The 461373-nt window shown below is 31.1% G+C and carries 400 protein-coding genes and 6 tRNA genes (2 of these 406 only partly in view); 178 read left to right on the plus strand and 228 right to left on the minus strand.

Going from position 1 to position 461373, the window contains the following annotated elements; genetic code table 11:
* Nucleotides 1–476: the 3' portion of an HU domain-containing protein gene (locus BT151_RS03445; RefSeq protein ID WP_072400351.1), read on the plus strand. 460 nt of this gene lie to the left of the window's left edge; the window shows 476 of its 936 coding nt (coding positions 461–936); its start codon lies off the left edge, out of view; the stop codon is at nt 474–476.
* 69 nt (nt 477–545) lie between these two features.
* Entirely contained in the window at nt 546–1055 is a 510-nt protein-coding gene (locus BT151_RS03450; RefSeq protein ID WP_072400352.1) for an acyl-CoA thioesterase, read from the plus strand.
* A 94-nt stretch (nt 1056–1149) separates the two neighbouring features.
* Here BT151_RS03450 and BT151_RS03455 read toward each other — a convergent pair whose 3' ends face one another.
* From BT151_RS03455 to BT151_RS03565, 23 genes are all read right to left on the minus strand, one after another.
* The gene (locus BT151_RS03455; RefSeq protein WP_072400353.1) at nt 1150–2385 is read right to left on the minus strand and encodes a murein hydrolase activator EnvC family protein; all 1236 of its coding nucleotides are present in this window, start codon (nt 2383–2385) and stop codon (nt 1150–1152) included.
* Nucleotides 2385–3152, minus strand: a complete 768-nt coding sequence (locus BT151_RS03460) for a lipoprotein insertase outer membrane protein LolB1 (RefSeq protein WP_072400354.1) — start codon at nt 3150–3152, stop codon at nt 2385–2387. Before BT151_RS03460 ends, BT151_RS03455 begins: the two co-directional genes overlap by 1 nt.
* On the minus strand, nt 3152–4492 hold the full coding sequence (locus BT151_RS03465; protein ID WP_072400355.1) for a tetratricopeptide repeat protein: 1341 nt from the start codon (nt 4490–4492) through the stop codon (nt 3152–3154). Before BT151_RS03465 ends, BT151_RS03460 begins: the two co-directional genes overlap by 1 nt.
* Nucleotides 4493–4589: 97 nt before the next feature.
* Nucleotides 4590–5609: a sugar phosphate nucleotidyltransferase gene (locus BT151_RS03470; protein WP_072400356.1), complete on the minus strand. Its 1020-nt coding sequence runs from the start codon at nt 5607–5609 to the stop codon at nt 4590–4592.
* A gap of 99 nt (nt 5610–5708) precedes the next feature.
* Nucleotides 5709–5972: a GIY-YIG nuclease family protein gene (locus tag BT151_RS03475; RefSeq protein WP_072400357.1), complete on the minus strand. Its 264-nt coding sequence runs from the start codon at nt 5970–5972 to the stop codon at nt 5709–5711.
* Between the two features lie 36 nt (nt 5973–6008).
* Nucleotides 6009–6443, minus strand: a complete 435-nt coding sequence (dut, locus tag BT151_RS03480; protein ID WP_072400358.1) for a dUTP diphosphatase — start codon at nt 6441–6443, stop codon at nt 6009–6011.
* A gap of 1 nt (nt 6444) precedes the next feature.
* Entirely contained in the window at nt 6445–7905 is a 1461-nt protein-coding gene (locus tag BT151_RS03485; RefSeq protein ID WP_072400359.1) for an oligosaccharide flippase family protein, read from the minus strand.
* Nucleotides 7906–8150: 245 nt separating this feature from the next.
* Entirely contained in the window at nt 8151–8702 is a 552-nt protein-coding gene (locus tag BT151_RS03490; RefSeq protein ID WP_072400360.1) for a hypothetical protein, read from the minus strand.
* Nucleotides 8689–9183, minus strand: a complete 495-nt coding sequence (locus BT151_RS03495) for an RNA polymerase sigma factor (protein ID WP_084647849.1) — start codon at nt 9181–9183, stop codon at nt 8689–8691. The genes BT151_RS03490 and BT151_RS03495 overlap by 14 nt, the downstream gene beginning before the upstream one ends.
* Nucleotides 9180–10025 carry an alpha/beta fold hydrolase gene (locus BT151_RS03500; RefSeq protein WP_072400361.1) on the minus strand — a complete coding sequence of 282 codons (846 nt, stop codon included), beginning with the start codon at nt 10023–10025 and terminating at the stop codon, nt 9180–9182. The genes BT151_RS03495 and BT151_RS03500 overlap by 4 nt, the downstream gene beginning before the upstream one ends.
* Nucleotides 10026–10165: 140 nt before the next feature.
* A complete protein-coding gene (gene atpG, locus BT151_RS03505; protein WP_072400362.1) occupies nt 10166–11026 on the minus strand; it encodes an ATP synthase F1 subunit gamma in 861 nt (286 codons plus the stop codon).
* Nucleotides 11027–11074: 48 nt separating this feature from the next.
* Nucleotides 11075–12655, minus strand: a complete 1581-nt coding sequence (atpA, locus tag BT151_RS03510) for a F0F1 ATP synthase subunit alpha (protein WP_072400363.1) — start codon at nt 12653–12655, stop codon at nt 11075–11077.
* Nucleotides 12656–12682: 27 nt separating this feature from the next.
* Complete coding sequence (gene atpH / locus BT151_RS03515) at nt 12683–13213, minus strand: ATP synthase F1 subunit delta (protein ID WP_072400364.1); 531 nt, start codon at nt 13211–13213, stop codon at nt 12683–12685.
* Between the two features lie 5 nt (nt 13214–13218).
* Complete coding sequence (locus tag BT151_RS03520; protein ID WP_072400365.1) at nt 13219–13710, minus strand: F0F1 ATP synthase subunit B; 492 nt, start codon at nt 13708–13710, stop codon at nt 13219–13221.
* An 84-nt stretch (nt 13711–13794) separates the two neighbouring features.
* A complete protein-coding gene (gene atpE / locus BT151_RS03525; RefSeq protein ID WP_044401428.1) occupies nt 13795–13995 on the minus strand; it encodes an ATP synthase F0 subunit C in 201 nt (66 codons plus the stop codon).
* A 41-nt stretch (nt 13996–14036) separates the two neighbouring features.
* Nucleotides 14037–15179, minus strand: a complete 1143-nt coding sequence (atpB, locus tag BT151_RS03530) for a F0F1 ATP synthase subunit A (protein WP_084647888.1) — start codon at nt 15177–15179, stop codon at nt 14037–14039.
* Between the two features lie 125 nt (nt 15180–15304).
* A complete protein-coding gene (locus BT151_RS18780) occupies nt 15305–15691 on the minus strand; it encodes a DUF6168 family protein (RefSeq protein WP_072400367.1) in 387 nt (128 codons plus the stop codon).
* Entirely contained in the window at nt 15684–15917 is a 234-nt protein-coding gene (locus BT151_RS03540; protein ID WP_072400368.1) for an AtpZ/AtpI family protein, read from the minus strand. The genes BT151_RS18780 and BT151_RS03540 overlap by 8 nt, the downstream gene beginning before the upstream one ends.
* Nucleotides 15877–16293, minus strand: coding sequence for a bactofilin family protein (locus tag BT151_RS03545; protein WP_072400369.1), 417 nt, complete (start codon nt 16291–16293; stop codon nt 15877–15879). Before BT151_RS03545 ends, BT151_RS03540 begins: the two co-directional genes overlap by 41 nt.
* A 13-nt stretch (nt 16294–16306) precedes the next feature.
* Nucleotides 16307–18871, minus strand: coding sequence for a type IX secretion system periplasmic lipoprotein PorW/SprE (porW, locus tag BT151_RS03550; RefSeq protein WP_072400370.1), 2565 nt, complete (start codon nt 18869–18871; stop codon nt 16307–16309).
* 119 nt (nt 18872–18990) lie between these two features.
* Nucleotides 18991–19686 (minus strand): ABC transporter ATP-binding protein, encoded by a 696-nt coding sequence (locus BT151_RS03555; RefSeq protein WP_072400371.1) that lies wholly within the window; start codon nt 19684–19686, stop codon nt 18991–18993.
* A gap of 12 nt (nt 19687–19698) precedes the next feature.
* Nucleotides 19699–21180 (minus strand): DUF5687 family protein, encoded by a 1482-nt coding sequence (locus tag BT151_RS03560; RefSeq protein ID WP_072400372.1) that lies wholly within the window; start codon nt 21178–21180, stop codon nt 19699–19701.
* Nucleotides 21181–21191: 11 nt separating this feature from the next.
* On the minus strand, nt 21192–21599 hold the full coding sequence (locus BT151_RS03565; protein ID WP_072400373.1) for a DUF2059 domain-containing protein: 408 nt from the start codon (nt 21597–21599) through the stop codon (nt 21192–21194).
* Between the two features lie 137 nt (nt 21600–21736).
* On the opposite strand from BT151_RS03565, the gene BT151_RS03570 reads away from it, so the two are divergent.
* Entirely contained in the window at nt 21737–22795 is a 1059-nt protein-coding gene (locus BT151_RS03570) for a ferredoxin--NADP reductase (protein WP_072400374.1), read from the plus strand.
* Here the strand turns inward: BT151_RS03570 and BT151_RS03575 are convergent.
* Both BT151_RS03575 and BT151_RS03580 read right to left on the minus strand, forming a co-directional pair.
* A complete protein-coding gene (locus BT151_RS03575) occupies nt 22792–23814 on the minus strand; it encodes a glycosyltransferase family 9 protein (RefSeq protein ID WP_072400375.1) in 1023 nt (340 codons plus the stop codon). The two genes, BT151_RS03570 and BT151_RS03575, sit on opposite strands and share 4 nt — an antisense overlap.
* A gap of 39 nt (nt 23815–23853) precedes the next feature.
* Nucleotides 23854–24459, minus strand: a complete 606-nt coding sequence (locus BT151_RS03580) for a DUF4254 domain-containing protein (RefSeq protein WP_072400376.1) — start codon at nt 24457–24459, stop codon at nt 23854–23856.
* Between the two features lie 73 nt (nt 24460–24532).
* Here BT151_RS03580 and upp point away from each other — a divergent pair, with 73 nt between their 5' ends.
* Nucleotides 24533–25192 (plus strand): uracil phosphoribosyltransferase, encoded by a 660-nt coding sequence (gene upp, locus BT151_RS03585; RefSeq protein ID WP_072400377.1) that lies wholly within the window; start codon nt 24533–24535, stop codon nt 25190–25192.
* On the opposite strand, the gene BT151_RS03590 is transcribed toward upp, so the two are convergent.
* Nucleotides 25181–26104, minus strand: a complete 924-nt coding sequence (locus tag BT151_RS03590; protein ID WP_072400378.1) for a DUF6427 family protein — start codon at nt 26102–26104, stop codon at nt 25181–25183. The two genes, upp and BT151_RS03590, sit on opposite strands and share 12 nt — an antisense overlap.
* 70 nt (nt 26105–26174) lie before the next feature.
* Here BT151_RS03590 and BT151_RS03595 point away from each other — a divergent pair, with 70 nt between their 5' ends.
* Complete coding sequence (locus tag BT151_RS03595; RefSeq protein ID WP_072400379.1) at nt 26175–26402, plus strand: DUF6341 family protein; 228 nt, start codon at nt 26175–26177, stop codon at nt 26400–26402.
* Here BT151_RS03595 and purD read toward each other — a convergent pair.
* Entirely contained in the window at nt 26397–27668 is a 1272-nt protein-coding gene (purD, locus tag BT151_RS03600) for a phosphoribosylamine--glycine ligase (protein ID WP_072400380.1), read from the minus strand. The genes BT151_RS03595 and purD overlap by 6 nt on opposite strands.
* 91 nt (nt 27669–27759) lie before the next feature.
* On the opposite strand from purD, the gene BT151_RS03605 reads away from it, so the two are divergent.
* On the plus strand, nt 27760–29067 hold the full coding sequence (locus BT151_RS03605) for a phenylacetate--CoA ligase family protein (RefSeq protein ID WP_084647851.1): 1308 nt from the start codon (nt 27760–27762) through the stop codon (nt 29065–29067).
* Here the strand turns inward: BT151_RS03605 and BT151_RS03610 are convergent.
* The 25 genes from BT151_RS03610 to BT151_RS03730 all read right to left on the minus strand — a co-directional run bounded on the left by BT151_RS03610 (nt 29051) and on the right by BT151_RS03730 (nt 56187).
* The gene (locus tag BT151_RS03610; protein ID WP_072400381.1) at nt 29051–29833 is read right to left on the minus strand and encodes a glycosyltransferase family 2 protein; all 783 of its coding nucleotides are present in this window, start codon (nt 29831–29833) and stop codon (nt 29051–29053) included. The two genes, BT151_RS03605 and BT151_RS03610, sit on opposite strands and share 17 nt — an antisense overlap.
* A 6-nt stretch (nt 29834–29839) precedes the next feature.
* On the minus strand, nt 29840–31249 hold the full coding sequence (locus tag BT151_RS03615; protein WP_072400382.1) for an exopolysaccharide biosynthesis polyprenyl glycosylphosphotransferase: 1410 nt from the start codon (nt 31247–31249) through the stop codon (nt 29840–29842).
* A gap of 7 nt (nt 31250–31256) precedes the next feature.
* Nucleotides 31257–32243 (minus strand): UDP-glucuronic acid decarboxylase family protein, encoded by a 987-nt coding sequence (locus tag BT151_RS03620; RefSeq protein ID WP_072400383.1) that lies wholly within the window; start codon nt 32241–32243, stop codon nt 31257–31259.
* A gap of 59 nt (nt 32244–32302) precedes the next feature.
* Complete coding sequence (locus BT151_RS03625) at nt 32303–33403, minus strand: UDP-N-acetylglucosamine 4,6-dehydratase family protein (protein ID WP_072400384.1); 1101 nt, start codon at nt 33401–33403, stop codon at nt 32303–32305.
* A 22-nt stretch (nt 33404–33425) separates the two neighbouring features.
* Nucleotides 33426–34568, minus strand: a complete 1143-nt coding sequence (locus BT151_RS03630) for a DegT/DnrJ/EryC1/StrS family aminotransferase (RefSeq protein ID WP_072400385.1) — start codon at nt 34566–34568, stop codon at nt 33426–33428.
* A gap of 3 nt (nt 34569–34571) precedes the next feature.
* Nucleotides 34572–35552 carry an MraY family glycosyltransferase gene (locus tag BT151_RS03635; protein WP_072400386.1) on the minus strand — a complete coding sequence of 327 codons (981 nt, stop codon included), beginning with the start codon at nt 35550–35552 and terminating at the stop codon, nt 34572–34574.
* Between the two features lie 113 nt (nt 35553–35665).
* Nucleotides 35666–37009 carry an exopolysaccharide biosynthesis polyprenyl glycosylphosphotransferase gene (locus BT151_RS03640; RefSeq protein WP_072400387.1) on the minus strand — a complete coding sequence of 448 codons (1344 nt, stop codon included), beginning with the start codon at nt 37007–37009 and terminating at the stop codon, nt 35666–35668.
* Nucleotides 37010–37081: 72 nt separating this feature from the next.
* On the minus strand, nt 37082–38221 hold the full coding sequence (locus BT151_RS03645) for a glycosyltransferase (protein WP_072400388.1): 1140 nt from the start codon (nt 38219–38221) through the stop codon (nt 37082–37084).
* Complete coding sequence (locus BT151_RS03650; protein WP_245794711.1) at nt 38208–39110, minus strand: O-antigen ligase family protein; 903 nt, start codon at nt 39108–39110, stop codon at nt 38208–38210. Before BT151_RS03650 ends, BT151_RS03645 begins: the two co-directional genes overlap by 14 nt.
* A 331-nt stretch (nt 39111–39441) precedes the next feature.
* The gene (locus BT151_RS03655; protein ID WP_072400390.1) at nt 39442–40506 is read right to left on the minus strand and encodes a hypothetical protein; all 1065 of its coding nucleotides are present in this window, start codon (nt 40504–40506) and stop codon (nt 39442–39444) included.
* 314 nt (nt 40507–40820) lie between these two features.
* Entirely contained in the window at nt 40821–41000 is a 180-nt protein-coding gene (locus BT151_RS03660) for a hypothetical protein (protein ID WP_072400391.1), read from the minus strand.
* Nucleotides 40990–42051: a glycosyltransferase family 4 protein gene (locus BT151_RS03665; protein WP_072400392.1), complete on the minus strand. Its 1062-nt coding sequence runs from the start codon at nt 42049–42051 to the stop codon at nt 40990–40992. Before BT151_RS03665 ends, BT151_RS03660 begins: the two co-directional genes overlap by 11 nt.
* Before the next feature lie 13 nt (nt 42052–42064).
* Nucleotides 42065–43096, minus strand: a complete 1032-nt coding sequence (locus BT151_RS03670) for a polysialyltransferase family glycosyltransferase (protein ID WP_143144246.1) — start codon at nt 43094–43096, stop codon at nt 42065–42067.
* A 7-nt stretch (nt 43097–43103) separates the two neighbouring features.
* Nucleotides 43104–44381 (minus strand): flippase, encoded by a 1278-nt coding sequence (locus tag BT151_RS03675; RefSeq protein ID WP_262494237.1) that lies wholly within the window; start codon nt 44379–44381, stop codon nt 43104–43106.
* Between the two features lie 10 nt (nt 44382–44391).
* Nucleotides 44392–44994 (minus strand): HAD family hydrolase, encoded by a 603-nt coding sequence (locus tag BT151_RS03680; RefSeq protein WP_072400395.1) that lies wholly within the window; start codon nt 44992–44994, stop codon nt 44392–44394.
* Between the two features lie 7 nt (nt 44995–45001).
* Complete coding sequence (locus BT151_RS03685; RefSeq protein WP_072400396.1) at nt 45002–45730, minus strand: 3-deoxy-manno-octulosonate cytidylyltransferase; 729 nt, start codon at nt 45728–45730, stop codon at nt 45002–45004.
* Entirely contained in the window at nt 45727–47274 is a 1548-nt protein-coding gene (locus BT151_RS03690; protein ID WP_072400397.1) for an aldolase catalytic domain-containing protein, read from the minus strand. The genes BT151_RS03685 and BT151_RS03690 overlap by 4 nt, the downstream gene beginning before the upstream one ends.
* A gap of 408 nt (nt 47275–47682) precedes the next feature.
* Entirely contained in the window at nt 47683–48549 is an 867-nt protein-coding gene (gene rfbD / locus BT151_RS03695; RefSeq protein WP_143144247.1) for a dTDP-4-dehydrorhamnose reductase, read from the minus strand.
* The gene (gene rfbC / locus BT151_RS03700) at nt 48546–49091 is read right to left on the minus strand and encodes a dTDP-4-dehydrorhamnose 3,5-epimerase (protein ID WP_072400399.1); all 546 of its coding nucleotides are present in this window, start codon (nt 49089–49091) and stop codon (nt 48546–48548) included. The genes rfbD and rfbC overlap by 4 nt, the downstream gene beginning before the upstream one ends.
* Complete coding sequence (gene rfbA, locus BT151_RS03705) at nt 49091–49957, minus strand: glucose-1-phosphate thymidylyltransferase RfbA (RefSeq protein WP_072400400.1); 867 nt, start codon at nt 49955–49957, stop codon at nt 49091–49093. Before rfbA ends, rfbC begins: the two co-directional genes overlap by 1 nt.
* Before the next feature lie 3 nt (nt 49958–49960).
* Nucleotides 49961–51004 (minus strand): dTDP-glucose 4,6-dehydratase, encoded by a 1044-nt coding sequence (gene rfbB, locus BT151_RS03710; RefSeq protein ID WP_072400401.1) that lies wholly within the window; start codon nt 51002–51004, stop codon nt 49961–49963.
* Nucleotides 51005–51020: 16 nt separating this feature from the next.
* The gene (locus BT151_RS03715) at nt 51021–52082 is read right to left on the minus strand and encodes a hypothetical protein (protein ID WP_072400402.1); all 1062 of its coding nucleotides are present in this window, start codon (nt 52080–52082) and stop codon (nt 51021–51023) included.
* 12 nt (nt 52083–52094) lie between these two features.
* Nucleotides 52095–53783: a DUF6909 family protein gene (locus BT151_RS03720; RefSeq protein WP_072400403.1), complete on the minus strand. Its 1689-nt coding sequence runs from the start codon at nt 53781–53783 to the stop codon at nt 52095–52097.
* A 34-nt stretch (nt 53784–53817) separates the two neighbouring features.
* On the minus strand, nt 53818–55317 hold the full coding sequence (locus BT151_RS03725) for a GH3 auxin-responsive promoter family protein (RefSeq protein ID WP_072400404.1): 1500 nt from the start codon (nt 55315–55317) through the stop codon (nt 53818–53820).
* Nucleotides 55318–56187, minus strand: a complete 870-nt coding sequence (locus BT151_RS03730) for a M23 family metallopeptidase (protein WP_072400405.1) — start codon at nt 56185–56187, stop codon at nt 55318–55320. It abuts the gene before it with no gap.
* Nucleotides 56188–56337: 150 nt separating this feature from the next.
* Between BT151_RS03730 and tatA the strand changes: the two genes are divergently transcribed.
* A complete protein-coding gene (tatA, locus tag BT151_RS03735) occupies nt 56338–56514 on the plus strand; it encodes a twin-arginine translocase TatA/TatE family subunit (protein ID WP_072400406.1) in 177 nt (58 codons plus the stop codon).
* Between the two features lie 72 nt (nt 56515–56586).
* Here tatA and BT151_RS03740 read toward each other — a convergent pair whose 3' ends face one another.
* The 3 genes from BT151_RS03740 to BT151_RS03750 all read right to left on the minus strand — a co-directional run bounded on the left by BT151_RS03740 (nt 56587) and on the right by BT151_RS03750 (nt 60376).
* Complete coding sequence (locus BT151_RS03740; protein ID WP_072400407.1) at nt 56587–57564, minus strand: DUF4837 family protein; 978 nt, start codon at nt 57562–57564, stop codon at nt 56587–56589.
* Between the two features lie 24 nt (nt 57565–57588).
* Nucleotides 57589–59109, minus strand: a complete 1521-nt coding sequence (locus BT151_RS03745; protein ID WP_072400408.1) for a lytic transglycosylase domain-containing protein — start codon at nt 59107–59109, stop codon at nt 57589–57591.
* A 79-nt stretch (nt 59110–59188) separates the two neighbouring features.
* On the minus strand, nt 59189–60376 hold the full coding sequence (locus BT151_RS03750; protein WP_072400409.1) for a phosphoglycerate kinase: 1188 nt from the start codon (nt 60374–60376) through the stop codon (nt 59189–59191).
* A gap of 199 nt (nt 60377–60575) precedes the next feature.
* Between BT151_RS03750 and BT151_RS03755 the strand changes: the two genes are divergently transcribed.
* Nucleotides 60576–61730, plus strand: coding sequence for a DNA polymerase III subunit (locus tag BT151_RS03755; protein ID WP_072400410.1), 1155 nt, complete (start codon nt 60576–60578; stop codon nt 61728–61730).
* 27 nt (nt 61731–61757) lie between these two features.
* On the opposite strand, the gene BT151_RS03760 is transcribed toward BT151_RS03755, so the two are convergent.
* The 6 genes from BT151_RS03760 to BT151_RS03785 form a co-directional block, all read right to left on the minus strand.
* Nucleotides 61758–62900 carry an MFS transporter gene (locus BT151_RS03760; protein WP_072400411.1) on the minus strand — a complete coding sequence of 381 codons (1143 nt, stop codon included), beginning with the start codon at nt 62898–62900 and terminating at the stop codon, nt 61758–61760.
* A 97-nt stretch (nt 62901–62997) separates the two neighbouring features.
* On the minus strand, nt 62998–63516 hold the full coding sequence (locus BT151_RS03765; protein WP_072400412.1) for an OmpH/Skp family outer membrane protein: 519 nt from the start codon (nt 63514–63516) through the stop codon (nt 62998–63000).
* A gap of 244 nt (nt 63517–63760) precedes the next feature.
* Nucleotides 63761–64621: a class I SAM-dependent methyltransferase gene (locus tag BT151_RS03770; RefSeq protein WP_072400413.1), complete on the minus strand. Its 861-nt coding sequence runs from the start codon at nt 64619–64621 to the stop codon at nt 63761–63763.
* Between the two features lie 53 nt (nt 64622–64674).
* A complete protein-coding gene (gene mnmG, locus BT151_RS03775) occupies nt 64675–66546 on the minus strand; it encodes a tRNA uridine-5-carboxymethylaminomethyl(34) synthesis enzyme MnmG (RefSeq protein WP_072400414.1) in 1872 nt (623 codons plus the stop codon).
* 82 nt (nt 66547–66628) lie between these two features.
* Complete coding sequence (gene ybeY, locus BT151_RS03780; RefSeq protein ID WP_072400415.1) at nt 66629–67039, minus strand: rRNA maturation RNase YbeY; 411 nt, start codon at nt 67037–67039, stop codon at nt 66629–66631.
* The gene (locus tag BT151_RS03785; protein WP_072400416.1) at nt 67032–70448 is read right to left on the minus strand and encodes a DUF4175 family protein; all 3417 of its coding nucleotides are present in this window, start codon (nt 70446–70448) and stop codon (nt 67032–67034) included. The genes ybeY and BT151_RS03785 overlap by 8 nt, the downstream gene beginning before the upstream one ends.
* 113 nt (nt 70449–70561) lie before the next feature.
* On the opposite strand from BT151_RS03785, the gene gltX reads away from it, so the two are divergent.
* A complete protein-coding gene (gene gltX / locus BT151_RS03790; RefSeq protein WP_072400417.1) occupies nt 70562–72070 on the plus strand; it encodes a glutamate--tRNA ligase in 1509 nt (502 codons plus the stop codon).
* Nucleotides 72071–72239: 169 nt separating this feature from the next.
* Entirely contained in the window at nt 72240–72875 is a 636-nt protein-coding gene (locus BT151_RS03795) for a SanA/YdcF family protein (protein ID WP_072400418.1), read from the plus strand.
* On the opposite strand, the gene BT151_RS03800 is transcribed toward BT151_RS03795, so the two are convergent.
* Complete coding sequence (locus tag BT151_RS03800) at nt 72872–73555, minus strand: hypothetical protein (protein WP_072400419.1); 684 nt, start codon at nt 73553–73555, stop codon at nt 72872–72874. The two genes, BT151_RS03795 and BT151_RS03800, sit on opposite strands and share 4 nt — an antisense overlap.
* 75 nt (nt 73556–73630) lie before the next feature.
* On the opposite strand from BT151_RS03800, the gene BT151_RS03805 reads away from it, so the two are divergent.
* Nucleotides 73631–74557, plus strand: coding sequence for an SPFH domain-containing protein (locus BT151_RS03805; RefSeq protein WP_072400420.1), 927 nt, complete (start codon nt 73631–73633; stop codon nt 74555–74557).
* A gap of 37 nt (nt 74558–74594) precedes the next feature.
* On the opposite strand, the gene BT151_RS03810 is transcribed toward BT151_RS03805, so the two are convergent.
* The 3 genes from BT151_RS03810 to BT151_RS03820 form a co-directional block, all read right to left on the minus strand.
* Nucleotides 74595–75761, minus strand: a complete 1167-nt coding sequence (locus BT151_RS03810; RefSeq protein ID WP_072400421.1) for a GNAT family N-acetyltransferase — start codon at nt 75759–75761, stop codon at nt 74595–74597.
* A gap of 66 nt (nt 75762–75827) precedes the next feature.
* Nucleotides 75828–76307 carry a DUF1761 domain-containing protein gene (locus BT151_RS03815; protein ID WP_072400422.1) on the minus strand — a complete coding sequence of 160 codons (480 nt, stop codon included), beginning with the start codon at nt 76305–76307 and terminating at the stop codon, nt 75828–75830.
* Between the two features lie 76 nt (nt 76308–76383).
* Nucleotides 76384–78387 (minus strand): glutamine--tRNA ligase/YqeY domain fusion protein, encoded by a 2004-nt coding sequence (locus BT151_RS03820; protein WP_072400423.1) that lies wholly within the window; start codon nt 78385–78387, stop codon nt 76384–76386.
* Nucleotides 78388–78465: 78 nt separating this feature from the next.
* Between BT151_RS03820 and folB the strand changes: the two genes are divergently transcribed.
* Together folB and BT151_RS03830 are read left to right on the plus strand one after the other, a co-directional pair.
* Nucleotides 78466–78828: a dihydroneopterin aldolase gene (folB, locus tag BT151_RS03825; protein ID WP_072400424.1), complete on the plus strand. Its 363-nt coding sequence runs from the start codon at nt 78466–78468 to the stop codon at nt 78826–78828.
* Between the two features lie 50 nt (nt 78829–78878).
* Nucleotides 78879–78952, plus strand: a tRNA-Cys gene (locus tag BT151_RS03830).
* Nucleotides 78953–78983: 31 nt separating this feature from the next.
* Here the strand turns inward: BT151_RS03830 and BT151_RS03835 are convergent.
* From BT151_RS03835 to rnr, 4 genes are all read right to left on the minus strand, one after another.
* Nucleotides 78984–79664: a LysE family translocator gene (locus BT151_RS03835; RefSeq protein WP_072400425.1), complete on the minus strand. Its 681-nt coding sequence runs from the start codon at nt 79662–79664 to the stop codon at nt 78984–78986.
* Between the two features lie 115 nt (nt 79665–79779).
* On the minus strand, nt 79780–80454 hold the full coding sequence (locus BT151_RS03840) for a head GIN domain-containing protein (protein WP_072400426.1): 675 nt from the start codon (nt 80452–80454) through the stop codon (nt 79780–79782).
* A gap of 83 nt (nt 80455–80537) precedes the next feature.
* On the minus strand, nt 80538–80831 hold the full coding sequence (locus BT151_RS03845) for a YbjQ family protein (protein ID WP_072400427.1): 294 nt from the start codon (nt 80829–80831) through the stop codon (nt 80538–80540).
* A 122-nt stretch (nt 80832–80953) separates the two neighbouring features.
* The gene (gene rnr / locus BT151_RS03850; RefSeq protein ID WP_072400428.1) at nt 80954–83149 is read right to left on the minus strand and encodes a ribonuclease R; all 2196 of its coding nucleotides are present in this window, start codon (nt 83147–83149) and stop codon (nt 80954–80956) included.
* Between the two features lie 615 nt (nt 83150–83764).
* Between rnr and rpiB the strand changes: the two genes are divergently transcribed.
* The 3 genes from rpiB to BT151_RS03865 are packed head-to-tail and all read left to right on the plus strand — an operon-like array spanning nt 83765 to nt 85564.
* Entirely contained in the window at nt 83765–84199 is a 435-nt protein-coding gene (gene rpiB, locus BT151_RS03855) for a ribose 5-phosphate isomerase B (protein ID WP_072400429.1), read from the plus strand.
* Nucleotides 84200–85117 carry a cation diffusion facilitator family transporter gene (locus BT151_RS03860; RefSeq protein ID WP_072400430.1) on the plus strand — a complete coding sequence of 306 codons (918 nt, stop codon included), beginning with the start codon at nt 84200–84202 and terminating at the stop codon, nt 85115–85117. It begins immediately after the preceding gene.
* Between the two features lie 3 nt (nt 85118–85120).
* Nucleotides 85121–85564, plus strand: coding sequence for a GNAT family N-acetyltransferase (locus BT151_RS03865; protein WP_072400431.1), 444 nt, complete (start codon nt 85121–85123; stop codon nt 85562–85564).
* Nucleotides 85565–85569: 5 nt separating this feature from the next.
* Here BT151_RS03865 and BT151_RS03870 read toward each other — a convergent pair whose 3' ends face one another.
* The 14 genes from BT151_RS03870 to BT151_RS03940 form a co-directional block, all read right to left on the minus strand.
* Nucleotides 85570–86979, minus strand: a complete 1410-nt coding sequence (locus BT151_RS03870) for a T9SS type B sorting domain-containing protein (RefSeq protein ID WP_072400432.1) — start codon at nt 86977–86979, stop codon at nt 85570–85572.
* Nucleotides 86980–86985: 6 nt separating this feature from the next.
* A complete protein-coding gene (locus BT151_RS03875; protein ID WP_072400433.1) occupies nt 86986–87843 on the minus strand; it encodes an OmpA family protein in 858 nt (285 codons plus the stop codon).
* Between the two features lie 103 nt (nt 87844–87946).
* On the minus strand, nt 87947–89581 hold the full coding sequence (locus tag BT151_RS03880; protein ID WP_072400434.1) for a S41 family peptidase: 1635 nt from the start codon (nt 89579–89581) through the stop codon (nt 87947–87949).
* Nucleotides 89578–90390, minus strand: a complete 813-nt coding sequence (locus BT151_RS03885) for a DUF4349 domain-containing protein (RefSeq protein ID WP_072400435.1) — start codon at nt 90388–90390, stop codon at nt 89578–89580. The genes BT151_RS03880 and BT151_RS03885 overlap by 4 nt, the downstream gene beginning before the upstream one ends.
* 10 nt (nt 90391–90400) lie before the next feature.
* Complete coding sequence (rnpA, locus tag BT151_RS03890; protein ID WP_084647853.1) at nt 90401–90778, minus strand: ribonuclease P protein component; 378 nt, start codon at nt 90776–90778, stop codon at nt 90401–90403.
* 427 nt (nt 90779–91205) lie between these two features.
* Entirely contained in the window at nt 91206–91553 is a 348-nt protein-coding gene (locus BT151_RS03900) for a hypothetical protein (RefSeq protein ID WP_143144248.1), read from the minus strand.
* A gap of 68 nt (nt 91554–91621) precedes the next feature.
* Nucleotides 91622–92320 (minus strand): DUF1579 family protein, encoded by a 699-nt coding sequence (locus BT151_RS03905; protein WP_072400439.1) that lies wholly within the window; start codon nt 92318–92320, stop codon nt 91622–91624.
* 417 nt (nt 92321–92737) lie between these two features.
* Nucleotides 92738–93853 (minus strand): PepSY-associated TM helix domain-containing protein, encoded by a 1116-nt coding sequence (locus BT151_RS03910; RefSeq protein WP_072400440.1) that lies wholly within the window; start codon nt 93851–93853, stop codon nt 92738–92740.
* A gap of 56 nt (nt 93854–93909) precedes the next feature.
* On the minus strand, nt 93910–96333 hold the full coding sequence (locus BT151_RS03915) for a TonB-dependent receptor (RefSeq protein WP_072400441.1): 2424 nt from the start codon (nt 96331–96333) through the stop codon (nt 93910–93912).
* A 317-nt stretch (nt 96334–96650) separates the two neighbouring features.
* Nucleotides 96651–98468, minus strand: coding sequence for a M1 family metallopeptidase (locus BT151_RS03920; RefSeq protein ID WP_072400442.1), 1818 nt, complete (start codon nt 98466–98468; stop codon nt 96651–96653).
* Nucleotides 98469–98483: 15 nt separating this feature from the next.
* Nucleotides 98484–100094, minus strand: a complete 1611-nt coding sequence (locus tag BT151_RS03925) for a S8 family peptidase (RefSeq protein ID WP_072400443.1) — start codon at nt 100092–100094, stop codon at nt 98484–98486.
* A 27-nt stretch (nt 100095–100121) separates the two neighbouring features.
* Nucleotides 100122–100982 carry an MBL fold metallo-hydrolase gene (locus BT151_RS03930; protein WP_072400444.1) on the minus strand — a complete coding sequence of 287 codons (861 nt, stop codon included), beginning with the start codon at nt 100980–100982 and terminating at the stop codon, nt 100122–100124.
* Between the two features lie 54 nt (nt 100983–101036).
* Entirely contained in the window at nt 101037–103232 is a 2196-nt protein-coding gene (locus BT151_RS03935; protein ID WP_072400445.1) for a SulP family inorganic anion transporter, read from the minus strand.
* Nucleotides 103229–104077, minus strand: a complete 849-nt coding sequence (locus tag BT151_RS03940) for a universal stress protein (protein ID WP_072400446.1) — start codon at nt 104075–104077, stop codon at nt 103229–103231. The genes BT151_RS03935 and BT151_RS03940 overlap by 4 nt, the downstream gene beginning before the upstream one ends.
* Before the next feature lie 205 nt (nt 104078–104282).
* Between BT151_RS03940 and BT151_RS03945 the strand changes: the two genes are divergently transcribed.
* A complete protein-coding gene (locus BT151_RS03945) occupies nt 104283–106118 on the plus strand; it encodes a cation:proton antiporter (protein WP_072400447.1) in 1836 nt (611 codons plus the stop codon).
* Between the two features lie 81 nt (nt 106119–106199).
* Here BT151_RS03945 and BT151_RS03950 read toward each other — a convergent pair whose 3' ends face one another.
* From BT151_RS03950 to glgA, 6 genes are all read right to left on the minus strand, one after another.
* Complete coding sequence (locus tag BT151_RS03950; RefSeq protein ID WP_072400448.1) at nt 106200–108602, minus strand: glycoside hydrolase family 31 protein; 2403 nt, start codon at nt 108600–108602, stop codon at nt 106200–106202.
* A gap of 196 nt (nt 108603–108798) precedes the next feature.
* Nucleotides 108799–110706, minus strand: a complete 1908-nt coding sequence (glgB, locus tag BT151_RS03955; RefSeq protein ID WP_072400449.1) for a 1,4-alpha-glucan branching protein GlgB — start codon at nt 110704–110706, stop codon at nt 108799–108801.
* A gap of 5 nt (nt 110707–110711) precedes the next feature.
* Complete coding sequence (locus BT151_RS03960; RefSeq protein WP_072400450.1) at nt 110712–112340, minus strand: trehalose synthase; 1629 nt, start codon at nt 112338–112340, stop codon at nt 110712–110714.
* Nucleotide 112341: 1 nt separating this feature from the next.
* Nucleotides 112342–114279 (minus strand): alpha-1,4-glucan--maltose-1-phosphate maltosyltransferase, encoded by a 1938-nt coding sequence (locus BT151_RS03965; protein ID WP_072400451.1) that lies wholly within the window; start codon nt 114277–114279, stop codon nt 112342–112344.
* Nucleotides 114280–114391: 112 nt separating this feature from the next.
* Entirely contained in the window at nt 114392–115657 is a 1266-nt protein-coding gene (locus tag BT151_RS03970) for a glucose-1-phosphate adenylyltransferase (protein ID WP_072400452.1), read from the minus strand.
* 28 nt (nt 115658–115685) lie between these two features.
* On the minus strand, nt 115686–116888 hold the full coding sequence (gene glgA / locus BT151_RS03975; RefSeq protein ID WP_072400453.1) for a glycogen synthase: 1203 nt from the start codon (nt 116886–116888) through the stop codon (nt 115686–115688).
* A gap of 625 nt (nt 116889–117513) precedes the next feature.
* Between glgA and BT151_RS03980 the strand changes: the two genes are divergently transcribed.
* Genes BT151_RS03980 through BT151_RS03990 form a run of 3 tightly spaced genes read left to right on the plus strand, consistent with a single transcriptional unit; the run spans nt 117514 to nt 121663 of the window.
* A complete protein-coding gene (locus BT151_RS03980; protein ID WP_072400454.1) occupies nt 117514–119868 on the plus strand; it encodes a TonB-dependent receptor in 2355 nt (784 codons plus the stop codon).
* Nucleotides 119869–119883: 15 nt separating this feature from the next.
* Nucleotides 119884–120894: a sensor histidine kinase gene (locus tag BT151_RS03985; protein ID WP_072400455.1), complete on the plus strand. Its 1011-nt coding sequence runs from the start codon at nt 119884–119886 to the stop codon at nt 120892–120894.
* Between the two features lie 4 nt (nt 120895–120898).
* Complete coding sequence (locus tag BT151_RS03990) at nt 120899–121663, plus strand: LytR/AlgR family response regulator transcription factor (RefSeq protein WP_143144249.1); 765 nt, start codon at nt 120899–120901, stop codon at nt 121661–121663.
* 75 nt (nt 121664–121738) lie between these two features.
* Here BT151_RS03990 and lepA read toward each other — a convergent pair whose 3' ends face one another.
* Entirely contained in the window at nt 121739–123535 is a 1797-nt protein-coding gene (lepA, locus tag BT151_RS03995) for a translation elongation factor 4 (RefSeq protein ID WP_072400456.1), read from the minus strand.
* Nucleotides 123536–123661: 126 nt separating this feature from the next.
* Between lepA and dusB the strand changes: the two genes are divergently transcribed.
* On the plus strand, nt 123662–124657 hold the full coding sequence (gene dusB / locus BT151_RS04000) for a tRNA dihydrouridine synthase DusB (RefSeq protein WP_072400457.1): 996 nt from the start codon (nt 123662–123664) through the stop codon (nt 124655–124657).
* A 17-nt stretch (nt 124658–124674) separates the two neighbouring features.
* On the opposite strand, the gene BT151_RS04005 is transcribed toward dusB, so the two are convergent.
* Together BT151_RS04005 and rbfA are read right to left on the minus strand one after the other, a co-directional pair.
* Nucleotides 124675–125880: an FtsX-like permease family protein gene (locus BT151_RS04005; protein ID WP_072400458.1), complete on the minus strand. Its 1206-nt coding sequence runs from the start codon at nt 125878–125880 to the stop codon at nt 124675–124677.
* 69 nt (nt 125881–125949) lie between these two features.
* Complete coding sequence (rbfA, locus tag BT151_RS04010) at nt 125950–126345, minus strand: 30S ribosome-binding factor RbfA (RefSeq protein ID WP_072400459.1); 396 nt, start codon at nt 126343–126345, stop codon at nt 125950–125952.
* Between the two features lie 142 nt (nt 126346–126487).
* On the opposite strand from rbfA, the gene mce reads away from it, so the two are divergent.
* The 7 genes from mce (at nt 126488) to BT151_RS04045 (ending at nt 129855) form a co-directional block, all read left to right on the plus strand.
* Nucleotides 126488–126892, plus strand: a complete 405-nt coding sequence (gene mce, locus BT151_RS04015) for a methylmalonyl-CoA epimerase (protein WP_072400460.1) — start codon at nt 126488–126490, stop codon at nt 126890–126892.
* A 49-nt stretch (nt 126893–126941) separates the two neighbouring features.
* Nucleotides 126942–127015: transfer RNA gene (locus BT151_RS04020), tRNA-Ile, on the plus strand.
* 185 nt (nt 127016–127200) lie between these two features.
* Entirely contained in the window at nt 127201–128022 is an 822-nt protein-coding gene (locus BT151_RS04025) for a hypothetical protein (RefSeq protein ID WP_143144250.1), read from the plus strand.
* Between the two features lies 1 nt (nt 128023).
* Entirely contained in the window at nt 128024–128359 is a 336-nt protein-coding gene (locus tag BT151_RS04030; protein ID WP_072400462.1) for a hypothetical protein, read from the plus strand.
* Entirely contained in the window at nt 128356–128586 is a 231-nt protein-coding gene (locus tag BT151_RS04035; RefSeq protein ID WP_072400463.1) for a hypothetical protein, read from the plus strand. Before BT151_RS04030 ends, BT151_RS04035 begins: the two co-directional genes overlap by 4 nt.
* A 253-nt stretch (nt 128587–128839) precedes the next feature.
* Nucleotides 128840–129262, plus strand: coding sequence for a hypothetical protein (locus BT151_RS04040; protein WP_072400464.1), 423 nt, complete (start codon nt 128840–128842; stop codon nt 129260–129262).
* An 8-nt stretch (nt 129263–129270) separates the two neighbouring features.
* The gene (locus tag BT151_RS04045; RefSeq protein ID WP_072400465.1) at nt 129271–129855 is read left to right on the plus strand and encodes a nuclease-related domain-containing protein; all 585 of its coding nucleotides are present in this window, start codon (nt 129271–129273) and stop codon (nt 129853–129855) included.
* Here BT151_RS04045 and BT151_RS04050 read toward each other — a convergent pair.
* From BT151_RS04050 to BT151_RS18570, 6 genes are all read right to left on the minus strand, one after another.
* Nucleotides 129845–130684 (minus strand): rolling circle replication-associated protein, encoded by an 840-nt coding sequence (locus tag BT151_RS04050; RefSeq protein ID WP_072400466.1) that lies wholly within the window; start codon nt 130682–130684, stop codon nt 129845–129847. The two genes, BT151_RS04045 and BT151_RS04050, sit on opposite strands and share 11 nt — an antisense overlap.
* 309 nt (nt 130685–130993) lie before the next feature.
* The gene (locus BT151_RS04060; RefSeq protein ID WP_072400468.1) at nt 130994–131308 is read right to left on the minus strand and encodes a helix-turn-helix domain-containing protein; all 315 of its coding nucleotides are present in this window, start codon (nt 131306–131308) and stop codon (nt 130994–130996) included.
* An 80-nt stretch (nt 131309–131388) separates the two neighbouring features.
* Entirely contained in the window at nt 131389–132099 is a 711-nt protein-coding gene (locus tag BT151_RS04065; RefSeq protein WP_072400469.1) for a hypothetical protein, read from the minus strand.
* Nucleotides 132099–133331 (minus strand): site-specific integrase, encoded by a 1233-nt coding sequence (locus BT151_RS04070; RefSeq protein ID WP_072400470.1) that lies wholly within the window; start codon nt 133329–133331, stop codon nt 132099–132101. The genes BT151_RS04065 and BT151_RS04070 overlap by 1 nt, the downstream gene beginning before the upstream one ends.
* Nucleotides 133332–133348: 17 nt before the next feature.
* Nucleotides 133349–134047, minus strand: a complete 699-nt coding sequence (locus tag BT151_RS04075; RefSeq protein ID WP_072400471.1) for a uracil-DNA glycosylase family protein — start codon at nt 134045–134047, stop codon at nt 133349–133351.
* 314 nt (nt 134048–134361) lie between these two features.
* The gene (locus tag BT151_RS18570; RefSeq protein ID WP_171946606.1) at nt 134362–134529 is read right to left on the minus strand and encodes a hypothetical protein; all 168 of its coding nucleotides are present in this window, start codon (nt 134527–134529) and stop codon (nt 134362–134364) included.
* Nucleotides 134530–134994: 465 nt separating this feature from the next.
* Between BT151_RS18570 and BT151_RS18980 the strand changes: the two genes are divergently transcribed.
* Nucleotides 134995–135135, plus strand: a complete 141-nt coding sequence (locus BT151_RS18980; protein WP_394333391.1) for a PID-CTERM protein-sorting domain-containing protein — start codon at nt 134995–134997, stop codon at nt 135133–135135.
* Here the strand turns inward: BT151_RS18980 and BT151_RS04085 are convergent.
* Entirely contained in the window at nt 135132–135728 is a 597-nt protein-coding gene (locus BT151_RS04085) for a riboflavin synthase (protein WP_072400473.1), read from the minus strand. The two genes, BT151_RS18980 and BT151_RS04085, sit on opposite strands and share 4 nt — an antisense overlap.
* A gap of 65 nt (nt 135729–135793) precedes the next feature.
* Between BT151_RS04085 and pdxA the strand changes: the two genes are divergently transcribed.
* From pdxA to BT151_RS04130, 9 genes are all read left to right on the plus strand, one after another.
* On the plus strand, nt 135794–136846 hold the full coding sequence (gene pdxA / locus BT151_RS04090) for a 4-hydroxythreonine-4-phosphate dehydrogenase PdxA (RefSeq protein ID WP_072400474.1): 1053 nt from the start codon (nt 135794–135796) through the stop codon (nt 136844–136846).
* A gap of 125 nt (nt 136847–136971) precedes the next feature.
* Nucleotides 136972–137511: a YceD family protein gene (locus BT151_RS04095; RefSeq protein ID WP_072400475.1), complete on the plus strand. Its 540-nt coding sequence runs from the start codon at nt 136972–136974 to the stop codon at nt 137509–137511.
* 9 nt (nt 137512–137520) lie between these two features.
* Entirely contained in the window at nt 137521–137721 is a 201-nt protein-coding gene (rpmF, locus tag BT151_RS04100; RefSeq protein ID WP_072400476.1) for a 50S ribosomal protein L32, read from the plus strand.
* 181 nt (nt 137722–137902) lie between these two features.
* Entirely contained in the window at nt 137903–138904 is a 1002-nt protein-coding gene (locus BT151_RS04105) for a beta-ketoacyl-ACP synthase III (RefSeq protein WP_072400477.1), read from the plus strand.
* A gap of 23 nt (nt 138905–138927) precedes the next feature.
* The gene (accB, locus tag BT151_RS04110) at nt 138928–139410 is read left to right on the plus strand and encodes an acetyl-CoA carboxylase biotin carboxyl carrier protein (RefSeq protein WP_072400478.1); all 483 of its coding nucleotides are present in this window, start codon (nt 138928–138930) and stop codon (nt 139408–139410) included.
* Nucleotides 139411–139498: 88 nt separating this feature from the next.
* A complete protein-coding gene (gene accC / locus BT151_RS04115; protein ID WP_072400479.1) occupies nt 139499–140851 on the plus strand; it encodes an acetyl-CoA carboxylase biotin carboxylase subunit in 1353 nt (450 codons plus the stop codon).
* Nucleotides 140852–141018: 167 nt separating this feature from the next.
* Nucleotides 141019–142131 carry an NAD(P)/FAD-dependent oxidoreductase gene (locus BT151_RS04120; RefSeq protein ID WP_072400480.1) on the plus strand — a complete coding sequence of 371 codons (1113 nt, stop codon included), beginning with the start codon at nt 141019–141021 and terminating at the stop codon, nt 142129–142131.
* A gap of 4 nt (nt 142132–142135) precedes the next feature.
* Nucleotides 142136–142816, plus strand: coding sequence for a monofunctional biosynthetic peptidoglycan transglycosylase (gene mtgA, locus BT151_RS04125; RefSeq protein ID WP_072400481.1), 681 nt, complete (start codon nt 142136–142138; stop codon nt 142814–142816).
* Nucleotides 142813–143274, plus strand: a complete 462-nt coding sequence (locus BT151_RS04130; RefSeq protein WP_072400482.1) for a GreA/GreB family elongation factor — start codon at nt 142813–142815, stop codon at nt 143272–143274. Before mtgA ends, BT151_RS04130 begins: the two co-directional genes overlap by 4 nt.
* Here the strand turns inward: BT151_RS04130 and BT151_RS04135 are convergent.
* The 10 genes from BT151_RS04135 to BT151_RS04180 form a co-directional block, all read right to left on the minus strand.
* Nucleotides 143269–144189: an ABC transporter ATP-binding protein gene (locus tag BT151_RS04135; RefSeq protein WP_072400483.1), complete on the minus strand. Its 921-nt coding sequence runs from the start codon at nt 144187–144189 to the stop codon at nt 143269–143271. The genes BT151_RS04130 and BT151_RS04135 overlap by 6 nt on opposite strands.
* A gap of 83 nt (nt 144190–144272) precedes the next feature.
* Nucleotides 144273–145712, minus strand: coding sequence for a TolC family protein (locus BT151_RS04140; protein WP_072400484.1), 1440 nt, complete (start codon nt 145710–145712; stop codon nt 144273–144275).
* Entirely contained in the window at nt 145705–148953 is a 3249-nt protein-coding gene (locus BT151_RS04145; protein ID WP_072400485.1) for an efflux RND transporter permease subunit, read from the minus strand. Before BT151_RS04145 ends, BT151_RS04140 begins: the two co-directional genes overlap by 8 nt.
* 25 nt (nt 148954–148978) lie before the next feature.
* A complete protein-coding gene (locus tag BT151_RS04150; protein ID WP_072400486.1) occupies nt 148979–150061 on the minus strand; it encodes an efflux RND transporter periplasmic adaptor subunit in 1083 nt (360 codons plus the stop codon).
* A gap of 149 nt (nt 150062–150210) precedes the next feature.
* Nucleotides 150211–150618: a hypothetical protein gene (locus tag BT151_RS04155; RefSeq protein ID WP_072400487.1), complete on the minus strand. Its 408-nt coding sequence runs from the start codon at nt 150616–150618 to the stop codon at nt 150211–150213.
* A gap of 141 nt (nt 150619–150759) precedes the next feature.
* Complete coding sequence (locus BT151_RS04160) at nt 150760–152910, minus strand: prolyl oligopeptidase family serine peptidase (RefSeq protein ID WP_072400488.1); 2151 nt, start codon at nt 152908–152910, stop codon at nt 150760–150762.
* Between the two features lie 94 nt (nt 152911–153004).
* Nucleotides 153005–153994, minus strand: coding sequence for an aspartate-semialdehyde dehydrogenase (locus tag BT151_RS04165; RefSeq protein ID WP_072400489.1), 990 nt, complete (start codon nt 153992–153994; stop codon nt 153005–153007).
* Nucleotides 153995–154118: 124 nt separating this feature from the next.
* On the minus strand, nt 154119–154520 hold the full coding sequence (gene mscL / locus BT151_RS04170) for a large conductance mechanosensitive channel protein MscL (protein ID WP_072400490.1): 402 nt from the start codon (nt 154518–154520) through the stop codon (nt 154119–154121).
* Nucleotides 154521–154586: 66 nt separating this feature from the next.
* Nucleotides 154587–155693 carry an alanine racemase gene (gene alr, locus BT151_RS04175; protein ID WP_072400491.1) on the minus strand — a complete coding sequence of 369 codons (1107 nt, stop codon included), beginning with the start codon at nt 155691–155693 and terminating at the stop codon, nt 154587–154589.
* A complete protein-coding gene (locus tag BT151_RS04180) occupies nt 155686–156336 on the minus strand; it encodes a thymidine kinase (protein WP_072400492.1) in 651 nt (216 codons plus the stop codon). The genes alr and BT151_RS04180 overlap by 8 nt, the downstream gene beginning before the upstream one ends.
* Nucleotides 156337–156443: 107 nt before the next feature.
* On the opposite strand from BT151_RS04180, the gene BT151_RS04185 reads away from it, so the two are divergent.
* A complete protein-coding gene (locus tag BT151_RS04185) occupies nt 156444–157187 on the plus strand; it encodes a hypothetical protein (protein ID WP_072400493.1) in 744 nt (247 codons plus the stop codon).
* Nucleotides 157187–157858 (plus strand): 16S rRNA (cytidine(1402)-2'-O)-methyltransferase, encoded by a 672-nt coding sequence (gene rsmI / locus BT151_RS04190; RefSeq protein WP_072400494.1) that lies wholly within the window; start codon nt 157187–157189, stop codon nt 157856–157858. Before BT151_RS04185 ends, rsmI begins: the two co-directional genes overlap by 1 nt.
* A gap of 649 nt (nt 157859–158507) precedes the next feature.
* Here the strand turns inward: rsmI and BT151_RS04195 are convergent.
* Entirely contained in the window at nt 158508–159173 is a 666-nt protein-coding gene (locus BT151_RS04195) for a toxin-antitoxin system YwqK family antitoxin (RefSeq protein WP_072400495.1), read from the minus strand.
* Between the two features lie 161 nt (nt 159174–159334).
* The gene (locus BT151_RS04200; protein ID WP_072400496.1) at nt 159335–159925 is read right to left on the minus strand and encodes a carboxymuconolactone decarboxylase family protein; all 591 of its coding nucleotides are present in this window, start codon (nt 159923–159925) and stop codon (nt 159335–159337) included.
* Between the two features lie 68 nt (nt 159926–159993).
* Between BT151_RS04200 and BT151_RS04205 the strand changes: the two genes are divergently transcribed.
* Complete coding sequence (locus BT151_RS04205) at nt 159994–161004, plus strand: dipeptide epimerase (RefSeq protein WP_072400497.1); 1011 nt, start codon at nt 159994–159996, stop codon at nt 161002–161004.
* 7 nt (nt 161005–161011) lie between these two features.
* The gene (locus BT151_RS04210) at nt 161012–162049 is read left to right on the plus strand and encodes an aminotransferase class I/II-fold pyridoxal phosphate-dependent enzyme (RefSeq protein WP_072400498.1); all 1038 of its coding nucleotides are present in this window, start codon (nt 161012–161014) and stop codon (nt 162047–162049) included.
* 34 nt (nt 162050–162083) lie between these two features.
* Here BT151_RS04210 and BT151_RS04215 read toward each other — a convergent pair whose 3' ends face one another.
* Nucleotides 162084–163583 carry a SusD/RagB family nutrient-binding outer membrane lipoprotein gene (locus BT151_RS04215; protein WP_072400499.1) on the minus strand — a complete coding sequence of 500 codons (1500 nt, stop codon included), beginning with the start codon at nt 163581–163583 and terminating at the stop codon, nt 162084–162086.
* An 11-nt stretch (nt 163584–163594) separates the two neighbouring features.
* A complete protein-coding gene (locus BT151_RS04220) occupies nt 163595–166786 on the minus strand; it encodes a SusC/RagA family TonB-linked outer membrane protein (RefSeq protein ID WP_072400500.1) in 3192 nt (1063 codons plus the stop codon).
* Between the two features lie 250 nt (nt 166787–167036).
* Between BT151_RS04220 and BT151_RS04225 the strand changes: the two genes are divergently transcribed.
* The 6 genes from BT151_RS04225 to BT151_RS04250 all read left to right on the plus strand — a co-directional run bounded on the left by BT151_RS04225 (nt 167037) and on the right by BT151_RS04250 (nt 173209).
* Nucleotides 167037–168311, plus strand: coding sequence for a D-alanyl-D-alanine carboxypeptidase (locus BT151_RS04225; protein WP_072400501.1), 1275 nt, complete (start codon nt 167037–167039; stop codon nt 168309–168311).
* Between the two features lie 167 nt (nt 168312–168478).
* Nucleotides 168479–168925, plus strand: a complete 447-nt coding sequence (locus BT151_RS04230; RefSeq protein ID WP_072400502.1) for an OsmC family protein — start codon at nt 168479–168481, stop codon at nt 168923–168925.
* Between the two features lie 15 nt (nt 168926–168940).
* Complete coding sequence (gene recJ, locus BT151_RS04235; RefSeq protein ID WP_072400503.1) at nt 168941–170629, plus strand: single-stranded-DNA-specific exonuclease RecJ; 1689 nt, start codon at nt 168941–168943, stop codon at nt 170627–170629.
* Nucleotides 170630–170691: 62 nt separating this feature from the next.
* Nucleotides 170692–171051, plus strand: a complete 360-nt coding sequence (locus tag BT151_RS04240) for a DUF6686 family protein (protein ID WP_072400504.1) — start codon at nt 170692–170694, stop codon at nt 171049–171051.
* Between the two features lie 41 nt (nt 171052–171092).
* A complete protein-coding gene (locus BT151_RS04245; protein ID WP_072400505.1) occupies nt 171093–172361 on the plus strand; it encodes an MFS transporter in 1269 nt (422 codons plus the stop codon).
* A gap of 92 nt (nt 172362–172453) precedes the next feature.
* Entirely contained in the window at nt 172454–173209 is a 756-nt protein-coding gene (locus BT151_RS04250) for a hypothetical protein (protein ID WP_072400506.1), read from the plus strand.
* On the opposite strand, the gene BT151_RS04255 is transcribed toward BT151_RS04250, so the two are convergent.
* The 4 genes from BT151_RS04255 to BT151_RS04270 form a co-directional block, all read right to left on the minus strand.
* Nucleotides 173206–173958, minus strand: coding sequence for a UDP-2,3-diacylglucosamine diphosphatase (locus tag BT151_RS04255; protein ID WP_072400507.1), 753 nt, complete (start codon nt 173956–173958; stop codon nt 173206–173208). The genes BT151_RS04250 and BT151_RS04255 overlap by 4 nt on opposite strands.
* Nucleotides 173959–174152: 194 nt before the next feature.
* Nucleotides 174153–174608: a 6-pyruvoyl trahydropterin synthase family protein gene (locus tag BT151_RS04260; protein WP_072400508.1), complete on the minus strand. Its 456-nt coding sequence runs from the start codon at nt 174606–174608 to the stop codon at nt 174153–174155.
* Between the two features lie 265 nt (nt 174609–174873).
* On the minus strand, nt 174874–176208 hold the full coding sequence (locus BT151_RS04265) for an MATE family efflux transporter (RefSeq protein WP_072400509.1): 1335 nt from the start codon (nt 176206–176208) through the stop codon (nt 174874–174876).
* On the minus strand, nt 176205–176705 hold the full coding sequence (locus BT151_RS04270; RefSeq protein WP_072400510.1) for a GNAT family N-acetyltransferase: 501 nt from the start codon (nt 176703–176705) through the stop codon (nt 176205–176207). Before BT151_RS04270 ends, BT151_RS04265 begins: the two co-directional genes overlap by 4 nt.
* Before the next feature lie 59 nt (nt 176706–176764).
* Here BT151_RS04270 and BT151_RS04275 point away from each other — a divergent pair, with 59 nt between their 5' ends.
* Both BT151_RS04275 and BT151_RS04280 read left to right on the plus strand, forming a co-directional pair.
* A complete protein-coding gene (locus BT151_RS04275; protein ID WP_072400511.1) occupies nt 176765–177559 on the plus strand; it encodes a universal stress protein in 795 nt (264 codons plus the stop codon).
* Nucleotides 177560–177564: 5 nt separating this feature from the next.
* Nucleotides 177565–177638: transfer RNA gene (locus tag BT151_RS04280), tRNA-Ala, on the plus strand.
* A 104-nt stretch (nt 177639–177742) separates the two neighbouring features.
* Here BT151_RS04280 and BT151_RS04285 read toward each other — a convergent pair.
* From BT151_RS04285 to BT151_RS04350, 14 genes are all read right to left on the minus strand, one after another.
* Nucleotides 177743–178192 (minus strand): hypothetical protein, encoded by a 450-nt coding sequence (locus tag BT151_RS04285; RefSeq protein WP_072400512.1) that lies wholly within the window; start codon nt 178190–178192, stop codon nt 177743–177745.
* Nucleotides 178185–178676, minus strand: a complete 492-nt coding sequence (locus BT151_RS04290) for a Panacea domain-containing protein (protein ID WP_072400513.1) — start codon at nt 178674–178676, stop codon at nt 178185–178187. Before BT151_RS04290 ends, BT151_RS04285 begins: the two co-directional genes overlap by 8 nt.
* 341 nt (nt 178677–179017) lie before the next feature.
* The gene (locus BT151_RS04295) at nt 179018–179248 is read right to left on the minus strand and encodes a hypothetical protein (RefSeq protein ID WP_072400514.1); all 231 of its coding nucleotides are present in this window, start codon (nt 179246–179248) and stop codon (nt 179018–179020) included.
* Nucleotides 179248–180249: an exodeoxyribonuclease VII large subunit gene (locus BT151_RS04300; RefSeq protein ID WP_084647855.1), complete on the minus strand. Its 1002-nt coding sequence runs from the start codon at nt 180247–180249 to the stop codon at nt 179248–179250. Before BT151_RS04300 ends, BT151_RS04295 begins: the two co-directional genes overlap by 1 nt.
* A gap of 69 nt (nt 180250–180318) precedes the next feature.
* On the minus strand, nt 180319–180645 hold the full coding sequence (locus tag BT151_RS04305) for a hypothetical protein (protein WP_072400516.1): 327 nt from the start codon (nt 180643–180645) through the stop codon (nt 180319–180321).
* A gap of 209 nt (nt 180646–180854) precedes the next feature.
* Entirely contained in the window at nt 180855–182006 is a 1152-nt protein-coding gene (locus BT151_RS04310) for an AAA family ATPase (protein ID WP_072400517.1), read from the minus strand.
* A gap of 4 nt (nt 182007–182010) precedes the next feature.
* Nucleotides 182011–182301, minus strand: a complete 291-nt coding sequence (locus BT151_RS04315) for a hypothetical protein (RefSeq protein ID WP_072400518.1) — start codon at nt 182299–182301, stop codon at nt 182011–182013.
* Nucleotides 182302–182314: 13 nt separating this feature from the next.
* On the minus strand, nt 182315–182647 hold the full coding sequence (locus BT151_RS04320; RefSeq protein ID WP_072400519.1) for a helix-turn-helix domain-containing protein: 333 nt from the start codon (nt 182645–182647) through the stop codon (nt 182315–182317).
* Nucleotides 182648–182766: 119 nt separating this feature from the next.
* Complete coding sequence (locus BT151_RS04325) at nt 182767–183522, minus strand: DUF6043 family protein (protein ID WP_143144251.1); 756 nt, start codon at nt 183520–183522, stop codon at nt 182767–182769.
* A 16-nt stretch (nt 183523–183538) separates the two neighbouring features.
* Nucleotides 183539–184798, minus strand: coding sequence for a tyrosine-type recombinase/integrase (locus BT151_RS04330; protein WP_072400521.1), 1260 nt, complete (start codon nt 184796–184798; stop codon nt 183539–183541).
* A 290-nt stretch (nt 184799–185088) separates the two neighbouring features.
* Nucleotides 185089–186180, minus strand: a complete 1092-nt coding sequence (locus BT151_RS04335; RefSeq protein WP_072400522.1) for an acyltransferase family protein — start codon at nt 186178–186180, stop codon at nt 185089–185091.
* Between the two features lie 10 nt (nt 186181–186190).
* Nucleotides 186191–187522, minus strand: coding sequence for a sugar MFS transporter (locus BT151_RS04340; RefSeq protein WP_072400523.1), 1332 nt, complete (start codon nt 187520–187522; stop codon nt 186191–186193).
* A gap of 24 nt (nt 187523–187546) precedes the next feature.
* A complete protein-coding gene (locus BT151_RS04345) occupies nt 187547–188269 on the minus strand; it encodes a LytR/AlgR family response regulator transcription factor (protein WP_072400524.1) in 723 nt (240 codons plus the stop codon).
* On the minus strand, nt 188266–189306 hold the full coding sequence (locus BT151_RS04350) for a sensor histidine kinase (RefSeq protein WP_072400525.1): 1041 nt from the start codon (nt 189304–189306) through the stop codon (nt 188266–188268). The genes BT151_RS04345 and BT151_RS04350 overlap by 4 nt, the downstream gene beginning before the upstream one ends.
* 235 nt (nt 189307–189541) lie before the next feature.
* Here BT151_RS04350 and BT151_RS04355 point away from each other — a divergent pair, with 235 nt between their 5' ends.
* The 4 genes from BT151_RS04355 (at nt 189542) to BT151_RS04370 (ending at nt 198491) form a co-directional block, all read left to right on the plus strand.
* Nucleotides 189542–192652 carry a SusC/RagA family TonB-linked outer membrane protein gene (locus BT151_RS04355; protein ID WP_072400993.1) on the plus strand — a complete coding sequence of 1037 codons (3111 nt, stop codon included), beginning with the start codon at nt 189542–189544 and terminating at the stop codon, nt 192650–192652.
* Nucleotides 192653–192656: 4 nt separating this feature from the next.
* Nucleotides 192657–194234 (plus strand): RagB/SusD family nutrient uptake outer membrane protein, encoded by a 1578-nt coding sequence (locus tag BT151_RS04360; RefSeq protein WP_072400526.1) that lies wholly within the window; start codon nt 192657–192659, stop codon nt 194232–194234.
* 92 nt (nt 194235–194326) lie between these two features.
* On the plus strand, nt 194327–196255 hold the full coding sequence (nagB, locus tag BT151_RS04365) for a glucosamine-6-phosphate deaminase (RefSeq protein ID WP_072400527.1): 1929 nt from the start codon (nt 194327–194329) through the stop codon (nt 196253–196255).
* Nucleotides 196256–196448: 193 nt separating this feature from the next.
* The gene (locus BT151_RS04370; protein WP_072400528.1) at nt 196449–198491 is read left to right on the plus strand and encodes a beta-N-acetylhexosaminidase; all 2043 of its coding nucleotides are present in this window, start codon (nt 196449–196451) and stop codon (nt 198489–198491) included.
* A 42-nt stretch (nt 198492–198533) separates the two neighbouring features.
* Here the strand turns inward: BT151_RS04370 and BT151_RS04375 are convergent, their stop codons facing one another.
* The 5 genes from BT151_RS04375 to BT151_RS04395 form a co-directional block, all read right to left on the minus strand.
* Nucleotides 198534–199376 (minus strand): alpha/beta hydrolase family protein, encoded by an 843-nt coding sequence (locus BT151_RS04375; RefSeq protein WP_072400529.1) that lies wholly within the window; start codon nt 199374–199376, stop codon nt 198534–198536.
* Between the two features lie 2 nt (nt 199377–199378).
* A complete protein-coding gene (locus tag BT151_RS04380) occupies nt 199379–202144 on the minus strand; it encodes a PD-(D/E)XK nuclease family protein (protein ID WP_072400530.1) in 2766 nt (921 codons plus the stop codon).
* An 81-nt stretch (nt 202145–202225) separates the two neighbouring features.
* A complete protein-coding gene (locus BT151_RS04385) occupies nt 202226–203593 on the minus strand; it encodes an OmpA family protein (protein WP_072400531.1) in 1368 nt (455 codons plus the stop codon).
* 146 nt (nt 203594–203739) lie between these two features.
* On the minus strand, nt 203740–204933 hold the full coding sequence (gene kbl, locus BT151_RS04390; protein WP_072400532.1) for a glycine C-acetyltransferase: 1194 nt from the start codon (nt 204931–204933) through the stop codon (nt 203740–203742).
* 21 nt (nt 204934–204954) lie between these two features.
* The gene (locus BT151_RS04395; RefSeq protein ID WP_072400533.1) at nt 204955–208092 is read right to left on the minus strand and encodes a UvrD-helicase domain-containing protein; all 3138 of its coding nucleotides are present in this window, start codon (nt 208090–208092) and stop codon (nt 204955–204957) included.
* A 125-nt stretch (nt 208093–208217) separates the two neighbouring features.
* Here BT151_RS04395 and BT151_RS04400 point away from each other — a divergent pair, with 125 nt between their 5' ends.
* Nucleotides 208218–208826 carry a superoxide dismutase gene (locus BT151_RS04400; protein ID WP_072400534.1) on the plus strand — a complete coding sequence of 203 codons (609 nt, stop codon included), beginning with the start codon at nt 208218–208220 and terminating at the stop codon, nt 208824–208826.
* Nucleotides 208827–209271: 445 nt separating this feature from the next.
* On the opposite strand, the gene BT151_RS04405 is transcribed toward BT151_RS04400, so the two are convergent.
* The 7 genes from BT151_RS04405 to purN all read right to left on the minus strand — a co-directional run bounded on the left by BT151_RS04405 (nt 209272) and on the right by purN (nt 217769).
* The gene (locus BT151_RS04405) at nt 209272–211170 is read right to left on the minus strand and encodes an amidophosphoribosyltransferase (protein ID WP_072400535.1); all 1899 of its coding nucleotides are present in this window, start codon (nt 211168–211170) and stop codon (nt 209272–209274) included.
* 85 nt (nt 211171–211255) lie between these two features.
* Nucleotides 211256–212182 (minus strand): PfkB family carbohydrate kinase, encoded by a 927-nt coding sequence (locus BT151_RS04410; protein ID WP_072400536.1) that lies wholly within the window; start codon nt 212180–212182, stop codon nt 211256–211258.
* A 220-nt stretch (nt 212183–212402) separates the two neighbouring features.
* Nucleotides 212403–215078 carry a TonB-dependent receptor gene (locus BT151_RS04415; protein WP_072400537.1) on the minus strand — a complete coding sequence of 892 codons (2676 nt, stop codon included), beginning with the start codon at nt 215076–215078 and terminating at the stop codon, nt 212403–212405.
* Between the two features lies 1 nt (nt 215079).
* On the minus strand, nt 215080–215907 hold the full coding sequence (locus BT151_RS04420) for a GLPGLI family protein (protein WP_072400538.1): 828 nt from the start codon (nt 215905–215907) through the stop codon (nt 215080–215082).
* Between the two features lie 71 nt (nt 215908–215978).
* Entirely contained in the window at nt 215979–216266 is a 288-nt protein-coding gene (locus BT151_RS04425) for a hypothetical protein (protein WP_072400539.1), read from the minus strand.
* 302 nt (nt 216267–216568) lie between these two features.
* Nucleotides 216569–217210, minus strand: a complete 642-nt coding sequence (locus tag BT151_RS04430) for a ribonuclease H1 domain-containing protein (protein WP_072400540.1) — start codon at nt 217208–217210, stop codon at nt 216569–216571.
* Nucleotides 217203–217769 (minus strand): phosphoribosylglycinamide formyltransferase, encoded by a 567-nt coding sequence (gene purN / locus BT151_RS04435; RefSeq protein WP_072400541.1) that lies wholly within the window; start codon nt 217767–217769, stop codon nt 217203–217205. Before purN ends, BT151_RS04430 begins: the two co-directional genes overlap by 8 nt.
* Before the next feature lie 185 nt (nt 217770–217954).
* Here purN and BT151_RS04440 point away from each other — a divergent pair, with 185 nt between their 5' ends.
* The 5 genes from BT151_RS04440 to pyk all read left to right on the plus strand — a co-directional run bounded on the left by BT151_RS04440 (nt 217955) and on the right by pyk (nt 222245).
* The gene (locus BT151_RS04440) at nt 217955–218188 is read left to right on the plus strand and encodes an acyl carrier protein (protein ID WP_007647141.1); all 234 of its coding nucleotides are present in this window, start codon (nt 217955–217957) and stop codon (nt 218186–218188) included.
* Nucleotides 218189–218200: 12 nt separating this feature from the next.
* The gene (gene fabF, locus BT151_RS04445) at nt 218201–219451 is read left to right on the plus strand and encodes a beta-ketoacyl-ACP synthase II (protein WP_072400542.1); all 1251 of its coding nucleotides are present in this window, start codon (nt 218201–218203) and stop codon (nt 219449–219451) included.
* Between the two features lie 7 nt (nt 219452–219458).
* A complete protein-coding gene (gene rnc / locus BT151_RS04450) occupies nt 219459–220199 on the plus strand; it encodes a ribonuclease III (RefSeq protein WP_072400543.1) in 741 nt (246 codons plus the stop codon).
* 118 nt (nt 220200–220317) lie between these two features.
* The gene (locus BT151_RS04455; RefSeq protein ID WP_072400544.1) at nt 220318–220803 is read left to right on the plus strand and encodes an IPExxxVDY family protein; all 486 of its coding nucleotides are present in this window, start codon (nt 220318–220320) and stop codon (nt 220801–220803) included.
* Complete coding sequence (pyk, locus tag BT151_RS04460; protein WP_072400545.1) at nt 220803–222245, plus strand: pyruvate kinase; 1443 nt, start codon at nt 220803–220805, stop codon at nt 222243–222245. Before BT151_RS04455 ends, pyk begins: the two co-directional genes overlap by 1 nt.
* A gap of 83 nt (nt 222246–222328) precedes the next feature.
* Here pyk and BT151_RS04465 read toward each other — a convergent pair whose 3' ends face one another.
* From BT151_RS04465 to dinB, 3 genes are all read right to left on the minus strand, one after another.
* Complete coding sequence (locus BT151_RS04465) at nt 222329–223633, minus strand: hypothetical protein (protein WP_072400546.1); 1305 nt, start codon at nt 223631–223633, stop codon at nt 222329–222331.
* A 34-nt stretch (nt 223634–223667) separates the two neighbouring features.
* Entirely contained in the window at nt 223668–226079 is a 2412-nt protein-coding gene (locus tag BT151_RS04470; protein ID WP_072400547.1) for a TonB-dependent receptor, read from the minus strand.
* A 109-nt stretch (nt 226080–226188) separates the two neighbouring features.
* Entirely contained in the window at nt 226189–227286 is a 1098-nt protein-coding gene (gene dinB, locus BT151_RS04475; protein WP_072400548.1) for a DNA polymerase IV, read from the minus strand.
* Nucleotides 227287–227376: 90 nt separating this feature from the next.
* Between dinB and BT151_RS04480 the strand changes: the two genes are divergently transcribed.
* Nucleotides 227377–227850, plus strand: coding sequence for a CYTH domain-containing protein (locus BT151_RS04480; protein ID WP_072400549.1), 474 nt, complete (start codon nt 227377–227379; stop codon nt 227848–227850).
* A complete protein-coding gene (locus BT151_RS04485; RefSeq protein WP_143144252.1) occupies nt 227847–228404 on the plus strand; it encodes a YciI family protein in 558 nt (185 codons plus the stop codon). The genes BT151_RS04480 and BT151_RS04485 overlap by 4 nt, the downstream gene beginning before the upstream one ends.
* Before the next feature lie 28 nt (nt 228405–228432).
* Here the strand turns inward: BT151_RS04485 and BT151_RS04490 are convergent, their stop codons facing one another.
* The 6 genes from BT151_RS04490 to BT151_RS04515 form a co-directional block, all read right to left on the minus strand.
* Complete coding sequence (locus BT151_RS04490; RefSeq protein WP_072400551.1) at nt 228433–228888, minus strand: hypothetical protein; 456 nt, start codon at nt 228886–228888, stop codon at nt 228433–228435.
* 77 nt (nt 228889–228965) lie between these two features.
* Nucleotides 228966–229871, minus strand: coding sequence for a T9SS type A sorting domain-containing protein (locus tag BT151_RS04495; RefSeq protein ID WP_143144253.1), 906 nt, complete (start codon nt 229869–229871; stop codon nt 228966–228968).
* Between the two features lie 385 nt (nt 229872–230256).
* Nucleotides 230257–232608, minus strand: coding sequence for a penicillin-binding protein 1C (pbpC, locus tag BT151_RS04500; RefSeq protein WP_072400553.1), 2352 nt, complete (start codon nt 232606–232608; stop codon nt 230257–230259).
* Entirely contained in the window at nt 232605–232913 is a 309-nt protein-coding gene (locus BT151_RS04505; protein ID WP_072400554.1) for an antibiotic biosynthesis monooxygenase family protein, read from the minus strand. Before BT151_RS04505 ends, pbpC begins: the two co-directional genes overlap by 4 nt.
* Nucleotides 232910–233632 (minus strand): YqjF family protein, encoded by a 723-nt coding sequence (locus BT151_RS04510; protein WP_084647857.1) that lies wholly within the window; start codon nt 233630–233632, stop codon nt 232910–232912. Before BT151_RS04510 ends, BT151_RS04505 begins: the two co-directional genes overlap by 4 nt.
* The gene (locus BT151_RS04515) at nt 233632–239208 is read right to left on the minus strand and encodes an Ig-like domain-containing alpha-2-macroglobulin family protein (RefSeq protein ID WP_072400556.1); all 5577 of its coding nucleotides are present in this window, start codon (nt 239206–239208) and stop codon (nt 233632–233634) included. The genes BT151_RS04510 and BT151_RS04515 overlap by 1 nt, the downstream gene beginning before the upstream one ends.
* 270 nt (nt 239209–239478) lie before the next feature.
* Here BT151_RS04515 and BT151_RS04520 point away from each other — a divergent pair, with 270 nt between their 5' ends.
* Nucleotides 239479–239964, plus strand: a complete 486-nt coding sequence (locus BT151_RS04520; protein WP_072400557.1) for a CAP domain-containing protein — start codon at nt 239479–239481, stop codon at nt 239962–239964.
* Nucleotides 239965–240083: 119 nt separating this feature from the next.
* Here BT151_RS04520 and BT151_RS04525 read toward each other — a convergent pair whose 3' ends face one another.
* The gene (locus BT151_RS04525) at nt 240084–241205 is read right to left on the minus strand and encodes an isoaspartyl peptidase/L-asparaginase family protein (RefSeq protein ID WP_072400558.1); all 1122 of its coding nucleotides are present in this window, start codon (nt 241203–241205) and stop codon (nt 240084–240086) included.
* Between the two features lie 121 nt (nt 241206–241326).
* Here BT151_RS04525 and amaB point away from each other — a divergent pair, with 121 nt between their 5' ends.
* The gene (amaB, locus tag BT151_RS04530) at nt 241327–242880 is read left to right on the plus strand and encodes an L-piperidine-6-carboxylate dehydrogenase (protein ID WP_072400559.1); all 1554 of its coding nucleotides are present in this window, start codon (nt 241327–241329) and stop codon (nt 242878–242880) included.
* 158 nt (nt 242881–243038) lie between these two features.
* Here the strand turns inward: amaB and BT151_RS04535 are convergent, their stop codons facing one another.
* Both BT151_RS04535 and BT151_RS04540 read right to left on the minus strand, forming a co-directional pair.
* On the minus strand, nt 243039–244172 hold the full coding sequence (locus tag BT151_RS04535) for an ATP-binding protein (RefSeq protein WP_072400560.1): 1134 nt from the start codon (nt 244170–244172) through the stop codon (nt 243039–243041).
* Nucleotides 244173–244214: 42 nt separating this feature from the next.
* Nucleotides 244215–244967, minus strand: coding sequence for an SDR family NAD(P)-dependent oxidoreductase (locus BT151_RS04540; RefSeq protein WP_072400561.1), 753 nt, complete (start codon nt 244965–244967; stop codon nt 244215–244217).
* Between the two features lie 250 nt (nt 244968–245217).
* Here BT151_RS04540 and BT151_RS04545 point away from each other — a divergent pair, with 250 nt between their 5' ends.
* The 15 genes from BT151_RS04545 (at nt 245218) to BT151_RS04615 (ending at nt 261289) form a co-directional block, all read left to right on the plus strand.
* Nucleotides 245218–246219 (plus strand): AAA family ATPase, encoded by a 1002-nt coding sequence (locus BT151_RS04545; RefSeq protein ID WP_072400562.1) that lies wholly within the window; start codon nt 245218–245220, stop codon nt 246217–246219.
* A gap of 100 nt (nt 246220–246319) precedes the next feature.
* Nucleotides 246320–247186 (plus strand): DUF58 domain-containing protein, encoded by an 867-nt coding sequence (locus BT151_RS04550; protein WP_072400563.1) that lies wholly within the window; start codon nt 246320–246322, stop codon nt 247184–247186.
* Nucleotides 247187–247261: 75 nt separating this feature from the next.
* Nucleotides 247262–248851, plus strand: coding sequence for a hypothetical protein (locus tag BT151_RS04555; RefSeq protein ID WP_072400994.1), 1590 nt, complete (start codon nt 247262–247264; stop codon nt 248849–248851).
* Complete coding sequence (locus BT151_RS04560; RefSeq protein ID WP_072400564.1) at nt 248851–249855, plus strand: vWA domain-containing protein; 1005 nt, start codon at nt 248851–248853, stop codon at nt 249853–249855. Before BT151_RS04555 ends, BT151_RS04560 begins: the two co-directional genes overlap by 1 nt.
* A gap of 63 nt (nt 249856–249918) precedes the next feature.
* Nucleotides 249919–250959 (plus strand): VWA domain-containing protein, encoded by a 1041-nt coding sequence (locus BT151_RS04565; RefSeq protein ID WP_072400565.1) that lies wholly within the window; start codon nt 249919–249921, stop codon nt 250957–250959.
* A gap of 100 nt (nt 250960–251059) precedes the next feature.
* Nucleotides 251060–251911, plus strand: coding sequence for a tetratricopeptide repeat protein (locus BT151_RS04570; protein WP_072400566.1), 852 nt, complete (start codon nt 251060–251062; stop codon nt 251909–251911).
* Between the two features lie 30 nt (nt 251912–251941).
* Nucleotides 251942–253714, plus strand: coding sequence for a BatD family protein (locus tag BT151_RS04575; protein ID WP_072400567.1), 1773 nt, complete (start codon nt 251942–251944; stop codon nt 253712–253714).
* 1 nt (nt 253715) lies between these two features.
* Nucleotides 253716–254474, plus strand: a complete 759-nt coding sequence (locus tag BT151_RS04580) for a tetratricopeptide repeat protein (RefSeq protein ID WP_072400568.1) — start codon at nt 253716–253718, stop codon at nt 254472–254474.
* Nucleotides 254475–254533: 59 nt separating this feature from the next.
* Nucleotides 254534–254821, plus strand: a complete 288-nt coding sequence (locus tag BT151_RS04585; protein ID WP_245794716.1) for a hypothetical protein — start codon at nt 254534–254536, stop codon at nt 254819–254821.
* An 86-nt stretch (nt 254822–254907) separates the two neighbouring features.
* A complete protein-coding gene (locus BT151_RS04590; RefSeq protein WP_072400569.1) occupies nt 254908–256500 on the plus strand; it encodes a SulP family inorganic anion transporter in 1593 nt (530 codons plus the stop codon).
* 6 nt (nt 256501–256506) lie between these two features.
* Nucleotides 256507–257331 carry a universal stress protein gene (locus tag BT151_RS04595; RefSeq protein WP_072400570.1) on the plus strand — a complete coding sequence of 275 codons (825 nt, stop codon included), beginning with the start codon at nt 256507–256509 and terminating at the stop codon, nt 257329–257331.
* A gap of 34 nt (nt 257332–257365) precedes the next feature.
* Nucleotides 257366–257992 carry a carbonic anhydrase family protein gene (locus tag BT151_RS04600; protein ID WP_072400571.1) on the plus strand — a complete coding sequence of 209 codons (627 nt, stop codon included), beginning with the start codon at nt 257366–257368 and terminating at the stop codon, nt 257990–257992.
* Between the two features lie 14 nt (nt 257993–258006).
* Nucleotides 258007–258690, plus strand: coding sequence for a DUF2490 domain-containing protein (locus BT151_RS04605; RefSeq protein ID WP_072400572.1), 684 nt, complete (start codon nt 258007–258009; stop codon nt 258688–258690).
* A gap of 101 nt (nt 258691–258791) precedes the next feature.
* Nucleotides 258792–260654, plus strand: coding sequence for a SulP family inorganic anion transporter (locus BT151_RS04610; protein ID WP_072400573.1), 1863 nt, complete (start codon nt 258792–258794; stop codon nt 260652–260654).
* Nucleotides 260655–260662: 8 nt separating this feature from the next.
* Nucleotides 260663–261289 (plus strand): carbonic anhydrase, encoded by a 627-nt coding sequence (locus BT151_RS04615; protein ID WP_072400574.1) that lies wholly within the window; start codon nt 260663–260665, stop codon nt 261287–261289.
* A gap of 56 nt (nt 261290–261345) precedes the next feature.
* On the opposite strand, the gene BT151_RS04620 is transcribed toward BT151_RS04615, so the two are convergent.
* Both BT151_RS04620 and BT151_RS04625 read right to left on the minus strand, forming a co-directional pair.
* On the minus strand, nt 261346–261963 hold the full coding sequence (locus BT151_RS04620; protein ID WP_072400575.1) for an HmuY family protein: 618 nt from the start codon (nt 261961–261963) through the stop codon (nt 261346–261348).
* A gap of 18 nt (nt 261964–261981) precedes the next feature.
* Nucleotides 261982–264057: a TonB-dependent receptor plug domain-containing protein gene (locus BT151_RS04625; protein WP_072400576.1), complete on the minus strand. Its 2076-nt coding sequence runs from the start codon at nt 264055–264057 to the stop codon at nt 261982–261984.
* 104 nt (nt 264058–264161) lie between these two features.
* Between BT151_RS04625 and BT151_RS04630 the strand changes: the two genes are divergently transcribed.
* Genes BT151_RS04630 through BT151_RS04645 form a run of 4 tightly spaced genes read left to right on the plus strand, consistent with a single transcriptional unit; the run spans nt 264162 to nt 269248 of the window.
* On the plus strand, nt 264162–265070 hold the full coding sequence (locus BT151_RS04630) for a DUF6607 family protein (RefSeq protein WP_072400577.1): 909 nt from the start codon (nt 264162–264164) through the stop codon (nt 265068–265070).
* 1 nt (nt 265071) lies between these two features.
* Nucleotides 265072–266550 (plus strand): ankyrin repeat domain-containing protein, encoded by a 1479-nt coding sequence (locus BT151_RS04635; RefSeq protein WP_072400578.1) that lies wholly within the window; start codon nt 265072–265074, stop codon nt 266548–266550.
* A 12-nt stretch (nt 266551–266562) separates the two neighbouring features.
* On the plus strand, nt 266563–267048 hold the full coding sequence (locus tag BT151_RS04640; RefSeq protein ID WP_072400579.1) for a DUF2271 domain-containing protein: 486 nt from the start codon (nt 266563–266565) through the stop codon (nt 267046–267048).
* Between the two features lie 10 nt (nt 267049–267058).
* The gene (locus tag BT151_RS04645) at nt 267059–269248 is read left to right on the plus strand and encodes a PepSY domain-containing protein (protein ID WP_072400580.1); all 2190 of its coding nucleotides are present in this window, start codon (nt 267059–267061) and stop codon (nt 269246–269248) included.
* Here BT151_RS04645 and BT151_RS04650 read toward each other — a convergent pair.
* Nucleotides 269245–269760 carry a CvpA family protein gene (locus tag BT151_RS04650; RefSeq protein ID WP_072400581.1) on the minus strand — a complete coding sequence of 172 codons (516 nt, stop codon included), beginning with the start codon at nt 269758–269760 and terminating at the stop codon, nt 269245–269247. The genes BT151_RS04645 and BT151_RS04650 overlap by 4 nt on opposite strands.
* Before the next feature lie 73 nt (nt 269761–269833).
* Between BT151_RS04650 and BT151_RS04655 the strand changes: the two genes are divergently transcribed.
* The 3 genes from BT151_RS04655 (at nt 269834) to pheS (ending at nt 271870) form a co-directional block, all read left to right on the plus strand.
* Entirely contained in the window at nt 269834–270190 is a 357-nt protein-coding gene (locus BT151_RS04655) for a hypothetical protein (protein ID WP_072400582.1), read from the plus strand.
* A gap of 160 nt (nt 270191–270350) precedes the next feature.
* Nucleotides 270351–270755, plus strand: a complete 405-nt coding sequence (locus tag BT151_RS04660) for a lipocalin-like domain-containing protein (RefSeq protein ID WP_072400583.1) — start codon at nt 270351–270353, stop codon at nt 270753–270755.
* A gap of 95 nt (nt 270756–270850) precedes the next feature.
* Complete coding sequence (pheS, locus tag BT151_RS04665) at nt 270851–271870, plus strand: phenylalanine--tRNA ligase subunit alpha (RefSeq protein WP_072400584.1); 1020 nt, start codon at nt 270851–270853, stop codon at nt 271868–271870.
* Between the two features lie 50 nt (nt 271871–271920).
* Here pheS and BT151_RS04670 read toward each other — a convergent pair whose 3' ends face one another.
* On the minus strand, nt 271921–274278 hold the full coding sequence (locus tag BT151_RS04670; RefSeq protein WP_072400585.1) for a S9 family peptidase: 2358 nt from the start codon (nt 274276–274278) through the stop codon (nt 271921–271923).
* Between the two features lie 157 nt (nt 274279–274435).
* Between BT151_RS04670 and BT151_RS04675 the strand changes: the two genes are divergently transcribed.
* Genes BT151_RS04675 through BT151_RS04700 form a run of 6 tightly spaced genes read left to right on the plus strand, consistent with a single transcriptional unit; the run spans nt 274436 to nt 281675 of the window.
* Nucleotides 274436–274936: a GbsR/MarR family transcriptional regulator gene (locus tag BT151_RS04675; RefSeq protein WP_072400586.1), complete on the plus strand. Its 501-nt coding sequence runs from the start codon at nt 274436–274438 to the stop codon at nt 274934–274936.
* A gap of 9 nt (nt 274937–274945) precedes the next feature.
* Entirely contained in the window at nt 274946–276079 is a 1134-nt protein-coding gene (locus tag BT151_RS04680) for an efflux RND transporter periplasmic adaptor subunit (protein WP_072400587.1), read from the plus strand.
* Nucleotides 276080–276092: 13 nt separating this feature from the next.
* Nucleotides 276093–279245, plus strand: a complete 3153-nt coding sequence (locus BT151_RS04685; RefSeq protein ID WP_072400588.1) for an efflux RND transporter permease subunit — start codon at nt 276093–276095, stop codon at nt 279243–279245.
* A gap of 4 nt (nt 279246–279249) precedes the next feature.
* Nucleotides 279250–280647 (plus strand): efflux transporter outer membrane subunit, encoded by a 1398-nt coding sequence (locus BT151_RS04690; RefSeq protein ID WP_072400589.1) that lies wholly within the window; start codon nt 279250–279252, stop codon nt 280645–280647.
* A 24-nt stretch (nt 280648–280671) separates the two neighbouring features.
* Entirely contained in the window at nt 280672–281262 is a 591-nt protein-coding gene (locus tag BT151_RS04695; protein ID WP_072400590.1) for a TetR/AcrR family transcriptional regulator, read from the plus strand.
* 17 nt (nt 281263–281279) lie between these two features.
* Nucleotides 281280–281675 carry a hypothetical protein gene (locus BT151_RS04700; protein WP_072400591.1) on the plus strand — a complete coding sequence of 132 codons (396 nt, stop codon included), beginning with the start codon at nt 281280–281282 and terminating at the stop codon, nt 281673–281675.
* Here BT151_RS04700 and BT151_RS04705 read toward each other — a convergent pair.
* Together BT151_RS04705 and BT151_RS04710 are read right to left on the minus strand one after the other, a co-directional pair.
* A complete protein-coding gene (locus BT151_RS04705) occupies nt 281664–283061 on the minus strand; it encodes a Kelch repeat-containing protein (protein ID WP_084647858.1) in 1398 nt (465 codons plus the stop codon). The two genes, BT151_RS04700 and BT151_RS04705, sit on opposite strands and share 12 nt — an antisense overlap.
* Before the next feature lie 60 nt (nt 283062–283121).
* A complete protein-coding gene (locus tag BT151_RS04710) occupies nt 283122–284123 on the minus strand; it encodes an NAD(P)H-dependent glycerol-3-phosphate dehydrogenase (RefSeq protein WP_072400592.1) in 1002 nt (333 codons plus the stop codon).
* 130 nt (nt 284124–284253) lie between these two features.
* Here BT151_RS04710 and BT151_RS04715 point away from each other — a divergent pair, with 130 nt between their 5' ends.
* Both BT151_RS04715 and lysM read left to right on the plus strand, forming a co-directional pair.
* Nucleotides 284254–285201, plus strand: coding sequence for a nicotinic acid mononucleotide adenyltransferase (locus tag BT151_RS04715; RefSeq protein ID WP_072400593.1), 948 nt, complete (start codon nt 284254–284256; stop codon nt 285199–285201).
* A 194-nt stretch (nt 285202–285395) separates the two neighbouring features.
* Nucleotides 285396–285881 (plus strand): peptidoglycan-binding protein LysM, encoded by a 486-nt coding sequence (lysM, locus tag BT151_RS04720; RefSeq protein ID WP_072400594.1) that lies wholly within the window; start codon nt 285396–285398, stop codon nt 285879–285881.
* A gap of 174 nt (nt 285882–286055) precedes the next feature.
* Here the strand turns inward: lysM and BT151_RS04725 are convergent, their stop codons facing one another.
* From BT151_RS04725 to BT151_RS04755, 7 genes are all read right to left on the minus strand, one after another.
* Nucleotides 286056–286463, minus strand: coding sequence for a hypothetical protein (locus BT151_RS04725; RefSeq protein WP_072400595.1), 408 nt, complete (start codon nt 286461–286463; stop codon nt 286056–286058).
* On the minus strand, nt 286438–287040 hold the full coding sequence (locus BT151_RS04730; RefSeq protein WP_072400596.1) for an archaeosortase/exosortase family protein: 603 nt from the start codon (nt 287038–287040) through the stop codon (nt 286438–286440). Before BT151_RS04730 ends, BT151_RS04725 begins: the two co-directional genes overlap by 26 nt.
* The gene (locus tag BT151_RS04735; protein ID WP_072400597.1) at nt 287040–287336 is read right to left on the minus strand and encodes a PID-CTERM protein-sorting domain-containing protein; all 297 of its coding nucleotides are present in this window, start codon (nt 287334–287336) and stop codon (nt 287040–287042) included. The genes BT151_RS04730 and BT151_RS04735 overlap by 1 nt, the downstream gene beginning before the upstream one ends.
* Nucleotides 287337–287635: 299 nt before the next feature.
* Complete coding sequence (gene nadD / locus BT151_RS04740; RefSeq protein ID WP_072400598.1) at nt 287636–288214, minus strand: nicotinate (nicotinamide) nucleotide adenylyltransferase; 579 nt, start codon at nt 288212–288214, stop codon at nt 287636–287638.
* Nucleotides 288215–288217: 3 nt separating this feature from the next.
* A complete protein-coding gene (gene gmk / locus BT151_RS04745; protein ID WP_394333392.1) occupies nt 288218–288805 on the minus strand; it encodes a guanylate kinase in 588 nt (195 codons plus the stop codon).
* Nucleotides 288806–288825: 20 nt separating this feature from the next.
* Complete coding sequence (locus BT151_RS04750; RefSeq protein ID WP_072400599.1) at nt 288826–289683, minus strand: YicC/YloC family endoribonuclease; 858 nt, start codon at nt 289681–289683, stop codon at nt 288826–288828.
* Between the two features lie 107 nt (nt 289684–289790).
* Nucleotides 289791–289872: transfer RNA gene (locus BT151_RS04755), tRNA-Leu, on the minus strand.
* A gap of 147 nt (nt 289873–290019) precedes the next feature.
* Between BT151_RS04755 and BT151_RS04760 the strand changes: the two genes are divergently transcribed.
* The 3 genes from BT151_RS04760 (at nt 290020) to pth (ending at nt 292319) form a co-directional block, all read left to right on the plus strand.
* Nucleotides 290020–290961 (plus strand): ribose-phosphate pyrophosphokinase, encoded by a 942-nt coding sequence (locus BT151_RS04760; RefSeq protein ID WP_072400600.1) that lies wholly within the window; start codon nt 290020–290022, stop codon nt 290959–290961.
* Between the two features lie 24 nt (nt 290962–290985).
* On the plus strand, nt 290986–291615 hold the full coding sequence (locus tag BT151_RS04765) for a 50S ribosomal protein L25/general stress protein Ctc (RefSeq protein ID WP_072400601.1): 630 nt from the start codon (nt 290986–290988) through the stop codon (nt 291613–291615).
* 77 nt (nt 291616–291692) lie between these two features.
* Nucleotides 291693–292319: an aminoacyl-tRNA hydrolase gene (pth, locus tag BT151_RS04770; RefSeq protein ID WP_072400602.1), complete on the plus strand. Its 627-nt coding sequence runs from the start codon at nt 291693–291695 to the stop codon at nt 292317–292319.
* 38 nt (nt 292320–292357) lie between these two features.
* Here pth and BT151_RS04775 read toward each other — a convergent pair whose 3' ends face one another.
* Nucleotides 292358–295099, minus strand: a complete 2742-nt coding sequence (locus tag BT151_RS04775) for a reprolysin-like metallopeptidase (protein WP_072400603.1) — start codon at nt 295097–295099, stop codon at nt 292358–292360.
* 98 nt (nt 295100–295197) lie between these two features.
* On the opposite strand from BT151_RS04775, the gene BT151_RS04780 reads away from it, so the two are divergent.
* The 20 genes from BT151_RS04780 to BT151_RS04875 all read left to right on the plus strand — a co-directional run bounded on the left by BT151_RS04780 (nt 295198) and on the right by BT151_RS04875 (nt 310797).
* Nucleotides 295198–295707 (plus strand): hypothetical protein, encoded by a 510-nt coding sequence (locus tag BT151_RS04780; RefSeq protein WP_072400604.1) that lies wholly within the window; start codon nt 295198–295200, stop codon nt 295705–295707.
* 24 nt (nt 295708–295731) lie between these two features.
* Nucleotides 295732–296670: a bifunctional riboflavin kinase/FAD synthetase gene (locus BT151_RS04785; RefSeq protein WP_245794718.1), complete on the plus strand. Its 939-nt coding sequence runs from the start codon at nt 295732–295734 to the stop codon at nt 296668–296670.
* Complete coding sequence (locus BT151_RS04790; protein WP_072400605.1) at nt 296660–297970, plus strand: HTTM domain-containing protein; 1311 nt, start codon at nt 296660–296662, stop codon at nt 297968–297970. The genes BT151_RS04785 and BT151_RS04790 overlap by 11 nt, the downstream gene beginning before the upstream one ends.
* 50 nt (nt 297971–298020) lie before the next feature.
* Nucleotides 298021–299292, plus strand: coding sequence for a serine--tRNA ligase (gene serS, locus BT151_RS04795; RefSeq protein WP_072400606.1), 1272 nt, complete (start codon nt 298021–298023; stop codon nt 299290–299292).
* A gap of 505 nt (nt 299293–299797) precedes the next feature.
* Nucleotides 299798–301573 (plus strand): tetratricopeptide repeat protein, encoded by a 1776-nt coding sequence (locus tag BT151_RS04800; RefSeq protein WP_072400607.1) that lies wholly within the window; start codon nt 299798–299800, stop codon nt 301571–301573.
* Between the two features lie 34 nt (nt 301574–301607).
* Nucleotides 301608–301931: a DUF4286 family protein gene (locus tag BT151_RS04805; RefSeq protein ID WP_072400608.1), complete on the plus strand. Its 324-nt coding sequence runs from the start codon at nt 301608–301610 to the stop codon at nt 301929–301931.
* 65 nt (nt 301932–301996) lie between these two features.
* Nucleotides 301997–302791: a 16S rRNA (adenine(1518)-N(6)/adenine(1519)-N(6))-dimethyltransferase RsmA gene (gene rsmA / locus BT151_RS04810; protein WP_084647860.1), complete on the plus strand. Its 795-nt coding sequence runs from the start codon at nt 301997–301999 to the stop codon at nt 302789–302791.
* A gap of 20 nt (nt 302792–302811) precedes the next feature.
* Nucleotides 302812–304185: a magnesium transporter gene (gene mgtE / locus BT151_RS04815; RefSeq protein ID WP_084647861.1), complete on the plus strand. Its 1374-nt coding sequence runs from the start codon at nt 302812–302814 to the stop codon at nt 304183–304185.
* A 122-nt stretch (nt 304186–304307) separates the two neighbouring features.
* Nucleotides 304308–305243, plus strand: coding sequence for a 2-hydroxyacid dehydrogenase (locus BT151_RS04820; RefSeq protein WP_072400610.1), 936 nt, complete (start codon nt 304308–304310; stop codon nt 305241–305243).
* 9 nt (nt 305244–305252) lie between these two features.
* Nucleotides 305253–305663: a response regulator transcription factor gene (locus tag BT151_RS18920; protein ID WP_072400611.1), complete on the plus strand. Its 411-nt coding sequence runs from the start codon at nt 305253–305255 to the stop codon at nt 305661–305663.
* A 107-nt stretch (nt 305664–305770) separates the two neighbouring features.
* Nucleotides 305771–306277 (plus strand): DUF4199 domain-containing protein, encoded by a 507-nt coding sequence (locus BT151_RS04830; RefSeq protein WP_072400612.1) that lies wholly within the window; start codon nt 305771–305773, stop codon nt 306275–306277.
* Between the two features lie 7 nt (nt 306278–306284).
* Nucleotides 306285–306740 carry a DUF1801 domain-containing protein gene (locus BT151_RS04835; RefSeq protein WP_072400613.1) on the plus strand — a complete coding sequence of 152 codons (456 nt, stop codon included), beginning with the start codon at nt 306285–306287 and terminating at the stop codon, nt 306738–306740.
* Nucleotides 306741–306759: 19 nt separating this feature from the next.
* Complete coding sequence (locus tag BT151_RS04840; protein WP_072400614.1) at nt 306760–307131, plus strand: VOC family protein; 372 nt, start codon at nt 306760–306762, stop codon at nt 307129–307131.
* 15 nt (nt 307132–307146) lie between these two features.
* Nucleotides 307147–307533, plus strand: coding sequence for a VOC family protein (locus BT151_RS04845; protein ID WP_072400615.1), 387 nt, complete (start codon nt 307147–307149; stop codon nt 307531–307533).
* Between the two features lie 31 nt (nt 307534–307564).
* Nucleotides 307565–308329 carry a sulfite exporter TauE/SafE family protein gene (locus BT151_RS04850; RefSeq protein ID WP_084647862.1) on the plus strand — a complete coding sequence of 255 codons (765 nt, stop codon included), beginning with the start codon at nt 307565–307567 and terminating at the stop codon, nt 308327–308329.
* A gap of 96 nt (nt 308330–308425) precedes the next feature.
* Nucleotides 308426–308878, plus strand: a complete 453-nt coding sequence (locus tag BT151_RS04855) for a TM2 domain-containing protein (protein ID WP_072400616.1) — start codon at nt 308426–308428, stop codon at nt 308876–308878.
* Nucleotides 308879–308970: 92 nt separating this feature from the next.
* Nucleotides 308971–309294, plus strand: a complete 324-nt coding sequence (locus BT151_RS04860) for an ArsR/SmtB family transcription factor (protein ID WP_072400617.1) — start codon at nt 308971–308973, stop codon at nt 309292–309294.
* A gap of 55 nt (nt 309295–309349) precedes the next feature.
* Complete coding sequence (locus BT151_RS04865; RefSeq protein ID WP_072400618.1) at nt 309350–309847, plus strand: DUF6428 family protein; 498 nt, start codon at nt 309350–309352, stop codon at nt 309845–309847.
* Nucleotides 309807–310322 (plus strand): GNAT family N-acetyltransferase, encoded by a 516-nt coding sequence (locus BT151_RS04870; RefSeq protein ID WP_262494239.1) that lies wholly within the window; start codon nt 309807–309809, stop codon nt 310320–310322. The genes BT151_RS04865 and BT151_RS04870 overlap by 41 nt, the downstream gene beginning before the upstream one ends.
* A 55-nt stretch (nt 310323–310377) precedes the next feature.
* Nucleotides 310378–310797, plus strand: a complete 420-nt coding sequence (locus BT151_RS04875; protein WP_072400620.1) for an arsenate reductase ArsC — start codon at nt 310378–310380, stop codon at nt 310795–310797.
* A gap of 5 nt (nt 310798–310802) precedes the next feature.
* Here the strand turns inward: BT151_RS04875 and BT151_RS04880 are convergent, their stop codons facing one another.
* The 8 genes from BT151_RS04880 to BT151_RS04915 form a co-directional block, all read right to left on the minus strand.
* Nucleotides 310803–313472, minus strand: a complete 2670-nt coding sequence (locus tag BT151_RS04880; RefSeq protein WP_072400621.1) for a carboxypeptidase-like regulatory domain-containing protein — start codon at nt 313470–313472, stop codon at nt 310803–310805.
* A complete protein-coding gene (locus BT151_RS04885; RefSeq protein WP_072400622.1) occupies nt 313448–314209 on the minus strand; it encodes a GLPGLI family protein in 762 nt (253 codons plus the stop codon). The genes BT151_RS04880 and BT151_RS04885 overlap by 25 nt, the downstream gene beginning before the upstream one ends.
* 57 nt (nt 314210–314266) lie before the next feature.
* Nucleotides 314267–314467: a hypothetical protein gene (locus tag BT151_RS04890; RefSeq protein WP_171946609.1), complete on the minus strand. Its 201-nt coding sequence runs from the start codon at nt 314465–314467 to the stop codon at nt 314267–314269.
* Between the two features lie 28 nt (nt 314468–314495).
* Nucleotides 314496–315308, minus strand: coding sequence for a GLPGLI family protein (locus BT151_RS04895; RefSeq protein WP_072400624.1), 813 nt, complete (start codon nt 315306–315308; stop codon nt 314496–314498).
* A gap of 111 nt (nt 315309–315419) precedes the next feature.
* Nucleotides 315420–315635 carry a hypothetical protein gene (locus tag BT151_RS04900; protein ID WP_072400625.1) on the minus strand — a complete coding sequence of 72 codons (216 nt, stop codon included), beginning with the start codon at nt 315633–315635 and terminating at the stop codon, nt 315420–315422.
* A gap of 458 nt (nt 315636–316093) precedes the next feature.
* Nucleotides 316094–317923, minus strand: coding sequence for a GNAT family N-acyltransferase (locus tag BT151_RS04905; RefSeq protein WP_072400626.1), 1830 nt, complete (start codon nt 317921–317923; stop codon nt 316094–316096).
* Nucleotides 317924–317945: 22 nt separating this feature from the next.
* Nucleotides 317946–319196: an aspartate kinase gene (locus BT151_RS04910; RefSeq protein ID WP_072400627.1), complete on the minus strand. Its 1251-nt coding sequence runs from the start codon at nt 319194–319196 to the stop codon at nt 317946–317948.
* A gap of 1 nt (nt 319197) precedes the next feature.
* The gene (locus BT151_RS04915) at nt 319198–319677 is read right to left on the minus strand and encodes a GNAT family N-acetyltransferase (RefSeq protein ID WP_072400628.1); all 480 of its coding nucleotides are present in this window, start codon (nt 319675–319677) and stop codon (nt 319198–319200) included.
* Nucleotides 319678–319799: 122 nt separating this feature from the next.
* Between BT151_RS04915 and fbp the strand changes: the two genes are divergently transcribed.
* Entirely contained in the window at nt 319800–320804 is a 1005-nt protein-coding gene (gene fbp / locus BT151_RS04920; protein WP_072400629.1) for a class 1 fructose-bisphosphatase, read from the plus strand.
* Nucleotides 320805–320867: 63 nt separating this feature from the next.
* Here fbp and BT151_RS04925 read toward each other — a convergent pair whose 3' ends face one another.
* Both BT151_RS04925 and gltB read right to left on the minus strand, forming a co-directional pair.
* A complete protein-coding gene (locus tag BT151_RS04925) occupies nt 320868–322331 on the minus strand; it encodes a glutamate synthase subunit beta (RefSeq protein ID WP_072400630.1) in 1464 nt (487 codons plus the stop codon).
* Between the two features lie 4 nt (nt 322332–322335).
* Nucleotides 322336–326850, minus strand: coding sequence for a glutamate synthase large subunit (gltB, locus tag BT151_RS04930; RefSeq protein ID WP_245794720.1), 4515 nt, complete (start codon nt 326848–326850; stop codon nt 322336–322338).
* A 467-nt stretch (nt 326851–327317) separates the two neighbouring features.
* On the opposite strand from gltB, the gene BT151_RS04935 reads away from it, so the two are divergent.
* The 4 genes from BT151_RS04935 (at nt 327318) to BT151_RS04950 (ending at nt 331485) form a co-directional block, all read left to right on the plus strand.
* Nucleotides 327318–328340 (plus strand): outer membrane beta-barrel protein, encoded by a 1023-nt coding sequence (locus BT151_RS04935; protein WP_171946610.1) that lies wholly within the window; start codon nt 327318–327320, stop codon nt 328338–328340.
* Nucleotides 328341–328428: 88 nt separating this feature from the next.
* Nucleotides 328429–329742 (plus strand): ammonium transporter, encoded by a 1314-nt coding sequence (locus tag BT151_RS04940; RefSeq protein ID WP_072400632.1) that lies wholly within the window; start codon nt 328429–328431, stop codon nt 329740–329742.
* A 150-nt stretch (nt 329743–329892) separates the two neighbouring features.
* Nucleotides 329893–330231: a P-II family nitrogen regulator gene (locus BT151_RS04945; RefSeq protein ID WP_072400633.1), complete on the plus strand. Its 339-nt coding sequence runs from the start codon at nt 329893–329895 to the stop codon at nt 330229–330231.
* A 21-nt stretch (nt 330232–330252) separates the two neighbouring features.
* Nucleotides 330253–331485 (plus strand): ammonium transporter, encoded by a 1233-nt coding sequence (locus BT151_RS04950; protein WP_072400634.1) that lies wholly within the window; start codon nt 330253–330255, stop codon nt 331483–331485.
* Between the two features lie 147 nt (nt 331486–331632).
* Here BT151_RS04950 and BT151_RS04955 read toward each other — a convergent pair whose 3' ends face one another.
* From BT151_RS04955 to BT151_RS04965, 3 genes are all read right to left on the minus strand, one after another.
* On the minus strand, nt 331633–334224 hold the full coding sequence (locus tag BT151_RS04955; RefSeq protein WP_072400635.1) for a phosphoenolpyruvate carboxylase: 2592 nt from the start codon (nt 334222–334224) through the stop codon (nt 331633–331635).
* Nucleotides 334225–334429: 205 nt separating this feature from the next.
* Nucleotides 334430–336811, minus strand: coding sequence for a 7TM diverse intracellular signaling domain-containing protein (locus tag BT151_RS04960; RefSeq protein ID WP_084647863.1), 2382 nt, complete (start codon nt 336809–336811; stop codon nt 334430–334432).
* Nucleotides 336812–336967: 156 nt separating this feature from the next.
* Nucleotides 336968–337300 carry a single-stranded DNA-binding protein gene (locus tag BT151_RS04965; protein WP_072400636.1) on the minus strand — a complete coding sequence of 111 codons (333 nt, stop codon included), beginning with the start codon at nt 337298–337300 and terminating at the stop codon, nt 336968–336970.
* Nucleotides 337301–337509: 209 nt separating this feature from the next.
* On the opposite strand from BT151_RS04965, the gene BT151_RS04970 reads away from it, so the two are divergent.
* Together BT151_RS04970 and BT151_RS04975 are read left to right on the plus strand one after the other, a co-directional pair.
* Nucleotides 337510–337857 carry a hypothetical protein gene (locus BT151_RS04970; RefSeq protein ID WP_072400637.1) on the plus strand — a complete coding sequence of 116 codons (348 nt, stop codon included), beginning with the start codon at nt 337510–337512 and terminating at the stop codon, nt 337855–337857.
* A 61-nt stretch (nt 337858–337918) separates the two neighbouring features.
* On the plus strand, nt 337919–338620 hold the full coding sequence (locus tag BT151_RS04975; RefSeq protein WP_072400638.1) for a hypothetical protein: 702 nt from the start codon (nt 337919–337921) through the stop codon (nt 338618–338620).
* A 22-nt stretch (nt 338621–338642) separates the two neighbouring features.
* On the opposite strand, the gene BT151_RS04980 is transcribed toward BT151_RS04975, so the two are convergent.
* Nucleotides 338643–339110, minus strand: a complete 468-nt coding sequence (locus BT151_RS04980) for a CBS domain-containing protein (protein ID WP_072400639.1) — start codon at nt 339108–339110, stop codon at nt 338643–338645.
* Between the two features lie 275 nt (nt 339111–339385).
* On the opposite strand from BT151_RS04980, the gene BT151_RS04985 reads away from it, so the two are divergent.
* On the plus strand, nt 339386–340093 hold the full coding sequence (locus BT151_RS04985) for a tetratricopeptide repeat protein (protein ID WP_072400640.1): 708 nt from the start codon (nt 339386–339388) through the stop codon (nt 340091–340093).
* Nucleotides 340094–340113: 20 nt separating this feature from the next.
* Nucleotides 340114–340659 carry a hypothetical protein gene (locus BT151_RS04990; protein WP_072400641.1) on the plus strand — a complete coding sequence of 182 codons (546 nt, stop codon included), beginning with the start codon at nt 340114–340116 and terminating at the stop codon, nt 340657–340659.
* 77 nt (nt 340660–340736) lie between these two features.
* Here BT151_RS04990 and BT151_RS04995 read toward each other — a convergent pair whose 3' ends face one another.
* Both BT151_RS04995 and BT151_RS05000 read right to left on the minus strand, forming a co-directional pair.
* Nucleotides 340737–342833, minus strand: coding sequence for a M13 family metallopeptidase (locus BT151_RS04995; RefSeq protein ID WP_072400642.1), 2097 nt, complete (start codon nt 342831–342833; stop codon nt 340737–340739).
* A 107-nt stretch (nt 342834–342940) separates the two neighbouring features.
* Entirely contained in the window at nt 342941–343459 is a 519-nt protein-coding gene (locus BT151_RS05000; RefSeq protein WP_072400643.1) for a hypothetical protein, read from the minus strand.
* A gap of 160 nt (nt 343460–343619) precedes the next feature.
* On the opposite strand from BT151_RS05000, the gene BT151_RS05005 reads away from it, so the two are divergent.
* The 5 genes from BT151_RS05005 to BT151_RS05025 all read left to right on the plus strand — a co-directional run bounded on the left by BT151_RS05005 (nt 343620) and on the right by BT151_RS05025 (nt 350805).
* The gene (locus tag BT151_RS05005; protein ID WP_072400644.1) at nt 343620–344591 is read left to right on the plus strand and encodes an NAD-dependent epimerase/dehydratase family protein; all 972 of its coding nucleotides are present in this window, start codon (nt 343620–343622) and stop codon (nt 344589–344591) included.
* Nucleotides 344592–344737: 146 nt separating this feature from the next.
* Nucleotides 344738–345328 carry a HupE/UreJ family protein gene (locus BT151_RS05010; RefSeq protein WP_072400645.1) on the plus strand — a complete coding sequence of 197 codons (591 nt, stop codon included), beginning with the start codon at nt 344738–344740 and terminating at the stop codon, nt 345326–345328.
* Between the two features lie 141 nt (nt 345329–345469).
* Nucleotides 345470–345901 (plus strand): deoxycytidylate deaminase, encoded by a 432-nt coding sequence (locus BT151_RS05015; protein WP_072400646.1) that lies wholly within the window; start codon nt 345470–345472, stop codon nt 345899–345901.
* A complete protein-coding gene (locus BT151_RS05020; protein WP_072400647.1) occupies nt 345901–347490 on the plus strand; it encodes a S41 family peptidase in 1590 nt (529 codons plus the stop codon). Before BT151_RS05015 ends, BT151_RS05020 begins: the two co-directional genes overlap by 1 nt.
* Before the next feature lie 99 nt (nt 347491–347589).
* Nucleotides 347590–350805: a T9SS type B sorting domain-containing protein gene (locus BT151_RS05025; RefSeq protein WP_072400648.1), complete on the plus strand. Its 3216-nt coding sequence runs from the start codon at nt 347590–347592 to the stop codon at nt 350803–350805.
* A 7-nt stretch (nt 350806–350812) separates the two neighbouring features.
* Here the strand turns inward: BT151_RS05025 and BT151_RS05030 are convergent, their stop codons facing one another.
* From BT151_RS05030 to BT151_RS05040, 3 genes are read right to left on the minus strand one after another with little or no spacing between them, the layout of a single operon-like run.
* Nucleotides 350813–351418, minus strand: a complete 606-nt coding sequence (locus tag BT151_RS05030) for an FAD-dependent oxidoreductase (RefSeq protein ID WP_072400649.1) — start codon at nt 351416–351418, stop codon at nt 350813–350815.
* 1 nt (nt 351419) lies between these two features.
* Nucleotides 351420–351623: a hypothetical protein gene (locus tag BT151_RS05035; RefSeq protein WP_072400650.1), complete on the minus strand. Its 204-nt coding sequence runs from the start codon at nt 351621–351623 to the stop codon at nt 351420–351422.
* Between the two features lie 13 nt (nt 351624–351636).
* Nucleotides 351637–352224, minus strand: a complete 588-nt coding sequence (locus tag BT151_RS05040; protein WP_072400651.1) for a MarC family protein — start codon at nt 352222–352224, stop codon at nt 351637–351639.
* 97 nt (nt 352225–352321) lie between these two features.
* Between BT151_RS05040 and BT151_RS05045 the strand changes: the two genes are divergently transcribed.
* From BT151_RS05045 to BT151_RS05060, 4 genes are all read left to right on the plus strand, one after another.
* Nucleotides 352322–352891, plus strand: coding sequence for a DUF3109 family protein (locus BT151_RS05045; RefSeq protein ID WP_072400652.1), 570 nt, complete (start codon nt 352322–352324; stop codon nt 352889–352891).
* Between the two features lie 275 nt (nt 352892–353166).
* Nucleotides 353167–354150 carry a ribonucleotide-diphosphate reductase subunit beta gene (locus BT151_RS05050; RefSeq protein ID WP_072400653.1) on the plus strand — a complete coding sequence of 328 codons (984 nt, stop codon included), beginning with the start codon at nt 353167–353169 and terminating at the stop codon, nt 354148–354150.
* 167 nt (nt 354151–354317) lie between these two features.
* Entirely contained in the window at nt 354318–356810 is a 2493-nt protein-coding gene (locus BT151_RS05055) for a ribonucleoside-diphosphate reductase subunit alpha (protein WP_072400654.1), read from the plus strand.
* Between the two features lie 176 nt (nt 356811–356986).
* A complete protein-coding gene (locus BT151_RS05060; protein ID WP_072400655.1) occupies nt 356987–357454 on the plus strand; it encodes an RDD family protein in 468 nt (155 codons plus the stop codon).
* Between the two features lie 63 nt (nt 357455–357517).
* Here BT151_RS05060 and BT151_RS05065 read toward each other — a convergent pair whose 3' ends face one another.
* Nucleotides 357518–359800 (minus strand): inorganic phosphate transporter, encoded by a 2283-nt coding sequence (locus BT151_RS05065; RefSeq protein WP_072400656.1) that lies wholly within the window; start codon nt 359798–359800, stop codon nt 357518–357520.
* Nucleotides 359801–360091: 291 nt separating this feature from the next.
* Here BT151_RS05065 and BT151_RS05070 point away from each other — a divergent pair, with 291 nt between their 5' ends.
* Nucleotides 360092–360406 (plus strand): toxin-antitoxin system YwqK family antitoxin, encoded by a 315-nt coding sequence (locus BT151_RS05070; RefSeq protein WP_072400657.1) that lies wholly within the window; start codon nt 360092–360094, stop codon nt 360404–360406.
* A gap of 74 nt (nt 360407–360480) precedes the next feature.
* On the opposite strand, the gene BT151_RS05075 is transcribed toward BT151_RS05070, so the two are convergent.
* The 3 genes from BT151_RS05075 to BT151_RS05085 all read right to left on the minus strand — a co-directional run bounded on the left by BT151_RS05075 (nt 360481) and on the right by BT151_RS05085 (nt 365384).
* On the minus strand, nt 360481–363306 hold the full coding sequence (locus BT151_RS05075; protein ID WP_072400658.1) for a TonB-dependent receptor: 2826 nt from the start codon (nt 363304–363306) through the stop codon (nt 360481–360483).
* 74 nt (nt 363307–363380) lie between these two features.
* Nucleotides 363381–364709: a hypothetical protein gene (locus BT151_RS05080; protein ID WP_072400659.1), complete on the minus strand. Its 1329-nt coding sequence runs from the start codon at nt 364707–364709 to the stop codon at nt 363381–363383.
* Between the two features lie 294 nt (nt 364710–365003).
* Nucleotides 365004–365384 (minus strand): carboxypeptidase-like regulatory domain-containing protein, encoded by a 381-nt coding sequence (locus tag BT151_RS05085; RefSeq protein ID WP_072400660.1) that lies wholly within the window; start codon nt 365382–365384, stop codon nt 365004–365006.
* Nucleotides 365385–365579: 195 nt separating this feature from the next.
* Here BT151_RS05085 and BT151_RS05090 point away from each other — a divergent pair, with 195 nt between their 5' ends.
* Nucleotides 365580–366920, plus strand: a complete 1341-nt coding sequence (locus BT151_RS05090) for a deoxyguanosinetriphosphate triphosphohydrolase (protein ID WP_072400661.1) — start codon at nt 365580–365582, stop codon at nt 366918–366920.
* Between the two features lie 104 nt (nt 366921–367024).
* On the opposite strand, the gene dxs is transcribed toward BT151_RS05090, so the two are convergent.
* Complete coding sequence (gene dxs, locus BT151_RS05095) at nt 367025–368779, minus strand: 1-deoxy-D-xylulose-5-phosphate synthase (protein WP_072400662.1); 1755 nt, start codon at nt 368777–368779, stop codon at nt 367025–367027.
* A gap of 22 nt (nt 368780–368801) precedes the next feature.
* On the minus strand, nt 368802–369794 hold the full coding sequence (locus BT151_RS05100; RefSeq protein WP_072400663.1) for an energy transducer TonB: 993 nt from the start codon (nt 369792–369794) through the stop codon (nt 368802–368804).
* Nucleotides 369795–369875: 81 nt separating this feature from the next.
* Between BT151_RS05100 and BT151_RS05105 the strand changes: the two genes are divergently transcribed.
* Nucleotides 369876–370325, plus strand: coding sequence for a nucleoside deaminase (locus BT151_RS05105; RefSeq protein ID WP_072400664.1), 450 nt, complete (start codon nt 369876–369878; stop codon nt 370323–370325).
* Here the strand turns inward: BT151_RS05105 and BT151_RS05110 are convergent.
* The 12 genes from BT151_RS05110 to BT151_RS05170 form a co-directional block, all read right to left on the minus strand.
* Nucleotides 370322–370558 (minus strand): hypothetical protein, encoded by a 237-nt coding sequence (locus BT151_RS05110; RefSeq protein WP_072400665.1) that lies wholly within the window; start codon nt 370556–370558, stop codon nt 370322–370324. The genes BT151_RS05105 and BT151_RS05110 overlap by 4 nt on opposite strands.
* A gap of 24 nt (nt 370559–370582) precedes the next feature.
* Nucleotides 370583–372370, minus strand: coding sequence for a chloride channel protein (locus BT151_RS05115; RefSeq protein WP_072400666.1), 1788 nt, complete (start codon nt 372368–372370; stop codon nt 370583–370585).
* Nucleotides 372371–372413: 43 nt separating this feature from the next.
* Entirely contained in the window at nt 372414–374207 is a 1794-nt protein-coding gene (locus BT151_RS05120) for a chloride channel protein (protein WP_084647865.1), read from the minus strand.
* A 2-nt stretch (nt 374208–374209) separates the two neighbouring features.
* Nucleotides 374210–375013, minus strand: a complete 804-nt coding sequence (locus BT151_RS05125) for a tetratricopeptide repeat protein (protein WP_072400668.1) — start codon at nt 375011–375013, stop codon at nt 374210–374212.
* Entirely contained in the window at nt 374985–375536 is a 552-nt protein-coding gene (locus BT151_RS05130; RefSeq protein WP_072400669.1) for a hypothetical protein, read from the minus strand. The genes BT151_RS05125 and BT151_RS05130 overlap by 29 nt, the downstream gene beginning before the upstream one ends.
* Before the next feature lie 47 nt (nt 375537–375583).
* A complete protein-coding gene (aspS, locus tag BT151_RS05135; protein ID WP_072401003.1) occupies nt 375584–377338 on the minus strand; it encodes an aspartate--tRNA ligase in 1755 nt (584 codons plus the stop codon).
* An 837-nt stretch (nt 377339–378175) separates the two neighbouring features.
* Nucleotides 378176–381697: an efflux RND transporter permease subunit gene (locus tag BT151_RS05145; RefSeq protein WP_072400670.1), complete on the minus strand. Its 3522-nt coding sequence runs from the start codon at nt 381695–381697 to the stop codon at nt 378176–378178.
* Nucleotides 381698–381705: 8 nt separating this feature from the next.
* Nucleotides 381706–382875 carry an efflux RND transporter periplasmic adaptor subunit gene (locus BT151_RS05150; protein ID WP_072401004.1) on the minus strand — a complete coding sequence of 390 codons (1170 nt, stop codon included), beginning with the start codon at nt 382873–382875 and terminating at the stop codon, nt 381706–381708.
* Between the two features lie 7 nt (nt 382876–382882).
* A complete protein-coding gene (locus tag BT151_RS05155; RefSeq protein WP_072400671.1) occupies nt 382883–384208 on the minus strand; it encodes a TolC family protein in 1326 nt (441 codons plus the stop codon).
* Between the two features lie 2 nt (nt 384209–384210).
* Nucleotides 384211–384816, minus strand: coding sequence for a TetR/AcrR family transcriptional regulator (locus BT151_RS05160; protein WP_072400672.1), 606 nt, complete (start codon nt 384814–384816; stop codon nt 384211–384213).
* A 119-nt stretch (nt 384817–384935) separates the two neighbouring features.
* Complete coding sequence (locus BT151_RS05165; RefSeq protein ID WP_072400673.1) at nt 384936–385268, minus strand: hypothetical protein; 333 nt, start codon at nt 385266–385268, stop codon at nt 384936–384938.
* A 10-nt stretch (nt 385269–385278) separates the two neighbouring features.
* Nucleotides 385279–385836, minus strand: a complete 558-nt coding sequence (locus BT151_RS05170) for an RNA polymerase sigma factor (protein ID WP_245794725.1) — start codon at nt 385834–385836, stop codon at nt 385279–385281.
* 165 nt (nt 385837–386001) lie between these two features.
* Here BT151_RS05170 and BT151_RS05175 point away from each other — a divergent pair, with 165 nt between their 5' ends.
* Genes BT151_RS05175 through BT151_RS05185 form a run of 3 tightly spaced genes read left to right on the plus strand, consistent with a single transcriptional unit; the run spans nt 386002 to nt 387908 of the window.
* Nucleotides 386002–386976, plus strand: a complete 975-nt coding sequence (locus BT151_RS05175; protein WP_072400675.1) for a polyprenyl synthetase family protein — start codon at nt 386002–386004, stop codon at nt 386974–386976.
* Nucleotides 386976–387323, plus strand: a complete 348-nt coding sequence (locus BT151_RS05180; RefSeq protein ID WP_072400676.1) for a hypothetical protein — start codon at nt 386976–386978, stop codon at nt 387321–387323. The genes BT151_RS05175 and BT151_RS05180 overlap by 1 nt, the downstream gene beginning before the upstream one ends.
* A gap of 12 nt (nt 387324–387335) precedes the next feature.
* Nucleotides 387336–387908, plus strand: a complete 573-nt coding sequence (locus BT151_RS05185; RefSeq protein ID WP_072400677.1) for a pentapeptide repeat-containing protein — start codon at nt 387336–387338, stop codon at nt 387906–387908.
* Here the strand turns inward: BT151_RS05185 and BT151_RS05190 are convergent.
* Nucleotides 387905–388435, minus strand: coding sequence for an alpha-ketoglutarate decarboxylase (locus tag BT151_RS05190; RefSeq protein ID WP_072400678.1), 531 nt, complete (start codon nt 388433–388435; stop codon nt 387905–387907). The genes BT151_RS05185 and BT151_RS05190 overlap by 4 nt on opposite strands.
* Nucleotides 388436–388592: 157 nt before the next feature.
* Here BT151_RS05190 and BT151_RS05195 point away from each other — a divergent pair, with 157 nt between their 5' ends.
* Nucleotides 388593–391334 carry a 2-oxoglutarate dehydrogenase E1 component gene (locus BT151_RS05195; protein WP_072400679.1) on the plus strand — a complete coding sequence of 914 codons (2742 nt, stop codon included), beginning with the start codon at nt 388593–388595 and terminating at the stop codon, nt 391332–391334.
* A gap of 37 nt (nt 391335–391371) precedes the next feature.
* The gene (gene odhB, locus BT151_RS05200) at nt 391372–392583 is read left to right on the plus strand and encodes a 2-oxoglutarate dehydrogenase complex dihydrolipoyllysine-residue succinyltransferase (RefSeq protein ID WP_072400680.1); all 1212 of its coding nucleotides are present in this window, start codon (nt 391372–391374) and stop codon (nt 392581–392583) included.
* A 464-nt stretch (nt 392584–393047) separates the two neighbouring features.
* On the opposite strand, the gene BT151_RS05205 is transcribed toward odhB, so the two are convergent.
* Together BT151_RS05205 and BT151_RS05210 are read right to left on the minus strand one after the other, a co-directional pair.
* Complete coding sequence (locus BT151_RS05205; protein ID WP_072400681.1) at nt 393048–393680, minus strand: response regulator; 633 nt, start codon at nt 393678–393680, stop codon at nt 393048–393050.
* Nucleotides 393681–393730: 50 nt separating this feature from the next.
* Nucleotides 393731–394171 (minus strand): retropepsin-like aspartic protease family protein, encoded by a 441-nt coding sequence (locus tag BT151_RS05210; RefSeq protein ID WP_072400682.1) that lies wholly within the window; start codon nt 394169–394171, stop codon nt 393731–393733.
* Nucleotides 394172–394252: 81 nt separating this feature from the next.
* Here BT151_RS05210 and BT151_RS05215 point away from each other — a divergent pair, with 81 nt between their 5' ends.
* From BT151_RS05215 to BT151_RS05250, 8 genes are all read left to right on the plus strand, one after another.
* The gene (locus tag BT151_RS05215; protein ID WP_072400683.1) at nt 394253–395020 is read left to right on the plus strand and encodes a TatD family hydrolase; all 768 of its coding nucleotides are present in this window, start codon (nt 394253–394255) and stop codon (nt 395018–395020) included.
* A 2-nt stretch (nt 395021–395022) separates the two neighbouring features.
* A complete protein-coding gene (locus tag BT151_RS05220; protein ID WP_072400684.1) occupies nt 395023–396054 on the plus strand; it encodes an asparaginase in 1032 nt (343 codons plus the stop codon).
* A 75-nt stretch (nt 396055–396129) separates the two neighbouring features.
* Nucleotides 396130–396217: transfer RNA gene (locus BT151_RS05225), tRNA-Ser, on the plus strand.
* Between the two features lie 74 nt (nt 396218–396291).
* On the plus strand, nt 396292–397062 hold the full coding sequence (locus BT151_RS05230) for a MotA/TolQ/ExbB proton channel family protein (RefSeq protein ID WP_072400685.1): 771 nt from the start codon (nt 396292–396294) through the stop codon (nt 397060–397062).
* Nucleotides 397063–397082: 20 nt separating this feature from the next.
* Nucleotides 397083–397514 (plus strand): hypothetical protein, encoded by a 432-nt coding sequence (locus BT151_RS05235; protein ID WP_072400686.1) that lies wholly within the window; start codon nt 397083–397085, stop codon nt 397512–397514.
* Nucleotides 397515–397517: 3 nt separating this feature from the next.
* Nucleotides 397518–398105, plus strand: coding sequence for an ExbD/TolR family protein (locus BT151_RS05240; RefSeq protein ID WP_072400687.1), 588 nt, complete (start codon nt 397518–397520; stop codon nt 398103–398105).
* A gap of 25 nt (nt 398106–398130) precedes the next feature.
* Nucleotides 398131–398607, plus strand: a complete 477-nt coding sequence (locus BT151_RS05245) for an ExbD/TolR family protein (protein WP_072400688.1) — start codon at nt 398131–398133, stop codon at nt 398605–398607.
* A gap of 129 nt (nt 398608–398736) precedes the next feature.
* The gene (locus tag BT151_RS05250) at nt 398737–399432 is read left to right on the plus strand and encodes a porin family protein (protein WP_072400689.1); all 696 of its coding nucleotides are present in this window, start codon (nt 398737–398739) and stop codon (nt 399430–399432) included.
* Here BT151_RS05250 and BT151_RS05255 read toward each other — a convergent pair.
* The 12 genes from BT151_RS05255 to BT151_RS05310 all read right to left on the minus strand — a co-directional run bounded on the left by BT151_RS05255 (nt 399427) and on the right by BT151_RS05310 (nt 412725).
* Entirely contained in the window at nt 399427–400032 is a 606-nt protein-coding gene (locus BT151_RS05255) for a hypothetical protein (protein WP_072400690.1), read from the minus strand. The two genes, BT151_RS05250 and BT151_RS05255, sit on opposite strands and share 6 nt — an antisense overlap.
* Complete coding sequence (gene rpoN, locus BT151_RS05260; RefSeq protein WP_072400691.1) at nt 400032–401492, minus strand: RNA polymerase factor sigma-54; 1461 nt, start codon at nt 401490–401492, stop codon at nt 400032–400034. Before rpoN ends, BT151_RS05255 begins: the two co-directional genes overlap by 1 nt.
* A gap of 76 nt (nt 401493–401568) precedes the next feature.
* Nucleotides 401569–403002, minus strand: coding sequence for an asparagine--tRNA ligase (gene asnS, locus BT151_RS05265; protein ID WP_072400692.1), 1434 nt, complete (start codon nt 403000–403002; stop codon nt 401569–401571).
* A 78-nt stretch (nt 403003–403080) separates the two neighbouring features.
* Entirely contained in the window at nt 403081–405468 is a 2388-nt protein-coding gene (locus BT151_RS05270) for an efflux RND transporter permease subunit (RefSeq protein WP_072400693.1), read from the minus strand.
* Nucleotides 405469–405515: 47 nt separating this feature from the next.
* Entirely contained in the window at nt 405516–406787 is a 1272-nt protein-coding gene (locus BT151_RS05275) for a hypothetical protein (RefSeq protein WP_072400694.1), read from the minus strand.
* 55 nt (nt 406788–406842) lie between these two features.
* Nucleotides 406843–407400, minus strand: coding sequence for a ribosome recycling factor (gene frr / locus BT151_RS05280; RefSeq protein WP_072400695.1), 558 nt, complete (start codon nt 407398–407400; stop codon nt 406843–406845).
* 57 nt (nt 407401–407457) lie between these two features.
* A complete protein-coding gene (pyrH, locus tag BT151_RS05285) occupies nt 407458–408165 on the minus strand; it encodes a UMP kinase (protein ID WP_072400696.1) in 708 nt (235 codons plus the stop codon).
* 146 nt (nt 408166–408311) lie between these two features.
* Entirely contained in the window at nt 408312–409283 is a 972-nt protein-coding gene (gene tsf / locus BT151_RS05290; RefSeq protein WP_072400697.1) for a translation elongation factor Ts, read from the minus strand.
* Between the two features lie 83 nt (nt 409284–409366).
* Entirely contained in the window at nt 409367–410155 is a 789-nt protein-coding gene (gene rpsB, locus BT151_RS05295) for a 30S ribosomal protein S2 (protein ID WP_072400698.1), read from the minus strand.
* A 205-nt stretch (nt 410156–410360) separates the two neighbouring features.
* Nucleotides 410361–410747: a 30S ribosomal protein S9 gene (gene rpsI / locus BT151_RS05300; protein ID WP_072400699.1), complete on the minus strand. Its 387-nt coding sequence runs from the start codon at nt 410745–410747 to the stop codon at nt 410361–410363.
* Complete coding sequence (rplM, locus tag BT151_RS05305) at nt 410747–411202, minus strand: 50S ribosomal protein L13 (RefSeq protein WP_072400700.1); 456 nt, start codon at nt 411200–411202, stop codon at nt 410747–410749. Before rplM ends, rpsI begins: the two co-directional genes overlap by 1 nt.
* A gap of 179 nt (nt 411203–411381) precedes the next feature.
* On the minus strand, nt 411382–412725 hold the full coding sequence (locus tag BT151_RS05310) for a glucuronyl esterase domain-containing protein (protein ID WP_072400701.1): 1344 nt from the start codon (nt 412723–412725) through the stop codon (nt 411382–411384).
* A 144-nt stretch (nt 412726–412869) separates the two neighbouring features.
* Between BT151_RS05310 and BT151_RS05315 the strand changes: the two genes are divergently transcribed.
* Both BT151_RS05315 and BT151_RS05320 read left to right on the plus strand, forming a co-directional pair.
* Nucleotides 412870–414822 carry a YgiQ family radical SAM protein gene (locus BT151_RS05315; RefSeq protein ID WP_072400702.1) on the plus strand — a complete coding sequence of 651 codons (1953 nt, stop codon included), beginning with the start codon at nt 412870–412872 and terminating at the stop codon, nt 414820–414822.
* Nucleotides 414823–415006: 184 nt separating this feature from the next.
* Nucleotides 415007–416071: a methyltransferase gene (locus tag BT151_RS05320; RefSeq protein WP_072400703.1), complete on the plus strand. Its 1065-nt coding sequence runs from the start codon at nt 415007–415009 to the stop codon at nt 416069–416071.
* 15 nt (nt 416072–416086) lie between these two features.
* On the opposite strand, the gene BT151_RS05325 is transcribed toward BT151_RS05320, so the two are convergent.
* Nucleotides 416087–416407: a hypothetical protein gene (locus tag BT151_RS05325; protein ID WP_072400704.1), complete on the minus strand. Its 321-nt coding sequence runs from the start codon at nt 416405–416407 to the stop codon at nt 416087–416089.
* Nucleotides 416408–416496: 89 nt separating this feature from the next.
* On the opposite strand from BT151_RS05325, the gene BT151_RS05330 reads away from it, so the two are divergent.
* Both BT151_RS05330 and BT151_RS05335 read left to right on the plus strand, forming a co-directional pair.
* Nucleotides 416497–416766: a helix-turn-helix domain-containing protein gene (locus BT151_RS05330; RefSeq protein ID WP_072400705.1), complete on the plus strand. Its 270-nt coding sequence runs from the start codon at nt 416497–416499 to the stop codon at nt 416764–416766.
* Nucleotides 416766–417236 carry a hypothetical protein gene (locus BT151_RS05335; protein WP_072400706.1) on the plus strand — a complete coding sequence of 157 codons (471 nt, stop codon included), beginning with the start codon at nt 416766–416768 and terminating at the stop codon, nt 417234–417236. The genes BT151_RS05330 and BT151_RS05335 overlap by 1 nt, the downstream gene beginning before the upstream one ends.
* Here BT151_RS05335 and polA read toward each other — a convergent pair.
* On the minus strand, nt 417233–420079 hold the full coding sequence (polA, locus tag BT151_RS05340; RefSeq protein ID WP_072400707.1) for a DNA polymerase I: 2847 nt from the start codon (nt 420077–420079) through the stop codon (nt 417233–417235). The genes BT151_RS05335 and polA overlap by 4 nt on opposite strands.
* Nucleotides 420080–420170: 91 nt before the next feature.
* Between polA and BT151_RS05345 the strand changes: the two genes are divergently transcribed.
* Nucleotides 420171–421100, plus strand: coding sequence for an isoaspartyl peptidase/L-asparaginase family protein (locus BT151_RS05345; protein ID WP_072400708.1), 930 nt, complete (start codon nt 420171–420173; stop codon nt 421098–421100).
* A gap of 188 nt (nt 421101–421288) precedes the next feature.
* On the opposite strand, the gene BT151_RS05350 is transcribed toward BT151_RS05345, so the two are convergent.
* Nucleotides 421289–422146, minus strand: coding sequence for a cyanophycinase (locus BT151_RS05350; RefSeq protein ID WP_072400709.1), 858 nt, complete (start codon nt 422144–422146; stop codon nt 421289–421291).
* 111 nt (nt 422147–422257) lie between these two features.
* Here BT151_RS05350 and cphA point away from each other — a divergent pair, with 111 nt between their 5' ends.
* From cphA to BT151_RS05365, 3 genes are all read left to right on the plus strand, one after another.
* Complete coding sequence (gene cphA / locus BT151_RS05355) at nt 422258–424897, plus strand: cyanophycin synthetase (RefSeq protein ID WP_072400710.1); 2640 nt, start codon at nt 422258–422260, stop codon at nt 424895–424897.
* A gap of 80 nt (nt 424898–424977) precedes the next feature.
* On the plus strand, nt 424978–426207 hold the full coding sequence (locus BT151_RS05360; protein WP_072400711.1) for a metallophosphoesterase: 1230 nt from the start codon (nt 424978–424980) through the stop codon (nt 426205–426207).
* A 142-nt stretch (nt 426208–426349) separates the two neighbouring features.
* Nucleotides 426350–426646: a thioredoxin family protein gene (locus tag BT151_RS05365; RefSeq protein ID WP_072400712.1), complete on the plus strand. Its 297-nt coding sequence runs from the start codon at nt 426350–426352 to the stop codon at nt 426644–426646.
* On the opposite strand, the gene BT151_RS05370 is transcribed toward BT151_RS05365, so the two are convergent.
* Together BT151_RS05370 and BT151_RS05375 are read right to left on the minus strand one after the other, a co-directional pair.
* Nucleotides 426643–427290 carry a polysaccharide deacetylase family protein gene (locus BT151_RS05370; RefSeq protein ID WP_072400713.1) on the minus strand — a complete coding sequence of 216 codons (648 nt, stop codon included), beginning with the start codon at nt 427288–427290 and terminating at the stop codon, nt 426643–426645. The genes BT151_RS05365 and BT151_RS05370 overlap by 4 nt on opposite strands.
* Before the next feature lie 13 nt (nt 427291–427303).
* Nucleotides 427304–430618, minus strand: coding sequence for a glycosyltransferase family 117 protein (locus tag BT151_RS05375; RefSeq protein ID WP_072400714.1), 3315 nt, complete (start codon nt 430616–430618; stop codon nt 427304–427306).
* Between the two features lie 150 nt (nt 430619–430768).
* Here BT151_RS05375 and BT151_RS05380 point away from each other — a divergent pair.
* From BT151_RS05380 to BT151_RS05395, 4 genes are all read left to right on the plus strand, one after another.
* Nucleotides 430769–430841, plus strand: a tRNA-Gln gene (locus tag BT151_RS05380).
* 229 nt (nt 430842–431070) lie between these two features.
* Nucleotides 431071–432984, plus strand: coding sequence for an ATP-binding protein (locus BT151_RS05385; protein WP_072400715.1), 1914 nt, complete (start codon nt 431071–431073; stop codon nt 432982–432984).
* A complete protein-coding gene (locus tag BT151_RS05390; RefSeq protein WP_072400716.1) occupies nt 432981–433613 on the plus strand; it encodes a response regulator transcription factor in 633 nt (210 codons plus the stop codon). The genes BT151_RS05385 and BT151_RS05390 overlap by 4 nt, the downstream gene beginning before the upstream one ends.
* Nucleotides 433614–433776: 163 nt before the next feature.
* Nucleotides 433777–435174: a hypothetical protein gene (locus BT151_RS05395; protein WP_072400717.1), complete on the plus strand. Its 1398-nt coding sequence runs from the start codon at nt 433777–433779 to the stop codon at nt 435172–435174.
* 6 nt (nt 435175–435180) lie between these two features.
* Here BT151_RS05395 and BT151_RS05400 read toward each other — a convergent pair whose 3' ends face one another.
* Complete coding sequence (locus BT151_RS05400) at nt 435181–436005, minus strand: universal stress protein (protein WP_072400718.1); 825 nt, start codon at nt 436003–436005, stop codon at nt 435181–435183.
* 135 nt (nt 436006–436140) lie between these two features.
* On the opposite strand from BT151_RS05400, the gene rimP reads away from it, so the two are divergent.
* Genes rimP through infB form a run of 3 tightly spaced genes read left to right on the plus strand, consistent with a single transcriptional unit; the run spans nt 436141 to nt 440726 of the window.
* On the plus strand, nt 436141–436602 hold the full coding sequence (gene rimP / locus BT151_RS05405) for a ribosome assembly cofactor RimP (RefSeq protein ID WP_072400719.1): 462 nt from the start codon (nt 436141–436143) through the stop codon (nt 436600–436602).
* A 9-nt stretch (nt 436603–436611) separates the two neighbouring features.
* On the plus strand, nt 436612–437844 hold the full coding sequence (gene nusA / locus BT151_RS05410; protein WP_072400720.1) for a transcription termination factor NusA: 1233 nt from the start codon (nt 436612–436614) through the stop codon (nt 437842–437844).
* 29 nt (nt 437845–437873) lie between these two features.
* Nucleotides 437874–440726 (plus strand): translation initiation factor IF-2, encoded by a 2853-nt coding sequence (infB, locus tag BT151_RS05415; RefSeq protein ID WP_072400721.1) that lies wholly within the window; start codon nt 437874–437876, stop codon nt 440724–440726.
* 106 nt (nt 440727–440832) lie between these two features.
* Here infB and BT151_RS05420 read toward each other — a convergent pair whose 3' ends face one another.
* Nucleotides 440833–441210 (minus strand): SPOR domain-containing protein, encoded by a 378-nt coding sequence (locus tag BT151_RS05420; protein ID WP_245794727.1) that lies wholly within the window; start codon nt 441208–441210, stop codon nt 440833–440835.
* Between the two features lie 224 nt (nt 441211–441434).
* On the opposite strand from BT151_RS05420, the gene BT151_RS05425 reads away from it, so the two are divergent.
* The 12 genes from BT151_RS05425 to ruvB all read left to right on the plus strand — a co-directional run.
* Nucleotides 441435–442730, plus strand: coding sequence for a c-type cytochrome (locus BT151_RS05425; RefSeq protein ID WP_072401005.1), 1296 nt, complete (start codon nt 441435–441437; stop codon nt 442728–442730).
* Between the two features lie 33 nt (nt 442731–442763).
* Entirely contained in the window at nt 442764–445856 is a 3093-nt protein-coding gene (locus BT151_RS05430) for a TAT-variant-translocated molybdopterin oxidoreductase (RefSeq protein ID WP_072400723.1), read from the plus strand.
* Nucleotides 445857–445884: 28 nt separating this feature from the next.
* On the plus strand, nt 445885–447615 hold the full coding sequence (gene nrfD, locus BT151_RS05435) for an NrfD/PsrC family molybdoenzyme membrane anchor subunit (RefSeq protein ID WP_072400724.1): 1731 nt from the start codon (nt 445885–445887) through the stop codon (nt 447613–447615).
* A gap of 9 nt (nt 447616–447624) precedes the next feature.
* Entirely contained in the window at nt 447625–448155 is a 531-nt protein-coding gene (locus tag BT151_RS05440; protein WP_072400725.1) for a DUF3341 domain-containing protein, read from the plus strand.
* Nucleotides 448156–448162: 7 nt separating this feature from the next.
* Nucleotides 448163–448714, plus strand: a complete 552-nt coding sequence (locus BT151_RS05445) for a c-type cytochrome (RefSeq protein ID WP_072400726.1) — start codon at nt 448163–448165, stop codon at nt 448712–448714.
* Nucleotides 448715–448727: 13 nt separating this feature from the next.
* Nucleotides 448728–450095 (plus strand): quinol:cytochrome C oxidoreductase, encoded by a 1368-nt coding sequence (locus tag BT151_RS05450; protein WP_072400727.1) that lies wholly within the window; start codon nt 448728–448730, stop codon nt 450093–450095.
* A gap of 30 nt (nt 450096–450125) precedes the next feature.
* Nucleotides 450126–451193: a cytochrome c oxidase subunit II gene (locus BT151_RS05455; RefSeq protein WP_072400728.1), complete on the plus strand. Its 1068-nt coding sequence runs from the start codon at nt 450126–450128 to the stop codon at nt 451191–451193.
* Nucleotides 451194–451220: 27 nt separating this feature from the next.
* A complete protein-coding gene (locus BT151_RS05460; protein WP_072400729.1) occupies nt 451221–453014 on the plus strand; it encodes a cytochrome c oxidase subunit I in 1794 nt (597 codons plus the stop codon).
* 231 nt (nt 453015–453245) lie between these two features.
* Nucleotides 453246–458009: a T9SS type B sorting domain-containing protein gene (locus BT151_RS05465; RefSeq protein WP_171946611.1), complete on the plus strand. Its 4764-nt coding sequence runs from the start codon at nt 453246–453248 to the stop codon at nt 458007–458009.
* 28 nt (nt 458010–458037) lie between these two features.
* Nucleotides 458038–458994, plus strand: a complete 957-nt coding sequence (locus BT151_RS05470; RefSeq protein ID WP_072400731.1) for a PorP/SprF family type IX secretion system membrane protein — start codon at nt 458038–458040, stop codon at nt 458992–458994.
* 21 nt (nt 458995–459015) lie between these two features.
* Complete coding sequence (locus BT151_RS05475) at nt 459016–460905, plus strand: OmpA family protein (protein WP_072400732.1); 1890 nt, start codon at nt 459016–459018, stop codon at nt 460903–460905.
* Nucleotides 460906–461352: 447 nt separating this feature from the next.
* Nucleotides 461353–461373 carry the 5' portion of a Holliday junction branch migration DNA helicase RuvB gene (gene ruvB / locus BT151_RS05480; protein WP_072400733.1) on the plus strand. 1002 nt of this gene lie beyond the right edge of the window, so the window shows 21 of its 1023 coding nt (coding positions 1–21); it begins with the start codon at nt 461353–461355; the stop codon falls past the right edge of the window.

The raw sequence follows: 461373 nt of genomic DNA on the forward strand, positions 1-461373 counted from the left end.
TTCCAATTGCAATTACGCCAGAAAAACGTAAAGCAAGACCTTATTTAAAATATGCAGCTGTTGCAGTAATCGCTTTAACACTTGGTGGTTTAGTGGCTTCTAATTTTTATGTAAATCAAATTGAAGAACATAATCAATTAGCACAAGAAGAAGCGACAAAACAATTAGATACTAAAATACAGCAAGCTACTTTTAACTTAAACCCACTTCCTGCCATAACACTAAATGTTACCAAACAAACTGGTAATTATCATATTGTAGCAGGTGCTTTTAGAGTTGAAGAAAACTGCGATAAAAAAATATCTCAACTAAAAGCCGATGGCTTTAACGCTAGAAAAATTGGTGTTAACAAATATGGTTTACATCAAGTTGTTTATGGTAGTTACGAAACTGGAAAAGAAGCCTTAAATGCTATTCGCAAAATTCGAAAAAACCACAATAAAGACGCTTGGTTACTGGTTAAAAAGCTAGATTAATTATATCTAAAAATACATCTCTAAAACCTAAAATCGTTTTACCTTTGCTACATCATTAAAAAAAGCATGATGAAAGCAAAAACACCCGAACAATCTAGAACGATTATGACCGATATGGTCTTACCTGGTGAAACAAATCCTTTAAATAATTTATTTGGTGGCGAATTACTAGCGCGTATGGATCGTGCTGCAAGTATTTCGGCAAGACGCCATAGCAGACGCATAGTTGTAACAGCTTCTGTAAATCATGTAGCATTTAATCGTGCTGTACCTCTTGGTAGCGTTGTAACTGTTGAGGCGAAGGTGTCTCGTGCTTTTAAAACGTCTATGGAAGTGTTTATTGATGTTTGGGTTGAAGATCGCGAATCTGGCAATAAAACTAAAGCAAATGAAGCCATTTATACCTTTGTGGCTGTTGATGAAACTGGACGACCAATTGCTGTACCAGAAGTAACACCTGAAACCGATTTAGAAAAAGAACGCTTTGCTGCTGCTTTACGCCGAAAACAACTAAGTTTACTTTTAGCTGGAAAAATTAAACCAAATGAAGCTACAGAATTAAAAGCTTTGTTTGATTAAATGATTTACTTAAACTAGTAAATTCACGACAAAGAATAACTTTTAAAACTTAAATATGTGAGTTTCTGAAACAAATTCAGGATAAAGAGTTGTATCACATCTTATAAATCCAACTTGCAGGATTTTCGGTACTTACTCCTTTAGATATTGCAAAACTTAATATCGTTTCTCCATTTGATGGGTTTGTAAAAACTTCGCCAATTACTTGTTTTGTTTTTACTTTATCTCCTTTTTTAACGTAAACATGAGATAAATTTCTGTATAGCGTCAAATAATTACCATGACGAATCATTACAATTGGGTTTACGTTTTTCATTTTAATAATTTCGCTTACTTCACCATCAAAAATAGCCATAACTTTTGCGCCTTTTTCAGTAGCAATACGAACGCCATTACTTTTAATAGTTAGCGATTTATCAATAGGATGAGGTTGTGTACCGTAACCCAATCTCACAACCCCTTTTTCTACTGGCCAAGGTAACTTTCCTTTATTCGACACAAAATTAGAGGCTAAAACCTTTTCTTCTGGAGTTAATGCAAAACTTGTTGAGTTTGTGGTTTTAGTAGCGCCTGCTTTTTTATTAGATGCTGCAATTGCTGCTTTAATAATGCGATCTATTTCTGCATCAATTCTATCGGCCTCTCTTTGCTTTTGCTTTATTTGAGAAGCATATAACGACAAATTCTTTTTTATAGATTTCATTAAAGCCTCATGCTCTTTTCGTTCTGTTTCTAATGATTTTTGAACAGCTTTATTTTCAGCTATTAACTTATTCTTATTGTCTTGCTGTTTTAATAAATTACTGTTAGTTTCTTGTAGTTCTATTGTTTTTGCCTTTATAGTTTCACCTTGCTGCTTTTGGTGGTCTGAATATTGTTTAATATACTGTAACCTTTTATAGGCTTGTTTAAAATCGTTTGAAGACAACAAAAACATAATTCTGCTTTGTTGATTTTTACTTTTATAAGACTTCACAATCATTGCAGCGTAATCTTCTTTTAACTGGCTTAGCTCGTCTCTTAAATTGGTTATTTTATTTTGATTTGTATTTATCTCTCGTGTTAACAAATTGGCCTGCTGGTTGGTGACTTTAATTAAGTTAGACAGCACTCTTATTTTATAGTTAAAATCTTCAATTAATGAGATTTGCGACTTTTCTTTTGATTTGTTTTCAGCACGTAATTCATTAATTTTTTGAATCTCTCTGCGTAATTCTTGTAGGCGTGTTTCTAGTTCTTTTTGCTTATTATTTTGAGAAAAAACTACTGTACCACAAAGTAAAAAACTTAGTAGTAACAATATTTTATATATGTGTTTTTTATTTCTCATTAAAGCTCGATTTCTTTAAAACCAGAAGGGATTTTAAAAGGGAATTTTAAATCTTCATTTAATGAAACGTTTTTAAATTCTAAATTTAAAATAACCTCTTCGTTTGCCTCTACTGCTATTATTTTTATTTGCTCTGGCAAAATTTGTTTTTCAACTTCTTGATGTGATAAATAGTCTATTTGCAAATGTCTCAACTCTTTAGGCTGTGTGATTTGCTGAGATTTCACTTTAAAATAGGAAGGGTCTAACAAAAAGAATATTTCAAATAATTCGCGCTGCTTTTTAGGCTGAAGTACATAAGAACCATCATCTACATAGGCTTTATAATCGCCATCTTTTAAGTTGTAAACTGCTTCACCAATTAATAAATTTTGAACTTTTTTAAAGTCTAATTCAGTACCCAATAAATCACTTAAATATTTATAATCACCATCAAAATACGTGTTGTCTAATTTGTTATAAAAACTCACTTTTTCTGGAGTTACTAACGCTCTAATAATAGAAAATGAAGCGTTTATCCATAACATTTCATCTTTTTTGACTCTAAAATTTACCGTATGTGTTTGCGACTTTCCATTTTGAAGAAGGGTGATTTTAAGCTTAGACTGAAGCGTTTTAAAACTTGGTGTTTGTTTTGCGTTCTCTTTTAATAATTGTCTTGTAGATAGATTGTAGTTTGCTTCGCCACTAGAAATTGTTTTTGCAGATTTGCAATTAAACATAAATACCATTAACAAGATTAAAGTGAATTGGGAACGTATATTCATTAATTTGAATTTTCTATTTGTTTTGCTTTATCTGTAAACGCTTTTGCTTTATCTGTATTGTTTAACAAAGTGTATGCTTTACCTAATTGGTTATAGAAGTCAGCTTCCATTTTATTGTCATCAATAATATAATCTAATCCTGTTTCTAAAGATTCTAAAGCTTTTTTTGGTTGGTTTAATTCGTTTAACGCCACACCATTTATTAAATAAAACAAGGGTTGTGATGGATATTCTTCAAGTACTTCAGTACTCTTTTCTTCGGCTAAATTATACTTTTTTAAATCAATATATAATAGTAATACATTACGTAAAACCATAAAATTCCCTGGTTCTAATTGTAAAGCCGTTTCAAAATATTCTAAAGCTTTTGCCTTGTTGTTTTTCGCTAAATGGTACTGACCTAATTCTATAAGCGTTTTACTATTATTGGAATCACTTACCATGCTTGTAGCATCTATTAAATCGGCTTCGTATTGCGGATTATCGCCAACAAATTGAACAAAATCGGTTAATACTTTAAGTTTTGCTTCGGGTTTTATTTCTGAGCTTTTAACCACAATTTTCATCGACTCTATAGCTTTATCAGCATTATTATCGTCTAAATAAAACTTGTATAACGCTAAATGAACTATTTGCGAATTCGGATTTGTTTTTAGCAGTTCTTTTGCGGTTTCAAAAGCCTTTTCTTTTTCGTTGTTTTCACTGTAGCGGAAAATAAGCGCCAAATAATTTGATTCTTTATCTGGATTATTTTCAACACGTTCTTCAAGATTTTTAATTTGATCTTTTTTGCGCCCAGTAACTTCATAAATTCTGTTTCTCATAATATCACGAGAAACAGATATTCCAAATTCATTATCTAACTCATCTAAAATCTCCAAAGCATCATCATATTTTTCGGTTCTAACATAAAGTGATGCTAAATCTTCTTTATAATCAGGATGATATTTAACAAGTTGCTTAACAGTTTTTATGGCTTTATCATGTTCGTTTTGGGATACATAAAAAGCATACAATTCATCTAAAAACCATTCATTATCTGGATCCTTATTCACTGCTTTTTTAAGTGCATCTTCTGCTGCTCCAAAATTTTTAAGCATATTGTAATTTTTGCCTAATTCAAAATATAAAACAGGAACAGAATTATCTATGTCTATACATTGTAAAAGAGCTTCAACAGAACGGTCATAATTTTCAATACCTTTTTGTTTCAATGCTTCATAGAAAAGGACTTCAAATTTATCGTCATTATCACCTAAATCGTCATTTTGAGCATAGTTTGCCTGTGGAATAATTAATATTCCAAATAAAAGAAGATATATGTAGATTTGTTTTTTCATTGATTATGTGATGTCTCGCTTAGCTTAGACATGATAACTAGCTTTCAAATAGCATTCCAAACTCTATGTTAATGAATTCCTGCCTTCACAGGTGTTTTTATTCCAAAATAGAATAATCTCCTATACTGATACTTTTAAAATCACCATTATACTTTACATGATTACCAATCATAGCATTATCTAAATTAGCATTTTTAATACTTGTATGCGTTTGTATTAAGCTGTTTTTAACGATTGAGTTTTCAATAATAGTATTATTTCCAACGGAAACAAAAGGTCCAATAGTTGTATTTTTAAGTACCACATTTTCGCCAACAAAACAGGGTTCAATAATTTTAGAATTCTCTAATTTAGATGAAGCTGCAATTAGTTCTTCTTCGCCATCTTCTTTTAAAAAACCTAGCATACGCTGATTTGTTTCAATGGTTATGGATTTATTTCCGCAGTCCATCCACTCATCTACTGTTCCTGTTTTGAAAACTTTACCATCTGCCATCATACGCTTGATGCCATCATTAATTTGGTATTCACCACCATTCATAACGTTTTCATCAAGAATTTCTTGTAGTTTTCCTTTTAAAACTGCTACATCTTTAAAATAATAAATACCTATTACAGCTTGATTGCTAACAAAAGTATCTGGTTTCTCAACCAATTCCACAATCTCTTGGTTGTCATTTAGCTTAACAACACCATAAGCTTCTGGGTTTTCAACTTCTTTAGTCCAAATAACACTATCGGCAGTCGGGTCTAAATCAAATTCCGCTCTAATTAGTGTATCTGCATAAGCGATTACTGCTGGACCTGAAAGCGAGGGTTTTGCACACATAATAGCATGACCTGTCCCTAGTGGTAAATCTTGACGGTAAATAGATGCTTTAGCGCCTAACCCTTTTGCTAAATCTTCTAAACTAGTAACGACATCGTCTCCAAACCAAGCTGGATCACCTAAAACAAATGCTATTTCTTCAATAGGTTGTTTTAAAACTTTGGCAATATCTTTTACTAACCTATGAACAATAGGCTGTCCTGCAACAGGAATTAATGGTTTTGGTACGGTTAAACTATGTGGGCGTAAACGAGAACCTCGTCCTGCCATTGGTACTATTATTTTCATGTTAAATGCCTGCGTAGGCAGGTATCTTTTAAGATTAAACTTATAATTTTATTCTCTTAATTTATTAAAATTTAAATTCCAATTTAAACTCAAATCAGTCTAACTTGAATTCATTTCTTGTATGAGTTTAATTTTCCAATCTCTTTTCCACTTCTTAAATTGCCTTTCTCTTTTTTCGGCTCCATTTCCGTTTTCAAACTCTTCAAAATATACGAGAACACTACAATTATATTTTGCTGTAAATGCTTTTGGATTTGCTTTTAATTTATGCTCTTTTACTCTTTCATCAATATTATCCGTGACTCCAATATAAATAACTCCTTGAGGTTTATTTGTAATGATATAAACATACCAAAGATTCATTTTTTTTTAGAGATTCCTGCATTCGCAGGAATTGGTTTATTTCACGCCTGTACTACCAAATCCACCTTCTCCTCGTGAGGTTTCAGAAAGTATTTCAACCGCTTCCCATTCTGCTCGTTCGTGTTTAGCAATTACTAATTGTGCAATACGCTCACCATTATTAATAATAAAATCTTCATTTGAAAGATTTACTAAAATAACGCCTATTTCTCCCCTGTAATCTGCATCAACAGTTCCTGGTGCATTTAATACAGTGATTCCTTTTTTTGCTGCCAACCCACTTCTTGGGCGTACTTGAGCCTCGTAACCTATAGGTAATTCGATAAATAAACCTGTACCTACAATACTTCTTTCTAAAGGTTTTAAAACTCTTGACTCCGAAATATTTGCGCGTAAATCCATTCCTGCGGAAGCAATGGTTTCATAATGTGGTAAATCGTGATTCGATTTGTTTACTATTTTTATTTGCATGTTATTTTTTTAACAATTGTTTTATTTCGTTTTTTTCTGAAAAATAAATAATTCCCAAAAATACAATTAACATCGATATTCCAATAGAATAAACGCCTCTAAATTGATAAAACGATACTATAGATAATACCGTTGAGAGCAATAAATACAAACCTATTTTCTTTAAATTATAGGGTATTGGGTAGTACTTTTTTCCAAAATAATATGATAAAATCATCATACTAGCATAAGCTGTTAATGTTGCTAATGCAGAACCCTTATAGCTCATAATTGGAATTAACAAAAAATTTAATGCTAACGTTAACAATGCCCCAAAAACGGATATATAAGCTCCAAATTTTGTTCTATCAGTAATCTTATACCATACAGAAAGATTATGATAAATACCTAAACAAAAATTAGCTAATAGAATTATTGGAATAATCCACATGGCTTTCCAATATGCCTCGTTTCCAATAAAAACAACTTTTAAAATATCTGCAAAAACAACAACTGTTAGCAAAATAACAGAACCAAAAATGACAAAATATTCCAAAATTCTAGCATAGTTTTTTTGGGGGTTTTGTGTTTTGGCATGACTAAAAAAGAATGGCTCTATGCCTAAGCGATATGCGGTTGCAAACAAGGTCATAAACAATGCTAATTTATAACAAGCAGAATACATGCCAATCTCTGTTTTGGCTATGTTTTCAGGAAGTAATTTATCTAATAAAATCCTATCAAAAGTTTCATTAATAGAAAAAGCAACGCCAGCAATTAAGACAGGAAATGCATAACGCATCATTTGTTTCCAAAGCAAAGTATTGAATGTGTATTTTATCTTAAAATAAAATGGAAGCATTAGCAATAAAGTAACCGCACTGGCTACTAAATTGGCGATGAATATATAGTTAATTTCAAAATTTGGTCTGTAAAAGGGCTCAAATATTGATGATTGAGAAGCTAAATCTTTTAACCACAAAAGCAAAAACAGATTTAATCCAAGATTAATAACTACATTCAATATTTTAATAAGGGCATATTTCATTGGTTTTGCATTTGCCCTTAACCAAGCAAATGGAATAATAACTAATGCATCTAAGAGTAAAATCCAAATAACCAGATTAATGTATTCTACTTTTATATCAATAGATTTCGCAATGGTGTCCTGAAAAACTAATGCTAAAGCAAAAAAGATTAACGAAGTAATAATTAAAGAAATTGTTGATGTTCCAATCACTTTAATTCCATCCTCTTCCTTATTAAAAAATCTAAAGAATGCTGTTTCCATTCCGTAGGCTAGAATGACATTAAATAAAACAAAATAAGAAAAGATTAAAGATACATCTCCATAATCGGCCACCGATTTTAAAACACTCTCATCAGTGTGTAATCGTACTAATAGAAAGCTAAGCATTCTTGGTAGCACAGTAGCTAATCCGTAAATGAATGTTTGCTTAAATAATGTTTTGAATGTGCTCAATGATAGGTTATTTGTATCGCTAAAAATACGTTTTTAGCTAAAGCAAACCAAAGATAAATTGTTGTGTATTGGGTTGTGTTATGGATAGTGTTACGTTTTCTTTTAAAGAATATTAGATTTTTTAAAATTATTGAAACTCACTATACATTCAGCATATTTTAGTTTAAAAACATTCACTGAAATTTTGACATAAACATCAAAATACAATACAAATAACTCATTATCAATTATTTATATTTTTGTGTTTATTTAAGTTCATTTAAAAACAAAAGCTCTTTCTTTATTTCTTTTATGATAAAAAATGCCAAAAGAAGAATTATCACTACTGAAGAAACAAGAATGTAATTATAAAACCCTGAAGAAAGAGCTTGTTTAAAATTTGGTAAAAGCATTATAAATCCAATAACATATACTGCAAAAACTACTGGCGTTAGCACAAAATGAACTTGCTTTCTGGATTTATAATAACTTTCTAACTTAATTTTAAATGATTTAAAATCAATTCCTTTATTAAGCTTGTCTAGTTTTTTAATGCTAAGAAGTTCTATAATTACTCTGACTAAAAGTGGTAAAATCATTAATATTAAACCCCATGTTGCTGTACTTTGAGTATAAGCTGCTACGTAAAAAAAGAAAAAAACAAGTATTGCAACTGTTGCTAACAACACAATATTAGTAATACGTTGTTTGCTTTTTAGAGCTTTAATTTTGTTTGATATTATTTTAATCCCATCATCTGTGGGAATTTGAGTAGATTGGTTTTGCCAATCGTTTTTTAAGTTTTCAAAGAGTTCCATTTAAAATACATGTTTTAAGTTCGTTTTTTATTCTGTGAATTCTAGTTCTTACTACTTCATGGGAAAGCCCTAGAATAACCGAAATTTCCTTTTGAGGAATATCTTCCATCTCTAACACTATAAGCGCTTTTTTATCGACAGAAAGGTGCTGAATACATCTGTGTAATTGATTTAATTGACTTTCTTTTTGAGCATGAGAATCAACTTCATATATTTCAGCTTGATCTTCAATGTTTTTATTAGAAGTATATTTCTTTTTTCTGAGTTCTAAAAGGCATGTATTTACTGTAATTCTATAAATCCATGTTGAGATTTTACTTTCTCCTTTAAATCTTTCTAAACCTTCCCAAACTTTCACAAACACCTCTTGAGCCAAATCTTGAGCTAAAGGCTCATTACCCTTTACATAACCCATGCATATACGCACTACTTTATTGTAGTTATTGTAGTAAATTTGTTCAAATTTGATATTTTCTTTCATTGTTTCAACTCTTCATTTAGTTGATTTAAAAACCACTCAGGCTTATCATACATGATAAAGTGGGCGGAATCTTCTGCAAAAATTAAATTGTACGACTCTAAGTTTTTATATTGCTCTTCATAATTTTTCTGTGCAGCTTCTTTACCATAAGGATTTGTAGCACCTAATATCGTTACAGGAATTTTTATGTTGGCAATATTTTCACGTAAATCTAATTTAAGTAAATCTGTATAACCATACACATAGGTTTCTCTATCTGCTTTAACCATCCAATCCTTAATAAGTAATTGTTTATCAACATTTTTTGTCATGCCTTGCGCCATTTGATTCGCCATATTTTCAAAATCTTCTTTATTCATAGCTAAAGTTTGATTATTATATGGACTATCATATTGCATATATTCACTCTTAAAATTAGGCATAATAAGCGCTCCTGTAGAAGGTAAAGCATCTACGACAATAAGTTTTTTTAGTTCAACATTTTGTTCAGAAGCAATCCAAAGTCCTAATGCTCCACCAAGGCTATGACCAATAATTACAGTGTTTTTTAAATTCTTATCTTTAATATAAGCTTCTACTTCGTTTTTAATTTTTGGAAGCCATGGTTTTTCAATTGGTAAAACATCACCAAAGCCTGCGAAAGTAAATATATGACATTCGTGTGCTTTAGAAAGTTCTGCTACAACATCGTTCCACACTTCTCCTGTACATGTAAATCCAGGAAAGAAAAGAATAGGCTCACCTTTACCAATAACATTTACTTTGAAGGCTTTGTTTTGTCCAGATACAGAAAAGGAAATAATAGTAAGTAATACGATTAATTTTGTTTTAATTGTTTTCATAAGAAAAATGATTTTTAGTTTATTTTCCCTTTTGATACAATTTTTTAAAAATGTTACATATTATTTTAACTAAAATAAAAAAACCTCACATTTCTGTGAGGTTTTGCATTATAAACACCTGTTGTTTCAGGCATTATATTTTAATTATTCAAAGCTTCTGCTCCTCCAACAATCTCTAAAATTTCGTTAGTAATTGAAGCCTGTCTAGCTTTGTTGTATGTTAATTTAAGTTGATCTCTTAACTCGGTAGCATTATCTGTTGCTTTATGCATTGCAGTCATACGAGCACCATGTTCAGATGCAAAAGAATCTCTAATACCTTTATATAATTGAGTTTTTAAAGACTTAGGAATTAATTGCTCAACGATTTCAATTTTTGAAGGTTCGAAAATATAGTCTGCATTATTATTTACTGCGCCTTCAACTGGTACTATTGGTAAAAATTGTTCTGTAGTAACTAATTGAGTTGCAGCGTTTTTAAATTTGTTATAAATAATTTCAATTTTATCAAAATCACCTGCAACAAATTTATCCATTAATAGTTCTGCTATTTCAGAAACATTATCAAAAGTTAAATCATCAAAAACTTCACTTTTATTAGCTATAACTTTATTGGTTTTTTTAAAGGCATCATTCCCTTTTTTTCCAATAGCGAAATAAGACACTTCTTGATTAGCATATCTTTTAGAAGTTAGATTATTAACTTCTTTAATAATATTTGAATTAAAAGCGCCTGCTAAACCTCTGTTTGAAGTAATAACAACTATTAAAACCTTTTTTACCTCGCGTTGAGTAGAAAATTTACTTCCAGAATCTTCATCTAAAGTTGCGCTTAAACTTTGTAAAAGTTCAGTTAACTTATCTGCGTAAGGACGCATTGCGGTAATAGCATCTTGAGCTTTCTTTAGCTTTGCAGCAGATACCATTTTCATGGCACTAGTAATCTGCATCGTTGAAGATACCGATGATATTCTGTTACGTATTTCTTTTAAATTTGCCATATTTTCTTTTTGAGATCCAGAAGCAAGTTCAGGATGACATTAAGGTTATTAAGCTCTATATTTTCCTGATAAATCTTTTGCTACAGCCGTTAATGTATCTGTAACTTCATCAGTTAATTTTCCTGCTTTTAAAGTTGCTAAAACATCACTATGTTTCGCTTTTAAAAACTCTAAATAATCTCTTTCAAATTCCTTTACTTTTTCAACAGGAACATCTCTTAATAAGTTTTTAGAACCTGCATAAATAATAGCAACTTGATCTTCAACTGTAAAAGGATCATTTTGTGCTTGTTTTAAAATCTCAACGTTACGTTTTCCTTTGTTAATTACATTCAACGTTACAGCATCTAAATCTGAACCAAACTTAGCAAACGCTTCTAACTCGCGATATTGTGCTTGATCTAATTTTAATGTTCCAGACACTTTTTTCATAGACTTAATCTGAGCGTTACCACCAACACGAGATACAGAAATACCTACGTTAATTGCTGGACGTACACCTGAGTTAAATAAATCTCCATCTAAGAAAATTTGTCCATCTGTAATCGAAATTACGTTTGTTGGAATATATGCAGAAACATCACCCGCTTGAGTTTCAATAATTGGTAAAGCAGTTAAAGAACCACCACCTTTTACTATTGATTTTAATGAATCTGGTAAGTCGTTCATGTTTTTAGCAATTTCATCATTATTGATGATTTTTGCTGAGCGCTCTAATAATCTAGAGTGAAGATAGAAAACATCACCTGGATATGCCTCACGTCCTGGTGGACGACGTAATAATAAAGATACCTCACGGTAAGCAACCGCTTGTTTTGATAAATCATCAAATACAATTAAAGCTGGACGACCAGTATCTCTAAAATATTCTCCAATAGAAGCACCTGTAAACGGAGCATAAACTTGCATAGCAGCAGGATCTGATGCGTTTGCAGCTACTATAGTAGTATAAGCTAATGCACCTTTTTCTTCTAAAGTTTTAGCAATTAAAGCTACAGTTGATGCTTTTTGTCCAACGGCAACATATATACAATATACAGGCTCACCTGCATCGTAAAATTCTTTTTGATTTAAGATGGTATCAATACAAACTGCTGTTTTACCAGTTTGACGGTCACCAATAACCAACTCACGTTGACCACGACCTACTGGAATCATCGCATCGATAGATTTAATTCCTGTTTGTAATGGCTCAGTTACTGGCTCACGAAAAATAACTCCAGGAGCTTTACGCTCTAGAGGCATTTCGTAAGTTTTACCTGTGATTGGTCCTTTACCGTCAATAGGATTCCCTAAAGTATCAACAACACGTCCAACAATACCTTCACCTACATTAACAGAAGCAATACGAGATGTACGTTTTACGATAGAGCCTTCTCTTACACCAACAGATGCTCCTAATAATACAATACCTACGTTATCTTCTTCTAGGTTAAGTACAATACCTTCTAAACCGCCTTCGAATTCTACTAATTCTCCGTATTGAGCATTAGCCAATCCGTAAGCACGTACAATACCATCTCCTACAGTTAATACAGTTCCTACTTCATCTAATGAAGCACTTGCTTCAAAACCCGAAAGTTGTTGTTTTAAGATTGCTGATATTTCAGCTGGTTTTACTTCTGCCATCTTATTATTTATTTAGATATAAATATCTTAGTTTAATGTAAATTCTCTTTTTAATTTGTTTAATTGATTTGCAACACTTGCGTTGTATTGTAAATCTCCTATACGTAAAATGAAACCACCTAAAATGCTTTCATCTATAGTGTTTTCTACTTCAACATCTTTCCCTGTAAGTTCTTTAGCTTTTGCTAAAACTTTCTTCTTTAAATCATCTGTTAAGGCCACTACTGTTGTAACAGTTGCTAACTCAATACCTTTAGATGCATCAAATAACTGATTGTATTTTAAAGCAACTTCGCTCAAAATATTTATTCTGTTATTACTCATTAAAGTATCAATTAAGCTAATTGTGCCTTTATTGGAGTTTTTAAAAACATCTAATAGAATAGATTTTTTTACTGAAGAAGGAATTACAGGACTTTGAAGCGCATCACTTAACTCTTTACTTTCGGCAATAGTATTAGAAATTAGTTTCATATCATTATTTACAGCGTCTGCTGTTTTTTGATCTGATGCTAAACTTAACATTGCTTTTGCGTAACGTATTGCTGCTCCTGCCATTATTACTAGTTTAAAGATTTTTCACCTAACATAGTTTCAACCAATTGTAATTGACTGTCTTTATTAGATAATTCTGTACGCACTACTTTTTCAGCAATCTCCAAAGATAAACTTGCTACATGGTTTTTTAATTCTGCCATAGCAGCTTTCTTTTCTCCTTCAATAGCAGCTTGTGCTTGTTCAATCATTTTATTTGCTTGCTCTTGAGCTTCACCTTTAGCATCTTCAATCATTTTATTCTTGATATCACGAGCTTCTTTTAACATGATTTCACGTTCTGCTTTAGCTTCTTTTAATAACTTTTGGTTATCTGCTTGAAGATTTTGCATTTCTAATTTTGCCTTTTCAGCAGAATCTAATGCATTATTAATAGATTCTTCTCTGCTTTTAACAGCTCCTAAAATAGGTTTCCAAGCAAACTTTTTTAACAAGAAAAAGAACACGACAAATATTATCGTAGTCCAAAAAATTAAACTTTCTGGTGCAGTAAAGTTCATATCTGTATTTTTATTTAATTATTGTTTTGTTTAAAATCTTCCCAAAACCAACCGTTTTGGGAAGATTTAATCTGTTTTCAAAAATTACTTTGCAATTAAAGCAACTACCACTGCGAAAAGTGCAACACCTTCAATAAGTGCAGCAGCAATAATCATTGCAGTTTGAATTTTTGAAGTAGCTTCTGGTTGACGTGCAATAGCATCCATTGCAGATCCACCAATTTTTCCAATACCAATTCCTGCTCCAATTGCAGCTAATCCAGCACCGATTCCAGCTAATACCATAATAATAAAATTTATTTAGTTAATAATTAAAAAACTCTTTTTTAAATGAAATCTCCTCTCACGTCTTCTGCGTCAGAAATTTCGTGATCATGTTCATCATGAGCATGATCGTGGTCTGCTACAGCCTGACCAATAAATAATGCTGATAACAATGTAAAAACATAAGCTTGTAAAGCAGCAACTAACATCTCTAACACACTCATAAACAAAACGAACGCTCCAGAAACTGGTGCAATAAACACGCTTTTAAATATAAAAATAAGAGATATTAAACTTAATATAATAATGTGACCCGCAGTTATGTTTGCGAATAAACGTATCATTAATGCAAATGGTTTTGTGAAAATACCAATGATTTCTATTGGTACCATAATAGGATACAATGCTTTTGGTACTGGCGGCGTTAAAATGTGCTTCCAATAATCTTTGTTTCCACTAAATGATGTAATTAAAAATGTAATAAAAGATAATACAAACGTGAAAAATATGTTTCCTGTTAAGTTAGAACTAAATGGAAAAAATGGTATTAAACCTATTAAATTATTAATCCATATAAAAAAGAATATGGTTAATAAGTATGGCATATACTTAGCATACTTTTTCTCCCCAATATTAGGAATAGCAATATCGTCCCTTACAAAAGTTATTAATGGCTCCATAAAACCAGCTAAACCTTTAGGGGCTTTATTATTCTTTTTATATGAACGCGCTACAGCTGAAAACAATAAGAAAATTATTATCGCCGACATTAACATTGAAAAGACTAATTTAGTAATTGAAAAATCTAAAGGGCGTGCTTCAAAATTGAATGCTCCTTTTTCTTCTTCATTAAGTGTTTCGTATTTATCTGCATAGTATATAACCTCATGATGTCTAACAAATTCCTGCCCATTAACCTCTACAACATGCTCACCAGAGTTATCATGATGAAATTTAGATGATGAAAAAACAGATAATCCATTATTTGTCCATAAAATTACAGGAAGATAAAAAGAGATTGGATGACCATTCCAATCTGCAATATGAAATTCGTGAGAATCACCAATGTGATCGTTAATTAATTCACTTGCGTTGAATTCTTTATTTTCATCGTTTTCACCACCATTTGATGCTATTGCAATAAACGGAAGCAAAGCAAAAACTAATATTGTGATTAATTTGATAGATTTTTTTGCTATCACCATACCTTTTAAATAAAAAATTATCATCCTAAAATTTCGGTGCAAATGTACGGTTTTAATTAATATTTTAAAGTTTTTAGTTAAAAAAAAACGAGATTTGAAACTGTTGCTTTTTTAGTTAAAAAAAGCTATTTATTATTTAGCATTTTTACAATGAAAATTAACTCGAATAATAAGTACAAAAAATAAGGAATAAAAAATGCAATAACGTCGTTTAAAGCCGATTGTTCCTTATTAAGGATAAGAGGTAAGAGAAAAACAATAGATGCCATCATCTTTAATAAACTACAAGCTATAAACGCAAAACCGGTTTTATCTGAGAACGTTTTTTGTACAAAAAAAACAAAAAGATAAATGAGTAAAGTTGCAAAAAAATGAAAGCAATAAATACTCCAAGTATTATAAAAAAAAGTTTTTATATGTTTTAAATGCTCTATAACAAAATACTGAATGCTAAATAAAAGAAGTGTAAAGGCTATTAAAACAAATAAGAATGTTTTTAGTTTTTTATTCATTATTCATATTTGTTACTTGCTTAATCACAAAATACATAGAAATTGCAAGACCTAAAAGTGAGAAAATTAAAGTATAAGCGCTAAAATTATTGGGGAATTTTCCATCAAGCCATACCCCAAAGAATGCAAAAAGACATATAATTGCAATCATTTGAAAGGCAATACCAGAAAATTTAATATAATTATTAAGCTGTTTTTTCGGTTTCTGGTTTTCTTTGTCCACCATTGTTCATTTCTTTTACAGCGCCTTTCATAATACAGGTTACATTAAACGTTGCCCCTGGTTCTACAGCTAGTTTACCCGCAACGACTTCACCTTCAACATGTGCAGAAGATTTTAAAGTTAATGTGCCTGATAATGCTAATTTACCAGAAAACTTGCCTTCAAAATAGGCGTCTGTTCCGTTTAAAGTGCCTTTTATTAATCCTGATCTACCAAGAACCACTTTGCCTGATGTTTTAATATTGCCTTCTATAGTTCCGTCTATTCTAAAATCGCCTTCGCTATTAAAATCGCCAACTAATTTAGTGCCTTGAGCAATAATGTTTTGGTTTGATGTACTTTCTGCCATTTGTTTTTCTTTTTTGTTTTCAGAGAACATAATGTGTTAGGTTTTAATTGTTATCTAGATTCAAATATGCATCCAAATTTTTATGAATTTGAATGATTTGATAGTTTGTAGATGTTACTACAAAATATGGGGTTTTTATTTTTTTATTATCTTCTTTCGTTAATAATTGATCAAAAGTTCTTGCAACAGTTCCTGTTTTTAAGCCATGAACAATTACAAAAGTTGTTTCTGGATTATAAACATCTATTGATGATGTTAATTTATAATATCTAATGTTTTCTAAAACCTCATCTAAAGTTTTTTGAAAATTCGCAACTTCCTCTAAGTTAATATTTTTAAATTGAAAAACAACTTTATAATTATTGGTTACACTGTCGTTTTCTGCAATAAACTCTTTACTGGCTAATTTAGGTAAAATATTAGACTCAATATTTTGTGCCTGTTTACCCTCTAGAGTATTTGCATAAGTAACCGCAAGATTATTTATGGCTTTACCATAAGCTTCGTAACCGTATAAACGACCTATTGCTATCGCTTTTAGCAATTCAAATTTTGGCACAATAGGTTCGCCATCAAAAGTATTTATGTAGTTTTTACTTTTGGAAATGACATCTTCATATTCTTGGTTTTGATACTGAATATATAAAGCTTCATATAAACTCTCAGGACTATTTTCATCTTTATCTGAAACCAATTCTGGGTTTTTTAGAATGGTTGCATATCTAGATTCTGGATATGTTGAAATAATATCATTTTTAGCAATTGTAGCTTCATCATTTTCACCTAACAATTCGTAAATCTTATATAAGTTATATTTTGAAGGTAAAATTAATCGCTCTTCTGGATTGCTATTTAATAAGTTTTCAAATTTGCTTTTTGAAAGCTCGTATTCTTTAAACTTCTCTTTATAAATTAACCCCAATTGATAATAAGCATAGTTTCTGTCTTTAGAAATGCTATCAATTTCTTTTTCGGTTGAAGGAATTTTAGAAATATAAAACTGAGGATCAAATTTTTCTTCATCAGATGCTGATGCTATCAAATTATCTGCAGTAACTGAGGCATTATCCGTTCCACCCACAACACCTTTACTTGACCATCTCCAATCGTCTTCTAAAGCTCTATCTCCCCAAGTTTTTACAAATTCATTTTTTCCATATGCTACGGTTGTTGGGTTATAAAAATAAAATAATGCAGCTTGATTTGGAGCACCAGCCCTTTGTGTTGGACCTCCAATAGTATTGTTAACTGTTACTAAACCGCTATTGCGTTCGGCAGCTTGGGCTTTTTCCTTTTCTTCTTCAGCTTTGATTTTTAATTTTTCAATAAATGAATCAAAATAAGCAACACGTTCTGTTTCTGATAAGTTTACTAAATTTAAAATACTATCGTTTGTTGAAGCAATTGCTTCATAGTAAATAACATCTTCTAAATTATCGCGTTTACGCTTAATTACACGATATGGTTTAGAATTAAGCTCAAGATTAATCATTGTGCTATCATAATATTTACCTGCCTCAGCATAAACAGACGTATCAAAATTCATATCACCAAGAATTTCATAATTCTTAGCTTTCAAAAATTTATCTCTAGAATTTGTTCGTAACGACTTGTTGTAATAAGCAACAGCTAAAGAATCGGAATTATTATTTAAATGAAATGTGCCTATTTGGTGATAAATTTTATCTAAAAACGGTCTGTTTTCTCTATTTTCTTCAAGTTCTGTAAGCAATTCTGATGCTTCTAATTTATTACCGTTTTCATAATCGAAATTTTTAATTTTTTCGAGGTATGCAGTAATCATATATATTCTAGGTGTTTTACGATTCAGCTCAATAACTTTATCAAAAGCAATATTTGCACTGTCTTTGTAACCTAATTCATTATACAATTGCCCTTGTATAAACCTATAACGACCACGTTCGTCATTGCTTTTTGTAGCATTCGAAGCGATTTCAAGTTGTGTAATGGCACTATCTATAGATTTTGTATTTAAATACGCTTGTGCAAGAATAGAAGTAGCATCAGCCAAATCTTGTTTTTCGAGTTCTTCTTGTTCTAATAATCGCTTAAGGTTTTTAATTGCTAGCTCATCATTATCTAAACGAATATTAGCTTTTTCTCGCCAAACTTTTGCTTGATTTATTTTATCGCTTGCTGGATATTTGTAAAGTATATAATTAAAGGCTTCTAACGCCGGAATAAAACGTTGATCGAAATATCTGGCTTTTCCTAAAAGCAAATAAGCTTCATCTATTTGTGGGTTTTTCTCTTTCCCACCAATATTCATACTATGCTTTTGAATTGTTTTTGTAGCTTTTTCTTCAGCTCGAGAGAAACTTTCGTTTTTTGATTGCCCAGGAAGCACCATGTCTTCAAATACTTGCATGCGCTCTATAGGTAATACTTCCCAGTAATTGTCAAAATACGCCTCATTTAAACTGCTTCTACCTTCTTCTAAAGCATTATAACCATTATACAGCGTGTTAAATTCTGCTGTAACTGCATGAAAATTTCGATTAATAAACTTGTCTTTTTTTCTGGAACAACTTACAACCAAAAAAATAGACAATAAAATAGGTAATATGCCCTTAAATGATGTTTTCAAATGCTGGTATTTTTAGTCTAAAATAATAACTACAAACTCTTGCTATTATTATACATAGTGGTAAAAATAAGCATCTTTTTGAATTAACCTATAATATGAATTGACTTTTGACTGAAATACTAATTCGAAAAATGCACTTCGAGTTCTTTTAAAGTCGCTTCACTTGTTTTTAAGTCTTTTACAACTTCTCCTTTTTCAAGCACTACAATACGCTCGCAAACATCGGTAACATGCATTAAATCGTGACTTGAAATTAAAACAGTAACGCCTTGTTTTTCGGCTAAATCTTTAATAATACCCTTTAAACGAATTTGAGTTGTAGGGTCTAAATTTGCAAATGGTTCATCTAAAACAATAACTTCTGGGTTGCCAATTAATGCAGCAACAATTCCAGCCTTTTTTTGATTTCCTTTACTTAAATCGCGTAAATACTTTTTCTGTCCCAATATTTCACCATGAAAAAAGTCTTCAAATTGAGAAACGAGGTTATCTACATCGGCTTTATTTTGTCCACGTAATTCCCCAATGAAATAAAAATATTCTTCGGCTGTTAAATAGCCTATTAAAAAACTTTCATCAATAAAAGCTGATGTAAAAGGTTTCCAATCTTCACTTTGGTTTACTTGTATATCGTTACTTTTTATATGACCAGTTGTTGGTTGAATTAAATCTAAAAGCAAACTGAAATAGGTCGTTTTACCGGCACCATTATTTCCGACTAAACCAAAACTCTGACCTTTAGGGATTTCTAAAGATTCGATATTTAAAACTTGTTTACCTGCGTATTTTTTTGATAAGTTTGATGTTGTTATCATGATTGTATATTGTTAGTTATTTTGATCGAAAGCATCAATCATTTTATATTTTGATTCTAAATATTTTGCAGTGATTGTTTTCATTAGTTTTTGATGAAACACAATACCTACTACTCCAAGAATGGCTATTATTAAACAAGCTAATTCAAACCCAATTAAAAAGTAAAATATAGCAAATATTCCCATTGGAACAAGTAATAAAGGAATCCCAATAAGCCATTGTACTGCACCTGTGCCTTGGTAGTTAAACGCCGCTTTTTGACTTAAATCTATCTTTTTTCTATTAAAAGAGCCACCATATAAAATAACATGTGTATTAACACCAATGTTATAAATAGCAGCAGCAAAATGTGCTAATAAAATTTTCCATCCAAAAAACACATAAGGAATCCCTAAAATGAATAAAATAGCAACACTAACTGCCATTAAAGTGAATTTTGATTTTAAATATTGTTCATATTTAATATTTTGACTCATAAGCAGTTTGTAATAACCACTGTCCCAAGCTGGAATAAATTGTCCAAAATTAATTAGAAATATCCCTGTCGAAAAAATCCCAATAAATACAAAGAACCACGGCATGTCCTGATATGTTGGTTGTGGATAAAAGAATAAACCATACAATAACCCTAATAGAACCATAAAAACTGAAGACTTGGTTCGTTTATTACGCCAAATAAGTTTTAAATCTAATTTTAAAAACGGGGCTATGTCACCAAAGTTTTTTGTCCATTCCAAGTTAGATGCGTTTACCTCTTTTACTTTAGTTTTTAAACCACTGTCTAAAAATAGCTTTTGTTTTAAAATCTTGAAGTTGTATACGTAAAGCCCTATAAGTATTAATATTGGTATTAAAATATATATTGGGTTTTCATAAATTGCTGTAATTCCTTTTGAAAGCGCACCAGAAATATTTATAATTCCAAAATGATTTAAGCCATAAAGCGCACCCACCAAAACAATAATAGGTAAAAATGATAATTCGGTTTCTGCTGATAAACTTTCAATTATAAAATTAAGAAAGTTACTAATTAGCGTTAAAAGAATAATTGTTGCCAACCAAACTAAAACTGTTGAAGTATCATATCCTCCGAAGTAAATAAGCTTTATACTAAAGGGAACAACTGCAAATAATGGCAAGAAATTAATAAATGAAAAGACCGATTTTCCTAATACATAATTAACAATCGATTTACGTTTTATAGGAAGTGTTAGTAAAGGCTTAACACTCATTACCGGTAATTTTTGGAAGAAAAACCGAACTACCAAGTCGCCTAAAACCCAAAAGAATATTAAACCACTAAAAGCAACAAGCGGATCTAAATCTGGATATGATTCTTTCAGAATTTTATCCATTAAAAAGCCCACAAATAAAAACATGCCCATAAAATATAGCGCTAAAAAGCCCATAAATATTTTAATTCCTATGCTTTTTCCAAAACTTGCAGATCTAAAAAAGGATTTCCACTCTAAGCTTAAAAAATGCTTTATCATAATAAGTATTTTTAATTATATTTTTGAGCAATAGCCTGAACTTCCATTCCCCAAGATTGTCCAAACATCATAGCTTTTTGAGTTAACCCTAGTTGTTTTTCAGCTAGTTTCTTTCCTAAATCGGTATTATAAAAAACCACTAACTCTTGTATCTCACTTTCTGTAAATTCTGTCATATATAATTCTGCCATTTTATCGTATAAACCAACTAAGGTGCCATTGGCCTCTTTAGTATAAGCTTCTTTATTTTCGGTCGATACCATAGCTCCTATTTGATCAATAGCGCTTTCAAATGCAGTTCCTGCACCAGTGAGTTTTAAAAACTCAACAGTTTCTTTTTTAAATTCTGAATTTTCTTGAGCTATAACTTGAGTAGAAATTGCTAAAACGAATAGGCATGCTAATAAAACTTTTTTCATGTTGATTATTTTTGTGGTTAATGTTTATGATTTTATTCACTTATTTCTACCTGTTGGTAAACTTTTTACGGTAATTGTTACAAACAAAGTTAAAATTTGAAAAACAACTTCACTATTTTTGTTAAAAATAATTTTACATGTCATCATTTCACAAACTCGCAATTAAGTCTATAGATAGACTAACTGATAAATCCATTAGTATTTCTTTTAATATTCCAGAAAACTTAAAAGACACTTTTAAATTTAAGGCTGGTCAATACATAACTTTAAAAACTATTATTGATGGTAGCGAGGTAAGACGTGATTACTCGCTATGTGCTTCTCCAAAAAGCGGTGAACTAAAAATTGCTATAAAAGAAGTTGTTGATGGAACTTTTTCTGCATATGCTAATAAAACTTTAAAAGTTGGAGATATGTTAGAAGTAGCCTCTCCAAAAGGGCGTTTTATTTTTGAACCCAACGATTCTAAAACAAAAAACATTGCTGCTTTTGTAGCGGGTAGTGGTATTACACCTGTTTTAAGTATTGTGAAATGTGCTTTAGAAGAAGAAGTTCATAGTAAAGTTATTTTAGTTTATGGGAACAAAACAACTGCAGACACCATGTTTTTTAATGAGCTTTTAGAGCTTCATCACCAATATAAAGATCGTTTTTCAATTCAATTTGTTTTTAGCCAACAAGATGAAAATGATGCTATTTTTGGTAGAATTGAAAAAAGTACGGTTAACTATGTGATGAAAAACAAATACAAGCATGTTGAAGTTGATGCCTTTTACCTTTGTGGTCCTGAAGCAATGATTCATACTGTTAAGGATGTTTTAACCGAGCATGATATTGATGAAAGTCGAATTCATTTTGAACTTTTTAAAGCTTCAAAAATTGATGAAGTTGAGGAAATAGGAAATGTAGCCAGTGGAAAAACGAAAATCACTATTACTGTTGATGATGAAACCACAACTTTTGAAATGTCTCAAAAGCAAACCATTCTTGAAGCGGCTTTAGACGAAGATTTAGATGCACCATATTCTTGTCAAGGTGGTATTTGCAGTAGCTGTTTAGCTCGTGTAAAAGAAGGTGAAGCAACTATGAGACAAAACAATATTTTAACAGAAAATGAGGTTGCAGAAGGCTTAATCTTAACCTGTCAAGCACACCCAACAACACCTAATATTGTTGTTGATTATGATGATGTTTAAATAACAGACTTTATTTTTTCAATAATAATTTCAGGAGAAATACTTCTTGATACTTCTTTATAATTTTCTGGATATTTATTACCATAAACAGAAGTTGGTATTAAAGGGAATTTTTTTCTATCAGGAAGCAACGCGTAATCTTCTGGTTGATTAAATGGTGCAAACCCAGCAAAAGGATGTGTTACACCCCAAATGGTAATTACTTTTATTCCTAGCATTGCAGCAATATGTGCATTTCCAGAATCCATAGAAAGCATAACATCTAAGTTTGAGATAACATCTAGTTCTTCATCCAATGACAATTTTCCAGAAATATTTATAACGTTATCTATATTGTTTGCAAAACTATTTAATGTTTCTGTTTCTGTTTTTCCTCCGCCAAACAAAATCACTTTATGTTCTTTTGAGAGCTTTTCAACAACAGCCTTCATAGCATCTAAAGGATACATTTTGCCTTCATGAGCAGCAAAAGGAGCAATTCCAATACATTTTCGTGAATCGTTACCTATAATCTTTTGAGTTTTCTCATTCAAAATGGCCTTGTCTGGAAAACTAGGGTTTAATAAAGTTAAAGGATAACCTAGTGCCTCAAAAACATCAGCATACCGTTGGTGTGTTGTTTTTAATGGCTCAAATATTTCGCCTGAAGTTAAAAGGTGTTTTTCTTTTCTACCTTTATCTATAGAAATAAAGTGTTTATATTTTAAAAACTGCTTTAAAATCTTACTTCTTAAAACATTATGTAAATCGGCAACAGCATAAAAATTATTGCTTTTATTAAGTTCTTTCGCTAATTTATAAATCCCATAAACGCCTTTGTGTTTTCCTTTTACTTCTGCAGAAAAGACCTCAACATTATCCAGATTTCTAAAAAAAGGTGTAAAAAAAGCACGTGTTAAAACCGTGATTTTTATTTCAGGATACAGTTGAGTGAACACCCGTAAAACTGGGACTGTCATAGCCACGTCTCCCATTGCTGAAAGACGAATGACTAATATATGTTTGGGCTGTTTTGGCATCTCGACTTTTAAAGTGAGATTCCTGTTTTCACAGGAATTTTATTTTTGAGAACGTAGTACTGGGTTTAACTCATCATCATTATACATTTTCATTTGTTTGTAAACTTTCATGTATTTATCCCCTTTTTCAATATCACTTAAAAGAGTGTCAATTGCAGTAGATAAATCTACACGTTGTTCTAATAAAATATCTAGTTTTTTTTGACAAGCTTCTCTATGTGAATCTGAAGCATCTTTACGAGTTGCCTCTTCATTCATATGGTAAATTTTCAAAGCTAAAATAGATAATCTATCCACACCCCAAGCTGGACTTTCGGTATTAATAGTTGCATCTTTTTTTGGTGAAACTTCATTATATTTTTCAAGAAAATAACTATCAATATATTCAACCATATCCGTTCTGTCTTGGTTTGAAGCATCAATTTGACGCTTCAAAGTTAAGGCTGCAACAGGATCTATTTGTGGATCTCTAATAATATCTTCATAATGCCATTGTACGGTATCAATCCAACATTTTCTGTATAATAAATGTTCTAATAAATCACTTTCAGTATACTCATTTTCAAAAGGCTGATCTACAGTGTTTATAATGTGATATTTTTCAATAACGTCTTGAAATATTTTGTTGGCTTTACTTGTAAACATGTTGTATTAAATTTGATGTGCAAATATACTTCATATTTAATTAACTTTACCATTGAAAAACCCACTACAAACTATGCATATTCATAACATTTCTCAGCAAAACTCTATTTTAAATACATTTATTTCAGAAATAAGAAGCGAAAACATACAAAAAGACAGCATGCGTTTTAGAAGAAATGTTGAGCGTATAGGTGAAATATTGGGGTATGAAATGAGTAAAACTCTAAATTATAAATCTAAAAACATAAAAACGCCTTTAGGTCTCTGCGATATAAATTTGTCAAATAATGATATTGTTTTATGTTCCATCTTAAGAGCAGGAGTACCATTACATAACGGCTTATTAAATTATTTTGATACTGCTGAAAATGCTTTTATTTCAGCATATCGCCATCACAAACATGATCCTGAAAGTTTTGAAATTATTGTTGAATATTTAGCATGCCCAAATTTAGAAAACAAAACGCTTATTTTAGCTGATCCTATGCTAGCAACAGGGCAATCTATGGTAGCGACTTTTGAGGCTTTAAAACCATTTGGAAAGCCTAAAGAAGTTCATTTAATTAGTATTATTGGAGCTCAAGAAGGTGTTGATTTTGTTAATACCCATTTTGATGACAATGTCCATTTATGGATTGCCACTGTTGACGAAAAACTAAATGACAAAGGATATATTATCCCTGGACTTGGAGATGCTGGCGACTTAGCTTTTGGTGAAAAACTACAGCAATAACAGTATAAAAGGTGTTATAATTAATATTGAAAAAAACACTTCTTTAAACCACTTTTCTTGAATAACCTCAATATAATTGGTAATAATTATTGCTAATGGCGCAAATAAAAATAAAAACTCACTGCCGTTTTTTGTAGGCACATGTATCACAATTAAAAAAGCTATGATAGCAGCAATAATGATAATTTTGAATGAGGCCCTTGATACTTTTTTTTTCTTTTTTATGTTTTTTAAATAAAAAATTGAAGACCAAACACCAAAGGACAAAAGCAGTGTTATGGCTACAAGATATTTTGTTGAATTGTAATTAGTAAAATCATAACTTATTTGAAAAGATGTGTCAATCAATTCAAAATAATTATCGTACAAAAGAATAGATGCACTTACTGAAATAGCAAAAACGGTGAGAACTCCTAGAAAAGGTATAATCCAATGTCTAATATTATTGTCGGCATATAAAATAAGTGCAATTAATATTAACGCAAAAAAAAGAAAAGACCAAAAATAAAATAGAGCGGCAATAGCAATCCATGATGAGGCATCAAAAAGCTTCTTTTTTACATTTTTTTGAGACTGTAAGCTAATTATTCTCCTAAGCCCTAATAGCACAAAAAAGTTTGAAACAATTACATTTGTATAGCTTGTGGTTTGCGTAATGAAAAGCAAAAACAGGCTAAATAATAACATTTCATAATTGTTTTTTTTAGTTAAACTGTTTTTACTTAAAATAAAATTTAAAAGCAAAATAGAGGCATAAATTATAAAAAGCACTCCTATTTGTTTTACAATAAAACCAAAACTAACCGCTTCATTTGCTACACTTTTTTTAGCAATAATAAAAGCTAAAAATGCGATAAAAAAAACGATGATAAAATTTATTGATTTAGATTTATTAAAAATACTTGTAATCATTAACTGTTTTTGTATTTTTGCTTTGTAAATATAGTAACTATAATACGGTTATAAAATAATAAAATATCTCATGAAAGATTTCTTATACGCTATACAAGATTTGTTTGTTAATGTCCTTTTTGCTCCATATGATGCTTTAAGAGCTTTGGAATTGGAAAACTGGTTTGCTGCCAACACTATTTCTTGGATATTTATCATCATTGGTTTTGTTGCCATGGTATATTGGATGTTGCAACTAAAAATATTTAACGACAATAACGAAGAGAATAAAAGCGTTTCTGCCCACTCTTATTTATAAATCGAATCCAATATCTTTACGATAATTCATCTTATCAAAGTGTAGTTTTTCTATATTTTGATAAGATTTTTTTATGGCCTCTTGGTACGTATTTCCGTATGATGTTATAGCCATAACACGACCGCCAGAGGTTACAATTTTCCCGTCTTTAATTTGAGCTCCTGCGTGAAAAGGAATTGAGTCTTCAATGTTTTTAATGCCTGTTATTTCCTTACCTTTTTCATAAGCTTCTGGATAACCTCCTGAAACAAGCATAATTGTTGTTGCAGCACGTTCGTCAATTTCAATATCAATTTTATCTAAAGTTCCATTAGCCATTGCTTGTAGAATTTCTACAAAATCATTCTTTAGTCTCGGTAAAACTACTTCTGTTTCTGGATCGCCCATACGTACATTGTACTCAATTACTTTTGGATCGTCACCAACTTTAATAAGTCCGATAAAAACAAAACCAACATAAGGTAAATTATCCTTTTTAAAGCCAGCAATAGTTGGTTTTACAATACGTTCTTCTATTTTGTTAAGAAATTCATCGGTTGCAAAAGGCACTGGAGAAACCGCTCCCATTCCTCCTGTATTTAAACCCGTATCTCCTTCTCCAATTCGCTTATAATCTTTTGCTGTTGGTAAAATTTTATAGTTTTCACCATCAGTTAATACAAAACAACTTAATTCAATACCGTCTAAGAACTCTTCAATAACAACTTTCGTGCTTGCCTCTCCAAATTTAGCATCAACCAACATGCTTTTTAATTCGGCTTTTGCTTCATCTAAATCATTTAATATAACAACACCTTTACCAGCCGCTAATCCATCTGCTTTTAAAACATATGGCGCATTTAAAGTTTCTAAAAAAACATAGCCTTTTTCTACTGTTTCTTTTGTAAAACTCTCATAAGCTGCTGTTGGAATATTATGACGATATAAAAACTCTTTGGCGAATTCCTTACTTCCTTCTAATTCTGCTGCGGCTTTTTGTGGCCCAATAACAGATACGTGTTTAATAGCATCATCATTTAAAAAATAATCGTGTACGCCTTGAACTAATGGGTCTTCAGGTCCGACAACAACCATATCTATAGCTTTATCTAAAACTAACTCTTTAATAGCTGTAAAATTGGTAACACCAATATTTACATTAGTTGCTATTTCTGCTGTCCCCGAGTTTCCTGGCGCTACAAATAATTGGTTGCATTTTGAGCTTTGAGCTATTTTCCAAGCAAATGTATGTTCTCTTCCGCCAGAGCCAAGAATTAAGATATTCATGTATTTGTTCATTTTATTGAAGTGCAAAAATAAAATTAATGCCACCATTTCACGAATATTTTTTATTTACTTTACAAAAATTATCTTCATTTTGAATCTATTCGACCTTTCTTTAAAATTAAATGGCTTTTCTATTAATAAAGCTAAGCGGGTTTTGAAAAGTATTCAGAATAAAAATGATAAAGAGTTTAACACTTATGTCGAAACTAAAAAACAAGAAATTGTTGCTTTTCATTTAAAGCATAATTCGTTTTATAAAAACTTTGCTAAAAATGCAAATCTCTTAGATTGGAATAGTATTCCTGTTATGACTAAACAGGATTTACAGCAGCCTTTAGAGCAACGCCTTACTATTGGCTTTAGCCAAAGAAAAATTTATGTAAATAAAACATCTGGTTCTTCTGGAAATCCTTTTTATTTCGCTAAAGATAAATTTTGTCATGCTCTTACATGGGCCGTTTTTATTAACAGATATAGTCTATTTAATTTAGATTTTAACTCATCTAAACAAGCTAGGTTTTATGGAATTCCACTAAATACATCAAGCTACTACAAGGAACGTTTTAAAGACATATTAGGTAAACGCTATAGATTTTCTGTTTTTGATTTAAGTTATAATAAATGTGAAAAAAATCTAGAAAAATTTAAAGACTCAAAGTTTAATTATATATATGGATATACCAGTGCTATTGTACAGTTTGCTAAATTTTTACAACAAAAAAAAGTTGTTTTAAAAACCATTTGCCCTTCTATTAAAGCCTGTATTGTAACTTCTGAAATGCTTTTTGAAGCAGATAAAACTCTATTAAAGACATATCTTGGTGTTCCAATTATTAATGAATATGGTGCAGCAGAATTAGGTTTAATTGCTTTTCAAAATAAAGAAGATGAATGGCTAATAAATAATGAAGATTTATTTGTTGAAATTTTAGATGAAAATGACACAGTTTTGCCATACGGTAAAGAGGGTAGAATTGTTGTTACATCACTATATAACAAAGCGCACCCTTTTATTAGATATGACTTAGGCGATATAGGAACCTTCTCTAAATTAAGCACGCCAGAAAAGCTAATCCTAGAAAAATTAATAGGTAGAACAAACGATATTGTAATATTACCAAGTGGAAAAAAAGCAGCAGGTTTAACATTTTACTATGTTACCAAAACCGTTATTGAAAATGATGGAAATGTAAAAGAATTTATTATTGAACAACTTAAACTAGATGCTTTTAAAATTAGTTATGTAAGTAATAATATACTTGGTGATACTCAGGTAAAAGCTATAAAAAAAGCTATTACCAAATATTTAGAGCCTAATTTGAATATTATTTTTAAGAGAGAAACTATTTTAAATCGTGCCAAAAGTGGAAAACTAAAACAGTTTAAATCTTATTTGTAGAAATTATTTGATGTGGTTTTATAAAAAAATGTTCTTTTAAAAATATAAGCATAAAATATAAGGATTTAATTGAAGAGAATTTTAAACCTTTTTTATAAACCCAATAATTATACTTAATAAGCTTAAATTTATTTGAAGATATTGAATTTTTATGGACACGATAATATGCTAGCGACTCCTGAATACCTTTGGCGGGTTTTCCCGACATTTTTAGTGCCTTTAACCACAGAGCCCAATCTTGTCGTTTACGTAAATTAGGAGACTTTATTTTGCCTAAAACGCCAACATTATAGATGCCTGTTAAATTACCAATATAATTACTTTTTAATAATTTGCTAAATGATAACTCGTTTAACGCTAAAACCGTTTTATTGATGCTATCCCCTTTTTGATTTATTAACTCATAACTACAATAACATACATCGCAATTTTGTTTACTCATAAAAACAAGTTGTTTTTCTAATTTTTGAGGTTTCCACAAATCATCTGGATCTAAAAAAGCAATATAGTCTCCAATAGAGGCGTCAATACCTTTATTTCTTGTAAGAGCTGCTCCTAAATTGACTTTATTTGTAAGTAATTTTATATTCTCATTCTTGAGAATAAAATCTTTAATTGTATTAATTGTATTATCTGTAGAAGCGTCATCAATTAATATTAACTCCCAGTTTTCATATGTTTGGTTAATGACACTATTTATGGATTCTAAAACATAGGCTTCAGAATTAAACAATGGCATTATAATAGAAATTAAAGGTCTTAACATATTAAATCAATAAGCTTTTTCTTCTCCTTTTAAAATATTAATAACTGTTTGTATAATAATTTTTATATCTAGTAATAGGGACCAGTTTTCAATATAAAAAACATCATACTTTACACGGTTTATAATATCTTTATCTTTTTCAATTTCTCCTCGATATCCTTTTATTTGAGCTAAACCAGTAATTCCTGGTTTAGTATTATGCCTGAAAATGAAATTGTATTTATCAATTTTCTTTGAATAATCATCGGTATAAGACAACATATGGGGTCTAGGCCCAACAACGCTCATTTCTCCTTTTAAAACATTTATAAATTGTGGTAACTCATCAATACTTGTTTTACGCAAAAATTTCCCAACTCTTGTTACACGAACATCCTTTTGCTTTACATAAGTACCTTCAATTTCTTTAGTAATACTTAATGATCTATACTTATAGCAATAAAACTCTTTATAATTAATTCCATTTCTTTTGTGTCTATAAAATAATGGCCCTTTAGATTCTATTTTAATGAAAATAAATAAAATTAAAGAAAGCCATGATAGAACAAAAATTATTATGAATAAAGAGAAGAAAATATCAAAAGCTCGTTTTAAAGGCTTATTGAAATCATTATTTAACGCTACTTCTTGAATAGATAATACAGGAAGATACATGTAATAATCTGTTTGAAGGCGTTTAGTAAAAAGTTTCTTTGTGTTTGGAACAAATTTGATGTTGCAATGATTCATATTAGCATACTTAACATACTCATTAACTTGTTTTTCTGTTAACTCATCAATGGCACAATAAATCTCATCTATTTGTTTATTTTCTTTTAAAAACTCAAAACTATCTTTAATTGTTCCTGTTTTATTTTTATCTTCAGAATTACTAAAAACAGCTTTTAAATTATAACCTAACTCTTTCTTTTTTGTAAAAATATTTTTGAGTTCTTCAATACTTTGTCCGCTACCAACAATTATAACATTTCTTAAATTCCCTTGAAGGTAAGAACGAAAAGTTTTTAGAATAAAAAAACTAAGTATTTTAATACTGGCTATAGCCATAAATGAATAAACTAAATACTTTAGAATAAAAATAGCCTGAACATTAATACTTCTAAAAAAACCTACAAACGCAAATACGGCTATAGCATAAACAAAAAATTGTTTAAATAAAAGCGATAAGATATTTATTAAAAAAGTGTATCTATAAACACGATAAAATTTTAATAAAAGAGTAGAAATTAGCCAAAATATTAACGAATAAAATACGTAAAGTAAGTGTTTGTTATTGAATAAATCTGTTGAGAAAAAATATAAGTTTTCCTCATTAAAATTTAATAAATAAAACGCGAAAAAATTTATTACAAAAAGATCATATATAATTAGTAGAGGTCTTAATAGCCATGAATATCTACCTCGCGTATATTCCACGAGCTAGTTATTTATTAATAAATCCTGTGAAATCTTTATGCTCACTTTTATGAAGTTCTTCTTCTGTTAGATTTTTAAAATATTCAAACGTTATTTTCATTCCTTCTTCTCTTCCTACTTTTGGTTCCCATCCAAGTAATTTCTTAGCAAGACTGATATCAGGTTGTCTTTGCATTGGATCGTTAACAGGCAAATCTTTATAAATTATTTTTTGAGTAGTACCTGTTAGTTTTATGATTTCTTCAGCAAAATCTTTAATAGTTATCTCATGTGGGTTTCCAATATTTACTGGTTCAGCATAATCACTTAATAGTAATCTGTAAATACCCTCAACTTCATCGTCTACATAACAAAACGAACGTGTTTGAGAACCATCTCCAAAAACAGTTAAATCTTCTCCGCGAAGTGCCTGCCCCATAAAAGCAGGAATTACCCTACCATCATTAAGTCTCATTCTTGGTCCATAGGTGTTAAAAATACGTACAATTCTTGTTTCAACACCATGAAATCTGTGATATGCCATAGTAATGGATTCTTGGAATCTTTTTGCTTCATCATAAACTCCACGTGGTCCAATGGTGTTTACATTACCATAATAATCTTCGGTTTGAGGATGCACTAATGGATCCCCGTATATTTCTGATGTTGATGCTATAAGCATTCTCGAATTTTTGGCTTTTGCTAAACCTAATAAATTATGCGTTCCTAAAGATCCTACTTTTAGTGTTTGAATTGGGATTTTCAAATAATCTATAGGACTTGCAGGTGATGCAAAGTGTAATATATAATCAAGACTTCCTTCAAATTTTATATATTCGGTAACATCATGATCAATAAATTCAAAATTTGAATTATTTAACAAATGTTCAATGTTTTTTTTATCTCCAGTAATAAAATTATCCATTCCAATAACTTTATAGCCTTCTTTTATAAAACGATCACATAAATGAGATCCTAAAAAGCCTGCTGCGCCTGTGATTAATATTTTTTTCATTATTATTTGGTTTATGTTATTTACATTAAAATTTTATAAAGAAAATTATATATCCCTTTTTAGTAATAAGAATTTAAACTTTTATATTCTGGAACCAGCTTCTTAATTTTCTTGACAATTTTATTAGATTTATATTCTTTTGCAGCCTCAATTATTTCATCTATTTCTTTTTCTGCATAATCAAATTTATCATTATTTTCTTTAACAAGCATTATTTTTTTATGAGAAGTCGAACTTGTAGTCGATTTACTATTTAAAAGTTCTTCGAATAATTTTTCTCCTAGACGTAAACCTATTAGTTTAATTTCAATATCCTTTTCAGGAATGAACCCTGATAAGTGAATCATTTTTTTGGCAAAATCAATTATCTTTATCGCCTTACCCATATTGAAAATGTAGGTTTCATTGTTTGTTCCCATTGAGCTAGCCTCAATTACCAACTGGCTAGCCTCTGGAATAGTTATAAAATATCTTGTAATATCTGGATGTGTAATGGTTATTGGACCACCTTCTTCAATTTGTTTCTTAAATAAAAAGAACACCGATCCATTTGACCCTAAAACATTTCCAAATCTTGTTGTAATAAATTTTGTCCTATCTTTTTTGTTTGAAGAATTATATAAAAATTGTAAATACATCTCTGCAATGCGCTTTGTAGCCCCCATAACACTACTTGGGTTAACGGCTTTATCTGTTGAAATCAATACAAAGCGCTCTGTTTTATATTTAACCGACAAGTCGGCTAAAATTTTAGTCCCCATAATATTAACTAATACAGCCTCAGATGGGTTATTCTCCATAATAGGAACGTGTTTATATGCCGCACAATGATAAACAATATCTGGTTTGAACTTTTTGAATAGATGTTTAAGTGTTTTTTTACTCCTAATATCTCCAACTACAGGATAAAAGTTAAGCGAATTATATTCCTTCTCTATTATAAGTGAAAGGTTGTGAATAGCTGTTTCCGATTGATCAATCACTACAACCTTTTTAGGATTATATTTTCCTATTTGAAGAACTATTTCAGAACCTATTGACCCTGCTCCTCCAGTAACAAATATAGTTTTACCTTCAATTAGTTGTGAAGTATTACTACAGTCTGTACAAATCGAGCTTTGCCCTATTAAATCCTCTATTTCAATGTTATGCTTTACCAAAAACTTAATGCTTTATAAAAATCTATTTATTCTTATCGAAAATAAATTGGGTTATAACTTCTTCAATTCTTTTTTTTTCATCTTGAGTTAAATTGGACCCTGATGGTAAACATAACCCTGTTTTAAACAAATTATTACAAATGTTTGAACCATAATATGGGTAATCTTTAAATACAGGTTGCATGTGCATTGGTTTCCATAATAATTTTGTCTCAATATTATATTTTAACAGTTCCAATCTTAGGTCTTCATTATTAAATCCAACTTTAGTTTTATCTATTAAAACACAACTTAACCAATGATTTGAAATAAAACTAGAATTAGGGCTTTTAAAAACTTTTATACCACTAATTTTTTTAAAAAATTCTTGATAAAACCTATTTGCATCTCGCCTTAAGGCAATGTAATTATCTAAAACTTCCATTTGAGCCCTACCAATCCCAGCAGCTATATTACTCATGCTATAATTATAGCCTATTTCACTATGTTGGTAGTAAGGCGCAGAGTCTCTTGCTTGAGTTGATAAAAAAAGCGTTCTTTCTCTTAGCTTACTTGTTTTACAAATTAAAGCTCCTCCTCCAGAAGTAGTTATAATTTTATTTCCATTAAATGATATTATTCCATAATCACCAAATGTTCCACATTTTTGCTCATTATATGTTGAACCTAATGCTTCTGCGGCATCTTCTATAATTGGGATATTATATTTTAACGATATTGAAATTAGCTCATCCATTTTTGCAGGCATCCCATAGGAATGGACTAAAATAATAGCCTTAGGTCGTTTTCCTTTAGATACTCTATCTTTTAGGGCTTTTTCTAAATGAAGTGGGCACATATTCCAAGTTTCATTTTCACTATCAACAAAAACAGGTATTGCTCCTTGATAAACTATTGGATTTGCCGAGGCGGAAAATGTGAAACTTTGACAAATAACCTCATCACCTGATTTAACTCCTAAATGAATTAAAGCTATGTGAATTGCTGACGTGCCAGAGTTTAAAAGTGCTATTTTTGATTTTTTTAAAAAAAACACTTCTAACTGCTTTTCAAATCTATCAAGATTTTCACCATAATTTGAAACTTCTCCTTTGTTTATTGCCCTCTCAATATATTTTATTTCGTTGCCACCAACATGAACAGAAGATAGTTTAATTTGCTTCATTTCTTATTTTATCTTTTTGTATGTTTTCGTTTTAATGAAGTAATATACTAAAGATAGGAACACAGAAAGTATAATAAAACTGATTATGTTGTTAAAATTGATTTTAATTGAATAATAAACAATGGCGTTTAAGCCTAATTGTAAAATAAAGTATGCTGCAGCAATTGCTAAATGTGGAATTTTTATTTGATTAGCATAAAGCTCGTATAAATGCCTAAGGTGTGATTTAAAAATGTTTTCTTTTCTATATAACCTTTCTATAATTGTCCAACCGCCATCTAACGCATAAATTCCTAAAATTAAAAAGACTAAAGGGTTTTTAGTAGCTACAAATAATTTTAAAGTAAAAAACAGAATTGTAAACCCTATGGTTATGCTACCCACGTCTCCTGCAAAACATTTTGGTCTTTTCCTAAAATTAAAATAACCAAAAACTACTGTAGAAATAATAAAAATTAACAGTAGGTTACTATTCGTAAAATGAATTAAAAATGTGTTTATTAGATACAAAGTAATATAACTGCAGAGGGAATTTAAAAAAGTCATTCCATTTATACCGTCCATAAAATTATAAATATTCGAATAGCCTAATATCAATATATAAGTAAAAAAAACACTTGAAATCACCTTTACAAAACCATTATCAAATATGTCAAAAGTAAAAAGCACTATAGTAGCTGAAATAAATTGAAAAATTATTCTAATTATTGGTTTTGTAGTTTTACAATCATCAATAAAGCTAACAACAGCAATTATTATCGTCGCTATAATAAAGTAGCCTAAAACCTTATCGACTTGTTCATAGAAAAAAAAGAAAAAAAGAAAAAGAGCGGGGAGAAAAATAATACCACCCCCTCTTACAGTAGAAATAAGATGACTATTTCTGTTATTTGAATGATCTTCAATACCCTTTAATGATGCATACTTTATATAAAAAATTTCAACTAAGAATAGAACTATAAAGATTATTATAAAAATGATCATTCCTTTTTATATAAATAGATTTACGGCTTAGATTAAAACCTTAAAAACAAGTGGTAATGCCTTTTCATGTTTAAAATAATATCTTTCCTTTTGTGACAGCTTTAGGGAAGTTATTAGTATGCTTTTTCCTCGCCTTTAAATACGTTTAAAACTGTTTGAAAAATTATTCCTAAATCTAATATTAGAGACCAGTTTTCAATATAAAAAATATCATACTTAGTTCTATTTACAATATCTTCTTTAGTTTCTATTTCACCCCTATAACCACGTACTTGAGCAAGACCTGTTACCCCTGGTTTCACAAAATGCCTTACCATATATTTAGGCACTTTAGGGCCGTAAATCTCATTTTGACGCCATAAATGAGGGCGAGGTCCCACTACTGACATAGATCCAAAAAAAACATTAAAAAATTGAGGTAACTCGTCAATGCTAGTTCTTCTTATGAATCTCCCCACTTTTGTAATCCTTGAATCATTCCTTGTAGCCGAAATTTCAGAACTAGAATTTATAGTCATAGAGCGAAATTTATAACATCCAAACCCTTTTTCTTTAATTCCTGGTCGGTTTTGTTGGAAAAAGATAGGCCCTTTACTCTCCAAAATTATAATCAACCCTAAAATTGGAATTAACCAAGACAATACAAAAATTATAATAATTCCTGAAAACAAAACATCAAATACTCTTTTAATAACACTGTTTAACGGATCGTCTAACGGAATTTCTCTTAGAGAAAGGATTGGTGTTATATCGTAATAATTTAAGTAAAAATTCTTACTGTACAACTCTTTATTATCTGGTATAAATTTTAGAGTTTTAACATTTACATCACAAAACTCTATATATCTTTTAATTTGCTTATTACTTAACTCTTTAACAGAGCAATAAATTTCATCTATATTATTTTCAAGTATATAATTGAAACTATCTAATATGTTTCCTGATTTATTAGTGCTTTCATCATTTGTAAAAAGTCCCATAAATTTATATCCAAACCCTGGTTCATTTTTAAAAAATTTTTCAAGTTTTTGTGTTGATTCATTTGCGCCAATTATTATAACTTGTTTATAATTGCTTCCTGTAATTATTCTGTACTTTTTAAAAATAATGTGAAGTATAATTCTCCAAAGTATAAAAACAAAATATAGATTAATTGAAAACTTAAATACAAGATTATGACTAATATCTATATGCTTTATGTATAAGTAAGAAAAAATCAATAAAAGAAATACAAAACACTGGCTTGTAAGCAAAGAGACTATTTTAATGATTTTTGTAAATCTATAAACTTTGTAAAAAGAGAAAAAAATTGAAAGAAATATCCAAAAAATTATAAAAAAGACTAAATCTATTATTTTACTTGTTAAAAAAAAATAGGCTGAAAAAGATATTATGAATAAGTCTAATATGTAAAGTAATGGCCTTATTAATTTAGCATGTCCTCCTTTTGATACCATATAATAATTTAATGTTTTTTTAGCTAAAGATAGATCTTCTAGTTTATCATTGCCTTTTAAGTTAATTATAATTTACTTATTTAGGTTACTATACTTTATATAAATTTTCTCTAAACACTTTATATTAATATTTAAATTAAAGTTTTCTTCAAAAAAAATAAAAGAATTATTTTCAAATTTCTCTCTAAGCTCTGTGTTATTATATAACTCAATTACTTTTTCAACAAACAGGTCAATTTCATTTATATTAATAAGGTACCCATTATAATTATTTTTAACAAGGTCCTTGTTCCCATCACAATCTGATGCTATTAATGATTTCTTTAAAGCTAAACTTTCAATTATAGCGTAAGGAAGCCCTTCATAGCGTGCTGTTGATATATAAAATTTTGAATTTTTAACTATATCAAATATTTTTTCTCGTTCGATCCATTCTATTAAAGTAGTGTTTTCTTCTAATTTATATTCAACTATTAACCTCTTAACATTTTCTGTGTTGGGACTAACCACCCCTAATCCCATAACAACTAAATGTATATCTGGAATTGTTTTCTTTACTTCTTTAATTATTTTAACCATCATCTCAATGTTTTTTTGATAAGATGGTCTTCCAACAGTACAAATATAATTTTCAGGCAAAGATGATATAATACTTGTGTTTTTTTCTTTTGCTAAAATAGGTTTAATAGAATTATTAAATAACAACGCTCGAGATACTGAATAACCAACCTCCTTAATACCTCTATTTAATTCAGATTCTGATGTTGCTAATAAAATAGAATTAAAATTTTTAAAAATTTTTTCAATTTTTAAAAATATAAATCTTTTAATTTGAGAATTTGAACTTAAATATGAGTAGGCGTGAGGCGTATGTAATACATTTACTTTATAAAACAAAGATGCAATCCTTGCAATTATACCTCCTTTAGCGCTATGTGCGTGAATTATATTTGGTTTTTCTTTTTTAAGAATTTTTATTGTTTGATATATACATCTTATATCATTAATAACATTAATTTCTCTTTTAATTGGAATAAAAAACTGTTTTACAGGTTGTTTAGAAATGTTGAAATATTCTTTAACTTTTTCCTTTTCACCATGAATTATAATGTTTTCAATTGTATTTGAATCAATATTTTTTATTACTAAATCTAAATATACTTCAACACCACCTATTGAATGAAGAACATGTGCTATTTTAATTTTTTTCAATTAATTTAAATTTAAGTTGGTTTGCGAAAATTGATGCCCAAAGGCCGCTAAAAATAATCCCATCGTATCGTATTAAAAAATCATCTGTTAAATTGGAAACAAAGAAAATTATAAAAAAACATATAATTATTGAGCTTTCTAATTTTAGACCTAGATAACCTATAAATAACACAAAAACAATTACTACAATACTTCCAAAAATACCAAATTTTAATAAAAAATCAATATACTGATTATGGACTGGAAATTTCCATTTTGCTAAATGCTTTTGATTTGTTTTTTCAAAATAATTAACAAGTTCTCGTTTAGAATCTGATGCGCCATAGCCAATCCATAAATTCTCCTTTGCTAATTCTAATGATGCTTTCCATATACTTAGTCTCATAACTAAGCTACCGTGCTTTGTCTCTGGTTTTTCTAGCTCATCTATTCTACCAATTTTATCCATATTTGAAAAACTATCCGTTGTGAATTTTTCTATTACCCTAGGAAATGCCAACGTAAATAAACTTAAACAAATAAAAAGAGCTACTCCAAGAACTAAAATGCCTTTGAAAATTTCCTTTAATTGTTTTTTCTTTTTAAAGAACTCTAGAACTAAAATAAGTAAAGAACAGACTATGCAGTTAACAATAGCTATTCTTGTGTTTATATATAAAACAAAAAAGAATAGAATTAAATAAAGTAGAAAGTAATAATGCTTACTATCTTTAAATAACATATATAAGGCCGCAAGAGCCGCAAAACTAACATGCATATTTAAAGCAGGAGCATGAGTGCCAAAACTATTTGCAAAGTGATAACCTATTTCCCAAAGATCAATTCCATTAGCATATTTTAAAAAATCATTAGTGTTTAAAATAATATACCTACAAAATAATATTGTCAATAAAATTGTTGTTATTAATACATAGCACTTTAATAACATTTTTAAGTTAATCTTTTTATAATGACCAACTAAAATTATTGGAAATAAAATTAGAGAAAATCTTTTTTCTGCAGATTTTAAACCTAAAAAAAAACTGTCATTATTCCAAAAGAATAGAATGTCTAGGAGAAAAGGGCTGGCTATTATTAAAATGAAAACTATATCCCTTTTTTTAAAATGAGTTTTTTTAAAAAAAAAAACATTAAATAACGCAAATAATATAATCAGACCAGTACTGAACTCTCTAAAAATAATTGTTGAGGCAATCAAACAAATTAATATTATAAATATGTTATTTTGCTTTTTTTCTGAAAGATTCATAATTTAATAAATAATAAATTATTGGAAACACACTCGCTTTATGTCTTAGTGCGGAACCAAGATCTGGTTCAAAAACACCTTGAACTATAAAATAAGAAAACAAAATATAAAATAGCCATAATTCATAATTATTTCTTTTACCTTCCCTTATGGATTTTTCATATTTTCTAATTAAAATGTAAAATAATATAAGCTGCCATAATATAAAAATAACTATTTGTGGTGACAAAAAGTGTCTTAAACCATTTACAGGTAAATTAACTGAGAAAAAACCATGAATTACACTAATTGATTCTCCATACCAAGTATCATTCTCTAAGGGAGGTTTGATAATGGTTTTTGCATAATCTTCTCCCATTCTCGAATTATTTACAACATCTCTTGTTTGCTCAGAAATAAATTCCCCTTTTATAACACCATAACTTAATGAAATAAAAATTAAAAGCAATAAACCATAAAGAATTGTAGCGGTTTTATAATTCTTAATTTTAATATAGCTCATTATATACATAAAAAAAGCTATGATGGCAATTATAAAATAATAAGGTCTAAAAAACCATGAGAAAAAAATCATGAGAAAAATAGAAATAAATATTGTTTTGCCAATATTTGTTTTTCGCTTAATTACAAAAAAAACAATAAATGATATATATATATAATTTATAAATTCTTTTGAGGGAACAGCAACATAAATAGCCAACATTAAAAACATTAAATAAATAATAATATTTTTTAAAAGAAACTTATGCAAGTCTTTTGAAATGCCTATTTTATATAATAAATATACTAATATTGAATATTGAATAATCGCAATAATTTCTCTGGACAGATATTTCAAACCAGTAACTTTATAAAACCAAATACTGAATGGAAAACTACCCATTAAACCAGTAAAACCATGATCATTATTTATTATAGTATTTGAATCCCAAAAATATTTTTCGGGTAGTATATAATATGAAAACACAGAGAAAAGTAATCCTGAGATTGCTAAAAGAAAAAACGCAAAATTTGATTTAGAAATTAACAACTTCATTTGGTGATATAGATAGAATGTTTAGAATAACTTACTTTTTTTAGATCTAAATTAACATTTTCGAAAAAAGCTAACTAATCTTCCTATTAAGTTTCTTGATTTTTTCATTTAAAGCAATTATAGAATTTAAAAAATTTTGTCATTATCTCTAGGAATTAAACCTAACTTATTCTTTTTAATAATTTTTCTGTCCATTAATTTTAGCCTATTCTAACTTTTAAAACTCATATAGTTCACCTTTTTTTAAGGTAAATTATATTTTAGTGCTTTATCAAGCTCAAAAACACTACCATTATAAAATACTAAATAGGTAATTAAAAAACCTGATAATACAAAAAGAAGTCGACAGCGGTTTTACCTTGGTCTAAAATTTTAAATCCATCTCCAAATGGAATCCCCATATTGTTTAAATGATGCTTCCCGTGATAAATAATTACTAAAAAAGTAGCGAAAAATCTAAGTGTATTTAAACCCTTTAAATGTTTATGAGCCATAATTTTTTATTTGGATGATATTATTTTCCAGCTTTAAAGAAATTATTTTCCATGATAAAAGACTCTTTTTTTTCTTTAATTTTGCTGCTATATTTTTTCTTTTATCAATATCGCTCAAACTTTTTGATATTGCCTCTGCTATTGACTCTTTATTTGGTTCACACCAAAAACACTCATCTTCTAATAATTGCTCCTTTAAGCCCCCAACCTTTGTACACACCATTGGTAGCTCTGCATAAATACCTAGGGATATTACACCAGACTGTGTAGCTTCTGTATACGGTATTACTAAAACATCTGCCCAAGTTAGTAATTCACCTATTTCTTTTTCAGAAAGATATTTATCTTGAACTTCTATTTTTTCATGTGCTTTATACTTAATATCATATTGGCTTTTACCCGCAATTATTAATTTTTCAAAATCATCTTCAATTTCTAATACTGATTCTAATAAAAGTTCTACTCCTTTATACTTATCAATTCTACCTAAAAAAAGTAAATTTTTTGTTTGTGAATTGCCTTTAATTTTTACATAATTATTGTTAATAATTGGATGGGGTATAATTTCATAAGCAGGATTAATTCCTAACTCTTTAACAACATTATTTCGCGCATAATTAGTAAGAAAAATAACTTCATCTGCATGCTTTAATCTATAATTATTCATTAATTGAGTAAACCAATTTCTCTCACCTTTGTGTAAAATACCATCATGTGCCGTAAATATTACCTTTTTATGGAATGTTTTAAATAAAAAAATAAAAGGTAAATCCCAAAAGTGTTTGTAAGGCAAATACAGAACATCATAAGTTCTAACTATCTTTGGAAGCAATTTTATTATTAATACTGGCAAAACAAAAATAGTATTAATAACAAATGATAATTTACCTCTATAAGTTATTGTTTCTTTAATTGAAAAGTTATGCTTATGCTTATTTACTCTGAATTTAGAAGCATAAAATTCGTGATTTAAAATTTTAAAATTTTTTACAATATTTTCAGCATAAATAGGCAAACTACCTGTTCTTCCTAAAGATAAAATCAAAATCATATATTATTTACTTTTAGTTTTTTAACAGATTTTGTAAGTCAAAATTATTTTCTGCTCGATATTTAATAAAAAGAGGGTCTTTAAGTAATAAATATTCATAAGATATCACCTTGCATCCTAATTCCCTAGCATAAAACAATAAAGAAGTAGAAAACCCTAAAACTAATAAATTTTTATTTTTTAACGCCAATTGCTCGAAAGATACATGATTAGGTATGTTTTGAGGTTTTATGCCAAGTTTCTTGCATGAATTTATGATTTTTTCTTTATTCGTATCTGATTGAGCTGGATGAAATTTTATAGAAATTTTTTTATCATTTTGTGTATTTACTCTAAGCATTTCTTCAATTGAAGAAATAAATGTTTCTAATCCAAGGTTTCCTTGTTCAACAGCTCCTTCTAAAACCATAACAATGTTTCCTTTCAATTCAAAAGAAAAATTTTTATCAGATATGAGTTCAATTTTTTTTATTTTAAAAGGAAGTCCCTTAAAGCCTTGGTTTGAAACTGTATAAAATATGGGCTGATTTTTCTTAATAAACTTTCTTATATCAAAAGGCTTTATAAAGTAAAACCTACCTCTTCCAATATTTAAAAAATTATTTACAATATATTTACCAATAGCTAATAATACATTTTTCTCCTTAAAATGCATAAAATATTTAGAATACGCTATTACTCCTTCTTCTATTATATTGATTTGCTTACAGTTTTTATTTGATGCTATAATTTGCATCGCTTTATGCCTAACCATTGGTAAGTAAACTGAAAAATCAATATTTGGGATTTTGCTATCAATTAAATTATCTAGTTTTTTAATATACTTGTATGTCTTAAAAAAATCTAGTTTTCCTATTTTATCAATGCTATCATGGATATCAGTTATGTCAATACATTTTGAATTATCTAACGAATTATTTTCATAAGCTCTTGACTTAATGAATAAAACTTCACTTTCTGATATTTTAATTTCATTAATTATTGCCATAGAAATATAATAGGTTATATGACTATGGACATAAAAAACATGTTTCTTTTTATACATTAACTTTTTAACTTAAAAAAATTGCTTTTGTTTTCATTCTTCTTAATAATTCCAAATCCTTGTCCAAAAAATCAATTGCATAGTTTCCTATAATTAAGGATATTAATGTTGCTGATGCTGCGCCTTCAATTCCAAATTTTGGAATAAAGAAAATGTTCATTATAACATTAAAACATAGGGCTATAAATGTTCTAAAAAATATTTTCTTTTCCATTTTTTCTACAATAAGATATCGGCTAGTTAAAGAGCCAATAGCCGCAAAACTTGTTGTCCAAAAAACTATAGATAAAACCTTTTCTGCACCTACAAACTCTTTTCCATATAGTAATTCAATAATAGATGTACTAAATATCATTACAATTAATGCTACTAAATTACTACCCCAAAAAAGATATCTAAAAAATTTGATGAACAAATTTTGGTATTCTTCATTTGAAGAATTCTTAAATTTTAAAACTAATGGTAAAATAGAAATTGTTAACGTAAATATTATGGCTGTATATCCATCATAAAGCCTTACCGCCGAAGAATACAAGCCCAAAGCTTTATCTCCTAAAAAATATTGAATCATTAACTGATCCGTTTTCATATATAAAATTACTGATAATGTAGATAACACAATTGGCCAAGAAGATTTAAGAAGTTTTTTTGCCATACTCAGTTTAAATCCAAACAAGAAATTAGACTGCTTTTTTTGCCAATGATATATTATAAGAAAAAGAGCTAAAAAAACAAGATCTAAAAAAAAAGTGTAAATTAAATACTTAAATGGAGCGTCTAAATAAATTATAATCAATTTTAAAAACGATGATAATAAAACAGAAATAGACTTAGCTTGAGAGGAACTTTTTGCTTTTAATTGTGATTGAAAATTATAATCAATAATATCAAAACATTTAAATATTAAACCAAAAGAATACAATGTAATAAAGTATTTTATTTCACCTCCTTTATTAAACAAAAAGTTAAGGGTGTTGAGAATTATAATAATTAAAATTGAAAAGACAAAAATTAAATAAAAAGCTGTAGATAAAATTTCCTTTCTTTGTTTAGGACTTTCAACAAGTTCTCTGACCAAAATCAAAGACATTCCAAGTTGAGTGAAAGGAATGAACACAGCAACAAATGCAATAATATAATTTAATACTCCAAAATAAGTTGGTCCAAAATGGCGAGCAATAAAAATAGCAACAAATACACCAGAGAACATTTTAATTCCCTGTTCAAATAACATCCAGAAAGAGTTATTTATATATTTGTTCTTTAATTTATTGAAAATATTCAATCTATGTTATCTAATAAAACGGTTTTATTGAATTGTATTTATCTAAATCAGGGTTATTAAAAGCTAAAAAATTAATTTTATTAATTTTTGCGGCTTCATAATCATTAAAAGAATCCCCTATTAAACAGGTTTCTTCTAAAGAATATTTTTCTTGATTTAATAATTCCTTTACCAATATGTTTTTTGCGGTTGGAGAACCATGAATTGAAATAAAAAAGTCTGATAAATTTAATTCATTACATAAAAACCGAAGTTCCTCTTGATCGGAACCAGAAACAATATGAAAATTATAGTTTTTATAATTTTTATCTATAAAAGAAACACTCTCTTTTATCAAGTTCTTTTTATCAGTTAGAGTATCTCTCATTATTTTAGAGAACCGGTTTGCATAGCTGGAAATTTCTATTTGTGTAATAGGCTTTTCTAAAATCGTCTCATAAAAATATTGAATCTTAACATATCTTGACAAACCTCCGTTAAGTCTATGGAAAGCTATTAAATTATCTACTTGATTAGATGAAAAATCTTTGAAAATTTCTCTAAAGCCAAAATCTCTAACTTTCATAGAATCTAAAATGACTCCATCAAAATCCCATAATATATTTTTTATCATTATAGTTTTATTTCAAAATCGCCATTTCTACTTTTTTTACATCTTCAAAAACATCTACTGCTAAAGAGCTGCTAGATGTTTCAACCATTTTTATAGGAATTAAAAAGTCGAAAAAACGTAAAATTTCTATATCTTCATAGTTTTCATATGCAGCCTTTTCACTCGATTCGCCAAAACTCTTTAGTTCTTCATAGTTGAATGCGTATATACAAACTTGTTTCTTATAAATGGGTCTCCCTTTAGATAAATCCTTTATTCCTGGAATAGGCAATCTTGACATATATATTAATTCATTTTTATTATTCACTAAAACTTTAGGTAAATTAATATTATTTGGATCCTCATCTGGCCCTATATCAATCATTCCATTAATAACATAGTTTGGGAAATTCTCTTTCTCTTTGGCGATTTTCAAAATATCTAATGGATTAAGTAAAGGCTCATCTCCTTGAATATTTAAATAAACATCAGCATCAATTTTTTGTGCCACCTCCCACACTCTGTCTGTTCCGGTTAAGCAGCTTTCTGATGTCATTATGACATTAAAACCATGCTTTTCTACAACCTCTTTTATTCTGTCATCTTCAGTGGCAACATAGGTATTCTCTTTACCTAAAGCTTCAGAAACAATTTCTGCAACCCTTATAATCATAGGAATACCCGCTATTTTTACTAAAGGTTTTCCTGGAAATCGAGATGATTTGTACCTAGCTGGAATAATTCCAATTTTTCTCATAACAAGCTGTATAAAGAAATAATGTCCAAATTTTTATATTTTGTTGGAGTAAATGTTTTTACAGAAACTCCATCTATAGATACAGCTGCATCAATAACTTGCTGATTTTCATGTGCAATTACAAACTGGTTGTGATTAATATTTATATCATACCCATCGAAGCCAACTAAGTAAATTTGTTTAGCTCCTAAATCAAGTGCCGTTTGAATAGCTAATGCCATTGGGGAATCTGAAGTAGCATCTGTAAAAGCAATTGCACTAACTTCTTTTGAAACCGCCTTAATGTCTTCTGGTATAATAGTCCCCATACGTCTAGGAAACGGTGGGTACACACATACTTGGGTTACCTTGGAAAAATCTCCAATTTGTCTTAACAATTTATCACTTTCAAAACCTACTAAACTGTAATATTGATCACAGTTTACATCTAAATACTCTGACACATTACGGGCTCCCGCATGAACTAAACAAGTTTTTTTTCCTACCTTCTCAATAAACTTTTGGACCGCCACTTTATGCTCTCTTGATGTATTTCCGGCCCCAAGAACTACTGCTATTTTGTGTTTTTCACTTTTCTCAAGTAAAGGCAATCTAAAGTTATCTTTCAATTCTTGTTTTTGATTGTTTAAAGCATTAATAATACTTCCTAATGGGTAACGATTCATTCCAACCCATTCCATTACTTGTTTTTGAGGTAATGATTTTGCTCCTGAAAACATATAAGGTAAACTTGTACCCCATTGATAATGTTTACGAAGCTCTTCAAACTCACTCACTACCTTACTTAATTCTCTATAAGCAACTGGGAGTTTCTTTGCGCTTTCTAAATAAGTAAGTAATAATTCTGTCTTTAAATTACCTGCTCCTCTTCCCATTCCAGTAATAGTGGCATCAACGATATCACATCCAGCGTCTATAGCTGTAATGGTATTGATTAAGGCCATTTCTAAATTATCATGTCCATGAAAACCTAAGGGTATACTAGTTTTTGCTCTAACTAAATCTATTGTTTCTTTAACATCTTCAGGCATTACCCCTCCATAAGAGTCCACCATATAAAAATAATCGATAATCTCGTCTAAGCCCTCCAAATAATCTAAAAAGGAAGTGTCTTCTTTCCAATTAGACATATACATTACATTAAAAGCCACACTAAATCCTGCCTTTTTCACCTCTTTTGCTAACACAACGGCGCGTTGCATGTTTTTAGGATCTATAGCAATGCGAACAGTAGACACATATTGTTTGCATGGGTTCAACAGTCCTTCTTCTATATGTGAAACCGTAATGTCTTTTTCATTTAAAATTATAGTAAGCTCTTTGGATGGCATTAAAGATTTTAGCTTCTTTAATATATACTCCGGACAATAAAAATATTTACCTAAATAGCCTTTCATTGAAGGGCTGCGATATCCTACTTCTACATAATCAATTGGTAACGCCTCCATAGCTAAAGCATATTCTTCAACAAGTGCGTCATTAAAATCCCAATTAGTATAATACCCTCCGTCTCGTAAAGTGCAATCTAATATTTTAAAATTCATTTAAACATAATTTAAAAAGATAAAAAATCTATATGGAACAATTTTTCTACTATGGCTTATTAAAGAGGTCTTATCTTATAGCGCTTGCAAAAGAATGTTTTCTTTATTAAAAAAATTATTTGGTCATGATGCAAATGTAAGATATTTGTTAGTTTTTTTTAAGATTGATTTTTGTTTATTAAATTATTTTCTGTCAAAACTTATTCTGCTAAATCTAGCTAGCTTTTAAGTTTTCAAATTCAAGATACTTACTTCATGATTCATAAATTCTTTATTATCTTCAGCAAAAGTCCTAGTGTTTATTAAAAATCTTTTTGCTTTGAATAGTATATGTCCATTTTTGGTTTTGCTGTTTATATATATAAAGAGGGCTTAAATAAATTCTACTTATTTAAAATGTTTTCATCATCAATTACTTAGATGATTCATTTTTAAAAGAATTTTTCTTAAACTATCTCTCCAATAAGGTATTTCAATATTAAATGTTTTTTTTGTTTTTGATTTATCTAACACACTGAACATAGGTCTTTTGGCCTCTTGTTTGTATTCTTCCGTTTTAATTGGATTTACCTTTATACTAAGATTTCTGAGATTAAAAATTGCTTTTGTAAAGTCATACCAACTTGTTAACCCTTCATTACTATAATGATAAATCCCATAAAGATTACTCTTTTCTGTGATTAATTTCAAAATAAATCCTGCTAAATCTCCTGCATAAGTTGGTGTGCCAACTTGGTCATAGATTATGTTTAACTCTTCTTTTTCCTTTCCTAGTTTAAGTATAGTTTTCATGAAATTATTTCCATATTCAGAATATAACCATGATGTTCTAATTAGAAAAAAATTGTCTAAAATTGAAGTAACTGCTAATTCTCCCTCAAGTTTTGTTAAACCATAAAAATTTATTGGTTTTGTTACGTCATTTTCTATATATGGAGTGTTTTTCTCCCCGTCAAACACAAAATCTGTAGATATTTGAATAAGAACAACCTCATTTTCTTTACATGCTTTTGCTATATATTTTGCTCCAAGTTTGTTTACGGATTTTGCAATATGTTTTTCAGATTCAGCTTTATCTACCGCTGTATAAGCGGCACAATTAATACAATAGTCTATTTTGTTTTCTGAAAAAAAAACGTTTATTTCTTCTCTTTTTGTAATGTCTAGCTTATTATGATCAACATAAATAAATAAATAATCTTTTAAAGCTTTAGACAAGTCTTTAATACATAAAGCTAATTGCCCTCTTCCCCCAGTCACTAATACGGTTTTCAAATTTTGCAGGTTTTTAGTTCTGGCAAAACCATGTCTTTTTTTGAAATTATTAATTCATCCTCTGGGAGCTGCCAATTAATATTTAGTTCTGAATCATTAAAAATAATCCCTCCTTCTGATTCTTTGTTGTAATAATTATCAGATTTATATGAAAAAACAGCCGATTTACTTAACACAACAAATCCGTGTGCAAAACCTTTTGGTATAAACAATTGTTTTTTATTTTCTTCATTCAATTCTATGGATAAGTGCTCTCCAAAAGTTCTTGAGCTTTTTCTTAAGTCCACAACAACATCTAAAACACGTCCTTGACTAACCCTTACCAACTTAGCTTGTGCATGATTACCTTTTTGAAAATGCAACCCTCTTAAAACTCCTTTAAATGAGAAAGATTCATTGTCTTGTACAAAATTAACATCAGCTCCAATGATTTTGTTGAATTTAATTTGGTTAAAAACTTCATAAAAACAACCTCTTTCATCATTAAATAGTTTTGACTCGATAACGTAACAATCTTTTAATTTAGTTTCTAATAATATCATTAATTTTTATTTAAAAGACCTAATAATTTTTTTCCGTAGCCACTTTTTAATAATGGTTTTGCTAAAGCTTTAAATTGCTTTTCGTTTATATAACCCATCTCAAACGCCGCCGCTTCAATTGCACCAATTTTTAAACCCTGTCTTTCTTCTATAACTTCAACAAATTGTGATGCTTGCATTAAAGAAGCAAAGGTTCCTGTGTCTAACCAAGCTATTCCTCTATCTAACACACTTACATTAAGTTTACCTTGCTCTAAATAAACCTTATTTATATCTGTAATTTCAAGTTCTCCTCTATGACTTGGAGTTATGTTTTTAGCAATTTTCACAACAGAATTATCATAAAAGTAAATACCAGGAACTGCAAAATTAGATTTTGGCTTTTTAGGTTTCTCTTCTATTGAAATAGCTTGACCATTTTTGTTAAATTCAACAACGCCATAACGCTGAGGGTCATTTACTCTATAAGCATAAATAATACCTCCTTCTGGATTATTATTTGCTTGTAAAAGCTTACTCAAGCCCGTTCCATAAAAAATATTATCTCCTAAAATTAAAGCTACTTTATCATTCCCTATAAAATCTGACCCTATGATAAATGCTTCGGCTAATCCTTTAGGGGTTTCTTGAATAGCATATTTAAAAATACATCCATAATTTTTTCCGTCTCCTAATAAATCTTTAAATAATGCCAAATCTTTTGGTGTAGAAATAATTAATATTTCTCTTATTCCAGAATACATTAATGTTGACAATGGATAATATATCATTGGTTTATCATAAATAGGCATAAGTTGCTTACTTACTGATAATGTTAAAGGATGGAGTCTTGTTCCAGACCCACCGGCTAGTACAATTCCTTTCATGTATTATTTATATTGTTTTTTATAATAAGTTTGATATTGACCACTTGTCACATTATTTAACCACACTTCATTACTTAAGTACCAACTTATTGTTTTTTCCAATCCTTGTTCAAACGTAACCGAAGGAATCCATCCTAATTCATTTTTTATTTTTGATGCGTCTATTGCATATCTTAAATCATGTCCTGGTCTATCTTTTATGTAAGTTATTAATAACTCCGATGAGCCTTTTGGTCTTCCTAATTTATCATCCATTTTCTTGCACAATAATTTAACTAAATCGATGTTTTTCCACTCATTAAAACCTCCAATATTGTATGTTTCACCATTTATTCCTTTATGAAATACTAAATCTATTGCAATAGCATGATCTTTAACATAAAGCCAATCTCTTGTATAGTTACCATCTCCATAAACAGGTAAAGGTATGTTTTGAATAATATTATTAATAAATAAAGGTATTAATTTTTCAGGAAACTGATTTTGACCATAATTATTTGAACAATTGGTAATTACATATGGCAAATTATAAGTTTCGCCATAAGCTCTCACAAAATGATCTGAGCCTGCCTTTGAGGCCGAATAAGGAGAATTTGGGGAATAAGGTGTTTGCTCAGTAAATAATCCTGATTCACCTAGAGCTCCATAAACTTCATCTGTGCTTATATGATAAAACCTTTTGTTTATAAAATCACCTCTCCAACATTTTTTGAAAGCATTTAAAAGATTAATTGTTCCTAAAACATTTGTTTTAACAAATGCCAATGGATCTATAATTGATCTGTCTACATGAGATTCGGCTGCTAAATGAATGACACCTTCAAACTTATACTTATTAAAAAGTGAATCTACAATTTCTTCATCTGCTATATCTGCTTTAATAAATGTATAGTTGGATTCATTTTCAATATCTTTTAAATTCTCTAAATTCCCAGCATATGTTAATGCATCTAAATTAAAGATGTGATAGTTTGGGTATGTTTTTACAAATAGCCTGATCACATGTGAACCAATAAAGCCTGCTCCACCTGTAATTAATATGTTCATTGCTTTTTGTTTAAATTTAAGATTGGTTTTTTAGAAAATTACCTAGACCCATTATTGAAAAAGTAAGCAGCAGAAACACAACTAAAACTAATGGTATTAAAAACTTCATTTTCTGATACCACTTGGTTATATCATAACCAGATTGTGGAAAATCCGAAAAAACATTAACAATACGTTGTTGCTCAACCATATCCAAAGCAACTTGTCTCCTTTGCTCCTCTAAATCTAATCGCTTTTCAATTATTTTAGATTCATCAACAATTAAATTTGTAGATTCTGCATTACCCATATATAAATTTGTTCCAGCTCCAGGAATGGGTGTTTTTTTAGACTCATTTATTCTAATCTTTAAATATTCATTAACTAAAGAGTCAGTTTTTTGAACCTGTTTAAAAAGAGCTTCCTCTTTCTTTTCTAAATTCAATTTATTAACTTCAACTAATTCCTTTAAATAATTATTACCTGAAATCTGCTCAACAAATTGTTTTTCAATTTTTTTATAAATATTTTTATCTGTGGAAGCCACACCAATTTTATGAATACTAAAGTTATATGGTGTTAAGGATTTTTTATATCTATCATAAGTCATTTCTGACCTAGAAATAGAATCCAATTTTGTGTAAAACTCTGAATACATTTCAGCAATCTTATTCTCATCTATATCTGGCTCAATATAGAAACCTTTCAATTGAGAGGCTTCTTTAGCTGATATACTTAATCTTTTAGCGAGCTCTAATTCATCATTTTCTTTGTTTGCAAGCTGATTAAACTGGCTTACATTTTCATAGACCTGTCTCGAAGAATTAAAATTAGTTTCAATAAACATATTGGCTCCATATGATTTGTCGGATAGCATATCAATAATAAACCCTAATAACAGGCCAAGGATAATGGCCCCAACATACCAAACTTTTCTTTTATAAAAGTGAATTAATATTAATAAAATAAATTTATAAATTGCTAAAAAAAGGCTACCTATAAACTTGAAAAAGCGATCAAAAGCATTTCCAATTAGTTTAAATAACTGCCCTAAATCTACTTCTTCAGATTGCTGTGGTTGTGGCAAATCTTTACTCATAATTATAATTTGTTAGTTTAATATTTGTTCTAATATTGTTCTAGTTATTAAATATGTTGGCCTAACACCCGAGGTTCCCAAACCTCCTGATGCCAATGTTGCTCCTGTTTCTAGTGGATTATCACTGGCATAATAAGCATATCTTACTTTTACATCTGGACTAATACTTCCTCTAACTTTTGAGGCTGCTTGTATAGCTTTTTGATAATGAGCTCCCTCCATTTCCAAACCTATTACTTGCCATGTTGAGTTATAAAAAAACTTTAAAATGTCTTTGTTTTGTAGAGAAGTACCTAAAACCGTAATCATAGACCCCTCGTAAACATCTACTCCCTGACCCTCTAAGTCTTCTTTTTTAAGCTCGTTTTCAAATGGATAATTATCGGCTGTTCCTTCAAAAATATGAGCAGATGGTATCATAATGTCTCCTTTTCCTCCTTCTAAAATACCTGCTTTTCCCATAATAGAAACAGACTCTATATTTAAGTGTGTTTTCTTCCCTTTTTCCTTATATGGCTTTAAAAGCTCATCTATAGTCTCATAAGCCTGTTCACCAAAAGCATAATCCATCACTACTATAACTGGTTTTTTTTCAGCCAAAACTGTTTCGGATATTTTAATATCAACTTTTGAAGCATCTATTTTAGAGGTGTCAAAAATTTGGACATCTATATTAGCTCCAGATGTATCGTCTATGTAAAGCATGCCTTTTTGCAATGCTTCTTTAGTTATTTTATTTCGAAGTGCTTTGTTTTCATTTTGACTTAAAGACTCATATATTTCAAAAACATCTTTTTTGGGTGAATTGGCTTTTAAAATACTTGATGAAAAAAGTGTATTCATTACACTATGCATATTAGCACTAATAATATGAATTGGTCTATCTAATAATCCGTTTTTAGAAAGTGTTTCCTTTACGGTATCGGCCCAAATCTCTCCGTGTATATGATGGCCTATTCGTTCTCTTAAAACCGGACTAAATGTAACTGTTCTTTTGTTATTATGTATTTGCTCTTCTATAGCTAGTTTACCTAACCAATATACTATATGCAGTAATCTTTCTGGTTGAGAAGGTCTTGCAAACTCTTTATAAACAGAACTTAATTCATTAAACGTTCTTCCTAAAATATTAGCGGTATGTGTTATTGCTACTTCGCGTTCTTCTTGTGTTAACTTGTTTTTAGATAAAACAGCTTTTTCAAGCTTTATCCAATCTCGTGTAGTATGCCCTTCTTCATTTATTATTACACGATTACTTATTTTATGCGACTCAACAAAAAGAAATGTTAAGTGTGTTAAAATATCATAGATTTCTGATCGACCACGAGTAATTTCAATATTCATTTGCTCGTCATCAATTCTATAGCAATTACGTCTTCTTTTTTCTGGAATAATTGGTTTAAAATGAGAATTAGAATACCCTTCATCACTTGTTAAGTTAATAAAAGTACATTCTTCAATACCCGCTGGAAGTCTATCAATAACATAAAGTAACCCTTCTAATTCTGCCTTTTCCTCTCCTACAGAACCATATATTTCTGGTCGTAAAAGTAATAGGGATTGGCGTAACGTTTCTCCTGAAATACCCATGGGTTTATAGAACCCTCTATTAAACAAGTGACGCATTGTAATATACATACGCTCAATAGCATTTGAACTCTCCTGAGCTCTTGTTCTTCCTTGATGTTTTTTACTAATCATATTTTCTTTTAGTCGGGTACAAAGATAGTACTATTTAACTTATTTTTTCTTGAGGAAAACTCTCAACAATCTTTCTATCATTTGATAGTCTTGGTATCTTATTTTGTCCACCTAATTTGCCAATAGACTTCATATAATTTTCAAACCCTTTCTTTTTTACTTGAGTAATTTTAAGCGGCTGTAATACGTGTCCTTTTATTAGATCAAAATAATAGCTGTTTTGTTTTTGAAGGGATTCGTCTATTTTTTTTGCTAATACGGAAAGATTTTCTGGTTCGTTTTCAAATTCTACAAACCACTCATGATAAGGCAAACCCTCTTTAGGATTAATTTGAGGCGCAACTGTAAACTCTGAAACTCTTACATTAGTATTTAAGGTCGCTTCTTTCATAGCTTCTTCTACTTCTTTGCCAATAACATGTTCTCCAAAAGCCGAAATAAAATGCTTGATTCTACCCGAAACTATAACTCGGTATGGTTTTGTAGATGTAAACTCAACGGTATCACCAATATTATAGGCCCAAAGTCCTGCATTTGTTGAAATTATCATCACATAATTAACTCCAATCTCAACATCTTTTATCGTGATACGTTTAGGGTTTTTATTAAAAAATTCATCTGCCTTTATAAACTCATAAAATATTCCAGAGTTTAGCTGAAGCAACATCCCTTTTTCGTTTTGCTTATCTTGAAATGCAAAAAAACCTTCACTTGCGGGATATAATTCTATACTATCAACTTTTCTACCAATAAGGTTTTCAAACTTCGCGCGATAAGGTTCGTAATTCACACCTCCAAAAATAAAAAGATTAAAATTTTTAAAAACATCACCTACTTTTTTTCCTGTTTTTTGCTGAAGTTTTTCAAAATACATTTGTACCCAAGATGGTATTCCAGAAATAATAGTCATGTTTTCTGGCAAAGTTTCTTCTACAATAGCATCAACTTTAGTTTCCCAATCTTCTATACAATTTGTTTCCCAAGAAGGTAGTCTGTTTTTTTGAAGATACTTAGGCACATAGTGCGCTACAATACCGGAAAGGCGCCCAAGTTGAACACCGTTTTGCTCTTTAAGGATTGGGCTTCCTTGTAAAAAAATCATTTTTCCATCAACAAATTTGCTGTTTCCTGTTTCATTAATGTACATTAAAATAGCATTTCTAGCCGCTTCGACATGACTTGGCATGCTTTCTTTGGTTATTGGAATGTATTTAGAACCTGATGTTGTGCCCGATGTTTTTGCAAAATAAACAGGCTTACCTTTCCATAGAATATTTTTTTCTCCAGCTACTACTTTTTCAACATAAGGTTTTAGCGCTTCGTAATCTCTTATTGGTACACGCTTAATAAAATCCTTGTGATTATTTATGCTTATAAAATCATGATCTTTACCAAACTCTGTGCTTGTAGCTTCTGATATCAATTCTTGAAAAACCTTTTCTTGTGTTTCAAGAGGCTTGTTTGCCCATTTTTGGATATTCTTATAAACACGTTTTGCAAATGGTTTTGCTAAAGCAGATTTTAGTGATATCATTTATTTAAAATCTATAAAGTTTGTTGGATTAATTGGGTAGCCATCATTCCAAAGCTCAAAGTGTAAATGTGGTCCTGTAGTTAATTCTCCGGTATTCCCAGCCGTTGCAATTACCTCACCGGCTTTAACCAAATCTCCTTGCTCTTTAGTTAAAGATGCATTGTGTTTGTAAATTGAAATTAACCCGTAACTGTGTTCAATAATAATAACATAACCCGTGCTTGCTGTCCATTCTGAAAAAATGACAATCCCATCAGCAGTAGATTTTACTGGTGTGTCTTTTGCTACAACTACATCAACAGCAAAATGCTTTTCTTTTGCATTATAAGCCTCACTAATGGTTCCATTTACTGGTGGAAATAATACAAAATTTGATGCTGATGTTGCCGATTCAAACAAATTATATTTATCTTCTTTGTCTACTTTTTCTCGCAGAAGTGAATCTTCTGCATTAGGATTTAAATCTACTTCGCTTGCTTCTAATTTAACAGCTTCAACTATAGAATCTTTATTAAAATCATCCGCACTCATATCTCCTTTTAATACTTTTTTTATTGAAGTATAATACAATTCATTCATAGCAATAACCTGCTGTAAAGAGTCGGTTTTATAATTTAATTCTGTAGCTTGTTTTTTTAAGGCTGTTGATGAATATCCCGGAATATACTCTCTTAAAGGCGTAAATGCGATTAATAAATAAGTAAGTGATATTAAAAAAACGGCTAGTAAAGAACATAAAACAAAAACATTTAAACGTGTTAATTTAAATGATAGACGCTCTTCAAAAGTAAGCTCGTTAAGTATTAATAATCTATACTTATCAAGCAGTTTTCTTTTTATTTTTTTAGGTTTCTTTTTTTTTTCCTTCATGGTCAAACAAAAATAAATAGAATTTATTAAACATTATGTTCTTTAATATGAAAGTATATTTACTTTTATAAATACTCTTAATGCTAAAGTTATGCTTAAAACGATTTTATTTAACTTTAATTATTAACTTTGTTTTTTAAAATAGATATTATGAGCTTATATATGTTACCGTTAGCAATTGGACCTTGGCAAATAGCATTAATTGTGGTGGTTGTTTTATTGTTATTTGGAGGTAAAAAAATACCTGAATTAATGCGTGGACTTGGTAGTGGAATTAAAGAATTTAAAGACGCTAGCAAAGAAGAAGAAGACGATAAAAAAGAATAAAACCTATTCTTTATACAAAAAAGACCAACATAAATAATATGTTGGTCTTTTTTGTTTTTATCACTTTTATATCTAGTCTATTTTAACCGATTTTATAATCGCTTCAAGCTCTAGCATATAATTTCTTTTTTCAACTGATGGAGCAAACGCAAAGCCCTCAAGAACGACCCATCGGTTGTTTGTTTTGTCTTCAATAGCATAGTTTATAAAAGGTCCGCCCATAAATGCATTTTTAACATCCCAAATACCTTTAGTCACTAAGGCTGGTTTATTATCTAAAATGGTTTCTTCATGAAATGGTGTATATGCATTTTCTGTTGTTAAATATGAACCTTCAACAGGGCCTTCAATATATTGTTTTCCAATAGAATCTCTAATTTTTATAATTTGATTAACCACACTATCATTTCTTTTAATTGCATCCATAGGGAGTTCGTAAATCAATAAATTAGTAGTTCCTGTAGTGATATCTTTTCTAATCCAAAAAAAGTTATCAGCTTCTTTTGCTATTCTATAAATGGCATCAAATTGAATGGTTAAACCTAATTTTTCTTTTATTCCCTTAAAATTATGAGGCGATTTTGCCATTTGGCGCAATCTTTCTGATAACTCTTGATTTCTAAAAGTTTCAACTATTTTAGTTTCGTTTTCAGTAACAAGATCTATTATTTGTTTTTTTGTTTTACCAGAAATCACTATTACTTTTTGAGGTTTTGCATATACATTATCTAAGAATTCAATACCAGCTTCTTTGTTGGTTTCTATCTTTAAAACCGTTCTGTTTTTTGTAACAAACCCAGAAAAAACAGATGGAGGAATTTGACTAATTGTAAATGTAGGCTCGTCCTGTGGCAAGCCATAAATTGGTTTAGCAAGCACGCTTCTTATAGCTTCTCCTACACTTCCATCCCATAAATCGTTTTCTGTAACAACGGACACGTTGTTTATAGCTCCAGAAGAGTCTGCAATATAACGCTCATTTGAGTTTTTCTTGTCTCCGCAAGACATTAAAAGAATTAATGATAATGCTGAAAAAATAATGTGTCGCATAATAATGTTAGGTTTTTTATGAAATTAGCTTTTAGATATTTTAAGCTTCATTCCTGGTTTTAGTTTATTACCACTAATACCGTTCCAATCTTTAATATTTTGAACAGAAACTCCAGGAAATTTTTGTGAGATACTCCATAACGAGTCTCCAGATATGACAACATAAGTAACAACATCACCCGAAATAGGTTTAGTTTTAACTACTGTGGTAACAGAATTAGATGCTGAAACATTGGGTTTTCTTGGGTAAATAGTTAATCGCTGACCTATTTTTAAATCATTCCCTCTTAATCCGTTCCACTTTTTAATATCACTAACTCTAACACCATAAATTCTAGAAATTTTTCCTAAATAATCTCCAGATTTTACGCGATAGCTTACTTTATCATTTGCATTGAAAAATTGTGGTAAGGGTTTTTCTCTTTTATCAAATTCCGCTTTAGCGAAATCATAAATTTTATCTTCGTTATTAACAAACTCACCTATAACATCAATAGGTAGTCGCAACGTATAGTTTTCATCTTTAACAAAGGGAATAATATCTAATTTATATGATGGATTTAAAAATTGAAGTTCTTCAATAGGTGTTCCCGTAACTTCTGAAACTTGATCCAGCGTAATCATTTGTTTTACTCTTACTGTATCTGTTTCAAAATATGCGACTTCTGGCTTTATTTTTTTGAAACCGTGTTCTTCTGCGTATTCAAAAATATACATATTAGCTAAAAAAGCTGGTAAGTAACCCGCAGTTTCTCTAGGTAGGTTATGGCGAATATTCCAATAATTTTCATAGCCCCCAGAACGACGAATCGCTTTTGTTACATTTCCAGGTCCTGAGTTATAAGCTGCTAAAGCCAAATCCCAATCTCCAAAAATACCATATAACCTTGCTAGGTATTTTGCGGCTGCTTCAGTAGATTTTATGGGGTCGCTACGCTCATCTACATAACTACTTACATCTAAACCGTACATTTTTCCTGTAGCAAACATAAATTGCCAAATACCAGTAGCACCAACTCTTGATTTTGCTCTAGGCTTTAATGCCGATTCTACAATGGCTAAATATTTAACTTCTAAAGGAATATCATACAAATCTAACTCCCTTTCAAACATAGGAAAATAGAATGCGCTTAAGGTTATTAATTTTTGAATGGACTTCCGTCTATGTTTTAAATACGATTTTATAACACTTTCTAAAGACGGATTATATTCTACATTAAAAGGTGTTCTTGAGTCTAATGCTTTTAGCCTTGCTTTAAGTGTATCTGTTGGTAGTTCTGGGTAATCAATTTCATCAAAATCTAACTCAGTAACAGATTTGTAAATAGTATCGAATAACGCATTGCTATATAATTCTTCAAACCATTTTTCATCTAGTTTGGCAGCAAGTTCGTTATCTACTAGTTTTTTTATTGAAGTACTATCGTTTTCAACCTCAATAACCTTAATGGTTTTAGGTGTTCCATCTATGATAGAGTCTTGACTTTGGGAAAAACCAATGCCAACATTTAAAAGTAATAAGATTATAAAAAACCGAAAAGCCATAAAATCAATTCATTTGGTTATTGAACGATGTTATGGCTAAAATCGTATTTTTTCAGCTAATTTGAAAGATTATTTCGAATTATTCTAAAATAGCAGCAATTCCAGGAAGTGTTTTACCTTCTAAGCTTTCTAACATAGCGCCTCCACCGGTACTTACGTAACTTACTTTGTCTTCGAAACCAAACTGTTTTACGGCTGCAACAGAATCGCCTCCACCAACTAGAGAAAACGCACCATTTTTAGTTGCTTCAGCAATTGAGTTTCCTAATTCAATTGTTCCACCTGCAAAACTTTCCATTTCAAAAACCCCAAGAGGTCCGTTCCAAAGTATGGTTTTACACTGCATCACTACATCATGAAATTGTTTTCTAGATTTTGGACCAGCATCAACGCCTTCCCAACCATCTGGAATTTCATTTATATCAACTGTTTGTGTGTTTGCATCGTTACTAAAAGCATCAGCAGCAATAGTATCTACAGGAATATGTACTTGTACGTTTTTTTCTTTAGCTTGTTTTAAAATTTCTAATGCTAATGGCATTTTATCATCTTCACAAATAGAGTTTCCTATTTTTCCTCCTTGTGCTTTAACAAATGTAAAAGCCATTCCGCCACCAATAATTAAATGATCAACGGCGTCTAAAATGTTTTCAATAATAGTAATTTTTGAAGATACTTTTGCACCACCAAGAATGGCTAAAACTGGTTTCTCGCCAGTTTCCATTACTTTTTTAATACTATCTATTTCTTGTGCTAATAAGTTTCCAAAGCATTTTTTGCCTTCAAAAAATTGTGCTACAATAGTTGTTGAAGCATGCGCTCTATGCGCTGTACCAAAGGCATCATTAACATAAATATCTCCTAGTTTTGAAAGTTTTTCTGCAAAACCAACATCTCCAGCAGTTTCTTCATCATGAAAACGAAGATTTTCTAATAATAAAATTTGTCCTGACTGTAAATTTGCAGCAGCTTTTTCTGCTTTTTCTCCTACGCATTCATCAACAAAAATAACTTCAACTCCTAAAATATCTTCAACAGTTTCAGCAATATGACGTAACGAAAATTCATCTTGAACACCTTTTGGACGTCCTAAATGAGACATTAAAATACAGCTTCCGCCATCTTCTAAAATTTTAATAATGGTTGGTTTTGCAGATACAATTCTAGTTGCATCGGTTACTTCAAACTTGTCATTTAAAGGCACATTAAAATCTACACGAATTAATGCTTTTTTGTTTTCAAAATTAAAATCGTTAAGCGTCTTCATCTATTATGTTATTTTATTATTTTTTATCTGTTTGATTTACAAATGTAACTAATTAAAAAGCTATTTAAAACGTGTTTTTTAACGAAAACGATATAGCTTAATTAATAATTTTTTTAATCATTAAAAATATGAGTTTGTTCCTTTAAGTTTTTCAAATTCAACCCCAAAATAATAACAAAAATTTATGTAGGTTTGTTTCATGCTTTTTGAAGATATTTTAGGACAAGAACATATAAAAAAACACCTTACTCAAAGTGTTGATAATGGTAGAATACCACACGCCCAATTATTTGTGGGTAACGAGGGTTCTGGCACATTGCCTATGGCATTAGCTTATGCACAATATGTTTTGTGTTCTAATTCTGGAGGAGAAAATAATACAGGTAATGCCTCTTGTAATTTGAAGTTTAAAAACTTTTCTCACCCAGATTTGCATTTTGCTTTCCCGGTAACCACAAGTGACAAAGCTAAAAGTCATCCAGTTTCTAGTCATTATTTAGAAGAATGGCGCCAATTGTTAAATGAGCAGCCTTATGGTAATTTGTTTGATTGGTATAAACTACTTGGTGTAGATAACAAACAGGGCCAAATTGGAGTTGATGAGGCTCAAGATATAGTAAAAGCATTGACTTTGAAAGCTTATGAAGGTGGTTATAAAGTCATGTTAATTTGGATGGCAGAAAAAATGAACACTCCTTCTGCTAATAAGCTTTTAAAGCTTATTGAAGAGCCACCAAACAAAACCATTTTTATTTTAATTGCTGAAGACGAAGAACAAATAATAAATACAATAAGGTCTCGTTGCCAAATATTACATTTTCCACCTTTGGCAGAAGATGTTATAAAAGAGGCTTTAGTTAAACAATATAATTTAGAGCTATCTGTAGCCACAAAAATAGCACATCAATCTAACGGAAATTACAATAAGGCCTGTGATTTGGTTTATCAAGATTCTGAAGATATTCAGTTTGAAACTTGGTTTATTTTCTGGATAAGAAGTGCTTTTAAAGCTAAAGGAAATAAGGCTGCTATTCACGATTTAATATCTTGGAGTGAAGATATTTCTAAAACAGGACGAGAAACTCAAAAACAATTTCTAAACTTTTGTTTAGACTTTTTTCGTCAGGCTTTATTAATGAATTACAATGCTAAAGATTTAGTGTTTTTAGAACCTAAAACAGAAAAGTTTAAGTTGGAAAACTTTGCCCCTTTTGTGCATGGAAATAATATTTTAGAAATTAGTGATGAGTTACAAGATGCTATTTATCACATAGAACGCAATGGTAATTCTAAAATTATTTTAACCGATTTATCTATTAAACTAACACGTTTACTCCATAAAAAACCAGCTTAGTAAGCATTTTTTCTGTGGTGTTTTAGTTTAAAGTTGTTCTTTTTGCCTTCTAAAGAATAATTGAGATACAGGAATAAACATTAAACCGCAGAATAAAAAGATAATAAAGGCCTTTTGTAAACCAAAAGCATGCGATAAATAACCTATTAATGGAGGCCCTATAAACATCCCCACTATAGAGTAAGTTCCTATAATTGAAATTGCCATTCCTGGTGAATATTTTTTAGACTTTCCGGCTAACATATATGTCATAGGGAAAATAGGCGAAACTCCTATTCCTACTAAGCAAAAGCCTATTAAAGCTATCCAAAACTGAGGAAATAAAATGGCTGCTAGCACTCCTATTGAAATTAATCCTCCACTAATAATATACATGACAGTCATGCCTACTTTATCTAATATTCTATCCAAGAAAAGCCTTGACGTTGCCATGCAAATCATGAATAACAAATAGCCATAAGTGAATATTTCTTCTTTTACTACTTCTTTAAAGTAAATACCACTCCAATCATACATACCGCCTTCGCAAATTGCCGCAAAAAATATGAGCAGTCCTAAATATAAAATGAAAGGATCTGGTTTGCCTAAAATTAATTTATTACCCGTTGGAGACTTATCGCTTGTTAAAGAATGCCTGTAAGCCAATATAGATATTACTAAAGTTAAAGAGGCTATAATAGTAAGATGTGTTTCAATAGAAATACCTGTTTTAACCATTATAGTAGAAAACAGCACCCCAATAACGCCACCTATACTCCAAAGTGCATGAAATGAGCCAACTATTTTCTTTTGAAATTTACCCTGTAATGTTATAGACTGAGCATTCATAGCAATATTAAGCACACGCATACAAAGTGAGAAAACACTCAATAAAACAACCAGTAAAAAAGTGGTTTTTGCATATGAAATACCAATTAATGCCATTGCGAAAATTAAAAAAGACACTAATAAAGGATCTCTACTATTAAACTTTGAAACTAGCCATCCAGAAGCAATGGTTCCAAATAAAGCGCTTAAAGGCATTACTAATAAAATAGATCCTAATTGCGCATCGTTTAAATTAAAAAACTCTTTAATTGTAGGTATTCTTGATGCCCATGAGGAAAAACACAGTCCTGACAGAAAAAAGTACGCACTTAATGCAATTCGTTGAAGATTCTTAGTTTCCATATTATATTTAAGTTGCTAAAATACTACTTATTTGAATTGAATTTGCATAAAAAAAGCCAGCAAAAGCCAGCTTATTAAAATTATATTATATACTATTTTACTCTTCTTTGCTCTTTGCGTTTAATGCATCTAAAATAGTTTGCGTTAAATCGTTTTCATCAGTACCATATAATACATTTGATGCTGCATCACTAGTTCCTAAAATGTAAGTATAGCCATTACTTTTACCATATTCTTTAACAAAAGCTTTAACCTTAACAATAACTGAATCTATTTCTGTTTGAAAAGATTGCTGAAACTGTTGTGCTTCCATTTGTTTTTGTTGATCTTGATATTGCTTTTTCTGTCCAAGTTCTTGGTACTTTTCTTGAGCCTTTGTTTGCGACATTTTATTCGCGGCCGTTTGAAAAGCTTCTACCTCTGTTTGAAAAGCTTGATCTATACTATCAAATTTCTTTTGAAAAGCTTGTTTTTTAATTTCATACTTTGCTTCTATATCTTTTTTGTCTTGAAAATCATTTATAACAATTCCATTATCTACAAAACCTATTTTATTTGGTTTTGCACAAGAAGACAATACTAACATGGCTAAGGCAACATAAACTATATTTTTCATCAGTTTTTATTTATTGATTTGAAGTGGTTTCTAATTTGGACAAATGTAATAAAGTATGCTATAATTCAAAACGAAATTATTTTGATTTTAACATATAGATATAATTTATACTAAAAATAATTACAATAATTTATTTTTATAAAAAATGGTCTCGTTTAGGGCGTTTTAAAAGATTTAAAATAATTTGGCTAGTATTTGTTTGTTTTATTAGTCAAAAAGCCAATAGCAGTTTTAAAAACAATTTTTAGCTGTTTTTAACGACATAAATTAATGAAGAAGCCTCTTTTGTTTTGATTGACTTCAAATTTGAAAAGAAACCAACACAAAGTCCATTTACAAAATTCATTTTACCTTTTTTATATTTCTCCGAAAGTAAGCTTACATAAAATGCATCAAACCACATTGGTTTAATTTTTACCACTTCCATAAAATATTTAGAGACTAATTTTGAAATTGAATTTTTATTAAAATGCCAAAGATGTCTCGGTACATCATAAGCTGCCCAAAATTCTTTATAATATTTTGCGTCATAACTTTTATAATTAGGTACAGCTATTATTAAAGTGCCTTTGGATTTTAATAGTTTTTGAAATATTTTAATATGGTTTTCTAAATCTGGTAAATGTTCTAAAACATGCCAAAGAGTAATAACATCAAAACTATGTTCTTTATATTTTAAAAGTTGTTCTGTTTCAAAAACAGAATTATTTGTTTTTTTATTCGCAATGCTTCTGGCTTGATCATTTGGTTCAATTCCTGAAACTTTCCAATTGTTTTGTTGGGCTGTTTGCAAAAAGTCTCCTGTACCACATCCAATATCTAATAACTTTTTGCTTTCAACAGAAAGGGAATTAATTAAATTTAATTTCTTTTTTAAAGAAAGCTTCCTAACTAAATGATATACTTTTTCAAAAAGATTACGCTTAGAATCTGTATGAGAAATGTAGTCTTCGCTTTTATAATAATTGGGTAATTTATCTGAAGATGGTTGTGGAGTAGTTTCCATAAAACCATATTCTGAATTCTGAATTAATTCAAACGCTTCTCCAGAAACTGAATAATCTTTAACTTTTAAATGCGTTTTTTTAAGGCTTTCTTTTAACACGAATCTGGTAATGTTTTATAAAAAATATTGTGTTCCACGTGGAACGTTTAAAATTATCTACCCATGTAAACCAGTAAAACAGAAATATCATTTGGTGAAACACCACTAATTCTTGATGCTTGCGAAACGGTTGTTGGTTGAATTTTTTTAAGCTTTTCTCTTGCTTCAAAACTCATAGATTTAATTTGAGAATAGTCAAAATCTTGTGGGATTTTCACATACTCTAACCTAGTTAATTTATCAGCATTGTTTTTCTCTTTAGCTATATAACCAGAATACTTAACTTGTATTTCTGCTTGTTCGATAACTTCATTATCCAAATAGTTATCTTGAATATATTGCTCAACAGATTCTACTTTTCGAACATCATCCATAGAAATATTAGGTCTAGAAAATATTTTAAAAAGCTTACCAGATTGATTAACTAAAGCAGAGTTATTAACTTCTAAGATCGGATTTATTTCCTCAGGCTTAACACTTGTGTCAGAAAAAAATTGAACAAATTTCTCGGCATCATTGTGCTTTTGCTCCATTCTCTTTAAACGCTTTTCACTTGCTAAACCTAATTCAAAACCTTTAGGTGTTAAACGTAAATCTGCATTATCTTGGCGCAATAAAGTTCTGTATTCTGCTCTTGACGTAAACATTCTATAAGGCTCTTCTGTGCCCTTAGTAATTAAATCATCAATCAAAACACCTATATAAGCTTCATCTCTTTTCAGGGTAAAAGCATCCTTTTCTTGTGCTTTTAAACTTGCATTTATTCCTGCCATCAGCCCTTGAGAAGCAGCTTCCTCATAACCCGTAGTTCCATTAATTTGACCCGCAAAATATAAACCAGAAATTAACTTCGTTTCTAAAGTATGCTTTAATTGTGTTGGCGGAAAATAATCATACTCTATAGCATAACCGGGTCTAAAAAATTTCACGCTTTCAAAACCTACTACAGAACGCAATGCTTTAAATTGAACATCTTCTGGAAGTGATGTTGAAAAACCATTTACGTAAACCTCACAGGTATTCCATCCTTCTGGTTCTATAAATAATTGATGCCTATCTTTATCTGCAAATCTATTTATTTTATCTTCTATAGAAGGACAGTATCTAGGACCTAAACTTTTAATTCTACCATTAAACATTGGAGATCTATCAAACCCTTCACGGAGTAAATCATGAACCTCAAGACTTGTGTAAGTCATGTGACAAGAACGTTGTTCTTTTAAAGGCTTGGTAATATCTAAATAAGAAAACTTTTCTGGGTTCACATCACCAGGTTGCTCAACCATTTTAGAATAATCTAAACTACGCCCATCTACTCTTGGAGGTGTTCCTGTTTTCATTCTACCAGAATCAAAACCTAAATTAACTAACTGTTCTGTAATTCCAGTTGCAGCTCTTTCACCAGCTCTACCTCCACCAAAATTCTTATCACCAATATGTATTAATCCATTTAAAAAAGTACCATTAGTTAGCACTACAGATTTTGCTTTTATTTCAATTCCTAAAGATGTTTTTACTCCAACAACTTTATCTTTTTCTATCAATAAACCAGAAACCATTTCTTGATAAAAATCAAGATTAGGCGTTCCCTCTAAAAGCAATCTCCAGTCTTCTGCAAAACGCATTCTATCACTTTGCACTCTCGGACTCCACATTGCAGGTCCTTTAGATTTATTCAACATTTTAAATTGAATCGCAGATGTGTCTGAAACAATTCCGCTGTAACCACCAAGCGCATCAATCTCTCTTACAATTTGTCCTTTCGCAATACCTCCCATAGCTGGATTACAAGACATTTGTGCAATGTTTTGTAGATTCATGGTAACAAGCAAGGTTTTGCTTCCCATATTGGCAGCAGCAGCAGCAGCTTCACTACCAGCATGACCTGCACCAACAACTATAACATCATAAACTTCGTTAAACATAACTTGTTATTTAAAACCAACAAGTGTTCCACGTGGAACACCAATTTATTTAAGTTTGCAAATATAAGTGAATTCTTTGATTTTAAGCTAACTGCTTTAGATAGAGGTTTTCTTTTTCTCGCATAACCTTCGCATCATTCTCGGTCTTATCCTTATAACCACAGTAGTGCAAAACGCCATGAATAATAACCCTATTTAATTCCTCGTCAAAAGACACACCAAAATCAACAGCGTTATCCTTAACTCGTTCCACTGAAATAAAAATATCGCCCTGTATGGTTTTACCCATGGAATAATCAAAGCTAATAATATCAGTCAATGTATCATGGTTTAAGAATTCTACATTTAATTTGTGTAAATATTCATCATCACAGAACACATAATTAATCTCTTCAATTTTATGATTTTCTGATGAGATTGTATTTAATATCCAAGATGAAATTCTATCTTCAGAATCCAACAAAAACTCTGTTTCGTAATTAAAATTAATCATTCGTTTTTTTAAAATACTCTTGCACTTTCCTTTTGTAAACTTGCTGCAAAGGTAATGCTTGTCTGTTTAATATTTCAGTTGTATTAAAATATTGTTTTGCTGTTGGGATTTGATTTATAGATTTATTATCGAATCTATTTTTATTCGTTTGAGATTGTCTTTTATCATCTTCACCTTGTTGAAAAGTGGCATTCTCCAATTTTAACAATTGATGTTTTAATGCCATCATTTTTTGAAGTGTTTGATTAGTAAATCCTTTATTTAATAAATCTAATTCAATCTCCTCCATTCTTCTTACTAAGGCATCACCGTTTCCGCTTTTACCATCTTTAGCTAATTTTTCTTGTAGCGCATTACGTAATTGTTGTTGTTGTTGATATATTTCAAAAAGCAATCCGTTTACCTCTTCATTTGTACCTTCGCCTTCTCCTCCACTTTTTTGTCCTTCACTTCCTTTCTGCTCACCATTCTTTCCTTGCTTACCATCTTCACCTTTTCCTCCATCCTTTTCTCCCTCACCTTCTTGCTCCCCTTCACCATTTTGCGGCTTACCATCTTCTCCTTTCTTCATACCTTCTTCCATCATTTTATTAAGCTCTTCTTGACTCATAATAATATCTGGCAACTGCATATCGCCTTCGCCTCCTTTACCTGGAGACATACTCATACTTTCTTGCATATTATCTAAAACATCACTTAAAAAATCTGCTAAATTGTTTGCGGCTGTAATGGTGAATTGTTGGTTGGAAACACCTTGGTATAATTTGTTTTCTGCAAGTAAATCTAAAGCCTTATCAATGTTGTAATACACCTCTGTAATTTCCTTGTTAACTTGTTCAGATAGTTTTGGGTTTCTTAAAGATAATGCAAAAAGGCTATCATCAACATGCTCAAAATGTTCTCTTAAATTATTTTGTTTCTTAAGATAAGCAGCAAATTTATTGTGGTTTTCTTCTATGGCTTTAAACTGATTCATTAGTGCTTCTTGATCAAAAGAAAACAAAACTAAATTATCCAAAATTTGACGAAGCATTTCTACATCTTCTTCCATTTTTTCTCCACCAGAAGACTGCATTGCACTTTGCATTTTCTGACTCATTTGCATCATTTTTTGTGCTGCTTTTTTCTGGCTTTTCTTTGCGTTTTGTTTGCTCTGTTTTTCTGATGGACTATTTTTTTCTTCATCAGCAGCTTTCTCTAGTTCTTCATTTCCTAATTCTTCTGATGCCTTTTTCTGTTCATTATCTACTTCCTTTTCATCAAGTTTATCTCTAGGAATATCTATAGGTTTCTTTAACGTCTTACTTTCTTTTTCAAGTTGTTCTATATCCTTTTTAAAATCTTCAAATTGATTATTTAAACTATCTTGTTTTTCCTGAGTGTTTTCTTTATCAGTTTCGTTGGAAAGCTTTTCTTGATCTATTGATAGCTTCATTAAATCCTCTTTCATTTTCTCTAGTTTCTTATCTACATAAAACCTCTTTGTTAATTCAAGCAACTGTTCTAAACTTCGTTTTTTGTTTTTATTTTGCTTAGCAAGTTCTTCAAGCTTTTCTGTTAGCTGTTCCTTATTTATTTTTTCTTGAAGTTTTTCAATCTCTTCTAATAGCTTTTCATCCTTCTCAAGTTTTTCTTCATTCTCATCTAAACGCTTTTTCAAGTCCTCTTTAAAAGTATCTTCCTTTTCGTTTTCTTTTTGAAATTCTTCTAAGTTATCCTTTAACTTTTTATTGAAGTTTTTCATCATTTCATCTTGTTGTTTTTGGCGTTTAAAAAATGATTCCAACTTCTTTTTATCATTAAAATTTAAGGTAGATTTCTCCTTTTGAGTTTTAGTAATTTCATCTAAACTTTTCTCTTGCTCATTAAATTTTTCAAGAGACTTATTTAAATCCTTTATAGTTTTGCTTTGTTCTATAAGTTTCTTTTGGTCCTCTTCTTCTTTAGTGCGTTTTCTATAAGTAAATACATTACTTTTTGCGCTTTTATATTTGTTAATTAAATCATTATCAAATACTTGAAAATACATTTCATAAGGAATTCCTTCTTTAATATTCAAATTATTTGGAAATGCAGTAATAAATTCTGCTATATTAGAACTTGGTATAGCAATAAGTGAATGTTGTTTGTTTTCTTCATTATCAGATGGATAATAAACCAGTTGAAGTTTAGTTAAACCATAATCATCATTAACTTGTCCGTAAAAATAAAGCGTTTGTAAATCCAAACTATCTTGCTCAACTTTTAAATTAATTTCTGGATATTGATCCTTAACAACATCTATAGCAAACTCTAAATTTTCGTAATCATTAAGGTTTTTATTACTTGTACTTAAGGTGTAGTTGTAATTACTAAAAACTTGTTTTGAAGCTTCAAAAACATTTAATTTATCCGAGCTACAATGTAAAGTATCTTTAGAATATAAATAAACATTATCGGTAGACTTTGTTTTAAGCGCCCATTTAACACGTGTCCCTTCTGGCACTAAAGCGTTACCCGTACTTTTAAAAATTTCATCTTTTTTCTTAGTGTAATTGGGGTAATCTAAAACCATTTGAAAACCTAAAATAGAAGGTGTTTCAACAACATTAATAGTATATGGTTTTGAAGTGACATCGTTTGCATTTAACTGAAACGTTATAGATTCGTTTGGTTTAGAAAACACATACTCAAACTCACCTATTCCTTTTTGTTGTAAAAAATAAGTTTCATTGTTATATGTTATTTCAGCACTTTCTGGTGTAACCTCTCCTGCTGTTTTAACAATAAGTTTAAAATCTTTGTTTTCAATAGCATTTAAATTATCATTTACCACAAAAAACTCAAATGGTGCTGGTGGTTCATAGGCTGTTTTGTAATGAATAACACGTTCGTAACTGTCGCTAAACCAATTAAAATTTCCCGTAAAAAAAGTTAAAAGCAAAATAACAATAGGAATGGCTGCGTATTTTAAATAGCCAGTATTCTTCTTAAAGTTAATAGCTAGTTTAAAAGGAATAGGATTTAACTCTAAAGATTTTTGCTCAATACTAGCAAGTAATAATTCGGACTTAGACTGATTTTGATTAAGCTGAAGTACATTAAGCAATTTATCATTAACCTCGGGGAAATATTTACCAATAATTTTAGAAGCCGTTTCGTAATCAATTCCTTTTTGAAGTTTGAATAATTTGGCTAAAGGAATAAAAACGAACTTAACAAGCAATGCTAATTCTACAGCGACAAATAACCAAAACAAAATGCTTCTTGCTGTTGTGCTTAACCATAAAATATGTTCAAGAAATAGCGTGAATAGAAAATATAATAAGCCAATTGCAAAAAACAAAATAGCGCCTTTAAGCAGCTCATTAGTGTAATATCTTCTAATAAATGCTTCAAGTTTATTTTGTATGCTTTTAAAATTGCTCATGATGTGGGTAAAAGGTCTTGACAATTAACTAATAACTTACTAAACTACAATTTTATTTTTTACAAGGTTTATAATAATGTGTTAATTGTATCTTTGCAACAAATTTACAAAATATGTCCAAAAATGTTCGTGTGCGTTTTGCACCAAGCCCAACAGGTCCTTTACATATAGGCGGTGTTCGTACTGCGTTATTCAATTATTTATTTGCCAAAAAACACAACGGTACTTTTGTATTGCGTATTGAAGATACTGACCAGAACCGGTATGTTGAAGGTGCAGAACAATATATAATAGATGCCTTAAATTGGTGTGGAATTCCTTTTGATGAAGGTATTAATAAAAACGAAAAATTTGGTCCTTACAGACAAAGTGAGCGTAAACATTTATACAAAAAATATGCAGATGATTTAATTGCGTCTGGCAATGCGTATTATGCTTTTGATACTTCTGAAAATTTAGATTTTCATAGAAAAGACCATGAAGAAAAAGGGAAAACTTTTATTTACAATTGGCACAATCGTTTAAAATTGAGTAACTCTTTATCGCTTACAGCGGAAGAGGTAAAAGCAAAATTAGATGCTGGTGAAGATTACGTAATTCGATTTAAAAGTCCGCAAGACGAAACTTTGCATTTAGCAGATATTATTCGTGGTGATATTAAAATAGATACCAATGTTTTAGATGATAAAGTTTTATTTAAAAGTGATGGCATGCCAACCTATCATTTAGCTAATATAGTTGATGACCATTTAATGGAAATCTCACATGTTATTCGTGGTGAAGAATGGTTACCATCATTAGCATTACATTATCAATTATATAAAGCCTTTGGTTGGGAAGCGCCAGAATTTGCGCATTTACCGCTAATTCTAAAACCAACAGGAAAAGGAAAATTAAGCAAACGTGATGGTGACAAATTAGGCTTTCCTGTATTTCCTTTACAATGGAATTCACCAGACGGCGAAGTTTCTAGAGGCTATAAAGAGGATGGATATTTCCCAGAAGCCATGGTTAATTTTTTAGCGTTTTTAGGTTGGAACCCTGGAACTGAACAAGAAATTTTTAATCTTGATGAGTTAATAAATGCCTTCGAATTAGAACGGGTAAATAAATCTGGAGCACGTTTCGATCCTGATAAAATTAAATGGTTTAATCATCATTATATGCAAGAGCAGGATAATGATGATTTAGCTGAAACTTTTAAAAAATCTCATTCCGAGCTTTCAGAAATTGATGTAGATTACATAGCTTTAGTTATTGGCTTAATAAAAGAGCGCGCTACATTTGTTTCAGATTTTTGGGAGTTAAGTCATTTCTTTTTTACTGCACCAACTTCTTACGATGAAAAAGCATCAAAAAAAGCTTTTAAAGAAGACACTGCAGACATAATGAATAAAGTAAAAAACATCGTTTTACATATTGATGATTTTACCGTTAATGCCTTACAAACAGATATTAAAGGTTGGATAACTGAAAACGAAATTAGTTTTGGGAAAGTTATGATGCCTTTGCGTTTAGCATTAGTTGGTGCTTTACAAGGTCCCGATGTGTTTGATATTATGTTTATGATTGGAAAGAATGAAACTGTTACCCGAATTGAAAATATGGTGAAAACAATATAGTTTTAATCTTTACTACAATATAAATTTAAAAACCTCTTCATGATTTTGGAGAGGTTTTTTTATTAAATCTAACTTAAATTCATAAAAAATGATAACTTCGTTTATCGATTTTTATAAGTCATTGAATAATAAATTTACTTCATAACATTAATATACTTTGAATCAGTAAATGAAAAGCAAGAAACGAAAAATAATATTCTTATTATTAGCTTTACCAATATTATTAATATTCATTTCAAATTATTCTATAAAAAGATATGCTATAAATAAAACCTTTTCAGACTCATCAAAAATCAAAAAAAATAAGGTTGGTCTAGTTCTAGGAACGGCAAAATTACTAAATGATGGAAGAATTAATTTATACTTCAAATACCGAATTGATGCAACAATAGAACTATATAAAAAAGGTAAAATTGATTTTATTTTAATTAGTGGAGATAATGGAAATAAAAATTACGACGAGCCAACTGATTTTAAAAAGGAATTAATTTCAAAAGGAATTCCTGAAAGTAAAATATTTTTAGATTATGCAGGATTTAGAACACTTGATTCTGTTGTTAGATGTAAGGAAGTTTTTGGTCAAAATAGTATAACTATAATATCTCAAAAATTTCACAATGAAAGAGCTATTTATCTAGCCAATAAAAATGAAATAGAAGCAATAGGATTTAACGCTAGGGATGTCTCTGGGAGCTATGGGATAAAGGTTAAAATACGAGAGTACTTAGCTCGAACAAAAGTCTTTGTAGATATTATACTTGGTGTTAAACCAAAGTTTTTAGGAGAAAAAGTTGAAATAATCTAAAACGAAACAATAGCCCCTAAAACCAACATATTTTGGTTTCCTTTAAATCGTCCACTACCTCCAGAAGTATCTAAATTTTCATTTTCTAGTTTCTTTAAAATATTAGTAAAGCCATAAATGTATTGTGCTTTAAGCTTAAAATTCCTAACTCCAACAGAGGCACCAATAGCACCATTCAAATTAAATTGAGAAATATCTGTAATGCCTTCAGCAGATAAATTTGTATAGTTATTTACATAGTAGTTTTCTTGTGTTCTATCTTTAAATTCTAGCTTACTATTGTATTGTAACATCGGGCCAACATCAATAGTAAAATAATCAGGAATTACCTTTACACTAATCAACATGGCTACTTGGGCAGCAAACATTTTGTATTTAATAAATTCCTCTTCGCTACTTACTAGTGTTGGTCTTCCTAAAATCTCAATATTATTTTCAGAGAGTTGCATCCCAAAACTCACATTATACCAACGTAAAGGAATATCAACAGTTGCAGACATTCCGCCCAAAAATCCATTACCTTCCTTAGTCGTAAAATTATTGGTAGTTATATTAAATTTTGTAATACCTCCTGTAATGCCAAACCCGTTTTGAATGCGGTAATTTCCTTTTTGTGAAAAACTTTTTGTAACAAAACATAGCATTAAAGCTACTAATAAGAGAAGTCTATTATATTTCATAAGTTAGGGATATAAACGACCAAATATAGTATAATTTTTGTATCTTAATTTTTCTAACTATTTTAAATAAACATTATGAGTTTCTATCTTATCCCCTTTGTTTTTTTAGGACTAATTGTTCTAATTTCTTCTTTTTTTACTGTTAAACAACAATCCGCCGCCATTATTGAACGTTTTGGTAAATTTCACAGCATTCGTCAATCTGGTTTACAATTAAAAGTTCCTTTAGTTGATAGAATTGCTGGTCGCTTAAGTTTAAAAATTACACAACTTGATGTAATAGTTGAAACCAAAACTAAAGATGATGTATTCGTGCGCCTAAAAATATCTGTTCAATATAAAGTAATTAAAGAGAAAGTTGAAGATGCTTTTTACAAACTTGATTATCCACACGACCAAATTACAAGTTATGTGTTTGATGTGGTACGTGCAGAAGTACCAAAAATGATTTTAGATGATGTATTCTTAAAAAAAGATGACATTGCCATTGCTGTAAAAGCAGAATTGAATGACGCGATGCAAGATTACGGTTATGACATTATTAAAACATTAGTTACCGATATTGATCCGGACGCACAAGTAAAAGAAGCAATGAACCGAATTAATGCTGCTGATAGAGAAAAAACTGCAGCTCAATATGAAGGAGATGCGCAACGTATATTAATTGTTGAAAAAGCAAAAGCTGAAGCAGAAAGCAAACGTTTACAAGGACAAGGTATTGCAGACCAGCGTCGTGAAATTGCTCGTGGTTTAGAAGAGTCTGTACAAGTGTTAAACAAAGTTGGTATCAATTCACAAGAAGCATCTGCTTTAATTGTTGTAACACAACATTATGACACGCTTCAATCTATTGGTCAACACACTAATAGTAACCTAATTTTATTGCCAAACTCACCACAAGCAGGAAGTAATATGCTAAATGATATGCTTGCTAGTTTTACTGCTAGTAATCAAATTGGTGAATCTATGAAAGAGGCTAAAAACAGGAAGAATAAAGAATAATTTCTCATAACATATAAACAAAAAACCTGAAATAAATTCAGGTTTTTTTTGTTTTAAAAGGATGGCGTTCTTCCCAATCTTGAGACGGATTCATCAGCTTAAAAAGCTGTTTTAAAATAGCATTTAAAAATCCATTGGTGTGCTTCATATAAACAACCATTGGTTTTGCCTCTGCTCCTACCGAGCTTTTAATTTCCATGGCTGTTCTGGCATAAACAATTGTTTTAAACTTGTTATCAATACCAAAATTCAGCATATCATAAAGCATATTTAAATACAATTGGTTTGGGTATTGATGCTCTTCATCATAACCTAAAAAATAAGTTTCTAATGCTTCATTATTAAGAATTAACGTGTAAAAACCAACCAAAGTATCTTTTAAATAATAGCCATAAACTTTAAAACGATCCTGGAGTTGCAACTTCAAACTATAAAAATGATTTTCTGGTAATAAAAAAGTATTAAACTGAGCGTTGTTAGACACGTTCATGTATAGCCCGTGTAGATCTGCTGTGTGTCTTTTTATATCATCAACATTTAATTCAACAGACTTTATAGAATTAAGTTTTTTTCTTGCACGCTTATATCTATCACGATATTTCTTAGTTAAACTTGCTGTGTAATCTTCCTTTTTTAACCATTCTGGTTGCATAAAAAGAATCATATTAGGCTGTACAAAAACCTTGTGAAGCTTTGCAGAATTAAAAATCTCTATTTCATTATGTATAGAATCATTATCAAAATAATCCTTCAACATAATGGCTCTAATTCTCTTTTTTTGATTCTTTTTAATATTGGTTTTTATTTCGCTTAAAGCGGAAAAAACAGCTTCAAAAAACTGAGTTTTAGAAATTATTTCTTTGTTAAAAAATATTCCATGTTGTCCAGTATGCATTAAATTGCCAACTACCAAAATATTTCCTTTTAATACTTTGGAAACTACATCTTGAAAAAATGTTTTAACACACGAGATTTTAGTTTGCCTAAAAATATCTTTTAAATACAATTGTACGCGTTGCACAATGGCAACACCAACTAAAAGGTTATCTTTAAAAATACCGATATAAAACCATTGAATATTTTCTGGAGAAGCTTCTTCTAAAGCGTTTAAATATTCTAATTGTAAAAACACATCATGATTTACAATGCTATTCCAGCCTTCTGGAAGATTTTTAAACGATTTATAAATGTTATAGTGTATCAATACAAAAAAGAAAAAGACTGAAAGTTAATCTATCAGTCTTTATATGTTGTTAAAAGTTACAGGGGTTTATCTCCAACCACAAACAATGGCTCCCATAATAGCTAAAGTTACTATCCAATATCCTGTATTGATAAGTATGTATTTCCAGCTTTTACGCTCAAACAAACCATTAATACCTATAATTGGTAAAATAATAAAGATGCCCGCAATAACGCCATGAAACGCACCGTGTTTAAATGTTCTAAACTCATCTTTATATTCTGCCATAAATGTTTCGTAAGATGGTTGAATTCCTAAATCACCTTGAACCAAACTAAAAGCACCCATTTGATGAACAGTTATTGACGGTAAAATAAATGCCAAAATAAAAGAAAGTAACAATGTAACTCCAAAAACGACAGCCATATTAGCCGATTTCATTTTTTCTTCAGTCATTTCTGCATGACGCATCCACGCTGTTCCAAAGGTCTTAGGATTGTACCATAAAAATCCAATTAGTATTGGTACAAGTGCAGCTACAAATACTGCTAAATAGTTGAATTCCATAATATTATTAGTTATAGTTAGTGGTTAAATATAGCTAAAATTATAATTGATTTATATTTTTAACATCTATGAGTTTTTAAACAAATTGTGCCTCAGAAACTAACAACTCATTTTTATCCTCCAAAGCTTTTGAAATGAAACCTTCTATTTCTTCATTTTTTTCTTGTCCATTTTTTAATAAAACGCCTAAAGTAATTACTACAGCAATTCGTGTTCCTACTTTTTTAACAGCGGTATTAAACAACGGTTCTAACTCTTCGTAACTTACGTTTTTGGCAAGCTCTTGAATCTCAGCTTTTGCTTTCTCTTGTTTAGCTTCTGGTAAATTGGTGTATTTTTTTCCTAACTGCTGAATAACATCAATCGCTTTTCGCTGTGATTGCTGATTATTATTTGGTTTAGTTTGTTGTTGTGGCTTAGGCTTTTGTTTTGCCCAAGAATCTCTTAAACCAACTGTTTTATTAAATACTATTTTTTCTGAAGTTGAATCGTCATCAATATTAAAATAACCTAAACGTTGAAATTGAAACTGCTCTCCTACTTTAGCATTTAGTAAACTTGGCTCAACAAAAGCTTCAATTATTTTTAAAGAATTAGGATTTACAAACTCCATAAAATCTTTGTCTTGGTGACTATCTGGAGCTTCATCATTAAATAATCTATCGTATTCCCTAACTTCAGCTTTTACAGCATGTTTTATAGATACCCAATGCAAGGTTCCTTTTATTCTTCGATCTGTATCTTCAGAATATGTACAATGTACTTCTGTAATGTTTCCGCTAGCATCTTTAACAACACTTTCAGCTTTAATAATGTAAGCGTTTTTTAAACGTACTTCACCACCTAATTTTAAACGGAAGAATTTACTACTAGCTTCTTCTTTAAAATCTTCTTTTTCTATATAAATTTCTCGAGAAAATGGCACTTTTCTAAAACCAGCACTTTCATCTTCTTGATTATTTTCTGCTTCTAGCCACTCTTCTTTATCTTCTGGATAATTAGTAATAATAACTTTTAAAGGATCTAAAACAGCCATAACACGAGGTGCTGTTTTGTTTAAATCCTCACGAATACAAAACTCTAAAAGTGCAACATCGATAACATTTTCGCGTTTTGCAACCCCTACTTTTTCTATAAATTGTCTAATTGAATTTGGTGTATAACCTCTGCGACGTAATCCTGAAATAGTAGGCATACGCGGATCATCCCAACCATTTACAACACCTTCTTCTACCAATTTAAGCAACTTACGTTTACTCATTATGGTATAACTAAGGTTTAAACGTGCAAACTCACGTTGTTTTGGAGGCATTGGATAGGTCTTCTTAGAATAATTATACACATGCTCCTTAAACCAATCGTAAAGCTCTCTGTGAGGCTTAAACTCAAGCGAACATAAACTGTGTGAAATTTGCTCAATATAATCACTTTCACCATGTGTCCAATCGTACATTGGGTAAATACACCAATAGTTGCCAGTTCTATGATGGTGTTTCTTTAAAACACGATACATGATAGGGTCGCGCATCAACATATTTGGATGTTGCATATCTATTTTAGCTCGTAAAATATGTTCACCTTCTTCAAACTCACCGCTTTTCATGCGTTCAAAAAGATCTAAGTTTTCTTCAACGCTTCTATCACGATAAGGGCCATCAACTCCAGGTTGTGTTGGTGTTCCTTTTTGTTCTGCCATAGCATCTGAAGATTGCGAATCAACATAAGCTTTTCCATCTTTTATTAACTGAACAGCCCAATCATATAACTGCTGAAAATAATCTGAAGAATACAATTCATTTTCCCAATTATAGCCTAACCAAGCAACGTCTTTTTTTATGGCATCTACATATTCTTGCTCTTCTTTTGCAGGATTTGTATCGTCAAAACGAAGATTTACGGGCGCGTTATATTTTAATCCTAAACCAAAACTAATACCAATGGCTTTGGTATGGCCAATATGTAAATAACCATTAGGTTCTGGTGGAAAACGAAAACGTAATTTATCTTGTGACAAACCGTTTACCAAATCTTCTTCTATAATATGCTCAATAAAATTGAGTGATTTTGTTTCTTCAGACATAAAAATGTATCGAAATAGATAATTAAACAAAAATATTGTGCAAAATTAGGTAATTTTAACGACTTAAAATTGCATGCAATGGGAATTATAAAAGTTGAAAACATACGGGTATTTGCATACCATGGTTGTTTAAAAGAAGAAACCAAAATTGGTAGTGATTATCGTGTAGATTTAGAAGTTGAAGCTAATTTACAAACCTCTGCAAAAACCGATAAATTAAGTGATACTGTTGATTATGTGTTTTTAAACCGAATAATTAAAGAAGAAATGAATATAGCTTCTCACCTACTTGAAACTGTTGCTAAACGTATTTTAGACAGAATTTTTAACGAAGATAATTTGGTTAAAAAAGCAACGGTTTGGGTTAGTAAACTAAACCCTCCTATTGGCGGCGATGTTGCCAGAGTAACAATAAAAATGAGTGAAAAGCGTAAAAAGTAATTTTAAGTATTAAAAACTCTTATTTTTTTTTACATTTGCAATCCAATTATGGCGTCATGGCCGAGTGGCTAGGCAGAGGTCTGCAAAACCTTCTACAGCGGTTCGAATCCGCTTGACGCCTCCAAAAAAAGCTTTCAGGATAACTGAAAGCTTTTTTATTTTATTGGACTTATCTGTTCTAACTTTTCTTTTATGAGTTCTTTTTCTTTTGGAAAAAAACCTTGAACTAATAGTAATACTCCAAAGCCTAATATTACTAAGGCTATAATTTTTTTTGTTTTAAAAATAAGTCTAGGTGTTAATCTGTTTTTCAACTTTTTAGCAATAACTATTTTTATAAGATCTACTAAAAAATACACTATTAAAATAGTACTTAAAAACACAATGACTCCGTTTTTAGAACTCGTTAATGAATTCGCTAATACAATAAATGCAACCCAACCTAAAAGCACGCCTATATTAATAAAGTTTAGCAAAAAACCTTTTAAAAATAATTTACCGTAGCCTTTTTTAATTTCAACTTTATGATATTCTCTAACTATGGCACGAAAAGATTTTGATGTTTTTATAAATGAAATAATACCATAAGTAAATAATAAAACACCTCCAAAAACTAGAAAATTAGGATCATCCTTTATTTTATCTAATAACTTATTGGTACTAAAAAAAGCAACTAGAATAAAAATGATATCTGCTAACATGACACCACTATCAAAAATTAAAGCACTTTTAAAACCTTTGGTAGCACTAGTTTCAAGCAGAACAAAAAATACAGGACCAATAGTGAAGGCTAAAATGAATCCGAAAGGTAATGCTCTTAAAATATCATCAAACATAAAAATGTGGTGGTTTTTACAAAGTAAAGAAATATTTTACTGCTTTTAAACTTATGAAAAATAAAAACCCATAGCGAGCCATGGGTTTTTATATATTGTTAGTATTATTTACTTATTAGTTCATTCGTTTTACGCGACCTCCTAATACTTTACTCTCATTAACTGTTTCTGGGTTTCCGTATATAAACACATCACCTCCTGCTCTTATTTTAACGTCTACTAAATTTGAAGCTTTTACATAAGCTTCTCCAGCTGCTTTAATAGTTACTTCTGTTTTTTCAGTTGCTAACATTTCACCTTTATAAACACCTCCAGTTAGTAATGATACATCTTGACTTTTTGATGTTCCAGATGTTTCAATAACACCTCCAGATACCGCTTTTATGTTAGCATATGTAACATCTAAAGGCATATTAATTATACCGCCTTCTTGTGCTCTTAAATCTATTTCAAATTGTTTTATGGTATAGTCTGAATTTACTGTAGCGCCTTCATTAACATCAATAACATCAATTGTTGTGTAGTGTAATACTACTTTTGTTTTGTTACCATCATAAGCTTCTTCAAGCTTCATTTTTATTTTTAATGTCCCATTTTTATTATTAATAAGTACATCTTCTGTGTTTTCACCTGTAATAGTAACTTTGTTTTCGTTAGATTTAACTAATTCTACATTTATTAAATCGTAAACTTTAAGTTCGCTAAACTCACCAATTGTTTTTTCTATTGGTTTTTGTGCAAATATTGTTGTTGTAACAAAAAGAACAATAAATTTGATTAATGTTTTCATGTGTTTGATAGGTTTTGTATTATAAAACGTAAAATTATCAAGAATTATTCCATTGTTTAAAAATTTAGGAAAACATTATCATTTTAAGCAACTTTTACAGCAGTTCCTGTTACTGAAACAAAAAAATATGCTCCAGCTTCTGTCTCCATATCTAAACTTATACCCACTATAGCGTTCGCATTTAATTTAATGGCATTGTCTTTTAGTTTTTGAAAAGCTTCCTCTTTTGCTTTATTGATAGTATTAGAAATCATGTTCATGTTTTTCTCTGTTTTAAAAGAAAAGGAAGTTTTTATATTGCTTGATACGCCTGTTACAATACCTAAATAATCTTCAATTTTATGACCTTCTATTGAATTTGTTGTTGTTAATATCATGCTTTTAAATTTTTAATATAGGTAGATATTTATATTGAAATGTTACAGATTATAGATATTCTTTTTAAGAATTAAAGTTAAAAAATTACAAGCTTTAAATAAAATCTAAATTCTTAATAAAATTAATCTTTTGGTTTTCCTATTAAATTAAAATCAAGATGTTTTTTAACTAAATCTGTGTTTTTAACTTTTACAATAATCTCATCTCCAAGTTGATACATTGTTTGTGTATTTCTACCAACCATAGCATATTGTTCTTGATCGAAAGCATAATGATCATCTTTCATATCTCGAACACTAACCATACCTTCACATTTATTTGAAATGATTTCAACATAAATTCCCCAATCTGTAACTCCAGAAATAACACCCACAAATTCTTCATCTTTATGATCTTGCATAAATTTAATTTGCATGTATTTTATAGAATCTCGTTCTGCTTTGGTTGCTAAATTTTCCATATTACTGGAATGGTTACATTTTTCTTCGTAAACATCTTCACTTGCAGATTTTCCACCATCTAAATACAGTTGTAATAAACGATGCGCCATAACATCTGGATAACGACGAATTGGTGATGTGAAATGACTATAATAATCGAAAGCTAAACCATAATGTCCAATATTATGTGTGGAATATTCGGCTTTACTCATACTTCTTATGGTTAAAGTATCTACTAAATTTTGTTCTTTTTTACCATTTACTTCTTTAAGTAAATAATTAAGTGACGCTGATGTGGTTTTACGATCTTTAAAATTTAATTTATAACCAAATTTAGATACAATACCTTGTAAATTAGCAAGTTTACTTTCATCTGGCTCGTCATGAACACGGTATACAAAAGTTCTTTTTGGATCTTTTTTACCAACAAATTCTGATACTTTACGGTTGGCTAATAACATAAATTCTTCAATTAATTTATTAGCATCTTTACTTGTTTTAAAAAATACACCAACAGGATTAGCTTCCTCATCTAAATCGAATTTTACTTCAACTTTATCAAAAGAAATAGCTCCTGCCGTCATACGTTTAGCTCGCATTTTTTTAGCAAGATCATCCATTTTTAAAATAGCTTGTGTAATCTCTTGAGAAGTATTGTATGTTTCACCTGTAAGAGAAACTTCTTTTGGAATGGTGCTTGTTTTAGATTCTATAACAGCTTGAGCTTCTTCATAAGCAAAACGCGCATCACTATATGTTACTGTTCTACCAAACCATTCGTTTTTAATTTCACACTTATCATTCATTTGAAACACAGCAGAAAAAGTTAATTTTTCTTCATGTGGTCTTAATGAACACGCGTTATTTGATAATACTTCTGGAAGCATAGGTACTACTCTATCTACTAAATAAATAGATGTTGCACGTTCATAAGCCTCATCATCTAAAACAGTTCCTTCTTGCAAATAATGTGAAACATCTGCAATATGAATTCCTATTTCGTATAAACCATTATCTAATACTTCAAATGATAAAGCATCATCAAAATCTTTAGCATCTTTTGGATCTATTGTAAAGGTTAAATCTTTACGCATATCTCTACGCTTACTAATTTCTTCTTTTGTTATAGAGGTATCTAATTTATTAGCAAATTCTTCAACTTCATGTGGGAATTCGTAAGGCAAGCCATATTCTGCTAAAATTGAATGTATTTCGGTATTATGATCTCCTGGTTTACCAAGTACTTGAATTACTTTTCCGTAAGGAGAATCGGCTTTTTCTGGCCAATCTTCAAGTTTTACTAAAACTTTATCACCATCTTCGGCTTTTAAAATTTTATTAATAGGAACAAAAATATCTTTGTACATTTTATTGCTATCTGCAACAACAAAGGCAAAATTCTTCTTTTCATGAATTTGAATAACACCTACATACTCACTTTTTTCACGCTTTAAAACTTGTGTAATTTCTCCTTCTAATTTACCTCTATGACGACGTTTGTAAACATAAAATTCTACTTCATCTCCATTTAAAGATTTATTTATATTGTTAGATGCTATAAATACATCATCATCAAAATCTTCACATATAATATACCCATTTCCTTTAGCAGCTAAATCTAATCTACCTACATGGTATTCGGTATTCACAACGGCTTTAAACTTACCACGTTCTACTTCTTCAATCTCTTTTTTTCCTTGTAAATCGTGTAGTTTTTTTATAATTTGATTTCTACTACTAGCATCGTTAACACCAAGTTTAGCAGCAATTTGTTTGTAATTAAAGGTTTGGTTTCTCTCTTTTTTTAATATACTTAAGATTGTATTTGTAAGGTTAGAAATTCCTTTTTTTGGATTTCTTTTTTTCTTATTTGTCATTTAAATTTTGTAATCATTTTCTATTTCCTAAGATAGTGGAAATTCTGTTATTAAATAGCCTTATTTTAGGAGAAGATTAGCTATTTGTTTTTACAAAGCTACAATATTAATATTAAATCATATTTAATTAATGTTAAATTGAAGTTATCCACATTATATATTATATAATAATTTTCTTTTTAAAATTTAAAAAAATAAATGGTGGTTATTATAGTGTGTGAATAGCGGTATAACTTTTTTAACTTTTATTTTGATTACAATTATTTTACATTCTATTAATAGTTAATTAACAATAGAAATTATATTAATAGCTTCATATTTAATGATTTTCAATTTTCTATACACAGTTGTTAACAACTAAATTTAACTACTTTTAACTAATAACTTTTTTAATTTTAATGTTTACATCTATCAACTTATGAGCTTATATTTTTGCTAAAAAAAGTGAGTTAAATTTTTGGTAAATAGAATCCTATTTTTGATTGGAAAAATAAATGGATATTCAATGTTTTTCTTTTAGAAAACAATAAACAGTTATTAACAAGTAATGAATATAGTAATACACATTGTTAATAATTACTACCTTTGTATAACTATACAATAATAAATAAAAAGATGACAATTTCTATAGGAAACGATCACGCTGGTACCGATTATAAATTTGCTATCGTAAAACATTTAGAAGCAAAAGGATACACAATAATTAATCATGGAACTGATAGTAATGATAGTGTAGATTATGCAGATTTTGTTCACCCAGTTGCAGAAGATATTGAAAATAAAAAAGCAGATTTTGGTGTTTTAATTTGTGGAAGCGCAAATGGTGTTGCTATAACCGCTAATAAACATCAAAAAATACGTGCTGGTTTATGTTGGAATAAAGAAATAGTAGAACTTATAAGAGGTCATAATAATGCTAATGTTTTATGTATTCCTGCTAGATTTACAGCTATTCATCAAGCTGTAGAAATGGTTGATGTTTTTTTAAATACCGAATTTGAAGGCGGTAGACACCAAAATAGAATAGATAAAATACCGTTATCTTGTTAAATGAGTCATTCGCACTCTCATAATCACTCTCATTCTCATTCTGACTTTAAAGGTAGGAATCTCTTAATATCTATTTTTTTAAATATACTTATTACTGCTTCTCAAGTTGTAGGAGGAATACTTTCTGGTAGTTTAGCGCTTTTAAGCGATGCTTTACATAATTTTAGTGATGTTATATCATTAGTTGTTAGCTATGTAGCAAACAAATTATCTAAAAAAGAAGCTTCTATTCACAGAACATTTGGTTATAAACGTGCCGAAATTTTAGCAGCATTTATTAACGCATCTACTTTAATTATAGTTGCTGTTTTATTAATTATTGAAGCTATTAAAAGGTTTCAAAATCCACAACCAATAGAATCTAACTTAGTTATTTGGTTATCTCTTTTTGGGATAATTGCTAATGGTTTAAGTGTGCTTTTACTTAAAAAAGATTCTGAATCTAATATGAATATGAAAAGCGCATATATACATTTATTAACCGATATGATGGCTAGTGTAGCTGTATTAATAGGTGGTTTATTAATGAAATATTATGAAGTTTTTTGGGTAGATAGTGTATTAACATTTGCTATAGCTTTATATTTAATTTGGATGGGTTTTGATTTGTTAAAAGACTCCACAAAAGTGCTTATGCTGTTTACGCCAGATACTATTCCTATTAACCAAATTGTTGAAGAAATTAATGCTTTTGAAAGTATAGAAAACACACATCATGTTCATGTTTGGCAATTAAATGAAGAAGAAATTCATTTAGAAGCGCATATAGATTTTAATGAAGATATCACACTTTCTCAGTTTGATACTATTTTACATAAAATTGAAGATCATTTATTGCATAAATACGATATTAACCATGTAAATATTCAACCAGAATTTGGTAAGGATGATGCAAAAGATATGATTGTACAGGATTAAATTATGTTAAAAATAGAAGTAAAAACCTTTTCAGAATTAACTACACAAGAGTTATACAATTTGTTACAATTACGTAGTGAAGTTTTTGTGGTAGAACAAGATTGTGTTTATCAAGATATTGATGGCAAAGACCAAAAAGCATTACATGTTTTAGGCTTTAAAAATAATAAAATAATTGCTTATACACGTATTTTTAAACCAGGCGATTATTTTGAATATGCTAGTATTGGTAGAGTAGTAGTAGCTAAAAATGAGAGGCAGTTTAAGTACGGTTATGATATTATGAATGCTTCAATAGAGGCTATTAAAACACACTATAAAGTATCAAAAATTAAAATTTCTGCACAGTGTTATCTTAAACAATTTTATACCAATTTAAGCTTTAAAGCAATAGGTGAGGAGTACTTAGAAGATGATATTCCGCATATAGCTATGATTAAGGAGTAATTACTTTATCTTTTTAAAGAAAAATGACCTTTTATAACATCATTTGTATTTAAAGTTATAACATACCAATAGTCATCACTACCTAAAAGTTCGCCGTTAAAAGTACCATCCCAACCTTCAGAATTTGGAAGTAAAAATTTTAAAAGCTTTCCGTATTTATTATAAATAGTTATTTTATTTATTGAATTTGTGTTATCAATAACCCTCCAAAAATCATGGCTTCCATCATTATTGGGTGTAAAATATTTAGGAATATAATAATCCACACCAGAAAGAATTAACACATTAAAACTAGATTCCTTACTATCACAAGTTGTTTCATTATAAATATAAATAGTTTGTGATGTTGAAATAATATCACCAAAATTTAACATATTACCATTTCCACCAGATTGAGTAAAATAATTTCCGTTGGTAAGGCTAGGAAGTGTATAGGAGGTATTAGTGACAATGTCATTAATTACTTCAACATCAATAAAATTATTACAGCTTTCTTCTGATGAAACATAATTGGAAAAATCTGAAGTTAACCAGTTTGAAGGAACATCAAAAGGATTATCTACAACAACACACACTAAAAAATAATTTAGCATAAAATTTACATCAGCAAACCTATTATTACCATTTTTTAGATTTAATCTGCATAAAATATTGTTACTACAATCTAATAGAGTTAAAGAGGGGTTTTTGGATACATCTAATTCAGATAACAAATTAAAGAAACAAATTAAAGTACTTAAATTTAAGTTATTACTGGTATCTAAAAAGGTTATTTTATTTTCTTCACATGATAAATAAGATAGATTTAAATTTTTAGAAATATCTAGAAAAGTTAATAGGTTTTTACCGCACTGAAGTCTGTTTAAAATACTGTTTTTAGTTATATCTATTGTTGATACTTCATTGTTTTCTAAAGTTAAAACGACTAGAGCTAAATTATTAGAAACATCTAAAACTTTAAGTAAGTTATTACCACAAACCAAAGAAATTAAATTAAGGTTTTTTGTAACATTGAGTTCGGGTAATAGGTTATTGTAACACCATAAAATTTTTAAATCAGTGAGAAAACTAACATCAATAAAGGTAATTAAATTTTCAAAAAAGTATAATTCAGTTAAAAAAGTATTTTTGGTAATGTTCAAGTTTGTAAGTTGATTATCAGAACAATCTAGAGTTATTAGAGCAGTAAAATCTTCAATACCAGTAAGGTCTTTAATATTTTTTCCGGCAATATCTAAATTTTTTATACCATTAATATTTGAGGTTGGAACAAAATCATCTAAAGTACCAGAATCATAGCCTAAATCGATTAATGCTTGTTCAAAATTATCGTCTGGTACAAAGGTTTGGGAAGTTGTATTAAAACTTATTAAATAGAAAGTAATAACTAATAAAAAACAAGTTTTATTGGCCATAAGTTTTTAATTAACATCGTCAACGTAAGTAATAACTATTTCTACACGTCTATCGAATTGAGGATCGCCACCAAGCGGAAATTTGCGTCGCATACCTAAGTGACGCATACGTTTTTTATTGACTCCTTTTTTAGCAAAATAATCATAAACATATTTTGCTCTAGCTTCAGATAGGTTACGTTGTTTGGTTTTTCTATCTACAGCATCTCTAGTAAATTGGGTACAACACACATGCCCTTGAATGGTAAAATAAATATCTTCTCGTTCTACAAGTGCATTAGCAATATCTGTCAATGTTTTTTTTGAAGCAGGCGTAACCGAAGAATATCCAGTTTTGAATAATATGTTTTTAAAAATAATTTTATCGCCTTTACCGCTTTCTTTTATTTGGTCAACAACACCTTTTTCCTTCGGTTCAATATGATGTTCTGCAACAACTTCTTCAATAGGTTTTGGTGGTTTGGGCTTTACAAGAATTTCTACTTTTCTATTTAAACCTCTAATTTTTAAAACATTTTTTTCTTCAATAATTTTAAGTAGAATTTCACCTTTACCATCAACATTTGTTATAAGATCTTCACTTATTTCATTATTAGAAAAAATATTTTTTATAGCATTTGCGCGTTGTTGCGATAGTTTCAAGTTGTAAGTATCTGCACCAATATCATCACAAAAACCAAAAATGGAAATAGATTCAATATCAACGTCTGTTAATGTTGAAATGAAGAGTAATAAACGATTTTCTTCTGTATTTGGAACATCGTATTTATCTGTTTCAAAATAAACTTCGTGCGTTAATTCTTTTTGAGAAAAAGCAAATACACTGTTAAGTGTTATTAATATCAGTAGGAATAGTTTATTCATAGTAGGAAATAGAATAATAGGTGATAAATATACTATTTTTAATCGAAAACCATGACAGAAGCCTTTAAACATAGGTTATTCTTATAAAAAGAGAGTAGAAACATTATTTTAAATATCCTAAATAAGCCGTTGAGTTTCCAAGTATTTCTGTTGCTTTTTTAATTTCAGAATCGTGTATTTTATAATATTCATATAGTCCTTCTCTATACGCATATTGTTTTACAATCTCTTCTGTTAATAACTCTAATAAATAGTCTTTATTCTCATCAATAACTGTTGTTTTAGATTTGTTTAAATTAGAAAGAAGCGTATTAAAATCTGTTTTAATGTTGTCGTTTAATTCTTCTTTTTTAGCAGTTTCAAAGGCTTTATAAAGTGCTTTTTCAGTATCTGTTTCAAATGTAAAATTATTCGTTTTTAAATAATTTTTAAAATCTTTAAAATCAGATTCTGTTAGTTTTAAACTATTTACATCATTTGTTGTGTGCTTATAATAATAGTTTGTAGCGTAATTAAAAATTAAATCGTTGTTAACAATAGCGGTTGTAATTGGTGATGTTTTATACGTGCCTACGGGCACATCTGGATAAACTCCACCTCCATCAAAAACTTTCCGACCGTTTTTTGTTTTAAATTCGTTATAATTTTCTTGTTCTACCCTTACCGCTTCACCTTTTTCATTTCTATGCCAATAATCTAATGCTTGAATACATCTACCAGAAGGCGTGTAATATCTAGAAATTGTAATTTTAACTTGTGTGCCATAAGTTAGTAGCTTTGGTCTTTGTACTAAACCCTTACCAAAACTTCTAGAACCCACTATAACAGCACGATCTAAATCCTGTAAAGAACCAGAAACAATTTCGCTTGCCGAGGCGCTATTACCATTTATTAAAACAACTAAAGGGATGTCTTTATCAATAGGTTCGTTTTGGGTATAATATGTTTTGTTATATTTTTCAACTTTAGATTTTGTTGTTACTACCAACTGCCCTTTTGGTACAAAAAGATTAACAATATTTATTGCTTCGTTAACCAACCCGCCTGGGTTTCCTCTTAAATCTAAAATAATACGTTCTGCGCCTTGAGCTTTTAAATCGCGTAGTGCGTAATTAGTTTCTGCAAAAGCTTTTCTACTAAATGCGCTTAAAACAATGTATCCTGTTTTATCACTTATCATAGAAAAATGAGGCACAGCCTTTATTTCAACTTCAGCTCTTTTTATAGTGGCTGTTTGTGTTTTTCCTTGTCGTTTGTAGGTCACCTCTACAGAGGTATCTGGAGCGCCTTTTAATAAATCGCCAGCATTTTCTTTATAGCTTTCAACTAAAATATTTCCAACTTTAATAATTTCATCACCGGCTTTTAAACCTGCGTTATCTGCAGGATAATCTTTGTAGGGTTCTATAATAACCAATTTGTCTTTTAAGGTTTTTACCTTTGCCCCAATACCCGTATAATCACCTGTATTATTAATTCTGGCAGCTTCAACATCCTGCTCGTTCATAAAATTGGTATATGGATCTAAATCTGCTAACATACTTTTAATAGCAGTATCCATTAAATCACCCGGGTTGGTTTCATCTACATAATTCATGTTGAGTTCTTTGAAAAGCGTTGTGAAAATTTCTATTTGCTTAGCAATTTCAAAAAAATCGTTTTTAAAGGCGGTTGTAGTAAAAAAAACAGCGCAAGCTAATATTGGAATTATGATTTTTCTTTTTAGTAATGTTTTCATTTTTTACTTTTTTTAATCCATTTTTTTATTAAAAAGCCCACAATAACTAGAATAATTATAAAAGGCCAAATATGAAGTAACCCTAATAAAAATATAGACAAACCATTAAAACCAGATTTAATAGCATTCCACATTTTTGTTCCATAAGAAGTTGTTATTGGACTTTCGGAGGTTAGTTTATAAAATTCAATATCTAAAGTGCTTAATGATACTTTATTTTCAAGGTATTTTAAACGCCCTTGCTTTGCTTCTATTTCTTCTCTAATATTAGAAAGTTCTCGCTCAATTTCAAGAATTTCTTTTACGTTTTTAGCTTTAGATAATAATTCTAAATAGCGCTTTTCTAAGGTTTGTTTTGCTTTTAATCGCGCTTCTAAATCTATAAATTCTTCGGTTACATCTTTTGCAGATATGCGTTTTGTATCAAAATAAGAAATATTTTTACTTATAGAATCTATGGTGTTTTGAAAACCAATTGTGGGAACTCTAATAATTAAATGTCGAGTAATTGTGTTATATGATTTATTGGAATTATCATCTTGAATAAAGCCTTTGTTTTCGTTAATAGCTTTTTTAATTTGATTATAAGTTTTATTTAAATCTTGTGTTTCAAAACGCAAATAAGATTCTTTTATAATTTTTTGATCAGAAGTTTCAGAAGGAACTGAAATAATACCGTTTAAAGTAGAGCTTTCTTTAAAAATCACCTCAGAATCCATTTCAGATTCAACATAGTTAAGGTTTTCTGACGGTGCTTTTGAGCACATCATTGGAAGAACTAGTATAAACAGGTAAGACAGTAGTTTCATAAAAATAATTTTACACTTCTGAAATTTTGCTCGAAAACTTTTCAAATAATAGTTTCATTCTTGTTTCAATTTGAGCCAAAGAGGGTTTTTCTTTGCCAATGTACAAAATCATAAACGCATGAGGTGTTGATAAATTGTTAAAATACAACCCTTTATTTAACCTATAAACTTCTCTCAATAAACGTTTTATATGATTTCTATCAATAGCGGTTTTAAAATTTCGTTTACTTACTGAAACCCCTGTTTTAGCTATTAAATCTTTTTCAAAAGTAGAAGGTAAATAAACCAAGCGTAAGGGATATGCAGAAACCGATTTACCTTCGGTAAATAATTGATCAATAAGCTTTTTGCTTTTAAGCTTTTCTTTTTTGGAGTAGGTAAATTTCAACTGGATTTATTTTATTTTTCAAAGGTATGCAAAATAAAAAAATCACTTATTAGTAAAGTGATTTATGGAGTTTTATTTAAGGTGGCGGTATGCGCAGTGTGTTTGCACAGTTGTTTTAGTTTAGGATATTTACCTTTTCAAGAAATAATTTAAGACCGATTAAAATACTCCATAACGGTAAAGCAAGTACTCCCAATAACGAACCAATATCAAGAAAATAATGCAAAATTGTATTTGCTGTAGTAATAGGAATTTTAGAATTCTCCTCAAATGTTGCTGGTGGGATGCGGAGAGGAATTGTGCTAACAAAAATTATATAACCAACAAAAAAAAGGCCCACAAATGTAAGCCCAAAACCCACAACCATTCCAAAATGACGAAGACCTTTGGAGAGAAACCCTTTTGTGCGTAAGCTAATAAAAATGAGCTATACACCAAATACACCCAGATGAAGCATGTATAAAATATCAGACACAATTTTAGGCAATATGAGTAATGAAAAAAGAGCAATAAAAGAAATTGCAGTAATGCCCGTGGTAATAGTCGTTTTGGTTATAATAGGTATTTGTTTTTGAGACATCTTTTGAAGAGCAATTACAACTGGAATTAAAAGTAGAAATTGGATACTAACCCCCACATCATGGAATCTGTTCAAGATAATACTAGCACCCATATTGGAAGATCTGAGTATTAAATAGCCAATTAGAGATATGATAACAAGAACACCAAGTATACCACTAGCTACTGCTGCCCAACCAGAATTACGAAAAGGCATTTTTATTGTGGGTAATGTTTTTGTTTGCATTTAAGGTTTAGTTAGCTTTTAATTTCAATTTTTATCTTCTATTTCTCTTTACTTCTTAAGAAATCAATTTCACTTCCTTTTCTATATTTCCCGTTGTCTATTTGATAATATTCTGCTTTATAATGATCATTATCGATAAATATGATTAGCAGATGATCTTTTATTGTCATTCCAGGAATAGGTTCAAATTCAGATTCAAAGGTGATTGTTTTTGTTGTTGAATCGTAAGCGCCTTCAGATGTTACAATAGAGCTATAAAGGTGATTACCGATTGTGTTTTTTATAAATTTATTTTTTACATTATCGTAGCCTTCAAGATCAATACCATGAAATTCCGTTTCTTTCATTTTACCATCTTGAATGGGCATTTCTAATTTTCCATCTCCATCTATGGTTACAATAAAGTAACGACCATTCGCAATTGCTTCTCTCACAAGTTTTCCGCTGAACTCCATTGAAATCATGCTTGTCGTAGAATCAATGAAATCGAAATGCCTGCCTTTGAAAGTCCAGTTACCTACCAAATCTGCAAGTAATTGATGATGTTTTCCTGGCCTAGAATAATCAAGTATTTTATTATAAGTATACTCTTGGGTTGAATAAACAGAGATAATGGAATCCTTATTATTTTGTGCAAAATATGAGGTTCCCCAAAAAGCAATTACAATAATAAAAATAATTGAAGAGAGGTTTTTTAGAAAACCAGAACCCTTCACTTTTGTATCTAATTCTATCATTTAAGTATTAATTTAAATCATTTGTATTTTTTTTCGTTTTATTTGGTCTTTTAATTCTTAGTCCTAAGGGAGATTTAATTTTAAAACCTTTTGACGACATAACGACTTAATTAGATATAGACGAAGATTTATATCCATTTTATTTGTTCTATTACACCATTTATATTTATAATAATGCTGTAGAATCTATTCTTAAATTTATACGAAAAAACTTAATGATATAAGGACAACTATTTGTCGATATATAGTATTAACACCTAAACTTTACGTTTAGTCTCAAAAGTCAAATTTTTTAAGTAAGTGTTTTAATATTCTATTAAAGAGATGTTTAAGTTAAAGATATAACAAATATTCATTCGTTTAACATGAACAATAAGAAATTTTAATTTTTTAATATGTTAAAGAATAGGCATAAAATTATTTCTTGTATTTTCTACCATACCAAAGTAAAACACCTGTTATAGGAAGGCTTGCGGTTAATAAACTCACTAAAAATGCAATAATTTTACCTATAATTCCACCAATTGCACCTATATGAATATCGTAATTCATGCGAAGTATTTTATCTGCTACTTTAGTGTTTTCATATCTACCATAAATGGTTTGTGATGATATTTCTTTTAAGGTGTTTTGGTCAAAAAACAAAAAATCTGAGTCGTAGTATAACCCATCACTATTGGTTACTTCTACATAAATACTTTCAGATTGGGAATGCGGATAATGTATTTCAAAGCTTTTTGCTTTTGGATTTTCTTTTTTCAGTTTGCTTAAAAGGTTATCTATAGGCAATATGTTTGGATTGTTTAAAGGGGTTTCACTTTTACTGTTTGGAATTAGAAATGTTGGATTTTTATCGCCTCCAAAAGAAACATAAACTGCTTTTTGAAACCAATTGTAAGACATCACTAAACCTGTAAATGCAAGTATAAAAGCTAATGAACAAACATAAAAACCTAAAATAGAATGTAAATCGAAATTTTTTCTTTTCCAGCGTGTTGTTTTCTTCCAGTCGAATTTTAAGCGTTGTTTTAAGTTTTTGCGCTTTTTAGGAAGCCATAATATAAATCCGGAAATAAGGATAATAACAAAAAGCAATATGGAAACACCTACGACTTCTTCTCCGATAGCTTTAGGTAACCACAACCTTATGTGTCCTTTTAAAACAAAACTAAAAAAACCAGAAAGATGGTCTTTTACGTGTAACACTTTTCCTGAATAAGGGTTTAAAAAAACGCTTTGATAGAATTCTGGATTATAATCATAAAAAACAACTTCAATAGCTTCGTTTGGGTTTCCATATATTGTTCCGTGTACCAAGTTGTTGGGAAATATTTCTTTGGCTAAACCTTTTGCTTCTGTAGGTGTTAAAATGGTTTCGTTTTGAGGTGTAACTATTTTGTAATCATCATAAAGACTTTCAATTTCACTTCTAAAAGCCCAACAACATCCGGTAATAGCAACAATAAAAACCACTAAACCAGAAACAAGCCCTAATATTTTATGTAGTTGTAGTATGAATTTTCTAAACGTCATTTGTATTTTGTTAAAAGAGCAACTCCTTAAGAAGTTGCTTTTTTCTCTATTGTTAATTAAAATTTATATGAAATATTTGCGATTAAAGCCCTTGGTGTTTGTGGGTTTATAGTAGACCATCCTTTATAATATTCTTTATTAAAGGCGTTGTTTAGTTTTAAACCAATTCTATATTTATTAGCTTGGTAAAAAACAGATGCATTTGCTACGGTATAACTTGGAATAATAAAATTACCTGTGGTTGTGTAGTTTTTCACAAAACGATCACTTGCGCCATTAAATCCAAAACCGATTCCAAAACCATCTAGTTTACCTTCTTGAAATTCATAATTTGCCCAAAAATTATACAGTGTTTTTGGTCCAGCTTCTAATGGTCTTTTATTTAATATTAAAGGGTCATCAGTTTTTGTAGTTTTGCTTTCGTTGTTGCTATAACCTGCTCTAATATTTAAGCCTTTTATTGGGTTTGCGTTAATTTCAAATTCTACACCTTTACTTTCTACTTCACCGCCTTGAATTCTGTTAAAAGGCGAATCTGGATCTTGTATAACTCTGTCTTTTACTTTAATATCGTAATAGCTTATTGTAGCATTTAAACGGTTTTTGAAAAAGTTTGTTTTAATACCAAACTCTATTTGGTTAGCTCTTTCTGGTTTAAAGGTTTCTAATTGTTGAGGACCATCTTCTGGATTTCCTACTAATTGTGGAGCCACATTATTAAACCCGTTTTGAAGGTTTCCAAATAGTGATAGTTTGTCTTTAATAGGCTGATATAATAATCCGAATTTTGGTGAAATAGCATTTTGTTTATAATCATCATCCGGAGATGTTATATCACCTTCATTATCAAATCTATCTAGTCGTAATCCCATCATTGCAGAAAAATTATCAGTTAGATTAATAACATCAGAAACATATAAACTATAAATATGATATTTAGATTTATTATTTCCAACAGCTTGAGATTCTAAAAAACCATCAACACCAGCAGTTGAAAGCGGGTATAAATCATCTTCTACTTCTGAGGTAAAAGGATTATCTCCGTTTGCACCGCCTTCTGGTGTAATATTTCCATAAAAAGCATAACCAGTACTATTATCTGTTGAAGTGGCATTAAAGTAATCTAAGCCAATAACAACTCTGTTTCTAAGAGATGCAATTTTAAAGTCTCCTATAAAGTTTTGTTGAATATCTGTTGTTTGTGTGTTTGCGTTTTGCTTGCTTATAAACCTAGTAAATGTATCATTACCTAAAATACCATACTCAAATAAGTAAGAGTAATATCCTTTTGTAGAAGTTGAACTTTTTGATAATAATGTTTGCGATTGCCAAGTGTCTGACAATTTATAATCCATTTCAATTCTGTAATTCTGATTTGGGTTCTCTAAGGTTAAATCGTTACTAGTGAATGATAATTTGTTGTTATAGCCTAATTCCTTAAGGTCTTTTGCTTCAGTTGGAGCACTTCTATTTAAGAATAAAAAGGTTGGATTGGTTTGTTCGGCTTGTGTAATTTCTCCATAGAACGAAAAGGAAAGTTTATTACTTACTTTGTAAGAAAGAGAAGGTGCTACAAAAAACGATTTTCTAAAACCGGCATCTTGAAAACTTTGCTCGGTAGTATAGGCTGTATTTAATCTGAAGTAAAGATTGTCTTCTTTACTAAGTGCAGTGTTGAAATCTCCAAAGATTTGATTTAAACCGTAAGTTCCTGAAGTAAATGATAATTCTCCTCCTGTTCCAACATACGGTTTTTTGGTAACCACATTTATAAGCCCACCATAAGAACTTACTGCGTTTCCAAATAAAGTTGCAGAAGGTCCTTTTAAGACTTCAATACGCTCAATATTTGCTGGGTTAATAGTTCCATTGGTTAATCCTGGTAAACCATTTACTAATTGCGGCTGTACAGAAAATCCGCGTAAAGCATAATATCCTGCACCATCGCCACCACGACCAGTTGAAGCCCAAAGCTGATCTACACCAACAGCATTTTTTAAAGCATCATCAAAATTAGTAACTAATTGAGATGCTAACAATTCGTTTGTAATTGTGCTATAAACTTGAGTGTTTTCAATATCCTTTAGAGGAAGCTTAGCAACGTATGCCGTTTTTTTTCTGGAGAATTTATTGGTGCGTTCCCCTTCAATTACAACTTCATTTAAAATTTCATTTCCTTCATACAAAGTAATATTTCCTAAATTTAAGATTTCGTTATTTTTTATAGATATTGAAATCTCTTTTGTTTTATAACCTAAATATGAAACGGATAATAAATAGTCTCCGTTTAGGATATTTGAAATTTGGAACTCTCCATTTTCATTAGTTTGTGCACCTTTTGTTGTGTTTTTAATTGATATGTTTACACTAAATAATTTTGTTTTAGAGTTATCTGTAATAGTACCTTTTACCTCTGCATTTTGAGAAAAAGAGAAAGCACTTAGTAGAAAAAAGAGTAAAATCGTTAGTTGATTCTTCATTTGTTTTTATTTAGACTAATTATGAATAATAAATTTTTAACAAAAGTATCTTCTGTGGTCGAATTACACAAATTATTTATAATAAATCTAAATAAGAATTTTTAAGAGGTTGATAACCCGATATAAAGGACCTAATTTATTGGGGTTTTTGAATTAAATTAGTAAATATTATAGCAATTTTAATTTATGTTTTTTAAGAAAAAAGAGAGTCAAAGCTAAAAAACCTCTTTGCTTTCACAAAAAGGTTTTTAAATTTTATAGAATACTTATCGATACAGATTCAGTTTTAAACCGGAATTATTCGAAGTAATATTCAGTTAATTACTATTGTTTTCTTTATCAATATCTGCCATCATTTCTTTTGGGTCTATTTGAATACTTTTTATATCCTTGGAGGTTTCAAAAGTATAAGTTGGATATGCCCAAGCCCAATCTTTAATAATTGTAGCAGAGGTTGGTTTTTCACCACGCATCATTTGTAATGGGATGTAAAAATCTTCTATACTACCATCGGTATAAGTCACTGTTAAATCTATTGGCATTGGCATTAAACCAATTCGTTCCAATACAACAGTTTTATCTTCTACAGATTTTACACTATAATCAATAGTATTAGTTGTTTGCCCAAAATCAATTAAATACCAATCTAATTCTAAACCAGAAACTTTTTCGGCTGTTCTAATAATATCTAAAGGTTTTGGATGCTTAAAAGCAAAATCATTAAAGTATTTCTTAATAGTTTGTTTTAGGTTGGTGTCTCCTATAATATATCCTAATTGTGCCATAAAAACTTCCCCCTTACTATAAGCCGAAATACTATAAGCCCTATTGAATTCATACCTGTCAGCATGCGTTGTTAAAGGTTGTTCTTTTCCAGATTTAGCTAAATAAATATAACTTTTGTAAGCACTAGAAGTTGGATTATCGTTATCCTCTTTCATAATCTCATTCATTGCTAAATCACTAATATAACTTGTAAAACCTTCGTCCATCCACTCGTGTTTTGCTTCGTTTGATGCTAATAAAAACTGAAACCATGTATGTGCCATTTCGTGTGCTGTAACGCCTACTAGACTTCCATAACTTCGGTTTCCTGTAATTAAAGTACACATTGCGTATTCCATACCACCATCACCACCTTGAATAACCGAATATTGCTTGTAAGGATATTTGCCAACATGTTCACTATAATACTGCATAAGCTCAACCGTTTTTGGTTGCATTTTTTTCCAGCTTTCTAGTTTCTCTTTATCTAAAGTGCTTTTGTAATAAAAGTTTAAAACAGGTCCGTTTGGAACTTGCATGGTATCGTGAATATAATCAGGATCTGCAGCCCAAGTAAAATCATGAACTTCTGGCGCTATAAAATGTAAAACTTTTTTGTTTCCGCTTATTTCATTTTCACTTTGTAGATAACCAGAACCTCCAACAACATAATTCTTGTCTATGGTTAATTTCACATCAAAGTCACCCCAAACACCATGGAATTCACGCCCTATATATGGGTCTGCGTGCCAACCTTCAAAATCGTATTCCGCTAATTTTGGGTACCACTGTGTCATAGATAAAGCAACACCTTCTTTATTGTTTCTTCCAGAACGACGTATTTGTAAAGGTACTTGTCCATCAAAAAGCATATCAAAAGTGACACTTTCACCTGGTTGAATAGGTTTCGCTAAATCAACTTCTAAAACAGTACCAACCGTTTCATATTGGATAGAAGCTCCATTTTGTGTTAACGAATTAACTTTTATATAGCCAATTTCGTTTGGAGCAAGTTTACTAATTCTATCTCCAACTCTTGGATCTGGATCTGCAATAGTACGAGAACGCACATCCATTTCACTTCCTGGTTGAAAAGCATTAAAATATAAATGATAATACACTCTATTTAAAACATCTGGAGAATTATTAGTGTATACCAACTTTTGTTTTCCTTGGTATTGGTAGCTATTTACATCCATATCAATGTCCATTTTGTAGTCAACATGTTGTTGCCAATAATTGGAATTAGATGATGTTGATGGGGCTGCGGTAGATGTTACCACAGAGGTATTTGTTGCCACCACGTTTTTATTACTGCTACAAGACAACAAAAAGGAAACACTAAAAAGAAAAATTAAGAAACGATTCATAATGATTATAAAATATTATTTAGAAGCTATTTGAGACGCCATAATTAAAGCGTTATAAGCGTTAACAATCTTTGAAGACTTTACTAAATCTGCAAAAGGTCTTACATCATTAGTATCTCCACCAACAATAACTTTTGGTTTTACAGCTAAACCAGAATCCATAATAATTTGCTTTACTTGAGCAGCTGTTAATTTTGGATAATAAGAACGAATTAAAGCAGCTACACCAGCAACAGCAGGAGCAGCCATGGAGGTGCCCCCTTTGGTATCGTATTCATTTTCTGGAGTTGTAGAATAAATTTCAGCACCAGGTGCAAAAACATCTACATTTTTCTTTCCATAGTTTGAAAAACTAGCAATCATACTAGAACCATATTTAGGTGCAAGAGCTCCAACTCTAATATAAGTATTTGATATTTCTTCACCATTTATATTATCGTCTGGAAAATTAGGTTCTGTGTCTACATTTTCACTATCATTTCCTGCTGCATGAACAAAAACAACATCATTTTTTCCTGCGTAAGCAATGGCATCACGAACCCAATCGCTATGTGGAGAAAAACTTTTACCAAAACTTCCATTTATTACTAAGGCTCCGTTATCTACGGCGTATCTAATTGCTAAAGCAACATCTTTATCATATTCATCGCCATTAGGTACAGTTCTAATAGGCATAATTTCAACGTTTTTTGCTACACCGTTTGCGCCTTTACCATTATTACGTTCTGCAGCTATAATACCAGCAACATGAGTGCCGTGACTTTCAGTTTTTTTAACAGGTTTTACATTACCATTACCATAAAATTTGGTAGACATATCGTTTGGATCATCACCATTTATACGACCTTTATAAGTTTTATTAAGGTTATAGTTTAATCGCTCATTAATACTTTCTAAACCCTCATTAATTTCTTTTTTAGCATCGGCCATAGATTCTAAACCATTACTAAACATATACTGTGCCATTTGTTTAGCTTGACTAACAGCTTGATCTTCTGTTTTAATAGCATTAACATCTTCTTTTGTATAGTCTTTTTTGCCAATGTGTTTCGCAAGCACTTCATCAGCGGTAGTTATTTGCGCATAGATTTGTTCGTATTGCGTTTTTCTGCCTAACCATTTTTGATATTCAGTCTCGTATTTTGCTTGAGCTTTAGCATAATCAGGATTACTGGTGTCTCCACTTGCTAAAATTCTAACATATTCTAATTGCTCATTGTAACCATCTCCTAAAAAGTTCCAACCGTGAACATCATCAACGTAACCATTTTTGTCGTCATCTATTCCGTTATTAGGTATTTCATCTTTGTTTGTCCAAATAACATGGTTTAAATCTTCATGGTCAATATCAATACCAGAATCAATAACTGCTACTATAATTTTTTTACCTTTTTTATTTTTAATAATTTCAGCGTAAGCTTTATCAACACTCATTCCTGGAATTGTATCTTTTACTAAATCTAGATGACCCCAATTGTGTTTTTCGGCTTCTGTTAAATCTGAAACTTTTAAAGGCGAAGAGTCAATGTTTTCAACAGGAGTTGATATAATATCCGCAGTACCTCCGCAGCCAGAAATTAAAATAGCCAAAAAAGTTGATGCTATTAATATTTTAATTGTTTTCATTGTTTATTTGAATTAGTCGTTTTTATTTTAATTGAAAATATCTTGAGTTGTGTATATGTTATCTAATCTTACCCCTTTTTCTGTGTTTTTAACAGTTATAATTTCGTTATGAGCATCATGTTCTAAAAATAAATAGAAATTTTTCTCTGCCGCCATATTAAGAAATTTTTCTTTTTCGTCTAATGTTAGTAGGGGTCTTGTGTCGTAACCCATAACATATGGCAATGGTAAGTGACCAACAGTTGGCAATAAATCTGCCATAAAGGCAATGGATTTACCTTTATACTGAATGATAGGAATCATTTGTTTATCGGTATGACCGTTTGCGAAAAAAATATCGAAACCTAATTCTGAATTTTTAAGTAAATCTTGTTCTGGAAGTGAAGTAAATTTTAATTGACCACTTTCTTCCATTGGAATAATGTTTTCTTTTAAAAATGATGCTTTTTCACGTTTATTAGGTTGAGTAGCCCATAACCAGTGATTTTTATTACTCCAAAAGTGTGCATTTTTAAAAGCGGTTTCGTAGTCTGTTTTATCTTTATTCCATTGAATACTTCCGCCACAATGATCGAAATGTAAATGCGTCATAAAAACATCTGTAATATCATCACGATGAAATCCATGAGCTTTAAGCGAACTATCTAAACTAAAATCTCCCCAAAGATGATAATAACCAAAAAATTTATCAGATTGCTTATTACCCATACCATTATCTATTAATATAAGTCTATCGCCGTCTTCAATAAGTAAACAACGGGTAGTAAGTTCAATCATATTGTTGGCATCAGCCGGATTGCTCTTTTGCCATATAGTTTTAGGAACCACGCCAAACATAGCGCCACCATCAAGTTTTAGGTTTCCAGCATTAATAGGATATAAATTCATAGGGATGTAAAATTAAGAAATCTATTGTTAATCCCTAAAAACGTTAAGAATATATTATGAAATAACTTCTTTTAATCGTTTTCCAAAATCAAACAAAGTTTTTATTTCTTGTATGCTCGCTAAACGTTCTTTACCAAAAACAAGCAAAGCATTACCATTAGATTCAACATGATAATAAGGGTTGCTTTCAAAAAAGCGCGTGACATCATCATTAAAAAATTCAGCAATTCCCGCTTCATTATCACCTAATAAATAAAAGCGTTTAGAAAAATCATCATGATCTTCAATAGGAATATCTTTAAACCCGGCAATAGCGTATACTTTCTCTAAAAAGCCCTCTCTATCTAATGTGAATTCTGGAATGACATAGTTAAAATCGATATGAAGCATAGTAGATCTAATGACCTCTTTTGCTATAAATTCACCTTCAGAAAACTCAATATCAAATAATTTTATACTATTATCTTTTAAAGCTAATTCGTTATAAACGTGATTGATTTTTTTTGTACTGAAAAATAAAAAGTTATTTAAAAATGATAAGTTCTTATTTTTTTTAGAACTGTAATTTAAATTATAGTCTTTTGCCAGCCCCTCCATACTTGTTTGGCGGCGTGTAAGACTATTTTTTATAATTTTTGGAACTGCTAACAAACGTCTTGAAGCAAATGGGTGTTTAGAATCCGTATCGTGCATATCTAAGCCAATGACTTCAAAATTCCCTCCTCGTTTTGCAAATAACTCTTGATAACTATTAATATTTTCTAGTACAGTATCATCAACAAATTCACACATTGAAAAATCTACAATAACATCTTTATTTTCAGGAATGGCATCTAAATGTTGTTTTAGTCTGAAGTAATTTAAAAAGCTACAAAAATGCTTTACACTTACATAAAAATTATTTTTGCCATCTTGTTCTTTAAACATTAAAATGTTTGGTTTTAAAACATTTCTTAAAAACAATCCTGCGCTTTTATTTATAATAATATGAATAATTAAAGTTGCAAAAACGCCAGCTAAAATTCCAGTAATTAACCCTATTTTTAAAGTCACAATAAGGGTAACAAAGAAAATTATGAGCTGTTCCTTTCCTATTGAAAACATTTTTGTAATGACATTTGGAGACGCTAATTTATAACCTGTATATACTAAAATAGCCATTAAAGCAGGAAGTGGTATTCGTGTTAATTGTGTACTAAAAAACACAATAAATACGACTAAAAATATAGCGTGAAAAAAATTAGAAGAACGGTTACTAGCACCATTATTTACATTTACAGAACTACGTGCAATTACTGTTACAACATTTAAACCACCTAAAAAACCACTACCAACAGTAGCTAAACCAAGAGCTTTAAGATCTTTGTTTACATTAGAACGTCTTTTTTCTGGGTCTAGTTTATCAACAGCTTTAATACTTAAAAGAGATTCAATACTAGATATTAGTGTTAATGCTAATACGCTTCCAAAAAAGGAAAAACTCCAGATACTACTAAAATCTGGTCGAGGTAATTCTGCTATAATTTGATGAATTGAAGGAATGCCTGAAATCATATATTCCTTAGCAATAGGGTTGGCTTCGTGTAATCCTATTTCAAAATAATAACTAAATCCTATAGATAAAATAACAATCCACATTGGAGCAGGAATTAGCTGTAAATATTTGTTTCTAATTTTCGAATAGAAAAACATAATAGTTAAACTTATTACACCTGCTGATGCCGCATAAATTAAACCTTCGGTTCCGTAATGAAAAGCATCATTAATGGTATGTGGAATTTCTAAAAGATAATCTACAGTATCTTCTCTATTTATTTTGTGCGCTAGCATAATATGAAACTGTTTTCCTAAAATAATTAATCCAATAGCAGCTAACATACCTTGAATAGCGGAGGAAGGAAAAAAATTGGCAAGTGTACCCATTCTAAAAAAGCCTAATAGCATAAGCAATACACCAGAGCATATAATAGCCACATAAGCACTTTCCAAGCCTAATGTTGTAATAGCAATTAAAAGCACACCTACTAAACCGTTTCCTGGACCAGCAATAGTAACATGGCTGCCACCTAAAATAGAAACCACAATACCACCAACTATAGCTGCAATAACACCAGAAATCGCAGGCGCATCACTTGCCATAGCAAGTCCTAAACCAAGAGGTAATGCAATAAGACTAACCACAAAACCAGAAAACATGTTTTTAGGCAAGGATTTAAAAAAACTTTTTATGTTATTTTTTTTCGGACTCATTGCAGAATTAGCACATCGGTTGGTAATTCGGTTAAAATATGTTCTATATCATGTGGAAACAATCTATCCCAAAAAGTCATTTTTCTGGGAGCATTCATCACTAATAAATCGGCACGAGTAATTTGAGCGTAATGCCCAATAGAATAACCTTGTTTACCAAAAATGGGCTGTAACTTTATAATTTTATTTTTTGTGTATTCTTCAGGAATATGACTAATAATCTCTTTTATTCTAGAATTCTCTCTTAGTTTAATACGCTCTTTCATTATCGTTGCTCTTCTAAGAGATTTGTCATCATCAACTTTTACTGAAATTTCATCTCTTTTAATTTCTTCAACAATAGTTATTTTTTCAGCTTTAAGCTTATTAGCAACATAAAAGGCCGATGTAATAGTTTGCTCTGTTCGGGGATCTTTTAAACCATTTACCACTATGTGTTGACACGGATTACGTTCCACGGAAGGTTTAATTAGCAATAAAATAGAGCATTTTGCTTGACGTGTAATTTTTCTAGCAATGGAGCCTACATAATATTTTAAAAAGCGTTCTCTTTGTACAGCCCCGAGAATTAATAAATCTATTTTTTTTTCTTCAGAAGTTGATAAAATAACATCTACTGGTTCTCCAGGTTTAAAAACGACTTCATAATCTAGATTATCTTTTTCAAAGCTTTTAAGAATAACGCTAAGCACATTTATTTTGTCTTCTGAAGCTTCACCTACATGAATTAAAAATAATTTGGAGCTGAAAAAAACAGATAGTCTAGCCGCCTCAAAAAGATTTGCTTTTAAGTTGGGTGAATACGCGATTCCAATTCCTATGCTTTTAAAAGGTTTTAATGCCAATTTTATTATTATTTTTAGCTAAAAGGTGAAAGATAGTATTTTTTAAAAACATCAAACCAACTTAATTATAACAATCATTCAATTTTTATATTAAAAGTTGAATATAATTAATGCAGGTTACATCTTACAAAAACTAATAAAATATAATCAGATTAAATTATCTGTTTTTACTTAATTTAGTGATTTTTATATAAAATTTTAAGGTATGTTAGAATTAGGAGGCATCATTATTTTAGGAATATTGGCACAGTGGGTTGCTTGGAAATTCAAGATTCCAGCTATTTTGCCATTGATATTAATTGGTTTATTAGTTGGACCAGTTGCTGCCGAGTTTTTATCTGCAGATGGCACAAAATGGATTGAACCCATTTGGAATGGGGAAGAAGGTCTATTTCCTGGTCAAAGTCTTTTTTATTTTGTATCGCTCGCCATTAGTATTATTCTTTTTGAGGGCGGACTAACCTTACGAACTAATGAAATAAAAAATGTGGGACCAATTATTACAAAACTTATTACTATTGGCTCTCTTGTTACATTTTTTGGAGCTGCTCTTGCCGCACATTTTGTGTTTTATTTAAGTTGGGAAATATCGTATTTGTTTTCGGCTCTTATAATAGTAACTGGACCTACGGTAATTACTCCAATTTTAAGAAACATTCCATTAAAAAAAGACGTTTCTGCTGTTTTAAAGTGGGAAGGTATTTTAATAGACCCAATAGGTGCATTAGTAGCGGTATTGGTTTTTGAATTTATAAGTGTTGGTGCAGGAGGAGAGTTTACTAAAACCGCTCTTATTGAGTTTGGAAAAATTGTTTTATTTGGCTCTACATTTGGGTTTACTTTTGCCCACGCTCTTAATTTTTTTATTAATAAAAAGTGGGTGCCTCACTATCTTTTAAATGTATTTGCACTGGCTGCAGTATTGGGTGTTTTTATTTTGTCTGATAGTTTTGCTCATGAATCTGGATTACTTGCAGTTGTTGTTATGGGTATGGTATTAGGAAATTCAAACTCGCCATATTTAAAGGAACTACTTTATTTTAAGGAATCTTTAAGTGTGTTGCTTATATCTATTTTATTCATTTTGCTTGCTGCAAATATTAACATTGAAGATCTTTTATTAATTTATAATTGGAATGCGGTTATATTATTTGCTTTAGTGGTGTTTTTAATTCGTCCATTAGGTGTTTTTTTAAGCACATATGGGTCTAAATTAAAACTTAAAGAAAAACTTTTTATTAGTTGGGTAGGACCACGCGGTATTGTTGCCGCAGGTATCGCTTCATTATTTGGTTTAACGCTTGCAGATAAGGGTGTTGTAGATGCTAAATATATTACACCGTTAGTGTTTATGATTGTTTTAGGCACCGTGTTATTAAATGCAACTACAGCTCGTTTATTTGCGAAGTTAGTTGGGGTTTTTCTTGAAAAATCTGGAGGTATTTTAATTGTTGGTGCTTCTAAGGTTTCAAGGTTATTAGGGCATTATCTTGAAACTAATGGCAGGCATGTGGTACTTATTGACAGCAATGAAAGCAATATTAGAAAAGCAAAAGAATTAGGTTTAGAGGCTATAATAACTAATATTTATTCGGATACTTTAATGGATAATATTGAGTTGAGCGATGTAGGCTATTTAATGGCATTAACAGGAAATGAAGATATTAATAAATACGCTATTAGTAAATTTAGCAAGCAGTTTGGTGAAAACGGATCTTTTAGATTAGTTACAACTCAAGAAATGTTAAATGAAAACGACAACCCAAAAGAAGGTTTGTTTTCACATACAGATGATTTTAGTTCTTTAATAGAACTAACAGGAAGGCATCCTTCTATTCAAGAAATAGACTTGGTTGACAAAGAGCATTATGATGATTTAATTAAAATAACTAATAAGGATAAAGACATTATCCCTTTGTTTATAAAAGACACAGAAGGAGAACTCCATATTATTTCTTCGTATAACTTAGATGTAGATAAAATTGAAAAAGGTTATCAATTAGTGTATTTAGGAAAACCTTTTGATGTTGAAAAGGTATAATTAATCTATTTTAACATATAAAAAAGCCTCTCATTAATTCTTTAAGGAGAGGCTTTTAAATTATTCAGCTTTTTAATTAAATTACTTACCCATAATTTGAAGGTTTGTAAACTCTTTTGTGACTACAAGTGAGTTATTATTAAAACTTAAATCTTTTAAATCAACCTCCTCGTTATCAACTTTTATGCTATCAACTTCAAAAGGCAAACCAAATAAATTAATATTAAACATTTCATATGGAGTAATATATTTACCCGTTTTATGAATTCTGATAATTAATTTGTTTTCAGAACCTACTAAGTTAAATTTCAATAAACTGTAGCGTCCTTTTGTATAATCATAACCATCATTAGCGTCTTCGTATAATTCAGAATCTTCTTTTCCGTTTTTATAATAAACATCAAGAGAAACTTCGGTAATTTCTTTTTCGCCAACGTACTGTTGTATTGGATATTTAGGAATGATTGCACCTTCTTTAATAAAAATTGGCATACTGTCTAGATCTGCATCTACCCAAGATTCTTGACCGCCTTCTACAACTGTTTTGTCCCAGAAATTGTACCATTTTCCTATAGGAAAATACATCCTTCTTCCTTTTTGATTTGGACCTGTTATAGGACAAGCTAATATTTTTTCACCAAAAATAAACTCGTCATTTCTGTAGTGCGTATGTAAATCTGCTTGATCGAATAAAACCAATGATTTTAATATTGGCACACCTTCTCCAACATATCTCCAAAAGGCAGTATATAGATAAGGCAATAATTGATATCTTAATTCAATAAACTTTCTAACAACATTTGTAATGTTTTCTCCAAATGCCCATGGTTCTTGATCACCATGATCTCCAGAGGAATGTGTTCTACAAAACGGATGAAAAATACCTAATTGTATCCAACGCGCATATAATTCGCCGTTTGGTTGTTCTGCAAATCCACCAATATCAGATCCTATAAATGAAAACCCAGACATACACATACGTTGTGCTTGTATATTTGCTATTGTTAAATGATCCCAAGTAGCAATATTATCTCCAGTCCAACTAGATGTATAGCGTTGTGTACCAGAATATGCTGCCCTTGTAATAACAAATGGTCTTTTAGGATAAGAGAATTTTTTTAAACCTTGATAGGTAGCACGCGCCATTTGCATGCCATAAATGTTATGTGCTTTTCTATGGCTAGAGAAATTTCCATCGTAATTATGTCTTACATCATCAGGGAAAGATTTTCCCGGAACATCCATTACGGCAGGTTCATTCATATCATTCCATACACCCTTAACACCAATTTCTTCAACTAACTCTTGAAACAAATTAGACCACCAATCTCTAACTTCTGGATTTGTGAAATCTGGGAAATAACACTCACCAGGCCACACTTTTCCTTTCATGTAAGGACCGTCTGCACGTTTACAGAAATAATTTTTTTCTAAGCCCTCTTTAAATATTGAATAGTCCATGTCTATTTTAATACCTGGATCAATAATAACAATAGTTTTAAAACCATCATCAGCTAATTCCTTAACCATTCTTTTTGGATCTGGAAAGTATTGTTTGTTCCATGTAAAACATCTAAAGCCTTCCATGTAATCTATATCCAAATAGATGGCATCACATGGTATTTTTAAATCTCGGAATTTTTTTGTTATCTCCTTTACGTTGGATTCTGGGTAGTAACTCCATTTACATTGGTGATACCCCAAAGTCCAAAGCGCTGGCATTTCGTGCGGTTTTCCTGTTAAATCGGTATAGTTTGCAACAACTTCAGACATTTCAGGACCATAAATGAAATAATAATTCATTTCGCCACCATGTGCCCAGAAACTTGTTATGTTACGACGTTCGCTACAAAAATCGAAAAAAGAACGGAAGGTGTTATCAAAAAATATTCCGTAAGATCTTTTACTGTGTAATCCTGTATAAAAGGGAATAGCCTTATAAATTGGGTCGGTACCTCTTCCATAAGCGTAAGAATCTGTTACCCAATTTTCAAAACGCTTGCCTTTTAAGTTATTGTCTACCGGCTTATCACCTAAACCATAATAACTTTCTCCAGGTTGAGCAATTTTAGACATTTTAACAACATCTCCACCATGTTCATAACTTTCTTCCCAGTGAAACCCTAATTCATCTTCACAAAGCAGAGACTTATCTTTAGCGTCAAAAATGGATGTACGTAGATCTAGTTTTGAAACATGACAAATTAGTTTTGCTGTTGTGATTATATATTGTTTTTCATTTTCAGTGACCTCAAGATGGTTATAACCTCTACTTGCATATTTTGTTATAGCATAAGAAAAATCGTTTTCAAAAATACCAGTTGTAGTATATCGAAAGCGAAGCACGCTATCACGACGAATAGTAACCTCTAGTATAACGCCATTTTCACTAGTGAAAGAAAGGACATTTAGGTTTTTCTCGTATTTGACTATTTTTGAAGGAAATAGGTTTCCTTTATATTCTAATTCGGTATTTAATATCATATTATAGGCATATATATTAATTGACTAAAATACTAAAATTAACAGTTCTCATTCGCTTCTTTTTATTAAAAAAAGGAGGCAAAAATTATATAAAACATAATTAATGAGTTGATAAATCTCTAAAATCTTAACAAGTTACAAATCAACAGGTTTTTGCGTTTTTAAAACGATTATTTTATTGAATGAATTGTAAATTTTAATTAAACTCAAAAACCATAACTGCTAAAGGTGCTAGTATAACCTCAGCTGAGTAATCTTTACCATTCCAAGGTGTTTTTTTAATAGTAATTAGATTTTTATTAGAAACACCACTACCACCAAATTCTTTCGAATCGCTGTTAAAAACCTCTTTAAGCTTACCTTTTACAGGAATACCAATACGGTAATTGTCTATTAAGGTTGGTGTTAAATTACAAACGACCACCACATTGTTTTCTGGTTTATAACCTTTTCTGATATATGAAATAACACAATTTTCATGATCATCATAACTTATCCATTCAAAGCCTTCTCCAGAAAATTGTTTTTCATATAAAGCAGGTGTTGTTTTATAGAATTTATTCAACTCCTTATAATAGTTTTGAGCGTTTTTATGAGGTTCAAATTCTAATAAATTCCAGTCTAAACTTTCTTGGAAGTTCCATTCGTTATATTGTCCAAATTCACTACCCATAAATAAAAGCTTTGTGCCTGGGTGTGTAAACATATAGCCATATAATAAACGCAGGTTAGCAAAACGCTGCCACTCATCACCCGGCATTCTTCCTAGAATAGAATTTTTACCATAAACCACTTCATCATGCGATAGTGGTAGCATAAAATTCTCTGTAAATACATAAGCTAAACTAAATGTAATATCATTTTGATGAAACTTTCTGTAAACAGGATCTTTTCCAAAATATTCTAAAGTATCGTGCATCCAACCCATCATCCATTTCATACCAAATCCTAAACCACCAACAAATGTAGGTTTAGATACCATTGGGAATGCTGTAGATTCTTCAGCAATAGTTTGCACATCTGGAAACGATGCATAAACTTCTTCGTTTAATTCTTTTAAGAAACTTATAACAGCCAGATTTTCTCTACCACCATAAATGTTTGGTTCCCATTCACCTTCTTCACGAGAATAATCTAAAAATAACATGGATGCTACAGCATCAACACGTAAACCATCGGCATGGTATTGATCCATCCAGAAAATGGCATTACTTATTAAAAATGAGCGTACTTCATTGCGTTCATAATTAAAAATTAAACTTTTCCAATCTTGATGGTAACCTTTACGTTTGTCTGGGTGTTCATACAAACATGAACCATCAAAGAAACCTAGACCATGTGCATCTTCTGGGAAATGTGATGGCACCCAATCTAAAATAATACCAATATCATTTTGATGCAGTTTATCTACTAGGTATTTAAATTCTTCAGGATAACCAAAACGAGATGTTGGTGCAAAATAGCCTGTAATTTGGTAACCCCAAGAAGGATCATAAGGATGTTCCATAATAGGCATCAATTCAACATGTGTAAAATTCATGTCTTTTACATAGTTTACTAAATCATCTGCCAATTCATAATACGACATAAACCGATTTTCTTCAACATTCTTTTTCCATGAGCCTAAATGCACTTCATAAACAGAGTATGGCGCATCTATAGCATTATGCTTTTTACGGGTTTTCATCCAACTACTATCTTTCCACTTGTAATTGTCATCCCAAACAATAGAAGCTGTATTTGGATTATGCTCAAAACGCCTAGCGTATGGATCTGCTTTTTCGGTTTTTATATCATTATTATTACTTTGAATTTTATATTTATAAGTAGCACCTTTTCCAATAAGCGGAATAAAGCCTTCCCAAATACCGCTTGAATCCCAACGTACATTAAGTTGATGCTCACCTTCCATCCAATAATTAAAATCGCCAACAACAGAAACTTGTTTAGCAGTAGGTGCCCAAACTGCAAAATAAACCCCATCAATACCGTCTACAGTAGCTAAATGAGAGCCAAACTTCTCGTAAAGTCTGTAATGCTTTCCGGACTTAAAAAGGTTTATATCGAATTCGGTAAATAGACTATAAGCTTTTACTTGTGCCATAAATTTTAATGATTTATAATATTAGATATTCCTTTTAATGGAATGACTGCCCATTGCGGACGAGAATTAAGCTCATAGCCTAATTCGTAAACTGCTTTTTCTAGCAAGCAGTATTTTAATATAAATATGCGTTCTTGGTTGTATCCTAAATTTAAATTTGCGTTTTGTGTTTCGGTAACATAGGTTCCTAAAAACAATCCGGTAATGTAGCGGTATAATATTTCTCCTGCTTTAAATAAGCTTTCTTGATTTGCAGGATAATTGTCTTTATTGTTAAAAATAGTAGCATAAATGCCGTAGTGAAACGACCTAAATAATCCTGCAACATCTTTTAATGGTGGTTGCTTAACTTTTCTATCACGTATGGTGCTTTCTGGTTCACCTTCAAAATCTAGAATATAGAAATCGTTATCTTTTACTAAAACTTGCCCTAAATGATAATCGCCATGAATTCTTATGCGTTCACCTTTTAGTTTTGTCCAATCAAAATTAACAAAACGTTTTCTAATGTTATTTTTTTTATCTAGAAACTCATTAGCTAATTCTAGAGCTAATCCTTCTAATTTATGAATGTTGTTTTCAATAGTGTTCAATCTATTTTGAAACTGGTAAAGCATTTTGTTTTTTAACCAAACGGCATAATCATCATTATAATGCGCCGGTGTAAAAGCAGTTTCTTCAAACTCTGAACCCAAAGCAATATGCATTTCTGCTGTGCGTTTTGCTAAAGTTTCAACTTGTAAAAAAAGGTTTAATCCTGCCCAATCTATTATTTGTGGTGGTATGTTTTGAATGGTTAAACGTTGATATAATTCGGTGTTAGGAAGCGCATCAATATTAATGTTTTTATACTCTAAATTTGAAAACACTTTATGCAATTCTTTTAGCATATAATCCCAAGCATCACCTTCATTAGGAATCATTTCTTGCATTAAACCAATGGTAACATTTACGTTTTCAGAATCTACCAAATTAATACTACCAAGGTATGAAGGGGTGTTTTTAAACCCTTTTTTTTCTGATAAAAATCGACTCATTTCATAGTCTGGGTTTTTGTCTGCAAAAATGCGTCGAAAGAATTTTAAAACATACTTATCATTATAAACTAACGATGTGTTGCTTTGTTCTAATCCCATACAACGCGAAGATTCGTAAACCTTATTCTCAAACAAATGACTTTTATGATATTGAACTTTTGTTTTATCAATTGGTGAAGCCGTTGCAATACGTTCAAAAACCAATTTTCTAAAAGCTTCAAGATTTATAGCATCAATAATAAATCCTTTTTGACCTTTAATTTCTATAGGAAGAATTCTATCTTTTGGTGCAAAATTTTCATCGGTTACAAAGGCAATTGGTAAAAAGTAGTGTTGATAAAAAGCTTCAACAAAATTAACTTCTAAAATTAAGCCATAGTAAACTTCACCTTTTTGCTGAATTTTAAAAAACTCGGATAATTCAATATATTTAAGTTTGCTTCCTTTGCCGCCATACCAGCGTTGTTTGATGATATAATCTTCTAAAACATCAGACAAAAATATTTTCACAAAATCGTTGCTATCTAGTAATTCTTCCCATGTTTTATTAAACTGAAAAGGAGAACTTACTGATGATATAGACGATTGGCTTGACATGCTATTTATTTATCTTGAAGATATGAAATGGTAATGTGGGATGTAACTCTACAAAATTCCATTCGCTTCCCCAATTGTACTTGCTATTGGTTATTAAATCTAAAATCTCAATGTTATGACCAGCATGAATACCTAATTCTTTTAAAGGAAGCTGAACAGTGCCTTGTTGAGAGTTGAAAGCATCTAAGCTTATAATAATTAATAGCTCGTTGGTTTTAGAATTGTTCCACTTATAAAATGCTAATAAATTATCGTTTTCAACATAACAGAACTTAATATTATTGGTTTGCTGAAGCGCTTCATTTTGATGACGAATATGATTAACTTTTGAAATAACAGTAGTTAATTTGTTTTCAATAGTCCAATCGTAATGTGTGAATTGAAACTTTTCAGAATTATTATATTCCTCTTTACCAAGCAAAGCATCGCTTAACATATACTCATAAACGGGACCGTAAAGTCCAATACTTGAACTTAAAGTTGCAGCTAAAACATAGCGTTGTATGTGTTTAGATTCGTTTGCACCTTGTAAATGAAACGGATTAATATCTGGCGTATTTGGCCAAAAGTTTGGTTGCATATATTCACTAAGCTCGCTTTTTGTTAACTCCTCTACATATTCGGTAATCTCTTGTTTATTATTTCGCCATGTAAAGTATGTATAAGATTGTGTATAGCCTTGTTTTGCAAGCTGCTTCATGACTTTAGGCGCTGTAAAAGCTTCGGCTAAAAAGATAACATCAGGATGTTTTGCTTTTACTTTTGTTATAATCCAATTCCAAAAATAAAATGGTTTTGTGTGTGGGTTATCAACTCTAAACACATTAATACCACAATCTATCCAGTACATTAAAATATCTAAACATTCTTTCCAAAGATTTTTATAATCTTCGCTTTCCCAATAAATAGGTAGAATATCTTGATATTTTTTTGGAGGATTTTCGGCATATTGAACAGTACCATCTGGTCTCCATTTAAACCATTGCGGATGTTCTTTTACCCAAGGATGATCTGGTGCTGCTTGAAGCGCATAATCCATAGCAATTTCAATATTATGTTCTTTTGCTTTTTGGATGAGGTTTTTAAAATCTTCAAGATTTCCTAAATCTGGGTGAATAGCTTTATGATCGCCGAATTTTGAGCCAATACCCCAAGTGGAACCAACATCGCCATTTTTGGCTTCAGTAGTATTATTTTTACCCTTTCGGTTTACCTCTCCAATAGGATGAATAGGAGGAAGATATAAAGTATCAAACCCCATTTTTGAAACTCTTGGTAATAACCTTTCACAATCTTTTAAAGTGCCATGAACACCTTCGTGTTCTGAAGCTGAACGCGGAAAAAACTCGTACCAAGTACTAAACCGGGCTTTTTTTCTATCAACATAGACTTCAAATTCATTTGATGAATTTGCTAATATTTTTTCTGGATGACTAACGAATAGGTGATGAAGTCTTTCGCTAGTTGCTTCTATAACAGCTTCATCATAATGTGCTTCGTTACCAAAAATATTGATTAAATGATCTATATAAAACGAATCGTTTTTTTCGGTTTTATCTTTTATGTTTTTAAGAAACTCGATGCCCTCTAAAAGCTCTGATTTTACATGTTGGTTATCATCAATTTTACGTTCTATACCATGTTGCCAATTTAAGGCATAATCTACCCAAGCTTCAACTTTATAGCTATAAAAGCCTTGTTTTTCAACACTAAAAGAGGCTTGCCACTCATCATTTACAATAAGATGCATTCTGGTTTCTCGCCAATTTTTGTCTTTTTTATGCTTGTATAAAATGGATGCACCAATAACATCATGTCCATCGGCAAGAATATGTGCATTTACATTAACAATTTCATTAACAACGCGTTTTATATAGAATTGACCACAATTTACTTGAGGGGAAACATAATCAATAACAACTCTTTTTTGGTTTAGCATGGGTTTAGTTTAAAAAAGTCTAAAGTATTAAAACTTGGTAATATTATAAGTGTAGGTAAAGTAAAAACTAAATTAAAATGGATGGCTGTAAAAACTTTTATAAAAGGATTAATTATATAACATATCCTTTAGGAATAACGGCGCCTTTTTTAATGACAACAATACCATCTTTAATAACATACATATCGGTTTCTTTGTCTTCTAAATGTTTTCCTCCATTAATTCTAACATCATCACCAATACGACAGTTTTTATCTATTATGGCATTTTTTATAAAACAACGTTCGCCTATACCTAAAAGAATTTCGATTTTCTCTCTATCTATTTCTTCTAAAGTTTCATAAAAATCGCAGCCCATCATGTAAGTGTTTATAACTGTTGATTCAGCTCCAATTCTAGAACGAACACCTATAACAGATTTTTCAATTTTAGCAGCGCTTATTATACAACCCTCAGCAACCACGGCTTTTTCCAACATAGTTCCAGCTACTTTGGTAGTTGGTAACATACGCGCTCTTGTAAATATTCGTTTTTTCTTATCGTATAAATCAAATTTTGGAATATTATCAGTCAAACCAATGTTGGCTTCAAAAAACGAGTCTATGTTTCCAATATCAGTCCAATAGCCTTCGTATTGGTAGCTAAGTGTTTTGTGTTTATCTATACTTTGAGGAATAATTTCTTTACCAAAATCGTTTGTATCTGGGTTCTTCATTAAATCTACTAATAAATCCCTGTTGAATATATAAATCCCCATTGAGGCAAGATAATTTCTGCCTTCACTTTTCATAACGTCACTAACTTCAGAAGTCCAATCTGGAAGTAAACTTGCATCTGGTTTTTCAATAAAAGAGGTTACTACATTGTTATCATCAGCTTTCATAATACCAAATGAAGTGGCGTCTTTAGCGTTTACTGGAATAGTGGCAATTGAGATTTCTGCACCGTTTTTTTCGTGGGCATCAATCATTTTATCGTAATCCATTTGGTATAATTGATCACCAGATAGGATTAAAATATATTCAAAATCATGTCTTAAAAAATGATGTATACTTTGTCTTACAGCATCAGCCGTACCCTGAAACCACGTTTTGTTGTTTGGAGTTTGTTCTGCTGCTAATACGTCTACAAAAGCACTACTAAAAAAACTAAAATGATAGGTGTTTTTTATATGGCGGTTTAGCGATGCTGAGTTAAACTGAGTTAAAACATATATGCGTTTTATATCTGCATTAATGCAATTAGAAATGGGGATATCTACCAATCTGTATTTTCCGGCAATAGGAACTGCTGGTTTAGATCTGTCTTGTGTTAAAGGATATAATCTTGAGCCTTGACCACCACCAAGTATAATTGCTAATACCTTATCGTTTATCATGTCTTTAGTTTTTTTGTTAGTAATTAGTTTATATTAGGGATTTGTAAAGCGACTCTACTTGTTTGGCAATGGCAACCCAATCAAAATAATCTTCAACGCGTTTTCTGCCATTTATTGCCATTTTATTTCTTAAGCTATCTTCATTAATTAAAGCGTTAATACCATTGGCAAGATCTCTAGAGAATTTATCTGGGTTTACAGGTTCAAAAGGCGCTTCGGTTTGTTGTTCTAACGGAATTAAAATTCCTGTTTCGCCATTAACAACGACTTCTTTAATACCACCAACTGCACTAGCTACTACAGCTGTGCTGCACGCCATGGCTTCAATATTTATAATTCCAAAAGGCTCGTAAATTGATGGGCAACAAAACACATCAGCATGTGAGTACAATTGAATAATTTTGTCCTTTTCAAGCATTTTATCAATCCAAATGACATTGTTACGTGTCTTTTTCACTTCATTAACAGCAACTTCCATTTCTTCACCAATTTCTTTAGTGTCTGGCGCTCCAGCACAAAGTACTATTTGAGTATTTGGATCTATATATTTTATAGCATTAACTAAATGAATTATACCTTTTTGCCGAGTGATTCTTCCAACAAAAAGCACATAAGGTTTTGTTTTATCAATTCCATATTCATCAAGTGTAGAAGTGTTTGAAGTTACTACATACTGTTGAAGATTTATGCCATTGTATATAACTTTAACCTTGCTTTCATCAACATTAAAATGTTTAAGCACATCTACTTTGGTTTCTTCAGACACAGCTATAACAGCGTCTGCCATTTCAATAGCGGTTTTTTCAACCCAAGATGAAGCATCGTAGCCTCTACCTAATTGCTCGCGTTTCCAAGGCCTTAAAGGCTCAAGCGAATGTGTAGTTATAACCAATGGAATTCCGTAACACAGTTTTGCGATAATACCCGCAAACTGAGCATACCATGTGTGGCAATGTACAATATCGGCATCAATATCATCAGCATTCATTTGCACACAAGTACTTAATGTTTGTAAAACAGCTTTAAGTTTACTGTTTGTAACATCAAAAACAGGGTTTTCATAGGGAAAGCCTTTAACGGTTAAGTTACCAGAAGTTTTATCTTGGTCGCCAAAACATCTAACGTCTACTTCCATTAATTTAGCAAGTTCGTCTGCTAAATACTCAACATGAACTCCGGCGCCGCCATAAACATAAGGAGGGAACTCTCTAGTATAAAAAAGTGCTTTCATATAAAATTTATCAAAAATTGCAGTTTAATATCACATCAAAAAAAAGAAATTCAACCAGTAAGTTAACTCTATTTTTAGGAAAAATTTAAAAAATCACAAAAACAATTTTTATCAAGCATATTATTATAAAAGACATAAAACATTGCCCAGAAATTGTAAAATTGTTAATAACAATTAAAAATATAAATAACAGAAACTCACTTGATTCAATGTCGAATAAATAAAGTATTGCAAAGTGTTTGGAGCAGTTTAGTTATTTGTAATATTTACTTTGTTATAAACATACAAAATAATTATTAACAATTTTGTTGGAATATTCTTTTTGAAGAAAAAAGGGCATAATTGAGATTAATCAAAATTATCTGTAAAGAACTTTAATTAAAGGTTAAAAGTGTTAAAGAAATCGTAATCATACAACTTTAAATTAACCACAAATGCTTACTAAGTAATGTTATCACGACTTAACTAGAGCTTATATTTTGACTTTTTTTCTCGTTTTTAAGGCTTTTTACTTGTCAATAAAAAAGTAACACTCACCCTTTTTTTAACCCAATTCATCAGAAACAGTTTCTATTTAAGAGTAGATAAATATAGTTTTATCTCATCAATCATTAAGCAAACAGTTATGAATACGTTAATCAAAATTATTATAGTTTCAATTTTAGGAGTTTTATCAGCTCAAGCACAAAATAAAATTTCTGGATCTATTACAGAAAACAATTTACCACTAGAGTTCGCTAATGTTATATTGTATAACGAAACTTTAAAAGAAGTTATTACAGGAACCATTTCTAATGAAAAAGGAGCATATATTTTTAACGATGTTGTAAACGGAAATTACTACATAGAAGTTTCAATGTTGGGATTCAAAACAAGGACATCTGATGCATTTCTATTAACAACAAACAAAACCTTAGACTTTTCTTTAAATGAAGAAACAGAATCTTTAGATGAAGTGGTTATAAAAAGTAAACGTCCAGTTATTAGGCAAACAGCCGAAAAGCTAATTGTAGATTTAGAAAAGTCTGAAATGATAAATTCAAACTTACAAGATGTTATGAAGCGAGTTCCTGGAGTTCTTGTAACCAATAATGGCATTAGCTATGCAGGACAAAGTAATATTAGAATTTTAATTGACGGAAAAACGACCGATTATATGGATATGGACACGCTACTTCGTGATATGCCTGCCGATAATATAGCAAGAGTAGAACTAATAGAACAACCAGGAGCAGAATTTGATGCTGAAGGTTCTGGGCCAATTATTAATATTATTTTAAAGAAAAATGTAAAATTAGGAACACACGGAAATGTTGTTGGCTGGGTTGGTGAAGATGAAGGTTTTGAATATGGTACAAGCGCCTCAATTGCGAGTTATAAAAACAAATTAAATTGGCAGGCAAGTATAGGTTATTCTAGTCCTACTTGGCGTGAAGATTTGTTTATTAAAAGAACCGTGAACAACGAAACATACAATCAAACTACAATTGAGCCTTATAATCCACAAAGTATTAATGCAGGAGCTAGCGTGGATTATTATATTAACGAGAACCACTCTATAGGAATTGGAGTTAGAAGAAACACAACAAACTCTGATAGGGTTTCCAAAAGTTCAAACATAATTACTAGCGAAACAACAACGGATTATTTGTTATCTAAAAATAATTATGATCGCGATCAAGTGGTTTTTAATGTTAATCCTTATTATGAGTTTAAAACAGAAGCTCATAAATTCACAGCCGATTTTAATTTTGTAGACTATTCTAACGATAATCTAAACACGATTTCTTCACTTTCTGGAAGTACTATTGCATACACAAACCAACGTTATTTACAAGATGGTGAATACCAAATTAAAACGTATAAAGTAGATTATACAAGAACCTTTTCTGAAGATTTTAAACTGAGCTTTGGCAGTAAATATTCGCAAGTAAATACAGATAGCGATTTAATGTCTTTTAGCCAAAACAATAGTGGAACCTTTAATTTTGATGAAGATGCCAGCAATCGTTTTTTAGTAGACGAAAATATTTTTGCACTTTATTCTAAATTAAATTTAACCAAAGGAAAATGGTCTTTTTCTGGCGGATTGCGTTTTGAGGACAGCAATACAAAAGGAATATCTAGTAGTGATAATGAAACTAGAGAACGTAAAATTTCCAAAGTGTTTCCAAGCGCATCAGTAAGTAGAAAAATTGATAAAAGTTTAAGCGCAAGTGTGGCGTATAGTTATCGTATTAGACGCCCTAATTACAATACTTTAAATTCATTTGTAACGTATTATGATCCGCTTTCATCTGATGTTGGAAACGAAAATTTAAAACCATCATTTACTAATAATTATCAATTTAATTTAACTTACGATGGACAACCTTTTTTTACGGTGGGTTATAGTGAAACAAAAGATGATATGTTTCAATTTATATCTCAAAATAATGAAACAGCCGAAATTATGCGAACAACAATTAATTTATCAGACAGCAAAAATTGGAATTTTAGATTGTTTGGACCGTTAAGTTTTATAAAAGGCGTTGAAGGTTATACAGGTTTTATTGTGAATTATAATAAATTTGAATCTAACCCTAACAACTTAAATTTACAAAAATGGAGTTTAATGTGGTTTACACAAGCTAGTTATGAGTTGCCTTGGAAAATTAATGCTGAAATAAGCGGAAACTATGGCACAGGTGCTTTAGAAGGTGGTATTGATGCAGAATGGTTTGCAGGATTAGATTTTTCTTTTGGAAAAAAGTTTTTAGACGAAAAGCTAAAAGTAAATTTAGGCTTTAATAAAATGCTTAATAGAGGTTTTGTTGGTGTTATTAATTATAACAATCTAGCAGCAGATATTGAAAGTAATGAGTCAAGACAAAATATTCAGTTAAGAGTATCCTATAGTTTTGGATCTAAATTCGGAAAGAATAAAAACCACAGAAACGCATCAGAAGAAGAGGAAAATAGAATTGATGATAATAATTAATATGTTTGTGTTATTATGAATACTAAACTCAATAAATCAGACTTTATAATTTTAGGTATCTATTTTATAGTCTCTTTCTCTTTACAAGGAAAAGACTATTATGATAGAGGCGCAATGCTGAAAGAATATCTTTTTGATTTTCCTTCTGAAGTAATTGCTATTTGCAGTATCATTTTTTTATATGTGTTTTGGTTAATTCCAAAGTTTGTAAACAAAAAAAAATATTTTTTATTTGGTGTTTTAGGATTGCTAATTTTAATTATTATTACTGCGTTTCAGTATACCGTTGGTTTTTGGTCTGGAGATAACGACTGGAAAAATTTTCCAACTGGATTAGATTTTGTTTTTAAAATGATAGATAGAGGTACTTATCAAACAGCTTTTCCTTTTGCGTTATTTCTTACTAAAAAATTCTATGAAGGTCAAAATGAATATCTAAAAATTGAAAAACAACAAAAAGAAAACGAACTAAAATTATTACGTTCTCAAATAGATCCTCACTTCTTATTTAATAATCTAAACACGTTAGATTCTTTAATAGATAGCAATACAGAAAAAGCCAAAGAGTATATAAATAGACTCTCATTAATTTATCGTTATCTAATTAAAACTAAAGATGCTGAGGTTATGGAACTGTCTGAAGAGATCCAACTAGCAGAAAACTATATGTTTTTAATTAAAACACGATTTGAAGACGATTATGATTTTAAGATAGATATTCAAACATCAATTGAAAACAAGTTTATTCCAACAGGAGCAATACAAACACTATTAGAAAACGTTGTAAAGCATAATAAACCAAATAAAGTAAATAGCATAAAAGCAGTTATTTCTATTGATGAAAACACATTAAAAGTATCAAACACAAAATCGAGTATTCAGTCAAAAAACGAATCGTTTGGCACTGGTTTAGAAAATTTAAAAGCACGGTATAAATTATTATCAGAAAAAGAAGTAATCATTATAAACACAGATAAGGAGTTTAATATTTCTATTCCAATTATTAAATTAATTGACGAAAATTAAAGCGATGAAAATTTTAATTCTAGAAGACGAAATACCAGCATATCAAAAACTAGTTTCTTTTATAGCAGACTATTTTGAGGAAGACATTCCTCACGATTGGGCGCGTTCTAACTCAGAAGGAAAAGAATTTCTAGTTAACAATAACTACGATTTTATATTATCCGATATTCAATTATTAGACGGTGTTTCATTCGATTTATATGATGAAATTTCTATAGATGCTCCAATTATTTTCTGTTCTGCTCACGATGAGTTTTTGTTTCAAGCATTTAATACAAATGGTATTGCCTATATTTTAAAACCTTATACCCAAATAGATTTTAAAAAAGCAATAGAAAAATACCAATCGTTGTTTAAACAAGGCGATTATAATTCGCTTACAAGTAAAACAATTAGCGAACTTAAAGTTGCTTTACAAGAAGAACACAACAATTATAAGAAGCGTTTTGTGATTAAAAAAGCAAAAGGGATTCAGTTATTAAATGTCTCAGAAATTAGTACAATTGAAGCTTCCGGAGATTTTTGTATTGCGACAGATTTTCAGGGAAAACGTCATACAATCTCTCAAAATTTAGGGGTAATTCATCAACAATTACAACCAACTAAATTTTTTAAAATAAACAGAAGCGAAATAGTAAATATTGATTTTATTGACAATATTGAAAGTCATTTTAAAAATCGATTACTCATAACCATGACAGGTTTAAAAGAAAAAGCCATGACAAGCTCATCTACAACTTCAGATTTTAGAAAGTGGTTGGAGCAGTAAAATAAAAAACCCCATTTTTCAATGAAGGTTTTTTGTGTCTAAAAATCTAATTGTGTAGTAAAATAAAAAATCAAATTAATCATTCAGTTTTAAAACAGCCATAAACGCTTGCTGTGGTATTTCAACATTACCAACTTGACGCATACGTTTTTTACCTTTTTTCTGTTTTTCAAGTAATTTACGTTTACGTGAAATATCACCTCCGTAACATTTTGCAGTAACATCTTTACGAAGTGCTTTTATAGTTTCTCTAGAAATAATTTTAGCACCTACAGCGGCTTGAATAGGAATATCAAATTGTTGACGCGGAATTAATTCTTTAAGTTTCTCACACATTTTTTTACCTATGTGTTGTGCATTATCTGCATGTATTAAAGCAGAAAGGGCATCAACAGGTTGTGCGTTTAATAAAATATCAAGACGAACTAATTTTGAGGTTTTCATGCCAATTGGCGAATAATCGAAAGAGGCATAACCTTTAGAAACGGTTTTTAATCTATCATAAAAATCGAATACAATTTCAGCTAAAGGCATTTCAAAAGTTAACTCAACACGCTCTGTAGTTAGATAGGTTTGATTTATTATTATACCACGTTTTTCAATACACAAAGACATCACGTTACCCACAAAATCTGCTTTAGTAATAATGGTTGCTTTAATATAAGGTTCTTCAACGCGGTTTACGGTTGATGGATCAGGTAAATCGGAAGGGTTATTAACAATAAAAGCTTCATCAGGAGTTTTATTTGTATAAGCATGATAAGATACATTGGGAACAGTTGTAATAACCGTCATATCAAACTCACGTTCCAATCGTTCCTGTATAATTTCCATGTGAAGCATGCCTAAGAAACCACAACGGAAGCCAAAACCTAATGCTGCAGAACTTTCTGGTTGAAATACAAGTGAAGCATCATTTAACTGAAGCTTTTCCATGGAGTTACGAAGCTCTTCATAATCTTCCGTATCAACAGGATAAATACCAGCAAAAACCATTGGTTTTACATCTTCAAAACCTTCAACAATATTGGTTGTTGGTTTAGCAAAATCGGTAATAGTATCTCCAACTTTTACTTCTTTAGCGGTTTTTATACCCGTAATTAGATAACCAACATCACCAGTTTTTACACTTTGTTTTGCAACTTGAGTCAGTTTTAAAGTCCCAACTTCATCTGCATAATATTCTTTATCGGTAGCAACAAATTTAATTTTTTGACCTTTTTTAATCTCACCATTAAAGACTCTAAAATATGTTTCAATACCTCTAAAAGTATTATAAACTGAATCGAAAATCAAAGCTTGTAAAGGCGCATTTGGGTCGCCTTTTGGAGCCGGAATACGCTCAATTACTGCTTCTAGAATTTTATCAACTCCAAACCCTGTTTTTCCACTAGCGTGTATCACTTCCTCTGGTTTGCAACCTAACAAATCTACAATATCATCAGTAACTTCTTCAGGATTCGCGCTTGGTAAATCTACTTTATTTAAAATAGGAATAATTTCTAAATCGTTTTCTAAAGCTAAGTATAAATTAGAAATAGTTTGTGCTTGAATGCTTTGCGCCGCATCTACAATTAGCAATGCGCCTTCACAAGCTGCAATAGAACGGGATACTTCGTAACTAAAATCTACGTGGCCAGGTGTGTCTATTAAATTTAGAATATACTTTTCACCGTTATATTCATAATCCATTTGAATAGCGTGTGATTTGATAGTAATACCACGTTCACGCTCCAAATCCATAGTATCTAAAAGCTGATCTTGTTTTTCTCTATCGGTTACCGAGCCTGTAAAATCTAACAAACGGTCTGCAAGAGTGCTTTTTCCGTGATCTATATGTGCAATAATGCAAAAATTTCTAATATTCTTCATAGTCAATAATCTATACCTAGATTTAATTTGCAAATATAGATAATTTCCAACCTTAAAATCCCTTACAAAAGAAAGGACTTAGTTCTTTCTTAAAAAAACAGTAATTTTGCCATAAATTAGATAATCTTGGTAAAAATAGACAACATAGAACTTCCTGACTTCCCATTGCTTTTAGCGCCAATGGAAGATGTTAGCGACCCACCATTTCGTGCTTTATGTAAAGAACAAGGCGCAGATGTTGTTTATACTGAGTTTGTGTCTAGTGAAGGCCTAATACGTAACGCTGCCAAAAGTGTTATGAAATTAGATATTTACGAAAAAGAGAGACCAGTTGGTATCCAAATTTTTGGAGCAAATTTAGAAAGTATGCTTCAAACCATTGATATTGTTTCAGAATCTAAACCAGACATGATAGATATTAATTTTGGTTGTCCCGTAAAAAAAGTAGTAAGCAAAGGTGCGGGAGCTGGCATTTTAAAAGATGTTTGTTTGATGGAGCAACTTACCGCAGAAATGGTAAAACGCACCAATATTCCTATTACAGTAAAAACCCGTTTGGGTTGGGATCATAATTCTATTAAAATAGTTGAAGTCGCAGAGCGTTTACAAGATGTGGGCTGCAAAGCCATTGCAATTCATGGGCGAACACGTGCACAAATGTATAAAGGTGATGCAGATTGGAAGCCTATTGCAGAAGTTAAAAACAACCCACGTATGCATATTCCTGTTTTTGGAAACGGTGATATTACATCTCCAGAACGCGCCATGGAAATGCGAGACAGTTATGGTTTAGACGGCGCTATGATTGGTAGAGCAAGTATTGGTAATCCTTGGTTTTTTAAACAGGTCAAACACTTTTTTAATACAGGCGAACATTTAGGACCTATTTCTTTAGAAGAACGTGTTGATGCTGCGCGCAGACATTTACAAATGGCAATAGATTGGAAAGGTGAAGTTTTAGGTGTTTTTGAAACTAGAAGACACTATACTAATTATTTTAAAGGCATACCACATTTTAAAGAATACAGAACAAAAATGGTAACAAGCGACCAGTCTAAAGATGTTTTTGCTGCTTTTGATGAGGTGTTAGAAAATTTTGCCGATTATCAATTTACAGAATAATTCTTTTTTTAAAACAATTAATGGTTTTGTACCATTGATTTTGTTATTCTAGACGAAGCTATTTTTGATGCTATAATTCCTAAAATTGAAATAGTGAAAAGCACAATAAAAAAGTTTTCCACTTTTATAGTTACGGGGTAAGCTAGCGATGGTGTTATCATTACTAAACTAAAAGCTTTTTGAAGCCATGTAATTAAAAATGCAATTATTAAACCTATAATACCTCCAATAATACTCATTAAACTTCCTTGCAAAAAGAAAATCTTACGAATATCTTTAACAGTTACACCAATATTAAATAGAGTATTAAGGCTTTTCTTTTTATCTAAAACCATCATAATTAAGGATCCAATAATATTAAAAAAAGCAATAATTAAAACGAGAGTAAATATTAAATAAACCGCTAAATTTTCGGTATTTAACATTTTATACAAAGCATCGTTAAGTTGAGTTCTATTTTTTAAAAAAACCTTATCACCTAAAATATTTTGAATGTTTGTTTTCGCCAAGCTTTCGTCAATACCTTTTTTAAGTTTAAATTCTAATGAAGTAACTTGGTTTGGAGAGTAACTTAATAGGTTTTTTGTTAAATCGATGGGCGCATAAATATATTCGTCGTTTAGACTTTCATTTATGTAAAACACACCCACATTAACTGCGTTAACTGTATTAAAAGCATTTTTTGTTGAGGTTATTTGTCCTTTTCCCGGTTTTGGAACGTAAATTTTTATAGGCTTTGTGAAGTCTAAAAGACCAAGAGATAAACTGTTGGAAATGCCCCAACCCACTACAATTTGATTAGATTTTTGGTCTAGCCAATTTCCATAATCAATTATAGAATCAGCACTTACAACATTTTGATAATTTTCGTCCACACCTTTTACGGTTGCTAAGGTGTTTTTATCTTCAGATGTTATAATAACGCGTTCTTCAATAATTTTAGAATAAAATGCAATGTCATTTAAAGAATCAAGCTTAGTAATGTCGTCTTCAGTTAGAATAAACGACTTTCCTATGGCAGTTTCAGCTTTTAAATCAGGATCAACAACACTTGAAAACTGTAAAGTGAAATCTTTTAAACCGGCAAAACCAGAAAGTACAATAAATAACGAAGCAGCACCTAAAACAACGCCAATTAAAGCAATGTTGGTTATAAAATTGATAGCATTATTACTGCTTTTAGACCGTAAATAACGTTTGGCTATATATAGTGAAACATTCATGCTTTAAATATAAAAAAGAAAACTAAGGTTTTAATTTAAAGCACACAACTTAGTCGTATTTAAAAAAGATTAAGATTTTTTCCTTTTATCTAAAATAGTAGGATCTTTAATTGGGTTTTCTTCTCCTTTTAAAGATTTATTTATTTTATCAATATATTCTAAAGAGTCATCAATAAAAAACTCAAGATTAGGCATACGTCTTAGTTGGTTTTTAGTACGTTGTGATAATTCATGTCTAATTAATGGCGTGTTTGATCTTATGCCGTCAAGAAGTTCCTTAGCCTTATCATTGGGAAAAATACTTAAATACACCTTTGCAACCGATAAATCTACAGTAACTTTAACTTTAGAAACGGATATTAAAATACCACGCAAACCGCCATTGGTAGCGGCTCCTTGAAGCACCTCAACCAAATCCTGTTGTAAAACTGAACCTATTTTTTTTTGTCTTTGACTTTCTTCCAAAATATAAAATTTAAAAACCTTTTGGGTTTAGGGTGCAAAAATAAGGCATATTTAAAGATTATCTTACTTTTGAATTGTAAATTTTGTATCTTATATTATAAATAGAACTCTAGTTTTACTGAAATAACAAACAAATTTATTAATGAACAAAATAGAACACATAGGTATTGCAGTAAAAAATCTTAATCATTCCAACAAATTGTTTTCTAAGCTATTTGGTAAATCGCATTATAAAACAGAAGAAGTGGTAAGCGAAGGGGTTAATACATCGTTTTTTAAAGTAGGTGAAAATAAAATTGAATTATTAGAGGCCACAAAAGAAGATAGCCCAATAGCAAAATTTATAGATAAAAAAGGAGAAGGCATACACCACATTGCTTTTGATGTAGATGACATAGAAGCTGAAATTAAACGTTTAAAAAAAGAAGGATTTATAGTTTTAAATGAGGTACCAAAACAAGGCGCAGACAATAAATTAGTAGCCTTTTTGCATCCAAAATCTTCAAATGGTGTTTTAATAGAATTGTGTCAAGAGATAAAGAAATAATTTTTCTTGGTAACATCCAAAATAAGTAGTAATATTGCACTCCAATTTCGGTCCTATAACTCAGTTGGTTAGAGTATCTGACTCATAATCAGAAAGTCCCTGGTTCGAGCCCAGGTGGGACCACTACTAGAAATTGTAAAGCCCTGTAAACGTTGAGTTTATCGGGTTTTTTTTGTTTTAGGGGACTAATGAGGGGATGAATAAAATAAGTTTTTACATTTAATACAGCATATTTCTTACAAAAATGTTTTATATTTCAAAAATAAAGATGAAATATATTGAATTCGCAAAATAATATTTTTAAAAGAATGCTAAAGGCTTATCCTGTCAAAGCGTTAAAAGATGATTTTAATTTATCGGGTTTAAAGCAAGATGACTTAATTAATGATGTGTTAAGTTCAGAAACAAACGATAGTATTTTATCTTTTGGTTTTAGAAATTTTGGATATCTTCATCAGAATCTATATGTTTTTGACTATTCAGGAACAGTACCAAGAGTGATTAATATTGCTGGTAGCACCATTATAGATGATATTACTACTCATAATATAAGAGAAATTAATTTAACTTTTGATATTGAGTATTCTCTGTTTAATCCTCAATCTGCTTCTCAAGAAGTATTAATATTTAGGTGTCCCGTAAAAGTGATAATCAATAATAAACATGTGATAATTAGAATTAATATTTTGGAAAGAAATGCTAATAGTTATTATTCACATAAAGTTTTCACGATAGGGAAAGATATTGAAGACAGGAATATTATTTCACGAATTCATACTGCGTTTGGGTTGGTAGTAAATTTATACCCGTTAGATATTACTAAGGGTATAAAGTTTTTATGGGAAGATAATTTTATTGACGCCGCATATGTCAAATTTAAAAAAAGCAGAAGCACTACAACTGAGTCCATGGATGAGGAACATACATTGAAAGATAATTATCCAGATGTTTACAACGAGATAACAACTACTCCACTTGATAAAAATGTGTTCAGAGTTAAAAGAGATGTTGACGATTATATTAATACCTTTGCAGTAGAGCCTAGAAAAGGAAAATTGGCGTTTAAAAGATTTCCTTTTAAAGTTGATTCGCTAGAGAAACTTTTAGATTTGATAATATCAAATAATTAAGATGATTTTAGACTTATTAAATAAACAAACAGCACTTTTTGATGAATTAGATCCACAAAGGATTTATGTCGAAAATGTTAGAAGTTTTTTTCGTATACCATTTAAAGCAGCAAAATTTTTTTGTGAAATGGCTGTGAAGGATAAAGTCTTTATAAAAAAATATGGAATTTATTGTCCAAATGAGGAGTGTGGAAGGCTTATTAAGTCATATAGCTCAAGAGACGAAGTTGAAAACCATGTCAATTGTGAAACTTGTGAAATGGCTGATAGAGAAAAGTTTAATTTTGATAAGGAAGATTTTGAAATTATAGAATTTTATCAACTTTTCAAAAAATGAAACCCGTAACTAAACATAAGGCAGAAGTATATTCTATTTTAGTTGATTTAATGTTGAAAACATTATTTGCCCTTATCGCGATAGGAGTTTTTGTGGCTGTTGCTGTCAAAATGCTTTATATAGCTAACCCTACTTGGGAGTCTGTTGGACCTTATGCGGCTTTTGATACATTACTAGGTGGGACTGTTTTTATTGTTTTTAGACATTATTTTCCTTCTGGAAAATAAGTTTAAATAAATTTCGAATAAGCTAAAATAGCTAAAACCGAAATTTTATTCGCCTATCTGATAATAGTAAAAGCCTTAATTTGTGACAGATTTTTTAATTTCTATTATGTAATATTGAATATGCTTAGATGTTTCATATGTAATTGGAGGTAATTCTTCTTCCTTATAGTAAGCTGTCTAATTTTTTATATCTAATAATTATTTTTTTAAAGTTATATACGGGGTATTATTGCAGGAAATTTAATCAAAAATAATGACTAATAAAATCCGTTTTTTGGAAGAATTCATAAATTGTTTTTTAGAAACAGGAACAAAAAGAAGAAATTTTCAGAATACTATAGGAAACATAACTTCTCAAATAAATAAAATATCTAGAAAGCAGTTTGATAAAAAATTGATTTTTAGTGAAGAAGAAGTTATTAAGGCATTTAGTATTAATGGCTATGAGATAATGAATAATTTTGGATGTGAATTTGATTGGGATAAATTCCGAAATGGAACTATTCTTCCTGAGACTAATTTCATAAATGTAAAAACACCAAAGTTAAAAAGACTAATTTCTGCAACTTATAAATCGGCTAAGTCTAATTGGAACCCAGAAACAATTGTTGAAGTCTATGAATTGAAAATAGCAGTTAAGGAATTTTGGAATTTAAATAAGACAATGTTGAATTAAAACATTTGATGGGAATAATTGTAATTTGTGTCTTAGCCTTTTTATTATACTTATGGGTTCAGGGTAATAAGCCAAGAATTAAAGGTCATGTTGGAGAGTATAAAGTTAAGAATATTTTACTTAAAGCATTTAAAAACCCAAATGCTACAGTTTTTAATGATATCACAATTCGATTAAATGGAGATTCAACGCAAATAGACCATGTAGTTATTTGCGAAAAGGGGATTTTCGTAATTGAAACTAAAAATTATTCTGGGTGGATTTTTGGAAACGAAAGAAGTAAAAAATGGACACAAGTAATATTTAAGAAAAAGACATCTTTTCAAAATCCATTACATCAAAATTATAAGCATATTAAATTCTTAGAAAGTATTTTAAACATTGATATTAGATTATGTATTTCTCTAGTTGTATTTACTAATAAATGCGAATTCAAAACAAACATGCCTTTTAATGTAATTCAGAGTAAAAATCTAAAAAACTTTATTTATTCAAATATAACAAACAAGCTTAAGCCAAATGAGGTAAGAAGTTTGACAAGTAAGTTAATTTTATCTATTGATAATAATAAGTTTAATACCTCTATTCATTAGCTAGAGCTCTATTTTTCTCATCTAATCTTTTATAAAGTGGTAAAGTATGTCTATTTAAATCAATCATTTTAACATTAATTACAGGACTATTTCGGTCTTTATCTACAATCTCTTTCGAAACTGCGTTAAGACGCTTAAATTGGTCTGTAAATTCAGTTGTTGTATAGAAATCTGTATAAAGTTCAGATACTTTCCTTGAGCAATTCCATACTTGACATTTAAACTTCTCATTATTCTTTGTGACATATTTAGTTACATAAGATGTTATTCTTTTAATATTGCTGGCGTTTAATTGTTTTACATCAAAAGCAGAAGAGGGTTTAAAATCTTTATCTCTTGGAACAATTCCATTTTTTTGTTGAAGTGCTAACCAATAATTCCACCACTTTTCAATTTTCCAATATTTATTTGTTATCATATGAAAATGTGGATTGCCCTTAAATTCATCATTTTTGGTTTGTCTCTCGACAACCCATATATATTGAAAATCTTCACTTCGTTTTTTGACATTATCAATAAATTTTCTTAAAACATTTACAGCTTCTTCATCAGAAACTTTGTTTAAAAAAGTAAGAGTAACAAAACTTAGCCTTTTTTGAGTTCTAGAAAAACAAGTTATTTTTTTTCTAATTTTTTGTTTCGAACGCCTAGACAAGGAACGTTCTTTTCGCTCCTTGTCTTTACTTTCCTTTTTTTTTGCTTTTGGTTTTTTAACAGATTCTTGTTTTTTTCGGTCTAATGCAGAGCCAGTAAACTCGCTTTTTGGTGTTATTCCATATTTCGCAGTTGAAAAAGCTACGCTCACACCGTATGTGTTCTTAACTATCATAATCTGAATCGTTGTATAAGTATTAAAACCATTAAAAGGTTATTTATTAAAGGTTTTTATATAAAGGTTTTTAGTTTTAAAGGTTAAAAAAAAGAAAAACTCACTCAATGAACGGAGGTACAAAAACCCCCTTTTTAAATTGTTTCATAAACGCGCTACTTCTTCTATTGTAAACATTCATATACAGCCAAGTAGGGTGCTTTTTGTTTAAGAACATTGAGAAGCCATTTAGCTTATGAACAAACTCCCATTTTTTTGGTTTAGTTTCATTTTCTAAGAAGACTATAACCGAGTAATCATTTTTCTTTTTTAACATGATTTGCCCCCTCTCTTTAAATCAAAGTTTGTCTTTGTAAGTGCGTTTAGAATATCATCTTCTTTGTAAAGAACACGTCCGCCAATTCTGTAAGAACTGATAATTCCCTCTTTAGTCCATTCGTGCAAAGTTGGAAGAGAAACGCAAAGAATATCAGCTGTATTCTCTCTAGAAAACAATTTTGGAGTTTGTTTTTTTGTAGGATTAAGTTGTTCTAAAACAGCTTGTGTAACTGCTTCGTGTAATACATTTTTTATCGCTTCTTCTAAATCAGCGATGTTAAAGTTGTTAATTTGAATTTGTCCCATTTTATCTTATTTAAGGATTAATAATGGTGCAAACAAAATGTATTACTTTGGGTGGGTAAGTCTTGGGGTAACCCCAGATATTATTTTAAAGAATTTATGTCTTGTTCAATTTTTTTAGAGACATCTTCAAACTGTTCATTTTCAAATAGTTTAAGTAGTTTTTCAAAATTTCTTTTTGTTCGCACATCATTGTCTTTTGAATTGTGATAAATTTTTGGAATGTATTTGCGAGTATTCGTTTCGTCAAGGTCAAGAATTTTAGACAACACAAAACCAGCTTTCGTGTCATCAATCCCCACTAAATTTAAACCTAAATATTGTAACGCTAATAATTTTTGTTTATGAGATAAATAGGATGGGTTTGATTTACCGTTTTGTTTAATTTCAGGTTCTTTCAACCATAAAACATATTTTCCAAACTCCAAGCCTTGAATATGGTATTTTTCATAACGCTCATTGAACCTATCATTTTGGAGTTGGGTTATGTCACTGCCTTTTTCAAATGGAATAAATTTTATCTCTTTCCCATTATAATAATAGTGCTCATAGGCTTTAATAAATGTATCCCAACCATATTTCACCTCAGAGAAAACTTTTTTTATTGTTTCAATTTTTGGTTTGTAACTGTTATTGATGTTATCAAATAGGTTGTTTGTAGTAACATTAAAGTTTTGGTGGTTAAAAAAAGTGTCAATTTGTTTTAATTCGTCCTGTATATATAGTTTTTTATTTGCTATGACATTTGACCTTGATAAAAAGTCACTTTGTAATTCTTCGAAAAATATAATCATTAGTTAAAAAATGGGTGTGTTAATAATTTGTCTGCGTTTTCTTTTTGTGTTACTCTTATATATTGAAGAAAAGAACGTTCTGTTTTATGTCCTGTTATTTTCATTATTGATATACTTGGGACTTCTGCTAAATATAGATTAGTTGCAAAACTTCGTCTAGCGGTGTGAGTTGAAACAAGTTTGTGTTTTGGTAAAATCTTTTTTTCAATCTTACCGCCTTTTGTAATTGTTGTTTCTATAAGCTCTTTTATTCCTGCCAAACTAACCACCTCTTTTAAATAGTCATTCATAGTTTGGTTTGTGTATGATTTTGGCAATCTGTTTTTATGTTTTTTTAAAATAGTTCTAACAGTTCTGTGAAGTGGAATAGATACTCTTTGCCCTGTTTTTTGAGTTCTTATTTGAATTACTGTATTATCTGAAACAATATTTTCGGGATTAATTTGAGTGAAATCTGAAAATCTTAAACCCGTATAACAGCCTATTAAAAATAAATCTCTAACCCTTTCCAGTCTTGGACTAGCTTTTAAATCTAATTCTTCGATTTTCTCTAATTCGTCAATGCTTAAATAAACAGTGTCGGCTTCTTCCCGTATTGTTTTGAACTTTTTGTTTCTAAACTCTAAATTTTTGTTGTGACCTCTTTCTGTTGCTTCGTTCATAAAAGACTTAATTGTTTTTATGTGTTTACCAACAGTATTTGAGGATAGATTATGTGTTGATTTTAAAAACCCCAAATAGTGATTGTAAAACTCAAGAGTAATATTTTCATAATTTATAGGCTTATATTTTTTTGCATACTCCTTTAGGTACTTGAATGTAGTTTTGTAAACCTTAATTGTTCCAATAGTTTTATTGAGTTTACTTTCTTCTATATAAGATTCAATAAATTCAAATAATGTTACTTGTTTTGGTTTTAATAAATTATCGGATAATTCGTTTTCTAAAACTTCTTTCAATAATGTGTTATTCGGTTGAATACCGTCATTAAGCAATGTCCTAAAAGCATTATTAATACCATTTTCAATTTTGTCTAGTCGTGAGTTAAATTCGGGATACTCTTTAAATTGTTTAGATGCTTTTACCCTTTGCGCGGTTTTATTCCAAAACTTTGGGTTTATTGTTTCCCCTGTTGAATACTTGAACCGTTTGTATTGGTAATTGTAAATAAGGTAGATTAAAGTTTCTACTTTTGCGTTTGGTTCTTTTAATATAAATTTTGCCTTTGACACTAGAAATAATTTTGAAGTTATTGGTTTAATTTATTTCTGAACTTTTTATATTCTTCGTTGATTTCATTTCCAATCCGTATCCATTTTTCGTTATGATTTAGTTCACCAATTTTTATAAACAGTTCACTTACAGTTGGGATTTTTCCAATATTTTGATTTGATGGATGAGGGATTATTGTAATTTCATAGTTGTACTTTTCTTTATTTTCATTTAGAAATTTAATTACCGAAGATTGTTTTGAAATAACTAGAATTTTTTTTGGTTCTAGTATTTCTATTTCTTTTAATAGATATTGATTGCAATTTTTAAATGCTTTTGAAAAGTTTGATTTATGAGAGTAACATTTAACCGCATCAGTTATATATGTTTCTTCACGATTGAGGTTCAATAATTTAAAAAAATAATTTTCATAATGTTTGATTATTGCCTTACTTGGTTTGCCAAACTGTTCCCAGCCAAAAACATATCCTAATTTATTTATATCTTCTCCACTAGCTGGCGATTCAGCTATAACTAGTGTTTTAATGTTGTCAGTTAATTTGAAGTATGGTAAATCTTGTCTTTTCGAATACGAAATACATTTATCTCCACAACTAGCGCATTTATTTGAATGACTTTTTTCAGAATTATCTATTAAATATTCTTGATTTAACTCTTGAAAATAGACGCCGTAAATATCTTTAAACAATTCTTTAATTTTAATGTCTTTGTTCATGTGATACAATCTTTTTTGTATTAACTTGTAAGCAAATATATACTAAAAAGTCTTTATAGGGGACGAATGAGGGGACGAATAATTTTGTTTTCGTTTAATTTTACCTTATTTCGCTTAACTATAAAATTCAGCAAAAACAAGGGTTAAGGTGTTTAAATTCAATAAAATAGAGTAAAATACAACAAGATTATATGTGGACCAGGTGGGACCACTACTAGAAATTGTAAAGCCTTTCATTTATGAAAGGCTTTTTTTATTTTATATAGTTTTAAAAAACAGGTGTTTAAGCCTTTTGTTTAAATATTATAGGGCTTTTAATTAAAAAAGAAGCTTGAAAGTATAACCGCAATAATTAGTATAATAAGAATTCCAATCACAAAAAAAGTGACAGTTTTAGTTGTCTTATCTTTTTGGAATATGTAGTTTTCTTTTTCATCTTCTGACTCCTTAACTAGCTCAAAGTTTTCTTTTTCTTGTTTCATAATATGAATTTTATAATTAACTAACGGTTAAATTAGTTTAAATTACATTGTTCAATTAATTCATTTCGATTAAATCTTTGCTCAATCACTTTAGAAGTAATATTTTTCAAACAAAACATAACTCGCTTGTTATGAGTTTGGTATGTTTTTAAAGATTATTTATGTCTATTATTAAGTATGTGCATTTTAGTTTTTGTTTTAGACTAAATTATATATATTTGTTTAGTAAATTGAAAACGGGATTATTTTTATGCGTGCATGCTTTTATTAATTAAAGAATAAAAATAATTACATAATTTCAGAAAATAAGCTATTGGTCGATGATTTTAAGCTTCTCCAAGTTATTTTACTGTTAGTAAACGCATAATTTTTTTGTTAACTCGCTTTTTATTATACATTTGAGACCCCATGACAATACAAAATAAAAGAATACTTGCCTCAATCTTATTTGTATTAATAAGCTTTATGTGTGTTGGTCAAACTCCACCACCGCCAGGACCACCACCGCCAGGTTTACTACCGATTGACGGAGGGGTTTTATGTGGAGCCGCTTTTGCTATATTTTATGGGGTTAAAAAATTATTATTCAGAAAATACAATAATTAAGAGGATTTATTCAATTCTATCAGTTTAGCTACATATTTCCCTAAAACATCAAATTCTAAATTTACTGTTGTACCAATTTTAAAAGTATTAAAATTTGTATGCTCATAAGTATAAGGTATAACAGCAACGCTAAATGCATCTTTTTTTGAATTCACAACGGTTAAGCTTGTTCCATTTACGGTTATAGAGCCTTTTTCAATGGTAATATTATTAAGTGTTGAATCATAGCTAAAACTAAATACCCAACTACCATTAACATCTTCAATATTAGTACAAGTCGCTATTTGATCTACATGACCTTGTACAATATGCCCGTCAAGTCTATCTCCAAGTTTCATAGCACGTTCAAGGTTAACTTTATCATTAACTTTTAAAGTATTAAGATTAGTTTTATCTAGAGTTTCTTTAATTGCGGTTACCGTATATACATCATCATTAATAGCTACAACAGTTAAGCAAACACCATTATGAGCAACGCTTTGGTCAATTTTTAATTCAGAGGTTAAATAACTTTTAATAGAAATATGTAGGTTGTCAAACTCTTCTTTTAAATTTGAAACTTCACCTATATCTTCAATAATTCCAGTAAACATATTATTATCTGTTTATTTAGTTAAATTTGCAACATCAAAATTACAAACAAAAGTTGTCATTTTTAATGGAGCAAGCAGAAAATATAATAGTTGGTATATCTATAGGAGATTTAAACGGCATTGGAGGAGAAATAGTTTTAAAAACATTTGAAGACCCAAGAATGTTAGAGTTTTGCACTCCTGTAATATTTGCTTCGGCAAAAACCATGACCTTTTTTAAAACACATTTTAAATCTGAAATTAAATTTCATTCTATAAATACTATCGACCAATTGGTAATTGGAAAGTTTAACGTGTTTAATTGTTGGAATGAACCAGTAAAAATTGAATTTGGTAAAGAAGATTTAAAAATAGGGCAATATGCTGTTAAGTCTTTACAAAAAGCAACAGAGGCTTTAAAGAATAATAATATAGATGTTTTGGTTACTGCCCCTATTAATAAACACAATATTCAATCTAAAGATTTTAACTTTCCTGGACACACAGATTATTTGGCAAAAGAACTAGAGGGGGAAAGCTTAATGTTTATGATAACAGATAATTTAAGAGTTGGTTTGTTAACAGATCATGTACCAGTTAAAGATGTTTCAAATCATATTACATCAGAACTAATCGAAAAAAAGATAAACACTGTTTATTCATCATTAAAAAAAGATTTTAAAATAGAAAGACCAAGAATAGCTGTATTAGGTATAAACCCACACACAGGAGATAATGGGGTAATAGGCACAGAGGATGATGATGTTTTAAGGCCAACACTTCAAAAAATAAAAGAATCAGGTAAATTAGTTTTTGGGCCTTATGCTGCAGATAGTTTTTTTGGCTCCAATAATTACAAAAATTTTGATGCTATTATTGCATCTTATCATGATCAAGGTTTAATACCGTTTAAAACATTATCATTTGGACAAGGCGTTAATTTTACAGCAGGTTTAAATAAGATAAGAACATCTCCAGATCACGGAACAGCTTACGAAATCGCAGGAAAAGGAATAGCAGATGAAAACTCATTTAAAGAAGCTGTTTTTAGCGCTATTCAAATATTTAAAAACAGATTTAATTATGATGAGCTTACGGCAAACCCATTAAAAAAGGCACCAAAAAGCGAACGCCGCTAAGGGCTTGATTGCTAATTATTGCACCTAATTAGAAAGGAATGAAATTTATAAACAAAAAAATGTTTATAAGTAATGTTGCGTAAATAAAAATTTATATATTTGCAGGCTCAAAATAGAAGTGAGAAATGAAGCCATTAAAAGATTTTACAATTCCTTTTGTTGGATTAAAGATAGGGAAGCATCATTTTGAGTACAAAGTTGAACAAGAGTTCTTTAAACATTTTGAGTATGAAGATTTTAAAGATGTAAACATTATAGTAAATGTTGATTTAGAAAAAAAGTCAACATTACTAGAGTTACACTTTAAAATTTCTGGATGGGTTAATGTGAATTGCGACCTAACTAACGAGCCTTATAATCAAAACATTAAAGATGAATTTGATTTGGTTGTTAATTTTGGAGATGAGTATAATGATGAGCATATAGATATTCTTATTATTCCTCATGGAACCTATGAAATTAATATACAGCAGTATATATATGAATTAATTATACTTGCGGTTCCAGCAAAACGAATTCACCCAGGTGTTAAAGATGGCACTTTAGATTCAGATATACTTAAAAAATTAGAAGAGTTAAGCCCAAAGCTTAAAGAAAATAAAGAAAACAAGGAGGATATTGATCCTCGGTGGAATACATTAAAGAAATTATTAACGGATAAATAAAAACATAAAATGGCACATCCTAAAAGAAAAATCTCGAAAACAAGAAGAGATAAAAGAAGAACACATTACAAAGCAACTGCGCCACAGATTGCTACTTGCCCAACAACAGGTGAAGCACATTTATATCATAGAGCACACTGGCATGAAGGAAAACTTTATTATAGAGGTCAAGTATTAATTGACAACTCAGAAGTAGAAAACGTTGCATAAGTAGGTTTGCAAGCATATATCAAAACGCTCATTTATGAGCGTTTTTTTTATGGAATGCTTTTTCTAAATCACAAAAACACATAATTTGCATGATATTACGTCAAAATTCAGTAATTTTCGTGAAATTTTGATCGTTTTTGTCCAATTTTAATGATTTTTTGGTCGAATTAACTATAACGTTATGAGTAAAACCTCAGCAGCAATTACAGCTGTAGGCGCATATGTGCCAGAATATGTATTAACCAATCAAATTCTTGAAACAATGGTTGATACAAATGATGAATGGATTACCAGTAGAACAGGAATTAAAGAACGCCGAATTCTTAAAGAAGAAGGCAAAGGCACGTCTTATTTAGCAATTAAAGCCGCACAAGATCTTATAAGTAAAAAAGGAATTGATCCTAAAGATATCGAGCTTGTCATAGTTGCAACAGCAACACCAGATATGAAAGCCGCTTCAACAGCATCTTTTACTGCATCAGAAATAGGAGCAGTAAATGCCTTTTCATTCGATTTAGATGCCGCATGTTCAAGTTTTTTATATGGAATGTCTGTTGCTTCAAGCTATATTGAGTCTGGAAGATATAAAAACGTATTGCTTATAGGAGCCGATAAAATGTCTTCACTTATCAATTATAAAGATAGAGCTACTTGTATTATTTTTGGAGATGGTGCTGGTGCTGTTTTATTTGAGCCTAATGAAGAAAATTTAGGATTTCAAAATGAATATTTAAGAAGTGACGGAACAGGTAGGGAATTTTTACAAGCAAAACATGGTGGATCATCATTTCCTTCAACACCAGAAACCATGGAGGCTGGAGGTCACTATGCTTTTCAAGAAGGTAGAACAGTATTTAAAAATGCGGTATTTAATATGGCAGATGCTGCTGTAAAAATATTAGAGCGTAACAATCTAACTAATGATGATGTCGATTGGCTTGCTGCACATCAAGCAAATAAACGTATTATTGATGCTACGGCACAACGCATAAATTTAGAAGAAGAAAAAGTAATGATTAATATTCATAAATATGGTAATACCACATCAGCTACCTTACCATTGCTTCTAAATGATTATGAATCACAACTAAAAAAAGGAGATAATATAATATTCGCAGCTTTTGGAGGCGGATTTAATTGGGGGGCTATTTATTTAAAATGGGCTTATAATTCAGAAAACTAACCAAAAACTAATTTAGCAAAATTATGGATATAAAAGAAATTCAAAACTTAATCAAGTTTGTTGCAAAGTCAGGAGCAAGTGAGGTTAAATTGGAGATGGATGATATTAAAATCACGATTAAAACTGGGTCAGAGTCAGACACAACAATTGTGCATCAAATTCCTGCTACCCAAGTACCTCAAATGGCTGCCGTTCCAACTGTAGCTGAGCCAGCTACTTCAGCTACAACTACAGAAGCAGCAGCAACTACAGAAGAAAACTCAAAATATATTACTATAAAATCACCAATAATTGGTACATTCTATAGAAAACCTTCTCCAGATAAACCTTTGTTTGTTGAGGTAGGACAAACTATTGCCGAAGGCGATGTGCTTTGTATTATAGAAGCAATGAAACTTTTCAATGAAATAGAATCAGAAGTTTCAGGAAAAGTAGTTAAAATATTAGTTGACGATTCTTCACCTGTAGAGTTTGATCAACCATTATTCTTAGTAGATCCATCTTAATTTAGATTATTAGGGTTATAGATTATTAGGGATGTTAATTTTCTAATAATTCAATAATTCAATTTTCTAATTATCTAATTCAAAAAAGATGTTCAAAAAAATATTGATTGCCAATAGAGGGGAAATAGCACTTCGTGTTATTAGAACCTGTAAAGAAATGGGTATTAAAACAGTTGCAGTATATTCAACTGTTGATGCCGAAAGTTTACATGTTAAGTTTGCTGATGAAGCGGTTTGTATAGGACCTGCACCAAGTAGCGAATCTTATTTAAAAATGTCTAATATTATAGCTGCAGCAGAAATTACTAATGCAGATGCTATTCATCCAGGTTATGGTTTTTTATCAGAAAACGCTAAGTTTTCAAAAATCTGTGAAGAGCATGGTATAAAATTCATTGGCGCTTCACCAGAGATGATTGATAGAATGGGAGATAAAGCCAATGCTAAAGCGACTATGAAAGCTGCAGGAGTACCTTGTGTTCCCGGAAGCGAAGGTGTTATAGAGACCTTTGAGGAATGCCAAAAAGTAGCAAAAGCTACAGGTTATCCTGTAATGCTTAAAGCATCTGCTGGTGGAGGCGGAAAAGGTATGCGAGGTGTTTTTAAACCAGAAAACCTTAAAGACGCTTGGGATTCTGCAAGACAAGAAAGTAAAGCGGCTTTTGGTAATGACGATATGTACATGGAAAAACTTATTGAAGAACCAAGACATATTGAAATTCAAATTGTAGGAGATTCTCGAGGAAAAGCATGTCATTTATCAGAAAGAGATTGCTCAATTCAACGTCGACACCAAAAACTTACTGAAGAAGTACCATCACCATTTATGACGGATAAACTTCGTGATAAAATGGGTAAAGCAGCGGTGAAAGCAGCAGAATATATTAAATATGAAGGTGCTGGAACTATAGAATTTCTAGTTGATAAAAATAGAAATTTCTACTTTATGGAAATGAATACGCGTATTCAAGTAGAGCACCCTATTACAGAACAAGTTATTGATTTCGATTTAATTCGCGAACAAATACTTGTAGCCGCAGGAGTGCCAATTTCTGGTAAAAATTACATACCTAAGCTTCATTCTATTGAGTGTCGTATTAATGCCGAAGATCCATTTAATGGATTTAGACCATCACCAGGTGTGATCACTACATTGCATGCTCCTGGAGGCCATGGAGTGCGTTTAGACACACATGTTTATGCAGGTTATGCTATACCTCCAAACTATGATTCTATGATTGCAAAGTTAATTACAACGGCGCAAACGAGAGAAGAGGCAATTAATAAAATGAAGCGTGCCTTAGATGAATTCGTCATAGAAGGTATTAAAACCACGATTCCATTTCACAGACAGCTTATGGATCATCCAGATTATTTAGCAGGTAATTACACTACTAAATTTATGGAAGATTTCGTTATACAAAAACAAGTTGAAGAATAAATAATTAAGACTCCGAAAGCAATTTCGGAGTTTTTTTATGGTGTTACTTTTGCAAAACAGCAAAAGTCAGGCTATCTGTTCTATCTTTTTTTCGTGCCTCAAAAAAGGATGCCACGTCTATCCTTAACACGAGTTGTTTCTTCAATGATAAATGGTAAATTAGCAACATGAATTTGTCATACTGGGAAATAAAATCATGGTTAACCAACATAGATTATACTATTGTTGGCAGTGGTATTGTTGGGTTAAACTGTGCGCTATATTTAAAAGAGCGTTTTCCAAAATCAAATATTCTAATTTTAGAAAAAGGCATGTTGCCACAAGGAGCCAGCACAAAAAATGCTGGTTTTGCTTGCTTTGGAAGCCTTAGTGAAATTATAGATGATTTAAATAGTCATACAGAAACAGAAGTTTTGCAGCTTATAAAAAAGCGCGTTAAAGGTTTAAAATTATTACGCAAAACCTTAGGAGATAAAACCATTAATTATCGAAATAATGGCGGTTATGAGTTATTTTTAAATAACGAGCACTTATTGGATAAGTGTATTTCAAAAAAAGAAGACATAAATAAGTTATTGAAACCAATATTTAAAAAGGACGTTTTTAGTATTAAACCAAACAGTTTTAATTTTAAAAACATTGAGTCAGAATACATTTTCAATCAATTTGAAGGGCAAATTGATACAGGAAAAATGATGGAAGCATTGCTTAAAAAAGCTCAAAAAAAAGGCATTAAGATTTTAAATAATTGTGTTGTTGAAGTTTTTACCGAAAAAAGCGATTCAGTTAAAATTAAAACAAATGAATTTGAGTTCTACACATCAAAATTACTCATTGCAACAAATGGTTTTGCTTCACAGCTATTAAATGAAGAAGTAAAACCTGCTAGAGCACAAGTAATGATTACAAAACCAATTAAAAACCTTCATATTAAAGGCACGTTTCATTTAGATAGAGGTTATTATTATTTTAGAAATATAGATAATAGAATTCTTTTTGGTGGAGGAAGAAACCTAGATTTTAAGGGAGAAGAGACCGCAGAATTTAATCAAACAGACATCATTCAAAATAAATTAGAAGAACTATTAAAAACAACTATTTTGCCAGAAATTTTATTTGAAATTGAACATCGTTGGAGTGGTATTATGGGCGTTGGAAATCAAAAAAAAGCCATTGTAAAACAGCTTTCTAATAATGTATATTGTGGCGTGAGACTAGGCGGAATGGGAATTGCAATTGGCTCATTAATTGGTCAAGAATTAGCACAATTAATAGAATAGTTTAATGAAACGATTGTATAGATTTCTTTTAAAATTAATTTTTTGGTTTTTTGCTCTATCCATTGGTTTGGTTGTTTTGTATAAATATGTTCCCGTTGCAATAACACCTTTAATGGTGATACGTTATTTTGAAAGTGAAAATAAAGCGGCTTGGAAACACGATTGGATTCCTATGGAAAACATATCAAAAAACCTTCAACTAGCTGTTATTTGTAGTGAAGACCAAAAATTTTTAAACCACAATGGGTTTGATGTTGAAGCTATAGAGAAAGCTTATAAAAATAACAGTAAAGGAAAACGTATTAGAGGCGGAAGTACAATAACTCAGCAAACGGCAAAAAACGTATTTCTTTGGCCGCAAAGAAGTTGGTTGCGTAAAGGTTTAGAAACCTATTTCACTTTTTTAATTGAAAAAATTTGGACTAAAGATCGAGTTTTAGAGGTGTATTTAAACAGTATTGAAATGGGAAATGGTGTTTATGGTGCTGAAGCCGCTTCTCAATATTGGTTTAAAAAAGCAGCACAAAAATTGTCAAAACAGGAAGCCGCAGCAATAGCTTCTATATTACCAAACCCTAGAAAATATAAAGCGAATCCAGCTTCAAATTACATTCAAAGCAGAAAGAATTGGATTGTTAATCAAATGAATTACATTGGAAAGCTTGAATTTAAAACAGAAAAATGAATGATTCTCTAGTAATAAAACAATTACTTTATAACCAGTGTTTCGGTTTTATTGAAACACGATTAAAGACAATTCAAAGCACTATTTCAGAAATTCAAGAATCTCTTACTTCTGAAACCAAAAGTAGCGCTGGAGACAAACACGAAACAGGTCGCGCTATGTTGCAATTAGAACGTGAGAAAGCGGGCAATCAATTAGCCGAAGTTCAAAAAGTAAAAGAAATTCTATCTAAAATAGATGTTGAAAAACACAATAAAAACATAAGTTTAGGAAGTGTGGTTTATACCACTAAATCTAATTATTTTATTGCTATTAGTGCTGGGGAGCTCTATATTGATGGTGATAAGTTTTATGCTATTTCTGCAAACACACCTATTGGACAATTTTTAATTGGGAAAAACATTGGTGATGAGATTGTGTTTAGAGAACAGAAATTTAAAATTGAAAAGATTTTATAGAGTGCTTTTTTTTATTAAAAGATAAACTATTTGATAGTTTTTTAATTGAGTATCATGCTCAAAAAACACTTTTTGCTCATCCAAATTTGCTTCAATTAAGTAATAATGGCCTTTAAAATAGCTTTGAATGACTGTAGCTTTTACACTAGATTTTTCAACCACTTTTAGTTGATGAGCGTAAATAATTTCACCACTAATTAAATTAAATTCACCAAAAAATGAAGCAATCAATCCTGTTTTAGGTTTTTTGTATAAGGTCTCAGGTGAATCATTTACAACTATTTTATTGTTGTTTAAAACAATCATTCTATCGGCAAAACCAAGAACATCTTCCTTGTCGTGAGTTGCCACTATACAAGTGATGTTTTTATCTTTTAAATACCTATAAACGTTTCGTCTTAAGGATTGTTTTTGGAAATTATCAATGTGGCTAAAAGGCTCGTCTAACAATACTATTTCGGGCTGTTTAGCTAATGCACGCGCTAATGCAACACGCTGTTTTTGACCACCACTTAAGGTTTTTACTTTAGTTTTTGCAAACTCGGTAAGCTCTACAACTTCTAATAATTCTACTGTGCGTTCTTTTTTTTCATCTGGAAAGAAATTTGAAAGGTGTTTACCAATATTTTCTTCAACAGTAATAAACGGCATCAAATCAAACTCTTGAGAAACATATTTCATAAAGTCGTAACCAACTACTAAGTTGTATTTTGGACCTAGAATCTCCGTTTCTTTCCAAAAAACATGACCTTTATTTAAATCAAATTCACCATAAAGTAAATTAAGTAAAGTGCTTTTTCCGGAACCACTTTCGCCAATAACGGCAAGGTTTTCTCCTTGTTCAACTTTAAAAGAAATGTCTTTTAAAACAGGTGTTTTATTATAGGAAAAAGTTAAGTTTTCTACTTTAAGCATGGTAATTATTGAGGTACAAAAATAGCATAAAAAAATCGCTCAATAACTCGAGCGATTTTTTAAATTTAATAAAATGGTTTGTTTTAATTCCAGCCACCACCTAAAGCTTGGTACAGTTTTACATTAGCCAATAATTGATCTCTTTTGGTTTCAATAATTTCAATTTTAGAATCTAATGCTTCTCTTTGTGTAAGCAATACTTCTGTATATTCAGCTCTTGCCGATTTAAAAAGCCTAATAGAAAGGTCAATTGACTCTGTAAGTGCTTGTACTTGTTTTTCTTTAAGAGAATAACTTTCTTTAAGGTTTTGCAAACTAGATAGTTGATTTGCTACTTCTATGTAAGCATTTAAAATTGTTTTCTCATACTCAAAAACGGCTTGAAGTTGTCTGTCATTTGCATTTTTATACTCTGCTTTAATAGCATTTCTATTAATTAATGGAGACACAACATCTCCAACTAAAGAGTAGAGTAATGATTCTGGAGTGCTTGTTAAAAATTTAGGTTTAAAAGCTTCTAACCCAACACCTGCTTTAATACCAATAGATGGATAAAAATTAGCTTTTGCAATGCTTACGTTTAATTTTGAAACAGACAGCTCTAATTCAGCTTTTCTAATATCTGGTCGATTTTCTAATAATTGTGATGGAATACCTGCATTTATAGAATCCACTTTTTTTGTTATAAAATTTTCTGAACTTCTAGTTACAGGTTGCGGATATCTACCGACTAGAAAATTTATAAAATTTTCAGTTTCTACTATTTTTTGCTGAATTTCAAATTTATTGCTTTTGTTTTTAAACACTTCAGCTTCAAAACGGCTTACTGCTAATTGCGTGGTTCTTGCAGCCTCCTTTTGAAGCTTTACCATTTTTAATGCATTTTGCTGAATCTCTAAATTCTGTTCTATTATAGCTAATTGATTATCTAAAGCCATAAGCTCATAATAAGAGCTTGTAATTTCAGAAACCAATTGTGTAACCATAAAATTCTTGCCTTCAACAGATGCCAAATATTCTAAAACAGCAGCTTTTTTTCCTTTACGTAGTTTACCCCAGATATCCAGTTCCCATGAAGCAGAAAGACCAACGGAATAATTAGCTAATGGTTCTGGAAATTCTTCTTCTTCACGAATATTTAGGGTTTTTTCTACGGCACCATTTCGGGTAAATTCACCTACTTTTTCTACTTCGGCACCAGCATATATACCAACAAAAGGCAAATATTCTCCTTTTTTTGCTTTTATCTCGTTTTTGACCATATCAACATGCTGTAACATAATATTAAGCTCTTGATTGTTAATTAAAGCAGCATCTATTAATGCTACTAAATTAGGATCTGAAAAAAAGTCTTTCCATTTTACAGATACCGTATTAGTAGTGTCTGCAGATTGGTTTTGATATTCATTAGGAACCGTTTTGTTTTCTTCTCTTATATTCTTAGTTGATACACAAGAATATAGTGATAGTATTGTAATAATGCTAGCAAAACAGAGCTTTCTGATTTTTTTATATTTATTCATCTTTGTTTCTTTTACTAAGTTTTTTAAACAGATTTTTTAATTTGTTTATTTGAGCAGTATTGGCCGTAGTTTGATTTTCTTTTTCACTATTTCGAATAAACTCTTCTGAAAGCGGTTCGCTAGCTTCATCTTTAATAAGACTTCTTCCTTCTGCCATTTTTGCAAAAATGTAGTAAAGTCCTGGGATAATTAAAACCCCAAAAAGAGTTCCAATAAGCATACCTCCTAAGGAAGAACCGCCAATGGTTCTATTGCCAATAGCCCCAGCTCCAGTTGCCATAACTAAAGGAATTAACCCAGCGATAAAGGCAAAGGACGTCATTAAAATTGGTCTAAAACGAGCTCTAGAACCTCCAATAGCTGCTTCTAAAATTGTAGCACCTTGCCTTTGTTTTTGCACGGCGAATTCAACAATTAATACGGCATTTTTACCTAATAAACCAACTAGCATAATCACACCAATTTGTGCATATACATCATTGGCTAATCCCATAGCTTTTAATAGGAAAAAAGATCCAAAAACACCAACAGGAAGAGACAATATTACTGCAAATGGTAAAAGAAAACTTTCGTATTGTGCTGCAAGAACAAAATAAACAAAGATTAATACGACTATAAAAATGTATAATGATTCATTACCTCTACTAGCTTCATCAAAAGACAATCCTTCCCAAGCAATATCGTAACCTCTTGGTAACTGTTTTGCTGCAACTTCTTTTATTGCATTAATAGCATCACCACTTGTAAAACCTTCAGCAGGCAAACCTCTTATTGATGCCGAATTGTAAAGATTGTATCTAGTAATTTCATTAGGACCTAATTTCTTTTCAATACTCATAAAAGCAGAATAAGGGACCATTTCTCCTTCTTCATTTTTAACATAAAGCTTTTCAAGATCTGATGGTAACCTTCTGTATTCTGGTCCAGCTTGTGTATATACTTTAAAGAACCTGCCAAAACGAATAAATCCTTGTTCGTATGTACTACCAATTAAAATGTTTAGGTTTTCCATTGCTTTACTAATGGTAACACCCTTTTGCATGGCAATTTTGTTATTTATTTTTAACTCATATTGTGGATAATTTGCAGAAAAGAAGGTGAATAATCCTGTAAGTTCTTTTCGTTTAGATAGGGCATCCATGAAATCACTATTAATTTTTTCAAAATGATGGTAATCCGTTGAGTTTGTTTTATCTAATAAACGCATAGCAAACCCTCCAGAAGATCCAAAACCAGGAACTGCCGGTGGTTCAAAATATTCTATAACTGCACCCAAATCTTTGGTTTCTTCTTCAAGTTCTTCCATGATTTCGTGTACCGAATGATGACGTTTCGACCAAGGTTTTAAGTTGATTAAACACGTACCAGCGTTAGAGCCTCGACCTTCGGTCATGATTTCGTAACCAGCTAAAGACGATACGGATTCTACACCTTCGGTTTCCTCACAAATTTTTTGAAGTTTTTTAGCCACTTCATTAGTGCGTTCTAAAGTAGCTCCGGGTGGTGTTTGGATGATGGCATAAATCATTCCTTGGTCTTCATTAGGTATAAAACCAGCTGGAAGCACTTTATTGGTAACAAAGATGCCGACACAAAAAGCAATTAAAATTCCAAAAGTGACAATTCTTCTAGCTACAATTTTATTAAGAATTGCAACGTATTTTCCTGTAAGTCTTTCAAAACCTTTATTAAACCAATTTATAAAACGATCTATAAGCGATTTTTTAGTTTTTCCGTGGTTGTTTTTAAGCAACATGGCGCATAAAACAGGTGTTAATGTTAATGCTACAATTGCTGAAATAACAATAGCTCCTGCCATGGTTATTGAGAACTGGCGGTAGAAAACTCCAACAGGACCAGTCATAAAAGAAATTGGAATAAAAACAGAAACCATAACTAAAGTAATGGCAACAATAGCACCTCCAATCTCACCTAAAACTTCATATGAAGCTTTGTAAGGTGTTAGGTTTTCTTCTTCCATTTTAACATGAACAGCTTCTACTACAACAATAGCATTGTCTACTACAATACCAATGGCTAGCACTAATGCAAATAGTGTAATTAAGTTAATTGAAAGTCCAAATAGTTGCATAACAAAAAAGGCTCCAATTAACGACACAGGTACTGCTATAATAGGAATTAAAGTAGAACGCCAATCCCCTAAAAATAAAAATACTACAACAGCTACCAGAATAAAAGCGTCTCTAAGTGTGTGTAATACTTGTTCTATTGATGCATCTAAGAAATTGGACACATCATAACTAATTTGAAAATCTACATTTGGTGGTAATTCAACTTCTAATTCGGCTAATTTTTCTTTTACAGCTTTAATAACGTCGTTACCATTACTTCCAAAGGTTTGCTTTAAAACGATAGACGCTGAAGGTTTTCCATCTAGATTAGAATAGATATCAAAAAATTCACTTCCTAAATTTACATCAGCAATATCTTTTAATTGAATAATTTCGCCTTCTTTATTGGCACGAATTATAATCTCTTTATATTGGTCAGGTTCGTTATATCTGTTTTGATAAGTTAATACATATTCTAAAGATTGTGAAGTCATACCAGAACTTCTTCCTAATCGTCCAGGTCTAGCAAGAATACTTTGTTCTTCCATGGCCTCTAAAACTTCTTCTGCCGAAATATTATAAGCTCTCATTCGGTCTGGTTTTAACCAGATTCTCATTGCATATTTTCTGCTTCCTAATATTTTAGCACTTGCAATCCCTTTTATACGTTGAATTTCAGGGATAATTTTAGTGTAAGCATAGTTATATAGAAACTTTTCATCATTGTTTTTATCTGTGCTAGAAAGGTTAACGTACATTAACATACTAGGCTGAATAGGAGTAATAACAACACCTTCACGCTGTACCAGTTCAGGCAATAAAGGCATCACTTGATCTACACGTGTTTTAACCCTAACCACTGCTTCATTAGGATCTGTACCAGGGTCAAAAATAACGCGAACGGTTGCTTCACCGGCACTCGTAGCATCAGAAGCAATATATCGCATACCTTGAACACCATTTATGGCAGTTTCTAAAGGAATTAATGTTGAATTAACCAATACCTCTGAACTAGAACCTGGATATGCTATAAAAATATTTACAGTAGTAGGTGCTATTTGTGGAAATTGAGATATAGGTAATTGCTTTATGGCAAGCCCGCCTATAAATACGATTATGACCGAAATGACAATCGCCAAAACGGGTCTTTTTATAAATTGTTTAAACATGTCTTTTGTAGATTAAATTCTAAAATTATTCAGCGTATAGGTCTAACTCAGACAACACTTTATTAGGTTCTAAAAACTTCGTGTGTATTTCTTCATTATTTTTTACCATTCTAATACCTTCTAGTAAAATAGTATCGTTTTCAGAAAGTCCTTTATCCACTATATATAGGTGAGGTAATTCGCCACCAATAGTAATTTCTTTTTGTTTTACTACATGGTCTTTACCTACTACAAAAACATATGTTTTATCTAAAATTTCAAAAGTTGCTTTTTGAGGTATTATAATAACATCTTTAAATGGCACAGTCATTAATATGCTTCCTGTTTCGCCATGTCTTAAAATGCCATCGGGGTTTTGAAAGGTTGCTCTAAAGGCAATGTTGCCAGTTTCGCTATTAAAATCGCCTTCAATGGTTTCAACAATTCCTTTTTGGTTAAAACGTTTGTTGTTTGCCATTAATAGTTCTACTTCCTTTTTAGTGTCTTTATCAGCACTGGTTATATAATCTAAATACTCAGTTTCTGGCACATTGAAGTAAACCCACATTTTACTATTATCAGAGAGTGTAGTTAATAATTCGCCTTCATCTAAAAGACTTCCTTCTCTTGCTTCTAAATGGTCCATAATACCATCAAAAGGTGCTTTTATTTTTGTAAATCCTAAATGTGTTTCGGCTAGAGCAACTTCAGCAGTTGCTTTTTCATAATTTGCATTTGCTAGAGCTAATTCATTTTCTGATACCACATTTCCTTCCGCTAAAAGCTTAGTGTTTTTTAACTCAATTTCAGCAGATTTAGATTCTGCTTTTGCCTTTTGTAATTCTGCTTGATAAATATTTGGCATGATTTGGAACATCGCCTGCCCCTTTTTTACGTGTTGTCCTTCATCAACAGATATGTGCTCTAAATATCCTTTTTCAAGAGCTCTTAATTCTATATGTCTGATGGAGTGAATTTGACTTACATAGTCTTTGGTTATTGTGGTGTCTTTTTTAACTGGATTAGTAACAAGAAACGCTATTTGTTCTTTCTTTTCTTCTTTTTTAGTTTCGCAACTAGTGTGTAATAGACATGCGAATAAACCCATGAAAATGAAGTTTTTTTTCATAATTTTTTGTTTAAAAATAAATTGGTAGAATAAAAATATATTTGGTGCAAGTCAGTACCAATGGATGGATGACTAGCTAAATTCTTTAATAAAAAAGGGGTGAAAATTAGTAAACCGAATGTTAATCGTGGTTTATAATAGCAAATTTATCAGATTATAAAAACCTCTAACCTAAGGTGAAGTCTTGTTGAATACTGATTAAAACCATTTCTTTTACGGAGAGAATTTTTTTGTAATTGAAATGATAAAACATTAAATATTTGTGCTTCAAAAAAGGCAGCTATGTAACTGCCAAAAGGAATAATATTGTTTTTAGAAATAGATTCTTCGTTTTCTGTATTTTCAATTTCGACAATATCAAAAAACAATTTGTTTTCTTCTTGTTGCTGAATTGGATTATAAGAAGGCGTTTCTAAATTTTCATTAATTGAAATTTGACTAGTATTTAAAAAGTAATCATCACAATGTTCTGCAATAGAATTTGCATATAGGTTTGAAGCTCCTGTTAAAAACAAGATTACTATTAATGATAAATATTTTTTGAAAATTTTGGTCATTTCGGCCGTAAAACTATAGCAATTGGGCAATACTACCAAAAGTTAAGAGAGCTTTTTAACTTTTTTTAAGAAGAAATATTATTTATATAAATAAAAGACCGGTCAAATAAATAAAGCTTAAAAAAATCAAAAATTATTATTTTAATCTTTAAATTCTTTAGTTTTTATAGGCAAAACCTCAAAACCCATGTTATAAAGCGTAAAACCAAAAATATCGGCATATTGCTCAATAGTTTTACTTACAGGTGTTCCTGCGCCATGACCTGCATCGGTTTCAATTCGAATTAAAGTGGGATTATTACCTGTTTGTTTACTTTGTAATTCGGCAGCAAACTTAAAACTATGTGCCGGAACAACTCTATCGTCATGATCGCCAGTGGTTACTAATGTTGCCGGGTATTGTACTCCAGGTTTCACATTATGAACTGGGGAATATGCTTTTAAATATTCAAACATGTCTTTATCATCTTCGGCAGTTCCATAATCGTAAGCCCAACCAGCACCTGAAGTAAATGTGTGGTAACGTAACATATCTAAAACTCCAACTGCTGGTAATGCTACTTTTGCTAAATCTGGACGCTGCGTCATGACCGCGCCAACTAATAAACCTCCGTTAGATCCACCTCTTAAAGCTAAATAATCTGATGAGGTGTATTTATTTGCTATTAGATATTCGCCTGCTGCAATAAAATCATCAAACACATTTTGTTTTTGCATTTTTGTTCCTGCATCATGCCATGCTTTTCCATATTCCCCACCACCACGAAGATTAGGTACAGCTAAAATACCACCTTGTTCCATCCAAACCGCATTTGTAATACTAAAACTAGGAGTTAAGCTAATATTAAATCCGCCATAAGCATATAAAATAGTAGGGTTTTTTCCGTTTAATTCTAATCCTTTTTTATGAGTAATCATAATAGGAACTTTTGTTCCATCTTTTGATTTGTAGAATACCTGATTACTTTCATATTCATCACTATTGAATTCAATTGATGGTTTCCAGTATAGTTCAGATTTACCAGAATCTACATTAAATTTATAAATACTAGAGGGTGTATTGTAGTTTGTAAAGTAAAAATAATCTGTTTTTTCTTCTTTTTTGCTACCAAAACCACTTGCTGTTCCTAAACCAGGAAGCTTTATATCTCTAACAAACGAACCATCATAATTATATTGTTTAACTTTTGAAATAGCATCAACCATATAATGTGCAAAGAAATAACCACCGCCTGTTGAAGGGGTTAAAACTTGATTGGTTTCTGGTATAACATCAACCCAATTATCTGGTGTTGGATTTGAAGCATCAACCGAAACCACTTTTTTATTAGGTGCGTTTAAATTGGTAACAAGAAACAATTTACTGCCTACGTTTTCAAGAATGTAGGTGTCGCTATCGGTGTTGTCTAAAATTGTAATTAAAGGACTATTTGGAATGGATAAGTCTTTTATATAAATCTTGTTTCCAGAGGTTGAAACGCGAGGAGTAATGACTAAATATTTATCATCTTCTGTTACACCTCCATAAATGTAACGGTGTTTTTGTTCAGGTGTTCCACCAAAAATTAAAGTATCTTCTTTTTGTGGTGTTCCTAATTTATGGTAATAAACTTTATGTTGATCTGTTTTAGCCGAAAGTTCACTTCCTTTTGGTTTGTCGTAACTAGAATAATAAAAGCCTTCATTTTTATACCATGAAATCTGAGTGAATTTCACATCAATGAGTGTGTCTTCTATAATTTCTTTAGTTTCAGCATTCATTATTAAAATTTTCCTCCAATCGCTTCCACCTTCAGAAATAGAATACGCTAAAGTTTTTCCATCTTTAGAAAAACTCATTCCGCCAAGTGATATGGTGCCATCATCTGAAAAAGTATTCGGATCTAAAAAAACTTCAGCATCTCCATCGCCTTTTTTTCTGTAATATACATTCTGGTCTTGCAACCCATCATTTTTAGAGAAATAGGTGTAATCGCCTTCTATAAAAGGGGCGCCAACTTTTTCGTAGTTCCATAAACTAGAAAGGCGCTCTTTTAATTCATCTCTAAAAGGGATATTATCTAAATAATTGTAAGTAGCCTTATTTTGTGCTTTAACCCAAGCTTCGGTATCTTTACTTCTATCATCTTCTAGCCAGCGATATGGATCTTTTACTTCGGTGCCAAAAAAAGTATTAATTGTATCTACGGTTCTAGTTTGGGGATAATTCACTGTAATTCTATTTGATTTTGGGTTTTCTTCTTTGCAAGCCATAAAAATAATTAGACTTAATAAAGTGATAATTTTTTTCATTATTAAAGAATTTTGAATCCTCCAAAAATAAACAAAAAAGCTCCTTCATTTTAATGAAGAAGCTTAAAGTTTAATGGTTTAGTTGATAAAAGTATTACACCAAACGATGTTCGATTAAATATTCTGCAATTTGAATAGTATTTGTTGCAGCTCCTTTACGAAGGTTGTCGGCAACAATCCACATATTTAATGTATTTGGTTGAGTTTCGTCTCTTCTAATTCTACCCACAAACACCTCATCTTTATTATGCGCATAAATTGGCATTGGGTAAGTATTCGTATCTGTATTATCTTGCACAACAACCCCTGGAGTTTGACTTAATAATTTCCGAATATCGGCGACATTAAAATCATTTTCAAACTCAACATTTACAGATTCTGAATGTCCACCAGCAGTAGGAATTCTAACAGCAGTTGCAGATACTGAAAATGTACGATCATTCATTATTTTTTGAGGTTCTCTAGCTAATTTCATTTCCTCTTTTGTGTATCCATTTTCCTCAAACACATCACAATGTGGTAATGCATTTCTACCAATAGGATAAGGGTAAGCCATTTCTCCTTCTATTCCAGCAATTTCATTTTCTAACTGTCTTACAGCTTTCACACCTGTTCCAGAAACGGATTGGTATGTAGAAACTACAACACGTTTCATTTTATATTTTTTATGAAGCGGCGCTAAAGCCATAACCAATTGTATAGTAGAGCAATTTGGGTTAGCTATAATTTTGTCTTCTTTTGTTAATTCGTGAGCATTAATTTCTGGAACGACTAATTTCTTAGTAGGATCCATTCTCCATGCCGAAGAATTATCAACAACCGTAGTACCAACTTCTGCAAATTTAGGGGCCCATTCTAATGAGGTTTCTCCTCCTGCCGAAAATAAAGCAATATCAGGACGCATAGAAATAGCGGTTTCTAAACCAACCACTTTAAAATCTTTTCCTTTATAAGTTATTGTTTTTCCAATAGATCTTTCTGAAGCTACAGGAATTAATTCTGTAACAGGAAAATTACGTTCTTCAAGAACTTTTAGCATCACTTCACCAACCATACCAGTGGCACCAACAACAGCTACTTTCATTTTTTATTATTTAAAAATTTTAAGAAGACAAAACTAAGTATTTTGAATATAAAAAAAGCCCTCATTTTGTAAAACGAAGGCTTTTTAACAACAAATAACACGAAGTTATTTATTTAACAAAATGTTATTTTTTCAACAAGTCTCTAATTTCAGCAAGTAAGTCTTCTTGAGAAGGTCCTGCAGGAGCAGCTGGAGCTGGTTCTTCTTTCTTTTTCATACTATTAACACCTTTAATAACCATAAACATTACTAAAGCAACAATAATAAAGTCAATAATATTGGTTAAGAAGTCTCCCCAAAGTACTGCAACTTCACCTACTTTTTCACCAGCATCATTCAAAGCACCTTCTGTTATTATCCATTTTTGTTCTTTAAAGTCAGACTTGAAGATTAATCCAATTAAGGGTGAAACAATTCCACCAGTAAATGAGCTTACTACTTTGTTAAAAGCAGCACCCATTACAAAAGCAACAGCAATGTCTACAAGGTTGCCCTTCATTGCAAATTCTTTAAACTCTTTAAGCATAATTTTAAATTTATAGTTAGTGAGTTACTAAAATAGTTAAAAATTTTAACATTTTTTGAAAATTCTTTACTTTAAATATGTTCGCTTAACACGTTGAGAAATGGCTGTTATAATTTCGTATGAAATGGTTTTAGCGGTTTCGGCAAGATTTTCGGCGGTATTGTTGGTTCCAAAAACAATAACTTCGTCCCCTTCTTTACAATCAATATTTGTGATGTTTACCATAATCATATCCATGCAAACATTTCCAAGTATTGGTGCTTTTTGCCCATTTATAGTAACAAAGCCTTTTCCATTACCATATTGTCTGCCAATACCATCGGCGTGACCAATTGGTAATGTTGCCGTTTTTAAAAAAGCATCACTTTTAAAAACACGATTATAACCAACAGATTCACCTTTTTTTATTTCATGAATTTGAGAAATAATGGTTTTTAAAGTACCAATAGGTTTAAAATTTTTATTTTCTTTTTCAGAATTTCCAAAACCATATAAACCAATACCACTTCTTACCATATCAAAATGAGCTTCAGGATAGTTTAAAACACCAGAAGTATTACAAATATGAAACATGGGTCTATAGCCAATACATTTTGTGAAATTACCAGCTATTGTTTCAAAGTTTTTTATTTGATTTTTGGTGAATATTTTTTCATCTAAATCTTCACTTGCAGCTAAATGCGAAAAGATTGATTTCACTTTTATAGCTTCAGTTTCTTTTAATTTTGATGCGATAAAATCAACATCATTTTCTCCAAAACCTAATCTATTTAAACCCGTATTAAATTTTAAGTGAACAGGATAATTGGTTTGTTTTTCTGCAGAAGCGATTTCAATAAATTCATTTAAAATTTTAGCATTATACAAGCTTGGTTCTAGACAGTGTTTTATTAATTTTTTAAAATTCACAGCCTGCGGATGTAATACTAATATAGGTTTCGTAATTCCAGCATTTCTTAGTGTAATACCTTCATTAATATATGCCACAGCAAAATAATCAACATCTAGATTTTGAAGATAATTAGCTATTTCAACAGCATCACTTCCATATGCAAAAGCTTTAACAACAGCTAAAAATTTTGTTTCGCTTTTAAATTTTGATTTAAGGTATTCGAAATTATGTTGGAGTGCTTTTAAGTCAATTTCAAGCACGGTTTCTTGTGCTTTAGGCATTGGAATCTTTAGGTTTTGATGGAGGAATTTCTTGAGCATCATTAACCTTCATGTTTCTAACTTTATCGCGCATCATAGCTTTATAATATGCAGCTCTACTTAAGGGCTCGTATTCATCAACCTCACCTAAAAGCACAAGGTTATCGCTTTTAGCTTTTCGGTAACTATATTGTGCTAAATTACCAGTTCTTGTACAAACTGCATGCACTTTGGTAACATATTCTGCAGTTGCCATTAGAGCTGGCATTGGTCCAAAAGGGTTTCCTTTAAAATCCATATCTAAACCAGCAACAATAACGCGTACGCCTTTATTTGCTAAATCGTTACAAATACGTACAATTTCATCATCAAAAAATTGGGCTTCATCAATACCCACAACATCACAACCATCTGCCAAAATTGGAATATTTGCAGCGGCAGGAACTGGTGTGGACCGAATTTCATTAGAGTCATGAGAAACTACCATTTCTTCATCATAACGCACATCAATGGCAGGTTTAAAAATCTCTACTTTTTGTCTAGCAAATTGAGCACGTTTCAATCTTCGGATTAATTCTTCGGTTTTTCCAGAAAACATGGAACCACAGATAACTTCAATCCATCCAAATTGTTCTTTATGATTTACTGTATTTTCAAGAAACATTTCGTAAATTTAACACTAAAATAAGGCGATTATTCGTTTGTATAAAGGTGGCGTAAATTTACTAAAAAACAAAAGCCTAAATAGCAATAATTTAAAAATTATAAATAATGAAGAAGAAGTTAGAGTCGGAACTCATTAGTATAGCACATAGAATTCTAAAACTGAGAGGAAAAGAAGATGTTGTTAAAATGCATGCTGAGGTGACTGAGTTATACGAGAAGCTATCTGTATTAAAATTTGCTCATGAAAATTCTGAAGGCGATATACCAACTATAGGTAGTGATTCTTCTTTTTTTGGCATGTTAGACGAGGCATTTAATAATAAAATAAGTGATACTATTGAGGTGGAAGACAAGATTTATATTAATCTAGACGATGTTGAAAATGATGAAATCATGGAGCCAGTAATGAACAAGATTAAAGATATGGTATCTCATATGCCAGAAGATATTGAAGAAATTGATACTGTTTTTGAAGAAGCCATTCCTACAAAAAAATATAATAAGTTTGATTTTGATGATATTACTGCAGGATTTGAAGATACTCCAATTTTCGAACCTGTTGCAAAAGGAAAAAATGGTGTGTCAAACGAAAAAAAATCATTAAACGAAAAGCTTAAAATTGGAGGTTTTAATATTGGATTAAATGATAAAATAGCTTTTATAAAGCATTTATTTGATGGGGAAAGTGAAGACTATAACCGTGTATTGTCTCAATTAAATACATTGGAATCTTTTGAAGATGCTAAACGATTTATTGAAAATATGGTTAAGCCAGATTATAACAATTGGGTTGATAAAGAAGAGTTTGAAGATCGTTTTTTGCAAATTATAGAAAGTAAATTTAATTAATGAGCAAACTCTATTTGGTGCCAACACCCATTGGAAATTTAAAAGACATCACTTTTAGAGCTATTGAGGTTTTAAAAGATGTCGATTTAATTCTTGCTGAAGATACACGTACTTCGGGCAAACTATTAAAATATTTTGAAATTTCAACCCATATGGTATCTCATCATATGCATAATGAGCATAAAACGGTTGAAAATATTATTCAAAAATTAAAAAGTGGTATAACTATAGCTTTAATTAGTGATGCGGGAACACCAGCGATTTCAGATCCTGGCTTTTTACTAACTCGTGCTTGTGTTGAAAATAATATTGAAGTAGATTGTTTACCTGGCGCAACTGCTTTTGTTCCAGCATTAGTAAACTCTGGTTTACCAAACGATAAGTTTGTGTTTGAAGGTTTTTTACCTGTTAAAAAAGGAAGACAAACGCGTTTATTACTTTTGGCTGAAGAAACTAGAACTATTATTTTTTACGAAAGCCCACATAAATTAGTAAAAACCTTAGGACATTTTTGCGAGTATTTTGGAGAAGATAGGCAAGTTTCGGTATCTAGAGAACTCACTAAAATGTTTGAAGAAACCATTCGAGGGACAGCAAAAGAAGTTTTAGATTATTATACTAATAAACCACCAAAAGGAGAGATTGTTATTTGTGTTGCAGGGAAGAAGTGATGGTGTTAAAAACCCACCTGTTCCAGAAAAAGGGTTATACATTAAAACACTTCTAATATTGTAACCAATTTTTCATCAAAGAACATCAATAGTATAATAAAAACTAAAATGACAGGGAGAATTACCCAAAACACTATCAATTTTAAACATTTATATAGATATTTTCCTTTGAATTTTGATAGTATATTAATGTTGATAGCCTCCATAACATCTAATTAAATAAATTTTTATCATTTAGAGGTTTCTTCCAATTTAAAATGAAATTTCTCATTGTGTTTTTTTCAAAACTTTCAATCTCTTTTAGAGTTGTATCAGGGTGAAGTTTTTTGTGCTGCTATAGCCTAATTAGTTTTACTAAGACCAATTATAAAACTACATAATGCCCATATTATTAAATATGTTTCCATGATTTATAATAAGAACTCACATCGTTTGCAATATTAAACTTGTCTTGTTGCTATTTTTATTTATCATATCTATCACTCTGCTAAAAATAAAACAATAAACCTCACCATTTTTGGTGAGGTTTAAATAAATATAAAATAATAAAAGGTATTAAATTTATAAGACTTTCATTAATTAAAAATACTCATAAACTTTTAAAGATTTAATTTTTTTATCTAATCGGATATTTTATATTAAATAACCTTTATTCTCTATCAATCTCATTTATACTAACATCTAAAGTTCCATCATTATTATATAATTTTTCAGCCTTAAAGTCATCATAGTTAGATGAAATTTCTTCAGAAAGTAATTTACCATCTTTAAATTCTTGAGTAATACTTTTATTATCTTTTGTATACATTTTAGATATCAGATCACCGGTTTCGCTGAAAACTGATGATGAAATAACTTTTTCATTCTTTATGCTAGATTCTGAACGTACTTGACCACCTTCATAATATTCAATAACTTTTCCATAAAGCTCCCCTCTATTATAAGCAGAAAATTTCTTTAGCTTTCCAGAAATATAATATAACAAATCTTCACCATGAAGTACCCCGTTATGATACTTGGAATGAGTGTATTTTTCACCATTGTTGTGATATACAATATAGTCATTATTTAAAACGCCTTGTTTTACATAAAATTCTTCCCATTTTTTTGATTCGTCACCTATTACATAATAACCATCCATAACATTTCTGGAAATATTGTCTCTATATATACTTATGCCTTTATGGAAATCAATAAAGTAAGAGTTTCGTGGAATTAATTTAATTCCTTCATTGGTTGCTTTGTTATTACAATTAAAAAAACTTAATAACGTGCAAAATAGCAGTGCTTTAATAGCAATTGTAGGTGTTTTCATAATTTATTGGTATATTTGGTTGGGTTGAATTTAGTGATAATCGATTAAAAAGCAACACTTTATGAAAATAAACCAGACTTTTTACTAGTTTCGCCTTGTTTTGTAGGTTTTTTTATACAAAAAACACCGATGAACGGTTTTCAAGGTTTAATTCTAACAATTTAAACATGCTTCCCTTTATTCCAGCCATGTTTCTCTAAGTATTGATTTCCACTTTTAACTGCTCTATTTTCAATGGAAGTTCCCATGCTATCGTTCCATCTATTCAAATAACCAAACAGAGAAATGACACCAAGCATTTCAACAATTTCGCCTTCATCCCAATATTGGTTTAAACGGTTTTTTATGATTTCATCAACTGCATTTGGTACTTGAGAAGCAGCTAAACTAAAATCTAAAGCAGCACGTTCAGATTCATTAAAAGCAGAATGTGTACGGTATTCCCATATATTGTCTAATTGTTCTTGTTCTGCGCCATAGCGTTCTGCAGCTCTAATGGCATGTGCTTGACAATATCTACAACCCGTTGCGTTACTTGAAACCCAGGCAATCATTCGTTTTAAGGCCGATGTTACTCTGCCTTCATTAGCCATAACGGCCTTGTTTAAATTAATAAACGCTTTACTTATTGCTGGGCGACGTTGCATGGTTAATACCGAGTTTGGACAAAAACCCAAGGTTTCATTAAAGAATTCTGCAAGTTCTTTGGTTTCTAAATCGTAATCTGCAGATAATGGCGTAACAAGTGGCATAAATTTAAAAATTCGTTAAAATCAAAGATATAATTTTATTAACTTTCATCAATTATATATAGGTATTTATGCAAGTAATTCTAAGATCATTCAATTTAAAATTAAAACATACATTTTCAATATCTAGAGAGTCATATGATGAGCAACCAACATTAATTGTAGAATTAAAAGATGGTGATTTTTCTGGGTTTGGAGAAGCTACATCTAACCCATATTATGGTATCACAGTTAAAAAAATGATGGATGCCATATTAGATATTAAAACTTTAATTGAAGCGACTTTAAATAGTACTCCTGAGGAATTTTGGAAACAAATGTATCCTTATTTAAAGCATAATATGTTTGCATTATGCGCTTTAGATTTAGCCTATAATGATTTGTATGCTCGAAAAAAAGGTAAAAAGTTATATGAACTCTGGAACTACGACGTTTCAAACAATCCATTAACCAATTACACTATAGGAATAGATTCTATCGATAAAATGGTTTCTAAAATGAATGAGTTACCATGGCCAATTTATAAAATAAAGCTAGGTACTAAAGAAGATATTAAAATTGTTACTGAGTTAAGAAACCATACAAATGCGATTTTTAGAATTGATGCCAATTGTGGATGGACGGTTGATGAAACTATTAAAAACGCAATAGTTTTAAAAGAACTTGGAGTTGAATTTTTAGAACAACCATTAAAAGCAGATGATTGGAATGGGCATAAAGAAGTGTTTAAAAAATCTGTACTACCTGTAATAGCAGACGAAAGTTGTCAAGTTGAATCAGATGTTGACAAATGTTATAAACATTTTCATGGGATTAATGTTAAGCTTGTTAAGTGCGGTGGTTTAACTTCTGCAAGACGTATGTTAACGCATGCTAAAAAACTAAAGATGAAAACGATGGTTGGTTGTATGACGGAATCATCAGTAGGTATTTCGGCAATTGCACACTTGTTACCGCTTTTAGATTTCGTAGATATGGATGGTGCTTTATTATTGTCCAAAGATATTGCCACAGGTATTACTCTTAAAAATGGCGTTACAGAATATAGTGGTTTAAACGGAACAGGCGTTTCTTTAATTTAACGCAAATATGATTGTTGAACATTTCCCAGATAGAACAATAAAAGTAGAAGGAAAAACATATTTATATTTTGGAGGGACTGCTTACTTAGGTCTTCCAACACATAAACTTTTTCAAAAAAAACTAATACAAAGCATTACTAAGTGGGGTTCGTTTTATGGGAGTTCTAGAAGCTCAAATATTAAATTATCAATTTTTAATAAAGCTGAAGAATTTTTTGCAAAACAAATAGGAGCTGAAGCATCTCTTACCACATCGTCTGGGACATTGGCAGGGAAATTAGTTTTGGATTGTTTGTCTAAAACTAATGCTATTTTTTATCACTATCCTAAAACACATCCAGCAATTTTAGGAACTAATAGTTCTCCTTTATTTATTAAAGGAAAGCTACATCCAAACCTGTTAAATGATAATAAAGAAAATATTGTTATAACAGCAGATGCTGTTTTGGCGTTAGAAGTGGAGCCTACATCATTTAGTTTTTTGGAACAGATTTCTAAACAAAAAAATATAACATTGCTGTTAGATGAATCTCATAGTTTAGGAATTGTTGGAAAGGAAGCAAAGGGTCTTTTTAATACTATTTCTAACAAATATTTAGTAAGAAAAATAATGGTATCTTCTTTAGGCAAGGCTTTGGGGCTATCAGGAGGAATTATTGCTTCAGATAAAGATTTTATTGAATCTATGAAAAGCGAAACACTTTTTGTTTCATCATCTTGTGCAAATCCTGGGTACTTGGAGGCATACTTGCAATCTCAAAGTTTAATTAAGGAACAACAGCAAAAACTTAAAGAAAATTTAGACTTTTTGTTTAATGAGTTAAATTCAGAATCAACACTTAAATTCAATAAAAACTACCCCGTTATTTATTGTGAAAATGAAAATATTTATGACTATTTATTTGAACATAAAATCATTATATCAAATTTTAAATATCCAAACTATAAAGGGTTGATGAGTAGAATAGTTGTTACAGCAAACCATACAAAGTCTGATTTACAAATGTTGCAGAATGTTTTAAATAAAAAAAAGGATGCTAAATAAAAAGCATCCTTTTTTATTTTTAATTACCTATAGTTTATTGAAATAGCCAAATATCTGTTACGCTACTGCTTTCATCATATGGGATATTGGTATTTGTATCGGTTTCTGAGGTTGGATAAATACATTTAGTAAACCATTGTCCTACGTATTCATCATCGGGTTGTTGCAACCTTAAATCTAATCCTTTAAATACATCAGAAGAAAAATCATATCTACGGAAATCACTATAAGTTTCTGTATTATGAATGTTAGCGATATACTTTTCTCTCATAATATTATGTAATTGTAAATTGGATTGACCCACATCTACTGATGAATCAGCTAAATAATCGGATCCATCTACACCTAATTTATCTATATTAGCCTGAATGCCTTCTAAATAAGCGTTATACCCACTTGCAGTAGTGCCAGAGCTAGTAGTGGTGCCTCCATTTACTAAAAATTCAGCTTCAGCTTTTATAAACATAGCTTCAGAATAACTTAAAAAGAATAATGGAGAATTGCTACTGGTATGAAAGCCGCCATCTTTATAATAAACGTTTCCAGATTCTCCGTCTGATGATTCTCCATCACCACCACTCATAAAACCTCTCCAAGGGTCTGTGTCAGGAGCAGGAATACCAACTCCTGTTTCTTTAACAAACATGGAAGTAAGACGAGGATCTTCTGTAATTGAGCCAGCAAATGGGTATTGTTTACCATTCATTAAGCTTATTAATTGATCATTAATAGCATAGTAAAAGTTAGACGTACTCCTCTGCACCACATTTGTAATATAGTAAGGGTTGTTTTTGTCATCGGGATAATCTAATTGAAAATCATCATCATTAGAAGTAAAGCCTTTGTTAATTGAAGACAAAACATCTGACGCTGTTGTGCCACCGTTTTTCATCATTTTTAGCTGCATTCTTGCTTTATAGGTGTATGCAGCTTTCAACCATTGGTTAAATGCATCATTTCCACCTCCATATATAACATCTTCATTTCCTAACATGAAACCCGATGAATCTGGAGCTTCTAAAATAGCAATAGCCTCATTTAATAAGTCAAAGGCTTGGTTGTATACGGTTTGTCCATCATCTAAAGTTGGATATTGATAATTAACTGGATCGCTAGCTTGAGAATATGATACATCTCCCCAACATTCCACGGCAAAACTTATATTAATAGCTTCTAACATTTTTATTACAGCTCCATAATGTAGCGCCCCATTTTCAGCAGCTTTAGCTTCTAAGACTTTAATATTTGGCAATATATCAGTGTAAATTACATTCCATGTAGTTGCATTTGAGGTTAAACCACTAGCACCATAACCATATTCACCAAAATTTTGAACATAATTACTAAATACTATAGCAGCATAATAATTGGCTATTACAGTATTTCTCATAGCTGGACCCATGAGGTCCTTCATTCCTAAGGCGCTTTCCTCTTGAGCTCCAGATGGTGTATTTACATCTAAGTAATTATCACAACCTATAGCTAGAAAAATAGCTGTAAAAATGAGTGTTAAGTTTATTATATTTTTTTTCATATTTTTTTATTTTAAAATTTGAATGAAACACCAAATGAATACGATTCGGCTAAAGGTATACTTCTTCCAGTAAACCCATTAATATTACTTCCTGCACTATAGTCGCTTCCTTCAGGATCATATCCATCAAAAGGTGTCCAAATTAAAATATTATTAGCGCTAGCACTAATAGTAATATTATCAATATGTTTACTGAAAAAATCACCATCTAGAGTGTAAGAAAGACCTATGTTTCTTAGTTTAATCCATGAAGCATCTTGTAGTAGTACTTCTGCATTTCTTCTCCAATATGTTGTTGAATTAAATAGATTGTATAGTGCTGATGAAGTTGGAGAGGTGTCTACTTCTTGAGTATTTGGAATATATGATCCAGCATTATTGGGGTCTTCCATAACTCCATCAAAAACATATGTATCATTTTCTCTAAATTGTAATGTGTATGCAGAACTTCCCATTCTATTATTAATATAGCTTGTCCAAGAATACTTGTCTCCTCCTTTTTTCCACTCAAATAAGAAGTTTAAATTAAAGCCTTTCCACTTAATTGTATTTCCAAACCCCATGGTGAAGTCTTCTATTGAATTTCCAACAATTACCTTATCGTCAAAATTTGTTGTTGGTAAACCATCACTGTCAAGAATTAGTTCTCCACTTTCAGTCCTGTTTGAAAGGTATCCATAAATAGCGCCAATACGATCTCCTTCTTTTGGTTGGAGGTATAACCTTGCTCCAGTGGGATCAGGATCTGGTGTTAGGAAATCAATATAGGGAACATCATCTGGTAGATCGGTAACCTCACCATCATTTGTTGAATATGTATAGTTTATGGTGTAAGTAAAGTTTTTAGTCCTGATGATATCTCCACTCAATAATAATTCGTGTCCGTCTGTTGTGTAGGTTCCAGCATTTCTTAATAAAGATGTAAAACCTGAAGTTGGTGGTGTATTTACAGGGAAAATAGCATCTGTTACTTTGTTTTTAAAATAGGCATAATCTATACGGAAGCGGTTATTAAGAAATCTAAGGTCTGTACCAAGTTCCCAACCTTTCGTTCTTTCAGGTAATAAATTATCATCACTTGACCTATCATCCAATTCATATCCACCTACTCCGTTCCAAGGAAAACCACTGGCAGGTGAAAAATAAGGTCTGCCACTTAACCCAAATCCTGTGCCATTACCTGCTTCAGCATAAGCTATTCTTATTTTTCCAAAAGAGAAAACAGTATTCTCTTTTGAAAATAAACTGTGAACATCATAAGCTAAACTAGCAGAAGGGTAAAAAACAGAATTATTTTTTAGAGGCAATGTTGATAACCAATCGTTTCTTCCTGTGAAAGTTAAGAACAGTTTGTTATATAAATCTACCTTAAGTTCTCCAAAAACACCTATTTCTCGTAGTGTGACAATATCATTTGATACTGCAAAACCGCCTTGTGTATTACTGATATGGTTTACACGCGGAAACAATAAATTTTCACCATATTGTCTGTTAGATTCCGACTGTCTATCAGAAATTTGATTACCTAAAAGTAAAGATGTATGTATATCTTTTGTGAAATTATGAGTAAAATTGATTAAGAAATTAGATTCTAAACCTGTAAAATTAATGGTTTGATTAACTATAAAACCATTTTCACCAGAACCCTCATCAAGGTCTGGTGCTACAAATCGACTAAAAACGGAACTGTAGTTATCTATTTGAGCGGAATAGTTTATACTTATCCATTCTTTTGGTGTCCAAATAAAATTACCACTTGCAATCCAACGATTAGAATCTTCTGTTAAAGAACTAAAATCTGCATTATACAAAGGGTTATCAATAAACCCTGGATAAGGATTTCTTCTAGAACCATCTGAATTTAGATAATCAGAGATTGGATAAGCAGGTGTCCAGTAACCTAATGCACTCATTATAGATTTGTCGCCACCAGTTGGTTTTCGAGAATCTGATTTTGAATAAGTTAAAGAGGTGTTTATCCTAAATGTATTTGTTGCCTGATAACCAGAATTCACTCTTAATGTTGTTTTCCCATAATCAGTGCCAGGAATAATACCTTCTTCTTTAGTGTCGGACACAGATGCATAATAATTAAACTTATCAGACGCTCCAGAAATATTGAAATTTATATTTTTATCAATTCCGGTTTTAAAGGTGTCTTCGAAAGGGTTATATGCACGATCATTTGTTAAATCTACAGTTGTGCCATCATATTCAAAACTATCATCAGTGTATCTTACACCCCAAGAATAGGGTCCATTACCGCTACCAACTCCTGTTAAAGTATAGCCGTCATCTGATTCTGGCGTATAAAGTCTATATGGTCTTCCATATCTTCCTTCTCTAAAAACATATTGTAAATCAGGTGTTTGTTTTACTTGACTTGTGGAGATAGAACTAGAAATATTAATTGAGGGTTTTCCTTCTTTCCCCTTTTTAGTAGTGATAATAATTGCTCCGTTTGCAGCTCTAATACCATATAATGCAGTTGCTGCAGCTCCTTTTAATATATTATAAGATTCTATATCATCAGGGTTTAAGTCATTTGATTTAGATGTGGCAGAATATTTTTCACTACTAAGTACCCATGCATTTTCACTGCTACCGGTCAAACTAGGAACAAAAGCATCATTGCTAATAGCAACACCATCAACTACAATTAATGGCTGGCTACTTACAGAGGGATTCATTGAGGATAGTCCTCTAATAGTGATATCAAATCCACTTCCAACAGACCCCGAAGTTTTGGAAATCTTTAAACCTGCTACTTGACCTTGTAGGGATGAAATAGCATTGCTTTTTCCAGCAGTATTAACATCCTCTGCTTTAACCATTGTAGCAGAATACCCCAGTTCTTTCTCATTTCTTTTAATACCAAAAGCAGTCACAACTACTTCGTCTAGTGTTCCAGCATCTATTTCTAAATTTACATTTAGTGAAGGACCAGTTATAGCAACCTCTTGAGATTTAAATCCTAAAAACGAAAAAATCAAGATATCACCTTCCTTTGCAGAAATTTTATAGTTTCCATCAAAATCGGTTGAGGTTCCATTACTTGTTTCTTTAACTTGAATATTTACACCAGGTAGCGGAATACTTGAAGCATCCATAACTTTCCCGCTAACAATTATGCTTTGGGAAAATAATAAACTAAATGCGGTTGTAAAAAAAACAAGTAAAGAGAGGGTTGTTTTTTTCTTCATATGAATTAATTTTGAGTTAATAGTTACTCAAATATATTGTTTTTTTACTGTTTTTTAATATTTTTTGCATTATTAATCATTTTATCTCCTTTTTGTAAATAATATCTAACAATTATGTTAAAATATATAATATTTAAGAGAATTGTTTAATTTTAAAACTAAATATAAAACATGTTATTATAAAAGATTTTATTGTTTATTAATATTTAATAACTAGATACTTAACCTTAATTATTATTAGAATAAAGCTATGTCTGTTTTTGTAAAAAAATCACTCTTATTTGTATTAATATTCTCTTTTTTATATAGTTGTAAATCAACTTATATTAATAAAAATATTACAAGAAAAATTGAAACAAGTTTTTATAATGATCAATTTACAGGCGTCTTAGTTTTTAATCCTAAAACAAACGACACCGTTTTTAAGTATAATGCTAACAAGTATTTTATTCCAGCAAGTAATACTAAAATATTTACACTTTACACTGCTTTACAATTTTTACCTAACCAAATTCCAGCATTTAAATATACTTTAGAGAATGATAAAATAACAATTCAAGGAACAGGAGATCCTACTTTTCTTCACACCTTTTTTAATGATAGCACAGCTTTAAAAATGGCTAGAAATTATAAGAATGTCAATATAGTTTTTAATAATTTAGAAGATGATAAGTTTGGACCAGGTTGGGCGTGGGAAGATTATGATGCTTATTTTAGTCCAGAACGAAGTAGTTTTCCTATATATGGAAATGTTTTAACAATTAATGGGAAAGATAGCTTGCAAAGTATTCCAAAAATTCTAAAACAAAGCATAAAATATACCGAAACCTCCAAAAGAAGAAATTATAACGAGAATATCTTTTTTTACAATTTAAAGAAACAAGACACAATTGAAATACCAATGGTAATTGATACATTGTTTATAAAAAAACTATGGCAAGATGTCTTGCCGGGAAAAATATCGATATCTAATTACATAGGAAAAAAAATGGAGCACATTGCATATAGTGTTCCTTCAGATTCTTTATATAAAAGAATGATGGAAGTGAGCGATAATTTTTTAGCCGAACAAATACTAATTCTAGCTTCATCTACAATGTCTGATACTTTAAACTCAAATAAAGTAAGAGAATATATTTTAAATAATCAGTTAAAAGATTTGAAACAGAAACCACGTTGGGTTGATGGCTCTGGTTTGAGCAGATATAATTTATTTGCCCCCATATCTTTTGTTCAAGTACTCACAAAATTATACAATGAAATTCCAAGAGACCGGTTGTTTAATTTGTTTCCTATTGGAGGTGAAACAGGGACGTTAAAAAAATATTATTCAGGCATTTCAAAACCATATATTTATGCGAAATCTGGAACAATTGGTAACAATTATTCTTTAAGTGGTTATTTAATCACAAACTCTGGAGAAACACTAGTTTTTAGTTTTATGAACAATCATTATCTAAAACCATCCGTTGAAGTAAAAAAAAGAATGCAATCTGTTTTTGAATGGCTAAGGGATAACTATTAAAAACAAAGTTAGACTTGCAAAATTCACTTAATATTTTTTGTAAAATTCAAATAGATAAACAGAGTAATAGAAAGTAAAATTATATAAATGTATGTTTATAACATAGTTGATTTAAGTTTAGATATATTATTTTTGATAATCACAAAAACAAAAAATAATTCACAAAAATGACAAATCATATTACCACAACTTGGTTGGGAGACATGAAGTTTGAGAGCACAAACCCATCAGGTCACAATTTATTTATTGAAGCAGGGGAAGAAAACGGAGGAAAAGGAGAAGGCTATCGCCCAAAAGCTTTAATGTTATCGAGTTTAGCAGGTTGTTCGGGTTTAGATGTGGCTTCATTAATTAAAAAAATGAAATTAGAAGTTGAAAATTTTAAAATTGAAATTGAAGCAAATTTAACAGAAGAGCATCCAAAACATTATGATAAAGTTGCTATGCATTTTCATTTTCACGGAAATAATTTAAATGAAAAAAAACTTCAAAAAGCTGTGGATTTATCGGTTGAAAAATATTGTGGCGTTATGGAAATGTTTCGTCAGTTTGCAGAACTAAAAATTGAAACTCATTTTCATAGAACAAAGGTGGATTTTTTTCCTGTTCAGTAGAGATAAAAAAACCATATGCGTTGGACTTTAAAGCCAAAACCAGACACTAAAAAAGTAGAAGCTTTACAAAAAGCTCTTCAAGTCGATAAAACTGTAGCAACCTTATTGTTGCAAAGGGGTATTGAAACTTATGAAGATGCTAAGCGTTTTTTTAGGCCAAGTTTAGATCATTTGCACAATCCATTCTTAATGAAAGATATGGATAAAGCGGTATTGCGTATTGAGAAAGCCATTACTAATAATGAGAATATTTTGGTTTTTGGTGATTATGATGTAGATGGTACAACATCGGTGGCTTTAATGTCATCTTATTTAAAAACTAGAACCAATAATATTGCCACTTATATTCCAGATCGTTACGATGAGGGTTACGGCATTTCATATCAAGGAATTGATTTTGCTCAAGATAATGATTTCACACTTATTATTGCTTTGGATTGTGGTATAAAAGCAATAGATAAAGTTACATATGCGAAGGAAAAAGGAGTTGATTTTATCATTTGTGACCACCATAGACCTGGTAAAAATATTCCCGAAGCTATTGCTGTTTTAGATCCAAAACAAGAAGATTGCGAATACCCATATAAAGAACTTTGTGGTTGTGGAGTTGGCTTTAAACTTATTCAAGCATTAGCATCTAAAGAAGGAAAAACAGTTGAAGATTTAGTAGAATATTTAGATTTGGTAGCTACTGCTATAGGTGCAGATATTGTTCCTATTACAGGAGAAAATAGAGTTTTAGCATATTTCGGACTTCAAGTTATAAATCACAATCCACGAATTGGAATAGCGGCACTTATTGCTCAAATAAAGAAACAGGAATTATCCATTACCGATGTGGTTTTTATTATTGCACCAAGAATTAATGCTGCGGGACGTATGAAACATGGTAATCATGCAGTGACACTTTTAACAGAAAAGAACCCAGATTTAGCACAACAATATGCTGCCGAAATAGAAACATTTAATACAGATAGACGAGAAGCAGATAAACAAATTACAATAGAAGCTCTTGAGCAAATTGAAGAACTAAAGGAACAGAAGCGCTTTACAACAGTTGTTTATAATGAAAATTGGCATAAAGGCGTTATTGGCATTGTGGCTTCAAGACTAACAGAAACGCATTACAGACCAACTTTAGTTTTTACAAAAAGCGGAGAAAAACTTGCAGCATCAGCACGTTCTGTTTCTGGATTTGATGTTTATAATGCTTTGGAAGCTTGTAGCGAACATATTGAACAGTTTGGTGGACACAAATATGCGGCTGGATTAACGCTTAAAGAAGAAAGTTACGAAGCATTCAAGCAAGCTTTTGAAGATGAAGTTTGCAAAACTATTGATAGAAGTTTATTAATTCCCGAAATTAAAATTGATTGGAAAATCGATTTAGAAGAGATTACTCCTAAATTCTACCGAATTTTAAAACAGTTTGAGCCTTATGGTCCAGGAAATATGTCTCCGGTTTTTATGACGGATAATTTAATAGATACAGGTTACGGGAAGTGTGTTGGAGAAGATAAAACACATTTAAGGCTAACAGTTAAACAACCTAAATCAAACTCTTTTGTTTGTATTGGTTTTAGTATGGGAAATAAAATTGATGTTATTTCTGAGAAAAAGACATTTCAAGCAGTGTATTCAATTGATGAAAACGAATGGCAAGGAAATGTAAGTTTACAACTTAAACTAAGAGATTTAAAATAAAGCAATTTATTATTTAGAATAATTCTAAATAATATTATATTTGATAAGTAAAACAGTCAGATATGGAAAACGATATTTATAAAATTTATCATAATAGCATCGGAATTGCTTTTCAGTGGAAGTATACAACATCTAAACAATCGCGAAATAAAATTCAAATTGTGTTTAGAAATATGGGCTTCTTTTTAACTTTGAAAGAAATAAAACAATTTTATAAAAATGTGTTTGAAGCAAAAGAAACTAAACAGTGTACATGTTGTAATAATGACACTGAAACAAGAAGTATTTTAGTTAAAACACCAAGTGAAAAGGTAGATATAGCAGTAAATAAAAAAGAATTAATGGAAGTAGAAGATTTAATTAGAGGCACATTGTTTCAGTTAAATTTAGATGATTATTTAAATTCTATTTGTAAAAATTAGATTTTGTATTTAACCTTTAAAATTTTCAACTAAAAATATATATGGCAAAAAAGGACCCTTATGCAGCATTACGAATTAAAGAATTCAATATTTTTCTATTAGTTCGTTTTGTATTAGTTTTTGGGTGGTCTATGCAATTTATTGTCATAGAATGGGAGGTTTATAGTATTACTAAAGATCCATTATCTCTTGGGGTTATTGGTTTAATGGAAATTATACCAGCATTTACCATGGCGTTGTTTGCCGGTCATATTGTAGACCAAAAAGAAAAGCGGAATTTACTAGCGTTATGTATTGCCGCTTTTTCATTAATTAGTCTCGGTTTATTTCTATTAACTTGGGATAAGGTAGTAGGCGATTGGCCTCCAAAAACCATTTTATATTCTATTTATGGGTTAATATTTTTTGGTGGGTTTTTGCGTTCGTTTTTTGGACCTACAATTTTTTCTTTAGTTGCTTTAATTGTTCCGAAAAAAGTATACCCAAATGCTGCAACTTGGAATAGTTCTACTTGGCAAATGGCATCGGTTTTAGGACCTGCTTTTGGTGGTTTTTCAATTGGATGGTTAGGAGTGCATTGGTCACTTTGCATTATTTTTGGCTTAATATTGTTGTCATTTTTTATTTTACTACAAATAAAAAGGAAGCCTATTTTAAATCCTAAAATTGGCGAATCAGTTATAGAAAGTTTGAAAGAAGGAGTCAGTTTTGTTTTTAAAACGAAAGCTATTTTAGGCGCGATGACGCTAGACATGATAGCTGTATTGTTTGGAGGTGCTATTGCATTACTTCCTGTTTTTGCTCAAGACATTTTAGAGGTAGGAAGTGAAGGGTTTGGAGTGCTTAGAGCTGCACCAGCAGTTGGCGCGTTTATCACCATGCTAGTTACAGCTTACATACCAATAAGTAAAAATGCAGGTATGAAATTAATAGCAGCTGTATTTGGTTTTGGTGTATGTATTATTGTTTTTGGGTTGTCTTCTATTTTTTGGATATCGTTACTAGCGTTATTTTTTAGTGGCATGACAGATGGTGTTTCTATGGTAATACGGCAAACGATTTTGCAAATAAAAACACCCGATCATATGCGTGGTCGTGTATCATCTGTAAATTCTATGTTTGTTGGATCTTCAAACGAATTAGGTGCTTTTGAAAGTGGTTTAACTGCAAAACTTTTAGGAACTGTAACTGCTGTTGTTTTTGGAGGAACCATGACATTAATTACGGCTGTTACTACAGGTTTGGTTTCACCCTCTTTTAGAAAATTGGATTTAACTAAGGATTTGGAAGCTCATGAAAATGAGGAATAAATTGTTTATAAGTTGTTATTAACAATATAAATTACATTTATTTAGACTTAATAAAAATAAATTATATTTGATTAATTTAAATAACATCAATTATGAGGCAACTTAATTCAAATGAACTTTTAGACAAATTCAGAGATAATTCAATTGATATAGATTACTGTTCTCATAAGGTCCTCACGGTTAAAGTTAACCAATTTTTTTATTTTCTTTTTGATCAAGAAATTTCTAATAGGATTTTAGATAGAATTTCAGAAGATTTTGAAGATTTAAAAATTAAATTAATCTTAGTTCATGAAATTAGTAATGCTAGATCTCAAAAGGAATTTAAAGAAAGTTTAATTTCTAGAGAACTTCAAGGAGCATTTGGTTTTTTTGAAATTTTAAATAAATATAAAAAAACAAATACATATTCTAAAGACTACATTGATTTGGTAAGGGATTGGAATTATTATGTTGGAGGAGGTGATTATAATGATTTTAAAGAAGATTTTATCACCCATTTTTTTAAACCTTTTACAGAATTATTTGAATGGTATTTAAGTGAAAGTAAGACATTGAAAGATGAAGATTATTTTTCTTTTGAAGAACAAAATAAAATAATTATCAGAATTGAGTCTTTAAGGGAATCATTAGAAAGAATTGAACTTAAAATTGACTTTTCGGGTCAAATATTAGACGAGCATTTAGAAGATTTGGAAAAGTTAGTTAAAACCTTAAATAAAAAGAATTTAATAGAAATAATAAAAGGAAAATTTGGAGATGAAGTTATATCTAAATTAATTTCTTTTGAATCATTCACCAAATTGATAGAAGCAATTTCAGGAGAAGAATTTAAACTCTTAAATTAATATTTCTTCAATTCAAAATCTTCACCATCAAAAACACCATAGGTAAAATACTGTATCCAATCACCAAGATTAATGTATTTTGATTTTTCGTTGAGGTTTATTTCTAATGGTAAATGGCGGTGACCAAACACAAAATAATCACGATGGCTATCTTCTAATTTTCGTTTGCTGTATTGAACCAACCATTCGTTTTCTTCACCTAAAAAAGTAGCGTCATCATCACCAGAAATTAACTTATTTTTTACTGATAAGTATTGTGCGATACGCATACCAATGTCTGGATGTGCCCACCTAAATAACCACCTAAAAAAAGAGTTTTGAAACACTTTTTTCATGCGTTTATATCCTTTATCTCCAGGGCCCAAACCATCGCCATGTCCAATAAAAAAAGTTTTATTGTTAAAGGTGAATTCTTCTGGTTTATGATAAACAGGGATATTAAGTTCTTCTTCAAAATATCCGTGCATCCATAAATCATGATTGCCAACAAAATAATAGATTGGTATTCCAGAGTCTGAAATTTCGGCAAGTTTGCCTAATGTTCTAGTAAAGCCTTTAGGAACTACTTTTTTATATTCAAACCAAAAATCGAATAAATCTCCTAACAGGAAAATTGCAGCGGCATCTTGTTTTACTTCATCTAACCAGGCTACAAACTTTTTTTCACGCGGACGAGAAGCCTCTGTTGTTGGTGCTCCTAAGTGATTATCTGAAGCGAAATATATTTTTTTTCCTTTTGGAATTTGCATGGCGTAAATATAATACATTCCTGTGAAGACAGGAATCTCTTTTTTTGCGTTAGGGATTGCAGTGAAAATCCTTTTTTAAAAATAGGGAATTAAGCCCTTCTCTGTGATAAAAATTAACAGATTATCAAGTTGTTGACTTTTTATAATGACGTAAAAAAGATTGTAACGTAAAGCCCGACCCTTGTGGTAACGCCCTAAATATTATCGTAATCAAACCACTCTGCAAAAGAGCTTTCTGTTTCTTGGAGTTTTAAAGAATGTAAAGAAATATGAGATGGTAAGCGCTTTTTAATTTTTTTAGCAAAGTCTATTACCATCATTTCACTTGTAGGCTGGTAATCTACTAAAAGGACGTTATGCCCACGATCTTGAAGCTCTTTTGCAAGTTCTACATGTGGGGTGTTTTTGTTGAAAACCGTTGCGTGATCGAATACATTTACAATTTCTTCTTTCACGATTTTTTTAAGATCTGCAAAATCGATGACCATTCCAAATTTCACGTTAGTACTGTCTGAAATAGGCTTCCCAATAACGGTTACAGATAGTTTATAACTATGCCCATGTACATTTTTACATTTTCCGTCATAGCCATAAAGCGCATGACCGGTCTCAAAAGAAAATTGTTTTGTGATACGAATATGATTACTCATTACATAGAAATTTAGGATACAAAGATATTCATTTTGTTTAATGAAATCATTTTTAGATTACATTTCAGTACTTTTTTCTATTGAAGGATGGATACTTTCCTTTTTCCTTTATGAGTGGCTTATTTGAGGTTATTGATTTTGTTGAAAACACGTTAAATTATCGTCTTCTATTTCTATTATAGAAGTAAATTATAATTAAAACGATTGCTAGTATGAGGAACAATCTATTTCCCATGATATTTGTTTTTTAAATTAATAATTAAAGTTAATACTTTTTAGCTAGCGGTAAAAAAAGTTGTCTAAATTTTATGATTAAAGGGATGCCTCTGGCAATAATCCAAATGGTTAAAGCTATAAAAATAGCGTACAGTTTATAACCCAAATTGTCTAGCCAAAATAATAAAGGCACAAAAACTAAAAAGGTTGAAAATATTAAAACATTTCTCAGGTATTTCATTTTGCCTAAACCTTTAAAAATACCATCAAAAATAAAGGCTAATGCGCATAAAGGTTGCATAAGTAAAACGATATAAAAAACGGAGTAAAAAGTATTTAAAACCTCTGGGTCGTTAGAGAAAATATTTCCTATAGGATAATAAAAAATCGCACCTATAGCAGCTGTAATAAAGCCTAAAATAACACCATATTTAATAAGCTTGTTGCTAAGTGTAATTAGTGAATTATATTCTTTTCCGCCATATAATTTTCCTGATAGAATATTACCCGCACTCGCATAGCCGTCTATAATAAAAGCTCCTAAAAACCATAAGTTTATGGCAATTGTATATGCAGCAATATATTTTGCACCATAACTTGTAGCAAATGAACTAGCAAAATATAGGGTTACGTTTAGTGCTATGGTTCTTACAAAAAGATTGAGAATCATTAATAAAAAGCGGCTAATTTCTTTATTAAATGGAAAGCTTAATTTTAAAGGGATAATAGTTTTTTTTAATAAATAATAAGCTGAAAGCATAGCCATAACAAATTGCGCAATAACACTAGCATATGCTGCTCCTTTTATATTCATTGGGTTTATAAAACCTTCAATTCCATAAACTAAAACAACATCTAAAACAATATTTAAAAGCGCTCCTATAATAGCAATAATCATTGGGTAATAGGTGTTTTGTAACCCTCTAAAAGCCCCAAAAACTGCGATTGTAAACAAAGTAAAAGGGAAGCCGAATACGCGAATTCTGTAATACTCTACGCAATATTCTAAAATTAAATTAGAAGCATTATAGAGTTTGAAAACACTTTCCGCAAAAGGATAGGTGCCTACAATAATGAGTAAACTTAAAGAGGTTATAATAAATATGGCTTGAGCAGGAAGATTTTTAATTTTGTTTAATTCATTGGCGCCAACATATTGAGATACAATTGATGAAATAGCGCTTCGTGTTTGTCCCAACACCCAAATAAGCATAGATAAAAATGTAGTAACAATACCTACTGCTGCTAAAGATTCGGTAGCATTAAATTGAATATTACCAACAATTGCTGCGTCTGTTAACGATAAGATAGGTTCTGATATTCCCGAAATTAATGCAGGAATAGCTAGTTTGTTTATATGTTTTAGGCTAATATCTGTGCTCACAAGATAAGTTCGTAACAATAAAAAGGATGCTTACTTTGTTTTGGAAAATAAATTTCTCCTAAACGTTTATAACCACGGAGTTCGTAAAATTTTAAATTTTTAGCATTTTGCGAAAAGGTATCTAACCTTACAGAAGTGAAATTATTTTTTTTAGCATAATGTTCGGCATAATCCATAAGTTTTTGGGCATATCCTTTTCCTTGTTCATTTGGATGAATTGCTAAACGGTGGATATAAATATTGTTTAAATTTGGTGTTAACCATGAAATAGGAATATATTCTTCATCCATAAAAGTAGAAATAGTAATACATCCAATTATAGTGTTTTCTAATTCAATAATATACAATTCACTCCGTTCAAAATCTTTTAAAAAAGGCTGTTTGTTGGGATAAAATTCATTCCATTGATAAATGTTTTTCACCACCATACTCGCGGCACATGCTTTTGTTATTTCAAGAAGTTTGTCAATATCTTTAAGTGTAGCTTTACGAATCATTTAAATGTTTTACTTTTGCCTCAAATTTATTGTAAATTTAGCTTTAAAACTTTATAGACATGAAGAATATTTTAGTTCCAGTTGGCTCATCCAAAAACGCACTTAGTCATTTGCAATATGCTGTAGATTTTGCTGAAGCATATAAAGCGAAACTTTTTGTGGTGCAAGTATATAATGTATATACGAAAGCAGGAACCATGATTAAAGTTGATAAAATAATTGAAAGAGAAAGTCTGGCTTATTTAAACGATTTGGTTTCTAAACTAGATAAAAGGAATGTTGATATTACTGTAAAAGTTCTTAAAGGTAAACTTATAGATACTTTAGAGTTAGCAAGTAAAGCAGCAGATATCGATTTAATTTTAGTTGAACCAAGAACAAACTCTGTAAGGGAAGAAGTGTTTTTAGGAAAAACCTCTGGTAAAATTATAAAACAAACACAAATACCAACGCTTATAGTACCAGAAGACTACACTTTTAAGCCTTTTACTAATATTTTATTTGCTGTTAAATCTGCAATAATTAAGAAGAAAAATTCGCTTGATCCTTTGGTTTCTGTTAAGGAACATTTTAAAGCTGTTGTAAATTTATTATTAGTTAAAACGCCATTTTATAATAAAGGTGATTTTGAATTAAAAAATGAAATTAAAAATATTGTTGATAGTGTTACTAAAACAGAAAACGCTACAACTTTTCAAGGTGTTTTAGAGCATTTTAAAGTCATAAATCCAGATATGCTTTGTGTTGTAAGACGTAAAAGAGGGTTTTTTGCAAAAAAATGGGAGAATAATGTGATATTAAAAAAGGACTTTTCAAGTCCAATACCCGTTCTGGTTTTAAGAGGTTTAAAATAATTTTTGGGGATGTAGCTCAGTTGGCTAGAGTGCTTGACTGGCAGTCAAGAGGTCGTGGGTTCGAATCCCATCTTCTCCACTAGTTTTAACAAGGCTTCCAAGAGATTGGAGGCTTTTTTATTTTTATATTTGCAGAATATTTGCAGAATAACTAGAAATTATAGTATTTTAAGATTAAATATTTTATTTCCCAGTTATTCTTTTTGTGAGCCAAAACTTGTGACTTTTATCTAAAAAAACTACATAGAATGTGTTTTTAATAATATGACCAGCAACAATTGCTTTGCCTGTTATATGTATCCTTGCCCATTCAGCATCAACGGGTATGTGGTCGGGGTTTTCAAACAATGTTTTGTGTTGTGGAGGGAAATCCCCGTAAATAGTAAATTTATCTCCATCAACTTGTCTTAATAGTGCACTGCAGCAATAACCTTGAAATACTTCTAATAATTTAGATAGTAATCCAGCTTTTTGCCAATCTTTAAAACTAGAGGCATATTGTTGTCTTGAATCTAAATATTGAAATGACACTTTAAAATTACCCGAAGAAACAGCACTTTTACTTTTTTTATTTTCTAAAGCCTGAATAATTAAAGACTTTTCTTTGTGCTTGAATGATGCTTTTTTAGCCATTCATTTCAGCTCTGTAAAAGTTCAACATACTAGCCTTTGATATGTTGACGTTACAAATATCTCCTTGTGAATAACCTAGACGAGCCTCAATCCAAGGAGTTTCTTTATGAGTAGCAGATTCTAACTCTAGACCTGTCCATTTAGATAAAGTTTCTAAAACCTCATCAACTACTTCAAGTTGGCTAGAAGAAATTACATCTTTTAAATTAATTTCAGAATCAAAATCATATTCACTATAAGTGACATCGCTATAAAGTATTGATTTCCCTTTAAGGGTGTTATAAACACTTCGACAAACGGGTCCATGAACCCAAGCTTCAAAGTCTTCCTCAAACAAAGGCTCTTCAAAATGAGCTAAGTGATAAGCTTGACAATAATATAAAAGTTTTTGAAGTTTTAAATGAGACATTGGTCCAAAGTATTTTAATATATACCCTGATAAAGTAGATACTTTAATGCTCTTAAAATTATTTAGTGATTCCATTACCTATTTATTGTTTCAAAAAACATACCAAAAGATATTTTTATTTTCTTTAAACAAAAATATTTTAACTTATTGACTTATAGCTAATTACTTTTTTGAAAGCTCTTTTTTTAAGAGCGGTGCAAATATAGTAAATTTTTTTTTACAAAAAAGTAAATGTTATAAACATATGTAACGCACCATAAAAGTAGTAAAAAAAAGACATATTAAAGTTTTTTTTATGTTTTTTTTAAAATTTTTCTTACTAAAATTATTATCATAATACTAAGTTTTATATTTTAAAAGGATTAAAAAGATAGTATCATGTTTAATAATTAAAGAATAGTTTTTAAAATTGTTGCTTAATCAAAGTTAACAGAATACTTATCCAGTAAATAGCCTGTATTAAAACTTCTTATTTCTGTGATGGAATTTGTATCTGAATTGTAAACGACCTCAGCAAAGAACCTATAAACTGCATAAAGGTTGCACCGTTCCAACTTTGTAATATGGTTTTCTATAAACGCACCTTGTTGGTTTACTACTTCCATGCGTTCGTTAAGAGCTAAGGCATTAAACTCGTATAAGGTCATTATTGCTTGGTAGATAAGAAGTATATAAATGATAAAACAAAAAAGAATAATAAAATTAATATTACGTTTATTGTTTTTTTTTGAGTATTAATTTTGTTTGATGAGTTAAGTTTTTCTTCTTCTAAATGCTTTTTGTATAAACTAATTTCATCGTCTTTTGTCTTAATTACTTTGATTCTTTCGTTATAAGTGTTTACAATTCCCTGCAAGAAACTACCAACTGCTGTTGGTGTTGAAAACCCTTTATCTGCTACTTTCTGTAATAAAGTTTTATCAGCATCATGTCCTATTCCTGTTATAAAAGGTACTGGTAACTCGATTGCTTTTTTGCATAACTCAATTTCATTAAACACTTCTAAACCACTTCCACCACCTCTTAATAAAATTAGTAAATCCGTGTCCTTAAATCCGCTAGAATTTAAAAAATTTAGTATTTCGTCCTTTGTTGAAAGGTTGCATTTATGATGTCTAATTTCATAAAAATTAAAATCTGGAAGTTGCCCTAAATAATCATCCTTTGAAGTAGATTGAACCCCTGTAATAACATCTAAAATAGGTTTTTGTCCCTTTTGTATCTTATCCGCTAAAACATCAGTAATCAAAGGAAAATCTCTTTCAAATCGAGCCTGTACTATATCATATTCCACTTTAGAAATTAGTTGAACCTCCTCTTTATATTTAAGAATTTTAGTTACTTTGAAATATACTTTTAGTCTTGAATTATTATCCAAAGATTGACCTCTACTAATGTATCCTTGAAAATTATAATATTTTCCATTTGTGAGTTTAGTTTTTAAATCATTTGTTATCTGAATAGTGATTTTATGCTGTTTATCCTTACTAAGGATTTCATCGTAATAATATTGTCCGTAAAGTTTGTTATTGTTATCAGAAAAAAATCCTTCAACATCTATAAGGTTACCGTCCATAGAAGATGACAGACTATTTGCATATAAATTTAATAGAGTTGAAACTGTAATAGTATTGTCCGTTTTAGACATAAACGTAACTTTAAATTTATGTTAGTTTTAAAAATAGATAAATTATTACAAAGATTACTATTATAAGCTTCACATTTTAAAGCGTGTTTTTATTTTTTGCTCTGGCGAGATGTCTAGCGTTTTTTGCTCTGGTTTCCTCATAAAAACAAATTGAGGTCTTTTTGGTTGTTTAATATCGGTTTGAACTTCAATAGCTTTAAGTGTTGGTAAAACAAATTTTCCTAATTCAATGATAATCTTTACGCGTTCAACTGGTTTTAACTTATCTAAATCAGCCTGTAAAACTTCCAAATTATTCTCTACTAATGTTTGAAATTTTCGTCTTATTTCGAGCGTGTTTTTATTGGCTGTTCCTTTTTTACGCCCTCCGAATTTTTGCCCTGTGTTGTTTGCCATGATTTTATATTTTATGTTTAATTTTTACTATTTTAATCTACTTTAGTTTATTATTTGGTTAGAGCTATTTTTGAATTGCTTCTTCGGTTTACGGTTTAAACCAGTTTATTTAAACCCTATATCCAAGGTTTAACAGTTTAATAGCGTATATATACGCTTAAACTAAACCGATAAAAAAGAAATTTAAAGATGTAATTAAACCGATTGAGCTAAAATTGTTTGGCTTGAATATATTCCCCAAGCGTGTAAGGTGCTTTGTTTTTCTCTTGAAGTAACCAGTTATTATTTTTGCAATCAGTAATTAACAACTTTGCTCTATTCATACCTATGGTGGCTTTGAGTTGGTTTTTATATGCTAAGCTTATCTGAATAACCAATTCAGAATAACTAAAGCTTAAACCGTTTGAAAACACCTCAGTTAATAATTGATACTTTTTAAAGTCTTCTAAATCTGAAACATCAAATTTGTTGTTTTTGGTTTCTGTTCTTACTTCAAAGTTTTCGGCGATTACAGGAATACCGTGTTCGTTTATTTCAAAGGCAAAAACCTCAGGTTCTATGTCTCTACATTGTAAAGGTGTTACTACTGAAATGGTGTTATCGTTTTCAGATTTTGCAATTTCCAGAACCGTTTCAGCTTTATTTATTAATTCAGTTCCAATATGACCACGGGCATTTGTATCGCTCTTGTTTTGATGCAATACAGTAACGATATGTATATTACGTTCCTCAGTCCATTTTAATAGCTTACTGGCTACGTTCGTGGCTTGCTCTTCATCGTTTATAGAGGTTACTAAATCTTTAATACCATCAATCACGACGAACCCAATTTTATCATTACTGTAAATTTCATTTTCGATAAACTCCAGACGTTCCGACGGCGTTAAGCTTCTTAAATAGTAAACGTGTAAGTTCTTTGGTTCTGGCTGTTTAATCTGCGTGCAAATCCTTTTAACAGCCTTTTGTACGTGGTACTTTCCTTGTTCTGTATCAAAATATACCACTTCGTTTTGTAGTGGCGGTAAATGGCTTTTAAATAGTTCAAGTATTGTGTCTTTACTTAATGCCGCCGATACCGCTATATTAATGTAAAACGATTTACGGCTTTTTGCTTTACCTATTACAAGGCTAAAGTTTCCAAGCGTTCCCAGTATTGCGTAACCGTCTGTTTTGGTATTGGCTAAACTGTAAGCAATTTGGGGCGGTGGTATAACTTCCTTTACATCGATTTTGTATTTAAGCCGCTTTAGTTCGTGTTCTTTAATTTTCTGTTCTCGTATTGCCTCTGGAGTTATATTCTCTAATAAAGCATAAGTAGATTTATGAGAGGGGTCTTTTAAGAATTGTTTTTCGCTATCCATTGTCCTATATATTTATGTCCAATGGATTTTTATAAGGCGAAATGTATGGTTCAAGTTTAAAAGGCTTTTCAAAACTTAATTCTCCATTATTCCAATAAACTTTATAGTTTTCCCCTTCACAGGTTTGTAGATGTTTCCCGTCTTCATCATGTCCAGTAATGCGAGTGCATTCAAAAATCATGCGTTCAAAAGATACAGCTTCCTTTACTTCCTTAATAAATAATGCTTTAGCTGTTTTTTTTGTATCTTGTGCCTGTCCGTTCAAAGACTTTGGCTGTATATCGTGGTTCTCCATGTTGCAGCCTTCTTTATTTTCTAATGTTAGATAGACACATATCCGCCTCAGCTTCCAACTCTTTAAGGGTCTTTTGCTTTCCTGTTTTAATCCAGTCTATAATTTCGGTTTTGAAGAATTTTAAACGATTACCTTTTTTGTAGAATGGTATTTCGTTACGCTGTACATAACCGTACAAAGTAGGTACGCTTAATTCTGTGAGCGTTGAAACCTCCCTAATGTTTAAAGGTGTTTCAATTTCGGGTTTAGCTCCAGCCTTGTTAAGTAGCAAGGCTTTTAATTCTCTTACCTCGTTTGCGAGGGTGGCTACCACGTTAGGGAGCTGTTCAAATCTTAATGTTTCCATATCAGCACAATTTTTAAAGATTAATTATTGTGCTAAAATATGCAACTATTAGTGTTTAACTAATTGATATTCAGTTGTATAAACTTGTATTCAAGTAAATACAAGTTTATACAATTGGTTTATTTATGGTTTCTTATTGTTTTATCTAAAAAAGAAATCATCGAGTCAAGCTCTTTTTTGTCAATTTGGGAATTGTATTCATAATCATTCATAGCTGGATAAGTGGCAATATCCCAATTAAACTCATTTTTACAACATTTATGAAACTTGCTGGCTGTACGCTCTATAGGTATTAGTTTTAAATTCTGAAAAGCTAATAGTAATAGTTTTAGTTTTTTCCCTTTTATGTTTTTATATTGAATTCTAACAGCTTCAACAATTTCTTTGCAATGTTCACTAGTTATTAATTCATGTAAGTTATTACTTTGTAGGTGCTGAGGTTCTTTGCTTTCATCATTATTATTGGTTTGGCGTGGTTTTAATTCGTTTAATTTTGATTTATGCCATTCAATAAATGCAGCTCTTAATTTAGTATCATTAATTTTTTGCGAATATCCAACGCCTTTTAAAACTATGTCGTAAGTATGGCTTAACCATAATTCGGCATTTTTCATATTCTCAATGGTGTAGTTTAAATACTGGCTATTTATCTCGCTTATAAAATCGGTTTTATTCATCTTTTCGATAGTCCAAAAGAATCTTAAAGCATTATTATTCCGTAAACTTTTTACGCTTGAATCATACAGCTCCAGACTTTCAAAAGGCTGTCTTAAAGCCCTTAAATAGCTTTGAGGGTCGAAGTTTTCAGTTTGCCAAAAAAAACCGTTTGGAAAATATTTTATATCAATTTCTTTTTTCTGTATATCTGTAATCATTGCCATTTTTTAAGTATTAAAAATTCATCAAATTATTAGCGAACTCTTTTTTTGCTTCGTCTTCAAATCCAGCAAAATAATTTTTAGTTACGCTTAAATCACTATGGTTTAAAGCCTCGCTAATAAACTCCATACTAACACCGCTGCGGATTGATTGAGTAGCAAATGAATGTCTAGCCCAGTAAGTTGATATATCGGCTGGCAAATCGTTTGCTTTGGCTATTCTTTTGATATGGTCGTTAATTAATCGAGTAAAGTTTTTAATTTTATTGTATTGGGTTTGGCTGGAATCTTCAACAGCTATAATACTGAATACAAAACCGTCTTTATTTTCATTGCCATACTTTGAAATAATACTTTTTGTGTATTCCGTTAAATGAATTGTGATAGCTGTCTTTTTAGCTGTTTTGTCAAAGGTTTTAGCCCTGTAATAATTGAATCTATCTTCTTTGATGTCTGAGAATTTTAAAAGAGCAATATCCTTTAAATTCATTCCATTACAAGCGTAACTAAAAAACCAAAAATCTTTGGCTTGCTGTTCGTTTTCATTTGTCACCTCAGCATTAAACAAGGTCTTTAACTGTTCAGCATTTAAAGCCTTTTTAACTTTCCGTGTTTGTGGTATCTTGTATTTTTTTTCTCCAAATGGATAAATATCTTTAATTATATCATTGTTTTCAATAGCATTATTAAAAACAGCTCTGAGGGTTCTTGTATAAATTGCTATCGTGGTATAGCTCTTTCCATTTGATAGCATGAAGTTTTGATATTCATTTAACCAGTCCACGGTAATAGAATTAAAAGACAATTTTTCAATATTGCACTTCTTTTGGTTTTCGCTGAAATCTGCTAAAGAGTTGAGCGTGTATTTATAGCTTTCAGCCGTGCCGATTTTATTGTTCTTTAAATTTTTATGAATGACTAAATCAAAGTGATATTTAACATTGCTTTGGTCTGTGGATTTACGAAATAGTTTAGCCTCAAATTTAGCAAAATCAAAGACCGTCATTTGTTCAGCTTCTTTATTTGCTCTGGTTTCAATAGCTTGAAGTTTTAAGCGTGTTTCATTATTTGAGCCTCTTAAATTTTTGTTGTCTGGATTAATCCAAATTGTATCAAATTGCTTTTCGGTTAAATCAATATCCAAGGCGTACCATTTTTCAATCTGTGTTTGCTTTCCGTAAACTCTTAATTTAACTGGATATTTGTCAGTCTCTTTTTTTCGCCGAATATCTAAACGTATGGAAATTTTATAACCTTTGATTTTTTCGCTCATTTGATTTATTTTCTGTAAATATAATCATTTGCAGAATATTTGCAGAAAAAAAGCATTAATAAACATATAACAGCTATTAACAGACAAGTAGTTTGTTTACTGTAACGCTAGGGTTTTATTAATGTTTAGATAAAAAATAGATAATAATCAAATAGTGTTATTCTTGACTGGCAGTCAAGAGGTCGTGGGTTCGAATCCCATCTTCTCCACATTAATTGTAAAGCTTCAAAAGGTTAAAACTTTTGAAGCTTTTTTTATTAAAATAGAATTTACTTTTAGAAAGGAATGATTTAAACCTTTATAAATATTTTCTTCTTGAAAAGAAAATACCCCAATCCCACATAAAATAATACTACTGCTAAAGCATAAAGAAGCGAAGACGTTTCTTCTGAGAAAAAAGGACAAACAAAAAATGAGTCATAAAGGTAAGTGTGTATATCATGATCATTATTGACTTTTGTAAGATAAAATGATTTTGAAATGAAGCTTGATAGAAAATAAATGGTAATAGCATTCATTCCTACATACTTAAAAATGGCACCTTGTTTTAAATTTAAAACATCTGTAAAATAGTATATTATGGATAATATTAAAACAGCCCAACCACATGTAACTAAAACAAAACTACTACTCCAAATGGCTTTATTTATTGGAAACCATTCATTAAATAAATAACCAGAACTTAAAAACACACTCGAAATCATCAACAAAACGAAAACTTTGTTTTTTTGCAAAACAGATAAAGTTTTCCCAATTAAAATTCCAAAAAGGCAAGATATAATAGCTGGTATTGTGCTAATTAATCCTTCAGGGTCATAATCTGGTTGCCACATATGTTTGCCTAAAACATTCAAATCTATATAATTTGCCCAATTATTTGAAGCTCTATCAAACGTAGGCATTATACCATTTGGAAAGGGCATAAAACCAAGAAATAACCAATATCCAATTAAAGTGAAAATTGAAATACCTAACAAGATTTTCCAATTACAATTAAGAAATAATATTGATGAAATTAAAAAAACAACTCCAATTCTTTGAAGAACTCCAGGGAGTCTTAAGGTTTCAAAATCCTCTACTAAAGGAAAATAAGGTAAAAATAGATTGAGGAATAATCCTAATCCAATAAGTTTTAAGCTCCTAATTATTATCTTTTTATAAGTAGATTTTGTATTAGGTTTATTTTCGTATGCAAAAAAAATAGAAATACCAACAATGAATAAAAAGAATGGAAATATTAAATCTGTTGGTGTTAACCCATGCCATTTAGCATGTAATAAAGGTGGGTAAACATGACTCCATGTTCCTGGTGTATTAACAAGAATCATGGCTAAAATTGTTAAACCACGTAATATATCAACCGCTTCTATTCTTTTATTCATTTGAGAAAACTTATGCTTTTTTCAATCCTACTTTATGTCCCCAAAAGGCATAATATAAAATGATGATATAGCAAGGAAGCAAAATCCAATACCCTTTTGTTGCTGCTTCGGCAGATGCTAAAACTTCTGTCATTCCTTCAGCAATCAATTCTGCTTTATTAGTATCTACAAATCTTCCATATAAAGGAGGAATAATTGCACCACCAGATATAGCCATAATAAGTAAGGCAGAAGCGGTTTTTGTGAATTTACCAAGCCCTTTTAAAGTTAAAGGCCATATAGCAGGCCAAACTAATGCATTTGCAATACCAAGAGCAGCTACAAAAAGAACTGAGGTAAATCCAGTAGAAAAAACAATACAAAACGATAAAGCAATACCTAATATAGCACTAGCTTTTAAAGCTAATGATTGGCTTATGTATTTAGGAATTAAAAACACACCCAATGCGTAGGTACCTACCATAGCCAATAAAGTAAACAAGGTGAAAAATTTTGCTTGACTAACAGGCAAATCTAACGCAATACCATAGGATATGATCGTGTCTCCAGCAATAACCTCAACTCCAACATAAACGAATAATGCTAAAACACCAAGCCATAAGTGTGGGAATTGAAAAATACTTGTTTTTGCTGTTTCTCCTGGTTTAGATTCTTCAATAGGTTCTGCTTCTACATGTGGTAAAGGCGCTTTTCTTATTAAAACACCTAATATAAATAACACAATAGCCATTACAATATATGGTGTAACCACACTATCTGCCATTACATTTAGCAACTCTCCTTTTTCTGTTTCGGAAACTGTGGTTAATTGCTCTTTTATTTTATCTATTCCAGAAAGCAATAAAGCTCCAAAAATTAAGGAACCTAAAGCTCCAGCAACTTTATTTGCTATTCCCATAATTGCTATACGTTTTGCAGCACTTTCTATAGGTCCTAAAATTGTAATATATGGGTTAGATGCTGTTTGTAATAAAGTCATTCCTGTTCCTTGAATAAAAATGGCAAGTAAAAACATCCAGTAGGTTCTTGCTTCTGCTGCTGGTATAAAAACTAAAGCACCTATGCCCATTATTATTAAACCTAAAGACATGCCTTTTTTATAACCAATTTTGTTAATTATATAAGATGCCGGTAAAGCCATAACAACAAACGAAATATAGGATGCCGATGCTACTAAATAAGATTGAGCATCGGTTAATTCATTAATGGTTTTCATAAACGGAATTAAGGCACCGTTAATCCATGTAACAAAACCAAAAATAAAAAATAGTCCAGCTATAATCATTATTGGGACAAATGTGTTGTTTTTTGCTGGTGATGTTGCTTGATTTGTGCTAGACATATTATTAGTTTGTTTTAATTGTTTTTAATTATCTAAATCGTCATTAGTATTTAAAATTCTTTCCTTGGTAAGTTTAATATAGTTTCTTCCAATAGGAATTCTTCTATTAGCAATTTCTATTGTATTTCCTTCTATGGCTACAATTTTATTGATAGAAATAGTATACGATCGGTGTATTCTTAAAAAACTTGATTGTGGTAACTCTTCAGTAATAGCGGTAAGCGACTTGTGTACAACATGGTCTCCAATTTTTGTTATTACTTTTATGTAATCTTTAAGGCTTTCAATAAAAAGAATATCATTAAGATTAATTTTTAATAGCTTCTTGTTTACTTTTAAGAAAATATGCGGCTCTTGCTGTAAACTAATATCTGTAATGGAAGAGCCAATATATAACTGTTGGTATACCTTATTCATGGTTTTTAAAAAGCGATTAAAAGGAATAGGTTTTACTAAATAATCTAACACGTTTAACTCAAAACTTTTAACAGCATATTCTCTATATGCAGTTGTAATAACAATTAAGGGTTTGTGGTTTAAATTTTCTATAAAAGAAAAGCCCGTCATTTGTGGCATATTAATATCTAAAAAGATAACATCTATCTTTTCCTGTTGTAAAATGTTATATGCTTTTAGTGGATTATTAAAGGTTTCTACTACTTCAACATGATCAAAATTCTTTAAATGATTTTCGATTACATTTATTGCCAAAGGCTCATCATCTATAATAACACATTTAATCTTCATTTTACAGGAATTTTTAAAAATAGATTATATAAATTGTCTTTTATAGAGCTTTCTAAAACAAAATCGTTTGCAAACAATAATTTTAGCCTTCGTTCTGTATTTCTAATTCCAATACCTTCTCTATCTTCATAACTAACATTAGGGTTGAAATTATTTGTAAGTTTGAATTTCAAATAATGGCTATTTGTAATCTCAAAACTCATATTTATTTTAATGTTATCATTTTCTTTTAAACCATGTTTAAAACAATTTTCAACAAAAGTTAAAAATAATAAAGGTGGCACTTCTACATCTTCAATATTACCAGTAATATCCATTTCTAAGTCAATGCGGTCTTTAAATCGAATACGTTCTATATCAATGTAATTATTTAGATGATTTATTTCTTCTAGTAGACTAGCTTTAGAACTCTTTACTTCGTATAAAATATATTGCATTAAATCTGATAACTTAATAACCAAGCGAGGAGCATCGTCAGATTTTTTTAAAGTAAGGGCATATAAATTATTTAAAGTATTAAAAAAGAAATGAGGTTGTATTTGTGTACGAAGAAATTTTAACTCTGTACTTAACTGTAGTTTTGCCAAATCTTCATTTCGTTTTAATTCTAAGGGCCAATCAATTAATAGTTTTATAGCGGTAACAAAACCCAGCACATAAAGTTCGCCCAAAATAACCGCAATAATATGATTTGTTTCTAGAAATTTTCCAGCTTCTTCTGCTTCTGGCCATATTTCTTTAGTTACTAAAAGATAATTAAACCCCGTTCTAACTAAATATACCATAATTAGCATGAGTGCTATAGAGCCTATGTAAGTAAGATACTTTTTTCGTAATATAAGTTTTGGAATTAAATAATACACATTAATGTAAACAACAATAATATGAATTGGAAATTCTACTAAATTAGATTTTAATGAATACCAATAATCATGAAAGTAACTTCCCCATCTAACAACGTTAAATGCAAAGTAACCTAGCCAAAATAAGACATGGTATTTTATAGGAATGGTATTTTTAAAACTTCTATTATTCAATAAAACTTTTTTAAATTATTATTACCAATACGTTAATAAATCAAACAAATTTTCAACAATTTTAATTATTTAATACTTAATTAACAATAAAAAAGCTATTTCTTTATTTGCTAAAATACTTAATAGCTTATTATGTGTTGTCTGTGTGTTAAACGATGTCGTTTATATAATTTTTTTTTTAACTATTTTTATTCTGAATAGTTTAGATCAACTAAAAAAACAAAATAATCAAATTATGAAACAAAATTTACGAACACTTTTCTTGTTTTCTTTTTTATTATTTACTGCACAAATTATTTTTGCGCAAGAAAAAGAAATTAAAGGAACAGTAACCTCTAAAGCAGAAGGGATACCGCTTCCAGGAGTAAATGTGGTAGTTCAAGGAACAACAAAAGGTGCCCTAACAGATTTTGATGGAAACTATTCATTAAACGCTAATGTTGGAGATGTATTAATCTTTTCATTTTTAGGAATGTCTACAGCCCAAGTTACAGTAGATAATTCCAGTATCATTAATGTACAATTAGAAGAAAACTCGCAGCAATTAAATGAAGTTGTTGTAACTGCTTTAGGTATTAAGAAGGAAAGAAAAACACTTACTTATTCTGCACAAGATGTTAAGGGTGATGATTTAACTAGAGTAAAACAAACAAACCCTATTAACAGTTTATCTGGGAAGTCTGCTGGTTTAACCATTACACGAAGTTCATCTGGAGCTGGTGGTGCAACTAAAGTAGTTTTAAGAGGAAACTCATCTACAAGTAATAATGATCCTCTTTATGTTATTGATGGTGTGCCAATGCTTAATAGTGGTAATGGTCAAAATGGCGAAGAACCAGGAGGAAATATTTTTGGTAGCCAAATAGGAAACAGAGATGGTGGAGATATTACATCTCTTATTAATCCTGATGATGTTGAAAGTATTTCTATTCTAAAAGGAGCATCAGCTGCGGCTCTTTACGGTAGCCAAGGAGCAAACGGGGTTATTTTAATTACTACTAAAACGGGTAAAGAAGGCGCTCTTAAAGTTAATTTTAATTCTACGTTAACGGTAGATGATGTGGTTTCTCTTCCTGAATTACAAACTGAATATCAATCACTATCCGTTGGACAACCTATTGCCGAAAACGGTAGAGTTAGTGACCCTAAAACATGGGGAGCAAAAACGAGTGGTTTATCGAATGCCGTTGATGATTTTTTTGAAACGGGATTTACATCTACACAATCAATCTCTTTAAGTGCTGGAAATCAAAAGGCTCAAACTTATTTCTCATTTGCAAACACAAATGTTAGTGGTGTAATGCCAGAGAATAAAATGAATAGAAACGTATTTAACTTACGTGAAACGGCAAATTTCCTTAACGATAAGATTCAAGTTTCTGCTAACATTAGTTTATCTGATCAAAGAATTTGGAATAGATCTACTAACGGTTTATACTCTAATCCATTAACTGGTTTGTACTTAAATCCTGTAGGTATTGATTTAAACACGTATAAAGACACATTTGAATATTTTAATACAGCAACAAATATGATGGATCAATATGCATCTTCATTTGATGAAAATATTCAACAAAACCCGTATTGGTTAATAAATCGAAACCCAAGTAAAGATATTGCTCAAAGAGTTTTGGCTAGTGTAAGTGTTAAATATCAAATTACAGATAACCTTTCATTACAATCTAGAGGAAGTTTTGATAAATCATTTTTCACCTTCGATAAGAGATTGTATGCAGGAAGCGATTTAACTTTTGTACCAGAGACAGGAAGGTATGTTCTTGAAAAAACAGAGAATACACAACAATATTTAGATTTAATAGCAAACTATAATAAAGAGCTATCAGAAGATTTTGAATTTGGATTAACATTAGGAACTAGTTTAACTAAATATTCTACTGGCGACCAAATACTTTTAGATTCTGGACCAGAAGGATTAAGATTTCCTAATGAGTTTACCATAGCAAATTTTGAATCTTCAAACGGGATTTCACAAAAAGTAGCTAACCGCGAAGTTCAATCTGTTTTTGGTGCTGCTAATTTTGGTTACAAAAACATGTTATATTTAGATGTAACAGGAAGAACAGATTGGTCTTCAACTTTAGTAAATACAGCATCAAGTTCATTCTTTTATCCATCAGTAGGGCTAACAGGTATTTTAACCGAAATGGTTGAAATGCCAGAATCAATTTCATTTGCTAAGGTTAGAGCTTCTTATGCAGAAGTAGGTAAAGATATTCCTGCGTATGCTACAATTCCTTTAAGAACTATTGGAACTACAGGATCTGGAGGTACAATAGGTTCTGCTAATCAAGCAACATTTGCTCCACGAGAAGGCGAAACATTAGTGCCAGAAAAACAAAAATCTTTTGAAATAGGAACAGAATGGCGTTTTCTTAATAATAGGTTAGGAGTAGATTTTACGTATTACAGTTCTACTACAGAAAATCAAATATTTTTTATCGCAGCACAACCTAATATTCAAGGCTATACCCAAAATATAGTAAATGCTGGAGAAATTTCTAATAAAGGAATTGAGATTGTATTAAACGCAAAACCTGTTTTAAGCGATGATTTTACATGGAATACAATTTTAAATTTCGCGTCAAATAAAAATGAAGTTGTATCTGTACATCCATCACTTGATAATGGAGAGGCTATTTTAACTGCGCCAGGTGTAAATGGCTACGGATATTCTTTAGTTGAAGGAGAAGATTTTGGAAGTATTAGAGGGCGTTCAATTGTAAGAAATGAAGAAGGTTTACCAGTGGTTACAGATGATGGCTCTGGAAGTTTAACTATTGAAGCTACAGGTTTTGAAACCATTGCTCATGCACAACCAGATTTTACACTTGGATGGAGTAATTCATTCGACTATAAAAACTTTTCATTAAGCTTTTTAATTGATGGGAAATTTGGAGGAGATGTAGTAAGTGTAACAGAAGCTGTTAATGATTTTTATGGCGTATCTCAAGCATCAGCTAATGCTAGAAACAACAATAATGGAATGATAAATGTGGTTACTACTGCTGGCGCTCCTGCTCAAATGACTGCTCAAGATTACTACACAAAAACTGGTGGTAGAGCTGGTTTATTAGGAGAGTATGTGTATGATGCGACTAATATTAGTTTAAGAGAATTATCAATAGCATATACCTTACCAAATTCTGGAAAATTCTTTGAATCTGTAAGATTATCATTAATTGCTAATAACTTATTCTTTATTCATAAAGACGCACCTTTTGATCCAAATATTGCAGCAAGTACAGGTATAGGACTGCAAGGAGTTGATATATATGGGCAACCATCTACAAGAAGTATAGGATTAAACATAAACGTAAATTTCTAAGAAAATGAAAAAGATATTAAAGTACTTTCTAATTTCTCTAGTAACCATTAGTTTGCAAAATTGTACTGATGATTTTGCAAGCATCAATACTAATCCAAATGGTATTACAGAGGAGAGTCTTACTCAAATGAACAATAATGTTGGGAATGAATTTCAGCCCATGTTTTTAAACGTGTTCAATATTACCCCGGCATGGAATTACCAATTACAACAAGGGCTTATGGGAGATGTGTTTTCAGGGTATATGACTGCACCAACCCCTTTTGCAGGTAATGTAAATAACCAAACCTATGCTTTGGTAGATGGATGGAATGGTTTTCCTTGGTCTGATGCTTATGAAAATGTAATGCCTCAAGCCTTAAATGTTAAAAATGCAGTAGAGTTAGGAGGCGATCCTAATGGTGTAAAATTTGTATATATAGCTAACATTATTAAAGTTACAGCAATGCATCGTGTGTCTGATATTTATGGGCCAATACGTTATACAAAATTTAACGATTTTGCAACCACAGGAGAATATGACCCACAAGATGTGGCTTATCAAGCATTTTTTGACGATTTAGGAGCTGCTATTGATGGTTTGGAACCATTTATTGGAGAGACTCAATTTACTCCTTTTGATATGTCTGCTTTTGCTGGAGATATTGCAAAGTGGAGACAATTTGCAAATAGCTTGAGATTAAGATTAGCAATTCGCATTGTAAAGATAAACCCAGCTTTAGCAAAAGCGCAAGGTGAATTAGCTTTAGCTAGTAATGCAGGATTATTAGAGACAGAAGATATGGTTATAAATACAGGTTTTCCTCATCCTATAACTGTTATAAGTGGTTCTTGGGGAGATATTAGAATGGCTGCAGAAATGGAATCTATTTTAACAGGATTTAATGATGGTAGAATAGAAACTTATTTTAATCCTTCTGCGGATGCTTCATTAGCTGGAGATTATAAAGGTATTCGAATGGGAATAGATATTACGGCTAAAGGTCAATATTTAGATCATGCATCAATTGGAAGCGTTATAGATGGAGAAACTTTAACTTGGATGACAGCTTCAGAAGTGTTATTTTTAAAAGCTGAAGCTGCCTTAAGGGGTTGGAATGGAGCAGGTAACGTGCAAACTAATTACGAAGCAGGAGTGACTGCTTCATTTGCACAACATGGAGTTTCTGGAGTTACAGCATACTTAGCTGATAATACAAGCACACCTGCCGATTTTGTAGATGCACTAAGTCCAGTAAATAATATAGCTTATGCAAGCGATGTTAAAATTGCATATAATGCTGCGGGTACAAACGAAGAACAGTTAGAACAAATTATCACACAAAAATGGATTGCTATGTTTCCTGATGGTCAAGAAGCTTGGAGTGAGTTTAGACGTACTGGTTACCCAAGAATTTTTCCTGTAGTTGTAAACAATAGTGGAGGAACAATAAATACTAATATTCAAGTTAGACGAATAAATTTTGTAGAAAACGAAAAAAACACCAATGGAGCAAATGTAACAACAGCAGTTAGTTACTTAGGGGGTTCCGATAACGGAGGAACACGATTATGGTGGGATACCGGAGGGTCAAATTTTTAATAATAGTTTTTATATTATTTAGTTTAGTTTCCATAACAAGCGGAACATTGTTCCGCTTGTTTTAAAAAGTATTATCAATAAAAAATCATATTATGAACGCAGATGTTGCGAACTATATAGATATAAGTTATAAAGAACCTGGTAAATTTGAAGAAACACGTTTTGAAAAAATTCATAATGTTTGTGTTAATTCTTCATCTGAAGGTTCTTTAATAGTTGCAAAAGAAATTGCAGATCTAATTAAAGAAAAACAAAATGCTAAAACAAGATGTGTTTTAGGGTTAGCAACTGGGTCTTCTCCAATAAAAGTTTATGAAGAACTTGTGAGAATGCACAAAGAAGAAAATTTAAGTTTTGCTAACGTTGTAACTTTTAATTTGGATGAGTATTATCCAATGGATAAAAACAACATGCAAAGTTACTTCTACTTTATGCATGAACATCTTTTTAATCATGTAGATATATTACCAGAAAATATTAACATTCCAGATGGTAGTGTGAATAGTGAAGACTTATATCAATATTGTATTGATTATGAAATGAAAATAAAATCTCTTGGTGGACTTGATTTTCAATTACTAGGTATAGGAAGAACAGGTCATATTGGTTTTAACGAACCAGGTTCTCACCTTAATTCAGGCACAAGAAGTATCACTTTAGATCACATTACTCGTGTTGATGCTGCTCCATCTTTTTTAGGTATAGATAATGTTCCTAGAAAAGCCATTACAATGGGTGTTGGAACAGTAAGAAGCGCTAAAAGAATTGTATTATTAGGCTGGGGAATTAGTAAAGCAGATGTATTAAAAAAGACCATTGAAGAGGAAATTACGTCTCAAGTACCAGCAACTTATCTACAAAATCATAAAAACACAACTTTTGTTCTAGATATAGGAGCTTCGTCTGAACTAACTAGAATAAAAACACCATGGATTGTAACATCTTGTGTATGGAATGACAATCTTAAATTAAAGGCTGTTGTGTGGTTAAGCGAATTAACAAATAAGGCATTTTTAAAACTAACAGATAAAGATTATAACGATAATGGTATGTCTGGTCTTTTAGCTGAAGAAGGCACTGCTTACGATTTAAATATTAAAATGTTTAATAAGTTACAGCATACAATTACTGGTTGGCCTGGAGGAAAACCTAATGCTGACGACTCTAATAGGCCGGAGCGTGCTAATATTCCTAAAAAGAGAGTTATTATTTTCAGTCCACATCCAGATGACGATGTTATTTCAATGGGAGGTACTTTCGATAGATTGGTAGAACAAGGGCATGATGTGCATATTGCATATCAAACCTCAGGAAATATTGCTGTTTCAGATGAGGAAGCTTTAAAATTTGCAGAAATATCAAAATCTTTAAATTCAGATTGTAAAGAAGCCAACGATATCATTAATTACTTAAAGAAAAAAACAGGAAATGCCATTGACTCACCAGAAGTTCGAAAATTAAAAGGATTAATAAGACGTAGTGAATCTCTTGCAGCAACTAGATATTTAGGTTTAAATGATGAGAATGTTCATTTTTTAGATTTACCATTTTATGAAACAGGAGCCATTAAAAAGAATAATCTATCACAAGACGACATAGATATTATGTGTAGTTTAATCGAACATATTAAACCGCATCAAATTTATGCTGCGGGCGATTTAGCAGACCCACATGGAACGCATAAAGTTTGTCTTGACGCTTTATTTGAATCTTTAGAAAAACTAAAACATAACAAGTATATGGACGATTGTTGGGTTTGGTTATATCGTGGCGCATGGCACGAATGGGAATCTTATCAAATTGAAATGGCAGTTCCAATGAGTCCAGATCAAGTACTAAAAAAACGCCATGCTATTTTTTATCACCAATCTCAAAAAGATGGGGTGATGTTTCAAGGGGACGATTCAAGAGAGTTTTGGGTGCGTGTAGAAGACAGAAACAGGCTAACAGCAAAAAAATATAACGATTTAGGGTTAGCTGATTATGCTGCTATTGAGGCCTTTAAGCGTTATCATTTCTAGAAAAGAAAGTTGGAACTTTGAAAATTGATTTATACTCAAATTAAGGGAAGGGCATTTTAGAAACTAAGGATTTATCAAACTTAAATCTTAAAAGATGTCATTTCTTATTTCCAATCAAAATATTATTAAAAATAAGCTTAGAAGAATTGAGAAGGTCTAAATCACCGCGAATTCTTAAAAAGATATTTAAAAAATGAAAAAAAACATATTTATTTTAATGTTATGCAACGTCTTGTGGTTAAGTTGTAATTCTCAAACAAATATAAATGAGAAATATAATTTAATGCCTTGGCCTAATGATATAATAGAGAATACATCAAAATTTATAATTAATAGTGGCATTACCATCTCAATTAACGGTGAAGACGAAGGGCGGGTTTATAAAGCAGCTGTTAATTTTTTAAGGCGCCTATCCAATCGATCGGGAGTTTTTATCGATAAAGGATTTCCAATTACTAATGAAAAAGGCAACATAATAATTTCATTCGAAACAGTCTCAAGCCTATCAATTAATGATGATGAATCTTACGCTTTAAATATAAATAACAATACTATTACTATTAAAGCAAAAACGGATGTTGGAGCTTTAAGAGGTTTAGAAACCTTACTACAACTAACGGCTAATGATGATGCTAAATATTATTTTCCTGGAGTAACCATTAATGATTCTCCCAGATTTGTTTGGAGAGGATTAATGATAGATGTGTCTAGACACTTTCAACCAATAGATGTTTTAAAACGAAATTTAAGAGCAATGGCATCTGTAAAAATGAATGTTTTTCATTGGCACTTAACAGATGATCAGGGTTTTAGGGTTGAGTCTAAGGTTTATCCAAAATTACACCAATTAGCTTCAGATGGGTTATACTATACCCAAATTCAAATTAAGGAAATAGTAAATTATGCCTCAGATTTAGGCATTCGTGTCGTGCCAGAATTTGATGTTCCTGGGCATGCTTCTGCTTTTTTAACGGCGTATCCAGAGCTTAGTAGTAAAGAGGATTATAATTACACTATTGAAAGGTATTCGGGAGTGTTTGACCCTACGCTTAATCCAACTAAAGAGATAACTTATAAGTTTTTAGACAATTTATTTACTGAAATGGCTTCCCTTTTTCCAGATGCATATTTCCATATTGGAGGAGATGAAAATGAAGGAAAACATTGGGATGAGAATAAAGATATTCAAGCTTTCATGACTGCTAATAATTTAAAAACAAACCACGAGTTGCAGACGTATTTTAATATTAGGCTTGAAAAAATTCTTAAAAAACTAAATAAAAATTTAATGGGTTGGGACGAAATTATGACTCCTAATATGCCAAAATCTGCTGTTATTCATGCATGGCGTGGAGAAAATGAAGGCTTAATAAAAGGAGGTTCTCTTATTAGTGCTGCCAAAGCAGGTTATAAAACTGTTTTATCTAATGGTTTTTATATAGATAGAATGCAGTCTCTAGAATATCATTATAGCGTTGAGCCTATTGGAAATATAAAATTAACAGAAAAAGAACACGCAAATATTTTAGGAGGAGAAGCCACAATGTGGAGTGAATTAGTTACGCCTCTTACTATAGATTCTCGTATTTGGCCAAGAACTGCAGCAATTGCAGAGCGTTTTTGGTCTAAAAAAGAAGTTAATAATCTTGAAAACATGAAGCTTCGTTTGAATGATGTTAGCTATAAATTAGAAGAACTTGGCATTACTCATATTCGAAATAGAGATGTTATTTTAAGGAGTATTACAAATAATCAAGATATTTCAACATTGATAGATTTATCTAAAATTTGTGAACCTTTAAAAATATATGAACGAAATAAAAATGGTGTAGAATATAAAACGTTCTCTCCATTTTCTCTATTTGCAGATGCTTGTGTAGCTGATGCAGAAGATGCTGTTATTTTTAATAAAGAGGTAAAAGCATATCTAGAAAACTCTAATAATGAAAGTCTTGAAGTAGTAAAAAAGAGTCTGAAAAAATGGTCTAATATTCATAATAGCTTTCAAGAAATTAAAATCAATTCCAAGATTAAAGATTTAGAATCATTCTCGGAAAATATTTCCATAGCCTCAGAAATTTTACTAATGGGATTAGAGACTAAAAAGAAAATCTCTTTAAATAATCAAACCAATCTTACTTTAGCGATTAATGTTTTAAAAGAGCCTTGTATGGATGTGGAATTGGCAATTATAGAATCTTTAGAAAAGCTATCACAATTTTTATTGCAAGTCTGAATAGGGAAATCTTTACTTTATAATGATATTTTAGAATGAAGTTTAATTTTTTATGAAATGGATTGTCTTTTTTATAACTTCTTTTAATTGAACGGGTAAAGTATCCTTTTCCCAAGGATGATGTGCACCAAATACATGGTCGGCTCCTTCAATAATTTCTATTTTACTGTTTTTAGTCCACTCATGAAGTTTATAAGCTTCTTCTATATAAACGCTAGTGTCTGCATTTCCGTGAATAATTAAATACGGGATTTTTAAATTTGAAACAGCTCTTTTTATAGTTAGCCTGTTTTCATTAGCTATAAAATCTTCATAAAACTGATAGTAATGAGGCATTTGTTGTTTCGTTCTGCCGTTTAAAACATATTTTACACCATCTTTTTCCCATTGTTCTAAATCTCCTTTTGTTGAAGTTCTTTTTCCAAAATCACTTACACCAGCAAGACTTATTACTTTTTTAATACGGCTATCTTCTTCAGCTTTAATAGTTACAATACCACAAGCTCTACTATGCCCAAGTAGCGTCACGTTATTAATATCTGCTTCATTTTTTATTTTAGAATTAAAAAACAACCAATCAAATACAGATTGTAAATCGTCTAGTTCTTTTGTGTAATTATTATTGCCAAAAGCTTCTAAATCTGGAAAATCAATAGGTTGTTCAACTGTTCCACCATTATGTGAAAAATTAAATTTTATAAAATAAAAACCTGCTTTAGCAAAAGCCTTTGCCATTAAATTCCATGCGCCCCAATCTTTAAAACCTTTATAACCATGACAGAATATAATAATAGGTTTAGGCTTATTGTTTTCAACATAAAAAACATCCGTAAGTATTGGTTTTCCGTGTTGACCTTCAAGAATAATATTTTTAGTGATAATCATTTTTAAACTTCTTTTTCAGTAAAATCAATATCAGGATTACAAATTTCTTTGATGAGGTTATTTAACTCATCACTAAAATTATTTATAGTTTCTTGGGTAATTAGCATGTCTTTTTTAGCATAGTTACCAGGTTTATCTTTTTTTGCAAACTTTAAAAAACCCGAACTCAAATTTTTAAATGAAATAATACCCGCTTCAATTGGAAGGCTTATTTGTTTTGATGCATGCATCATGTAGGCATAGGCAAGTATTTGAAAACTTTTACTATACTTTTTGTAATCTGTGTTGAGGTCTTCCCAATTAACAATTTCAACTTGGTTTTGTTGTACGCTTCCAGTTTTATAATCAATTATACGTGTTACACCATTATATTCATCCACCCTATCAACTTTCCCTCTTATTTTAATAGGAAAATTAAGTTCTGGTATATCAATTAAAACTTCATTATTTGCTTCAATAGCTATAATTTTTATAGTATTTCCAGCTTTCAAATGTTTAATTTCTAAATCTAAAAAATTCGACACATAGCGTTTTGCAATTTCAAAAATGATTAAATTTTTTCCTTTGGTAATATCCCCTTCTTTATATTCATTTTTAAAATGAAAAGTAACTTTTTCTTCTATTTGAAGTTTTAGGTTTTTAATACTATCTAACGTTAAAAGTTTCCCTTCAAAAGGTTTGTAGAAATCTTCTAAAGTGTTGTGAACAACAGTTCCTAAAGTATTTGAAGCAACTGTTTCTTCAACATCATCGTGCTCCTTTATTTTTAATATTTTCTGATAATAAAAATCAATTGGGTTTCGAATATAATTGGTTAATGATGATGGTGAAAACCCTTCTCCAGCAAGTTGAATAATTTGCTTTTGTAAAGTTTCAGTTTTTTTAATAACATTAAGTGAAGGTTCAATAATAGGAACTAGAGGCGCTATAATTTGATGATTAATAGAGTGAATACCTTCTAATTCTAATTGAGTTATAAATCGGCTTTTTTCACCACCAGTTAGAACATCTGCTTCGGTGTTGTATAAAATATAAACATTTTTAGCACGCTGTAAAAGATGATAAAAATGATAGGTATATACAGCATCCTTTTCTTTGTAAGTAGGTAAGTTGTTTTCTATTTTAACATCAAAAGGGATAAAAGAATTATTACTTTTCCCCGATGGTAAAACACCTTCATTAACAGATGAAATAATAACGGTTTCAAAATCTAGCACACGAGATTCGAGCATTCCCATTATTTGCAAACCCTGTAAAGGTTCTCCTTGAAAATCTAAAGTATTATTGCTTAATAACTCTTTGTAGACACTGTATAAAGCTGAAATATCTTTTATGTGATGATACTCTGAATTTAATCGATTAAGCTCATTAAATAGCTCGTTGAACCGGAACACATACTCTAATGAAAGTAAATTAGATTCTTTCTCTTTGTCTAAATGATTTTTAATGATTAAAATTAATTGTGAACAATTGTTTAATGCATTTTGAATAGATTTCTGCCAGTTAGAAAATAGCAAATCAATTATATTGCTAGATTCAATAGCTATTTGCTTTAAACGATCTTTTGTTAAATAAACAAGGTTGTTAGTGTCTATAGTTTCAATTAGTTTTGAAGCATAATCAATGTTTTCAATGGTAAGTAAAGGCCTAATAAATTGATGCGAAATGATGTTAATCACATCTTTATAATAAAAGGAATTAGAAGCGTTTTTATGTAAATGAAATAAGGCTTCGAATAGTGATGCTAACGGAATAGATTTTAAAGGAAAACCCATTGTTATATTTAATGCATCAATAGATTTAGGAAGCGAATTTAATACCGGAATTAATAAATTTTCATCACCTAAAACAACAGCCGTATTTTGTAAAGATTGATGGGTTGTTTGTAAATTATTTAAAATCTCACCAATATATTTGGCTTGACCAATATTTTTTGGAATCCCGAAAATGGAAATGTTTTTTTCTTTTGAATAATTTTCACTTATCCAATTAAAAGGATTGTTTTTAAAAAATGACCATTTACTTTTATGATGTCTTGTAAATAAAGCGGCATCGTGTTTAAGGTTATTTATAAAAACAGCATCTATATCCCAATACACTTGCGCTATATCATTTTCAAGTAATTCTTGAATAATTGTTTCTTCTGCCGTATTTAGGGCATTAAAGCCAAGAAAAACATGTTGCTTTTCATTGTGGTTTTGAATATAAGATTCTAAATTTTCAACCGCTTCTCTGTAAATTAAACCCTGATAACCAATATTTTTATTTAAAAGGTGTTTAGTAAAGTGATTGTAATAATTATAAAGCTTAGTCCAAAAGGCTAAATAATTTTTTACAAAGTCTGTTTTTTTTTCATCTAATGACCAGTGATTACTTTCAATTTCTTTTATGGCGCCTAAATAATCGAAAATCTTTGCTTGCGGGATTAAATAGCGATCTATTTCATTAAAGTCTTGAAGTAATATTTGCGCCCATTTTGAAAAGGATTCAAAAGAATCCCGATTTTCTTCTTTTGTTAGGTTTGTATATGTACCATAAAACTCAAAGAGAAGCTCTGTGTTTGAAATAGATTTGAGTTTTGACATCTCCTCAACAAACTCTTCAATACTAATTATTTCAGGAGAAAAAACGGTTTGGTTTATAACCTTAGGAAGTTGATGCTTTAGGAAAAGACCAGCTCGTTTACTGGGTAATACAAATGTTATTTTAGAAATATTTGTATTGTTGTTTTGTAAATCTTTTAAAACATCAAAAATGAAAGTTGTCATTGTATAAAAATAAAAAACGCTTCGGATATCCGAAGCGTTTTTTGTAAACTTATTTTTTTAAAATTAAATCAGCTATTATTATTATTTTGCTAAGTTAATTTCAACACGTCTGTTATTAGCTTTACCAGCTCTAGTTTTATTAGTGTCAATTGGTTTAGATTCTCCAAAACCAAGAGCAGAAAGTCTAAATTCATCAATACCATTTTCAACTAAATATTCTTTTACAGAAAGAGCTCTAGCTTCAGATAATGATTGGTTTAGTTTTTCACTACCAACACTATCAGTATGCCCTTCAACAGTGAATTTAGCTGTTGGGTATTCTTTAAGAATTGCAATAATGTCAGCTAATACAGTTGCAGATTGAGTTTTTATAGTTGCTTTACCTGTGTCAAACAAGATGGTTTTAGCATACTCATTAAGAGTTTTTTGAATTTCTGCAGTTACTTCAGGACAACCGTTGTTAGCAACAGTACCTTTAACGTCAGGACATTTATCATCTTTATCTAATACACCATCACCGTCAGTATCTGGCCAAGGACAACCTTTGTTGGCAGCAGGACCTGCAGTATCAGGACAAGCATCATCAGCGTCAGTCACACCATCACCGTCAGCATCAGGACAACCAGCTAAAGCTTTTAATCCAGCAACTGTAGGACAGCTATCATCTTTATCAGCTACACCATCACCATCAGTATCAGGACATCCATTCATTTCAGCTAAACCAGCTTCATTAGGACAATCATCTTTAGAATCTTCAATACCATCACCGTCAGTATCAGGACATCCGTTGAAAGCTTCTAAACCAGCTACTTCTGGACAAGCGTCATCTTTGTCATAAATACCATCACCGTCAGTATCAGTTCCACCAAATTTGATAGAGATACCAGCAGTATGTTGGAAATGTGTTTGTAAGTAATCTTCAAATGCATGTTTGTATGATGTTTGAAGAGTTAAACCTACATTTTCGCTAAACCATACGTTTAAACCTAATGTTCCATTTAATGTACCAGCTCCAACTTCATCTATCCAAGTGTAACCACCACCAACACCTAAATAAGGATCGATAGTTGTACCACTAATAAAATTGTATTTAATTGTACCATCAACACCGTAGTAAGATAAATCATCTACACTGATAGCTTCTCCATTTGCATTCTCTCCCCACTTATCAATTTTATTTAAAGAACCTGTAACCCCTAAAGAAAAACCATCACTAATATACTTAGATACAGAGATAGTAGATAAAGAAGGTAAAATGTTGTAGTTGTCAACATCTGTAAATTTACTAAAAATGGTTTCACTAAAAGGAGCTCCATCTCCAGAAGGATATGCATCAACCGCGTTTACACCAATGGTAATTTGCCAAGGATTGTTTTCGTCTTGCGCATTTACGTTGCTATAACCAAGTACAAGCAACATAGCGAACAATAATCTGCTAAGATTTTTCATATTCAAAAGTTTAATTTTTAAGTGTTAATTGTAAACAAAAGTAAGTTGTTAAATTTTATTAACAAAGACAAATATATAAAAATATTGATGACTTTATGAACTCATATCATTCATTACTTTAACTCATATGCTAGTTAATAATGAATTTAGATAATATTAAGTTGAGTACCAACCTTGATAAAACCAGTAATAGCCTTGTCTAAATGCGATTTTGTATGTGCTGCAGAGAGTTGTACACGTATTCTTGCTTTTTCTTTAGGAACGACAGGAAAAAAGAAGCCTATAACATAAATTCCCTCGTCTAAAAGCATATTTGCCATATTTTGAGATAGTTTTGCGTCATATAGCATAACAGGAACAATAGCCGAATCGCCATCTATAACGTCAAAACCAGCGTTTTTCATTCCTTTTTTGAAATAATTAGTATTCCATTCTAATTTATCCCTTAATTCTGTATTGTTAGAAAGCATTTCAAAAACTTTGATGGATGCACCTACAATAGCAGGAGCTAACGAATTTGAAAACAAATATGGTCTAGAGCGCTGGCGCAACATATCAATAATTTCTTTTTTACCTGTTGTATAACCGCCCATGGCACCGCCTAAAGCTTTACCTAAAGTCCCTGTAATAATATCAATCCGGTTTAAAACATTTTTTTCTTCTAATGTCCCACGGCCTGTTTTTCCTATAAAACCTGCAGCATGACATTCGTCAATCATAACCAAGGCATCATATTTATCAGCTAAATCACATATTTTATCAAGAGGAGCAACTAATCCATCCATTGAGAAAACACCATCGGTTACTATTATTTTAAAACGAGCTCCGTTTTTATTAGCATCAATAAGTTGTTTTTCCAAATCTGCCATATCACTATTTTGATAACGATAACGAGCGGCTTTACATAAACGAACACCATCTATAATAGAAGCATGATTTAAAGAGTCTGAAATAATTGCATCCTCTGCTCCTAATAACGGTTCAAAAACACCACCGTTTGCATCAAAAGCTGCGGCATATAATATGGTATCTTCAGTTTGATAAAAATCTGCGATTTTTTGTTCAAGCTCTTTATGAATATCCTGAGTACCACAAATAAAACGAACAGAACTCATACCAAACCCGTGAGTATCCATAGCATCTTTTGCTGCTTGAATAACTTCTGGGTGAGATGAAAGCCCTAAATAGTTGTTGGCACAAAAGTTTAGAACAGTTTCGCCAGTATTTAAAGTTATTTCTGCGCCTTGTGCTGATGTGATTATTCGTTCTTCTTTATAAAGTCCGTTATTTTTTATGTCTTGAAGCTCTTCTTTTAAGTGATTTTGCAGTTTTCCGTACATATTATTGAATTTTCTACAAATTTAAACATCTTTTATCTTAATATCATCATTGATGTAAACAAGAATTTTCTTTTTAACCTGTAGTTTCATCTCTTCTAAAACATCTTGATATAATTGTAATTGTTGTTCGTGTTTTTTGTCTTCAACACCTGTTTTATAATCAATAATTATGGCTTGGTTTTCTGAATTTATAGCAACTCTATCGGGGCGTAAAATCACGCCATTTTTAGTAATAATATCACGCTCATTGTATATGGTATAATTTGAACTAAAATAATCTTTAAGATTTGGGTGTTCAACAATTTGAAAAACTAAAGGTTTTAAAGTCTCAGCTTGTTCTTTATTAATTAAAGAGGTATTTATAAAATCATGAATTACAGAATCAATATCATTTTTTGTGTTTATTTTCGACATTATATCATGTAACAAGTTTCCTTTTTCAATGGCTTCTTGTTGATTAGTATCCCATAATAATCCAGATTTTGTTACCACTTTAATATTATGTTCTTCTTTTGAAGTTGAAATAAATTGATGCTGAATGGTAGTTTCTTTCGAAGGTGTTTTGTTTTGAGTTTTTCTTTTTGAATCACCAAAACTATATTTTAATTCTGAGTCATTCCATAAGCCCAAGTGTTGCAAGTAATTAATAAATAAGCCAGAATATTTTTTCGAGTTAATTTCACCTTTAGCTGAAATATCTTTTTTTGAAATAACAAATAGCTGTTCCACTGCGCGGGTTAGCGTTACATAGAGTAAATTAATATTATCTAATTCTTGTTCGGATTGATGGTTGTTGAAAATGTTTAATCCTTCTTCGCCAAAATGTTCAAAATCTTTATTATAGTTTAAAAGAGTGTGTGAAAAACCAGCATATTTTTCGTTATCTAATTTAAACCACTCTTTAGGTTCAAGTTCTCTATAAATATCTAAATCGGCATAAGGGAAAATAACCACAGGAAACTCTAAGCCTTTAGATTTATGAATTGTCATAATTTGAATAGCATTTTGTCCTTTAGGCGAAATAATACTCAAACTTTCTTTCTTCTTTTCAAAATATTCCAAAAAGCCAGAAATATCAGAGCCTTTCTTTTGTGAAAAATCTAAAACAATATCTAAATAAAACTGAATGTATGCATTTGAAGTTTCAACCAAATTAAAGCTTCTAACAATGGTTTCGGCTAAATCGTAAAGCGGAAGTTGTAGTAAGTTTTCGCTTTTTATAAAAATATTATAAGCTTCAAAGTTTTTAAATAAATCGGGCAAAGATAAATTTAAATGTGCGCTGAAAAAGGCGTGTTTATCTTCAATATTAAAAGAAGACGCTAAGTAATTTAAAACTGAAATTTTTATTTCGTTGTTTTTGGGTTGAATTAAAAGTGCTAAAACATTATTAATAAAACCCACTTCTGGAGCATTATAAATTAATAAGGTTTCAGACGATATAATGGGGATTTTGTTTTGACTTAAGTAGTTTGCAATAGCAACACCTTCTTTTTTCTTTCGGACCAAAACACAAATATCTTCTAGGTTATAACCGTTTTCTAAACAACTATTTATTGTTTTTAAAACATGCTCAGAAAAAAACTCGTCTCGATCATCTTCTTTTTCAATATCTAAAAAAGACAATTCAACATAACCATTTTCATTTTTTGTAATATTTTGATTCGAGTTTTCATACAGTGTTTTATAGTCATCTTTATTAAAAACCTGATTGGCTAAAAACTTAAAAAAACCATTATTAAAATCGACAATTTCTTTAAAACTCCTGTAATTTGCTGGAAGGTTTTCAATATGTTGTTGTGTAAAAGGGAAAGGCTGGTTGTTTTTATTAAACAGACTTATAAACTGTTCTGCTTTTCCACCACGCCAACGGTAAATGGCTTGTTTAGCATCTCCAACAAGCATGGTGCTTCCTGTTTCTGTTGAAAGTGAATTGCCTAATAAAGGAATTAAATTTTCCCACTGCATGACGGAAGTGTCTTGAAATTCATCAATAAAATAATGATTGAATTTTTCGCCAATACGTTCGTAAATAAAAGGTGTTGGTTGTTCTTTAATTTCTTTACTAATTATAGAATTAAACTCTGAAATTAGCATTTTATTCTGCTCTTCTTTTAAAGCTTTTAACTCTTTATTAATAGCATTTAAAACAGAAAGCGGTGTGATGTTTTTATAAAAACTTTTTAAAAATTTAAGATGAAAAAACGCTTGCTTTGTTTCGTTAAAAGCAGTGCCTATTTGTGGTTGTATTTGCTCTATTGTAGAAGCAATATCATTTGTAACTCGTTTTGGATATAAAGTTTTAGTTTCAATATCTTCTTGCCATTTGGCTTCAAAATTTACATCAAAATTAGTTTTACTTAATTTTTGAAAATGTTTAGGCAAATAACTTCCTGAAAAATCATCAAACTGTAAACCGGCCTCTTCAATTAAATTTAAAATATTTTGAGCTTTTTCAACAATTTGTATCTCTGTAGCAACAACTTCTTTTTTTAACTGAGTTTTAAGCGTTTTAAAATCGTCTAAAGTTTTATCTTTTAACTTCTCAATAAAAGGAATGTCATTTTCATTAACCAATAGTTTTGCAATCTTATTAAAATCGAAAGCGACATCCCAACTTTTATCATCATCGGCTTTTTCAATAGCAAAATCAACCAAAACCTTTGTAAGTTCTTTGTCTGTGCCTGCTTTAGAAATTAAACTATCAACCGCTTCATTTAAAAGCACATCTTGGTCTAATTCAACTTCAAAATTTAAAGGCAATTTTAAATCGTAAGCAAAAGTCCTAATTAATTTATGTGTAAAACCATCAATGGTCGAAATATCAAAAGCAGCGTAATTATGTATTATGGTATTGAGTAGTTTGTCTGCTTTTTTTTGTAAGTCTTCAGGCTCTATTTTTAAGTCTTTATGAATTGCAGTAAACATATCGTTTGGGTTTTCCAATATGTCTTTATCGGCAAATTTTTTCAACATGTCAATAATTCGATCTTTCATTTCGGCAACGGCTTTATTAGTAAAAGTAATTGCTAAAATATTTTTAAAAAGATATGAGTTGTTTGATGCAAATAATATTTTTAAATACTCTTTTACAAGGGTATAGGTTTTTCCGCTACCAGCAGAAGCATTATAAATTGTAAAAGGAGTTGGTGTTTGCATAAAAAAGAATTTGCATACAAGATAAAAACTATCAATGGTTTCATAACAATTTATTATTTTTAATTGATGGCTTTTATGCGTAAATTTGAGAGAAATTAAATATTAATATTTTAAAACAAAAAATTATGGCTTTCGAATTACCGAAATTAGGATATGCTTATGATGCTTTAGAACCTCATATAGATGCAAGAACAATGGAAATTCATCATTCTAAACATCACCAAGGATATACAAACAATTTAAATAACGCAATTGAAGGAACCGATTTAGAAGGAAAATCTATTGAAGACATCCTTACAACTTTAGATATGAGTAATGGTGCTGTTAGAAATAACGGTGGCGGATTTTATAATCACTCATTATATTGGAGCGTGATGAATCCTGAAGGAAAAGGACGTTTATCTGGCGAGTTAAAAGATGCTATTGAAGCCGCTTACGGTTCAGTTGATGCTTTTAAAGATGCTTTTTCAAAAGCAGCAGCTACACGTTTTGGATCAGGTTGGGCTTGGTTGTGTGTTCATAAAGGCGGAAAAGTAGAAGTTTGTTCTTCTCCAAACCAAGACAATCCATTAATGCCAGGTGTTGGTTGTGGTGGAGCACCAATTTTAGGAATTGATGTATGGGAACATGCTTATTACTTAAATTACCAAAATCGTCGTCCAGATTATATCAATGCATTTTTTAATGTAATTAACTGGAATGAAGTTGAAAAACGTTACGCTGAAGCGAAATAAGAAATAAAGTTTTTAAAAATACTTTTAACGCTCACTTTTAGTGGGCGTTTTTTTGTTAGATATATAAATTGAAAAAGGTGAACAGATGTTCACCTTTTTGCCCCAAATCTACCATGAACTTAACCTACTTATGTTATGGTGAAACGAATGTATAATAGTAAAACAGTTTGCTAAAATATTTTAGTTAAACGACGTATATATTGGCTTAAAAGAAATTGACTAATAATTACTAAAAAAGAAAGCTTAAAATAAGCGTATAAAAAAAGGCGAACAGATGTTCACCTTTTTTTGCCCCAAATCTACCATGAACTTAACCTACTTATGTTATGGTGGTACCAATTTATATGTAATTTATAGATTAATTGTATTTTTTAGATAAAAAGCACATTTATCAGATGAAATGTATTTTTAAAAATTTCAGCAAAAAAAACTATCAATTTAATAATTAATATGCACGTTCATTATTGCCTTCGTAAAAGTTTATAAAAGCTCTGTTTACAACTCTATTTCCACCAACAGTTGGATAGTTTCCTGTAAAATACCAATCACCTAAATGTTTAGGGCAGGCTTTATGTAGGTTTTCTACAGATTGGAATATAATTTTCACTTCTGTTGTAATAGATTCATGACTTAAGAGTACTGATATTTTATCTGAAATTTGTTCGTCTGTGAAAGGTTCATAAATTTCTTTTACAAAATTTTGAACGTGTTTGTCATCTAAATCTGTTTGCTCAACACATTTGTGATAAACCTCTTCCACTATATCATATTTATTGGCATCTTTTAATAATTCTAAAGCGGCTTTAAAAGCTACTAAACTTTCAAGATTAGCCATATCAATACCATAACAATCTGGATATCGTATTTGCGGAGCAGAAGACACAACTATGATTTTTTTAGGATTTAAACGGTCCAGCATTTTTAAGATACTCTTTTTTAATGTGGTACCTCGCACAATACTATCGTCTATAATAACTAAATTATCGGTAGGTTTAATAACGCCGTAGGTAACATCGTAAACGTGTGCTACTAAATCATCACGACTACTATCTTCTGTAATAAATGTTCTAAGTTTTACGTCTTTTATAGCAATCTTTTCAACACGGGCATGTTGTGATAAGATTTCTGTAACCTTTTCTGCAGATAAAGAACGTTGACCGTTTAATATTGCAGTAGTTTTTGTTTTATTTATATACGCCTCAGCTGTTTCAACCATTCCAAAAAATGAAGTTTCAGCGGTGTTAGGAATATATGAGAAAACAGTATTTTTAGTGTCGTTATCAATAGCCTCCAAAACTTTAGGCATTAATAATTTACCTAACATTTTTCGCTCTTGATATATTTCAGCATCGCTTCCCCGAGAGAAATAAATACGTTCAAAGGAACAAGCTTTTCTTTCTAAAGGTTGTAATATTTGTTTTATAGATACTTTTCCAGATTTTTTTGTGATGATAGCATGGCCAGGTTCAAGTTCTTTCACATCTTCAAATTTCACATTAAAAACTGTTTGAATAACAGGACGCTCTGATGCGACTACAACTATTTCATCATCTTGATAATAATATGTAGGTCGAATACCAGCAGGATCTCTTAAAACAAATGAATCACCATGACCAATAAGTCCAGCCATAGCGTAACCACCATCCCAATTTTTGGCTGCACGTTTTAAAATTTTAGCAACATTTAAACGCTCGGCAATAAGTGGGGAAGCTTCTCTTTTATTGTAACCTTCTTTTTTTAAGTCCTTATATATTTTACTAACAGCGTCATCAAGAAAATGACCAATTTTTTCCATAATAGTTATGGTGTCAGTATATTCTTTTGGGTGTTGGCCTAATTCAATAAGATTACTAAAAAGCTCTTTAACATTTGTCATATTAAAGTTCCCCGCCATTATTAAATTTCTATGCATCCAGTTGTTTTGTCTTAAAAAAGGATGAACGCTTTCAACACTATTTTTTCCAAAAGTACCATAACGCACATGACCCAATAATACTTCGCCTATATAAGGAATATTCTTTTTTTGAGCAGCAATATCATCTACATATTCTGGGTGCTCTTCAAATTCTTTATTGATTCTATCATTAATTTGAGCAAAAATATCTTGAATAGGTTGTTGTGCAATAGAACGAACTCTACTTATATAACGTTCACCGGCTTTTGTGTCTAATTTAATACTTGCAAATCCAGCACCATCTTGTCCGCGGTTGTGCTGTTTTTCCATCATTAAATACATTTTGTTTACGCCATAAAAAGCGCTTCCATATTTCTCTTTATAATATTCTAAAGGCTTTAAAAGTCTGATAACGGCTATTCCACATTCGTGTTTTAAGGCATCACTCATAATTGTAGGTGTTTTCGCTGTCGCGGCAAAAAAGATTAATTGTTTTATAATCAAAAAACGCACTCTATTTTAGAGCGCGTTTTGTTTATGTTAATTCTATTTCAAATTGAGTTAGTTGTTTAAACTGCAATAAGCGTTTATGAATTTCATTGCTGGATAAATTCTGCATACGTTCTGTTCCAAATTTCTCAACACAAAACGACGCTAAGGTTGAGCCATAAATTACAGCATTCTTCATGTTTTCAAAAGAGGTGTCTCCTGTTTTAGCAATATATCCTGCAAAACCACCCGCAAATGTATCGCCTGCTCCTGTTGGATCAAAAACTTCTTCTAGAGGTAATGCTGGAGCATAAAAAATATGTTCGTTATGAAATAGTAACGCTCCATGTTCCCCTTTTTTAATAACTACATATTTAGGACCCATTTCATGAATTTTTCTAGCAGCAACAACTAAAGAGTATTCGCCAGTTAATTGCCTAGCTTCTTCATCGTTTATGGTAATGACATCTATGCGCTTTATAACGTTTAATAAATCTTCTAATGCGCAATCCATCCAGAAATTCATGGTATCTAAAACCACTAATTTAGGTTTGGTAGTCATTTGGTCTAAAACGCTAGATTGTACTAATGGGTGTAAATTTCCAAGCATAACAACTTCGGCATCTTTATAATCTGTAGGAACTACAGGCTTAAAATCAGCAAGAGTGTTTAACTCTGTTGCCAAAGTATCACGAGTATTCATGTCGTTATGGTATTTTCCACTCCAAAAGAAGGTTTTACCATCTTTAACGATTTCAATACCTGAGACATCTATATTTCTGTCTGATAATAAATCTAAATATTCTTGAGGAAAATCGCCACCAACAATAGAAACAGCAGCAGCATCAACATCAAAATGAGAAGCGGCAAGGCCTATAAAAGTTGCAGCGCCACCAAGGATTTTATCGGTTTTTCCGAAAGGCGTTTCAATAGCATCGAAAGCTACGGTGCCTACTATTACTAATTTGCTCATAAAAGCATTTTAAAATTTGCTGCAAAAGTACATTAATTTTTTCATTTATAAATTTGCAAAAAACTAAATGAAAAAAAATAATGTGCTAGCGAAGCGATTTCTGAAGTGAAACTAAATTTTGTATATTTTAGAATAAAATTAAGTTTTTCACTGAAGATACATAAGGGTTTTAACTGCTAAAAAACGAATTTATTTTCTGCCAAACCTGCTAAAACAGAATTCAAAAGTTCCAATTAAAACCTAACATAAAATATCTAGGTAGCAACCCTAATGAATTGGAATTCGTAGATGTATCATTATTCTGAAAAATTGTAAATTCTTTAATGTTTGTAAGATTATTACCGATAAGATTTATCTCCCAGTTTTTCTTGGGGATGTATGAGAATTTTGTATCAAGTAAAGTAAAATTTGATGCTTGTTTACTTAAATCAGGAATAAAATGATCAAATGAAAATGTGGCTAGTAAGCTTTTAGTCGGTTTATAAATTATTTTTAATTTGTTTTGAAAATATGAGTTCTCAAATTGAACTTCACTCACAGTTTTAACTGTTCTTAAAACAGTTTCATTTTCAAAGTTTAAATCACTTTTTAAAGATGTTTTTAAAAAGAGTTCACTAGTTAATGAAGACGCCTTGTTGTTTCTTAGGCTAGAGTTATTTACAATGTTTTTATAATTGTTTATCGAGTAAAAAGAATTTGTTTTAACATTAAGCTTAAGGAATGGTATATACTTAGTGAAATTTAAATTAAAATCAAGTGTTTCTGTGCCTTCTGGAAGAAAGAAATAGTTGGTTACAATTAAATTATCATTTATTTGAGAATTAGCGAAGAAGTTACCTTTTTGTTTCAAGTAACTAATTCCTATCCTCAATTGTAGCTGGTTAAACAAATCATTGTTAGAATAGGAAAGGTCATAAAATTGATTGTTCTGTAACCTCAAGTCTATTTCATTTTTCTGGATATTTCTGTTACTTAGAAGGATGTCATTACTGAAGAATCTGTTAATATTGCTTGTGTTTTTATTCAATGAAAAACTTGTTTGAATATTAGAATTTCTGTTTATCCCATATAATAATCTTAATGACGGCTCAAAAATAAAATCTTTAGCAAATTCGGAATTACCAGTATTTCTATCTATCAGATTTTGACTTAAATAACGGAGTGTAAAATTAGGCCTTAAAGAAAACTTATTGAATTTCATTAAGTTTTCAGCAAAAGCATATACTTCTTTCGTTTGGTGTTCAATATAATTTAAACCATTTGTAATTATGTTATTGTTGCTTGAGCTTATAAAATTAGTTTCCAAAGGTTCTTCGGTGAAATTACACCCCAAAGAAAATTTGTATTTATTAATATTGCCTGAGCCTAAAAAGGTGGTATTGAATTTAAAAAATTGTTTTTTCAAAGAAATATTTTGTTGATCCAAATTCGCATTATAAATTGAAGGTGAGATTTCTAATTCTTGTGAAATTGAATTTAAAGAACTAATAAAATTTATTTGTAAAGCATTTTTATCAGATATTTTTTTTGTGAATAATAAGTTTTGTGTAATAAATAGATTATCTGATTCTTGTAGTGAATTAATATTATCTCTTATATTCGAATCTATTATACTATTTATATTCATAGGTTCGTCTCTTAGGCTTAATTTATATTCTAGCAAAGACGTTTTTGAAGTAAAATAGTCCAGTTTTAAATCGCCTCTGTATTGTTTTAGCTTATTAGAAATTTTTTTATTATCAAATGTTTGAAATTGAATATTATTTATTGAGTAATTGTTTGTTGAATTTTCAAAATTATTAAGTGAGTCATCCAAGTAGTATAGGTTTATTTTAGCTTTTAATAATCTTCCTAGTTTAAAAATGCTATTATAATTGCTAAAAAACTGATCATTAATATTTGTACGTTTTTCATCAAATGATGAAGCCAACAAGGTTTCGGGGATAATTTTTCTTGCCCTGTAGTTCATTTCTTTAATCACTTCAAGATTGTCCATCACATTTGAGTAATCAAAGGGCGAAGTATTTATTCCAACATTATTATAAGATATAATGCCAAAAGATTTAAATGATTTGTTTATTCCTAGTAAGTTTACAGATGAATTTGACCTTAGTTTACTATCACTAGAGAACCCTCCGTTAATATCTAAACTCCCTGAAAAATCTAATTTGCCTGATTTTAATTTTAAGTTTAAAGCAACTTTTTCACTATTTTCAATGCCTTTTAGTAATTTGTTTTCTGAATAGTTTTCAATTGCTTCAATTGATTGTATAATATCTATGTTTATGTTTTTGGTGCCCAAGGTGTAATTATATCCAAACAAATTATCACCCTCTAACATAACGGTTTCAATAGATTTTCCGTTGTATTTTATAATCCCTGTTTTGCTATTTATTTCTATTCCAGGTAGTTTTTTAAGTAAATCTTCAACCTTTCGTTCTGTTCCATCTTTATAAGCTTCAACATTAAAAACCACGGTGTCATTCTTTATTTCAAAAGGACGCTTTTTTGCTTTAACTACAACTTCATTTAATTCTGTTATTTTAGATTTGAACATTTGGGCATCTATAGTAACAATAGAGGTGCTATTTTTAACATCAACAACTTCAGTATGTGTTTGGTAACCTATGGAAGTGATTTCAATAATTATGTCTTCGTTATAAATACTCTTCAAACGATACGAAAACTCTCCATTCCTGATTAAATAATACTCAGCGATAATTTTGGGAGATATTGCTTTTTTAACTAATAAAGTTCCATTTATAGGGTTAAGTTGTTCGTCATAAATCTTACCTTTGATTATTATATTTTGAGAATAAATATAAGAGGTTAAAAATAATCCTAGTAGAATGAAAAACGCATGTTTAAATGCCCAAGACTTGCTTTCGTATAGCACATTAATTTTGTTTATCAGATAGCTGTTTTTCAAATTCCTTATCAGCCATATAGTCCATGTCATCCTCTTCTATATATCGCTCAATACCTATCCTCTGAACAATAATGCCGCCCGAAAGTCCTTTTTCAGGTGAATAATTACTTAGCTCTATGGCTTTCTTTTTATAGAGGCTTTTATAGTCAGACCAACTTATTGGTTTATCGTTTTCAAAGGGGTTTTCTATTTGTTTAGCTATTATTTTTCGCGTCTCAATTCCAGTTGCCTCAAATTCAATAAAGGGCTCATTGCTTTTAATTGCTAAAATCATTCCTGGCAAACCATCGTATTTCCATGGGCCACCAACAGGTAAGTCTGGGCTAAACCACGCAGAATAATCACGACCTCTAAATGTCATTGTTGCAAGTTGGCAGTTATAGCCTAAAATATCTTTAACCTGATCTTTTATTTCCCAATCAAAGATATTTAAAGAATCTTTAATTGTAAAATACTTCTTTGCAACATCCTGTTTGTTAAACATTCTATTATTATTGTAATCTTTTAAAACACAACGAATATTCTTTCCTTTGGGTGTGTAATAAAATTGTGAATCATCATCAGGATTTTCTATGATATCAACTCCGCTAGAACTTGTAGACTCACAAGAATCAAATACCGAAATGTTCACATTGGTAAAGAGCTTAAGTTCCAAACACGCCGTGAAAGACTGTGTAAAATTTTCTGGGGTAATTTTACGCTCATATTCTATCCTATAAACCACAATAGAATCACTTTGAGCTTGAGTAAATAAACAGCCCAAAAAAATACTTAAAAAAATAAAAATAGTTTTCATTATACACAAGTTAAATAAGCTGAACCTCTAAATAAGGTTCAGCTCTTCATTTTTAGATATTTGATTTATTATTAAGATTCAATATAGGTCAAGGCTTGTCTCATAGCACTTGTTTGACACATTAAACTAGCAACACCACAAAGTTCACCTGTAGCTCTGGCATAAAAAGTCTGTGACTGTCCAGTTTCTGTATTAGTTGCCGTAGCATAACAACTTACTCTGCAACCAAATTCATCATTTTTTTCATTCAAAGAAATAATAGATTTTTGAATCTTTTCAAATTTGTTTTTTGTAGGATTTACGCTTACAAAGCTATTACCTATAATAAATACACTAAAAATTAAAATTATTTTTTTCATTTTTAAACTCGATTTGTGATTAGCTCTTAATACACAATCAATAAAGCCAATTTTAAAGCCACTTTATTAAAACAGTAAAGGCAAAACTGTTTTATAATTAACATTAAATTAGTGAGAGAGAGGAAAAAATAATCAGCGCTGATTTGTTGCAACATATTGTTAAAAATTAAACTCAACTGGCTTTTCTATTGAGAAAAAACTTTCAACTAATTAAACATAAAAAAAAAGCGGAAAGAAAAAAAGATTTTTCTTTCTTTTTTTAAATTTTATAAGAAAAAACATGGTTTAAAGAAAAATACTGCTTACTTACGTCCAAAATCGGCAGGAATTTCTCCCCAAGCTTTGGTTTCCCATTTTACTATGGGTGTTATGTAAGTGTTAGTTTTTAACCAATTAATGGCCCTATCAACCAATTCAAACAAAGCTTTGTTTTTTTCGCTTCGCTCTAATTTAGTATTGCAGGTTTTCTTTTTCACCCAACTTATGGCCGTTTTGGAATCGGTATATATAATATGGTTACTGTTTTTCTTTTTTAAAAGCGCTAAACCATGTACAATTGCCAGAAATTCGCCAATATTATTAGTGCCTTGTTCAAAGGGGCCTTGAATAAATAATTGTTTTTTTGTTTTTGTGTCTACACCGCGATATTCCATAACACCAGGGTTTCCGCTAGAGGCAGCATCTACAGAAATAGAATTATAATTAGGTTGGCCAATTTTTTTTAATTGTTCTGGTGATAATTCACTTTTAAAACCTTTGCTTTTTCCTATATAATCAAAGTAATTCCCATTTAAGGCTTTTTTTGCAGCATCAAATGTTGAAAAAGATTTGTATTGTGCACCTTGAAAATCTTTTATTTGAGATTTGCAATCGTTCCAAGACTCAAAAACTCCTGTTTTGTGTCCTTTCCAAACTGTATAATATTTTTTTTTCTTTTTACTCATTTAAAAGCTTTTCAACAACCTTAGGGAAATGCTCCATCTCTAATTTATGAATTTTTTCTGCAACATCATTTGATGAATCTGATGGAAAAACATCACATTTTGCTTGAAAAATGATAGCGCCTTCATCATAATGTTCATTAACATAATGAATAGTAATACCTGTTTCAGTCTCTTTATTAGCAATAATAGCTTTGTGCACGTTTATGCCATACATCCCTTTTCCTCCATATTTTGGTAATAATGCAGGATGAACATTAATGACTTTATTAGGAAATGCATTTAAAATATGTTCTGGGAACTTCCATAAAAACCCAGCTAATATAATTAAATCGGGTTTTGAAGATTTTAATATATTAAGAACATCATCGGTTTCTATAAATGCAACCTTATTAAAAGAAAGCGCACTAACTTTAAGGTTTTTAGCACGTTCTAAAACTTTGGCATGGGGATTGTTAGTTAGAACTTGAATAACAGACACATTATCGCTGTTGTGAAAAAACTTAATTAAATTTTCAGCATTAGTACCACTTCCGGACGCAAAAATTACAATACGTTTCATTTACAGATTATAATGTTAAGATTGTTCAAACAAAAAAAAGAATAATTATTAACAATTAGAAGGTAAAAAAGAAATACTTAAATACTATTTTAGTAAATTACAATCACATTTTTAAAGGAAAGGTGTGTTTTAAAAATAAAGTTTTTTATTTTTGCCAACTAATTAAAACTTAAAATTAAAAGATTATGTCAGACATTGCATCAAGAGTAAAAGCGATTATCGTAGACAAGTTAGGAGTAGATGAGAACGAAGTTGTTACTGAAGCAAGCTTCACAAACGATTTAGGAGCAGACTCTTTAGACACTGTAGAATTAATTATGGAGTTCGAAAAAGAATTCGATATTCAAATTCCAGACGATCAAGCTGAAAATATTGCAACAGTTGGTCAAGCTATATCATACATAGAAGCTGCAAAATAAGCAAAATACTTTATGGAATTAAAGCGAGTTGTAGTCACAGGATTAGGGGCTTTAACACCAATTGGAAATACCAAAGATGAATTTTGGGAAGGTCTAATTAGTGGTAAAAGTGGTGCTGCGCCTATAACATATTATGACACCGAAAAGTTTAAAACAAAGTTCGCTTGCGAATTAAAAAACTTTAACGCAACTGATTTTCTTGATAGAAAAGAAGCTCGAAAAATGGATAGATTTGCGCAATACGCTATGGTAGCAGCAGATGAGGCCATTGCCGATGCCAAATTAAATCTTGACGAGGTTAACAAATTGCGAGTAGGTGTTATATGGGGGGCAGGAATTGGCGGTTTAGAAACGTTTCAAGATGAAGTTTTAAACTTTGCTAGTGGAGACGGAACACCAAGATTTAACCCATTCTTTATTCCTAAAATGATTGCTGATATTGCGCCAGCAAATATTTCCATAAAACATGGTTTTATGGGGCCTAATTACACAACAGTTTCTGCATGTGCATCTTCTGCTAACGCTATGTTTGATGCTTTAAACTCTATACGTTTAGGGCATTGCGATGTGGTTGTTACAGGTGGAAGTGAGGCAGCAGTAACTATTGCAGGTATGGGTGGTTTTAATGCAATGCATGCATTATCTACCAGAAATGAAAGTCCAGAAACAGCATCTCGACCATTTGATGGAACTAGAGATGGTTTTGTTTTAGGAGAAGGTGCAGGCGCACTAATTCTGGAAGAATATGAGCATGCAAAAGCAAGAGGTGCTAACATTTATGCCGAGTTTGTTGGAGGAGGATTATCTTCTGATGCTTATCATATGACAGCGCCACATCCAGATGGCATTGGGGTAATAGCCGTTATGAAAAATTGTTTAGATAATGCAGGTCTTAAACCAGAAGATGTAGATCATATCAATACACATGGTACATCAACACCTTTAGGAGACGTTGCAGAACTTAAAGCAATTTCAGAAATATTTGGAAGCCATGCAAAGAATATAAATATTAATTCAACAAAATCAATGACAGGGCATCTTTTAGGTGCAGCTGGTGCTATTGAAGCTATTTCGGTTATTTTGGCAATGAAGCACGGTATTGTGCCGCCAACAATAAACCATACTACAGTAGACGAAAACATTGATCCTGAATTAAATTTAACCTTAAACAAGGCTCAAAAGCGCGATGTAAAAGTAGCAATGAGTAATACATTTGGATTTGGCGGACACAACGCTTGTGTATTATTCAAAAAAATAGATTGAATCCCGAATGAAGAACATTCGTAACATATTAAATTCCCGTTTTCAACGCAACGGGAATTTTTTTATGGAAATAACTAAAATCTTAGGATTTAAACCAAAAGAAATCAAGTTCTACAAAAAAGCCTTTACACATCGTTCCATGAACATAAAAGATAGTAAAGGAAACGCTATTAATTATGAGCGTTTAGAGTTTTTGGGCGACGCCATGTTAAGCTCAGTAATTGCCTCTCATTTATACCTTGAAGCTCCCAGTGGAGACGAAGGTTATTTAACAAAAATGCGATCTAAAATTGTAAGTAGAGAGCATTTAAACGAGTTAGGTAGAGACTTGAAATTAATTGATTTAGTTCAGAGTAAAATACCACCAGGGCAGTTTGGAGATAATATTCACGGTAATTTATTTGAAGCTTTAGTAGGTGCTATTTTTTTAGACAAAGGCTACAAATATTGTGAAAAGTTTATTTACAAACGAATAATTATACCTTATGTAGATATAGAAACTTTAGAAGGTAAAGTAATAAGCTACAAAAGTTTGCTTATTGAATGGTGCCAAAAAGAAAAAAAGACCTTTGGTTACAATGTCTATGAAGACACAGGTAATGATGAGGTAAGGCATTTTTCGGTAAAACTATCTATTGATGGAAAAGTGGTAGCCAAAGCGAGAGCCACATCTAAGAAGAAAGCCGAAGAGAAAGCTTCTAAAAGAGCATTTTTTGTTTTTCAAAATAGAATGTCTAAAATGATTTAGTTTTTTTAATTACAAATTATTAACTACAACGTTTTAGTTTATTTTGTTATTAAGATTGATGTAAACATAATGGTACTCAATTTTATAAATACTATATTTACCAAGTTAAACATAAGTAATGGCTGTTCACAAACTTATTCTTGATGATGCTTTTGATGAGGTAGTTTACACTTTAATTGCAATACATTGCATGCTTGAAGATTACCGGTTAGCATATCTTTTAAACAAACATTTGGGTATTTCACTCACCCGAAAATCATCAGATTTAGATTATAAAAACAGCGCGGTATCTTATTCCATATACGATTGGGAAGATACCAAACAATTAGTAACATGGAGCTTGGTTTCAAATATTTGTAAAACCGAAACGCTTAAAAAAACAGAGTATACGTCGTTATTCGACACAGAACAAAAAATAACAAAAACATCTCATTTATTGCCAGAATATAAAACTGTAAATTATTTTTTAAAAATAGATAGCGAATTTAGTTTCAGTAAAGAAAAGTATATTTTAAACAATATATTAAGTATACCTCAAATTGCAACAGCATACAGTGTAGATTCTAGTCAATTAAAATCAAAAGACAATTTAATTTTTAGCTAATGTCAACCAGAAAAAAAACCAAAATAGTAGCAACTCTTGGTCCCGCTACAAGTACTAAAGAAGTTTTAAAAGGCATGCTTGATGCAGGCGTTAATGTATTTAGAATAAACTTCTCTCACGCAGATTATAAAGATGTTGCGGAACGTATTAAAATGATACGCGAACTTAATGAAGAACATAACTTTACTGCTGCAATTTTAGCAGATTTACAGGGGCCAAAACTTCGTGTTGGAGTTATGAAAGAAGAAGTTGTTGTAAACCCAGGTGATGAAATAATTTTTGCAACAGGTAAACGATTTGAAGGTACAAAAGAACGTGTTTACATGACCTATGATAGGTTTCCGCAAGATGCAAAACCAGGAGAACGCGTCCTTTTAGATGATGGAAAATTAATTTTTGAAGTCGTTTCTACAGATAATAAAAAAGAAGTTCTAACTAAGGTTATACAAGGAGGTCCTTTAAAATCTAAAAAAGGAGTTAATCTTCCAAATACTAATATTTCACAGCCAGCATTAACAGAAAAAGATATTGAAGATGCTATTTTTGCAATTAGCTTGGATGTAGACTGGTTTGCTTTATCCTTTGTGCGTCATGCTGAAGATTTAATGGAACTACGCGATTTAATTGCTAAACATAGTGAGCATAAAATTCCTATTATAGCTAAAATAGAAAAACCAGAAGCTGTAGAAAACATTGACAAAATTGTAGCGCATTGTGATGGTTTAATGGTTGCACGTGGCGATTTAGGTGTAGAAGTTCCAGCAGAAGAAGTACCATTAATTCAAAAGCAATTAGTACTACGTGCTAAAAAAGCAAGAATACCAGTAATTATAGCAACCCAAATGATGGAAACTATGATTTCTAGTTTAACACCAACAAGAGCAGAAGTAAACGATGTTGCAAACTCGGTTATGGATGGTGCAGATGCAGTAATGCTTTCTGGTGAAACATCTGTTGGTAAATATCCAGTACAGGTAATTAAACAAATGGCAGACATTTTAAAAAGTGTCGAAAATTCAGAATTAATTAAAGTGCCACAATTACCACCTCATATTCGTACTAATAGATTTATTACAAAATCTATATGTTATCATGCTGCTAATATGGCAAATGAAATTAATGCTCAGGCAATTTCCACACTAACAAATAGTGGGTACACAGCCTTTCAAATTTCGGCTTGGAGACCATCATGTCATATCTTAGTTTTTACATCTAACAAACGTATTTTAACGCGCCTTAGTTTATTGTGGGGAGTTCGTGCATTTTACTATGATAGGTTTGTAAGTACAGATGAAACTATTGAGGATGTTAATGAAATAGCTTGTAAAATGGGTTATTTAGATGTTGGTGACATGGTTATTAGTTTAGCAGCAATGCCTATTCAAGCAAAAGGAATGGTAAACACATTGCGTGTTACAGAGATTACAAGCTGTAGTTTTTAATATATTTAGATTACAACATATATATAAGCGACCCTTTTAGTTTTTCTAAAGGGGTCGCTCTTTTTGTTAAATATAGTTTCTAATTAAAACAAGCCTATATACGAAGCATCGGTAGTACCCGTTTGTAATGTCGCTCCAGTAATATATCCGTTCGCATCGCTAGATGTTGGATCGAAAATATAAACCTTTCCTTCTCCTCCAAGAGATGCTAAAGCCATATATAATTTACCGTTTATTACACTAGCCCATTGATATTGTCTTAACCACAAATCTAATGGAATATTCATTTTCACAGCTGTTTTGTTGTAAATATCCACACGAACTATATCCCAGTTTGAACTTGAACTTCCACCTAAATCTGTGTTCAATACAGGGATATAACCTATACCGTTACCTACATAAAACCATCCTGTGTTTGCTTCAGCATTATGTCCTAAAATACTTTTAATGTTAAAGGTGTATGATGTGTCGTACGCACCATTGCTAATTTTAAGAATTGAAACATCCCCAGAAGTAACTAATTGGTAGGTATCTCCGTTTTCATCTTTATGTGCAACAGGTGTTCTATAACCATTTGTAGAACCTGCAGCTAAAGAAGAACGAATTGTAGTTGGGTTTTCTAATGAAGGATAGTTTACAACTAAAGTTTCAACATCTTCATAAACCATTGTTCCTCTATCATCGGTTAAGGGATCATAAACACTTTTTGCTACGCCATAGTATAATTTACCGTTTGTAATAACAGGTGCATCTATACGTGAAGCATAAATACCTAATGAAGCTTCAGTTTCGTTCCAAGGGAATTCAAAAGAAGTGTTTTCAACCACAGACATTGTGCTTAAATTAACTAAAGCTAATGTTACCGTTGCTTTTGTTCTTTGGTAAACAGGACTAACAGCATCTGGGTCGTCATACAAATTTTCAGAAGCTACATAGTGTAAAATAGCATAATCATCGTCAATTTTAGTCCATCTTGGATAAGCTGTACCCATTACAGTTTGTATATCTGTTGTTAAGTCTAAATTGTAGTTTTGTCCACTTACGTGGTTGTATTTTGCTATATCACCACCACCGTAGTTTAAGTTGTATAGCGTGTTACCGTCTGTAGATGAGTAAAGTCTTGCAGTACGAGTAGACGGCACTTCAAAACCATATCCTGTAAAAGAAAAAGTCTTTTCTGGATCGTTTAACTCTTCAACAGTTGCACCTTGAGTATAAGTTGCAGAGTTTCCTGTAGAACTAGAACCTATTACCAAATGATATGAACGTTGTGATGATGGGTCTGGTTTTTCTATAGGAGAAGAATCGTCTTCACTACATGAAAAAACTGTTAAAGCGATTAGGGATATAAAAGCGAATTTAAATAAAAATTGAATTTTTTGATTCATGGGTTTTTAATTATTAGTGATTATTATATAGATATTAAAGTATTTTATATGTTAGTTTACCATAAAAACCTCTACCTGGTTTTTGTAAGGCGTAATTATCAAATAGTTGACGGTTAAGAACATTCCTCACATCAAAACTTAAAGTAATCGTGTTTTTTGGAAATGTATATGCAAAACCAGTATCTAAAGCAATTTGGGTTGGTATAATTGTTTTTCCTGCACCACCTAAAATATTTCCATGTCTAAAAAACTCATGGACATAGAGTAAGTTTGAATAACAAGATATTTTAGATTTTTTCTGTATAAGGTTTTCTTTATCAAATCTTACATTATAATTCATTGTAAAATAAGGTGTGTTAGGTAAGCGTTGGTAGGAAGGTGTTATTGGATTACCATCTACATCGTAAGTAACATTATAATCTCTTGCATTAAAAAATGATGTGTTAGCACTTACAAAAAGTGTTTTGTCGTAGCTATAGTTTAACTCAAAGTCAAAACCTTCGGTGTAAATTTTCCCAACATTAGAGTTTTGAAAAAACTCTTCATCGTTACCAATAGGTAATTGTATAATTAAATCTTCTGTATCTCGAATAAAAAAATTGGATGTTACACCAAAAGTGTGATTTTTAATTTCAAAATTATTGTATGAAATTCCAATGTTATAGTTCTTACTGCGTTCAGGACTTAAATTAACTGAAGCATTTACATTTGCAGCAACATTACCAAATACTTCACCAGCTTCTGGTAATCTTACAGCTTTTTCGGCAGATCCAAACACAGAAAATTTTGGTGTAATAGCATAAGAAAGCGCCGTACCATACCCTAAATCGTCCGATTTTATATTGTTTTCTTCAATTTCTATTTCTGAATTTGAGGAGTTACCTGTTCGCGTTCGTATTTTAGATGTTCTATCCATATGATATGATTTGGCAAAAACTGTAGTTCTCAATTTTTTATTGAAAGCTAAATTTTCAAAAGAGAGCGAAAAAATGTTTTTCATGTATTTACGTTCTTCTTTTAAAGCGTTTTCAATGGCAGGAAGCTTTGGATCTTTTGAATCTCGTGTAAACGTGTTAAGTAAATGATTGAACTGTAAATTGTTTTTAGGGTTAAAAGCGTACTTTAAATTGCCTCTAGAGTTGAGGGTTTGGTCTATATCTCTTTGTAGAGTTGGTCTTCCAGCTTCTGCACCATCTGCCCACACATCTGGATCGTTGTAGTAACTTGTAGGATGCCCAAGCCAACTATATTGTGTTGCAATAGTATCAATAGTTTTACGATTTAATTCTGAAAAGGATACAAACACACTAGCATCTAGGTTTTTTATAATATTAGATTTAGCAAAATCGATGTTGTACATTTTAGTGTTTTGCTTGGAAAATCTGTTTCCATAAACAATTTCCATGGTGGCAGCTGTTTGTATTTGTTTATCCATATTTGACAACAAAGCACCAAAAAGTAGTTTGTCTGCCCAATCAGTATTTGTATATCCAATTTCTGCTTTTATACCTTGAGAGCGATAGCGGTCGTGAAATCGTTTTGCTTTTATGTATACATCTGGTGTCCCAGGAGATAATTGAACGGCAACTTGGTCACCCCAAACAGAATAATCGTTATCAGCATAATTAATAAAACCAGAACCTCTAACGGTAAAACCATTTTTATCATTTCTGTAAGTTCCGTTAATATCGCTTTTATAGGTTCCAAATGAACCCGCTGATGTTGAAGCCCTTAATTGATTACTTGTTGTTTTGTTTAACACAATATTTATAGCGCCACCCATAGCATCGTCTGATAAATGTGCAGGAACAACACCTTTATAAATCTCAATACGATTAATTAGTGAAGGAGGAATGCTGTTAAGAGAAAATGATGGTCCAAAATTTCTAATAGGGATACCATCAATAAAAATTTTAACCGAATTACCAGACATGCCATTAAGATTATAATGTGCGTGAGAACCTAAACCACCCGATTGTCTCACCCGAACACCTGCGGTTCTGTCTAATAACTGATTGGTTTCGACGGATTGTAAGGCTATATTTTTAGTTTCAATAATACTTACAGCAAAACCTTTTTCTTTAATTTTTTTCTTAGCGGTTTTAGTGTTAACCGTAACCTGTTCTAAGTCTTGATAATGAGTTAGCTCTAATACTAAATTGATAGCTTTGTTTTTCGAATTCAGATATATTTTCTCTGTTTTTCCTTTAGCACTAAGCGAGTATATATTTAAAGTGTATTCGCCAAAAGGGATATTTTTAAAAGAAAACGCACCACTTACACCAGCAGAAATTTCTTTTTTAATTGTAGTATTTTCTAAAACTATTAATGCCCCTAAAGCGGGTTTATTGTTGTCGAACATTACATAGCCAGAAATGTTTCCGTTTTGTGCGAACGCGTAAATATTTAAACAAAGAAATACGATAATAAGGTGTTTTTTTACCAAAATTTGTGTTGATTAGTTTGCAAAACTAACCTTATTTAGATTAAATCCAAATAAAAATAAGATAAAAAATTGATTTATTTTTTTGTGTAATTTAAGTTGGTTTTTTAGACTAAAATTCAAATTTTAGCTGCACACTTATACTTTTTTGCTCAGGTTTTTTCTTGGTTTCTGTGTTTAAATTGGATAAAGAAATTCCTAATAAGCGTACAGAGTTGCTCAACTTTTCTTGATATAACAAATCTTTAGCGGCATCTAGAACAATATGCTTATCGTTAATGTAATAAGGCAAGGTTTTACTTCTAGTTTGTAAAGTAAAATCACTGTATTTAATTTTTAAAGTTACCGTTTTTCCAGCAACTTTGCTTTTGGTTAATCTCCGGGAAACCTCTTCGGCAATATGTTCTAGCTTTTCAAGCATGAAAATTTCAGAAGATAGATTCTCACTAAAAGTACGTTCGGCAGCTAAACTTTTTCTAATGCGATTTGGTTTTACTTCGCTGTTATGAATGCCTCTAACTACATAGTAATAATAGCTGCCAGATTTGCCAAAGTTTTCATTTAAATATTCTAGTGATTTTTGTTTTAAATCTAGACCTGTAAAAATTCCTTTTTGATACATTTTTTCTGCCGTTACCTTGCCAACACCGTAAAATTTTCGAATATCTAATTTTTCTAAAAACTCAAGAACTTCTTCTGGGTTTACTGTTTTTTGTCCGTTAGGTTTATTATAATCGCTTGCTACTTTTGCTACAAATTTGTTAATAGAAACACCTGCAGATGCCGTTAAACCAACCTCATTAAAAATGCGTTCTCTAATTTCTTTTGCAATTAAAGAAGCACTTGGGTTTCCTTTTTTATTTATTGTAACATCCAAATAAGCTTCATCAAGGGAAAGAGGTTCAACCAAATCGGTATAATCAAAAAAAATAGTTCTAATTTTTTTTGATATTTCAGTATATCTATCAAAATGGTGTTTTACAAAAATAAGTTCAGGACAAAGTTTAGCTGCTAAATTACCAGCCATAGCGCTTTTTACACCAAACTTTCTTGCCTCATAGCTTGCTGCACTAATAACACCACGTTTACCACCACCTCCAACAGCAATAGGTTTTCCTTTTAAATCTGGGTTATCCATTTGTTCAATAGAAGCATAAAAAGCATCCATATCTACATGAATAATTTTACGTATTGGTAAATCGGTCAACATACTGTAAATTTAGGCATTAAATGCCTTTTAATTATTATCTTTTTGGGCTATTGAAATTAGAAATGTATATTAATTAAAAAGGATTAGTTAATGATAGAAATAGAACGCAAATTTTTAGTAATATCAGATATTTTTAAAAAAGAGGCTTTCAAAAAAAGTAGAATCATCCAAGGGTTTTTGAATTCACATAAAAAAAGAACTGTTAGGGTAAGATTGAAAGATGATATAGGTTTTTTAACAGTTAAGGGAAAATCTTCTAAAGATGGTTTGTCGCGTTTTGAATGGGAAAAAGAAATAACTAAACAAGAAGCTGAAGCTTTATTACAACTATGTGAATCAGGTATTATTGATAAAATACGTTATGAAGTAACTATTAAAAATCATATTTTTGAAGTAGATGAGTTTTTTGGAGACAACCAAGGTTTAGTCATTGCAGAAGTTGAATTAGAACATGAAAAAGACACTTTTGAAAAACCAAATTGGTTGGGAGAAGAAGTAACAGGAAATATAAAATATTATAATTCGCAATTAAGTAAAAAACCTTTTAAATCATGGGAACAATGAATAAAGCTTTAACAATACTTATAATCGCTATTTTTTTAATAGCATGTAAAGATGAGTCGAAAGCAGCAATGCCTGAAATTAATGACGGTACTACAGAAGCAATAGACAAGGTAACAGATTCTATTGCAGAAACAACGAATGAAGTTATTGATGAGCCAATAAAAAAAACAACAAAAGAATTAAAAGAAGAATTAACCTCAAAAGGCTTTCAAATTTTTGAATATGTTGATAAAAAAACTCAAGATACTGTTATTATGCAACAGTACTTTATGGCTTTTTTAAAAAGCGGGCCCATTAGAGGTCAAAATGAGGAAGAATCTGCATTACTTCAAGAACAACATTTGGCACACTTAAGTAAAATGTATGAGTTAGGCTATGCAGATATTTCTGGGCCTTTTGATGATGATGGCGATATTCGAGGTGTTACCATTTATAACGTACCTACACAAAAAATGGCTGATAGTTTAGCTAATTCTGATCCTATGGTTAAAGCGGGACGTTTAATAATTGAAATACACCCGTGGTGGGCAGCAAAAGGTTTTCCTTTGAGATAGAGATAGATACTATAAAAGTAAGTTTAATTTATTTAACAACAGTAAGTAAATAGCTCCCATTAAAATCCTCAATAGATAGGATTACGCTATTATAACTAGCAGAATTTAAGGTAACATATGAGAAACCACAAATAGTTGGTTCTAATGTTAAGTTTAATATTAAAGTGTCAATTTCGTTATTAGATAATTCGACCTCGTAAATGTTTTCACCAGCTATTCCTAAGAGGTTTAATGTTATTAGATTTTTAATTCCTTCCACATTTTTAAAAACAACATTAGTGTACTCATTCTCATTAATTTTTATCTTAATGTCATCTGCTATGTAGGTCTCATTTTCAATTAAATTATTGCCATTATTATCTATAAGTTTAATATGAAGATTTTTTATAAAAGGATCAAATAGGGCACAGTCAATATCTGACTCATCATCATTTTTACATGATAGTAAACATAAAAAGCAAAGTATTAAAGAGAACGATTTCATATTAGAGGTTTGTTAGTAGATGGGTATTTAATAAAAGGTTGCGTTAATTATTTAAAAATTAAACCAAATAGTTTTACCTAATTTTCTAATTCGATTAGAGCTTCATACAGGTGTTTTTTAGTTATTTTTATTTCTGAAGTTTGTACGATAAACACATAAACTCCTGTTGCTAAATTTATAGGCATAATAATTTGACTTTCTGTAGAATTTAAATTCTTTTCTAATACGTTTTGCCCTAGTATATTTACGCCTTTTAATTTTTTTATTTCTATATTTTTTGCATTTGAAATAACTATAGAAGTATTACTTGCGTTGTAAAAAAGGTTTAGTGAATCTTTTAAATCTGCTTCATTATTTGATAATGAATTTGATACAAAAACAATTTCAAATCGTTCATTTAAAATCCCAGAATTTACGTTTGTTGTGTATGGAGATGTTCTTAAATCATGAAGTGTATTTGTGCCATGATCTTTAAGATAAATAGAAACATCATCTGATACATTTTCTAAGGCATCTATATGTATTGTAATACTTCCTCCGTTAAATGTTTTTACTCCTATAGGTAATATTGTAGTTTCTGTAATGCTATTAATACCTTGTATAATATATTTTGATTCATCAATATTCCAGAACATATCTTCTAGATTATTTTCAATTAGAGGTGCTTCATAGCCCCAATCGTAACTCATGGTCGTATTTTCGTCAATGGTTAACAACAGTTGGCGGTCATATCCATTTGGAGAGTTATACCCAATTCTAAATTTAGGTCTTATATCTTCTTCAATATTATTTTGATTCTTTAATTTTTTATAGCTAGAACTTTCTTTTAAAAACCAAGAATTTGTATTGCTAGTTTCGGTAACAAAAACTCTTTGATTATTTTCAAATTTTGTATTTCCTGAAGTTGTTGCTGTTACAAAGAAGCCTTGGCTAACAGGAATATATCGTCTTGGGGTTTTAATGCTGACCAGATGATGCAACACTAGGGTGTCCTATTGCAGCAACACTTCCAGAGAGCGTGTATAATCCATATCCGCCTTCGTATTCTTTTAAATTATGACTGCTGCCTCCGTAATGTTCCCAAAAATTCGTTTTTGGCGATAGTAACTTGTGATTGCATGTAATCTGTACAGCTAAAAAAAATAAATAGTAAAAGACAGATATTAATTAAGCTTTTAGTGTATTTGTTTTCCATTTTACAGTGATTATTTATAACAAATTTGAATTTGTTTAAACCAAAAGTAAATGGAGCTTCTTTATTTATATTACTATATTCGACTAGGGTTGTAGCAAGTTTAGACGAAAGAGTATTCTACTAACGATGAATTGTTTTTCTGTAAAAAAGAGATATTTATGGGTTGAAATAAACTACTTAGAGATGATTATTTTTTGTGAAGTTTCATTCCCGAATTCATCAACAACAGTAATTGTGTGCTCGCCTATTTTTGGAATGATGGCGAAGTCGTGAATGTCTTTTGTAATTCCAATATAAGTGTCATCTAAATACCAAAATACAGTAGATTCTGGTTTAGAATGTGCGATTTTTAAAATGAGTTCGTTTGTATTCCCATCAAAATCTTTAGGCAAAAAAATAGTGTTTGATGCTTTAGGGTAAATAAATTGCATTGAGGTTGTATTTTCACCTATACAATCTAACCTAAACCTTGGTAAAGGTTTATAAAAAGGATTTTTAGTTTTGTAATAATGTTCCATTAAAGAAGGTAACACAAACCAAGATTTATGTGTGATGTTATTAATATCTTCACAAGAAGAATTGACTTGAAAGTGTTCTGTTTTATCTAAATGAACTAACACATGATATGGACAAGGTTTGGTTTTTAATCCACTTAATTGAACAAACTCAGATTGTTTTTCTTCACAATTTTGAGAAGCTCTGTAACCACTTTTTAAGCAGATTTCTACCTCTTGCATTTCATCAAAGGGTTTTGCAAACCAGTCACTATTTGGGAGTAAATCAAAAAGATCAAACAATATTGGAGCAGCAGCTTGTATACCAACTAAACCTGGTCGTCCTTCACCATCGGCATTTCCAACCCAAACACCAACTACATAATCTTTGGTTGTCCCAATAGCCCAAGCATCACGAAAACCAAAACTGGTTCCTGTTTTCCATGCAATTTGTTTGGAATCATTAAAAAACTCCCAATTGTCGTCACCTTCTGGTCTGTTTACTTTTTTTAAGCTTTCATAAGTTAAGTAAATAGAAGCGGCATCAAATAGTGTTTTTTCTGAGGTTTTCTTTCCAAAATCTATGTTTTCTGAAGCTAGAAAAGTGGGTTCGCAAAACTCATTTTTAAAATATTCACTAGACGATTCAGAAAAATGATTTAAGGTTGAAGACAATGCCGCATAGCTTTTACATAAATCCCAAAGGTTACTTTCTGCGCCACCCAAAACAAGCGATAAACCATAATGATTGGCATTATATTTTAAATCTTTAAGCTGTAATGCTTTTAAATAATGATGAAATTTATCCAAGCCAAATTCTTGTAACATCCTAACGGCAGGAACATTTAATGAACGTGATAAAGCCCGACTTGCAGGAACAGCACCATCATATTCTTTATTATAGTTTTCTGGATTATAGTTTCCAAATTGCGTTGGTACATCTGCAACTAAAGTGTTTGGTAAAATATCGCCAGAATCTAACATGGCAGCATATAAAAAAGGTTTTAAAATGCTTCCTGTGCTTCTGGGTTTGTCTATAACATCTACATCTTTTTGATGTGTTTTATCTGTTGGTGAATTTCCAACGTAGGTTAAAACTTGACGTGTATTAACATCTAAAATTAAAACCGAAATGTTATAAATTTCATTTTGTTTTAAAAGGTTGTAATGGTTTTTAACAATGGTATTTGTTTGTTCTTGAAGTCTTTTTTTAATAGTTGTTTGAATGCGTTTTCCGGAATATGTTTGCGATACTTTTTGCAATAAATGAGGCGCAATTTGTGGTAAAGCATAAGGTTTTTGTGGTAAGCCTTCTGCAATTGACAACTGGTATGTAAGTGAGTCAATTATTTCATTTTCTAAAAGTTTATTTAGTAATCTGTTACGTTTTACTAATAAGCGTTCTTGATTTTTTCCTGGATAAATGAGGCTTGGCGCATTAGGCAAAACTGCTAATGTGGCACTTTCTGCCCAAGATAATTCGGTGGGATTTCTATTAAAGTAACGCCAAGATGCAGCGTCTAATCCAACTACATTTCCGCCAAAAGGGGCATTGCTGCTATAGTAAGATAATATTTTGCCTTTGGAAGTTCTTAATTCCAATCGGGTAGCAAGAATAATTTCTTTAATTTTTTCAAAATACGTTCTAGGTTTTCCTTTTCTAGACAAGCGAATCACTTGCTGTGTTAAAGTGCTTCCTCCACGTTTTACGGAGTTCGATTTTAAATTATCTCGTAACGCTTTAAATATGGAAACAGGATTAAAACCAGGATGTTTATAAAAATATTCATCTTCAAACTGAATAATACAGATTTTAAATTTCTCTGGAATGTTGTTATTTTGTGGAAATCGCCATTGTCCATCTTTTGCGATTTGAGCTCCTAAAAGTTCATTATTTGAACTTGTGATAACAGTTGCTGTTGGATCTTTAAAAAGTTGTTTTGGTAAAAAGAAATAATATGCAATCAAAAGTAAAATAACGATTGCAGATTTTATTTTATGGGATTTTATGTAGGTTATAATTTTGTTCACGAATTAAACTCATACTCGCGTTCTACTTTGCAAATTCTTACGTTATACCAATTGTACCAATCTGTTCTACCTTTTTGTTGTGCAACTAGATGTTCGCTTTGTTGTTTCCAGTTTTTTATAGCATCTAAATTTTCCCAATAGCTAACTGTTATTCCAACATCTTCTCTAACGCTATCCATTCCTAAAAAACCATATTGTTGTTTAACAAGTTCATCCATTTGTTTTGCCATTTCTGAATAGCCTTCTATATTTTCTTTTTGTGTTGAAGTGAAAATAACGGCATAATAGGGTTTAAAATCTTTCATATTTTATGTTTCTTTTTATCCCAAGTTAATACTTTAACACCTTTTGAATAATGAATTCTATCTGGCTTGTTATTTATAAGATGATTAAATTTAGGGTAATTTAGCTCCAATTTTTTAATATCGATAGATTCAATTGGCCATTCAGCATGATGCACATCGTATTCAATAACTTTGTTTTTGTAATCTTGAAAAACGGCGTAGCGTTCGGTTAGCCAAATGTCGGTTTCATCTTTATTAATCACATTATGATCTAATCTGTATTCAGTGTAAAATGAATTATTTTGTATTTCATTTTCAGACTCATAACTAAAACTAGTGCGTTTCATTTTAGAATATTGATATGGAAACTTAGAAATCATTTTTAAAACACTACAAGACGAGCGTTTGCTACCTTCCATATTTAAGAAATAGACACTTGGTTTGCCTTTGCAGATAGTATAAACGCGAATATTTATTTCATAAAAGTCTGAAATATGTGGCATTTTGGGCAGACTTCGCATACCAATATTATTCATATCGAAAGCCACTAAACTCACCCAAGTTTTGTTGTTAATAATATCTAATTCAATGCCTTTTGGAAGCAAAGGTTTTATTAATTCTTGGTTTACTTCCCAATGCAAAAAGATAGCTTTATTCCATTCTTGGTAAAATTTCCAAGAACGTTTTGGAACCTTAAATGATCTGTGTTTGGTGTGTTTTAATATTTCTTTTGCTTTCATTATTTAGTTACTTCAATCCAACGTCCTTTTGTGTGTACTAAAAATTCATTATCGTACATAGCTTCGGCTTGAATTCCTGGTAAATAATACGTTCCAAGATACGAAGCATTTAGTATGACGTTAAATGTTTTGGTGTCATATTTTCCTTTTTGAGGCAGATCGAAATAAAAATTGACTCTATCGTCTCTAATATCTGTAAATCGCGCCTGACTTGTCGTGGTATCTCCAAAATCGGTAAAACGTGTGTTTACAATTTCCCAGCCAGAAGGAAAAATTTGCGTTAAAGCTAAGTCGTTCACATTTACATTTTTAAGATTACTTATCTTAACTGTTGCCACAAAATCTTGACCTTGTTGAAGCTTGGAAACATCCATTGTGTTTCCTTTTAAATCTTTATAAACTACAGAAACGCTTAAACCACGTTGCTCAGTTAATTCTTCACCTAAAGGCAATTTTCCAGAATTTAACACACGTACATAAACTACATTATCTTGATTATTTTTAAAGCTAAGTGTATTGTTTCCATCCACAACTTTTAAATCGCGTTGAGCAATGGCACTTTTTGTATCGATAGTTTCCGTTTTACCGTTAAATGTGTAATTCAGTTTTACCGCTTTTCCTCCATTGGCTTCTACCATTTTAGCTATTGCTAGCAAACTATAAGCCGTTGTTTGTGTGCTCATCCAATTGTTGCTTGATAGATCTTTAGCAATAGTTTGTGCTAATTCTCTAACACGATTATCTTTAGTTAGCACCATAGTTTCTAAAGCCATAGCGCGATTTCTATTAACCGAACCATAGGTGTAATAATTATATTTTGGATGTGTGAAATTTATGTTTGCAGATTTTGAAATATTATCGCTTGCTTCTTTTTGTCCTGCTAAGGCATAAGCAGCCGCTAAACGCCATTTTGCTTCGTTGGAAATTTCGGTGAATTCTCGCAATCTGTTCATGGCGGCTAAATCTGGACTTCCTGCAAGCGCTAAAGTGTATAATCTGTAGGCTTGTGCTAAATCAGAATTATAAGTTTTATAACTTGGTTGCCAATCGCGAGCCGCTTGTTTTTGGTATTGAATCCAATTACTTTTAAATGAAAGTGGCAAAACAAATCCTTTTTTCTCGGCTTCAATCATAAAATGTCCAGCATAACTTGTAGACCAATCGTTGGCTGTGTTTTCGCCAATCCAATAACTCATTCCTCCATTTGGCCTTTGAAAATGGCCTAAACGTTTGATACCATTTTCTATGTTTTTCTGAATTTCCTGTTTTTTATCAAAGGTTAAATCGAAAATATCATTTAAATATAACTGTGGAAATACGCAAGATGTAGTTTGTTCTAAACAACCATGAGGATATTGAATTAAATATTGTAAACGACGCGAAAAATCCATTGGAGGCATCGTTGAAAACTCTAAAGTTGCCGAGTTTGTACCAACAACACCAAAAGTTGAAAAATCTAGAGATTCAGTTGCATTGGCTTCTAAAGTTTTATCTAAAGCTTTTGAAGTAATTGGATTAGGATTCATTACATCCAACTCGACTTTGTATGTCGATTTTTCACCATTTCCAGATGCAATAACTTCAATGGTATTGATGCCTTTTGTTTTGCTAACATCTAATTCAAAATAAGCCATTTGTTCATCTGGTTTTGCAAATGATAATGCTTTAGTTTGGTCGCCAATTATTTTGATTCCGTTGCTTAGTTTTAAACTAATATTCACGTTTTTTACATTAGGTTTCATAGCAAAAACAGTTACTGGAAGTGTTACTTTTTCACCAGGACTTAACTTCCGCGGAAGCGTTGCTAAGACCATTAAAGGCTTTTTAACTTCAACAGATTTGTCTGTGCTACCATAAGCTTCATTTGTATTGTTTCCAGCAACAACCATAGTGCGAACTGCTCCAATATAATTTGGCATTTTAATTTTATGTGATTTTTTATCTCCAGCACCCAATGTAAAAGGTCCTAAATAGGTAACCACAGGTTTAAAACGATTTGCTTTTTTGTTTTTTCCAGCAGCTGCATTTCCATCTCCACCAATAGCAAATACCTGATCGATACTTCCAGAATAAGCGCCAATAACATCATCAAAAATATCCCAAGTTTTTACACCTAAAGCTTCACGTTTATAGAATTCGTCCCAAGCATTTGGTGTTTTAAAACGTGTTAAATCTAGTAAACCTTCTTCAACCATCGCAATGGTGTAAGTCATTGGTTTTTTGTTTTTTTCAGACACAAATACTTCAAATTCCTGTTCTGGGCGTAATACATTTGGCATGCTTATTTGCGGTTCTAATTTGGTATTTGGGTCTTCAACCAATAAAGGAATAATACCATATAAACGAATTGGTAAATCGTTTGCTGTAATAGCATGAGGTTGCAATAATGAAATATTTATAAACACATTTGGAGCCATTTCTGGTGTTACAGGAATGTTTATTGTCGTTTCCCCTTTGTTGGTTTTTACCCATTTATAATCTAAAACTTCTACGCCATTTTCTATGCTTACTAAAGCACGTCCTTCGCTTCCTGAAGGAAATGTGATTTTGGCAGTTTCACCAACATTATAGTGTTCTTTATCTGCTGAAAAAGCTAATATTTTAGCAGCTTCCTTATCGCCAGAAGGCATATACCAATTTTTATAAAAATAAGCTGTTCTTCCAGTGGCATGACCACTTACAGGATCGGAAATTCGTATTAAAAAACGACCACGTTCTTCATCTGGAATATTTAGGTTGAATGATGTTTTTCCGTTAGCATCTGTGTTCACTTTTAAACCTTTAAAAGGTCTGTGATAGCTACTTGATGCATAGGTTGCTAAATCGTCGTAAGACGAATTCCACCACCAACGCCATTCAATTTTATAAATTTTTACTTCTAAATCATTTCTTTTGATAGGTTTTCCGTTAGCATCAACTACAACGACATCAAATTTCTGATTTTCATCAGTGAAAAAAGAACCATACGCATTGCCTTTTGGAGAATGCATTCCAACAAAAGAGGAATATGGTGCGTAGGTTTTTGTGAAGGCGTCCATCGAGAAATCCCCTCCATTTTCGAAAGCACGAACCAAAAATTGAACATTTAACATGCCTGGAGCGTTTTTACCAACTTCCAGTTTATTATTAATTTTAGCAAAACCTTCTTCGTTTACCTTACCTTCAAAAACATTAATTTCTTCTGTATTAAATTGTCGTGAAGGATCGTTAAATTGATAATCTTTATAGTTTTTGAAGCTTGTGTAAGAGGTGCTGAATTTGGCTTTAATTTCTGCTTTTAAGTTTTTTGCTGGCGCACCATGAAGCCATTTTACATCTAAAGTTCCTTTTATAGGTTCCGTGTTTGTTAAAACTTCATTTTCAAAATCAACTTTAATTTTTAATCGATTTGGTTTAACCGTTTCAATTTTTAAGCCTTTATAAAACGTTGCACCACCAACCGAAACTTTAGCATTGTAGTTTCCTGTTTTGTCCTCGGTAGACGTTGGAACAGTGAATTTAAAAAAGTTATTAATGTTGTCTGACGTTACTTTTTTGTAGACTAATTTTCCGTTTGGATCTGTAATTTCCAGTTTTACAGGATGATTTTTGGGTAGTTTATTTTCATTGTCATTAAGCATAAACGTTAAATGCAAGGAATCTCCTGGTCGCCAAACACCACGCTCACCATAAATGTAGCCTTTAAGTCCGCGTTGTAAACGGTTTCCAGACACATCGAATTTACTTAGAGACAAAGAATTTCCGTCAAGTAACTTAATATAACTCGTATTATTTCCTTTAGAAACAATAGCGAAAGCAGCTTGTTTATCGGCATCTATTGTTATTAAACCATCTGCATTTGTGACAGCAGAATTGGTTTCTTGCTGCTGAAAATTGAATAATTTAACAGAAGCATTTGCCTCAGGGTTTGTGGTTAGTATATCTGTGACAGCAAAATAATAAGAGTTATTTGCACTTTGTTTTGCAATAACGCCCAAGTTTGAAGCTAACAAGTTTTGTGACACAATTCGGTCTTCATTGTAATAGGCTTCATGGCAAGGGTTATCGCGTTCTCGCCAATTGTAACTGTAATTTCTATATCTGTAGGTTAAATTATCCCAGTATTCCTCTTCGCGTAAATCTTCATCTTCAGTATTGCTTTCTGTGTAGTTTTCTTGGTAATAATCGTCTTCGTAATATTCATCTTCGTAATAATCGTCATTATCTTCAGAGTTTGTAATGTTTTGATTGACCTCACAATTATAAAGTGAGTAGTCTTTTTTAAAGCTTAATTCTATTCTGTAAATAGCTCCAGGATCAGCTTTAAAATATTTGGATAAATCGATGCTATAAGCTTTCCATTTTCCAGTGTTTTCAACTGCATTATCAATTAGTGTAATAGTTTGTTTTGCAACACGACGGCCAACACGTTTTATAGCATTTTCGTTATTACTGTTTAGATTATTGTCTTGTAAAAATTGAAGAATATTATCTTCAAAAATTTTAATCACACGAACATCAACAGCTTTTAAATTAACAGATTCGAAGTTGAAATTTAAATCTTGGGAATTTGGTAAAATAGTTCCGTTACTAATTAAACGAACTTGTGGTTTTAATTCTTCAAACGAAATTGTTTCAGAAAATGGTTTTTTAAGTTTATAGTCTTCAGTGTTCTTTATGCCTTGAAAAACATCAACCAAAATATTACCAATTAATTTTGTGTCTGGATATACTTTTAACACATTTCCATTAACTACATATTTTGGACTTTTTACATTTTGAATGGTAACCAAACCATCAAAATTCTGTTGTTTTTTTAAAGGATCGGAAAAGTTGATAGATAAGTATTGTTCAGGTGTTTGAACAACATCAATTTTTGTAATGGTGAAATTATTTTTTCCAGGAATTACAACTGTATTTTCTCCAGAGTTGTCTGCTTTTATAGACTTTCCGTTCCATTTTACAAGTATATTGCTGTCTTCAACAAAACGATTAATACTATCGATTTTGAATTCGAAAACTCTTGAGTTTTTAAAAGATTCATTCCATTGCAAGCTTAATTTTTTGCCTTTCTGCGAAGCTTCAATCAATTGTTTTGCATTGTCTAGCGAAATAACATCGGCCGATTTTAAAATACCTTCCAAATATTGCCATTCTTTGCTATATGACTGCAAGTTGTTGGTAACAATATTAAAGTTGGGCTTAATGGTTTTAAATTGAAAAGTGTAGTTTTTAAATTCCGAAGGTAAATTGGTATAAATATCACCTAGTTTTACAACAACCGTATATTCGGTATCAGCTTCCAAAGGTTCGTCTGGAATAAAATTTAAGGCATGAGCATTACTTACCAAAAGCTTCCCAGAAACGTGAGGTTTTATGCTTAAAATATTGTTTGTAATTTCTTGATTAAGTTCCCAACCTTCAACATCGTTTGATAAACTTACAACGATAGGGTCTACAACAGAAACATTACCAGAAGTTGTGTAACTTATATAATCTCTAAACTTAAAAAGGTTGTCGGTTTCAATATCTTTTTTTTTACATGAAGTAGCTAGTGTAAGAATAAATGCGAAAACGAGAAGTTTTTTTAGAGACATAATGTTGATGAATTAAATTGAAAATTGTCTTTGTAAAAGAAAGTGTGTGTTGTTTCTTGTTAATAGACTTACGTTTAATATTAAAAGGTTAGGTTTTCTAAAAACGTTAAAAAAGTCTTAAGATTTCTGTTATAAATATAATTTTCATTTAAAAATCATAAAAAAAACCGATGTAATACTCTTTTTTTTAATAAATATTAGAATTACAGCATCTAAGTAACTATAAATCAATAATAAATATATATTTGAAAACCCTAAATCAAAACACTTATGAAAACCTTTTATTTTAGAAAACCGTTTGTAATACTGTTTCTTACAGTATTATTATCCACTATTTCATGTTCCAAAGATGAATCTGTAGAAGATATTGAAAAACAAGAATCACTATCTATAACCAATGAAATACTTGAATTAGTTAATGTGCATAGAGCAAGCATAGGAAGTCCAGCATTAAGTAAAAGTGTTTTAGCAACTCAATTAGCTGAAGAGCACACGTTGTATATGATTGAACAGAATAAGATGAGTCATGATAATTTTGACTTAAGAGGAAGAAGATTAATTGATGAGGAAAAAGCTATTAAAGTTGGCGAAAATGTGGCATTTAAATATAAAACAGCTGAAGAAGTTATGGAGGCTTGGTTAAATAGTCCTGTTCACCTTAAAAATATAGAGGCAGACTTTGCATTTATTGGAATAAGTGCCATAAAAAATGATGATGATTTGTTCTATTATACACAACTATTTTTTAAAAAATAGTTGTGCTTTTAGGCTTCTAAATATTGTTTTGTTTCTGTTCAAGTAATCTTAAATAAAGCAATTAATAAGAGTTTGTCTTAATAAGCTATTTGTTTATTGAGATGTTTTACTTAGAGTGTTTATAGTTCTTTAAACATCCCAACATTCAACTCTCCTTGTGCATTCATAGTCGCTCTAAACATTCCTGGAGTATTAAATTCCATCACCATATTGCCTTTTTTATCAATAGCTATAATGCCGCCATTACCTTTGCCATCACCAATTTTAGGTAATTTATTTTGAATTACTTCTTTTGATGCTTCTTTTAGGGTTAACCCTTTGTATTCCATTAGCGCCGAAATATCATAAGCCACCATGCCTCTTATAAAATATTCTCCCCAACCAGTGCTAGACACCGCGCACGTATTATTGTTTGCATAAGTACCGGCTCCAATTATAGGTGAATCTCCAATGCGTCCCCAACGTTTATTGGTCATACCTCCAGTTGAAGTTCCGGCTGCTAGATTACCGTGTTTATCTAGAGCTGCACAGCCAACAGTACCAAATTTTGAATTTTTAATATCCTCATTATAAAAAACTGAAACCTTATTGTCTTTAGGGTTTTTAACTTGCTCTAACGTTTTCTTTTTACTTTCTGTTGAGAAGTAGCTTGGATCTACAATTTCTAAACCTTGTTCTTTTGCAAAAGTTTCGGCGCCTCTTCCAGAAAGCATCACATGAGGGGATTTATCCATAACTGCTCGCGCTAAATTTATTGGGTTTTTTACAATTCTTGTTCCAGTTGAAGCTCCAACATTTAATGTTTTTCCGTCCATAATTGAAGTGTCGTGCTCATTTCTACCTTCATGAGTAAAAACAGCACCTTTGCCCGCATTGAATAATGGAGAATCTTCTAATACATTAATAGTTTTTTGAACAGCATCTAAACTGGTTCCACCATTTTTTAAAATAGTGTACCCAGTTTTAATAGCTTCTTCAAGTTTTTGAGTGTATTCAACTTCTTTTTCTGGCGACATAGTTTCTCTGTTTATATAACCTGCACCACCATGAATAACTATAGAAAATAAATTTTGAGAATCACCATCAATTGTTGTTTTATTTTTAATAGCCTCTTCCGTCTTTTTAACCTCTTCAGATTTATATATTCTTTCTTCTTTAATATCTGAGTCAAGGAGTTTATCATTTTTTTTACAGCTAGTAAACAGCAACAAACCAACGAGTATTAAGGTGAAATTTTTCATAAAAAACAAAATTAATTAGCGCATTAAAGTTAACAGTTTTATCATTACTAAACTTTAATAAAATCGACTTTTAATTGGTATATTCGCAAATAAATTCATCATAATTAATAAATCAATAACAATGGAAGCGATAGCAAATGATTTTGGTATAGATAAAGCCCTAAATATTTTGGGTATAAAAGATATAAATGAAGGTACTTCAATGGGTTCAAATAACTTTTCTAATGGAGATATTATTGAATCTTATTCTCCTGTTGATGGACAATTGATAGCTAAAGTAAAAGCAACTACTAAAGCTGATTATGATAAAGTAATGGATGCGGCAACTTCAGCTTTTAAAACTTGGAGAACAATGCCAGCGCCACAACGTGGTGAAATTGTACGTCAGTTTGGTGATAAATTACGTGAGAAAAAAGAAGCTTTAGGAAAACTGGTTTCTTATGAAATGGGAAAATCTTATCAAGAAGGTTTAGGAGAAGTACAGGAAATGATAGACATCTGCGATTTTGCAGTTGGACTTTCTCGTCAATTACATGGTTTAACCATGCATAGTGAGCGACCTGGACATCGCATGTACGAGCAATATCATTCACTTGGCGTTGTTGGAATTATTTCGGCATTTAATTTCCCTGTAGCAGTTTGGGCATGGAATACAGCTTTAGCTTGGATTTGTGGGGATGTTTGCGTTTGGAAACCAAGCGAAAAAACACCAATGTGTGGAATCGCTTGTCAAAATATCGCTGCTGAGGTTTTTAAAGCAAATAATTTACCAGAAGGAATTTCTTGTTTAATTAATGGTAATTATAAAGTTGGAGAAATGATGACCAAAGATAAACGTGTACCTTTAATTTCGGCTACAGGTTCTACCAGAATGGGTAAAATTGTAGCGCAAGAAGTTGCAGGTCGTTTAGGAAAGAGTTTATTAGAATTAGGAGGAAATAATGCCATTATTGTAACGCCAGATGCTGATATAAAAATGACGATTATTGGAGCTGTTTTTGGAGCTGTTGGAACTGCCGGACAACGTTGTACATCAACACGTCGTTTAATTATTCATGAGTCTATTTATGATAAAGTGAAAAATGCAGTAGTTGATGCTTACAAACAATTGCGTATTGGAAATCCTTTAGATGAAAACAAACATGTTGGACCATTAATTGATACAGATGCAGTTAAAATGTATCAAAATGCTTTAGAAAAAGTTGTTGAGGAAGGTGGAAATATTGTGGTTGAAGGCGGTGTTCTTTCTGGTGAAGGTTACGAAAGTGGTTGTTACGTAAAACCGGCAATTGCAGAAGCACAGCCGCATTATAAAATTGTACAACACGAAACATTTGCACCAGTTTTATATTTATTAAAATATTCTGGAGATGTTGAAAATGCTATTGATATTCAAAATGAAGTTGCGCAAGGATTATCATCTGCAATAATGACTAATAATTTACGCGAGGCTGAACGTTTCTTATCTGTACAAGGTTCAGATTGCGGAATTGCAAACGTAAATATAGGAACATCTGGAGCCGAAATTGGTGGAGCTTTTGGTGGTGAAAAAGAAACTGGTGGCGGACGCGAATCGGGTTCTGATGCTTGGAAAGTATATATGCGCAGACAAACAAACACTATTAATTATACAACTGAATTGCCTTTAGCACAAGGTATAAAGTTTGATTTATAAGAACAAAAAAACCCTGACTCTTTTTCAATTTGATTTGGAGTGCAAGGTTTTTTCAAAAGATTAATAGCAAGGCAAATATGCAAATTTATAGTGAAATTAAAAGTGTTTTTTTATTAAATAAAAGTTAAGCTTAGCGGTTTTTTATTTTTCTTAAAATTTTAGCTATATTTTACTTTTCTTAAAATTCTTAGAGTTTCTTTGTGAAGATTAAATAATTCATTGCTGTGAGCTTTTAAGTATGGTTTTGCTTCATGAAGCTTATTAACAGCTTCATGAAATAAATTGAGGTAGCAAATTAAGTAGGTTGCAGGTAAGTTTCTTAAGTCTGCTTCTTCTCTTTCTGTAAGGTTTATACCTTTTTTAAGTTTCTCTAAAATAGCGTTATTGGTGTTATATATATGAAATAATATTTTTTTATCATATTGTGGAGGCTCAAACAAAAGTTTGGTTTCAATATTATAACTGGCATTATTTTCAAACTTAATTAGTGTTTCTTCTAATTGATAATATTTGTGAGAATCTTGAAGACCAAGACTTACATACTCTATAATTTTAAAACTATCCTCATCAAATGAAATAGCAACTTCGTCTAAAGCTGAAAAAAACAAACGAACACGTTCGTTGATTAACTCGATATCCACTCTAGAAAAGAACACTTCATTTTTAACAACTTTTTTTTGTCCTGCCCAACACAGCACAAAATATTCTTTAAAAACTTTATATTTTGCATTGTAATCTTTACGATGATTCATGAAATCGAAAACACCATTCAAGGTATGCTCTATATTATTTTGAGCATTATTCTCAATGGCCTCCACAATTTTAGAGTTCACATCTTTTATTTCAATATCAAAAACTTTGGGCATACTCATGCTTCCGTCTCTAAAAAAGACGGAGCCACCATAATATTTCCATATATTTTTTCTAAGAGAAGTGAGCTTACCAGTTGGTCTTATTGTTACTAAACCAACAACCTTATCATCTGGCAAATGTGGAAACGGAATATTTTCATATTGAACAATAGGTGGACTCGTTAGGTAAGCATTGATGAGGTTTTGTATTTTGCTGTCATCAAAAAAATCTACTCCAACAATATTATTGTCTTCATCTTCAACACCAATAACAATAAACGAGTTGTTTTTTGGGTTACTGTTTGAAAGTGCACAAATATGTTTTAAAAACTTAGCTTTACCTTCCTTATGGCTAATATCTATTTTGCGTTTTTTGTCGTAAAAACTATTCTCATCATTATGAGCCAAAAGATGTTTAATAAGAAGGCGTTTGTTAATCATATTTATCGTTCACACTTTCACATAAAACTTGTTAGTATAGCTTTATAAATCCTTTTTAACAACGCCACTTTTGGCTTGCGCTGTTGGAAACACCAATAAATCTGCAATATTTACATGAGGCGGTCTTGATACTACAAAATAAAGAATCTCTGCAATGTCTTTTGCTTCTAATGCTTTAAAACCTTTATAGACATTATCTGCAATAGGATCGCCTTTAAAACGAACTTTGGAAAATTCGGTTTCAACCAAACCAGGGCTAACAGCACCAACTTTAATTCCATAAGGGTTTAAATCTATGCGCATACCTTCTGTAATTGCTAATACAGCATGTTTGCTAGCGCAATAGACATTACCTTTTGCATATACTTCTTTTCCTGCTGATGAACCAATATTAATGATGTGTCCAGATTTTCGCTCTGTCATTTGTGGTATAACAGCTTTGCTTATATACAGCAACCCTTTTACGTTAATATCCATCATGGCATCCCAATCGTCAATGCTACCTTCATTTATAGGGTCTAAACCATGTGCGTTTCCAGCATTGTTTATAAGAATATCAATTTGTTTAAACTTTTGTGGCAATGATTCTATAGCATCAAACGTGGCTTTTTTGTCGCGTATATCAAAATTTAAAACATGCACATTGGTTAATCTTTCTAAAGCTTTTTGTATGGTGTTTAAGCGTTCTAATCGTCTTCCGCAGAGTATTAAATTTAGACCTTGCTTTGCAAACTCATAAGCTGTGGCTTCTCCTATACCGCTCGTTGCTCCTGTAATTAGGGCTGTTTTTGTCATAGTTATTAAATTGTATTGTAATTCATGTATAAAAATACTTAAAGGAAAATTAAAAATGAATGGTTTAATAATTAAGTTACTGTAAAAACTACATTTAAGATAAACTTATCATAATTATTCGTTAAATACCGAAATCATTGTGTTTCCTCATTTTTTAACCAATTTTTAACATGGTATCAGTAAAAATTTTAACAATTTGCAATGCTCAAATAAGGACACTATATTCGGGCTTTTAATTAAATAAAAAATGATGGAAGAAACAGGTACAATTGATATTAAGTCTATTAACGAAAAAATTGAAAAAGAAAGTGCTTTTGTTGATTTGCTAATGCTTGAAATGAATAAAGTTATCGTGGGTCAAAAGCACATGGTAGAACGTTTGCTTATAGGTTTGCTAGGGCAAGGTCATATTTTATTAGAAGGGGTTCCTGGTTTAGCAAAAACGCTAGCCATAAATACCTTGGCACAAGCGGTAGATGGAAGTTTTAGTAGAATACAATTCACGCCAGATTTACTACCAGCAGATGTTACGGGAACATTAATTTACAATATGAAACTTAATGATTTCTCGATAAAAAAAGGACCAATTTTTGCAAACTTTGTTTTAGCAGATGAGATTAATAGAGCGCCTGCAAAAGTACAAAGTGCTTTATTAGAGGCGATGCAAGAAAAACAAGTAACTATTGGTGATGAAACTTTTAAACTTGATAAGCCATTTTTAGTAATGGCCACACAAAACCCTGTTGAGCAAGAAGGAACATACCAATTGCCAGAAGCACAGGTAGACCGTTTTATGCTAAAAACGGTAATTGATTATCCTAAGATTGCCGAAGAGCAATTAATTATGAGAGCGAACATGAAAGGCGCTTGGGATAAAGTAAATCCAGTAGTTTCTGTATCTCAAATATTAAAAGCTCAAGAGGCTGTTAGAGAGGTATACATGGATGAAAAAATTGAGAAATATATACTAGATATAATATTTGCAACACGATATCCAGAGAAATATAAACTTGCCGATTTAAAACCACTTATTTCTTTTGGAGCTTCACCACGTGGAAGTATCAATTTAGCAACAGCTGCTAAATGTTACGCATTTATCAAGCGTCGTGGTTATGTAATTCCAGAAGATGTTCGTGCAGTTGTTTACGATGTGTTGCGTCACAGAATTGGTATTACTTACGAGGCAGAAGCAGAAAATGTAACGTCGGTAGATATTATCAATAAAATAGTAAACGAAATAGAAGTACCATAAAAATAGTTTCCAGTAAATCAGTGTTCAGTAGGCGGTTGTTTACTAGAATTCTGATTTGTATTGACTGCTAACTAAAGACTGTATACTGTATACTGAAAAAATGGATACTAAAGAATTACTAAAAAAAGTACGAAAAATTGAGATTAAGACACGCCGTTTGTCTGATCATATCTTTGGAGGCGAATACCATTCTACCTTCAAAGGACGTGGTATGACTTTTAGTGAAGTGCGCCAATATCAATACGGAGATGATGTTAGAAATATAGATTGGAATGTTACGGCACGTTACAGCGAGCCTTACATAAAAGTTTTCGAAGAAGAAAGAGAGTTAACCATGATGCTTATGGTGGATATCTCAGGTTCAGAATTATTTGGAACAGAACAACAATTTAAAAACGAAGTGGTTACCGAAATTGCTGCAACTTTAGCGTTTTCAGCAACTCAAAATAACGATAAAATAGGGCTTATTTTATTTTCTGATAAGGTAGAATTATATATTCCACCAAAAAAAGGACGCTCTCATGTACTTAGAATTATTAGAGAATTAATTGAGTTTGAGCCAGAAAGTAAACAAACCAATTTAGCCGAAGCTTTAAAATTCATGCAAAACGTCATGAAGAAAAAAGCTATTGTTTTTGTGCTGTCTGATTTTATTGCAGATGATTATCATCAAACCATGAAAATTGTTTCTGGTAAACATGATGTAACAGGAATAAGAGTTTATGATAAGCGAGAAGAAGACATACCAAATTTAGGTATGGTACAAATGCAGGATGAAGAAACAGGCGAGTTAATGCTCGTAAATACATCATCAAAAAAAGTGCGACTTAATTATGGTAAGTTTTATCGTGAAAAGGTAGATTATTACAAAGAAAGCTTTAATAAATCTGGCGCAGGAAGTATTGATTGTCGTGTTGATGAAAGCTATGTAAAAAAACTATTAGGCTATTTTAAAAGAAGGGGTTAATTGAAGTTAAAAGTGAAAAATTTGAAGTTTAATAAATTAGTTGAAGCATTTGGTAAAAAAGCGTTTTTATACGCTATGGGTTTTTTACTACTGCCATTTTGTTTATCAGCCCAAGTCACTTCAGCAATCGATTCAACATCTATTAAAATTGGTGAACAAATCACTTATCATATTCAAGTTGAAACAGATTCTACAAGTTTAGTCGTATTTCCAGAAGGACAAACATTTTCACCTTTGGAAATGATTGAATCATATGATGTAGATACTTTAAAAAACAACGATAAGTACAACCTCATTAAAAAATACGGATTAACGCAATTCGATTCGGGTTCATACACAATTCCTAGACAAAAAATTATTATTGGCGATAAAACCTTTTTTACCGACTCTTTAAAAGTTGAAGTAAGAAATGTTCTTATAGATACAACAAAACAAGGGCTTTACAACATAAAACCTATTATAACGGTTGAAAAAAGTGCTAGTAATTGGTGGAAATATCTATTACTCGCTCTTTTAATAATTGGAGTCATAGCGTTTTTATTATATTGGTTTATTTGGCGAGCAAAACCGCTTACAGAAGAAGAGCAAATAGCTTTACTTCCGCCTTATGATAGAGCAAAATTAGCATTAAAAAAGTTAGATGAAAGTCATTATTTAGAACATGAAAATTTAAAAGATTATTATTCTGATTTGACATTTATCATCAGAAAATATCTTGACGAAAAAGTATATGATCGCGCTTTAGAAAGTACCACAGGAGAATTAATAAACAGGCTTAATTTACTCAAAGAAGGCAATCAAGTAGATTTAAGTAAAGATGATATTAAAAACTTAGAAAGTATTTTAAAACGTGCCGATTTAGTGAAATTTGCAAAGTCTGCTCCAGATATTGAGCTTGCAAAATTAGACCGAAATACTATTGATATAGAGATTGACCACGTTAAAGAAGCCTTACCAGAACCTACAGAAGAAGAAAAGCTTTTAGACGAAAAATATAGAGAAGAACAAGATCGTAAAAAGAAACGTAAAAAAGTTTGGATAACAGTTGGGATTAGTATTTTTCTACTTTTAGCAACATTAACAGGACTATCAATAAAATATGGTTTTTCTATTGTAAAAGACACTATAATTGGACATGAAAGTAAAGAGCTTTTAGAAGGCGATTGGGTAACTAGCGAGTACGGATTTCCACCAATTACTATTTCTACTCCAAAGGTTTTAAAACGATTTGATTTGCCTATTCCAGAGGAGTACAAGGCATCAATGAATACGACTTCTTTTATGTATGGAACCTTGTTAGATGAGTTTAGTGTTCTTGTTAATACTGCTAAATACAAACAAGCTCCAGAAGGAGGAATAGATATTGAAAAGTCTATAGATGGAACTATAAAAGGGATTGAATCACAAGGCGCAAAAGATATCGTAACATTAAGAGATAATTTCACCACACCAAATGGAGCAGAAGGTGTTAAAACATACGGTTCTTTAAAGGTGGATCCTTTTAAAACAGGAAATTTTGTCGAAATAAATTATGTCATGCTTCATTTTGCTTCGGAAAACGTATTGCAACAAATTATGCTTACATATCCAAAGGATGATACTTACGCAGACCAAACTATAGAACGTATTTTAAACTCTATTGAACTTAAAAAAGCTAAAGAATAATGTTTGAAGGTATTGAGTTTTTAAATAAAGAATTTTTCTGGTTGCTCTTAGCGCTACCACTAGCCGTGTTATGGTATGTTATTAAGAATAAAAAACAAACAGCAGAACTTAAAATATCAAGTTTAAAAGGTTTTAAAATTACCAATTCTTGGTTGCCTAAATTAAGACCTGTACTATTTGTGCTTCGTCTTGTGGCTTTAGCATTATTAATAACAGCATTAGCGAGACCTCAATCGGTTGATGTTTCAACAAAAACAAAAACAACTCGCGGTATAGATATTGTTATGGCAATAGATGTATCTGCAAGTATGTTAGCAAAAGATTTATCACCTAATAGATTAGAAGCACTTAAAGAAGTTGCTTCAGATTTTATAAAAGGAAGACCAAACGATAGAATTGGTTTGGTTGAATATGCAGGCGAAAGCTACACAAAAACACCAATTACTAGCGATAAAGCAATTGTATTACGTTCTTTAAAAAGCATTAGATACAACACTGTTATTGAGGGTGGTACAGCAATTGGTATGGGTTTAGCAACGTCAGTAAATAGATTAAAAGATAGTAAAGCGAAAAGTAAAATTATTATTTTACTAACAGATGGTGTAAATAATTCAGGTTTTATAGACCCTAAAATAGCGAGTGAATTGGCTGTAGAATATGGTATAAAAGTATATACTATTGGTTTGGGAACTAATGGAATGGCACTATCACCTATTCGTGTTTTACCAAATGGAGATTTTCAATACGGGCGTATACAGGTTGAGATTGATGAAACTTTGCTTAAAGAAATAGCCGATGTTACTGGAGGTAAATATTTTAGAGCAACAAATAATAAAAAATTAGAAGAAATATATAGCGAAATAAATAAACTTGAAAAAACTGAAATAGAAGAATTTAAGTTTTATAATTATGAAGAAAAGTACCGTTCATTAGTCCTTTTAGCAAGCCTTTTACTGCTAATAGAATTACTGTTACGATATACGGTTTTTAGAAGTTTTGTTTAAAAAAAATTAGTGTATTCGTGGTTTAACAATTAAAATAATTCACGAAAAACAAAAAAACAATTAATGTATCAATTAGAAGAAAAAATATGGTTTTGGACTTTGATTATTATTCCAGTAATAATCTTACTCTTTTTGGTGCTTCAATTTTGGAAATACAAGGCACAAAATAAGTTTGCAGATGCGCCATTATTAAAAAGATTAAGCCCAAATAGATCCATTTTTAAAGCTATTTTAAAAGTTATCGTTTTAAGTTTAGCTTTTCTATGCCTAACAATTGCTTTAGTAAACCCTAAAATAGGCACAAAATTAGAAACTGTTAAGCGTGAAGGTGTAGATATTGTTTTTGCAATTGATGTTTCTAAAAGTATGTTGGCCGAAGATATTGCACCAAATAGATTAGAAAAATCAAAGCAATTGGTTACTCAAATCATCAACAATTTGGCAAGCGATCGCGTGGGAATTATTGCTTACGCAGGAAGAGCATTTCCGCAATTACCTATTACAACAGACTACGCATCGGCTAAAATGTTTTTACAAAGCATGAATACCGATATGTTGTCGTCTCAAGGAACTGCTATAAACGAAGCTATTAAATTAGCAAAAACTTACTTCGATAATGAAGAGCAAACTAATCGTGTGCTTATCATTATTTCAGATGGAGAAGATCATAGTGAGGAAGCTGCGGCAGTTGCAGAACAAGCTCACGATGAAGAAGGAATTAGAATTTTTACCATCGGCGTTGGCGATGTTAAAGGAGGACCAATTCCAGAGAAAAGAAATGGCATTGTTTTAAACTATAAAAAAGATAGTCAAGGAGAAACTGTAATCACCAAATTGAATGAAGAAACCCTTAAAAGTATTGCGACAGAAGCTAACGGTGCTTATATAAATGGAAAAAATACAGCCAATGTTGTAGAAAATATTAGAGATATTTTAAACACCATGGACAAAACTGAATTTGAAGCAAAACAGTTTGCAGATTTTAAAGACCAATTTCAATGGTTTTTAGGTTTTGGTATTTTCTTTTTATTGTTGGATATTTTCTTATTAGAACGAAAAACAGCTTGGTTGAAAAAGTTGAATTTATTTAATGAAAACTTTTAATATCAGCTAAAACAAAATTTAACATTTATATTTTTTTTAACGAATAGAAACACAGGGTTTTATAATTTTAGAATAAAATATTACTGAAATTAAATTTGAAATGAAAAAAGTAATAACATTTATAATAGTATTTATATCACTATTCACTTTTGCTCAAGAAGATGATAAAGCACAAGTATTGGCTTTAAAAAAGGCAAATGACTATGTGTATGAAGCAAATAGTTTAATAAGTAATGACAATTTTGTTTCGGCAGAAATGGAATACAGAAAGGCTATTTCAGAAAAAGCAAATACTGTTACAGGAACTTATAATTTAGGTAATGCCTATTATAATAGCGGGAATTTTGAAGAAGCATTATACCGTCATCAAGAAGCGGCCAAGTCTGCTACTTCAAAAGCAGAAAAACATAAAGCTTTTCATAATATTGGTAACATTTTAATGAAAAACAAAAAATGTAAAGAAGCTGTTGAAGCGTATAAAAGTGCTTTAAGAAACGATCCATCGGATAATGAAACCAGATACAATTTAGGGTTAGCAAAAATTTGTGCTGAACAGCAAAAAGACCAGCAAGATAAACAAGACAAAGACGAGGATAAAAAAGACGAAAAGAAAGAAGATCAAGAAAATAAGGAGAACAAAGATAACAAAGATAACAAGGATAAAGAAGGCGATAATAAAGAAGATAAAAAGGATCAAGGCGACCAAGAGAAAAAAGAAGGTGAAGATGAAAAGGATGATAAAGGAAAGCCTAAAGATGAAAAAGAAGATAAAGGGAAAGGTGATAACGAAAAGAAAGAACAGCAACAGCCTAAACCACAACCTGGACAACTTTCACCACAGCAAATAAAAAACTTGTTGGAGGCCATGAATAATCAAGAGCAAAAGGTTCAAGAAAAAATAAACGCCGAAAAACAAAAAGGTGTAAAAGTAAAAACCGAGAAGGACTGGTAATTTAGCTAGAAATTACAAGATTGAAGTAAAATGAAATTTATAAAACACATATCCATAATACTATTTGTACTTACTGTAAGTATGGCTTCGGCGCAAGTTAAGTTTGAGGCCAAAGTAAGCAAACAAAATTTAGGTATAAATGAGCGTTTAAGGGTAGATTTTGAAATGAATCAAGATGGAGATAATTTTAATCCACCAGATTTTTCAAATTTCACTGTTGTAGGTGGTCCAAACCAGTCTGTAAGCAATTCTTGGATAAATGGTGTTCGGTCTTATAAAAAAACATACAGTTATTTTTTAGCGCCAAAACAACGTGGTAATTTCACAATATCACAAGCGTCAATAACAATAGATGGTGAAACGTATAAAACAACACCTATTAAAATAGAAGTTACTGCAGCGGTAGATATTCCAAAAGATCCAAATGATCCTACTTATTTAGCATCAGAAAATATTCATTTAGTTGCTGAGGTTTCAAAAACAAATCCCTATTTAAACGAAGCTATTACAGTTGTTTATAAGTTATATGTGTCGCCTAAAATTGCGGTTGATAATTGGAACGAAATAGATAGCCCAAGATATAACGATTTTTGGAGTCAAAATATAAATACTCAAGGACAAAAAGTTCAAAATGGCACATTTAATGGTGAAGATTATCGATTTCTAGTATTACGAAAAACAGTTTTATATCCTCAAAAAACAGGAAAACTAGACATAGAACCTCTAAGTTTAGACATTGCATTACGTGTGCCAACAAATAGACGAGATATTTTTGGTAGCCTTTTAATGACACGTGTTAACAGAACAGTATCAGCAGGAAATAACACAATAAATGTTAAGCCTTTACCAGAAGCCGGTAAACCAATAGATTTTACGGGTGCCGTTGGTGATTTTAATTTTGATGTTATAGCTTCTAAAACAGAGCTAGATGCTACAGAATCTTTACAACTTAAAGTTAATGTTAGAGGAAATGGTAATTTAAAACTTTTTAAGCTGCCTAAAGTATCATTACCAAGCTCATTAGAAGTTTATGAACCAGAACATGATGAGAATGTAAACACCAATTTATCGGGCATGCAAGGTAGTATTTCAGATAGTTATACTGTGGTGCCTCAATTTAAAGGCAAATACCCTATACCAAGTATTTCTTTTTCATATTTCGATTTAAAAACAGAAAGTTATAAGCGTTTATCTTCTGACGAAATTGTGATTAATGTTTTAAATGGCCCAACAAATGGTCCTTCAAGTGATAGTAATACAGCAACGAACACCAATAAACAAGCTGTAGTTTTTAATAATGATCAGTTTGCATTTATAAAAACTAAAACAGATTTTTTAAGCATAAAACAAGAGTATTTTTTTAAAACTAATTTGTTTTGGAGTTTGTTATTATTGCCTTTTTTAGCCATTCCATTAGCCATTGTTATTCGAAATAAAAAAGCTAGTAGAGATGCCGATGTTTATGGAAATAGAATTAGAAAAGCAGATAAATTAGCAAGAAAATATTTAAGTAATGCTAAAAAATCTTTAGGTAAAAAAGAAGCTTTTTATATTGCCCTTGAGAAAGCATTGCATAACTATTTAAAAGCAAAATTACATATAGAAACAAGCGATTTAAGTAAGGATAGAATTAATAGTTTGCTAAAAGAAAAACAAGTTGAGGATTCTGTAATTAAAGATTTTATAAACATTTTAGAAAACTGTGAATTAGCCAGATATACTCCTATAGATATTGTTACCATGCAGGAAGATTATGACAAGGCGGCCAAAACAATTTCTTTAATTGATAAACAAGCACGTTAAGATGAAACATATACTTTACATACTATCGTTTTTGTTCAGTTTTGCAGTTTTTAGTCAAAACCAAGCTTTATTTGAGAAAGCCAATACATTTTATAATGAAGGGAAATATGCTGAAGCTATAGATAACTATAATGCTATTTTAGATACAGGAAATCACTCCGCAGATTTGTATTTTAATTTAGCAAATGCGCATTATAAGCTTAGTAATATAGCACCAAGCATTTATTTTTATGAAAAAGCCTTGCAACTTGCACCAAATGATGCTGATATAAATAATAACATCGCATTTGCGAGGAATATGACTATAGATGATATTGATGTTGTTCCAGATACAGGGTTTTCAAAACTCATAAAAACAACAACAAATAAAATGTCTTTTGATGCTTGGTCAAAGGTTTCTGTTGGTTTAGTATTTTGTTTTGTTGTTTTATTCTTGTTATATTATTTTGCATATTCAACTGGGAAAAAGCGATTAGCTTTTATAGGCAGTTTAACGGCTTTATTTCTTGTATTTGTAACATTAGCTTTTGCTTTTCATAAATATAGTTTAGATAAAAAAAATAATCCAGCTATTGTTTTTGCTCAAGAAAGTAAGGTAAAAAGTGACCCAAATACTAGAAGCGAGGAATCTTTTAGACTACATGAAGGCACTAAAGTACAAGTTTTGGAAACCTATAACGATTGGAAAAAAATAAAGCTTTCTGATGGCAAAATAGGTTGGGTAGTTTCAGAAGATATTAAAATGTTGAATGATTTTTAAAAATTCTTTAACATTATTGTAATATTGAAGTATTATATTTGTAAATATAAATTCAACATATGCACAAAAAAACAATTGCAATTTTCTTTAATATATTACTTTTGGCGCTTATTTCTGCGCCTTCTATAATTATTGCAATTGATGATTCTATAGACATATCTATGTTTTATAGTGTTACTGAAGAGGAAGAAACCTCTAAAATTAAATTACAATCACCAGATAGTTTTAGCGAATCAGAATGCATAATCTCATGTATTGATATTGAGGATGTTGAGTACTATTTTAAAAAGTACCCAAAACCACATTTAAATTTAATATCTCCACCTCCCGAATTACACATATTATAATTACAGGTTATTTATAGACTTTTTAGAAGTCTGATTAATTTTTCAACAGCTTTTGGTGTATCATCAAAGGCAAAATTTATTATAATATGTTTAAAACTATTAAAAAAGACTTACCAGCGAGTATAGTCGTATTTTTTGTAGCATTACCCTTATGTTTAGGTATTGCTTTAGCAAGTGGAGCACCACTTTTTTCAGGATTAATTTCAGGAATCATTGGCGGAGTTATTGTTGGCTCATTAAGTGGTTCAAAAATAGGAGTTAGTGGTCCCGCAGCGGGACTAGCAGCTATTGTATTAACAGCTATAGGAACCCTAGGAGGTTATCAAAATTTTTTAGTTGCCGTTGTTTTAGGAGGCGTTATTCAATTACTATTTGGTGTTTTAAAAGCCGGTGTTATTGGGTATTATTTTCCTTCTTCAGTAATTAAAGGCATGCTTACCGGAATTGGAATAATAATTATTTTAAAGCAGATACCACATTTTTTTGGCTATGATGCAGAGCCAGAAGGAGCAGATAGTTTTTTTGTAATATCAGGAGAAAATACTTTCTCAGCTATTTTAAATGTTTTAGATAATATTACTGTTGGCTCAATGACAGTAGGTTTTATTGCTCTAGCTATATTATTACTGTGGGATAAAATTCTAACAAAAAAAGGTAGAATTTTTCAGTTAATACAAGGGCCTTTAGTAGCTGTTGTTGTAGGAATTATTTTTTATTCATTAACGCAATCAAACGAAGCTTTTGCTATATCACCGTCTCATTTGGTAAGTGTTCCTGTACCAGAAGATGCGTCTTCATTTTTAGCACAATTCAGTTTTCCTAATTTTAATGCTATAACAAATCCAGATATTTGGGTTATTGCTTTCACTATTGCTTTAGTAGCGAGTTTGGAAACGCTTTTATGTGTTGAGGCTACCGATAAGTTAGATCCCAATAAAAATGTTACACCAACCAATCGTGAGTTACTAGCACAGGGCACAGGAAATATAATTTCTGGATTAATTGGAGGTCTTCCAATAACACAAGTTATTGTACGTAGTTCGGCCAATATTCAATCGGGTGGTGTCTCAAAAATGTCAGCCATAATACATGGTTTTTTCCTGTTAATTTCAGTTATTTTAATACCTAGATTGTTAAATATGATTCCATTGTCGGTATTAGCGGCAATTTTGCTTATTGTAGGTTACAAATTAGCAAAACCGGCATTATTCAAAAAAATGTATGATTTAGGTTGGAAACAGTGGATTCCTTTTACAGTAACTGTTTTTGGAATAGTGTTTATCGATCTTTTGTATGGTATTGGTTTAGGCCTTGCAGTTGGTATCGTTGTTATTCTATTAAAAAGTTACCAAAACTCTCATTTTCTTCATATTGAAGATAAGAGTAATGGAAAACATAAAATAAAAATGACACTTGCCGAAGAAGTTACCTTCTTTAACAAAGGAGCCATTTTAAAAGAGTTAGATAGTTTACCAAGAGACACGTATTTGGAGATAGATATATTAAAAACCAGATATTTAGATAATGATATCATTGAGATTTTAGAAGATTTTGCATACAAAGCAAAAGAAAGAAACATTGATATTAAATTAGTTTCTAAAAGAGGTGTTGTTGAAAATCCACCAAGTTTTATTGGCTTTTTTGAAGAAAGACCAAAATCTAAATTAAGCTTAAGTTAATGCACTATGAAAAATTATAAATATAAAATATTAGTGCTTTCAGATTTAAAAAATACTGCAGACACGATGCTAAAAAGCACCATAAGTTTAGCTAAAATGATTGATGGTGAAATAGATTTTTTATGCGTAAAAAAACCTTCTGAAATTGTAAAGAAAGAAAACCAATTATCAGCAATGCGTGTCATAAATGAAGAGCACTTTACAGCAAAAAAGGAAATATTAAATTTAATTAAACCTGTTTCTGAAGCTTATAGCATTAAAATAAATCATACATTATCATACGGAAATGTAAAAAGCGAAATTGGTAAATATATAAAGGAACATCAACCAGATATTATTGTTCTTGGTAAAAGAAAATCAAAAGGTTTTAACCTTTTAGGAGATAATATTACACAGTTTGTTTTAAACAATCATGCTGGTACAATTATGATATCTACCAATAAAAATGCCCTTGAACCAGATAAGAAATTGTCATTAGGGATTTTAAATGACATTAAGGAAACATCTAATTTAGAATTCACTAAAAACTTACTTGAAAACACTCATAAACCTCTTAAATCATTTAAGTTGGTAAAAAATTCAAATGAAAAAAATCAAGTAAGTCTTAATGATATGGAGACAGTAGAATATGTTTTTGAAGAAAACGATAATGCCATCAAAAACATTTCAAATTATCTATCAAAAAGTAACATTAACTTATTGTGTATTGATAGAGAAAACGAAAAAAACAAGAATAGTAAACATGTGTTGAAGTCCGATATTAATAACTTAATAAACAACTTTAATGTATCACTTCTATTAACAAACGGACATCAATTAAAACTTAAATAGCACACAACACAAACAATAAAATAAATAAATCATTATGAAAGCACATACAAAAGAAACACAAGCTACCATGACGCCACAAAAAGCGTTAGATTTTTTAAAAGAAGGTAACGTTAGATTTCAAAACAATCTAAAAGCAAACAGAAATCTTTTAGAACAAGTCAATGATACAAGCGATGGCCAATTTCCATTCGCAACTATTTTAAGTTGTATAGACTCAAGAGTATCTGCAGAATTAGTATTCGATCAAGGTTTGGGAGATATTTTTAGTGTAAGAATTGCTGGGAATTTTGTAAACGAAGATATTTTAGGAAGTATGGAATTTGCATGTAAACTAGCAGGAACAAAATTAATTGTTGTTTTAGGTCATACCAGTTGCGGCGCAGTAAAAGGGGCTTGTGATGATGCAAAAATGGGGAATCTTACAAAACTTATAGAAAAAATAACACCAGCTGTTAATGCCGTTTCAGAACCTAAAGATGCGAGTTTAAGAAACTCGAAAAACTTAGATTTTGTTGATACTGTATCAAAAAAGAATGTAGAATTAACTATTGATAGAATTCATGCAGAAAGTCCTATTTTATCAGAAATGGAAGAAAACGGTGAAATAAAAATTATTGGTGCTATGTATGATATTAATACTGGTGCAGTTAATTTTTACTAATAAAATTCTGGTTAATGAGTAATAATTTATTGAAGAAGAAAGTAAATATAGGAGCATTAATAATTGTATTAATGCTACCTTTATTTGCCCAAAGTCAAGACAGTAATTTTGGTAATTGGTTAATATATATTGGTAATAAAAAATTGAACTCAAAATGGAATATCCATAATGAAGTTCAATATAGGAATTACAATGCTATAGGAGACCTAGAGCAATTACTTTTAAGAACAGGTCTAGGGTATACTTTTAACGAAAACAAGAATAATTTTTTATTAGGTTATGGTTATATTTTATCTAAAAACTATATTGGAGAGACTGATAAAACAGTTTCTGTAAATGAGCACAGAATTTTTCAGCAATTTACATCAAAACAAAATATAGGAAGTATTAAAATTGGACATCGTTACCGATTTGAACAGCGTTTTGTTGAAAATGATTTTAAGATGAGGTTTCGCTATTTCTTATCACTAAAAGTTCCATTATGGAAAGATGAAAATCAAGAAAGCAAATACTATTTATCAGCTTACAATGAGATATTTTTAAACACTAAAACATCAATTTTTGATAGGAATAGACTTTATGGAGGAATAGGCTACAACATTAATAAAAATATAAGACTAGAAGCTGGGTATATGAACCAATTTTTTGAAACGACAAGTAGGGATCAATTCAATATTATCACTTTTGTAAACTTCTAGCTTAAAAATTAATTTCAAGTTAAAAAGTCAATACTTTTAGTGTTGACTTTTTTTTTGACCTAAGATGAATTATCTTAGAACTTGAAAAACTAAATATAATTATGAGAAACTTGTTTTCAAATATTAAAGGAGATGCCTTTGGAGGTATTACCGCAGGAATTGTAGCATTACCATTAGCATTAGCGTTTGGAGTATCATCGGGTTTAGGACCAACAGCAGGTCTTTATGGAGCGATCTTTATTAGCTTTTTTGCAGCCCTTTTTGGTGGTACAAGCACACAAATTTCTGGGCCAACAGCACCTATGACAGCCGTTAGTATGGTTGTTATTGCAGGTATAATTGCGGTTAATGACGGTGATGTAGCCAAAGCACTTCCAGTAATTCTTACTGTATTTTTACTAGCAGGTTTAATGCAAATTGGATTGGGTATTTTAGGCTTAGGAAAATACATAAGATACATTCCTTATCCTGTGGTTTCTGGTTTTATGACTGCCATAGGTGTTATTATTTTACTAACTCAAATTTTACCATCATTAGGATATTATCCAAAAGAAGACGTGGATTTTGTTAATACTTTTAAACCACAAGCCGAAGAGGTTATTTTAGAAAATATCTTAAAAGAAGAAGCAGGAGAAGGTATTTTGGTACTTGAAGATTTTAAAGAAACTATTGGTAGAGCAGAACACACAACTCAGGCAGATATTCTAAAGGAATCTCAAACATTAGCAGCTAAAGAAGCTTCGGGAGCATTGGGCGCAATAAAAGCATTTCCAAGAGCGATACAAAATATTAATTGGTTAGAGCTAATTCTAGCATTGGGGACTATTTTTATTATTTATGGTTTCAAGCGCATTACAAAAGCAGTACCAAGTACTTTAGTAGCTTTAATAGTTATGTCTGGAATTGCAGTTGGTTTTGGTTTAAATTATAGACCTATTGAAGAAATTCCTAGTGGATTACCAATTCCAAATTTAGAAATTTTTACAAGTTTCACACTTTCTAGCATAACACCATATATTTTCACTGCACTTACTTTAGCGCTTTTGGGAGCTATCGATTCATTACTTACCAGTGTAGTAGCAGATAACATGACAAAAACAAAGCACAAACCTAATAAAGAATTGGTAGGGCAAGGTATTGGTAACAGTATTGCTGCTGTGTTCGGAGGTATTCCAGGAGCAGGAGCAACGATTAGAACCGTAGTAAATATTTCTTCTGGCGGAAAAACAAAACTTTCTGGTATGATTGCAGGTATTATGTTACTTGTTATCTTATTGGGATTAGGACCTATAGCTTCTCAAATTCCTGCAGCCGTTTTAGCTGGAATATTAATTACTGTTGGTATTGGAGTTATGGATTATAAAGGATTAAAAGCTATTCCAAGTTTACCAAAAGACATGAAATTAGGTCCTATAAAAATGAGCTCTGAAGTTTTAATCATGCTTATTGTGTTAGTGCTTTCAACGTTTTGGAATTTAGTTTACGCTGTAGGTATAGGTTTAGTAATTGCTTCTTTAATGTTCATGAAAAAAATAGGCGATTTAACAGCAGAACGCAGTGATGTAAAACCGTTAAAAGAAGAAGCTTGGGCAGATGAAGATGGTTTTCCTCAAAATTTAAAAGAAGAAGTTTTTATAAAACACTTGAAAGGGCCATTGTTTTTTGGTTCTACGAGCGACTTCCAACAACTCACAGGGCAAATTCCAGATACAGCGCGTACGGTGGTAATAAGGTTAGGGCGCATGCAATATATGGATCAATCTGGGTTATATGCTATGGAAGATATGCTTCAAGAATTGAATAAAAAGAATATTCAAGTGCTTTTTGTTGGCTTACTTAAACAACCAAAATATATGATGGAGCGTATTGATATTATTCCAGATTTAATTCCAAATGAACATATATTCTCTACCTTTAAAGACTGTATGAAGTGGATAAAAGAGAACGTTAAAGATGTAATTTAACAAAACCTATGGACTTAGATAAAGTTTTTGAAAACAATAAACAGTGGATTAAGGACAAACTAGAAGTTCAAAAGGATTATTTTGAAGAATTAGGAAAAGGCCAAAACCCAGAGTTGCTATATATAGGTTGTAGCGATAGTCGTGTAACAGCCGAAGAACTTATGGGAGCAAAACCAGGCGAGGTATTTGTGCATCGTAACATTGCCAATATGGTATCTGGAATAGACTTAAACGCCATGAGTGTTGTTGAATATGCCGTAACACACTTAAAAGTGAAACATGTAGTGGTTTGTGGGCATTATGCTTGCGGTGGTGTAAAGGCAGCAATGCAATCGGCAGATTTGGGTGTTCTTAATGGCTGGTTACGTAATATTCGCGATGTTTATAGAATTCATAAACTTGAATTAAACAATATTGTCGATGAAGAAAAAAAATATGACAGATTAGTCGAGTTAAACGTTCAAGAACAATGTGTAAATCTTATTAAAACAGCAGCAGTTCAAAAAGCAGCTAGAGAAAGAGGATTAAAAGTGCATGGTTGGGTGTTTGATGTTCATACAGGAAAACTCATCGATTTAAAAATAAATTTCGAAAAATATCTTAGAGATATTATGGAGATATACCATTTAGATTAAAAGAAAAAGCCACTCAATTTGAGTGGCTTTTTTAATAGAACTAATTCAAAAAAAAACTAGAAAGTTGTTACACCTTCATTAGGGTTATATACATAATTAAAAGTATAGTATTGTGAGTCTGATGCTGTGTCAGTATCCTTGTAATAGCTTAATATTTCTAACTTAGCATACATGCCATTGTTCGTTTTTACAACAATTACTTTTCCTGCAATTGGAGAAATAATATGCGTTGTAGAATCGTAGTTATACCATCCGTTTCCAGAACCTGTAGTAATGGCTAAACCGTTTGTTGCGTCGTCCTGTGCTAAAGAGGTTTCGTTAACTGTTGAGATTTCAGCCAAAGTACCTGTAGCTAAATAAACTGAAGCATTACCAGTTCGTTCAGGTTGATCATCTGCTGTTGCAGTGCCACCATTTACTAGAATTGTAGAACCTCTAAAAGCAATATCCCAATTATCGCCAGTAGTTGTTGCACCGGTTTCAAATGAAAATTTAATATAATCGCCTGTTATGGTTGCAGGGTTTGTTGAGTAATCTGCGCTTTGTGTCGCTTGTAAATTACTTATAGTTTGCGTTTCAATTTCTAAAAGTGGTGTTGAGTTGTCATCATCACTACTGCAAGATGTAAAACCGATAAAAAGAGCTGTTAATGTTAAAAATTTGATTGTTTTCATAATGTTTATATATAGTTATTAAAATTGAATGTTTAATTTTCCGTAAATGATTCTGCCTGAAATATTACTAATGTTTTGCGTGTCTCTAAAGTTTAAAACATTGTCTATTCCGAAACCTAGTGTGTAGTTTTTAAAAAGTGTTTTATTTATTGCTAAATCCCAAATAGTGTAGCGTTTAACAAAATCATCATAAGTATCTAAATAAGTATTTCCGTTTGTATCGTAAAGACCGTATTTGCTTCTATAAGTACCACGAATATTGGCATCTAAATCAAGTTTGGTAAACTCATAAAACACTTTTAAGTTTCCCATATGTCGAGAACGATTGTATAACCCAAAGTAGTCTTGTTTTTTAAGCTGAAAAGAAGAAGAACTTGGTGTTAATCTTGCATAAACATTTCCATTTTTAAAAGCATCTTCAGCTTCTTTCTCTTTAGCAAAAAGTAATTGATATCCACCAGAAATTTTTAAGTTATTACTAGGTTTCCAACTTGTGTTTAACTCTAATCCTTGTGTGTAAACCTTATGTACGTTATAATAACTAAATACATTTTGACCGTTAGTTTTATTGGCTATAACACGGGTGTCTATTAAGTCGTTTATATTATTTCTAAAGGCATTAAAATTTAATTTTATAGAAGTAATAGGGTTATAATCAATTCCAACATTAAAGCTTACTGAGTTTTCTGGTTTTAATTCGTTATCAAATTCAGAAATAGGCACTACAATATTGGCAATTTGCCCCTCTTCTTCTAATTGAGGAATAGCTGTTGACACTGCATTGTAACCCAAAACGGTATACCCAACAGTTGCATTTGTAAAATCGAAATATAATTGCCTAAAATCTGGAGCTTTGTATCCATATCCTACAGAGCCTTTTACTGCTATTTTATCTGATAATTTATAGCGAAGTGCCACTTTTGGGCTGAATTGAGATTTATATTCGCTATGATTATCAAAACGTGCACCAAGAATAATATTTATTTTTTCGGTTGGATGTGTATCATATTGTAAATAAGCATAAGGCGAATTAAACTCAGGTTCTTTAGAAAAATCTGTTCTTTTTAATGTTTCATGATTCCAGCCTAAACCTCCAATAAAAGCACTTTTTTTATTAGGACTGTAAGTTGCTCTAATTTCTGGGCGTAATAATAATTGATTAAAATCACTTTCACTAAAACGAGAATTATCAGGGTTATTTAAATACTCATCAGCTTTATAACGTGTGGCATAAAATTCAAAATAGCTACTCCACTTTTCGCTATATTTATGTTTTAATTTTAAATGGGTATTCCATTCATTAATGTCACTTTCGCCTTTTAAATCTTCAGAAGCTACGTAATCTTGATTTTGTGTGTAATATCTTCCGGAAAGCAATAAACTAGTAGCGTCATTAAAATTATAATTAAGTTTTGTGTTAAAGATTTGATTGTTAAAAGGCTCTACGGTATTTAATGCATCGCTTTCGTTTAAATCATAACCATCACTATTAAAACTATTTACAAAAGTGCTTATTGAAAACTTCTTTTTTCTATACCCTAAATTTAAACTGTTATCGTAAGTATTAAAGCTCCCAACTCTGGAGTTTAAATCACCATTAAAACCATATTTTGGCTTCTCTGTTATAATATTAATTACGCCACCAAGAGCCTCACTACCATATAAACTAGACGATGCGCCTTTTACAATTTCAATCTGTTTAATGTTACCTACAGTTACTCTACTAATGTCTAAAGTACCTGCAGAACGACCAATAAGAGGAACACCATCTATTAAAATAAGGGTGTATTGCGAGTCTAAACCTTGTAATTGAATGCCTTCGCCACCACCAAAGTCTGGAACCGTAATTAATCCGGTTTGTTCGTTTAAAATATCACTTAAACGTAATGAGTTAACACTTTGTATTTCTTTTTTCGATATAATTTGAGCTGGCAATGGTAAAGAAGATAATTGCCTAACCGTTCTAGTGGCTGTTACAATAACATCTTCAAGTTGCTCTGTTTTAGTAGAATCTGTTTTTACTTCTTGAGAAAATCCTACACAACTTAAAAAAAGTGTAAAATAAATTAGAGTTTTATTTTTATTTAGACTCATTCTTGATTATTTTTGTGACAAATATAAACCTTATTTTAAATCAGTCTAAATAAGAATAACATTTTTTTAAATAAAATTCAAAACACAAAAACAAAACTTTAATAATGAAACAATTAGCCTTATTATCAATTTTATCTTTAGCATTTACCTTCAATTTAAATGCTCAAAACAAAAAGAAAGAAGACCAAAATGCCATTAAAAACATGTGTGGTTGCTATGATGTTGCCTTCAATTTTGCCGAAACATTTGAGTATTCTGGAGACTCAACTTATGTGCCTTCTGAAACAAAACATGCTGGCGGATTAGAGTGGGTACAATTGGTAGAAGATGATAAAGATAAAATCTCGATGCAACATTTATTGATTGTTGGCCCTCCAAATAATAAAATGATTGTAAAGCATTGGAGACAAGATTGGGAATATGAAAACACTAATTTATATGAATTTAACCATGATAATAAATGGACTTTTGTAAGTTTACCAAAAGATGAAGTGAAAGGACAATGGACTCAAAAAGTATTTCAAGTAGATGATAGTCCGCGTTACGAAGGTTCTGCTTCTTGGGTACATGTAGATGGGAAAAGCTATTGGGAAAGTACCACCGCCGCGCCTTTACCAAGACGTGAATATACCAAGCGAAGTGATTATAATGTAACCATTAGAAGAAACCGTCATGAAATTGTTAAAAACGGTTGGATTCACGACCAGGATAACGATAAGGTAATTCGTGAAGATGGTAAAGATGATGTATTATTAGCCCAAGAAAAAGGATATAACACTTATGTAAAAGTTGATGACAGTAAATGCAAAGTAGCACAGGAATACTGGAAGGAAAACCAAGCAAAATGGGCATTAGTAAGAACTAAATGGGATGACATTTTTGCTAGACAGAAAGATTTATCTTTAGAAGAAAAAGTAGATAATAAAGGATTGTTTAAGTACTTATTTGATGAAGAAAAGTACCAAACAGCCGAAGAAATTAATCCATTAATTGAATCATTTGTAAAAAAATAAAATGAAGTGTTCTAAATTATATTTAATAGTAATAACGCTTTTAGTAAGTGTTCACACGTTTTCACAAGAGAATGTTTTTCTAAATCGTGATTTTTGGAGTTCAAAACCAACGGTTGAAGTTGTAGATTCTAAAATTAAAGAAGGCAATAATCCATCTGAAGCTAATGGAAGTAATTTTGATGGTGTAGTTTATTCTATTTTACAAGATGCACCAATTGAAACCATTAAATATTTACAATCTCAAAAAGGAAACGATCCTAACAAGTTAACACACGATGGTAGAACGTACATTTTTTGGGCAGCTTATAAAGGTAACGTTGAGATTATGGAATATCTTTTAAAACAAGGTGCTAAAACCGATTTAACAGATGATAAAGGAAACACGATTCTTAATTTTGCAGCATCTTCAGGACAACAAAACACAAAAGTATATGACCTTTGTTTAGAGAATGGAGCAAATCTTAAAAATGATGTGACGCCAAATGGCGCTAATGCTTTATTGCTAGTAGCACCAAGTGATGAAAATTTTGCTTTAATAAATTATTTTCAATCAAAAGGATTAGATATTAATAGTGTCGATAATAATGGAAATGGCGTTTTTAACTATGTTGCAAGAACAGGAAACACTAGTTTATTAAACCAATTGCTTGAAAAAGGAGTTAAAGGAAATAATCAAGCATTTATATTTGCTGCTTATGGAGCACGCGGAAAAGCTAACGGAATTGAGGTTTATAAATATTTAGAAACTAAAAACCTAGATCCAAAAGCATCAAACGAGGAAGGTGCTTCAGCGTTACATATTTTAGCATCGAGAAGTAAAGATGTCGAAATCATAAACTTTCTTTTAGAAAAAGGATTAGATGTAAATCAAGAAGACCATTATGGTAATACAGCTTTTATGAATGCTGCTTCAAGAAATAATTTAGAAATAGTAAAATTGCTATCGGAAAGTTTAAAAGACATCAATCATGCTAATAAAAAAGGCGAAACAGCTTTGGCATTTGCTGTACAAAGAAATGATACAGAAGTGGTAACTTTTTTAATTAATAGAGGAGCTAAAACAGATGTTGTAGATACCAGCGGAAATAACTTGAATTATTATTTAGTAGACTCGTATTCTACTAGAAATAAAGAGCAATTTTCAGATAAATTAAATGTGTTAAAAAATAAGGGTTTTAAATTAGAGACACCTCAAAATAATGGAAACACATGGTATCATTTAGCTGTAGAAAAAAGCAGTATTGATTTATTAGAAATAGCAGCTAAAATGAACCAAGATGTGAATGCTAAAAATAGCGAAGGGAATACTGCACTACATCTTGCTGCAATGAAAGCTCAAAATGAAAATATTTTGAAATTTCTCTTAAACGAAGGTGCAAAAAAAGAACTTGAAACCGAGTTTGAAGAAACAGCTTATGATTTAGCACAAGAAAACGAGCTGTTAAAAAAGAATAATATTTCAATTGAATTTTTAAAGTAACACAAGTTGAAAATGAAGAAAATACATTTTATATCATTATTATTAGTCATAGCTTTTGCCTTAGTATCTTTTACAAAATTAGCCGAAACAACAAAATATAAATGCATGATTCAAATGACGAATTACACAGGCGAAGGCGCTTATGTCGTTATTTCGTTAATTAATCCAGAAGGCAAATATGAAAAAACATTGTATGTGCAAGGTGATGATGATGAGTGGTTTAATACATTAGAATCGTGGTGGAGTTTTTACGGAAAAAAGCGTAATAATATTGATGCAATCACAGGAGCAACAATTTCTGGTGGCGGACGAATTATTAGTGTGATTGATATTGAAGATTCTAAAATTAACGCTGGTTACAGCATTCGTTTTGAAACAGCTGTTGAAGATCAGGAATATTATACTAAAGATGTGGAGTTTCCATTAACATCAGAGACCGTAAAAAGCAAAAAAGAAGGTGCAGGCTTTATTCGTTATGTACGTATGATGCCAAATTAAAAGATTTTATATGACCATTTCAATTTGGAGATACAGTCATCTAGCGTTGGCTGTATCTTCTTTTGTTTTTATTCTTTTAGCTTCCATAACTGGAATTATATTGGCGTTTCAGCCTATTTCAGAACAAATTCAACCTTATAAAGTAGCCGATTTAAATACGATTTCTGTAGCAGAATTAGTAACTGTTTTTAAAGATAATTATCCTGAAATTATTGATGTTAAAGTAGATACTAACGACTTTGTAATCGCTTCGGTATTTACAGAGGAAGGTGATAATTTAGAAGGTTATTTTAATCCAAAAACGGCAGAATATTTAGGCGAAGAAATAGAAGTTTCTAAGTTTTTTCAATGGGTTACAAGCCTTCATAGATCATTATTTTTAAAAGGTATTGGGCGTTTTTTTGTGGGATTATGTTCTTTTTTGTTATTCTTAATTGCAGTTTCTGGCTCAGTGTTAATTTTAAAAAGGCAACGAAGTTTAAAAAAGTTCTTTTCTAAAATTGTTAATGAAAATTTTAATCAATATTGGCATGTGGTTTTAGGGCGTTTGTCTTTAATTCCAATCATTATCATTACAGTTACAGGAGTTTATTTGTCTTTAGAAAAGTTTGATTTATTGCCAAAAGCAGAAACTTCTCATAATATAGATTTTGACTCACTTTCTACAACACCAACACAAGCAGTTTCAGAATTTAAATTATTTAAAAACACACCACTATCTCAAGTTAAATCTTTAGAATTTCCCTTTTCTGAAGATGTTGAAGATTATTTCATCTTAAAATTAAAAGATAAAGAAGTTATTGTAAACCAATTTACAGGCGCTATTTTAAGTGAGATAAAATCACCTTTAGTTGACATGTTTTCAGGTTTAAGTTTGAATTTACACACCGGAAAAGGCAGTATTTTATGGTCTATAATTTTAGCCATTGCTACCGCAAATATTCTATTTTTTATCTATTCTGGATTTGCTATGACGCTTAAACGCCGTGCTTCAAAACTTAAGAATAAATATAAAAAAGACGATGCAAAATATATTATTTTAGTGGGTTCAGAAAACGGGAGTACTTTGCCTTTTGCTAATGCGTTTCATCAACAATTATTAAAAGCAGGAGAAACATCATATATCAGCGAGCTTAATAATTATAATACTTATAAAAAAGCCGAACATCTTATTATAATTACTGCAACTTATGGTTTAGGCGAACCGCCAACTAATGCTAGTAAGTTTTTAGAACGTTTAAAAGCAGTACAACAAGAACAAACAGTTAGTTATTCTGTTGTAGGTTTTGGGTCTTTAGCATATCCAGCTTTTTGCAAATTCGCATTCGATGTTGATAAGGCTATGCAAATTAAATACAATCAATTATTAGAACCATTTACTATTAATGATAAATCGGTAGAAGCTTTTAGTCAATGGATCCAAAAATGGAATGATAAAGTTGGCTTAAAAATAACAGTTCCTAAAGATGGTTTGGTAAGCAAACCTAAAACCAACAAAAAGCTTAAAATTATTAGTAAAACTAAAGTTTCAGAAAATCCTGATGATACGTTTTTAATCACTTTAAAACCTAAGAAAACATACAAATTCACATCAGGCGATTTGTTAGCGGTTTATCCCAAAAATGATTATCGAGAACGGTTGTATTCCATTGGTAAAGTAAATGGGAATATTCAATTAAGCGTTAAGTATTATGAAAATGGTTTGGCGTCTAATTATTTAAATAATTTCCAAATAAACAACCAGTTAAAAGCGCGCATTATTCAAAATTCTGCTTTTCATTTTCCTAAAAAAGCATCACGTGTGGTTTTAATTGCTAACGGTACGGGTATTGCACCATTTTTAGGCATGTTGCATCAAAATAGACAAACAGAAACTCATTTGTATTTAGGCTTACGAACTCAAGAATCTAACGCGTTGTATGAGTCACAAATAAATGCGTTATTAAAGCAACATAAACTTACTAAATTTCATTTAATATTATCGCAAGAAGATAAAAAAAGGTATGTGCAAGATGTGTTATTTAGAGATGCCATATTTATAGCAGAAACATTAAATAATAAAGGAATTATAATGATTTGCGGTTCTTTAGCAATGCAAAATGGCGTACTAAATATGTTAGAATCTATTTGTGTAAAGTATAACAATAAGCCATTAAGTTACTATCAAAACAATCTACAAATAAAAACAGACTGTTATTAAGCATCACTTTCAGAAGTAATTTCATCTTCCTTTGGTGTTAGTATATTTGGAAAAATCATAGGAACTAAAGATTTTACAGGTGTATAAAGTGCAGAATCATCTATGTTTTCTTCATCAATAAAGCTAATGGTACTGTTCATTTTGTCAAAAATATTCAAAACAACACTTAAAATAAGTGCAATTTTTAAAGCACCAAAAACACCACCAAGTAATTTATTTATAATACCAAGAGCGGCAAAATCTGCTAATTTTGTAAGTGCTTTTCCAGCAAGACCAATGGCTAGAACTATAATTACAAAAGTTATAGCAAAGGCAGTAATATTAATAGTTTTTTCGTTCCAATCTGTTTTTGTTTGTAAAAATTCGGCAGCGAAATTACTAAAATGAATGGCTCCATAAACACCAGCAACAAGGGCAACTAATGAGGCAACTTCAACAAAAAGGCCTTTCATAAACCCTCTAACAAGACCAAATAAAATTAAAGCTCCTAAAACAATATCTATAACACTCATAATTAAATTATTTAAGCAAATATAAAATAATAGTCACACTTAGGTTTATTAACTTTGCAGCTTTAAAATTATTATGTCTAGAGACGAACAATTAAAAGAACGCTGGGAATTGGTAGTGCAAAAACTATCCAATCAATTTGCCGATGGAGACACATTAGATCTTGATGCAATAATTTATTTAATAGGCGTGCAAGAACTGGGGCAGTTAGAAAGAAGCTTTAAAAAAGACCAAAAGCTAGACCTTATGCATATTGCAATATGTAAACTACTTATGCCTTATGGCTATTACGAACTCGATTTTGTAGATGATGAAGGATGGCCACATTACAAAACTCTAGAAAATTTACCCCATTTAAAAGCGGGCGAACAAAGTGTTTTAATGAAAGAAGCTATAGTTAATTACTTTTTAGAAACCGAGTATATAAATTAGTTTTTGGGCGTTACCTAAAGGTCGGGCTTTTCGTTACAATCTTTTTATTCGTACCTCTCAAAAAGGATTTCCACTACAATCCCTAACGCAGTTACATGAACACAAAATTTTTTATATTATAAGAAAACACCTATGTTTACATCTTAAAACCAAAGTAATTATGAAAAAAGTAATTTTACTTTTAAGTGTATTTGCAGTTGTATTAACTTCTTGTAGTAGTGATGATGATTCTTCATCACAAGACCCAATAATTGGAACTTGGAACTATTATAAAGCTTATACCAACGGAAATGAAGAAGTTTTAGATGAATGTGAGAAGCAAGAAAAGTTTATATTTAAATCTGATGGTTTAGTAGATTATGAATATTACGAAGAAGATGAATCAAATAATTGTCTTTTAGAGGAAGAGGTTTCAGGAACTTGGTCAAATGAAGGAAATAACATGTATACTTTGAATTTTGGTTTTGGAGATTCTACTCAAACTCTTACTTTTGAAAGTAATACATTCTATTACGAAGATAAAGATGGAAGTGATGTTTATAGAATAGTTTACATCAGAAAATAAGATTCAACAAATTATAAAAATACAACTCCTTATTATTGAAGGAGTTTTTTGTTTATAAAAATCACTAAATTTGCATTCATTTTTGAAATGACGTCATGATAGATAAGATTAAAGAGCTAATAGCTGAAGCCGAAGTTTTTAAAGCACAATCAAAAGAAGAGGTTGAAGCTTTCCGTATAAAGTATTTAGGTAAAAAAGGATTATTAAACGACTTTTTTGCTGAGTTTAAAAATGTAGCTAATGATCAAAAAAAAGAATTCGGTCAAACTATAAATAAACTCAAAAAAACCGCCGAAGACAAAGTAAATGCTCTAAAAGAAGAGCTTGAAAGTAACGAGGAAGTAAAAGGGGTTTATGGCGATTTATCGCGACCTGGTCAACCTATTCAAATAGGTGCCCGTCATCCAATATCTATAGTAAAAAATCAAATTATCGATATTTTTTCTCGTATAGGTTTTAATGTTAGTGAAGGTCCAGAAATTGAAGATGATTGGCATAACTTTACAGCATTAAACTTACCAGAATATCATCCAGCAAGAGATATGCAGGATACATTTTTTATTCAAACCAATCCAGATATTTTATTGCGTACACATACTAGTTCTGTACAAGTGCGTTATATGGAAAATAACAAACCACCTATTCGTACAATTTCTCCTGGTAGAGTTTATAGAAACGAAGCTATTTCTGCGCGTTCACATTGCTTTTTCCATCAAGTAGAAGGTTTGTATATTGATAAAGATGTGAGTTTTGCAGACTTAAAACAAACACTTCAACATTTCACGACAGAAATGTTTGGAAAAAGTAAAATACGTTTACGTCCTTCATACTTTCCGTTTACAGAACCAAGCGCAGAAATTGATGTGTATTGGGGATTAGAAACTGAAACAGACTACAAAATCACTAAAGGAACAGGTTGGTTAGAAATTGGAGGTTGCGGTATGGTAGATCCTAATGTGTTGGAAAACTGTAAAATTGATTCAAAAGAATATTCAGGATTTGCATTTGGAGTAGGAATAGATAGAATAGCCATGTTGCTTCATCAAATAGGTGATATTCGCTTATTAAGTGAAAATGATGTTCGTTTTTTAGAGCAATTTAAGAGCGCATTGTAAATTTAAAAACAGAATAAAAAGGCGTTAATCATTGATTAACGCCTTTTTTATTAATTAAGAGTTTCTTGAAACAACTTAAAAATTCTACGGTATTCATCAGACCAACTAGAAGCTTCAACAAAACCATGACTTTCAAGAGGGAACACAGCTAATTCCCAGTTTTCTTTTTTCAATTCTATTAAACGTTGAGATAAACGTACTACATCTTGAAAATGAACATTAGTATCTATCATGCCATGGAGCATTAGTAAGTTTCCTTTTAATCCTTCTGCAAAATATAATGGTGAACTTTGTTTGTAGGCTTTAGGGTCTTCAACAGGGGTGTTTAAAATTCTAGCTGTATATCCATGATTGTAATGTGCCCAATCTGTTACAGAACGAAGTGCAGCACCACTTTTAAACGTATCGGGCGATTTAAACATTGCCATTAAAGTTATAAAACCACCATACGAACCGCCATAAATTCCTAATCGATCTTTATCGATGTCTAGGTTTTCTACTAGATATTTAGCACCATCAATTTGGTCATCTAAATCTTTTCCACCCATATTGCGGTAGATTGCTGTTCGCCAATCTCTACCATAACCTTTACTTGCTCTAAAATCTATAGCTAAAACTGTGTAGCCATTATCTACTAAAATATTATGAAACATATATTCTCTATAATAAGAAGACCACCAATTGTGTACATTTTGAAGATAACCCGCACCATGAACAAATATTATAGCAGCACCATTTTTTTTAGCTTCACTAGGTTTGTAAAGTGTTGCAGGAACACTTACGCCATCACTAGCCGTAAAGTTTATTATTTCAGAATCTATCCATTTATAAGAATTAAAAGCATCGGTTGTAGACTGGGTTAATTGTGTCATTTCTGCGCCGGGTTTATTAGGCATTACATACAATTCCCATGGTTTGTTGGTGTAAGAATAGCGAATAGCTAATTGAGTTTCATCAGGTGATACTATAACTTCATGTCCACCTTTTCGTGATGTAATTTGTGTCATTTTTCCACCTTTTGCAGGTAAATGATAAAAATGTTGCTCGTGAGGACTCACTTTGTTGCTTGTTAAAAAAAAGGTGGTTTTATCTTTAGATAAGCTCACATCTAAAACCTCGAAATTTCCTTGGGTTAATGCTTTAATTTTTCCTGAATTAACATTAGCAGTATATAAGTGTGCATAACCTGTTTTTTCAGATTTAAACCAAATATTATCTTGATCTATCCAGCCCATTTCTGGACGTGAAAACCAACCTATTCCAGGACCACCAATCCACGCATCATCATGTTGTTTATCAATAAGTTTTAACTTTCCGTCTGTCAGGTTCACCAACATAATCCAACGGTCTTTATAATCTTGTGATGTAATATTTATTATTGCTTTACCATCATCTGAAAGTAGCGGTTTGTCTATTTCTACAGATCTTGGGTTTTCAAAACTGTCTTTATATTCTGAAAGGTTTTCAGCATAGTCCTTTAAATATTTAGGTTTGTCTTTAATGCCTTCTATAGAATCGGTTTTAATTTGATATGTTTCACTTGTTTTTAAGTTTAAAATCCAAGATTCATAAGTGTTTTGCTCGCTACCAACTTTTGGTCTTGCATTTAAATCATTAGTATAACCGCTTTTGGTAACATAATCCGGCACATTTGTATTTTTGTTTTTTGAAACAGAATACAGGCGGTAAACAACATATTTTAAATCTGCTGAAATATCAATATCTAATAACTTTTTATCATCTAAATAAATTGTTTTTGGACGACTAACTTGTGTTTGCTCTCTACGGTATTTTTGAGCATCAGTTTCATTTTTACGCTTTTCTAGAATATTAAAAGATTGTAATTGGTCATCTTCTAACCATTGGTCTTGTGAATTAAGATCGTGTTCAGTTTTTTCGTTTCCACTTTTAAAATCTGTAAGTTGAGTTGTTGTACCTTGGTTAATTTGCCATTTAAACAAATTGTTATCGAGCTTATAAATAATAGCCTTTTGATTACCTGAAAACTTTGGATTAGATTCTCTGGCAATGGTATTGGTAATCTGCTTTGATGAATAAGTGGAATTGTTCAATAAAAATAAATCACCGTTTTTTTCATAAACTTTCCATTGGAAATCTTTTGAATATACGCCGCTATTGGTTTTTGCTTTTAAATCTTCAAAAGAAAGTTTACTTATTTTTTTTGATTGAATGGCTATTTGATAGTTAGAACGAATAGTATCATTATTTGGATTCCAACTAAAATAAATATTTTTACTATCATCAGACCAGCTTAAAGTTTCAGGTAAATAACCTACAAAGTCTTCACCTTGCATAATTTGATCTATAGTTAGCTCAGATTGATTTTTAACCTGCCCAATACTTATAACAGTTACAAAAAGGAATAAAGAGAATATTAATTGTTTCATGGAGGATATAAATTTTATAAGCATGATACTAAATAACGAATTTAAAGTTAAGTATGAAATATGCTTATAAAGCTTTTTTATTTAACAATTATTTAACTTCGTTTAGTTCGGTTTGTTCCGAACTAAATTTATTTTTGCGTCTTAAATTTTTTAAATTATGAGTGCTGCAATATGTAAGCAAAAACAAAGATTGGTAGAAAAATTGGGTGTACTTCTAGAAAGTAAAGAACAATTGGCTCCAGTTGAAGCAAGAATTTTATCCTATATCATTTTAACTGGAAAAATAGGAACCACATTTGAAGATTTGGTAACACATTTATGCGCAAGCAAAAGCACTATTTCTACACATTTAAATCATCTACAAGATTTAAAGAAGATTATTTATTTCACAAAACCTGGAGATAGAAAAAAATATTTCACAATTAATCAAGATAATATTCTTCAGAGTATCGATAATATGATTCAATCTTGGTTAGATCAAAAAGATTTACATGTAGAGATTAGAGATTATAAAGAAAATGCAAATAGTGTCACAGAAGACGAAGCTTCAAAATTTGATTTAGGATTTCATGATAATTATATAAAATTTTTAGATGAAGCTACAAAATCAATTTCAGAATTAAGAACAAAAATCATAGAAAACAATAATCAATTTTAACCCAAAATAATGAAAAAGATCAACCAATATGTAGTATTAGCGCTAAGTATTACAACATTAATACTTTCAAGTTGCGCCAATAAACAAGAAAATCAACAAGCAGCTCAAAGGCCACCTTCACCTTTTCCTGTAGCTCAAATACAACATAAAACAGTAGTTGGATATGAAACATACCCAACAAATATTGAAGGGATTATTAATAGTGATGTAAGAGCTAAAGTGTCTGGATACATTCAAAAAGTATTTGTAGATGAAGGCCAAAAAGTAAGAAAAGGTCAAGCTCTATTTAAATTAGAAACGCAATCACTAAGCCAAGATGCAGGTGCAGCAAAAGCACGTATTAATGTGGCTCAGGTTGAAGTTGATAAATTAATTCCTCTTGTAGAAAAAAACATTATTAGTCCGGTACAATTAGAAACGGCTAAGGCAAATTTAGCACAAGCAAAAGCGAATTACAGCAGTATTGCGGCTAATATTGGTTATGCAACGGTAAGTAGTCCTGTTGATGGTTATGTAGGAGCTATTCAATTTAGAGAAGGGTCTTTAGTTAGTCCAGGTGATGAAACGCCTTTAACAACTGTAAGTGATATTAAGGAAGTTTATGCTTTTTTTACTTTGAACGAATCTGATTACTTAGATTTTTTACAAAATACTGAAGGAAAGAATTTAGCAGAAAAGATTGCTAATTTTCCAGAAGTTAGCTTAATACTTGCTAACGGAAAAACGTATTCTGAAAAAGGGAAAATTGAAACAAGTACTGGTCAAATAAATCAAAACACAGGAACTGTAAGCTTTAGAGCAGTATTTAACAATCCTAATCAACTTTTAACAAACGGTAATAGTGGAAAAATTAAAATTCCTACTGTTTATGAAAATGCAACAGTTATTCCGCAAGAAGCAACCTATGAACAACAAGGAAATGTTATGGTTTTTAAATTAGGAGAAAACAATACAGTCTCTTCTTCAATATTAAAAATTAAAGCAAACATAGATAATTTATATGTTATAGAATCTGGTGTTAAAGAAGGTGATAAAATTGTAGTTACAGGTGTAGGTAAGTTACGTAACGATATGCCAATTTCACCACAAGAAGTCCCTTTTGATAGTATAGTTAAGCCAATCGAGAAATTATTTAAAAACTAGAAACTTATAAATTATGTTAAAAACATTTATTGAAAGACCTGTACTCTCTACAGTTATTTCTATCATAATATTAATGCTTGGGTTTTTAAGTATTTCAAGCTTACCCATAGAACAATATCCAGATATCGCGCCACCAACTATAAAGGTGAGAGCTTCATATTCTGGAGCCAATGCAGAAACTGTTTTAGAAAGTGTGATTATCCCAATAGAAGAACAAATTAATGGTGTTCAAGGGATGACCTATATTACTTCAACAGCTGCCAATGATGGTTCCGCAGAAATTACTGTATTTTTTGAACAAAATGTAGATGCCGATGTTGCAGCTGTAAATGTTCAAAATAGAGTAACACGTGCAAACCCTTTATTACCACAAGAAGTAATTCAAACAGGGGTTACAACACAAAAAGAAGAAACAAGTGCCTTAATGTTCTTATCGCTTTATTCAGAAAACGAAAATTACGATGCTACATTTATTCAAAATTATTTAAAAATAAATGTGATTCCTGAACTAAAGAGGATAAATGGTGTTGGTGATGTAAATGTGTTTTCAAACCAAGATTACGCGATGCGTATTTGGTTAAAACCAGAAAAATTAGCAGCATACAACTTAATACCTTCTGATATTACAGCAGCTTTAAAAGAACAAAATTTAGAAGCAGCTGCAGGTTCTTTAGGAGAAAATAATGGAGAAGCTTTTACATATGTTTTAAAATATAGCGGACGTTTTAAAGAAGAAAAACAATATGCCGATATTATTATAAAAGCACTAGGAAATGGAGAATTTTTACGCTTAAACGACGTAGCAACTATAGAGTTAGATGCGCAGTCTTACGCATCTGGTGCAATGAGTTTAGGACACCCAGCAGTATTCATGGGTATTTTCCAAACAAAAGGATCAAATGCTCAAGAAATTATTGAAAAAGTTAAAGTTGCTTTAGATATTATTGAAAAAGATTTGCCAAAGGGCTTAAGTATTTTTATTCCTTACGATACCAGTTTATTTTTATCTGCATCTATTGAAAAAGTAGTAAGCACTTTATTAGAGGCTTTTTTATTAGTATTTATTGTAGTATTTATCTTTTTACAAGATTTTCGTTCCACATTAATTCCTGCAATAGCAGTTCCGGTGTCTATTATTGGAACATTTTTCTTCTTGAATTTATTTGGCTATTCTATAAATTTACTAACACTATTTGCAGTTGTTTTAGCCATAGGAATTGTGGTGGATGATGCTATTGTTGTTGTAGAGGCCGTTCATGCTAAAATAGATCAAGGCGAGAAAAACCCGAAAAAAGCAACATTAGTTGCTATGCATGAAATTTCTGGTGCCATTGTATCAATCACATTAGTTATGGCAGCTGTATTTATTCCTGTAACTTTTGTAGAAGGACCAACAGGTGTATTTTATAAGCAATTTGGTATCACTTTAATTATAGCGATTCTTATTTCTGCAGTAAACGCCTTAACATTAAGTCCGGCATTGTGTGCTTTGTTTTTAAAATCGCATGATGAAGAGGAATTAAAAAAGAAGAACTTTTTACAACGTTTTTATACACTTTTTAATCGCGGTTTTAATGCAACAGTTGAAAAATATGGAAATTCACTTCAATTTCTTTATAAGAGAAAATGGATTTCTGCAGTCTTATTATTAATTGCTGTTGTCGGTATTTTTTGGGCATCTAAAACAACTCCAACAGGTTTTGTTCCTAATGAAGATAGAGGAATTATTTTTACAAATATTGAATTGCCTGCAGGAGCATCATTAGATAGAACTGGAAAAATAATAGATGAGTTATATGGAAAAACACATAATTTAGAAGGTGTTGATGGAGTTTCATTTATTAGAGGACGAAGTTTATTAAGCGGTTCTGGAACTAATTATGCTATTGGATTTGTGAAGCTTGCAGATTGGAAAGATCGTGAAGACGAATCATTATCTACCGAAGCGATTACAGGAAAGTTATTTGGTATAGCATCAACCATTCCTGGAGCAAATATTATCTTTTTTGCACCACCTAGTATTCGTGGTTTTGGTAACTCTGCTGGTTTTGAAATTAACTTATTAGACCGTTTTGGAGGTGAGTTTACAGATTTAGATAAGGCAAACCAAGAATTTATTGGAGCTTTAATGCAGCATCCTGAAATTAAATATGCACAATCTTCTTTTAATACAAAATATCCACAGTATGAAATGGAGGTAAATGTGCCTTTAGCAAAAGAAAAAGGCGTGCCAATTAATAGTATATTTTCAACATTACAAGGTTATATAGGAGGTGTTTATGCGTCTGATTTTGCACGATTTGGAAAACAATTCCGTGTATACATTCAATCATTACCTGAAGACAGAGCAGATGTTGATGCTTTAAATAGCATGTATGTAAGAACAGATAGCGGTGAGATGACTCCAATTAATCAGTTTGTTACTTTAAAAAGAGTATATGGACCACAATCTGTAACACGTTTTAATTTATTGAATTCGGCAACATTATCTGGAGCTACAAATCCAGGTTTTAGTACTGGTGATGCCATTAGAGTTATTGAAGAAGAAGTGGCAAAATTACCAAGTAATTATTCCGTTGCTTATTCTGGTTTAACTCGTGAAGAAGCAAATGCAGGAGATCAAACCACATTTATTTTTATATTAAGTATTCTGTTTATTTACTTTTTACTTTGTGCGCAATATGAAAGTTATGTATTACCGCTGGCAGTTGTTTTTTCTCTTCCTTTTGGAGTTTTTGGAGCTTATTTAAGCGCTAAATTAATGGGGCTTGAAAATAACATCTATTTTCAAATTGCCTTAATCATGCTTATTGGTTTATTAGCTAAAAATGCCATTCTTATAGTAGAGTTTGCGCGCCAAAGACGACGCAATGGTGATAGCATTTTACATGCGGCTGTCGAAGGAGCTAAAGCTCGTTTGCGTCCTATTTTAATGACGTCTTTCGCTTTTATTTTAGGGTTAATGCCATTAGTTTTAGCAAAAGGTGTTGGAGCAGAAGGAAACAGATCTATTGGTACAGGAGCTGCAGGAGGAATGCTTATAGGAACCATTTTAGGTGTATTTGTAATTCCAATATTATTTATACTATTCCAATGGCTACAAGAAAAAATTACAGGAGCACCTGTTCCTAATACAATTAATGAAAACAACGCAATAGAAAACTAGAACAATGAAAAAAAATAAAATATATAGTTTATTACTAATTGCAAGTATTCCATTGCTTTTAACGTCTTGTTTTTCTGCTAAAGAATATACAAGACCAGAAATAATAAACCAAGACCAATATTTTACAAGCTCTATTTCTAAAGACAGCTTATCCATGGCTCTAGTGCCTTGGAAAGAAATGTTTACAGATCCAGTATTGCAAAGTTATATTGAAGAAGCATTAACTAATAACATCGATATTAGAGTTGCTTTACAGCAAATATTAGCAGCGGAAGCTTATTTTAAACAAGGTAAAGCAGGTTATTTGCCAACCTTAAATGGAAGTGCACAATATACGCATCAAGAAAATTCTGAAAACAGCCAATTTGGAAGTTCTTTTCCTTCATTAGATTCTTACGAATTAGCAGCGAATTTATCTTGGGAAGCAGATATTTGGGGTAAAATAAGAAGTAATAAGCGTGCTTATAATGCATCATATTTGCAAACTGTTGCAGCACATAAAGCTATTAAAACAGAACTTATTGCTCAGGTGTCAACAATTTACTATCAATTACTTTCTATTGATGAGCAAATTAAAATTACCGAAGAAACAATTGGTAATCGAGAGAAAAGTTTTGAGACAACAAAAGCTTTAAAAGATGCTGGAAATGTTACGGAAGTTGGAGTGAAACAAACTGAAGCTCAGTTGTACACAGCGCAAGCCATTTTAATCGACTTGAAAATTCAAGATCGTTTATTGGAAAACACCATGTCTATTTTGTTAGGTAAAGCACCAGAGAGTATAAATAGAAGTACACTTGAAAGCCAAATTATTACAACCGATTTAAATACTGGTGTGCCTTCTCAATTATTGAGTAACAGACCAGATCTTATGGCTGCAGAATATCAATTAATAGAAGCTTTTGAACTCACTAATGTATCTAGAAGTAATTTTTATCCGTCACTTACTTTGTCTGCTTCTGGAGGATTTCAAAGTTTAGATTTTGATAATTTTTTCAACACGAATTCTCTTTTTGCAACTCTAGTTGGTGGTTTAACTCAGCCTATTTTTAATGGTAGAAAAATTAAAACGCAATACGAAGTATCGAAAGCGCAGCAAGAACAGGCGCAGTTACAATTTAAGCAAGCGTTTTTAGTTGCAAGTAAGGAGGTTTCAGATGCTTTATATTCGTATCAAGCAGTTACCGAAAAGATAGAAGTAAAACAAAAGGAATATGATGCTTATAATTTAGCTAGTGAGTATTCCTCAGAATTATTAAACAACGGTTATGCAAACTATTTAGAAGTTTTAGTAGCACAAGAAAATGCTTTAAACTCTAGATTAAGTTTAATAACTATTAAATACAATCAGTTAAAATCTATTGTAGATTTATATAAAGCTCTTGGAGGCGGCTGGCAATAATTCTTAGAGTTTTATGTGTTAGAAATGATTAATAAAAAATATCTTTTAGAATGTTCTGTAACTAAATTTTTAAAATTTGGAAGTAAATCTTTTACTTTAGATGAGCTTTCGAAAGATTTAGGTATTTCTAAAAAAACCATTTATAAACATTTTAAAAACAAAAAGGAACTTATCTCAAACAGTATTTTATTTTTAATAGATAATTATACTGAAGAGTACAAAATAGCAATTGATAAGATTGAAGATCCTATTGAGAAAGTTATAGTTATATATGAAATAGGCTTAAAATATCTCAAATATTTTAAGCCTTCTTTTTTGTTTGGCTTAAAAAAATATTATCCAAAAGCAGATGAGATTTTCGAAAATTTTAAGAAGGAAACAGTTTACGAAATAGTTTATGGGTTTTTAAATGAAGCTAAAACAAAAGGACATATAAGAGAAAACGTTGATTTAAGATTGGTGTGCGAATTATACTTTTTAAGAATGGAAAATGTAACGTTTAAAAACAAGAATCTTTTTGAAGAGTACAGTTTAGAGACATTGTTGCAACATTTAATAATTAATAATTTAAGAGGCATTACAACCCAAACTTATTCAAGCGCATATTTTGAATAATTTATTATGTTTGCAAAATGAAAAAAGACATCGAGATTCCAAAAGTAAAAGGCGTTTATGTAGCAGTTGTAAATGAGTATAATGATATATATAAAACTCAAGATTGGAATGCTTATATTATAAATGAAAAAGATGTTGATTTAGAAATGGTTATTATTGTAACAGATGGCTATTCTGAAAATAAAATAACCTCAAAATTTCGAAAAAAAATTGATGTTTTACCTAAAAAAAGCTATGCTAAAATTGAATTGATGCAAGAGGAATTATTTGCACTAAACAATCAATTTAAAGTCTCTTTTTTTGAAGGTAATCAGATGTTTGATAAAACATACCTTTTTAGAAAAAACACAATTAATTTAAAAGCGTTACAGTCCGTTCCTTTAATGGATGTAAAAGGTGTTTTAGTGAAGTAGTTTTTCGTTAACTTTTTTCGTTTTTATAATTTTCGTTTTTACAAATTCGTTTAAATCTATACTGTATAAATTTGAAGAAGAAGATTTAGAAAACTCATCTTCTATGTAGCCTCCAAGCAAATATATTTTCTCTTCATAATAGTACAGTTCTGAAGCTTTTAAATTTAAATCTATTTTATATTCATTTAAATCTTTCGAAACAATATTGTAAGTTAATAGCTTGCCATCATTAAAAATATAAATAACATTTTGGTTATATGTTAAAGCTGGCTTTTCTATGCCATAAAACAAGTTGCCTTCTTTTGTCCATTCACCAGTTAAAATGTTATAAGATTCTATTTCAGATAATGGTTTGTCATTAAAACCACCAATAAGATATATTTTGTTTTTAATCAAAAGGCCTTTTGCTTCCATTGCTTTTGGCATATCATTTAACTCATACCAATAACCTGTTTCTAAATTATAAATATGAGATTTGTTGGTATAAACTTTTTTTCCTTTTTTATTTAGTTTTACGGATCCTCCCATAACAATAATATTATCATTATAAATAAATGATTCAAAATTTACTGCTTGATGGGGATTAGTGTCATCGGTTACAATAGTGTTATTTTTTAAATCTAAAACCTCAATTTTATCGTCTAAGTACTCATGTTTTCTACTTACTGATAAACTTTTTCCGCCAATAATATATAATTTATTATCAAAACAGTTTAGTGTGTTATAGGCACGTTTTCTAAACTTTAAATCAGATTTTTGCCAAGTGTCTTTTGTAATATCATAAACTTGTAAATCGCCCTTATAGTTTTCCCATGACGGATTCATTTTTAAACTTTTTAAAAAATCCTCAAAAGTTGATTCGGCAGTATTGCTTAAATCATTAAGCGCTTTTTTTTCTGTATTTACTATGTTTGAAGCATCACCACCAATAACATATATTTTAGATCCTACTAAAGAAGACGCAAAGGAGTGTCTTCCTGTTTTTATGGAAGATAATTTTTTGAAACTAATGTTAGAATTTAATTTAATGTTAGAATTAATGAAAATCTCGTTGAGATTTTCAGTTTTTTTGGAAAGATAAATAGTGCTATTTTTTAGTTCTGAAAATAAATGTTTTTTTAGAGAATACCCTAGAATTGAAAAAAAGATCGTATCACTTTTTTTAAGATTAGAGTTTAAATAAAATTCGCCTTTTTCATTAGAAGTTGTACCATTATTGGGTTTGTTAATGTATATATTAACATTTTCTAAAGGTTTTTTCGATTCTTGGTCTAAAACAATACCTTTAATATTTTGACTAAATAAAGTATATGTTGAAAATAATAGAAGTGAAAATAATTTTATTCTAAATAAGTATTTTGGCTCTATTTTTGTCTTAATCAACATTCTTTAAAATAGTTTTCAATAAAATTAAGCTACTTTATAAATGACTGGTAAAAAAGTATTTTAATCCAACTTATCGGTCAATCTTTTAAATACTTTTTTAGGATCTTTATTTTCGTAAAGAATCTCATAAACGGCATTTATAATAGGCAATTGTGTTTTTTTTGCGTTTTTTTGGTTTAATAAATGAGCACTTTTTGTAGCGTAATAACCTTCGGCAATCATACTCATTTCCATTTGTGCAGATTTAACAGTATAGCCCTTACCAATCATGTTTCCAAACATTCTGTTTCTAGAAAAAACAGAATATCCTGTAACTAATAAATCGCCTAAGTATGCAGAATTATTAATGTTACGTTTCATTTTATGCATTTTTTTAATAAAACGGCGCATTTCACGTATGGCATTACTCATAAGTACACTTTGGAAGTTATCGCCATAACCCAAACCATGAGCTATTCCTGCAGCAATAGCGTAAATATTTTTAAGCATAACGGCATATTCTATACCAATAATATCATCGCTAATTTTAGTTTTTATATAATCGCTAGAGAAGTTTTTTGCTATGGCTTTTGCTTTACTAGAATCAGAACAGGAAATAGTTAAATAAGACAAACGCTCTAGAGCTACTTCTTCTGCATGACAAGGACCTGCAATAACTGCAATATTATTAAAAGGAACTTTGTAAACATTATGAAAATGCTGCCCTACTAAAAGCCCTGTTTCTGGCATAATACCTTTAACAGCAGAAACAATTGTTTTATTTGAAATATCTACATTTAGCTTTTCTAATTCGCTATGTATAAAAGCTGAAGGAATTACAAAAATCAAAACATCGGCATAATCTGCCATCTCATTAATATCATTACTTAGTTTTAATTGCTCTAAATGAAACTCTACAGAACTTAAATAATTGGGGTTATGTTGCTCTTTTAATAAATGCTCTTTAGTGTAAACACTTCGCATATACCAACCAACTTCATCTAAATTTTCGCAAAGCATTTTTACAATTGCTGTAGCCCAACTTCCTGCTCCAAAAACCGCATATTTTAAAGGTTTGTCCATAAACGATAAATAATTTACTGCCTCAAAAATACGTAAAATATTAAGGATTGCTAAATGAAGAAATTATTAAGAATATTTTTTTGGCACGCGTTTTGAAACTCTATCAATAGAAACCCTAAAATATTTGATTATGAAGACTATAAAATTACTTTTAAGCTTTGCGTTAACAGCAACACTTTTTACCTCGTGTTATACAGAGGTAACTGTAGATGACTATAATGATGTACCACAAATCTCATTAAACCAATTGTTAAACTCGTATGAGTTATGGTATGTTGATATTAATGCAACCACAGGTTATGGAGAAACACCTTTTTTACAAAAAGCGTTTACAATTTCATTTAGAAATGGCGTGGTTTATGCAAATAACAATATTGTTGGATTAGGAGATAACGGTGGTGGTTTTGGAATTGATGTTGGAGAATATGATGCTTACAATATGATTTTAGATGTATATCATGATATTGATGGGTTTGAAACTTTTGATGTTTATGAAATAGATAATAATACCATTGAGTTTTACAATCCAAACAACGATACCTCTTACTTTTTAAATGGCTATCAACGTAGTAATTTTGATTACGACTTTGTGTTCTATGATAATATTCACTATTTCTTACAGGAATATGAAGCTTGGGAAAAAACATATACCAGTGATTTTGGAGCAATTAATGAGTTTGATAACGAAAATTATTTACAATTCTTAGCAGGAGGAAACGATTCAACTTTTAGAAGCTCACAAGACACAAATATTTCTAACCCAGATAATTTATATTGGGATTACACAGGAGTTTATGGTGTTGGAAACGTTAGCAATAATATGTATCTAAAAACTTTAACATTAGATTATGATTTCTTAGGCAATGAATATTTTGAATTGAGCGTTATAAATGATGGAAGGATAGAGTTGTTTCATCCAGCCTCAGAAACGGTTTATGAATTTGAAGGAAGAGGTTATATACAGTACTTAAAAACTGGTAATACAAAAGGAAAAACAACAAGTTTAAAAGAAGATAAAAAACGTAAGTTTAGAAAAGATAAAGTAGCAAACCCAAGAGAAAACACAAGGGTTAAATAAAAATTTTGGTTGGTTATTTAGTTTAGAAACCGTTTAAAGTATTGTGCTTTAAGCGGTTTCTTTTTTTCGTGATTTTATCTTTAATTAATTATTAATTATGTGACTTTTTGTTTTTTCTGTGTCATATATTATGTAAGTTTAGCATATATAAATTAAACGATACAAATAAATATTAATTTTAAACACAATAAACTATGGGACTATTTTCATTTATTAAAAACGCTGGAGCTAAAGTATTCGGAATTGGAAAAACAGATGCTGAAGAATCTGCAGAGGCTGCTGCTGCTGAATTAAAACTAGAAGAAGCTGCTGCAAAAAAACTTGAAGAAACAATAACAGATTTACAATTACAAGTAGAAGATTTAAATGTTTTTATTGATGATGACGCTGCAACTATTTCTGGTAAAGCTTACGATCAAGCAACAAAAGAAAAAGTTGTTTTAGTAGTTGGAAACTCAAATGGTATCGCTACTGTTGATGATCAAATGACAGTTGAACATGTAGAACCAGAAGCACAGTTTCATACTGTAGTAAGTGGTGATACTTTAGGAAAAATTGCTAAAAATTATTATGGTAATGCTATGAAATACCCAGTTATTTTTGAAGCAAACAAACCAATGTTAACCGATCCTGATAAAATATATCCAGGACAAGTATTGCGTATTCCTGCCTTAGACTAAACCTATTTAACATTATGTTATTTTAAAAGCCAACTTTTTCAAGTTGGCTTTTTTATATCTTAAATCACAAAAATTAGCTGTAAATTTTATGTAAAGGGTTTTTGTTTTATTCCGCTTAAGTGATATTTATAATGAAAGTTAAATATTAAAAGAAGGAAAAAATAATAATAATAATTAAGCTTCCTTTTTTAAACTTCTATTAAGTAATCCCATAGCAACATAAAGCACTGGTGAAATTAATATTTCTTGAATTGTATGAGCAAAATCTTTTAAATTCCGACTTATTTCCATAATAAACCAATCAAATAAACCCATACTAGTAATAATACATAATCCGGAAATATGAATAAGATGCCAAATAGAAGACATCCAAGAATCCTTCAGTTTTCCAAGATGAAAAGTCCCAATTATATATACTAATATTGTAACACCAAATCTAATGAGATGAAAGGTTAGTTTAGGCAGTAATAGCCATTCTTGACTCTCAGTTATAAAAAAAAGATAATACCAAGAGTAGATAATTATTATAAATATAAGTCCAGATATAAAACGAAATTTATCCGATTTGTAGGGGTTGTTCATTTTTTAAATGAATTTTTCTAGAGTAAAACATCCACATTAAAAATGTAGCGGTATATACAGTTGCTTTAAATAAATAATGATGGGCAAATTCAAAATAAGCATGAAAATATTCTCTTAAGTAAATTAATCCAGTGCACCTAAGAATATTTATTAAGTCAATTAAAATTACACCAATGATAATATAAAGTGTTTTACGCCAAAATTTAGAAGGCATACAAACAATAAAGCCAATATATAAAACCATTAACTCCAAACCATTGCAAACATCAGCAATAAATAGAACCAACTTGTCATTGTGATATATTTGAGAGGCTTGTTCTTTTACCAATAAATCTCCTCCATCATCAACAAATGTAGAAACTTCTTTTTTTGAGGAAAAACCCGACATATCACCTAAGTTGTTTAATACAAAAACAGATGCTTCTCCAACATGAGTTGTTAATGGATGATCAAGAATTTTTGAATCGGACAAAAACAGGCCGTAAACCAGTTTCCAAACTATAAAAAACAACAAAGCTTTTCCTAAGAAAAGCCTTATTGGTAATGGGATTTCATTTTTAAGTGAAGTAAAACTCACTATTTTTTGTTTTCACGTAGCTTTTTAACTCCAAAAGCTGCTGCACCTAGCAATAATATACTCAAACCTCCATCTAATGGAATTGAGTCATTTCCTCCGCCTTTATTGCATTTTCCGAAATGGCTTGTTCTACCACATTTTCCGCACTTTTTGTTATTATAATCATGTTGACCATGAGTAGGAGGAGACCAAAACCACCACCATCCAGTAGCATATGTATTGCTCGTAAAAGTTAGAGCAAATATTATTGATAATACAGTGATAGTTTTAGATACAGTGTTTTTTTTATTTTTCATAATACTAGAGATTAATAATAGCGCCATAAAGGTAAAAACAATTCAATCAATTATAGTTTTTTTTTGTTTATTTCGATGAAATATGAATTTTTTTCTTCAAAATACCTATGGCTTTCGATGAAGTACATTTTTAGTCTACTAAAGTGTTGATAACTAGGTTTTTGATTTTTTTTTAGTGAAAATCATGAGATTTGGGTTGTTTTTTTTCAGAACAATAAAAAAGATTATAATTTTATAGGAATATAATAAATTTTAACATAAAATTTATTATTAAAATATTAATAAGCTGATTATTGTAGTTATCTATAAAAATTCATCTCATCTAAATACTCCCAAACAAATTCTGGTAGCATTGGTTTCACAATTTTACCAGTTTTAATAGCATTTCGAATAAAGGTTGAAGAAAGCTGCATTATAGGCGCATTTACAGTGTGTATTTTTTTATGCCCATCAAATTGTGTTTCCACTTTGTTTTCTGAAATTCTAGGGTATACATAAATATGGTGGTTTTCAAGAATTACTTCGTAATTTTTCCATTTGTGAAAACTTTTTAAATTGTCTTCACCCATAATTAAAGAGAACTCATAATCAGGGTGTTTTTCCTGTAAATGGGCAAGCGTATTTACTGTATAATTAGGTTGAGGTAAATTAAATTCTATATCGCTTGATTTAAGTTTGGAGTAATCTTTTGTGGCACGATACACCATTTCCAAGCGTTGGTAATTATCAAGTAAACTACTTTTCTTTTTAAAAGGATTATGTGGTGTAACAACAAACCAAATTTGGTCTAAATCACTATATTCTGCCATATGGTTAGCAATAACTAAATGTCCAATATGAATAGGATTAAAGGAGCCAAAATACAACCCAATCTTCATGTTTTAAGATTTTAAAAAATCATTAACTAAAGCTTCAGCGTCACGTAAAGCGCTTTCTAAATTGTCATTTACAATAATTACATCAAATAAAGGTGCGGTAGCTAATTCTGCTGATGCTTTTGCAACACGCATATTTATTTTGTCTTCACTTTCAGTTTTGCGCTTTTTTAAACGAATTTTTAATTCGTCAATACTTGGTGGTTTTACAAAAATAGCTAAAGTTTGGTCTGGAAATTTACGTTTAATTCGTAATCCACCAGAAACATCTATATCAAAAATAACATTCTTACCTAGCGACCAAATACGCTCTACTTCAGTTTTTAAAGTGCCATAAAAATTATCGCGATAAACTTCTTCCCACTCTAAGAATTCGTCGTTTTTAATTTTGTTTTTGAACTCTTTAGCAGATAAAAAATAATAGTCTTTTTTATCAATTTCTTTGCCTCGTTTTTCGCGTGAAGTTGCCGATATAGAAAATTCTAAATTTAAATCTTCTAATTTAAGTAAGTGTCTCACAATGGTCGTTTTTCCAGAGCCTGAAGGTGCCGAGAACACAATGAGTTTGCCTTGTTTATTGTCTTTGTTTATCACTAATTATTTTGTTTTACTAGTTAAAGTACATTCAATAATTGTTCCTTAATTTTTTCAAGCTCATCCTTCATTTGAACAACTAATTGTTGCATTGGAGCATAATTACTTTTAGAACCTATAGTGTTTATTTCTCGTCCCATTTCTTGACTAATAAACCCTAATTTTTTTCCGTTAGAATCTTTAGAGTTTATAGACTCTGTAAAATAATTTAAATGGTTTTTTAAACGCACTTTTTCTTCAGTAATATCAAATTTTTCAATGTAATACACTAGCTCTTGCTCAAACCTGTTCTCGTCGTATTTTTCTTTTAAATCTTCAACACCTTTTAATAAACGTTCACGAACACCTTCAATACGATCTGGATCCATAGTAATAACTTGGTCTAATAAATTTTCAATAATAGTAACACGGTTATTAAAATCATGCTCTAAGGCTTTACCTTCATCTAACCTGTGGTTTTTTAAATCGTTTATAGCGTTATTGATTTCATTTTCAATAGTTTGCCATTCGTTTTCGTCAATTTCTTCTCGTACAGTATTTAATGCATCTGGAAAACGAACCGCCATTTTAAGAAGCTCGATATCATTTCCATTAACAACATTTTTAAGCTGTTCCATGTATTGCTTTACAACGGGTGTGTTTATTTGAGTTGAGGTATCTTCAGCAGTGGCTTCAACATAAATAGAAAAATCTACTTTACCGCGCTCTAGTTTATCGGCAAGAATCTTTCTTATAGCAAGTTCTTTTTCTCTGTAAATAGAAGGCATTCTAGCATTTAAATCTAAATTTTTACTATTTAAAGATTTAAGTTCTATTGTTATTTTTTTTGTTGGTAATTGCAAAACAGATTTCCCATAACCCGTCATTGAATATATCATAAACTAGTGTATTAAGTTACACAAAGGTAATTAAAACCTAAAGGATAGAAAATAGATAAATGAATGTTAAAAAATAAAAGGCTCAAACATTTCGTTAAAGCCTTTTGTACTCAAGGTGGGAATCGAACCCACACAACCGAAGTTACTGGATTTTGAATCCAGCGCGTCTACCAATTCCGCCACTTGAGCATATTTTGGATAGCAAAAATATATATTTTTTCCATATTAATCATAAAAATACTGTTCAATATACTTTTTAGGTTAAAATAAATGTATAAATTTGCACCTCGTTAAAAATAACGTCGTGTTTTCACACTCTAAAACAATAAGTTAACTATGCCAATTGTTATAACCGAAGCTAAAATTTTTGCATGTACTCAAAGTAAAGTTCTTGGAGAAAAAATAGCTAAGGCATTTGGTGCTGAATTAGGTAATGTAATTACATCTACTTATAGTGATGGTGAATTTCAACCATCCTATGAAGAGTCTATTCGTGGCACTAGAATTTTCATTATTGGTTCTACTAATCCAGGACCAGAAAACTTAATGGAAATGTTGTTAATGATTGATGCTGCAAAACGAGCATCAGCAAGACATATAACAGCAGTTTTACCATATTTTGGTTGGGCAAGACAAGATAGAAAAGACAAACCAAGGGTGCCAATTGCGGCAAAATTGGTTGCTAAAATGTTAGAAGCAGCAGGAGCAACGCGTATAATAACGATGGATTTACATGCTGATCAAATACAAGGCTTTTTTGAAAGACCTGTAGATCATTTATTTGCATCTACAATTTTTCTTCCTTATTTGAGAAGTTTAAATCTGCCAAATTTAACAATAGCATCGCCAGATATGGGTGGTTCCAAAAGAGCTTATGCATATTCTAAAGCTTTAGAAAGCGATGTGGTAATTTGTTATAAGCAACGTGCCAAAGCAAATATTATCTCTCATATGGAGTTAATTGGTGATGTAACGGGTAAAAATGTGGTGTTGGTTGATGATATGGTTGATACGGCAGGAACATTAACAAAAGCAGCAGATTTAATGATGGAGCGTGGTGCATTAAGCGTAAGAGCCATTTGTACGCATCCAATATTATCTGGAAATGCTTATGAAAAATTAGAAAAATCAAAATTAGAAGAATTAATAGTAACAGATTCTATACCAGTTAAACCTTTAAGTAATAAAATTAAAGTTTTAAGCTGTGCAGAATTATTTGCTGAGGTTATGGATAAAGTACATAACAACCAGTCTATTAGTTCAAAATTTGTAATGTAATTTAATAATTAATATAAATAGAAAATGAAATCAATTACAATCAACGGATCTCAAAGAGAAAGCGTGGGCAAAAAAGCAACAAAAGCCTTACGTAATGCTGGTCAGGTTCCTTGCGTATTATACGGAGGAGACAAACCAGTTCATTTTTCAGCAACTGAGTTAGAATTCTCTAAACTAGTATACACGCCTAATGCGCATACAGTTGTGATTAATTTAGACAATGGTGAAACTTTAAATGCGGTACTTCAAGACATTCAATTTCACCCAGTAACAGATAATATTTTACACGTAGATTTTTATCAGTTATTTGAAGACAAAGAAATTGCTTTAAATATTCCTGTAAACCTAGTAGGTAACTCTAGGGGTGTTAAAAACGGTGGTGTTTTAAGAAGAAACAACCGTAAATTACGTATTAAAGCACTTCCAGCTAACTTGCCAGATTTTATCGAAATAGATATTACACCTTTAAAAATTGGCGATAAGGTTAGTGTTGGTGATTTATTAAGTGATAAATATACTTTCTTACATACAGATAATATCGTAGTATGTCAAGTTAGAACATCAAGAACAGCTGTTGTTGATGATGAAGATGAAGACGAAGAAGAAGGAACTGAAGCTGGAGCAGAAGCTCAAGCGGCAGAAGCTCAAGAATAAACATATTCTTAACTTAAATATAAAAAGCATTCTGTATTATTCAGGATGCTTTTTTATTTTTACAAAAACAAACTTTTATGTGTCAGTTTTTAAAAAATTTATTTAAGAGTAAAAAGAACATAAAAGAACAAGATACAATGAAGAAATATTTAATTGTTGGTTTAGGAAATATTGGAGAAAAGTATGAAAACACACGCCATAATATTGGGTTTAAAGTGTTGGACTATTTTGCAAATCAAGAAAGCTTAACTTTTGAAACTCAAAAATTAGGAGATATAACAACCTATAAATTAAAAGGAAGAACATTTATATTTTTAAAGCCAAATACTTATATGAATTTAAGTGGGAAAGCGGTTTTATATTGGTTAACTAAAGAAAATATTCTTTTAGAAAACCTACTAATTATTACAGATGACTTAAACCTTCCTTTTGGAAGTATTCGACTAAAAACTAAAGGAAGTGATGGTGGACATAATGGTTTAAAAGATATTCAAGATAAATTGAATACAGTAAAATACAACCGATTTAGATTTGGTATAAGTGATGCTTTTAGTAAAGGTAAACAGATTGATTACGTTTTAGGCGAATGGACTGATGAGGAAAACAAAATCTTAAAAGAACGCTTAGAAAAATCAGTAGATTTAATAAAATCTTTTGCTTTAGCTGGTATAAATAATACTATGAATACCTTTAACGGTAAATAAAAAGAGAAGGTTTTTAAACCTTCTCTTTTTATTTTTAATTATTCTACAATAATTTTTTTGCTAGATTTTCTTAAACCATCACTTACATTTAAAATATACATTCCAGATTGCACATTGCTTAGGTTTATCTTTTCATTAAAACTGCCAGTATTATCATAGATGTATTTATAGATAATACGTCCTCTTAAATCATAAACTTTAACGCTAACGTCACTAGATAATGAGCTGCTTAATTTTATAGTAAATTCACCTTTATTTGGGTTGGGGTAAACTTGGAAATCATTAAATTCATAAGTATTGATACTTAAAGGAGTAAGCACAACACCACAAATTGTAATAGACCAACTGTTTAGTGTGCCAGCATCTTCTTCTTCAAAATCCCCTACACCTAAAAGCCAATTTCCAGAAGCATTTTCGTCATTCCAACTACTAAGAAGGGATATAGGAGATTGCATTGTAAAGCCATTTCCAGTTAAATTACAATCAAAAGAACTACCATTATCATCAAAGGTGACTACAATATTAGCATCTTCATTTGTGCATATTGAAGGCTCTAATATATTTACTAAAGTTCCAGTAGGACTTTGTAGGCCTAATAATATATCACCGGGGTAAGGATGGGTTATATCTACAGTTAATTTAACATCAGAAATAATAACAGAAGCAGGAACATTAACTCCTGAAACCGTAGTAAAATCACTACCATTGTCTAGAATATCTAATGGTAAATTAGAGTCGGTAGATGTATATTCTGTACAAGATTCTGTTACAGTGTATCCAATAGCAATATCTTCTGTATTTATTGCAAAGAAAATATTACCATCACCCTCAACCATAATTCTACAAAAACCAGCCATTATATTTGGAACCGTTATGTCTTGAGACCCATCATTTGGAACACTACTTGCCAAAATCGTATCATAATTTAAGCCTCTATCTGTAGATAATAATATATTGACATTCGCTGTGTTTACGCCATTTCCAGTTGTTCCAGCAACATCCCAGGTTATAGTTTGAGATGAGCCTTGAGGCCAACTAATACCTGTTGTGCTTTGTGAAGTCACTAAAAATGGACCTGCAGCAGTTGTAGTGGTAGCTACCATGTTGTCTGTTGCTGTTTGACCGCCTCTGGAATCATTATCTCTAACGGTTAATTGAAAATTAATATTTCTACTAATTGAAGCTAATTTTTCCCAAGTTGTAGAGCCTCCGTTAATGGCAAGATCTTGTAATCGAGGAATGTAACGGGTTGCATTATCTGTGCCTTCAAAAGACCTTACGAGAGGTCCCTCACTTATATCATCTTCTTTTGGTAATCCAGCATTACCAAGATTGTATTGTTCCCATGTATAAGTATGCGTGCTAGTTCCATTTAAATCAGTTGAAGAGCCAGTTAATTTATAAGGCGTAGAAATTGGAATGGTATAGCTGGCTCCAGCTTCAGCTGTTGGAGCGCTGTTATTTGTAAAGCTTTGTGCACCACAAATACTAAATCCTGTAGTGATATTATCCCAAATCATTTGTAAACTTTTTTGATGAAAATAAGCATCACTTTGAGTTTGTACATTTTGCGGAGAGCAAATACCTGCATAAGCCATAATTGTTGTGCCACTTCCTGGTTCATAAGCAGAAGATGCATTTCTGTTTGTTCCAACACAATTTCCTGTATTTCCATTAAAAGTATGAGGTGAGCCAAACTGATGTCCCATTTCATGTGCTACAAAATCAATATCATATGAATCTCCTACAGGAGAAGATGAACCGGTTATACCCCTTGCTTTACTGCCACTGTTACAAGGTGAGTTAAGTTCTGCTACACCACCACCTCCAGTACTAAAAGTATGTCCAATATCATAATTACTGTTACCAATTATGTTATCTATAACGGTTTGGCTTTCATCAATTAAAAAATCAGCATCATCATTTGTAAAACTATCAGAATCAATAAAAATAACATCCTTATTATTAGCTACAAATTCCATGGAAATTGACAACTCATTTTCAAAAATACCATTTACTCTATTCATAGTAATAATCATAGCATCCATGACGGCATTTTTTTTATCAGCTTCTGTATCAATTGCCGATAATCCTGCCGCCATCCAATGAAATTCAGAATACTCAATAGTAGATGCAATAGCTAATCTAAAAGTTCTTAAAATTCCATCATTAGCATTTTTTTGCATTTGAGTTTTAAAATTGGATGTTTTTTTTAACGGTATTTCATCGATAACATTACAAATAAAACCTTCTTTTAAAGCGGGCAAATCTTTTTTCTTATATACCATGTAATTATTACCGCCAAAGGATGTTGGATCAATAAATTGCATGCCTCCTTCAGAAGATTGTAGCATTGTATTTAATCCTCGAGAGGTGATACTAAATCTAATTCGGTTGACAGGGTTTGTTGTGCTTTGCCCAACATATGTTCTAGAATTAGGCATTGAGGCTTGAAGATCTGGATGTAAAATAGGAGCTTCTATAATTCTAAAAGTTTCAAAAGAACCATTTGCTAAAGGGAAATCAATTAAAATATTGGATAATTGTGATGTTTTACCTCTCACAGGAGCATTTCTTAAACTAACTTTTAAAGCTTCTAAGTCTAACTGATAAAAATCTTTTTTATATGGTTGAGACTTTCTTTGAAGTTGTTTGCTTTTTGTTGCTTTTTGTTGTGTGGTTTTAGTCCACAACAGTTTTTGATTTTGCGCAGATAACCCTAAACTAAATAGAAGTAGAGTTAAAAATAAAATTATATATTTCAAGTAAGTCTGTTTCATATAAAAGACATTTAAATTATGGGGTTGATAAAAATACTTTGTAAAATCATCAATTGCAAAAAAATATGTACTCCTTTTAAAATAATATATATTTGTGTATGAGATATTTATTATTGTTAATAGTTGTTTTTGGAGGCTGTAAGTCAAACAAAGCAGTAAGTTTTGTTGAAGAAGTTACCGCTAATGAGTTATGTCCAGAAGAAGGGAATTGTTCATATGAAATTTTAAAAAACAAAAAAATTAATTATAATTATAATAACCTGAGTGATTTTTACCCAACATTTTCTGAAGGAGATAAACTTGTTTTTAAGTTTGAATATAAGCAAAATGAAATTCCAAATACACAAGATAGCAGTTATAGAGAAGAAGTTATAATTGAGTTAGATTCAACTGATTTAGAATTTGAAACAACAACCTTTAAAGGTGAAAAAATATTGTTTGCAAGGTGGTGTTATTGTAAAGGGCAAACGGGTTATTACAAAATACAGCAAGGAAAATTATCAGTTAAAAAAATTGAAAATAACACCTATCAATTAAACCTAAATTTTAAGATGGAACAAGTGCCTCAAGTTATCATTGAAATTAAACATGTTTTTAGTTTGGAATAGTTAATTTTGCACAAATTCTTAACCTTGAACATTAGTACTAATATTGAAACTTATAAATCTACCGAACCAACAGTTGTTACCATTGGTACTTTTGATGGCGTACATATTGGGCATCAAAAAATAATTAAACGCTTAATTAATACTGGAAAATTAGAAGGCTTAAAATCTATAATACTTACTTTTTTCCCACATCCTCGTATGGTGTTGCAAAAAGATTCCAATATTAAATTAATTAATACTATTGATGAGCGACATGCTATTTTAGACGCTTTAGGATTAGATTATTTACTTATTAAAAAATTCACAAAAGAATTTTCAAGACTTTCGGCAGAAGATTTTGTAAAACAAATTTTAGTTGAAAAATTAAATGCCAAAAAAGTAATTATTGGTTACGATCATCGATTTGGTAGAAATAGAAAAGCAGATATTAATGATTTAAAAATTTTTGGAGAAACCTATGGTTTTGATGTTGAGGAGATTTCAGTACAGGATATTGATGATGTTTCGGTAAGTTCTACAAAAATTAGAAAAGCATTAAATGAAGGGGATATTGCCAAAGCAAATAGCTTTTTAGGCTATAATTTCATGCTTAATGGAACTGTTGAAAAAGGTAAAGGTTTAGGTCGAAAAATACAATACCCGACAGCAAATATTTATATAGAAGAAGATTATAAAATAATTCCTAAGCAAGGCGTTTATATAGTAAAGTCTGTAATAGATGGAGATGTTTTATATGGTATGATGAATATTGGAATGAATCCCACAGTTAATGGAAGCACTCAAACTATCGAGGTTCATTTTTTTAATTTTAATAAAGATATTTACAATAAAAAAATACAAATAGATTTATTACATCGTATTCGTGATGAGGAAAAATTTGAATCTGTTGAGGTTTTAAAAACCCAACTTTCAAAAGATAAAGGAACAGCATTAGACTATATTGCTAAACATCATGGTTTATAAATATTTGTTTAAACATATTGATAACTCAGGGTTAATAGTTTTTAGAATTATTTTTGGATTACTTTGTTTTTTAGAATCTGTTGGAGCAATTTTCACAGGTTGGTTAAGGAGAACATTAATAGATCCTAATTTCACATTTACTTTTATTGGTTTTGAATGGTTACAACCACTTCCAGGTAATGATATGTATTATTATTACATTATTATGAGTGTTTTTGCATTATTTGTAATGGTTGGATTTAAATACAGGTTAAGTATAATCAGTTTTACATTAATGTGGACTGCAACTTACTTAATGCAAAAATCATCCTATAACAATCATTACTATTTATTAATGCTAATAAGTAGCTTTATGGTGTTTCTGCCAGCTCATAAATTTGCTTCTATAGATGTAAAAATAAACCCCAAATTAAAAAGTATTTCTATGCCTCAATGGTGTAGTTGGGTTGTTATATTACAGCTTTTTATTGTTTATACTTATGCATCATTAGCTAAGTTTTATCCAGATTGGTTAGATACTACTTTTATAGAACTATTAATGAAAAGCAAAAAGGACTATTTTGTTGTTGGTAATTTGCTTCAACAAAAATGGATGCATTACATCCTAGCTTATGGTGGTATTTTATTTGATGGTTTAATAGTGCCCTTATTATTGTATAAACCAACTCGTAAATATGCTTTTATGGTATCAATTGTGTTTCATTTATTTAACTCTTTTGTTTTACAGATAGGCATTTTCCCATATTTATCATTAGCATTTGCTCTATTCTTTTTTGAACCTAAAACAATTCAAAAAATATTCTTAAAAAAGAAACCACTTTACAATTCAGAAGAGGTTATTATTCCAAATTTTAAAACACCTTTAATTGCTTTATTTTCAGTCTATTTTTTAATCCAAATTGGATTACCGTTACGGCATTATTTTTTTAAAGACGATGTACTGTGGACGGAAGAAGGTCACAGACTCTCATGGCGTATGATGCTTAGAGCTAAAAGTAGCCAAACCACTTATAGAGTTGAAAATAAAGAGACAGGCAAAATTATTCATATCAATTTAAAAGATTATTTAACACCAAAACAAATACGGTCTGCAAGTGCAAAACCAGACGTAATATGGCAATTTTCGCAACGTTTAAAAAAACAGTTTAAGGCTAATGGACAAGATGTAGCAGTTTATGTAAATTGTAAAGTAAGTATAAATGGAATGCCATTTAAAACGTTTATAAATCCGGAGACAGATATGGCAAATGTGGAATGGAATGCTTTTAAACATAGCAACTGGATTTTACCTTCAAAATAAGAGTGATTATCTAGGTATTTCATTAAATTTGTCGCTTAAATTTTCAATACATGTTACAGGTTACTTTTATTAGAGAAAACAAAGAATTAGTAATTGAACGCTTAGAGAAACGAAGTATCGATGCGACAAAAATGATTAATGATGTTATCGATTTTGATGAAGATAGAAGACGTATTCAAGCAGAATTAGATAATACTTTAGCTGAATCTAATACGCTATCTAAAGAAATTGGAGATTTATATAAATCTGGACAAGCCCAAAAAGCAAATTTATTAAAAGAAAAATCGGGTAAGTTAAAGGAAGCTTCAAAAGAGCTTTCTGAATCACTTAATGCTAAAACAGAAGCCTTAAACCAATTGCTTTATAAAATTCCTAACATTCCTAATGAATTAGTTCCTAGTGGTAATTCTGAGTTAGATAATGAAGAGATTTTTAAAGCTGGCGATATACCAGTGTTACACGAAAATGCCCAACCACATTGGGAGTTAGCAAAAAAGTACGACATTATAGATTTTGAGCTTGGTAATAAAATTACAGGCGCAGGATTTCCTGTTTATAAAGGTAAAGGCGCAAGATTACAGCGTGCTTTAATTGCTTATTTTTTAGATAAAAATACTGCAGCTGGATATACAGAATATCAATTACCACATTTGGTAAACGAAGCCTCGGGTTTTGGTACTGGACAATTACCAGATAAAGAAGGACAAATGTATCATGTTACAGAAGATAATTTATACCTCATACCAACAGCCGAAGTGCCAGGAACTAACATTTTTAGAGATGTGGTTTTAAGTGAAAGCGAATTACCAATTGGTATTACAGGTTATACACCTTGTTTTCGACGTGAAGCAGGAAGTTATGGTGCTCATGTTCGTGGTTTAAACAGATTACATCAATTTGATAAAGTTGAAATTTTAAGAGTTGAACATCCAAAACGTTCACATGAAGCTTTAGATGAAATGGTTAATCATGTAAAAAGCATTTTAGATGAATTAAAATTACCATATAGAATATTACGTTTATGTGCTGGTGATTTAGGATTTACATCTACGTTAACTTACGATTTTGAAGTGTTTTCAACAGCACAAGATAGATGGTTAGAAATATCATCAGTTTCTAATTTTGAAACTTTTCAAGCAAATCGTTTAAAACTTCGATTTAAAAATAGTGAAGGTAAAAACGAATTAGCACATACTTTAAATGGGAGTTCTTTAGCGCTACCTAGAGTACTTGCAGGTATTTTAGAAAATTATCAAACAAAAGAGGGTATAGTTATACCAGAAGCGCTTCAACCTTATACAGGTTTTAATATTATTGATTAGGGACAATAAGAAAGTAAAATCTTACCAAAAGATATGATTTAGAATATATTATCGACAAAGTGTTAAATAAAACCGTTGTTAAACGAGTTTTTCTTCATTTTCTTTGTGTTTTGAAATTTATTTATCAAGTTAGCAACACCAAAAATATTTAACCTGCTAACCCATGAAAAATTTTAAACGCATTGTGATTTTAATCGCTCTTATTTTTTTCGCAAGTAAAGTGTTATTTTCAGATTTTGAAATTGTCAAATCTGAAAATAATAAAACTGCTATTGTGAGTAAATAAGAATTTGTTGAAAACAATCTTCAAGAAGCAATTACTAAAGGTTTTTTAAAATAGTCATTTCTGTTTATACAGAAATTTAAGGCTGTCCCCAATCGAGTATTTAATTAACAATAGTTAATAGAACATTATTTTTGGTTGGTTAGTGCCCGAATTTTATTCGGGCATTTTTTTATAAAAATATTTACAATAACTAAAAAACACAATGGTTATATTTACAACATGAGACTTCTTTTAATAATATTCTTTTTTATAACAACTTCTGCAATATCTCAAAGCGATCTTATTGCCAAAGAATATTTTAAAAATGGTGAATACGAAAAAGCTTTAATAGAGTATAATAAACTTTACCAAGAATCGACTTCAAATATTAATTATATCAATCAAATAATAAGTACACATCAACAGTTAGAACAATATAATGAAGCAGAGGCTTTTATAATAAAACTAATAGAACGCATTAATTATCCTGCTTTTATGGTTGAATTAGGGTATAATTATCAGCTAAAAAACGATCTAGTAAACGCAAATATTAATTACCAAAAAGCTATAGAGAGTATAGATTTAAGAGCAAGTAATGTATTTTCTGTTGCAAGAAATTTTCAAGACCATTCACTTTTAAATGAAGCCATAATAGTTTACGAAAAAGCCATGGTAATAAATCCTGACTATAATTTTAACGTGCAATTGGCACAAATTTATGGAGAGCAAGGGAATATTGAAAAGATGTTTAACAGTTACGTTAATTTTGCCGAAACTAACTCTGTTGCTGTTAGAGACGTAAAGAGAGCATTAAACGATTTTATAACAGAAGACAGTAATAATGAAAACAACATTTTATTCAGGAAAATTCTGCTTAAAAAAATACAACAACAGCCCAATTTACTATGGAATGAGTTGTTAAGTTGGTTATTTATTCAACAAAAAGATTTTAAAAAAGCATTTATTCAAGAAAAGGCAATTTTTAATAGAAATCCAGAAACATTAAGTCGAATTGAAGAGTTGGCATTAATATCGTTAAATGAAAATGAGAATGAAACAGCTAAAGAAATCTTCACTTATATTACAGAAACTGCTCAAGATGCAGATACTAAACTTGATGCTTACAATAATTTGCTTCAATTAGAAATTAAAGAATCCTCAAAAGACAATTACACTTTAATTAAAAACAAATATTTAGAGCTTATAAATACATTTGGTAAACAATCTCAAACATTAAATTTGCAAATTGCGTATGCCCATTTTTTGGCTTTCTATATGAATGAAACCAATGAAGCAACTTCATTTTTAGAAGAGACTTTAAAATTACCAATCACAGAATTGCAAAAAGCTGAAGTAAAATTAGAACTTGGAGATGTTTTAGTTTTGGAAGAAAAATTTAATCAAGCTTTAATTTATTACACACAAATTCAGCGTAATTTAAAAAATAGCACTGTTTCACAGGAAGCAAGATTTAAGGTTGCAAAAACAAGTTATTATAAAGGTGATTTTAAATGGGCAGAATCTCAGCTTAAAATTTTAAAGTCATCAACATCTCAGTTAATAGCTAATGATGCCTTAGATTTAAAACTTCTTATTTCTGATAATAAATATGAAGATTCCCTTCAAACGGCACTAAAAATGTATGCAAAAGCCGATTTATTAGCCTTTCAAAACAAGAATGATGACGCTATTAATTTGCTAGATAGAATCTTAAACGAGCATAAAACAGAACCTATAATTGCTCAAACCTTATTCAAACAAGCCCAATTATTTCAGTTAAAATCACAATTTGAAAAAGCTCAAGCAAATTATGAGAATATAATTGCGAATTATAGAGAAGGGATTTTAATAGACGATGCTTATTTTAATTTAGCCGAAATTTATGAAAAGCATTTAAATATGCCAGAAAAAGCAAAAGCCTTATACGAGCAAATTATTTTTAATCATTCAGATAGTATTTATTTTGTAGATGCTAGAAAACGATTTAGAGCTTTGCGAGGTGATGCTATAAATTAGATAATTACAGGATTTAAAAAATGAAAAATTCTTTATGTACATATATAACGTAACAACAAATATTGATGAAAGCATTCATGATGAATGGCTTATGTGGATAAAAGAACACATACCGCAAGTTTTAGCAACAGGTAAATTTGATAAAGCAACGCTTACCAAAGTTTTGGTTGAAGAAGATATGGGAGGTGTTACATATTCAGTTCAATACAGAGCATATTCACGTGAAGCCTTAGATGCATATTATAAAGAAGATGCAGAAAAACTGAGAAATGAAGGCATGAAAAAGTTTGCAGATAAAATGTTGTCTTTTAGAACCGAACTTGAAATAATTGATGAGTATACTGTAAACTTTAAGTAACTTGTCATTCCTGCAAAGACAGGAATCCATTTATATAGTTTATTTTTACTCATAAATACAACTCCGTGGCATATAACACAAACCAAAATCAGGTAAAAGCAAAAAAATATTTAGGTCAGCATTTTTTAAATGATGAATCTATAGCACAAAAAATAGCGGACACATTAATCCTAAAAGGTTATAAAAATGTTTTAGAAATTGGTCCTGGTATGGGAGTGCTCACTAAATATTTACTCAAAAAAGATGTAACTACTTATGTTATTGAAATTGATACCGAATCGGTAGAGTATTTACAAGCAAACTACTTAAATCTGGCTCCAAGAATTATAGAAAAAGATTTTTTAAAGTACGATTTAAATCAGGTTTTTAAAGAAGAACCTTTTGCTATTATAGGCAATTTTCCATATAATATTTCAACTCAAATAGTTTTTAAAACTTTGGAAATGCGCGATCAAATTCCAGAATTTTCTGGAATGTTTCAAAAAGAAGTAGCACAGCGTATTTGCTCAAAAGAAGGCAGTAAAGTTTACGGAATTTTATCCGTTTTAGTTCAAGCATTTTACGAAGCAGAATATTTATTTACGGTACCTCCAAACGTTTTTAATCCGCCACCAAAAGTAGAATCAGGAGTATTAAGACTTACAAGAAAAGAAGATTATTCTTTACCATGCGATGAAAAGCTATTTTTCAAAACTGTAAAAACAGCCTTTCAACAACGCAGAAAAACACTTCGTAACAGTTTAAAAACATTCAATTTATCTGATAATTTAAAAGCAAATAGTATATTTGGCAAACGCCCAGAACAATTAAGTGTTCAAGAGTTTATAGAGCTTACACAATTAATTGAAAAGGACGCTTAAACCCTTTTAAAGTTTTCAATTTGTCAGAAGAAAAAGAAAACATACAATTTCAACTCACAGAAGAACTTGTTGAGCAAGTAGAGCAACTTATTGAAGTACAAAACGATAAGGAGCTTCATAAGCTGTTAGATGAGTTTCATTACGCTGATGTTGCAGAAATTCTAGATGAATTAAATTTAGAAGAAGCTATTTATGTTATCAAGCTTCTAGACTCTGAAACAACTTCAGATATCCTCATGGAAATGGATGAGGATAATAGGGAAAAGGTTTTAAAAAATCTTTCAGCTAAAGAAATTGCGGAAGAAATTGAAGAATTAGATACTGATGATGCTGCCGATATTATTTCAGAATTATCAGAGGAGCGGCAATTAGCTGTAATTGCTCATATTGAAGACGAAGAGCATAAAGCCGAAATCACAGAACTTTTAGCCTATGATGAAGATACTGCTGGTGGACTCATGGCAAAAGAATTGGTTAAAGTTTATGAAACCTGGACGGTTGCAGGTTGCCTTCGTAGAATTAGAGGGCAAGCAAAAGAAGTCACTCGCGTACACTCTATTTATGTTGTAGATAAGAAAGAAAAACTCATTGGTCGTCTCTCTTTAAAAGATCTTATCGTTGCAAAAAGTGAACAAAAAATAGCAGATATATATATTACAAGCGTAGATAGTGTGAATGTTAATGACGATGCCGAAGATGTTGCCAAAGTCATGCTTAAATACGATTTAGAAGCTATTCCTGTAGTAGACGATAACCAGAAACTATTAGGAAGAATTACTATTGATGACATTGTAGATGTCATGAAAGAAGAGGCAGAAAAAGATTATCAATTAGCAGCAGGTATAACCAGTGGCGTTGAGGCAGATGATAGTATTTGGGAATTAACAAAAGCGCGATTACCATGGCTATTAATTGGTATGTTTGGCGGTCTTGGAGCAGCAAGTATTATAAATGGTTTTAGCGATGCTATGGTAAAATTTCCAGTACTACTAATATTCATTCCTCTAATACAAGCAACCGCAGGAAATGTGGGTGTACAATCATCAGCGATTGTAGTTCAAGGACTTGCAAACGGGACTATAAGCGGTAAAATTTTAAGCAGATTGCTTAAAGAATTTTTACTAGGCTTAGTAAATGGGTTGGCCATAGCAGCTATTGTTCTTGTAATAAGTCATTTTGCATTCCATACAACCTATTATGAATCTTTAACCATATGTGTAGCACTAATAACAGTAATTATTATGGCGGCATTAATAGGAACTTTTATCCCTATTTTTTTAGACAAGCGCGGTATAGATGCAGCAGTAGCAACAGGACCATTTATAACAACAAGTAACGATGTATTTGGTATATTTATTTACTTTTTAATAGCTAAGCTTATTTTAGGATTTTAAAAAATTAGGGCGTTACCACAAGGGTCGCGCTTTCCGTTACAATCTTTTGCAGAAAAAGCAAAAGGATTTCCACTACAATCCCTAACGCAAAACTTCGTAATTTTACAGTCTAATTTTAAGACATGAAAATCCTTCACCTCGATACAAATCACGAATTATTAATCAATCAATTAAACGATTTAGGTTTCACAAATCACGAAGATTATTCGTCTTCAAAAGAACAAATTGAAGCTAAAATTCATAAATATGATGGTATTGTTTTAAGAAGCCGTTTTACCATCGACAAACAATTTCTTGATGCCGCAAAAAACCTAAAATTTATTGGTCGTGTTGGCGCAGGATTAGAAAATATAGATTGTGACTATGCCGAAAAAAAAGGTGTGTATTTAATATCGGCACCAGAAGGCAACAGAAACGCAGTAGGCGAACATACTTTAGGAATGCTACTATCTCTGTTTAATAAGCTTAACAAAGCGGATGATGAGGTTAGAAAAGGGAAATGGTTACGTGAAGACAATCGAGGTATAGAATTAGATGGAAAAACGGTTGGATTAATAGGTTATGGAAACATGGGGAAAGCTTTTGCAAAGAAACTTCGTGGGTTTGATGTTGAAGTTTTGTGTTACGATATAAAAGATAATGTAGAAGATGCTAATGCAAAACAAGTAACGCTAAAAGAATTTCAAGATAAGGTTGAGGTTGTTAGTTTACACACACCACAAACGCCATTAACTTTAAATATGATTAACGCAGAATTCATTAATCAGTTTGCAAAACCATTTTGGTTTTTTAATACAGCTCGTGGTAAAAGTGTGGTAACTCAAGATTTGGTTTCGGCTTTAAAATCTGGAAAAGTTTTAGGCACAGGACTTGATGTTTTGGAATATGAAAAAGCATCATTTGAGAATTTATTTTCTTCAAAAATGCCAGAAGCATTTCAATATTTAATTGAAGCGGAGAATGTTTTGTTAACACCGCATGTTGCTGGTTGGACTATAGAAAGTAAAGAAAAGTTGGCCCAAACCATTGTAGATAAAATTAAGGAGAAATTTTGTTAATTTTAAAGCATGAAAAAAACCATTCTTGTTTTTTCACTGCTTATTCTAGCTTTAATACTGTTATTTCAAATTAGCAGTTATTCCATTAATTCCGGCAATTTAAAAACGGAATTTGTTATAGCAATAATTGCTATTATCTTTTTTATAGTTGGTATTTACATCAACAAAAAAAGTCTTCATAAAACAGTTGTTGATTCTAAAGTAATAAACCATCAAAAAATATCCGAACTAGAAATTACGCCACGCGAATACGAGGTGCTTCAATCTATTTCAGAAGGTTTATCAAATAAAGAAATTGCAGATAAATTATTTCTTTCAGAAAGTACTATAAAAACGCATGTTTCTAATTTGCTAGTAAAGCTAAATGCAAAACGTAGAACCCAAGCGCTACAAATAGCTAAAGAGTATCAAATTATATAATAATTCATTAGTTTCATACTAATTCTAAGTATTTTGGTACTTTAGTATGACTTCAAAACCCCTCTTTCTATCTACTTTTGAGCTGTTCAACTTTAAAAAACTAAATTATGAAAAGCACAATTTTTAAGTACGGGTTTTATGGACTTATAGCTGGACTTATAATTTTTTTATCTAGTATTTTATTTGGTAAAGGGTTAAGTTATTCTACTCAAGAGATATTAGGCTACGTGTCTATGGTGGCATGTTTATCATTTGTCTTTTTTGGTATTAAGCATTACAGAGACCATGTTAATGAAGGTACAATTTCAATAGGAAAAGCCATTGTTATTGGTGTATTAATATCAGCATTAGTTGGTGTAGGTGTTGGTATTGCAGATTATATTTACACCACTTTAATAAATCCAGACTTTGCTAACGAGTATTTAGAAACTAGCCTAAAAACTATGGAAAACACGTTGTCTTCACAAGAATTTCAAGCTAAAAAAGTAGAACTTAAACAGCAAATGGAAGATTATGGAGGTTCTGGTTTTATGGCGTTTTTAATGTTCTTTACTGTGGTGTTAATAGGTTTTGTTATATCTTTAATTTCAGGATTAATACTTCAACGTAAATAATTTACTCATGCAGTATAAAGCGACATCACCAGAAGATTATATCAGTCAGGTTCCAGAGGAAAGGCAAGATGCTCTAAAAAGGTTAAGAAAAGTTATTAATGATAATTTACCTAAGGGTTTTGAAGAAGGTATTATTTATGGCATGATAGGCTATTATGTTCCGCATTCTATTTATCCAGATGGCTACCATTGTAATCCAACAGATCCTTTACCTTTTATGAGTTTTGCATCGCAGAAGAATTCTATAAATCTTTATCATAGCGGGATCTATTCAAAAAAAGAAATTCATGATTGGTTTGTGGCAGAATATCCCAAACATTGTAAAGCAAAATTAGACATGGGTAAAAGTTGTGTCCGATTCAAGAAAATAGACCAAATACCTTTTGAATTGATAGGAGAATTAACTAGAAAAATGTCCGTTCAAGAATGGATAAATATTTATGAATCTGCAATTAAAAAATAAATAATTAAAAGTTTACAATATGAAATTAGGAGCATTTTCAGCAAGCTTAAGTGTTAAAGACATAAAAGCTTCAAGAGATTTTTATGAAAGATTAGGTTTTAGTGTGTTTGCAGGAGATATTGAAAAAAAATATTTAATAATGAAAAACGGCAATGCACTTATAGGTTTGTTTCAAGGTATGTTTGAGCAAAACATTTTAACTTTTAATCCAGGTTGGGATGAAAGCGCCAATAAAGTTGAACCTTTTGATGATGTAAGAGCCATTCAAAAACACTTAAAAGTAAACGATATTAAGATAGAAAAAGAAATTGACGAAAACACTTCTGGGCCAGCAAGTATCGTCATGCATGATCCAGATGGTAATACCATACTTATAGACCAACATGTATAATTTAAAATATAATAAATGAAAAATAGAGTAACAGGAATTGGTGGCTTATTTTTTAAAACCAAAGATCCAAAAGCATCTAGAGATTGGTATAAAAAACATTTAGGTTTTAATACAAATGATTACGGCAGTACCTTTTTGTGGAAAGATAAAGAAGGAAAAGAGTGTTCAACACAATGGAGTCCTTTTGCAGAAGACACTAAATATTATGAGCCTTCAAAAAAAGACTTTATGTTTAATTATCGTGTAGAAAATCTACATGAATTACTTAAAGTTTTAAAAGAAGAAGGCGTAACCATTGTTGGAGAAATTGAAGAATACGAATACGGAAAATTTGGTTGGATTCTAGATAATGATGGTAATAAAATAGAACTTTGGGAACCTATTGATAGCGCTTTTTTGTAAATTCGTTTTTATAAAGTTTCAATAAAATATATTGTCTTATTTAGAAATACTTCAATCGTATCATTTAATTGCATTGCAATGGATAGCTATTGGTTTTGCAGTTTTTTTATTGGGTTTATCTAAATCTGGAATTAAAGGCATAGGTATTATTATTGTTGTTATTCTTGCTCTTATTTTTGGCGAAAAAACATCAACAGGTATTCTGCTTCCTATGTTAATATGTGCTGATGTTTTTGCAGTTATTTATTATAATCGTCACGCCCAATGGGATATTATAAAAAAGCTATTACCATGGATGATTGTTGGTGTTTTAATTGGCGTTTGGATTGGAAATGACGTTTCAGAAATCATTTTTAAAAGATTAATGGCAATTATGATTATTATGTCTGCAATTGTTATGTTTTATCTGGAAATTAGAAAATCTAATAAAGTGCCCACAAATAAATGGTTTGGTATAGTAGCGGGTTTTTTAGCAGGATTTACAACCATGATTGGCAATTTGGCGGGCCCAATTTCAAACGTTTATTTTCTTGCTATGCGTTATCCAAAAAACGAATTTATTGGTACTGCTGCATGGTTATTTTTTATAATAAATGTATTTAAATTACCATTTCACTTTTTTGTTTGGAAAACAGTAACTGTAGAAACACTTGTTTTAAATTCTGTTTTAATTCCTGCTGTAATTATTGGCTTTTTCTTAGGCGCATATATTGTTAAGCTTATTTCAAATGTAAATTACAGACGTTTTATATTAATAGTTACGGCTATTGGAGGCATTATTTTATTGTTCAGATAAATTATTTTGTAACGTTATTATAATTTGAAAGACATATAGTTAGTAGTGAATTTAATTTTTTGCTACCTTTAAAACCACTAATCAATAATTACTATTATGTCTGATGAAAAAAATTTAAGCGACGACCTAAACGATATGTTAGGCGATGCAAAAGAAGGCGCTAAAAAGGCAGCTGATAAAGCAGAAGAATTTGCTGAAGAAGCAAAGGAAAAAGCTAAAGAATTTGCAAATGAAGCTAAAGAAACAGCTTCTGAGTTTGCAGACAGTGCAAAAGAAACATTTGATAAAGCTACCGGAGAAAATAAAAAAATACTAGCAGGTATTTTAGCTATTTTATTAGGTCCATTAGGAGTTCATAAATTCATTTTAGGCTATAATAAAGAAGGAATTATTATGTTAGTTGTTACCTTTATTCTTGGTTTTATAACCTGTGGTTTAGGTGCTGGAATTACTGGAATTATAGGATTAATAGAAGGTATTATTTATCTAACAAAATCTGATGAGGAATTTTATAATACCTATCAAGTAGGTAAAAAGCCTTGGTTTTAATCAAATGCATAAAATAAAAAAGTCAAAAAAATATCTTTTGACTTTTTTATTTAGAATTAACATCGTAATATTGCAATATATAATTATAAGAAATGGGAATTACTAAAACACAAATATTTACCGAACAGCAAAATGATTTAGCACAATTTTTTAAAGTGCTAGGACATCCAGCTAGAGTAGCTATTTTACAGTATATAAGCAATCAAAATACATGTATTTGTAACGATTTAGTGGAAGAAATTGGTTTAGCACAAGCAACTATTTCTCAGCATTTAAAAGAACTAAAAAGTATTGGTTTGCTTAAAGGCGAAGTAGAAGGTAAAAGCATGTGTTATTGTATTAATGTAGAACGATGGACAACCATTCAAAACCAATTAAATGTGTTTTTTAATACCACAAAATCTAATTGTTGCTAGCCGATAATCGGCATTTAGCAACTTAATAAAATACAAAAGTTAAATATAGATTCATATGAAAACACAAGAATTTTTTAACGTATTAGAACAACATAAAGAGAAATTTTTATTGTTTGAATATGCACCAGACCAATTAGTAGGCGGAAATTATCATATTACTGAAGTAAAGCATTTAACTGTTGATTCTGTTGATTGTGGTTCTCAAACCGATGCTTGGAAAGAAACCATTATTCAACTTTGGGAAAGCCCTAGCGAATTAGGTAAAACAGAATACATGAGTGCTTACAAAGCATTGGCTATTCTAAAAAAGGTTGGAGCTATGAAGCCTTACGTTTTGGATGCCGAGGTTAAGTTTGAATATAGTAATTTAAACTTTCATACAGCACAACTTTTTGTTAACGATTTTGAAATACAAGGAAATAATTTAACAATTAAGTTAGCCATTGAGAAAACAGATTGTAAAGCAAAGGAAATCTGTGGTGTTCCTGAAGCATTTGAGACTGTTTTAGAAAGTGACGAACCTTGTTGCTCACCAAATGGGAATTGTTGTTAGGACATTATTAAAAACCGATTGGCACACAGTTTCAAAAATATATAAAGAAGGTATAGCAACAGGTACTGCGACTTTTGAAATTGAATGTCCTAATTGGAAAGAATGGGATGATAAGTACATTTCTAATTGTAGAATTGTAGCTATTTTTAATAATGAAGTAGTTGGTTTTGCTGTTTTATCATCTGTTTCAAAAAGAGAAGTTTATAAAGGCGTTGCTGAAGTTAGTGTTTATGTTTCAGAAGGTTTTAGAGGAAATAATTTTGGCGAAACCTTATTAAAACATTTAATTGTAAAAAGTGAAGCTCATGGTTTTTGGACATTACAAGCCAATATTTTTTCTAAAAACATAGCAAGTATCAATTTGCATAAAAAATGTGAATTTAGAATTGTTGGAATTCGAGAAAAAATTGGTAAAAGAGATGGAAAATGGTATGATAACCAGCTTCTAGAAAGAAGAAGTAAAGTAGTTAATTAAAAATATTTTGTCATTCCCAATTAACCAGGAATCCATTTTGAAGAAATAAGTTATTATGAAAAACATTTTAGTATTGTGTACAGGTAATTCATGCAGAAGCCAAATGGCTCATGGCTATTTAAATCATTTTTTAGATAACCGAAAAGTAAATGTATATAGCGCAGGTATAGAAACACATGGTTTAAACCCAGGCGCTTTAGCTATTATGAAAGAAGATGGTATAGATATTTCTAATCACACCTCAAATAATGTAGATGAGTATGCTAATGTGGATTTTGACTATATAATCACAGTTTGTGATCACGCTAACGAAAACTGTCCTTTTATACCAAGCAAGAATGCAAAACGATTACATCATAACTTTTTTGACCCTTCAAAAGTAGTTGGTAGTGAAGAAGAAAAAAACACAGCATTCTTAAAAGCCAGAGAAGAAATTAAATCTTATTTTAAAGAGTTTGTTGAGGAGTATTTTTAAAATGCTTAAAATCTATATTCCATTTTTAAAAGTATGAACCTTGGCAACAATCTATACTCTGTTGTTGATGTTCCAATATCGCTGATTGAAAAATTCCTAAAAGTTTTAGTATTGAATAGATTTTTTCCTGTGAGACCTAAAGTCATTTTATTTTTTGTGAGCTTGTATCTGGCGTCAAAATCTAAAAAATAATAAGTATTATTAGTATCTAGGTTTCCAAAAAAGTAGCGTTCGGATTGCAATTGAAAATCAAATTTCTCATTAAACACAAAAGATAAATCTAAAAAGCTGTTATTATTAGTAAACGAGTTTTTTATAGTTGTTTCTATTTCTGTGGTTGTCCATTCTGTACCAATATGGTAATTAAAAAGACCTTTAAAAGCTGAACGAAACTCTAAACCATAGTTGTAATTCTTTGATACAATTTCTCTTAAATTCGAGTTGTTTACAATGTTTTTGTACTCGCTTTTAGCAAAGCCTAAATCTAATTTTAAATTTGAAGATATGAATTTAAAATAGTAATCTAAGTTAGAATTGACACTTAAAAAAGCTCTATCTTTTATCAAGATTTTTTCAGACTGTGTATAGTTTTGTTCAATTATGGTATTTGTAGAAAAGAAATCATGGTTTTTGCTATATAGCACAAAAATATTTGTGAAAAACCTATCGGTCCAATTACCAAGTTGATAATTAATCACCATACTTGAAGCATCTAATTGATTAAATCCACTTATTCCTTTTGAAAACGAACGAAAGCCAGTTAGCACAAAATCACTATACAAATCTAATACTTTTGAGTTTGTTGTATTGTATGAATAAGATGACGTAACCTTGTTGTTATCATTTATTTTCCAATCAAGCCCTATACTTGGGTTGATGAAAAAAGGGTTTTGATTGTTTGAAAACAATCCGTTTTGCAAATTATTAAAAAGTTGGTGCAAATCTAATTTACCGACTAGGGCAAAATCATTGATTTTTATGCGGTATTTACTTTTAAAATACAAATCGTTTACTTGGTAGGTAGTTTGGTTTTGATACCCTTCGGGCGCATCTATAAGTGTGTTGTTTTCAAATAATGAAAATAGGGTACTTAATCTATCTTTTCTGTATTCGTTGCCTATTTGTAACTCCAATAAATCGTCATTTTCCTTACGGTCCAATACATGCGCATTGATACCAGCAAATTGCATTTTATTTGAGCTTTGCTGTTTTACATTATTGGCGTTACTTGAATTAGGAAATAAATCTTGATAGAAGAATTGATTAATAGCATAATTTTGAGGTGTTTCTTCATCTATATAACGCCCTGTGAGTAGGAATACTTTTTTATCCTTAAATTTATTGGTATAATTTATTTTTTGATCAAAAAGTATGTTTTGATGTTGTAAATTTTCAATGGTAGCATTACCGTTAAATACTAAATTAGAAGTGTCATTAAATTCCCCATTATTATATTTGGTAATAGCTTCCAACATTTTTGTTTTGGAAATGTTGTACGTAAAATCTAGCTTGCCAAAGCTAACTCTATTTTTATTTCTGAGCTGGTAATTTTCAGTATTTGTAAACGTTGTACCATTAACATTTGTAAAATCTAAACTATTTCTAAAAAAATTGGTTTCGTCCCAATTAAAAAAGCCTAGGGTTTTTATTTTTAGTTTTTCTGAGGGGTTAAAAATGGCGTTTAGCGAAGCAAGTTCTGCATTGTTAAAATTGGTTCTACTTTTTTTAAAACTAGTATTTGAGGCCGATAAATTTAATAAAGAGTTAATGGATTGGTTATCACCAATACTTGCGGGTTCATTTCTACGATAAGGTCTTATTAATTGTTCTATATCACCAGTGGCATCATAACCAATACTATTAAGGGTAGTAAGAAAATAGTATTTATTTTTCTTCCCAAAATTCATGAGGTTACCTTTTAGCTCATAAAAGTTATTATCACTAATACCAACTTCAACATTGCCAAACCAAAGGCGTTTAGATTTTTCATTAAGTTTTAGATTTAAAGCTACTTTATCACTTTCCTCAACACCTTTTAATAACCTATTATTTGAGTAGTTTTTTAAAACTTCGACCTCTTCAATGGGGTAAGCGGGCATGTTTTTGGATAGTATTTTATAGCCTTTCTCAAAAAGGTCATCACCATCAACCATTAATTTTTCTATTTCTTGGTTGCCTACTTTTATAGTGCCTTGACCATCAATATTTAAACCAGGTATTTTTTTAAGTAAATCCTCAACAGTTTGCTCGGTGCCATTTACAAAGTACTTAGTCTTAAAATTTATTGTATCATTTCTAATGGAAATAGAGCGTTCGGCTTTAATGATTACTTCATCTAAAGGGGTTAAATCTTCATCTAAAACAACATCTATGTTTAGCTCATTTTGATTTTTCTTTAAATTTAAAGGGAATGTTTTGTTTTTAAAGCCTAAAGAGGAAAATGAGATATAAAAATTCCCTGTATTATTACTGATGGTATAGTTACCATTTTCATCCGAGAACGTGTAAGTTAAGATAGATGTATTTAAGCTGTCTTTAATTGTTATGCTTGATGATATTATAGGTGTTTTATTTTTATCAATTACTTTTCCATAAATTTTAGTTTGAGAAAAGCTAATCTTGCTAAAAAAAAAAACTAAAATAAAAAAAATTAATCTTCTTTTGATTCTTCCCATTCGTATATTATTTCTTTTTGAGACCCCCTTGGAGGAGGTGTAAATTTGAATTTAGCATTTCTTGGCATTTTAGACGCGATAATTTCACTTTTTTCTTTATATTTTTCTTTTTTTAGATGAATGAATTCCTTGATTTTTATTTGATTTTTTATTTCTGGAACTTTAATCATCGGCTCTTGTTTAAATTTAATTTTTCTTGCCAAAAAGTATATTTCTTTATCAGTATCATAAACTTCTAAAATTAAACCAGGTAATCCTTGTAATTTCCAAGGACCAAAGCTTATTGGAATGGCAGTTGTGAACCAAGCAATATAGTTACGCCCTCTAAAATAAGTTGTAGCCTGTTGACACAAAAAAGTATCAATTAGTTTAGTAGTAGATTGTTGCAGTTGCCATTTAAGCTGTGGAATTTTTTCTTCAACAATATATTTTTCTCCTAAAAAAATTTCTGTACTAAATAATGTATTATTTTTTTTATTAAAATAATTCTGTGGTCTTATATTTCCATTAGATGTAGAAATTTTAATCTTACCGTCATCATCATAATTTTTTTGAGCCTCATGATTATTTTTTAACTCTACAAAGTTGGATGACCAAGAATTGTAATATAAAATGCCTGTAGTTTCGTAATTCATACCTAGTCTTTTTTTATAGTCATATTCTACAACTCCACTAGATTGAGAAAATAGCATATTTATAAAAAAAATTGTAAAGAAAATTAAAATGCTTTTTTTCATAATTATAAATTTTTAAAACCAGCTTAATACTTTCCATATTAAGCTGCTTTTAATTAATTAAGGCGCATGAGTAAGCACAGCTATAAAGTAAGCCATAGCTTCTGCATATTCGCAGTCTCCAGTATTATCGGTATAGGTTCCAGTTCCAGTTAACTCCCCATTTTCGTAAATTTCAACAGTTACTGTACATACATCAAATACTTTAGTTATTATTTTATTTTTTGCATTTAAAGAAACACTTAAAAACAAAAATGTCAATGATAAAAAAAAATTAATGAATATTTCACTATTTCTTTGTGTTGTTCTCCCATTCATAAATTAATTCTATATCATTTCTCTGTCCTTTTTCTTCAGATGAAATTTTTACACCTCTAGGTAATTTAGCTTTAAGAAATGTTGTAATCTCATCATCATTATATTTAACTTCTACATATTTTTTTAAACTAATCTTGTTATATTCGTTTATGTTATAATTAAAAGGGACATCGTTTTCTTTTTTTATTGACTTAATAATCCACCTATATGTATTTGTTTCATCATAAACTTCAAAAATTAAACCTGGCAACCCATTAAATTTCCATGGACCAAAACTTAAAGGATATGTTGTACTGTACCAAGCATAATATTTTCTTCCTCTAAAAGTAGCAGAAGCTTTAGCAACCACAAAACCATCAATATTCTTTTCTTCATCTAATAATACCCAATCTATTTTTGGTATTGATTCCGAAATTAAATAATTGTTAGAAAAATATTTAGAAGTACTAAATAAACTATCTGTCTCGGGTTTAACATGCACAAATCTTAGTTTATTAGATTTCATTTGAATTCTTAAATCTGCATTATCTTCAGCATTTTTATTTATATCGTTCACATCATTTATTCTTTTAAAACCACTAATAATAAAAAAAGATTCACTTTTAGAACTATTAATTAGTAGCTTTCCATTTTGAATATTAGGAATATCTGAATTTAAATAAATATCGTAGTTAACGACAAATGCTTTAGTGTTTTGAGCATTTAAAAAGATAAAAGATGAGATTGTGAATATATATAACAGGAAATTTTTCATAAATGTTGTAATATAAATAAGCTGTTTCATTAGTTATTTGAATACTGAAACAGCTTATTTTAAAAAATTAATTATTTAGAGCTGTTTCTATTTCATCTGCCATATTAGAACAATCTTCTGCACTAGCAACATTTTCAAAAATCAAAGCTCTTGTTTTAGAACATTACCATTTTCGTCATAAAATGTAATTCGAATATAACACGTTCCAAATATTTCTAATTTGTTAGTTGTTTTTAGAGAATTGGTTAATGAATTAACCAATTCTTTATTTGTAGTTATTTCTTTTTTAACGGAATTATTAGCAAAACCAAGTGCTCCTATTAGCACAAAAGTTAAAGTAAAAAATAAATTTTTCATAATTTTAAAATATTGAACCAGTTAATTTTGTTAAATAACTGGTTAGTTAAACTAAATATGTGTTCAGTCTATTCAGCCTAAAACCTAAACACTGGATCTATTATTTTAATTTTAAGGAGGTATAAAAATAATCAGCGCTGATTTGTTGTAACATTTTTTTGCCCCAAAACATTATTTATCATAGACTGAAACAAAACTTTGTTATTGAGCATGTTAAATGTAAAAAAAAAATAAGAAAAAGAAACTTTTTTTGTAAAAAAATACATACTTTTTCAAAAACTAAGAAAAGTGCAGCGGGTTTCCCGTAAAAAGTAATTTATAAGAGAATTTATAAAAAACCTAAGTGATAGCAAGTGTAAAGATGCAATTTGTTTGTATTGAAATCTGATTCCAATTAGAAGATTACTTACTTTGTAATGACGGGTAGATTTCTTCATCGCAAGCTCCTCTTAATAACATTAACTCTCGTTTTTCTCTGCAAACTTACGTTCTAATTCTGCTTGAAACTCTTCCATTACAGGACGAACAGTACTTTCGGGTAAGTCGGCAATTTTAATATACATTAATCCATCAACCGAATTATTAAATAATGGGTCTACATTAAATGCTACCAACCTCGCATTTTGTTTAATGTACTTTTTAAGTAGAACAGGTAAACGTAAAGCTCCTGGTTCTATTTCGTCAATAAACTTATCAAACTTGTTTAAATCGGCTTCAGTTTCATCAAAAACAAAATCTTTATCGGCGTCTTTTAATTTTACTTTAAATTCTTTTTTAGGGCGAACATATTGTGCAATATATGGATCGTAATAGTGTGATTTCATAAACTCAATCATTAAAGATTTTGAGAAATTTGAAAACTGATTACTAATACTAACACCACCAATTAAAAATTTATGTTCTGGAAAACGTAATGTAGTATGAACAATACCTTTCCAAAGTAAAAATAAAGGCATTGGTTTTTGTTGATATTCTTTAATAATGAAAGCGCGTCCCATTTCAATAGACTGGCTCATCATTTTATGAAGCTCTGGTTCAAAACGAAATAAATCTTGCAAGTAAAAGCCATCTATACCATAACGCTCATAAATTTTAGAGCCTAACCCCATTCTATAAGCTCCTGCAATAAGTTTACGCTCATTATCCCATAAGAACATGTGGTGGTAATACGTATCAAAGTCATCTAAGTCTATGGCTTCATTAGTGCCTTCTCCTACTTCTCTAAAGGTTATTTCTCTTAAACGCCCAATTTCTCTAAGAATGTTAGGGATTTTTTCAGCTGGAGCTAAAAACACTTCGTAATTTTTGCTTTGTAAAAGTCTAAAATCACCCTTATAAAGTGCTTCAACCTCGTTTGTCATTATTTTTTGATCAACAGGCGTAACAATACGCTTAGGTGATTTTGGAGCTTTTAGAGTGGATGAAATATTATCTAAAATTTTCGATTTATCTTCGAATGAATTAGACAACATATACGTTTTTCGTCTTAAAAATTCTGAAAAATCTTCTAAGGAAGCATGTTCTTTTTGATCGTTTACAGAAATTGGTTTACCAATTCGAACCTTTATTGTACGACGCTTTTGTGTTAAAACTTCCGATGGTAATTTAGCGGTTCTAAACGTGTCACTAATTTTTGAAAGCTTATAAAATAATTTGCTGTTTTTTGCATGAAAATAAATAGGAACAACAGGCACTTCGGCTTTTTTAACCAATTTCATAGCAGCTTCTTCCCAAGGTTTATCAACTACTAATTTACCATCACGATAAGTTGATACTTCACCAGCAGGAAAAATACCTAACGGATGCCCTGCTCTTAAATGTAAGATTGAATTTTTAAAACCAGATATGCTTGATTTAACATCTTTCCTGTCTTCAAAAGGGTTTACAGGCATAATGTAGGGCTTTATAGGTTCTATTCTATGTAATAAAAAGTTTGCTATTATTTTAAAATCATCTCGCTGTTCTAGCATTAATTTTAAAAGTAAAATACCATCTATACCACCAAGCGGATGATTAGATACAGTTATATAAGCTCCGTCTTTTGGTAAACGTTTTAAATCTTCCTCAGGTATTTCAAATTTAATTTTAAATTCGTCTAAAATACTATCTAAAAAATCTATGTTTTTTAGATGTTTATTGCGTTTATAAAATTTATTTAATGTAGATATTTTAAGCAATTTCATAAGCAACCACCCAATAAAAGTACCTACAAACCCATATTTCTCTAATTGAATAGCTTTAGCGACTTCTTTGGCTGTTACTAATCCTGTATCTTGTTGCTTGGTCATGGCTGCAAATGTAGTAAATTGTTTATTTAGTTACTACTTGAATGGTTTCTTGAGTTAATTGTTTTAATAACACGGTTTTATCGGTTTCAATTTGAGTAATTGCCTTTTCGTTATAGTGTCTAATGGTATACAGTGACACATTTTCGTGGCATGTGACTTTAAATTTTGATTTTAAATGATGTAATAATTTTTCGAGATTATTATAGATGTTCTCTACACAAACTGAAAAACTTATTGCTGAGTTTTGGATAACATCAACCTTCATTTTATATAAATGCAAAAGGTTAAAAATTTCACTTATATTTTCTTCAACGATATATGAAAAATCTAATGATGATAAAGAAATCAACACTTGATTTTTCTTTACTATAAAACAAGGAATATTAGGTTCTAATACAGAATCTTTTCCAATTTTTGTCCCATTAGCTTCTGGGTTTAAAAATGATTTTACATACAAAGGAATTTCTTTCCCTTGTAGTGGTTGTAATGTTTTTGGGTGAATAACAGAAGCACCATAAAAAGCCAATTCAATGGCTTCTGTATATGATATTTTGTTTAATAATCTGGCGTTTTCAAAATATCTTGGATCTGCGTTTAAAACCCCAGGAACATCTTTCCAAATTGTTACACTATCTGCATTTAAACAATAAGCAAAAATGGCTGCCGTATAATCGCTACCTTCTCTACCTAATGTGGTTGTGAAATTATTGGCATCACTACCTAAAAAACCTTGCGTAATGTTTAAACTAGATAGATTAAAGTTTGAGAATATTAAGTTTTGGGTTGCTTCCCAATTTATGTTTGCACGCCTGTAATAACTATCTGTTTTGATAAAATCTCTAACATCTAGCCAATTGTTTTGTAAACCAATGGAGTTTAAATATTCACTAATAATTGTAGTAGAAACTAACTCACCAAAACCAATAGTTTGATCGTATACAAAATTATAATCTGGTGATTTATTAGTATTAAGAAAACTATTTAATTCATTAAAAAGCACTCCGATTTTTTTAAATGCTGAATGATTTTCATTTTCAAAAAGATCTAAAAGAATTGTATTATGGTATTTTTTTACATCTTGAAGAGAGCTTTGTAATTCCTTTTTGTTTTCAAAATAATTTTTAATGACAACCTCCAGGGCATTTGTTGTTTTACCCATAGCAGATACCACAATAAGCGTGTTTTTAAAACCAACTTTTTGTAGTACAGATACCATGTTTTTTACAGCATTAGCATCTTTTACAGAAGCACCTCCAAACTTAAATACTTCCATTCTATATTTTTGAAATATAATTTTTTATGGCTTGTTCACTTAATTGGACTACATCCCAATCACGCATAACATTTGCACCTTTTTTTTCATAAAAAGTTATAGCTGGTTCATTCCAATCAATTACCTCCCAATTGATGCGTTTTACTCCTAAACTATGACCATATTTAACTACCTCGTCTAAAAGCGCAGTACCCATTCCAGAACCTCGCATAGCTTGGCTAACAATTAAATCTTCTAAGTGTAATATTTTTCCTTTCCAAGTAGAATAACGATTGTAAATTAAAGCAATACCTTCAATTTTAGAATTAGCTTCGGCAACAAAACAATGGAAAGCGGGATGCTCACCAAATCCGTCATTTTTTAAATCTTCAACTGTTACTTCAACCGCGTCGGGTTCTTTTTCAAAATGTGCCAGTTCATTTATTAATTTATAAACGGAAGGCATATCTTCTTTTCTAGCTTTTCTTATTGTGAAATCCATAATAATTTTTAATTATTTCAAATATAGTTTAAAGTTCAATATTTAAAAGAGTATTCTTTTACGAAAACGTTGTAGTTCGTTAAAATTTATAAGATATTTGTATAAACAAATCAACTTTATTTATGACTCATAAAAAGCAAACTTTAGGAGAATTTATTATCGAAAATCAATCATCGTTTAAATATTCTTCTGGAGAATTATCAAGTCTTATAAACTCGATTCGATTAGCCGCCAAAGTTGTAAATCATGAAGTTAACAAAGCTGGTTTAGTAGATATTATTGGAGCAGCTGGCGACACCAATATTCAAGGAGAAGACCAGCAAAAGTTAGATGTTTATGCTAACGAAAAATTTATTCAAACCATGACAAATAGAAATATTGTTTGTGGTATTGCCAGTGAAGAAGAAGACGATTTTATTTCCATTAATAGTCAAGATGAAAATCATCAAAATAAATATATAGTTTTAATTGATCCTTTAGATGGTTCATCAAACATAGATGTAAATGTATCTGTAGGTACTATTTTTTCAATTTATAGACGCGTTACTCCTGTTGGAACGCCTGTAACATTAAAAGATTTTTTACAAAAAGGAAATCAACAAGTGGCTGCAGGTTATGTGGTTTATGGTACATCAACCATGTTAGTTTATACTACTGGAGATGGTGTTAATGGATTTACTTTAAACCCTGCAATTGGTTCATTTTATTTATCGCACCCTAATATGGAATTTCCTGAAGATGGTACTATTTATTCTGTGAATGAAGGTAATTATTTTGATTTCCCTCAAGGAATTAAAAATTATATTAAATATTGCCAAAAGGAAGAAGATGATAGGCCATATACTTCAAGATATATAGGCTCTTTAGTTTCAGATTTTCATAGAAACATGATAAAAGGCGGTATTTATTTATATCCTCAGGGTTCTAAAAACCCTAATGGGAAATTACGTTTATTATATGAATGTAATCCAATAGCGTTTTTAGCAGAACAGGCTAAAGGCAAGGCTAGTGATGGGTTTACTAGAATTATGGATATAGAACCAACTGAATTACATCAACGCGTACCTTTTATTTGTGGTAGCAGAAATATGGTTGACAAGGTAGAGGAGTTTATGATAAACGTATAATAAAAAATAAAAATGCGAACTTCTCAGTTCGCATTTTTTATAAAATATTAATACTCTTTATTATTACATAGCAACCAAATCTCCAGCAACATCTTTTGATGCTAAATTAGATTCACCCATTAAATAAATATCTACTTGTCGTGCTGCTTCTCTACCTTCAGAAATAGCCCAAACAATTAACGATTGCCCGCGACGCATATCGCCAGCTGCAAAAATATTTGGAATATTGGTTTGGTATTTACCGTATTCAGCTTTATAATTTGAACGAGCATCAGTCTTAATACCTAATTTATCAGCAAGCGTGCTTTCAGGTCCTGTAAAACCTAGGGCTAACAGTGCTAAATCACAAGGCCATGTTTTTTCTGTACCTTCAATTTCTACGAGTTGTGGACGTTGACCTGGAACCATTTTCCATTCAACATTTACTGTTTTTAATGCTGTTAATTTTCCGCTTGCATCAGTAACAAACTCTTTGGTATTAATTAACCAGTTACGCTCAACACCTTCCTCATGTGAAGATGAAGTTTTTAACTGAAGAGGCCAAAAAGGCCAAGGTGTAGTTGGTGAACGATGCCCTGGAGGTTTAGGCATAATTTCAAAATTCACTACAGATTTTGCTCCATGACGATTTGATGTTCCAACACAATCTGATCCTGTATCACCACCACCAATAACAATGACGTTTTTATCTGTAGCCATTACTTGGTTTTCAACTTTTTTACCAAATAACACTTTAGTTTGCTGTGTTAAAAAATCCATAGCTTGTACCACGCCATCTGCATCAATTCCTGGTGTTGGTAAACTACGTCTTTCTGTTGCACCACCGCATAGGACAACAGCATCAAAAGCTTTTAATTCTTTTGCATCATAGTTAACACCAACGTTTACATTGGTTTTAAAAGTAATGCCTTCAGCTTTTAATATAGCTAAACGACGGTCTATAATTTCTTTTTCCATTTTGAAATTAGGGATGCCATAACGTAATAAACCACCAACTTCATCATCTCTTTCAAAAACAGTTACAATATGTCCTGCTCTATTTAATTGTTGTGCTGCAGCTAAACCTGCAGGTCCAGAGCCTACAACAGCTATAGTTTTACCTGTACGTGTTTTAGGAGGTTGAGGTTTAATCCATCCTTCTTTAAAAGCACGCTCTACAATATTTTTTTCAATATTTTCTATTGAAACGGGATCTTCAATAATGCCTAGAACACATGATTTTTCGCATGGTGCAGGACACAAACGTCCTGTGAATTCTGGGAAGTTATTTGTTGAATGTAATAACCATGATGCTTTTTGCCATTCACCTTGGTGAACCATGTGATTAAAATCGGGAATTAAATTTCCAAGCGGGCAACCACTATGGCAAAACGGAATACCGCAATCCATACAGCGAGATCCTTGCTTTATTATTTCTTCTTCTTTTAATGCTACTGTAAATTCTTTATAATTTTTAACACGGTCTTCTACAGGCGTGTATGTTTCATCTTGTCTTTCAAATTCTTTAAATCCTGTTACTTTTCCCATGACATTATGCTATTGTTAATTCTTCTACCATTTGTTCTTCAGTCTCTAAACGTTTTAAGGCTCGTTTGTATTCTGTTGGCATTACTTTTACAAAGTTGTTTAGGCTAGTTTCCCAATTATCTAAAAGTTCTTTACCTCTGTTACTATCTGTATAAAGCACATGCTTTTGTATTAATCCTTTTAATTCTAATGAATCCTCGATTGAAATATCTTCAAAATCAATAGTTTCAGTGTTACATAAACCATTTACAAATTTATTTTCAGGATCGTAAACGTATGCAAAACCACCACTCATACCTGCAGCAAAGTTTCTTCCTGTTTTACCAAGAACAACTACTTTACCACCTGTCATATACTCACAACAGTGATCTCCAACACCTTCAACAACAGCTATTGCTCCCGAGTTACGAACAGCAAAACGTTCGCCGGCAATACCGTTTATATAAGCTTCACCTTGAACGGCTCCAAATAAACAAACATTACCAATAATGATGTTTTCTTCGGCAATAAAATCTGCTTTTACAGGCTTCTTCACAATTAGTTTAGCTCCAGAAAGCCCTTTACCTAGATAATCGTTAGTGTTTCCTTCAATAGTAAATGATAATCCGTGTGCTCCAAAAGCTCCGAAACTTTGACCAGCAGAACCTGTAAAATTGATATTTAAAGTATCTTCTGGTAATCCTAAATGTCCGTAAATTTTTGAAATTTCATTACTTACAATGGCTCCAACTGTACGATCAATATTTCTTATAGGATACGCTAGAGTCATTTTTTCTTTTCTATATAAAGCTCTGTGAGAATCTTTTAGAATTGTAAAATCTAGAACATTATCAAGGTTATGATCTTGTTGTTCAGTGTTTTTAACAATCATTTGTCTGTAAGCAGTTGGTCTGTATAAAATACTAGATAGATCTAACCCTTTTGCTTTGTAGTGTTTAATGGCTTTGTTAGCATTTATTTTATGTGTTTGACCTACCATTTCACCTAAAGTTCTAAACCCTAATTGAGCCATAATACCACGTAATTCTTCTGCGATATAAAAGAAGAAATTAATAACGTGTTCTGGTGTACCTTTAAAGTTTTTACGCAATTCTTTATCTTGAGTAGCAATTCCAACAGGGCAAGTATTTAAATGACATTTACGCATCATAATACAACCAGAAGCTACTAAAGGCGCGGTAGCAAATCCAAATTCTTCAGCGCCTAATAAAGCAGCAATAGCAACATCACGACCTGTTTTTAATTGGCCATCGCATTCTACTACAATTCTACTTCTTAAATTATTTAAAACAAGTGTTTGTTGTGCTTCGGCTAAACCAAGTTCCCATGGTAAACCAGCATGTTTTAATGAGGTTAAAGGAGAAGCTCCTGTTCCACCATCGTAACCAGAAATAAGTACAACATCAGCTTTTGCTTTGGCAACACCAGCAGCAATTGTTCCAACACCAACTTCTGATACTAATTTCACATTAATTCTAGCATCACGATTTGCATTTTTTAAATCGAAAATTAATTGTGCTAAATCTTCAATTGAATATATATCATGATGTGGAGGCGGTGAAATTAACCCCACAAAAGGTGTCGAGTTTCGTACTGCTGCAATCCATGGATATACTTTTTCGCCAGGTAGTTGTCCACCTTCTCCAGGTTTAGCTCCCTGAGCCATTTTTATTTGAATTTCTCTAGCGTTTGTTAGATAGTGAGATGTTACTCCAAAACGACCAGAAGCTACTTGCTTTATTGCCGAATTACGACTATCTCCATTTACATCTGGGTGGAAACGTTTTCTGTCTTCACCACCTTCCCCAGAATTTGATTTTCCACCAATACGGTTCATGGCAATGGCTAAGTTTTCGTGTGCTTCACGCGAAATAGAACCATAAGACATCGCTCCCGTTTTAAAACGCTTCACAATTTCTGTCCAAGGTTCTACTTCATCAATAGGAATAGGGTCTAAATTATCAAACTCAAATAAGCCACGAATGGTCATTAAGTTTTCAGCTTGTTCATTTATTGCCTGAGAATAAACATCATAGCTTGCTTGGTCACTTAATCTAACGGCTTGTTGTAATTTTGCAACCGTTGTTGGATTGAATAAATGTCTTTCGCCGTTACGTCTCCATCTATAATCACCACCAATATTTAGTCCTAAAAGTTTATCAATAGCTTTATCTGGGTAAGCAGATTTATAGCGTTCATTAATTTCTTTTTCAACTTCATATAAACCTATACCTTCAATTCTTGAAGCTGTGTAAGGGAAATACTTTTCAACAAAACGAGAATTAAAACCAACAATTTCAAAAATTTGAGAACCTCTATAAGAATGTAATGTAGAGATTCCTATTTTGTTCATTATTTTTAAAATACCTTTTCCAATAGCTTTATTGAAATTATCAACAGCTTTTTGCTCGTCTATACCAGTAATAAAGCCATCTTTAACTTGCATTCTGATAATTTCGTTTACCATATATGGGTTTATAGCACTAGCGCCATAGCCAAATAAAGTAGCAAAATGATGAGGTTCGCGAGGTTCTGCAGATTCAATAATAATATCGAAATAAGAACGCTTGCGTAAACGATTCATTTGATGATTTACATAAGAACAGGCTAATAAAGCTGGAATAGGAGCGAAATCTTGATTAACACCTCTATCTGAAAGGATAATGATATTAGTTTTTCTTACTAGAGCTTTTTCAACTTGTTTTATAATATTTTCTAAAGCATCTTCTAAACCATTTACTCCTTGAGATTTCGGATATAAAATGTTAATAGTTTCAGCTTTGAAGCCTTCAATATCAATAGTTCTAATTTTTTCTAAATCGGCATTAGAAATTACAGGATTTTGTATTTTTAACTTTCTACATTGTCTTTCTGTAATGCTAAAAATATTTCGGTCTTTACCTAAATTTAAACCAATATCGGTTACTATTTCTTCACGAATTCCGTCCAATGGAGGGTTGGTAACTTGTGCAAATAATTGCTTAAAGTAGTTTGAAATAAGTTGAGGTCTATCAGATAAAACAGCTAAAGGTGTATCTATACCCATAGAGCCTAATGCTTCTTTTCCAACAATGGCCATAGGTGTTATAACCTCTTGAATATCTTCAAACGTATAATTAAATAAACGTTGTCTTGTCTTAATATCAATAGTTTCTATTGGGCAAGTTTCGTTGGTATAGGGAACGTCTTTTAAGTGCAATCTAGTTTTGTCTAACCACTCTTTGTATGGTCTTTCTAAAACAATTTTACTTTTAATTTCTTCGTCCTTAATAATGCGCCCTTCATTCATGTCTACCAAAAACATTTTTCCAGGTTCTAATCTACCATGACTTTCTATGTCTTCTGGTGCGATATCAACAACTCCAATCTCTGATGACATGATTAGTTTACCACTTTTGGTAACGGTATATCTTGATGGTCTTAATCCATTTCTGTCTAATAAAGCACCAATATAATCACCATCTGTAAAAGGTACTGATGCTGGGCCATCCCAAGGTTCCATAATACAACCATTATACTCGTAAAATGCTTTACGTTCTTCAGACATGGTTTTGTGTTTTTCCCATGCTTCAGGAATCATCATCATCATGATTTCTGGTAAAGAACGTCCGGTGTGTGTTAATAATTCAACCACCATATCCATTGATGCAGAATCTGATTTTCCTGGGAGAATTATTGGGAATAATTTATCTATTTGAGGTCCGAAAACGTCACTTTTCATGATTTCTTCACGAACACGCATTCTACTTACATTACCACGTAAGGTATTAATCTCTCCATTTTGGCACATAAAGCGAAATGGCTGAGCCAATTCCCAAGTAGGCATTGTGTTAGTTGAAAAACGCTGATGTACTAATGCTAAGCGTGTTACTAGGTCTATTTGTTGTAAATCTGTATAATAAGGCCCAATATCTTCGGGCATTATAATTCCTTTATATATTAGGGTAGTTGTAGATAAACTTGGTAGATAAAAATACCCGCTTTCGGATATTTTAGACCTTCTAATCGTGTGCTCAGTAATTTTACGTGCAGCATATAGTTTTGCTTTAAAAACAGCTTCATCTATTGCTTCTGTTTTCCCCACAAAAATTTGTTCGATATTAGGCTCTGAAGCTTTAGCAATTTCACCTAATTGTGAAGAGTCTACGGGTACTTTTCGCCATCCTAAAACGGCAAGACCTTGAGCTTTTATTTCTTTTTCGAAAACATCCTTACAAAAGCGATGTTGATTTTCTGTTTTAGGAAGAAAAACCATACCAACAGCATACTCTCTAGGGTCAGGTATTTTAAAGTCACATACCCTTAAAAAATATTCATGAGGGATATCTATTAATAATCCGGCGCCATCTCCAGTTTTTCCATCTGCACTAACACCACCACGGTGTTCTAATTTTACTAGAATTTCTAAGGCATCATGAATGATTTGATTTGTTTTTTCTCCTTTTAGATTACAAATAAAACCTGCGCCGCAATTTTCATGTTCAAATTCAGGTAAATATAGTCCTTGTTTCTTCAGCATAATCAACAAATATTAGTTTTAAAATTTGAGTTGAATAGCTAAGATAGGTACTAGTAATTGAATTACAATAAGGGGTATTTCATTATTTCGATTTTTAAGGATAAGGGAAGATAAAAATAATTATATATCAATATATAACCAGTTTTTTATTAAATATTCAATTGGTGTTTTTTTAGGCAGAAATACCAATATGTGAATTTATGGTAATAAATGATTGTATAAATACCAATAATGCTACAAAAATTTATAAAAAACTGACAATAATTCAATTCGTTCCTTTGTTAAAAAATCAAAAAATCAAAAAATAAACAGAATACCTATAAAAAAATGGGGTAAAAATTAGAATATTGACAAAAGTAGTTCAATTACCCCTGTTTTTTATGGGGGTTAAAAGTTTTTGATTTAGATTTACTTAGTTCTTAAGGAAAATTAACTAAAATAATTAATAACTTAAAATGAAAACAATTATGAAAAAAATTATTACTCTTTCAATGCTTTTTATGGCGTGTAGTTTATTTGCTCAGGAAGAAGAAACACCTGCCCCATCATTTAATGTTAGTGGTAGTGTTGACGCATATTATAGAGCTAACTTCACTGCGCCCAATGATGAGTTTGCACAAGCGCCAGGATCTTCATTTGCTAATTTGCCAGGATTTGCTTTAGGTATGGCCAACGTAGTATTTAGTTATGAAGGTGAAAAAGCTGGATTTGTTGCAGACTTAGTATTTGGACCAAGAGGAACAGATGCTATTTTTGCATCACCAATGTACTCTGCAACAGGTAATATAGTAAACCAGTTATATGCATATTGGAATGTTAGCGAAAGCGTAACATTAACAATGGGTAACTTTAATACTTTTTTAGGTTATGAGGTTATATCTCCAACAGCTAACTTTAACTACAGTACGTCTTATTTATTCTCTTATGGACCATTTAGCCATACAGGTTTAAAAGCTGATTTTGCTTTAGGAGAAGATTTTAGTTTAATGTTAGGTGTTATGAATGACACGGATTTAACTGAGTTTAACCCAACTGGTGATTATGCTTTTGGAGCACAATTAGGATATTCAGGACAATTCTTAAATGTTTTAGTAGATCCTTCTTTCTTTGAAATAGATTATACAGGTGGTTTTGATTTATCTGACGACTTTTTCTTAGGCATTAACGGTGCTTACTTAAGCCTTGAAGATGATGCTGGAGGATTTTATGGTGGAGCGTTATATCCACAATATGCTACTTCAGATACATTTACATTAGGTTTAAGAGCTGAATACTTTGTAGAAGATAAAGAATTTGGAGCTATTGGTACTGGTGTAGAGGATTCAAGTGTATTTGCAGTAACTTTAACAGGTAGTTTTGCAGTTGATAATTTAACCATTAAACCAGAATTAAGATTAGATAGTGCTTCTGATGATGCATTTCTTGATAACGATTTAATGGCTACAAAGAGCTTAGGTTCTTTTGTTTTAGCTGCTATTTATGCTTTCTAATACTTAATAAAAAATACACGTATACCCGTTTTAATTTTAAAACGGGTATACGTACAACAAAAATTACTAACCATAAAAATTATAAAATATGTCTTTATTATTAAACATGCCCCTTATAATTCAAGATGCCTCGGCAGTTGAAGCTCTTGCAGAATCAGTTAAAGGAGATATGGGAATGTTGTGGATGCTTATTTCGGGTATTCTAGTATTCTTTATGCAAGCAGGGTTCTTCTTAGTGGAATCTGGAATGACAGATTCTAAAAATGCGGTTAATATCGCAATGAAGAATTTCTTAGATATTGCTGTGGGTTCATTAGCCTTTTGGTTTGTTGGATACTCTTTAATGTATGGATCTGATGTTTCAGGTGGTGGTTACTTCCATTGGGGAGGCTTCATTTTCTCTCAAGGAGCAGCAGATTTATTTTTCCAAACAGTATTTGCAGCAACTGCAGCAACTATTGTATCTGGAGCTATAGCTGGAAGAACAAAATACACAACTTATGCGATCTTCTCAATTATTATGACAGCTATTATTTACCCAATCGCTGGTGGTTGGGAATGGAATGGTGGTTGGTTGAATAATACCGATGGTATTATGCCTGCAGAATTTATTGATTTTGCGGGGTCTTCTATCGTTCACTCTGTTGGAGGTTGGGCAGCACTTGTAGCTGCTTGGATGGTAGGACCTAGAATTGGTAAATACCTAAATGGTAAACCAGTTGAATTACTTGGTCATAACCAAATGTATGCAACCTTAGGGGTGTTTATCCTTTGGTTAGGATGGTTTGGATTTAACGGAGGTTCTCAATTAGCTTGGGGTGGTGATGACGCTACTGCTGCTTCTCAGGTAGTACTTGTAACTAACTTAGCTGCTGCTGCAGGTGCAATTGGTGCTTTAATTATTTCTTGGGTTAAAATGGGTAAACCAAATTTAGGAATGACTTTAAATGGAGCTCTTGCTGGTCTTGTTAGTATTACTGCTGGTTGTGGTAATATGGGTGAAGCTGGTGCTGTATTGGCAGGTTTGATTGGAGGTATTCTAGTAGTATATTCAATTGGATTTGTAGAAAAAACTTTAAAAATTGACGATGCAGTTGGAGCTATTTCTGTACATGGTATTGCTGGTGCTTGGGGAACTTTAGTTATAGGTCTTTGGGGAATTGATGGAGACACAGGAATTGGCCTTTTTAATGGAGGTGGTGCTGCTCAATTAGGTGCGCAAGCGATAGGTGTTTTAGCTTATGCTGTATGGTCAATTGGATTGTCTTATATTTTCTTACTGATTTTGAAAAAGACTATTGGCTTAAGAGTAACTGAAGCAGAAGAGATTCAAGGTCTTGATATTTCTGAGCATGGTTCATTAGCTTATCCAGGAAGAAGACAAAGAGAAATGGAAGATTAAAAATTTAATTGTTATTATATTATCAACAACTAAAAGATGCCTTATGTACATAAGGCATCTTTTAGATTTTATATAAATTCCAAAAAGAGCTTTTTATGAAGGCTTTTTTATATTTTAACGAACTAACTAAACAAATAAGATAAATGAATTATGAAAAAAATTGAAGCAATTATTAGAAAATCAAAGTATCGTGCTGTTAAAGAAGCCTTACATAGTGTTGGTGTAAACTTTTTCTCTTACTGGGATGTTACTGGTCTAGGTAATGAAAAAGAAGGACACGTATACAGAGGTGTATCATATAGTACTAGCGATATTCAACGTCGGTACTTATCTATTGTTGTAAATGATGATTTTGCTGAAACTACCATACAAACTATAATTAGTTCTGCAGGAACTGGAGAGGTTGGAGACGGTAAAATTTTTGTATCTGATGTACAAGAATGTTATAGAATACGAACAGGGAAAAAAGGTGGAGACACTTTAAAATAATAATCATCAAAAAAATATTAAATGGAATTACTTACAACGAATAATGTATGGATGATGATCTGTACAGCTCTTGTTTTCTTTATGCACTTAGGTTTTGCATTTTTAGAAATTGGATTAACAAGACAAAAAAACACAATCAATATACTTTTTAAAAATATTTTTATTATCACAGTTGGGCTTCTTCTATATTGCTTAGTTGGATTTAATTTAATGTATCCAGGAGAATTTAATGGATTTCTAGGTTTTGCAGGAATTGGTTTAGATTCACCACTTACTGCCGAAGGTGCTTTAGATTTAACATATAATGAAGGTTACACGTATTGGACAGATTTCTTATTTCAAGGTATGTTTGCTGCAACTGCTGCAACCATAGTGTCTGGAGCTGTAGCTGAACGTATGAAAATTGTACCATTCATGATTTTTGCAATAATATATGTTGGGTTCGTTTACCCAATTGCAGGTTCTTGGAAATGGGGTGGCGGATTTTTGCAAACACTTGAAACGCCTTTTTATGATTTTGCAGGTTCTACATTAGTTCATTCTGTTGGAGGATGGGCAGCGCTAGTAGCTGTTTGGTTGTTAGGCGCGCGTATTGGTAAATTTAAAGATGGAAAGCCTCAAGCAATACCAGGACATAATATTCCTATTGCAACCGCAGGTGTTTTAATCCTTTGGTTAGGTTGGTTTGGGTTTAATGGAGGTTCTGTGCTTTCTGCAGATCCAGGATTAACATCTTTAACATTAGTAACAACGTGTTTAGCGGCTGCTGCAGGAGGTGTTGTTGCTATGTTAGTTTCTACGGCTATGTATAAAAATTTAGATTTAACTATGTTTTTAAATGGAATACTTGGTGGATTAGTTGGTATTACTGCTGGTGCAGACCAAATGAGTCCTACAGATGCTATTTTAATTGGTGCAATTGCCGGAACTATAATTGTATTAGCTGTAAGATTTGTTGATAAATTAAGATTGGATGATCCAGTTGGAGCTATTGCTGTTCACCTTGTTTGTGGTATATGGGGAACATTAGCTGTTGGAGTTTTTGGGGAACTTGCAGGTATGGATCAATTTATTAGTCAATTAATAGGTGTAGGCTCTTATGCTGTATTTTGTATAGTTACAGCATTCATTATCATATTTACTTTGAAGAAAACTATGGGTATTAGAGTTTCTGAAAAAGAAGAAATAGAAGGTTTGGATGCACATGAACATGGCATGGATGCCTATCCAGACTTTAGATTAAATGAACATTAAAATATATAATTTTAGTTAGTGTTGAAAAGGGTGTTATGCTTTAAGTATGTCATCCTTTTCTATTTAGTAATGTGTATCAAAAACAAAAATGCCGGTGTTTACATTTTGTAAACACCGGCATTTTTTATTGGTTTTAAAATTTATTTATTAAGCAGAATTTCTACTAGCATTAATATTACCAAACAGAGAACGCGTTACAATTTTCTCAAAAATCTTCTTCTCCTCATCATCTGCAGGAACACCTGCTTTTTCTAATTCTTGAATCTTTTTAAGTGCATACTGTTGTATAGTTAATAATGGTAAAACTATAGATTCTCTTACCTCAATTGAAGCTTTTCCAGAAGGTTCATTTTCCATTAATTCTTTGTAACCAGTAAGTTTTAAAAGCAATCTTTTGGTTGTAACATATTCTGTGTGAATAATATTCCAGAAACCACCAAATTCCTCATCTTCAGACATGTATTTTGTTAAATCGAAAAAAGATTTAGTTAGAGACATCATGCTGTTTTCTAATAAGGTTTTAAAGAATTTAGAATTTTTATAAAGCTGCTCTACTTTTTCAAATTCACCTCTGTCTTCAAATTGTTTTAAGGCAGTACCAACACCATAAAATCCTGGTACATTTTGTTTTAATTGGCTCCATGAACCTACAAAAGGAATGGCTCTTAAATCTGAAAAAATAAGTTTGTCTGATGTACCTCGTTTTGATGGTCTACTACCAATATTGGTTTTAGCGTAGTATTTTAAAGTACTCATACGTTCTAAATACGGAATGAACATTGGGTGACTTTTAAAATCTTTATAAGTTTGGTAGCTTGATTCGGCTAAATCTGCCATCACAACTTTGTCTTCGGCAGACATTTTATTTGCCTCTCCACCTATTCTGTTTTTAATACCAGAACTTATTAATTGTTCTAAATTATATTTTGACGAATCTAAAGTTCCAAAATTAGAGCTAATAGTTTGTCCTTGTATAGTTAATTGTACTTCTTTGTCTTCAATTGTTGGTCCTAAAGAAGAATAAAACTGATGTGTTTTTCCACCACCACGCGCTGGAGGTCCACCACGACCATCAAAAAATATGGCAGTAATATCATATTTTCTAGACATCTCAGTTAGTAATTCTTTAGCTTTATAAATACCCCAGTTTGCCATTAAATAGCCGCCATCTTTAGTTCCGTCAGAGAAGCCTAACATAATAGTTTGCTTACTGCCTCTCGATCTTAAATGCGCCATATAGGCTTCGTTTGTGTATAGTTGCTCCATAACACTTGGTGCATTTTCTAAATCGGGAATAGTTTCAAATAATGGCGCAACATCTACGGTTAATTCATCTTTAAAAGCGACCATTTTAAGCATAGCGAATAATTGCATAACATTTAAAGCGGTTTGGTTGTTGCTTATAATGTATCGGTTTGCACCACGCTCTCCATTGCTTTTTTGAATATCTTTTATAATAGAAATAGTTTTTAAAGTATTGCAAACCATTTCATCATCAAACGCATCTAAATCATTTATGTCATCATTTGCTTTTGATAATATTTCAATTTGTTCATTTTCAGATAAATCGTGATAATTATTTGGAAATGATGAGCTACCTGTTTCAATTAAGTGATTGATAACTGTTGTGAAAACTGAATGGTGAATTCTACTGTCTTGTCTTATATCTAAAGTTCCAAAATAATAACCAAATAAATGAATTCTATTAATTAAATTATTTAGTTCGCTTATGTATAATGATTGGTGATCTTTCTCAACAACATCTCTAATACTTAACAATTCTTTGATGAGCTCTTTTGAAGTTAAGGTGTCTTTAGAGTCTAAATTTATACTAAAATTATAGAGAGTGGTTTCTAATTTAATAATGCGATCTTCAACACCTCTAAAAGTAAGTTTACGTCTTAAATCCTTGAGGTCGCCATAGTATTTTCTTAAAATAGCTTGCTTTAATTTTGCAGCTACTTTTAAAGTTGTATCTGGTTTTACAAAAGGATTCCCATCTCTATCTCCACCAGGCCAGAATCCAACATTAATAATTTCATTATGTTTTCTACTATCATCATAAATGTTTTGTTGGATGTAATTATAAATTTCACCAAACGAAGTATAAAACACATTTTCTAAGTACCAAATTAAACTTTTTGCTTCATCATAAGGCGTTGGTTTTTCGTGTTTGAAAAAAGGAGTTTTACCTAATTGAGCAAATAGATTATTGATTTCAGATAAATCATTATTTTTAATTGCCTTAGTTAAATCTGTAATAATACCTAAAACAGAACCAGGATAAAATTGCGTAGGATGCGCTGTTAAAACGATACGCACTTTAAATTCTTCAAGATAATTTTTTAATTCTTCTAATTTGTTCTCAGAAGTTGCAGATTCTTTAAGGTTTCTTAAAGTACCAATACCTTCCATATTGTTTACAATTGGGAATGCTGCGTCTTCAATAGCATCAAATAGAACCACTTGTCTTTCTATATATTGAATAAATCTAAAAAGAAGGTTTATTTGGCTTTCTTTGGTACGTCGGGCTTGGTATTTTTTGAAAAAAGTATCAACTATAGTTGTGGGATCATCACCTTTTTTAAATCCTTTTTCACATGTTTCATGAAATAAAGGAAGTAAAACGCCTGTTTTTGTTATGGCGTCAAAAGGTAATGTCATAAATATACTATTGTATATTTGATATTTTGATAATACACTTTGCTTAAATCGTGTTAATTTTGGCTCTACAGACATGTTATCGTTCTATTGAAAATTAAACATAAAAGTAGTAAAGCTTAAATTAAAGAACGTATTATATATAAAGTTTTATTAATTTTTTTTGTTTGTTGAATTCTAATTGAGAATAATTAAATAAAACAGATATTAAATAGCTTTTTTTTAATGCTAATATGAGATTAGCATTTTATTTTTTAGCTTCAAAAAAAACAGTAATTAATAATTAAGCGATTTTTAAACTTTCAGAATCATTATTGCCTTCATGGTTTTTGTTAAAACAGCAAGCATATATTTTTTCTAATAGTAGTTCTTTACTCACGGGTTTTGTCATGTAGTCATTCATGCCTAAATCTAAAACACGTTTTTTAGTTTCTGATAAGGCATCAGCTGTAACTGCTATAATTGGAATGTTTTTTAAGTTATCGTCTAATTCACCACTTCTTATAATTTTAGTAGCTTCATAACCATCCATTATTGGCATTTGTAAGTCCATTAAAATAAGATTGTAAGCATCTTTTTTTAATTCTTCAAGAGCTTCTTTTCCATTATTTGCTATAGCAAAAGTTATATTGGATAGGCTACTTAATATTTTGCGCATTACCATTTGGTTGAGTTTGTTGTCTTCAACTACAAGGATATGTAATGGGGTTTGACTATTAGTATTTGCAGCATCTATTTTTATTTGTTGTGTAATACTTTTTAAAGTCAAATCAATAAAAACGTCTGTACCTTTATCTAATTCGCTATCAATTTTTATAGACCCTTTAAAAAGCTCTACAATGTGTTTTACAATAGACAAACCTAAACCTATACCTCCAAATTGTCTTTTATGATTTAATTTCATTTGACCAAAGCTATCAAATATACTTTTCTTAGCTTCTGGGTTTATGCCAATTCCAGTATCTGATATTTGAAAAGAAAAACGACACAAATCATCTGGTTGTTTTAGGCAGGTAACTTTAAAATGAATACTTCCTTTTTTAGTAAATTTTACAGCATTAGCTAAAACATTATTTATAATTTGAACAAAACGGATTGGGTCTGCATAAACATTTAAAGGCATTTCAGTATCTATTTCAAAAGTATAATTCAATCCTTTTTTATTTGCTTCGGCTTTCCAGTTATTACTTATTTCATTTAATTTTATAGATGGGTTAAATTTTGAACTGTTTAATTCGAGTTGATTATTTTCAATTTTTTCAAAATCTATAATATCATTTACATTACTTAATAAACTTAATGAAGCATTTTTTATAATTTCATAAGATTTTCTTGCAGCATTATCTTTTAAGTTTTCCAATTCGTTTTCAGCTATTCCCATAATAGCATTTATTGGTGTTCTTAATTCATGACTCATATTGGACATGAAGTGCGTTTTTAACTGACTTATCTCTTCAGATTTATTAAGGGCTTCTATTTGAGATTTTTCCTTTTCTAATCTTAGTTTTTTAATCAGATTTGTCATTGATAATGATAAGAAAATGACCTCGAAACCAGAACCGAATTTTGCGCTATTAAGTGTGTAAAAATTATTAGGTAATAAGCTTAAATTATTCATTACAAAACCGAGTAAACCAATAACTAAGAATAAAATACCAAAAGAGAAATAGGGGTCAATTTTTATGCGTTTGTAACGCATAGCAAATATGGTTGTTAAAATTAACAATAAACTAAACAAGCCATTTAAGTTACTTAAAGGATAAGCTATTTTAAGGGTTGTTGGGTTGATAAAAAGTAAGATAGACAATGCCGCTAAAATTCCATAAAAAACATTAAAACCTTTCTTGAAACTCTTTAAAAGATCATTTACTCTTAAAAAATGCTCACAATATTTTAGCAAAAAGAAGTTTGTTATTAATGCTGTGATTAATACTGCTCTATTATTTATATATCCACCTTGTGGGAATATGAATTCGTGCATTAAACCATCTAAAGTGGCTTGCATTAAGCCTATTGAAAGCACATAGATGCCATAATATAAAAAGGCTTTTTCTTTAAGGCTTGTATAGAAAAACAAATATATAATGCTAGCTAAAAATAGTAATCCATAAAACAAACCAAGAAACAGTTGTTGTTTATAGTTCATTAACCAAAATTCCGATTGAGTATAAAGTTTTAAAGGAAGATTTATTGTTTCACCATCACTTTTAAGATGTATATAAATTTGTTGAATTTCTTGTGGCGGTATTGTTAATTTAAAAATTGAAGCTCTATGGCTAACTTGTTTTTCATTAAAAGCGATGTTATCACCACTTTTAAATAGTTGAATTCCATCACTACTTATTTGATATAGATCAACAAAATCTGTTATAGGTCTCGCTGTTTCTAAATAATATGTTTTTGTAGTTGTATCACTATTTCTTAATTTGAAACGTAACCAATAGTTATCTGAAGTAAAACCGACACTTTGGTTTTCAGATTCTAAATCAGTAAATTTTAGTATGTTGTTTTGAGTAACTTCTTGAATGCTTAAATCTAAGCTATCCGCACTAGAGAATTGAGCATACTCATAAAGTTCTCCTTTGCTTTCTTGAATGTTGAAAGGTTGGTTTTGTGCAAATAGGGTAAAGCCTACTATGTAGGTTAAAAGTAGTATATGTTTCATGTTTGGGGCATTTAACAATGCCAAACATATAATTTATTTTTTATACTCATGTGTTTTTCAGATGAAAGAGGTAAAAGTTCGTTTAAATGTGAGTTTTTAACAGTTAAACGGTTTTAAAAGGCGGTTTTTAAAACCGCCTTTTTTAGAAATAAAGAATTATTTCCCCAACATAAGTAGCTCGCTACATACCACTTCTGTGATGTAGCGCTTGTTTCCGTCTTTATCATCATAACTTCTTGAGGTTAACTTGCCTTCAATAGCGACTTCTTTTCCTTTGGTTACGTATTTCTCTACAATTTGTGCTGTTTTTCCCCAAGCAACCACATTATGCCATTGCGTATCTGTTATTTTTTCACCTTTATTATTAGTGTAGCTTTCGTTAGTAGCAATATTAAATTTTGCTAATGTTTTACTTGATTCTAAATTGATGATTTCTGGATCGTTTCCTAAGTTACCAATCAACTGTACTTTGTTTCTAAGCGTGTTCATAATTTTAAATTTTTTTCGTTAAACAGTTAATACTATCGAGTTCTTATGTTTCGACAGTGCAAAGATGTAACAAGTGTAAATTCTTAATCGGTTAGTAAGCGTTTGTGTTCGTTTGTAAATAATTGTAGTCGTTTAAATTGTTTTAAATTCCCAAGAATAAAGAAATTATTAAATTAATTTTTTTTTATATTTATAAAAATTAATGTTTTATGACTAAAGTTTGTTTAGAATGTGGCGAAAAAATTATAGGTAGAAGCGATAAAAAATTCTGTAGTGATTACTGCAGAAATGCTTATAATAACACAGTAAATAAAGATTCTAAAAACTTAATTCGTAATATAAATAATAGGTTAAGAAAAAATTGGAGAATTTTAGAAGCATTAAATCCAGATCAAAAAACAAAAACGACAAGAACTAAACTTATACAAAACGGTTTCGATTTTAATTTTTTTACTAGCACCTATACTACAAAAGCAGGCACTGTTTATTATTTTGTTTACGACCAAGGTTATTTGCCTTTAGAGAATGATTTTTATGCCTTGGTAAAAAGAGAATAAGTATATTATTAGTAACATTTTATAAAACACGAGCACTAATAGTTAAATTAGTTATAAAAACATGTTTGATAATCCAGAATTCTTAATCCCGGTTTTAATAATTTCAGCAATAGCTATAATTATTTTTTTATCCATTTACTTTAGTAAAAAAAATATTATTTTAAGAAAGTTATCTAAGTTTAAATCCAAACGAATTACACAATTTAGAACTGATGAATTAACAAAGGTGTCTGGTAAAGTATTACAGGTTAAAGAGCCTTTTGTAGCACCTTTTAGCAAACGAAAATGTGTCGCTTATATTTTTGAAGTTAAACAGAAGGTAAGTAGAGGGAAAAGTTCACATTGGAAAACCTTAGTTAAAAAAGAAGACATTCAAGATTTTTTTATTGAACAAAAAAGCGAGTTGGTTATGGTAAAACCTTCAAAAGAAACGAGCAATTATCAAAGTTATATTGTTGTAGATAAAAAGATTTCGTCTGGAGCGTTCAATAATCCTACACCCGAATTTCAAAAAGTTTTAGAAAGCTTTGGGGTTGAAAGTGAAAATTGGCTTGGTTTTAATAAAACTTTAAAATATTCAGAAAGAATAATAGAAATTGGAGAAACAGTAACCGTAGGTGGTGTTGCAAAATGGAAAATTTTAAAAGAACCTATTGAGGGGCATAACTATTCTAAAATAGCAGCTTTAGAAAGTAGCGCACAACAAAAACTCATTATAACAGACCATCCAGAAGCAATAAAACCTATAGATAGAAATATATAATAAAAAGCATTATAGTTAAATGCTATTTCCAATTTTGCCCTTTTAACTTCATGGCTGCTTTAAGAACATCTTTTTGACTAATTTGACCAACTAGTTTACCGTTTTCAACAATTGGAAAACGACGTCTTTTAGCATCTAAAAACTTTTTTGCAGCATCAAAAATATTCATGTTGCCATCAATAGTTTCAACATTCATAGCCATGTGTTTTTCAATGGTTTTGTCTTGCATAGGCATATTGTAGTAACGGCTTTCGCTAATTTGTTTAATACAATCACCTTCAGATATGATGCCAATTAACTCATTTTTTTCGTTTACAACAGGTCCGCCAGATATTCTATTTTTAATTAGCGACTGCATAACGCTCTCAATAGTTTGGTTAGGAGTAAACGTAATCAAATTTGTGGTCATGTAATCACTAACCTTTAACGGTGTGGTGTCTGTGGTGCTAGTTTGTTGCCTTCTAGCGCCTTGAAAACTCTTTATTCCCATAATTATTTAATTTAGTAATCTTAAATATAATTAATTTATTTCGATTTTCCTAAAAATGAATTTTTCAAGTCTTTAATTATTAAAAAGTTAAGCTTAAGATGCCATATGGATGAAATTTTGAGATTTTCATTAAATGAATTCTTTTCTAAAAACCACTTTTTTAATCTACTTGAATAAGCTATTGAATACAAATAGAAATAATTAGCATTCTTTTTATCCGATTAAATGTTAATTTTTTATAGTTTTAGCGCACGAAAAAAACAAATTAAAAAAAGATGAAAAAATTACTTGGATTGGTTTTATTGATGAGCAGCTTTATGTTAAGTGCACAAACTAACTCAGAATTATTAAAACACTACGAAGCTTATTATAAGCAAATGAAAGTACAGGGTGATGTGCAAGGCATGATAAATGGAATGACGCATTTAAATCTATTAGCACCCTCTAAAGCAAGAAAAGATACTTTAGCTTATATTTATATGAGTGAAAACAAATATGCGCAAGCTCTTAATACTATTGGTTATGAAATAAACGCAACAGATTCTGATATTGCAGTTGAAGTAAAAGCCGTATCATTAAAAGCGGTAAAACAGCCAGTATTAGCTATTGGTCTTTTTGAAGAAATGTTTAAAAGGAACCCAAATGCATTAATAGCTTATGAATTAGCAGAACTTAATATGCAAACTCAAAAGTTTGCTGAAGCAGAAAAGCATATAAATTATGGATTACTTAATTCTAAAGACGATATGAAAAAAGCGTTTTATGAATCGCAACAACCATACGAAGTGCCTTTAAAATCTGCGTTTATGTATTTAAATGCGCTGTCTGTTTATAATAAAGACAAAAAAGCAAATATTGATGCAGCTGTAGATATTTTAGATGCTGCTTTAAAAACGGCTCCTAACTTTGGTTTAATTCAATTAACAAAAACGGAGTTGTTAAGACAAAAGCAAGCAATTCAAGCTGCACAGACAAAAAATTAATTTTCATTAAAACACCAAGTATGAAAACGAACAAGTTAATTTTAAGATTATTAATTCTTATTGCCGTTGGCATATTTGGTGAAAAAGGTTTTTCGCAAACCACTAAAACTATAGATACAGATAGTATAGCAAAAGAAGATAAAAGACTAAAATTTGGATGCGGATTTGGATTAAGTTTTGTTGGTGGAACTAACGTTAATTTATCTCCTAATTTAACATATAAGGTTAGTGATAAAGTATCATTTGGAGGTGGGCTTCAAGGCAGTTATTCTTCTATAAAAAATTATCAAAATACAACGACTTTTGGTGCTAATTTATTAGGAATATATAACCCTATTAATAAAATATCTACATTATTAGAATTTGCAGAATTAAGGGTTTCTACAGAAACAGAAACTCCACAAAGTAAAACCAAACACAATTATTGGGACTCTGCTTTATTTGTAGGAGCAGGATTTAATATTACTAGCAAAATATTAATTGGTGCAAAATATAATGTACTATACGATGAGAATGAAAGTGTATATACAAGTGCAATAATCCCTTTTGTGAATATTACATTCTAAAAAAAAGAATTATAATAATTAAAAAACGGCAAGTATTTAAAATACTTGCCGTTTTTAAGTTTTACAAACCTAATGTATTACCAAATTCTCACGCGTTCATCAGGTTTTATGTACATGCTATCTCCTTCTTTAACATTAAAGGCTTCATAAAAAGCATCAATATTCATTAAAGGTTGTATAGCTCTTGTCATTCCTGGAGAATGAGGGTCTGTTTTAATTCTGTTTTTAAGAGCATCATCTCTCATTTTTGTTCTCCAAACGGTAGCCCAAGACATGAAAAAACGTTGTTCTGGTGTAAAACCATCAATGTTTTCTGAAGGTCTTCCATTTTCTTCAAAGCTAAGTTGTAAAGCTTCAAAGGCAGCAGTAACACCTCCTAAATCACCAATGTTTTCTCCTAATGTAAAAGGACCATTAATAAAGGTCTCTGGTAAAACTTCAATAGCACTATATTGATCTGCTAAATCTTTACCTAAAGCTTCAAATTGTTCTAAATCTTTATCTGTCCACCAGTTATTTAAGTTTCCATTTTTATCATATCGAGATCCCGAATCATCAAAACAATGAGAAATTTCATGACCAATTACAGCGCCAATGCCACCATAATTTACAGCATCATCAGCTTGGTAGTTGTAAAAAGGAGGTTGTAATATAGCAGCAGGAAAAACAATCTCGTTAAAAGAAGGATTAAAATAAGCATTCACAATTTGTGGAGCCATTCCCCATCTGCTTTTGTCTACAGGGTTTCCTAAATCCTCTAAATTTTGTTTATGATTCCAAACTCTAGCATTCATCATATTTTCATGATAACTACCACCTTCTTCTGAACTTTTAATCTCTAAATCTGAATAATCTTTCCATTGGTCTGGATAAGCTATTTTTACATTTAAGGCTAATAATTTTTCAACAGCTTTTTGCTTTGTTTCATCTGTCATCCAAGACAAATTATTAATTCTATTTTCAAAAGCTTTAATAACATTAGCAATCATTTTTTCAGCTTTAGCTTTAGCTTCAGGAGGGAAATTTTCATCAACATATAATTTTCCTAAAGCTTCGCCTATAGTTCCGTTTAAAGTTTGTAAAGCTCTTTCGTCTCTTGGGCGTTGTTTTTTTGCACCTCTTAATGTTTTACTGTAAAACTCCCAACTTGCTTCTTCAATATGATTACTTAAAGTGCCAGAAGCACCATTAAATAAAGACCAACGCAAATAGGCTTTCCAATCGGAAACATTATTTTCGGCCAAAATATTTTGTAATGCGTTAATATATTTAACATCACTTACAATAATAGTATCTAGTTTTTTTACACCTATACCTTCAAAATAATTTTTCCAGTTTATTGCTGGAGCCATATTTTGTAATTCACTAATAGATCTTGGGTTGTAACGCTTACGTGCATCTCTTCGGTCAACTTTGTCCATTCTAGGTTCAGCAAGACGGGTTTCAAAGTCAAGAATTTGTTTTGCTTGTGTACTTGCATCAGCTTCAGAATCGCCAAGATATTGTAGCATTTTAGTAATATGTTTTACATATTGTCCTCTTTTTTCTTGAGAGTCTGCATCATCTTTTACGTAGTAATCTCTATCTGGAAGACCTAATCTGCCAGCTCCTAAATAAGCAGAGTTTATATCGCTATTTTTAATATCTGCACCAACTCCAAAACCAAAAAATCCAGCGCCACCTTTTGGTTCCATTTCAATAAGATAATTTTGTAAGTCACTAATATTATTAATGGCTTCAATTTTACTTAAATTAGATTTTATAGGATTTATTCCTTGGTTATCTCTACTTGTTGTATCCATAATAGTTTCATACAAACTAATAGCTTTAGATTGGTCTGAACCTGGTAGAACTTGAATCTTTTTTAAGTCTTTGTTATCAGACATAGCCATTTCAAGAATAGATAATACGTCTGCATCTGTTTTTTTTCTTAGTTCATTAAAACCACCCCAACTTGTTTGGTCATCAGGAATTTCTGTGGTGTCTAGCCATTTTCCATTAACATATCTAAAAAAATCATCATTTGGTTTGGCTTCTTTATCCATATAATCCAAGTTTATTCCTGGGATTACTTCGGCTTTTAACGCTTCTTTTTTTGCATCTTCTTTACATGCAAGCACTACTAAACAGGTAAAAATAGATAGTACGGGGAGAAATTTAAAATTGGTTTTCATTTTATTGAATTAGTCTTTAAAAATTAAAACACCAATTTAAATTTAATAAGTTGCTAAGGCGGTGAATGGAGTATATATTAACAAAAGTTTAATAAAAGCTAAAGGATCTAAGGTTTTTCGATATCGCGATTGTCAAATTCAATTTTTTTGTTCATTTGAAAATTGATATTAGAAAACGCCACAAAAAACTCCTTTATAGTGTTTAGTAATTCTTCTTTGCTAGTGGTAGAAAGGTTTGATAAGCTCTCAAGTTTTAAAAGCTTAGTTTCTAAAACTAGCAACCTTGCCGAGATGGAAGCGCTATTTACTTGAGCTGGGATATTTGCTTTTAAGTTTTTTACTAGTAATTTAACTTCTTCGTCATTATTGTAAAAAAAGCTTAAATCACCTTGTTTTATATTTGTTATAATATCTTGAAACTGGTAGTATTCTTTCCAATCTATAATTACATCTTCAGTTTTAGAGTCTAAAGCATATTCAATGTATTTTAATTTTGATATTTCTTGTTGAGTTAAGTCTTGACTTTGTTGTTTTTCAATAGTCTCAGAAGCTTCGGTATCTTGAGTTTTTTTACAAGAAACAAACAGGAGAATTAAACTAAATACGGTTAAAACTTTAAGATTCATATAGTTTTGTTTAAAATAATGTCATCCTACAAAGATATAGGAATACTTGATTTTAATGAATTTAAAATATAATCAAAATCAATTATTTTTGATTTTTAAAATGCAATATTATCAATAAAATCTTATTATTTTTGAAAAATTCTTATAATGAAGGTTTTAAATGAGTTCTAAAATATTAATAATTGGGGCATGCGGACAAATAGGTTCGGAATTAACATTTAGGCTGCGAAGCATTCATGGTGACAAAAATGTAATTGCAAGCGACATTAGTTATAATAATCCAGATATTGTAAATACAGGTATTTTTGAAATTGTTGATGCACAAGATTATGCAAGTGTTAAGGTTTGTGTTGAAAAACATAATATTGACACGGTGTATTTAATGGCGGCTATGTTAAGTGCTACTGGCGAAAAATACCCTATGAAAGCATGGGATTTGAATATGACTTCCTTATTTCATGTGTTAAATTTAGCGCGTGCTAAGTTTATTAAAAAAGTATTTTGGCCATCGAGTATTGCTGTTTTTGGAACGACAACACCAACAGAATATACACCACAATATGCGGTTATGGAGCCTTCAACCGTTTACGGAATTACAAAACAAGTTGGTGAGCGCTGGTGTGAATATTATCATAATAAATATGATGTAGATGTGAGAAGTTTACGTTACCCAGGCATTATAAGTTGGAAAACATTACCAGGCGGCGGCACTACAGATTATGCAGTTGAAATATATCATGAAGCTATTAAAGAGAAATTTTACGATTGCTTTTTAAAAGAAGATACAGAGCTCCCAATGATGTATATGGATGATGCCATTAATGCTACTGTTGATATAATGACTGCCAAGGCAAGTGATATTAAAATTAGGTCGTCTTACAATCTTGCAGCGATAAGTTTTACGCCAAAAGAAATTGCAGAATCTATTAAAAATTATATTCCAGATTTTAAAATAGAATACAATCCAGATTACAGACAAGAAATTGCTAATAGTTGGCCAAAAAGCATAAATGATTCTTATGCAAGACAAGATTGGAAATGGAAACACAAATTTTTGTTAGAAGATGTAACTAAAGAAATGCTTTTACAGTTAGATAAAAAGTATAACCAAATTTTAAAGAAGTCAAATTAATTTAAAAGAGAATTTATTGGGAGTTTTTTTTGAATAAATCCGTTTAAAGTTATCGTTCTCTTAAAAACGGGAATCTCAAATAAAGAAATTTGTTAATCAGAATTCTTTATTTGTATATTTGAAACAACCCTAAAATTCTAATTTAAATGCTTGAAAATTTCTGGTTTAATGTTCAATACGGCATCAATCATGTTCTTGATATTAATGCCTACGACCACGTTTTATTCCTAATAGTTTTAACAGTTCCTTATATGTTTAAAGATTGGAAGCGAGTATTACTACTTGTTTCAATGTTTACATTAGGCCACACACTATCATTAGTTTTAGCCGCATATAATGTGGTAAGTGTTAATGCCAAAATAATAGAATTTTTAATACCTATTACCATTTTAATTGTGGCACTTTTTAACGTATTTACATCTGGTAAAGGTGCACAAAAGGAAAAAGTAGGTGTTTTATTTTTATCGACATTATTCTTTGGTTTAGTGCACGGTTTAGGCTTTGCGCGTGAGTTTAAAATGTTTTTGGGAGATTCTGATAATAAGTTAGTTTTATTGCTTGAGTTTGCATTAGGTATAGAACTTGCTCAAATTATTATTGTGTTTGCAGTCCTATTTTTAGGCTATATTTTTCAAACTATTTTTAGGTTTTCTAAACGGGATTGGATTATGGTAATTTCTGCTATTGTAGTTGGCTTGGTAATTCCAATGATATTGAATAGCGACTTCTTAGCTTAAATTTTAGTAATCTTATAAAAACTTTAACGAACTTGCATTGTAATTAAAATACGAAGCGAGTATATTCGTTATATTGTTTCGCATTAAAGAGATGTTCTTGTATTTTCAATTTGCATAACTATATAATTGTATAAAAAATTAATGCCAAAAAATAAACAACTTAAGTACGACAAGGCTTATTTAAGAATTGCACAAGAATGGGGAAAACTGTCTTACTGTAAACGTAGGCAGGTTGGAGCTCTAATTGTAAAGGATAGAATGATAATTTCAGATGGGTACAATGGTACGCCATCAGGGTTTGAAAATTTCTGTGAAGATGATGAAGGCTACACCAAATGGTATGTTTTACATGCTGAGGCTAATGCTATTTTAAAAGTAGCATCGTCAACTCAATCGGCAAAAGGAGCTACGCTTTACATAACGATGTCACCTTGTAAAGAATGTAGTAAATTAATACATCAAGCAGGTATTGTAAAAGTAGTTTATAATGAAGCTTATAAAGATGATTCTGGACTCAGGTTTTTAGAAAAGGCCGGAATTGAATTAGAACAAATAGAAGATTTAAAAGCATAATGCCCTATCAAAAAAAATATTTGCCCTTAATTTTAGGTGTTGCCATTGCAGCAGGAATTTTTATTGGTGGAAAATTAGATTTTACCGATTCGCCAGATCGCTTATTTTCTACAAATAGCAAAAAGGACAAATTAAACAGGCTTATTGATTACATTGAATACGATTATGTAGATGAGGTCAATACCGATAGTATTGTTGATATTACTGTTAATGGAATTTTAGATAATCTCGATCCACATTCGGTTTATATTCCAAAAGAAGATATGGCACGTGTTGCCGAAGAAATGAAAGGTGATTTTGTTGGTATAGGCGTAAGTTTTTATACCTACAGAGATACTATTGCAGTAATTAGAGCTATCGAAAACGGACCAAGTGCAAAAGCAGGTATTAAGGGCGGTGATAGAATTATTATGGCAGATGGCGATACGCTTTTTGGGAATAAGTTGAAAGATGGCGAAATAATTAAGAAGCTTAAAGGCTCAAAAAACTCTAAAGTTAAATTAAAAGTATATAGAAGAGGCGAACCAAAACTTTTAGATTTCACGGTAAAACGTAGCACGATTCCTATTAAAAGTGTAGATGCTGCTTATATGCTAACCGATAAATTAGGGTATATAAAAGTTAACCGTTTTGCAGAATCTACATATAAAGAATTTAAAGCTGGTATAGAAAAACTAGAGGCATTAGGTGCTACTGAAATAACATTGGATTTAAGAAATAATCCAGGAGGTTTTTTGGGTATAGCCGAACAAATAGCTGATGAATTTTTAGAAGATGATAAGCTTATTTTGTTTACAAAAAACAAACGCGGAAATATAGAAAAAAGTTTTGCAACGGAAAAAGGTGATTTTGAAGACGGTAATGTTTATGTTCTTATTGATGAAAACTCAGCATCTGCAAGCGAAATTGTAGCAGGAGCCTTGCAAGATAACGACAAAGGCACTATTGTTGGGCGTCGATCTTATGGTAAAGGTTTGGTACAACGAGAAATGGATTTAGGTGATGGTAGCGCAGTGAGGTTAACTGTATCACGTTATTATACACCAACAGGGCGTTCCATTCAGCGACCTTACAATAAAGGAAATAAAGATTACTACGATGAATATTTCGAAAGGCTAGATAGAGGAGAGCTTTTAGATCCAGATAAAATTCAAGTAGATGATTCTTTAAAATTCACAACACCAGGCGGAAAAATTGTTTATGGCGGCGGCGGTATTATCCCCGATGTGTTTGTGCCTATTGATAATAGCATGCAAAACGAAACACTTTCTTATTTATTGCGTCGTGGTTTTTTCGGAAATTTTGTGTTTGAAGAATTAGAAAAAGACAGACATATTTATGACGATATTCCTAGACAAGAGTTTATAAATAATTTTAAAGTAAGTGACGATTTAGTTTTTGCTTTTCAAGATTATTTAAACCTAAGAGCTGAATCTAAAGTAACGTTTGTAGCATATCATGATGAGGTGAAACAATATATAAAAGCCACACTAGCCGATCAACTTTATGGCGCAGGTGCTTTTGAAGAAGTTTACAACCAACGAGATATTATGATAGATGAGGTTATTAAGTTGAGTGAAGAGGAATGATTAGTTAAACAGATATTTCTTGTTTACAACGAATAACTTATAAACAACACTAATTATCTTATATATTTTTAGATTTCTAATATATAAATTGGAATCTAGTTGTATAAATCAATTTTACTACTTTTCTTTATTTTATTCATTGAAATATTACATTCTCAATGTCCTACTGGAGATGTTTATTTGAATAGTCAGAGCGACGTTCAAGATTATATTACTAATTATGGAACCTGTGAAGTTATTACAGGTGATTTGTTTATTGGTGATGCTACAGATATTTCTGGAATTACTGCAATTAAGCGAATAGAAGGTTCTCTTATAATTAATTATTCTGAAATCAATAGCGTATCAAATTTTAGCAATTTAGAGTTTATTGGAGGAGATTTTGAAATTGATCAAAGTCATTTAATAGAAAATATTGAGGGAATAGATAAATTACACACGGTAAACGGAGACTTTTTAATTACTCAAAATTACTCTGGTCTTAAAAACATTAAAGGATTTAATGCATTAGAAAAAATTGGGGGAAACTTTCAAATATCTGAGAATTATTCTTTGGAATCAATTTCACCTTTTGATAGCTTGTTGAATGTTGGGGGTTGGTTTTTGATAAGAAGAGCTAATGCAATGGAGAAATTAATTGGATTTAACAAGCTAACAAAAATTGGTACCCAATATAATGTATCATCTTTTAAAGGAAATTTAAGTATAGAAATGAATGATATACTTAATGAAATTATTGGATTTAATTCATTAATTGAAGTTGTGAGGAATATTGATATTGGACAAAATGCTAGTTTAGTTAATGTAATAGGTTTTACGAATTTAGAAAAAGTTAGATATTTAAGTTTTTCTGGATGCCCTTTATTAATTGAAATTCCAATATTTGATAATCTTTTTGGAGTTGATGGATTAGAATTCTGGTCAATTGGTTTAACTGATATAAAAAGCTTTAATAACGTTGAAATTATTGGTGATGACATAAATATAATTAACAACGAAAACCTCATTGGTATAACAGGATTTGAAAAATTAATTAAACTTGGAGGAACATTAGATATAGGTCAAAATATTAAATTAAATAATCTTATAGGTTTTAAAAAATTAGTTGAAATTGGTGGGGGTTTGGGAATTGGCAATAATATTTCATTAAAAAATTTAAATGGTTTAGAAAATCTTTTTAAAATTGAAATTGAAGGAGGAACAGCAATAAGTATTTCTGGAAACAGTACTTTAACTGATTGTTCAGCATTGTGCAATTTATTATCTAAAGGAAGTATTATCGGTGAAATCTTTATAAGTGACAACCCTTCTAAATGTGGTAGTGAATATGAAGTAAGAGAAGAATGTATCCCAGATTTTGATGATGATGGTATTTTAAATGATGATGATTTAGATGATGATAATGATGGAATTCTAGACACAGTTGAACAAAACGGCAATCCAGATAGAGATACAGATGGGGATAATTATCCAGACCATCAAGATTTAGATAGTGATAACGATGGTTGTTTTGATGTTATTGAAGCAGGATTTACTGATAGTGATGACAATGGCACTTTGGGAAGTCTTCCTGATACTGTTGATAGTAATGGATTAATAATTGGAGAGTCAGATGGATACTCAATTCCGCTGGATAGTAATTCGGACAGTATTTTTGAATTTCAACAATCCAATATTTTGAGTGCCGGAGAAGACGGTGATTTAGAGATATGTATAAACAGTAGTTCAGTAGATTTATTTGCTAGTTTAACAGGTGTACCAGATACAGGAGGCGTTTGGGCACCAAGTTTAAGTAGTGAAACAGGCGTATTTAATCCATCAACAGATTCCTCTGGAATTTATGTCTACACAGTAACCAATGGCGTTTGTGGAACAGATACTTCGGAAGTTAATGTTACGGTTGATGCATTACCAAATGCAGGAGAAGATGGTAATTTAGAGATATGTATAAATAGTAGTTCTGTTGATTTGTTTGCTAGTTTAACAGGTGTACCAGATACAGGAGGTGTTTGGGTACCAAGTTTAAGTAGTGGAACAGGTATATTTAATCCATCAATAGACTCTTCAGGAATTTATAGTTACACAGTAACCAATGGCGTTTGTGGTACAGATACTTCTGAAGTTAATGTTACGGTTGATGAATTACCAAATGCAGGAGAAGATGGTAGTTTAGAGATATGCATAAACAGTAGTTCTGTAGATTTATTTAATAGTTTAACAGGTATACCAGATACAGGAGGCGTTTGGGCACCAAGTTTAAGTAGTGGAACAAGTATATTTAATCCATCAATAGATTCTTCAGGGATTTATAGTTACACAGTAACCAGTGGCATTTGTGGCACAGATACTTCTGAAGTTAATGTTACGGTTGATGTATTACCAAATGCAGGAGAAGATGGTAGTTTAGAGATATGTATAAATAGTAGTTCTGTAGATTTATTTAATAGTTTAACAGGTATACCAGATACAGGAGGCGTTTGGACACCAAGTTTAACTAGTGGATCAGGTGTGTTTAATCCATCAATAGATTCTTCAGGGATTTATAGTTACACAGTAACCAGTGGCATTTGTGGCACAGATACTTCTGAAGTTAATGTTACGGTTGATGAATTACCAAATGCAGGAGAAGATGGTAGTTTAGAGATATGTATAAATAGTAGTTCTATAGATTTATTTAATAGTTTAACAGGCATACCAGATACAGGAGGGGTTTGGGCACCAAGCTTATCAAGTAATACAGGCATATTTAATCCTTCTATTGATATTTCAGGAACTTATATTTATACAGTTACCAATGGTGTTTGTGGTTCAGACACTTCGGAAGTTAATGTTACAATAACTGATGTGACTCCAATTTCTGATTATGAAATTAAAATAGAGGAGTTTAGTAGTAATAATATGATAGAAATTATTATAAATTCAAACTTAGATTATGAATTCTCTTTAGACAGAATAAGTTTTCAAAACAACAATGTGTTTAATAATTTAGTTGGAGGAGATTATAAGGTATTTGTAAGAGAAATAAATGGTTGTGGGGTTTTAGAAGAGGCAATTTCTATTTTAGATTATCCAAAATTTTTCACACCAAATAATGATGGATATAATGATTTTTGGAAACTAAAAGGAAAAACGGATAAAGATTATTCAATTTTTATCTATGATAGATATGGTAAGCTATTAAAACACTTACCCTCTTCTCAATATAGCTGGGATGGAACTTTCAATGGTACCTATCTTCCAATAAATGAGTATTGGTTTAAAGTTGTCTTTAATGATGGAACAATAAAAAGCGGACATTTTACTCTAAAAAGATAATAGTTTTTCAAACAACCTTATCATGCACTTTAACATGCTTCCCATCATTCCAAAGCGTTAAAATATCAGTTGCTACATGTGCTCCGCTACCAGAAGCCATAGCAAATTGACTACGCCAACCAGCTAAAGTGCCGGCAACATAAAGGTTGTCTTCAATTAAATGGTCTGTGTTTTTTAACCAAATTCGATCTTTTTCAATAGCTGCTCTTGGGTGCGGTTCAATGAAATTTTCTAAACCTTTTATAGTCATTAAATTGGTGTAGCCAACAGCAATAACAACTAGTTTGCTTGTGTATGAGCTTTTATTGGTCTTAACCATGAAACCTTGATTGGTTTTAGAAATCTCTAAAACTTTTTCTTTATCAATTTGTTCAACGTGCGGATATAAAGTAGCAAGTTGCTCTTTGCCGCTTTTTAAAATAGATGCACCTGTAGTTCCTGCTTGTAGTCCTAAAACATTATTAAAAAGCGCTGTTTGTAAATGCGATGTTTTTTGGTGTGTAATAATGCCTATACGTTTATCTTTTGCAAAAGCCTTATCCTTTGCAGAACCTAAAACCAATGCGCAAGACATTCCTGCTGCTCCACCACCAATAATTAAAGCATCGAACATATTAGCTACGTTCTTTTACTTTTTGTTCAATGCGTTTTGAAACTCTTAATATAAACATCATAAGTATAACACAAAGAGATGCAATAATAGTAATTAAAGCAATAATACTATCACCTTCAAAAGGTGCATCAAAATTCACTTTTGTGAAGTTAAAAATGATAAGTCCTAAAGCTATAAAGCTAATAATAAGTGTTAGTATTTTCATATTATAAAAATTTTTAAACGAGATTAAAAAGAGCTTTTATGTTGTGCGCAAATAATTTAACAGCAATAGCTAATAAAACAACACCAAACACTTTGCGTATAATATTGATACCATTTTGACCGATAAGCTTTTCAATCTTTGTTGAAGTTTTAAGTACAATAAAAATAATAATAACATTCATTAAAACAGCAACAATAATGTTTTCTATTTTAAATTCTGCGCGTAACGATAATAAAGTTGTTAAGCTACCTGGGCCCGCAATAAGAGGGAAAGCTAAAGGGAACACAGCTGTTGTCATTGAGTCGTGCTCTTCTTGTTTATATAAGGTAATACCTAAAATCATTTCTAAAGCAATAAAAAACAATATAAATGAACCTGCAACGGCAAAAGAATTAACGTCAATACCAATAAGGTTTAAAATGCTCTTCCCTAGAAATAAAAAAACGATTAAAATAACACCAGCAATAATAGATGCTTTTTCGCTTTGAATGTGTCCTGCTTTTTTACGTAAATCAATAACGATAGGGATATTTCCTACAATATCTATAACAGCAAATAATACCATAAAAGCTGTAAATATTTCTTTGAAATTAAATTGCATTATATTGGTTTTTAAATTTTCGGCAAAAGTAGCTTATTATCTTAATTAAATTCACCTAAAGATTAACTATTTTTGCAAGCTACAAATAATTTATTTTATGTTCCAATTAGGGAAAACGATTGTTTCTGAAGATGTTATAAAAAAAGATTTTTTATGCAACTTATCTGCTTGTAAAGGAGCATGTTGTATTGATGGTGATGCTGGTGCGCCACTTGAGACAGATGAAACTAAAATACTTCAAGATATTTACCCTAAAGTAAAACCTTTTTTAAGACAAGAAGGTATTGATGCTATTGAAGCGCAAGGAACTTATACAACTTCTGAAGATGGTGAATTTGAAACTCCGCTAATTAACGGTGCCGATTGTGCCTACGTGATTTTTGACGAAAAAAATGTAGCTCTTTGTGCTATAGAGGAGGCCTATAATCAAGGTGAGGTTACATGGAAAAAACCAGTATCTTGTCACTTGTATCCAATTAGAGTTAGTGATTATAGTGAGTTTTCTGCAGTAAATTATCATAAATGGCAAATTTGTGACGATGCATGTGAGCTTGGTGAAGAATTGGGTGTTCCTGTTTACAAATTTGTTAAAGAAGCTCTCATTAGAAAATTTGGTGAAGACTGGTATATGGAATTAGAAAAAGTGGCTAAAAATCTTCAAAAATAGTCTGTTAAGCACTGTAAAAATAGGCGTTTCAAAGGCTAGTTGCTCTCATATTTTTAATGTGCTCGAATCTTAGTGTTTTTATTTTAAAATACTAGTAGTCAATTATTTATAATCAAAAATTTCAAAACAAAAATTTTCTGTAAGTTTTTTTTCTTTGTTAAAAACTTGTTGACAATGTTTATAACTATACCTTTCATTTATGGTTACATTTTTGAATCTTTGTAGTTCCCTAAATCGAAAATTTTTTCGTTAAACTTTTAAAAAATCCAAAAACAATGTCGCAAGTAGCCGTAGAACCCATTCTTCAAGAAAACAAAGATCGTTTTGTTATTTTTCCAATTCAACATCATGATATTTGGGAATGGTATAAAAAATCTGAGGCAAGTTTCTGGACAGCAGAAGAAATTGATTTGCACCAAGATTTAACAGATTGGTCAAATAAATTAAATGATGACGAGCGTTATTTCATAAAACATATTTTAGCGTTTTTTGCGGCAAGTGATGGTATTGTAAATGAAAATTTAGCTGAAAACTTTGTAAACGAAGTGCAATATAGTGAGGCGAAATTCTTTTATGGATTTCAAATTATGATGGAAAACATACATAGTGAAACCTACTCACTTTTAATAGATACTTACGTAAAAGACGAAAAAGAAAAAGATTTATTATTTAATGCTTTAGATAATTTTCCTGCAATTAAAAAGAAAGCAGACTGGGCACTTAAATGGATTGAGTCTCCAAGTTTTGCAGAGCGTTTAATCGCGTTTGCAGCAGTAGAGGGCATTTTCTTCTCAGGAGCATTTTGTTCTATTTTCTGGTTAAAGAAAAGAGGTTTAATGCCAGGATTAACATTCTCTAACGAGTTAATTTCTCGTGATGAAGGTGTGCATTGTGATTTTGCAGTACACTTACATAATGAGCATTTAATAAACAAAGTACCAAAAGCTAGAATTAGAGAAATATTAGTGGATGCTTTAGATATAGAACGTGAATTTATAACAGAATCTTTACCAGCTAGTTTAATAGGGATGAATTCTGTTTTAATGGCGCAATACTTAGAGTTTGTAACAGATAGATTGTTATTTGAACTTGGTTGCGATAAAGAATATAATACAGCAAACCCGTTTGATTTTATGGATATGATTTCGTTACAAGGAAAAACTAATTTCTTTGAAAAACGAGTATCTGAATATCAAAAAGCTGGAGTTCTTAACAAAGAAGAGGAAAAAGATAAATTCAGTTTTGACGCCGATTTTTAGTCAAAAAAGATACTTCCATTTTTAATGGAAAACTAAACTAAATACCATTTTATTGAATTGAAAAACTAACTGTATTTGAGCTTAATGCAAATTAAGAGCAAATATTAGAATAACTAACTAACCCATTTTCTGAAGGTGTATCAGGGAACCTAAAAACGTGTAAAACAATGTATGTAGTAAAAAGAGACGGAAGAAAAGAACAAGTGATGTTCGACAAAATCACAGCAAGAGTTCGTAAATTATGTTATGGATTAAACGAATTGGTTGATCCATTAAAAGTTGCTATGCGAGTTATTGAAGGTTTATATGACGGTGTAACAACTAGTGAGCTTGATAATCTTGCTGCAGAAATTGCTGCAACCATGACTACTGCACACCCAGATTACGCACGTTTAGCGGCGCGTATTTCAGTTTCTAACTTACACAAAAACACAAAGAAAACATTTAGTGAGGTTATGGAAGATTTACATAAATATGTAAATCCAAGAACAGGAAAGGAAGCACCACTTTTAGCAGATGACGTATATGAAGTGATTATGGCAAATAAAGAACGCCTTGATTCTACTATTATATACAATCGCGATTTTGGTTACGATTATTTTGGTTTTAAAACATTAGAGCGTTCATACCTTCTAAAATTGAACGGTCAAATTGCTGAACGTCCACAACACATGCTTATGCGTGTTTCAATAGGAATTCATTTAAATGATTTAGAGTCGGCTATTGAGACTTATGAGTTAATGTCTAAAAAATATTTTACACACGCTACACCAACGTTATTTAATTCTGGTACACCAAAACCACAAATGTCATCTTGTTTTCTTTTAACTATGAAAGATGATAGTATTGAGGGCATTTACGATACACTAAAACAAACAGCTAAAATTTCACAATCTGCTGGAGGAATAGGGTTAGCTATTCATAATATACGTGCAACAGGAAGTTATATTGCAGGTACAAACGGGACAAGTAATGGTATTGTTCCAATGCTACAGGTATTTAATGACACAGCACGTTATGTAGATCAAGGTGGAGGAAAAAGAAAAGGGAGTTTTGCTATTTACATTGAAACATGGCATGCCGATATTTTTGATTTCTTAGATTTAAAGAAAAACCATGGTAAAGAAGAAATGCGTGCACGTGATTTATTTTACGCGATGTGGATTTCAGATTTATTCATGAAACGTGTTGAAGAAAATGGAGAATGGACATTAATGTGTCCTAACGAATGTCCAGGAATGGATGAAGTACATAGTGAAGCTTTTGAAGCTTTATATTTAAAATATGAAGCCGAAGGAAAAGGAAGAAAAACAATTAAAGCACGTGAACTTTGGGAAAAAATATTAGAATCTCAAATTGAAACAGGTACACCTTATATGCTTTATAAAGATGCGGCTAACCGTAAGTCTAATCAACAAAATTTAGGAACTATTCGTTCATCTAATTTATGTACAGAGATTTTAGAATATACATCTCCAGATGAGGTAGCAGTTTGTAATTTAGCATCTATTGCTTTACCAATGTTTATTAAAAATGGAGAATTCGATCATAAAGAATTATTCCGTATTACTAAGCGTGTTACTAAAAACTTAAATAGAGTAATAGATAGAAATTACTATCCGGTAAAAGAAGCAGAAAACTCTAATATGCGACATAGACCAATAGGTTTAGGTGTTCAAGGATTAGCAGATGCTTTCATTCAATTGCGTATGCCTTTTACAAGTGATGAGGCTAAACAATTAAATCAAGATATTTTTGAAACACTTTATTTCGCTGCTGTAACAGCAAGTATGGAAGAGGCTAAAGAAGATGGACCTTACCAAACTTATGAAGGATCTCCAATAAGTGAAGGAAAGTTTCAACATAACCTTTGGGGTTTAAAAGATGAGGAATTAAGTGGTAACTGGGATTGGGTAAAATTACGCAAGCAAGTACTAAAACATGGTGTGCGTAACTCATTATTAGTTGCACCAATGCCAACAGCATCTACATCTCAAATACTTGGTAATAATGAATGTTTTGAGCCGTATACATCTAACATTTATACACGTCGTGTTTTATCTGGTGAGTTTATTGTGGTTAACAAACATTTATTAGAAGATTTAGTGGAATTAGGTCTTTGGAATGAAAACTTAAAACAGGATATTATGCGTGCTAATGGATCGGTACAAAATGTAGACGTTCCTCAGCATATAAAAGATTTATACAAAACGGTTTGGGAGTTAAGTATGAAGGATATTATAGATATGTCTCGCCAGAGAGGATATTTCATAGATCAGTCACAATCGCTTAACTTGTTCTTAGAAGGAGCAACCATGGCTAAACTTACATCTATGCATTTTTACGCTTGGAAAAGTGGCTTAAAAACAGGAATGTATTATTTACGTACTAAGAGTGCGGTTGATGCTATTAAGTTTACTTTACAAACCACTAAAAAAGAAGAGCCAACGGCAGAAGTTGTTGAGGTTGTAAATCAAGCGCCTGCCTCTGAGCAAGGAGAAGCAAAGAAAAAGAAATTAGCAGCTCAAAATGCAGCTAAATTTGCGAAACAAAATACACCAGAAGTAGATGTTGAACCAATGTCTGCAGATGAAATGAAAGCACTTATTGCACAGGCAAAAGCAGGAGAAGGAGACGACTGTTTAATGTGTGGATCTTAAGCAATAGATATTAGGTAGTTCCCTCGAAAGGGGGAACCCCAAATTTTTAGAAAAGCACCTCGAAAGAGGTGCTTTTTTATTATTAATACTATATTTATATAAAATAATAAGAAAATTATGACTGAACCAAATTTTGTTGTTACCCCAGATTTATACGCTAAAAAGGAAATCGATTTATTAATTATATCATTGATCTCATAATTAATTTAGCCTTGTTTTATGGATTTGTTATATTAATTACGTTATTATGGTATAGTTTTGCTGAAGAAGCAACGGTTGTAGATGATTTCTTTTATGATTTAGAGAATATAAATCCTTTTTTAGACAGATTAATAACAGGAACAGTTTTGGCACTACTTTATTTTATAACAGAAACTTTGCTTAAGGGAAGAACAGTTGGGAAATTTGTCACAAAAACCAAAGTAGTTTTGGAGGATGGAACAATGCCTTCTGTGATAGATTATTTAAAAAGAAGTTTCTCTAGAATAATACCTTTTGAAGCCTTTTCTTTTTTAGGAAATAATGGAAGGGGTTGGCACGATTCTATTTCAAATACTTTTGTGGTTGATGTGGTTAGATTTGAAGCCAAAAAGAAATCGCAAAGTGAGTTAGAGCTCATAGGAAAATCACAAGATGATATTTAAAATATTATATAAAAAAACACATCTTAACAAGATGTGTTTTTTTATATATTAAAAGTTTTAAAACTATTCTTCTTCCTCTCGGTGTGCAATTTTTGCAGGCTCTACTGAAGCATCATGAGCATTATGATATTCTTCTAAAAGATTCATTGTAGCTGTAAGTAAATCTTTAGTTTCTAATAAAATCCCAAAATATAATGTGGTATTCTTAGGACTAGATTCCTCAGTACGTGTGCGCTCAACTTGCTTTTGTATTTTTTCGGTAAGGAGATTAAATATATTGTATTTTCTGTTTAAAACAGAACCTATTTCTTCAAATGAACTAGAGTTAAATGCTTTTTTAGTATCGTTAAACAAGGTTTCTAAAATACTATCAATTTCTTTTAATTCTTTTATTTGAGTGAATTTTAATTTTTTATGATTATTGTTAACATGCTTGAAACTTACATTAGATATATATTCTAAAGATTGAGCAATATCTTGTAAATGACTTAAAATATTAATATAAAAATTACTAGCTGTAACACTTGGTTCTTCTAAGTTTTTAATAAAATAAAAGATATTATCTCTAAGTTCTTCAATTTCATTTGAAAGCTTTTCAATGTTGTTTTTATTCTTTTTAAGAAGTTTTAAATTGTGGGTAGCTAAACCATTAATAGCACTAGAGTATATTTTGTTACCACGTTTAACAACATTGGCTATATTATTAGCGCTTTCAACAATGACGCCTTGTGTAGAGCTACTTTCAGCTTTTTCTAAACTATCTTCTTCTTTTTGTTCTTTAGCTTTTTTTCTGTGGCTCAAATAATTTCTTATAAGAAGCACGATAGCAAAAGTTAGTAAAGCGGTTAAGGCATAACCTCTTCCATAATATAAAATTAAAGCCATTATAGCAGCAGCCACAAAAGCGCTTAATGCTGTAAAAAACCATCCTCCAATAACATTTAAAACACCTGCAACTCTATATACCGCACTTTCTTTACCCCAAGCTCTATCTGCTAATGAGGTTCCCATAGCTACCATAAAGGTTACATAAGTTGTAGATAACGGTAATTTCATAGAAGTTGCTAATGATATTAGCACACTAGCAACCATAAGGTTTACAGCAGCTCTTACTAAATCGAAAGCAGGTAAATCCTCAGATTTTATAGCTTTTGAAATTTTAGGCTTTTCAAATTGTTTATCTATATATTGTTTAAAAGAATTAGGTAATAAATTGTTAAGTCCTTCTGATGCAACTATGGTAGTTCTAACAATACTTCTTGATAAATAATTTGGTTCAAAACGTTCCTTGCCTTCATCTTGTCTTGATAAGTCTACCGAGGTTTTTACAACTGCTCTTGCTTTGCTAGAAAACCAAAGTGTTAAAACCATTATTAAACCAGCAATAAGTAGTAGATAAGGCTCTGTTTGCACAGGTTGCCCCAAAGCTACCATAGGAAAATGTTGAGGAAGTATATTGGTTACAGACCAAGCTTCGTAAGAATTAAAGGCTGCAATAGGCACACCAATAAAATTTACTAAATCATTTCCTGCAAAGGCAACAGCAAGCGCAAACGTACCAACAACAATAATAATTTTATAAATGTTTAGTTTAAAAAAGGAAACTAAAATAAAAGATATGATAGTAAAAATAACAAAACTAATGGCAAGTATTGTCAATGGGTTAGCAGATATTAAGCCGTTTGTACTATCACTCATAAAAGTGGCATTTTTAATACCTTTAATAAGTATGAAATACATGATAGAGGTTACTGCAAATCCGCTAAAAATAGCGCCATAAAACTTTGGTTTATCATTAAAATTGAATGATAATAAAAGCCTTGATGCAAATTGAATAATTGCTCCAATAGAAAAAGCAACAACTACTGAGAGTAAAATACCAAAAATAATTTCAATGGCTTTTTCGTTATTAATATAATTACCAATATGTAGTAAATTTTGGCTATTATCGGCTGATATCTTAATTATTGCAATACAAACCGAAGCACCTAAAAGCTCAAAAACAATTGAAACTGTTGTAGATGTTGGAAGCCCAAGTGTGTTAAAAAAATCTAATAATAAAATGTCTGTAACCATAACGGCCATAAAAATTATCATGATTTCATCAAACATGAATTCGCCAGGGTTGAAAATACCTTTACGGGCTACTTCCATCATGCCACTTGAAGACAAAGCGCCAAAGGTCACCCCCAAACTGGCAACAATCATTATAGTTTTAAAAGAAACGGCTTTCGAGCCAATAGCAGAATTAAGAAAATTTACTGCATCGTTACTAACACCAACAACTAAATCGGCAACAGCTAAAAAAGCTAGTGCCACTAGCATATAGATATAAATATCTCCCATTAATAGAATGTCAAAAAATATTGAAAACAAATGTCTAATTTTAAATTGAACTCAATGTTACGGAAATGTTATGTTCTTTTCAATTTAAGCTTAAATATTTGTGTTTATACCTCTTATTTTTGCCTTCTTTTTTTTGTATTTATGTTAAATTTTGATTTTTCAAAAATATTAAATCATTAAAAATCAGTTAATTATAAGTTTAATGTTAATTTAATGTTATGTAATTGTTGCTTGAATGTAAAATTTATGATATATTTGTAAAGTAATTATTAATTAAAACCCCACAGGAAAATGAAAAATATATTAATTTTAGCCATAGCGCTTTTTACAACGGTGGCATTTGCACAAAAAGAAAAAACATTAACTTTAAATAAAGAAACGAACTTAATTGATGCTGTTTATTACCATGATAATGGTGAAGTTAGCCAAATAGGATCTTTTACTTTAGATGGTAAATTAGATGGTAAATGGATTAGTTATGATAATAAAGGTAACAAGTTAGTTGCTGCTTTTTATGATAATGGTAAGAAAGTTGGAAAATGGATTCACTGGATTGACGGCAATAAAAAAGTTGTTAGTTATACAGATAATGTAGCATCTTTATAGAGAAATAGTTATTAAAAATAAAACCTCCTAAAAGTAATTTTAGGAGGTTTTTTTTATAAAAAATTTAATACTATCTAGAATTTATAAGAGTATCCAATTGAAAACTCTGTACCCGGCTGTCTTAAAGAAAAAACACGGTCTTGAGCTCCAAAAGATTCGTAAACACTCTCTCTTTCACTACCTAAAATATTGTTGATTTTAAAATCTATAGAAGAGTTTTTCTTTTCTCCAAAAGCTTTGTTTAAAGTAAAGTTTAAGCTCTCAAAAGGTTTCGTGTAAACATCTGGAATTAGACCAGTACCTACAACTTCTAAAGTTTTTCCTTGAACATTAAAAAATAATCCAGTTTGAAAACCCTTATCACTATTGTTATAATCTAAACCAGCATTAATTAAATAAGGTGATTGACCCTGTAAATCTCTTTCTCTGTTTACAGTTTCACCATCTCTAAGTGTACCTGGTGATGTTCTAGAATTAAATTCGGCTTCACCCATAGTTAATTTAGACTCAATGATAGAAGCATTTAAGTTAATTTTTAAATTCTTAAAGTTTTCAGATATAAAACCAAAGTGTTTTCTAAATTCAAACTCAAGACCATAAACTTTACCATTACCTAAGTTTTGTGGTTGAAGTTGAGTAGGAGCTTGTAAGAAAAACGTTAACTCAATAGGATCTGTAAAATCTTTGTAAAAACCACTAACAGCAAACATTTGTCCTTCTTCTCCAAAATGTTCAAATCTTAAATCGAAATTGTCTACATATGTAGGAACTAGATTGATGTTACCAATAAATAATCTATCTGTAATTGGATCGAATATTTGAGATAATGAAGCTTCTTTAAAAGAAGGTCTTGCAGTTGTTTTATAGTAAGAAGTACGAATATTTGATTCTTCAGTTACTGCGTAAATTAAATTTGCAGATGGGAATAAATCATGCTCGTCTAGTACTTTTACTCTATCAAAAGTATTTTGTCCATCTTGACCAGTATAGTAAGATGTGAAAACTTCAGATCTTAAACCTAAAATAGCTTTAAGTTTTTCAGTTACATTAAACTCATTAGAGATATAAGTTGCAGCAATGTTTTGTTCACCTTCGTAAGCATCATTAGGGTTAAATTGATCTCCAAAAACTAAAAAGGTACCAGTAGTGTTGTCTCTTGACCAGATGTTATCTGGTGCTAATAAATTATCTGGATTTCCGCCTTGTACAGAAGAGTTTGTATTGAATGTAAAATCATCAACACTAAAATCCCTAAACTTATAAGTGTAAGCTCCACCAAATTTTACTTTAGCAGGTTTTCCAAATAATTCATATTTTTTACTAAAATCGAATTTTGATGCCCAGTTTTCTTCTTGTAACCATCTCCAAATTCTAATAGGAAAAGTCGATGCAGAAGGACTTACAAAAAACTCACCATTTTGAGATTCTTGTAAAGGTGTTATTTTATGGTCTTTATCATATACTTTTGAAAAAGTTGGTGATAATTTCCAGTCAAAATTCCAATCGTTATTAGCTCCAAATGAATGTACTCCATTTAAAAGTAAGTTTGTAACAGATCTTTCAGTATAAGTAATAGCATCTTTAGTAATTGGCTCAATACCTTGTCCTTGTCCACCTTGAGCTATATTTTGAGAAAAGAAACCACCACTAGACTCTCCATTTTGAATATGAAGTAATGTCGCTTTGTACTTTGAACGCTCAGTTTTATATGTAATACCAGCTAAACCATTTAATAATACATTATTAATACCTTCACTACCAAGAGAAATTCTATCAATTAAAAGTTCGTTATTTGATGTGTTTAAGTTGTCTCTAGCAAAAGCACCATCTTGACGATTCTCATAAAAAGTGGTAGAGTTTTTGTAGCTAAATGAAGCTAAATATCCTAGTTTATTATTATCTCCAACATTATGTTGATTACCAATAGTAAAACCAAAATCAAAATTTGGTTTACTTTCTTCTTTTTTAGCTCTTAGCTCTTTATCAAAACGACCTGTAAGGGTTGTTAATAAACCTCTATTTGCAAAAGTACCAGGGATTTTTTGATATCTGTTTATAGGCACATTACGTGTTCCATCATCATATCCCCAAAAATCTGTATCACTACCTTCACCACTTAAATAATCATTATTGAAATGCATATCAGGATTATATCCAACACCAGCAGATACTGATGCTTCAAACTTAGTTGGGAAATCTTTAGTTACAATATCTATAACACCTCCTGTAAAATCTGCTGGATATTCTGCAGCAGCAGATTTAATAACTATAATGTTATCTAAAATATTAGTAGGAAAGATATCCATTTGAATAGTATTTCTATCTGGATCTAAACCAGGAATATCAACACCATTTAATATAGATTTAGTGTAACGGTCTCCAAGACCTCTTACGTATACATATTTGCCTCCTTGAACAGAAACTCCAGGAACACTTTTTACTGCACTAGCTAAATCGCCAGCACCACTAGATTTTATACTTTGAGCTGATAAACCATCTAATAGAGTAACCGATTTTTTTTGAATGTTTAATACCGCATTTTCAGTATTTCGTTTTACACTTGTAGTAATTACAATTTGATCTAAAGCATTTGATGCTAATACAACATCTAAGTCAACAACTTCTCCAGATTTAATAATAACATCAGTTATTTCTTTTGATTGATAACCAACAAAAGAAAATATTAGTGTGTAAGTACCTTCATCAAGATTTAATTGGTATTTCCCATCAAAATCTGAAGTTGTACCAGTTGTAGTGCCCTTTACTATAATATTAGCAAATGCCATTGGCTCATTATTGTATTCACCATCCAAGACATTTCCTGCTACTGTTCCTGTTTGTGCGTTAATGCCAAACAAAGAGCTAAAAAAAAGAGCAAGAACAATATAAATATTTTTCATATATATAATTTGTAAACTACTGCCTACCCTAGAGTAAACAGTAGTACTTTATTATTTAAATAATAATTCTTTTCTTAGAATCCTAAACCGCCAGCAGTGTTAGCATACGTCCAACTTAAGTTAGAAGTATTAGCTCCTGTTGTTTGAGCACCTTCTGTAACTTGAGTTGTCCAAGCAGCAGCTCTTTCTGTAAATGATGGGTTAAGGATAATTTTTTCTTCATCTATATCATCGTTAAGGACATCATCTACATCATCACAATTTTGAGCACAACCAACTTTTTCAGCAAAAATACTGTTATCAAAACCAACTACTTGCCAGTTGCTAAAAGTGATTAAACCATCTAAGTAATTTTGTGAAACAGCGTTGTTATCTAACTCAACATCAGAGCTATCTTTAAAACCTATTGCATAAACATTTGATACTGATCCAGTAGCTCTACTTCTAAAATCTGCATACTCACCGTTTTCGGTATCTAAATTCCCAATAAGTGTAATGTTTTGCATAGTAAAAGCTCCTGGAGCACTTCCTTCTCTACCATCAATTTCTAAAGCATGGTCTGAAGCAGCACCTAAAATAACAACAGCATTATCAATAGTACCAGCATAAGCTTGGTCAATATCTAAACCATCATCACCTTGAGCCCAAACTAATAAGTTTGATGCATTAACAGTACCGCCAAAAAACTCAATACCATCATCAACGTTTGCAACAATTTCTATGTTATCAATAACTGTTTTGTTACCAACACCACCAAGTGTTAAACCATTAATTTCGTTTCCTTCTCCAATTAATGCACCACCGTGACGGATAGATATATATTTAATTACACCAGAATCGTCATCTGCTATAGTACCACCGTATAAACCAAATGTATCATCAGCAGGAATTCCTTCAATTTGTACTTCAGTTAAATCTCCTTTAAAAGAACAAGGCGCTTTACCTAAGATAATTAAACCACCCCAAAGGCCTCTATTAGTTTCATTTAAGTTAGTTCCAGCAGTTTGCCCAACTTGAATATTATCTTCAGAAGAAGTGAAAATGATTGGGCTAGTTGCAGTACCTACAGCGTTAATTTTTGCACCTCTAGCAATAATTAATGCAGAAGCTAAAGAGCCAGTTCCAGGTTTACCTTTAATAATTGTACCTGGGTTGATTGTTAAAGTAATACCATCTTCAACAACAACTTTTTGGTTTAATTCATATATTTTATCATTTGTCCAAGTAGTATTTGAAGAAATAGCTCCAGTAACAGCAACAACTTCTGTACCTCCATCTGTACTACCGCCACCATTTTGAATGATAGTAACTTCTTCAATAATAATTGGTGTATCATCATCTTTAAAACATCCAGTGAATACTAGGGTAGATGCGATTAAAAGAGTTAAGAATAATTTTTTCATGAGTATTAAATTTTAGATATTTTTTTGTTTGATTTATTGATGCAAAGAAACCACCACATTGTGAATATAGTGTTACCACATGATTAAAGAACCGTAATAAAAGTGTTAGGTTAATGTTAACTTCTTAGAGGTATTTTTTTTAATGATTACATTTAGTTAACATTAAAATTTAAAGAAATAATTTTGCGGAAATATTATTTTTTACACAAAAAAAAGCAACTTACGTTTTAATGAAAGTTGCTTTGTAAAATATAATTTCAGTCTATTTTTTAATAGATAGTGTTTCCCAGTTATTTAAAGAGAAGAAGCCGTCTCCTTTTTATCTGCACTAGCAATAGCAAAGACTAAGTCTTCTAAAGATATCGTGCGAGCTTGTAAAAATAATTTAATATTTACAGGTTTGTTCGAAACCACTTTAATTTCAGATTCATTAGTTTCATAACCAACAAAACTGCTAATTAATGTATAAGTGCCATCTTTTAAATTTTGAAATTTAAAGACACCGTTTTCATCCGATAAAACTTCTGCACCAGTTTCTTTAATAGAAACTTTCGCCAACATTAGCGCCTCGTTACTAGATTCGCCATCTAATAAAATACCCGTTATAGAACCATCACTTTGTGCAAAAGCGAAAGCTGATATAAAAAAAACGGTTGCAAGTATAATTTGTTTCATTAATTTGAATGCTAAATTCGAGTGCAAATAAAATCTATTAAACCAATTTTGGCGTTATCAAAAGGTTAAACAATGATAATTAAAAGGTTATCTTAATGTTAACAAATAAACTTTAGCATTATAATAGGAAGAAGGTCTTTTAACAATATGTTTTATTATGAATTTAATTATCTTGCCAGAACTTAATAAAAGACTATGAACTGGGAAGAATTACTATCCTTAAAACGCTTTGGCGATACTAACAAACGCATAAGAAAAGAACAAGATGAAACCAGATTAGGTTTTGAAGTTGATTATGATCGAGTTATTTTTTCTTCAGAATTTAGAAGCCTTCAAGATAAAACTCAAGTCATTCCATTATCACAAACAGATTTTGTTCACACGCGTTTAACACATAGTTTAGAAGTAAGTGTTGTTGGGCGTTCATTAGGACGATTAGCAGGAAAAAAAATACTAGAAAAATACCCGCATTTACAAAACATTCATGGGTATCAAGCTAACGATTTTGGAGCTATTGTTGCCGCAGCGGCATTGGCACACGATATTGGGAATCCGCCTTTTGGGCATTCAGGAGAAAAAGCTATTGGCGAGTTTTTTAAAACCGGTTCTGGTAAGAAATATAAAGATGACTTAACAGATAAAGAGTATCAAGATTTATGTGATTTTGAAGGGAATGCTAATGGATTTAAAATTTTAACCGAAAGTAGAGCAGGACGCAAAGGTGGTTTAAGACTAAGCTACGCCACTTTAGGTGCATTTATGAAATACCCAAAAGAGTCGCTTCCTAAAAAACCAACAAAACATATAGCCGATAAAAAATATGGGTTTTTTCAATCAGAAAAAAATGCTTTTTTAGATGTTGCAAACGAATTAGGCTTGCAAAAACGAAGTCAAAAAGACATGAGTTTTTCAAGACACCCATTAGCATTTTTAGTTGAAGCTGCCGATGATATTTGTTATACTATAATTGACTTTGAAGATGGTATAAACCTTGGGCTAATTCAAGAAGAATTTGCATTAGAATACTTAATAAATATTGTAAGAGATAAAATTAAAACCAAAAATTACTACGCCCTTACTAATAAACAAGACAGAGTAAGTTATTTAAGAGCTTTAGCCATAGGAACGCTTATAGATGAAGCGGTTAATATTTTCATGAAAAACGAAGAGGCTATTTTAAATGGTAATTTTGACTGTGGGTTGTTAGATAAAAGTAAGTACGAGGCACAAATAAACGATATCATCAAAATAAGTGTTGAAAACATATACCAATCTACCGAGGTTATTGATAAAGAAATAGCAGGTTACGGCGTTATAAACACGCTATTAAATACATACACAAATGCTATAAATAACTGTTACAATAACACAGCATCAAATTACGATAAACTAATTTTAAAAGGGTTGCCAAAAACTATTAAAACGGACGATTCTAGTTTATACAATCGTTTATCAAGTGTTTGCTATTACGTGTCTTTATTGTCAGACAGCAAGGCTATACAAGATTACAAAAAAATAAAAGGAATAGAATTTTAGGTTGTTATTTTAGGCGTTACCACAAGGGTCGGGCTATTCGTTGCAATCTTTTGCTCGTACCTCACAAAAGGATTTTCACTGCTATCCCTAACGCAAAATTAGTACTATAAAAAACTTTTAATATAATTGGATAAACTTTCAACATCTAATCCTATAGCTTGTTGTAATTCATCAACACTTCCATGCTCAATAAAAGCATCAGGAATTCCCAAAAGCTTAATAGTGTTTTTATAGTTATTTATTGCGGCGAATTCTAAAACAGCACTACCAAAGCCACCTGTAATACTATTGTCTTCAATGGTTATAATTGTATCGTAAGTTTCAAAAATAGAGAGAAGTAACCTTTCATCTAAAGGCTTTACAAAACGCATGTCGTAATGTGAAACATCTATATTCAAAATAGCTTCACTTACATTTTTAGCAATAGTGCCAATACTTAAAACAGCTAATTTTTTACCTTTTTTAAGCAGAATACCTTTGCCAATTTCTATATTTTGAAAAGGTTGTTTCCAATTTAAAGTAACACCTTTTCCTCTTGGATATCGAATGGCAATAGGAAACTCTAAACCTAATTGAGAAGTATACATTATGTTACGTAACTCAAGCTCATTTCTGGGGGCAAAAATTATGAGGTTTGGAATGCATCTTAAATAACTTAAATCAAAAACACCATGATGTGTTGCACCATCTTCACCAACTAAACCGGCACGATCTAAACAAAAAATAACAGGTAGTTTTTGTAAAGCAACATCGTGTATAATTTGATCGTAAGCACGTTGTAAAAAGGTTGAATAAATATTGCAAAAAGGAATTAAACCTTGTGTTGCCATACCTGCAGCTAATGTTACGGCATGTTGTTCTGCAATACCAACATCAAAAGCACGGTTTGGCATGTCTTCCATCATATATTTTAACGAACTTCCTGTTGGCATTGCAGGAGTAATACCTACAATTTTTTTGTTTTGCTTTGCGAGTTCTAATATAGTATATCCAAAGACATCTTGATACTTTGGCGGCTCTTCAACAGTTATTTTTGTTATTAAATCACCAGTTTTGGCGTTAAATTTTCCTGGTGCGTGGTATTTTACTTGGTCTTTTTCGGCTTGTTTTAAACCTTTTCCTTTAGTTGTAATAATATGTAAAAACTTAGGTCCTTTAACAGTTTTTAATCGGTTTAACTCTGATATGATTTTATCAATATCATGTCCGTCAATAGGTCCAGAATAATCAAAATTTAATGCTTTAATAATGTTATTTCTTTTTTGAGTGCCTTTTTTAACATTGGTTAAATATTGTTTTAAAGCCCCAACACTTGGGTCAATTCCAATAGCATTATCATTTAAGATAATTAGCAAATTAGCATCGGTAACACCAGCATGATTTAAACCCTCAAAAGCCATGCCTCCGGCAATACTCGCATCACCTATAACAGCAATATGGTGTTTGTCTTCGCCTTTTAATTGGCTTGCAATGGCCATTCCTAAAGCTGCCGAAATTGATGTTGAAGCATGCCCTACACCAAATGTATCGTATTCACTTTCCTCGCGTTTAGGAAAACCACTAATACCACCTAGTTGTCTATTGGTGTGAAAATTATCTCTTCTGCCAGTTAATATTTTATGTCCGTAAGCTTGATGTCCCACATCCCAAATAAGTTGGTCTTCGGGCGTGTTAAAAACATAATGTAAAGCAATGGTTAACTCAACAACACCTAAACTAGCACCTAAGTGACCTTCTTTTGTAGCAACAATATTTATTATGAATTCACGTAATTCTTTTGCAAGTTGAGGTAAGTCTTTTTGGTTTAAAAGACGAAGTTCTTTTGGGGAATTTATTGTATTTAAAAAGCTTTTTTGCACTAAGCAAAAGTACAAGAATTTATTATTCTTCTACTTGAAAAATAATTGGTAAAGTATATACTATTTTAACAGGTTTACCTTTGTGTTTAGCAGGAATAAATTGCGATAAAAGTTGAATAACTCGTTTTGCTTCTTCTTCTAATTTAGAATGAGGTGCTCTGGCTTTTATATCTTTGACATAGCCTAAAGAGTCAATTTTAAATTGAACATTAATACGTTGCTTACCCTTTAATTCTAAACAAACTGATGTATTAAAATTTTTAGAAATAATATTAGTTATCTGTTTTGAGAAATATTCTTTTTTTTCTTTTATAGATAAATTTGTTGGAGTATTTTTAAATTCTGGAGGAGTTTGTACTTGAATGAACCCTAAAATAATTTCTGTATTTTCAGTCATCATATCTCCCATTACTTCTATTTCTTTTTCAAATTCAGGAGGTGCGATAATATTTATAGAATCAATATGAACAGGTGGTTTTTCAATAAACTCAACATCACCTACTGTTTCAATAACTAATTCCCCATCAGTTACAATATTTGTAATAGATGTTTTTTTAGGATTTAATTGAGAAACTTTATTAGATATTGAATCAATATCATTTAAATAAGGTAAACCAAAAGTGGTATACATTGTTTTGTCTTTTATTTCATCTAAAATTTCAATGCTATCAATTTTTTGTTTATTCCCATTTTTATTAGTGCAATTCATTAAAGTGGTTCCCATCACAATTAAAAGAGCCAATAAAAATATTTTATGAAATTTTTTTTGATTTTCTAAAACTTTAGAAGGGATAAATAAGTTAATACTATCTAATTGTGTTTGTTTGAAATGACCACAAATAAGATTGTTTTTATTTTCGTCAATAAAATCCTGGATTTCATAACTGTTCATTTTGGTGAAATCTATAACTGTTTTTTCGCAGGAATTACAAAACCTACCCTTTTCTTTTGGAGACATTTCGTTCCAGTTTTCATGACATGGTTTAGGGATTGAAATTGAATAGAAGTTTTTCATAATGAAAAGTTTAGACAATATCATTATCAAATTTCTTGCCGAAGAAAAGATTAAATAATTTGAAATCGTATTTTTGCTATTATGATACAACCTTTTGACGACACTTATTTTATGAAAAAAGCTTTGCAAGAAGCAGAAATGGCTTATGAAAAAGGAGAAATACCAGTAGGAGCGGTTATTGTTATTGATAATAAAATAATTGCACGCGGACATAATTTAACCGAAACCTTAACCGATGTTACTGCACATGCAGAAATGCAAGCTATAACAGCAGCTGCTAATTTTTTAGGTGGAAAATATCTTCAAAAATGCACTTTGTATGTCACCTTAGAGCCTTGCCAAATGTGTGCTGGAGCTTTATATTGGAGTCAGATTTCTAATATTGTTTATGGCGCTAGAGATCTGGAACGAGGTTGTATTAATTTGAAAACAAAATTGCACCCAAAAACCATTATAAAAGGTGGTGTTTTAGAAGAAGAGGCTTCAACTTTGATGAAAAGGTTTTTTGTTGAAAAACGAAATTTGAATTAACGCTTTTTCTCTTTTTCGTTTTCACGCATTTTATCTAAATTCTCTTTAGTAAGCATATAATCTTTTGGATCTTTATCTTTCCAACGATGGTAAGAAAATAAGGGAAACACTACTAAAAAAAGACCTGTTACGCCAAAGCCAATTAGTTTTTGGGAGTACTCTAAATCTAATACGAAGCCTAAAATAATACTTGTGAAAGCTAGAATAGTTAGTAATAGAATAATATATTTCATAATGTAATTGAATAAATTTTCAGACTAATTAGTAAAATTGATTAGTTGTTGCCTGTAAGCGGTTAGTAATTTTGATTTTGAAATGTAACCATAATATTTTCCATTTTTAATTACAGGTAAATTCCATACTCCAGTAGTTTTAAACTTTTCCATAATATCGTTCATAGAATCTTTGTCATAGTCAATAATACCAGCATCGGCATGCATTAAACTAGAAGCGTCTACGGTATCATAAAAATCTGAATTAAACATAATGTGTCTAATGTCATCTAAAAGAATAACACCTAAAAATTCATGGTTATCATTTACCACAGGAAAATGATTTCTAGAAGATTTAGCAACGGCATTTTTTAAAATATTTCCAAGTTTCATGTCTGGCTTAAGCACAATAAAATTATTTTCAATAACCTTATCTATATCTAAAACCATTAAAACATTTTGGTCTTTATCATGAGTCATCAGTTCTCCACGCTCAGCAAGTTTAAGTGTGTAAATAGAATGGGAAATATAATATTTTGTTATGGTAAATGAAATGGCAGAAACAATCATTAAAGGGAGGAATAATTCATAACCTCCAGTAATTTCGGCAATCAAAAAAATGGCAGTTAATGGTGCGTGAAGAACTCCCGCTAATAAACCAGCCATACCAATTAATGTGAAATTAGATTCTGATACATGAAACCCTAAACCTACGTTGTTAATTACTTTAGCAAAAGCATTTCCTAAGGCACTTCCCATAACCAATGTTGGTATAAATAGCCCACCAACGCCACCAGCACCAAAAGTAGTAGTCATAGCTATGGCTTTAAATATTGAAATACCTAGTAAAAGTGCGATAACTATCCAGATGTTTGTCAAATCTAAATTAAAAGGTGTGATACCTATAGCTGCTATATGATCTCCTTTTAAAAGGTTGTTCATAATGCCGTATCCTTCACCGTATAGTGGTGGTATAAAATAAAGCATAGTGCCAATGGCTAAGCCACCAATTAATAACCTTAGAGCACGACTTTCAAATTGTTTAAAAAAATTGGTTATTAAGAAAAAGACTTTTGAAAAATATATAGAAGCAAATGCGGTTACCAATCCTAAAAAAATATAAAAGATAATATCGTTAATTTCAAATTTATCAGTTAATTCAAAACGAAGTAGTACATCGGTTCCTAAAAACATATATGATGTTATAACTGCTGAAACTGATGCTAATAATAAAGGAACTAATGATGCGAAAGCAATGTCTAAGCTAAAAATTTCTACGGCAAAAATAATAGCAGCAATAGGAGCTTTAAACATAGATGCCATTGCACCAGCAGAAGCACATCCAATTAAAAGCATTCGGGTTTTTGTGCTCATGTGAAATAACCGAGCAGCATTAGAGCCTAAAGCAGACCCAACACTTATAGCAGGACCTTGTAATCCTACAGAACCTCCAAAACCTGCCGTTAAAGGCGCTGTAATTAATGATGCATAAATATTATACCTTGGAATAATTCCGTTTAGTTTAGAAATAGCATATAATGTTGAGGAAATACCATGGCCAATATGCTTTTTTAACCAAGTTTGTTTTATAATATATACTAATAGTAATCCAATTATTGGAAAAATAAAATATAAGGAATTTTGATAATTTTTAAAAAAACTTAATTCGAAAAGTAAACTAATATAATGGGTTAAATTTTTAAGCAGTACTGTACCCATACCTGCTAAAAAACCAACCAATATGCTCAGCATATAAACAAATTGTCGCTCTGAAATATGTTTATATTTCCAGATTAAAAATTTTCTTAATAAACTCTTAGAGTTAAAAGGCATATTATAAAATTACTAAATATTCTACTAATTGTAGTGGTCGATTTTACGATTTACCTTGTAGTGTAATTAATTGACGTCTATAGGAGGTTAATAGTTTAGATTTTGAGATAAAACCATAGTAAATACCATTTTTAGTTACAGGTAAATTCCATGCGCTACTGTCCTGAAATTTTCTCATAATATCAGTCATTTTATCTGTATCTAAGTTTATTACTTTAGGTGGTTTTTGCATAACATCGGTCGCTACAACTTCTTGGTATAGAGATTGATCAAACATGATGGGGCGCAAATCATCTAAAAGGATAATACCTTGTAATTTATGAGTGTCTTTTTTTACTACAGGAAAGATGTTTCTATTTGATTTTATAACAGCTTTATTTATTATTTGCTCTAGATTCATTTCTGGCCTTATGGTTACGAAATTAGTTTCAATAACCTTTTCGATATCCATTAATGTTAATACAGCATGGTCTTTATCGTGTGTAATAAGTTCACCTTTTCGGCCTAATTCCATATTATAAACAGAATGTGGTTTAAAATATTTTGTAATACTAAATGAGATAGTAGATGTGAGCATTAAAGGGATAAAAAGCTCGTAACCACCCGTTAGTTCTGCAATTAAGAAAATAGCTGTTAATGGGGCCTGTAAAACACCTGCCAATAAACCAGCCATACCTACTAAAGTGAAATTGCTTTCGGAAATAGGAGAGCTAAATAAACCACAGTTATTTATTATTTTAGACATGCAATAGCCCATAATACTTCCCATAAAAAGCGTAGGCGCAAAAATACCACCAACACCACCCGCACCAAAGGTTAAAGAACTAGCAATAATTTTAAAAAGCATAAGCCCTATTAAAAGTAAAACAACAATCCAGATGTTCGTTAAATCCATTTGAAATAAATTGTTTTCTAACGCTTTTTCGGGGTTTCCAACAATTAAGTTATTTATAACATCGAAACCTTCACCATAAAGTGGTGGAATTAAATAAACGAGTATTCCAATACCTGTAGCACCAACAATTAGTTTTTTTACAGGAGACTTTAGTGCGTCAAAAAGCTTCTGGATTCTGTCATAAACTTCAGTGAAATATATAGAGACAAATGCCGCTAAAACACCTAAAATAATATAAAAAGGTGCATCTGAAATATAGAATTTATCTTCAATTCTGAAGGGTAATAAAACATCATCACCAAAGAAAAAATAAGAAGTTAAAATCGCAGAAAGAGATGCTAACAAAAGCGGCAACATGGAAGCGATAGTTAAATCTAAACTAAAGACTTCTATAGCAAAAATTATAGCAGCAATAGGGGCTTTGAAAATAGAACTCATAGCTCCAGCGGCGGCACATCCAATTAATAGATTTCTAGAGGTTTGGTTCATGTGAAACATTCTAGAAATGTTAGAACCTATTGCTGCTCCTGTTGCAACTGTAGGGCCTTCTAATCCAACAGAACCACCAAAACCAACGGTAAGCGGTGCAGTTAAAATAGAACCAAACATTTGATAGCGTTTCATAATCCCTTTTCTTTTGGAAATAGCAAAAAGTGTTGAAGGAATACCGTGACTTACTTTATTTCTAATAACATACTTAATAATTAAGTAAACTATAGAAAGCCCTAAAATAGGAAACAAGAAATAGAATGCATGGTGGTAGTATTTTATTAGTTTTCCTTCTAATAAATGCTGAATAAAATGGGTTAAGTTTTTTAACACAACCGCACCAACACCCGAAGTAAAACCAATAACAATACTTAAAATATATACAAATTGTCTATGAGAAATATATTTTGCTCTCCAAATAAGAATTTGCTTTAAAAAAGTTTTTTTGGGCATAATTATTTTAATTCAGTTTTCAAGGTTTCTAAATCTTCCATATAAATTTGACGAAGTGTTTCTACGTATGGCCTATTGTTAAAATAGCCTAAATTAAAATCTTCAATTGCTGAATTTAATAATGAAAGCGCTTCTGAAGGGTTATTTTGGGCCTTTAAAATTAAAGCTTTATAATACTTTGCATCTGCACTTAAGTTTCTGGAATATTCTAATTGTTTGTCAAAATTAATTAATGCTTTTTCAAAATTGCCTGCTTCAAAATAGGAAATACCATTATATAAAAAAGCTATTACATCAACATAATCCTCGCCAAAATCTTGTGTTTCTTTAGTGATGTGTTTTTCAAAATAGACATTAGAATTTTTATAATTTTTTAAGCCTAAATAAGCAATACCACGCCAATAATCTACACTATGTCCTTGTGGAGCATCTATGAAGTTAGGTGTTAAAGTGTCTGTTGCATTAAAATCGGCTATTGCTTTTTTATAATCTTTATAAAACCATAAGTAGTTATAACCCCTGTAACCTTGCCAATCTTCTGGGTTTTTAGCAACAGCTTTATCCATATCATTTTTCCAAAGATGTGGCAAACCTCGTTTTAAATAAGGTATAGATAACTCACGGTAAATTTCGGCGTTAGTTGAATCTAATTCTGCAGCTCGTGTTAATGCATTTAGACTTTGAGAACTTCCTTGATAGTGTTTTCCAAACTCTAATACTTCCAATGCTTTTTCTTTGTCTGTCTTACAGGAAAATAAAAAGAAAAGTAGCAATATACTAAGGTATAATTTCTGTAATGTTTCCATTTTCTATTCTATAAGATAAATACATATAAGAATCTCGAAATTCATCATGTGTGAAATTTGGATTCCATTTTTTTAATTGTGTTGTAAGTTCAAATAGTTGATGAACTAAATCTTTATTAAATTTTTTAGGCTTTAGGTTTAAATCATTTTCGTGTATAATATATCTTCCAGCTTCACCTTTACAATTAATTACAAATCGAATATTTAAATAGCCAGAATCTATATAATTTCGATTTTCATAATTCGACATAATAAATTTTCGAAGACCGTTTTTACCTTCACTATATGTTGCTCTTTCTGGATTGTAATATTGAATTATATATTTTTCGTCACAAGTTTTAAAGCCCTCTGAGAATTTTGCCTCATCTGGATTTATATACTCAGCAGATTGGGTAAATAAAATGTTTTTAGGCAAGTATCTGTATTTATAATTATAATAACTAATACCAATAAAACAAGCACATAAAAATAGTAATACACCTAAAACTGAAGCAATAATTTTTAAAACCTTCTTTAATTTCATAGGATTAAAACTACTAAAAAATCCTGCGAAAAGCAGGATTTAATTTTTTATGATTTTAAATTAAGTTTTAGGCTTAATTCTGTGAGTTGAGCATCATCTATTGGAGCAGGAGCATCAATCATAACATCTCTACCAGAATTATTTTTTGGGAATGCAATAAAATCTCTAATGGTTTCTTGTCCACCTAAAATGGCAACCAATCTATCTAATCCAAAAGCTAAACCACCATGTGGAGGTGCGCCATATTCAAAAGCATCCATTAAGAAACCAAATTGAGCTTTTGCTTCTTCTTCGGTGAATCCTAAATGTTTAAACATTATAGCTTGTGTTCCTTTATCGTGAATTCTAATAGAACCACCGCCAATTTCATTTCCGTTTAATACTAAATCGTAAGCGTTTGCTTTTACGTCGCCTGGATTAGTGTCTAATAATTCTATTTGTCCGGGTTTTGGAGATGTAAAAGGATGGTGCATAGCGTGATAATGACCAGTTTCTTCATCTAATTCAAGTAAAGGGAAATCAATTACCCAAAGTGGAGCAAATACTTTTGGATCTCTTAGTCCTAAACGTGTTGCTAATTCCATGCGTAACGCACTTAATTGTGCACGCGCTTTATTTTTATCTCCAGATAATACGCAGATTAAATCACCAGCTTTTGCGTCTGTTACTTCTGCCCATTTTGCTAAATCGCCTTGATCGTAAAATTTATCTACAGAAGATTTGAATGTTCCATCATCGTTACAACGAGAATATACCATTCCTAAAGCACCAACTTGTGGACGTTTTACCCAATCAATTAAAGCATCAATTTCTTTTCTAGTATACGTATTTCCACCAGGAACAGCTATCCCTACAACTAATTCGGCATTATTAAAAACTCCAAAATCTTTGTGTTGTGCAACTTCGTTTAATTCTCCAAACTCCATTCCAAAACGAATGTCTGGTTTGTCGTTTCCGTATAAACGCATGGCATCGTCATAAAGCATTCTTGGGAATTTTTCTATTTCAACTCCATTCACTTCTTTAAGTAAGTGGCGTGTTAATCCTTCAAATACATTTAAAATATCTTCTTGCTCTACAAATGCCATTTCACAGTCAATCTGAGTGAATTCAGGTTGTCTGTCTGCACGTAAATCTTCATCTCTAAAACACTTTACAATCTGGAAGTATTTATCCATTCCACCAACCATAAGCAATTGCTTAAAAGTTTGAGGCGATTGTGGTAAGGCGTAAAATTCACCTTCATTCATACGAGAAGGCACAACAAAATCACGTGCGCCTTCTGGTGTAGATTTTATTAAATAAGGTGTTTCAATTTCTGTAAACCCATCGTTAGATAAATAATTTCTAACCTCTTGAGCTACTTTTGCTCTAAAAATTAAGCTGTTTTTTACAGGATTACGACGAATATCTAAATAGCGATATTTCATACGTATATCTTCACCACCATCCGTTTTGTCTTCAATTGTAAATGGCGGAAGCAATGCTTTATTTAAAATGTTTAATTCTGAAACTAAAATCTCAATATCACCAGTTGGAATATTTGGGTTTTTTGAAGCACGTTCTATAACATTTCCTTTAACCTGAATAACAAACTCTCGACCTAGATTTTGAGCTTGCTCCATCATTGTTTTAGAAGTACGTTCTTCGTCAAAAACAAGTTGAGTTATACCGTAACGATCACGTAAATCTACCCAAACAATAAACCCTTTATCTCTCGATTTTTGAACCCAACCTGCTAAGGTTACTTCTGTATTAATATGTGATGCTCTTAACTCACCACAATTATGACTTCTGTACATATTAAAATTTTGATGTGCAAATTTAATCAAATACGGCAGAGTATGAATTGTTATGCTTCTTTTTTTGAGGTTTAATTTTTTGCTTAATAAAATGTTTTTAACAATAAGACAGGGGTTTTTTGTGAAAAATAAAACATTTACTTTTTTGGTTAAGACGATAGTAATAGTTTTAGTTTCAATTTTTATTAAAATAGCAGGTAAATACTTTGTTTTTTTGCGTATAATGTTATGAATCGTTTTATTACTATGCATACATTAATAAGACTAATTCAAAATAAATTTGTTATGATTAATTATTACATTTAAAATCATTGACATTTCTAATGTTTATAGGGCTTCTGGAACAATGTTAGCGCAGGAAGAATACAGTATTGACTATGATAACAGATTTAATTTAAATATAAGTGTACAACTACAGATTTTGATGGAGGAATATTCCGTTTCTTCCATTAGTGTAGACATGTTGTTTTTTTTCTTACATGTGTTGTGATACAAAAGAGGTAGTGGTTTGTGGTAGCGCTGGATTAAGTTGTATTAATTGCATCTAAACTTGTAGCCGATTTATCTTTTGGTTACAAAGTATCAGAAAGTTTAACGATTACTGTTGGAGCCAATAACTTGTTAGATGTTTATCCAGATAGAGCAATTGAAGCTAACAGAAGAAGAGAAAGGTTTTATTTGTCTAGACGTTCTCAAGAATTTGGTATAGGTGGTAGATTCTTATTTGGTAGATTAAGCTTTAAATTAAAATTAAAAAAACACTTATATTGAATAAAAAAAAGCCTCAACATATGTTGGGGCTTTTTTTGCTATCAATCTTAATAAAGTTTAATTAAACTAGTCAATTCTCTTATCCATATTAAAAACCTCTTGAGCTTTTGCTTGATTATGTTTTGCAACTCGATTACTATACAACCACATTTTTAATTTCATGGTTAAAAAGAATAAGACAGGAACAACTATTAAGGTTAAAAAGGTTGCTACAAATAAACCATAAATTACGGTCCAAGCTAATGGTCCCCAAAACACAACGTTATCTCCTCCCATATATATATTAGCATCAAAGTCTTTAAATAGTGTAAAGAAGTTAATGTTTAAACCAATTGCTAGTGGGATTAACCCAAGTATGGTGGTAATAGCAGTTAGTAAAACGGGTCTTAAACGTGCTTTTCCTGCTTTTACAATACTTTCAAATAGATCTTCGGTTTCTAAATATTCATCAGTATCTAAATCTAAATCATTCTTTTTTCGGTCAATAAGTAATTGGGCATAATCTAAGAGTACTACACCATTGTTTACTACAATTCCTGCTAGTGAAATGATACCAACCATTGTCATCATAATTACAAAGGCAGAACCCGATATAACAATACCACCAAATACACCAATAAAGCTCAAAAATATAGCTAACATGATGATAGCGGGTTTTGAAACGGAGTTAAATTGAAATATTAGAATAAAAAAGATTAAACCTAATCCGGTAAAAAAGGCACCCATTAAAAAGGCCATTTGTTTATTTTGTTCTTCAATTTGTCCTGTATAATCTATCTTAATGTTTTCAGATAAACCTTCATAGCTTTTCATTTCATTCTGAATTTGAGTCACAATAGCACCAGCATCAGTAAACCCTGGAGCTAAAGCAGAATAAACGGTTACAACACGTTTAGTTTCTTTGTGCTTAATGGCGCTAAAACCAGAATTATTTTCATGGTGTGCAACTGAAGATAATGGAATGTCTTTAATTTGCCCTGTATTATCTCTAAAGGTTATATTTTGATTAAATAAAGCACTTGTATTGTATCTATTTTCTTTATTAAAACGTACATAGATATCAAAATCATCACCACCTTCTTTATAAATACCAGCTTTTGATCCAAAAATAGAATTACGTAATTGTTGACCAACTTGCGAAGCGCTTACACCTAATTCACCAGCTTTTTCACGATTTACCGTAACTTTCATAGAAGGCTTATCTTTATTAACATCTATTTTAAGTTCGTCAATACCAGGAATATTCTTAGTGTTAATAAACTCACGCATATTCTCAGCAGTAGCGATTAGTTCATTATAATTATCCCCTTCAATTTCAATATTAATAGGAGCTCCAGCAGGAGGACCATTAACATCTTTTTCAACTGAAATAAGTACTCCAGGATAAATACCAGCTAAAGCAATTTGTACTTTTTGGCGTAATAATTCACTGTCTTCTCCTTTTCTATACTTATACTCACGCATAGAAGCAGTAATTTTTGCTTTATGTGGCATTTCAGCAGCAGAACCACCATCAGTTTGTGGGTTTCCTGCACCTTCACCTACTTGCGAAACTGCATTTTCTACTAAAAAGTTATAATCTCCTTCTTTGTATTGGCTATCATCTAAAACCTCAAAAACGTGTTGTTCTATCTCTTTAGTAATGGCATTTGTTTTTTCAATAGCTGTACCTTGAGGATATTCTATATAAACAATAATTTGATTTGGCTTATTGTCTGGGAAGAATTCAACTTTAGTACGTTGTGTCGCTAAAGATGCTCCAAATGCAACAAAAGCAAGAATTAATAAAACAAAAGTTCCTATACTTAGTACATATGGTCTTTTTCCTGAAAGTGCACGACGTAGTTGATTTTCATACCAATTTTCTAATTTTCTTAGTGTTTTGGTTTGGAAACTATTTGCCCATTTACGCAAGAATAAACGGTATACCCAAAGCATAATTGCTGTAAATACCATGAGTGTGCCTAAAGCTCTATATTGACCGCCAACAATAAAAACAAATATGCCTATCACAGCCATTATAATTGTTGTTTTAATGATTTGCTTTAATGGCATGTCTTTGTCTTCGGTACTCATAAACTGAGATACTAAAACAGAGTTAAAGAAAATGGCAACAAATAATGATGATCCTAAAACAATGGATAGTGTTATTGGTAAAATCATCATAAACTCGCCCATAATTCCAGGCCATAAACCTAACGGAATAAAAGCGGCAACTGTTGTAGCCGTAGAAATAATGATTGGAAATGCAATTTCGCCAATTCCTTTTTTAGCGGCATCTATTCTACTCATACCTTCCTCGTCCATTAAACGATATACGTTTTCAACAACCACAATACCATTATCTACAAGCATTCCAAGTCCCATAATTAATCCAAAAAGAACCATGGTATTTAAACTATGACCAAGTAAGTTTAATATCATTAGCGACATAAACATAGACATTGGAATAGCGAAACCAACAAATATGGCGTTTTTGAATCCTAAAAAGAACATTAAAACGGTTACAACTAGAATAACCCCAAAAATGATGTTATTTACTAAATCATCTACCTGACCAATAGTTACAGAGGATTGATCATTTGAAATGGTTACTTTTAAATCTTGTGGAAAAATATTTTCAGTAGTGTTTTTAACAATAACTTGAATTTGCTCTGCAGCAGCAACCATGTTTTTTCCTGCTCGTTTTTTAACATCTAACATAACAACAGGTTCGCCATACTCTCTTGCAAAAGTGGTTTTGTCTTCGTCTTTAAAAGCTACAGTTGCTACATCTTTTAGGTATATAGATTTTCCGTTTTCAGATTTTACAACAAAATTTTCTAGTTCTGAAGGGGTTTCTATTTCTCCTAAAACACGAATGGTTCGTCTTTGTCCGCTTGCAATTAAATTACCTGCAGACATGGTTACGTTTCCTCCATTTATTGCGCCTATAATATCGCTAAAAGTAACTTGTGCAGCCATCATTTTGTAGATGTCTACTGCAACTTCAACTTCTTTTTCTTGAGCACCACGAATGTCTGCTTTTTTAATTTCATCAAGATCTTCAATTTCATCTTGAAGTATTTCAGCATATTCTTTTAACTTTTCTATTGGGTAATCTCCAGAAATATTAATATTAAGAATTGGCATTTCTTCAGATAAACTCAACTCAAAAACATCTGGTTCTACTTTTGCACCATTAAATGTTGGCCAATCTTCACCGGAAGTTTCAGTGTCAATTTCATCTTTAACTTTTTGCTTAGCTTGCTCAACTGTTATGTTTTCGTCAAACTCAACAATAATCATTGAGTAGTCTTCTTGTGATGTTGAGGTAATTTCTACCTTATTGCTAACCGTTTTTAATTTATCTTCTAAAGGATCGGTAATAAGTTTTTCAATATCTTCGGCTGTGTTTCCAGGAAAAACTGAGCTTACATAAATTTTAGTTTCATTTACCTCCGGGAAATTTTCTCTAGACATGCTAAAAAAAGCAGAAATACCTAAATAGAAAATAACTAAAATAAGCACATACATTGTGGTCTTATTATTTATAGCCCAAGAGGATAAACCAAATTCTTTATCGACTTGTTTTTTTTGTTTAGTCATAGCTTAGATTATTGATTGATTACTTTTACTGTTTGACCATCTTTTACACTTCTAGCGCCTTCTTGAACAATTTCAGAACCATCTTCTATGCCATTTAAAACTTCAATAACATCGCCTTGAGTTTTACCTGTTTCTATAATAATTCGCTCTGCTAAACCTTCGTTATTACTGTCTTTGTTTTTTACAACATAAATGTATTGTTCACCTTCAGCATTTTCAGAAATAATACTTTGAGGAATTAATAATGCTTCCTCGTTTGTATAATCGTTTATTTTAAGTTTAGCCGTTAAGTTCGGTTTGATGTTTTTATCTTTATTTGGTACAGCAACTTCTATTTTAAATGTTCTGTTTGCAGGATTAATAAAGTTACCAGCTTGTCTTATTTTAGCATCTAGAGTTTTTCCTAAAACAGGAATTTCTACGATAACATTTTTGTTTTCGGTAACATTACTAATATAATTTTCAGGAACATCTGTTTCTATATACATATCATCTAGGTTTACAATACGCATTAATTGTGATTGCCCAGCTCCAACTACACTTCCTTGCTCAGTAATTATATCGTCTATAGTTCCAGAAAATGGTGCACGAACTAGCGTTTTTCCTACTTGTTGTTGTAGTTGATTTACAGCTTGTTCTTGTGCTTCATAGTTAGATTTTGCTTGTAAATATTGAATTTCACTTCCTATTTTTTGACTCCAAAGACGCTCTTGACGATCAAAAGTAGTTTTAGCCAAATCGGATTGAATTTTTAATTGCGCTAGTTGTTGACTTAAACCACCGTCGTCAATTTTTGCAAGTAATTGTCCTTTTGAAACTTTTTGTCCTTCTTTAACATATACTTTTGTTAAAACACCATTATATTCTGGGTAAATAACTAAAACATTTTTTGTGCTTACATTACCTTGTAATTCTAAATAATGATTAAAAACTTCGTGTTTAGCAGTGAATGTGGTAATTAAAGGCACTTTTTTAGTAGTGTCTAAAACCGAAATTTTATGATCTAATTGTTTTAATTGTTCAGCTATTTCTTGTTGTTTAGCAACAACTTCTGATCTTTTAGCTCTTATTTTTTCTAAATTTTCAGTTGCAATTACAGCTTCTACTGTTTGCTTTTTGTCACCTCCACAAGAGGTTAATAGAAGTGTAGTTACTAAAATTATGTATATATATTTCATGGTGTGGTTATTTTTCAATGTTTAATAAGTTTGTAAGAGTTGCTTTTTTGTTGATAACGTCAATAATGGATTGTAAATATTCTTGTTGAATGGTGTAAAGTTGCACTTGAGCTTGTCTCAAATCAAAACTACTTGCAATACCTTCTTTATATTTAATGGTATTTTTTCTTTCGATTTTTTCAGCTAATGTTAAGTTTTTTTGTTTGTTAGCATAAGTGTCTATAGCTAAACTATATTCGTTTTTTGCATTCTTAAAGTCAACTTCTAACTGGTTTTCAGTTTCTATAAGGTTGTTTTGTGCAATGTCCCATTCAATTTTGGCTTTTTGTCTTTTTGCTCTGCCTCCAAAAGAACTAAATATAGGTACTGTTAAACTAACACCACCTGCACTAGTAAATAACCATTCTTGCTCTTTTTTAAAATAAGTTGAAAAGTGATCACTGTATCCTAAATAGTTAGAAGTAACAAAGGCATTTAATTTTGGTAATTGTTCAGATTTTTCTAATTTATATTCCAATCCTTTACTTGTTACATCGTTAACTGCAATTTTATAATCAACATTGTTAGAAACAGGATATTCATTACTAATCAATTCCAATGAAACATTATCAATCACTAAAGATTCTAAAGAATCTGTTAATTCAATGGTGTCATTAGAATCTAAGCCAAGTAAAACTTTTAAGTATCCTTTGGATATTTCGTGTAATGTTTCTAAGTTTTTTAAGTTAATTTCTAAGCTTGAAAGTGTTAATTGAAGTTGCTCAACATCTTCTTCTTCAGTTAAACCATTTTCAAAAATTTTAGTAGTTTCATCTAAATTATTCTTTAAAACACTAATATTATTTTTTGTAATCACAAGACTTTCCTTGGTTAGTAAGGCATTACTATAAGCACTAACAATAGATGTTTCAATCTGATTTTGAGTTTTTTCTTTAGCGTTTTGAGAAATTTCTAAAAACACTTTGTTGGATTGGAGTCCAACAATATAACCGCCATCAAAAAGTAACTGAGTTAATGTAACGCTTGGTGTTACATTGTGTTTAGGGAATAAAAACAAAAGAGGGCTTCCAGGTTCAAGATCAGCAGTATTAAAAGGCGATTTAATATTTATTGAGTAATCAACGGCGCCATTTATTTGGGGCAATCCTTGAGCAGTTGTTATCCATACTTCTTGTTCTGCTGCAAGAATATTTAAGTCTGCATTTTTTATGTTTCTATTATTTTTTAATCCAAAATTAATAGCTTCTTGGAGCGAAAAATTTTGCCTGATTTCTTGTGAAATCCCTGTTATAGAAATTAAAAAACTAAAAAATATAATTAGTTTGTGTTTCATTTTTATGATTGATTTGATGTTATAAATTTATTTAATATTTGTAGGCCGTTATCTGTAACAATAGCTCTTAAGTGGTATTCTAAATAACTCTCCATAAGGTATTCCATAGTATAAATTTCTTGTGGAAAAATAGAGTCGTCCTTTATTCCGGTCATACCGTTAAAGTACATCCTAGATATAAAATCAACATTAATATGAGATCTAAATAATTTTGTATCTATACCTTTTTGAAGACTATCTTTAACCGAGTCGTGCATTTTCTCAAATTGTTTAAGCTTAAGTACATCATATATTTGAGGATAGTACTTTTTAAGTTGATATTGAGGTGATGATTTTTCGTTTTTTAAATGTTGCATAACAAACATTTTAATGTCGTATAGCTGCTCAATAGGATTGTTTGAAGAATTACAGATACAATCTATTCCTTCACAAATGGTTTCGAAAAGCTCAAAGGTTACAGCCTCAACTAACTTGGTTTTATTAGCAAAGTGTACATATATGGTTTTTTTAGATATACCCATTTCATTGGCGATATCGTCCATAGTAACACTTTTAAACCCTAGGTTTAAAAATAATTCTGCTGCTTTATGTATAATTTTTTCTCTCATAATAAAGATGCAAAACTACAACAGGAAACTTTAAAAACAAAAAAAGTTTCCTTAGTTTTAATAAAAAAATAACAATTATGAAATGATTACTTAAAACTAAGGCGTTTAAGAGGGTTTGTTTAGTCTTTTTTGCACCAGTTTTTGTTTTTAAACCTTTGTTTCCATTCTTCTTTAAACTTCTCTCTCTCTTCTGGCGACATACTTCTCATGTTATTCATTAAACGTTGTTTGCGCAAAGAATGTTTGTTCTTACCACAACCATGGAAACCACCAAATAAAATTTTGCTCAAAACCAAAATTCCCATGGCCTGCCAATAGGTAATGCTTTTAACACCAATTATATCTGGTAAAATGCCGTTCCAAAGCCACAGAACTATAGCTGTTAATGCAAAAAGTATAAAGACTGGAACTATGAATAGAAATTTTCTTTTATGTTTAAATTTATGTCTCATTGTAATAGGTTTAATCGTTTTTTAAATCTTGATATAATTCTTTTAGTTTATACCTTAAATGCTTTACTGCATACGCTTTTCGGCTAATTATGGTTTTAATGTTTTGATTTTGTTCATCGGCAATTTGTTGTAGTGTTTTGTCGTTAAATTCATTTTCAACATATACCAATCGTTGTTTTTCTGGAAGTTCCTCTAAGGCTTTTAAAAGTTCTTTCCAAATATCATCTTGAAAGAGTTTTAATTCAGGATTTTTGTCGTTATCCTCGAGTAAAATATCCCTGATTAGAATAAGTCCGCTTTCATCTTCATAGTTAAAATCTTCTAAGTTTTCTGTTCTTTTTTTTCTGTAATTATCTGTTATTTTATTTCTTGTTACCGAAAATAGCCAACCACTAATATTTACAATGTCTGATATATTTGTGAGGTTGCTAAATTGAAACCAAACTTCTTGTAAAATGTCTTCGGCATCCTCACTATTTCTAACTTTTGGTTTAATAAAAGCCATAAGTTTTTCACCGTATTTGTTTACCGTGTGAGAAATGATATTTTCCTTTTCTTTTTTTGACATTACAAAGATTTCGACCGGCTTCATATAGTGTAAGACGAATCAAAACAAATTTTACTTTATTTATTCAAAATTAAATTTACTTAAGAATATAGAAAATAAGATGTTTTTAAAATTTGATTATATATTCTATTGCTATTGTTTGGGCTTTTCTTGTATTTTTGCTTGATGCAAAATGTACAATTTTATCAAGAGCAATTTGTAACGTATTTAGAAGTTTTTTCTAAAGATCGTGAACCTAAGAATTTATACAACCCTATAAATTATATCTTGAATTTAGGAGGAAAACGACTGCGTCCTGTTTTAACACTTATGACTGCTGATGTTTTTGATGGAGACATTAAAAAAGCTTTAAATGCAGCTTTAAGTATTGAGGTCTTTCATAATTTTTCGTTAGTTCATGATGATATTATGGATGATGCACCATTACGACGTGGGCAGGAAACAGTCCATGAAAAATGGGATATTAACACAGGCATTCTTTCTGGAGATGCTATGCTGATTATGGCATATCAACTTTTTGAAAATTATGATGCTAAAATATTTCAAGCACTAGCAAAATTATTTAGCGAAACAGCTTTAAAAGTTTGCGAAGGGCAGCAATATGATGTGGATTTTGAAACCAGAAGTGATGTCACTATTCCTGAATATTTAAAAATGATTGAATATAAAACAGCGGTTTTAGTTGGCGCAGCTATGCAAATGGGAGCAATTGTTTCTGGAGCTTCAGTAAAAGACCAAAACAATATTTATGAATTTGGAAATAATTTAGGTATTGCATTTCAACTACAAGATGATTTTTTAGACGCTTTTGGAGACCCAGAAACATTTGGAAAACAAGTTGGAGGAGATATTATTGAGAATAAAAAAACGTATTTATATTTAAAAGCTTTAGAGTTTTCAAATGAAGAAGACAAGGCTACTTTAAGGCATGTGTTTTCATCAAATCCAGAAGATATTGCAAACAAAATTATAACTGCTAAACAAATGTTTGAATCATCTGGTTCTGCAGATGAAACAAAAAAAGCCATTCAATATTATACTAATAAAGCTTTTTCAGTATTAGAATCTTTAAATATTTCTGATGAAAAAAAGGACTTATTAAAGGAGTTTGGACTAAGTTTAATGAATAGAACTGTGTAATGAAGTTGCCTGCCACTTTTGAAGATTTAATTGAAGAAGCAAATAATTTAGATTTATATAAAAAGCTTATTCTTCAACTAAATAAAGATTTTCTTTTAGCTAATATTGATTTAGATTTTCATGAAGATGTTTTGCCGTCTAGTTTAAAACTTTTACTTCATGAAGCAGTTTATAAGCTTATACAAGAAAAATTTACTGAGTATTTAAACCTACTTTATATTATTGATGTTCCAGAAAAAGCAGTTAAAGCTTTAGACGGAGATGATATTCTTAAGTTATCTGAAGACGTGTCTTTTTTAATATTAAAACGCGAATGGCAAAAGGTCTGGTTTAGAAACAAATATTAGTCTAGAAGTAAAATGAATCAAAACTATATAGACGACCAAACATTTAAAGGCGTTAATTTCACCAAAAAACCATTATTAAAAGGGGCATACGAGTGTTGTACTTTTAAAAGTTGTGATTTCTCAAATGTAGACCTTTTGGAATTTCATTTTATAGAATGCGATTTTTTTGATTGTAATTTAAGTTCGGCAAATTTATATGCTACTTTGTTTCAGGATGTAAAGTTTCAAGATTGTAAAATGCTAGGATTGCAATTTGAAAAATGCAATTTATTTGGTTTAGTAGTTAGTTTTACCGATTGCCAACTTAATCACTCCTCATTTTACAAATTAAAGTTAAACAAGACAAACTTTTTAAACTGTAGACTTATTGAGGTTGATTTTACTGCTAGCGATTTAACAGATGCCAATTTTGAGAATTGTGATTTACAAAACGCCAAATTTGAAAACACTATTTTAGAAAAAGCAGATTTTAGAAGTTCAATTAATTACTCCATTAACTTAGAAATTAATAAAATAAAAGGCGCCAAATTTTCATTGAAAGATATTGAAGGACTCTTGTCTCATTATCAGATAAAAATAGATTAAAAATAAAATCTCACAAAGGGTGCCCAAGGATCTGAGTAAATACTTTTTTCTACATCATATAAAACATCATATCTAACCCCAAAAGTAACATTGCCACTTCGGTAGCCAATACCAAAAAATAAAGCTGGTGACCAATAATTGTCATCAGGAATATTTAAATTAACATCATATCTTCTGTTAACATTAAGTTGTTCAAATTCTGCCGAAAGTTGTAACTCAGGAATCACATTATATAGTCCAATTAAGCTACCGCCTAAAATAGTAGACTTATAAACGTTTTTTTGATTGTTAAAAGTGGCATTAACTCCCAATCCCAATGCAAAAGAATCATCAAACTCATAAATAGCACTTGGTGCTAAAGTGCCACTAAAAAAACCATCCCCAAAACTAAGCCCAATACCACCACCATATCTAACATGGCTCCAGAACTCACTTTTAGGCCCTTGAGCATTCACATTAATAATACTTAAAAAAGCAACTGTTAAAATAAAAGTAATCTTTTTATTAATTGATAGGAAAAGTTTCATTGGAATAAGGAATCATTAAGAATTTAACATGTATTTGCTTTTAGGCAATTAAATTAACATTAAGCGCTATAAATATAGTTAAAGAAACAGCTAATTTTAGTAAAAGTTGTATTTTTGGAAAATATTTTGACTACCCTAAGTGGGATTAATAAAAACAATGGATAAATTTTCATTTTTAAACGCAGCACATACAGCTTATTTCGCTGATTTATACGACCAATATTTACAAAACCCTGATACTGTAGAGCCAAGTTGGAGAGCCTTTTTTCAAGGATATGATTTTGGTAGCGAGAATTATGGATTAAATGGAGAAATTGTTGAAGGTGTTTCGACTCAAATACCAGAGTATGTTCAAAAAGAATTTCAAGTAGTTAGACTTATTGATGGTTATAGAATGCGTGGGCATTTGTTTACTAAAACAAATCCCGTTCGTGATAGAAGAACTTATTCACCAACATTAGAATTACATAATTTTGATTTATCAGATAGTGATTTAGATACTGTTTTTAATGCTGGAGAAATTTTAGGTATAGGAGCTCAAACCTTGCGTGAAATCATAAAGCATTTAGATAGTATTTACTGCAGTTCAATTGGTGTAGAGTACATGTATCTCAGGAATCCTGAGGTTATTAAGTGGTGGCAAGACCAGCTTAATAAAAATGATAACCAACCAAATTTTTCTGCTGAAACAAAAAAATATATTCTTTCAAAATTAAACCAAGCGGTTACTTTTGAAAACTTTTTACAAACTAAATATGTTGGACAAAAACGTTTTTCTTTAGAAGGAGGAGAATCTTTAATTCCAGCAATTAGTAACGTTCTTTTTTATGCTGTAGAAAAATATGGCGTTAAAGAATGTGTTTTAGGAATGGCACACCGTGGTCGTTTAAGTACATTAATTAACATTTTTAGAAAACCAGTACGTGAGCTTTTTAGTGAGTTTGATGGTAAAGATTTCGAAGATGAAGATATTGACGGTGATGTGAAATATCACTTAGGATTAACACTTGATAAAACATACCAAAACGGTAAAAATATTAAGATGAATTTGGTACCTAATCCATCTCATTTAGAAACCGTAGCTCCAGTAGCAGAAGGTATTACTCGTGCAAAAATTGACAGTGATTATGATGGTGATAATTCTAAAATTATCCCAATTATAGTACATGGAGATGCTGCTATTGCAGGTCAAGGTGTTGTTTATGAGGTCGCTCAAATGAGTCAATTAAATGGCTACAAAACTGGAGGGACAATTCACATAGTTGTAAATAATCAAATAGGTTTCACGACCAATTATTTAGATGCGCGTTCAAGTACTTATTGTACAGATGTTGCAAAAGTAACATTATCTCCAGTATTGCATGTAAATTCTGATGATGCTGAAGCTGTTGTACATGCTGTTGAAATGGCATTAGAGTACAGAATGCGATATAAAAAAGATGTATATATAGACTTATTAGGCTATAGAAAATATGGTCATAATGAAGGTGATGAGCCTCGATTTACGCAGCCAAAATTATATAAGGAAATAGCTAAACATTCTAATCCTTTTAAAATATATTCAGATAAGCTAATAGCTGAAAAAACTATTGATAAAGCATATTCCGATAAAATTGTATCCGATTTTAAAGAAACTTTAGAAACAGAATATGAAAAGGCGAAAAAAGCTGATTCTTCAATAGTTAGAGAGTTTATGCAAGAACGTTGGACAGGTTTCGAACGTCAAGGTTTAGATGCAATGCTTGAAACAGAAGACACAACTTATGCAAAAAACAAATTAGAAAATATTTCTAAAGTCGTTTCTACAGTACCTGAAGGCGCTAAGTTTTTACGTAAAGCAGAACGTATTTTAGAAGGTCGTGCAAAAATGGTTTTTGAAACCGATACTCTTGATTGGGGAATGGCGGAAACATTAGCTTACGGAAGTTTAATGGAGGAAGGCTTTAATATACGTATTTCAGGCCAGGATGTAGAGCGTGGTACATTTAGTCACAGACATGCTATTTTACGCGATGAAAAATCTGAAGAACGCATTAATTTATTAAACACCAATCCAGAAAACAAAGGTAAAATGGATATTTATAATTCCTTTTTATCAGAATATGGAGTGCTTGGGTTTGATTATGGTTATGCCATGGCAACTCCAAATACCTTAACAATATGGGAAGCACAATTTGGTGATTTTAGTAACGGTGCTCAAATTATTTTCGACCAATATTTATCGGCAGCCGAAGATAAATGGAAAGCGCAAAATGGTATTGTAGTATTACTTCCTCATGGATATGAAGGTCAAGGATCAGAGCATTCATCAGCAAGAATTGAGCGTTATTTACAATTATGTGGAAATGATAATATGATTGTTGCAGATTGTACAACACCAGGTAATTTCTATCATTTATTACGTCGTCAAATGAAACGTGATTATAGAAAACCACTAATTGTATTTACTCCAAAAAGTTTATTGCGTCATCCAAAAGCCGTATCATCTTTAGAAGAATTAGCAACAGGAAGTTTTCAAGAAGTTATAGACGATACAATAAATCCAAAAGGAGTTAAAAAATTAGTTTTTTGTACAGGTAAATTCTATTACGATTTACTAGCTGAGAGAGATGAATTGAAGACAGAAGATGTTGCTTTAGTAAGAATCGAGCAATTATTTCCTTTGCATACACAAAAAATACAAGATGTAATTAATAAATATCCAAATGTAGAAAAGTACGTTTGGGCACAAGAAGAACCTAAAAATATGGGAGCTTGGAGCCACATTGCACAACGATTAGATTTAGTAAAAATTGAAGTTTGCTCAAGACCATATGCATCAGTACCAGCACCAGGTTCAAGTACAAGAGATAAAAGAAGACAGAAGCGTGTTATAAATGCAGTTTTTGATAAAGAATAAATAAAAAGAATTTTACATACCATTAAAATTATAAAGAATGATTTTAGAAATGAAAGTGCCTTCGCCAGGGGAATCTATTACAGAAGTAGAAATAGCAACATGGCTAGTAGAAGATGGAGATTATGTTGAAAAGGATCAAGCTATTGCTGAAGTAGATAGTGATAAAGCAACCCTTGAATTGCCTGCGGAAGCTAGTGGAACTATTACGCTTAAAGCAGAAGAGGGTGATGCTGTAGAAGTTGGAGCTGTTGTATGTTTAATTGATACAGATGCAAAGAAGCCAGAAGGAAACGAAGCGCCAAAAGAGGAAAAGAAAGAACAAGCACCTAAAACTGAAGCTCCAAAACAAGTGGCTTCAGAAACAAAAACTTACGCTACTGGTAGCGCTAGTCCTGCTGCAAAAAAGATTTTATCAGAAAAAGGAATGGATTCAAATTCAATTTCTGGAACAGGTAAAGATGGCAGAATAACTAAAGAAGACGCTGTTAATGCAGTACCATCAATGGGAACACCAACAGGTGGGAACCGTGGTACTTCAAGAAGTAAATTATCGATGTTACGTCGTAAAGTTGCAGAACGCCTAGTGGAAGTTAAAAATACAACAGCAATGTTAACCACATTTAATGAGGTTGATATGTCTCCAATTTTTGCTTTACGTTCAGAATATAAAGAAACCTTTAAGGCTAAACATGGTGTTAGTTTAGGGTTCATGAGTTTCTTTACTTTGGCTGTAGTGAGAGCATTAGAAATGTACCCAGCAGTTAATTCTATGCTAGATGGTAAAGAAATGTTATCATATGATTTTTGTGATATTAGTATCGCCGTTTCTGGCCCAAAAGGACTAATGGTACCGGTAATTAGAAATGCTGAAAATTTAAGTTTCAGAGGAGTAGAATCTGAAGTAAAACGATTAGCACTTCGTGCAAGAGATGGTCAAATTACTGTTGATGAAATGACAGGAGGAACTTTTACAATTACCAATGGAGGTGTTTTCGGAAGTATGTTATCAACTCCTATAATCAATCCACCTCAAAGTGGTATTTTAGGAATGCATAATATTGTTGAACGTCCTGTTGCTATTGATGGTAAAGTGGAAATTCGTCCAATTATGTACGTAGCATTATCTTACGACCATAGAATTATTGATGGTAAAGAAAGTGTTGGTTTTTTAGTAGCAGTAAAAGAAGCTTTAGAAAACCCAGCGGAGCTATTAATGAACAATGATGTTAAAAAGGCTTTAGAATTGTAAAGCAAATAAAAAGCAATATATTTAAAAAGGTCTTGCATAATATTATGCAAGACCTTTTTCGTAGAATAAAAACTAACTAATTAAATAACATAAAAATATTTATTGAGATTACTACAATAATTAAAATTGCTAAACCTACATAACAGCATTTGCTTAGAATGTTATTCTCTTCCTTCATTTTTAACTAAATTTATTATAAAAACTCTGCGTTATATTAACGCAGAGCTTCTGAATCTATCCCTCAAAATAGAATTGACTAATAGCAGTGTAAATATAAATTGTAATGTGGGGAAATAAAATACGCACTTCTACGTATTTTTAAATTAATGGTAGTTATATAAAAGGCGAAAGCTCTAAATCATTACAATTTAGAGCTTTCTATAATTCTCCCTAAGAACTAATTAATAGCACTGTAAATGTAGTATATAGGAATGATATAAAAAATACGCACTTCTACGTATTTTTTATAAATGTCTCTTATTTAATCCAGCCCAAATAGAAAGTGATGTAGGTTTATTGTCTAAAACTAATTTGGCAACAATATTACTGCGGTGTTTATCTACAGTTCTTACTGATATAGATAGTTCGTCGGCAATATCATGACTGGTTTTATTCTCAGAAATAAGTTTTACTATTTTTAATTCAGATTTAGTTAACAAATCTAAATTATTAGGTTTATGATCTAAATTACTCGCTTCTAAGTAAGAAGCAATTTCTTCACTAAAATAAGGTGTGTTATTTGCTACACTTTTAATACAAGTTTCAATTTCTTCAATAGCAAACTCTTTTAAAATGTATCCGTAAACATTAAACGCTTTAGCTTTATCGTATAGTTCTTCTTCTTTATCAAAAGTAATTAGAATAATTTTTGTTAAGAGGTTGTTCTTTTTGCAGGCTTCAGCAATTTCTAATCCGGTTTTATGAGGCATTCTTATATCAAGAATAGCAATTTCAGGCTTTAGTTTTACAATAAGATTGTATGCACTATTACCATCAGCAGCACTTCCAACTATGTTAAAACCTTTTGAGGTTAAAAAATCAGTAAGACCACGCAGCATTAAAGGATGATCATCTGCAATTACAATTGAGGCGTTCATTAATTAGAGGGAGTTGAGCTATTAGTTAATTTTTTTTTTTTGAGGTGCTATTATAATTTTAAATATAAATATTTCTTTTCATAATCTATTACGGCTTTCCCTTTTTTTAAAATATCTGCACCTATAATTCCATCAACTGGTTTTGAATTGTGATTAATTAATGCTGTATTTACGTGGGTTAGATTAAATAAAACTAAAACTACCTTATTATTTGACCATTTACCAATTTTTACTTTGTTTTTTTTAGACATTTTAGTATCCATATTTATGGCGCCAGCACCAGCAGCTTTAATAATTGAATCTTCGGCTTTTAATTTAAAGGTGTCAATAGCTTCAAAACCAACACAAGAACTTGAAGCACCAGTGTCTAAAATAAATAAGCCTTTCTTGCCATTTATTGTTGCTTTAATTTCAAAATGATTAGTTTTAGTAAGGTGTAATTTTATTTTAGAATATCCTTTATTAAGTAGATATTGTTGAAGAGAGTCCATCAAATTATTTTTAAACAAATATAATCATGTAAAAACAATTATTTTTACACAATAGTAAACAAACCATTTAATTTATAGAATTTGATTATTACAGATACCCACACACATTTATATAGTGAAGCTTTTAATGAGGATAGAGATGAAATTATAAAACGCGCTATTAAGCAAAATGTATCTCGATTTTTTATTCCAGCTATCGATTCAACTTATACAGAATCAATGCTTCAATTGGAAAAAGATTATCCGGAGAATATATTTTTAATGATGGGCTTGCATCCAACACATGTAAAAGATAATTATGAAGATGAGTTAAAACATGTTGAAGACATGCTGGCATCAAGAAAATTTTATGCAATTGGAGAAATTGGTATTGATTTGTATTGGGATAAGTCCACATTAAGTATTCAACAAGATGCTTTTAGGTATCAAATAAAGTTAGCAAAGCAGTATAAGTTACCTATAGTTATTCATTGTCGAGAGGCATTTGATGAAATTTTTGAAATTTTAGAAGAAGAAAAAAGTGATGATTTATTTGGCGTTTTTCATTGCTTCACAGGAAACTTAGAGCAAGCACATCAAGCTATTTGTTATAATATGAAATTAGGAATTGGAGGTGTAGTTACATTTAAAAATGGGAAAATTGATCAGTTTTTAAATCAAATTGAATTAAAACATATTGTTTTAGAAACAGATTCTCCTTATTTAGCGCCTGTTCCTCATAGAGGAAAACGAAATGAGAGTCTATATATATTAAAGGTGTTAGAAAAATTATCAGAATTATATAATACACCTATTAATACTATAGCAGAAATAACTACACAAAACTCTGAAGATATTTTTAATATATAAATATGAGTAAATTTAAACCCAACATATTACTTATTTATACTGGTGGAACCATTGGTATGGTAAAAGATTTTAAAACAGGGGTGTTACGTGCTTTTGATTTTAAAACACTTTTAGAAAAAATACCAGAATTACAACTTTTAGATTGCAATATAGATACGGTTTCTTTTAAAACCCCTATAGATTCAAGTAATATGAATCCGAAGTACTGGGTTCAAATAGCCGAAATGATTGAGAATAATTACAATATATTTGATGGGTTTGTAGTTTTACATGGAAGCGATACTATGAGTTACACAGCTTCTGCTTTAAGTTTTATGCTAGAAAATTTAGCTAAACCAGTTGTGTTTACAGGTTCTCAATTACCTATTGGGGATTTGAGGACTGATGCTAAAGAGAATTTAATTACCTCAATTCAAGTTGCATCTCAGCAACTTAAAGGAAAGCCAGCTATTAAAGAAGTGTGTTTGTATTTTGAATATAAATTATATAGAGCTAATAGAACCACAAAAATAAACGCAGAGCATTTTCAAGCATTTGCTTCTTTAAATTATCCGGATTTAGCTGAGTCTGGAGTGTATTTAAAAATTAATAATGAACATTTGTTTAAACAAAACCTTAGAAAAAAATTAGTCGTTCATAAAAAATTAGATGAAAATATAGCTCTTATAAAGTTGTTTCCAGGAATTTCAAAACCAGTATTTGAAAGTGTATTTAACATGCCTAATTTAAAAGCAGTAATTATTGAAACCTATGGGGCAGGAAATTGCAGTACTGAAAAATGGTTTATTAATATGTTAAAGGAGAATATTTCAAAAGGCATATATATTGTTAATATTACACAATGTTCTGGCGGAAGTGTGATGATGGGGCACTATGAAACCAGTAGTGAATTGAAAAAAATAGGAATTATCTCAGGAAAAGATATTACTACAGAGGCTGCTATAGCCAAACTTATGTACTTGTTGGGGCAAAATATTTCTAGTAAAGTATTCAAAACCATGTATGAAACATCTTTAAGAGGAGAAATCACTTAAAATTAACTGTTAAAATTTTAGTGTTCAAAGTTTTTTTCGTTATTTGACCCTCTAAATTAAAGTGACTAAAAATACAGAGAGGTGGCCGAGTGGTCGAAGGCGCACGCCTGGAAAGTGTGTATACCTCAAAAGGGTATCGAGGGTTCGAATCCCTTCCTCTCTGCTGTTATTTTTATTTTTAATTGCTTTTTTTTTAATATCTTTAACACTTTAACTAATAAAATTAAGATCGAGAACATGAAAAGATTATTTTCTATCCTTGCCATTACAGGTATTATGGCATTCGGAACTGCTAATGCAACAACAATTGCAAACACAAGTACAGCTGTAACCACAGTAGCAAGTATTACACAAGATGATGCAGCACCTGCTGAAGAACTTGGATTTCATCAAGAATTAAAAAAACGTTTTATTGAAGGAGGCCCTGAGTTTATGGGGATTGTATTATTATGTTTAATTTTAGGATTAGCAATTGCAATAGAAAGAATTATCTTTTTAAACCTTTCAACTACAAACACAAAAAAATTAACACAAGATGTTGAAGATGCTTTAGCTTCTGGTGGTGTTGAAGCAGCAAAAGAAGTTTGTAGAAACACAAAAGGTCCAATCGCCTCTATTTATTATCAAGGTTTAGATAGAACAGATGAAGGTATTGAGGCTGCTGAAAAAGCTGTTGTAGCTTACGGTGGTGTTCAAATGGGACAATTAGAAAAAAATGTATCATGGATTTCATTATTTATCGCTCTTGCACCAATGCTTGGTTTCATGGGTACGGTAATTGGTATGATTCAGGCATTCGATAAAATTGAAGCTGCTGGAGATATGCAACCATCACTTGTAGCAGGTGGTATTAAAGTAGCACTTTTAACAACAGTATTTGGTCTTGTAGTAGCTATTATTCTTCAAATTTTTTACAATTATATTATTGCTAAAATTGATAGTATTGTTAACGATATGGAAGATGCTTCTATTACGTTAATGGATCTATTAATTAGAAATAAAAAGTAATAATTTAAAACTAAAAAATTATGGGTTTACATAAAATTTTAAAAATAGTAGCCTTGGCGCTTGGTGTTATTGGTGCAATTATAGCACTAGTAATAATAGCAAGCGATAAAGAAACAGCTGAAAGCATGGGCGGCAATCTACTATATGTTTCATATATAATACTTGGTATAGTTATAGCACTAGTATTAGTCTTTGTAATAAAAGGATTATTTGCTGGAGATATTAAGAAAACGTTAATGACAGTTGGGGCATTTTTAGCCATAATTGTTATATCTTATGTTATTTCATCTGGTACAGATTTAAGCTTAAAACCTTTTACAGATAAAGGAGCAGATGTTACAGAATCAACATCAAAAATGGTTGGAGCTGGATTATATGCATTTTATTTCCTTGCGATATTAGCTATAGGATCTATGTTATATGGTGGCGTAAAAAAAATATTTAATAAATAAATTATGGCAAAAAGAGCAGCACCAGAAGTAAATGCAGGCTCCATGGCCGACATTGCTTTTTTACTATTAATATTCTTCTTAGTAACAACTACTATTGAAACAGATTCTGGTATTAACAGAAAACTTCCACCAATGGAAGAGTCTGATGAAGATGTTGTCATCAAGCAAAAAAATATTTTTACTGTATTATTAAATGGTAAAGATCAGTTGCTTGTAGAAGATGATATAATGGAAATTAAAGATTTAAGAAAAGCGGCTATCGAGTTTTTAGATAACGGAGGAGATGGATCATGTAATTACTGTAAAGGAAAAAAAGACCCAGCATCTTCAGATAACCCAGATAAGGCTATCATATCTTTAAAAAACGAGCGTGAAACTACTTATAAAACTTATATTGCTGTTCAAAATGAACTAGTAGCAGCATATAACGATTTAAGAGATACAAGAGCCCAAGCACAATACGGTCAACCTTTCACAGAAATGGAAGCGAATTATAAAGATGTAAACTGGCCTGGGAATAAAGAGAAGTTAAAAGTGAAGATAGATCAAATTAAAGCTGAATATCCTCAAAAACTTTCAGAAGTACAATAGATATTAAAATTTAACATTTATAAACATGTCTAAATTTAAAAAGAAAAAAAGTGGCGATATGCCAGCAGTTAATACGGCATCTCTACCAGATATTGTGTTTATGTTATTATTCTTTTTTATGGTAGCCACAGTAATGAGGCAAAATACTTTAAAAATTCAGAATAATTTACCATTTGCAGATCAGGTAGAAAAGCTAGATAAAAAAGATTTGGTTATGTATATTTATGCAGGAAAACCAAGTGCTAATTATACGCAGTATGGTACAGAAGCAAAAATTCAACTTAATGATGATTTTGCAGATGTTAACGATATTGCCTCTTTTATCGCAGCAGAACGCGCTTCAAAGCGTGAAGAATTAATACCATTTTTAACTACAGCACTAAAAGTTGATAGTGATGCTAATATGGGGTTAATTGGTGATATTAAGCAAGAGTTACGTAAAGTTAATGCTCTTAAAATAAACTATACTACTAAAAAAGGTAGTGTTTTTGGAAACAAGTAGTTTAATACTCTTAATTTTATATAAAAAAGGCGTTTTGAAATTTCAAAACGCCTTTTTATTTTTAATAATTTTACAATTTTAACTATCATTGTAGGGTTATAAAAGAAAAACATACTTAATATTTTTTCTATGATTCGCTTGCCTATTTTCTTGGTTTTTTTGCTTGGTAGTATTACTTGTTGCTTTTCACAGGAAGATGCTGTAAAAGTAGTTGATTCACTTTATAAGGAAGATCAATTTTATGCTGGTGTTACCTATAATTTAATTGGTAAAAAACCAGATAACCTTTCTCAAAGAGGGTTCTCACTAGGGTTTCATCTAGGTTTTATAAAAGATATGCCTATTAATAAGGCAAGAAATGTTGCTATTGGAATAGGTTTGGGATATTCTGCAAATTCATATAATCAAAATTTACTTATTAATAAAGATGATACTAATAATTTCACTTATAGTATTATTGAGAACAGCAACAGTTACACAAAAAATAAATTTTCTAACCACTTAATTGAACTGCCTATTGAGTTTAGATGGCGTTCATCTACACCAACAGATTATAATTTTTGGCGTATTTATACAGGGTTTAAATTTGGTTATGTGTTAACACATACTACAAAATATAAAGGGGATTTAGGTAGTATTAACTATAGTAATAATGAAGATTTTAATAAACTTCAATACGGATTAACAATGAGTGCAGGTTATAATACTTGGAACATTTATTTATATTATGGTTTAAACCCAATTTTCTCAAAAGAAGCTCAAATAAATGCAAGTAGTATAGATATGAATGCCGTTAAAATTGGATTAATGTTTTATATACTATAACCAATAGTTTACTAAAATAAGCTGCGGTATGACTCCAACAAAAAATCCCATAATAAGTTCTATAGAATTATGTGCTTTTAAATGCAATCTTGAAGTAGCTACTGCGCCAATTATAATAGCCATTAAAGCAAGTGTGCCATTTATGTTTATACTAAAATGAATACTTAAAGCAACAAAAAACATACATAAACCAGATATTCCAAGAATATGTAAGCTGGCTTTAAACTTAAAAATAGCGAGTAATAAACAGACCATATTTGAGATGAGTATTCCTAAAAAGAAATAGTAAAGTTCTATAGCTTGTGAAGGTGTTACGATGCGTTTTAAAACCAACATCATTATAATACAGTTAAGTAGCAAAGGATAAATACGTTCTTTAGTAGTTTCGAGCCTAATTGATTTTACTCTACCTAAAGTTTTTAATAAAAAGAAAAGAAGAATAGGTAATAAAACAGTTAATATAAAAAGTGAAACTAACTTTGCCTTAATAATTTCTTCAGGAATAAACCGTGGTGATTTAGAAAAATAAAAAACCACACCACATAAAGGCATTATTAAAGGGTGAAAAATATACGAGATACTCTTTAACAATTTATCCATTAAATTTTTTTACGTAATCTAGCAACAGAAATATCTAGTTGCTCTCTATATTTAGCAACAGTACGTCTTGCAATTGGATAGCCTTTTTCTTTTAAAATAGAAGCCAGAGTTTCATCAGTTAAAGGTTTTTTTTTGTCTTCTTCTTCAATAACAGTTTCAAGAATTTTTTTTATTTCTCTAGTAGAAACATCCTCTCCTTGATCGTTTTTCATAGATTCAGAAAAGAATTCTTTTATCAATTTTGTGCCATAAGGCGTATCAACATACTTACTATTGGCAACACGAGATACTGTTGAAACATCCATAGAAATTTCATCTGCAATATCTTTAAGAATCATGGGTTTTAAATTACGTTCATCACCAGTTAAGAAATATTCTTTTTGGTAATGCATAATAGCACTCATAGTAATAAATAAAGTTTGTTGGCGCTGCTTAATAGCCTCTATAAACCATTTTGCGGCATCTAATTTTTGTTTAATAAAGATGACTGCATCTTTTTGTGATTTAGACTTGTCCTTAGCATCCTTGTAGCCTTTAAGCATATTGTTATACTCTCTAGAAACATGAAGCTCTGGAGCATTTCTACCATTAAGCGTTAATTCTAATTCGCCATCAACAATTTTAATAGCAAAATCTGGAACAACGTGTTCTACAATTCTATTATTTCCAGCATAAGAACCACCAGGTTTGGGGTTTAAGTGCTCAATCTCATTAATAGCATCTTTAAGTTGTATTTCAGATATATCAAATTTTTGAAGTAGCTTTTTGTAGTGTTTTTTTGTAAACTGATCAAAAGCATTATCAATAATATTAATAGCTAGCTCAGTATCTGGATTTTTTTCTTTTCTGTGTAGTTGAATGCTTAAACATTCTTGTAAATTTCTTGCACCTACTCCAGCTGGATCTAATTGATGTACAATTTTTAGAACTTTCTTTATGCTTTCTTCTGTAGTATAAACGTTTTGAGTGAACGCCAAATCGTCCATGATGTCACTTAATTCTCTTCTTATATAGCCACTTTCATCAACACTACCAACTAAAAATTCGGCAATGTCTCGTTCTTCATCACTTAACCTATAGGTGTTTAATTGATTTATTAAATGTTGTGTAAATGAAGTACCAGCGGCATAAGGCATAGTTTTTTCCTCATCATCACTACTATAATTATTAGCTTGAGTACGGTAATCTGGTATTTCATCATCACTTAAATACTCATCAACATTGATGTCATCATTTCCAATAGATTCGCTATCATCAAAATCATCTGTAGAATTGTCAAAATCTGAATCTAAATCATTTTCATTGGCTTCTTTTCCCCCTTCAAGCGCAGGGTTTTCCTCTAACTCTTGCTTTAAACGTTGCTCAAAAGCTTGTGTTGGCAACTGTATCAATTTCATTAATTGAATTTGCTGTGGCGACAGTTTTTGAGATAATTTAAATTGTAAATATTGTTTAAGCATGTTTTGATTTAAGGTTGTTACTCAAATATAGAAAAAGGAATTATGGTTACCAAAGTCATATCAAGTTAGTTATATTTTAAAATTCTGCATTTTGTGGTGTTCTTGGGAAAGGAATCACATCTCTAATATTACTCATTCCTGTTGCAAACATGACTAAACGCTCAAACCCTAGACCAAAACCAGAATGTACTGCAGTACCATATTTACGTAAATCTAAATACCACCAAAGGTCTTCTTCAGGAATATTAATCGCTGCCATTCGTTGTTTTAAAACATCTAAACGCTCTTCACGCTGTGCACCACCAACTATTTCGCCAATACCTGGAAATAATATATCCATAGCTCGAACAGTTTTCCCATCATCATTTAAACGCATATAAAAAGCTTTAATATTTGCAGGGTAATCAAACAAAATTACAGGACATTTAAAGTGTTTTTCAACTAAGTAACGTTCATGTTCACTTTGTAAATCTGTTCCCCATTCATCAATTAAATACTTAAATTTCTTTTTCTTGTTAAGTTTACAGTTTCGTAAAATATCGATAGCTTCTGTATAACTAACACGTTTAAAATTGTTATCTGTTACAAAAGTTAGTTTTTCAATTAAAGTCATATCACTGCGTTCTGCTTGAGGTTTTGTTTTATCCTCATCTTGCAAACGGTTATCTAAAAACTCTAGGTCCTCACGATTGTTTTCAAGTATATATGTAATAACCGATTTCATGAAATCTTCAGCTAAATCCATATTACCAGCTAAATCCATAAAAGCAACCTCAGGTTCAATCATCCAGAATTCTGCTAAATGGCGTGATGTATTTGAGTTTTCGGCTCTAAATGTTGGTCCAAAAGTGTAAACTTTACCAAGAGACATGGCATAAGTCTCAGCTTCTAATTGACCAGAAACAGTTAAGTTCGTTTCCTTACCAAAGAAATCTTTAGAATAATCAACATTTCCAGCATCATTTAAAGGTGGGTTTTTAGTGTCAAGACTAGTTACTTGAAACATTTCTCCAGCACCTTCTGCATCGCTTCCTGTTATAATTGGAGCGTGCATGTAATAAAACCCATTCTCATTAAAGTATTTATGAATAGCGAATGATAATGCGGAACGTAAACGCATTACAGCACTAAAAGTGTTTGTTCTGGTACGCAAATGCGCATTGTCTCTTAAAAACTCAAAAGAATGTTTTTTAGGTTGAATAGGGTAGGTTTCAGGATCTGAATCTCCTAAAATAGTCAATTCGTTAACCTGTATTTCAACTTTTTGACCTTTACCTTGGCTTTCAACTAACTCACCTTTTACACAAATAGCAGCACCTGTTGTAATGCGTTTTAAAAGCGCTTCGTCAAAGTTTTCAAAATTAACTACACACTGAATATTATTTATGGTTGAACCATCATTTAAAGCAATAAAACGATTTGCTCTAAAAGTTCTTACCCAACCTTTAATTTCTACTTCTGGTATGATGATATCTTGCGATAATAATTCTGATATGGTTCTTGATTTCATGTGTATTAAATTTATAGTGTAAAGATAAAAAAAGCGCATTGGCTTTTAATCACTGTATGATTAAAAAGCATTTGAAATTTACTCTTCTTCGTCTTCTTTTGGAATAATATTTATTGATGGCTCTCTAAGCACTTCTTTATTAGCAATACTACGCTCTAATGAGAGTAATAATGATGGCAGTAAAAGTAAGTTTGATAGCATAGCGAATAATAAAGTGGCCGATACTAATGCGCCTAGTGCCACAGTGCCACCAAAGCTAGAAATAGTAAATACTGAAAAGCCAAAGAATAAAACTATAGATGTGTAAAACATACTTACACCTGTTTCACGTAAAGCGCCATAAACGGAGGTTTTAATTTTCCAGTGATTAGCTTGTAATTCTTGTCTGTATTTTGCTAAAAAGTGAATGGTATCATCTACCGAAATACCAAAGGCAATACTAAATACCAATATAGTTGATGGTTTTATAGGCACACCTAAATAACCCATTAAACCTGCGGTAATTATTAGAGGTAGTAAGTTTGGAATAAGCGATACAATAATCATACGTCCAGACCTAAACATATAAGCCATAAACAAGGCAATCAATAATATGGCTAATGATAAAGAAATGGCTAAGTTTTTAACAAGATATTTTGTACCCTTTTGAAACACTAATGCTTTACCAGTCATGGTAACATTATATCTTTCTTTTGGAAAAACTTTATCTATTTTAGTTTGAAGATTTTCTTCAATGCGTTCCATTTTATCTGTGCCAATATCTTTCATGAACGTTGTGATACGTGCATACTGACCTGTACTATCTACAAAGTTTTTAAGCAAATCGACATTAGAAGTTGAGTTTTTAGCATAAGATAATATGAAACTATTTTCTTGTGAAGTTGGTAACTGATAAAATTTAGGATTACCATTGTAATAAGCCTGTTTGGAATACTTAACCAACCCAACAACCGATATAGGTTTTGATAGCTCTGGAGTTTCAATAATTAAATCTTCTAACTCATCCATACGTTTTAACGTAGAGAGTTTCATAACGCCTTTTTTACGTTTGGTATCTACCATGATTTCTAATGGCATAATACCATTAAACTCATTTTCAAAAAAACGAATATCGTTAACAAAATCTGAATCTTGGGGCATGTCTTCAATTAAACTTCCCGATATTTTTATTTGGTAAATTCCTATAATACTAACGGCTAATAAAACGACTGAAGTTATATAAATAGTTATTCGTTTTTGTCTTACCATACGCTCCATCCAATCTACAAAGCCACCAATCCAACGTTTATTTAAATGCTCTAAATGACGTTCTTTAGGATATGGCAAAAACGTGTAGATTATTGGAATAATAAGGATGCATAAAACAAAAATAGCCAAAATACTTAGTGAAGCGACTATACCAAATTCTTTTAAAAGTTTACTTTCTGTTAGAATAAAAGTAGCAAAACCAGAAGCAGTGGTCACATTAGTCATTAATGTGGCATTACCAATTTTTGTAATAACACGTTGTAAAGATTTTACTTTGTTACCATGTGATTTAACTTCGTGTTGGTATTTATTGATTAAGAAAATACAGTTAGGGATACCTATTACAATAATAAGTGGCGGAATTAAAGCTGTTAAAACGGTAATTTCATAATTTAATAAACCAATAATTCCTAAGGTCCACATAACACCTATACAAACTACAATTAATGAAATAAATGTGGCTCTAAATGACCTAAAAAATAAGAAGAAAATAAAAGATGTTACCAAAAGAGCAGCTAAAATAAACTGACCAATTTCATCAACAATATTTTGCGAATTCAGGGTTCTAATATAAGGCATACCAGAAATTCTAACATCTAAATTATTGTTAGTCTCAAAAGCTTCTATTTGGGGCAGTAAAACATCAACAACAAAATCTTTTCTTGCAGATGTATTTACAATATCCTTTTTTATATAAATAGCAGTTCTAATAGTTTTAGACTCTTTATTAAACAAAAAATTGTCATAAAATGGATACTGTTTAAAAAGCTCGTTCTGTAATGTTTCAATTTGAGCTAAGGAAGAAATAGAATCTTTAATAAAAGGTTCTAATTTAAACCTTTCATTTTTACTATCTTTTATAAGTTTTTGAAGATCTTTAATGGATACAACGGTTTCTACAGCGTCATCTTTTTTAAAATTTTCAGAAAGTTTATTCCAAGCATTTAATTTTTCTACTGTAAAAAGAGTAGTGTCTTTTACACCAAGTACAATAAGATTCCCTTCTTCTCCAAAGGTTTTTAAAAAATCATTGTAAGTTATATTTACCTCATGGTCATCGGGTAATAAATTTGCTTCGGTATAAGTAAAACGCATGTTGTCCCACTGCATACTAAAGAAAACCGTAGTGATTAGAATGCCAATAATTATAATAATTTTATTACGTAAAATTAATCTGGCTATAACGTCCCAAAAATCGTTTGAAAAAAGTTTAAACATGCTTTAATTTAAAGATGCGCAAAGGTAGAAAAAACAGGGATACTACCTTATAATGAGACGTTAAATGTAAATTTAAATGCAACATTATCACTAAACAACGGTAAGTGATAAGCTCCATATCTATATGTGAAGCTTAAACCAAAACCAAAAAGTAATTTATTAATTTCAAAACCAGACTCTGTGTATCCTTTTTTTAAAGAACCAAAGGTTAAGCCTTCATGCCTTTCTGGATTTTTCATATCACCAATAGCATAACGTGTAATTAAAACAAGTTGAGGTTTATAACGTTTAGAAATATTGAATGGTTTTATAAAATGCTTTAATTGGAAGGTAGCAAACTTATCGGAAAAGAATTCATTAAAATACATAGTTTCAAAGCTATTTAAACCAGCAACTGAGAACCTTTGAAGAATAGTTTCCTTGGTAATATTATTTGGATATGCATGATACATATGTGTTATTGGAGTATCGCCACTTGCTATTCCAGAAACTAAAGTGATTTCAGAAAAAGCATCTTTTTCGTTTCCAATTTTGTATATAGTTCTAAAATCTAATTTCGAAAAATTAAAATCGCCTTTAAAAACATCACTAAAACTTTTAGTGTATTGAAGTGTAAATTTAGGGTAGCCATTTATAACTTCATTTGATTCGTTTTCAGTAACTTCAGAAACATCAAAAGGGCTCCATTGCAATGCTATTTTTGCTGTGCTAATTTCAAAATTTTGGAATGAATTGCCATTAATATTGAAGCTATAGTTATAAGTAGGGGCTATTTTACTAATAGCCAATTCTGTTTCAGTTAGTAATTTTGGTGAAATTTGATGCTCTAATGCAATAGATTTGGTAATGTGTTTATGAAACAAATCGATGTTTAATAATCGAGGTTCAAAAAATTGAAAAAAACGTTTGTCTGTTAAAAATTTAGTACTCCCTGTTTCTTGTAAATCATCAGTATAAGCAAAGTTTAACCAGGAATTTGTTTTTTCGGCTAACCTAAAACCACCACCAATACTATATTTAAAACGATGATCTCTAAATCCATAAACAACATAGCTATTAATGCGATATTTTTTCGAAAAATCGTCATTTGTAATGCCGCCAATACCAGTTCTTACACCTTCGTATTGATTGTATTTTATTAAATAGCGTAAATCAAAATTCCAATATTTTGTTGGAAAAAAACCGTTTCCCAATTGTTTTATAAACGCCTTTTTTTTTATAGAATCTTGTAGTGGTTCTTGAGGTTTTTCAGAAATCGATTGTGCCTGTGTTAATGAATAACAAAGAATAAAGAAAAGTAGGGAACAACGCTTTAGCATTAACGAAATAGATAAATTTATAAAAAAAAGCGACTAAAATGTCGCTTCCCAAATTTTATACTGTCATGATTTCTTTTTCCTTATTATCGAAAAGATCATCAACCTTTTTAACGTAGACATCTGTCATTTGTTGCACATCTATTTCAGCATTTTTCTTTAAGTCTTCAGAAACATCCTCGTTTTTTTTGATGTCATTATTCGCATCTTTACGAGCAGCTCTAACACTTACCTTAGCATCTTCAGCTTCAGATTTAGCTTGTTTTGCTAGATCACGACGACGTTCTTCGGTTAAAGGAGGTACATTAATAATTATGGTTTCACCATTATTCATTGGGTTAAAACCAAGATTTGCATAAGCAATACCGCGTTCTATTTCCTGTAACATGCTTTTTTCCCATGGTTGAACGGTAATAGTTCTACCATCTGGAGTGTTAATATTAGCTACTTGGCTTAATGGTGTTTGTGAGCCGTAGTAATCTACCATAACGCTACCTAGCATTGCTGGACTTGCTTTTCCTGCTCTAATATTAACAAACTGTTTTTCTAGATGCTTAATGGCATTATCCATTGCTTCTTTTGTAGAATCTAGTATAAATTGTATGTCTTCGTTCATTGTTTAAACTTTTAGGTCAAATTATAAAAATATGCATTTCAAAAACTGAGCCAAGGTTTAAATATTAACCTCGGTACCAATTTTTTCGCCAGAAACGACTTTAAGTAAATTGCCTTTTTTATTCATATCAAAAACAATAATTGGTAAATTGTTTTCTTGACTTAAGGTAAATGCTGTGGTGTCCATTACTTTTAATCCCTTTCGTAAAACATCATCAAAAGAAATATTATTAAATTTAACAGCTTTTTCATCTTTTTCGGGATCAGTATTATAAATACCATCAACTCTTGTGCCTTTTAAAATAACATCAGCTTCAATTTCTATAGCACGTAATACAGCTGCAGAATCTGTAGTAAAATAAGGATTTCCAGTACCACCACCAAAAATAACAACACGTCCCTTTTCTAAATGGCGCATGGCTCTTCTTCTAATAAAAGGTTCTGCTACCTCATTAATTTTAATAGCAGTTTGTAATCTGGTTGGAATTTCTGCATCTTCTAAAGCACCTTGTAATGCCAAACCGTTAATAACTGTGGCAAGCATACCCATATAATCTCCTTGTACGCGGTCCATACCTTTACTAGCACCTGCAACACCTCTAAAAATGTTTCCACCACCAATAACTATGGCAACTTCTACACCTTTATCCGTAATAGTTTTAATGTCTTTAGCATATTCTGCTAAACGTTCAGGGTCTATACCGTATTGGCGTTCTCCCATTAGGGCTTCGCCAGATAGCTTAAGGAGTATTCTTTTGTATTTCATAGTTATTTACTGAGGTTTGGCAAAGCTACATAAAATTTTTATTTTTTTATTTTATAAGAAACAGGATTTTATGAATAAAAAAACCACTATTCAAATTTGAATAGTGGTTTAATATAATAGTTTTGCTTAAGCTTAAACTTTATATGTTATCCTACAGATACACGTTTGAAACCTGTAATTTCAACATCTCCATAAGAAGAAACGTATTTTGCAACGTTTAATTTTTCATCTTTAATGAAGTTTTGATCTAATAAACATTTTTCTTGATCAAGAGTTGTGTTGTCAGAAATAAAACGCTCCATTTTTCCTGGTAAAATTCTATCCCAGATTTGTTCTGGTTTCCCTTCAGCTTTCAATTCTGCTTTTGCAGCTTCTTCAGCTTTAGCTAAAACTTCAGGAGTTATTTGAGCCATAGAAATATATTGAGGTACATTTTTAAGAGTTTTTCCTAAACGACCTAATTCAATATTATCTTTTTCAATAACAGCAATTCTAGCTTCTGTTTCTGATGCAATAAATTCAGAATCAAAATCTTTATAAGATAATGTAGTTGCTCCCATTGAAGCTACTTGCATTGCAACATCTTTAACTAAAGTTTCAGCGTTATCTACTTTTGAAGATAAACCTACTAAAGCAGCAATTTTGTTAATATGAACATAAGTACCAACATAAGGTGCTTGTAATTTTTCAAAACCAGTAATGTCTAGTTTTTCACCAATTACACCTGTTTGCTCAATTAATTTATCTGCAACAGTCATTCCACCAAAATCAGCAGCTAAAAATGCTTCTTTTGTATCATGGTTTAATGCGATATCAGCTAATTGGTTTGCTAATGCTACAAAGTTTTCGTTTTTACCAACAAAATCAGTTTCACAACCTAAAACGATAGCAACACCTTCAGTTTGGTCTGCATTTATTTTAGAAATAGCAGCACCTTCAGAAGAATCTCTGTCAGCTCTTTTTTCAGCTACTTTTTGTCCTTTTTTACGTAATACATCAATTGCTTTATCAAAATCACCTTCAGCTTCAACTAAGGCTTTTTTGCAATCCATCATTCCTGCACCTGTAGCTTGTCTTAATTTATTTACTTCAGCAGCTGTTATTTTTATAGCTTCCATATTTTTAAAATTTAAAAAAGTCGTTTAATTTATTTCTACAAAGAAAAGAATCAAACGACTTTATAATGTTTTGTTAATGTTATTTATTCTTCTTCTTCGTTTGCAACAGCTTTTTTAGCTGTAGCTTTTTTAGCTGTAGCTTTTTTAGCTTTAGGAGCATCATCTTTAGCTGATGCTTCTTTTTCAGATTTACGTTCTGCTAAACCTTCAGATATTGCAGATGTTACGTGAGATAAAATTTTATCTATCGATTTAGAAGCGTCATCATTTGCAGGGATAACATAATCAACTTGACGTGGATCTGAGTTGGTATCAACCATTGCAAAAATTGGAATGTTTAATTTTTGAGCTTCTTTAATCGCGATGTGCTCACGTTTAATATCTACAACAAACAAAGCACCTGGTAAACGTGTCATGTCTACGATTGAACCTAAGTTTTTCTCTAACTTAGCTCTTAAACGATCAACTTGTAAACGTTCTTTTTTAGATAATGTTAAAAAAGTACCATCTTTCTTCATTCTATCAATAGAAGCCATTTTTTTAACAGCTTTTCTAATAGTAACAAAGTTAGTTAACATTCCACCTGGCCATCTTTCAGTGATGTAAGGCATGTCAATTGCACCTGCTTTTTCAGCTACAATATCTTTTGCTTGTTTTTTTGTTGCAACGAATAAAATCTTACGACCAGAGTTAGCAATTTTGCTTAATGCTGCACCTGCTTCATCTATTTTAGCCGCTGTTTTATAAAGGTTAATTATATGGATACCGTTACGTTCCATATATACGTAAGGAGCCATGTTTGGATCCCATTTACGAGTAAGGTGACCGAAGTGTACACCTGCTTCAAGTAATTCTTTTACTTCTACTGCCATTTTTGTAATAGTTTACGTTCTGTTGAATTAGCAATGATTAAGTGGTCATTTTTCAAATCGCCATAATCATTTAGATGCTAAACTAAATCCTGTTTTTACACTAGGACAACAATAACTTGTTTAATTTTTTTGTTTGAAATTTATTTTGAAAGACACTTTGATTACGCTTAGTGTAACAAGAAAAATAAATTTCGAGAAATAGATATTAACGTTTAGAGAATTGGAATTTCTTACGCGCTTTTTTCTGTCCGAATTTTTTACGCTCAACCATTCTTGGGTCTCTTGTCATTAAACCTTCTGGTTTAAGAATTAATCTGTTCTCAGCATCAACCTCGCACATTGCACGAGAAAGGGCTAAACGAACAGCTTCTGCTTGACCAGTAATACCACCTCCATATACATTTACTGTAATATCAAAGTTGCTGTCATTGTTAGTCAAAACTAAAGGTTGCTTTACTTTGTACTGTAAAGTAGCTGTAGTAAAGTAGTTAGTTAAGTCTTTTTTATTAATCGTAATGTTTCCTGTTCCTGCAGAAACATAAGCACGAGCAACAGCCGTCTTTCTACGGCCAATTTTGTGAATTACATCCATTATTTGAATTCGTTTAAGTTAATTGCTTTTGGTTTTTGCGCTGCATGAGCATGCTCTGAACCAACAACAACTGTTAGATTACGGAATAAATCTGCACCTAATTTGTTTTTAGGTAACATTCCTTTAACTGATTTTTCTACTACTCTTGAAGGGTCTTTCCCAAACAATTCTGTAGCAGTTAAACTTTTTTGACCTCCTGGATATCCAGTGTGACGAATGTACGTTTTGTCGTTCCATTTGTTACCAGATAAATTGATTTTTTCAGAGTTAATAACAATTACGTTATCTCCGCAATCAACGTGAGGTGTGAAGTTTGGCTTGTGTTTACCTCTTAAAAGTTTTGCAACTTTAGAAGCTAAACGACCAAGCGCTTGACCTTCAGCATCAACTAAAACCCACTGTTTATTTACAGTAGCTTTGTTTGCTGAAATCGTTTTGTAGCTTAATGTGTCCACGTTTTAAATTATTTTTATTAAACATTCCTCTCTAAAAAAGAGTTTGCAAATTTACGATTATATATTTGATTACCAAATAGTGAAGTAAGATTATTTCATGTAATTTTTCAATTGGAAAATTACAGTTGTTTTTTGTCTTTTTTATTGATTAAGATTTCACCCTTTTAAATCTAAAAATTTTAATCAAAATATCGTGTAGCAAATTCAATAAAAGTCTCCCAATTAGGAGTTTGTACATGACCTTGATTGTGTTGTCGGTAAGATACATCACCTTTAATTAAAGCAGTTTCAACGGGTGGAAAAATAGCTGTTTCAATACCTTTTTTTTCTAGTAATTCATAAACGGGACTCGCTTTTACAGCAGCTAAGAACATGCCTTTTGGGTCTACCCAATTATCTCCTTTATTACCACTACTTATAAAAACCGGTCTTGGTGCACAAAGGGCAATAAGTTCATGAGCATCAACCGGTAAATCATTCCAATTTAATGGGCCTGCATATTTTATAAAGTTTCCAGCCATCCAATGGTATTCTCCAGAACTAGCAACATTTTCAACCACTTCACCATAATTTCTTCTAAATAAACTTGCGCCACCTGCACCAGAAGAACTTATAAAACCAATAGCAAAACGCTCGTCAAAAGCTAAAGTAACTAAAGCCGCTTTACCATATCTTGAATGTCCTGTTATGCCAACTTTAGTAGCATCAATAAGATTGTCTTTTTCAAAATAATCTAAAACACGACTTGCGCCCCAAGCCCAAGCGCGTAAACTTCCCCATTGTTCTGGTGTTCTGTTTTTTCCTTTATTTGTTAATCCAATAATACCTTTAGTTAATCCAGCGCCATTATCTGGTTGTACACTTCCAGCTTTTAAATCGGCAAAACCCCAACCTTGTTTTAATAAATTTGTTTGCCATGCATTTTTTTGTTGTGGAAATGTGTTTTTTGGAAACCAATCTGGGAAACTAAATCCAAACATTAGCATAACAGGAACTGGCGATTTAATATTAGATGGTGTACTAACACTTAGTTGTAAGTTAACTTCAATTTCTGGATAACTGCTATTATCAACTTTTCCTTCTAAGGTTTTTCTGGTAACTGCTATACCATCTATGTTTTCTTCTTTTTCTTCAATAATATGCCAAGTTACAGATGGAATATTTTCTGGAAGTTTGCCGTAAACTTCGTTTTCAAAATCCGCAATTATTTCAAGTCTTCTTGTTTGCCAATCTTCAGCAGTTGTTACAGGATTTCCATTATTAAAAATTAAAGGATTTGGGTAATTTGTATAAATGTCTGCTTTAGTTTCATCATAATTTGCAGCGTTTTCTGCATTAGGGTCGTTACCATTTGCGCCAGGGCGAATTTCAGTAATACCTAATTGTTGCAGGATAGTGTTGTAATCTGTTTGTGTTTTTTTATTAATTTCTGTCCTAATACTTTCTTGTTCTGGCGTTAATTTGAATTGCGGAAAGGCATAAATAGAAGCTAGTAAAAAGAGAATGAGTAGTTGTGGTTTCAAAACAGTATAGATTTAATGAATGTTTAAAAATAATATAAGTTTAAGCATTTTAAATAAAATTAAAAGTTAAAATATGGCTAAAACCATTCATAACCTTTTAAATATTAAGAAGTATGATTCTATTTTGACTATTTTTGCACCGTTATGCAAGAGTTACAACTTTCAGATTGGTTACCTACCACAAACAAAGAGGTGAAAATTCGCGGATGGGAAGCACTAGATGTTATCCTATTTAGTGGAGATGCTTATGTGGATCACCCAACGTTTGGTCCTGCGGTTATTGGACGTTTGTTAGAAAGTTTTGGCTTGCGTGTCGCTATTGTTCCACAACCTAATGTGAATGATAATCTTCAAGATTTTGTAAAACTTGGGAAACCAAAATTATTTTTTGGTGTTACAGGTGGTTGTATGGATCCTATGGTTAGCAATTATAATGCTAATAAAAAGAAGCGTGATAATGATGCCTATACTCCAAATGGAGATATTGGCTTTAGACCAGATTATGCATCTACCGTTTATAGTAATATTTTAAAAGAAAAATGGCCTGATACTCCCGTTTTAATTGGAGGTATTGAAGGGTCTTTGCGTCGTGTTACACATTACGATTATTGGAGCGATAAACTCATGCCAACTATTTTAGAAACTTCTAAAGCAGATATGTTGGTTTATGGAATGGGTGAGCAACCACTACGCGAAATTATACGTTTGCTAGAAAAAGGCGTGCCTTTTAATAGTATTAATACGGTAAATCAAACAGCGGTTCTTTTAAATAAAGATGAAAAAATTCCGAAAAACAGTAATTGGGAAGATGTAGAAATCGCTTCTCATGAAACCTGTTTAAAGGATAAGAAAAAATACGCATCAAATTTTAAAGTAATAGAGCAGGAATCTAACAAATTGGCTGCACGACGAATTTTTCAAAAAGTTGGCGATAAGGTATTGATGATAAATCCGCCATATCCAACCATGACGGAAGCAGAAATTGATGCTTCTTTCGATTTGCCTTACACACGTTTACCACATCCAAAATATAACAAACGTGGAGCAATTCCTGCGTTTGAGATGATTAAGTTTTCCATAAACATTCACAGAGGTTGTTTTGGAGGTTGTAGTTTTTGTACCATTTCTGCACATCAAGGAAAATTTATAGCGAGTAGAAGTCAAGAATCTATTTTAAAAGAAGTTGATACCGTTGCAAATATGCCAGATTTTAAAGGCTATTTATCCGATATTGGCGGGCCAAGTGCAAACATGTACAAAATGAAAGGTAAAGTACAATCTATTTGCGACAAGTGTGTTGCGCCTAGTTGTATTTCGCCAGTAATTTGTAGTAATTTAGATACGTCTCACAAACCTTTAACTGAATTATACCAAGCAGTAGATAGTCATCCGAAAGTAAAAAAATCGTTTATTGGTAGTGGAATTCGTCACGATATGTTGGTGCCAGAATTTAATAAAAATGCAGATCCAAAAGAGTTAGACGATTATACGGAAGAAGTGATGACGAAGCACGTTTCTGGGCGACTTAAAGTAGCGCCAGAACACACCAGTGATCCTGTGTTGAAACTGATGCGTAAACCATCGTTTACATACTTCCATAAGTTTAAAGAGCGTTTTGATAAAATAAATATAGCTAAAGGTTTAAAGCTTCAACTCATACCATACTTTATATCAAATCACCCAGCTTGCGAAGTTGAAGATATGGCAAACTTAGCTGCCGAAACCAAAGATATGGGCTTCCAATTAGAGCAAGTACAAGGTTTTACACCAACACCAATGACGGTGGCTACGGTAATTTATTACAGCGGTTACCATCCTTACACGCTTAAAAAAGTAAACACTCCAATTACACGTAAAGAAAAAGACGAACAACACCGTTTTTTCTTTTGGTATAAAGATGAAAATAAAGAGTGGATTAAAAAGACTTTAAATAAATTAGGGCGTCAAGATTTATTAAAGGTTCTTCTTCCTGAAAAAACTGAAAAATGGCGTAAAAACAAACCTAGTGGAAACGCGAAACATACTTTTGATGATGCTGTGCCTTTTAACCAAAGGAAGAATAAGGCTAAGTTTAAGAGTAATAAGAAAAGTAGGTAGTGTTTTTTATTCAAGTATTTCAAATTTCAGTGAGGCTTTATTCTTTAAATCTCTGTTTTAATTTATGAAATTATAGCGATCAATTTAATGCCTGATTGCTAGTTAGTAACTATGTATAGTAACTTTAATTTTACGTCTTGCTCATGTCATTACTCTGCAATTCGTAACCACTCAAAACCAATCAATGATTACAGATATAAGCGTAAATAAACCAGAGCCTTTTTTACCAGAACAACCGTTACCACAATTTAACAGATCTATTAATGTTAATCGTGCTATTAAAGGTTTAGAAGCTGGAAAGCCAATAATGATAACAGAATTTTATAGTAACGGTTTATCGCTACTTAAAGAGTTGCAGAAGCATCTTAAAAATAAGTTTCCTGGCAATTCTTTTCAAGAGCAACGTACGTTTCGGTCCGAATTTCAAAAGCTATCCAATCTTATTTATATACAAATTGTAGATCATAAATTAACGGTTAAGAAAGCGCCATCTATTGGTTGGTTGGTAAAGCTATATCCAGAAACTAGCAATTTCTTTTTACCTTTTCCACAAGTACAAGGACTAAACAGTGCTTGGCAGTGGTATTTAAACGGCATTGCGGTTCCTGTGTTACGAAATAAAATACATCCTTATTATGGTACATATTTCCCAACTCGATTTGATCATTTAATACTTTTTGATAATTGGCTGAAACGTTACGAAGGGCCTAAAAAATCTGCCATAGATGTTGGTATTGGAAGTGGCGTGTTGGCTTTTCAAATGGTAAAACATGATTTTCAGAAGGTTTTTGGGACTGATACTAACCCAAATGCTATTGTTGGACTTACAGAATCTATGGGAGATACAAAAATGTCTAGAAAAATAGAACTGGATTTCGCACCTCTTTTTGGTAAGTTTGAAAAGCAAACAGAACTCATTGTTTTTAACCCACCTTGGTTACCAGCAGCTCACGATTTATATAAAAATGACGAAGCTATTTACTACAACGAAAACCTATTTCCAGATTTTTTCGCCGAAGCTAAAAAGAGACTCTTACCAGAAGGAAAGCTTGTTATTATATTCTCCAATTTAGCACAAATAACAAATGCTACAGCACATCCTATAGAAAAAGAACTTGCTGAAGGCGGGCGTTTTAAATTAGAGAACTGTTTAAAAAGAAAAGTGAAAGGTGCCTCAGATAAAACAAAGCGTGACCAAAATTGGCGTGCTGAAGAAGAAGTGGAACTTTGGGAGTTGGTAAATGTATAAGGTTTTCAATTCTTTTCAAGTGTAAATCCCACATTTTTTGCAAAGATTTAGTTCGATTAAAACTCTAACTAATCCTTTACAGTTATGACATAGTTTATATGTGTTTCCATCAAAATCATAAAATTCATCTCCATCTAATTCTTCCCAATCTGTAAAATAAAACCATTCTTCTTCTGTATCAATGGTTTTCAATTCTTCTTCCCAAATTAATCCAAGCGATTCTACATATTTTTTTGCGTGTTCTATTGTTCTGGAATAATGGCCTCCTTCATGAAAAATGACTCCTTTATTCATTCCTTTTCCATCATCACTAGATTTTCTTGCGTACCAAACCATTAATTAAGGTTTTAAATTTAGTGTCAAATATAATAAAATGATACTTATTGTATGTTGACAATTGCATACAATAGGTATAGTTTCGGCTAATGGTGAATAAATTCCTTCTTAAAGAATTTGGACAAAGAATTAGAGAGTTAAGACTTGAAAATAAACTAAGTCAAGAAAAACTATCTTTTAAAACAGGCTTTCATAGAACATATATTGGTATGATTGAAAGAGGTGAACGTAATATTTCAATAACCAATATTGCTGTATTTTCAAAAGCTTTTGAAATGGATATTTCTGAATTACTAAACTTCAAAAATCAGAACTCAAAACTAAGCTTTAAAGATTATAAATTAAAAAGCAAAGAATAATGTCAAGAGCTCATACTTTTAAATTGACATTATCAAATAATGTTACAGAGAAAGAAGGAATTAGTTATATGTTAGAAGAACAGACTGGTTTTTTTAAGATTGATTTACCTATGAAAAAAGATTTACTCGATATCTTAGAGTTGCCACATAGTTTTAAACAATCTTTTGATATGATTTATATACCTAAGCTAGAAGGTTTTGAGTTTAAAGAAGATTATATTGAAACTTATTTAGATGAAATTCAATTTATAGAAATAAAAACGACTAAAAAATTTCTACCAGAAAATCCAAAAGGATTTTTCTTTGGAGCAACAGAGAATGAATTTAATTTCGCAAAGCTAGTTGGAGATAGATTTAGGTTTTGCTTTATTTCTTTAAACCCAAAATCGCTATCATATTCTTTACTCAAAATGGATGAGTTGGAAGAAATAATAAAAAATAAAAGGATTCAATATCAAATAAATCTTTAATGAGCCTCCAACCAATCAGCACCAACCCCAACCTCAACATCCAAAGGAACGTCTAGTGTAAAAGCATTTTCCATTTCGGTTTTAATAAGAGTTTTCATGTCTTTTAATTCTGGTTTATACACATCAAAAACCAATTCATCATGCACTTGAAGTAGCATTTTGGTTTTATAATTACCAGCTTCTAGCTTGTTGTAAATATTAATCATGGCAATTTTAATAATATCTGCTGCACTACCTTGTATTGGTGCGTTAACCGCATTACGTTCTGCAGCACCGCGAACCACAGCGTTTCTAGAATTAATATCTTTTAAATAACGACGACGCCCTAAAACGGTTTGCACGTAACCATTATCTCTTGCAAAATCTACCAACTCACTCATGTAAGCACGAAGTTTTGGGTAGGTTTCATAATACGTATCAATTAACTCTTTGGCTTCGCCACGAGATAAATCGGTTTGATTGCTTAATCCAAAAGCAGATACACCATAAATAATCCCGAAGTTTACAGTTTTAGCATTGCCACGTTGTTCTCTAGTCACAGCTTCTAATGGTACATTAAAGACTTTTGATGCAGTTGAGGCATGAATATCTTCACCATTTTTAAAGGCTTCAATCATGGTTTCTTCTTTACTTAAAGCAGCAATAATACGCAGTTCTATTTGGCTATAATCGGCAGCTAATAAGGTGTAATCTTCATTTCTTGGAATAAATGCTTTACGTACTTGTCTACCACGTTCTGTACGAATAGGAATGTTTTGTAAATTAGGATTGTTGCTACTTAAACGCCCAGTTGCGGCAACGGTTTGCATATAATCTGTATGAACTCTGCCTGTAGAAGGTTCTACTTGATTTGGTAACGCATCCACATAAGTGCTTTTTAATTTTGATAAGCCTCTAAAATCTAAAATATGTTGAATAATTTCATGGTCTTTAGCGAGGTAACTTAAAATATCTTCGGAGGTTGCGTATTGTCCTGTTTTGGTTTTTTTAGGCTTATCAACCAGCTTCATTTTATCAAATAAGATATCGCCCAATTGTTTTGGTGAAGCAATATTGAACTCTTCTCCGGCTTCTGTGTATATTATAGTTTCTAAGGCTTTTATGTCTATGGTTAATTGCTCAGATAATGAATTTAAGAAATCTTTATCTAAATTAATACCTTCTAATTCCATAGCTGCTAAAACACGAAGTAGTGGAATTTCAATATCATCAAACAGTTTTTGTGTATTGGCTTCGCCTAATTCTTTTTCAAAATGTTCTTTTAATTGTAGCGTTATATCGGCATCTTCAACAGCATATTCAGTTTGTTTTTCCAAAGGAACATCACGCATATTTCCTTGATTTTTTCCTTTTTTTCCAATTAAAGCTTCAATAGGAATAGGTGTGTAGTTTAAATATGTTTCGGCTAAAACATCCATACTGTGGCGCATATCTGGATTTATTAAATAATGCGCTAACATGGTATCGAAGAATTTGCCTTTAACGTCAATGTTGTATTTTGCTAAAACTTTAATATCGTATTTTAAATTCTGACCAATTTTTTCGATGTTTTCACTTTCGAAAAACGGACGTAATTGTTCAATAAGTTCTTGTGCTTCTTCTCGGTTTTCTGGAAATGGTAAATAAAATCCTTTGCCAACTTCCCACGAAAAGGCAATACCAACTAATTCGGCTACTAGCGGATTTAAACTTGTTGTTTCGGTATCAAAACAAACACTGGTTTGATTCATTAAATTTTTAACAAACAGTTTGGTTGCCATGCCAGAGGCAACACTTTGATAAAAATGTGAAGACGTTTTGGTAGTTTTTCTGGTAAATTCGGAAACGGGTTCAGCTTCTTTTGAACTTGATGGATCTGCTCCAAATAAAGAAAATTGTCCAGCTCCAGCAGATTTTGTTTCTTGTGGAGTTGCTTTTGCTTCAGAAGAAGTTTCTTGAGTAGCTGTTTCGGCTGTAGCTTCAACTGAAAAGGCTTTAGTGAAATTATCTATTAACCTTCTAAATTCTAATTCTTGAAAAATCTCGGTAACTTTTGGGATATCTGGGTGAGACATTTCAAAATTTTCTGCATGAAATTCTACAGGAACATCTAGCATAATAGTCGCTAGTTTTTTTGAAAGCATTCCCAATTCTTTAGCGGCTTCTATTTTTTCCTTCATTTTGCCTTTTAGCTCATGCGTATTTGCTAATAGGTTTTCCATGCTGCCATATTGGGCTAAAAATTTCTTTGCCGTTTTTTCTCCAACACCAGGTAATCCAGGAATATTATCACTAGAATCGCCCATCATTCCTAAAAAGTCAATAACTTGTAAAGGGTCTGTGACTTCAAATTTTTTCTGTACTTCTGGAATGCCCCAAGTTTCGTAACCACCACCAAAAACTGGGCGGTACATAAATATGTTTTCGGAAACTAATTGCGCAAAATCTTTATCTGGCGTTACCATAAAGGTTTTGTAACCTTCTTTTTCGGCTTGTTTCGAGAGTGTTCCAATAACATCATCTGCTTCAAAGCCTTCTTTTACCATAATAGGTATGTGCATCGCCTTTAAAATATCTTGAATGTATGGAACGGCTATTTTTATAGCTTCTGGTGTTGCGTCTCGGTTGGCTTTGTAAGCTTCAAACATTTCAACTCTATCGGCACTTCCGCCTTTATCAAAACAAACGGCTAAATGGTCTGGTCTTTCACGTTTAATAACATCTAAAAGGGAATTCATAAACCCCATAATTGCTGAGGTATCAACTCCTTTTGAATTGATTCTTGGGTTTTTTATAAAAGCGTAATAACCACGGAATATTAAAGCGTAAGCATCTACTAAAAAAAGGCGTTTTTGATCGGACATATTTTTGTTTTGTTGAAGACCATAAAACTACAAAACTTAATTGTGGCATTGAAATGCAATTTGTAATTTTCCAAAGTTAATTTTATAATAAATGAATACATTCTCAATTGCCATACACGGAGGCGCAGGAACATTGGTAAAAGGCATGATGACTCCTGAGTTAGAAGCTGAGTATAAACAAGCGTTAAAAGTTGCTTTAGATAAAGGTTTTTCGGTTTTAGAAAATGGAGGGATGGCGATTGATGCTGTTGAGGAAGCTGTAAAGCTATTGGAAAACTCTCATTTATTTAATGCGGGTAAAGGTTCTGTATTTACTGCAACTGAATCTCATGAGATGGATGCCAGTATTATGGATGGAAAAACCTTAAATGCAGGAGCAGTAAGTTTGATTTCGGGTATTAAAAATCCAGTGAGTTTAGCACGTGATGTTATGGAGAAAAGCGAACATGTATTTCTTGCTGGCGATGGCGCAATGCAGTTTGCAAAGGAGTTAGAGTATAAAATTGAAGATGCTTCTTATTTTTATGATAAACTTAGACATAATCAATGGTTAGAAATTAAGGACACTGATAGTTTTCAATTGGATCATGCTAAAAAGAAAGATTCTAAATTTGGGACTGTTGGAGCGGTTGCTTGCGACCAAAATGGAGATGTTGCAGCAGCAACATCTACTGGTGGAATGACCAATAAAAAATGGGGACGTGTGGGTGATAGCCCAATGATTGGCGCTGGAAATTACGCCAATAATAAAACATGCGCGATTAGTTGTACGGGTAGTGGTGAGTTTTTTATTAGAGGTGTTGTGGCTTATGATGTGGCTTGTTTAATGGAGCACAAAGGGTTATCGATAGAAGAAGCTTCAAACGAAGTAATAAACAAACGTATTCTTGAAATTGGTGGAGATGGCGGTTTAATTGCTGTTGATGCTAAAGGAAATATTGCGATGCCTTTTAATACAGAGGGCATGTATAGAGCTTGTAAATCTTCAAAAGGAACTGAGGAGATTTCTATTTATAAGTAACAAATGCTTTTGAAAAAAGTGATCTCATGATAGTTAACTAAAAGCTTAAATAATTCTCGATTTCGCGTTAGGGATTGCAACGGCATCCTTTTGCTTTTTTGCAAAAGATATAGTGTAAAGCGCGACCTTTAGGTAACGCCATAATAATTTTTATTTAATTGAAGAGGTTTCTGCTTTGTAAGAATTGATTATATAAAAGGGGCTTCAATTGGTAAAACAGTAACTTTTCTTTCCTTTATATTGTATTCATCCCCATTTGAAAGTACATGAACCGTCATGTTTGCCATAGTCATAGGTGTGCCTTCTTCCAGAATTTTTTCATTATTGTGCGTGAGGGTGCTTCCATCAAAAACAATAGCCATTCCAGAGCCTATAACGGTACAATCATTTCCGTTTTTAATAATCATTCCGGTATCTTCGGCTAAACCAATACCTATTAAATTCGGGTATTTTGCAACTGCTTCGCTTTGTCTTCCAAACCTACCACGTCTAATAAAATGCGTATCAATTATTAACTCGGGGATTAATCCTAAACCTTTATACATAGTTACGGCTCCTTTTACAAAAGCTTCCGCAGCACTTCCTCCTGCAATCATTTCCTTTGCCATAACCATAGCGCCAGCACTTGTACCAGCGATAACAAATCCAGTTTCATTTTGGTATCTATCAACTAGGATGTTATGAATGGTAGTGCCACCAATTTTATTTGTTATTTTAGATTGATCGCCACCAGAAAACATGACACAATTTGCAGATTTGATTAAATCTATCGATTCTTGCTTTTCAGAATCTTCTTTACTTCTAATATCAAGAATATGAACATCTTTACAGCCTAAAGTTGTAAAAGCATCCATGTAATTTTCTCCAACTTCAATAGGAATTCGTGATGCTGTAGGGATAACTACAATTTTTGCATTAACACCACCAGCTTCTTTTAATACATGAGATAGTATACCTTCGGTTATAAACTCTAAAGTATACATTTCGTTGGTTTCTAAACCTTTATCTTCATTTCCTCCAATAGGAATTAACGTGCCTTTTATCATCTGCCTAAAAATCTGTACTTCTTTTTTATTTAGGGCAAAAATAAACTAATTTTTTTAGTGTAAAATGTATATATTTATAATCTTCCATATAAAAATTAAAATCTATCCCGAATGAAGATACGTGAAATAAATGCCATGAGAGGGCCGAATTATTGGTCTGTACGCCGACACAAATTAATAGTAATGGTTCTGGATCTTGAAGAGATGGAGCAATTGCCTTCTAATAAAATTGATGGATTTAAGGAGCGGTTAGAAACAATGTTTCCAACCATGTATGAGCATCGTTGTTCTGTTGGTGAAGCTGGTGGATTTTTTCAGCGTGTTGAAGAAGGAACTTGGATGGGACATATTATAGAGCATATCGCTTTAGAAATTCAAACCCTTGCGGGAATGGATGTTGGTTTTGGTAGAACACGTGGTTATGGCGAAGAAGGTGTTTATAATGTGGTTTTCGCTTATATGGAAGAATCTGTTGGGCGTTACGCCGCAAAAGCATCAGTTAAAGTATGTGAAGCTTTAATTGTTGGCGAAGATTACGATTTAACAGATGATATTCAGCACATGAGAGAGCTTCGTGAGTCTGAAAGATTAGGACCAAGTACAGGCTCTATAGTTGAAGAAGCTGAAGCTAGAGGCATTCCATGGATTCGCCTCAATAAATATTCCTTGTGCCAATTGGGTTATGGTGCCAATCAAAAAAGAATTCAAGCAACCGTTACCAGCGAAACAAGTAGTATTGGTGTTGAATTGGCATGTGATAAAGAAGATACTAAATTTTTATTAGAACAAGCTCAAGTAGAAGTGCCTCGAGGTGATATAATTAGGCGAGAAAGTAGCTTAGAAGAATCTTGTAAATATGTTGGATATCCTTTAGTTATAAAACCCGTGGATGGCAATCATGGACGCGGTATTACAGTAAACATTAATAATTATGAAGATGCTTTAGTAGGTTTTAGAAATGCAAAAGAAAGCTCACGTAGTGGTGCTATTATTGTAGAAAAATTTATTACTGGTCAAGATTATAGATTACTTGTAATAAACAACAAATTAGTTGCAGCAGCTTTACGAACACCAGCTCACGTAATTGGTAATGGAAAATCAACAGTTCAAGAACTTGTAGATGAAGTAAATAAAGATCCGCGTCGTGGTTACGGACACGAAAACGTACTTACTCAAATTACGGTTAACGACTTAACTAAGGCCATTATAAAAGATGCAGGTTATGCATTAGAATCTGTTATCCCTGAAGGAGAAATGTTGATTTTAAAAGATACAGCAAACTTAAGTACAGGAGGAACTGCGGAAGATGTTACAGATATTTTGCATCCAGCTAACGTAAGTATGGCGGAGCGGATTTCAAAAATTATAGATTTAGATATTTGTGGTATTGATGTGATGACTACAGATATTACAAAACCTTTATCTGAAACAGGAGGTGCTGTTTTAGAAGTAAATGCTGGCCCAGGATTTAGAATGCACTTAGCACCAACAAAAGGTTTGCCGCGTAACGTTGCAGGTCATGTAATTGATAAGTTATTCCCACAGGGAAATACAGGGCGCATTCCAATAGTTGCAATTTCTGGTACTAACGGAAAAACAACGACTACGCGTTTAATTGCACATATAGCAAAAATGAATGGCTATCGTGTTGGTTATACAACTAGTGATGGGGTTTATATACAAAACAGATTATTAATGTCTGGAGATTGTACAGGTCCTGCAAGTGCGGAATTTGTATTGAAAGATCCAACCGTAAATTTCGCCGTTTTAGAAAGTGCTCGAGGCGGTTTATTACGTGCGGGACTTGGGTTTAAAAAGTGTGATATTGGTATTGTAACCAATGTAGCAGAAGACCACTTAGGGCTTAAAGGCATACATACAATAGAACAATTGGCTAAAGTAAAAGGGGTTATTCCAGAAACGGTATTACCAAATGGATATGCTATTTTAAATGCTGATGACGACTTGGTTTACGATATGAGAAGAACCGTAAATTGTAATGTTGCCTTGTTTTCAATGGATGAAAACAATCCGCGCATTAAAGCGATGCAACGACTAAATGGGATTACAGCCATTTATGAAAATGGTTACGTAACTATTTGCCGTGGAGAATGGAAAATGCGTATTATGAAAGCTGAGGATATTCCACTAACCTATGGTGGAAAAGCAACGTTTATGATTCAAAATGTACTGCCGGCAATTCTAGCTGCTAATATTCAAGGTATTAGTATTGAAGATATGAAGGCAGGTTTAGAAACATTTATTCCATCCGCAGCACAAACACCAGGTCGATTAAATCTCTTCGAATTTAAAAACTTTACTATTTTGTTAGATTATGCACATAATCCTGCAGGTATGCTTGCCTTAAAGAAATTTACTGATGCGCTAGATGCTACTGTTAAAGTGGGTATTATAGCAGGTGTAGGTGACAGGCGTGAGGAGGATACTAACCAAATAGGTAGTATAGCAGCAGAAATGTTTGATGAAATAATTATACGCCAAGATAAGCGCTTACGCGGAAGAACGGAGCAAGAACTTATTAAGATGCTAGATGATGGCATTAAAATGGTAAACCCAAATAAGAAAACAACTATTATTCCTTCAGAAAAAGAAGCGATTACTTATGCCGTTAAAAATGCAGTGAAAGGATCCCTTATTATTTTATGTAGTGATGTAATTCCTGATGCATTGGAGTTAGTTCAACAATTTAAGGAATTAGAAGCTAAAGGTGAACTGGTTTTTAATGATTAATTGATTCTGGATTTTTACTTTAACAATTCCATAAGAAAAAGGGTGAGCTTATTTGTTAACTTTACCAATAAAAAAGAAATATGCTACGTTGGATTATATTCATCATAATTTATATTGTAATTACTATTTATGGTTTTCAAGCTATAAGAACAGTAACCAAAAGCACATGGATTCATTATCTGTTTCTTGCGATTGCGCTTATAGTTGTTGGTAATTTTTTATTTCAATTTTTATCTTCTTCAGAAGGGCGTGTTTTAAACCCTGTAAAAAGTTATGCTTTTGGGTTTTTATTAGCCTTTATATCTTTCAATTTAGTAATTATACCAATTTTGCTGGGAGAAGATATTATTCGATTTATTTTAGGTTTGTATGATCGATTAGTAACTACCAAGGATGTTTTCTATTTGCCATCAAGAAGAAAGTTTATTAGTCAAGTAGCAGTAGGTTTAGCAGCAATTCCTTTTGCATCACTTTTATATGGCATGTATAGAGGTAAGTATCGTTTTAGAGTTTTAAACTACACCTTGCATTTTGAAGATTTGCCTGAAGCTTTTGATGGTTATAAAATTACTCAAATAAGTGACATACACTCTGGAAGTTTTGATAATAAAGAGAAAATTGAGTATGGCGTTAACCTTATAAATGAGCAAAAATCTGATGTTATTTTGTTTACTGGAGATTTGGTAAATAACAAAAGCTCAGAAATGTTACCATGGAAAGATTTATTTGGAACGTTAAAAGCGAAAGATGGTGTGTTTTCTGTACTAGGAAATCATGATTATGGTGATTATGTAGATTGGGATTCGCCAGATGAGAAAGCACAAAACTTAGTCGATTTAGTTCAATTGCAAAGAGACATGGGCTACGATATACTTTTAAATGAAAGTAGATTTATTGAAAAAGACGGACAGCGCTTAGCTATTGTTGGCGTTGAAAATTGGGGTAAAGGCGGATTTAAAAAAGCAGGCGATTTAAAAAAAGCAGCACAAAATATAGAACCAAACGATTTTAAAATATTAATGAGTCATGATCCATCACACTGGGAAGCAGAAGTTATTGATGATGATTACCATTACCATCTCACATTAAGCGGGCATACACATGGTATGCAGTTCGGGATAGAAATACCAGGTTGGATTAAATGGAGCCCTGTAAAATGGCGCTATAAATATTGGGCAGGTATCTATAAAGAAATGGGACAATACATTAATGTAAACAGAGGATTTGGGTATTTAGGTTATCCTGGACGTGTTGGGATTTGGCCCGAAATTACAGTTATAGAGCTTAAAAAAGGAACAAGTACAACTTAGTTACATGGAAATGTTATATTTACTAGGTTAAAGGTTTATTGAAAAAGAAGCCATAGTAAACCCACATAAAACCTATATTATACAATTATATAGAAAAATTACGTAGGTTTGTAATAAGATGTTTGAACTAAAGCATTAAGATATGTCAAAATTTGGGGAACTTATAGATGTAGAAATTCCTGTTTTGTTAGATTTTTATACAGAGTGGAATGACCAATCAGAAACAATGCATCTTACATTAAGAGATGTTGCTGCAGCTCTAGGTGATAAGGCTAAAGTTATTAAAATTGATGTTGAAAAAAATGAAGAGTTAGCAGAAGCATTGCGTGTTAAAACCTTACCAACGCTAATTATTTATAAAGATGGCGAAATGAAATGGCGCCAAAGCGGAGAGCAAGATGCTAATACACTTATTGGTATTATTCAGCAATACGTTTAAAATTTTAAAGATTCAAATCTAAAGCCCTTTTTACTAAAATATTCTAAAACTTTAGGTAATGCGTATTGCATGTTTTTTGATGCTTTTAAACTATCGTGAAACACAATAATACTTCCGTTTTTAGCTTTTGAAACCACATTATTTAAACAGGTTTCTTGGGTTATGCTTTTTTCCCAATCAAAAGACAACACATCCCACATAATAATTTTATAGCCTAACGCCATAAGGTTTTTACCTTGTTTAGGTGTTATTCTGCCATAAGGAGGTCTAAAAAGATTAGTTTTGGATGCTGTTTTATTTTGAGAAAGAATAACTTTTTCGGCTTTATCAACGTCTTTTAAATACTCTTTTGCTTTAGTTTTCCATCCTTTTATATGGTTTTGAGTATGGTTCCCAATAGTATGACCGCTATTTAATAAGTTTTGAAAAATTTCAGGATGTTTTTCAATGTTATTTCCAATACAAAAAAAAGTGGCTTTTGCATGGTATGGCTTTAAAATAGCTAATATCCAATTGGTGATTTCAGGAGTTGGACCATCATCAAACGTTAAGTAAATAACCTTTTCAGTTGTATGTATATCCCAAATATAATTTGGAAACAATTTTTTTGCAACCAAAGGTGTTTTTATGGGTGTTAAGGTCATGCCTTATGACAAATTAGTTTGTTGTATCAATTTGTAAACTACTACTATCTAAAGGAATGTCTATATCTGTTTTTATGTCTTCTTCTTTTGGTTCGTCATCGCCATAAAAGTGTTTAAAGGCTTTTAGATAATTATTGAATACATCTCCTTCTTTTTCGGCAAAATCAATGTCATGTTTAACTAACACATCAACCAGCCCTTTATAACGTTGAATATCGGTATAAATTTCTTCAAATAAACGCTCTTGATTATCAACGGTTAAGCTGCTGTAATAAGATAGGTTTTCTTGATATTTTTTAGCCACATCTTTAAATAAGCGTTGTGCTTTTTCTTTGTTTCCAATTTGATAATATGCTTCAATATACGGTTCTAACAAAGTGTAATATCCAAAGTATTCCACAGGCATATTATTCATAGCGATATCTGCTATTTCTTCAGCCTTATCTAGCTTATCTTCATTAATTAATTGCTCAATTAAACGTGCTAAATTGCCTCTGTAAGTAATAGAGTTTTTACGTGTTTCTGTATCATGATAAATGTCTGGGCTTCCGCTGTTGCCCCAATCCCATTTTTTAACTTTTTCGTACATTAAATCACTATCAACACGCCCCATATCAAAAGGATTTGCTCTATCTACAGGTGTTTTTATAGGAACTAATTTGTAGCACATACCATCAAGCTGTAAATAGTCTTTCATCCAGATATAGTCATCGTCTCCAAAACTACCGCCAGTAAAATAAATAGGACGTTTCCAATCATTATTAGCTACAATATCGAGCATTAGCAATCTGTTTTTATAAAGTGCTCCTCCTTCTACGTTAATGTCTATATAAGGCACTATTTTGTCTGCGTCTTTAGGTTTTACTATGCCAGACTTTATAGCATTATCTTTATTTACAGGAATTCGTAAATGCGGAGTTGGCATATAGGTAGCATTTAAATCTTGAGAGCGAACTTGAGATAAATCTACTTCTTGTTGTTGCAGCACATATTTATATTTTGTTCTTGGGTTTGTGCTTCCAACAAAATCTAAAAATTGCTTAATGTTTAAAGTATCATTTATTACTTGTTGGATTACAATATAATCGTTAGTACCATATTTGTATAAATCGTGTGTTAATTGCGATGGTACAGGATCACTTTCATAAGCTTTACGCTTCATTTGGTCTATATACCAATCGGTTTGAAATAAACTGGTGTTTACAACTCGAACATCGGTCCTGTAACCTTCAATTTCTTGTGCATACCAAAGGGCGAAGGTGTCATTATCTCCAATAGTAAATAATATGGCATTTTCTGCACAAGAATCTAAATACATTCTTGCCATGGCTTTGGCAGTATATTTATCAGATCTATCATGGTCATCCCAATTATTTGCAGCCATAATAGTTGGCACTAAAAGCAAGCAAGCTATAGATATTATAGGTGCTGCTAATTTTTTGGGTACATATTTTTTAAGAACATCATAAATCGCATAAACTCCAAAACCTATCCAAAGTGCAAACACGTAAAAAGAGCCAACTAGCGAGTAATCTCGTTCTCGAGGTTCAAACGGGCGAACATTGGTATATACTTGTATGGCAATTCCTGTAAAAAGGAAAAATACTAGCATGACCCAAAATAGTTTTTTGTCTTTATTAAATAAGAAGAAAAAACCAATAAGCCCTAAAATGAGCGGAAACAAGTAGTAGGTATTTCTTGCTTTGTTATTTTTAACATCGCTTGGTAAACTATCTTGAGAGTAACCTAAATGTAATTTGTCTAAAGGTTTTATACCGGTTATCCAATTGCCATGATTATCGTATCTACCTTGAATATCATCTTGCCTTCCAGCAAAATTCCACATAAAGTAACGCCAATACATATAGCCTAATTGATATTCAAACATGTAAGCTATGTTGCTAGCTAATGATGGTTTTTCAATATCGATATAACTTTTAAAACGTTTTAAAAAGTTGTTATAGTCTTCATAATCTATATTGCCTTGAGCAACATCATTTTTGAATTTTGAAACAGCTGTACGCAATTCGTTTTCCATTTGGTATTCTGGCTTTAGCTTAAAATCTAAAAATCCAGAAAACATCATATAGTTTTCGGCATGTTCTGCGCTCCACATTCGTGGTAAAATAGAGGCGTGTTTTGAATTGTAATTTTGCTTTGCGTTTTTAAAATCGTTTACAACTACGTATTCACCTTTTTTGTAATCTTTTTCATATTTAGGCTTATCATCTATATAAGGATTATTGTCATCTAAGTAAGCATATTGATCTGTAAACTGAGGTCCATAAAACAAGTGTGTTTCTGGGTATTGCTCTAAGTTATAATAAGCTAATAATTCTCTAGCACTAGATGGTTTGTTTTCATTAATAACCACATTGGCATTGGCACGAATAGGCAACATTAACCAAGTTGAAAAACCAATAATAACAAAGGTTAAACAAAGAATACCGGTATTTAAATGTACAAACTCTTTTTTTCTAGTGTATTTTAAAGCATAATGAATAATAGCAACTAAGAAAATACCTGCGATAACAGAACCTGAGTTAAAAGGAAGCCCAATAGTATTCACAAAAAAGATTTCGAAAACACTAAATATTTTAAGAATATTAGGTGCTAAAAGCTTAAATATAAAAAGTAAAACAGCTACCGAAACTACATTAGCAATAATAAAGTTTTTAATAGTAATGGTTTTGTAATTTTTAAAATAGTAAATAAGTCCAATTGCGGGAATAGTTAATAAACCCATAAAGTGAACTCCAAAAGATAAACCAATAACAAAAGCAATTAAAATAAGCCAACGATTACCTCGAGGTTCATTCATGTCTTGCTCCCAACGTAAACCAAGCCAAAATAAAATAGACATAATTAAAGTTGCCATGGCGTAAACTTCAGTCTCAACAGCATTAAACCAAAAAGAATCTGTAAACGCAAAAGCTAAACTGCCTACTAAACCACTGCCTAAAATAGCCATTGCCTTGCTTTTGGTAAACTCGGTTTTATGTCCCAATAATTTTTTAAGCAATAAGGTAATGGTCCAAAACATAAACAAAATAGTAAATGCACTCGATACGGCACTCATCATATTCATCATCCAACCAATAAGCTCATTATTTCCAAAAGTGAATATTGAAAAGAAGGCACCCATCATTTGAAATAAAGGCGCTCCTGGTGGGTGACCAACTTGAAGTTTTGATGAAGTTAAGATGTATTCTCCGGCATCCCAATAACTTACCGTAGGTTCAACTGTTAAAGTATAGGTGATAAGTGCTATTAAAAAAGAGAACCAACCCAATAAAGTGTTCCATTTTTTATAGTTGAAATGTGCCATGTATAACTATGTTTATTTGCTTTGGCGAATTTAATAATAAATATGTTAATGCAAATGTTTTTAAGTAAACGTTAAGTTTTTCTAATTATTTTTCAAAAAATGCTTGTGCAAATAAAACTTTATACTAAATTTGCACCCTCAATTGCACATTGGCCTATGGTGTAACTGGCAACACGTTGGTTTTTGGTACCAAAGAGTCTAGGTTCGAGCCCTAGTAGGCCAACAAAAATTGAATAAAGTCCTTACTTATAAAAAAGTAGGGACTTTTTGTTTTTTAATATTTTAGAATTTCCTTTTAAGCTTGAGCTTAAAATTTACCTAAATTTTCTTCAAAACAATCAAAACTGTTACACTTTTTATAATATGATGATGCTCTAACTCTCGATTAATTTAGTTGGCACATTTTAATATAACAAATTTAATATCTTTATATAAATATAAAAAAAACTAAAATGAGAAAGTTATTAAGCTATATATTGCTTTTTTACTGTCTAATTTTATTTCAAGCAATCAATGCGCAGTCTACAAGAATTGATAGCCTGCTTGCTGTCCTGACTACTCAAAAAGGGGAGGACAAAGTAAAGACATATTACAATCTTGTTGAAAACTTACGAAATGACACAGATTCTATGGGGTTTTATATTAGGAAAGCACTAGATCTATCTCAAGATATAAATTACACTAAAGGTGTTATTGATGGCTACAATGGGTTAGCGCTTTATTGGTGTGACCGTGGTCAACCCGATAGCTCAATAGTGGCTACAAAGAACGCTTTAGCAATTTTATCAGGTAAATCAAAACCATCTTTAGAGCGGATACAGTCTTTTAGTAACTATGGACAAGCACTCATGCAAATGGCTCATTATGATGAATCTGCTAAATGGCATTTAAGATCATTGGCAGATTCTGAAAAAATAAATGATCCCAACGGCATCGTAAGATCTTTAAATAATTTAGGGACCATATATTGGTATTTAAACGATTTAGATTCTGCTTTGTCCTACTATACAAGAGCACTAAGCATTAGTAAAAAAAATAGCATAGATATATTCACTGCAAAAATCTTGGGCAATATTGCTATCATTAATCATTCTCAAGGCAAATTACAAGAGGCCAAAGTTGCTTTTGATAAGGCCTTATTAATGAAACGTAAACTAAATGATCAATTAGAAGTAGCTATTACACTTCAAAATATGGGTAGACTATACCAACAATTAGAGGAGTTTGATAAGGCAAAAAATTATTATTACCAATCTATAACCATTAGCAAGCAAATAGATGATCAAATTGGTGTGATTTATACGCTTCAAAATTTAGCTTCTTTGGAAGGCAATACAAAAAACCCAGATAGAGCAATTAAATTATTGGATTCTGCTTTAGTATTAGCAAAAAAAATCAAGTTCAAAGAAGGCATTAAGTTTGTTTACGATTTAAAGTCTAATTTACTAGCTGAAATGGATGATTACAAAAATGCTTTCGAAAACAGATTACTTTATGAAGCTTGGAAAGACACTATATCTAATGAAAAACACCTTAATATGGTTAAGGAACTCGAAACCAAGTATGAAACCGAAAAAAAACAAAATGAGATTTTGAGCTTATCAGATGAAAACCTAAAAAAGGAAGTTACTATCTCCAAAAAGAATTCATTTATTAAAACAATATTATTTAGTGGTGCAATCTTAGCTGTTATTGGACTATCAATTTTTATGGTTTTCAGGCAAAAATATAATATAAACAAACAACAAGCAGTTGTTGAAACTATGGCTAAAACCGAATTAAAAGAACAGCATCGTATTTCTCGCGATTTACATGATAGTGTTGGTGCCATGTTAGCAGCGGTTTCCAATCAATTATCAAAGCTAATAACCGTCAATAAAGAGCAGCAGGAACAAATAAAAAAAACACAGCAACTACTAAGCCAAACTGCAGATGAAACGCGTAGAATTGCTCATAATATGATGCCTGAAGAATTAGTGAAATTTGGTTTGATAAATGCTATAGAAAATACAGTTGAAGGAATTGTTTCTGCTAAAAAGATCAAAGTAGATTTCGTTCATTTTGGTATGGAAGAACGTCTAGATGATATAAAAGAACTTCATATATATAGAATTATACAAGAATTATTACAAAATATTCAAAAACATGCACAAGCCACAAAGAGCACTTTACAATTTACTAAACATCAAAATGAGTTGAATGTTATAATTGAAGATGATGGTAATGGTTTTAAGATAAATAATACAAATAATGGTACAGGGTTGCAAAATATATACTCTAGAGTTCAATTTTTAAAAGGCACCATACAAATAGATAGTCTTTTGGATAAAGGCACTTCAATAAATATTAATATTCCTTTGGTATGAGTATAATAAGTCTACTAATTGCAGATGATCACACCATTTTTAGAGAAGGCTTAACCTCTTTATTAGAAGATGAAACGAAAATAATTATTGTAGGAGAAGCACAAAATGGAGTTGAGGTTCTCGAATTAGCCAACTTAAATTCTATAGATATTATATTAATGGATATTGAGATGCCTATAAAAAATGGAATTAATACTACCCGAGAACTTAAAAAAACATACCCTGAAATAAAAATTTTGGCATTGACCATGCATAAAAATGCATCATTCATTAAGCAAATGCTTAAAGCTGGGGCAGATGGTTATATACTAAAAGATGCTGGAAAAGAAGAATTGATAATTGCCATTCAAACTATTATGAATGGGAAGCCATACCATAGCACTTTGGTTACAGAAAGTATTATGAAATCGATACATCGACAAAAAGAAAACAAAGCACCACTTACAGAGCGAGAACTTGAAATTATTCAATTAATCTCAAATCAATTCATTACAAGCCAGATTGCCGAAAAACTACATTTAAGCCCCATGACTATTGAAACCCATCGTAAAAATATCTATTTAAAATTAGGGGTTCACAATGCTGCAGGCTTAGTTAAATTGGCCTTAAAAAACGGTTGGATTGAATAACAAACTTTATTAATAGGTAGGCATAACCATAACAACCTCTCATCTCAACACTTGTAATTTATAATTCAAAAATACCCTTTATAAGGTATTTTACTTTTTACCCTTTTTAAGGGATTAATACATTATACTATAGGTATAACTTTATAGTGTTAAAATTAAAGCTATGAAAACTCTTAAACTACAAAGGTTTCTTCAATACTTAATATTATTATTAACAGTTAGTATTACCTCTAGTAGTTGCGACGAAAGGGCTTTATGCAGTAGCCAATATGATGATGTTGATGCAATATATTACCTTTACGAACTTAACGTAGGAATACCAACAACTAGGTTAGTATTTCGTTGGAATTTTCCTTCGTATTATGATGATTTTGATGGTATTGCGGATTGTGAGAAAACGTACTGTACTACAACTGAAGTACAATACAAATTATACGGAAAAAGCAGGATTGGAAACGCGGAAGAAACGCTTTTAGAAACTTTTATTGAAAGTAGTGAACGATTATTTTCTGGGGGTTATTTATACGAGAATTTACAAACGCCAGCGTTTACAGATTTTAGGTTGATTTTAGAAACTTTTTTTTCTAACTGCAATGAAGGTCAGTTGTTTACATACGAAATTGCCACTTTTAGTACACTAGCAACAGAATCTCTTGAAGGCGTAGGTTATGATCCTTTCTCAATGAGTGTAATAGGAGCTCGTACATACTCATCTTTAGCACCTTCATTACCAACTAATTTCTACATACCACCTTTATCTTATGAAATAATCTCCGTAACTCCAGAAATTGGTACAAATTATATCAGCATTAATCCAACAACAGGAATATTAACAGCCAACAGTCTGGTTCTTGCTAATGGATTAGATTATTATAATGTTAGCATCAGGGTTCGGGATGGGAATAGTAATTATGGCGATTTTATTGATGTCTTTTCTTTTAGTGCTTTTTTTGATGGAAATCAGGTTTATTATTCACCAAATAGTCTAGAGATAACCACAACAGGTATTTTTCTTTCACCTCCATTGATGACAACAAATAATAACGACCCAATTGCTAATCCTCCTTTAGCTTTTGAGATTTTTAGGATAAGCCCAGAAGCAGCTAGCTATATAACTATTAATGCAACAACAGGAGTTTTAACCTCTACAGATCTTTTTAATCTTGGTAGTGGAGAATATATTGTTGAAGTATTGGTTACTGATAATCTTGGTAACATTGGTATTAATGAGTTCACTTTTGTGGTAACTAACTCTAATAATAGTATTGCTCCCTTAAACCTAGTTTACAACCCCAATAGCATAACCCAAATTTCACAAACGCCTGTGTCTTCGGTTACACCAACAGTTTCTGGTAATTCACCGTTTACATTTAGTCTTATAAATTCACCTGTGCCAAGTTCTGCCATAAGTATCAATGCTAATACTGGAGTTATTACAGCAACAAATATTTTGGCTCTAGAATTTGGTGAAGATACTTACAATTTAGATGTCGAGGTAACAAATGCTGCTGGTAGTGTAATTTTCACAAACGCATTCACCATTGTAGTCGATTTACCTTAAAAACCATTATATTTTAAAAGTAATAACAGGTCGCTTAGCATGATTTACTAAATCCTCACTTATGCTGCCGTTAAAAAAGTGTGAAATACCTTGTCTGCCATGAGTACTCATGCCAATTAAGTCGGCCTTAATAGATTGAGAAAAATTCATAATGCCTTTTTCAATACTCATATCATTATAAAAATTGATTGTATAATTAGAAAAAGTAGAAGAGGTTGCAAAATCTTGCATTCTCTTATTTGCATCTTGTGAAGTTATAAATTTATTAGGTGTATTTACCATAAGTAAATGCATTTTTGCATCTAAAACATTAGCAAATTTGATGGCTTTTTTATAGGTTGACTTGCTTTCTTCTTTAAAATCTGATGCAAAAACAAAATCTTTAACTTTAAATGTTTTGTGTTCGTTCTTAACAACTAGTACTGGTGTTTCAGAAGTGCGAACTACTTTTTCGGTATTGCTTCCAATAAGCATTTCCCTTAAGCCACTAATTCCATTAGAACCCATGATAATCAAATCGATATCGTGTTTTTTACAAACATGAAATATGCCTTTAAATATCTCATGAAAATCTACTGTTTCATGCACAACAAGTCCATCTAGGTAGTCTTTGCTTTTTATTGCTTCAAATTTCCGATGGGCTAATTTCATAAAAAACACGGCCTCTGGTAAGTCACTGTAACTATTTAAGGCGTCTACTTTATGCAAGGGCATTTCAAGTATGTGTAATAAATAAATTTCACAATCGTGTTTCTTAGCTAATTGGGCGGCTACTTTTAATGCGTTTTCAGCTTGTTCAGAAAAATCGGTTGGCACTAGTAATTTTTTCATAATCTTATAAGTTCGTTGTTCTTAAATTTATGAAATATTCCTTTAAAAATCAATAAAGATGTTATATATTTGCACCGTTGAAAGGCGAATTAAGAAAATGAGGGGACGTAAAGTCCCCTCTTTTTATACTAAAAAATGTTCAAAACTAAAGTTACAGATTTACTTCAAGCTGCGCTAGAAGAAAGACCAGATTTATTTCTTATTGATTTTTCTATTGGGAGTGATAATCATATAAAAATTATTATAGATGGCGATAATGGTCTTTTGGTCGAAGACTGTATGTTTGTTAGTAGAGCAATAGAGCATAATATAGATAGAGAAGAACATGATTTTTCTTTAGAGGTTATGTCTGCTGGTGCCACTGCGCCTTTAGTAAACAAGCGTCAGTATAAAAAGAATTTAGAAAGAACGCTAAAAGTAAAAATGGCTTCAGATGAAATTGAAGGTATACTTACAGAGGCGACAGATAAGAATATTACATTAGAGTGGAAGGTTAGAGAGCCAAAACCAGTAGGTAAAGGCAAAATAACTGTAAAAAAGGAAGCGAAAATCGCTTACGAAGATATTGTGGAAGCAAAAGTTATGATAAAATTTTAATTCAGAGTTATGGAAAATATCGCATTAATTGAATCTTTTTCAGAATTTAAAGACGATAAGCTAATTGACAGAGTAACGTTAATGGCAATTTTAGAAGATGTATTTAGAAGCGCCTTAAAAAAGAAATATGGTGATGATGATAATTTTGATATTATTGTAAATCCTGACAAAGGGGATTTAGAAATTTGGAGAAATAGAATTGTGGTTGCAGATGGAGAGGTTGAAGAGCCAAACCAAGAAATTTCATTAACAGAAGCTCGTAAAATTGAGCCAGATTTTGAGGTAGGTGAAGATGTATCTGAAGAAGTAAAGCTTATACATTTAGGAAGACGTGCTATTTTAGCATTGCGCCAAAACCTAATATCTAAAATTCATGAGCACGATAATACCATAATTTACAAGCAATTTAAAGATTTAGTTGGCGAAATTTATACAGCAGAAGTACATCATATTCGTCATAGAGCAGTTATTTTGTTAGATGATGAAGGAAATGAAATTGTATTACCAAAAGATAAACAAATTCCTTCAGATTTCTTTAGAAAGGGTGATAATGTGAGAGGGGTAATTGATAGTGTAGAGCTTAAGGGCGCTAAACCTACAATTATTATGTCTAGAAGTTCGCCAATATTTTTAGAGAAATTATTTGAACAAGAGATACCAGAAGTTTTTGATGGTTTAATTACTATTAAAAATGTAGTAAGAATACCAGGTGAAAAAGCAAAAGTAGCTGTAGATTCTTATGATGATAGAATTGATCCTGTTGGAGCTTGTGTTGGAATGAAAGGTTCAAGAATTCACGGCATTGTTCGGGAATTAGGAAATGAAAATATTGATGTAATTAATTATACAAACAATTTACAATTATACATCACAAGAGCATTAAGCCCTGCAAGAGTAACTTCAATAAAATTAAATGAAGAAACTAAACGCGCAGAAGTTATACTAAAACCTGAAGAGGTAAGTAAAGCTATTGGTAGAGGTGGTCACAATATTCGTTTAGCGGGTCAGTTAACTGGATATGAGATAGATGTATTTAGAGAAGGAGCTGAAGAAGATGTAGAATTAAGAGAATTCTCTGATGAAATAGAAAGCTGGATTATTGACGAATTTAGTAAAGCTGGACTAGATACCGCTAAGAGTATTTTAGAGCAAGAAGTTGCAGATTTAGTTAAAAGAACAGACTTAGAAGAAGAAACAATTAACGACGTTATTAGAATTTTAAGAGAAGAATTCGAAGAATAACATATATTTGAGTATTTTAAAGGCGATTTATGGCTGAAACAATTAGATTAAATAAAGTATTACGCGAACTTAACATTTCTTTAGATCGTGCCGTAGAATTTTTGGATTCTAAAGGTGTCGATATAGAGAAGCGCCCAACTACGAAAATTTCTGAAGAAACTTACAAGTTACTTTCAGGAGAATTCGAAACGGATGCTAGCAAAAAAGTTAAGTCGCAAGAAGTAAGTGAAGCTAAGCTAAAAGAAAAAGAAGGTTTACGTTTAAAACGTGAGCAGGAATTAGAAGCAAAGCAAAAAGCCCAACAAGCCAGAGAAAAAGCTCAACAAGAAGAGATTGTAAAAGCTTCAAAAACACTTGCTGGTCCTAAACAAGTAGGGAAAATTGATTTAGATCCTAAAAAAGTTGAAGACAAACCAATTGTTTCAAAAGAAGAGCCTGTTGTTCCGAAAAAAGAAGAACCAGTTGTTGCTTCAAAGGAAGAGCCTGTTGTTTCAAAAGAAGAGCCTGTAAAACCTAAAGCTGAGGCTCCTGAGCCTCCAAAGGTTGATAAAGTTGAGCCTAAAAAAGCAGAAGAAAAACCTAAAGAAATAGAGAAACCAGCTGCTCCAAAACCAAAACAGATTGTCGTTGATGGAGAATTGGTTACCCCAGACGAGAAGGTTGAAACTCAATACAAAAAACTTACTGGTCCTAAAATTGCTGGCGATAAAATTGATTTAAGTCAGTTTAATAAGCCAAAGAAAAAGAAAGAAGAAAAGAAACCAGACGCAAAAGCTGGAGATGCAGGAGCTGCTAATAAAAGAAAACGCCGTCGTATAAGTAAAGTTGGAGGACCTCAAGCTGGAAATGGTAGTGGACCAAACAGACCAGGAACTGGTGGGCCAAATAGACCAGGCGGACCAAATAGACCAGGAGGAAATGATAGATTTAAAGGAAAACCAGGACAAGGTCGTCGTAATGTTGTAAAAGAAGAGCCTAGCGAAGAGGATGTGAAAAAACAAGTGCGAGAAACACTTGAGAAACTTCAAGGAAAATCAAGCAAAGGAAAAGGCGCAAAATACAGAAGAGATAAAAGAGATCAACACAGAGAACAATCTGAAATTGATCAACAAATAGAAGCAGCAGAAAGCAAAATACTTAAAGTTACAGAGTTTGTAACGGCTAGTGAAGTTGCAACCATGATGGATGTTAGTGTAACTCAAATTATTTCGGCATGTATGTCGCTAGGTATGATGGTTACAATGAACCAACGTTTAGATGCGGAAACACTATCTATAGTTGCAGACGAATTTGGGTATCAAGTAGAATTTGTAACTGCAGATATAGAGGAATCTATTGAAGAAGTAAAAGATAAACCAGAAGATTTAAAACCACGTGCACCAATTGTTACAGTAATGGGTCACGTAGATCACGGTAAAACGTCACTTCTAGATTACATTCGTCAAGAAAATGTAATCGCAGGAGAGTCTGGAGGTATTACACAGCATATTGGTGCTTACGGAGTAGAATTAGAAAATGGTCAAAAAATAGCATTTTTAGATACACCAGGTCACGAGGCGTTTACAGCAATGCGTGCACGTGGAGCTCAAGTAACAGATATCGCTATTATTGTAGCAGCAGCAGACGATGATATTATGCCACAAACAAAAGAGGCTATTTCTCACGCACAGGCGGCAGGAGTGCCAATTGTTTTTGCTATAAATAAAATAGACAAACCAGATGCTAATCCTGAAAAAATTAAAGATGGTTTAGCTCAAATGAACTTACTTGTTGAAGATTGGGGTGGTAAAATTCAATCGCACGATATTTCAGCAAAAGTAGGTACCGGTGTTAAAGAATTACTTGAAAAAGTATTGCTTGAAGCCGAATTATTAGAATTAAAAGCAAATCCAGACAAAGCAGCAGTTGGAACTGTAGTTGAAGCCTTTTTAGATAAAGGTAGAGGTTATGTGTCTACAATACTTGTGCAAGCAGGAACACTTCGCGTAGGTGATTATGTGTTGGCAGGAAGAAATAGTGGTAAAGTAAAAGCGATGCATGATGAGCGTGGTAATGATGTTGCTGAGGCTGGTCCTTCAACACCAGTATCTATTCTTGGATTAGATGGTGCACCACAAGCAGGTGATAAATTTAATGTATTTGAAGACGAACGTGAAGCAAAACAAATCGCTTCTAAACGTGCACAATTACAACGAGAACAATCTGTTAGAACACAACGTCATATTACATTAGATGAGATTGGTCGTCGTATCGCACTTGGAGATTTCCAAGAGTTGAACATTATTCTTAAAGGTGATGTAGATGGTTCTGTAGAAGCATTAACAGATTCATTCCAAAAATTATCAACAGAAGAAATTCAAGTGAATATCTTACACAAAGGCGTGGGTGCTATTACAGAGAGTGATGTGTTATTAGCTTCGGCTTCTGATGCCATTATTGTTGGGTTTAATGTGCGACCTGTTGGAAATGCAAGAATGATTGCAGATAAAGAAGAAATTGATATTAGAACATATTCAATTATATATGACGCCATAAATGATCTTAAAGATGCTATGGAAGGTATGTTATCTCCAGAGCTTAAAGAAGAGATTTTAGGTACAGCCGAAATTAGAGAAATATTTAAAGTTACTAAAATTGGAAGTATTGCAGGTTGTATGGTAACTAACGGTAAAATACTAAGAAACGCAGGTATTCGATTAATTCGTGACGGTGTAGTAGTTTACACAGGGGAATTAGCCTCGTTAAAACGATTTAAAGATGATGCTAGAGAAGTAACCAAAGGTTATGATTGTGGTATGCAAATTAAAAATTACAACGACATTAAAGAAGGTGATATTATAGAAGCTTTCCATGAAGTTGAAGTTAAAAAGAAATTAAAATAACACATCATATTTTAGGTTTCTAAAGTATCAGAATTTAAAATAAATAAAAAAAAGAGCAACCAATTAGGTTGCTCTTTTTTTTGCTAAAAGTTTATTAGAATAGTTTTTAACTTTTTTTAGGCTTAAAAATAAAGGCACTATTAAATTTTCTTTTAATACGTTTTAAAGCTCTGTCTGCCTCTAAGCGTGTTCTAAAATTACCAGCCCAAATTTTAAAGTTAGGCTCTTGGTAATAAATAGTTGGATTCCATTCGGAAAACGATTCATTAAATTCTTTTTGAGCTGCATAAGCACCAGGTCTATCTCCATTGTAGATTTGTATTTTATATCTCTCAGAATCAGTTTCATTTTTATTCATTTCCTTTTTCAGCTCTAGCAAAGCATCAATTTTTTTATCTTGATTTACAGTTACGCTGCCTTGTTGTGCATGTGAGAGTGTTAAAGTTAATGCAAAACAAATAACACTAAAAAAACTAATTTTCATATTCAATGGTTTCATTTTCAAATATATTTATACAAATGTATACGTTATAAACTTAATTGTAGCTCTTTTTATTATTTAGAATCTCTCTAAATTATCAATTAACACTTCACTAACATTTCTCAAATCGACTTTAAGTATTACTTTTGCGTGAGATTTTTAACTGTTTTTTTTATTACTAAATGAAAAAATCATACCAAAGTTTAGAAGTTAATTTAACCAACAATATGAAACAGGTGATTCACCGTATATTAAGCAAAAACCTTCTTCGTTTAAGCTTAATTATTTTAGTAGCGTTTACAACTTCTCTTTCTGCTCAAGAAGGAGATCCAGCAAAAGGAAAATCTTTATTCAATGCCAATTGTGCTGCTTGTCATAAATTAGATAAGAAGATGACTGGTCCAGCTTTACGCAATGTAGAAACTCGTTTATCTGAAAGTGAAGGTTTAGATAGAGAGTGGATTTATGCATGGGTGCACAATAGTTCTGGTATTATTAAGTCTGGTGATGCTTACGCAAATAAAGTTTATAATGAGTATGGTGGTGCTGCAATGACAGCATTCCCTCAATTATCAAATGAAGATATTGATAATATTTTAGCTTATACTGCAGAGGCGGCTTCAACTCCACCTCCAGTACCTAGTTCTGTTCCAGGAGTAGAGCAAGCGTCAGGTTCTTCTGGGGGTATTTCAAACGAAATTATTTTAGGGGCATTAGCTATTCTATTTATATTATTAGCTACTGGGTTGTTTTTGGTAAACAAGACATTACGCCGTTTTGCTTCAGCTCAAAATATAGAGTTACCAGAAGTGTCAAAAAGAAAGCCACTTTGGAAAGCTTTCGTGCAAAATCAATTTTTAATGATTGTTGTTGCGATATTCTTTTTGCTGTCTAGTGCTTATTTTGTTTACGGATATTTATCTCAAGTAGGAGTAGATCAAGGATATCAACCAGTACAACCAATACACTTTTCACATAAAATACATGCTGGTGATAATGGAATTGATTGTAAATACTGTCACTCTTCAGCAAGAGTTAGTAAAACATCTGGTATTCCATCATTAAATGTGTGTATGAACTGTCATAAATCAATTTACGAATATAATGGAGAAACAAGTCCAGAGTATTCTAAAGATTTCTATGATGGAGAAATTCAAAAATTATACGCAGCTGCAGGATGGAGTGATGCAGATCAAAAATATACAGGAGATTCGCAGCCAGTAAAATGGGTTCGTATTCATAACTTACCAGATTTCGCATATTTCAATCACTCGCAACATGTAACTGTTGCAGGAGTTGAGTGTCAAACATGTCATGGTCCTGTAGAAGAAATGGAAGAGGTGTATCAATTTGCTCCTTTAACTATGGGTTGGTGTATTAATTGCCACAGAGTAACTAATGTTAATGTAAAAGACAATGCTTATTATGAGAAAATTCATGATGAATTATCTAAGAAGTATGGTGTAGATAACTTGACTGCTGCTCAAATGGGTGGTTTAGAATGTGGTAAGTGCCACTATTAATAAATTTAATAAGAAGTAATTCAATTATATAATATGTCATCAAACAAGAAATACTGGAAAAGTGTTGAAGAGCTTAACGAGAATAGCTCTATTGTTGAGACGCTTAAACAAAACGAGTTTGTAGCAGAAATTCCTACTGATGAATTTTTAGGTGATAAAGAGACATTAGAAGCAACATCTACAACGCGACGCGATTTCTTAAAATATGTTGGGTTTAGTACAGCTGCTGCATCATTAGCAGCTTGTGAAGGTCCGGTAAAAAAATCAATTCCTTACGTAGTACAACCAAAGGAAATTATTCCTGGAGTTGCTAACTATTATGCAACAACTATTGCTGATGGATTTGATTTTGCTAGTGTTTTGGTTAAAACGCGTGAAGGTCGTCCAATTAAAATTGAAAACAATACTATGGCAGCTACTAATGGTAGCGCTAATGCTAGAGTGAATGCTTCTGTTTTAGGATTGTATGATAGTTTAAGAGTTCAAGGGCCTAAAAAAGCTGGAGAATCTATTTCTTGGAGTACATTTGATATTGATACAAATCAAAAATTAACTGATATAGCTGCTGCGAGTAAAGATATTGTGCTATTAACACAAACTTTTGGAAGTCCTTCAACTAGTAAGTTAATTTCAGAGTTTAAAGAAAAATATGGTAATGTTCGTCATGTAGTTTATGATGCTATTTCAGAATCTGCTGCACTTGACGCGTACCAAGCTAAATATGGTGAGCGTGCATTAGCAAATTATGATTTTGCTAAAGCGATGACTATTGTTTCTGTTGGAGCAGATTTCTTAGGAGATTGGCAAGGTGGAGGATTTGATTCTGGATACTCAAAAAACAAAGTTCCAGATCATGGTAAAATGTCTCGTCACATTCAGTTTGAGTCTAATATGTCTTTAACTGGAGCAAATGCAGATAAACGTGTGCCATTAACTCCAACGCAACAAAAATTAGTGTTGGCTAAATTATACAGTTATGTAGTTGGTGGTTCTGTTTCAGGAGATTTACCAGAACATATTGAAGATGCTGTTAAAAACGCAGCTTCTCAACTTAAAAAAGCAGGTAGTAATGGATTGGTAGTTACAGGGATTCAAGATGTAAACGCTCAAACTGTTGCTTTAGAAATTAATGAAGCTTTAAACAGTAAAGCTTTTGATGCTTCAACACCAATCAAAACTAGACAAGGTAGCGATAACGCTATGGTTTCTTTAGTTGCAGATATGAAAGCAGGTAAAGTTGCAGCGATTATTATGAGTGGTGTTAATCCTGTTTATACATTTCCAAATGCATCAGACTTTATTGAGGGATTAAAAAAGACTGAATTATCTATAGCGTTTTCAATGAAAGTTGATGAAACGTCTTCAGAAGCACAATATATTGCAGCAGCACCACACTATTTGGAATCTTGGGGTGATGTTGAAATTAAAAAAGGACATTATGCTTTAACGCAACCAACTATTCGTCCTTTGTTTGATACAAGACAATTTCAACAAGCTTTATTGAAATGGACTGGCAATGATAGTTCTTATCACGATTATATTAAAGACGCTTGGGGAACTACTATTTTAGGTGGAAGTTCATTCAACAAAGCTTTACATGATGGTGTTTATGTTGGAACGATTGCTACAGAAGTAGAAGCAATAGAATTAGGAGAAACTGAAACACCTTCAGGAAATGCAGCTAGAGCTTTAGCTACTTCTGCGAAATCTAAAGGTGGTTTAGAATTAGTATTATATACAAAAGTAGGTATGGGTGATGGTCAACAAGCCAATAACCCATGGTTACAAGAGTTTCCAGATCCAATTACAAGAACATCTTGGGATAACTATTTAACGGTTTCAAAAGCAGATGCTGAAAGCATTGGCTTAATTAATAGACATGTTGCAAATGGCGCTTTAAACGGAAGTTATGCTAATGTGACTGTTAACGGAACAACGTTGAAAGTTCCAGTAATTATTCAACCTGGTCAAGCTAAAGGTTCAGTAGGTCTGTCATTTGGTTATGGTAGAACAAAGGGTTTAAAAGAGGAAATGCAAACAGGTGTTAATGCTTATGCATTATACCAAAACTTCAACACAACTCAAACTGTTACTGTTGAGCCAGCTGCTGGAGAGCATGAATTTGCTTCAGTGCAGTTGCATAATACTTTAATGGGTCGTGGAGATATTATTAAAGAAACAACTTTAGAGGTATTCAATACAAAAGACAAAAAGTACTGGAATGCAATTCCTATGGTGTCTTTAAATCATGAAGAAACTCCAGTAACATCACCAGAAGTTGATTTATGGGAAGAGTTTGATCGTTCTATTGGTCATCACTTCAATTTATCAATCGATTTAAATTCATGTACCGGTTGTGGAGCTTGTGTTATAGCTTGTCATGCAGAAAACAATGTGCCTGTTGTAGGTAAATCTGAAGTACGTCGTAGCCGTGATATGCACTGGTTACGTATTGATAGATATTATTCTTCAGAAGAATCATTTGCAGGAGATATCGAAAAGAAAGAGAATTCAGAAGGTTGGTTTACAGGAACTAAGCAAGCATTAAGAGAAATGGAATCTGGTTCTGAGAATCCACAAGTTGTATTCCAGCCAGTTATGTGTCAGCATTGTAACCATGCACCTTGTGAAACTGTTTGTCCTGTGGCAGCAACTTCACACGGTCGTCAAGGGCAAAACCACATGGCTTATAACCGTTGTGTAGGTACAAGATATTGTGCAAATAACTGTCCTTATAAAGTACGTCGTTTCAACTGGTTCTTATACAATGGTAATGATGAGTTCGATTATCATATGAATGATGATTTAGGGCGTATGGTATTAAATCCAGATGTAGTTGTACGTTCTCGTGGTGTTATGGAAAAATGTTCTATGTGTATTCAAATGACACAGAAAACAATTCTTGATGCTAAACGTGATGGACGTCAAATAAAAGATGGTGAATTCCAAACAGCGTGTTCATCTGCATGTAGCAGTGGAGCTATGGTATTTGGAGATATTAATGATAAAGAAAGTAAAGTTGCAAAACTTAAAGAAGATAATCGTATGTATCACTTATTAGAAAGTGTTGGTACTAAGCCAAATGTGCAGTATCAAACTAAAGTGAGAAATACAACTGAAGCATAAATCTAATTAAAGAATCAATTATATAATTATGGCGTCTCATTACGAAGCACCTATTAGAAGACCTTTAGTTACAGGCGAAAAATCATATCACGATGTTACTGTAGATGTGGCTAAACCTGTAGAAGGAAAAGCAAATAAACAATGGTGGATAGTTTTTGGTATTTCACTTGCCGCTTTTCTTTGGGGTATTGGATGTATCATTTATACAATATCTACAGGTATTGGAACTTGGGGTTTAAATAAAACCGTAGGTTGGGCTTGGGATATTACTAACTTCGTTTGGTGGGTTGGTATTGGTCACGCAGGAACACTTATTTCTGCAGTACTTTTACTTTTCCGTCAAAAATGGAGAATGGCAATTAACCGTTCTGCAGAAGCAATGACAATATTCTCTGTTGTTCAAGCAGGTTTGTTTCCAATCATCCACATGGGTCGTCCTTGGTTAGGATACTGGGTTTTACCAATACCAAATCAATTTGGTTCACTTTGGGTGAATTTTAACTCACCATTACTTTGGGATGTATTTGCAATTTCAACTTATTTATCAGTATCATTAGTATTCTGGTGGACAGGTTTATTACCAGATTTTGCGATGCTTAGAGATAGAGCTATTAGACCTTTTCAAAAGAAAATATATTCATTATTAAGTTTTGGTTGGTCTGGTCGTGCTAAAGATTGGCAACGTTTTGAGGAAGTATCTTTGGTACTTGCAGGTTTAGCAACACCATTAGTACTTTCCGTACATACTATTGTATCTTTTGATTTCGCAACCTCAGTTATTCCTGGTTGGCATACTACTATATTTCCACCATATTTTGTTGCTGGAGCGGTATTCTCAGGATTTGCTATGGTAAATACACTTCTTATTATTATGAGAAAAGTATGTAACCTTGAAGACTATATTACAGTACAACACATCGAATTAATGAACATTGTAATCATGATTACAGGTTCAATTGTTGGTGTAGCATATATTACAGAGTTATTTATTGCTTGGTATTCTGGTGTAGAATATGAACAATATGCATTCTTAAATAGAGCAACAGGACCTTACTGGTGGGCATATTTATTAATGATGAGTTGTAATGTATTCTCTCCTCAGTTTATGTGGTTTAAGAAATTAAGAACAAGTATTATGTTCTCTTTCTTTATATCAATTGTAGTAAACGTAGGGATGTGGTTTGAGCGTTTTGTTATTATTGTAACATCGTTACATAGAGATTACTTACCATCATCATGGACAATGTTCTCTCCAACATTTGTTGATATTGGAATTTTTATTGGAACTATTGGTTTCTTCTTTGTATTATTCTTATTGTATTCTAGAACATTCCCAGTAATTGCTCAGGCAGAGGTTAAAACAATTTTAAAATCTTCTGGAGAACGTTATAAGAAAATAAGAGAAAGAGGAGAGAGTTTAGTTGGAACAGGAGCAGATGAAAGAACATCAAATCTTAAGATTGCAGAAGAAACAACAGCAAGCAAGCCTTCTCAAGATAATACAGAAAAGCTAGATAATTTATTGCAAGGTGTTGGTAAATTTGATCCAACCATACAAACTGCTGATGATTTAAAAGTAATTAGTGGCATTGGACCTAAAATGGAAGGAGTACTTAATACTATTGGTATTTTTACTTATGCCCAAGTTAGTAAAATGACAAAGAGAGAATATGACTTACTAGATGAAATTACAGGTTCTTTCCCAGGAAGAGCAGAACGTGATGATTGGTCTGGACAAGCTAAAAAATTAATAAACTAAATATAGTCAATGGAAGCTTCAAAAGTTATTCACGCTATTTATACCGATGATGATGTATTAATGTCAGCTGTTAAAAAAGTTAAGGCAGAAAGATATCACATCGAAGAGATATATACACCGTTTCCGGTTCACGGATTAGACAAAGCTATGGGATTAGCACCAACTCGTATTGCTATTACTGCATTTATGTACGGTTTAGTTGGTTTAACAGTAGCCATACTTATGATGAATTTTATAATGATTGAAGATTGGCCTCAAGATATTGGAGGTAAACCAAGCTTTAGTTATATAGAAAACATGCCAGCATTTGTACCAATCATGTTTGAGCTTACAGTGTTTTTCGCAGCGCATTTAATGGTTATTACATTTTATTTACGTAGTAGAATGTGGCCTTTTAAAAATGCTGAAAATCCAGACCCTAGAACTACAGATGACCATTTTTTAATGGAAATTGCGGTAAATGATAATGAAAAAGAATTAGAAAGCTTGCTTAAAGATACTGGAGCAGTTGAAATTAATTTAGTTGATAAAGCCCATTAATATAAATATGAAAAGCTTAATTAAAATATTAGTAATAGCAGTCGTTTTAGTAACTGTATCATGTAAAAAAGATACAGCACCAAACTACCAATTCATGCCAAATATGTATGAGTCTGCTGGATATGAAACATATGGTGAAGCTGCATTTAAAGATGGAGTTGAAGCACAGTTACCAGCACAAGGTTCTATACCAAGAGGATTTGTACCATTTGATATTGAAAATTCAACTGAGGGATATGAATTAGCAAAAGCAACTTTAGTTAGTCCTTTAGATTCTACTCAAGTAGATTATGAAAAAGGAGGCCCTTTATATAATATATACTGTGCTATTTGCCATGGTGTAAAAGGAAATGGACAAGGTAATTTAGTTAAAAGAGAAAAAATTCTTGGTATACCAACTTATGATGATGCTGGAAGAGCTATTAACGCAGGAAGTATTTATCATACCATATATTATGGTAAAAATGCTATGGGTTCTTATGCTAACCAATTAAATGAAGAAGAGCGTTGGCAAGTAGTATCATACGTATTAAAGTTGAAAGCAGATTTAGAAAAGTAAGATTAGATAAGATATGTACACATTTTCAAATAAATTAAAGACATTTTCTTTCATTCTAATAATTTTAGGATTATTAGGAGTTGGTTATGGTTTTATGACATCTCATAAATCTTTTGAAGAGGTTGAAACCTTACTTGCAGAAGAAGTACATCATGGTGGCGGACACGGTGAAGTTGCAGAACATGCAGCTCCATCTAAAGATGCTCATGTAACAGATTCACATGGTGAAGAAGCACATGCTGAAGTTGATGAGCATAAGAAACATGTTGAGCATGTTCAGCATCAAATAGCAAACAGACCTTGGTCTGCACTTTATGTTGCTGCTTTTTTCTTCATGATGATAGCTTTAGGTGTTTTGGCATTTTATGCTATTCAAATTGCATCACAAGCAGGATGGTCTCCAGTACTATTTAGAGTTATGGAAGGAATTACATCTTACTTATTACCAGGTGCTTTAATAGTTTTAGGTATTGCAGCTGCATCTCATTATATAGGACATGACAGTATTTTTATGTGGATGAATCCTGAGGTGATAAATCCTGAAAGTGAGCATTATGATAAATTAATTGATGGTAAATCATCGTTCTTAAATGTGCCTTGGTTCATTATAAGAGGTTTAATATTTATTACTGGTTGGAGTTTATACCGTCACTTTTCACGTAAATTTTCAATTGCACAAGATACTGCCGAAGATAAAAGTAACTTTAAAAAATCTTTCCGTATATCTGCAGGATTCTTAGTATTCTTTATTTATACAGAATCTATGATGTCTTGGGATTGGATTATGAGTGTAGATCCTCACTGGTTCTCTACATTGTTTGGATGGTATGTGTTTGCTAGTATGTTTGTAAGTGGTATTACTGTAATTGCTTTAATTACTATTTATTTAAAATCTAGAAACTATTTAGAGTTTGTAAATGAAAACCATTTACATGATGTTGCTAAATTTATGTTTGCGTTTAGTATTTTCTGGACTTACTTATGGTTTTCACAATTCATGCTTATTTGGTATTCAAACATACCAGAAGAGGTGACTTATTTTGTAACACGTTTCCAAGATTATAAATTACCGTTCTTAGGTATGGTTGTTATGAACTTTGTTTTCCCTATATTAATGTTAATGAATGCCGATTATAAACGTATTCCTTGGTTTGTGGTTATGGCTGGATTAGTAATTTTATTTGGACATTATATAGATATATTCAATATGATTATGCCTGCAACCGTAGGAGACAGATGGTTTATAGGAATCCCTGAAATAAGTTCAGTTTTATTATTTGCAGGACTATTCATATTTGTAGTATTTACAGCTTTAACAAAAGCACCATTGCTTGTAAAAGGATATCCTTTTAGACAAGAAAGTGAAGAGTTTCATTATTAATTAAGATATAAATAAAGACGAACGATAACAATGACTGCTTTATTAACAATTATAATTTTAGTATTTATTTCAGTTGCCATCTGGCAAATGGTTAAGATTTTTGATTTAGCTCAAGCTAAAACCGAAAATACCGGAGTTGCTACAGACAAAGACAATACCGTAAATGGTTATTTAATGATGGGCTTTTTAGCTTTCATTTATATCATTACCATTGTATGTTTTGTAAAATGGGGAGATTTGCCTTTAATGTCTAATTCAGCATCAGAACATGGTCCAACTATTGATAATTTAATGATTATCTCTATGGTGATTATCTTCATAGTGCAAACCATTACTCAGTTTTTATTACACTACTTTGCTTTTAAATATAAAGGAGAAAAAGGGAAGAAAGCTTTATTCTTTGCTGATAATAACAAATTAGAAGCTATCTGGACAATTATACCAGTTATTGTATTAGCGGGTTTAATTATCTATGGACTTAACACTTGGATTAATATTATGGGTGTTGATGAAAGTGATGACCCAATGGTTATAGAATTATATGCACAACAGTTTAACTGGAAAGCTAGATACAGTGGTGCGGATAACACATTAGGAAAAGCGAATGTACGTTTAATTGATATTGATCGTGCTAACATATTAGGTTTAGATGAAGCTGATCCTAACGCACAAGACGATGTTATTACTACAGAGTTGCATTTACCAGTGGGGAGACCTATTCTTTTTAAAATGCGTTCACAAGATGTATTGCACTCAGCATACATGCCTCACTTTAGAGCACAAATGAACTGTGTTCCTGGTATGATAACACAATTTGGTTTTACGCCAACAGTTACTACTGTTGAAATGCGTGATACTCCTCAAATGCAAGAGAAAGTAACAAGAATTAATAATATTAGAGTTGAAAAAAGTAAAGCCTTAATCGCTAAAGGTGAAGATGCTTTAGAACGCTATGAGTTTGATTATCTGTTATTGTGTAACAAGATATGTGGTAAATCTCACTACAATATGCAAATGAAGATTATAGTTGAAACACAAGAAGAATACGATGCTTGGATAAAAGAGCAAAAAGAATTCAAAAACTCTCTAATTAACTAATTTAAAAAGATAAAACGATATAAGATTATGTCAGCACACGCAGATACTCACGCTCACGACGACGACCACGGACATCATCATAAAGAAACGTTTGTAACTAAATATATATTTAGTCAAGACCATAAAATGATTGCCAAACAGTATCTAATTACAGGTACTATAATGGGAGTTATTGGTGTATTAATGTCTATGATGTTTCGTATGCAAATTGCATGGCCAGAACAGCCAAATGTTTTGTTTGAAGCTTTATTAGGGAAATGGGCTCCAGATGGTGTTATGGATGCCGATATATATTTAGCATTAGTGACTATACATGGTACTATTATGGTATTCTTTGTATTAACAGCAGGTTTGAGTGGAACGTTTAGTAACTTGTTAATTCCGTTGCAAATTGGAGCACGAGATATGGCATCAGGGTTCTTGAATATGGTATCATATTGGTTATTTTTCTTATCAAGTGTTATCATGATATTGTCGTTATTTCTTGAAGCAGGACCAGCAGCAGCAGGATGGACTATTTACCCGCCATTAAGTGCTTTACCTATGGCTCAAGGAGGTTCAGGTATGGGTATGACCATGTGGTTAGTATCTATGGCAATATTTATTGCTTCATCTCTTTTAGGGTCACTTAACTATATTGTTACTGTAATTAACTTGCGTACAAAAGGAATGTCTATGACAAGATTGCCTTTAACTATATGGGCTTTCTTTGTAACTGCTGTAATTGGAGTGATTTCATTTCCTGTATTATTATCAGCAGCATTGTTATTAATAATGGATAGAAGTTTTGGTACTTCATTCTTCTTATCTGATATATTTATTCAAGGTGAAGTATTACATTACCAAGGTGGTTCTCCAGTTTTATTCGAACACCTATTTTGGTTTTTAGGTCACCCAGAAGTATATATTGTATTATTACCAGCATTAGGGATAACATCTGAGGTTATAGCAACTAATTCACGTAAGCCTATTTTTGGATATCGTGCCATGATTGCATCAATTTTAGCTATTGCATTTTTATCTACAATTGTTTGGGGTCACCATATGTTTATTTCAGGTATGAATCCATTTTTAGGATCTGTATTTACATTTACAACATTATTAATTGCAATTCCATCAGCTGTAAAAGCATTTAACTATATAACAACTTTATGGAAAGGTAATTTGCAGATGAATCCTGCAATGTTATTTTCAATTGGTTTAGTTTCTACATTTATTACAGGAGGTTTAACAGGAATTATTCTTGGAGATAGTGCCTTAGATATTAATGTACATGATACTTATTTTGTTGTAGCACATTTCCATTTAGTTATGGGTATATCTGCATTGTATGGTATGTTTGCGGGTATTTATCATTGGTTCCCTAAAATGTTTGGACGTATGTTAAACAAGAATTTAGGTTATGTTCACTTTTGGGTTACTGCAGTTTGTGCTTATGGTGTGTTCTTTCCAATGCATTTTATAGGTATGGCTGGTTTACCAAGACGTTATTATACAAATAGTAATTTTCCATTATTTGATGATTTAGCTAATGTAAATGTTGTGATTACTATTTTTGCTTTAATTGGAGGCGTTTTTCAAATAGTATTCTTATACAATTTCTTTAGTAGTATATTTTATGGTAAGAAAGCTGAACAAAACCCTTGGAAATCTAACACATTAGAATGGACAACTCCAGTAAAGCATATTCACGGAAACTGGCCAGGGGAAATTCCTCATGTTCATCGTTGGGCATACGATTATAGTAAGCCAGGTCATGATAATGATTTTGTTCCACAAAACATTCCTTTAATGGATGGAGAAGAAGAACTTCAGCATTAAAAATTAATAATACATATCTTACATATTAAAACCCGCCTATTTTAGGCGGGTTTTTTGTTTAATTAACGTTTTGTGTCGTGGAAATGTAAAAAAAATTAAAAAAACTCGATGAAATACAAAAAAATCAGTTAAATTGCACAAGAAAATAATTTAGAATATAAGATTTTTGATAATCGATATTAATTTTTTTACAAATAAATGCTATTAACAATTACTAAATTAACCAAATCTATGAAGACAAAATCCCTTTTGAGGTATGCACATTCTTTTGCAACCTTTATTATGGTGTTTCTATGGACAGCATTTTCATTAAATGCACAATGTCCTACAGTAACTGACCCGACTCCACCTCCTATTTGTGATGCATCAGGATATACATTTGCTAATTTAAGCTCAGATTTTGCAATAGATAATAATGGTAATGGTATAGTTTGGTATGATAATGCAGCTGCAGGAAATACTTATGATGCTAATGAGCTAGTACAAGAAGGTATTACTTATTATGCAGATGATGATTTTGGTACATGTACAGGTGGTAGAAATTCTATTACTGTTACCTTTCAAGTTAGTATTTCAATATCTAATACTAACAGGATATACTGCAGCAATGAAAATCCAACTGTTCAAACATACATTGATGATGTATTTCAAACAAGCATTCCCGTTGGAGGATCAGTTGAGGTTTATAATGATATTAATTTAACAGATCAAGCCAGTCTAACAGATGCAATTCCTGCTGGAGCAAAAAATTATTTCATTGTTTTTTATGATGGGCTAAGTGGCACTGGATGTTCAAGTCAAATAATTATTGGGCCTACAGCTCTTTTTGTAGCTCCTAGTGATCCTACACCAAATCCATCACAAGAATTTTGTTCAGACACAAATCCTACTATAGCTAACCTAGATCCAGGTACTACAGATTCTTTTAGTTGGTATCAAAACATTAATGGTTCGGGAGATCCTATTCCTCCAGCTTTGCTACCTAGTAAAGCTTTAGTAAGCGGAGCTACATATTATGTGCAGGTTGATGGCGCTTTTTGTGATAGTAATGCAGTACCAGTCAATATTACTATTGATGACCCAGTTGATGCTGGTAATTCTGAGGATTTAGTATATTGTTCAGATGATGTAACAACAGAACTGCCTTTTAATTTATTTGATGAATTAGGAGGAACTCCAAATACAACAGGAAGTTGGACAGGTCCATTAACGACATCAAATGGTCATTTAGGTACAGTTGATATATCTTCATTAACTACTGAAGGGACTTATGTTTTTACATACACAGTACTTAGTAATAATGCTTGTCCAGATAATACATCAACTGTATCAATAATGGTATATGAAACATTATCATCAGGAACAGCATTGAGCCCAGCTTCTTTTTGTGAAGCAACGTTACCAGCTTCTTTTGATTTATATACATTAATAGAAAGCTATGATGCAGGTGGACAATGGACAGAAGGAACTACAAGTGGAGGAACTGTTGTAGCAGACCCTATGAATTTAATTCTTACGGGTTACACACCAGCAACATATAATTTTACATATACCCAAAACTTATTACCAAATCCTTGCCCTGAGCAATCTACTACGGTTCAAGTAATAGTATTACCAGACCCAAATGCAGGAATTGCAGATAATCCAGAATTTTGTGAAAATGATTTAGCATCAAACTCACCTTTTAATTTATTCGATGCTTTAACGGCTCCTTATGATAGTGGAGGAACTTGGACAGATGCAAGTAATACACCTGTTTCCAATTCTATTGATATAACTGGATTTACAGTAGTTGGTAGTTCATATAATTTCACTTATACCGTTGACAATGGTACTTGTACAGATGATGAAACGATTTCTATTACAATATTAGAAGCTCCAGAATCTGGCACACCAGTAGGAGCTTTCCCAGAATTTTGTGAAGGTGAAGCACCAGTAAGTTTTGATTTATATAGTTTAATAGAAGGCGAAAATGGAACTGGAACATGGACAAATAATACTACATCAACAATAGTTCCAGATCCTAATAGTTTAGACTTATCTGGTTATACAGATGGTACTTATGATTTTACATTTGATATTGACCCTATAGCTTCATGTGATGATGTAGATGTTGTAGTGAGTGTAATAATAAATCCGCTACCAAATACAGGAACAGCAGATAATCCAGCGCCATTTTGTGAAAATGATCCTGCTTTAAGTAATACATCATTCGATTTATTTACGCTGCTAACAGGTACTTTTGATGCAGGAGGCACTTGGAGCGATGATAGTACAACGCCAATAACAGGAGCTTTAAGTGGAAACACATTAGATTTAAGTCAGTTAGTTGTAGATACATATAATTTCACATATACAATTACAGATGCTAATACATGTACAAATAGTACAACAGTAACCATTAGCATAGTTGAAGCACCGGAATCTGGGACAGTAAATACACCTATTGAGTTTTGTGTAGGAACTGCTCCAACAAGTTATGATTTATTCGAATTGTTAACAGGAGAAGACCAAACAGGAACTTGGAGTGATGATGATGCTTCAGGAGCATTATCAGGAAATTTAGTTGATTTGTCAGGATTAATACCAGCAACTTATAATTTCACTTTTGACGTAGATGCTGTAGGAAGTTGTGATGATGAATTGGTAACAGTAAGTGTAATAATAAATCCTTTACCAAATACAGGAACAGCAGATAACCCAGCACCATTTTGTATAAATGATCCAGCTTTAAGTAATACATCATTCGATTTATTTACGCTGTTAACAGGCACTGTTGATGCAGGAGGAACTTGGAGTGATGATAGTACAACACCAATAGCAGGAGCTTTAAGTGGAAACACATTAGATTTAAGTCAGTTAGTTATTGATACATACAATTTCACATACACCATTACAGATGCTAACATGTGTACAAATAGTACAACAGTAACTATTAGCATTGTTGACGCACCAGAATCTGGAACGGCTATGACGCCTGTTCAGTTTTGTCTATCTGAAATTACAGCAGGTCAAACCTATAATTTATTTGATTTACTTTCGGCTGATGCAGATCAAACAGGAACTTGGTCTGATGATGATGCTTCATTAGCATTAACAGGAAATACAGTTGCGCTAGATGCTTTAGCACAAGGAAATTTCAATTTTACTTTTGATGTAGATGCTATAGGAAGTTGTGATGATGTAAACGTTACAGTAAGCATTATTATTAATGATACAGCAGCACCATTAGCAAACACACCACAAGAGTTTTGTGATAGTGCAACAGTTGCAGATTTAGTTGCAACAGGAAACTCAATACAATGGTATGATGTTTTAACTGGAGGAACAGCATTAGCTGGAACAACAGCTTTAGGAAACCAAACATACTATGCAATTCAAACAGATGCTACTACAGGTTGTGAATCTTCAGTAAGGACAGCAGTAACAGTTACTATTTATACATCACCAAATGCAGGGAATCCAAATACAACACCAATTGTAATTTGTAATAATACCACCACAGATTTAAACGCAGGTTTAGATGGTACACAAGATACAGGTGGGACATGGAATAATGATGATGGTGTAGGTGCATTAGTAGGAAATATTTTTGATGCTACAGGTGTTTCAGCAGGAACATATAATTTCACTTATACTGTTACAGCTTCAGCTCCATGTATTGATGATAGTACTCCAATAACAATAACAGTTCAAGAACCATTAACTGCTGGGACATCAAATGGAGATGTAGATTTATGTAGTGTTGATGCCGATTTCGATTTGTTTTCAAACTTAACTGGTGAAGACGCTGGAGGAGAATGGTCTTATAATGGTTCTGTAATTACAAACCCTATACAACCTTCAACAGCAGGATCAGGAACCTATACTTATACCTTAACAAATAGTTGTGGTGTTGCAAGTGTTAGTTTTGAAGTAAATATTGTGCAAGCTGCAAATGCAGGAACAAATGGAGATTTTGCAATATGTACAACAGATATTGATACAACTAATAATATATTAGATTTATTAACCGTATTAAATGGTACGCCAGATAATACAGGCGAATTCACAACTACAGATTTATCTGGTTTTTCAGGAACAACTGTCGATTTATCGACACTAACTTCAGGAACAACTTATAATTTTACATATACTGTTACAGCTACATCACCTTGTACAACAGATTCAACAGCAGATATTACAGTAATTATAAATGATAGTCCAACGATAATTGTTGACAATGCTAATCCAGAGTTTTGTTTAGTTAATAACCCAACAATAGCTGATTTAGCAGACAGTATAAGCGCAACAGGAACGGTTAATTGGTATGAAGATGCTGCTTTAACATTATCATTAACAGATGCAGACGCTTTAGTTGATGGTGAAGATTATTACGCAACCCAAACTAATAATACAGGTTGTGAATCTTCAACAGCAGTTCAAATAAATGCTACTATAAATGATACGGCTACTCCAGTTTTAGATGATCCTTCAATGGAATATTGTATTAATGACGGGCCAACAATTAGCGATTTAGCATCAAATATAAATTACGACTCAACTCTATACAGCATTGTTTGGTATGATGCTGCAACAGGTGGCTCAGTTATTTCAAGTAGTACAAACCTAACAAATACAACTTATTATGCTGTGTTAGTAGACCCAGTAACAGGATGTGAAAGTAGTGAACGTTTAGTACTTACACCAGATGTAACAGCATGTGGTAAATTAGAAATCCCTGATGGATTCTCACCAAATGGAGATGGTGTAAACGATACATTTGATGTTGATAACCTAGCCATTTTATATCCAAATTTTGAAATGGAGATTTACAACCGATATGGAAGTATCGTTTATAAAGGAAATGCAAATTCGCTAAGATTTGATGGAACTTCAAACCAATCGAAAGTCATATCCAAAGGAGATTTGCCAGTGGGTGTCTATTTCTACATTTTTAAATTTAATGATGGCGAAAATAAACCAGAACAAGGACGCTTATACTTAAGCAGATAATTTATAGATAAAGCAAAATTTAGAAAAGATGAAACATTTAAATATATATCATAAAATAGCTGCTTTGTTAAGTTTGACGCTCTTGTCATTACAAAGTACAGCACAGCAAGACCCTCAATTTACACAATACATGTACAATATGAGTGTCATTAATCCGGCATATGCAACTGCGGAGCAAGGGATATTAAACTTAGGAGGACTTTATAGAACTCAATGGGTAGGTATGGAAGGCGCGCCAAAAACAGGAAGCTTTTTTGCTCATACTCCAATAAACGATAAAATTGAGATGGGAATCTCATTCACTAACGATAACATTGGAGATGTTGTAGACGAAAATAATATCTATGCAGATTTTGCTTATGTATTACCAGTAGGCATAGAAAGTAAAATATCATTCGGGGTAAAAGCAGGAGTGACGCTTTTTGATACCAATTTTGATGGTTTTATGTTGCAATCTGGAGGAACAGCTACAGATCAGGCGTTCGATGAAAACATCAGTAAAGCGTTTCCAAATTTAGGTATTGGAGCATTCTTTTTCTCTAATAACTATTACTTAGGTTTGTCGGCACCCAATATGTTGTCGACAAAACACTTAGAAGATGAAAATGGAATAAAAGCAACAGGTGTCCAAAACGTTCATTATTTCTTTACCGGAGGTTATGTTTTTGATATCGATAAAAATCTAAAATTAAAGCCAGCTTTTATGGGTAAAGCAGTAAAAGGAGCACCTTTAGCTTTAGATATTACTGCAAGTGTATTAATTAATGAAAAATTAGAAGCAGGTTTAGGCTACCGGTTAGATGATGCCATAAGTGCTTTGGTAAACTTTAGAATTACACCTGAGCTTCGAGTTGGATATGCCTATGATTATACAACAAATAACTTAGGAGACTTTAATTCGGGTTCACACGAAATATTCATATTGTTTGATGTCGATTTATTCGGATTCAGAGGCGGATATGATCGTTCACCAAGATTCTTCTAAAAAAAATAATAATTGGAAAACATGAAAAAAAATATATACATACTTGCAAGCCTTTTATTAGTTAGTGGAATGGCATTTGCGCAAAAAGGAAATATTAAAAAAGCTAATAAGCTTTTTGAAAAAAGAGCTTATACAGAAGCGGCAGAAACATACGAAACTAAAGAACGTTCTCAAGAAGTGCTTCAAAATTTAGCAGATAGTTATTATTATAACACAAGTCTTCAAAAGGCTATTAAAACTTATAGAGAATTATTTGTAGAATATGGTGATTCTATAGATATTGAATACCATTTTAGATATGCTCAAGCTTTAAAGGGAGTAAAAGATTATAAAGAAGCTGATAAGCACTTAAGTAAATATTATAACAAACCAATAAATACGTTTGCTTTTTTAGAAGAAACAGATAAAACTACACCGCATGTTTTCAATGCAGAACAAATAGTGAACGAAGGCTCAAGTAGCGATTTCGGATTATCGTTTTATGGTGATAATAAAGTTGCGTTTGCTTCGGCAAGAAATACAGAAAATCCTTCGTATTCTTGGAATGAGTTACCTTATCTGGATTTGTATAGTGCTACTTTAAAAAATGACACTACACTAGTAGATGTTAAACCATTTTCTGATGCTATTAATACAGATTCGCACGAAAGTAATGCCGTTTTTACTAGAGACGGTAGCACAATGTATTTTAATAGAACCAATATAATAAGAAAAAAAACAGACGATAATCGTATTGCGCATATTAAAATTTACAAAGCAGAACGAGTAGATGGTGTTTGGATAAATGTAACGGCATTACCATTTACATCAGATAATTACAGTACTGAGCATCCAACGTTAAGTAAAGATGAAAAAACACTTTACTTTGCCAGCGATATGCCAGGAACTTTAGGAAGTTTTGATATTTACAAAGTGGCTATAAATGATGATGGTACTTTTGGTGAACCAGAAAATTTAGGAGAAACCATCAATACAAAGCATAGAGAACAGTTTCCTTTTATTAGTGATTTTAATGTGCTTTATTTCTCATCTATTGGGCATCAAGGTTATGGAGGTTTAGATGTATTTAGAAGTAATATGGTAAACGGGAGTTTTGACAAACCTGTAAATCTTGGAAGCTCAATCAATAGTAATTTAGATGATTTTGCATACGTAGTAAAAGAGAAGGATAATCTTGGATATTTATCTTCAAACAGAACTGGTTTTGATAGATTATTTAGCTTTGTAAGAGAAGTAAACCCGTTAACAATTTATCAAGTCGAAGGAATTGTACAAGATTTAAATAGTAAAGAATTATTAGCGGGGTCTTTAGTAACCTTATTTGATGAGTCTGATACAGTAATTCAAGATACTATAGTAGCTGATGATGCCTATTATATTTTCAAAATAAAACCTAATCAAAAATATAAAGTTAGAGGTACAAGAAAAACATACATTCCTCAAGATGTTGAATTTTCAACAGATAGTAAAGGGAAAGTTCAACACAATATTTACCTGAATTTAGAGTCTTTTGCAGATGCAGAAGAACGTGTTAAAAAAGATGAAGTAAAAGATGTGGTAAAAGTAGAACTAGATAAAATTTATTTCGATTTCGATAAATCAAACATTCGTGAAGATGCAGCAGTAACTTTACAAGTATTAGTAGATTTAATGAAGAAATACCCATCTATGGAAGTCGAGGTATCTGCACATACAGATGCACGTGGACCAGACCAATATAATTTAGATTTATCTAAACGTCGTGCAGCATCTACTTTAGAATATTTAGTAAGTCAAGGCATTGAAAGAAACCGATTAAAAAGTATTGGTTACGGAGAAATGCAACCACTTAACGACTGTGTTAAAGAAGGTATTTGTGAAGATGATGAATATGATATAAACAGACGTTGTGAATTCACAATTTTAAATTAACCAAAAACCTTTTTAATAACCCTAGTTTTAACCAAAATTATTTAAAAAGCCTTTCCAATTCGGAAAGGCTTTTTGTTTATATTTGGACATGTGTAAATAAGTTTATGTATTTTTAAGATGAATAAAGAAAACCATATAAGATATGATTAAGTATTGGATTTTAATAATATGTATATTTCTAATAATAACTTACTTTATGCATAAAGTGTTTTATAAGAAAGTTAGAGGAGATGAAAAAACGAATAAAAAACTTTGGAATATATTTTATTGGGAAGGTTTGGTTGGCTTGAGTTCAGGATTAACATTTGTATTCTTGCTCATCTTGAAATACACTCATCTTTTATCTTTCTAAACGTTAAATGAATTATTATTTCTGCAAATGCAGGAATACACTTTACTGAAATTTTTTAAGTAATAAAAAAATTCCTGTTTTCGCAGGAAGTTACTATGAATGAAAACCTAGATCCA

The sequence above is a fragment of the Flaviramulus basaltis genome, assembly GCF_900114265.1.
In the GTDB taxonomy this organism is placed as follows: Bacteria; Bacteroidota; Bacteroidia; order Flavobacteriales; family Flavobacteriaceae; genus Flaviramulus; species Flaviramulus basaltis.

What these genes read in the sequence shown, in the direction of transcription:
- BT151_RS03450 (WP_072400352.1), top strand. Translation starts at nt 546, where the DNA reads ATGAAAGCAAAAACACCCGAACAATCTAGAACGATTATGACCGATATG.
- BT151_RS03455 (WP_072400353.1), bottom strand. Translation starts at nt 2,385, where the DNA reads ATGAGAAATAAAAAACACATATATAAAATATTGTTACTACTAAGTTTT.
- BT151_RS03460 (WP_072400354.1), bottom strand. Translation starts at nt 3,152, where the DNA reads ATGAATATACGTTCCCAATTCACTTTAATCTTGTTAATGGTATTTATG.
- BT151_RS03465 (WP_072400355.1), bottom strand. Translation starts at nt 4,492, where the DNA reads ATGAAAAAACAAATCTACATATATCTTCTTTTATTTGGAATATTAATT.
- BT151_RS03470 (WP_072400356.1), bottom strand. Translation starts at nt 5,609, where the DNA reads ATGAAAATAATAGTACCAATGGCAGGACGAGGTTCTCGTTTACGCCCA.
- BT151_RS03475 (WP_072400357.1), bottom strand. Translation starts at nt 5,972, where the DNA reads ATGAATCTTTGGTATGTTTATATCATTACAAATAAACCTCAAGGAGTT.
- dut (WP_072400358.1), bottom strand. Translation starts at nt 6,443, where the DNA reads ATGCAAATAAAAATAGTAAACAAATCGAATCACGATTTACCACATTAT.
- BT151_RS03490 (WP_072400360.1), bottom strand. Translation starts at nt 8,702, where the DNA reads ATGGAACTCTTTGAAAACTTAAAAAACGATTGGCAAAACCAATCTACT.
- BT151_RS03495 (WP_084647849.1), bottom strand. Translation starts at nt 9,183, where the DNA reads ATGAAAGAAAATATCAAATTTGAACAAATTTACTACAATAACTACAAT.
- BT151_RS03500 (WP_072400361.1), bottom strand. Translation starts at nt 10,025, where the DNA reads ATGAAAACAATTAAAACAAAATTAATCGTATTACTTACTATTATTTCC.
- atpG (WP_072400362.1), bottom strand. Translation starts at nt 11,026, where the DNA reads ATGGCAAATTTAAAAGAAATACGTAACAGAATATCATCGGTATCTTCA.
- atpA (WP_072400363.1), bottom strand. Translation starts at nt 12,655, where the DNA reads ATGGCAGAAGTAAAACCAGCTGAAATATCAGCAATCTTAAAACAACAA.
- atpH (WP_072400364.1), bottom strand. Translation starts at nt 13,213, where the DNA reads ATGGCAGGAGCAGCAATACGTTACGCAAAAGCAATGTTAAGTTTAGCA.
- BT151_RS03520 (WP_072400365.1), bottom strand. Translation starts at nt 13,710, where the DNA reads ATGAACTTTACTGCACCAGAAAGTTTAATTTTTTGGACTACGATAATA.
- atpE (WP_044401428.1), bottom strand. Translation starts at nt 13,995, where the DNA reads ATGGTATTAGCTGGAATCGGTGCTGGATTAGCTGCAATTGGAGCAGGA.
- atpB (WP_084647888.1), bottom strand. Translation starts at nt 15,179, where the DNA reads ATGGTGATAGCAAAAAAATCTATCAAATTAATCACAATATTAGTTTTT.
- BT151_RS18780 (WP_072400367.1), bottom strand. Translation starts at nt 15,691, where the DNA reads ATGAATAAAAAACTAAAAACATTCTTATTTGTTTTAATAGCCTTTACA.
- BT151_RS03540 (WP_072400368.1), bottom strand. Translation starts at nt 15,917, where the DNA reads ATGGTGGACAAAGAAAACCAGAAACCGAAAAAACAGCTTAATAATTAT.
- BT151_RS03545 (WP_072400369.1), bottom strand. Translation starts at nt 16,293, where the DNA reads ATGTTCTCTGAAAACAAAAAAGAAAAACAAATGGCAGAAAGTACATCA.
- BT151_RS03555 (WP_072400371.1), bottom strand. Translation starts at nt 19,686, where the DNA reads ATGATAACAACATCAAACTTATCAAAAAAATACGCAGGTAAACAAGTT.
- BT151_RS03560 (WP_072400372.1), bottom strand. Translation starts at nt 21,180, where the DNA reads ATGATAAAGCATTTTTTAAGCTTAGAGTGGAAATCCTTTTTTAGATCT.
- BT151_RS03565 (WP_072400373.1), bottom strand. Translation starts at nt 21,599, where the DNA reads ATGAAAAAAGTTTTATTAGCATGCCTATTCGTTTTAGCAATTTCTACT.
- BT151_RS03570 (WP_072400374.1), top strand. Translation starts at nt 21,737, where the DNA reads ATGTCATCATTTCACAAACTCGCAATTAAGTCTATAGATAGACTAACT.
- BT151_RS03575 (WP_072400375.1), bottom strand. Translation starts at nt 23,814, where the DNA reads ATGCCAAAACAGCCCAAACATATATTAGTCATTCGTCTTTCAGCAATG.
- BT151_RS03580 (WP_072400376.1), bottom strand. Translation starts at nt 24,459, where the DNA reads ATGTTTACAAGTAAAGCCAACAAAATATTTCAAGACGTTATTGAAAAA.
- upp (WP_072400377.1), top strand. Translation starts at nt 24,533, where the DNA reads ATGCATATTCATAACATTTCTCAGCAAAACTCTATTTTAAATACATTT.
- BT151_RS03590 (WP_072400378.1), bottom strand. Translation starts at nt 26,104, where the DNA reads ATGATTACAAGTATTTTTAATAAATCTAAATCAATAAATTTTATCATC.
- BT151_RS03595 (WP_072400379.1), top strand. Translation starts at nt 26,175, where the DNA reads ATGAAAGATTTCTTATACGCTATACAAGATTTGTTTGTTAATGTCCTT.
- purD (WP_072400380.1), bottom strand. Translation starts at nt 27,668, where the DNA reads ATGAATATCTTAATTCTTGGCTCTGGCGGAAGAGAACATACATTTGCT.
- BT151_RS03610 (WP_072400381.1), bottom strand. Translation starts at nt 29,833, where the DNA reads ATGTTAAGACCTTTAATTTCTATTATAATGCCATTGTTTAATTCTGAA.
- BT151_RS03620 (WP_072400383.1), bottom strand. Translation starts at nt 32,243, where the DNA reads ATGAAAAAAATATTAATCACAGGCGCAGCAGGCTTTTTAGGATCTCAT.
- BT151_RS03630 (WP_072400385.1), bottom strand. Translation starts at nt 34,568, where the DNA reads ATGAAGCAAATTAAACTATCTTCTGTTCATGTTGGTGGCAACGAAATA.
- BT151_RS03635 (WP_072400386.1), bottom strand. Translation starts at nt 35,552, where the DNA reads ATGATCATTTTTATAATAATCTTTATAGTTCTATTCTTAGTTGAAATT.
- BT151_RS03640 (WP_072400387.1), bottom strand. Translation starts at nt 37,009, where the DNA reads ATGGTATCAAAAGGAGGACATGCTAAATTAATAAGGCCATTACTTTAC.
- BT151_RS03655 (WP_072400390.1), bottom strand. Translation starts at nt 40,506, where the DNA reads ATGAAGTTGTTAATTTCTAAATCAAATTTTGCGTTTTTTCTTTTAGCA.
- BT151_RS03660 (WP_072400391.1), bottom strand. Translation starts at nt 41,000, where the DNA reads ATGGCTCATAAACATTTAAAGGGTTTAAATACACTTAGATTTTTCGCT.
- BT151_RS03665 (WP_072400392.1), bottom strand. Translation starts at nt 42,051, where the DNA reads ATGATTTTGATTTTATCTTTAGGAAGAACAGGTAGTTTGCCTATTTAT.
- BT151_RS03670 (WP_143144246.1), bottom strand. Translation starts at nt 43,096, where the DNA reads ATGTATAAAAAGAAACATGTTTTTTATGTCCATAGTCATATAACCTAT.
- BT151_RS03680 (WP_072400395.1), bottom strand. Translation starts at nt 44,994, where the DNA reads ATGATAAAAAATATATTATGGGATTTTGATGGAGTCATTTTAGATTCT.
- BT151_RS03685 (WP_072400396.1), bottom strand. Translation starts at nt 45,730, where the DNA reads ATGAGAAAAATTGGAATTATTCCAGCTAGGTACAAATCATCTCGATTT.
- BT151_RS03690 (WP_072400397.1), bottom strand. Translation starts at nt 47,274, where the DNA reads ATGAATTTTAAAATATTAGATTGCACTTTACGAGACGGAGGGTATTAT.
- rfbC (WP_072400399.1), bottom strand. Translation starts at nt 49,091, where the DNA reads ATGATATTATTAGAAACTAAATTAAAAGATTGTTACGTTATCGAGTCA.
- rfbA (WP_072400400.1), bottom strand. Translation starts at nt 49,957, where the DNA reads ATGAAAGGAATTGTACTAGCCGGTGGGTCTGGAACAAGACTCCATCCT.
- rfbB (WP_072400401.1), bottom strand. Translation starts at nt 51,004, where the DNA reads ATGAACATATTAATTACAGGTGGAGCAGGCTTTATTGGTTCACATGTG.
- BT151_RS03715 (WP_072400402.1), bottom strand. Translation starts at nt 52,082, where the DNA reads ATGAGTAAAGATTTGCCACAACCACAGCAATCTGAAGAAGTAGATTTA.
- BT151_RS03720 (WP_072400403.1), bottom strand. Translation starts at nt 53,783, where the DNA reads ATGATTAGTAAAAAACATCAAGGAAGAACAAGAGCTCAGGAGAGTTCA.
- BT151_RS03725 (WP_072400404.1), bottom strand. Translation starts at nt 55,317, where the DNA reads ATGATATCACTAAAATCTGCTTTAGCAAAACCATTTGCAAAACGTGTT.
- BT151_RS03730 (WP_072400405.1), bottom strand. Translation starts at nt 56,187, where the DNA reads ATGAAGGAAAAAAAAAAGAAACCTAAAAAAATAAAAAGAAAACTGCTT.
- tatA (WP_072400406.1), top strand. Translation starts at nt 56,338, where the DNA reads ATGAGCTTATATATGTTACCGTTAGCAATTGGACCTTGGCAAATAGCA.
- BT151_RS03740 (WP_072400407.1), bottom strand. Translation starts at nt 57,564, where the DNA reads ATGCGACACATTATTTTTTCAGCATTATCATTAATTCTTTTAATGTCT.
- BT151_RS03745 (WP_072400408.1), bottom strand. Translation starts at nt 59,109, where the DNA reads ATGGCTTTTCGGTTTTTTATAATCTTATTACTTTTAAATGTTGGCATT.
- BT151_RS03750 (WP_072400409.1), bottom strand. Translation starts at nt 60,376, where the DNA reads ATGAAGACGCTTAACGATTTTAATTTTGAAAACAAAAAAGCATTAATT.
- BT151_RS03755 (WP_072400410.1), top strand. Translation starts at nt 60,576, where the DNA reads ATGCTTTTTGAAGATATTTTAGGACAAGAACATATAAAAAAACACCTT.
- BT151_RS03760 (WP_072400411.1), bottom strand. Translation starts at nt 62,900, where the DNA reads ATGGAAACTAAGAATCTTCAACGAATTGCATTAAGTGCGTACTTTTTT.
- BT151_RS03765 (WP_072400412.1), bottom strand. Translation starts at nt 63,516, where the DNA reads ATGAAAAATATAGTTTATGTTGCCTTAGCCATGTTAGTATTGTCTTCT.
- mnmG (WP_072400414.1), bottom strand. Translation starts at nt 66,546, where the DNA reads ATGTTTAACGAAGTTTATGATGTTATAGTTGTTGGTGCAGGTCATGCT.
- ybeY (WP_072400415.1), bottom strand. Translation starts at nt 67,039, where the DNA reads ATGATTAATTTTAATTACGAAACAGAGTTTTTGTTGGATTCTGAAGAT.
- BT151_RS03785 (WP_072400416.1), bottom strand. Translation starts at nt 70,448, where the DNA reads ATGAGCAATTTTAAAAGCATACAAAATAAACTTGAAGCATTTATTAGA.
- gltX (WP_072400417.1), top strand. Translation starts at nt 70,562, where the DNA reads ATGTCCAAAAATGTTCGTGTGCGTTTTGCACCAAGCCCAACAGGTCCT.
- BT151_RS03795 (WP_072400418.1), top strand. Translation starts at nt 72,240, where the DNA reads ATGAAAAGCAAGAAACGAAAAATAATATTCTTATTATTAGCTTTACCA.
- BT151_RS03800 (WP_072400419.1), bottom strand. Translation starts at nt 73,555, where the DNA reads ATGAAATATAATAGACTTCTCTTATTAGTAGCTTTAATGCTATGTTTT.
- BT151_RS03805 (WP_072400420.1), top strand. Translation starts at nt 73,631, where the DNA reads ATGAGTTTCTATCTTATCCCCTTTGTTTTTTTAGGACTAATTGTTCTA.
- BT151_RS03815 (WP_072400422.1), bottom strand. Translation starts at nt 76,307, where the DNA reads ATGGAATTCAACTATTTAGCAGTATTTGTAGCTGCACTTGTACCAATA.
- BT151_RS03820 (WP_072400423.1), bottom strand. Translation starts at nt 78,387, where the DNA reads ATGTCTGAAGAAACAAAATCACTCAATTTTATTGAGCATATTATAGAA.
- folB (WP_072400424.1), top strand. Translation starts at nt 78,466, where the DNA reads ATGGGAATTATAAAAGTTGAAAACATACGGGTATTTGCATACCATGGT.
- BT151_RS03835 (WP_072400425.1), bottom strand. Translation starts at nt 79,664, where the DNA reads ATGTTTGATGATATTTTAAGAGCATTACCTTTCGGATTCATTTTAGCC.
- BT151_RS03840 (WP_072400426.1), bottom strand. Translation starts at nt 80,454, where the DNA reads ATGAAAACATTAATCAAATTTATTGTTCTTTTTGTTACAACAACAATA.
- BT151_RS03845 (WP_072400427.1), bottom strand. Translation starts at nt 80,831, where the DNA reads ATGATATTAACAACAACAAATTCAATAGAAGGTCATAAAATTGAAGAT.
- rnr (WP_072400428.1), bottom strand. Translation starts at nt 83,149, where the DNA reads ATGACAAATAAGAAAAAAAGAAATCCAAAAAAAGGAATTTCTAACCTT.
- rpiB (WP_072400429.1), top strand. Translation starts at nt 83,765, where the DNA reads ATGACAATTTCTATAGGAAACGATCACGCTGGTACCGATTATAAATTT.
- BT151_RS03860 (WP_072400430.1), top strand. Translation starts at nt 84,200, where the DNA reads ATGAGTCATTCGCACTCTCATAATCACTCTCATTCTCATTCTGACTTT.
- BT151_RS03865 (WP_072400431.1), top strand. Translation starts at nt 85,121, where the DNA reads ATGTTAAAAATAGAAGTAAAAACCTTTTCAGAATTAACTACACAAGAG.
- BT151_RS03870 (WP_072400432.1), bottom strand. Translation starts at nt 86,979, where the DNA reads ATGGCCAATAAAACTTGTTTTTTATTAGTTATTACTTTCTATTTAATA.
- BT151_RS03875 (WP_072400433.1), bottom strand. Translation starts at nt 87,843, where the DNA reads ATGAATAAACTATTCCTACTGATATTAATAACACTTAACAGTGTATTT.
- BT151_RS03880 (WP_072400434.1), bottom strand. Translation starts at nt 89,581, where the DNA reads ATGAAAACATTACTAAAAAGAAAAATCATAATTCCAATATTAGCTTGC.
- BT151_RS03885 (WP_072400435.1), bottom strand. Translation starts at nt 90,390, where the DNA reads ATGAAACTACTGTCTTACCTGTTTATACTAGTTCTTCCAATGATGTGC.
- BT151_RS03900 (WP_143144248.1), bottom strand. Translation starts at nt 91,553, where the DNA reads ATGCCTTTTCGTAATTCTGGTTGGGCAGCAGTAGCTAGTGGTATACTT.
- BT151_RS03905 (WP_072400439.1), bottom strand. Translation starts at nt 92,320, where the DNA reads ATGATAGAATTAGATACAAAAGTGAAGGGTTCTGGTTTTCTAAAAAAC.
- BT151_RS03910 (WP_072400440.1), bottom strand. Translation starts at nt 93,853, where the DNA reads ATGACGTTTAGAAAATTCATACTACAACTACATAAAATATTAGGGCTT.
- BT151_RS03915 (WP_072400441.1), bottom strand. Translation starts at nt 96,333, where the DNA reads ATGAAGAATCAACTAACGATTTTACTCTTTTTTCTACTAAGTGCTTTC.
- BT151_RS03920 (WP_072400442.1), bottom strand. Translation starts at nt 98,468, where the DNA reads ATGAATCGTTTCTTAATTTTTCTTTTTAGTGTTTCCTTTTTGTTGTCT.
- BT151_RS03925 (WP_072400443.1), bottom strand. Translation starts at nt 100,094, where the DNA reads ATGAAAACAATTAAAATATTAATAGCATCAACTTTTTTGGCTATTTTA.
- BT151_RS03930 (WP_072400444.1), bottom strand. Translation starts at nt 100,982, where the DNA reads ATGAATTTATATCCTATTAATGCTGGAAACCTAAAACTTGATGGTGGC.
- BT151_RS03935 (WP_072400445.1), bottom strand. Translation starts at nt 103,232, where the DNA reads ATGAGTCCGAAAAAAAATAACATAAAAAGTTTTTTTAAATCCTTGCCT.
- BT151_RS03945 (WP_072400447.1), top strand. Translation starts at nt 104,283, where the DNA reads ATGTTAGAATTAGGAGGCATCATTATTTTAGGAATATTGGCACAGTGG.
- BT151_RS03950 (WP_072400448.1), bottom strand. Translation starts at nt 108,602, where the DNA reads ATGATATTAAATACCGAATTAGAATATAAAGGAAACCTATTTCCTTCA.
- glgB (WP_072400449.1), bottom strand. Translation starts at nt 110,706, where the DNA reads ATGGCACAAGTAAAAGCTTATAGTCTATTTACCGAATTCGATATAAAC.
- BT151_RS03960 (WP_072400450.1), bottom strand. Translation starts at nt 112,340, where the DNA reads ATGTCAAGCCAATCGTCTATATCATCAGTAAGTTCTCCTTTTCAGTTT.
- BT151_RS03965 (WP_072400451.1), bottom strand. Translation starts at nt 114,279, where the DNA reads ATGCTAAACCAAAAAAGAGTTGTTATTGATTATGTTTCCCCTCAAGTA.
- BT151_RS03970 (WP_072400452.1), bottom strand. Translation starts at nt 115,657, where the DNA reads ATGATAAACGATAAGGTATTAGCAATTATACTTGGTGGTGGTCAAGGC.
- glgA (WP_072400453.1), bottom strand. Translation starts at nt 116,888, where the DNA reads ATGAAAGCACTTTTTTATACTAGAGAGTTCCCTCCTTATGTTTATGGC.
- BT151_RS03980 (WP_072400454.1), top strand. Translation starts at nt 117,514, where the DNA reads ATGAATACGTTAATCAAAATTATTATAGTTTCAATTTTAGGAGTTTTA.
- BT151_RS03985 (WP_072400455.1), top strand. Translation starts at nt 119,884, where the DNA reads ATGAATACTAAACTCAATAAATCAGACTTTATAATTTTAGGTATCTAT.
- BT151_RS03990 (WP_143144249.1), top strand. Translation starts at nt 120,899, where the DNA reads ATGAAAATTTTAATTCTAGAAGACGAAATACCAGCATATCAAAAACTA.
- lepA (WP_072400456.1), bottom strand. Translation starts at nt 123,535, where the DNA reads ATGAAGAATATTAGAAATTTTTGCATTATTGCACATATAGATCACGGA.
- BT151_RS04005 (WP_072400458.1), bottom strand. Translation starts at nt 125,880, where the DNA reads ATGAATGTTTCACTATATATAGCCAAACGTTATTTACGGTCTAAAAGC.
- mce (WP_072400460.1), top strand. Translation starts at nt 126,488, where the DNA reads ATGAACAAAATAGAACACATAGGTATTGCAGTAAAAAATCTTAATCAT.
- BT151_RS04025 (WP_143144250.1), top strand. Translation starts at nt 127,201, where the DNA reads ATGCTAAAGGCTTATCCTGTCAAAGCGTTAAAAGATGATTTTAATTTA.
- BT151_RS04030 (WP_072400462.1), top strand. Translation starts at nt 128,024, where the DNA reads ATGATTTTAGACTTATTAAATAAACAAACAGCACTTTTTGATGAATTA.
- BT151_RS04035 (WP_072400463.1), top strand. Translation starts at nt 128,356, where the DNA reads ATGAAACCCGTAACTAAACATAAGGCAGAAGTATATTCTATTTTAGTT.
- BT151_RS04040 (WP_072400464.1), top strand. Translation starts at nt 128,840, where the DNA reads ATGACTAATAAAATCCGTTTTTTGGAAGAATTCATAAATTGTTTTTTA.
- BT151_RS04045 (WP_072400465.1), top strand. Translation starts at nt 129,271, where the DNA reads ATGGGAATAATTGTAATTTGTGTCTTAGCCTTTTTATTATACTTATGG.
- BT151_RS04050 (WP_072400466.1), bottom strand. Translation starts at nt 130,684, where the DNA reads ATGATAGTTAAGAACACATACGGTGTGAGCGTAGCTTTTTCAACTGCG.
- BT151_RS04060 (WP_072400468.1), bottom strand. Translation starts at nt 131,308, where the DNA reads ATGGGACAAATTCAAATTAACAACTTTAACATCGCTGATTTAGAAGAA.
- BT151_RS04065 (WP_072400469.1), bottom strand. Translation starts at nt 132,099, where the DNA reads ATGATTATATTTTTCGAAGAATTACAAAGTGACTTTTTATCAAGGTCA.
- BT151_RS04075 (WP_072400471.1), bottom strand. Translation starts at nt 134,047, where the DNA reads ATGAACAAAGACATTAAAATTAAAGAATTGTTTAAAGATATTTACGGC.
- BT151_RS18570 (WP_171946606.1), bottom strand. Translation starts at nt 134,529, where the DNA reads ATGAAACAAGAAAAAGAAAACTTTGAGCTAGTTAAGGAGTCAGAAGAT.
- BT151_RS18980 (WP_394333391.1), top strand. Translation starts at nt 134,995, where the DNA reads ATGTGTGTTGGTCAAACTCCACCACCGCCAGGACCACCACCGCCAGGT.
- BT151_RS04085 (WP_072400473.1), bottom strand. Translation starts at nt 135,728, where the DNA reads ATGTTTACTGGAATTATTGAAGATATAGGTGAAGTTTCAAATTTAAAA.
- pdxA (WP_072400474.1), top strand. Translation starts at nt 135,794, where the DNA reads ATGGAGCAAGCAGAAAATATAATAGTTGGTATATCTATAGGAGATTTA.
- BT151_RS04095 (WP_072400475.1), top strand. Translation starts at nt 136,972, where the DNA reads ATGAAGCCATTAAAAGATTTTACAATTCCTTTTGTTGGATTAAAGATA.
- rpmF (WP_072400476.1), top strand. Translation starts at nt 137,521, where the DNA reads ATGGCACATCCTAAAAGAAAAATCTCGAAAACAAGAAGAGATAAAAGA.
- BT151_RS04105 (WP_072400477.1), top strand. Translation starts at nt 137,903, where the DNA reads ATGAGTAAAACCTCAGCAGCAATTACAGCTGTAGGCGCATATGTGCCA.
- accB (WP_072400478.1), top strand. Translation starts at nt 138,928, where the DNA reads ATGGATATAAAAGAAATTCAAAACTTAATCAAGTTTGTTGCAAAGTCA.
- accC (WP_072400479.1), top strand. Translation starts at nt 139,499, where the DNA reads ATGTTCAAAAAAATATTGATTGCCAATAGAGGGGAAATAGCACTTCGT.
- BT151_RS04120 (WP_072400480.1), top strand. Translation starts at nt 141,019, where the DNA reads ATGAATTTGTCATACTGGGAAATAAAATCATGGTTAACCAACATAGAT.
- mtgA (WP_072400481.1), top strand. Translation starts at nt 142,136, where the DNA reads ATGAAACGATTGTATAGATTTCTTTTAAAATTAATTTTTTGGTTTTTT.
- BT151_RS04130 (WP_072400482.1), top strand. Translation starts at nt 142,813, where the DNA reads ATGAATGATTCTCTAGTAATAAAACAATTACTTTATAACCAGTGTTTC.
- BT151_RS04135 (WP_072400483.1), bottom strand. Translation starts at nt 144,189, where the DNA reads ATGCTTAAAGTAGAAAACTTAACTTTTTCCTATAATAAAACACCTGTT.
- BT151_RS04140 (WP_072400484.1), bottom strand. Translation starts at nt 145,712, where the DNA reads ATGAATAAATATAAAAAAATCAGAAAGCTCTGTTTTGCTAGCATTATT.
- BT151_RS04145 (WP_072400485.1), bottom strand. Translation starts at nt 148,953, where the DNA reads ATGTTTAAACAATTTATAAAAAGACCCGTTTTGGCGATTGTCATTTCG.
- BT151_RS04150 (WP_072400486.1), bottom strand. Translation starts at nt 150,061, where the DNA reads ATGAAAAAAAACTTCATTTTCATGGGTTTATTCGCATGTCTATTACAC.
- BT151_RS04155 (WP_072400487.1), bottom strand. Translation starts at nt 150,618, where the DNA reads ATGACCAAAATTTTCAAAAAATATTTATCATTAATAGTAATCTTGTTT.
- BT151_RS04160 (WP_072400488.1), bottom strand. Translation starts at nt 152,910, where the DNA reads ATGAAAAAAATTATCACTTTATTAAGTCTAATTATTTTTATGGCTTGC.
- BT151_RS04165 (WP_072400489.1), bottom strand. Translation starts at nt 153,994, where the DNA reads ATGAAAGTAGCTGTTGTTGGTGCCACTGGTATGGTTGGTGAAGTGATG.
- mscL (WP_072400490.1), bottom strand. Translation starts at nt 154,520, where the DNA reads ATGCTTAAAGAGTTTAAAGAATTTGCAATGAAGGGCAACCTTGTAGAC.
- alr (WP_072400491.1), bottom strand. Translation starts at nt 155,693, where the DNA reads ATGCCTAAAGCACAAGAAACCGTGCTTGAAATTGACTTAAAAGCACTC.
- BT151_RS04180 (WP_072400492.1), bottom strand. Translation starts at nt 156,336, where the DNA reads ATGTTTCTTGAAAATACAGTAAATCATAAAGAACAATTTGGATGGATT.
- BT151_RS04185 (WP_072400493.1), top strand. Translation starts at nt 156,444, where the DNA reads ATGAAGAAGAAGTTAGAGTCGGAACTCATTAGTATAGCACATAGAATT.
- rsmI (WP_072400494.1), top strand. Translation starts at nt 157,187, where the DNA reads ATGAGCAAACTCTATTTGGTGCCAACACCCATTGGAAATTTAAAAGAC.
- BT151_RS04195 (WP_072400495.1), bottom strand. Translation starts at nt 159,173, where the DNA reads ATGAAAACACCTACAATTGCTATTAAAGCACTGCTATTTTGCACGTTA.
- BT151_RS04200 (WP_072400496.1), bottom strand. Translation starts at nt 159,925, where the DNA reads ATGCCACTTGTTACGCCATTATCTGCAGATTACGATTTAGAAACCAAA.
- BT151_RS04205 (WP_072400497.1), top strand. Translation starts at nt 159,994, where the DNA reads ATGCAAGTAATTCTAAGATCATTCAATTTAAAATTAAAACATACATTT.
- BT151_RS04210 (WP_072400498.1), top strand. Translation starts at nt 161,012, where the DNA reads ATGATTGTTGAACATTTCCCAGATAGAACAATAAAAGTAGAAGGAAAA.
- BT151_RS04215 (WP_072400499.1), bottom strand. Translation starts at nt 163,583, where the DNA reads ATGAAAAAAAATATAATAAACTTAACACTCATTTTTACAGCTATTTTT.
- BT151_RS04220 (WP_072400500.1), bottom strand. Translation starts at nt 166,786, where the DNA reads ATGAAGAAAAAAACAACCCTCTCTTTACTTGTTTTTTTTACAACCGCA.
- BT151_RS04225 (WP_072400501.1), top strand. Translation starts at nt 167,037, where the DNA reads ATGTCTGTTTTTGTAAAAAAATCACTCTTATTTGTATTAATATTCTCT.
- BT151_RS04230 (WP_072400502.1), top strand. Translation starts at nt 168,479, where the DNA reads ATGACAAATCATATTACCACAACTTGGTTGGGAGACATGAAGTTTGAG.
- recJ (WP_072400503.1), top strand. Translation starts at nt 168,941, where the DNA reads ATGCGTTGGACTTTAAAGCCAAAACCAGACACTAAAAAAGTAGAAGCT.
- BT151_RS04240 (WP_072400504.1), top strand. Translation starts at nt 170,692, where the DNA reads ATGGAAAACGATATTTATAAAATTTATCATAATAGCATCGGAATTGCT.
- BT151_RS04245 (WP_072400505.1), top strand. Translation starts at nt 171,093, where the DNA reads ATGGCAAAAAAGGACCCTTATGCAGCATTACGAATTAAAGAATTCAAT.
- BT151_RS04250 (WP_072400506.1), top strand. Translation starts at nt 172,454, where the DNA reads ATGAGGCAACTTAATTCAAATGAACTTTTAGACAAATTCAGAGATAAT.
- BT151_RS04255 (WP_072400507.1), bottom strand. Translation starts at nt 173,958, where the DNA reads ATGCAAATTCCAAAAGGAAAAAAAATATATTTCGCTTCAGATAATCAC.
- BT151_RS04260 (WP_072400508.1), bottom strand. Translation starts at nt 174,608, where the DNA reads ATGAGTAATCATATTCGTATCACAAAACAATTTTCTTTTGAGACCGGT.
- BT151_RS04270 (WP_072400510.1), bottom strand. Translation starts at nt 176,705, where the DNA reads ATGATTCGTAAAGCTACACTTAAAGATATTGACAAACTTCTTGAAATA.
- BT151_RS04275 (WP_072400511.1), top strand. Translation starts at nt 176,765, where the DNA reads ATGAAGAATATTTTAGTTCCAGTTGGCTCATCCAAAAACGCACTTAGT.
- BT151_RS04285 (WP_072400512.1), bottom strand. Translation starts at nt 178,192, where the DNA reads ATGGCTAAAAAAGCATCATTCAAGCACAAAGAAAAGTCTTTAATTATT.
- BT151_RS04290 (WP_072400513.1), bottom strand. Translation starts at nt 178,676, where the DNA reads ATGGAATCACTAAATAATTTTAAGAGCATTAAAGTATCTACTTTATCA.
- BT151_RS04295 (WP_072400514.1), bottom strand. Translation starts at nt 179,248, where the DNA reads ATGACCTTATACGAGTTTAATGCCTTAGCTCTTAACGAACGCATGGAA.
- BT151_RS04300 (WP_084647855.1), bottom strand. Translation starts at nt 180,249, where the DNA reads ATGTCTAAAACGGACAATACTATTACAGTTTCAACTCTATTAAATTTA.
- BT151_RS04305 (WP_072400516.1), bottom strand. Translation starts at nt 180,645, where the DNA reads ATGGCAAACAACACAGGGCAAAAATTCGGAGGGCGTAAAAAAGGAACA.
- BT151_RS04310 (WP_072400517.1), bottom strand. Translation starts at nt 182,006, where the DNA reads ATGGATAGCGAAAAACAATTCTTAAAAGACCCCTCTCATAAATCTACT.
- BT151_RS04315 (WP_072400518.1), bottom strand. Translation starts at nt 182,301, where the DNA reads ATGGAGAACCACGATATACAGCCAAAGTCTTTGAACGGACAGGCACAA.
- BT151_RS04320 (WP_072400519.1), bottom strand. Translation starts at nt 182,647, where the DNA reads ATGGAAACATTAAGATTTGAACAGCTCCCTAACGTGGTAGCCACCCTC.
- BT151_RS04325 (WP_143144251.1), bottom strand. Translation starts at nt 183,522, where the DNA reads ATGATTACAGATATACAGAAAAAAGAAATTGATATAAAATATTTTCCA.
- BT151_RS04330 (WP_072400521.1), bottom strand. Translation starts at nt 184,798, where the DNA reads ATGAGCGAAAAAATCAAAGGTTATAAAATTTCCATACGTTTAGATATT.
- BT151_RS04335 (WP_072400522.1), bottom strand. Translation starts at nt 186,180, where the DNA reads ATGAATAAAAGAATAGAAGCGGTTGATATATTACGTGGTTTAACAATT.
- BT151_RS04340 (WP_072400523.1), bottom strand. Translation starts at nt 187,522, where the DNA reads ATGTCTAGCACAAATCAAGCAACATCACCAGCAAAAAACAACACATTT.
- BT151_RS04345 (WP_072400524.1), bottom strand. Translation starts at nt 188,269, where the DNA reads ATGAAGATTAAATGTGTTATTATAGATGATGAGCCTTTGGCAATAAAT.
- BT151_RS04355 (WP_072400993.1), top strand. Translation starts at nt 189,542, where the DNA reads ATGAAACAAAATTTACGAACACTTTTCTTGTTTTCTTTTTTATTATTT.
- BT151_RS04360 (WP_072400526.1), top strand. Translation starts at nt 192,657, where the DNA reads ATGAAAAAGATATTAAAGTACTTTCTAATTTCTCTAGTAACCATTAGT.
- nagB (WP_072400527.1), top strand. Translation starts at nt 194,327, where the DNA reads ATGAACGCAGATGTTGCGAACTATATAGATATAAGTTATAAAGAACCT.
- BT151_RS04370 (WP_072400528.1), top strand. Translation starts at nt 196,449, where the DNA reads ATGAAAAAAAACATATTTATTTTAATGTTATGCAACGTCTTGTGGTTA.
- BT151_RS04375 (WP_072400529.1), bottom strand. Translation starts at nt 199,376, where the DNA reads ATGATTATCACTAAAAATATTATTCTTGAAGGTCAACACGGAAAACCA.
- BT151_RS04380 (WP_072400530.1), bottom strand. Translation starts at nt 202,144, where the DNA reads ATGACAACTTTCATTTTTGATGTTTTAAAAGATTTACAAAACAACAAT.
- BT151_RS04385 (WP_072400531.1), bottom strand. Translation starts at nt 203,593, where the DNA reads ATGAAAAATCTTAGCAGATTATTGTTCGCTATGTTGCTTGTACTTGGT.
- kbl (WP_072400532.1), bottom strand. Translation starts at nt 204,933, where the DNA reads ATGTACGGAAAACTGCAAAATCACTTAAAAGAAGAGCTTCAAGACATA.
- BT151_RS04395 (WP_072400533.1), bottom strand. Translation starts at nt 208,092, where the DNA reads ATGCAAACACCAACTCCTTTTACAATTTATAATGCTTCTGCTGGTAGC.
- BT151_RS04400 (WP_072400534.1), top strand. Translation starts at nt 208,218, where the DNA reads ATGGCTTTCGAATTACCGAAATTAGGATATGCTTATGATGCTTTAGAA.
- BT151_RS04405 (WP_072400535.1), bottom strand. Translation starts at nt 211,170, where the DNA reads ATGAGTGATGCCTTAAAACACGAATGTGGAATAGCCGTTATCAGACTT.
- BT151_RS04410 (WP_072400536.1), bottom strand. Translation starts at nt 212,182, where the DNA reads ATGAGCAAATTAGTAATAGTAGGCACCGTAGCTTTCGATGCTATTGAA.
- BT151_RS04420 (WP_072400538.1), bottom strand. Translation starts at nt 215,907, where the DNA reads ATGAAAACTATTTTTATTTTTTTAAGTATTTTTTTGGGCTGTTTATTT.
- BT151_RS04425 (WP_072400539.1), bottom strand. Translation starts at nt 216,266, where the DNA reads ATGAAAAAAATAATTTTAATTTTTAGTGTATTTATTATAGGTAATAGC.
- BT151_RS04430 (WP_072400540.1), bottom strand. Translation starts at nt 217,210, where the DNA reads ATGAGTAAAAAGAAAAAAAAATATTATACAGTTTGGAAAGGACACAAA.
- purN (WP_072400541.1), bottom strand. Translation starts at nt 217,769, where the DNA reads ATGAAACGTATTGTAATTTTTGCGTCCGGAAGTGGTACTAATGCTGAA.
- BT151_RS04440 (WP_007647141.1), top strand. Translation starts at nt 217,955, where the DNA reads ATGTCAGACATTGCATCAAGAGTAAAAGCGATTATCGTAGACAAGTTA.
- fabF (WP_072400542.1), top strand. Translation starts at nt 218,201, where the DNA reads ATGGAATTAAAGCGAGTTGTAGTCACAGGATTAGGGGCTTTAACACCA.
- rnc (WP_072400543.1), top strand. Translation starts at nt 219,459, where the DNA reads ATGAAGAACATTCGTAACATATTAAATTCCCGTTTTCAACGCAACGGG.
- BT151_RS04455 (WP_072400544.1), top strand. Translation starts at nt 220,318, where the DNA reads ATGGCTGTTCACAAACTTATTCTTGATGATGCTTTTGATGAGGTAGTT.
- pyk (WP_072400545.1), top strand. Translation starts at nt 220,803, where the DNA reads ATGTCAACCAGAAAAAAAACCAAAATAGTAGCAACTCTTGGTCCCGCT.
- BT151_RS04465 (WP_072400546.1), bottom strand. Translation starts at nt 223,633, where the DNA reads ATGAATCAAAAAATTCAATTTTTATTTAAATTCGCTTTTATATCCCTA.
- dinB (WP_072400548.1), bottom strand. Translation starts at nt 227,286, where the DNA reads ATGTTGACCGATTTACCAATACGTAAAATTATTCATGTAGATATGGAT.
- BT151_RS04480 (WP_072400549.1), top strand. Translation starts at nt 227,377, where the DNA reads ATGATAGAAATAGAACGCAAATTTTTAGTAATATCAGATATTTTTAAA.
- BT151_RS04485 (WP_143144252.1), top strand. Translation starts at nt 227,847, where the DNA reads ATGAATAAAGCTTTAACAATACTTATAATCGCTATTTTTTTAATAGCA.
- BT151_RS04490 (WP_072400551.1), bottom strand. Translation starts at nt 228,888, where the DNA reads ATGAAATCGTTCTCTTTAATACTTTGCTTTTTATGTTTACTATCATGT.
- BT151_RS04505 (WP_072400554.1), bottom strand. Translation starts at nt 232,913, where the DNA reads ATGAAAGATTTTAAACCCTATTATGCCGTTATTTTCACTTCAACACAA.
- BT151_RS04510 (WP_084647857.1), bottom strand. Translation starts at nt 233,632, where the DNA reads ATGAAAGCAAAAGAAATATTAAAACACACCAAACACAGATCATTTAAG.
- BT151_RS04515 (WP_072400556.1), bottom strand. Translation starts at nt 239,208, where the DNA reads ATGTCTCTAAAAAAACTTCTCGTTTTCGCATTTATTCTTACACTAGCT.
- BT151_RS04520 (WP_072400557.1), top strand. Translation starts at nt 239,479, where the DNA reads ATGAAAACCTTTTATTTTAGAAAACCGTTTGTAATACTGTTTCTTACA.
- BT151_RS04525 (WP_072400558.1), bottom strand. Translation starts at nt 241,205, where the DNA reads ATGAAAAATTTCACCTTAATACTCGTTGGTTTGTTGCTGTTTACTAGC.
- amaB (WP_072400559.1), top strand. Translation starts at nt 241,327, where the DNA reads ATGGAAGCGATAGCAAATGATTTTGGTATAGATAAAGCCCTAAATATT.
- BT151_RS04535 (WP_072400560.1), bottom strand. Translation starts at nt 244,172, where the DNA reads ATGATTAACAAACGCCTTCTTATTAAACATCTTTTGGCTCATAATGAT.
- BT151_RS04540 (WP_072400561.1), bottom strand. Translation starts at nt 244,967, where the DNA reads ATGACAAAAACAGCCCTAATTACAGGAGCAACGAGCGGTATAGGAGAA.
- BT151_RS04545 (WP_072400562.1), top strand. Translation starts at nt 245,218, where the DNA reads ATGGAAGAAACAGGTACAATTGATATTAAGTCTATTAACGAAAAAATT.
- BT151_RS04550 (WP_072400563.1), top strand. Translation starts at nt 246,320, where the DNA reads ATGGATACTAAAGAATTACTAAAAAAAGTACGAAAAATTGAGATTAAG.
- BT151_RS04555 (WP_072400994.1), top strand. Translation starts at nt 247,262, where the DNA reads ATGGGTTTTTTACTACTGCCATTTTGTTTATCAGCCCAAGTCACTTCA.
- BT151_RS04560 (WP_072400564.1), top strand. Translation starts at nt 248,851, where the DNA reads ATGTTTGAAGGTATTGAGTTTTTAAATAAAGAATTTTTCTGGTTGCTC.
- BT151_RS04565 (WP_072400565.1), top strand. Translation starts at nt 249,919, where the DNA reads ATGTATCAATTAGAAGAAAAAATATGGTTTTGGACTTTGATTATTATT.
- BT151_RS04570 (WP_072400566.1), top strand. Translation starts at nt 251,060, where the DNA reads ATGAAAAAAGTAATAACATTTATAATAGTATTTATATCACTATTCACT.
- BT151_RS04575 (WP_072400567.1), top strand. Translation starts at nt 251,942, where the DNA reads ATGAAATTTATAAAACACATATCCATAATACTATTTGTACTTACTGTA.
- BT151_RS04580 (WP_072400568.1), top strand. Translation starts at nt 253,716, where the DNA reads ATGAAACATATACTTTACATACTATCGTTTTTGTTCAGTTTTGCAGTT.
- BT151_RS04585 (WP_245794716.1), top strand. Translation starts at nt 254,534, where the DNA reads ATGCACAAAAAAACAATTGCAATTTTCTTTAATATATTACTTTTGGCG.
- BT151_RS04590 (WP_072400569.1), top strand. Translation starts at nt 254,908, where the DNA reads ATGTTTAAAACTATTAAAAAAGACTTACCAGCGAGTATAGTCGTATTT.
- BT151_RS04595 (WP_072400570.1), top strand. Translation starts at nt 256,507, where the DNA reads ATGAAAAATTATAAATATAAAATATTAGTGCTTTCAGATTTAAAAAAT.
- BT151_RS04600 (WP_072400571.1), top strand. Translation starts at nt 257,366, where the DNA reads ATGAAAGCACATACAAAAGAAACACAAGCTACCATGACGCCACAAAAA.
- BT151_RS04605 (WP_072400572.1), top strand. Translation starts at nt 258,007, where the DNA reads ATGAGTAATAATTTATTGAAGAAGAAAGTAAATATAGGAGCATTAATA.
- BT151_RS04610 (WP_072400573.1), top strand. Translation starts at nt 258,792, where the DNA reads ATGAGAAACTTGTTTTCAAATATTAAAGGAGATGCCTTTGGAGGTATT.
- BT151_RS04615 (WP_072400574.1), top strand. Translation starts at nt 260,663, where the DNA reads ATGGACTTAGATAAAGTTTTTGAAAACAATAAACAGTGGATTAAGGAC.
- BT151_RS04620 (WP_072400575.1), bottom strand. Translation starts at nt 261,963, where the DNA reads ATGAAAACAATCAAATTTTTAACATTAACAGCTCTTTTTATCGGTTTT.
- BT151_RS04625 (WP_072400576.1), bottom strand. Translation starts at nt 264,057, where the DNA reads ATGAGTCTAAATAAAAATAAAACTCTAATTTATTTTACACTTTTTTTA.
- BT151_RS04630 (WP_072400577.1), top strand. Translation starts at nt 264,162, where the DNA reads ATGAAACAATTAGCCTTATTATCAATTTTATCTTTAGCATTTACCTTC.
- BT151_RS04635 (WP_072400578.1), top strand. Translation starts at nt 265,072, where the DNA reads ATGAAGTGTTCTAAATTATATTTAATAGTAATAACGCTTTTAGTAAGT.
- BT151_RS04640 (WP_072400579.1), top strand. Translation starts at nt 266,563, where the DNA reads ATGAAGAAAATACATTTTATATCATTATTATTAGTCATAGCTTTTGCC.
- BT151_RS04645 (WP_072400580.1), top strand. Translation starts at nt 267,059, where the DNA reads ATGACCATTTCAATTTGGAGATACAGTCATCTAGCGTTGGCTGTATCT.
- BT151_RS04650 (WP_072400581.1), bottom strand. Translation starts at nt 269,760, where the DNA reads ATGAGTGTTATAGATATTGTTTTAGGAGCTTTAATTTTATTTGGTCTT.
- BT151_RS04655 (WP_072400582.1), top strand. Translation starts at nt 269,834, where the DNA reads ATGTCTAGAGACGAACAATTAAAAGAACGCTGGGAATTGGTAGTGCAA.
- BT151_RS04660 (WP_072400583.1), top strand. Translation starts at nt 270,351, where the DNA reads ATGAAAAAAGTAATTTTACTTTTAAGTGTATTTGCAGTTGTATTAACT.
- pheS (WP_072400584.1), top strand. Translation starts at nt 270,851, where the DNA reads ATGATAGATAAGATTAAAGAGCTAATAGCTGAAGCCGAAGTTTTTAAA.
- BT151_RS04670 (WP_072400585.1), bottom strand. Translation starts at nt 274,278, where the DNA reads ATGAAACAATTAATATTCTCTTTATTCCTTTTTGTAACTGTTATAAGT.
- BT151_RS04675 (WP_072400586.1), top strand. Translation starts at nt 274,436, where the DNA reads ATGAGTGCTGCAATATGTAAGCAAAAACAAAGATTGGTAGAAAAATTG.
- BT151_RS04680 (WP_072400587.1), top strand. Translation starts at nt 274,946, where the DNA reads ATGAAAAAGATCAACCAATATGTAGTATTAGCGCTAAGTATTACAACA.
- BT151_RS04685 (WP_072400588.1), top strand. Translation starts at nt 276,093, where the DNA reads ATGTTAAAAACATTTATTGAAAGACCTGTACTCTCTACAGTTATTTCT.
- BT151_RS04690 (WP_072400589.1), top strand. Translation starts at nt 279,250, where the DNA reads ATGAAAAAAAATAAAATATATAGTTTATTACTAATTGCAAGTATTCCA.
- BT151_RS04695 (WP_072400590.1), top strand. Translation starts at nt 280,672, where the DNA reads ATGATTAATAAAAAATATCTTTTAGAATGTTCTGTAACTAAATTTTTA.
- BT151_RS04700 (WP_072400591.1), top strand. Translation starts at nt 281,280, where the DNA reads ATGAAAAAAGACATCGAGATTCCAAAAGTAAAAGGCGTTTATGTAGCA.
- BT151_RS04705 (WP_084647858.1), bottom strand. Translation starts at nt 283,061, where the DNA reads ATGTTGATTAAGACAAAAATAGAGCCAAAATACTTATTTAGAATAAAA.
- BT151_RS04710 (WP_072400592.1), bottom strand. Translation starts at nt 284,123, where the DNA reads ATGGACAAACCTTTAAAATATGCGGTTTTTGGAGCAGGAAGTTGGGCT.
- BT151_RS04715 (WP_072400593.1), top strand. Translation starts at nt 284,254, where the DNA reads ATGAAGACTATAAAATTACTTTTAAGCTTTGCGTTAACAGCAACACTT.
- lysM (WP_072400594.1), top strand. Translation starts at nt 285,396, where the DNA reads ATGGGACTATTTTCATTTATTAAAAACGCTGGAGCTAAAGTATTCGGA.
- BT151_RS04725 (WP_072400595.1), bottom strand. Translation starts at nt 286,463, where the DNA reads ATGAACAACCCCTACAAATCGGATAAATTTCGTTTTATATCTGGACTT.
- BT151_RS04735 (WP_072400597.1), bottom strand. Translation starts at nt 287,336, where the DNA reads ATGAAAAATAAAAAAAACACTGTATCTAAAACTATCACTGTATTATCA.
- nadD (WP_072400598.1), bottom strand. Translation starts at nt 288,214, where the DNA reads ATGAAGATTGGGTTGTATTTTGGCTCCTTTAATCCTATTCATATTGGA.
- BT151_RS04750 (WP_072400599.1), bottom strand. Translation starts at nt 289,683, where the DNA reads ATGATATATTCAATGACGGGTTATGGGAAATCTGTTTTGCAATTACCA.
- BT151_RS04760 (WP_072400600.1), top strand. Translation starts at nt 290,020, where the DNA reads ATGCCAATTGTTATAACCGAAGCTAAAATTTTTGCATGTACTCAAAGT.
- BT151_RS04765 (WP_072400601.1), top strand. Translation starts at nt 290,986, where the DNA reads ATGAAATCAATTACAATCAACGGATCTCAAAGAGAAAGCGTGGGCAAA.
- pth (WP_072400602.1), top strand. Translation starts at nt 291,693, where the DNA reads ATGTGTCAGTTTTTAAAAAATTTATTTAAGAGTAAAAAGAACATAAAA.
- BT151_RS04775 (WP_072400603.1), bottom strand. Translation starts at nt 295,099, where the DNA reads ATGAAACAGACTTACTTGAAATATATAATTTTATTTTTAACTCTACTT.
- BT151_RS04780 (WP_072400604.1), top strand. Translation starts at nt 295,198, where the DNA reads ATGAGATATTTATTATTGTTAATAGTTGTTTTTGGAGGCTGTAAGTCA.
- BT151_RS04790 (WP_072400605.1), top strand. Translation starts at nt 296,660, where the DNA reads ATGGTTTATAAATATTTGTTTAAACATATTGATAACTCAGGGTTAATA.
- serS (WP_072400606.1), top strand. Translation starts at nt 298,021, where the DNA reads ATGTTACAGGTTACTTTTATTAGAGAAAACAAAGAATTAGTAATTGAA.
- BT151_RS04800 (WP_072400607.1), top strand. Translation starts at nt 299,798, where the DNA reads ATGAGACTTCTTTTAATAATATTCTTTTTTATAACAACTTCTGCAATA.
- BT151_RS04805 (WP_072400608.1), top strand. Translation starts at nt 301,608, where the DNA reads ATGTACATATATAACGTAACAACAAATATTGATGAAAGCATTCATGAT.
- BT151_RS04820 (WP_072400610.1), top strand. Translation starts at nt 304,308, where the DNA reads ATGAAAATCCTTCACCTCGATACAAATCACGAATTATTAATCAATCAA.
- BT151_RS18920 (WP_072400611.1), top strand. Translation starts at nt 305,253, where the DNA reads ATGAAAAAAACCATTCTTGTTTTTTCACTGCTTATTCTAGCTTTAATA.
- BT151_RS04830 (WP_072400612.1), top strand. Translation starts at nt 305,771, where the DNA reads ATGAAAAGCACAATTTTTAAGTACGGGTTTTATGGACTTATAGCTGGA.
- BT151_RS04835 (WP_072400613.1), top strand. Translation starts at nt 306,285, where the DNA reads ATGCAGTATAAAGCGACATCACCAGAAGATTATATCAGTCAGGTTCCA.
- BT151_RS04840 (WP_072400614.1), top strand. Translation starts at nt 306,760, where the DNA reads ATGAAATTAGGAGCATTTTCAGCAAGCTTAAGTGTTAAAGACATAAAA.
- BT151_RS04845 (WP_072400615.1), top strand. Translation starts at nt 307,147, where the DNA reads ATGAAAAATAGAGTAACAGGAATTGGTGGCTTATTTTTTAAAACCAAA.
- BT151_RS04855 (WP_072400616.1), top strand. Translation starts at nt 308,426, where the DNA reads ATGTCTGATGAAAAAAATTTAAGCGACGACCTAAACGATATGTTAGGC.
- BT151_RS04860 (WP_072400617.1), top strand. Translation starts at nt 308,971, where the DNA reads ATGGGAATTACTAAAACACAAATATTTACCGAACAGCAAAATGATTTA.
- BT151_RS04865 (WP_072400618.1), top strand. Translation starts at nt 309,350, where the DNA reads ATGAAAACACAAGAATTTTTTAACGTATTAGAACAACATAAAGAGAAA.
- BT151_RS04875 (WP_072400620.1), top strand. Translation starts at nt 310,378, where the DNA reads ATGAAAAACATTTTAGTATTGTGTACAGGTAATTCATGCAGAAGCCAA.
- BT151_RS04880 (WP_072400621.1), bottom strand. Translation starts at nt 313,472, where the DNA reads ATGGGAAGAATCAAAAGAAGATTAATTTTTTTTATTTTAGTTTTTTTT.
- BT151_RS04885 (WP_072400622.1), bottom strand. Translation starts at nt 314,209, where the DNA reads ATGAAAAAAAGCATTTTAATTTTCTTTACAATTTTTTTTATAAATATG.
- BT151_RS04895 (WP_072400624.1), bottom strand. Translation starts at nt 315,308, where the DNA reads ATGAAACAGCTTATTTATATTACAACATTTATGAAAAATTTCCTGTTA.
- BT151_RS04900 (WP_072400625.1), bottom strand. Translation starts at nt 315,635, where the DNA reads ATGAAAAATTTATTTTTTACTTTAACTTTTGTGCTAATAGGAGCACTT.
- BT151_RS04905 (WP_072400626.1), bottom strand. Translation starts at nt 317,923, where the DNA reads ATGACCAAGCAACAAGATACAGGATTAGTAACAGCCAAAGAAGTCGCT.
- BT151_RS04910 (WP_072400627.1), bottom strand. Translation starts at nt 319,196, where the DNA reads ATGGAAGTATTTAAGTTTGGAGGTGCTTCTGTAAAAGATGCTAATGCT.
- BT151_RS04915 (WP_072400628.1), bottom strand. Translation starts at nt 319,677, where the DNA reads ATGGATTTCACAATAAGAAAAGCTAGAAAAGAAGATATGCCTTCCGTT.
- fbp (WP_072400629.1), top strand. Translation starts at nt 319,800, where the DNA reads ATGACTCATAAAAAGCAAACTTTAGGAGAATTTATTATCGAAAATCAA.
- BT151_RS04925 (WP_072400630.1), bottom strand. Translation starts at nt 322,331, where the DNA reads ATGGGAAAAGTAACAGGATTTAAAGAATTTGAAAGACAAGATGAAACA.
- gltB (WP_245794720.1), bottom strand. Translation starts at nt 326,850, where the DNA reads ATGCTGAAGAAACAAGGACTATATTTACCTGAATTTGAACATGAAAAT.
- BT151_RS04935 (WP_171946610.1), top strand. Translation starts at nt 327,318, where the DNA reads ATGAAAAAAATTATTACTCTTTCAATGCTTTTTATGGCGTGTAGTTTA.
- BT151_RS04940 (WP_072400632.1), top strand. Translation starts at nt 328,429, where the DNA reads ATGTCTTTATTATTAAACATGCCCCTTATAATTCAAGATGCCTCGGCA.
- BT151_RS04945 (WP_072400633.1), top strand. Translation starts at nt 329,893, where the DNA reads ATGAAAAAAATTGAAGCAATTATTAGAAAATCAAAGTATCGTGCTGTT.
- BT151_RS04950 (WP_072400634.1), top strand. Translation starts at nt 330,253, where the DNA reads ATGGAATTACTTACAACGAATAATGTATGGATGATGATCTGTACAGCT.
- BT151_RS04955 (WP_072400635.1), bottom strand. Translation starts at nt 334,224, where the DNA reads ATGTCTGTAGAGCCAAAATTAACACGATTTAAGCAAAGTGTATTATCA.
- BT151_RS04960 (WP_084647863.1), bottom strand. Translation starts at nt 336,811, where the DNA reads ATGAAACATATACTACTTTTAACCTACATAGTAGGCTTTACCCTATTT.
- BT151_RS04965 (WP_072400636.1), bottom strand. Translation starts at nt 337,300, where the DNA reads ATGAACACGCTTAGAAACAAAGTACAGTTGATTGGTAACTTAGGAAAC.
- BT151_RS04970 (WP_072400637.1), top strand. Translation starts at nt 337,510, where the DNA reads ATGACTAAAGTTTGTTTAGAATGTGGCGAAAAAATTATAGGTAGAAGC.
- BT151_RS04975 (WP_072400638.1), top strand. Translation starts at nt 337,919, where the DNA reads ATGTTTGATAATCCAGAATTCTTAATCCCGGTTTTAATAATTTCAGCA.
- BT151_RS04980 (WP_072400639.1), bottom strand. Translation starts at nt 339,110, where the DNA reads ATGGGAATAAAGAGTTTTCAAGGCGCTAGAAGGCAACAAACTAGCACC.
- BT151_RS04985 (WP_072400640.1), top strand. Translation starts at nt 339,386, where the DNA reads ATGAAAAAATTACTTGGATTGGTTTTATTGATGAGCAGCTTTATGTTA.
- BT151_RS04990 (WP_072400641.1), top strand. Translation starts at nt 340,114, where the DNA reads ATGAAAACGAACAAGTTAATTTTAAGATTATTAATTCTTATTGCCGTT.
- BT151_RS04995 (WP_072400642.1), bottom strand. Translation starts at nt 342,833, where the DNA reads ATGAAAACCAATTTTAAATTTCTCCCCGTACTATCTATTTTTACCTGT.
- BT151_RS05000 (WP_072400643.1), bottom strand. Translation starts at nt 343,459, where the DNA reads ATGAATCTTAAAGTTTTAACCGTATTTAGTTTAATTCTCCTGTTTGTT.
- BT151_RS05005 (WP_072400644.1), top strand. Translation starts at nt 343,620, where the DNA reads ATGAGTTCTAAAATATTAATAATTGGGGCATGCGGACAAATAGGTTCG.
- BT151_RS05010 (WP_072400645.1), top strand. Translation starts at nt 344,738, where the DNA reads ATGCTTGAAAATTTCTGGTTTAATGTTCAATACGGCATCAATCATGTT.
- BT151_RS05015 (WP_072400646.1), top strand. Translation starts at nt 345,470, where the DNA reads ATGCCAAAAAATAAACAACTTAAGTACGACAAGGCTTATTTAAGAATT.
- BT151_RS05020 (WP_072400647.1), top strand. Translation starts at nt 345,901, where the DNA reads ATGCCCTATCAAAAAAAATATTTGCCCTTAATTTTAGGTGTTGCCATT.
- BT151_RS05030 (WP_072400649.1), bottom strand. Translation starts at nt 351,418, where the DNA reads ATGTTCGATGCTTTAATTATTGGTGGTGGAGCAGCAGGAATGTCTTGC.
- BT151_RS05035 (WP_072400650.1), bottom strand. Translation starts at nt 351,623, where the DNA reads ATGAAAATACTAACACTTATTATTAGCTTTATAGCTTTAGGACTTATC.
- BT151_RS05040 (WP_072400651.1), bottom strand. Translation starts at nt 352,224, where the DNA reads ATGCAATTTAATTTCAAAGAAATATTTACAGCTTTTATGGTATTATTT.
- BT151_RS05045 (WP_072400652.1), top strand. Translation starts at nt 352,322, where the DNA reads ATGTTCCAATTAGGGAAAACGATTGTTTCTGAAGATGTTATAAAAAAA.
- BT151_RS05050 (WP_072400653.1), top strand. Translation starts at nt 353,167, where the DNA reads ATGTCGCAAGTAGCCGTAGAACCCATTCTTCAAGAAAACAAAGATCGT.
- BT151_RS05055 (WP_072400654.1), top strand. Translation starts at nt 354,318, where the DNA reads ATGTATGTAGTAAAAAGAGACGGAAGAAAAGAACAAGTGATGTTCGAC.
- BT151_RS05065 (WP_072400656.1), bottom strand. Translation starts at nt 359,800, where the DNA reads ATGGGAGATATTTATATCTATATGCTAGTGGCACTAGCTTTTTTAGCT.
- BT151_RS05070 (WP_072400657.1), top strand. Translation starts at nt 360,092, where the DNA reads ATGAAAAATATATTAATTTTAGCCATAGCGCTTTTTACAACGGTGGCA.
- BT151_RS05075 (WP_072400658.1), bottom strand. Translation starts at nt 363,306, where the DNA reads ATGAAAAATATTTATATTGTTCTTGCTCTTTTTTTTAGCTCTTTGTTT.
- BT151_RS05080 (WP_072400659.1), bottom strand. Translation starts at nt 364,709, where the DNA reads ATGAAAAAATTATTCTTAACTCTTTTAATCGCATCTACCCTAGTATTC.
- BT151_RS05085 (WP_072400660.1), bottom strand. Translation starts at nt 365,384, where the DNA reads ATGAAACAAATTATACTTGCAACCGTTTTTTTTATATCAGCTTTCGCT.
- BT151_RS05090 (WP_072400661.1), top strand. Translation starts at nt 365,580, where the DNA reads ATGAACTGGGAAGAATTACTATCCTTAAAACGCTTTGGCGATACTAAC.
- BT151_RS05100 (WP_072400663.1), bottom strand. Translation starts at nt 369,794, where the DNA reads ATGAAAAACTTCTATTCAATTTCAATCCCTAAACCATGTCATGAAAAC.
- BT151_RS05105 (WP_072400664.1), top strand. Translation starts at nt 369,876, where the DNA reads ATGATACAACCTTTTGACGACACTTATTTTATGAAAAAAGCTTTGCAA.
- BT151_RS05110 (WP_072400665.1), bottom strand. Translation starts at nt 370,558, where the DNA reads ATGAAATATATTATTCTATTACTAACTATTCTAGCTTTCACAAGTATT.
- BT151_RS05115 (WP_072400666.1), bottom strand. Translation starts at nt 372,370, where the DNA reads ATGCCTTTTAACTCTAAGAGTTTATTAAGAAAATTTTTAATCTGGAAA.
- BT151_RS05120 (WP_084647865.1), bottom strand. Translation starts at nt 374,207, where the DNA reads ATGCCCAAAAAAACTTTTTTAAAGCAAATTCTTATTTGGAGAGCAAAA.
- BT151_RS05125 (WP_072400668.1), bottom strand. Translation starts at nt 375,013, where the DNA reads ATGGAAACATTACAGAAATTATACCTTAGTATATTGCTACTTTTCTTT.
- BT151_RS05130 (WP_072400669.1), bottom strand. Translation starts at nt 375,536, where the DNA reads ATGAAATTAAAGAAGGTTTTAAAAATTATTGCTTCAGTTTTAGGTGTA.
- aspS (WP_072401003.1), bottom strand. Translation starts at nt 377,338, where the DNA reads ATGTACAGAAGTCATAATTGTGGTGAGTTAAGAGCATCACATATTAAT.
- BT151_RS05145 (WP_072400670.1), bottom strand. Translation starts at nt 381,697, where the DNA reads ATGACTAAACAAAAAAAACAAGTCGATAAAGAATTTGGTTTATCCTCT.
- BT151_RS05150 (WP_072401004.1), bottom strand. Translation starts at nt 382,875, where the DNA reads ATGAAATATATATACATAATTTTAGTAACTACACTTCTATTAACCTCT.
- BT151_RS05155 (WP_072400671.1), bottom strand. Translation starts at nt 384,208, where the DNA reads ATGAAACACAAACTAATTATATTTTTTAGTTTTTTAATTTCTATAACA.
- BT151_RS05160 (WP_072400672.1), bottom strand. Translation starts at nt 384,816, where the DNA reads ATGAGAGAAAAAATTATACATAAAGCAGCAGAATTATTTTTAAACCTA.
- BT151_RS05165 (WP_072400673.1), bottom strand. Translation starts at nt 385,268, where the DNA reads ATGAGACATAAATTTAAACATAAAAGAAAATTTCTATTCATAGTTCCA.
- BT151_RS05170 (WP_245794725.1), bottom strand. Translation starts at nt 385,836, where the DNA reads ATGTCAAAAAAAGAAAAGGAAAATATCATTTCTCACACGGTAAACAAA.
- BT151_RS05175 (WP_072400675.1), top strand. Translation starts at nt 386,002, where the DNA reads ATGCAAAATGTACAATTTTATCAAGAGCAATTTGTAACGTATTTAGAA.
- BT151_RS05180 (WP_072400676.1), top strand. Translation starts at nt 386,976, where the DNA reads ATGAAGTTGCCTGCCACTTTTGAAGATTTAATTGAAGAAGCAAATAAT.
- BT151_RS05185 (WP_072400677.1), top strand. Translation starts at nt 387,336, where the DNA reads ATGAATCAAAACTATATAGACGACCAAACATTTAAAGGCGTTAATTTC.
- BT151_RS05190 (WP_072400678.1), bottom strand. Translation starts at nt 388,435, where the DNA reads ATGAAACTTTTCCTATCAATTAATAAAAAGATTACTTTTATTTTAACA.
- BT151_RS05195 (WP_072400679.1), top strand. Translation starts at nt 388,593, where the DNA reads ATGGATAAATTTTCATTTTTAAACGCAGCACATACAGCTTATTTCGCT.
- odhB (WP_072400680.1), top strand. Translation starts at nt 391,372, where the DNA reads ATGATTTTAGAAATGAAAGTGCCTTCGCCAGGGGAATCTATTACAGAA.
- BT151_RS05205 (WP_072400681.1), bottom strand. Translation starts at nt 393,680, where the DNA reads ATGAACGCCTCAATTGTAATTGCAGATGATCATCCTTTAATGCTGCGT.
- BT151_RS05210 (WP_072400682.1), bottom strand. Translation starts at nt 394,171, where the DNA reads ATGGACTCTCTTCAACAATATCTACTTAATAAAGGATATTCTAAAATA.
- BT151_RS05220 (WP_072400684.1), top strand. Translation starts at nt 395,023, where the DNA reads ATGAGTAAATTTAAACCCAACATATTACTTATTTATACTGGTGGAACC.
- BT151_RS05230 (WP_072400685.1), top strand. Translation starts at nt 396,292, where the DNA reads ATGAAAAGATTATTTTCTATCCTTGCCATTACAGGTATTATGGCATTC.
- BT151_RS05235 (WP_072400686.1), top strand. Translation starts at nt 397,083, where the DNA reads ATGGGTTTACATAAAATTTTAAAAATAGTAGCCTTGGCGCTTGGTGTT.
- BT151_RS05240 (WP_072400687.1), top strand. Translation starts at nt 397,518, where the DNA reads ATGGCAAAAAGAGCAGCACCAGAAGTAAATGCAGGCTCCATGGCCGAC.
- BT151_RS05245 (WP_072400688.1), top strand. Translation starts at nt 398,131, where the DNA reads ATGTCTAAATTTAAAAAGAAAAAAAGTGGCGATATGCCAGCAGTTAAT.
- BT151_RS05250 (WP_072400689.1), top strand. Translation starts at nt 398,737, where the DNA reads ATGATTCGCTTGCCTATTTTCTTGGTTTTTTTGCTTGGTAGTATTACT.
- BT151_RS05255 (WP_072400690.1), bottom strand. Translation starts at nt 400,032, where the DNA reads ATGGATAAATTGTTAAAGAGTATCTCGTATATTTTTCACCCTTTAATA.
- rpoN (WP_072400691.1), bottom strand. Translation starts at nt 401,492, where the DNA reads ATGCTTAAACAATATTTACAATTTAAATTATCTCAAAAACTGTCGCCA.
- asnS (WP_072400692.1), bottom strand. Translation starts at nt 403,002, where the DNA reads ATGAAATCAAGAACCATATCAGAATTATTATCGCAAGATATCATCATA.
- BT151_RS05270 (WP_072400693.1), bottom strand. Translation starts at nt 405,468, where the DNA reads ATGTTTAAACTTTTTTCAAACGATTTTTGGGACGTTATAGCCAGATTA.
- BT151_RS05275 (WP_072400694.1), bottom strand. Translation starts at nt 406,787, where the DNA reads ATGCTAAAGCGTTGTTCCCTACTTTTCTTTATTCTTTGTTATTCATTA.
- frr (WP_072400695.1), bottom strand. Translation starts at nt 407,400, where the DNA reads ATGAACGAAGACATACAATTTATACTAGATTCTACAAAAGAAGCAATG.
- pyrH (WP_072400696.1), bottom strand. Translation starts at nt 408,165, where the DNA reads ATGAAATACAAAAGAATACTCCTTAAGCTATCTGGCGAAGCCCTAATG.
- tsf (WP_072400697.1), bottom strand. Translation starts at nt 409,283, where the DNA reads ATGGAAGCTATAAAAATAACAGCTGCTGAAGTAAATAAATTAAGACAA.
- rpsB (WP_072400698.1), bottom strand. Translation starts at nt 410,155, where the DNA reads ATGGCAGTAGAAGTAAAAGAATTACTTGAAGCAGGTGTACACTTCGGT.
- rpsI (WP_072400699.1), bottom strand. Translation starts at nt 410,747, where the DNA reads ATGGATGTAATTCACAAAATTGGCCGTAGAAAGACGGCTGTTGCTCGT.
- BT151_RS05315 (WP_072400702.1), top strand. Translation starts at nt 412,870, where the DNA reads ATGCAAGAGTTACAACTTTCAGATTGGTTACCTACCACAAACAAAGAG.
- BT151_RS05320 (WP_072400703.1), top strand. Translation starts at nt 415,007, where the DNA reads ATGATTACAGATATAAGCGTAAATAAACCAGAGCCTTTTTTACCAGAA.
- BT151_RS05325 (WP_072400704.1), bottom strand. Translation starts at nt 416,407, where the DNA reads ATGGTTTGGTACGCAAGAAAATCTAGTGATGATGGAAAAGGAATGAAT.
- BT151_RS05330 (WP_072400705.1), top strand. Translation starts at nt 416,497, where the DNA reads ATGGTGAATAAATTCCTTCTTAAAGAATTTGGACAAAGAATTAGAGAG.
- BT151_RS05335 (WP_072400706.1), top strand. Translation starts at nt 416,766, where the DNA reads ATGTCAAGAGCTCATACTTTTAAATTGACATTATCAAATAATGTTACA.
- polA (WP_072400707.1), bottom strand. Translation starts at nt 420,079, where the DNA reads ATGTCCGATCAAAAACGCCTTTTTTTAGTAGATGCTTACGCTTTAATA.
- BT151_RS05345 (WP_072400708.1), top strand. Translation starts at nt 420,171, where the DNA reads ATGAATACATTCTCAATTGCCATACACGGAGGCGCAGGAACATTGGTA.
- BT151_RS05350 (WP_072400709.1), bottom strand. Translation starts at nt 422,146, where the DNA reads ATGATAAAAGGCACGTTAATTCCTATTGGAGGAAATGAAGATAAAGGT.
- cphA (WP_072400710.1), top strand. Translation starts at nt 422,258, where the DNA reads ATGAAGATACGTGAAATAAATGCCATGAGAGGGCCGAATTATTGGTCT.
- BT151_RS05360 (WP_072400711.1), top strand. Translation starts at nt 424,978, where the DNA reads ATGCTACGTTGGATTATATTCATCATAATTTATATTGTAATTACTATT.
- BT151_RS05365 (WP_072400712.1), top strand. Translation starts at nt 426,350, where the DNA reads ATGTCAAAATTTGGGGAACTTATAGATGTAGAAATTCCTGTTTTGTTA.
- BT151_RS05370 (WP_072400713.1), bottom strand. Translation starts at nt 427,290, where the DNA reads ATGACCTTAACACCCATAAAAACACCTTTGGTTGCAAAAAAATTGTTT.
- BT151_RS05375 (WP_072400714.1), bottom strand. Translation starts at nt 430,618, where the DNA reads ATGGCACATTTCAACTATAAAAAATGGAACACTTTATTGGGTTGGTTC.
- BT151_RS05385 (WP_072400715.1), top strand. Translation starts at nt 431,071, where the DNA reads ATGAGAAAGTTATTAAGCTATATATTGCTTTTTTACTGTCTAATTTTA.
- BT151_RS05390 (WP_072400716.1), top strand. Translation starts at nt 432,981, where the DNA reads ATGAGTATAATAAGTCTACTAATTGCAGATGATCACACCATTTTTAGA.
- BT151_RS05395 (WP_072400717.1), top strand. Translation starts at nt 433,777, where the DNA reads ATGAAAACTCTTAAACTACAAAGGTTTCTTCAATACTTAATATTATTA.
- BT151_RS05400 (WP_072400718.1), bottom strand. Translation starts at nt 436,005, where the DNA reads ATGAAAAAATTACTAGTGCCAACCGATTTTTCTGAACAAGCTGAAAAC.
- rimP (WP_072400719.1), top strand. Translation starts at nt 436,141, where the DNA reads ATGTTCAAAACTAAAGTTACAGATTTACTTCAAGCTGCGCTAGAAGAA.
- nusA (WP_072400720.1), top strand. Translation starts at nt 436,612, where the DNA reads ATGGAAAATATCGCATTAATTGAATCTTTTTCAGAATTTAAAGACGAT.
- infB (WP_072400721.1), top strand. Translation starts at nt 437,874, where the DNA reads ATGGCTGAAACAATTAGATTAAATAAAGTATTACGCGAACTTAACATT.
- BT151_RS05420 (WP_245794727.1), bottom strand. Translation starts at nt 441,210, where the DNA reads ATGAAAATTAGTTTTTTTAGTGTTATTTGTTTTGCATTAACTTTAACA.
- BT151_RS05425 (WP_072401005.1), top strand. Translation starts at nt 441,435, where the DNA reads ATGAAACAGGTGATTCACCGTATATTAAGCAAAAACCTTCTTCGTTTA.
- BT151_RS05430 (WP_072400723.1), top strand. Translation starts at nt 442,764, where the DNA reads ATGTCATCAAACAAGAAATACTGGAAAAGTGTTGAAGAGCTTAACGAG.
- nrfD (WP_072400724.1), top strand. Translation starts at nt 445,885, where the DNA reads ATGGCGTCTCATTACGAAGCACCTATTAGAAGACCTTTAGTTACAGGC.
- BT151_RS05440 (WP_072400725.1), top strand. Translation starts at nt 447,625, where the DNA reads ATGGAAGCTTCAAAAGTTATTCACGCTATTTATACCGATGATGATGTA.
- BT151_RS05445 (WP_072400726.1), top strand. Translation starts at nt 448,163, where the DNA reads ATGAAAAGCTTAATTAAAATATTAGTAATAGCAGTCGTTTTAGTAACT.
- BT151_RS05450 (WP_072400727.1), top strand. Translation starts at nt 448,728, where the DNA reads ATGTACACATTTTCAAATAAATTAAAGACATTTTCTTTCATTCTAATA.
- BT151_RS05455 (WP_072400728.1), top strand. Translation starts at nt 450,126, where the DNA reads ATGACTGCTTTATTAACAATTATAATTTTAGTATTTATTTCAGTTGCC.
- BT151_RS05460 (WP_072400729.1), top strand. Translation starts at nt 451,221, where the DNA reads ATGTCAGCACACGCAGATACTCACGCTCACGACGACGACCACGGACAT.
- BT151_RS05465 (WP_171946611.1), top strand. Translation starts at nt 453,246, where the DNA reads ATGAAGACAAAATCCCTTTTGAGGTATGCACATTCTTTTGCAACCTTT.
- BT151_RS05470 (WP_072400731.1), top strand. Translation starts at nt 458,038, where the DNA reads ATGAAACATTTAAATATATATCATAAAATAGCTGCTTTGTTAAGTTTG.
- BT151_RS05475 (WP_072400732.1), top strand. Translation starts at nt 459,016, where the DNA reads ATGAAAAAAAATATATACATACTTGCAAGCCTTTTATTAGTTAGTGGA.